The organism is Pseudaminobacter soli (ex Li et al. 2025) (assembly GCF_029892515.1).
Lineage (GTDB): Bacteria > Pseudomonadota > Alphaproteobacteria > Rhizobiales > Rhizobiaceae > Pseudaminobacter > Pseudaminobacter soli_A.
Genome location: NZ_JARXVF010000001.1, coordinates 850,214 through 1,302,979, shown reverse-complemented (window position 1 = coordinate 1,302,979; position 452,766 = coordinate 850,214). Strand labels below are relative to the sequence as shown.

General features: G+C 63.3%; 412 protein-coding genes, 5 tRNA genes, 2 pseudogenes and 1 riboswitch (2 of these 420 only partly in view). Of the genes and pseudogenes, 205 read left to right on the top strand and 214 right to left on the bottom strand.

What is annotated here, in order from left to right:
- The 4 genes from M2281_RS06165 to deoA all read left to right on the top strand — a co-directional run.
- Nucleotides 1-923, top strand: the 3' portion of a protein-coding gene (locus M2281_RS06165) for an ABC transporter permease (RefSeq protein WP_280820197.1). 49 nt of this gene lie to the left of the window's left edge; the window shows 923 of its 972 coding nt (coding positions 50-972); its start codon lies off the left edge, out of view; the stop codon is at nt 921-923.
- Nucleotides 924-1,006: 83 nt separating this feature from the next.
- Nucleotides 1,007-1,399 carry a cytidine deaminase gene (gene cdd / locus M2281_RS06160; protein ID WP_280820196.1) on the top strand — a complete coding sequence of 131 codons (393 nt, stop codon included), beginning with the start codon at nt 1,007-1,009 and terminating at the stop codon, nt 1,397-1,399.
- A complete protein-coding gene (locus tag M2281_RS06155; RefSeq protein WP_280820195.1) occupies nt 1,396-2,202 on the top strand; it encodes a purine-nucleoside phosphorylase in 807 nt (268 codons plus the stop codon). The genes cdd and M2281_RS06155 overlap by 4 nt, the downstream gene beginning before the upstream one ends.
- A 22-nt stretch (nt 2,203-2,224) precedes the next feature.
- Entirely contained in the window at nt 2,225-3,544 is a 1,320-nt protein-coding gene (gene deoA, locus M2281_RS06150; RefSeq protein ID WP_280821135.1) for a thymidine phosphorylase, read from the top strand.
- Nucleotides 3,545-3,620: 76 nt separating this feature from the next.
- Here the strand turns inward: deoA and M2281_RS06145 are convergent, their stop codons facing one another.
- Nucleotides 3,621-4,835 carry an MFS transporter gene (locus tag M2281_RS06145; protein ID WP_280820194.1) on the bottom strand — a complete coding sequence of 405 codons (1,215 nt, stop codon included), beginning with the start codon at nt 4,833-4,835 and terminating at the stop codon, nt 3,621-3,623.
- Nucleotides 4,836-4,908: 73 nt separating this feature from the next.
- On the opposite strand from M2281_RS06145, the gene M2281_RS06140 reads away from it, so the two are divergent.
- Nucleotides 4,909-5,886, top strand: coding sequence for an AraC family transcriptional regulator (locus tag M2281_RS06140; RefSeq protein WP_280820193.1), 978 nt, complete (start codon nt 4,909-4,911; stop codon nt 5,884-5,886).
- Nucleotides 5,887-5,924: 38 nt separating this feature from the next.
- On the opposite strand, the gene M2281_RS06135 is transcribed toward M2281_RS06140, so the two are convergent.
- The 3 genes from M2281_RS06135 to M2281_RS06125 all read right to left on the bottom strand — a co-directional run bounded on the left by M2281_RS06135 (nt 5,925) and on the right by M2281_RS06125 (nt 8,414).
- Nucleotides 5,925-6,476: a TIGR02281 family clan AA aspartic protease gene (locus tag M2281_RS06135; protein ID WP_280820192.1), complete on the bottom strand. Its 552-nt coding sequence runs from the start codon at nt 6,474-6,476 to the stop codon at nt 5,925-5,927.
- A gap of 234 nt (nt 6,477-6,710) precedes the next feature.
- Nucleotides 6,711-7,337, bottom strand: coding sequence for a uracil phosphoribosyltransferase (gene upp / locus M2281_RS06130; RefSeq protein ID WP_280820191.1), 627 nt, complete (start codon nt 7,335-7,337; stop codon nt 6,711-6,713).
- Nucleotides 7,338-7,439: 102 nt separating this feature from the next.
- Complete coding sequence (locus tag M2281_RS06125) at nt 7,440-8,414, bottom strand: adenosine deaminase (protein WP_280820190.1); 975 nt, start codon at nt 8,412-8,414, stop codon at nt 7,440-7,442.
- Nucleotides 8,415-8,532: 118 nt separating this feature from the next.
- Between M2281_RS06125 and ubiE the strand changes: the two genes are divergently transcribed.
- The 5 genes and pseudogenes from ubiE to gstA all read left to right on the top strand — a co-directional run bounded on the left by ubiE (nt 8,533) and on the right by gstA (nt 12,979).
- Nucleotides 8,533-9,309 (top strand): bifunctional demethylmenaquinone methyltransferase/2-methoxy-6-polyprenyl-1,4-benzoquinol methylase UbiE, encoded by a 777-nt coding sequence (gene ubiE / locus M2281_RS06120; RefSeq protein ID WP_280820189.1) that lies wholly within the window; start codon nt 8,533-8,535, stop codon nt 9,307-9,309.
- Nucleotides 9,310-9,322: 13 nt separating this feature from the next.
- The gene (gene ubiB / locus M2281_RS06115; RefSeq protein ID WP_280820188.1) at nt 9,323-10,897 is read left to right on the top strand and encodes a 2-polyprenylphenol 6-hydroxylase; all 1,575 of its coding nucleotides are present in this window, start codon (nt 9,323-9,325) and stop codon (nt 10,895-10,897) included.
- Nucleotides 10,898-10,915: 18 nt separating this feature from the next.
- Nucleotides 10,916-11,011, top strand: a pseudogene (locus tag M2281_RS06110) (type II toxin-antitoxin system VapC family toxin); the annotation flags it as partial.
- Between the two features lie 12 nt (nt 11,012-11,023).
- The gene (gene coaBC, locus M2281_RS06105; protein WP_280820187.1) at nt 11,024-12,241 is read left to right on the top strand and encodes a bifunctional phosphopantothenoylcysteine decarboxylase/phosphopantothenate--cysteine ligase CoaBC; all 1,218 of its coding nucleotides are present in this window, start codon (nt 11,024-11,026) and stop codon (nt 12,239-12,241) included.
- A 132-nt stretch (nt 12,242-12,373) separates the two neighbouring features.
- Nucleotides 12,374-12,979: a glutathione transferase GstA gene (gene gstA, locus M2281_RS06100; protein ID WP_280820186.1), complete on the top strand. Its 606-nt coding sequence runs from the start codon at nt 12,374-12,376 to the stop codon at nt 12,977-12,979.
- 104 nt (nt 12,980-13,083) lie between these two features.
- On the opposite strand, the gene gyrB is transcribed toward gstA, so the two are convergent.
- Together gyrB and M2281_RS06090 are read right to left on the bottom strand one after the other, a co-directional pair.
- Complete coding sequence (gene gyrB / locus M2281_RS06095; RefSeq protein WP_280820185.1) at nt 13,084-15,537, bottom strand: DNA topoisomerase (ATP-hydrolyzing) subunit B; 2,454 nt, start codon at nt 15,535-15,537, stop codon at nt 13,084-13,086.
- 344 nt (nt 15,538-15,881) lie between these two features.
- Nucleotides 15,882-16,469, bottom strand: coding sequence for an NADPH-dependent FMN reductase (locus M2281_RS06090; RefSeq protein ID WP_280821134.1), 588 nt, complete (start codon nt 16,467-16,469; stop codon nt 15,882-15,884).
- 198 nt (nt 16,470-16,667) lie between these two features.
- On the opposite strand from M2281_RS06090, the gene M2281_RS06085 reads away from it, so the two are divergent.
- Nucleotides 16,668-18,038 (top strand): cytochrome P450, encoded by a 1,371-nt coding sequence (locus tag M2281_RS06085; RefSeq protein WP_280820184.1) that lies wholly within the window; start codon nt 16,668-16,670, stop codon nt 18,036-18,038.
- Nucleotides 18,039-18,095: 57 nt separating this feature from the next.
- On the opposite strand, the gene M2281_RS06080 is transcribed toward M2281_RS06085, so the two are convergent.
- From M2281_RS06080 to rph, 9 genes are all read right to left on the bottom strand, one after another.
- Nucleotides 18,096-18,326: a DUF3297 family protein gene (locus M2281_RS06080; RefSeq protein WP_280820183.1), complete on the bottom strand. Its 231-nt coding sequence runs from the start codon at nt 18,324-18,326 to the stop codon at nt 18,096-18,098.
- 115 nt (nt 18,327-18,441) lie between these two features.
- Entirely contained in the window at nt 18,442-18,813 is a 372-nt protein-coding gene (locus M2281_RS06075) for a YraN family protein (RefSeq protein ID WP_280820182.1), read from the bottom strand.
- A complete protein-coding gene (gene rsmI, locus M2281_RS06070) occupies nt 18,806-19,675 on the bottom strand; it encodes a 16S rRNA (cytidine(1402)-2'-O)-methyltransferase (RefSeq protein WP_425537706.1) in 870 nt (289 codons plus the stop codon). The genes M2281_RS06075 and rsmI overlap by 8 nt, the downstream gene beginning before the upstream one ends.
- Before the next feature lie 268 nt (nt 19,676-19,943).
- Nucleotides 19,944-20,381: an EamA family transporter gene (locus tag M2281_RS06065; RefSeq protein WP_280820180.1), complete on the bottom strand. Its 438-nt coding sequence runs from the start codon at nt 20,379-20,381 to the stop codon at nt 19,944-19,946.
- A gap of 20 nt (nt 20,382-20,401) precedes the next feature.
- Nucleotides 20,402-20,728 carry a low molecular weight protein tyrosine phosphatase family protein gene (locus M2281_RS06060; RefSeq protein WP_280820179.1) on the bottom strand — a complete coding sequence of 109 codons (327 nt, stop codon included), beginning with the start codon at nt 20,726-20,728 and terminating at the stop codon, nt 20,402-20,404.
- 13 nt (nt 20,729-20,741) lie between these two features.
- Nucleotides 20,742-21,896: a radical SAM family heme chaperone HemW gene (hemW, locus tag M2281_RS06055; RefSeq protein ID WP_280820178.1), complete on the bottom strand. Its 1,155-nt coding sequence runs from the start codon at nt 21,894-21,896 to the stop codon at nt 20,742-20,744.
- Nucleotides 21,897-21,906: 10 nt separating this feature from the next.
- Nucleotides 21,907-22,554 carry an RdgB/HAM1 family non-canonical purine NTP pyrophosphatase gene (gene rdgB / locus M2281_RS06050; RefSeq protein ID WP_280820177.1) on the bottom strand — a complete coding sequence of 216 codons (648 nt, stop codon included), beginning with the start codon at nt 22,552-22,554 and terminating at the stop codon, nt 21,907-21,909.
- Complete coding sequence (locus M2281_RS06045; protein WP_280820176.1) at nt 22,555-22,965, bottom strand: VOC family protein; 411 nt, start codon at nt 22,963-22,965, stop codon at nt 22,555-22,557.
- 7 nt (nt 22,966-22,972) lie between these two features.
- Nucleotides 22,973-23,689 (bottom strand): ribonuclease PH, encoded by a 717-nt coding sequence (rph, locus tag M2281_RS06040; RefSeq protein ID WP_280820175.1) that lies wholly within the window; start codon nt 23,687-23,689, stop codon nt 22,973-22,975.
- Nucleotides 23,690-23,832: 143 nt separating this feature from the next.
- Between rph and hrcA the strand changes: the two genes are divergently transcribed.
- The 3 genes from hrcA (at nt 23,833) to M2281_RS06025 (ending at nt 26,138) form a co-directional block, all read left to right on the top strand.
- Nucleotides 23,833-24,903: a heat-inducible transcriptional repressor HrcA gene (gene hrcA / locus M2281_RS06035; RefSeq protein ID WP_280820174.1), complete on the top strand. Its 1,071-nt coding sequence runs from the start codon at nt 23,833-23,835 to the stop codon at nt 24,901-24,903.
- A gap of 154 nt (nt 24,904-25,057) precedes the next feature.
- A complete protein-coding gene (locus M2281_RS06030) occupies nt 25,058-25,900 on the top strand; it encodes a DUF2189 domain-containing protein (RefSeq protein ID WP_280820173.1) in 843 nt (280 codons plus the stop codon).
- Nucleotides 25,901-25,934: 34 nt separating this feature from the next.
- Nucleotides 25,935-26,138: a hypothetical protein gene (locus M2281_RS06025; protein ID WP_280820172.1), complete on the top strand. Its 204-nt coding sequence runs from the start codon at nt 25,935-25,937 to the stop codon at nt 26,136-26,138.
- A 3-nt stretch (nt 26,139-26,141) separates the two neighbouring features.
- Here the strand turns inward: M2281_RS06025 and M2281_RS06020 are convergent, their stop codons facing one another.
- Together M2281_RS06020 and M2281_RS06015 are read right to left on the bottom strand one after the other, a co-directional pair.
- Nucleotides 26,142-26,729: a YceI family protein gene (locus tag M2281_RS06020; protein WP_280820171.1), complete on the bottom strand. Its 588-nt coding sequence runs from the start codon at nt 26,727-26,729 to the stop codon at nt 26,142-26,144.
- 2 nt (nt 26,730-26,731) lie between these two features.
- Nucleotides 26,732-27,337: a cytochrome b gene (locus tag M2281_RS06015; protein WP_280820170.1), complete on the bottom strand. Its 606-nt coding sequence runs from the start codon at nt 27,335-27,337 to the stop codon at nt 26,732-26,734.
- Nucleotides 27,338-27,528: 191 nt separating this feature from the next.
- On the opposite strand from M2281_RS06015, the gene M2281_RS06010 reads away from it, so the two are divergent.
- The 3 genes from M2281_RS06010 to M2281_RS06000 all read left to right on the top strand — a co-directional run bounded on the left by M2281_RS06010 (nt 27,529) and on the right by M2281_RS06000 (nt 30,075).
- Entirely contained in the window at nt 27,529-28,143 is a 615-nt protein-coding gene (locus M2281_RS06010) for a LysE family translocator (RefSeq protein WP_280820169.1), read from the top strand.
- Nucleotides 28,144-28,357: 214 nt separating this feature from the next.
- The gene (cysK, locus tag M2281_RS06005) at nt 28,358-29,338 is read left to right on the top strand and encodes a cysteine synthase A (protein WP_280820168.1); all 981 of its coding nucleotides are present in this window, start codon (nt 28,358-28,360) and stop codon (nt 29,336-29,338) included.
- A gap of 116 nt (nt 29,339-29,454) precedes the next feature.
- Nucleotides 29,455-30,075: a glutathione S-transferase family protein gene (locus M2281_RS06000; protein WP_280820167.1), complete on the top strand. Its 621-nt coding sequence runs from the start codon at nt 29,455-29,457 to the stop codon at nt 30,073-30,075.
- Between the two features lie 35 nt (nt 30,076-30,110).
- On the opposite strand, the gene M2281_RS05995 is transcribed toward M2281_RS06000, so the two are convergent.
- The 4 genes from M2281_RS05995 to M2281_RS05980 all read right to left on the bottom strand — a co-directional run bounded on the left by M2281_RS05995 (nt 30,111) and on the right by M2281_RS05980 (nt 33,136).
- A complete protein-coding gene (locus tag M2281_RS05995; RefSeq protein WP_280820166.1) occupies nt 30,111-31,358 on the bottom strand; it encodes an RNA polymerase sigma factor in 1,248 nt (415 codons plus the stop codon).
- An 8-nt stretch (nt 31,359-31,366) separates the two neighbouring features.
- Nucleotides 31,367-31,711 carry a YciI family protein gene (locus M2281_RS05990; protein WP_280820165.1) on the bottom strand — a complete coding sequence of 115 codons (345 nt, stop codon included), beginning with the start codon at nt 31,709-31,711 and terminating at the stop codon, nt 31,367-31,369.
- 287 nt (nt 31,712-31,998) lie between these two features.
- Nucleotides 31,999-32,184, bottom strand: a complete 186-nt coding sequence (locus tag M2281_RS05985) for a hypothetical protein (protein WP_280820164.1) — start codon at nt 32,182-32,184, stop codon at nt 31,999-32,001.
- A gap of 271 nt (nt 32,185-32,455) precedes the next feature.
- Nucleotides 32,456-33,136, bottom strand: a complete 681-nt coding sequence (locus M2281_RS05980; protein ID WP_280820163.1) for an ArsR/SmtB family transcription factor — start codon at nt 33,134-33,136, stop codon at nt 32,456-32,458.
- Nucleotides 33,137-33,188: 52 nt separating this feature from the next.
- Between M2281_RS05980 and M2281_RS05975 the strand changes: the two genes are divergently transcribed.
- The 3 genes from M2281_RS05975 to M2281_RS05965 all read left to right on the top strand — a co-directional run bounded on the left by M2281_RS05975 (nt 33,189) and on the right by M2281_RS05965 (nt 34,162).
- The gene (locus M2281_RS05975; protein WP_280820162.1) at nt 33,189-33,410 is read left to right on the top strand and encodes a DUF1127 domain-containing protein; all 222 of its coding nucleotides are present in this window, start codon (nt 33,189-33,191) and stop codon (nt 33,408-33,410) included.
- A gap of 78 nt (nt 33,411-33,488) precedes the next feature.
- A complete protein-coding gene (locus tag M2281_RS05970; RefSeq protein WP_280820161.1) occupies nt 33,489-33,821 on the top strand; it encodes an NIPSNAP family protein in 333 nt (110 codons plus the stop codon).
- Nucleotides 33,818-34,162 (top strand): antibiotic biosynthesis monooxygenase family protein, encoded by a 345-nt coding sequence (locus M2281_RS05965; RefSeq protein ID WP_280820160.1) that lies wholly within the window; start codon nt 33,818-33,820, stop codon nt 34,160-34,162. The genes M2281_RS05970 and M2281_RS05965 overlap by 4 nt, the downstream gene beginning before the upstream one ends.
- 15 nt (nt 34,163-34,177) lie before the next feature.
- On the opposite strand, the gene mbfA is transcribed toward M2281_RS05965, so the two are convergent.
- Entirely contained in the window at nt 34,178-35,161 is a 984-nt protein-coding gene (gene mbfA, locus M2281_RS05960; protein ID WP_280820159.1) for an iron exporter MbfA, read from the bottom strand.
- Nucleotides 35,162-35,331: 170 nt separating this feature from the next.
- Here mbfA and M2281_RS05955 point away from each other — a divergent pair, with 170 nt between their 5' ends.
- Nucleotides 35,332-35,649, top strand: a complete 318-nt coding sequence (locus M2281_RS05955) for a hypothetical protein (RefSeq protein ID WP_280820158.1) — start codon at nt 35,332-35,334, stop codon at nt 35,647-35,649.
- Between the two features lie 287 nt (nt 35,650-35,936).
- On the opposite strand, the gene M2281_RS05950 is transcribed toward M2281_RS05955, so the two are convergent.
- The 5 genes from M2281_RS05950 to M2281_RS05930 all read right to left on the bottom strand — a co-directional run bounded on the left by M2281_RS05950 (nt 35,937) and on the right by M2281_RS05930 (nt 40,591).
- Nucleotides 35,937-36,782: a DUF2066 domain-containing protein gene (locus tag M2281_RS05950; RefSeq protein WP_280820157.1), complete on the bottom strand. Its 846-nt coding sequence runs from the start codon at nt 36,780-36,782 to the stop codon at nt 35,937-35,939.
- A 61-nt stretch (nt 36,783-36,843) separates the two neighbouring features.
- Nucleotides 36,844-37,980, bottom strand: a complete 1,137-nt coding sequence (locus M2281_RS05945; protein WP_280820156.1) for an ABC transporter permease — start codon at nt 37,978-37,980, stop codon at nt 36,844-36,846.
- A complete protein-coding gene (locus M2281_RS05940) occupies nt 37,977-38,894 on the bottom strand; it encodes an ABC transporter ATP-binding protein (protein ID WP_280820155.1) in 918 nt (305 codons plus the stop codon). The genes M2281_RS05945 and M2281_RS05940 overlap by 4 nt, the downstream gene beginning before the upstream one ends.
- A gap of 75 nt (nt 38,895-38,969) precedes the next feature.
- Complete coding sequence (locus M2281_RS05935; protein ID WP_280820154.1) at nt 38,970-39,914, bottom strand: HlyD family secretion protein; 945 nt, start codon at nt 39,912-39,914, stop codon at nt 38,970-38,972.
- Nucleotides 39,911-40,591, bottom strand: coding sequence for a CerR family C-terminal domain-containing protein (locus M2281_RS05930; RefSeq protein WP_280820153.1), 681 nt, complete (start codon nt 40,589-40,591; stop codon nt 39,911-39,913). Before M2281_RS05930 ends, M2281_RS05935 begins: the two co-directional genes overlap by 4 nt.
- 76 nt (nt 40,592-40,667) lie before the next feature.
- Between M2281_RS05930 and M2281_RS05925 the strand changes: the two genes are divergently transcribed.
- On the top strand, nt 40,668-41,138 hold the full coding sequence (locus M2281_RS05925; RefSeq protein ID WP_280820152.1) for a CYTH domain-containing protein: 471 nt from the start codon (nt 40,668-40,670) through the stop codon (nt 41,136-41,138).
- Nucleotides 41,135-42,076 carry a CHAD domain-containing protein gene (locus M2281_RS05920; RefSeq protein WP_280820151.1) on the top strand — a complete coding sequence of 314 codons (942 nt, stop codon included), beginning with the start codon at nt 41,135-41,137 and terminating at the stop codon, nt 42,074-42,076. The genes M2281_RS05925 and M2281_RS05920 overlap by 4 nt, the downstream gene beginning before the upstream one ends.
- A gap of 241 nt (nt 42,077-42,317) precedes the next feature.
- Here the strand turns inward: M2281_RS05920 and M2281_RS05915 are convergent, their stop codons facing one another.
- The gene (locus tag M2281_RS05915) at nt 42,318-43,157 is read right to left on the bottom strand and encodes a LytTR family DNA-binding domain-containing protein (RefSeq protein ID WP_280820150.1); all 840 of its coding nucleotides are present in this window, start codon (nt 43,155-43,157) and stop codon (nt 42,318-42,320) included.
- Between the two features lie 122 nt (nt 43,158-43,279).
- Between M2281_RS05915 and M2281_RS05910 the strand changes: the two genes are divergently transcribed.
- Entirely contained in the window at nt 43,280-44,236 is a 957-nt protein-coding gene (locus M2281_RS05910) for a DUF6622 family protein (RefSeq protein WP_280820149.1), read from the top strand.
- Between the two features lie 4 nt (nt 44,237-44,240).
- Here the strand turns inward: M2281_RS05910 and M2281_RS05905 are convergent, their stop codons facing one another.
- From M2281_RS05905 to M2281_RS05885, 5 genes are all read right to left on the bottom strand, one after another.
- Entirely contained in the window at nt 44,241-46,682 is a 2,442-nt protein-coding gene (locus tag M2281_RS05905) for a GcvT family protein (protein WP_280820148.1), read from the bottom strand.
- Nucleotides 46,679-47,569, bottom strand: coding sequence for a choline/ethanolamine kinase family protein (locus M2281_RS05900; protein WP_280820147.1), 891 nt, complete (start codon nt 47,567-47,569; stop codon nt 46,679-46,681). Before M2281_RS05900 ends, M2281_RS05905 begins: the two co-directional genes overlap by 4 nt.
- A gap of 10 nt (nt 47,570-47,579) precedes the next feature.
- Nucleotides 47,580-49,592 (bottom strand): ABC transporter permease, encoded by a 2,013-nt coding sequence (locus M2281_RS05895; RefSeq protein ID WP_425537705.1) that lies wholly within the window; start codon nt 49,590-49,592, stop codon nt 47,580-47,582.
- A 26-nt stretch (nt 49,593-49,618) separates the two neighbouring features.
- A complete protein-coding gene (locus tag M2281_RS05890) occupies nt 49,619-50,644 on the bottom strand; it encodes a quaternary amine ABC transporter ATP-binding protein (protein WP_280820146.1) in 1,026 nt (341 codons plus the stop codon).
- Nucleotides 50,645-50,723: 79 nt separating this feature from the next.
- Nucleotides 50,724-51,710, bottom strand: coding sequence for an ABC transporter substrate-binding protein (locus M2281_RS05885; RefSeq protein WP_280820145.1), 987 nt, complete (start codon nt 51,708-51,710; stop codon nt 50,724-50,726).
- 253 nt (nt 51,711-51,963) lie between these two features.
- Here M2281_RS05885 and M2281_RS05880 point away from each other — a divergent pair, with 253 nt between their 5' ends.
- Nucleotides 51,964-52,728, top strand: a complete 765-nt coding sequence (locus M2281_RS05880; protein ID WP_280820144.1) for a DeoR/GlpR family DNA-binding transcription regulator — start codon at nt 51,964-51,966, stop codon at nt 52,726-52,728.
- A 6-nt stretch (nt 52,729-52,734) separates the two neighbouring features.
- On the opposite strand, the gene M2281_RS05875 is transcribed toward M2281_RS05880, so the two are convergent.
- From M2281_RS05875 to M2281_RS05865, 3 genes are read right to left on the bottom strand one after another with little or no spacing between them, the layout of a single operon-like run.
- Nucleotides 52,735-54,087, bottom strand: coding sequence for a sensor histidine kinase (locus tag M2281_RS05875; RefSeq protein WP_425537704.1), 1,353 nt, complete (start codon nt 54,085-54,087; stop codon nt 52,735-52,737).
- Nucleotides 54,088-54,092: 5 nt separating this feature from the next.
- A complete protein-coding gene (locus M2281_RS05870) occupies nt 54,093-54,773 on the bottom strand; it encodes a response regulator transcription factor (RefSeq protein WP_280820143.1) in 681 nt (226 codons plus the stop codon).
- Between the two features lie 46 nt (nt 54,774-54,819).
- On the bottom strand, nt 54,820-55,470 hold the full coding sequence (locus tag M2281_RS05865; RefSeq protein ID WP_280820142.1) for a hypothetical protein: 651 nt from the start codon (nt 55,468-55,470) through the stop codon (nt 54,820-54,822).
- A 430-nt stretch (nt 55,471-55,900) separates the two neighbouring features.
- On the opposite strand from M2281_RS05865, the gene M2281_RS05860 reads away from it, so the two are divergent.
- The 9 genes from M2281_RS05860 to M2281_RS05820 all read left to right on the top strand — a co-directional run bounded on the left by M2281_RS05860 (nt 55,901) and on the right by M2281_RS05820 (nt 64,608).
- Entirely contained in the window at nt 55,901-56,500 is a 600-nt protein-coding gene (locus tag M2281_RS05860; protein ID WP_425537675.1) for a class I SAM-dependent methyltransferase, read from the top strand.
- Complete coding sequence (locus tag M2281_RS05855; protein ID WP_280820141.1) at nt 56,497-57,117, top strand: DedA family protein; 621 nt, start codon at nt 56,497-56,499, stop codon at nt 57,115-57,117. The genes M2281_RS05860 and M2281_RS05855 overlap by 4 nt, the downstream gene beginning before the upstream one ends.
- A gap of 42 nt (nt 57,118-57,159) precedes the next feature.
- Nucleotides 57,160-58,071, top strand: a complete 912-nt coding sequence (locus M2281_RS05850; protein WP_280820140.1) for a LysR substrate-binding domain-containing protein — start codon at nt 57,160-57,162, stop codon at nt 58,069-58,071.
- Nucleotides 58,072-58,251: 180 nt separating this feature from the next.
- Complete coding sequence (locus tag M2281_RS05845) at nt 58,252-59,409, top strand: ABC transporter substrate-binding protein (protein ID WP_280820139.1); 1,158 nt, start codon at nt 58,252-58,254, stop codon at nt 59,407-59,409.
- 230 nt (nt 59,410-59,639) lie between these two features.
- Nucleotides 59,640-60,635: an ABC transporter ATP-binding protein gene (locus M2281_RS05840; protein WP_280820138.1), complete on the top strand. Its 996-nt coding sequence runs from the start codon at nt 59,640-59,642 to the stop codon at nt 60,633-60,635.
- Nucleotides 60,632-61,597, top strand: coding sequence for an ABC transporter permease (locus M2281_RS05835; protein ID WP_280820137.1), 966 nt, complete (start codon nt 60,632-60,634; stop codon nt 61,595-61,597). Before M2281_RS05840 ends, M2281_RS05835 begins: the two co-directional genes overlap by 4 nt.
- The gene (locus M2281_RS05830) at nt 61,587-62,402 is read left to right on the top strand and encodes an ABC transporter permease (protein ID WP_280820136.1); all 816 of its coding nucleotides are present in this window, start codon (nt 61,587-61,589) and stop codon (nt 62,400-62,402) included. The genes M2281_RS05835 and M2281_RS05830 overlap by 11 nt, the downstream gene beginning before the upstream one ends.
- 149 nt (nt 62,403-62,551) lie before the next feature.
- The gene (locus M2281_RS05825) at nt 62,552-63,979 is read left to right on the top strand and encodes a gamma-aminobutyraldehyde dehydrogenase (RefSeq protein ID WP_280820135.1); all 1,428 of its coding nucleotides are present in this window, start codon (nt 62,552-62,554) and stop codon (nt 63,977-63,979) included.
- Nucleotides 63,980-64,116: 137 nt separating this feature from the next.
- Complete coding sequence (locus tag M2281_RS05820; RefSeq protein WP_280820134.1) at nt 64,117-64,608, top strand: ester cyclase; 492 nt, start codon at nt 64,117-64,119, stop codon at nt 64,606-64,608.
- A 583-nt stretch (nt 64,609-65,191) separates the two neighbouring features.
- On the opposite strand, the gene M2281_RS05815 is transcribed toward M2281_RS05820, so the two are convergent.
- The 7 genes from M2281_RS05815 to M2281_RS05785 form a co-directional block, all read right to left on the bottom strand.
- Complete coding sequence (locus M2281_RS05815; protein ID WP_280820133.1) at nt 65,192-65,443, bottom strand: formate dehydrogenase subunit delta; 252 nt, start codon at nt 65,441-65,443, stop codon at nt 65,192-65,194.
- Nucleotides 65,433-66,260, bottom strand: a complete 828-nt coding sequence (gene fdhD / locus M2281_RS05810; RefSeq protein ID WP_280820132.1) for a formate dehydrogenase accessory sulfurtransferase FdhD — start codon at nt 66,258-66,260, stop codon at nt 65,433-65,435. Before fdhD ends, M2281_RS05815 begins: the two co-directional genes overlap by 11 nt.
- Before the next feature lie 11 nt (nt 66,261-66,271).
- Complete coding sequence (gene fdhF, locus M2281_RS05805) at nt 66,272-69,151, bottom strand: formate dehydrogenase subunit alpha (protein WP_280820131.1); 2,880 nt, start codon at nt 69,149-69,151, stop codon at nt 66,272-66,274.
- Between the two features lie 10 nt (nt 69,152-69,161).
- On the bottom strand, nt 69,162-70,718 hold the full coding sequence (locus M2281_RS05800) for a formate dehydrogenase beta subunit (protein WP_280820130.1): 1,557 nt from the start codon (nt 70,716-70,718) through the stop codon (nt 69,162-69,164).
- Nucleotides 70,715-71,194 (bottom strand): formate dehydrogenase subunit gamma, encoded by a 480-nt coding sequence (locus M2281_RS05795; protein WP_280820129.1) that lies wholly within the window; start codon nt 71,192-71,194, stop codon nt 70,715-70,717. Before M2281_RS05795 ends, M2281_RS05800 begins: the two co-directional genes overlap by 4 nt.
- Nucleotides 71,195-71,286: 92 nt before the next feature.
- Complete coding sequence (locus M2281_RS05790) at nt 71,287-72,186, bottom strand: LysR family transcriptional regulator (RefSeq protein ID WP_280820128.1); 900 nt, start codon at nt 72,184-72,186, stop codon at nt 71,287-71,289.
- A 75-nt stretch (nt 72,187-72,261) separates the two neighbouring features.
- Complete coding sequence (locus M2281_RS05785; protein ID WP_280820127.1) at nt 72,262-72,735, bottom strand: VOC family protein; 474 nt, start codon at nt 72,733-72,735, stop codon at nt 72,262-72,264.
- Nucleotides 72,736-72,920: 185 nt separating this feature from the next.
- Here M2281_RS05785 and M2281_RS05780 point away from each other — a divergent pair, with 185 nt between their 5' ends.
- Nucleotides 72,921-74,078, top strand: coding sequence for an Mrp/NBP35 family ATP-binding protein (locus M2281_RS05780; RefSeq protein ID WP_280820126.1), 1,158 nt, complete (start codon nt 72,921-72,923; stop codon nt 74,076-74,078).
- A 3-nt stretch (nt 74,079-74,081) separates the two neighbouring features.
- Here the strand turns inward: M2281_RS05780 and M2281_RS05775 are convergent, their stop codons facing one another.
- Both M2281_RS05775 and M2281_RS05770 read right to left on the bottom strand, forming a co-directional pair.
- Nucleotides 74,082-74,534 (bottom strand): SRPBCC family protein, encoded by a 453-nt coding sequence (locus tag M2281_RS05775; RefSeq protein ID WP_280820125.1) that lies wholly within the window; start codon nt 74,532-74,534, stop codon nt 74,082-74,084.
- Between the two features lie 92 nt (nt 74,535-74,626).
- On the bottom strand, nt 74,627-75,370 hold the full coding sequence (locus M2281_RS05770) for a class I SAM-dependent methyltransferase (RefSeq protein WP_425537674.1): 744 nt from the start codon (nt 75,368-75,370) through the stop codon (nt 74,627-74,629).
- A gap of 123 nt (nt 75,371-75,493) precedes the next feature.
- Between M2281_RS05770 and M2281_RS05765 the strand changes: the two genes are divergently transcribed.
- A complete protein-coding gene (locus M2281_RS05765) occupies nt 75,494-77,296 on the top strand; it encodes an IlvD/Edd family dehydratase (RefSeq protein WP_280820124.1) in 1,803 nt (600 codons plus the stop codon).
- A gap of 790 nt (nt 77,297-78,086) precedes the next feature.
- On the opposite strand, the gene M2281_RS05760 is transcribed toward M2281_RS05765, so the two are convergent.
- The 6 genes from M2281_RS05760 to M2281_RS05735 are packed head-to-tail and all read right to left on the bottom strand — an operon-like array spanning nt 78,087 to nt 84,149.
- Nucleotides 78,087-78,917 carry a dipeptide ABC transporter ATP-binding protein gene (locus M2281_RS05760; RefSeq protein ID WP_280820123.1) on the bottom strand — a complete coding sequence of 277 codons (831 nt, stop codon included), beginning with the start codon at nt 78,915-78,917 and terminating at the stop codon, nt 78,087-78,089.
- Nucleotides 78,914-79,762: an ABC transporter ATP-binding protein gene (locus M2281_RS05755; RefSeq protein WP_280820122.1), complete on the bottom strand. Its 849-nt coding sequence runs from the start codon at nt 79,760-79,762 to the stop codon at nt 78,914-78,916. The genes M2281_RS05760 and M2281_RS05755 overlap by 4 nt, the downstream gene beginning before the upstream one ends.
- A 1-nt stretch (nt 79,763) precedes the next feature.
- The gene (locus M2281_RS05750; RefSeq protein ID WP_280820121.1) at nt 79,764-80,669 is read right to left on the bottom strand and encodes an ABC transporter permease subunit; all 906 of its coding nucleotides are present in this window, start codon (nt 80,667-80,669) and stop codon (nt 79,764-79,766) included.
- Nucleotides 80,670-80,676: 7 nt separating this feature from the next.
- Nucleotides 80,677-81,684, bottom strand: a complete 1,008-nt coding sequence (locus M2281_RS05745; RefSeq protein ID WP_280821129.1) for an ABC transporter permease subunit — start codon at nt 81,682-81,684, stop codon at nt 80,677-80,679.
- 57 nt (nt 81,685-81,741) lie between these two features.
- The gene (locus tag M2281_RS05740; RefSeq protein ID WP_280820120.1) at nt 81,742-83,337 is read right to left on the bottom strand and encodes an ABC transporter substrate-binding protein; all 1,596 of its coding nucleotides are present in this window, start codon (nt 83,335-83,337) and stop codon (nt 81,742-81,744) included.
- Entirely contained in the window at nt 83,334-84,149 is an 816-nt protein-coding gene (locus M2281_RS05735; protein WP_280821183.1) for a hypothetical protein, read from the bottom strand. The genes M2281_RS05740 and M2281_RS05735 overlap by 4 nt, the downstream gene beginning before the upstream one ends.
- Here M2281_RS05735 and M2281_RS05730 point away from each other — a divergent pair.
- The gene (locus tag M2281_RS05730; RefSeq protein WP_425537673.1) at nt 84,139-85,839 is read left to right on the top strand and encodes a long-chain fatty acid--CoA ligase; all 1,701 of its coding nucleotides are present in this window, start codon (nt 84,139-84,141) and stop codon (nt 85,837-85,839) included. The genes M2281_RS05735 and M2281_RS05730 overlap by 11 nt on opposite strands.
- Nucleotides 85,840-85,880: 41 nt before the next feature.
- Here the strand turns inward: M2281_RS05730 and M2281_RS05725 are convergent, their stop codons facing one another.
- From M2281_RS05725 to pgi, 5 genes are read right to left on the bottom strand one after another with little or no spacing between them, the layout of a single operon-like run.
- The gene (locus M2281_RS05725; RefSeq protein WP_280820119.1) at nt 85,881-86,300 is read right to left on the bottom strand and encodes a hypothetical protein; all 420 of its coding nucleotides are present in this window, start codon (nt 86,298-86,300) and stop codon (nt 85,881-85,883) included.
- Entirely contained in the window at nt 86,246-86,659 is a 414-nt protein-coding gene (locus M2281_RS05720; RefSeq protein ID WP_280820118.1) for a glutamate racemase, read from the bottom strand. Before M2281_RS05720 ends, M2281_RS05725 begins: the two co-directional genes overlap by 55 nt.
- Nucleotides 86,660-87,124 carry a GNAT family N-acetyltransferase gene (locus M2281_RS05715; protein ID WP_280820117.1) on the bottom strand — a complete coding sequence of 155 codons (465 nt, stop codon included), beginning with the start codon at nt 87,122-87,124 and terminating at the stop codon, nt 86,660-86,662.
- Nucleotides 87,125-87,131: 7 nt separating this feature from the next.
- On the bottom strand, nt 87,132-87,839 hold the full coding sequence (locus tag M2281_RS05710) for an HAD family hydrolase (protein WP_280820116.1): 708 nt from the start codon (nt 87,837-87,839) through the stop codon (nt 87,132-87,134).
- Nucleotides 87,840-87,845: 6 nt separating this feature from the next.
- Nucleotides 87,846-89,492 (bottom strand): glucose-6-phosphate isomerase, encoded by a 1,647-nt coding sequence (gene pgi / locus M2281_RS05705; RefSeq protein WP_425537672.1) that lies wholly within the window; start codon nt 89,490-89,492, stop codon nt 87,846-87,848.
- A gap of 262 nt (nt 89,493-89,754) precedes the next feature.
- Here pgi and M2281_RS05700 point away from each other — a divergent pair, with 262 nt between their 5' ends.
- Entirely contained in the window at nt 89,755-91,245 is a 1,491-nt protein-coding gene (locus M2281_RS05700) for a PLP-dependent aminotransferase family protein (protein WP_280820114.1), read from the top strand.
- Nucleotides 91,246-91,453: 208 nt separating this feature from the next.
- The gene (locus tag M2281_RS05695) at nt 91,454-93,043 is read left to right on the top strand and encodes a trimethylamine methyltransferase family protein (RefSeq protein ID WP_280820113.1); all 1,590 of its coding nucleotides are present in this window, start codon (nt 91,454-91,456) and stop codon (nt 93,041-93,043) included.
- Nucleotides 93,044-93,100: 57 nt separating this feature from the next.
- On the opposite strand, the gene M2281_RS05690 is transcribed toward M2281_RS05695, so the two are convergent.
- Complete coding sequence (locus tag M2281_RS05690; RefSeq protein WP_280820112.1) at nt 93,101-93,490, bottom strand: DUF930 domain-containing protein; 390 nt, start codon at nt 93,488-93,490, stop codon at nt 93,101-93,103.
- Nucleotides 93,491-93,619: 129 nt separating this feature from the next.
- On the opposite strand from M2281_RS05690, the gene M2281_RS05685 reads away from it, so the two are divergent.
- Entirely contained in the window at nt 93,620-93,883 is a 264-nt protein-coding gene (locus M2281_RS05685; protein WP_280820111.1) for a PepSY domain-containing protein, read from the top strand.
- Between the two features lie 155 nt (nt 93,884-94,038).
- On the opposite strand, the gene M2281_RS05680 is transcribed toward M2281_RS05685, so the two are convergent.
- Complete coding sequence (locus M2281_RS05680; protein WP_280820110.1) at nt 94,039-94,248, bottom strand: hypothetical protein; 210 nt, start codon at nt 94,246-94,248, stop codon at nt 94,039-94,041.
- 326 nt (nt 94,249-94,574) lie between these two features.
- Here M2281_RS05680 and M2281_RS05675 point away from each other — a divergent pair, with 326 nt between their 5' ends.
- The 5 genes from M2281_RS05675 to M2281_RS05655 all read left to right on the top strand — a co-directional run bounded on the left by M2281_RS05675 (nt 94,575) and on the right by M2281_RS05655 (nt 98,436).
- On the top strand, nt 94,575-95,675 hold the full coding sequence (locus M2281_RS05675) for an FAD-dependent oxidoreductase (RefSeq protein ID WP_280820109.1): 1,101 nt from the start codon (nt 94,575-94,577) through the stop codon (nt 95,673-95,675).
- Between the two features lie 260 nt (nt 95,676-95,935).
- Entirely contained in the window at nt 95,936-96,379 is a 444-nt protein-coding gene (locus M2281_RS05670) for a DUF3775 domain-containing protein (protein ID WP_280820108.1), read from the top strand.
- Nucleotides 96,380-96,485: 106 nt separating this feature from the next.
- Nucleotides 96,486-97,145, top strand: coding sequence for a phosphoribosyltransferase (locus M2281_RS05665; protein WP_280820107.1), 660 nt, complete (start codon nt 96,486-96,488; stop codon nt 97,143-97,145).
- 10 nt (nt 97,146-97,155) lie between these two features.
- Complete coding sequence (locus M2281_RS05660) at nt 97,156-97,602, top strand: pyridoxamine 5'-phosphate oxidase family protein (RefSeq protein WP_280820106.1); 447 nt, start codon at nt 97,156-97,158, stop codon at nt 97,600-97,602.
- 186 nt (nt 97,603-97,788) lie between these two features.
- Nucleotides 97,789-98,436, top strand: coding sequence for a universal stress protein (locus tag M2281_RS05655; protein WP_280821127.1), 648 nt, complete (start codon nt 97,789-97,791; stop codon nt 98,434-98,436).
- A 3-nt stretch (nt 98,437-98,439) separates the two neighbouring features.
- On the opposite strand, the gene M2281_RS05650 is transcribed toward M2281_RS05655, so the two are convergent.
- Complete coding sequence (locus M2281_RS05650; protein ID WP_280820105.1) at nt 98,440-99,285, bottom strand: helix-turn-helix transcriptional regulator; 846 nt, start codon at nt 99,283-99,285, stop codon at nt 98,440-98,442.
- 201 nt (nt 99,286-99,486) lie between these two features.
- Between M2281_RS05650 and M2281_RS05645 the strand changes: the two genes are divergently transcribed.
- From M2281_RS05645 to M2281_RS05605, 9 genes are all read left to right on the top strand, one after another.
- Nucleotides 99,487-100,608 (top strand): ABC transporter ATP-binding protein, encoded by a 1,122-nt coding sequence (locus M2281_RS05645; RefSeq protein ID WP_342394245.1) that lies wholly within the window; start codon nt 99,487-99,489, stop codon nt 100,606-100,608.
- A gap of 44 nt (nt 100,609-100,652) precedes the next feature.
- Entirely contained in the window at nt 100,653-101,822 is a 1,170-nt protein-coding gene (locus M2281_RS05640) for a spermidine/putrescine ABC transporter substrate-binding protein (RefSeq protein ID WP_280820104.1), read from the top strand.
- A 20-nt stretch (nt 101,823-101,842) separates the two neighbouring features.
- Entirely contained in the window at nt 101,843-102,724 is an 882-nt protein-coding gene (locus M2281_RS05635; RefSeq protein ID WP_280820103.1) for an ABC transporter permease, read from the top strand.
- Nucleotides 102,725-102,741: 17 nt separating this feature from the next.
- Nucleotides 102,742-103,572 (top strand): ABC transporter permease, encoded by an 831-nt coding sequence (locus M2281_RS05630; protein WP_280820102.1) that lies wholly within the window; start codon nt 102,742-102,744, stop codon nt 103,570-103,572.
- A gap of 43 nt (nt 103,573-103,615) precedes the next feature.
- Nucleotides 103,616-104,377, top strand: coding sequence for an SDR family NAD(P)-dependent oxidoreductase (locus M2281_RS05625; RefSeq protein ID WP_280820101.1), 762 nt, complete (start codon nt 103,616-103,618; stop codon nt 104,375-104,377).
- A gap of 401 nt (nt 104,378-104,778) precedes the next feature.
- Complete coding sequence (locus M2281_RS05620) at nt 104,779-106,005, top strand: efflux RND transporter periplasmic adaptor subunit (RefSeq protein ID WP_342394244.1); 1,227 nt, start codon at nt 104,779-104,781, stop codon at nt 106,003-106,005.
- A gap of 3 nt (nt 106,006-106,008) precedes the next feature.
- Entirely contained in the window at nt 106,009-109,218 is a 3,210-nt protein-coding gene (locus M2281_RS05615) for an efflux RND transporter permease subunit (protein ID WP_280820100.1), read from the top strand.
- A gap of 36 nt (nt 109,219-109,254) precedes the next feature.
- A complete protein-coding gene (locus M2281_RS05610; protein ID WP_280820099.1) occupies nt 109,255-109,779 on the top strand; it encodes a glutelin in 525 nt (174 codons plus the stop codon).
- A 114-nt stretch (nt 109,780-109,893) separates the two neighbouring features.
- Entirely contained in the window at nt 109,894-110,229 is a 336-nt protein-coding gene (locus M2281_RS05605) for an HdeA/HdeB family chaperone (RefSeq protein ID WP_280820098.1), read from the top strand.
- Between the two features lie 51 nt (nt 110,230-110,280).
- Here the strand turns inward: M2281_RS05605 and M2281_RS05600 are convergent, their stop codons facing one another.
- Nucleotides 110,281-110,895, bottom strand: coding sequence for a hypothetical protein (locus M2281_RS05600; RefSeq protein WP_280820097.1), 615 nt, complete (start codon nt 110,893-110,895; stop codon nt 110,281-110,283).
- A gap of 414 nt (nt 110,896-111,309) precedes the next feature.
- Here M2281_RS05600 and M2281_RS05595 point away from each other — a divergent pair, with 414 nt between their 5' ends.
- Together M2281_RS05595 and M2281_RS05590 are read left to right on the top strand one after the other, a co-directional pair.
- A complete protein-coding gene (locus tag M2281_RS05595; protein ID WP_280820096.1) occupies nt 111,310-112,785 on the top strand; it encodes an amino acid permease in 1,476 nt (491 codons plus the stop codon).
- A gap of 154 nt (nt 112,786-112,939) precedes the next feature.
- Nucleotides 112,940-114,319: a PLP-dependent aminotransferase family protein gene (locus M2281_RS05590; protein WP_425537671.1), complete on the top strand. Its 1,380-nt coding sequence runs from the start codon at nt 112,940-112,942 to the stop codon at nt 114,317-114,319.
- Here the strand turns inward: M2281_RS05590 and M2281_RS05585 are convergent.
- Nucleotides 114,286-115,260 carry a hypothetical protein gene (locus M2281_RS05585; protein WP_280820094.1) on the bottom strand — a complete coding sequence of 325 codons (975 nt, stop codon included), beginning with the start codon at nt 115,258-115,260 and terminating at the stop codon, nt 114,286-114,288. The genes M2281_RS05590 and M2281_RS05585 overlap by 34 nt on opposite strands.
- 140 nt (nt 115,261-115,400) lie before the next feature.
- Here M2281_RS05585 and M2281_RS05580 point away from each other — a divergent pair, with 140 nt between their 5' ends.
- The gene (locus M2281_RS05580) at nt 115,401-115,829 is read left to right on the top strand and encodes a DUF983 domain-containing protein (RefSeq protein WP_280820093.1); all 429 of its coding nucleotides are present in this window, start codon (nt 115,401-115,403) and stop codon (nt 115,827-115,829) included.
- Between the two features lie 84 nt (nt 115,830-115,913).
- Here M2281_RS05580 and M2281_RS05575 read toward each other — a convergent pair whose 3' ends face one another.
- The 5 genes from M2281_RS05575 to M2281_RS05555 are packed head-to-tail and all read right to left on the bottom strand — an operon-like array spanning nt 115,914 to nt 121,025.
- The gene (locus M2281_RS05575; RefSeq protein WP_280820092.1) at nt 115,914-117,224 is read right to left on the bottom strand and encodes an aspartate aminotransferase family protein; all 1,311 of its coding nucleotides are present in this window, start codon (nt 117,222-117,224) and stop codon (nt 115,914-115,916) included.
- Nucleotides 117,221-118,039 (bottom strand): N-formylglutamate amidohydrolase, encoded by an 819-nt coding sequence (locus tag M2281_RS05570; RefSeq protein WP_280820091.1) that lies wholly within the window; start codon nt 118,037-118,039, stop codon nt 117,221-117,223. Before M2281_RS05570 ends, M2281_RS05575 begins: the two co-directional genes overlap by 4 nt.
- Nucleotides 118,040-118,050: 11 nt before the next feature.
- On the bottom strand, nt 118,051-119,397 hold the full coding sequence (locus tag M2281_RS05565; protein WP_280820090.1) for a glutamine synthetase family protein: 1,347 nt from the start codon (nt 119,395-119,397) through the stop codon (nt 118,051-118,053).
- A gap of 35 nt (nt 119,398-119,432) precedes the next feature.
- Nucleotides 119,433-120,092, bottom strand: coding sequence for an isochorismatase family cysteine hydrolase (locus tag M2281_RS05560; RefSeq protein WP_280820089.1), 660 nt, complete (start codon nt 120,090-120,092; stop codon nt 119,433-119,435).
- Nucleotides 120,093-120,134: 42 nt separating this feature from the next.
- Nucleotides 120,135-121,025: a MurR/RpiR family transcriptional regulator gene (locus M2281_RS05555; RefSeq protein WP_280820088.1), complete on the bottom strand. Its 891-nt coding sequence runs from the start codon at nt 121,023-121,025 to the stop codon at nt 120,135-120,137.
- 164 nt (nt 121,026-121,189) lie between these two features.
- On the opposite strand from M2281_RS05555, the gene M2281_RS05550 reads away from it, so the two are divergent.
- The 4 genes from M2281_RS05550 (at nt 121,190) to M2281_RS05535 (ending at nt 125,967) form a co-directional block, all read left to right on the top strand.
- Nucleotides 121,190-123,061: a branched-chain amino acid ABC transporter ATP-binding protein/permease gene (locus M2281_RS05550; RefSeq protein ID WP_280820087.1), complete on the top strand. Its 1,872-nt coding sequence runs from the start codon at nt 121,190-121,192 to the stop codon at nt 123,059-123,061.
- Nucleotides 123,062-123,084: 23 nt separating this feature from the next.
- Nucleotides 123,085-124,239, top strand: coding sequence for an ABC transporter substrate-binding protein (locus tag M2281_RS05545; protein ID WP_280820086.1), 1,155 nt, complete (start codon nt 123,085-123,087; stop codon nt 124,237-124,239).
- Nucleotides 124,240-124,311: 72 nt separating this feature from the next.
- Nucleotides 124,312-125,049, top strand: coding sequence for an ABC transporter ATP-binding protein (locus tag M2281_RS05540; RefSeq protein WP_280820085.1), 738 nt, complete (start codon nt 124,312-124,314; stop codon nt 125,047-125,049).
- Between the two features lie 30 nt (nt 125,050-125,079).
- Nucleotides 125,080-125,967, top strand: a complete 888-nt coding sequence (locus tag M2281_RS05535; protein WP_280820084.1) for a branched-chain amino acid ABC transporter permease — start codon at nt 125,080-125,082, stop codon at nt 125,965-125,967.
- Between the two features lie 45 nt (nt 125,968-126,012).
- Here M2281_RS05535 and M2281_RS05530 read toward each other — a convergent pair whose 3' ends face one another.
- Complete coding sequence (locus M2281_RS05530) at nt 126,013-127,584, bottom strand: HWE histidine kinase domain-containing protein (RefSeq protein WP_280820083.1); 1,572 nt, start codon at nt 127,582-127,584, stop codon at nt 126,013-126,015.
- A gap of 257 nt (nt 127,585-127,841) precedes the next feature.
- On the opposite strand from M2281_RS05530, the gene M2281_RS05525 reads away from it, so the two are divergent.
- Genes M2281_RS05525 through M2281_RS05495 form a run of 7 tightly spaced genes read left to right on the top strand, consistent with a single transcriptional unit; the run spans nt 127,842 to nt 135,940 of the window.
- A complete protein-coding gene (locus M2281_RS05525) occupies nt 127,842-129,347 on the top strand; it encodes a leucyl aminopeptidase (protein ID WP_280820082.1) in 1,506 nt (501 codons plus the stop codon).
- 58 nt (nt 129,348-129,405) lie between these two features.
- Nucleotides 129,406-130,299: a proline iminopeptidase-family hydrolase gene (locus M2281_RS05520; protein WP_280821125.1), complete on the top strand. Its 894-nt coding sequence runs from the start codon at nt 129,406-129,408 to the stop codon at nt 130,297-130,299.
- Between the two features lie 17 nt (nt 130,300-130,316).
- Entirely contained in the window at nt 130,317-131,978 is a 1,662-nt protein-coding gene (locus M2281_RS05515; RefSeq protein ID WP_280820081.1) for an ABC transporter substrate-binding protein, read from the top strand.
- A gap of 23 nt (nt 131,979-132,001) precedes the next feature.
- Nucleotides 132,002-133,018: an ABC transporter permease gene (locus tag M2281_RS05510; protein WP_280820080.1), complete on the top strand. Its 1,017-nt coding sequence runs from the start codon at nt 132,002-132,004 to the stop codon at nt 133,016-133,018.
- A complete protein-coding gene (locus tag M2281_RS05505) occupies nt 133,018-133,989 on the top strand; it encodes an ABC transporter permease (RefSeq protein ID WP_280820079.1) in 972 nt (323 codons plus the stop codon). The genes M2281_RS05510 and M2281_RS05505 overlap by 1 nt, the downstream gene beginning before the upstream one ends.
- Nucleotides 133,986-134,945, top strand: coding sequence for an ABC transporter ATP-binding protein (locus M2281_RS05500; protein ID WP_280820078.1), 960 nt, complete (start codon nt 133,986-133,988; stop codon nt 134,943-134,945). The genes M2281_RS05505 and M2281_RS05500 overlap by 4 nt, the downstream gene beginning before the upstream one ends.
- Nucleotides 134,942-135,940, top strand: coding sequence for an ABC transporter ATP-binding protein (locus M2281_RS05495; protein WP_425537670.1), 999 nt, complete (start codon nt 134,942-134,944; stop codon nt 135,938-135,940). The genes M2281_RS05500 and M2281_RS05495 overlap by 4 nt, the downstream gene beginning before the upstream one ends.
- Nucleotides 135,941-136,039: 99 nt before the next feature.
- Here the strand turns inward: M2281_RS05495 and katG are convergent, their stop codons facing one another.
- Nucleotides 136,040-138,232 carry a catalase/peroxidase HPI gene (katG, locus tag M2281_RS05490; protein ID WP_280820077.1) on the bottom strand — a complete coding sequence of 731 codons (2,193 nt, stop codon included), beginning with the start codon at nt 138,230-138,232 and terminating at the stop codon, nt 136,040-136,042.
- A 342-nt stretch (nt 138,233-138,574) separates the two neighbouring features.
- Here katG and M2281_RS05485 point away from each other — a divergent pair, with 342 nt between their 5' ends.
- Complete coding sequence (locus tag M2281_RS05485; protein WP_280820076.1) at nt 138,575-139,513, top strand: LysR substrate-binding domain-containing protein; 939 nt, start codon at nt 138,575-138,577, stop codon at nt 139,511-139,513.
- Between the two features lie 20 nt (nt 139,514-139,533).
- Here M2281_RS05485 and M2281_RS05480 read toward each other — a convergent pair whose 3' ends face one another.
- The 5 genes from M2281_RS05480 to M2281_RS05460 form a co-directional block, all read right to left on the bottom strand.
- Nucleotides 139,534-140,553 carry an LLM class flavin-dependent oxidoreductase gene (locus M2281_RS05480; RefSeq protein WP_280820075.1) on the bottom strand — a complete coding sequence of 340 codons (1,020 nt, stop codon included), beginning with the start codon at nt 140,551-140,553 and terminating at the stop codon, nt 139,534-139,536.
- A 106-nt stretch (nt 140,554-140,659) separates the two neighbouring features.
- Nucleotides 140,660-141,964, bottom strand: coding sequence for an efflux RND transporter periplasmic adaptor subunit (locus tag M2281_RS05475; RefSeq protein ID WP_280820074.1), 1,305 nt, complete (start codon nt 141,962-141,964; stop codon nt 140,660-140,662).
- Nucleotides 141,957-145,142 (bottom strand): efflux RND transporter permease subunit, encoded by a 3,186-nt coding sequence (locus M2281_RS05470; RefSeq protein WP_280820073.1) that lies wholly within the window; start codon nt 145,140-145,142, stop codon nt 141,957-141,959. The genes M2281_RS05475 and M2281_RS05470 overlap by 8 nt, the downstream gene beginning before the upstream one ends.
- 329 nt (nt 145,143-145,471) lie before the next feature.
- On the bottom strand, nt 145,472-146,200 hold the full coding sequence (locus M2281_RS05465; RefSeq protein ID WP_280821123.1) for an SOS response-associated peptidase: 729 nt from the start codon (nt 146,198-146,200) through the stop codon (nt 145,472-145,474).
- A gap of 4 nt (nt 146,201-146,204) precedes the next feature.
- Entirely contained in the window at nt 146,205-146,582 is a 378-nt protein-coding gene (locus tag M2281_RS05460) for a nuclear transport factor 2 family protein (protein ID WP_280820072.1), read from the bottom strand.
- A 263-nt stretch (nt 146,583-146,845) separates the two neighbouring features.
- Here M2281_RS05460 and M2281_RS05455 point away from each other — a divergent pair, with 263 nt between their 5' ends.
- The 5 genes from M2281_RS05455 (at nt 146,846) to M2281_RS05435 (ending at nt 152,107) form a co-directional block, all read left to right on the top strand.
- Complete coding sequence (locus tag M2281_RS05455; protein WP_280820071.1) at nt 146,846-148,066, top strand: acyl-CoA dehydrogenase family protein; 1,221 nt, start codon at nt 146,846-146,848, stop codon at nt 148,064-148,066.
- Nucleotides 148,067-148,123: 57 nt separating this feature from the next.
- Nucleotides 148,124-148,966, top strand: a complete 843-nt coding sequence (locus M2281_RS05450) for an enoyl-CoA hydratase-related protein (RefSeq protein ID WP_280820070.1) — start codon at nt 148,124-148,126, stop codon at nt 148,964-148,966.
- Nucleotides 148,967-149,015: 49 nt separating this feature from the next.
- Nucleotides 149,016-150,257, top strand: a complete 1,242-nt coding sequence (locus M2281_RS05445) for a CaiB/BaiF CoA transferase family protein (protein WP_280820069.1) — start codon at nt 149,016-149,018, stop codon at nt 150,255-150,257.
- A gap of 83 nt (nt 150,258-150,340) precedes the next feature.
- Nucleotides 150,341-151,834: a hypothetical protein gene (locus M2281_RS05440; protein ID WP_280820068.1), complete on the top strand. Its 1,494-nt coding sequence runs from the start codon at nt 150,341-150,343 to the stop codon at nt 151,832-151,834.
- 48 nt (nt 151,835-151,882) lie between these two features.
- Nucleotides 151,883-152,107 carry a dodecin family protein gene (locus tag M2281_RS05435; RefSeq protein ID WP_280820067.1) on the top strand — a complete coding sequence of 75 codons (225 nt, stop codon included), beginning with the start codon at nt 151,883-151,885 and terminating at the stop codon, nt 152,105-152,107.
- A gap of 115 nt (nt 152,108-152,222) precedes the next feature.
- On the opposite strand, the gene M2281_RS05430 is transcribed toward M2281_RS05435, so the two are convergent.
- Together M2281_RS05430 and M2281_RS05425 are read right to left on the bottom strand one after the other, a co-directional pair.
- A complete protein-coding gene (locus tag M2281_RS05430) occupies nt 152,223-152,654 on the bottom strand; it encodes an AraC family transcriptional regulator (protein ID WP_280820066.1) in 432 nt (143 codons plus the stop codon).
- Between the two features lie 32 nt (nt 152,655-152,686).
- The gene (locus tag M2281_RS05425) at nt 152,687-153,541 is read right to left on the bottom strand and encodes an AraC family transcriptional regulator (protein WP_280820065.1); all 855 of its coding nucleotides are present in this window, start codon (nt 153,539-153,541) and stop codon (nt 152,687-152,689) included.
- Between the two features lie 312 nt (nt 153,542-153,853).
- Here M2281_RS05425 and M2281_RS05420 point away from each other — a divergent pair, with 312 nt between their 5' ends.
- On the top strand, nt 153,854-154,663 hold the full coding sequence (locus M2281_RS05420; RefSeq protein ID WP_280820064.1) for an outer membrane protein: 810 nt from the start codon (nt 153,854-153,856) through the stop codon (nt 154,661-154,663).
- Nucleotides 154,664-154,701: 38 nt separating this feature from the next.
- On the opposite strand, the gene M2281_RS05415 is transcribed toward M2281_RS05420, so the two are convergent.
- Genes M2281_RS05415 through M2281_RS05390 form a run of 6 tightly spaced genes read right to left on the bottom strand, consistent with a single transcriptional unit; the run spans nt 154,702 to nt 162,404 of the window.
- Nucleotides 154,702-156,480: an alpha/beta fold hydrolase gene (locus M2281_RS05415; RefSeq protein WP_280820063.1), complete on the bottom strand. Its 1,779-nt coding sequence runs from the start codon at nt 156,478-156,480 to the stop codon at nt 154,702-154,704.
- Nucleotides 156,477-159,002 (bottom strand): glycoside hydrolase family 2 protein, encoded by a 2,526-nt coding sequence (locus tag M2281_RS05410; RefSeq protein WP_280820062.1) that lies wholly within the window; start codon nt 159,000-159,002, stop codon nt 156,477-156,479. Before M2281_RS05410 ends, M2281_RS05415 begins: the two co-directional genes overlap by 4 nt.
- Nucleotides 159,003-159,026: 24 nt before the next feature.
- Nucleotides 159,027-160,022 carry a DUF1839 family protein gene (locus M2281_RS05405; RefSeq protein ID WP_280820061.1) on the bottom strand — a complete coding sequence of 332 codons (996 nt, stop codon included), beginning with the start codon at nt 160,020-160,022 and terminating at the stop codon, nt 159,027-159,029.
- A 1-nt stretch (nt 160,023) separates the two neighbouring features.
- Nucleotides 160,024-160,947 (bottom strand): amino acid--[acyl-carrier-protein] ligase, encoded by a 924-nt coding sequence (locus tag M2281_RS05400; RefSeq protein ID WP_280820060.1) that lies wholly within the window; start codon nt 160,945-160,947, stop codon nt 160,024-160,026.
- Nucleotide 160,948: 1 nt separating this feature from the next.
- Complete coding sequence (locus M2281_RS05395; RefSeq protein ID WP_280820059.1) at nt 160,949-162,154, bottom strand: acyl-CoA dehydrogenase family protein; 1,206 nt, start codon at nt 162,152-162,154, stop codon at nt 160,949-160,951.
- Between the two features lie 4 nt (nt 162,155-162,158).
- On the bottom strand, nt 162,159-162,404 hold the full coding sequence (locus M2281_RS05390; RefSeq protein WP_280820058.1) for an acyl carrier protein: 246 nt from the start codon (nt 162,402-162,404) through the stop codon (nt 162,159-162,161).
- Between the two features lie 435 nt (nt 162,405-162,839).
- Between M2281_RS05390 and M2281_RS05385 the strand changes: the two genes are divergently transcribed.
- The 3 genes from M2281_RS05385 (at nt 162,840) to M2281_RS05375 (ending at nt 166,467) form a co-directional block, all read left to right on the top strand.
- Nucleotides 162,840-163,181, top strand: coding sequence for a VanZ family protein (locus tag M2281_RS05385; protein WP_280820057.1), 342 nt, complete (start codon nt 162,840-162,842; stop codon nt 163,179-163,181).
- Nucleotides 163,182-163,316: 135 nt separating this feature from the next.
- Nucleotides 163,317-165,245: a GumC family protein gene (locus M2281_RS05380; protein ID WP_280820056.1), complete on the top strand. Its 1,929-nt coding sequence runs from the start codon at nt 163,317-163,319 to the stop codon at nt 165,243-165,245.
- Nucleotides 165,246-165,363: 118 nt separating this feature from the next.
- A complete protein-coding gene (locus tag M2281_RS05375) occupies nt 165,364-166,467 on the top strand; it encodes a glycosyltransferase family 4 protein (protein WP_280820055.1) in 1,104 nt (367 codons plus the stop codon).
- Here M2281_RS05375 and asnB read toward each other — a convergent pair.
- From asnB to M2281_RS05350, 5 genes are all read right to left on the bottom strand, one after another.
- On the bottom strand, nt 166,437-168,374 hold the full coding sequence (asnB, locus tag M2281_RS05370) for an asparagine synthase (glutamine-hydrolyzing) (RefSeq protein ID WP_280820054.1): 1,938 nt from the start codon (nt 168,372-168,374) through the stop codon (nt 166,437-166,439). The genes M2281_RS05375 and asnB overlap by 31 nt on opposite strands.
- An 11-nt stretch (nt 168,375-168,385) precedes the next feature.
- Complete coding sequence (locus M2281_RS05365) at nt 168,386-169,651, bottom strand: glycosyltransferase family 4 protein (protein ID WP_280820053.1); 1,266 nt, start codon at nt 169,649-169,651, stop codon at nt 168,386-168,388.
- The gene (locus tag M2281_RS05360) at nt 169,632-170,945 is read right to left on the bottom strand and encodes a UDP-glucose/GDP-mannose dehydrogenase family protein (RefSeq protein ID WP_280820052.1); all 1,314 of its coding nucleotides are present in this window, start codon (nt 170,943-170,945) and stop codon (nt 169,632-169,634) included. The genes M2281_RS05365 and M2281_RS05360 overlap by 20 nt, the downstream gene beginning before the upstream one ends.
- 89 nt (nt 170,946-171,034) lie before the next feature.
- Complete coding sequence (locus M2281_RS05355) at nt 171,035-172,999, bottom strand: heparinase II/III family protein (RefSeq protein WP_280820051.1); 1,965 nt, start codon at nt 172,997-172,999, stop codon at nt 171,035-171,037.
- A gap of 119 nt (nt 173,000-173,118) precedes the next feature.
- A complete protein-coding gene (locus M2281_RS05350; RefSeq protein WP_280820050.1) occupies nt 173,119-174,306 on the bottom strand; it encodes a GNAT family N-acetyltransferase in 1,188 nt (395 codons plus the stop codon).
- Nucleotides 174,307-174,560: 254 nt separating this feature from the next.
- Between M2281_RS05350 and M2281_RS05345 the strand changes: the two genes are divergently transcribed.
- Both M2281_RS05345 and M2281_RS05340 read left to right on the top strand, forming a co-directional pair.
- Nucleotides 174,561-175,040, top strand: coding sequence for a hypothetical protein (locus M2281_RS05345; RefSeq protein WP_280820049.1), 480 nt, complete (start codon nt 174,561-174,563; stop codon nt 175,038-175,040).
- Between the two features lie 267 nt (nt 175,041-175,307).
- The gene (locus M2281_RS05340) at nt 175,308-177,539 is read left to right on the top strand and encodes a methyl-accepting chemotaxis protein (protein WP_280820048.1); all 2,232 of its coding nucleotides are present in this window, start codon (nt 175,308-175,310) and stop codon (nt 177,537-177,539) included.
- Between the two features lie 89 nt (nt 177,540-177,628).
- Here M2281_RS05340 and M2281_RS05335 read toward each other — a convergent pair whose 3' ends face one another.
- The 3 genes from M2281_RS05335 to M2281_RS05325 are packed head-to-tail and all read right to left on the bottom strand — an operon-like array spanning nt 177,629 to nt 179,432.
- Nucleotides 177,629-178,414 (bottom strand): alpha/beta fold hydrolase, encoded by a 786-nt coding sequence (locus M2281_RS05335; protein WP_280820046.1) that lies wholly within the window; start codon nt 178,412-178,414, stop codon nt 177,629-177,631.
- Nucleotides 178,411-178,710 carry an AzlD family protein gene (locus M2281_RS05330; RefSeq protein WP_280820045.1) on the bottom strand — a complete coding sequence of 100 codons (300 nt, stop codon included), beginning with the start codon at nt 178,708-178,710 and terminating at the stop codon, nt 178,411-178,413. The genes M2281_RS05335 and M2281_RS05330 overlap by 4 nt, the downstream gene beginning before the upstream one ends.
- A 2-nt stretch (nt 178,711-178,712) precedes the next feature.
- Nucleotides 178,713-179,432: an AzlC family ABC transporter permease gene (locus M2281_RS05325; protein WP_425537669.1), complete on the bottom strand. Its 720-nt coding sequence runs from the start codon at nt 179,430-179,432 to the stop codon at nt 178,713-178,715.
- A 138-nt stretch (nt 179,433-179,570) separates the two neighbouring features.
- Here M2281_RS05325 and M2281_RS05320 point away from each other — a divergent pair, with 138 nt between their 5' ends.
- The gene (locus tag M2281_RS05320) at nt 179,571-180,035 is read left to right on the top strand and encodes an Lrp/AsnC family transcriptional regulator (RefSeq protein ID WP_280820044.1); all 465 of its coding nucleotides are present in this window, start codon (nt 179,571-179,573) and stop codon (nt 180,033-180,035) included.
- Between the two features lie 39 nt (nt 180,036-180,074).
- Here the strand turns inward: M2281_RS05320 and M2281_RS05315 are convergent, their stop codons facing one another.
- The gene (locus M2281_RS05315; RefSeq protein WP_280820043.1) at nt 180,075-181,172 is read right to left on the bottom strand and encodes a DJ-1/PfpI family protein; all 1,098 of its coding nucleotides are present in this window, start codon (nt 181,170-181,172) and stop codon (nt 180,075-180,077) included.
- 130 nt (nt 181,173-181,302) lie between these two features.
- On the opposite strand from M2281_RS05315, the gene M2281_RS05310 reads away from it, so the two are divergent.
- Nucleotides 181,303-182,262 carry a GlxA family transcriptional regulator gene (locus M2281_RS05310; protein WP_280820042.1) on the top strand — a complete coding sequence of 320 codons (960 nt, stop codon included), beginning with the start codon at nt 181,303-181,305 and terminating at the stop codon, nt 182,260-182,262.
- A 152-nt stretch (nt 182,263-182,414) separates the two neighbouring features.
- On the opposite strand, the gene M2281_RS05305 is transcribed toward M2281_RS05310, so the two are convergent.
- From M2281_RS05305 to M2281_RS05295, 3 genes are all read right to left on the bottom strand, one after another.
- Nucleotides 182,415-184,073 carry an FAD-dependent oxidoreductase gene (locus M2281_RS05305; RefSeq protein ID WP_280820041.1) on the bottom strand — a complete coding sequence of 553 codons (1,659 nt, stop codon included), beginning with the start codon at nt 184,071-184,073 and terminating at the stop codon, nt 182,415-182,417.
- 26 nt (nt 184,074-184,099) lie between these two features.
- A complete protein-coding gene (locus M2281_RS05300) occupies nt 184,100-184,501 on the bottom strand; it encodes a nuclear transport factor 2 family protein (RefSeq protein ID WP_280820040.1) in 402 nt (133 codons plus the stop codon).
- Nucleotides 184,502-184,622: 121 nt separating this feature from the next.
- A complete protein-coding gene (locus tag M2281_RS05295; RefSeq protein ID WP_280820039.1) occupies nt 184,623-185,579 on the bottom strand; it encodes a S1C family serine protease in 957 nt (318 codons plus the stop codon).
- 179 nt (nt 185,580-185,758) lie between these two features.
- Here M2281_RS05295 and M2281_RS05290 point away from each other — a divergent pair, with 179 nt between their 5' ends.
- Both M2281_RS05290 and M2281_RS05285 read left to right on the top strand, forming a co-directional pair.
- The gene (locus tag M2281_RS05290; protein WP_280820038.1) at nt 185,759-186,631 is read left to right on the top strand and encodes a S1C family serine protease; all 873 of its coding nucleotides are present in this window, start codon (nt 185,759-185,761) and stop codon (nt 186,629-186,631) included.
- Between the two features lie 8 nt (nt 186,632-186,639).
- Complete coding sequence (locus M2281_RS05285) at nt 186,640-187,263, top strand: helix-turn-helix transcriptional regulator (protein WP_280820037.1); 624 nt, start codon at nt 186,640-186,642, stop codon at nt 187,261-187,263.
- A gap of 62 nt (nt 187,264-187,325) precedes the next feature.
- Here the strand turns inward: M2281_RS05285 and M2281_RS05280 are convergent.
- A tRNA-Thr gene (locus tag M2281_RS05280) sits at nt 187,326-187,401 on the bottom strand.
- Nucleotides 187,402-187,908: 507 nt separating this feature from the next.
- Between M2281_RS05280 and M2281_RS05275 the strand changes: the two genes are divergently transcribed.
- Nucleotides 187,909-188,961 (top strand): hypothetical protein, encoded by a 1,053-nt coding sequence (locus tag M2281_RS05275; protein ID WP_280820036.1) that lies wholly within the window; start codon nt 187,909-187,911, stop codon nt 188,959-188,961.
- 8 nt (nt 188,962-188,969) lie between these two features.
- Here M2281_RS05275 and M2281_RS05270 read toward each other — a convergent pair whose 3' ends face one another.
- On the bottom strand, nt 188,970-190,571 hold the full coding sequence (locus tag M2281_RS05270; protein WP_280820035.1) for a cisplatin damage response ATP-dependent DNA ligase: 1,602 nt from the start codon (nt 190,569-190,571) through the stop codon (nt 188,970-188,972).
- Nucleotides 190,571-191,581, bottom strand: a complete 1,011-nt coding sequence (locus M2281_RS05265; RefSeq protein ID WP_280820034.1) for a ligase-associated DNA damage response exonuclease — start codon at nt 191,579-191,581, stop codon at nt 190,571-190,573. Before M2281_RS05265 ends, M2281_RS05270 begins: the two co-directional genes overlap by 1 nt.
- A 104-nt stretch (nt 191,582-191,685) precedes the next feature.
- Between M2281_RS05265 and M2281_RS05260 the strand changes: the two genes are divergently transcribed.
- The 3 genes from M2281_RS05260 to pdeM all read left to right on the top strand — a co-directional run bounded on the left by M2281_RS05260 (nt 191,686) and on the right by pdeM (nt 196,179).
- Nucleotides 191,686-192,606, top strand: a complete 921-nt coding sequence (locus M2281_RS05260) for a class I SAM-dependent DNA methyltransferase (protein WP_280820033.1) — start codon at nt 191,686-191,688, stop codon at nt 192,604-192,606.
- Between the two features lie 343 nt (nt 192,607-192,949).
- On the top strand, nt 192,950-195,469 hold the full coding sequence (locus M2281_RS05255) for a ligase-associated DNA damage response DEXH box helicase (protein ID WP_280820032.1): 2,520 nt from the start codon (nt 192,950-192,952) through the stop codon (nt 195,467-195,469).
- Nucleotides 195,466-196,179, top strand: a complete 714-nt coding sequence (pdeM, locus tag M2281_RS05250) for a ligase-associated DNA damage response endonuclease PdeM (RefSeq protein WP_280820031.1) — start codon at nt 195,466-195,468, stop codon at nt 196,177-196,179. Before M2281_RS05255 ends, pdeM begins: the two co-directional genes overlap by 4 nt.
- A 37-nt stretch (nt 196,180-196,216) precedes the next feature.
- Here the strand turns inward: pdeM and M2281_RS05245 are convergent, their stop codons facing one another.
- The 5 genes from M2281_RS05245 to M2281_RS05225 form a co-directional block, all read right to left on the bottom strand.
- Nucleotides 196,217-197,002, bottom strand: coding sequence for a TIGR02186 family protein (locus tag M2281_RS05245; RefSeq protein ID WP_280820030.1), 786 nt, complete (start codon nt 197,000-197,002; stop codon nt 196,217-196,219).
- Nucleotides 196,999-197,928, bottom strand: a complete 930-nt coding sequence (locus tag M2281_RS05240) for a sulfite exporter TauE/SafE family protein (RefSeq protein ID WP_280820029.1) — start codon at nt 197,926-197,928, stop codon at nt 196,999-197,001. Before M2281_RS05240 ends, M2281_RS05245 begins: the two co-directional genes overlap by 4 nt.
- Nucleotides 197,929-198,120: 192 nt before the next feature.
- On the bottom strand, nt 198,121-198,732 hold the full coding sequence (locus M2281_RS05235) for a LysE family translocator (protein ID WP_280820028.1): 612 nt from the start codon (nt 198,730-198,732) through the stop codon (nt 198,121-198,123).
- Between the two features lie 91 nt (nt 198,733-198,823).
- A complete protein-coding gene (locus M2281_RS05230) occupies nt 198,824-199,627 on the bottom strand; it encodes an AraC family transcriptional regulator (RefSeq protein WP_280820027.1) in 804 nt (267 codons plus the stop codon).
- A gap of 147 nt (nt 199,628-199,774) precedes the next feature.
- On the bottom strand, nt 199,775-203,482 hold the full coding sequence (locus M2281_RS05225; RefSeq protein WP_280820026.1) for a peptidoglycan-binding protein: 3,708 nt from the start codon (nt 203,480-203,482) through the stop codon (nt 199,775-199,777).
- Nucleotides 203,483-203,925: 443 nt separating this feature from the next.
- Between M2281_RS05225 and M2281_RS05220 the strand changes: the two genes are divergently transcribed.
- The 7 genes from M2281_RS05220 to M2281_RS05190 all read left to right on the top strand — a co-directional run bounded on the left by M2281_RS05220 (nt 203,926) and on the right by M2281_RS05190 (nt 212,311).
- Nucleotides 203,926-204,393 (top strand): MerR family transcriptional regulator, encoded by a 468-nt coding sequence (locus M2281_RS05220; protein ID WP_280820025.1) that lies wholly within the window; start codon nt 203,926-203,928, stop codon nt 204,391-204,393.
- A gap of 285 nt (nt 204,394-204,678) precedes the next feature.
- On the top strand, nt 204,679-206,475 hold the full coding sequence (locus tag M2281_RS05215; protein ID WP_280820024.1) for an acyl-CoA dehydrogenase C-terminal domain-containing protein: 1,797 nt from the start codon (nt 204,679-204,681) through the stop codon (nt 206,473-206,475).
- 50 nt (nt 206,476-206,525) lie between these two features.
- Entirely contained in the window at nt 206,526-207,698 is a 1,173-nt protein-coding gene (locus M2281_RS05210; protein ID WP_280820023.1) for an acyl-CoA dehydrogenase family protein, read from the top strand.
- Between the two features lie 9 nt (nt 207,699-207,707).
- The gene (locus M2281_RS05205; protein ID WP_280820022.1) at nt 207,708-208,163 is read left to right on the top strand and encodes an OsmC family protein; all 456 of its coding nucleotides are present in this window, start codon (nt 207,708-207,710) and stop codon (nt 208,161-208,163) included.
- Between the two features lie 22 nt (nt 208,164-208,185).
- Nucleotides 208,186-209,394 (top strand): acetyl-CoA C-acetyltransferase, encoded by a 1,209-nt coding sequence (locus M2281_RS05200; RefSeq protein ID WP_280820021.1) that lies wholly within the window; start codon nt 208,186-208,188, stop codon nt 209,392-209,394.
- Nucleotides 209,395-209,413: 19 nt separating this feature from the next.
- Nucleotides 209,414-211,633 (top strand): 3-hydroxyacyl-CoA dehydrogenase NAD-binding domain-containing protein, encoded by a 2,220-nt coding sequence (locus tag M2281_RS05195; protein ID WP_280820020.1) that lies wholly within the window; start codon nt 209,414-209,416, stop codon nt 211,631-211,633.
- Between the two features lie 132 nt (nt 211,634-211,765).
- Nucleotides 211,766-212,311, top strand: coding sequence for a thioesterase family protein (locus M2281_RS05190; protein ID WP_280820019.1), 546 nt, complete (start codon nt 211,766-211,768; stop codon nt 212,309-212,311).
- A 1-nt stretch (nt 212,312) separates the two neighbouring features.
- Here M2281_RS05190 and M2281_RS05185 read toward each other — a convergent pair whose 3' ends face one another.
- Nucleotides 212,313-212,783: a DUF6790 family protein gene (locus M2281_RS05185; RefSeq protein WP_280820018.1), complete on the bottom strand. Its 471-nt coding sequence runs from the start codon at nt 212,781-212,783 to the stop codon at nt 212,313-212,315.
- 156 nt (nt 212,784-212,939) lie between these two features.
- On the opposite strand from M2281_RS05185, the gene M2281_RS05180 reads away from it, so the two are divergent.
- The 3 genes from M2281_RS05180 to M2281_RS05170 all read left to right on the top strand — a co-directional run bounded on the left by M2281_RS05180 (nt 212,940) and on the right by M2281_RS05170 (nt 214,916).
- Nucleotides 212,940-213,239 (top strand): hypothetical protein, encoded by a 300-nt coding sequence (locus M2281_RS05180; RefSeq protein ID WP_280820017.1) that lies wholly within the window; start codon nt 212,940-212,942, stop codon nt 213,237-213,239.
- A gap of 165 nt (nt 213,240-213,404) precedes the next feature.
- Nucleotides 213,405-214,061 (top strand): S24 family peptidase, encoded by a 657-nt coding sequence (locus tag M2281_RS05175; RefSeq protein WP_280820016.1) that lies wholly within the window; start codon nt 213,405-213,407, stop codon nt 214,059-214,061.
- A 42-nt stretch (nt 214,062-214,103) separates the two neighbouring features.
- The gene (locus M2281_RS05170; protein WP_280820015.1) at nt 214,104-214,916 is read left to right on the top strand and encodes a thermonuclease family protein; all 813 of its coding nucleotides are present in this window, start codon (nt 214,104-214,106) and stop codon (nt 214,914-214,916) included.
- On the opposite strand, the gene M2281_RS05165 is transcribed toward M2281_RS05170, so the two are convergent.
- Nucleotides 214,879-216,531, bottom strand: coding sequence for a lysine--tRNA ligase (locus M2281_RS05165; protein ID WP_280820014.1), 1,653 nt, complete (start codon nt 216,529-216,531; stop codon nt 214,879-214,881). The genes M2281_RS05170 and M2281_RS05165 overlap by 38 nt on opposite strands.
- Before the next feature lie 238 nt (nt 216,532-216,769).
- Between M2281_RS05165 and M2281_RS05160 the strand changes: the two genes are divergently transcribed.
- Nucleotides 216,770-217,183: a tellurite resistance TerB family protein gene (locus M2281_RS05160; RefSeq protein ID WP_280820013.1), complete on the top strand. Its 414-nt coding sequence runs from the start codon at nt 216,770-216,772 to the stop codon at nt 217,181-217,183.
- A gap of 20 nt (nt 217,184-217,203) precedes the next feature.
- Nucleotides 217,204-218,046: a sterol desaturase family protein gene (locus tag M2281_RS05155; RefSeq protein WP_280820012.1), complete on the top strand. Its 843-nt coding sequence runs from the start codon at nt 217,204-217,206 to the stop codon at nt 218,044-218,046.
- On the opposite strand, the gene M2281_RS05150 is transcribed toward M2281_RS05155, so the two are convergent.
- Nucleotides 218,033-218,875, bottom strand: coding sequence for a transporter substrate-binding domain-containing protein (locus M2281_RS05150; protein ID WP_280820011.1), 843 nt, complete (start codon nt 218,873-218,875; stop codon nt 218,033-218,035). The two genes, M2281_RS05155 and M2281_RS05150, sit on opposite strands and share 14 nt — an antisense overlap.
- 451 nt (nt 218,876-219,326) lie before the next feature.
- Between M2281_RS05150 and M2281_RS05145 the strand changes: the two genes are divergently transcribed.
- Nucleotides 219,327-221,231, top strand: a complete 1,905-nt coding sequence (locus M2281_RS05145) for a glycosyltransferase (protein WP_280820010.1) — start codon at nt 219,327-219,329, stop codon at nt 221,229-221,231.
- Here M2281_RS05145 and ppk2 read toward each other — a convergent pair.
- Nucleotides 221,144-222,073 carry a polyphosphate kinase 2 gene (ppk2, locus tag M2281_RS05140; RefSeq protein WP_280820009.1) on the bottom strand — a complete coding sequence of 310 codons (930 nt, stop codon included), beginning with the start codon at nt 222,071-222,073 and terminating at the stop codon, nt 221,144-221,146. The two genes, M2281_RS05145 and ppk2, sit on opposite strands and share 88 nt — an antisense overlap.
- A 96-nt stretch (nt 222,074-222,169) precedes the next feature.
- On the opposite strand from ppk2, the gene M2281_RS05135 reads away from it, so the two are divergent.
- From M2281_RS05135 to phoU, 3 genes are all read left to right on the top strand, one after another.
- On the top strand, nt 222,170-223,447 hold the full coding sequence (locus tag M2281_RS05135; protein WP_280820008.1) for a sensor histidine kinase: 1,278 nt from the start codon (nt 222,170-222,172) through the stop codon (nt 223,445-223,447).
- A gap of 37 nt (nt 223,448-223,484) precedes the next feature.
- Nucleotides 223,485-224,318 carry a class D beta-lactamase gene (blaOXA, locus tag M2281_RS05130; RefSeq protein ID WP_280820007.1) on the top strand — a complete coding sequence of 278 codons (834 nt, stop codon included), beginning with the start codon at nt 223,485-223,487 and terminating at the stop codon, nt 224,316-224,318.
- Nucleotides 224,319-224,574: 256 nt separating this feature from the next.
- Complete coding sequence (gene phoU / locus M2281_RS05125) at nt 224,575-225,297, top strand: phosphate signaling complex protein PhoU (protein ID WP_280820006.1); 723 nt, start codon at nt 224,575-224,577, stop codon at nt 225,295-225,297.
- A gap of 115 nt (nt 225,298-225,412) precedes the next feature.
- On the opposite strand, the gene M2281_RS05120 is transcribed toward phoU, so the two are convergent.
- Nucleotides 225,413-225,937, bottom strand: a complete 525-nt coding sequence (locus M2281_RS05120) for a GcrA family cell cycle regulator (protein WP_280820005.1) — start codon at nt 225,935-225,937, stop codon at nt 225,413-225,415.
- A 353-nt stretch (nt 225,938-226,290) separates the two neighbouring features.
- Here M2281_RS05120 and M2281_RS05115 point away from each other — a divergent pair, with 353 nt between their 5' ends.
- From M2281_RS05115 to M2281_RS05105, 3 genes are all read left to right on the top strand, one after another.
- On the top strand, nt 226,291-227,475 hold the full coding sequence (locus M2281_RS05115) for an aspartate aminotransferase family protein (RefSeq protein WP_280820004.1): 1,185 nt from the start codon (nt 226,291-226,293) through the stop codon (nt 227,473-227,475).
- A 25-nt stretch (nt 227,476-227,500) separates the two neighbouring features.
- The gene (gene argF, locus M2281_RS05110; RefSeq protein ID WP_280820003.1) at nt 227,501-228,424 is read left to right on the top strand and encodes an ornithine carbamoyltransferase; all 924 of its coding nucleotides are present in this window, start codon (nt 227,501-227,503) and stop codon (nt 228,422-228,424) included.
- Nucleotides 228,425-228,602: 178 nt separating this feature from the next.
- On the top strand, nt 228,603-229,592 hold the full coding sequence (locus M2281_RS05105; RefSeq protein ID WP_280820002.1) for an Hsp33 family molecular chaperone: 990 nt from the start codon (nt 228,603-228,605) through the stop codon (nt 229,590-229,592).
- 75 nt (nt 229,593-229,667) lie between these two features.
- Here M2281_RS05105 and apaG read toward each other — a convergent pair whose 3' ends face one another.
- Entirely contained in the window at nt 229,668-230,060 is a 393-nt protein-coding gene (gene apaG / locus M2281_RS05100) for a Co2+/Mg2+ efflux protein ApaG (RefSeq protein ID WP_280820001.1), read from the bottom strand.
- 129 nt (nt 230,061-230,189) lie between these two features.
- On the opposite strand from apaG, the gene M2281_RS05095 reads away from it, so the two are divergent.
- Entirely contained in the window at nt 230,190-230,795 is a 606-nt protein-coding gene (locus tag M2281_RS05095) for a CDP-alcohol phosphatidyltransferase family protein (RefSeq protein WP_280820000.1), read from the top strand.
- Between the two features lie 19 nt (nt 230,796-230,814).
- On the opposite strand, the gene M2281_RS05090 is transcribed toward M2281_RS05095, so the two are convergent.
- Nucleotides 230,815-231,399 (bottom strand): TetR/AcrR family transcriptional regulator, encoded by a 585-nt coding sequence (locus M2281_RS05090; protein ID WP_280819999.1) that lies wholly within the window; start codon nt 231,397-231,399, stop codon nt 230,815-230,817.
- An 85-nt stretch (nt 231,400-231,484) separates the two neighbouring features.
- Between M2281_RS05090 and M2281_RS05085 the strand changes: the two genes are divergently transcribed.
- Together M2281_RS05085 and M2281_RS05080 are read left to right on the top strand one after the other, a co-directional pair.
- Nucleotides 231,485-232,417, top strand: a complete 933-nt coding sequence (locus M2281_RS05085; RefSeq protein ID WP_280819998.1) for an alpha/beta hydrolase family protein — start codon at nt 231,485-231,487, stop codon at nt 232,415-232,417.
- 122 nt (nt 232,418-232,539) lie between these two features.
- Complete coding sequence (locus M2281_RS05080) at nt 232,540-232,770, top strand: hypothetical protein (RefSeq protein ID WP_280819997.1); 231 nt, start codon at nt 232,540-232,542, stop codon at nt 232,768-232,770.
- Nucleotides 232,771-232,785: 15 nt separating this feature from the next.
- Here the strand turns inward: M2281_RS05080 and M2281_RS05075 are convergent, their stop codons facing one another.
- Nucleotides 232,786-233,259 carry an SRPBCC family protein gene (locus M2281_RS05075; protein WP_280819996.1) on the bottom strand — a complete coding sequence of 158 codons (474 nt, stop codon included), beginning with the start codon at nt 233,257-233,259 and terminating at the stop codon, nt 232,786-232,788.
- 138 nt (nt 233,260-233,397) lie between these two features.
- Entirely contained in the window at nt 233,398-234,591 is a 1,194-nt protein-coding gene (locus M2281_RS05070) for an O-succinylhomoserine sulfhydrylase (protein WP_280819995.1), read from the bottom strand.
- 45 nt (nt 234,592-234,636) lie between these two features.
- Nucleotides 234,637-234,713: riboswitch (SAM riboswitch) on the bottom strand.
- A 77-nt stretch (nt 234,714-234,790) separates the two neighbouring features.
- Between M2281_RS05070 and M2281_RS05065 the strand changes: the two genes are divergently transcribed.
- Entirely contained in the window at nt 234,791-235,885 is a 1,095-nt protein-coding gene (locus M2281_RS05065; protein WP_280821121.1) for a 2'-deoxycytidine 5'-triphosphate deaminase, read from the top strand.
- Nucleotides 235,886-235,953: 68 nt separating this feature from the next.
- On the opposite strand, the gene M2281_RS05060 is transcribed toward M2281_RS05065, so the two are convergent.
- Both M2281_RS05060 and M2281_RS05055 read right to left on the bottom strand, forming a co-directional pair.
- Nucleotides 235,954-237,663: a DUF2793 domain-containing protein gene (locus tag M2281_RS05060; RefSeq protein ID WP_280819994.1), complete on the bottom strand. Its 1,710-nt coding sequence runs from the start codon at nt 237,661-237,663 to the stop codon at nt 235,954-235,956.
- Nucleotides 237,664-237,796: 133 nt separating this feature from the next.
- A tRNA-Gly gene (locus M2281_RS05055) sits at nt 237,797-237,870 on the bottom strand.
- A gap of 142 nt (nt 237,871-238,012) precedes the next feature.
- Here M2281_RS05055 and M2281_RS05050 point away from each other — a divergent pair.
- Nucleotides 238,013-238,276, top strand: a complete 264-nt coding sequence (locus M2281_RS05050) for a DUF6460 domain-containing protein (protein WP_280819993.1) — start codon at nt 238,013-238,015, stop codon at nt 238,274-238,276.
- On the opposite strand, the gene M2281_RS05045 is transcribed toward M2281_RS05050, so the two are convergent.
- Complete coding sequence (locus tag M2281_RS05045; protein WP_280819992.1) at nt 238,277-239,176, bottom strand: histone deacetylase family protein; 900 nt, start codon at nt 239,174-239,176, stop codon at nt 238,277-238,279. It abuts the gene before it with no gap.
- A 210-nt stretch (nt 239,177-239,386) separates the two neighbouring features.
- Between M2281_RS05045 and M2281_RS05040 the strand changes: the two genes are divergently transcribed.
- Nucleotides 239,387-240,655, top strand: coding sequence for an MATE family efflux transporter (locus tag M2281_RS05040; protein ID WP_280821120.1), 1,269 nt, complete (start codon nt 239,387-239,389; stop codon nt 240,653-240,655).
- On the opposite strand, the gene M2281_RS05035 is transcribed toward M2281_RS05040, so the two are convergent.
- Together M2281_RS05035 and M2281_RS05030 are read right to left on the bottom strand one after the other, a co-directional pair.
- Nucleotides 240,656-241,747, bottom strand: a complete 1,092-nt coding sequence (locus M2281_RS05035; protein WP_280819991.1) for a quinone-dependent dihydroorotate dehydrogenase — start codon at nt 241,745-241,747, stop codon at nt 240,656-240,658. It abuts the gene before it with no gap.
- On the bottom strand, nt 241,747-242,094 hold the full coding sequence (locus M2281_RS05030) for a DUF952 domain-containing protein (protein ID WP_280819990.1): 348 nt from the start codon (nt 242,092-242,094) through the stop codon (nt 241,747-241,749). The genes M2281_RS05035 and M2281_RS05030 overlap by 1 nt, the downstream gene beginning before the upstream one ends.
- A 114-nt stretch (nt 242,095-242,208) precedes the next feature.
- Between M2281_RS05030 and M2281_RS05025 the strand changes: the two genes are divergently transcribed.
- Together M2281_RS05025 and M2281_RS05020 are read left to right on the top strand one after the other, a co-directional pair.
- The gene (locus tag M2281_RS05025; protein ID WP_280819989.1) at nt 242,209-242,652 is read left to right on the top strand and encodes a hypothetical protein; all 444 of its coding nucleotides are present in this window, start codon (nt 242,209-242,211) and stop codon (nt 242,650-242,652) included.
- A gap of 154 nt (nt 242,653-242,806) precedes the next feature.
- Complete coding sequence (locus M2281_RS05020; RefSeq protein ID WP_280819988.1) at nt 242,807-243,466, top strand: response regulator transcription factor; 660 nt, start codon at nt 242,807-242,809, stop codon at nt 243,464-243,466.
- 11 nt (nt 243,467-243,477) lie between these two features.
- On the opposite strand, the gene M2281_RS05015 is transcribed toward M2281_RS05020, so the two are convergent.
- Nucleotides 243,478-246,972 (bottom strand): PAS domain-containing hybrid sensor histidine kinase/response regulator, encoded by a 3,495-nt coding sequence (locus M2281_RS05015; RefSeq protein WP_280819987.1) that lies wholly within the window; start codon nt 246,970-246,972, stop codon nt 243,478-243,480.
- A 228-nt stretch (nt 246,973-247,200) separates the two neighbouring features.
- Here M2281_RS05015 and mscL point away from each other — a divergent pair, with 228 nt between their 5' ends.
- The 3 genes from mscL to M2281_RS05000 all read left to right on the top strand — a co-directional run bounded on the left by mscL (nt 247,201) and on the right by M2281_RS05000 (nt 250,077).
- A complete protein-coding gene (mscL, locus tag M2281_RS05010; RefSeq protein WP_280819986.1) occupies nt 247,201-247,620 on the top strand; it encodes a large conductance mechanosensitive channel protein MscL in 420 nt (139 codons plus the stop codon).
- A gap of 111 nt (nt 247,621-247,731) precedes the next feature.
- A complete protein-coding gene (locus M2281_RS05005; RefSeq protein ID WP_280819985.1) occupies nt 247,732-248,898 on the top strand; it encodes a pyridoxal phosphate-dependent aminotransferase in 1,167 nt (388 codons plus the stop codon).
- Nucleotides 248,899-248,991: 93 nt separating this feature from the next.
- Nucleotides 248,992-250,077: a branched-chain amino acid aminotransferase gene (locus M2281_RS05000; protein ID WP_425537703.1), complete on the top strand. Its 1,086-nt coding sequence runs from the start codon at nt 248,992-248,994 to the stop codon at nt 250,075-250,077.
- Between the two features lie 285 nt (nt 250,078-250,362).
- Here M2281_RS05000 and hemA read toward each other — a convergent pair whose 3' ends face one another.
- The gene (gene hemA / locus M2281_RS04995) at nt 250,363-251,640 is read right to left on the bottom strand and encodes a 5-aminolevulinate synthase (protein WP_280819983.1); all 1,278 of its coding nucleotides are present in this window, start codon (nt 251,638-251,640) and stop codon (nt 250,363-250,365) included.
- Nucleotides 251,641-251,876: 236 nt separating this feature from the next.
- Here hemA and galE point away from each other — a divergent pair, with 236 nt between their 5' ends.
- The 6 genes from galE (at nt 251,877) to mprF (ending at nt 262,157) form a co-directional block, all read left to right on the top strand.
- Nucleotides 251,877-252,875 (top strand): UDP-glucose 4-epimerase GalE, encoded by a 999-nt coding sequence (gene galE / locus M2281_RS04990; RefSeq protein ID WP_280819982.1) that lies wholly within the window; start codon nt 251,877-251,879, stop codon nt 252,873-252,875.
- A gap of 24 nt (nt 252,876-252,899) precedes the next feature.
- Nucleotides 252,900-254,150, top strand: coding sequence for a D-amino acid dehydrogenase (locus M2281_RS04985; protein ID WP_280819981.1), 1,251 nt, complete (start codon nt 252,900-252,902; stop codon nt 254,148-254,150).
- 239 nt (nt 254,151-254,389) lie between these two features.
- Nucleotides 254,390-255,847 (top strand): dihydropyrimidinase, encoded by a 1,458-nt coding sequence (hydA, locus tag M2281_RS04980; protein WP_280819980.1) that lies wholly within the window; start codon nt 254,390-254,392, stop codon nt 255,845-255,847.
- A gap of 239 nt (nt 255,848-256,086) precedes the next feature.
- Nucleotides 256,087-257,460, top strand: coding sequence for an AcvB/VirJ family lysyl-phosphatidylglycerol hydrolase (locus tag M2281_RS04975; protein WP_425537668.1), 1,374 nt, complete (start codon nt 256,087-256,089; stop codon nt 257,458-257,460).
- 335 nt (nt 257,461-257,795) lie between these two features.
- Nucleotides 257,796-259,319 carry a DegQ family serine endoprotease gene (locus M2281_RS04970; RefSeq protein ID WP_280819978.1) on the top strand — a complete coding sequence of 508 codons (1,524 nt, stop codon included), beginning with the start codon at nt 257,796-257,798 and terminating at the stop codon, nt 259,317-259,319.
- A 195-nt stretch (nt 259,320-259,514) separates the two neighbouring features.
- Nucleotides 259,515-262,157, top strand: a complete 2,643-nt coding sequence (gene mprF / locus M2281_RS04965; RefSeq protein ID WP_280819977.1) for a bifunctional lysylphosphatidylglycerol flippase/synthetase MprF — start codon at nt 259,515-259,517, stop codon at nt 262,155-262,157.
- Nucleotides 262,158-262,217: 60 nt separating this feature from the next.
- Here the strand turns inward: mprF and M2281_RS04960 are convergent, their stop codons facing one another.
- A complete protein-coding gene (locus M2281_RS04960; RefSeq protein WP_280819976.1) occupies nt 262,218-262,571 on the bottom strand; it encodes a DUF1428 domain-containing protein in 354 nt (117 codons plus the stop codon).
- Between the two features lie 221 nt (nt 262,572-262,792).
- Between M2281_RS04960 and M2281_RS04955 the strand changes: the two genes are divergently transcribed.
- A complete protein-coding gene (locus M2281_RS04955; protein ID WP_280819975.1) occupies nt 262,793-263,227 on the top strand; it encodes a VOC family protein in 435 nt (144 codons plus the stop codon).
- 82 nt (nt 263,228-263,309) lie between these two features.
- Here M2281_RS04955 and M2281_RS04950 read toward each other — a convergent pair whose 3' ends face one another.
- Nucleotides 263,310-263,951, bottom strand: coding sequence for a DedA family protein (locus tag M2281_RS04950; RefSeq protein ID WP_280819974.1), 642 nt, complete (start codon nt 263,949-263,951; stop codon nt 263,310-263,312).
- 246 nt (nt 263,952-264,197) lie between these two features.
- On the opposite strand from M2281_RS04950, the gene M2281_RS04945 reads away from it, so the two are divergent.
- Nucleotides 264,198-264,509 carry a glycine zipper domain-containing protein gene (locus M2281_RS04945; protein ID WP_280819973.1) on the top strand — a complete coding sequence of 104 codons (312 nt, stop codon included), beginning with the start codon at nt 264,198-264,200 and terminating at the stop codon, nt 264,507-264,509.
- Nucleotides 264,510-264,539: 30 nt separating this feature from the next.
- Here the strand turns inward: M2281_RS04945 and M2281_RS04940 are convergent, their stop codons facing one another.
- The 3 genes from M2281_RS04940 to M2281_RS04930 all read right to left on the bottom strand — a co-directional run bounded on the left by M2281_RS04940 (nt 264,540) and on the right by M2281_RS04930 (nt 270,775).
- Nucleotides 264,540-267,695, bottom strand: coding sequence for an efflux RND transporter permease subunit (locus M2281_RS04940; protein WP_280819972.1), 3,156 nt, complete (start codon nt 267,693-267,695; stop codon nt 264,540-264,542).
- Nucleotides 267,692-268,885 carry an efflux RND transporter periplasmic adaptor subunit gene (locus M2281_RS04935; RefSeq protein ID WP_280819971.1) on the bottom strand — a complete coding sequence of 398 codons (1,194 nt, stop codon included), beginning with the start codon at nt 268,883-268,885 and terminating at the stop codon, nt 267,692-267,694. The genes M2281_RS04940 and M2281_RS04935 overlap by 4 nt, the downstream gene beginning before the upstream one ends.
- Before the next feature lie 138 nt (nt 268,886-269,023).
- Nucleotides 269,024-270,775, bottom strand: coding sequence for a chloride channel protein (locus M2281_RS04930; protein WP_280821119.1), 1,752 nt, complete (start codon nt 270,773-270,775; stop codon nt 269,024-269,026).
- A gap of 245 nt (nt 270,776-271,020) precedes the next feature.
- Between M2281_RS04930 and M2281_RS04925 the strand changes: the two genes are divergently transcribed.
- The 3 genes from M2281_RS04925 to M2281_RS04915 all read left to right on the top strand — a co-directional run bounded on the left by M2281_RS04925 (nt 271,021) and on the right by M2281_RS04915 (nt 276,488).
- Entirely contained in the window at nt 271,021-272,004 is a 984-nt protein-coding gene (locus M2281_RS04925) for a zinc-dependent alcohol dehydrogenase family protein (protein ID WP_280819970.1), read from the top strand.
- Nucleotides 272,005-272,234: 230 nt separating this feature from the next.
- The gene (locus M2281_RS04920; RefSeq protein WP_280819969.1) at nt 272,235-273,365 is read left to right on the top strand and encodes an efflux RND transporter periplasmic adaptor subunit; all 1,131 of its coding nucleotides are present in this window, start codon (nt 272,235-272,237) and stop codon (nt 273,363-273,365) included.
- Nucleotides 273,366-273,413: 48 nt separating this feature from the next.
- On the top strand, nt 273,414-276,488 hold the full coding sequence (locus M2281_RS04915) for an efflux RND transporter permease subunit (RefSeq protein ID WP_280819968.1): 3,075 nt from the start codon (nt 273,414-273,416) through the stop codon (nt 276,486-276,488).
- Nucleotides 276,489-276,537: 49 nt separating this feature from the next.
- Here the strand turns inward: M2281_RS04915 and M2281_RS04910 are convergent, their stop codons facing one another.
- The 8 genes from M2281_RS04910 to M2281_RS04875 all read right to left on the bottom strand — a co-directional run bounded on the left by M2281_RS04910 (nt 276,538) and on the right by M2281_RS04875 (nt 284,791).
- The gene (locus M2281_RS04910) at nt 276,538-277,482 is read right to left on the bottom strand and encodes a DUF5996 family protein (protein ID WP_280819967.1); all 945 of its coding nucleotides are present in this window, start codon (nt 277,480-277,482) and stop codon (nt 276,538-276,540) included.
- Between the two features lie 100 nt (nt 277,483-277,582).
- The gene (locus M2281_RS04905) at nt 277,583-278,962 is read right to left on the bottom strand and encodes an FGGY-family carbohydrate kinase (protein ID WP_280819966.1); all 1,380 of its coding nucleotides are present in this window, start codon (nt 278,960-278,962) and stop codon (nt 277,583-277,585) included.
- Nucleotides 278,963-278,965: 3 nt separating this feature from the next.
- The gene (gene rhaM / locus M2281_RS04900) at nt 278,966-279,283 is read right to left on the bottom strand and encodes an L-rhamnose mutarotase (RefSeq protein ID WP_280819965.1); all 318 of its coding nucleotides are present in this window, start codon (nt 279,281-279,283) and stop codon (nt 278,966-278,968) included.
- Nucleotides 279,283-280,287, bottom strand: a complete 1,005-nt coding sequence (locus M2281_RS04895) for an ABC transporter permease (protein WP_280819964.1) — start codon at nt 280,285-280,287, stop codon at nt 279,283-279,285. Before M2281_RS04895 ends, rhaM begins: the two co-directional genes overlap by 1 nt.
- Nucleotides 280,284-281,261, bottom strand: a complete 978-nt coding sequence (locus M2281_RS04890) for an ABC transporter permease (protein ID WP_280819963.1) — start codon at nt 281,259-281,261, stop codon at nt 280,284-280,286. The genes M2281_RS04895 and M2281_RS04890 overlap by 4 nt, the downstream gene beginning before the upstream one ends.
- Entirely contained in the window at nt 281,258-282,811 is a 1,554-nt protein-coding gene (locus M2281_RS04885) for a sugar ABC transporter ATP-binding protein (protein WP_280819962.1), read from the bottom strand. Before M2281_RS04885 ends, M2281_RS04890 begins: the two co-directional genes overlap by 4 nt.
- Before the next feature lie 117 nt (nt 282,812-282,928).
- Nucleotides 282,929-283,933 carry a rhamnose ABC transporter substrate-binding protein gene (gene rhaS / locus M2281_RS04880; RefSeq protein ID WP_280819961.1) on the bottom strand — a complete coding sequence of 335 codons (1,005 nt, stop codon included), beginning with the start codon at nt 283,931-283,933 and terminating at the stop codon, nt 282,929-282,931.
- A 48-nt stretch (nt 283,934-283,981) separates the two neighbouring features.
- Nucleotides 283,982-284,791, bottom strand: a complete 810-nt coding sequence (locus M2281_RS04875) for a DeoR/GlpR family DNA-binding transcription regulator (protein WP_280821118.1) — start codon at nt 284,789-284,791, stop codon at nt 283,982-283,984.
- Nucleotides 284,792-284,975: 184 nt separating this feature from the next.
- On the opposite strand from M2281_RS04875, the gene M2281_RS04870 reads away from it, so the two are divergent.
- Nucleotides 284,976-287,078: a bifunctional rhamnulose-1-phosphate aldolase/short-chain dehydrogenase gene (locus M2281_RS04870; protein WP_280819960.1), complete on the top strand. Its 2,103-nt coding sequence runs from the start codon at nt 284,976-284,978 to the stop codon at nt 287,076-287,078.
- A gap of 27 nt (nt 287,079-287,105) precedes the next feature.
- Nucleotides 287,106-288,395, top strand: coding sequence for an L-rhamnose catabolism isomerase (rhaI, locus tag M2281_RS04865; protein WP_280819959.1), 1,290 nt, complete (start codon nt 287,106-287,108; stop codon nt 288,393-288,395).
- Here the strand turns inward: rhaI and M2281_RS04860 are convergent.
- Nucleotides 288,372-289,718, bottom strand: coding sequence for a glucoamylase family protein (locus M2281_RS04860; RefSeq protein WP_280819958.1), 1,347 nt, complete (start codon nt 289,716-289,718; stop codon nt 288,372-288,374). The two genes, rhaI and M2281_RS04860, sit on opposite strands and share 24 nt — an antisense overlap.
- Before the next feature lie 284 nt (nt 289,719-290,002).
- On the opposite strand from M2281_RS04860, the gene tkt reads away from it, so the two are divergent.
- On the top strand, nt 290,003-292,180 hold the full coding sequence (gene tkt, locus M2281_RS04855) for a transketolase (protein ID WP_280819957.1): 2,178 nt from the start codon (nt 290,003-290,005) through the stop codon (nt 292,178-292,180).
- A gap of 42 nt (nt 292,181-292,222) precedes the next feature.
- Nucleotides 292,223-293,233, top strand: coding sequence for a phosphogluconate dehydrogenase (NAD(+)-dependent, decarboxylating) (gnd, locus tag M2281_RS04850; protein ID WP_280819956.1), 1,011 nt, complete (start codon nt 292,223-292,225; stop codon nt 293,231-293,233).
- A gap of 29 nt (nt 293,234-293,262) precedes the next feature.
- Here the strand turns inward: gnd and M2281_RS04845 are convergent, their stop codons facing one another.
- The 6 genes from M2281_RS04845 to M2281_RS04820 all read right to left on the bottom strand — a co-directional run bounded on the left by M2281_RS04845 (nt 293,263) and on the right by M2281_RS04820 (nt 298,920).
- Entirely contained in the window at nt 293,263-293,952 is a 690-nt protein-coding gene (locus tag M2281_RS04845) for an HAD family hydrolase (protein ID WP_280819955.1), read from the bottom strand.
- Between the two features lie 89 nt (nt 293,953-294,041).
- Nucleotides 294,042-294,863, bottom strand: a complete 822-nt coding sequence (locus M2281_RS04840; protein WP_280819954.1) for an energy transducer TonB family protein — start codon at nt 294,861-294,863, stop codon at nt 294,042-294,044.
- A gap of 122 nt (nt 294,864-294,985) precedes the next feature.
- The gene (locus tag M2281_RS04835) at nt 294,986-295,435 is read right to left on the bottom strand and encodes an ExbD/TolR family protein (RefSeq protein WP_280819953.1); all 450 of its coding nucleotides are present in this window, start codon (nt 295,433-295,435) and stop codon (nt 294,986-294,988) included.
- Nucleotides 295,435-296,097: a MotA/TolQ/ExbB proton channel family protein gene (locus M2281_RS04830; RefSeq protein ID WP_280819952.1), complete on the bottom strand. Its 663-nt coding sequence runs from the start codon at nt 296,095-296,097 to the stop codon at nt 295,435-295,437. Before M2281_RS04830 ends, M2281_RS04835 begins: the two co-directional genes overlap by 1 nt.
- 57 nt (nt 296,098-296,154) lie before the next feature.
- Nucleotides 296,155-296,613 carry a hypothetical protein gene (locus tag M2281_RS04825; RefSeq protein ID WP_280819951.1) on the bottom strand — a complete coding sequence of 153 codons (459 nt, stop codon included), beginning with the start codon at nt 296,611-296,613 and terminating at the stop codon, nt 296,155-296,157.
- A gap of 96 nt (nt 296,614-296,709) precedes the next feature.
- A complete protein-coding gene (locus M2281_RS04820; protein ID WP_280819950.1) occupies nt 296,710-298,920 on the bottom strand; it encodes a TonB-dependent receptor in 2,211 nt (736 codons plus the stop codon).
- A gap of 62 nt (nt 298,921-298,982) precedes the next feature.
- Here M2281_RS04820 and M2281_RS04815 point away from each other — a divergent pair, with 62 nt between their 5' ends.
- The 5 genes from M2281_RS04815 (at nt 298,983) to M2281_RS04795 (ending at nt 302,931) form a co-directional block, all read left to right on the top strand.
- Nucleotides 298,983-299,174, top strand: a complete 192-nt coding sequence (locus M2281_RS04815; RefSeq protein ID WP_280819949.1) for a hypothetical protein — start codon at nt 298,983-298,985, stop codon at nt 299,172-299,174.
- Nucleotides 299,175-299,559: 385 nt separating this feature from the next.
- The gene (locus tag M2281_RS04810; protein ID WP_280819948.1) at nt 299,560-299,805 is read left to right on the top strand and encodes a hypothetical protein; all 246 of its coding nucleotides are present in this window, start codon (nt 299,560-299,562) and stop codon (nt 299,803-299,805) included.
- Nucleotides 299,806-299,984: 179 nt separating this feature from the next.
- The gene (locus tag M2281_RS04805; protein ID WP_280819947.1) at nt 299,985-301,400 is read left to right on the top strand and encodes a DUF1254 domain-containing protein; all 1,416 of its coding nucleotides are present in this window, start codon (nt 299,985-299,987) and stop codon (nt 301,398-301,400) included.
- Between the two features lie 155 nt (nt 301,401-301,555).
- Nucleotides 301,556-301,948 (top strand): hypothetical protein, encoded by a 393-nt coding sequence (locus M2281_RS04800; RefSeq protein ID WP_280819946.1) that lies wholly within the window; start codon nt 301,556-301,558, stop codon nt 301,946-301,948.
- Nucleotides 301,949-302,238: 290 nt separating this feature from the next.
- On the top strand, nt 302,239-302,931 hold the full coding sequence (locus M2281_RS04795) for a hypothetical protein (RefSeq protein WP_280819945.1): 693 nt from the start codon (nt 302,239-302,241) through the stop codon (nt 302,929-302,931).
- Nucleotides 302,932-302,968: 37 nt separating this feature from the next.
- Here M2281_RS04795 and M2281_RS04790 read toward each other — a convergent pair whose 3' ends face one another.
- The 7 genes from M2281_RS04790 to M2281_RS04760 all read right to left on the bottom strand — a co-directional run bounded on the left by M2281_RS04790 (nt 302,969) and on the right by M2281_RS04760 (nt 308,820).
- On the bottom strand, nt 302,969-304,750 hold the full coding sequence (locus M2281_RS04790) for a metallophosphoesterase family protein (RefSeq protein WP_280819944.1): 1,782 nt from the start codon (nt 304,748-304,750) through the stop codon (nt 302,969-302,971).
- Nucleotides 304,751-304,768: 18 nt separating this feature from the next.
- Nucleotides 304,769-305,320 carry an HdeD family acid-resistance protein gene (locus M2281_RS04785; RefSeq protein ID WP_280819943.1) on the bottom strand — a complete coding sequence of 184 codons (552 nt, stop codon included), beginning with the start codon at nt 305,318-305,320 and terminating at the stop codon, nt 304,769-304,771.
- 423 nt (nt 305,321-305,743) lie between these two features.
- On the bottom strand, nt 305,744-306,544 hold the full coding sequence (locus M2281_RS04780) for an anti-sigma factor family protein (RefSeq protein WP_280819942.1): 801 nt from the start codon (nt 306,542-306,544) through the stop codon (nt 305,744-305,746).
- Entirely contained in the window at nt 306,541-307,080 is a 540-nt protein-coding gene (locus tag M2281_RS04775) for a sigma-70 family RNA polymerase sigma factor (protein WP_280821117.1), read from the bottom strand. The genes M2281_RS04780 and M2281_RS04775 overlap by 4 nt, the downstream gene beginning before the upstream one ends.
- Before the next feature lie 43 nt (nt 307,081-307,123).
- The gene (locus M2281_RS04770) at nt 307,124-307,468 is read right to left on the bottom strand and encodes a cupredoxin domain-containing protein (RefSeq protein ID WP_280819941.1); all 345 of its coding nucleotides are present in this window, start codon (nt 307,466-307,468) and stop codon (nt 307,124-307,126) included.
- A 39-nt stretch (nt 307,469-307,507) separates the two neighbouring features.
- Nucleotides 307,508-308,461 carry a metallophosphoesterase family protein gene (locus M2281_RS04765; protein ID WP_280819940.1) on the bottom strand — a complete coding sequence of 318 codons (954 nt, stop codon included), beginning with the start codon at nt 308,459-308,461 and terminating at the stop codon, nt 307,508-307,510.
- A 283-nt stretch (nt 308,462-308,744) separates the two neighbouring features.
- Nucleotides 308,745-308,820 (bottom strand) — tRNA-Phe (locus M2281_RS04760).
- A 79-nt stretch (nt 308,821-308,899) separates the two neighbouring features.
- On the opposite strand from M2281_RS04760, the gene M2281_RS04755 reads away from it, so the two are divergent.
- The gene (locus tag M2281_RS04755; protein WP_280819939.1) at nt 308,900-309,094 is read left to right on the top strand and encodes a hypothetical protein; all 195 of its coding nucleotides are present in this window, start codon (nt 308,900-308,902) and stop codon (nt 309,092-309,094) included.
- Between the two features lie 161 nt (nt 309,095-309,255).
- Here M2281_RS04755 and yacG read toward each other — a convergent pair whose 3' ends face one another.
- The 8 genes from yacG to murA all read right to left on the bottom strand — a co-directional run bounded on the left by yacG (nt 309,256) and on the right by murA (nt 314,510).
- Nucleotides 309,256-309,462: a DNA gyrase inhibitor YacG gene (gene yacG, locus M2281_RS04750; protein ID WP_280819938.1), complete on the bottom strand. Its 207-nt coding sequence runs from the start codon at nt 309,460-309,462 to the stop codon at nt 309,256-309,258.
- Nucleotides 309,459-310,088 (bottom strand): Maf-like protein, encoded by a 630-nt coding sequence (locus M2281_RS04745; RefSeq protein ID WP_280819937.1) that lies wholly within the window; start codon nt 310,086-310,088, stop codon nt 309,459-309,461. The genes yacG and M2281_RS04745 overlap by 4 nt, the downstream gene beginning before the upstream one ends.
- A gap of 34 nt (nt 310,089-310,122) precedes the next feature.
- On the bottom strand, nt 310,123-310,341 hold the full coding sequence (gene infA / locus M2281_RS04740; protein WP_008838549.1) for a translation initiation factor IF-1: 219 nt from the start codon (nt 310,339-310,341) through the stop codon (nt 310,123-310,125).
- A gap of 111 nt (nt 310,342-310,452) precedes the next feature.
- Nucleotides 310,453-310,896, bottom strand: a complete 444-nt coding sequence (locus M2281_RS04735; RefSeq protein WP_280819936.1) for a low molecular weight phosphatase family protein — start codon at nt 310,894-310,896, stop codon at nt 310,453-310,455.
- The gene (locus M2281_RS04730; RefSeq protein ID WP_280819935.1) at nt 310,884-311,369 is read right to left on the bottom strand and encodes a UPF0262 family protein; all 486 of its coding nucleotides are present in this window, start codon (nt 311,367-311,369) and stop codon (nt 310,884-310,886) included. The genes M2281_RS04735 and M2281_RS04730 overlap by 13 nt, the downstream gene beginning before the upstream one ends.
- Before the next feature lie 8 nt (nt 311,370-311,377).
- Nucleotides 311,378-312,670, bottom strand: coding sequence for a histidinol dehydrogenase (gene hisD, locus M2281_RS04725; protein ID WP_280819933.1), 1,293 nt, complete (start codon nt 312,668-312,670; stop codon nt 311,378-311,380).
- A 17-nt stretch (nt 312,671-312,687) separates the two neighbouring features.
- Nucleotides 312,688-313,122 (bottom strand): DUF2948 family protein, encoded by a 435-nt coding sequence (locus M2281_RS04720; RefSeq protein ID WP_280819932.1) that lies wholly within the window; start codon nt 313,120-313,122, stop codon nt 312,688-312,690.
- Nucleotides 313,123-313,220: 98 nt separating this feature from the next.
- Entirely contained in the window at nt 313,221-314,510 is a 1,290-nt protein-coding gene (gene murA / locus M2281_RS04715) for a UDP-N-acetylglucosamine 1-carboxyvinyltransferase (RefSeq protein WP_280819931.1), read from the bottom strand.
- Nucleotides 314,511-314,983: 473 nt separating this feature from the next.
- Here murA and M2281_RS04705 point away from each other — a divergent pair.
- Nucleotides 314,984-315,058 (top strand) — tRNA-Thr (locus tag M2281_RS04705).
- Between the two features lie 185 nt (nt 315,059-315,243).
- On the opposite strand, the gene M2281_RS04700 is transcribed toward M2281_RS04705, so the two are convergent.
- The 3 genes from M2281_RS04700 to M2281_RS04690 form a co-directional block, all read right to left on the bottom strand.
- Complete coding sequence (locus M2281_RS04700) at nt 315,244-316,164, bottom strand: DMT family transporter (protein ID WP_280819929.1); 921 nt, start codon at nt 316,162-316,164, stop codon at nt 315,244-315,246.
- A 172-nt stretch (nt 316,165-316,336) separates the two neighbouring features.
- The gene (locus M2281_RS04695) at nt 316,337-317,116 is read right to left on the bottom strand and encodes an ABC transporter substrate-binding protein (RefSeq protein ID WP_280819928.1); all 780 of its coding nucleotides are present in this window, start codon (nt 317,114-317,116) and stop codon (nt 316,337-316,339) included.
- 276 nt (nt 317,117-317,392) lie between these two features.
- Nucleotides 317,393-318,472, bottom strand: a complete 1,080-nt coding sequence (locus tag M2281_RS04690) for an acyltransferase family protein (protein WP_280819927.1) — start codon at nt 318,470-318,472, stop codon at nt 317,393-317,395.
- Between the two features lie 370 nt (nt 318,473-318,842).
- Between M2281_RS04690 and M2281_RS04685 the strand changes: the two genes are divergently transcribed.
- Entirely contained in the window at nt 318,843-319,625 is a 783-nt protein-coding gene (locus M2281_RS04685; protein ID WP_280819926.1) for a metallophosphoesterase, read from the top strand.
- 25 nt (nt 319,626-319,650) lie between these two features.
- Here the strand turns inward: M2281_RS04685 and M2281_RS04680 are convergent, their stop codons facing one another.
- The 8 genes from M2281_RS04680 to M2281_RS04645 all read right to left on the bottom strand — a co-directional run bounded on the left by M2281_RS04680 (nt 319,651) and on the right by M2281_RS04645 (nt 329,912).
- Complete coding sequence (locus M2281_RS04680; protein WP_280819925.1) at nt 319,651-321,954, bottom strand: polysaccharide biosynthesis tyrosine autokinase; 2,304 nt, start codon at nt 321,952-321,954, stop codon at nt 319,651-319,653.
- Between the two features lie 184 nt (nt 321,955-322,138).
- Nucleotides 322,139-323,035 (bottom strand): UTP--glucose-1-phosphate uridylyltransferase, encoded by an 897-nt coding sequence (locus tag M2281_RS04675; protein ID WP_280819924.1) that lies wholly within the window; start codon nt 323,033-323,035, stop codon nt 322,139-322,141.
- Nucleotides 323,036-323,111: 76 nt separating this feature from the next.
- Nucleotides 323,112-324,074 carry a glycosyltransferase family 2 protein gene (locus M2281_RS04670; RefSeq protein ID WP_280821116.1) on the bottom strand — a complete coding sequence of 321 codons (963 nt, stop codon included), beginning with the start codon at nt 324,072-324,074 and terminating at the stop codon, nt 323,112-323,114.
- Nucleotides 324,064-325,026, bottom strand: a complete 963-nt coding sequence (locus M2281_RS04665; RefSeq protein ID WP_280819923.1) for a glycosyltransferase — start codon at nt 325,024-325,026, stop codon at nt 324,064-324,066. Before M2281_RS04665 ends, M2281_RS04670 begins: the two co-directional genes overlap by 11 nt.
- Nucleotides 325,023-326,024, bottom strand: coding sequence for a glycosyltransferase family 2 protein (locus M2281_RS04660; protein WP_280819922.1), 1,002 nt, complete (start codon nt 326,022-326,024; stop codon nt 325,023-325,025). The genes M2281_RS04665 and M2281_RS04660 overlap by 4 nt, the downstream gene beginning before the upstream one ends.
- A gap of 26 nt (nt 326,025-326,050) precedes the next feature.
- Complete coding sequence (locus tag M2281_RS04655; protein WP_280819921.1) at nt 326,051-327,232, bottom strand: glycosyltransferase; 1,182 nt, start codon at nt 327,230-327,232, stop codon at nt 326,051-326,053.
- A gap of 18 nt (nt 327,233-327,250) precedes the next feature.
- Entirely contained in the window at nt 327,251-328,069 is an 819-nt protein-coding gene (locus tag M2281_RS04650; protein WP_425537667.1) for a glycoside hydrolase family 16 protein, read from the bottom strand.
- Between the two features lie 358 nt (nt 328,070-328,427).
- Nucleotides 328,428-329,912: a lipopolysaccharide biosynthesis protein gene (locus M2281_RS04645; RefSeq protein ID WP_280819920.1), complete on the bottom strand. Its 1,485-nt coding sequence runs from the start codon at nt 329,910-329,912 to the stop codon at nt 328,428-328,430.
- Nucleotides 329,913-330,043: 131 nt separating this feature from the next.
- On the opposite strand from M2281_RS04645, the gene M2281_RS04640 reads away from it, so the two are divergent.
- Together M2281_RS04640 and M2281_RS04635 are read left to right on the top strand one after the other, a co-directional pair.
- On the top strand, nt 330,044-331,003 hold the full coding sequence (locus M2281_RS04640; protein ID WP_280819919.1) for a glycosyltransferase family 2 protein: 960 nt from the start codon (nt 330,044-330,046) through the stop codon (nt 331,001-331,003).
- A 12-nt stretch (nt 331,004-331,015) separates the two neighbouring features.
- On the top strand, nt 331,016-331,966 hold the full coding sequence (locus M2281_RS04635; protein ID WP_280819918.1) for a polysaccharide pyruvyl transferase family protein: 951 nt from the start codon (nt 331,016-331,018) through the stop codon (nt 331,964-331,966).
- On the opposite strand, the gene M2281_RS04630 is transcribed toward M2281_RS04635, so the two are convergent.
- Together M2281_RS04630 and M2281_RS04625 are read right to left on the bottom strand one after the other, a co-directional pair.
- Nucleotides 331,957-332,964, bottom strand: a complete 1,008-nt coding sequence (locus M2281_RS04630) for a glycosyltransferase family 2 protein (RefSeq protein WP_280819917.1) — start codon at nt 332,962-332,964, stop codon at nt 331,957-331,959. The genes M2281_RS04635 and M2281_RS04630 overlap by 10 nt on opposite strands.
- Before the next feature lie 82 nt (nt 332,965-333,046).
- Entirely contained in the window at nt 333,047-333,319 is a 273-nt protein-coding gene (locus tag M2281_RS04625; RefSeq protein ID WP_280819916.1) for an exopolysaccharide production repressor protein, read from the bottom strand.
- A 624-nt stretch (nt 333,320-333,943) separates the two neighbouring features.
- Between M2281_RS04625 and M2281_RS04620 the strand changes: the two genes are divergently transcribed.
- From M2281_RS04620 to M2281_RS04580, 9 genes are all read left to right on the top strand, one after another.
- Nucleotides 333,944-334,624 (top strand): sugar transferase, encoded by a 681-nt coding sequence (locus tag M2281_RS04620; protein ID WP_280819915.1) that lies wholly within the window; start codon nt 333,944-333,946, stop codon nt 334,622-334,624.
- A 131-nt stretch (nt 334,625-334,755) separates the two neighbouring features.
- Complete coding sequence (locus tag M2281_RS04615) at nt 334,756-335,952, top strand: polysaccharide biosynthesis/export family protein (protein WP_280821114.1); 1,197 nt, start codon at nt 334,756-334,758, stop codon at nt 335,950-335,952.
- An 18-nt stretch (nt 335,953-335,970) separates the two neighbouring features.
- Entirely contained in the window at nt 335,971-337,239 is a 1,269-nt protein-coding gene (locus M2281_RS04610) for an O-antigen ligase family protein (RefSeq protein ID WP_280819914.1), read from the top strand.
- Nucleotides 337,239-338,315: an acyltransferase family protein gene (locus M2281_RS04605; protein WP_280819913.1), complete on the top strand. Its 1,077-nt coding sequence runs from the start codon at nt 337,239-337,241 to the stop codon at nt 338,313-338,315. Before M2281_RS04610 ends, M2281_RS04605 begins: the two co-directional genes overlap by 1 nt.
- A gap of 174 nt (nt 338,316-338,489) precedes the next feature.
- Nucleotides 338,490-339,290 carry a molybdate ABC transporter substrate-binding protein gene (gene modA / locus M2281_RS04600; protein ID WP_280819912.1) on the top strand — a complete coding sequence of 267 codons (801 nt, stop codon included), beginning with the start codon at nt 338,490-338,492 and terminating at the stop codon, nt 339,288-339,290.
- 110 nt (nt 339,291-339,400) lie between these two features.
- On the top strand, nt 339,401-340,102 hold the full coding sequence (gene modB / locus M2281_RS04595) for a molybdate ABC transporter permease subunit (protein WP_280819911.1): 702 nt from the start codon (nt 339,401-339,403) through the stop codon (nt 340,100-340,102).
- Nucleotides 340,099-341,208, top strand: coding sequence for a molybdenum ABC transporter ATP-binding protein (gene modC / locus M2281_RS04590; RefSeq protein WP_280819910.1), 1,110 nt, complete (start codon nt 340,099-340,101; stop codon nt 341,206-341,208). The genes modB and modC overlap by 4 nt, the downstream gene beginning before the upstream one ends.
- 22 nt (nt 341,209-341,230) lie before the next feature.
- On the top strand, nt 341,231-341,572 hold the full coding sequence (locus M2281_RS04585; protein ID WP_280819909.1) for a winged helix-turn-helix domain-containing protein: 342 nt from the start codon (nt 341,231-341,233) through the stop codon (nt 341,570-341,572).
- Nucleotides 341,573-341,738: 166 nt separating this feature from the next.
- Nucleotides 341,739-343,061 (top strand): NAD(P)H-dependent oxidoreductase, encoded by a 1,323-nt coding sequence (locus tag M2281_RS04580; protein ID WP_280819908.1) that lies wholly within the window; start codon nt 341,739-341,741, stop codon nt 343,059-343,061.
- A gap of 23 nt (nt 343,062-343,084) precedes the next feature.
- Here the strand turns inward: M2281_RS04580 and proC are convergent, their stop codons facing one another.
- Nucleotides 343,085-343,897 (bottom strand): pyrroline-5-carboxylate reductase, encoded by an 813-nt coding sequence (proC, locus tag M2281_RS04575; protein ID WP_280819907.1) that lies wholly within the window; start codon nt 343,895-343,897, stop codon nt 343,085-343,087.
- 58 nt (nt 343,898-343,955) lie between these two features.
- The gene (locus tag M2281_RS04570; protein ID WP_425537666.1) at nt 343,956-345,083 is read right to left on the bottom strand and encodes a metallophosphoesterase; all 1,128 of its coding nucleotides are present in this window, start codon (nt 345,081-345,083) and stop codon (nt 343,956-343,958) included.
- Between the two features lie 166 nt (nt 345,084-345,249).
- Between M2281_RS04570 and M2281_RS04565 the strand changes: the two genes are divergently transcribed.
- From M2281_RS04565 to M2281_RS04550, 4 genes are all read left to right on the top strand, one after another.
- Nucleotides 345,250-346,422, top strand: coding sequence for a glycosyltransferase (locus M2281_RS04565; RefSeq protein WP_280819906.1), 1,173 nt, complete (start codon nt 345,250-345,252; stop codon nt 346,420-346,422).
- A gap of 165 nt (nt 346,423-346,587) precedes the next feature.
- Nucleotides 346,588-347,547: a hypothetical protein gene (locus M2281_RS04560; protein ID WP_280819905.1), complete on the top strand. Its 960-nt coding sequence runs from the start codon at nt 346,588-346,590 to the stop codon at nt 347,545-347,547.
- A 115-nt stretch (nt 347,548-347,662) separates the two neighbouring features.
- A complete protein-coding gene (locus M2281_RS04555; protein ID WP_280819904.1) occupies nt 347,663-348,562 on the top strand; it encodes a bifunctional methylenetetrahydrofolate dehydrogenase/methenyltetrahydrofolate cyclohydrolase in 900 nt (299 codons plus the stop codon).
- 12 nt (nt 348,563-348,574) lie between these two features.
- Nucleotides 348,575-349,582: a GlxA family transcriptional regulator gene (locus M2281_RS04550; protein WP_425537665.1), complete on the top strand. Its 1,008-nt coding sequence runs from the start codon at nt 348,575-348,577 to the stop codon at nt 349,580-349,582.
- Nucleotides 349,583-349,591: 9 nt separating this feature from the next.
- Here M2281_RS04550 and M2281_RS04545 read toward each other — a convergent pair whose 3' ends face one another.
- The 4 genes from M2281_RS04545 to zwf all read right to left on the bottom strand — a co-directional run bounded on the left by M2281_RS04545 (nt 349,592) and on the right by zwf (nt 355,838).
- A complete protein-coding gene (locus tag M2281_RS04545; RefSeq protein ID WP_280819903.1) occupies nt 349,592-350,647 on the bottom strand; it encodes a sensor domain-containing diguanylate cyclase in 1,056 nt (351 codons plus the stop codon).
- 1,123 nt (nt 350,648-351,770) lie between these two features.
- Nucleotides 351,771-353,597: a phosphogluconate dehydratase gene (gene edd / locus M2281_RS04540; RefSeq protein WP_280819902.1), complete on the bottom strand. Its 1,827-nt coding sequence runs from the start codon at nt 353,595-353,597 to the stop codon at nt 351,771-351,773.
- A gap of 67 nt (nt 353,598-353,664) precedes the next feature.
- Nucleotides 353,665-354,363: a 6-phosphogluconolactonase gene (pgl, locus tag M2281_RS04535; protein WP_280819901.1), complete on the bottom strand. Its 699-nt coding sequence runs from the start codon at nt 354,361-354,363 to the stop codon at nt 353,665-353,667.
- Between the two features lie 5 nt (nt 354,364-354,368).
- Entirely contained in the window at nt 354,369-355,838 is a 1,470-nt protein-coding gene (gene zwf / locus M2281_RS04530; protein WP_280819900.1) for a glucose-6-phosphate dehydrogenase, read from the bottom strand.
- Between the two features lie 202 nt (nt 355,839-356,040).
- On the opposite strand from zwf, the gene M2281_RS04525 reads away from it, so the two are divergent.
- From M2281_RS04525 to M2281_RS04515, 3 genes are all read left to right on the top strand, one after another.
- Nucleotides 356,041-357,516: an aldehyde dehydrogenase family protein gene (locus tag M2281_RS04525; RefSeq protein ID WP_280819899.1), complete on the top strand. Its 1,476-nt coding sequence runs from the start codon at nt 356,041-356,043 to the stop codon at nt 357,514-357,516.
- Between the two features lie 48 nt (nt 357,517-357,564).
- A complete protein-coding gene (locus M2281_RS04520) occupies nt 357,565-358,314 on the top strand; it encodes an SDR family oxidoreductase (RefSeq protein WP_280819898.1) in 750 nt (249 codons plus the stop codon).
- 381 nt (nt 358,315-358,695) lie between these two features.
- Entirely contained in the window at nt 358,696-359,544 is an 849-nt protein-coding gene (locus M2281_RS04515; RefSeq protein ID WP_280819897.1) for a cell wall hydrolase, read from the top strand.
- A 158-nt stretch (nt 359,545-359,702) separates the two neighbouring features.
- Here the strand turns inward: M2281_RS04515 and M2281_RS04510 are convergent, their stop codons facing one another.
- Entirely contained in the window at nt 359,703-360,989 is a 1,287-nt protein-coding gene (locus tag M2281_RS04510) for an NAD(P)/FAD-dependent oxidoreductase (RefSeq protein WP_280819896.1), read from the bottom strand.
- A 281-nt stretch (nt 360,990-361,270) separates the two neighbouring features.
- On the opposite strand from M2281_RS04510, the gene M2281_RS04505 reads away from it, so the two are divergent.
- A complete protein-coding gene (locus M2281_RS04505) occupies nt 361,271-361,420 on the top strand; it encodes a hypothetical protein (RefSeq protein ID WP_280819895.1) in 150 nt (49 codons plus the stop codon).
- A 104-nt stretch (nt 361,421-361,524) separates the two neighbouring features.
- Nucleotides 361,525-362,703, top strand: coding sequence for an ATP-grasp domain-containing protein (locus tag M2281_RS04500; RefSeq protein WP_280819894.1), 1,179 nt, complete (start codon nt 361,525-361,527; stop codon nt 362,701-362,703).
- On the opposite strand, the gene M2281_RS04495 is transcribed toward M2281_RS04500, so the two are convergent.
- The 4 genes from M2281_RS04495 to aceA all read right to left on the bottom strand — a co-directional run bounded on the left by M2281_RS04495 (nt 362,693) and on the right by aceA (nt 366,527).
- Nucleotides 362,693-364,126 carry a glutamine synthetase family protein gene (locus M2281_RS04495; RefSeq protein ID WP_280819893.1) on the bottom strand — a complete coding sequence of 478 codons (1,434 nt, stop codon included), beginning with the start codon at nt 364,124-364,126 and terminating at the stop codon, nt 362,693-362,695. The two genes, M2281_RS04500 and M2281_RS04495, sit on opposite strands and share 11 nt — an antisense overlap.
- A gap of 124 nt (nt 364,127-364,250) precedes the next feature.
- Nucleotides 364,251-364,697 carry a response regulator gene (locus M2281_RS04490; protein ID WP_280819892.1) on the bottom strand — a complete coding sequence of 149 codons (447 nt, stop codon included), beginning with the start codon at nt 364,695-364,697 and terminating at the stop codon, nt 364,251-364,253.
- A 235-nt stretch (nt 364,698-364,932) separates the two neighbouring features.
- Nucleotides 364,933-365,175 carry a hypothetical protein gene (locus tag M2281_RS04485; RefSeq protein ID WP_280819891.1) on the bottom strand — a complete coding sequence of 81 codons (243 nt, stop codon included), beginning with the start codon at nt 365,173-365,175 and terminating at the stop codon, nt 364,933-364,935.
- A gap of 62 nt (nt 365,176-365,237) precedes the next feature.
- Nucleotides 365,238-366,527, bottom strand: a complete 1,290-nt coding sequence (aceA, locus tag M2281_RS04480; protein ID WP_280819890.1) for an isocitrate lyase — start codon at nt 366,525-366,527, stop codon at nt 365,238-365,240.
- Nucleotides 366,528-366,773: 246 nt separating this feature from the next.
- On the opposite strand from aceA, the gene M2281_RS04475 reads away from it, so the two are divergent.
- From M2281_RS04475 to M2281_RS04445, 7 genes are all read left to right on the top strand, one after another.
- Nucleotides 366,774-368,213, top strand: a complete 1,440-nt coding sequence (locus tag M2281_RS04475) for a helix-turn-helix domain-containing protein (RefSeq protein ID WP_280819889.1) — start codon at nt 366,774-366,776, stop codon at nt 368,211-368,213.
- Nucleotides 368,214-368,369: 156 nt separating this feature from the next.
- The gene (locus M2281_RS04470) at nt 368,370-369,317 is read left to right on the top strand and encodes a DMT family transporter (RefSeq protein ID WP_280819888.1); all 948 of its coding nucleotides are present in this window, start codon (nt 368,370-368,372) and stop codon (nt 369,315-369,317) included.
- A 177-nt stretch (nt 369,318-369,494) separates the two neighbouring features.
- Nucleotides 369,495-370,862, top strand: coding sequence for a glutamine synthetase family protein (locus tag M2281_RS04465; RefSeq protein ID WP_280819887.1), 1,368 nt, complete (start codon nt 369,495-369,497; stop codon nt 370,860-370,862).
- Between the two features lie 208 nt (nt 370,863-371,070).
- Entirely contained in the window at nt 371,071-372,168 is a 1,098-nt protein-coding gene (locus M2281_RS04460; protein WP_280819886.1) for a polyamine ABC transporter substrate-binding protein, read from the top strand.
- Between the two features lie 217 nt (nt 372,169-372,385).
- Nucleotides 372,386-373,528: an ABC transporter ATP-binding protein gene (locus M2281_RS04455; protein WP_280819885.1), complete on the top strand. Its 1,143-nt coding sequence runs from the start codon at nt 372,386-372,388 to the stop codon at nt 373,526-373,528.
- Nucleotides 373,529-373,538: 10 nt separating this feature from the next.
- Nucleotides 373,539-374,507, top strand: coding sequence for an ABC transporter permease subunit (locus tag M2281_RS04450; protein WP_280819884.1), 969 nt, complete (start codon nt 373,539-373,541; stop codon nt 374,505-374,507).
- A gap of 6 nt (nt 374,508-374,513) precedes the next feature.
- Nucleotides 374,514-375,332: an ABC transporter permease gene (locus M2281_RS04445; RefSeq protein ID WP_280819883.1), complete on the top strand. Its 819-nt coding sequence runs from the start codon at nt 374,514-374,516 to the stop codon at nt 375,330-375,332.
- A gap of 239 nt (nt 375,333-375,571) precedes the next feature.
- Here M2281_RS04445 and M2281_RS04440 read toward each other — a convergent pair whose 3' ends face one another.
- Nucleotides 375,572-377,401 (bottom strand): AsmA family protein, encoded by a 1,830-nt coding sequence (locus M2281_RS04440; protein WP_280819882.1) that lies wholly within the window; start codon nt 377,399-377,401, stop codon nt 375,572-375,574.
- Between the two features lie 227 nt (nt 377,402-377,628).
- On the opposite strand from M2281_RS04440, the gene M2281_RS04435 reads away from it, so the two are divergent.
- On the top strand, nt 377,629-379,587 hold the full coding sequence (locus M2281_RS04435; RefSeq protein ID WP_280819881.1) for an acetoacetate--CoA ligase: 1,959 nt from the start codon (nt 377,629-377,631) through the stop codon (nt 379,585-379,587).
- A gap of 271 nt (nt 379,588-379,858) precedes the next feature.
- Here the strand turns inward: M2281_RS04435 and M2281_RS04430 are convergent, their stop codons facing one another.
- The 3 genes from M2281_RS04430 to M2281_RS04420 all read right to left on the bottom strand — a co-directional run bounded on the left by M2281_RS04430 (nt 379,859) and on the right by M2281_RS04420 (nt 386,652).
- Nucleotides 379,859-381,541 carry an ABC transporter permease gene (locus tag M2281_RS04430; protein ID WP_280821111.1) on the bottom strand — a complete coding sequence of 561 codons (1,683 nt, stop codon included), beginning with the start codon at nt 381,539-381,541 and terminating at the stop codon, nt 379,859-379,861.
- Between the two features lie 105 nt (nt 381,542-381,646).
- Entirely contained in the window at nt 381,647-382,696 is a 1,050-nt protein-coding gene (locus M2281_RS04425) for a Fe(3+) ABC transporter substrate-binding protein (protein WP_280819880.1), read from the bottom strand.
- A gap of 344 nt (nt 382,697-383,040) precedes the next feature.
- Entirely contained in the window at nt 383,041-386,652 is a 3,612-nt protein-coding gene (locus M2281_RS04420) for a PAS domain S-box protein (protein WP_280819879.1), read from the bottom strand.
- A 248-nt stretch (nt 386,653-386,900) separates the two neighbouring features.
- Here M2281_RS04420 and M2281_RS04415 point away from each other — a divergent pair, with 248 nt between their 5' ends.
- From M2281_RS04415 to M2281_RS04405, 3 genes are all read left to right on the top strand, one after another.
- The gene (locus M2281_RS04415) at nt 386,901-387,365 is read left to right on the top strand and encodes a phasin (RefSeq protein WP_280819878.1); all 465 of its coding nucleotides are present in this window, start codon (nt 386,901-386,903) and stop codon (nt 387,363-387,365) included.
- A 252-nt stretch (nt 387,366-387,617) separates the two neighbouring features.
- Nucleotides 387,618-387,694, top strand: a tRNA-His gene (locus tag M2281_RS04410).
- 935 nt (nt 387,695-388,629) lie between these two features.
- Nucleotides 388,630-389,262: a LysE family translocator gene (locus M2281_RS04405; RefSeq protein WP_280819877.1), complete on the top strand. Its 633-nt coding sequence runs from the start codon at nt 388,630-388,632 to the stop codon at nt 389,260-389,262.
- A 108-nt stretch (nt 389,263-389,370) separates the two neighbouring features.
- Here the strand turns inward: M2281_RS04405 and M2281_RS04400 are convergent, their stop codons facing one another.
- The 4 genes from M2281_RS04400 to xseA all read right to left on the bottom strand — a co-directional run bounded on the left by M2281_RS04400 (nt 389,371) and on the right by xseA (nt 393,735).
- Nucleotides 389,371-389,769, bottom strand: coding sequence for a hypothetical protein (locus tag M2281_RS04400; protein ID WP_280819876.1), 399 nt, complete (start codon nt 389,767-389,769; stop codon nt 389,371-389,373).
- A 143-nt stretch (nt 389,770-389,912) separates the two neighbouring features.
- Entirely contained in the window at nt 389,913-390,203 is a 291-nt protein-coding gene (locus tag M2281_RS04395) for a hypothetical protein (protein ID WP_280819875.1), read from the bottom strand.
- A 222-nt stretch (nt 390,204-390,425) separates the two neighbouring features.
- Nucleotides 390,426-391,940 (bottom strand): L-piperidine-6-carboxylate dehydrogenase, encoded by a 1,515-nt coding sequence (amaB, locus tag M2281_RS04390; protein WP_280819874.1) that lies wholly within the window; start codon nt 391,938-391,940, stop codon nt 390,426-390,428.
- Nucleotides 391,941-392,157: 217 nt separating this feature from the next.
- Nucleotides 392,158-393,735, bottom strand: a complete 1,578-nt coding sequence (gene xseA, locus M2281_RS04385; RefSeq protein WP_280821110.1) for an exodeoxyribonuclease VII large subunit — start codon at nt 393,733-393,735, stop codon at nt 392,158-392,160.
- 123 nt (nt 393,736-393,858) lie between these two features.
- Here xseA and M2281_RS04380 point away from each other — a divergent pair, with 123 nt between their 5' ends.
- Nucleotides 393,859-394,803, top strand: coding sequence for a DMT family transporter (locus M2281_RS04380; protein WP_280819873.1), 945 nt, complete (start codon nt 393,859-393,861; stop codon nt 394,801-394,803).
- 40 nt (nt 394,804-394,843) lie between these two features.
- Nucleotides 394,844-395,881 (top strand): zinc-dependent alcohol dehydrogenase family protein, encoded by a 1,038-nt coding sequence (locus tag M2281_RS04375; protein ID WP_280819872.1) that lies wholly within the window; start codon nt 394,844-394,846, stop codon nt 395,879-395,881.
- Between the two features lie 56 nt (nt 395,882-395,937).
- Here the strand turns inward: M2281_RS04375 and M2281_RS04370 are convergent, their stop codons facing one another.
- Nucleotides 395,938-396,894, bottom strand: a complete 957-nt coding sequence (locus M2281_RS04370) for a LysR substrate-binding domain-containing protein (protein WP_280819871.1) — start codon at nt 396,892-396,894, stop codon at nt 395,938-395,940.
- A gap of 187 nt (nt 396,895-397,081) precedes the next feature.
- Between M2281_RS04370 and M2281_RS04365 the strand changes: the two genes are divergently transcribed.
- Nucleotides 397,082-397,363, top strand: a complete 282-nt coding sequence (locus tag M2281_RS04365; RefSeq protein ID WP_280819870.1) for a DUF1127 domain-containing protein — start codon at nt 397,082-397,084, stop codon at nt 397,361-397,363.
- Nucleotides 397,364-397,451: 88 nt separating this feature from the next.
- Here M2281_RS04365 and M2281_RS04360 read toward each other — a convergent pair whose 3' ends face one another.
- The 4 genes from M2281_RS04360 to M2281_RS04345 form a co-directional block, all read right to left on the bottom strand.
- On the bottom strand, nt 397,452-398,360 hold the full coding sequence (locus M2281_RS04360) for a DUF937 domain-containing protein (protein ID WP_280819869.1): 909 nt from the start codon (nt 398,358-398,360) through the stop codon (nt 397,452-397,454).
- A gap of 91 nt (nt 398,361-398,451) precedes the next feature.
- A complete protein-coding gene (locus M2281_RS04355) occupies nt 398,452-399,825 on the bottom strand; it encodes a glutamate--cysteine ligase (protein ID WP_280819868.1) in 1,374 nt (457 codons plus the stop codon).
- Between the two features lie 113 nt (nt 399,826-399,938).
- The gene (locus M2281_RS04350) at nt 399,939-400,673 is read right to left on the bottom strand and encodes a 16S rRNA (uracil(1498)-N(3))-methyltransferase (RefSeq protein ID WP_280819867.1); all 735 of its coding nucleotides are present in this window, start codon (nt 400,671-400,673) and stop codon (nt 399,939-399,941) included.
- A gap of 32 nt (nt 400,674-400,705) precedes the next feature.
- Nucleotides 400,706-401,350 carry a hypothetical protein gene (locus M2281_RS04345; protein WP_280819866.1) on the bottom strand — a complete coding sequence of 215 codons (645 nt, stop codon included), beginning with the start codon at nt 401,348-401,350 and terminating at the stop codon, nt 400,706-400,708.
- A 78-nt stretch (nt 401,351-401,428) separates the two neighbouring features.
- Here M2281_RS04345 and M2281_RS04340 point away from each other — a divergent pair, with 78 nt between their 5' ends.
- Both M2281_RS04340 and M2281_RS04335 read left to right on the top strand, forming a co-directional pair.
- On the top strand, nt 401,429-402,127 hold the full coding sequence (locus M2281_RS04340) for a type 1 glutamine amidotransferase (protein ID WP_280819865.1): 699 nt from the start codon (nt 401,429-401,431) through the stop codon (nt 402,125-402,127).
- A 116-nt stretch (nt 402,128-402,243) separates the two neighbouring features.
- Entirely contained in the window at nt 402,244-402,573 is a 330-nt protein-coding gene (locus M2281_RS04335; RefSeq protein ID WP_280819864.1) for a hypothetical protein, read from the top strand.
- On the opposite strand, the gene M2281_RS04330 is transcribed toward M2281_RS04335, so the two are convergent.
- Genes M2281_RS04330 through M2281_RS04315 form a run of 4 tightly spaced genes read right to left on the bottom strand, consistent with a single transcriptional unit; the run spans nt 402,570 to nt 406,155 of the window.
- Nucleotides 402,570-403,319 carry a metallophosphoesterase gene (locus M2281_RS04330; protein ID WP_280819863.1) on the bottom strand — a complete coding sequence of 250 codons (750 nt, stop codon included), beginning with the start codon at nt 403,317-403,319 and terminating at the stop codon, nt 402,570-402,572. The genes M2281_RS04335 and M2281_RS04330 overlap by 4 nt on opposite strands.
- A 38-nt stretch (nt 403,320-403,357) precedes the next feature.
- Complete coding sequence (locus M2281_RS04325; protein ID WP_280819862.1) at nt 403,358-404,494, bottom strand: alpha-hydroxy acid oxidase; 1,137 nt, start codon at nt 404,492-404,494, stop codon at nt 403,358-403,360.
- A gap of 52 nt (nt 404,495-404,546) precedes the next feature.
- Nucleotides 404,547-405,341 (bottom strand): (Fe-S)-binding protein, encoded by a 795-nt coding sequence (locus M2281_RS04320; RefSeq protein ID WP_280819861.1) that lies wholly within the window; start codon nt 405,339-405,341, stop codon nt 404,547-404,549.
- Between the two features lie 10 nt (nt 405,342-405,351).
- Nucleotides 405,352-406,155: an FCD domain-containing protein gene (locus tag M2281_RS04315; RefSeq protein WP_280819860.1), complete on the bottom strand. Its 804-nt coding sequence runs from the start codon at nt 406,153-406,155 to the stop codon at nt 405,352-405,354.
- A gap of 189 nt (nt 406,156-406,344) precedes the next feature.
- Here M2281_RS04315 and M2281_RS04310 point away from each other — a divergent pair, with 189 nt between their 5' ends.
- The 4 genes from M2281_RS04310 to glcF are packed head-to-tail and all read left to right on the top strand — an operon-like array spanning nt 406,345 to nt 410,857.
- Nucleotides 406,345-407,841, top strand: coding sequence for an FAD-linked oxidase C-terminal domain-containing protein (locus M2281_RS04310; RefSeq protein WP_280819859.1), 1,497 nt, complete (start codon nt 406,345-406,347; stop codon nt 407,839-407,841).
- 6 nt (nt 407,842-407,847) lie between these two features.
- The gene (gene glcE / locus M2281_RS04305; RefSeq protein WP_280819858.1) at nt 407,848-409,098 is read left to right on the top strand and encodes a glycolate oxidase subunit GlcE; all 1,251 of its coding nucleotides are present in this window, start codon (nt 407,848-407,850) and stop codon (nt 409,096-409,098) included.
- A gap of 31 nt (nt 409,099-409,129) precedes the next feature.
- Complete coding sequence (locus tag M2281_RS04300; RefSeq protein ID WP_280819857.1) at nt 409,130-409,510, top strand: DUF4870 family protein; 381 nt, start codon at nt 409,130-409,132, stop codon at nt 409,508-409,510.
- Nucleotides 409,511-409,540: 30 nt separating this feature from the next.
- A complete protein-coding gene (glcF, locus tag M2281_RS04295) occupies nt 409,541-410,857 on the top strand; it encodes a glycolate oxidase subunit GlcF (protein ID WP_280819856.1) in 1,317 nt (438 codons plus the stop codon).
- An 86-nt stretch (nt 410,858-410,943) separates the two neighbouring features.
- Here glcF and M2281_RS04290 read toward each other — a convergent pair whose 3' ends face one another.
- The 4 genes from M2281_RS04290 to M2281_RS04275 form a co-directional block, all read right to left on the bottom strand.
- Nucleotides 410,944-411,261: a nuclear transport factor 2 family protein gene (locus M2281_RS04290; protein ID WP_280819855.1), complete on the bottom strand. Its 318-nt coding sequence runs from the start codon at nt 411,259-411,261 to the stop codon at nt 410,944-410,946.
- Nucleotides 411,262-411,340: 79 nt separating this feature from the next.
- Nucleotides 411,341-412,036, bottom strand: a complete 696-nt coding sequence (locus M2281_RS04285) for an aspartate/glutamate racemase family protein (protein ID WP_280819854.1) — start codon at nt 412,034-412,036, stop codon at nt 411,341-411,343.
- A gap of 25 nt (nt 412,037-412,061) precedes the next feature.
- On the bottom strand, nt 412,062-412,979 hold the full coding sequence (locus M2281_RS04280; protein ID WP_280819853.1) for a bifunctional 5,10-methylenetetrahydrofolate dehydrogenase/5,10-methenyltetrahydrofolate cyclohydrolase: 918 nt from the start codon (nt 412,977-412,979) through the stop codon (nt 412,062-412,064).
- Between the two features lie 260 nt (nt 412,980-413,239).
- On the bottom strand, nt 413,240-414,058 hold the full coding sequence (locus M2281_RS04275; protein ID WP_280819852.1) for a L,D-transpeptidase: 819 nt from the start codon (nt 414,056-414,058) through the stop codon (nt 413,240-413,242).
- A 211-nt stretch (nt 414,059-414,269) separates the two neighbouring features.
- Between M2281_RS04275 and M2281_RS04270 the strand changes: the two genes are divergently transcribed.
- The 4 genes from M2281_RS04270 to hisG all read left to right on the top strand — a co-directional run bounded on the left by M2281_RS04270 (nt 414,270) and on the right by hisG (nt 418,408).
- The gene (locus M2281_RS04270; protein ID WP_280819851.1) at nt 414,270-414,908 is read left to right on the top strand and encodes a DNA-3-methyladenine glycosylase I; all 639 of its coding nucleotides are present in this window, start codon (nt 414,270-414,272) and stop codon (nt 414,906-414,908) included.
- A gap of 167 nt (nt 414,909-415,075) precedes the next feature.
- On the top strand, nt 415,076-416,581 hold the full coding sequence (gene hisS / locus M2281_RS04265; RefSeq protein WP_280819850.1) for a histidine--tRNA ligase: 1,506 nt from the start codon (nt 415,076-415,078) through the stop codon (nt 416,579-416,581).
- 7 nt (nt 416,582-416,588) lie between these two features.
- Nucleotides 416,589-417,710 (top strand): ATP phosphoribosyltransferase regulatory subunit, encoded by a 1,122-nt coding sequence (locus M2281_RS04260; RefSeq protein ID WP_280819849.1) that lies wholly within the window; start codon nt 416,589-416,591, stop codon nt 417,708-417,710.
- Nucleotides 417,707-418,408: an ATP phosphoribosyltransferase gene (hisG, locus tag M2281_RS04255; protein ID WP_280819848.1), complete on the top strand. Its 702-nt coding sequence runs from the start codon at nt 417,707-417,709 to the stop codon at nt 418,406-418,408. The genes M2281_RS04260 and hisG overlap by 4 nt, the downstream gene beginning before the upstream one ends.
- Before the next feature lie 134 nt (nt 418,409-418,542).
- On the opposite strand, the gene M2281_RS04250 is transcribed toward hisG, so the two are convergent.
- On the bottom strand, nt 418,543-418,773 hold the full coding sequence (locus M2281_RS04250; protein ID WP_280819847.1) for a hypothetical protein: 231 nt from the start codon (nt 418,771-418,773) through the stop codon (nt 418,543-418,545).
- Between the two features lie 975 nt (nt 418,774-419,748).
- On the opposite strand from M2281_RS04250, the gene M2281_RS04245 reads away from it, so the two are divergent.
- The 4 genes from M2281_RS04245 to guaA all read left to right on the top strand — a co-directional run bounded on the left by M2281_RS04245 (nt 419,749) and on the right by guaA (nt 423,918).
- Entirely contained in the window at nt 419,749-421,038 is a 1,290-nt protein-coding gene (locus tag M2281_RS04245) for an RsmB/NOP family class I SAM-dependent RNA methyltransferase (protein ID WP_280819846.1), read from the top strand.
- Between the two features lie 120 nt (nt 421,039-421,158).
- Complete coding sequence (locus M2281_RS04240) at nt 421,159-421,617, top strand: PaaI family thioesterase (protein WP_280819845.1); 459 nt, start codon at nt 421,159-421,161, stop codon at nt 421,615-421,617.
- Between the two features lie 3 nt (nt 421,618-421,620).
- A complete protein-coding gene (locus M2281_RS04235) occupies nt 421,621-422,253 on the top strand; it encodes a 5'-methylthioadenosine/S-adenosylhomocysteine nucleosidase (protein WP_280819844.1) in 633 nt (210 codons plus the stop codon).
- A 102-nt stretch (nt 422,254-422,355) separates the two neighbouring features.
- Nucleotides 422,356-423,918, top strand: coding sequence for a glutamine-hydrolyzing GMP synthase (gene guaA / locus M2281_RS04230; protein WP_280819843.1), 1,563 nt, complete (start codon nt 422,356-422,358; stop codon nt 423,916-423,918).
- 138 nt (nt 423,919-424,056) lie between these two features.
- Here guaA and M2281_RS04225 read toward each other — a convergent pair whose 3' ends face one another.
- The 3 genes from M2281_RS04225 to M2281_RS04215 form a co-directional block, all read right to left on the bottom strand.
- Entirely contained in the window at nt 424,057-424,530 is a 474-nt protein-coding gene (locus M2281_RS04225) for a nuclear transport factor 2 family protein (RefSeq protein WP_280821109.1), read from the bottom strand.
- On the bottom strand, nt 424,530-425,162 hold the full coding sequence (locus M2281_RS04220; protein WP_280819842.1) for a pyridoxamine 5'-phosphate oxidase family protein: 633 nt from the start codon (nt 425,160-425,162) through the stop codon (nt 424,530-424,532). Before M2281_RS04220 ends, M2281_RS04225 begins: the two co-directional genes overlap by 1 nt.
- Before the next feature lie 69 nt (nt 425,163-425,231).
- On the bottom strand, nt 425,232-425,777 hold the full coding sequence (locus M2281_RS04215) for a carboxymuconolactone decarboxylase family protein (protein WP_280819841.1): 546 nt from the start codon (nt 425,775-425,777) through the stop codon (nt 425,232-425,234).
- A 123-nt stretch (nt 425,778-425,900) separates the two neighbouring features.
- Here M2281_RS04215 and M2281_RS04210 point away from each other — a divergent pair, with 123 nt between their 5' ends.
- The gene (locus M2281_RS04210; RefSeq protein WP_280819840.1) at nt 425,901-426,806 is read left to right on the top strand and encodes a LysR family transcriptional regulator; all 906 of its coding nucleotides are present in this window, start codon (nt 425,901-425,903) and stop codon (nt 426,804-426,806) included.
- Between the two features lie 65 nt (nt 426,807-426,871).
- On the opposite strand, the gene M2281_RS04205 is transcribed toward M2281_RS04210, so the two are convergent.
- Both M2281_RS04205 and M2281_RS04200 read right to left on the bottom strand, forming a co-directional pair.
- Nucleotides 426,872-427,420 (bottom strand): carboxymuconolactone decarboxylase family protein, encoded by a 549-nt coding sequence (locus M2281_RS04205; protein ID WP_280819839.1) that lies wholly within the window; start codon nt 427,418-427,420, stop codon nt 426,872-426,874.
- Between the two features lie 112 nt (nt 427,421-427,532).
- Nucleotides 427,533-428,255 carry a DJ-1/PfpI family protein gene (locus M2281_RS04200; protein ID WP_280821108.1) on the bottom strand — a complete coding sequence of 241 codons (723 nt, stop codon included), beginning with the start codon at nt 428,253-428,255 and terminating at the stop codon, nt 427,533-427,535.
- Nucleotides 428,256-428,320: 65 nt separating this feature from the next.
- On the opposite strand from M2281_RS04200, the gene M2281_RS04195 reads away from it, so the two are divergent.
- Nucleotides 428,321-429,313: a GlxA family transcriptional regulator gene (locus M2281_RS04195; RefSeq protein ID WP_280821107.1), complete on the top strand. Its 993-nt coding sequence runs from the start codon at nt 428,321-428,323 to the stop codon at nt 429,311-429,313.
- Between the two features lie 39 nt (nt 429,314-429,352).
- On the opposite strand, the gene M2281_RS04190 is transcribed toward M2281_RS04195, so the two are convergent.
- On the bottom strand, nt 429,353-430,255 hold the full coding sequence (locus M2281_RS04190; RefSeq protein ID WP_280819838.1) for an AraC family transcriptional regulator: 903 nt from the start codon (nt 430,253-430,255) through the stop codon (nt 429,353-429,355).
- A gap of 202 nt (nt 430,256-430,457) precedes the next feature.
- On the opposite strand from M2281_RS04190, the pseudogene M2281_RS04185 reads away from it, so the two are divergent.
- From M2281_RS04185 to M2281_RS04175, 3 genes and pseudogenes are all read left to right on the top strand, one after another.
- A pseudogene (locus M2281_RS04185) lies at nt 430,458-430,709 on the top strand (SDR family oxidoreductase); the annotation flags it as partial.
- On the top strand, nt 430,702-431,649 hold the full coding sequence (locus tag M2281_RS04180) for a hypothetical protein (RefSeq protein ID WP_280821182.1): 948 nt from the start codon (nt 430,702-430,704) through the stop codon (nt 431,647-431,649). The pseudogene M2281_RS04185 and the gene M2281_RS04180, both read left to right, overlap by 8 nt.
- A complete protein-coding gene (locus M2281_RS04175) occupies nt 431,630-432,937 on the top strand; it encodes an O-antigen ligase family protein (protein WP_280819837.1) in 1,308 nt (435 codons plus the stop codon). The genes M2281_RS04180 and M2281_RS04175 overlap by 20 nt, the downstream gene beginning before the upstream one ends.
- Before the next feature lie 77 nt (nt 432,938-433,014).
- Here the strand turns inward: M2281_RS04175 and M2281_RS04170 are convergent, their stop codons facing one another.
- Nucleotides 433,015-433,611, bottom strand: coding sequence for a LysE family translocator (locus M2281_RS04170; protein WP_280819836.1), 597 nt, complete (start codon nt 433,609-433,611; stop codon nt 433,015-433,017).
- Between the two features lie 92 nt (nt 433,612-433,703).
- Between M2281_RS04170 and M2281_RS04165 the strand changes: the two genes are divergently transcribed.
- The 3 genes from M2281_RS04165 to M2281_RS04155 all read left to right on the top strand — a co-directional run bounded on the left by M2281_RS04165 (nt 433,704) and on the right by M2281_RS04155 (nt 436,852).
- Nucleotides 433,704-434,573, top strand: coding sequence for a LysR family transcriptional regulator (locus M2281_RS04165; RefSeq protein ID WP_280819835.1), 870 nt, complete (start codon nt 433,704-433,706; stop codon nt 434,571-434,573).
- Nucleotides 434,574-434,675: 102 nt separating this feature from the next.
- Nucleotides 434,676-436,076, top strand: coding sequence for an NfeD family protein (locus M2281_RS04160; protein ID WP_280819834.1), 1,401 nt, complete (start codon nt 434,676-434,678; stop codon nt 436,074-436,076).
- Entirely contained in the window at nt 436,073-436,852 is a 780-nt protein-coding gene (locus M2281_RS04155) for a slipin family protein (protein WP_280819833.1), read from the top strand. The genes M2281_RS04160 and M2281_RS04155 overlap by 4 nt, the downstream gene beginning before the upstream one ends.
- 17 nt (nt 436,853-436,869) lie before the next feature.
- Here M2281_RS04155 and M2281_RS04150 read toward each other — a convergent pair whose 3' ends face one another.
- From M2281_RS04150 to M2281_RS04140, 3 genes are all read right to left on the bottom strand, one after another.
- Nucleotides 436,870-437,811, bottom strand: coding sequence for a helix-turn-helix domain-containing protein (locus M2281_RS04150; RefSeq protein WP_280819832.1), 942 nt, complete (start codon nt 437,809-437,811; stop codon nt 436,870-436,872).
- 179 nt (nt 437,812-437,990) lie between these two features.
- Nucleotides 437,991-438,767 carry an alpha/beta hydrolase gene (locus tag M2281_RS04145; RefSeq protein WP_425537664.1) on the bottom strand — a complete coding sequence of 259 codons (777 nt, stop codon included), beginning with the start codon at nt 438,765-438,767 and terminating at the stop codon, nt 437,991-437,993.
- Between the two features lie 308 nt (nt 438,768-439,075).
- The gene (locus M2281_RS04140) at nt 439,076-439,753 is read right to left on the bottom strand and encodes an ArsR/SmtB family transcription factor (RefSeq protein ID WP_280819831.1); all 678 of its coding nucleotides are present in this window, start codon (nt 439,751-439,753) and stop codon (nt 439,076-439,078) included.
- Nucleotides 439,754-439,791: 38 nt separating this feature from the next.
- On the opposite strand from M2281_RS04140, the gene M2281_RS04135 reads away from it, so the two are divergent.
- Both M2281_RS04135 and M2281_RS04130 read left to right on the top strand, forming a co-directional pair.
- Nucleotides 439,792-439,959 carry a hypothetical protein gene (locus tag M2281_RS04135; RefSeq protein ID WP_280819830.1) on the top strand — a complete coding sequence of 56 codons (168 nt, stop codon included), beginning with the start codon at nt 439,792-439,794 and terminating at the stop codon, nt 439,957-439,959.
- Nucleotides 439,960-439,962: 3 nt separating this feature from the next.
- The gene (locus M2281_RS04130) at nt 439,963-441,198 is read left to right on the top strand and encodes an MFS transporter (RefSeq protein WP_280819829.1); all 1,236 of its coding nucleotides are present in this window, start codon (nt 439,963-439,965) and stop codon (nt 441,196-441,198) included.
- 58 nt (nt 441,199-441,256) lie between these two features.
- Here M2281_RS04130 and M2281_RS04125 read toward each other — a convergent pair whose 3' ends face one another.
- On the bottom strand, nt 441,257-442,855 hold the full coding sequence (locus tag M2281_RS04125) for a methyl-accepting chemotaxis protein (RefSeq protein ID WP_280819828.1): 1,599 nt from the start codon (nt 442,853-442,855) through the stop codon (nt 441,257-441,259).
- Between the two features lie 247 nt (nt 442,856-443,102).
- Between M2281_RS04125 and M2281_RS04120 the strand changes: the two genes are divergently transcribed.
- Nucleotides 443,103-443,456 carry an ArsC family reductase gene (locus M2281_RS04120; protein WP_280819827.1) on the top strand — a complete coding sequence of 118 codons (354 nt, stop codon included), beginning with the start codon at nt 443,103-443,105 and terminating at the stop codon, nt 443,454-443,456.
- 80 nt (nt 443,457-443,536) lie between these two features.
- Here M2281_RS04120 and M2281_RS04115 read toward each other — a convergent pair whose 3' ends face one another.
- Together M2281_RS04115 and M2281_RS04110 are read right to left on the bottom strand one after the other, a co-directional pair.
- Nucleotides 443,537-444,787 (bottom strand): aminopeptidase, encoded by a 1,251-nt coding sequence (locus tag M2281_RS04115; RefSeq protein ID WP_280819826.1) that lies wholly within the window; start codon nt 444,785-444,787, stop codon nt 443,537-443,539.
- A gap of 42 nt (nt 444,788-444,829) precedes the next feature.
- The gene (locus M2281_RS04110) at nt 444,830-445,774 is read right to left on the bottom strand and encodes a LysR substrate-binding domain-containing protein (protein ID WP_280819825.1); all 945 of its coding nucleotides are present in this window, start codon (nt 445,772-445,774) and stop codon (nt 444,830-444,832) included.
- Nucleotides 445,775-445,802: 28 nt separating this feature from the next.
- On the opposite strand from M2281_RS04110, the gene M2281_RS04105 reads away from it, so the two are divergent.
- Complete coding sequence (locus M2281_RS04105) at nt 445,803-446,057, top strand: hypothetical protein (RefSeq protein ID WP_280819824.1); 255 nt, start codon at nt 445,803-445,805, stop codon at nt 446,055-446,057.
- A 29-nt stretch (nt 446,058-446,086) separates the two neighbouring features.
- On the opposite strand, the gene M2281_RS04100 is transcribed toward M2281_RS04105, so the two are convergent.
- The gene (locus tag M2281_RS04100) at nt 446,087-446,494 is read right to left on the bottom strand and encodes an MAPEG family protein (protein ID WP_280819823.1); all 408 of its coding nucleotides are present in this window, start codon (nt 446,492-446,494) and stop codon (nt 446,087-446,089) included.
- A gap of 219 nt (nt 446,495-446,713) precedes the next feature.
- On the opposite strand from M2281_RS04100, the gene sbmA reads away from it, so the two are divergent.
- The gene (gene sbmA / locus M2281_RS04095) at nt 446,714-447,973 is read left to right on the top strand and encodes a peptide antibiotic transporter SbmA (RefSeq protein ID WP_280819822.1); all 1,260 of its coding nucleotides are present in this window, start codon (nt 446,714-446,716) and stop codon (nt 447,971-447,973) included.
- Nucleotides 447,974-447,994: 21 nt separating this feature from the next.
- Here the strand turns inward: sbmA and M2281_RS04090 are convergent, their stop codons facing one another.
- Nucleotides 447,995-448,996 carry a polysaccharide deacetylase family protein gene (locus tag M2281_RS04090; protein ID WP_280819821.1) on the bottom strand — a complete coding sequence of 334 codons (1,002 nt, stop codon included), beginning with the start codon at nt 448,994-448,996 and terminating at the stop codon, nt 447,995-447,997.
- Nucleotides 448,997-449,214: 218 nt separating this feature from the next.
- Here M2281_RS04090 and M2281_RS04085 point away from each other — a divergent pair, with 218 nt between their 5' ends.
- Nucleotides 449,215-449,880: a tetratricopeptide repeat protein gene (locus tag M2281_RS04085; protein WP_280819820.1), complete on the top strand. Its 666-nt coding sequence runs from the start codon at nt 449,215-449,217 to the stop codon at nt 449,878-449,880.
- Nucleotides 449,881-449,889: 9 nt separating this feature from the next.
- Nucleotides 449,890-451,320: a ribosome biogenesis GTPase Der gene (der, locus tag M2281_RS04080; protein WP_280819819.1), complete on the top strand. Its 1,431-nt coding sequence runs from the start codon at nt 449,890-449,892 to the stop codon at nt 451,318-451,320.
- An 89-nt stretch (nt 451,321-451,409) separates the two neighbouring features.
- On the opposite strand, the gene M2281_RS04075 is transcribed toward der, so the two are convergent.
- Complete coding sequence (locus tag M2281_RS04075; RefSeq protein WP_280819818.1) at nt 451,410-451,904, bottom strand: NUDIX domain-containing protein; 495 nt, start codon at nt 451,902-451,904, stop codon at nt 451,410-451,412.
- A 108-nt stretch (nt 451,905-452,012) separates the two neighbouring features.
- Here M2281_RS04075 and M2281_RS04070 point away from each other — a divergent pair, with 108 nt between their 5' ends.
- Nucleotides 452,013-452,766: the 5' portion of a bifunctional acetate--CoA ligase family protein/GNAT family N-acetyltransferase gene (locus M2281_RS04070; protein WP_280819817.1), read on the top strand. The gene runs 1,925 nt beyond the window's last position; the window shows 754 of its 2,679 coding nt (coding positions 1-754); its start codon is at nt 452,013-452,015; its stop codon lies off the right edge, out of view.

Genomic DNA, 452,766 nt, shown 5'->3' with positions numbered 1-452,766 from the left:
TCTCAGTGCCGCTGCTGCTTGCCTGCCTTGCCGGCCTCTATTCGGAGCGCGCGGGTATTTTCGACATCGGCCTCGAAGGCAAGATGCTGGCCGGCGCCTTTGCCGGCGCTTCGGCCGCAGCCGTCACCGGCTCGGCCTGGGTCGGGCTTGCTGCGGCCGTGCTGACGGCGGTCTGCTTCGGGTTGGTGCACGGCTTTGCCTCGATCACCCATCGTGGCAACCAGATCGTGTCGGGCGTGGCGATCAACTTCATCGCCGCCGGCTCCACCATCATCCTCGGCCAGGCCTGGTTCCAGCAGGGCGGCCGCACGCCGTCGCTCAGCGGCGACGCCCGCTTCCAGGCCATCACGCTGCCGGGGGTGGATGCGGTGAAGGACGTGCCGGTGATCGGCCCGATCTATTCACAGATCATCTCCGGCCATTCGCTGCTGGTCTATGTCGCCTTCCTCATGGTGCCGTTCACCTGGTGGGTGCTGTTCCGCACGCGCTTCGGACTGCGCCTGCGCGCCGTGGGCGAAAACCCGGCGGCGGTGGATACGGCGGGCATCTCGGTGACCTGGCTGCGCTATCGCGCGGTGCTGTGCACAGGCGTGCTGACCGGCATTGCCGGCGCCTATCTGTCGGTGGCGCAGAATGCCGGCTTCGTGAAGGACATGACCGCCGGCAAGGGCTTTATCGCGCTCGCCGCGCTGATCTTCGCCAAGTGGAAGCCGGTGCCGGCCATGTTCGCCTGCCTGCTGTTCGGCTTCCTCGAAGCCGCTTCCATCCGCTTCCAGGGCATGCCGTGGCCGATGATCGGCAAGGTGCCGGTGCAGCTCATGCAGGCGCTGCCTTACATCCTCACCGTCATCCTTCTCGCCGGCTTCATCGGCAAGGCCATTCCGCCGCGCGCCGGCGGCGTGCCCTATGTGAAGGAACGGTGATTTAGGCTCACAAAAGCGTAGCCTCTCCCCTCATGAAGTGGGGAGAGGCGTCGAGCGGGCCGAGACGGAGAGGGGATAAAACCATGTCTCACGACCTATTTCTTGCCGCCAGGCAGGCCATGGCCAAGGCCCATGCGCCCTATTCGAAATTCCCGGTGGGGGCCGCACTGCTCACCGAGGATGGTCGCGTCTTCTCCGGCTGCAACATCGAGGTGGCGTCCTATCCCGAGGGCTGGTGCGCCGAAACCACCGCACTCGGCCACTACATCATGGGCGGGGGCGGCAAGATCGCCGAGATCGCTGTCGTTGCCGAACGCATGGACCGCATCACGCCCTGCGGCGGCTGCCGCCAGCGCCTGGCCGAATTCGCCGGCGCTGACACAAAACTCTTTCTCTGCGACCAGACCGGCGTGGTCGAGACGGTGACGATGGGGCAGATGCTGCCCTACGGTTTCGAAGGCAGTACGCTGAAATGAAGGAAGCGATCGATCATCTCGTCGAGCGGCTGGGCGGGCTCGCGCCGCGCGTCGCGCTCGTGCTCGGCTCGGGTCTCGGCGGCCTCGTCAACGAGGTCGAAAAGCCGGTCCGCATCTCCTATGCCGACCTGCCGGGCTTCCCGGTCAGCGGTGTCACCGGCCATGCCGGCGAGATCGTTGCGGGCCATTTCGCCGGTGTGTCGGTGCTGATGCTGGCCGGCCGTGCGCACTACTATGAGCACGGCAATGCCGCCGCCATGCGGCCGGTCATCGAGACACTGGCCGGCATCGGCATCACGCATCTGCTGCTCACCAATGCTGCCGGTTCGGTCGACGCCGACATGCTGCCCGGCTCGGTGATGCTGATCGAGGACCACATCAATTTCTCCGGCACCAATCCGCTGTTCGGCGAGCCGAGCGACCGCCGCTTCGTCGGCATGACCGGCGCCTATGACCCCGGCCTGCGCGCTGCGCTGAAGCGCGCCGCGGCGACCGCCGATATCAAGCTGCATCGGGGCGTCTACATGTGGTTCTCGGGCCCCAGCTTCGAGACGCCGGCCGAAATCCGCATGGTGCGCATCCTGGGCGCCAATGCGGTCGGCATGTCGACCGTGCCGGAGGTCATCCTGGCGCGCTTCTTCGGCCTCAAGGTCGCGGCCTGCTCGGTCATCACCAATCTGGCCGCCGGCATGACCGGAGCCGAGCTCTCACACGAAGAGACCAAGGACATGGCGCCCATCGGCGGCGCCCGTCTGGCCACGGTGCTGAAGACCATGTTCCGCGAGGGGTTTTTGGATGAGTAGCGGCGCAGCGAGGGGAAGCAGCCTGCTTCCGCAGGAAATCATCCGCCGCAAGCGCGACGGCAAGCCGCTCTCCGCCGACGAGATTGCCGGTTTTGTCCAGGGGCTGACCTCGGGCGCGGTGTCCGAGGGCCAGGTGGCAGCACTTGCCATGGCTGTCTTCTTCAACGGCATGAGCCGCGACGAGGCGGTGCCGCTGACGCTTGCCATGCGTGACTCCGGAGACGTCCTCGACTGGTCAGACCTGCCCGGCCCGGTCACCGACAAGCATTCCACCGGAGGCGTCGGCGACAACGTCTCTCTGATGCTGGCGCCCATCGTGGCGGCCTGCGGGACCTATGTGCCGATGATTTCGGGCCGCGGCCTTGGCCACACCGGCGGCACGCTGGACAAGATGGATTCCATCCCCGGCTATGTCAGCCAGCCGGATAACGGCCTGTTCCGCGATGCCGTGCTGAAGACGGGCTGCGCCATCATCGGCCAGACGGCGAACCTCGCACCGGCCGACAAGCGGCTCTATTCGATCCGCGACGTGACGGCGACCGTCGAATCCGTTCCGCTCATCACCGCTTCGATCCTGTCGAAGAAGCTGGCGGCAGGGCTGCAGTCGCTGGTGCTCGACGTCAAGGTCGGCAATGGCGCCTTCATGGCCAAGAGCCGCGATGCCACAGCGCTCGCGACCAGCCTGGTCGAGGTGGCGAATGGCGCGGGCTTGCCCACCTCGGCGCTGATCACCAGCATGGACGAGCCGCTGGCCTCTGCCGCCGGCAATGCCGTGGAAGTGCAGAACGCCGTCGATTTCCTCACCGGCCATCATCGCGACCGCCGGCTGGAGCAGGTCACACTGGCGCTGGCCGCCGAGATGCTGCAGCAGGCCGGCATCGCCGCTTCCAACCAGGAAGGCGAGCGGCGTGCGCGGCAGGTGCTGGACAGCGGCGCAGCGGCCGAAGTGTTTTCGCGCATGGTGGCCGTGCTCGGTGGGCCGTCGGATTTCGTCGAGAAGTGCGCGTCCTATCTGCCCAAGGCCAAGCTGGAATTTGCCGTGAAGGCGCCGCGCGACGGCTTCGTGTCGAATATCGAGACTCGCGACGTCGGCATGGCGGTGGTGGCGCTGGGCGGTGGCCGCATCAAGCCGGAAGACGGCGTCGACCACACGGTCGGCATCACCCGGTTGTTGCCGGTCGGCACCGAGGTCAAAACCGGCGAAGCGCTGGCGCTGGTGCATGCACGCGGCGAAGCGGATGCCGAGCGCGCAGCGGCAGCGGTGCTCGCCGCTTACACGCTGGGCGATGCGAGGCCGACCCCGAACAAGGCGGTGGTCCGGCGCATCGGCCCGCGCAGTTGACTTAAGCCCTGGCTTTCGCGCCCGGCCGGAGAAAAAAATCGGCGCGGCGGTTTTTCAACCGCCGCGCCGTGCCGTTTCAGGCCCTGATGGCGGGTGCGCGGAAGAACATCACCGCGGCAGCCAGGAAGGCGACGAGGCTGCAATAGGCGAATGCGCTGGCAACGCCGGCATTGTCCACCAGAAGCCCGCCGAACACCGCGCCCGCCGCGATAGCCACCTGGAAGGTTGCCACCATCAACCCGCCCGCGCTTTCGGCCTGATCGGGTGCAGCACGGACCATCCAGGTCTGTACGCTGACCGGCACCGCGCCGAAGGCAAAGCCCCACAGCGCGACCGAGATGGCCGCGGCGGTTGGCGACGCGCCCAGAACGAGCAGCGACAGCGCGGTCGCGCCAATCACCAGCGGAGCCAGGCATACGGCAGTCTTGAGGCTGCGCTCGGCCAGCAGGCCGCCGGCGAGATTGCCGAAGAAGCCACCTACGCCGAAAGCGAGCAGCACGAGCGAGATCGTTTCGATGCTGAGCGCCGGAACCTGTTCAAGGAAAGCGCGGACATAGGTGAAGCCGGCAAAGTGGCCGGAAGCCAGCAGCAGGATCAGGACGAGCCCGAGCCGGATCAGCGGGTTGCGGGCAACGTCCAGCAGGCTGCGGAAGCTCGATACGTTGACCGGTGGTAGGCTGGGCACGCTCACCAGCTGCACCAAAAGCGTGACGACGCCGATGACGCCGGCAAGCATGAATGTGCTGCGCCAGCCCCACAGGTCGCCCACATAGGCGCCGATCGGCGCGGCGCAGACAGTGGCGAGCGAAACGCCGGTGAGGACGATCGACATGGCGCGCGGCAGCACGTGGCTGGGCACAAGCCGCATGGTGATCGCCGCCGACATCGACCAGAAGCCGCCGAGCCCGATGCCCAGCACAACGCGCGCCAGCAGCAGCACCGGCAGCGACCAGGCGATTGCTGCCAGCACGTTGGACAGGATCAGCATCAGCGTCAGGCCCCACAACACATGCCTGCGGTCGATGCGCCTGGTGGCGATCGCAAGCGTGGGCGCGGCAATCGCTGCCACCACGGCAGTGGCCGTCACAGCCTGTCCGGCCGCGCCTTCGGTCACGCCGAGATCCTGCGCCAGTGGTGTGAGCAGGCTGGCCGGCAGGAACTCCGCCGTTACCAGTCCGAAGACCCCTAGCGCCATGGAAAGCACGGCGGCCCATGCGGGGTCTGTTCGTTCCTCTGGCTGCGCCTGGTCGAGAAATGCGGCGTCGATGGCGCCTGTTGCGGGTTCGGTCATGATGGGCTCTCCGAATGATTGGGAGCGGAAAATGGGCGTGACGATATGGAGTTTCCATGTTAGAAACGCCATTATGCTTGACCGATCGTCCAAACTTCCAATCACCGGCGACCCGCTGACGGACATATTGCGCGGCCTGCGCCTAGACGGCGTGGAATACGGCCGTTGCGAAATGAAGGAGCCCTGGGGCACCGAATTTCCAGCGCAGGCGGGCGCGCGCTTCCACTTCGTCGGCAGGAAGGGCTGCTGGCTGAAGCAGCCTTCGGGCGAGTGGGTGGAGCTCAATGCCGGCGATGCGGTCTTGCTGCCGCGCGGTGCCGCCCATGTGCTGGCGAGCGCGCCCGGCGTCAAGGCAACTCCGATCACCGGCTATTCAGTCACTGAGCTCTGCAAGAACATCTACTGCGTGTCGGATGACAGTCGGCCGAAGGAAGGCTGCCGGCCGGGTACGCTGCTTTTCAGCGGCAGCATGTATTTCAATCTCGACAGCCTGCACCCGCTGCTTGGCATGATGCCGGACGTGATGCTGACCCATGGGCTCGACGCTTACGAGCCGGCAATTCCAGCCTTGCTGGATGCGATGGCGCGCGAGGTCACCATGGATCGGATGGGAGCGGGGGGCATCCTCGCTCGTCTTGCCGACGTGCTGGCCGCCACCGTCATTCGCCTATGGGTGGAGCGGGGATGCGGTGATTCCACTGGCTGGATCGCCGCCGTGCGAGACAAGGATATCGGCCGGGTGCTGGCCGCCATTCATCTCGAGCCGAACCGCGACTGGACGGTGGAGGTCCTGGCCCGCATGATGGGCGCCTCGCGCTCGGGTTTTGCCGAGCGCTTTGCAACGATCGTCGGGCAGCCGCCGCTGAAATACGTCACCCAGGTGCGCATGCATCAGGCGCGGCAGTGGCTCGTCCGCGACCGGGCCAAGATCGCGGTCGTCGCCACGCGGCTCGGCTATGAATCGGAAGCGGCCTTCAGCCGGGCCTTCAAGCGCGTCATCGGCGCGCCACCCAGCCATTTCCGCTCCGAAGATGCCGGCGCGGCCGGATAGGTATCCAGCCGCGAAGCACTCCGGGGCAGGCAGCGGCGCTACTGCACCATCACCAGCGTGCCGTTTTCGACCTGGTACTTGCCGAGCCGGTTGAGGAAGCTCATGCCGACCAGCGTGCCCGACAGCGCCTTGTCGTCCATCACCACCGCCTGCACATCGTCGAGGGAGACCTGGCCGATCTGCAGCCGGTCGATGGTCACGAGTGCGGCGCGCGCCATGCCATTGGCGGTATCGACCTGCTCGGAAAAGTCCATCTGTGCCGGCGAAATGCCGATGCGCCGCGCCGTCGAGCGGTTGATCGCCACGACTGTCGCTCCGGTGTCGATCATGGCATCGACCCGGCGCCCGTTCATCGTGAACTCGGCGGTGAAGTGGCCGCGCTGGTCGGCCGCCAGCCGCACCTTGCGGCCGCTCGTGTCGTTCGGACGCAACGACGCCGGCATGGCCGAAACGGATGCCGTCGTCATTTTGTCGCTGCCCAGGAAGGAGACCAGCATGCGCTGGAACACTTCCTGGTTCGACTGATAAAGCGCCGGGAACGACGCAGAGGTTCCCGCGCAGACGGAGAAGATGATCAACTTGCGTAGCATGTGCCGCCCTGTTCTTTTTATTAGGGTGAACTTAGGCCTGCATGGTATCGGGGCCTTTAACGCCACGACGTTCCCGTGGCGTTTCGCAAGGATTTCGGCGCGTGTCCTTAATCGCCGGTAAAACGGCCTAGAGCATTTTGCAGCCAGACGGAATCGTCTGGCGTCGCACAAATGCGGCTAAGAAAACGGCTAGAGCGGCGGAAAAGCATTCATCAGAATGCCCGTCGCTCTGGCTTATTTTGTGCCGTAGAGACGGTCGCCCGCGTCGCCGAGACCGGGGATGATGTAGCCCTTCTCGTTGAGCTGGCGGTCGATTGCCGCGGTGAAGACCGGCACGTCCGGATGGGCCTTGGTGAAGCGGTCGATGCCTTCGGGTGCTGCCAGCAGGCACAGATAGCGCATGTTGGTGGCGCCGCGCTCCTTCAGCTTGTCGATGGCCGCGATGGCCGAATTGGCGGTGGCCAGCATCGGGTCGACGACGATGATCAGGCGGTCGGCGAGGTCGCTCGGCGCCTTGAAGAAATACTCCACAGCTTCGAGCGTCTCGTGGTCGCGGTAGAGGCCGATATGGGCAACGCGCGCGGCCGGCACCAGATCGAGCAGACCTTCCAGAAGCCCGTTGCCGGCGCGCAAAACCGAGGCGAAGACTAGCTTCTTGCCCTCGAGGATCGGCGCTTCCATGGTCTCGATGGGCGTCTCGATGGATTTGGTGGTGAGCTCCAGGTCGCGCGTCACCTCGTAGCCGAGCAGCAGCGAGATTTCGCGCAGCAGCCGCCGGAAGCTCGCCGTGGACGTTTCCTTGTCGCGCATGATGGTGAGCTTGTGCTGCACAAGCGGATGGTCGACGACTGTGACGCCCATTGAAATCTCTCCTGAAGGTTCTGCTGTGGCCGCAACATTAGCGGTTGCGGGCAGCCGGTGAAACCGCCTGCCCCGCGCCAGCCCACAGCTTTGTGCCCATTTTCAGCGTTTTGGCGCGTCAAGACGCGATAATAGCGCCGCCTTGGTCTTGCGGTCCACAAAGGCGGCTTCGATCGCTGTGCGAGTCACCGCTGAAAGCGCCTTGTCGCTCATGCCGAAATGCGTCGCGGCGATATCGTATTCGCGCTTCAGCGTCGTCCAGAAATAGGGCGGGTCGTCGGAATTGAGCGTCACCTTGCACCCGGCCTCCTGCAACTTCAGGAAGGGGTGGCTGGCAAAATCGTCGAACACTTTGAGCGCGATGTTGGAGCCGGGGCAGCACTCCAGCACCACGCCCTCGTCGGCGATGCGCTTGACGAGGTCCGGGTTCTCAATAGCGCGCACGCCGTGACCGATGCGCGAGGGGCGGATGTGGTCGAGCGCGGCCTTGACGCTTTCCCAGCCGCCAAACTCGCCGGCATGAACGGTGATGCCTAGCCCCGCTTCGCGCGCGATCTCGAAGGCGCGCACATAATCTTCCATGTCTCCCTGGCGCTCGTCGCCGGCAACGCCGAAGCCGGTGACCAGCGGATGGTCGCACTTGGCCGCAAAGCGCGCGGCCGCCTCGATCGATTCGACGCCGACATGGCGCACGCCGGTCACGATCATGCGGCCCTCGATGCCGGTCTTGTCGCGGGCGCGCAGCATGCCTTCGCCGAGCGCTTCCGTGTAGGCCTGCGGCGACAGTCCGGCCTTGATGGCGTGGTCGGGCGAGGTGAAGACCTCGGAATAGATCGCGCCGTCGCGCGCCAGGCTGGTCAGGTAGTGCTCGGAAAGCCTGGCGTAGTCGTCTTCCGTACGGAACAGGTCGGACGCCACGTCATAGGCCGCGAGGAAGCTGGTGAAATCGTGCCAGACAAACGAGCCGTCGCGGATGATGTGGGAGACATCCTTGCCATATTTGGCGGCCTGTTTCAGCACCAGCTCAGGCGCTGCCGCACCCTCGATGTGGCAGTGCAATTCCGCTTTCAAAGGCATCTGGTCTCCCTCGCAAAGTCTGTCCCCGAAAAGCGCGGCTCTTCACCGCGCCTTAAACAATAGCGTCGCCCATTCTGATCGGCTATGGTCCCGCCGGATTTATGGCGGATCGGAAAAAATGTCAGAGCAACGGACCACTGTGGCCGGCGGCATGGAGACCTCCTACGGCTTCAAAAGCGTAGGGCAGGACGAGAAGCAGGGACTGGTCAACGAGGTTTTCCACCGCGTTGCCGGCCGCTACGACCTGATGAACGACCTTATGTCGGCTGGCCTGCATCGCCTGTGGAAAGATGCGATGGTGGCCTGGCTCAATCCGCCCAAGCGGCCCGGCTGGCGCGTGCTGGACGTGGCCGGCGGCACCGGCGACATTTCCTTCCGAATCGTCGAGGCCTCGAACCGGCAGGCGCATGCCACCGTGCTCGACATCAACGGCTCGATGCTGGCCGTAGGCAAGGAGCGCGCCGAAAAGCGCGGCCTGTCGGCGAACACCGAGTTCGTCGAGGCCAATGCCGAGGAACTGCCTTTCCCCGACGAGACCTTTGACGCCTATACGATCGCCTTCGGCATCCGCAACGTGCCGCGCATCGACAAGGCGCTGTCGGAGGCCTATCGCGTGCTGAAGCCCGGCGGGCGTTTCCTCTGCCTCGAGTTCTCCGAAGTCGAGATGCCTATACTCGACAAGGTCTATGAAAGCTGGTCGTTCAACGCCATCCCGCGCATCGGCCAACTCGTGACCGGCGACGGCGAGCCCTACAGCTATCTGGTCGAATCGATCCGCAAATTTCCCAACCAGTCGAACTTCGCCGCGATGATCTCGCGGGCCGGCTTCGACCGGGTCTCATACCGGAACTACTCCGGCGGCATCGCCGCCCTGCATTCCGGCTGGAAGCTGTGACGGGCGGCTTCGCATGAGTTCTGCAGGTGCCGCTTTCCGGCTTGTCCGGGCTGGATGGATTCTGACGCGTGAGGGCGTCGTCGCGGCTTTGCCGGGCGAGGACATGACCGGCCTGCCGAAATTCGGCTGGCGCATCGCCAAGCTTTTGACGCGCGGCGGCGCCCGCCGGCGCCAGCGTTCGGAGCGACTGGCCGGCGCGGTGGCGCGGCTGGGACCCTCCTATGTCAAGCTCGGCCAGTTTTTGGCGACGCGCCCCGACGTTGTCGGCAACGACATCGCCGTCGATCTGGCGCTGCTGCAGGATCGCATGCACACCTTCCCCAGGGCGCAGGCGGTGCATGCCATCGAGAGCTCGCTGGGACGTCCCGTCAACGATCTTTTCATCGAACTGGGCTCGCCGGTCGCCGCCGCATCCATCGCGCAGGTCCATGTCGCCGAGGTCGAGCGCGACGTCGGTCCGTCCAAGGTTGCCGTAAAGGTGATCCGGCCGGGCGTGCGCAAGGCCTTCCAGAACGATCTGGAAAGCTTCTTCCTCGCGGCCCGGCTGCAGGAACGCTACATGCCCTCCACCCGGCGGCTGAAGCCGGTCGAGGTGACCGAGACGCTGGCGCAGACCACCCGCATCGAGATGGATTTGCGGCTCGAGGCGGCGGCGCTGTCCGAGATCCGGGAAAACACGCGCGACGACCCCGGCTTCCGCGTGCCCGACGTCGACTGGGAGCGCACCGGCCGCGACGTGCTGACGATGGAGTGGGTCGACGGCATCAAGATGAGCGATGTCGAAGGGCTGCGCGCTGCCGGCTATGACCTGCCGCTGATCGCCTCCAACCTGATCCAGTCCTTCCTGCGCCACACGCTACGCGACGGCTTCTTCCATGCCGACATGCATCCGGGCAACCTGTTCGTCGAAGCCGACGGCACTATCGTGGCCGTCGATCTCGGCATCTCCGGCCGGCTCGGCAAGAAGGAACGCCACTTCCTGGCGGAGATCCTCTATGGCTTCATCACGCGCAACTATGTGCGGGTAGCCGAGGTGCATTTCGAGGCCGGCTATGTGCCGCGCAAGCACAATGTGGCGGCCTTCGCCCAGGCCATCCGCGCCATCGGCGAGCCGATCCATGGCCAGCCGGCCGAGACCATCTCCATGGCCAAGCTGCTGACCTTGTTGTTCGAAGTGACAGAGCTGTTCGACATGCAGGCGCGCCCCGAGCTGATCCTGTTGCAAAAGACCATGGTGGTGGTGGAGGGCGTGGCCCGCACGCTCGATCCGCATTTCAACATGTGGAAGACATCGGAGCCCGTGGTGGGCGGCTGGATCGCCGACAATCTGGGGCCCCGGGGCATGCTGAGCGATGCGCGCGACGGTTTGCATGCGCTGGTGTCGCTGGCCCGCCAGGCGCCCGAGCTTGCCGCCCGCACCGAGCGCCTCTCGCGCGAGATCGACGCCATGGCCGAGCACGGCCTGCGCTTCGACAAGGCGACGGCCAAGGCGATCGGCGAGGCCGAAGCGCGCAACACCCGTTCCGGCCGCATCGCCCTTTGGGTGATCGCGCTGACCTTGATCTGGATCGGCTGGAAGCTGCTGTAGACGATTTGGGCGACCGGTTCCTATGCCCTTGCCAAGACCCGCAATCTGCCGCTGCTTTTCAAGGGCGACGATTTCGTCCATACCGATATCGAGCCGGCGCTGAAGCCGGCATAAGGGCGGCAAGGCATGACACTCTCGGGCAAGCGCATTCTGCTCATCATCGGCGGCGGCATCGCGGCCTACAAGTCGCTCGACCTTATTCGCCGCCTGCGCGAACGTGGCGCTTCGGTGCGCTGCGTCATGACCGAGGCCGCGCAGCAGTTCGTCACGCCGCTTGCGGTCGGCGCGCTCATTGCCGACCATGTCTTCACCGATCTTTTCGACCGCCAGGACGAGCAGGATGTCGGCCATATCCGCCTGTCGCGTGAGGCCGACCTGATCGTGGTGGCGCCTGCCACCGCAGACCTGATGGCCAAGCTCGCCAACGGCCTGGCCAATGATCTTGCCTCCGCCGTGCTTCTCGCTACCGACAAGCCGGTGCTGATAGCGCCGGCGATGAACCCGAAAATGTGGTCGCATCCGGCGACACGGCGCAACCATACGACGCTTGTGAAAGACAGCGTCGCTTTCGTCGGCCCCAACAAGGGCGAGATGGCCGAGAGCGGCGAGGCCGGCGAGGGGCGCATGGCCGAGCCGCTGGAGATCGTCGCAGCCATCGAGGCAAAATTCGACACGCGGCCGAAGCCGTTGACCGGCCGCAGGATCATCGTCACCTCCGGCCCCACGCATGAGCCGATCGACCCGGTGCGCTATATCGCCAACCGCTCGTCGGGCAAGCAGGGGCATGCGATCGCGGCCGCTCTCGCTCGGCTCGGCGCCGACGTGCAGCTCGTGTCCGGCCCGGTCACCATTCCCGATCCGGCCGGCGTCCACACGACCCATGTCGAAAGCGCGCGCCAAATGCAAGATGCGGTGGAAAGCCTGCTGCCGGCCGATGCTGCGGTCTTCGTTGCTGCCGTCGCCGATTGGCGCACCGCCAATTCGGCCGATGAAAAGATCAAGAAGGTGGCGGGCGAGGGGCCTCCGGCTTTGCAGATGGTCGAGAACCCCGACATTCTCGCCACAATCGGCCACGCCAAGAACCGCCCCTATCTCGTGGTCGGCTTTGCGGCCGAGACGCAGAACGTCGTCGCCAACGCCGAGGCCAAGCTGAAGAAGAAGGGTGCGGATTTCATCGTCGCCAACGATGTCTCCGCGGCCGGCGGCGCCATGGGCGGCGACCGCAACCGGGTGAAGATCGTCTCCAAGGCCGGCATCGAGGAATGGCCGGACATGAGCAAGGACGAGGTCGCCGCGCGGCTGGCCGAAGTCATTGCCGAACGCCTGAAGACCATCACGGTCTGACCGGCCGACGGCGAGCATTCCGCGCCGGCGCCGTTTCGCATCCGAACACTCATTGTTTATCGAATGCGGCCTTGGCCGCGCCTCATGCGCGTGCAACAGGGGCATGCCAATCCATTCGGAGTATCTTTCCAAATGAAACTTTTTTACATGCCCGGCGCCTGCTCGCTGGCCCCGCACATCGTTGCCAATGAAGCCGGCCTGGACGTCGAGCTCATCAAGGTCAACGGCAAGACCAAGAAGACCGAAACCGAGCAGGACTTCCTCGCCACCAATCCCAATGGCTATGTGCCGGCGTTGGTGCTGGCCGACGGCGAACTGATGACCGAGGCGTCGGTGCTGGTGCAGTACCTTGCCGACCAGAAGCCCGAAAGCGGGCTGATGCCCAAGGCAGGCGAAATGGCGCGCTACCGCGTGCAGCAGTGGCTGGCTTTCGTTTCGACCGAACTGCACAAGGCCTTCGGTCCGTTCTTCAAGCCCGACACGCCCGAGGCGACCAAAGAGACGAACCGCGCGCATCTCAACAAGCGCCTTGCCTATGTCGACCAGAAGCTCGAGGGCCGTTCCTATCTGATGGGCGAGGCTTTTAGCGCCGCCGACGCCTATCTGTGGACCGTTCTCGGCTGGGCTCGCCATATCGGCTTCGACCTGTCGCCCTTCGCCAATATCCAGCGCTTCATCGGCACCGTGGCCGCCCGCCCGGCCGTGCAGCAGGCGCTACGCGAGGAAGGCCTGGCCTGAGCCAAGAAGGCTTAGCCAAAGGCAAGCCAAAACAAACCGGCCCGGAAATCGAAATGCCGATTTCCGGGCCGTTGTTATTTCAATGCTGTGGTGATTGACGCGCGTTACACGTCCAGGTTCGCCACCGAAAGCGCGTTGTCTTGGATGAACTCGCGGCGCGGCTCGACCTCGTCGCCCATCAGGCGCGAGAACAGGCTGTCGGCGTCGGTGGCATCGGTAACCTTGACCTGCAGCAGCGAGCGCACGTTCGGATCCAGCGTGGTTTCCCAAAGCTGCTCGGCATTCATTTCGCCGAGGCCTTTGTAGCGCTGCATGGTCAGGCCCCTGCGGCCAGTGGCGAATACGGTTTCCAGAAGCCGCGTCGGCCCGGAAATCACCTCCGAGGTTTCCTTGCGGCGCAACGTCGGCGGCTGGCCATAGATATCCCCGAGGCGACCGGCGTAGCGATCCAGCGCGCGCGCATCGGCCGAGTTCAGTAGCCCCGTGTCGAGCACGGCCGCTTCCCTCACGCCGCGCACGGTGCGCTCGAAGACATAGCCGCCGGGACCGTCGCTGGAGATCGCGGTGCGGCCGTGCCATCCGCGCTCGGTTTCTTCCGCTATGGCGTCCAGCCGCTGGGCGATGGTTTCGGCCATGGCGTTGGCGCGGTCGAGATCCTCGAGGATAGCCGGGTTCAGCGCGCCGGCGATCGCCGCCTGCTCCACGATGGGTCGTGAATAGCGCGTGTGCAGGCCGTTCAGCAGGCTGCGCACGGCAAGCGCGTCGTCGATGACGGCGCGCAGGTCCTGGCCGGTCCGTACCTCGCCCGAGCCAAGCGTCAGCGAGGCTTCGTCGAGGCCGGTGTTGACCAGATACTCCTCGAACGCGCCCTCGTCCTTGAGGTACTGCGAGCTCTTGCCGCGCGTGACCTTATAGAGCGGCGGCTGCGCGATGTAGAGGTGCCCGCGCTCGATCAGCTCCGGCATCTGCCGGAAGAAGAAGGTGAGCAGGAGCGTGCGGATGTGGGCGCCGTCGACGTCGGCGTCGGTCATAATGATGATCTTGTGGTAGCGCAGCTTGTCGGCGTTGAAACCGTTGGTCTCGTCCTTGCCGATGGACGTGCCGAGTGCGGTGATCAGTGTGCCGATCATGTCGGACGACAGCATGCGATCGAAACGCACGCGCTCCACGTTCAGGATCTTGCCGCGCAGCGGCAGGATGGCCTGGTTCTGACGCGAGCGGCCGCTCTTGGCCGAGCCGCCTGCGGAGTCACCCTCGACGATGAACAGTTCCGACTTGGCCGGATCGCGCTCCTGGCAGTCGGCAAGCTTGCCGGGCAGCGAGGTGACGCCGAGCGTGCTCTTGCGCGTGATGTCGCGCGCCTTGCGCGCGGCTTCGCGCGCGGCGGCGGCCTGGATCACTTTTTCGACGACGGCCTTGCCTTCGCTCGGATGTTCTTCGAGCCACGTGCCGAGCGCCTCGTTGACGAGGTTTTCGACCACGGGCCGAACTTCCGAGGAAACGAGCTTGTCCTTGGTCTGCGAGGAGAATTTCGGGTCGGGAACCTTGACCGAGAGAACAGCCGTCAGGCCTTCGCGGCAGTCGTCGCCGACGAGCGAGACCTTTTCCTTCTTGGTCAGGCCCGAGCTCTCGCCATAGCCGGTCACCTGGCGCGTCAGCGCGCCTCGGAAGCCGGCAAGGTGGGTGCCGCCGTCGCGCTGCGGAATGTTGTTGGTGAAGCACAGCACGTTCTCGTGGTAGCTGTCGTTCCACCACATCGCCACTTCCACGGTGATGCCGTCGCGCTCGGCGCGGATGGCGATAGGTGCGGGGATCAGCGGTTTCTTGGCGCGGTCGAGATATTTCACGAAAGCTTCGAGGCCGCCTTCGTAGAGCAGTTCCTGGGTCTTGACGTCGGCATGGCGCTTGTCGGTCAGCACGATGCGCACGCCCGAATTCAGGAAGGCGAGCTCGCGCAGACGGTGCTCGAGCGTGCCGTAGTCGAACTCGACCATCGAGAAGGTATCGGGCGAGGGCAGGAACGACACTTCCGTGCCAGTCTCGTCGCCGGCGTCGCCCACTTCCTTTAGCGGAGCGTCGGCCGCGCCATGGGTGAAGCTCATCTCGTGGATGCGGCCCTTGCGGCGGATGCGCAACTTGAGCCAGATCGACAGCGCGTTGACGACGGACACGCCCACGCCGTGCAGGCCACCGGAGACCTTGTAGGAATTCTGGTCGAACTTACCGCCGGCATGCAGCTGGGTCATGATGACCTCGGCCGCCGACACGCCCTCGGAGGGGTGGATGTCGGTCGGAATGCCGCGGCCGTTATCGGTCACGGTGCAGGAGCCGTCGGGATTGAGCGTGACGGTGACCAGCGTGGCGTGGCCTGCGAGCGCCTCGTCAATGGCGTTGTCCACCACTTCGTAGACCATGTGGTGAAGGCCCGAACCGTCGTCAGTGTCGCCAATATACATGCCGGGCCGCTTGCGCACCGCGTCCAGCCCCTTGAGGACCTTGATGGAGTCGGCGCCGTATTCGGCTGGCCCGCCAGCCAGGTTGTCGGTCGTATCGCTCATGAAGTGCTTTCGTCTCTCTGTAGCGGGACAGGCGCGCAAGACCGTCCCGAATCGCGCGCCTGTTCATCTTTCAGATATAGGCTCTCCGGGTCATTTTTCCAAGTTTTACAAGGATTTTGCGGGGGAAATCAGGCAGATTTTGGCCTGTTTTGAAGGCTTGTGGCGAAAGCCTGGACGGGCACTCCGCCCAGCAGCTCGCCCCTTGCGGTCACCACTTCAGCCAGCACTCCGCCGGCTAGCCGGATGAGCGGATCGTTGAGCCGGCTCTCATGCCAGTAGACGCGCCCCGCCTGGTGCAGGCGGGGCGATTTTCCGGACTGGCTCTATCTGGCTACGCCTGCGGGTCAGGCGGCGGCAGCGGCCTGCTTGGCGGGGCGCAACGCCTTGAGGGCACCAGTCCAGCGGTCGAGCTCGTCCAGCATGGTCTTTGCGCCGGCGGCGATGAGGTCGTTCGGCTTGAACTGGCCGTCGGCCAGGAACTGCGGATAGTTCGGCACCGGAACGCCTTCCGGGATCGGCACGATCTTGACGGTGTTCATGAGCGTCTTGGCCGATTCCACGGCGCGCAGGCCGCCCGAAACGCCGCCGTAGCTTAGGAAGCCGGCGGGCTTGTAGTTCCATTCGGTCGACAGATAGGTGATGGCGTTCACCAGCGGGGCCGGGATGAAATAGTTGTATTCCGGCGTCACGAACACGAAGGCGTCGCCTTCGGAAATGGTCTGCGACCACTGCTTGGTGTGCTCGTTCTCATACTGGCCCAGGCGCGGGTGCTTCGGCTCGTCGAACAGCGGCAGGTTGAACTCTGCGATGTCCACGACAACCGGTTCGAACTTGCCGTGTTCGCGCGCAACATCGGCGAACCACTTGGCGAAGAGGGGGCCGACGCGGCCCGGCCGGGTGCTGCCGATGATGATGTGGAGCTTGTGCGTCAATGTCATGATCCCTATGCGATTTTAGTCACCAAAAGTAACCTAGGGAGGAAATGCGCCTAACGCCTCCAGAAGGCAAGCGAGCACTTTTTGGTAACCGGCGAATTGGCCGGTGACGTAGCGTTCACCCTTTGCGGAACGGTCTTCGTTTCTGTGGACGGGGCTCCCTTGGAAGCTTACATAGACGGCACGGAGGACACGATGGATACCGCGCCCGCTCCCTTCATTCCGCCCGCGCCAAAGCCTCGCAGCACGCCGCCCTCGATGCTGCAGATGATCCGCATCGTCTATCGCAACCCGCTCGAATTGTGGGGCGAGCCCTCCTACAACGAGCCGTGGATTTCGGTGTCGAGCTTCGGCGGACCGTTGGTGATCGCCAACGATCCCGGCCTGGTCCGCCATGTGCTGGTGGACAACGCCAAGAATTACAAGATGGCCGCGGTGCGCCAGAAAATCCTGCGGCCGATCCTGCGCGACGGGCTTCTGACCGCCGAGGGCGAAGTGTGGAAGCGCTCGCGCAAGGCCATGGCGCCGGTGTTCACGCCGCGCCACATCTTCGGCTTCGCGCAGCCGATGCTGAAGCGCACTCTGGAATTCGTCGAGCGCTACGAGGGCGAGAGCGGCACGGTCGACATCGCCCGCGACATGACCACGCTCACCTATGAAATCCTCGCCGAAACGCTGTTTTCGGGCGAGATCGCGGGTGAGGCAGGCAGTTTTGGCCGCCAGGTCGACCATCTGTTCGAGACCATGGGCCGGGTCGACCCGCTGGACCTCTTGCGCGCGCCCGACTGGCTGCCGCGCATCACGCGCATTCGCGGCCGCAAGACGATGGCCTATTTCCGCAAAATCGTGTCCGACACGATGACCATGCGCAAGGACAGACTGGCGCGCGAGGCGGACGCCGTGCCAGAGGACTTTTTGACCCTGCTTCTGCGCGCCGAGGGGCCGGACGGGCTGACGCGCGCCGAGATCGAGGACAACATCATCACCTTCATCGGCGCCGGCCACGAAACCACCGCTCGTGCGCTCGGCTGGACGCTCTATTGCCTGGCCGAGGCGCCGTGGGAGCGCGCGCCGATCGAAGCCGAGATCGACGCGGTGCTGGCCCGCGAGCCCGATCCGACCAAGTGGCTGGAGGCGATGCCGCTGACGCGCGCGGCCTTCGAGGAGGCGCTACGGCTCTATCCGCCGGCGCCTTCGATCAATCGCGAGGCCATCGAGGCCGACCGCTACAAGGATCTGGAAATCCGCAAGGGCTCGCAGGTGCTGGTCATGCCGTGGACGGTGCATCGCCACCGCAAGCTGTGGGACCAGCCCGAGGCGTTCATCCCGGCGCGCTTCCACCCCGGCAACCGCGAGAAGATCGACCGCTACCAGTATTTGCCGTTCGGTGCCGGCCCGCGCGTCTGCATCGGCGCCAGCTTTGCCATGCAGGAGGCGATCATCGCGCTCGCCATCCTGCTGTCGCGCTTCCGCTTCGACACCGTGGCCGAGACCAAGCCTTGGCCGGTTCAGAAGCTCACCACCCAGCCGCAAGGCGGCCTGCCGATGAGCGTGACGCGGCGTTGAAACGCGACGTCGCCGCTCTCCCTACTAGGGGGAGTACCGGAAGGGGTTGTCTAACGCTCAGGCCTTCGGAAAAGGCTCGACCGTGCCCTTGAGCTTGATGGTGATCGGCTGGCCGAAGCGGTCCTTGGACTTGCCGGCCGGCACGCGGATCCAGCCCTCGCTGACGCAATATTCGCTGACGTCCTCGCGCTCGCGTCCGTTGAACATGATGCCGACGCCGCGTTCCAGCGTTTCGCCATCGAAGAAGGGGCTGCGCGGGTCGATGCTCAGCCGGTCGGGAAGGGACATTGCTTTCTCCAGTAAGTCTTGGCGCCCATGCGGCCGCCCAACGAGATTGCCCGCCTCGCAGCCGGCTTTGGAAAGCGCAGTTAAGGGCATCGGCCGTCGGGGTAAAGACCTATGCTCAGTTCCGCCCGTAAAACGCATTCTCCACATGCACCGGCCAGCGGCGCGGCAGCACCGCCACAAGGTCGAAGCGCACTGATAGCCGGTCGTAGTCGGGCTGGCGCGAAAGCCATAGGTCGGCCGCGCCCTCGATGCGGCGCTCCGAGCCGTAGGATACCGCTTCCATGGCCTCGGCAAGTGTCCGACGGGCCTTGACCTCGACGATCAGCACCAGGTCGCCGCGCCGGGCGATGAGGTCGATTTCGCCGAGTTTCGTGCGGTAGCGCCGCGCGACGATGCGGTAGCCCTTCAGCATCAGCGCGAGTGCCGCACGCCATTCGCCGCGGTGTCCGCGCCGGTAGGCCTTGCGTCGCGCCAGCGTATCAGCCACCGCCGCCTTCCTTAAGTTCGAGCAGGCGGCGATAGAGTGCGGACTTTTGTCCGCCGGTCATGCGTGCGGCTTCCGCCGCCGCCTTGGAGGCCGGCATTTCGGTCGCAAGCGAAAGCAGCAGGCGGTCGACGTCTTCGGCTTCTGCGACCTGCGCAATCGGCGGCCCGACGCAGATGACAATCTCGCCCTTGGGCGTCGGCGCCTCGGCATAATGGGCCGAAAGTGCTGCCAGCGTGCCGGTGCGCATTTCTTCAAAGGTCTTGGTGAGCTCGCGGCCGATTGCGGCCGGCCGGTCGCCATAGACCTCGGCCATTGCGACCAGCGTGTCGGCCAGCCGGCGCGGCGATTCGAAGAAGATCAGTGTGGCCGGCACGGCGATGAGCTCGGAAAGCCGGCTGCGGCGCTGGCCGTCCTTTACCGGCAGGAAGCCGGCAAACATGAAAGCGTCCGAAGGCAGGCCCGAGGCTGTCAGTGCCGCCAGCACGGCGGACGGACCGGGGATCGGCACCACGCGGATGCCATGCTCCTGCGCCTGCTCGACCAGCCGATAGCCGGGGTCGGAGACGAGCGGCGTGCCGGCGTCCGACACCAGCGCCACGCTCCTGCCAGCCTCCAGAGCCTCGATCAGGCGCGGACCGGCCTCAGTTGCATTGTGCTCATGGTAGGGGGTGGGGCGCTGGCGGATGCCGTAGCGGTCGAGCAGAATGCGAGTGACGCGCGTGTCCTCGCAGGCCAGCACATCCGCCCCGGCCAGCGTTTCCAGGGCCCGCAGGGTGATGTCGCCGAGATTGCCGATGGGCGTGGCGACGAGGTAAAGCGCCACCTCCAACGGCCGGGCGACGACTTCCGTCTGCCCGATCATGAAACTCTTCTTGCCGCCGTCCGTGGTCACGCCTGCTAATCTCCTGGGTGGTTCTGTTTGGCATGGGGCGCGGCGCGTTGCAAAAAACCTTTCGCCTTGCTGCGCGAAATTTGCCGCAATCGGGTCGAAACCTATGTACCCGAGTCGGAAGCGTTTCGCTGCGGCGAGAACCTTCCGGCACCACGGTCAAAAGGCTGGAAGCACAATGCCCAATCGCTTCGATGTATTCGTGTCGCGTCTGGAAAGGGGCAGCTCGTCCGAGCGCTCGTCAGGCGTGATAGGCGACCAGCACCGCCCCGGCGGCAATCAGCGCGACGCCAAGCCAGTTCGCGCCGGTCAGCCTCTCGCCAAGAAAAACAACGCCGAACACCGCGACAAGAACCACGCTTAGCTTGTCGATGGGCGCCACCTGCGCGGCCTGCCCGAGCTTCAGCGCCCGGAAGTAGCACAGCCACGAAGCGCCCGTCGCCATCCCAGACAGGACGAGGAAGCTGTAGGTCTTGGTCGAGATCGAGCCGAGCGCCTGCGCCTGGCCCGTTGCGACAACGATGCCCGCCGTCACCATCAGGATGACGATGGTGCGGATGAGGGTGGCGAAGTCGGAATTCACATTCTCCACGCCCACCTTGGCGAAGATGGCGGTCAGCGCCGCAAAGGCGGCGGACAACACCGCCCAGAACTGCCAGGACGCGAGAGCGGAATTCATGACGGTGCCTCCAGAGGTTTTCAGGTGCCGAGATATCTTGGAACGCGTTCTTCGAGAAGCTGAACCAGCGCCGGGTCCATGAACTGGTAGTTGTCCGGTATGTCCAGGCAGATGATCCGCGCGCTCTTCAGGCTCTTCCTGAATTTCTGCTGAAGCTTGGCGCGGTGCATCTTCTCCATCACGAAGATGATGTCGGCCCATTCGACAAGCTCCGGCGTCAGCGGATTTTCGGCATCATGATTGGTGCCGGCCGACTCGACTTCGATGTCCCGGCGCCTGGAAAACACCTGTTCGGCTGTGGGGCTGCGCAGGCGGTTCTGGCTGCAGACGAAGAGAACGTTCTTCACCGCAGCCGCCCTCTCACCGCGCCAGATCGGCCACCACGGCATCGAGCACGATCATGCCCGATGGCGTGGCGCGAAGGCGTGAATTGCCGACAGGCTCGACCAGCCCCTCGCCTTGCAGGATCGAGATACGTTCCGTCGACAGCGCCTGCCCGGATAGCGCCTCGTAGCGCACGAGGTCGATGCCTTCGACCAGCCTCAGCCCCATCAGCAGGAACTCGTCGGCTTCCTCCGACCGGATCAGCGTCTCGCCGCCGGTGATGCCGTGGCCGTTGGCTTCCACCAGCCCGGCCCAGGTCTCCGGCACTTTCTCGGCGATCGTCACTATGCGAGACCCGTCCTCCACGAAGCGGCCATGCGCGCCGGGGCCGACGCCGACATATTCGCCATAGCGCCAGTAGGTCAGGTTGTGCCGGCTTTCGGCGCCGGGCCTGGCGTGGTTGGAAATCTCGTAGGCGGGCAGGCCGTGCGCGGCGGTCACCTCTTGCGTGACCGCATAGAGGTCGGCCGAGGCATCCGCATCGGGCAGCTCGAACTTGTGCGCGGCATAGAGCGTGTGGAAGCGCGTGCCTTCCTCGATGGTCAATTGGTAGAGCGACAGGTGATCCACGGCATGGCCGATGGCCTGCTTGAGCTCGGCCGCCCAGGCATCGGGCGTCTGGCCGGGCCGGGCATAGATGAGGTCGAAGGAAAGGCGCGGGAAGGTTTCGCGCGCGAGCTCGATGGCGTGTAGCGCTTCCTCGACATTGTGCAGCCGGCCGAGGAATCGCAGGTCGGCATCGTTCAGCGCCTGCACGCCGAGTGACACGCGATTGACGCCGGCGGCGCGATAGCCGCGAAAACGCTCGGCCTCGACGGAGGAGGGGTTGGCCTCGAGCGTGATCTCGATACCGTCCGGCACCGTCCAGTTCTTGGCCACCGCTTCCAGCACCGCGCCGACCGTCTCGGGATTCATCAGCGAGGGCGTGCCGCCGCCGAGGAAGATGCTGGTCACCGTGCGCGGGCCGGTGCGCTGGCGCATCGTCGCCAACTCGGTCTCGAAGGCGCGGGCGAACCGTTCCTGGTCCACTGGCTGGTGGCGGACATGGCTGTTAAAGTCGCAATAGGGGCACTTGGCCGCGCAGAAGGGCCAATGGATGTATACGCCGAAGCCCGGTTCGTTGCCCGTCAAGATAGTGTCCTTAGGCCGCGCCGAGCATGGCGCGGGCAAATTTCTGGAAGGCGCGGGCGCGGTGCGACAGCGCCGTTTCCTGGCCCGGCTTCCAGCCGTGCTTTTCATCGGCGGTCATTTCGCCGAAGGTCTTTTCGAAGCCTTCCGGCAGGAAGACCGGATCGTAGCCAAAGCCCTTTTCGCCGCGCGGCGGCCAGACCAGCTGGCCCTCGGCCTCGCCGCGGAAATATTCGGTGTGCCCGTCCGGCCAGGCAACGCAGATGACGGCCACGAAGCGGCCGCTTCGCTTGTCGGACGAGTGGGCCCCCACCTCGTTCATGGCATCTTCCGTGCGCTGCATGGCCATGCCGAAGTCGCGGCTGCCGTCGGCCTTTTCGGCCCAGTTGGCGGTATAGACACCGGGCTGGCCGTCGAGCGCATCGACGCAGAGGCCGGAATCGTCGGAAAGCGCCGGCAGGCCGGTGGCGGTGGCGGCAGCCAGCGCCTTGATGGCCGCGTTTTCCTCGAAGGTGGTGCCGGTCTCGTCGGGCTCGGGCAGGCCGAACTCCTTGGCCGACTTCGCCTTGAAGCCGAACGGCGCCATCAGATCCGCAAATTCACGCAGCTTGCCTTCATTGTGGCTGGCGACGACGATTTCCCGTTCGGTCAGAATGCGCATTCAGATACCCCAGATACGTGGTTCGGCGATCTCCAGCGAATTGCCGGAAGGATCGCGAAAATAGATGGAACGGCCACCGCTCGGCCATTCGAAATCGGCTTCGATGGCGATGCTCTTGGCCTCCAGATGGGCCTTCCACTGCGCAACTTCATCGGCGGTGCCGGAAAAGCAGAGGTGCCCCTGGCCAACCGTGCCATGCGGCGGCACCGGAAGTTTCGCGTCCGGCGCCGGCGGGTGACGGGTGGCGTCCGCGTTGAACAGCAGCAGCACGCCTTGCCCGCAGCGGAAGAAGACGTGCCGGCCCGGCACCTTGGCAATGCGCTCCAGCCCCATCACATCGCCGTAGAACGCCTCTGCCGCGTCGAGGTCGTCGACGTAGAGGGCGCTTTCGAGGATGGCGGAGGGGCGCATCGCTGGCTCAGGCCACCGCCATCTGCTGCAGGCTCACCAGCCGCGAAATACCCTTCTTGGCCAGCGCCATCAGATTGGCGAATTCTTCTTCGGTGAAGGGCGCGCCCTCGGCCGTGCCCTGGATCTCGACGATGCCGCCCTTGCCGGTCATGACGAAATTGGCGTCGGTGCCGGCCGCGGAGTCTTCCAGATAGTCGAGGTCGATCACCGGCTGGCCCTCATAGATGCCGCAGGAGATTGCCGCGACGTGGTCCTTGAGAGCCTTGGAGACCGAAACCATCTGGCGGGCTTCCATCCAGCGCAGGCAGTCGTGCAACGCCACCCAGCCGCCGGTGATGGCTGCGGTGCGCGTGCCGCCATCGGCCTGCAGCACGTCGCAGTCCACCGTGATCTGCACTTCGCCCAGCGCTTGCATGTCGACCACGGCGCGCAGCGAGCGGCCGATCAGCCGCTGGATTTCCAGCGTGCGTCCGCCCTGCTTGCCGGCGGCCGCCTCGCGGCGCATGCGATCGCCGGTGGCGCGCGGCAGCATGCCGTATTCGGCCGTCACCCAACCCTTGCCGGTGTTGCGCATCCAGCCCGGCACCTTTTCCTCAAGGCTTGCCGTGCACAGGACATGCGTGTCGCCGAACTTGACCAGGCAGGAGCCTTCGGCGTGCTTGGAAACATTGCGCTCGAACGAGATGGCGCGCATTTCGTCGGGTTGGCGTTTGGAGGGGCGCATGCGGTTCTTTCCGTACGAGAGCTGGATTCGAGGCGGCTTGTAGCCCCATGCAAGCCCCGGCGCAAAGGAAAACCGGGCAGCTTGCCGAGGTTGTGTTAGGCCCATGTGAATCTATATCTTGATTCCGGAGGTTTGTTGAATCGATGACGAAGCCAATGCCGGATCCGATATTGCACTCACTTGATATGCGCTCGCGCGAGATTTTCCGCCGCATCGTCGAGTCTTATCTTCGCGACGGCGAGCCCGTGGGCTCGCGTAATCTGTCGCGTATGATGCCGGCCACGCTGTCGGCGGCGACCGTGCGCAACGTCATGAGCGACCTCGAGCAGCTCGGGCTCATCTATGCGCCGCACATCTCGGCCGGCCGCCTGCCTACGCAGCAGGGCCTGCGCTTCTTCGTCGACGCCTTCATGGAGATCGGCGACCTCGCCGAGGACGAGCGCCGCACCATCGAGACCCAGCTCAAGGCCGCCGGCACCGGCGCCACGCTGGAGCAAATGCTCATCGATGCCAGCCAGATGCTGTCGGGCCTGTCGCGCGGGGCGGGCCTGGTTCTGGCGGCCAAGAACGAAGTGCCGCTGAAGCACATTGAGTTCATCCAGCTCGATCCGGGTCGGGCGCTCGCCATCATGGTCTCGCAGAACGGCGACGTGGAAAACCGGGTAGTGGAGCTGCCCGCCGGCGTCACCGCCTCGCAACTCATCGAGGCGTCGAACTATCTCACCGCCCATGTCCGTGGCCTCACGCTGGTCGAGGCCAAGGCCGAGATCGGGCGCCGCAAGCTGGAAACGCAGGCCGCGCTCGACACGCTGTCGCAGGAACTGGTGGAGCAGGGCCTTGCAGTCTGGGCCGGCGCGGAAAGCGGTCTGCCGGTGCGCCTCATCGTGCGCGGCCGCGCCAATCTTCTGGAAAACCTCACCGCCCAGGCCGACATCGATCTGCTCAAGCATCTGTTCGAGGACCTGGAGACGCAGGAGAGCATGGTCCAGCTTCTCGATCTCGCCGAGGCGGGGTCGGGCGTGCGCATCTTCATCGGCTCGGAGAACAAGCTGTTTTCGCTGTCGGGCTCCTCGTTGGTGGTCGCGCCCTATCGCGACAAGGATGCTCGCGTCATCGGCGCGCTCGGCGTGATTGGGCCGACCCGGCTGAACTATGCACGCATCGTGCCGATGGTCGACTACACCGCCCAGCTCATCTCCCGCCTGGTCCGCTGATAACGGAACCCCCGCGATCCTTGAAACGTTCGTGAGGCGACAAGCCCCGCCCGATTGAGTATGATCGGCGTGTGCGGGTCGCGGTTCGTCGTGGCGGCTTTCTCGTGCGCCAGGATGCTTTCCGACGGCCGTGTCCAACTGTGGAGGAACGGCAATGGCGGGCTTTCATGTCATGGCAGGCGCTACCGAGGGCTATAACCGGGTGGCGATACGCAAGATCCACTTTTCCGATGTCAACGCCGCGTTCCGCGAGGGCGCGGAGGATTTTTGGGAAAAGCCGTCGCATTACGTCTTTCTGTGCCTGATCTATCCGATCGTCGGCGTTTTCCTGATCTCGTGGACCTCGGGCAACAATGCCCTGCCACTGCTGTTTCCGCTGATGTCGGGCTTTGCCCTGCTTGGGCCGATCGCCGCGCTCGGCCTTTATGAGATCAGCCGCCGGCGCGAACACGGCATCGATACGTCCTGGCGCCATGCCTTCGATGTCCGCCATTCGTCGGCGCTGCCGTCCATCGCGGTCGTCGGCATCTGGCTTTTCGCGCTCTTCATCGGCTGGCTGCTGGTTGCCAAGGCGCTCTATGTCTCTCTCTTCGGGCCGGCGGCTCCTGCCTCGATGAGCCTGTTGCTGCATGAGGTCTTCTACACCCAGCAGGGGCATCAGCTGATCATCTGGGGCAATTTGATCGGGCTTGCATTCGCCGTCGTCGCGCTCGCCACCACGGTCATCGCATTTCCGCTGTTGCTCGACCGCGACGTCGGCGTGGTGGCTGCCGTGGAGGCCTCGGCGCGTTCGGTCATGACCAACCCGCTGCCGATGCTGTATTGGGGTTTGATCGTCGCGGTCTGCCTGGTGCTCGGCTCCATCCCGTTCTTCGCCGGGCTGGCGGTGGTCATCCCGATCCTGGGTCATGCCACATGGCACCTCTATCGCAAGGTGATCGAGCCCAACCCGACAGCCAGCAAACGGGCGACGCAGAGTTTCACGGCGGGCGTGTGAGACGCTGACGACCCAACGATTTCAGGAGGCCGGGATGGCACTGGAAGAACTCAAGGCACAGATCGGCTTCCTGATGCAGCAGATGGTCGACCAGCCGCAAGACGCTCATGAGGTTCAGGAGCGTCTTCGCGAAAAGCTCAACGAATTTCGTGCGATGGGCATGCCGCTGCCGGACGATCTGGTCGAGCTCGAGAAGAAGCTCGATGCGGGGTTTGATACGGCCGGCGGCAAGGCCTAGGGGCTAGCCGCGGCTCCCCTGCAACTGCATGTCAAATTCCACCTGGTTCGAATAGATCGACTGGCCGGCATCCATCCCGTAGTCGGAGCGCGAAATGCTGCCCTGCACGTGGAAGCTGATGTCGCGGCCGCTGCGCTGGCCGACGGTGGCGACGAATGCTGCCTTGTTCGTCCTGCCATGGGCGGTCAGGTCACCTTCGATGATGGCGCTGTCAGGCCCCGTCTGCCGCACGCTGGTGGAGCGGAACACGATTTCCGGATAGGCGTCCACGTCGAAAAGGGCATCCGAACGCAGAAAATTCTCCATTCTCGCCTCGCCGGTTCTCACGCTGGCCGGCATAACGACGAAGTCGACATTCGACCTGCCGACGTCGTGCCCATCGATGCGGAAGTTTCCACGGAACTTGCTGAAGTCGCCGGCGAGGTAGCCTCTGCCGACCTTCTCCACGCGAAAGCCGATATGCGAGGACGGTTCGATGCGATACTCGCCTGCCGCCTCCGCAAGCGGGTCGGCCTGCACCGCACCCGTGAAGCAGAAAAGCGCCAGCGCAAGCCCGGCACTCGATATGGAATTGGTAGTTCTATAGGACATGCTTACCTCCTGGCGGCAGTGTGCCGCCGTTTGGTCTGGTCCCCGCTTCGCTCATCCCTCCGCGCTGGCCACATGCGTTTCAACACGCCGTCGCCCAGCCAGAATTCATGTCTCAGCGCCGCCAGCATGTGCCCGGTGGCGATCACTGCGGTAGCATACGCCAGCCATTGGTGCGTCACACGCCAGAAGTCTTCGGTCGCCTCCGATCTCGCCATCGGCAGGTCGGGAATGACGACCATGTTGAAGGCGAAGCTCGGCACATCGAGCGTGGAGGTGGAAACCAGCGCCCAGCCGGTCAGCGGCACCACCAGCATCAGCGCATAGAGCGAGCCTTGCACGGTCTTGGCAGCCAGCCATTCGCCCCTTTCGATGGCGACCGGGCGGCGCGGCCATTTGTTGAGAAGCGCCCAAGCCAGCCGGAGTGCGGCCAGCGCCAGAATGAGGAAGCCGAAGGATTTGTGCCATTGGATGAGCGTGAATTGCAGCGCCATGCTGTGCGTCCATCGCGGCGCAAGGCCGAGCAGCATCTGGCCGACAAAAAGCGCTGCGATCGTCCAGTGGATCGTGATCGCCACCAGCCCGTAGGAAGTGTCCCGATTGCGAAGCATTGTCGTTCCGCTACGCCTCGACAAAGGGCATAACGCTGAAAGGCGGCGCATCTTCCCGGTTCCGGATTATTTGATCTCGCACCGGGGCCTTGGCACTGCGCGAAGTTTTGACGCTGGCCCATTTGCAACGGCCGGCAGGCGTGCGATTGTCTTGGCACCCTTTGTCTGACCGCTCACGAGCCACTGTTCCCATGACCTTTGCTGGATTTCTCGCCTATGCCGGCGCGCTTGCCGTTGCCGCCGCCATTCCCGGTCCGGGGCTGACCGCACTGATCGCCCGGGCGCTCGGTTCGGGCTTTCGCTCGGCGCTGGCCATGTCGCTCGGCCTCGTCGTGGGCGATCTCACCTATCTGACGGCGACCGTTCTGGGGCTCGCGCTGGTGGCGCAGGCTTTTGGCGAGGTGTTCCTGGTCATCAAGTGGCTGGGTGTTGGCTATCTTGCCTATCTCGCCTGGACCTTCTGGCGGAGCGGCATCACGCCCGAGAATATCGAGGCGCGCCGCGGCAAGGGCGGCCTGTTTTCGGCCTTCCTGTCGGGGCTCACCGTCACGCTGGGCAACCCCAAGACGATGATCTTCTATCTCGCGCTGACGCCGACGCTGGTCGACCTGCGCACCATCACGCTTTTCGACTATGCGGTTCTCGCCGGCGTCACGGTGACGGTGCTGCTTCTCGTGCTCGTGCCCTATCTGGCGCTCGCCGCCAAGGCGCGCTGGCTGCTCAAGACGCCGCGCGCCTTGAAGGCGCTGAACCGCACGGCGGCGGCCTTCATGGCCGGCGCGGCGGCAGCGATAGCAGCACGCTGATCTGCCGATATCCGGTATGGAATTCTATTTCTGAAATAGAATTGAGAACAAAAATCTGTTGCGACGGGCATTTCTGTATGCCTGCCGCTCGGTTTTTTCGGCAAGCGCCCTATGCTTAGAGCATGGTCCCGAAAGGTTGCAGCTTTTCGGAGGGGATCATGCGTCCAAACAACGGCATCCATCAGTTTCAGGCAATACGATTGGAGCAGCAATAATGAACAAGCCCGCTCTCGACACGCGCGCGCCCGGCCGTGGCCGTATCTACGGCTCGATCACCGAGACGATCGGCGACACGCCTCTGGTCCGGCTCGACAAGTTCGCCAAGGAGAAGGGCATCGTCGCCAATCTCATCGCCAAGCTCGAATTCTTCAACCCGATCGCCAGCGTCAAGGACCGCATCGGCGTGGCCATGATCGAGACGCTTGAAGCGGCGGGCAAGATCACGCCTGGCAAGACCACGCTGATCGAGCCGACCTCGGGCAATACCGGCATTGCGCTCGCCTTCACCGCCGCCGCCAAGGGCTACCGCCTCATCCTCACCATGCCCGAGACCATGTCGATCGAGCGCCGCAAGATGCTGGCGCTGCTGGGTGCTGAACTGGTGCTGACCGAGGGCGCCAAGGGCATGAAGGGCGCCATCGCCAAGGCCGACGAACTGGCCGCTTCCATTCCCGGTGCGGTCATTCCGCAGCAGTTCGAAAACCCGGCCAACCCGGAAGTGCATCGCCGCACGACGGCCGAGGAAATCTGGAACGACACCCGTGGCGAAGTGGATATCCTGATTTCCGGCATCGGCACCGGCGGCACCATCACCGGCGTCGGCCAGGTGCTGAAGCAGCGCAAGCCCGACGTGAAGGTCGTGGCCGTCGAGCCGGAAGCCTCGCCGGTTCTGTCCGGCGGCCAGCCGGGTCCGCACAAGATCCAGGGCATCGGCGCGGGCTTTGCGCCGAAGGTGCTCGACACCTCGATCTATGACGAGATCGTGCGCGTCACCAACGAGGACGCATTTGCTGCCTCGCGCCTGCTGGCCCAGCTCGAAGGCGTGCCGGTCGGCATCTCCTCCGGCGCGGCGCTGCATGCGGCGAGCATCGTCGGTGCACGGCCGGAAAACGCCGGCAAGAATATCGTCGTGGTCATTCCCGACTTTGCCGAGCGCTACCTCTCGACGGCGCTGTTCGAAGGACTTGGCGGTTAAGCCGCAACTCCTGGATCGCCGAAAAAACCGGTGTGGCGAGAGGCTAACCCGGTTGAGTGGCCGGTCTTTTGTTGTCAAATCTCCCCAACCGGCGATAGGCCGGTGGGGAGGACTTCATGTACAGACTTTATACGCGTCCCGGCAGCGGCGGCTTTGTGGCCGAAGCGGCATTTGCGCTCGCCAATGTGCCCTATGAACGGGTCAATGTGGCCAAGTCGGAGGCCGGCGATCCGCAGTTCCTGAAGGTCAGCCCGCTCGGCCAGGTGCCGGCGCTGGCGCTGCCCGAGGGCGGCACGATGACCGAATCCGCGGCCATCTGCATCCTGCTGGGCGAGCGTCACCCCGAAGCGGGCTTGGCTCCCGGTCTAGGCGAAGAGGCACGTGCCGATTTCCTGCGCTGGATGGCGTTCATGTCGTCCACGCTCTATCCCGCCATCCTGCGCCGCTACTATGCGCCGCGCTATACCGCCGATCCCGACGGCAAGGTCGCCGTGGAGGATGCCGCCGTGGCGGAGATCGACCGCGGGCTGGGCATTGTCGATGGCGCGCTCGACGGCCGCGATTGGCTGGCGGGCGACCGCCTGTCGCTGGCCGATGTCTATCTGCTGATGCTCTATTGCTGGCACCCCGAGCCCCAAAGGGCGCGCGAGGCCTGGCCGAATATCGAGCGGGTCTGCGCCGCGCTGCGGCAGCATCCGGTGATCGTAGAGCTGAACGGCGCCCACGAAATGTGGTGAGCGAGCGCCGATAGCGGCAGGCAGGCCTGCCGCTATCACTCGGCGGTAAGCGTGGCCAGCTTGGCCTGCAGGAACCGTCTCACCGCTGGATCGGGTTCGAGACCGATGGCGCGGTGACAGGCGGCAGCGGCGGCGGTCCGGTCGCCGAGGCGTTCCAGAACTTCCGCGCGGGCGGCCCAATAGGGCTGGTATTCGGCGAGCCGCTGGTCGTCCGCGACCCCTTCGAGCATGCGTAGCGCCTCGTCAGCGCGCCCGGCCAGTGCCAGGGCGACGGCGTGGTTGACTGCGACCACCGGCGAGCGGGTGAGGGCGCCGAGCGCCGCGTAGAGGCTGGCGATAGCCGTCCAGTCGGTGGCGCCTAGATCGAGGCGAGCCGCATGCGCCGATTGTATCGCCGCTTCCAGCTGGTAGCGACCGACCTTGCCCATGCGCGCAGCACTCTGCAGAAGTGTTTCGGCCTCGCCGATCATGGCGGTGTCCCAAAGTGCCGTGTCCTGCTCGACGAGCGGCACGAAATCGCCGTAAGGACTGCGCCGGGCATGGCGGCGGGAATCCGCAAACAGCATCAACGCCAGAAGGCCCAACGCCTCCGGCTCTTGTGGCATCAGCGACACGACCAGCCGGCCAAGCCAGATGGCTTCGTCGGCAAGGCCCCGGCGGCGGCTTTCCGAGCCGTTCGGATCGGTCCAGCCTTCGGCATAGGCCGCATAGATCGCTTCGAGCACCGCATCGAGGCGCCCGTCGAGTTCCTCGCGCTCAGGCACGCGGAACGGGATGCCCGCCTGGCGGATGCGGCTCTTCGCGCGCACCAGCCGCTGCCCCATGGTGGCCGGCGGCACCAGGAAGGCGGAGGCGATGGTAGCGGCATCGAGGCCGAGGATGGTCTGCAACATCAAAGGCGCGCGCATGCCGGCTTCGATGGCCGGATGGGCGCAAGTGAACATCAGGCGAAGCCGCTCGTCCGGCAGACCTTCGCTTGCTGCCTGCGCCTCGACCTCATCGGCCATCAGGCGCAGGTGGTCCTCGGCCGCGACGCCGGTCTGCCGCCGGCGCATCTGGTCGATGCTGCGCCGGCGCGCCACCGTCAGCAGCCAGGCTTCGGGCCTTGCCGGCACGCCCTCAGTCGGCCAGCGCTCCAACGCTGCGGCGAAGGCGTCGGCCAGGGCGTCCTCCGCCCCCGCCACGTCGCGGGTGCGCGCGGCGAGAAAGGCAACGAGCTTGCCGTAGCTTTGGCGGGCGGCGGTTTCGGCTGCCGCCCGCGCAATGGCCATCGTGTCGGCCATCGGCTCGCCTACATCTCCCACAGCGGCCGCACCTCGACCGTGCCGTGTTCGGCACCGGGGCAGCGCGCCGCCCAGGCGATTGCCGCGTCGAGGTCCGGCGCCTCGATCATGTAGTAGCCGCCAAGCTGTTCGCGGGTTTCGGCATACGGGCCTTCGAGCACTTCGGTCTTGCCCGATCTGGTGCGCACCGTGGTGGCGTCCGCCGTCGGCCGCAAGCGCTGGCCGCCGAGCAGAATGCCGGCTTCCTGCATGGCATCGCTATAGGTGACATAGGCGGGGCTGACCGCCTTCACCCGCTCGGGGTTCGCCCGTGCAGAGGCTTCATCGACATAGATCAGCAGCATGTAACGCATGGGTATCTCCTCAACATTCCGGCACGCCTCATCGCGTGCCGGACGTATGTCGCGCGGCATCGCCCGTTTTCGACAATTGGTCGAGAAAATCTTCTGCCGGCCGCGCGACTTCGGCAAGGGCCGGTCGCGCGGCAGTCTTGGGAGGACTTCGAGGCAGAGGGTCGCCGGGCTCGCTGCCGTGACGGCGCGAGCGAGGTTTTAGCCGCGGCCGATAGCGACCGGACTTGCATGCCGACGAGCGCGGCCGGCGGCCCGCTCGTGGCGGTTAGCTTGTGTGATGGGGCTTATCACTGAAAGGACGGCCGCGCATCGAGCGCGGTGGCGCGATTTTTAGGCGTGGCAGTCGTCGTGCTGCGACGACGCTCGCAGGCAGGGCCGGGGCCGCGCATGTAGTGTCGTTCCGGACGATATGTCGGAGCGATGAATTCGCGCAGCGCGATCGCGTAGGTGGTGATGCGATTCAACAGTGTCATTGTCGTCAAAGTCCCGGTCCGTCGGAAAGCCCCTTCCGCATGTGGACCATCATAGGGGGTGGTCGTGAATAGTCGGTGAACGCGTTGTTAATCTTCGCCTGAAAGAGCCACGAATCATGGCGGAAAAGCGGAACTTTCGGGGTCTTTCTCCGGCGGTCGCGACCATAGGCGACGACTGTGACGGGAATGTCACGGAAATAGCGGCAAAACAAAGGCCCGCGCAGCACGGGCGACTCGTATTTCCAGCGCGAACGCGGCCGTCGCCGCGCGATCAGGCCAGGAAGGTCTTTTCGAAGGCGCGGCGGCCGGTCGGCGAGAACACCACCGCGCGGCTGTTCGCCTCGCGCCGCGCCCATTTCTCCGCAATGATCTTGTCGAAGATCGCAGCACCCAGAGAGCCCGCGAGATGCGAGCGGCGCACGCTCCAGTCCAGGCAGGCGCGGCAGAGCGGCCGGCGTGACTTCTTCAGCGCATCGGGTTCGATCCCGATCGCGCGGAAGAAGGAGGGGCCGGCTTCGCCCATGGCAATGCGCTCGCCGTCGCGCGCCAGGATGTTGCGGGCCAGAAAACCGTCGAGCATGGCCACCGCCTGGTCGCCGGCCAGATGGTCGTAGCAGATGCGCGCCTCGCGCATGCTGGCGTCGCGCGGGCCGGGGCGCACGCGCTGCGGCCCGGAGGCCTCCGCCACGCCCATGATCGATTCCAGCATCGAGGCCACCTGCGCATTGGCGAGGCCGTAATAGCGGTGGCGGCCCTGCGCGGCGAGCGACAGCAGGCCGCCTTCCATCAGCTTGGAGAGGTGCGAGCTTGCCGTCTGCACGGTCACGCCCGCTTCCAGCGCCAGCTCGCTTGCCGTCAGCGCGCCGCCGTCCATCAGCGCCGTCAGCATGTTGGCGCGGGCGGGGTCGCCCACCAGATTGGCTATGCGCGCTATGTCGGGTCCGTTTCGCATAGTTCGATGCTAATCGAAGCATTGTTGTCCAGCAAGGGCTATTCTCCCCTGCATGACAACCGAGAAAGACATCGCTGAAACCACCCGGGCTGCCATCGCCGGCGAAGGCTTGCGCACGATGTCGCGCAAGGTCCTGATCGGGCTCGGCAACTGGTACGACCGCTGGCAGCAGCGGCAGGACCTTGCCGACCTGGACGACCACATATTGCGCGACATCGGCATTTCTCCCCGCGAGGTCGAACGCGAATGCGCCAAGCCGTTCTGGCGGCGCTGAGCCAGCCTGACAGGAAATCCCGGCGGATGTTTCGATCTGGATCGAAGCATTGCCGTCACTGGAAACAAGGAGACGATCATGACCATCACCTGCTTCATCCGCTACGAGATCGAGCCGACCGGCAAAGCCGATTTCGAGCATTATGCGCGCAACTGGGGGCAGGCGATCCCGCGCTGCGGCGCCGAGCTGATCGGATACTTCGCCCCGCATGAAGGCTCGGCCACCACGGCCTATGCCGCCTATAACATCGACAGCCTTGCTGCCTATGAGGCATACCGGGCGAGACTGATGGCCGATCCGCTCGGCCGCGAAAACTTTCTCTTCGCGCAGGAGAAAAAGTTCATCCGGCGCGAGGACCGCATCTTCCTGAAAAATGTATCGCTGCCGCATGCGCCGCTGGTGCGGCCATGATCGCCGTCATCTTCGAGGTCACGCCCGCCGAAGGTCGCCGCGATGCCTATCTTGGCCTTGCGGCCGACCTGCGCCCGCTGCTCGACGGCGTCGATGGATTTCTCTCGATCGAGCGGTTCCAGAGCTTGTCCGATCCGGCGCGGCTGCTGTCGCTGTCGTTCTGGCGCGACGAGCAGGCGGTTGCGGCATGGCGCAACACCGAAGAGCATCGGCAGGCGCAAAAGGCGGGGCGCGGTGGCGTGCTTTCTGGCTACAGGCTGCGCGTCGCCCAGGTCTTGCGCGACTATGGCGCGCAAGACCGCAAGGCGGCGCCAGCGGACAGCCGTGCAGTGCACGGCTGAGCCATCTTCGATCTCTTACGAACTGCCGATCAGCACGCCGGCTGCCAGCACCAGCGCGCCGCCCAGCACCACCTGGAAGGTGGCGCGCATCCAGGGCGTTTCCATGTAGCGGTTCTGGATGAAGACGATCGCCCACAGCTCGAAGAACACCACGATGGCGGCGACGGACGTGGCGGTCCAGAAGTCGCGGATCAGGTAGGGCAGGGTGTGCCCCAATCCGCCCAGCGTCGTCATGACGCCGCAGGCAAGCCCGCGGATCAGTGGCGAGCCGCGCCCAGAAATCTTGCCATCGTCATGCGCGGCTTCCGTAAAGCCCATGGAAATGCCGGCGCCCACCGAGGCCGAGAGGCCGACGAGGAAAGTCTGCCAGGTGTCCTGGGTGGCGAAGGCGGCAGCGAAGATCGGCGCCAGCGTCGAGACCGAGCCGTCCATCAGGCCGGCAAGGCCCGGCTGCACCATGGTGAGGATGAACTGCTTGCGCTCGGTGGCTTCCTCCTCGGCGCGGACATCGCTGGTCAGGTGCTCGTGGCCGAGCCGCACGGCCATCGATTCATGGGTCTTTTCGGCCGCGGCAAGGTCGCCCAGCAGCTTGCGCGTTGAGGCATCGGAGGTGCGCTTGGCTGCCTCGATGTAGAAGCGGTAGGCCTGCTCCTCCATCTGTTCGGCCATGGCGCGCACCTTATCGAGGCCGAGCGGGCGCACCAGCCAGTCGGGCTTGCGCTCGTAGTAGCCGCGCACATGCTCGCGCCGGATGAGCGGAATGCGGTCGCCGAAGCGCTTGCGGTGCATGTCGATCAGCGCCGCGCGGTGGCCGTCTTCCTCTTCGGCCATTTCCTCGAACACCTTGGCCGATTCCGGATACTGCTCGGCAAGGCCGTCGGCATAGGCGCGGAAGATGCGCGCGTCGTCCTCTTCCGAGGAGATCGCAAGGGCTAGGATTTCCTGTTCGGACAGGGATTCGAAGGAGCGTCGGCCAAGGCCCAGAACACGGGAAAGCATGAGTAGAATCCACTAGTTTAGAATGATTCTAAACTATGCCGCGGCCGTGGTGAGGTCAATGGGCATGCTGTCGCAATGTGGCAGGAGAGAATGCGCGAGGCGCTGGTCTTGTTATAGGCTAATCTTCACCTATATAGGCAAAACTAAACCTATAGATGAAAGATGGTCCGATGTCAGCCAAGCAACCGCCTTTCGACCCCAAGCCCGTGCTTGAGCTCGTCGCCAGCATTGAAGCCGATCTCCTGCGCCTCAAGGGCATGCTGCAGCCGCCGGCACAAAAATTCGACCCGGCCGATCCGCGTAACAAGACAACAGACGGCAAGCTGACGGCCGACGGCGTCGAATGCTGCTATCGCATGTTCGACGAGGGCAAAAGCCGCTATTCGGTGGCGCAGACGATGAAGATTTCCTTCGCCGCCGCCACCCACCGCCTCAATTCCTGGCGCAAGGCCGGCGGCAAGAAGCGCCAGCGCGTGCTGTTGGGCTGATACAGGCGGCGCCAAGGTTTGACCGTAGGCTGTTTCGGTGCGTCCTTCGAGGCTCGCCTAATGGGCGAGCACCTCAGGATGAGGGAGGTTTGCGCTGACGGTCCTCACGAGCGAGGCTTGCGTCGGCAGTCCTGACGAACGGAGCTTGCGCCAACAGTCCTCACGAATGGGGCTTGCGCCAACAGTCCTCATCCTGAGGTGCGAGCGACGCGAGCCTCGAAGGACGCACCACCAAACCATGAGTTGAACTTGAGCGCCGACGCTCGGTAGCGCTCAAAAACAGCCGATCACTTCACGAGATCAGCCGGTTGGCCGTTGCCGGAGAGGATTTGTGCGGCGCCGGCGACGACATTGCGGAAAGCATCGTCGTAGCCAACCCCGCGCGCATGCCACTCATAAGTCTTGCCTCCAACCGGAAGGCGCCAGTCGGCTACCCAGCCCAGCGCCTTGTCGCTCCACGCGAGCGTCCCCGCGACCACCGTGTCATCGCCTGCGATGCCAGCGAGGTCGGCAAGCTCGGTCTTGGGCAGTGTGCCCACATCCTGCCCTTCTGCCGCAAGAGCGGCCTGTTCGGGCAGAAGGAAGGGGAGGGCGAAACGCTTGGACGCCGCTTCCAGCGAGCCGCGCATATCCTGATCCTGCGGGCCGCTGCTGTCGTTCGCCAGTGTGAAGCCCCTGCCTTTCATGTCACTGACCCGAACCAGCAATACGACGCGCGGGCGCGGTGCCGGCCAAGGCTTGCTGCCGAGCGCGCCGAGCAGTGCGTCGATCTTCGTCCGGTCGAAGTCACAGGTCAGGTCGTGCGGCCTGTCGTAGCTGCCTTGTTCGTCATGCAGCGGCCTGCCGGCAAGTCGGTCGCGATAGCCGAAGCCGGTTACATATGATCCCGCCTCTGCTGCCAGCCGGTTCACCCTTTCGCTGTCCGCAAGGCGCTGGTCGCCCGATACCCTGGCAAGAACGTCCTTCAGACAAAGCGCAAAACCCAGAGCCCGGCGTTCCTCGCCTTGCCCGCTGACCACCACGGTCGCGCGGTAGAGCGCGTCGGCATCATCCGCCACAGCCGGGCGACCGGAGAGCATCGCGGCCACAAGCAAGACCGCGAGCAGGCAAGCGGATTTTGAATCGAGACGCATCTGGTCTGGATCCCTGGGCCGGTTTTCCGCGAGGGTAGCAGTCCAGCCCTGCCGCGCAAGGTCAGTCCAGCGTGCGCCGGAACCGCAACAGCGCCATTGCCGCAAACAGGACCACGAACAACACGAGCGCCATAACCTCGCTGGCGATTGCCTGGAAGTCGGCGCCCTTCAGCATCACGCCGCGCACGATGCGCAGGAAATGCGTGAGGGGAAAGATCTCGCCCAGATACTGCGCCCAGTCCGGCATGCCCCGATAAGGGAACATGAAGCCCGACAGCATGATCGACGGCAGGAAGAAAAAGAAGGTCAGCTGCATGGCCTGCATCTGCGTGCGCGAGGCAGTCGAGATCGAGTAGCCGAGCAGCACCAGCGACAGCACGAAGATCAGCACGCTCGACATCAAAAGCGTCAGCGAGCCGACGAAAGGCACGCCGAACAGCAGCTTGGCCGCCACCAGCACCACCACCATCTGCACCGCGCCGACCACCAGATAGGGCAGCACCTTGCCCAGCATGATCTCGGAGGGCGTCGCCGGCATCGCCAGAAGGTTTTCCATCGTGCCGCGCTCGGTCTCGCGCGTCAGCGCCATGGCAGTCATCATCACCATGGTCATCTGCAGGATGACGCCCAGCAGGCCGGGCACGATATTGTATTGCGAGATGCCTTCGGGATTGTAGCGCCGGTGCACCACCACCTGCAGCTGGCTTCTGGCGTCGCTGGCCGCCTGCATCTGCATGCCTTTCGCGCGTAGCAATGCCTGGCTCGCCACGGTGCTTAATGTCGATATCGCGCCGGAGGCCACCGAAGGGTCTGTGGCGTCGGCCTCGATCAGGATCTGCGGGTTGTTGCCGCTGTCGACCCGCCGCTCGAAATCGGAGGGAATGGTGACGACGAAGGATACCGTGCCGTCGGAAATCAGCGCCTCGGCCTCCGCCGCGCTATGCACGATATGGTCGAAGCGGTAGTAGCCGGTCGTCTCAAGCGCCGACACCATGGCGCGGGTGTAGGGATCGTTGCTCAGCGTCACAAGCGCCGATGGCAGCCGCTTGGGGTCGTTGTTGATGGCAAAGCCGAACAGCATCAGCTGCATCAGCGGAACGATCAGCATCATCGCGAAGGTAACGCGGTCGCGCCGCATCTGGATGAATTCCTTCATCAGCATGGCGCCGAGGCGGCTGATGGAGAACAGGCCGTTCATTTCATGTTGTCCTTCGCGCCGGCCATGAACTGGATGAACACATCCTCGAGGCTGGTCTCGCCGGCCTGCACTTCCACGCCCTCGCGGTTTCTGATGCTTTCCAGTGCGGTCTCCAGCTTGGCGCGGCTGGAGCCCACGACATGCAGCGTCGCGCCGAAGGGCGCCACCTGGTCGACGCCGGGCTGGCCTTCGAGCACGCGCGCCACTTCGCCCAGATACGGGCCGGTGACCACGAAGGTGGTCAGCCCCGCGCGGGCGATCACCTCGTTCACAGTGCCGGTGGCCAGAAGCTTCCCGTAGGAGATGTAGCTGATGCGGTGGCAGCGCTCGGCTTCGTCCATGTAATGGGTCGAGACCAGCACCGTCAGCCCGTCATCGGCGAGGCGATGGATCTCGTCCCAGAATTCGCGCCGCGCCTTGGGGTCGACGCCGGCGGTGGGCTCGTCGAGTAGCAGGAGTTTGGGCTTGTGCATGATGCAGGCGGCCAGCGCCAGCCGCTGCTTCCAGCCGCCCGAAAGCGTGCCGGCCAGCTGGTTGCCGCGCGAGGTCAGGCCAAGCTCTTCCAGCGTGCGCCCGACATGCTCCTTCACCGGTTTCAGCCGATAGAGCCGGGCGACGAATTCGAGGTTTTCGGCAATCGTCAGGTCTTCGTAGAAGGAGAAGCGCTGCGTCATGTAGCCGACTTCGCGCTTGATCTTCAGGCCCTCGGTGCGGAGGTCGTAGCCCAGCACCTGGCCTTCGCCCGCGTCGGGGGTCAGAAGCCCGCACATCATGCGGATGGTCGTGGTCTTGCCCGAGCCGTTCGGCCCCAGGAAGCCGACGATCTCGCCCCTGGCCACGCTCATGCTGACATGGTCAACGGCCGTTGCACTGCCGAAGCGCTTGACCAGGCCTCTGACGTCGATGGCGTTCATCGCGCGCCGCCTCGTACAAGAAGCGCAATGCGGTCGAAAAAGGTGGTGTTCGGCATGGCCGGCAGTCCTTCGGCCTTACTCGCTCGTCAGATCGACATCGACGATCTGGCCCGGCTGCAGCGGCGAATTGGGATCGACCGGGTGTGCCTCGACCAGAAAGACCAGCTTCTGCCGGGTCTCGAGCGAATAGATGACGGGCGGCGTGAATTCCGGATCGGGCGAAACATAGCTCACCCGCGCCTTGATGCCGGGGGCGCAGCCATCGCAGCGCACGTTGAGCAGCGAACCCACCGTCACCGCCGAAAAACTTTCCTGCGGGATGTAGACCTTCAGCTTCACAGCGCCATCCGGCAGCATGGTGATGATCGGCGCGGAAGGCCCGGCGACGTCTCCGGGATTGCGGATGATGTCGGTCACGCGGCCCGGCGCCGGTGCTTCGATAGCGCGCTTGGAAAGGCGCCAGCGCGCCTGGTCGAGCACCGTCTGCGCGACCTTAACGGCGTTCTGCGCGGCGTTGATCGCCTCGGATCGTGCGGGCAGGCGGCCGACCGCCAAATTGGCCTCGCTTTGGCCGATTGCCGCCTGCGAGACCTCGACCTGTGTGGTCGTGTCATCGAGCTGGGCCTGGGTGGCGAAGCCGTGCTTGTTCAGGTCGCGCGTGCGGCCGAAGTTACGCTGCGCCTCAGCCGCCTGCGCCTTTGCGGTGCGGACGGAAGCCTCCAGCACCGCGATTTCTTCCGGCCGGCGGCCGACCAGCAGGTCGGCAAGCTGGGCCTTCGCCTGGGCGAGCGCGGCTTCCGCCTGCGCCACCATGATCCTGGCGTCTGTGTCCTCGGTCAGCGCGAGCGGCTTGCCCGGCTCGACGCGGTCGCCGCGCGCCACCGCGATGGAGCGTACCTGCGTCACTTCGATCGGTGCCAGCTGGACGAAGTCGCCCTCCACGTAGCCCACCGCCAGAGGCTGGGTACCACAAGCGGTCAGTAGCGAGGCGACGAATGGAATAGTGCAGAGCAGGCTCATTGACTGTGTGACTTTCGGGAGGCGAGTATGGCATCGAGATTACGCCCGGTGATGGCTGCGACCGCGTCGGCCTCGACCGAACCGATCGCGGCCCAGCCCATTCGGCGCTTGACCGCCTCCTGGCCGATGCGGAAATAGATGACCTGGCCGATGACGGTGAAGACGGTGAGCTTGGTGCTGTCAGCCTCGGCCGGCTCGCCGGTGGCGGCTTCCCATATGGCGCAGAGCCGCCGGTGCAGCGGCTCGAACACGCCGCCATATATACGGTCCAGCGCGGCGGTGGGGTGGGCAAGCTCGCGCAGCATGAACTGCACGATCTCGCCTGCCTCCGGCCGAGCCACGATGAAATGGACCATGCGGTCGAGGGCCGCGTGAAGCTGCCGCTGCGCGGCTTCAGCCGTGTCAGCCGGCTCACTAATGGGCACGAAGTCCGAAAGCGCCTGGTTGGCGAGGCCCTGGATGGTTTCGACGATGTAGTCGGCAGCGCCGAGGCGCAGGCCTTCCTTGCCGCCGAAATGGTAGGCGATGGAGCCGATATTGGCCTTGGCAAGCGCGGCGATCTCGCGCGTCGAGGTGCCGTCGAAGCCCTTGCTGCCGAACAGATGCAGCGCCGCATGAACGAGCGCGATGCGCGTCTGATCGCCGGATGCCGTCTTGTTTTCGGGCGCAATTTTCATGAGAAAAGTTTAATCAATTGATTGATTAATGTCAATGATCTTGTCCCCTCGGCCATCCTGCCTTTATTCTTATGTCATGGCTAAAGAGATCGAGCGTAAGTTCCTTGTTGCGAGTGAAGACTGGCGCGAAGCCGTCGTCGAAGTGCTGCCGATGCAGCAGTTCTACCTAGCAACCGCACCCGACCGCTCCGTGCGCGTACGCCTTCGTCAGGGCATCGCGATCCTGACCATGAAGTTCGGCGTCAAGGATCGGGTGAGGGAAGAATTCGAATATCCGATCCCGATGGCCGAGGCCGAGGAAATGCGAGCCTTCGCCATCGGCCGCGTGATTAAAAAGGTCCGCCACAAGGTCCGCCACCGCAACCATATCTATGAGATAGACGTTTTCGAGGGTGACTACTCGGGGCTCGTGATCGCCGAACTGGAAACGCCCGACGACGTGCCGGACGAAGACTTGCCGGCTTGGCTGGGGCGCGAGGTTACCGGCGAAGCCGCCTACTACAATGCCTCGATGGCGCTGCGGGAGCGACCTGGAGACATGCTTTGAACTACAGCATCGATCCGCACCTGCCGCTTACCGAGGAGGTGAGGCGGATCGCCTCGGAAGAAGTCGGTGCGGCGCTGGACGATCTCGCCGCCTCGCGCACCGAGCCCGAAGTCATGCTGCATGAATGCCGCAAGCACCTCAAGCGGTTGCGGGCCCTGTATCGATTGGTGCGCAGCGCCGATCAGGACTATTTCCGTGCTGAGAACGCTCGCCTTCGCGACGTGGCTCACTCGCTCGCGGGTGGCCGGGAGGCGACGGCGCTGATCGAGACGGTGGACCGTCTTGCCCAGGAATTCCCCGAGGACACGTCCTCAGGCGAGGTTGCGGGCGTGCGCAAGGCGCTGGTTTCGCGCCGCGACGTGCTGCTGCATCCGGACACGGGATTGCATATCGACATCGAGGTCGCGATCGCAAACTGCGAGCGGGGTCGTGCGGCGCTGGCCTTCTTCAAGCTGCCGGACAAGCCGCAGCGCGCGTCGGACCTGCTCGCCAATGGCTCGAAAAAGGCCATGCGCAAGGCAACCAAGGCGCTGGCGGTGGCTGCCAAGAACCGCACCGAGGAGAACTTCCACGAGCTGCGCAAGGCGGTGAAAGCCCACTGGATGCACATGATGCTGGTGGCCGATTTCTGGCCGCCCCCGGTCAAGCCGCGCCGCAAGGCGATCGATCAGCTGGGCGAGCATCTGGGTGAGCTCAACGACCTGGCCGTGTTGCGCAGGGTGCTCGGCGAGGAAGGCGCAAAGCTCGGCAGCCGCAAGGAGATCGCGTTCCTGGAGCGGCTCATCAAGCGCTCCGAAAAACGCCTGCGCAAGCAGTCGCTGCTCGAGGCAGGCGAACTTTTCGAGGACAAGCCGGGCAAGGCCACGCGCAAGCTGGCAAAGAACTACAAGGCCGACGCGAAGGGCGAAAACAGATCCGAGGAACTCGTCGAGAGTTGAGTGGCGGGGGCGGTGGTCCTGCCGAGCCCATCCCACCCGTTTGATGGTGCGTCCTTCGAGGCTCGCCCTTTGGGCTCGCACCTCAGGATGAGGGAGGTTTGTGCCGACGATCCTCATACTGACGGGCGAGTGAAGCAAGTCGCGCTTTGGACACGCGCCTCAGGATGAGATGTTGGAGCCGACGGTCCTCATCCTGAGGTGCGAGCGAAGCGAGCCTCGAAGGACGCACCACCAGCCCGCCTCAAATCTTGAAAATACCCGCCTCTCGCGCCGCCGCCTGAAAACCGCGGCTCACGGGCAGCAGCGCTCCGTCATTCATCTTCACATAGAGCTTGCCGTCCTTGCGCTGCGTGTCCTGCACAGCGTCCAGCGCCACCCAGTGCGAGCGATGGATCTGCACTCCCGCCACCGGGGTGGTCTCGCGCATGGCATCGGCTAGCCTGAGCAGGATCAGCGCCGAACCGCGATCGGTGTGCACATCCACATAGTGGTCCTGCATCGACATGTAGGTGAGCCTGCCGCGTGCGGTCGTGGGCAGCCGTTCTATCAGCTGCGGTCGCGCCACCAGCGGCGTAGTGTCGACGGTCGGCGAGGGCGCAGCCGCGGTCACGTCAGGCTCGGCCGAAGCTGTGACCTTTTCCTCCGCGTCGCGTCCCTGGATCAGATCGTAGAGAAACGAGATACCGGACGAAATCAGCGCCACGTTGATGAACAGCGCAGTCAGATCACCATTGACCCAATGCGGATCGGCAAACAGTGCGGTGTTGAGAAGCGCCACTGAAGCCGTGATCGGCACAGCCGCCACAAAGCCCGCGAACAGTATCCTCGCCCCGCGATAGCTTTGGCCGGGCAAGTAGTAACCGAGGATCAGCCCGATCACGACGTAGCCGATGACATAGGTCATCAGCGCCACGGCCAGCCAGTAGCCGATGCGCGGCAGGAAGGGCATCTGCGAAAAAGTGCCGAACGGCCCGACCACGCCGAGCATCACCGCAACCGTCAGGATGGTTGCCCAGAAGCGCGGGGAAAACGCCATCGCCTGCAATCTGCGAAGCGTGAAATGCAGCGGCCCTTCACTCACGAATTCGATCGTCCTTTCGCGAAAGCACGTTTGAAGCCTTGTCGAGTGCTCGCCATTGTCCGGGGCAACGGCAGGCCGTGATAGCTCGCCGACGGTTAAATTCCAACATAGGCAGAGACGACATGACCCTTCAACCGCTGCTGCAGGCTTCACCCGTCATCCAGATCCACGCCTATGCGGCCATCGCCGCGCTTTTGCTCGGCGCGATGGTGCTGTTCCGCCGCAAGGGCGACCGGCTCCACAAGCTCGGCGGCCGCATCTGGGTCGGCCTGATGCTCGTGGTGGCGTTGTCGTCCTTCTTCATCCACACAATCCGCATGTGGGGGCCGTGGAGCCCGATCCATCTGCTGTCGATCCTCACCCTGTTCGGGCTGGTCAAGGCAGTCATGATGATCCGCCAGCGCAAGGTCATGCAGCATGCGCGTATCATGAAGATGGTCTATTTCGGCGGCCTGGTGATCGCCGGCTTCTTCACCTTCATGCCCGGCCGGGTGATGCATGCGGTGCTATTCGGCTCGCCCGAGGCGGCTAACAATCCGGCAGTTACTGCTGCTCCCGCGTCAAGCGGCCCCGGCCTGACTGACATCGTTGCCGGCACGCCGCTTTGGGTCTGGCCGCTGCTTGCCTATTCGCTGTGGGCCGGCTGGAGCATGAGCCGCGACCGCGACACCGCGTTGTGGCGCATGGCCGTGATGCCGGCGCTGATCTTCGGCCTGTCGGTCTACGGGCTTGCCGCAAGCGGGCTGACGCTCGTCTCGCTCGCCGCCTATCTGGTCGGGGCCGGCCTCGGCGCCTTCATCGGTCAGGCCCTCGCCCGCCGCCGCCCCGCCGAGATCCTCTCCAATGGCTTGATCCGCCAGAAAGGCGACTGGCTGCCCTTCGCCCTCATCCTCGGCATCTTCGCCACCCGTTACGTCCAGGGCGCCGCACTTGCCATGAATTCGGAGCTGGCCGCCGACGCAGCCTTTACTCTTGGCGGCGCCTTCGTCTCGGGCCTGTTTGCCGCCACCATGATCGTACGCACCCTGGCCTCGCTGCCGTCGCAGGCGTTTAAGGGCGCGCCGGTGTCGGCGAAGTGAGGGGCTAGCCCTTCACCTTGCTGCCCGCCGGGTCGTAGAGCGGTTCGAGATGGATTTTTGCCGGGGTCCGCTCCATGGCGACGACGAGCTCGTATTCGCCCGAGGTAAGAAAGTCGTCGTCGACCCCATCGGCGTTGCGGACATAGCCGTAGCCGACCGGCTTGCCGACCGTGTAGCCATAGCCGCCGCTGGTGAGGTAGCCGACAGGCTCGCCGTCGCGCAGGATGGTCTCGCGGCCGACCAGAACGATGTCCGGATCGTCCACCGTGAAGCCGGCAAAGCGCTTCTTCGGCGTTGAGCCGTTCAGTTCATCCAGCGCGCGGCGGCCGAGGAAGTCAGTGTTCTTCTTCAGCTTCACCGCCCAGCCCAGGCCCGCCTCCTGCGGCGTGTCATTGGGCGTGATGTCCGAGCCCCAGGCGCGATAACCCTTTTCCAGACGCAGCGATTCCAGCGCGCGGTAGCCGACAGGGCGGATGCCCCAGGGCTCGCCGGCCGCCATCAGCGCGTCGAAGATCTCGCCAGTGGCCTCTATCGGCACGTGCAGCTCCCAGCCGAGCTCGCCGACATAGGTCACGCGCAGCGCCCGCACCACATGCCCGGCGATGAAGATTTCGCGGACGTGGCCGAAGGGGAAGGCAGCGTTCGAAACATCCGCGTCGGTCACCTTCGCCAGTACGCTCCTGGCGTGCGGCCCCATCAGCGACAGCGTGCCGAAATCCTCGGTCACGTCGGTCAGCGTCGTATCGAGTTCCTCGCCGATATGGTCGCAGATCCAGGCAAGGTCGTGCGTGCGGAAGCCGGTGCCGGTGACGATGTAGAACTTTTCGTCGGCCAGCCGCGCCACGGTGAGGTCTGCCTCGATGCCGCCGCGCGTGTTGAGAAGCTGGGTATAGGTCAATCGCCCCGCCGGCTTGCCCACGTCGTTGGCGCAGATCCAGTCCAGCGCCTTCAGCGCATCTGGCCCGGTCATCTCGTATTTGGCGAAGGACGACTGGTCGAAAATGCCGACGGCTTCGCGAACATGGCGGTGCTCGTCGCCGACGGGCGAGAACCAGTTTTGCCGCCCCATCGAATAGACGTCCCTGGCCTCCATGCCCTCGGGTGCGAACCAGTTCGGCCGCTCCCAGCCGAGCTTGGAGCCGAACACGCCGCGGTGCGCCTTTAGGCGCTCATAGAGCGGGGAGACGATGCGCGGCCGGCCGCTTTCATATTCCTCGTGCGGGAAGCCGATCGTGTAGTGTTTGCCATAGGCTTCCAGCGTGCGGTCGCACACCCATTGCCGGTCGCGGTGCAGGTCCGAGAAGCGGCGGATATCGACCACCCAGAGGTCCAGCGGCGCCTCGCCGTCGACCACCCATTGCGCCAGCACCCAGCCGGCGCCGCCGCCCGAGGCGATGCCGAAGGCGTTGAAGCCCGCACCGACGAACATGTTGTGGCATTCGGGCGCGAGGCCGAGGATGAAATTGCCGTCGGGCGTAAAACTCTCCGGGCCATTGATCATCTGCTTGACGCCGACCTGCCCCAGCGCGGGAATGCGCTCGATGGCCTGGGTCATATGCTGTTCGAAATGATCGTAATCGTCGTCGAACAGACGGAATTCCCAGTCGTTCGGCACGTCGCCTGTGGTCCAGGCCTGCGGGTTCGGCTCGTAGCCGCCCATCACCAGGCCACCCACCTCCTCCTTGAAATAGGTGCGGCGGTCGGGGTCGCGGATGGTCGGCGCATCGGTGGCGAGGCCTGCGATCTTCTCGGTGATGATGTACTGGTGTTTTACCGGCTGCAGGGGCACGTTGATGCCGGCCATCGCGCCCACCTGCCGCGCCCACTGGCCGGCGCAGTTCACCACTTTCTCGCAGGCGATGTCGCCCTTGTTGGTCTTCACCGCCGTGATGCGGCCGTCCTTCATCTCGAAGCCGGTGACGCGCACCTCTTCGAAGAGCTTCGCGCCATGCATCCGCGCGCCCTTGGCCAGCGACTGGGTGATGTCGGAGGGGCTGGCCTGGCCGTCGGTCGGCAGCCAGCTGGCGCCGACGAGGTCGTCCACCTCCATCAGCGGCCACATGCGCTTGACCTCTTCGGGCGAGATCAGGTGCATCTCCATGCCGAAGCTTTTCGCCGTAGTGGCGAGCCGGCGGTATTCGGTCCAGCGGTCCTGGTTGGTGGCGAGCCTGAGGCAGCCGGTCATCTTCCAGCCGGTGGCAAGACCGGTCTCGGCGTCGAGCCGCTTGTAGAGTTCGACCGAGTATTTCAGCACCCGGGTGATGGAGGCCGAGGAGCGCAGCTGCCCGACAAGCCCCGCCGCATGCCAGGTCGAGCCGGAGGTGAGCCGGCCCTGTTCGAGCAGCACGACATCGGCCTTGTGGTCGCGCGCCACGTGATAGGCGGTCGAGCAGCCTATGATGCCGCCGCCGATGACGACGATCTCAGCGTGGGAAGGCAGGGTCATGATGCGGTCTTTCCATAGGTCGTGCGGTAATGGTCGAGCGCGGCGTCGAGCCGGGCCAGGTTTTCAGCGGTGTAGGCGACGTAGTCGACGCCGGGGGCGGAGAGGTGGAGTTCGGAGACCATGCTCCATATCGCCTCGCGCAGCAGCGAGGCGCATTGCATGGCCGCGTGCGCCCGCCTTGTGGCAAGGTCCGGCTCGCGGCCGAGATAGGTGGCCAAGAGCTCCTCGGCTTCGTCCCCGGTCATGCCCGCATTGGAGGCGACGCCTGCAAGGTCGAACATCGCGGTCGAGAAGCCGGCATATTCGAAGTCGATGAGCCAGAGCCTCTCGCCATCGTCGAGGAAATTTGCCGGCAACAGGTCGTTGTGGCCGAACACCACCGGCAGCGCCACTTGCGCGCGCTCCAGCTCGTCGGCTATCGCGAGATAGCCGGGCAGCTCGGACGCCATGCGGCTGCCGCCCTTGTCCAGCGTGCGGGCATAGTCGCGGATGACGTGGAACACCCAGAACATGAAGCCGGCGCCCGAGACATGGCGCGGCATTTCCTCATGGAAGCGGCGCATCAGCCGAGCCAGCCGATCGCGGTTCTTGCGCACGTCGTCGGCGCCATACGTCCGGGCGTCGATGAAGGCCGAGACCATCAGGCCGCGCTCGGCATATTCCAGCGCCGGCGCGAAGCCGGCGGCGTGCGCAGCGCGCGCGGTCATGATCTCGCGTTCGCGAGAGACGTGATGGAACGGATAGTCCTTGCCGAAGCGCACCACATGCCGGCCCTTGGCATCGGTGACGAGATAGCTCTCATTGCTGATGCCCCCGCGCAGCGGCTCGATGCTGACCCCGCCGCTCCAGATCGGCAAAGTGCGGATGCGAAGCTCGTTGGTTCTCACGGTTTCCCCCTCATGCGAGACCCAGCCTTGCTTTGGTGCGCGCCGCGCCCGCCGAGATCAGCCGGTCGGCGATGATGGCGATGAAGGCGACTGCCAGCCCTGCCACCAGTCCCCGCCCGGTGTCGGCTTTGGTCAGCGCGATGTAGACCTCCTGTCCGAGATCGCGGGTGCCGACGAGGGCGGTGATGACCAGCATCGACAGCGCGAACATGATGGTCTGGTTGAGCCCCAGCATGATCTCGGGCAGCGCCAGCTTGAGCTTGATCTTGGTCAGGATCTGCCAGGGCGTGCAGCCCATGGCTCGGCCGGCCTCGATCAGCCGCGGGTCGACGCGGGTCAGGCCGTGCACCGTGTAGCGGATCGCCGGGACGACCGAATAGGCGACGACGGCGATCATGGCGGTGAAGTCGCCGACGCGGAACAGCATCACCACCGGCATCAGATAGACGAAGGAGGGCAGCGTCTGCAGCGTGTCGATGATGACGCGCACCCAGCTCCAGAGCCGCGCGCGCTCCGCCGCCAATATGCCCACCGGCACGCCGATCAGCATGGCGAGCAGCACCGAGATGCCGCAGAGATAGACGGTGATGGTTGCCTTTTCCCACTGGCCGGTGGCGGCGATGAGCGATGCGAGAAGGCCGACCACGATCGCCAGCCGGATGCCGCCCAGCCGGTAGCCGGCAAAGGCCAAGAGGCCGGTGACGCCCAGCCAGGGCAGGCCGCCCAGGAAACGCTTGAACGGCACCAGCACATTGAGGAGCACCGCGTTCTTGATAGCCTCGAACGTGTCGAAGAAGTTGACGTTGATCCAGGCCACGACATTCGACCAGAACGAGCCGGTCGAGAGCCGCAGGCTTTCGGGATAGGTTTGCACGAAGGGCAGAGCGAGGCCGGCGAGGCCCGTGACAAGCACGATCGCCAGCGCGGCCAGCGTATAGGGATTTCGCGCCACGAAGCTGGCGCCTACTGCACCCGTCGTGCCGGGCATTCCGGCGCGCTCGGCATAGGCCTGGCTCAAGCGGTCGAGCGCCACAGCTAGCGCGACAATGGCAAGGCCCGATTCCAGCCCTGCGCCGATATCGAGCCGCCGCAGCGCGGCCAGCACGTCGAAGCCGAGCCCGCCGGCGCCGATCATCGAGGCGATGATGACCATGTTGAGCGACAGCATGATCACCTGGTTGACGCCCACCATCAGGCTGTCCTTGGCGGACGGCACCAGCACCCGCCAAGTCATCTGCCGCCGCGTGCAGCCGATCATCTTGCCGAGATCGTGGATTTCAGACGGCACCGAGCGCAGCGAAAGCGTGGTGATGCGGGTCATCGGCGGCATGGCGTAGATCAGCGTCGCAACCACGGCCGCCGTCGGCCCGAAGCCGAACAGGAACAGGATCGGCACCAGATAGGCGAAGACCGGAATGGTCTGCATCAGGTCGAGCACCGGTGTCAGCGCCTTTTCGAAGCGCGGCCAGCGATAGGCGGCGATGCCGAGCGAGAGCCCTGCGACCACGCCGAGCGGCACCGCGACTAGGATCGAGGCCAGCGTCACCATCGCGCTCTGCCACTGGCCGAACACGGCGAGGAAACCGAAGCAGAGCCCGACGATGAGTGCCAGCCGCCGCCCGCCGGCGTGAAAACCCATCATGGTGACGATGGCGATCACCGCGATCCACGACAGCGGCGGCAGGATCTGTACTGCGCTCGAGCCCTGGCCCGACAGGAAGCCGGTCGAAAGCAGGCTGAGCGCCAGCCGGTAGGGCAGGTCGATGATGCTGGCGATGAAGCGCGTGAGGTCGGTGAAGGTGAAGAGGCCGAAGCTTGCCTGGTTCACCAGCCACTTCATGGCGTCGCCGATCCAGCGGGCCAGCGGCACCTGCCAACCCTTGGGATAGTCGAAAGCCCATTTCGCCATCGGCTCGCCAAGTCGCCACAACAGCAGGAACGCGGCGATCGCCACGCTCCAGGCGATGAGCGAGGCCTTGCCCGCGGCTCTCGCAAAGGCCGGAGCTTGCGCGGATGTTTCGATGGGGCGGGCCGGCGCGCTCACTTCGCTCAGCCCCGCATCATCAGGTCGACCACATCGGCGCGATGCAGCACGCCGACTTGGCGGCTGTCGCCGTCGACCACGCCAAGATGTTCGCTGTTCTCGCCGAAGACCGGCGCGGCTTCCGAGACGGTCGCGCGTGCCTGCACGGTTGCGGCCCCGTTCGGCATGCTGCCATTGGCCTGGCGCATGATCGAGGCGACGCGCACCACCTTGGCTTTCGGCACGTTGCGGGTGAATTCGGCCACATAGGCCGTGGCGGGGTTGAGCACGATGTCTTCCGGCGTGCCGGCCTGCACCACCGCCCCGTCCTTCATGATGGCGATGCGATCGGCGAGCCGAAGCGCCTCGTCGAAGTCATGGGTGATGAAGACGATGGTCTTCTTCAGAACCGACTGCAGGCGCATGAACTCGTCCTGCATTTCCCGGCGGATCAGCGGGTCGAGTGCGGAGAACGGCTCATCGAGGAACCAAAGTTCCGGCTCGACAGCCAGCGAGCGGGCGATGCCGACGCGCTGCTGCTGGCCGCCGGAAAGCTCGCGCGGGAAGGCATTTTCCTTGCCCGACAGGCCGACCAGTTCGATCATCTGGCGCGCACGCGCCTCGCGTTTCGCCCTGTCGACGCCCTGCACCTCGAGCGGGAAGGCGACATTGGCCAGCACGGTGAGATGCGGCAGCAGCGCGAAATTCTGGAACACCATGCCCATCTGGTGACGGCGGATCTCGATCATGCGGGCGTCGCTCGCCGCCAGAAGATTCTCGCCGTTGAACAGGATCTCGCCGGCGGTCGGCTCGATCAGCCGCGACAGGCAGCGCACCAGCGTCGACTTGCCGGAGCCGGAGAGGCCCATGATGACGAAGATCTCGCCGGAGCGGACCTCTAGGTCGACATTGCGCACCGCGCCGACCAGCCCGGCGCGGGAAAGCGCTTCGGCCGAGATGTCCGCCTTGGCCGAGGCCATGAATTCCCGGGCGCCGCTGCCGAATATCTTCGATACGTTGCGGCAAATGAGTTTCGGTTCCGGTGAAGGCATGATCCGTCCGGTCGCAAAGTCGTTTCAGGCACTGGGGGAAGAGGCCCGCCGCAACGCGCGGCGGGCATAAGCCGTCAGGCTATTTCTTGATCCACTCGGACCAGCGGGCCTCGTTGGCGGCCATCCATGCGGCCACCACGTCGTCGACCTTCTGGCCTTCGAGGTCGGCCTTGATGATCATCTGGCCCATTTCTTCGTTGTCGAGGCGGAAGGCCTTGATCGCCTTGTAGGCGCCCGGCCATTTGTCCTTCACGCCCGACCAGCCGACCTTCCAGATCGGGCCGCGCGGCTTGGCGCAGTCATAGAGCGCATCCGGATTAGCGCCCCAGGACGGGTCGGTGTAGCAGGCCTTCTCGTATTTCGGGAACTCGATCCAGTGGCCCTTGAACTTCACCGGCGCCCAGTGCGGAGCATAGATCCAGAGCAGGATCGGCGCCTTGCGTTCATAGGCAGATTCGAGTTCGGCAAAGAGCGCGGCATCGGTCCCGGCATGCACCACCTCGAAGGGCAGGCCCAGCGCCTCGACGCGCTCGTCATCGAAGCCGCCCCAGGTCACCGGCCCGCCAAGATAGCGGCCCTTAGGATAGGTCTCGGCGGTTGCGAAGGCCTCGGCGCATTTCTCGTCCTTCAGCGCTTCCCAGTTGGGCAGGCCGGGGCACTTCTCGGTCATGTAGTCGGGATACCACCATTCCTCGATGGCCTGCATGCCAGTCTCGCCGAGGTTTTCGACCTTGCCGGTGGCGGTGGCGGCGTCCATGGCGTCGCGCCCAGTCGTCTCCCACATCTCCATCGCGACATCGAGGTCGCCCGTCTCCAGCCCGGCGAACTGCGCCAGATAGTCGGCCTGCACGTAGTCGACGCTGTAGCCGGCCTTCTTCAGCACCTCGCCCATGATGTGGGTGGTGATGAGCTGGCCGGTCCAGTCATGCAGGGTCAGCTTGATCGGGTCGCTGGAATCCTCGGCGCGCGCCTGTGGCCCCGACGACAGAAACATGGCTGCCGACAGGGCCATCGCGCCGAGCGCTAATCTGGCCATGCGGCTGTTGAAACGACTGCGCGAATGCATGTCGAACCTCCCATTACCTTCTGGTTCTTCTTGTCTTGTGTGCCCCGTAGCTGCGTTGGCGCTTCTGATGCCGCCAATCGGCCCGGTGCTGTTCCCAGTGGCAATCTCACGCAGGGGAAAGCGGGTTGTCAATGTAGTTTTGTGGTATTTTGTGTTTTTGTGACCGATTGGCGCCCGTATTCGTTGCGATCATCGTTACAATTGCCTATGAAGCGGTCATGAAGGATGGAACTTCGGCAGAGCAGCGCCCATCATGAACCACTCCAAACGGCATGCGGAAATCCTGCGCATGGTACAGGACGAAGGCACGATCAGCATCGCCGATCTGGCTGACAGGCTGGGCGTGTCGCTGGAAACGGTGCGCCGTGACGTCAAGCCGCTGACCAGCGACGGCACGGTCATGAAGATGCATGGCGCGATCGGCTTGCCGGCGATCGTGGGCGAGGCGCCCTTCGAGCGGCGCATGCGCGAGAACAGCGAGGCCAAGCGCGCGATCGCCCGCCTGGTTGCCACCACCATTGTCGACGGCGAGTCGGTCATGCTCGACACCGGCACGACCACCAGCTACCTCGCGCGCGAGCTTCTCGGCCATCGCCGGCTGACGGTGGTGACCAATTCGTCCGACATCGCCCGCACCCTGGCGACCGTCAACGGCAACCGCGTCTATATGGCTGGCGGCGAGCTGCGCAGCGATTCAGGCGCGGCCTTCGGCATCTCGGCAATCGAGTTCGTCAGCCGCTTCAGCGTCAACCATGCCATCATCTCCATCGGTGCACTCGATGCAGCCGCAGGCGTCATGGACTATGACCTGGAAGAGGCGGAATTCGCGCGCATGGTGTTGTCGCGCGGCACGCGCTCGCTGGTGGTCACCGACCACTCCAAGTTCGGCCGGCAGGGGCTGGTACAGGTCTGCGGCTTCGGCGGTTTCGGCGAACTGGTCACCGACCGCGCGCCGCCGCCCGACATCGCCGCCGCCCTTGCCGCCGCCGGCACGCGGCTGACGGTGGCCGAGGCCTGAACGCCTCTAGGCGGCCAATGGCCTAAATGCCATGCGGAAGCAGGCGCCTTTGGCGACATCATCGACCACTTCGATATGGCCGCCATGCAACTGCATGATCTCGCGCACCAGGTTGAGGCCGAGGCCGGCGCCATGGCTTCGCGGGCGCAAGCGATGGAAGGGCTCGAAGATGCGCTCGCGCTCTTCCGGCGGCACGCCGATTCCCTCGTCCGCCACCTCGATCAGCGCCCGGGCCGACACGCCCACGCTTATCTTGCCGGCATTGCCGCCATGCTCGATGGCGTTCTGAATGAGGTTCATCACCGCGCGCTCGATGGATGTGCGGTCGCCCGAAACCATGACGGACGGCGCCTCGGCTTCGAAGTCCATCTCATAGCCGGCTGCAAAGGCGATGGGCGCGAGGTCGACCACCACCGTGCGGGCGGCATCGACAAGATCGACCGGGCCAAATGTCTCGCTCTGGCGGTCGAGGCGTTGCAGGTCGAGAAGCTGGTCGGTCAGGGTCGACAGCCGCGCCGTGTCCTGCAGCAGGCGCGCCCGCTCGGGCGAGGGCGGCAGCGCCGCGATGCGGGTGCCGAGGATCGCCACCGGCGTGCGCAACTCGTGGGCGGCGTCGGTCAGGAAGCGCTTGTGCCGCTCATAGCCGCGGTCGAGACGCCCCAGCGCGTCATTCACCGCCTTCACCAGCGGCAGGATTTCGCTCGGCACCTTGTCGGCCGGCAACTGCAGGCCGCGCTGGTCGATGTCGATGCGCTCGGCCGCCGCCGCAGCGTCTCCCAGACTGCGCAGCGCGCCGTGCACCACCCACGGCGTCACGAAAAGCGTCGACAGCGCCATGAGCCCGGTGAGGGGCAGGATGGCCTGCACAAAAAAGTTCGGCGCCTGCATGAGAACACGAAGGATCGAGAGCTCACCCTTCGTGCCGCACATGATCTGGATATTGCCGGCGGCCGTATCGGTCCAGCGCACCCTCACCTCGGGCGGCTCGGCTTCTCCGATCTTGCGGTCGAACCTGGCGTCGCTGATATTGTCCAGCCGCTCCGCAAAGAGCTGGAACTCGGCCGGCACTTTGCCTTCCTCCAGCCGGTGGCCCTCCTTGTCGCGGATGATGAACCACAGGTTCGGCACCGTGGCCCGCAGCTTGGCAAGTGCGGGCGTCTCCTTCAGCTCAAGTCCGCCGTCGGCGTCGCGCGTCGCCGCGTCGACCAGCACGTCCATGGTCCCGCCTTCATATTGGTGCGGGATCACGCCGGTGCCCAGCATGACGGCAAATATCAGCACGATGAGCAGTGTCAGCAGGATGCCCTGCAGCACCGCGATGCGGAAGACGAGGCGCCATTTCAGCGATCTGGATTTGATGCGGATCACGGGTTGGCCGTCTCGCGCAACAGATAGCCCACGCCGCGGATGCCGTTGATGGTCACCCCGCCCTCGGCATCGGCAAGCTTGCGGCGCAGGCGCGAGACATGCGTGTCGAGCGCGTTGGACTGGATCTCGTCGTCGAGGCCGAACACCGCTTCCATCAGCACCGCGCGCTGCACCATTCGTCCCGTGCGCCGCATCAGGGCCTCCAACACCAGAAGCTCGCGCCGCGGCAACGCCAGCGGCTCGCCGCGAATGGTGGCCTCGCGGTGGCCCATGTCGAAGGCCAGATGCCCGGCGCGTATCATCTGCGCCTGCACCGCGCTCGGCCGCCTGAGCAACGCGCGCAGCCGCGCCAGCAGTTCCTCGAAGGCGAAGGGTTTTGCCAGATAATCGTCGGCGCCGCTGTCGAGCCCCGCGACGCGGTCGGGAATGTCGCCGCGCGCGGTGAGCACCAGCACCGGCGTGCCATCCTTGCGTCCCCTTAGCCGGCGCACCAGCGAGAGGCCATCGCCGTCGGGCAATTGGCGGTCGAGAAGGATGGCGTCGTAGTTTTCCTCCAGGGCGAAATCGTCCGCCTCGCTGAGCGAAGCGGCATGGTCGACGACCATATCGTGCCGCTTCAGCGCAGCGCGCAGCGCCGACACCATCTCCGGTTCGTCTTCGACCAGCAATATGCGCATGTAATATCCTCAGAGCCCGTTTTGAAAGCCGCTATATGCTCTCGCCTTAAGCACCATTGAGACATGCAGAAATATAGCCGAGCATGATCTCTTTCTGTTTATCACTTGCTCCATCCCACATGTTGTTATGCTCCATTTCGGGAATGCCTGCGATCAGCATATTCAGATCAGCAATCTCCTTGGCATCCGGAAGAACACCGGCGTCTGCCTGCTGGTCGCTTGAGCGAATGGAGCAAATTCGTGGCTTGATCACGCGCGGCAACGGCATGCGGCGGTTGTCCAATGACAGGACGGCGCGTGTGAGTCCTGGATACTCTGTTGCAAACAGCATAGACATGTCGCCGCCGTTCGAATGGCCTATCAAGGTTACGCTGGCGCCTTGATCAGCGATCCCCTGAGTTCGCAAAGCTTTAATAACAAACAAAATACTATCGACGCCTGCTTGCCAATTCGGGCGTCTGGCGACTTTCAGGTCACCTTCCGAGGCTATAGGTGGATCTCCTGGCAAGTCGTGCTGGATCGATGCGACAACATAGCCTTTTTCGACCAAGTCATTCGCAATAAATGAATAGTCGGTGTTCTGGCCCTCGTAGCCCGGAGAGATTACCGCAAGCGGCCTGCGTTCAGTCTTGTTTTCCGTCGACCCGTATAACGCAACGGGTATGGTTCGGTGGCGCGTCGTATCGACCAAATTCATCAGTCGTGGCGCCGGTGTGTTCTGCTGCGCACCAAATAACGCCGTCGAGAATAAGCAAGCTGCCACTATGGTAGTAATGCTGGATAAACGTTCTCGGCAATGCATAATTGTCCTATGAATTACTACCGAAAATGGCGGTCTATAAAAATCAAAAGACCATATTTAAGATATTTTGGTGGTCTGTTTCCTTGTGATTTCAAAAGGTTTTGGCGGGTCGCATGACTTTCAAAGCAGGCTCCTAGAGATCGCAAGCAACCCAGCTACGGCCCCAACATTGCAGAAACATTGCGAAGTTGGAACAGGAGGGCGGCGGCTGCTTCAGAGGTTTTTTCGAGCTCAGAAACTGCGCAATGCAGCTGCAATGCAGTGCCCGCAAATAACGTCCATCGAAGCTGGTGAACGAATCGCCGGCCCAATGACGGAGGTTCGAATGCCAGCAAGTGATGCTCTTCAGTTTTTTTTCGCATGGGCGGCCGCGCCATTGCGCGTGGCTTCCGTGACGCCTTCCAGCACAAAGCTGGCCGAACTGATGACGCGAGAGATCGGCGCCGATACTGGTCCGGTGCTGGAACTGGGGCCGGGCACGGGTCCGTTCACGCGAGCCTTGCTTTCGCGCGGCGTGATGGAAAACGACCTGACGCTGATCGAATCCGGTGTCGATTTCGCACGCATGCTCAAGCAGCGCTTTCCCGCCGCACGCGTGCTGCAGATGGATGCGACGGACCTGCGCGATAAGCAGATTTTCAGCGAGCCGATCGTCGGCGCGACCGTTAGCGGGCTGCCGTTCCTCAGCATACCGCCGCGCAAGACGCTGGCCATCCTCGAGGGCGTGTTCAAGGTGATGCGGCCGGGCGCCGCCGTCTATCAGTTCACCTACGGTCCGCGCTGCCCGATCGACCAGGGCCTGCTCGACCGGCTTGATCTGCGCGCGACCCGCATTGGCCACACGTTCCGGAACTTGCCGCCCGCGACTGTCTACCGGCTCGAGAGGATCAATTCGATCTCCCGCTACGACTGGCGGTTCGGATGACCGACACGATCCTTGCCTTGCTCGACCTGGGGCTTGCCGGCATCGCCTGCGTGGCGTTTGCCGAAAAGCTGGTGCCGGTCGTGCCCTCCTATTTGGTGCTGATGTTCCTCGGCATGGCCGCCGCCGAAAACGGCCATGCGCTGCCGGTTCTGCTGCTGGTGACTGCGGCTGCCTCCACGCTCGGCTCGATGCTCTGGTACGCGGGCGGCCGCCTTTTCGGTCCGGCCCGCGCGGCGAAGCTGGTCGAGCGTTTTGGGAAATATGTGTTCCTGCGTCCCGAAACCTATCGGCGACTGGCCAGCGCCTATGGCCGCAATCATTTCTCGACGACGCTGACGGCGCAACTCGTGCCAACCGTGCGCATCTATCTCGCAATCCCGGCGGGCGCCTTCCGGCTGGCCGCGCTGCCCTTTGCCATTGCCACGTTCCTCGGCTGCGCGCTCTGGAATGCCATCTTCATTGGCCTCGGCTATATGATCCGGGACACCGGCCAGAACCCGGCCGACCTTGGCTTCCGGGTCATCGTTGTCGTGCTTCTCATCGAAGGCGCGTGGATGCTCGCGCTAAGACGGAAGGCGCGCAGGCGCCTCGGTGAACAAGAGCTGGCTGCGCGTTAGCAGCCTCTTCCCAAGCGCCATGCGCCCGTGTTTAGTCGCGCCATGGCATTCACGATCAGGCAGTTGCAGTTCTTCGTCGCGGTGGCCGAGCAGGGAACTGTCTCCGGCGCCGCGCAGAACCTTTCCATCTCTCAATCTTCGGTCACCGAGGCGATCAAGGATCTGGAGCGCGACCTTGGCGTGGAACTATTCGAGCGCCATCCGCGCGGGCTCGCCATCACTCACAAGGGCCACCAGTTCCTGCGCCATGCCACCAAGATCCTCGCCAATGTGTCGGACGCCCGCCGCACCTTCTCCGAAATGCCGGAGCAGCTGGGCGGACGCCTGCAGCTCGGCGTCACCTCGCTGGTCGCCGGCTATGTGCTGTCCGACCTGCTCGCCCGGTATCGTCGCGCTTTCCCGGCAATCGAGGTCTCGGCCATCGAGGACAATGGCGATTATCTCGAGCATCTGCTGATCGGCGGCGAGCTCGACGTCGCCGTCATGATCATCTCCAACCTGCGCGATCGCATGGCGCTGCAGGCCGAAATCCTCGAAGTCTCGCCCTATCGGCTGTGGCTGCCGCTCGGCCACCCGCTGGTCGACGCCGACATCATCGGCATCAACGACATCGCCGCCGAGCCGCTGATTATGCTGACGGTGGACGAAATCGAGGAGAACACCGGCAAGCTGCTCTCCGCTTTCGGCGCGCGCCCGCATGTCGCCTTCCGCACCCGCTCGGTGGAGGCGGTGCGCAGCCTTGTCGCCACCGGGGCAGGGGTCACGCTGCTGCCCGACCTTGTCTATCGTCCATGGTCGCTGGAAGGCGACCGCATCGAATCGCGGGACATTTCGGGCTCCTTGCCGGCGGTGCAGGTGGGCATGGTGTGGCGGCGCGGCTCCAGCCTGCCGCAGTCGGCGCGCGATTTCATCGGCGTTGCCCAGTTGCAGCGTCAGAGCCGGCAACGACCCTAAGTAGACAGCGTTTCGTCGACGGCATTTGGCCCCGGTCGAGTTAGCCGGCGCAATGATATCGGAAAAACCGATATCGCCTTTCTGATAAATCCGTTTGCGAATGCTCCGTTTTCGGATCACCTTCTATCTTAGGGGATCGTCGCCGCCGTCCAGAGCGGCCCCTGACAATGGGAGGAAGCCATGAAATCGTTTCTGAAGACGTGTACGGCCATGACTCTGGCGCTGAGCTTTTCCAGCCAGGTCATGGCGCAGGAAATGCTGAAGGAGCTCGGCAAGGGCGAAGGTCAGGTCAACATCGTCGCCTGGCCCGGCTATATCGAACGCGGCGAGAGCGACAAGGCCTACGACTGGGTTACAAGCTTCGAGAAGCAGACGGGCTGCAAGGTCAACGTCAAGACCGCCGCCACCTCCGACGAAATGGTCGCGCTGATGAACGAAGGCGGCTTCGACCTCGTCACGGCTTCGGGCGACGCCTCGCTGCGCCTGGTCGCCGGCAAGCGCGTGCAGCCGATCAACACCGATCTCATCCCGAGCTGGAAGACCGTGGACGAGCGCCTGCAGAACGCGCCCTGGTTCACCGTCGACAACGTTCACTACGGCGTGCCCTACCAGTGGGGCCCGAACGTTCTGATGTATAACACCAATGTCTTCAAGGAAGCGCCGAAGAGCTGGAACGTCGTGTTCGAGCCGATGGATTTCCCAGACGGCAAGCCGAACAAGGGCCGCATCCAGGCCTATGACGGCGCGATCCACATCGCCGATGCGGCGAACTACCTGATGGCCCACAAGCCTGAACTCGGCATCAAGGACCCCTACGAGCTGAACGAGGACCAGTACAAGGCAGCGCTCGACCTGCTGCGCGTGCAGCGCACGCTCGTCGGCCGCTACTGGCACGACGCCATGATCCAGGTCGACGACTTCAAGAACGAGGGCGTCGTCGCCTCCGGCTCATGGCCGTTCCAGGTCAACCTGCTCAAGGGGGAAAAGCAGCCCGTCGCCTCGACCATCCCGGAAGAGGGCGCCACTGGCTGGTCTGACACCACCATGATGCATGTGGAAGCCGCTCATCCGAACTGCGCCTATATGTGGCTCGAACATTCCCTTGAGCCCAAGCTGCAGGGCGACCTTGCCGCCTGGTTCGGCTCCAACCCCGCCGTGCCGGCCGCCTGTAAGGGCAACGAGCTGCTCGGCGAAGAAGGCTGCAAGACCAACGGCTTCGAGGACTTCGACAAGATCAAGTTCTGGCGCACGCCGGTCAGCAAGTGCGCGAGCCAGAGCGAGTGCGTGCCTTACTACCGTTGGGTCTCCGACTACATCGCCGTTATCGGCGGGCGGTAAGCGCCTAACCCTCCCACAGTGGGAGGGTCGACGCGTAGCGTCGGGGTGGGGGTGCTTTTGCACCTGCATTTCAACTTTACCCCCACCCGCGCCTTCGGCGCGACCTCCCCATGAAGGGGAGGTTGGCGTCGCATACCTCACACGCCTCTTCCTCTCCCCAGGCACGGGGAGAGGTGGTTCGCGAAGCGGGCCGGGTGAGGGGGCTTGTGCATCAAGAAAGCTAGACCAGCATGACCTCAGCCGTTTCCTTTCAAAATGTCTCCCGCCACTTCGGCGCCGTGCGCGCGGTCGATGCGGTCGATCTCGACATCCGGCCCGGCGAATTCTTCGCCATGCTTGGCCCGTCGGGTTCGGGCAAGACCACGTGCCTGCGCCTGATTGCCGGCTTCGAGCAGCCGACCGGCGGCAGCATTTCGATCTTCGGCGAGCGCGCCGAGGGCGTTCCGCCCTATCGCCGCAACGTCAACACGGTCTTCCAGGACTACGCGCTGTTTCCGCATCTCAACGTGCTCGACAATGTCGCCTACGGGCTGATGGTGAAGGGCGTTTCCCGCTCCGAGCGCGGCCGGCAGGCCGAAGAAGCGCTGAAGCTGGTGCAGCTTCCCGGCTATGGCGCGCGCAAGCCCGGCCAGCTTTCCGGCGGCCAGCGCCAGCGCGTGGCGCTCGCCCGCGCGCTCGTCAACAAGCCACGCGTACTGCTGCTCGACGAGCCGCTCGGCGCGCTCGATCTGAAGCTGCGCGAGAACATGCAGGAAGAGCTGAAGGTCCTGCAGCGCGCGCTCGGCATAACCTTCGTCTTCGTCACCCACGACCAGGGCGAGGCCTTGTCCATGGCCGACCGCGTCGCCGTGTTCAACGACGGCCGCATCATGCAGGTCGGCACGCCGCAGGACATCTATGAGCGGCCTCAGTCGCGCTTCGTCGCCGATTTCGTCGGCTCGTCGAACGTGCTGCCGCCCGATTTCGTCGCTCGCCATGGCGGTGCCAATCGCTGGGCGAGCCTGCGCCCGGAAAAGATCACGCTCGGCGACGGTCACGGCGCTGGCGTTTCCGGCACCGTTCGGGCGCGCAGCTTCCTCGGCGCCACCAATCGCGTCACCGTCGAGGCCGAGGGCGTGCGCCTGCATGTCGTTGCGCCCGCCGGCATGCCGCTGCCGGACGATGGCGCGGCGATCCGCCTGTCGTGGTCGCCTGCCGACTTGCATCTGATGGAAGAAGCGCAATGAGCGCCTCGGCTGTCATCCCCGCGCACGCGCCCGCCATCCTGCCCAGCCGCGGCGGCATTGCCGGCGCGCTGTCTGACACCTTCTGGGGCCGGCCCAAGCTGCTGCTTTTCCTGATGCTGCTGCCGCCGCTGCTCTGGCTCGGCATCGTCTATCTGGGCTCGCTGTTTGCGCTGCTTCTGCAGAGCTTCTTCTCGATCGACGAGTTCTCCGGCCTCATCAACCGGCAGTTCACGCTGAAGACCTATGGCGACCTCTTCCAGGCCGCCAATCTCGACATCATCATCCGCACGGTCGTCATGGCCGCCTGCGTCACGCTTGCCTCGGCGGTCGTGGCCTTCCCCATCGCCTATTACGCGGCGCGCTACGCCCGCGGCAAATGGAAGGCGCTGTTCTATATCGGCATCACGCTGCCGCTGTGGTCGAGCTATCTGGTCAAGATCTACGCCTGGAAGCTGATCCTCGCCAAGGAAGGCATCCTCACCTGGCTGTTCGACAAGCTGCACCTCACCTGGCTGCTCGATGGCTGGCTGTCGCTGCCCTATGTCGGCGGCAACTCGTTGTCGGTCTCCTTCACCGGCACCTTCATCGTCTTCGTCTATGTCTGGCTGCCCTACATGATCCTGCCGATCCAGGCCGCACTCGAGCGCGTGCCGGGCAATCTGGTGGAAGCCTCGTCCGACCTTGGCGCCTCGCCGGGCCAGACCTTCCGCAACGTGCTGTTTCCGCTGGCGCTGCCGGGCATCGTGGCCGGCTCCATCTTCACCTTCTCGCTGACGCTGGGCGACTACATCATCCCGCAGATCATCGGCACCTCGCGCCTGTTCATCGGCCAGGCCGTCTATGCCCAGCAGGGCACGGCGGGCAACATTCCGCTGGCCGCCGCCTTCACCGTCGTACCTGTCGTCATCATGGGTTTTTACCTGTGGGGCGCCAAGCGCATGGGAGCTTTCGATGCGCTCTGATCGCAACCAGACCGCGCCCTTGGGCGTCAAACTCGCCGCGGCTGCGGGGCTCCTGTTCCTGCACCTGCCGATCCTGCTGATCTTCGTCTACGCCTTCACGACGGAAGAGAAGACGTATCAGTGGCCGCCGCCCGGCTTCACGCTCGACTGGCTGAGCGTCACTTGGAACCGGCCCGACGTGTGGGCAGCACTCGGCCTGTCGGTCAAGGTTGCCGTGGTGTCGACGACGATCGCGCTGGTGCTAGGCACGCTCTGCGCCGCCGCCGTCAGCGGGACAAAATTCTTCGGCCGTGAGGTGGTGTCGCTGCTGGTCATCCTGCCGATAGCGCTGCCCGGCATCATCACCGGTATCGCGCTGCGCTCGGCCTTCAACCTGGCGGATATCCCGTTCTCGTTCTGGACGATCATCCTCGGCCACGCCACCTTCTGCGTGGTGGTGGTCTACAACAATGCGGTGGCGCGCTTCCGGCGTACCTCGGGCTCGATGATCGAGGCCTCGATGGACCTCGGCGCCGACGGTTTTCAGACCTTCCGGCATATCGTGCTGCCCAATATCGGCACCGCGCTGCTTGCCGGCGGCATGCTGGCCTTCGCGCTGTCCTTTGACGAGGTGATCGTCACCACCTTCACCGCCGGTCAGCAGCAGACGCTGCCGATCTGGATGCTGGAGGAACTCGTGCGGCCGCGCCAGCGCCCGGTCACCAATGTGGTGGCCATGGTGGTGGTGCTGGTGACGTTCCTGCCCATCCTCGCCGCCTACTACCTGACCCGCGAAGGCGACCAGGTCGCCGGTTCGGGGAAATGACATGACTACGCCAACGACACGGTCCGTCCTCCGAGGCTCGGCTGACGCCTCGCACCTCAGGATGAGGGAGGTCGCGCCGGCAGCCCTCATCCTGAGGTGCCCGCGCAGCGGGCCTCGAAGGACGCACCAAAGCACTTAGGAGGAGAATTATGCAGACAGAGATGCTGATCGGTTCGCGCTTCGAGAAAGGCACCGAGATCGAAGAGCCGATCCTCAACCCCAAGACCGGCGAGACCATCCTCAATCTGCCAGAGGCAAGCCAGGCGCAGATCGACGCCGCCGTCGCCGCGGCGAAACAGGCCTTCGGCAACTGGTCGCGCACCACGCCCGCCCAGCGCTCCGGCTATCTCCTCAAGATCGCCGAGCGCATCGAGGCAGAGGCTGCCGAATTCGCGAAACTCGAAGCGCTGAACTGCGGCAAGCCCATCAATGCGGTGCTCAACGACGAGCTTCCGGCCATCATCGATTGCTATCGGTTCTTTGCCGGCGCGGTGCGGTCCATGCCGGGCGTTGCAGCGGGTGAATATCTGCCCGGCTTCACCTCCATGGTGCGGCGCGATCCGGTCGGAATCGTCGCTTCCATCGCGCCATGGAACTATCCGCTGATGATGATGGCCTGGAAGCTGGCGCCGGCGATTGCGGGCGGCAACACGGTGGTCTTCAAGCCTTCCGAGCAGACGCCGCTGACGGCGCTGAAGCTCGCGCGCATCCTGGCCGACGTGCTGCCCGAAGGCGTGGTCAATGTCGTGCTCGGCCGTGGCGAGAGCGTCGGCAACGCGCTCATCAACCACCCCAAGATCAACATGATCTCGATCACCGGCGACATCGCCACCGGCAAGAAGGTGCTGCAGGCCGCCGCCCGTTCGGTCAAGCGCACGCATCTGGAGCTCGGCGGCAAGGCGCCGGTCATCGTCTTCGACGATGCCGATATCGAGGCCGTCGTCGCCGGCGTGCGCGCCTTCGGCTACTACAATGCCGGGCAGGACTGCACCGCCGCCTGCCGCATCTATGCCGGCAAGAAGATCTATGACAAGCTGGTCGCCGACCTCACCTCAGCGGTTTCGTCGATCAGGTACAACCTGGCAGACGACACCGAAAACGAGATCGGGCCGCTCATCTCCAGCCGCCAGCGCGACCGCGTGGCAAGCTTCGTCGAGCGCGCCACCGAGCGCAAGCACATCGAGGTCACCACGGGCGGCAAGCCGGTGGCGGGCGGCGGTTTCTACTATCAGCCGACGGTCGTGGCCGGCGCGCTGCAGGAAGACGAGATCGTGCAGCGCGAGGTGTTTGGTCCTGTGGTCTCGGTCACCCGCTTCTCCGACGTGGACGAGGCCGTGAACTGGGCCAACGATTCCGACTATGGCCTTGCCTCGTCGGTGTGGACCAAGGACGTTTCGCGCGCCATGGCCACCGCCGCGCGGCTTCAATATGGCTGCACCTGGGTCAACACCCACTTCATGCTCACGAACGAGATGCCGCATGGCGGCATCAAGCAGTCGGGCTACGGCAAGGACATGTCGCTCTACGCGCTGGAGGACTACACGGCGGTCCGCCACGTCATGGTCGCGCATGGGTGAGGCGAACGCCGGGACGCTGCCGCAGGCAGCGGGGACCCGGCCGGGGCCTGATGATCGGGCCAGGAAATGTCGGAACGCCGCAGTTTGCGGCGCTCCGGCGAGGATCGGAAAGTCCAACAAAAACAGGGAGGAATAGCATGCGCAGGCGTCAGTTTCTCGCAGTCACCGGTGCCCTCGCTCTGGCGGGCATGACCATCATGCGGCCGGCCATGGCCGACGACACGCCGCAGGCGGTCGTGGAATCCTATCTGGCGGCGTGGAATGCCCACGATTCCGCCAAGGCGGCGAGCCATTTCGCCGACAACGTCACCTATTACGATGCTTCGGTCGGCACGCCGGTCGAGGGTCGCGAGGCGGCCAAGACGGGCGTCATCGACAATTTCCTCAACGCCGTGCCGGACGCGGTGTGGAAGATGAAGGGCTCGCCAATCGTGCAGGATGGCCGCGTGTCCTTCGAGTGGCAGTTCTCCGGCACCAACACCGGCGCCTGGGCCGACGGCACCAAGGCCACCGGCAAGAGTTTCAAGTTCGACGGCGCATCGGTGTTCGAGATCGGCAACGGCAAGATCACCCACCAGGCCGACTATTACGACGCCTTGGGCTTCTACAAGCAGCTCGGTTTGATGTAACGCGGACACGCAGTCGGGGGCCTTTTCCCGTCCGGGCAAAGTCCCGGGCGGGCACCGTACGCGCGTTGTCCTGTAACGAAGCGACGGTTTCCCCGTCGAGGCATGGGTCCCCGGAACCTCCACACTTCGCTCCGCTCGTGCTCCGGCCCGAGGACGACGGGGATGGCACGTCGGCCCCCCCTTGAAGGGTGGGGTAATCGCTTATGGCGCGACTTACCCCCACTCCGCCTCGCTTCGCTCGGCACCTCTCCCCCTCAAAAGGGGAGAGGAAGGGCGCCAAGATCGCGGACGGCGTTTCCTCGCCCCCGTCGACCGGGGGAGAGGTGCCGAGCATAGCGAGGCGGAGTGGGGGTCGAACTCTTAAAGCGATCAGCTTGCAATCGAGGGCAGGGGCATCGGCTTGCCATCGAAGCGAGGGTAAGCCGCCCACTCCGCGCTGGCGTCATCCTCGTGCCATTCGGATTTCGCCAGGAGCGCAGCGAATGGCGGGGTCCGAATGGTCACGGGGATCCATGCCTCGACGGTGGCGCCATCAAGGCCAGTTCAGAACTGGGCTAACCCCAGGCCGAAAAAATCGGCAGCCTCAAGCCGCCGCGTCGGCCGGGCGCCTGATGGTTGCGGACGCGGCGAGCACCAGCTCGTCCAGCCCTTCGCCGTCGGCGTCGATGATCTCGAACAGGTGACGGCGCATGCGCGGCTCCCAGAACTTGTTGATGTGCTCGGCCGTGCCGGCAATGCCTTCTTCGCGCGGCTTGGAGTGGAAGAAGGTCGCGATCTGGTTGGCCATGCGGATGATCTTGTCGCGCGTGCTGGCCCTGTGTTCATCAAGCGACATGGCGTGCTGCTCCGGAAATAACGCGGTCTGGATTGGTGAAAATGTCAAAGTCGTCGCCGCGCACCAGCGCCACCAGCGTCATGCCGGCTTCGTCCGCGGTGCGGATGGCGAGCGCGGTCGGGGCCGAGACGGCGATGATGAAGCGCGAGCCGATGGCAGCAGTCTTCTGCACCATCTCGACCGAAACGCGGGAGGTGACGACCACTGCGCCGCTGGCGCCTGCGATGCCAACCCGCGCCAGTCCGCCGGCAAGCTTGTCGAGCGCATTGTGGCGGCCTACATCCTCGCGCGCCAGCACCACGCCCTGGCCGGGCACGTAGAAGCCGGCGGCGTGCACCGCCCCGGTTTCGGCGTGCATCGGCTGCGCCTTCGAAAGCAGCTTTACCGACTGGACGACGTCGTCCTCGGAAAGCGTGAGTGCTGCCGCGCCTACCTGGCACACTGAGCGCATCGCCTCATCGATGGATTCGATGCCGCACAGCCCGCAGCCGACCGGGCCGGCCAGCCGGCGCCGCCGAGCCTGGAAGCGCGTATTGGCCTGATCCTTCAGCCGGATCTGGATGTCGATGCCGGCTTCAAGATCCTCGACCTCGATCGTCTCGATCTCCTCGGCCGAGCCCACGATGCCCTCGGTCAGCGAGAAGCCGAGCGCAAAATCCTCGAAATCGGCAGGGCTCGCCATCATGACGGCATGCGTGGTGCCGGCATAGGAAAGCGCGATCGGCGTTTCCTCCGGCACCATGCGCAGCGCCGCAGCCGTCCCGCTCGCGCGGCGCGCAATGCGGGTGATCTGCGTTGTGGCAGGGCGAGGGCTCATCGCGAGCCCTCCTACTCCGCCGCTTCCAGCCGACCCGCGATGCGGCGGCTCTGGCGTGCCTGCTCGTTGTACTCCTTCTGCCATTCCGACGGGCCGTTGGAGGGCGCCACCTGTACCGCAGTCACCTTGTATTCTGGGCAGTTGGTCGCCCAGTCGGAGAAGTCGGTGGTGATGACGTTGGCCTGCGTGTCGGGATGGTGGAAGGTGGTGTAGACCACGCCCGGCGACACCTTGTCGGTGACGAGCGCGCGCAGCGTCGTCTCGCCGGCGCGGCTAGCCAGCCTCACCCAGTCGCCGTCGCGGATGCCGCGGTTCTCGGCATCGTGCGGATGGATCTCCAGCCGGTCCTCGTCGTGCCACACCACATTGTCGGTGCGGCGGGTCTGCGCGCCGACATTGTACTGGCTAAGGATGCGGCCGGTGGTGAGCAGCAGCGGGAAGCGCGGACCGGTCTTTTCGTCGGTCGCCACATATTCGGTGCGGATGAACTTGCCCTTGCCGCGCACGAAGCCGTCGATATGCATGATCGGCGTGCCTTCCGGCGCCTTCTCGTTGCACGGCCACTGCACCGAGCCCATCTTTTCGAGGAACTCGTAGGAGACGTTGGCGAAGCTCGGCGTCGTCTTGGCCACCTCGTCCATGATCTCGGACGGGTGCTGGTAGTTCCAGTTCAGGCCCATCGCCTGGGCGAGCTTCTGCGTCACTTCCCAGTCGGCATAGCCGTTCTTCGGGCTCATCACCTTGCGCACGCGGTTGATGCGGCGCTCGGCATTGGTGAAGGTGCCGTCCTTCTCGAGGAAGGTCGAGCCCGGCAGGAAGACGTGCGCGTAGTTCGCCGTCTCGTTGAGGAACAGGTCCTGCACGACCACGCATTCCATCGCGGCGAGGCCGGCCGACACGTGTTTGGTGTCGGGGTCCGACTGCAAGATGTCCTCGCCCTGTATGTAGATGCCCTTGAACGTGCCTTCGACGGCGGCGTCGAGCATGTTGGGGATGCGCAGGCCCGGCTCGTTGTCGAGCTTCACGCCCCACAGGCTGTCATAGATGTCGCGCACGGCATCGCCCGAAATGTGCCGATAGCCCGGCAATTCGTGCGGGAACGAGCCCATGTCGCAAGCGCCCTGCACGTTGTTCTGGCCGCGCAGCGGGTTCACGCCCACGCCCTTGCGGCCGATATTGCCGGTCAGCATGGCGAGGTTGGCGATCGCGATGACGGTCGTCGAGCCCTGGCTGTGCTCGGTCACGCCGAGGCCGTAATAGATCGCGCCATTGCCACCGGTGGCGTAAAGGCGCGCAGCACCGCGGATCGTCTCCGCCGGCACGCCCGACAGCTTTTCGACTTCCTCGGGGCTGTGCCGCGCATCCGAGACGAACTCCGCATAGTCCTGGAATTCCGACCAGTCGCAGCGCTCGCGGATGAAGGCCTCGTTGAACAGGCCTTCGGTGACGATGACATGCGCAAGCGAGGTGACGACGGCGACGTTGGTGCCCGGCTTCAGCGCCAGGTGGTGCGCCGCTTCGATATGCGCCGACTTGACCATTTCGGTGCGGCGCGGATCGATGACGATCAGCTTGGCGCCGGCGCGCAGCCGCTTCTTCAGGCGCGATGCGAACACCGGATGCGCCGACGCAGGGTTGGCGCCGATGATCAGGGCGACGTCGGTGTGTTCGACCGAGTCGAAGTCCTGCGTGCCGGCCGAGGTGCCGTAGGTCTGGCCGAGGCCATAGCCGGTCGGCGAATGGCAGACGCGGGCGCAGGTGTCGACGTTGTTGTTGCCAAAGCCCTGGCGGATCAGCTTCTGGACGAGGAAGGTCTCTTCATTCGTGCAGCGCGACGAGGTGATGCCGCCGATGGCCGCGCGGCCATACTGGTACTGGATGCGGCGGAATTCGTTGGCGGTGTAGGTCAGCGCCTCTTCCCACGACACTTCGCGCCACGGATCGGTGATCTTCTCGCGGATCATCGGGTTGAGGATGCGCTCCTTGTGCGTGGCATAGCCATAAGCGAAGCGGCCCTTGACGCAGGAGTGGCCGCGATTGGCCTTGCCGTCCTTCCACGGCACCATGCGCACCAGCTCCTCGCCGCGCATCTCTGCCTTGAACGAACAGCCGACGCCGCAATAGGCGCAGGTCGTGACGACCGAGTGCTCCGGCTGGCCGATCTGGATCACCGACTTTTCCGTCAGCGTCGCGGTCGGGCAGGCCTGCACGCAGGCGCCGCAGGAAACGCATTCCGAGTCCAGGAACAGCTGGTGCATGCCCGGCGAAACGCGGCTTTCGAAGCCGCGGCCCTCGATGGTCAGCGCAAAGGTGCCCTGCACCTCTTCGCAGGCCCGCACGCAGCGCGAGCAGACGATGCACTTGGACGGATCGTAGGTGAAATAGGGGTTGGACTCGTCCTTCGGCATCCACTTGAAGTTCTGGGCGCCGTCGTTCTTCGCCTTGACGTGGTTGTCGCCCTCATAGCCGTAGCGCACGTCGCGCAGGCCCACCGCGCCCGCCATGTCCTGCAGTTCGCAGTCGCCGTTGGCGGCGCAAGTCAGGCAGTCGAGCGGGTGGTCGGAGATGTAGAGCTCCATCACGCCCTTGCGGATGTCTTTCAGCCGGCCGGTCTGCGTGTGGACCACCATGCCCGGCGTCACCGGCGTGGTGCAAGAGGCGGGCGTTCCGGCGCGACCTTCGATCTCGACCAGGCACAGGCGGCAGGAGCCGAAGGCGTCGACCATGTCGGTGGCGCAGAGCTTCGGCACCTGGATGCCGGCCTCCATCGAAGCGCGCATGACCGAGGTGCCTTCCGGCACGGTCACCGAAAAGCCGTCGATGGTGAGGGTGACCTGCTTTTCGGCCTTGGAAGCGGGGGTGCCGAAATCGATTTCGTGTACGAGACCCATTCTTCGTCTCCTATTCCGCTGCCTGGGCGACCGGAACCGGCCGGAAATCCTCGGGGAAATGGTTGATGGCGCTCATCACGGGGTAGGGCGTGAAGCCGCCCAGTGCGCAGAGCGAGCCGAATTTCATCGTGTTGCAGAGGTCGGTGACCAGCGCGAGGTTCTTCTCGGGCTCGATGCCGCCTGCGAGCTTGTCCAGCGTTTCCACGCCGCGCGTCGAGCCGATGCGGCAGGGCGTGCACTTGCCGCAGCTTTCGATGGCGCAGAATTCCATGGCAAAGCGCGCCATCTTCATCATATCGGCGCTGTCGTCGAACACGGTGATGCCGGCATGGCCGATCAGGCCGTCGCGCTTGGCAAATTCCTCATAGTCGAAGGGCGTGTCGAACAGGGCGCGCGGGAAATAGGCGCCCAGCGGGCCGCCCACCTGCACTGCCTTCACCGGCCGGCCGGTTGCGGTGCCGCCGCCGATCTCGTCGACGATTTCGCCCAGCGTCAGGCCGAAGGCCACTTCGAACAGGCCGCCATGCTTGGCGTTGCCGGCGATCTGGATCGGGATGGTGCCGCGCGAGCGCCCCATGCCGAAGTCCTTGTAGTATTGCGCGCCCTTGTCCATGACGATCGGCACGGAAGCCAGCGAGATCACGTTGTTGATGACGGTCGGCTTGCCGAACAGGCCATGGATGGCCGGCAGCGGCGGCTTGGCACGCACCACGCCGCGCTTGCCTTCCAGGCTGTTCAGCAGCGAGGTTTCCTCGCCGCACACATAGGCGCCGGCGCCCGAGCGGATTTCGATGTCGAAGCCTTGCGCTGCACCCAGCACGCTCTTGCCGAGAATGCCGGCGCTGCGCGCCACCTCGACGGCCTTGCTCATCACCGCGATCGCGTGCGGATATTCGGAGCGGATATAGACGAAACCCTTGGTCGCGCCGGTGGCGAGGCCGGCAATCGCCATGCCCTCGATCAGCACGAAGGGGTCGCCCTCCATGATCATGCGGTCGGCAAAGGTGGCGGAGTCGCCTTCGTCGGCGTTGCAGACGATGTATTTCTGCTCGGCGGCCGTATCGAGAACCGTCTTCCACTTGATGCCGGTCGGGAAGCCTGCGCCGCCGCGTCCGCGCAGGCCGGAATCGGTCACCTGCTTGACGACATCGGCCGGCGCCATCTTCACCGCATTTTTCAGGCCGGTCAGACCGCCATGCGCCTCATAGTCGTCCAGCGACAGCGGGTCGGTGATGCCGCAGCGCGCGAAGGTCAGGCGCGTCTGCTTGGCAAGGAACGGGATCTTTTCAGGGTCGCCGAGCGAAAGCTTGTGCTGGCCGCCGGTGAGGAGGCCGGCTTCGAATAGCGAGGGCACATCCTTCGCCGAAACCGGTCCATAGGCCACGCGACCGGCATCGGTGGCCACTTCCACCATCGGCTCAAGCCAATAGAGGCCGCGCGAGCCGTTGCGCACAATCCGCGCATCGATGCCGTGCGCAAGAATTTCCGCTTCGATTGCCTTGGCCACCTTGTCGGCGCCGAGGGCCAGCGCGCCGGAATCGCCGGGAACGTAGATGGTGACGGTCACGAGCGCACCTCCGCGACGATTTCTTCGATCTTGTCGGCGTCGAGCCGGCCAATGACCTCGCCGTCCAGCATGGCGGCCGGGGCGCAGGCGCAGAGGCCCAGGCAGAACACCGGCTCCAGCGTCACCGAATTGTCCTTAGCCGTCTCATGGAAGCCGATGCCCAGCGCCTGGCTGATCTGCGCTGCGATCGCGTCGCCGCCCATGGACTGGCAGGCCTCGGCGCGGCAAAGCTTCAGCACGTGGCGGCCGGCGGGATGATTGCGATAGTCGTGATAGAAGGTGACGACGCCGTGCACTTCCGCCTTCGAGAGGTTCAGCGCCTCGGCAATCACCGGCAAGGTCTCGGAAGGAACGTAGCCGAACTCTTCCTGGATGCCGTGAAGAATGGGAAGAAGCGGGCCTTCCAGCCCCTTGAATTCATCGATGACCGATTGCGCCCTTGCGGCGACGTCGGTACCTGCAGGCTGCAGACTCATGCAGCGCCCTCCCTATTCGATACACGCCGCAACGCTAGTCAGAAGCGGAAAGCGTAATCAATAGAGCAGTTTCGTCGGTCGATAGAAAATTTCTATCGAAGGGCGACAAGGCTTGCCGCAAGCAGGCGCGCCTCATGCAGCAGCGCCGAAACCATCGGCGTATGGGGCTCGCGATGCGCCGCCACCAGGCCAACGAGATGGCTGGCATCCGGCTCGACGATGGGAATGGCCCTGATGGGCTCGGCAAAACCGAAAGTCTCGGCCAGGTTCAGCGGCATGATCGAGGCCCATTTACCGGTGCGGATATGGGAAAACAGTACGATCATTGAGTTGGATTCGAGCGTCGTGTGCGCCTCCACGCCCGCTTCTTCCAGATGCCGGTTGATTATGCGGCGGTTCTGCATGTCAGGCGTCAGCAGGCACAGCGGCAGCGTGCTCACCTCGGCCCAGGTCACCGACTTGCGCTCGGAGTAGGGTGTGCCGGCGGCAGTGATGAGCTGGTAGCGCTCCGAATAGAGCGGCACCGATGCGACGCGGCCGAGCGGCTCGTTGTCGAGATAGGTGATGCCGATGTCGATCTCGAAATTGTCGAGCAGGGTCAGCACCTCGATCGAGGTGCGCGAGATGATCGAAAACGTCACCGCCGGGTGCTTTTCGTGGAACGGCGTGGTCAGCCGCGGCGTCATGGCGAGTGCTGTGGGGATCGCTGCGATGCGCACATGGCCCGAGAGGCCGTGACGTGTGGCGCGCATTTCCTCGCGCATGGTGCGCGTGTCGCCGACGATGCGGCGCGCCCATTCCAGCACGCGGCTGCCTTCAGGCGTCAGCCCCTGGAAGCGCGAGCCGCGCTGCACGAGCATCACGCCCAACTGGTCTTCCAGCTGCTTGATGCCGGCCGAAAGCGTCGGCTGGGTCACGCCGCATTCCTCGGCCGCGCGGCCGAAATGCTGCTCCTTGGCGAGCGCGAGGAAGAATTCGAGCTTGTCGATCATGGCGCGAAACTAGCCGGTTGCCAGCCGGAGCGCCAGCGGGACCTCCGCTACTCGAGGCGATCGACTTTCGCCCCCTCAACCGGCCGCCGCCCGCTCAAGTTCGGCGATGTCGATCTTGGTCATCTGCATAATGGCCTGCATCACCCGGCCCGCCTTCTGCGCGTCAGGCTGTTTCAGCAGCCGGGGCAGGGCGGTCGGCGTCACCTGCCAGGAGAGGCCAAACCTGTCCTTCAGCCAGCCGCACTGGCCGGGCTGGCCGCCATCGGCCGTCAGCTTGCTCCAGAAACTGTCCACCTCTTCCTGCGTCTCGCAAGCGATCTGCATGGAGACGGCCTCGGTGAACTTGAACATCGGCCCGCCATTGAGTGCGACGAAGGAGAGGCCGTCGAGCTCGAACTCGACCGTCAGCACGCTGCCGGCCGGGCCGGGTCCACCTTCGGCCATGCGCGCGATCGCGCCGATCTTCGAGTTCTTGAAGATGGAGGTGTAAAACTTCGCGGCTTCCTCGGCCTGGTTGTCGAACCACAGGAACGGGGTGATCTTCTGCATGTTTTTCTCCTCGCGCTTGGGCACGGCCTTGGGCCGCGCCTTCCAAGGACGTGGGCGACAAGGCCGGTCCGACAAGGCAGGCGAAACTTTTCGTCTGGATGTCTTTCAGACAGGTCTGGCCCAGTGCTTGGTTCCAGCCGCGATATGCATTATCTCAAGGCAAACACTGAAACAGAAGAAGCATCATGTCAGTCACCAGAGAAACCGTTCTCGAAAAGCTCAGCACGATCAAGGGGCCCGATCTGGAAGGCGACATCGTCAGCCTCGGCCTGGTGTCCGAAATCTTCATCGCCGACAGCAAGGTCTTCTTCTCGATCACCGTTCCGGCTGCCCGCGCCAAGGAGCTGGAGCCGCTGCGCGAGGCCGCCGAGCGCGTGGTGAAGTCCATTCCGGGTGTCGCCAGCGCCATGGTGGCGCTGACCGCCGAGAAGAAGGGCGGCGGCATGGAAAGCGCCCCGCCGTCGCGTCCCGCTCCGCGCCCGGCCGCACCCGCCACACCCCCGCACGCGCCCGCCGGCCATCAGCCGGGCAAGCGCGGCGTACCGGGCATCGAGGCAATCATCGCGGTTGCTTCCGGCAAGGGCGGTGTCGGCAAGTCGACGACCGCCATCAACGTCGCACTCGGCCTTGCAGCTAACGGATTGAAGGTCGGCGTGCTCGATGCCGACATCTACGGCCCCTCCATGCCAAAACTCCTCAACCTGCACGGCCGGCCGCAGACGGTCGACGGCAAAATAATAAGGCCGATGGAAAAATACGGGCTCAAGGTCATGTCCATGGGCTTCCTCGTCGACGAGGAAACGCCGATGATCTGGCGCGGGCCGATGGTCATGTCAGCGCTCACCCAGATGCTGCGCGAAGTCGATTGGGGTCCGCTCGACGTGCTGGTGGTCGACATGCCGCCCGGCACCGGCGACGCCCAACTCACCATGGCCCAGCAAGTGCCGCTGGCCGGCGCGGTCATCGTCTCCACGCCGCAGGATCTCGCGCTGATTGACGCGCGCAAGGGCCTCAACATGTTCAAGAAGGTCGACGTGCCGCTGCTCGGCATCGTCGAGAACATGAGCTACTTCCTGGCCCCCGACACCGGCAAGCGCTACGACATTTTTGGCCATGGCGGCGCCAAGAAGGAAGCCGAGCGCCTGGGCGTCACCTTCCTCGGCGAAGTGCCGCTCGAAATGGGCATCCGCGAAAGCTCCGACGCCGGCGCGCCGGTGGTGGTCTCCAAGCCCGACGGGCTGGAAGCCAAGACCTATCGCGACATTGCCGGCAAGGTCTGGACGCGTATCCAGGAAGAGCGCGGCGCGGCCGAATCTGCGGTGCCGAACATCGTATTCGAGTGAGCGCTAGCCTGCGCTCACCTTTTCCCCAAAGCTCGAAAAGAACTGGCCGGCGAGTTTCTTCGACGTCGAAGTGATCAGCCGGCTGCCGAGCTGGGCGATCTTGCCGCCCACATCGGCCTTGGCCTCGTATTTGAGGATGGTCGTATCGGGGCCGTCCTCGGTCAGCGTCACGTCCGCGCCGCCCTTGGCGAAGCCGGCGATGCCGCCCTTGCCCTCGCCGGTGATGGTGTAGGAGTGCGGCGGCTTCAGGTTGGTCAGCGTCACTTCGCCGGCGAAGGTCGCCTTGATCGGCCCGATCTTCAGCACCACGGTGGCCGCCATGTCGGTGGGCGTTTTCATCTCCAGGCTCTGGCAGCCGGGAATGCATTCCTTCAGCACGTCAGGGTCGTTCAGCGCCTCCCACACCTTCTGCACGGGCGCGGCGATGTGTTCTTCACCTTCGATGACCAGAGCCATGACTTCCTCCCGAGTGGATTGTTCTCAGAGGGGTACTGGAGGTTGCCTTTCTTGTCTATCGCACCAAAGTGCTGAGAACCGAGCACTTGCCGCTAGCGCGGCCGCCCGATCGGGATGATTTCGCGTGAGGTCGGCGTCCATGGCCCGCCGTGCCAGTCGCCCAGCCAACGATCGACGGCGAGGCCGGCCTCGTCCAGCATGCCGGCCAGCCTGTTCCTCTCCGGGAAGGCGATTTTCGACTCCGCATGGATACGCCGTCCGTTGGCCGCCTCGTAAAAGGTGTCATAGGTCACGACCCCGCTCGCTTCGTCCCACGCCGCGTCGTTCCAGGCCCGCACCGTGCCGAGGCTAGGATGCGCGACCGTCCGCTGCGACTTCTCCGGCACCCATTCCAGCCATTCCCGCGCCGCCGGGTTACGGCTGTCGAAGATGAAGCGGCCTTCCGGAGCGAGATGAGAGGCAACCGTCGCGAGCACGGCTTGCTGGTCCTCTGCCGTCAAAAACACCTGGAAGGCATGGCCGGTCAGCAGCACGAGATCGAACTTTTGGCCGAGCCGCACATGGCGCGCGTCGCCCTCGACCCATGTCACGCCTTCGCCACCCGGCCGCCTGCGCGCCACGTCCAGCATGGCGCCGGCCGGGTCGACGCCGGTGACATAGCGGCCGGATGCCACCGCGACCGCCACCTGGCCGGTGCCGCAGCCAAGGTCGAGCACGCTCAGCGCGCCCTCGGCAAAGGCGATGCAATAATCGAGATCGGCGCCGCCGTCGTTTTCGAGGTCGTAGAACTGCACGAGTTCGGGGTCGATATAGAGACGGTCGTCTATCAGGCTCATGCGGTCGCTCCTCCAGCGTTGCACGCGCTGATAGCATGTTCGGCAGCGGTCCGCGCGCCGTGCCTCTTGCGGCTCCCAAAACCTTGTCATAACCATTTCACAGCCTCACTCCGGGAGAAGCCGATGGCCGATACCAAGACGCGCAAGAAATTCCGTTCGCAGGAATGGTTCGACAATCCCGATAACCCCGGCATGACCGCGCTCTATCTCGAGCGCTACCTGAACTACGGCCTCACCCGCGAGGAGCTGCAGTCCGGCAAGCCGCTGATCGGCATTGCCCAGACCGGCTCGGACCTGTCGCCCTGCAACCGCCATCACATCGAGCTGGCCAAGCGCGTGCGCGAGGGCATCGTGGCGGCCGGCGGCATTCCCTTCGAGTTCCCCTGTCACCCGATCCAGGAAACGGGCAAGCGCCCCACCGCCTCGCTCGACCGCAACCTTGCTTATCTGTCGCTGGTCGAGGTGCTTTATGGCTATCCGCTCGACGGCGTGGTGCTGACCATCGGCTGCGACAAGACCACGCCTGCCATGCTGATGGCGGCGGCGACTGTGAACATCCCGGCGATTGCGCTGTCGGTCGGGCCGATGCTGAATGGCTGGCACAAGGGCAAGCGCACCGGCTCGGGTACCATCGTCTGGGAGTCGCGCCAGCGGCTGTCGGCCGGCGAGATCGACTATGACGAGTTCATGGAGATAGTGGCGTCGTCGGCGCCCTCAGTCGGCTACTGCAACACCATGGGCACCGCCACCACCATGAACAGCCTCGCCGAGGCGCTCGGCATGCAGTTGCCGGGCTCCGCCGCCATCCCCGCGCCCTATCGCGAGCGCGGCCAGATTTCCTATGAGACGGGCAAGCGCATCGTCGGCATGGTCCATGAGGACCTGAAGCCTTCCGACATCATGACGCGCGAGGCTTTCGAGAACGCCATTGTCGTCAATTCGGCCATCGGCGGTTCCACCAACGCGCCGATCCATCTCAACGCCATCGCCCGCCATCTCGGCGTCAGGCTCGACAATGACGACTGGCAGGCCATCGGTCACAAGATCCCGCTCTTGGTGAACCTGCAGCCTGCCGGCGAATTTTTGGGCGAGGATTATCATCATGCCGGCGGCGTGCCGGCGGTGGTGATGGAATTGATGAAGGGGGGCCTGCTGCCGCATCCCGGCGCGGTCACCGCCAATGGCCGCTCGATGGGCGACAATTGCGCCAAGGTGGAAAACCTCAATCCCGAGGTCATCCGCCCGGTTGCCGATCCGCTGAAGAAGGACGCAGGCTTCATCAATCTCAAGGGCAATCTGTTCGACAGCGCGATCATGAAGACCAGCGTGATCTCGGCCGAGTTCCGCGAGCGCTATCTGTCGAACCCCGCCGACCCCGATGCCTTCGAGGGCAGGGCGATGGTGTTCGACGGGCCGGAGGATTACCACGCCCGCATCGACGATCCCGCACTCGGCATCGATGAGCACACTGTCCTGTTCATGCGCGGGGCAGGGCCGGTCGGCTACCCCGGCGCTGCCGAGGTGGTGAACATGCAACCGCCGGATTACCTGATCAAGAAGGGCGTGCACTCGCTGCCCTGCATCGGCGACGGCCGCCAGTCGGGCACCTCGGGCTCGCCCTCCATCCTCAACGCCTCGCCGGAAGCCGCGGTTGGCGGCGGGCTGGCGCTGCTCAAGTCCGGCGACCGCGTCCGCATCGATTTGCGGAAACGCACGGCTGACATCCTCATCAGCAACGAGGAACTTCAGAGCCGCCGCACCGCGCTCGAGGCCGCCGGCGGCTACCGCTATCCGGCCCACCAGACGCCCTGGCAGGAAATCCAGCGCGGCATGGTCGACCAGCTGTCGGAAGGCATGGTGCTGAAACCGGCGACGAAATACCAGCGCGTCGCGCAGACCAAGGGCATTCCGCGGGATAATCATTGAGCGAACGCGCGGCTTTCCCTCCCCCTTGAGGGGAGGGCTATCGCACATGGTTGTTTTGATGAGCTTCGCAGCCCATCTACCCCCACCCCTTGCCCCTCCCCACAAGGGGGAGGGGGACGATTTCAGTGCCATTGGCGCCAGAAACGGTGAAGGTTGGGCCCGAGCTGCCATGCAGCAAGATTCCCCTCCCCCTTGTGGGGAGGGGCTAGGGGTGGGGGTGATTTCACGTGCATTCCCCTGACCTTGAGGGGAGGGTGGCTTGTATGGCCGGGAGGGGGCTGCCGCGGTGATCCAGCCGAGCAACTGTGCAATTCATCAATTGCAACGAGGATGAATTTCAGGGCAGTTTGAACCTAACCAATTGAAATGGTTAGCGCCGAAAGAAAATCCCCACCCCTTTCATCCCCCACCTTTCCCCCAACCGCATAATCCCTCGCATCGGCCTCACCGGGAACACGGGTCATGAACCGGATGAGCGTGGAGGGCGACGATGTCCGGGCTGGTGGCGCTAACGGTGGCGCTGCTGGGTGATGAACCCCCAAGTCCGGGCCTTTGCGGCGGCTGGCCACGCAAATGTGGAGGCGACTGAGCGGGGCAAGCGCATCGAACGGGCGGTCGTGGAGACCGCAGATAAATTACTAGATGAGCGCGTTTCCCGACCGCCCGTCTTCCCAACTCTCGAAAGGGAGTGTTCTTTGAAATGGCCAGACGGTGAAAACCGGGCGTGGCGACGATCGGGTTCGTCCAAAACGAAAAAGGCGGGCCGGAGCCCGCCTTCGTAATCGAGTGTTCAGGCCGCTTTCTTGCGGGCCAGGCGCGCCCTGATGCTTTCCACATCGGCGCGAGGCGTCGCCGCAAACAGCGTCTTGGTGTAGCTGTGCTGCGGGCTGGAAAACACCTCGTCGCGAGTGCCGTATTCCACTGCCTCGCCGAAATACATCACCATCACATCGTCGGCGATGTAGCGCACCACCGAAAGGTCGTGGCTGATGAAGACGTAGGTCAGCTTGAACTCGTCCTGCAGGTCGGCAAGCAGGTTCAGCACCTGTGCCTGCACCGAAAGGTCGAGCGCCGAGACAGGCTCGTCCAGCACCAGAAGGCTCGGATTCAGCATCAGCGCGCGCGCAATGGCGATACGCTGGCGCTGGCCGCCGGAGAACATGTGCGGATAGCGGTTGAAGTGCTCTTCGCCCAGCCCGACCTTCTTCAGCATCGCCATGGCGCGGTCGCGCCGCTCGGAGGCCGGCATCTCGGTGTTGATCTTCAGCGGCTCACCCAGCACGTCGCCGATCTTCTGGCGCGGGTTGAGCGAACCGTAGGGGTTCTGGAACACGATCTGCACCTTGCGGCGCATCTCGGGCGACAGGCCCTCGCGGGCGATGTCCACCTTCTTGTCGTCGATGACGAGTTCGCCGGCAGTCGGTGCATCGATCAGCGTGATGATGCGCGCCAGCGTGGACTTGCCGCAGCCGCTTTCGCCAACGATGGCCAGCGTCTTGCCCTTCTCGACGGAGAAGCTGACGCCCTTGAGGGCATGCACGGTACGGGACTTGGAGAACATCCCGCCCGAGACGTGGTAGTCGCGCTTGAGGTTCCTGGCTTCGAGAACGGTGTTGGTCATGCCGACACTCCTTCCGGCGCGTCGAGCACGAAGTCGGAGACGGTGGGCAGACGGTCGCCGGTTGCGTTGTCGGGCAGGGCCGACAAGAGCGCCTTGGTGTAGGCGCTCTTCGGCGATTCAAACAGCGACAGAACGTCGGCTTCTTCCATCTTGCGTCCCTTGTACTGGACGACGACGCGGTCGGCCGTCTCGGCGACCACGCCCATATTGTGGGTGATCATGATCAGGCCCATGCCGTGCTCGGCCTGCAGGCGCATCAGAAGATCGAGGATCTGCTTCTGGATCGTCACGTCGAGCGCGGTGGTCGGCTCGTCGGCGATCAGGAGCTTGGGGTTGCAGGCGATCGCCATGGCGATCATCACGCGCTGGCACTGGCCGCCCGACATCTGGTGCGGGTAGGACCCGAGCCGGTCGGCGGGGTCGGGAATGCCGACCAGCTGGAACAGCTCGATGGCGCGGGCGCGGCGCTGGGCCTTGTCCATGCCCATGTGCACGCGCAGCACTTCCTCGATCTGGAAGCCGACCGTGAAGCACGGATTGAGGCTGGCGATCGGCTCCTGGAAGATCATGGCGATGTCGCGGCCGATGATCTTGCGGCGCTGCTCCGGCGACATGGCGAGCATGTCCTGACCGTTGAAGGTCATGCTGTCGGCGGTCACCGTGGCGGACTTGGGCAGGAGGCCCATCACCGCCAGCATCGAGACGGACTTGCCCGAGCCGGACTCGCCCACGATCGCCAGCACCTCGCGCGGCTCGATCGAAAGATCGATGCCCTTCACGGCCATGAACTGGCCGGCGCTGGTGTCGAAGGAGACTTGAAGGTTCCTGATTTCGAGAAGCGGCATCTTACGACCTCTTCAGCTTGGGGTCGAAGGCGTCGCGCAGGCCGTCGCCGATCAGGTTGATGGCAAGCACGGTGATCAGGATGGCAAGACCGGGGAAGGTCACCACCCAGGGCGCGCGAAGGATGAACTCGCGGGCCGCGGCCAGCATCGTGCCCCATTCCGGCGTCGGCGGCTGTGCGCCCATGCCCAGGAAGCCCAGCGCCGCCGCCTCAAGAATGGCGTTGGAGAAGGACAACGTCGCCTGCACGATCAGCGGTGCAAGACAGTTGGGCAGGATCGTCACCAGCATCAGGCGCATGTGCCCGGCGCCCGCCACCTTGGCGGAGACGACATATTCGCGGTTCTTTTCGCCCATCACCGCCGCACGCGTCAGGCGTGCGAAGTGCGGCTGCAGAACGACTGCGATGGCGAGCATCGCGTTGAACAGGCCAGGCCCGAGGATCGCCACCAGCACCAGCGCCAGAAGCAGCGACGGGAAGGCGAGGATGATGTCCATCACGCGCATGATCACCGTGTCGACCCAGCCGCGGAAATAGCCGGCGAGCAGGCCGAGGATGATGCCGCTGACGAGCGCGAAGGTCACGACGACCACGCCGATGAACAGCGAGTAGCGCGCGCCGAAGATCAGTCGCGAAAGGATGTCGCGGCCGACGGCATCGGTGCCGAGGATGAAGTTCGACGTGCCGTTCGCCCACCACATCGGCGGGGCCAGCAGCGCATCGCGATACTGTTCGTTGGGCGAGTGCGGAGCGATTAGCGGTGCGAAGACCGCAACCAGCACCAGCAGCGCGAAGACGACGAGGCCGAGGACCGCCCCGCGGTTCATAGAGAAATAGTGCCAGAACTCCGCGAGCGCGCCCGGACGGGCGGCCGCCTTGGCCGGCATGGTAGTAGCTTCGTTGCTCATCCTTGCCTCACTGCACGCGGATACGCGGGTTGATCACGGCGTAGAGGAGATCGACGACGAGGTTCACGGCCATGACGATGAGCGCGATCATAAGCAGGCCGCTCTGCACCACGACATAGTCGCGCTTGCCGATGGAATCGATCATCCACTTGCCGATGCCCGGCCAGGAGAAGATGGTTTCGGTGAGGATCGCGCCCGCCATCAGCGTGCCGACCTGCAGGCCGATGGTGGTCACCACCGGGATCAGCGCATTGCGGAACGCATGCATGCCGATAACGCGGCGCGGGGAAAGGCCCTTGGCGCGCGCAGTGCGCACATAGTCCTCGCCCAGCACTTCCAGCATTGCCGAGCGCGTCTGGCGCGCAATGACGGCAAGCGGGATGGTGGCCAGCACGATCGCCGGCAGGATCAGGTGACTGACGGCAGACGAGAAGGCGCCCTTCTTGCCCGAGATCAGGCTGTCGATCAGCATGAAGCCGGTATGGGGCGGGAAGAAGTATTGCAGGCCGATGCGGCCGGAAACCGGCGTCCAGCCCAGCGTGCCGGAGAAGAAGATGATGAGCAGCAGGCCCCACCAGAAGATCGGCATGGAATAGCCGGTCAGGGCGGCGCCCATGGTGAGCTGGTCGAACCAGGAGCCGCGCTTGACGGCCGCGAAGATGCCGGCGGGAATGCCGATCAGGACCGCCAGCAGCATGGCAACGGTCGCAAGCTCCAGCGTGGCCGGAAACAGCGTCAGGAATTCACCCAGCACCGGCCGCTTCGTGGCGAGCGAGACGCCGAAATCGCCGTGCAGGACGCCGTTGATGTAGTCGAAATACTGGACCCAGATCGGGCGGTTGTAGCCGAAGCGTTCAAGCAGCTCGGCGTAGCGTTGAGGGCTGACGCCGCGTTCCCCGGCCATGGCCAGGATCGGGTCGCCGGGCAGCAGACGCACGAAGGCGAAGGCGGCGAGTGAGATGCCGACGATCGTCGGAACGATCAGGGCGATTTTGTTGAGGATATAGCGGAACATGGTTCTGGCGATGGCAAGATGGCGCCCCTGGAGGGGCGCCATCCCCATTCGCTTTTCTTATTCGGCGATGTCGACGCCGTCGAAACGATGGATGCCGAGCGGATCCATCTCGAAGCCCGAGACGTTCTTAGTCATGGGCATGAAGACCTTCGAGTGCGCGATGGTCAGCCACGGAGCTTCACGCTTGAAGACTTCCTGGGCCTTTTCGTAGATCTTGGTGCGTTCGGCCTGGTCAGTGGTCTTCTTGCCAGCCTGCAGCAGATCTTCGAATTCCTTGTTGCACCAGATGGCGTAGTTGGACTGGCCGATGGCCTCGCAGCCCAGCAGGAACAGGAAGTTGTCCGGGTCGCCGTTGTCGCCGGTCCAGCCGAGCTGGAAGGCGCCGTCGCGGTCGTTGGCCTTGCCGCGGGTGCGGTACTCGGTCCACTCGTAGCTGACGATCTCGGCCTTGACGCCAACCTTGGCGTAGTCGGCCTGGATCATCTCGGCAACGCGCTGGGCGTTCGGGTTGTACGGACGGCTGACCGGCATGGCCCAGATCTTCATCGAGAGATCCTTGACGCCGGCTTCCTCGAGCATCTTCTTGGCCGCTTCCGGATCGTACGGATCGTCCTTGATGTCCTTGTTGTAGCCCCACATCGTCGGCGGGATCGGGTTGACGGCCGCCTGGCCGGCGCCCTGGTAGACCGCGTCGATGATGGCCTGCTTGTTGACCGACATGTTGAGGGCCCTGCGGACCTCGGCCTTGTCGAACGGCGCCACGGTGGTGTTGTAGGCCATGTAGCCGATGTTCAGGCCTTCCTGCTCGGCAACGTGCAGGTTTTCGTCAGCCTGCAGGCCGGCGATGTCGGCCGGAGCAGGGTAGGACATGATGTTGCACTCGCCGGCCTTCAGCTTCTGCGCGCGCACTGCCGGATCGGGAGTGATTGCGAAGATCAGGTCGTCGATCTTCTGGCGGCCGCCGAAATAGCCGTCCCAGGCCGCGTAACGGATGACCGAGTCAACCTGGTAGTCGACGAACTGGAAGGGACCGGTGCCGACCGGCTTCTGGGTGAACTGCTGCAGGTTGCCGGCCTTTTCGAGCTGGTCTGCATATTCCTTCGACACGATCGAGGCGAAGTCCATGCCCAGGTCAGGCAGGAAGGCGACTTCCGGCTTGTTCAGAACGAACTTGACGGTCAGGTCGTCGACCTTGACGATTTCCTTGAGCAGGTCCGGGAAGCCCATGCCGGTGAAGTATTCCCAGCCGGTGCCCGGCAGGTAGGCGTACCAGGGGCTTTCCTTCTTCCACTGACGCTCGAACGAGAAGATCACGTCGTCGGCGTTCAGGTCACGCGACGGGGTGAAGTAATCGGTCGTCTGGAACTTGACGCCCGGACGCAGCTTGAAGGTGTATTCGAGGCCGTCGTCCGAAACGGTCCAGCTTTCGGCCAGACCCGGCGTGATGCTGGTCTTGCCGTGTTCGAATTCGACCAGGCGCGAGTAGATCGTGCGCGAGGACGCGTCGAAATCGTTGCCGCCGCTCCACGGCGACGGGTCAAAGCCTGCCGGCGACGCTTCAGAGCAATAAACAAGCGTTTTCGCATTCGCTGCCACACCGCCCAGTGCGGTTGCAGCTGCCAGAGCAGCTGCAAAAGTCAGCTTCTTTATCATTGAACACTCCCTGTCATGAATCCAAGCCCCTCTAACAGGCTTCGAGCCCGCATATAAGCATCGTTTTTTCGGCTTTGGAACTCCTGTTTGATAGTCATTGGACCAGTAGAACAAAATTTCATTGTTCTTGCCGGCAGAGTCATATTGTTTCGATTTGAGTGGTGTTTGCGAAATAGATCCCGTGGAAACGACAAAACTGCGTGACTTTGCGTCTCGCCATCCTGGGTGCCAAAACCACCGGACGTAACGGAAGATGGCATGATCAAAGCCGGCTCTGCTTGATGTCTTGCCGAGGTCAGGAGTGGTTGACGTAGGGGCAAGACTTGCACCTCTGAGCCCTGTGACAATACATTGAAGTCGTGGCGGTTTTTTGCTCGAAGTATCGCGTGGAGGAGACTGGGGGCGAGGCGAGGGGCATCGAGCCGCCAGGCGTGTGCCGGCAACCGGAAACGACAAAGAGCAGCATCAGCGAGGGAGGCGTGTATGGCCAAGGCGACCAGCAAAGCGACCAAGGCGCAGCCGAACGGACATGCGGCAACAGAGCCCGCAAACACGTCGTCGGCCGCTAAGGCCGCTCCCACGAAGAAGAAAGCCTCTTCGAACGCTGCTGCCGTGAAGACGACGCCGGCCGCCGAAAAGCCGGCCGAGGCCAGGAAGTCCACAAAGGCCGCGCCGATTGACGAAAAGGCGGCCAGGGCCAAAAAGCCGGTGAAGGCAGCTCCGGCCAAGGCCAAGCCTGCCGCCAAAGAATCCAAAACCGCAGAAAAGGTGAATGCCGTGGCAGAGCCTGCCAAAGAGCCCGTGACCAGCAAGCCCGACGGGGCCACCTCGGCGTGTGAAGCGCGGCCGTGGCTGACAAGCTACCCCGACAATGTGCCGGCTGAAATCGAGCCGCTCGAGTTCAAGTCGATCGGCGATCTTCTGGTCGCGTCCTCCAAGAAATATGCCACCCGCCCGGCCTTCACCTGTATGGGCAAGACCACCACCTTTGCCGAACTGGAGCGCCAGTCGGCGGCATTCGGCGCCTATCTGCAGTCGAAGGGGCTGACGCAGGGCGCTCGCGTGGCGCTGATGATGCCGAACGTACTGCAATATCCGGTCGCGCTGCTCGGCGTGCTGCGCGCCGGCTACACGGTGGTGAACGTCAATCCGCTCTACACGCCGCGCGAACTCGAGCACCAGCTTCGGGATTCCGGCGCGGAAGCCATCGTCATCCTCGAGAATTTTGCGACCACCTTGCAGGCGATCGTCGCGAAGACGCCGGTCAAGCATGTCGTCGTCGCGTCGATGGGTGACATGCTCGGCCTCAAGGGCTTGCTGGTCAATCTGGTGGTGCGGCGCGTCAAGAAGATGGTGCCTGACTGGTCGCTGCCCGGACACGTCAAGTTTCCGGTGGCGCTGAAGGAAGGCGCGGCGCGCACCTTCAAGCCGGCGCGGGTCGACGGCAACGACATCGCCTTCCTGCAATATACCGGCGGCACAACGGGCGTCTCGAAGGGCGCGATCCTGCTTCACCGCAACGTGCTGGCCAATGTCGCGCAGAACATGCTGTGGATGGAGACGGCCTTCGTGAAGAAGCCGCGCCCGGAGATGCTGACCTTCGTCTGCGCGCTGCCGCTCTACCACATATACGCGCTGACGGTGAACGCGCTGATGGGCATGCAGCAGGGCGGGCACAATATCCTGATCCCCAATCCGCGTGACATACCCGGCTTCGTCAAGGAGCTGGCGAAGTACCCGATCAATATCTTCCCGGGGCTCAACACGCTGTTCAACGCGCTGCTCAACAATGAGGACTTCCGCAAGCTCGACTTCAAGCCGCTGCTCCTGACCTTCGGCGGCGGCATGGCCGTGCAGCGCGCGGTCGCCGAGCGTTGGAAGAAGTTGACCGGCATTACAATCTCGGAGGGCTACGGCCTGTCGGAGACATCGCCGGTGGCGACCGCCAACCGCTTCGACGCGGAAGAATTTTCGGGCACCATCGGCCTCCCGATCCCCTCGACTGAGGTTTCGATCCGCGACGAGGACGGCAAGGAAGTTCCGCTCGGCGAAGTCGGCGAAATCTGCATTCGCGGCCCCCAGGTCATGGCCGGCTACTGGAACCGCCCGGACGAGACCGCCAAGGCGATGACCTCGGACGGCTTCTTCAAGACCGGCGACATGGGCTTCATGAACGAGGCCGGCTACACCAAGATCGTCGACCGCAAGAAGGACATGATCCTGGTCTCGGGCTTCAACGTCTATCCGAACGAGCTCGAGGATGTCGTGGCCCGGCATCCGGGCGTGCTCGAGGTCGCGGCAGTCGGCGTGCCGGACGAGCATTCGGGCGAAGTGCCCAAGCTGTTCATCGTTAAGAAGGACCCGAACCTCACGGCCGAGGACATCATGGCCTTCTGCCGCGAGAACCTGACCGGCTACAAGCGCCCGCGCCACATCGAATTCCGCACCGAGCTGCCGAAAACCAATGTCGGCAAGATCCTCAGGCGCGAGCTGCGGGGGTGATCGTCCTGACCGAACGGCCCTCGTCAGTGGGCCGTTCGCTTCTAGTCTAGGGTCACTGCCTCAAGCGGAATGTCGACGCCGATCGAGTTCAGCATTGCCTGGAGCGATTTCAGATCGAAGCGGGGGCTTTCGGTCACCAGGCCGCGAACGATCCCGTTTCCCTCGTGACCCGCAGCAAGGCCAGAGACGATGTCTTTTGCGGGATCGAGAAAGATGCCGTCGGGCTGAGCCGCGCTAAAGAAGCCAGCCAGCCATGGCAGATGCGTGCTGGACAATGTGAACACGTCGATCAGCGGATGCTCGCGAGCCAGGTCCGACATGAAATGTGAGACGCGGTCCTGAGTCCCGATCGGATCGAACAGGAAGGAGCCGTCCTCCACCAGATCGACCAGGGGAGAAGCATTGATCAGAGCGACATTGGCCGGGTCGCACTGATGCCTTCCGACGTACTCGCGTAGCATCGGAACTGCACCCCCATGATGCCAACTTGGCCGGTGCGTGACAGGCCGAGTGCCTTCTGCAACGGAGGAAACACTCCGAACAGCGGAATGGTGGCATCTTCGCGCAGTTCGTCCAGCACCATGATCGATGGGGCATTGGAAGCGATCACTATCGCGCAAGGACCGTAAGTTCCGAGGACCGCGATTGTCCCACGCATGATGGACAGAAGTTCGGACCGGCTTTTGCTCCCGTAGGGAAAGCTGGCCCGGTCCGCCAGGTAGAGAATGTCCTGCCGCGGAAATGCCTTCTGTATTTCGGCAACGATCGCATAGCTTCCGATACCTGCGTCGAAGACGGCAACGGGGCGATGCAGGCCCAACTAGCCCTCCCGTTTCGGCAGTCGCCGCGTCTCGAAACCGGTCTTGGTCTGCTCGAAGCCGACGCTTTGGTAGAAGCCGAGCGTGGCCGGGTTTTTCGATCCGGTGAGCAGCATCACCTTGTAGCAGTCGAGTTCCCAGGCTTTGGCGATTGCCGCTTCGAGGACGGCCTTGCCATATCCGCGCCCGCGATGCTCGGCATGGGTGACGACATTCTCGATCAGCGCGTATGGAACGCCGCCCCGGGTCAGGTTCGGCACTACGATCAGCGTGCAGGTGGAAACCGGCGCGCCGTCCTGTACGCCAACATAGATCGCGCTGCCGTCATAGCGCGAAAAGCGTTCCCAGATGTGAGCGGCCTGCTCGGCGTCGAGGTCGTATTCGTCCGGGATGAGATGCCGGTAGAGATCGAGCAACGCGGCAAGATCGTTCCGCGTTGCCGTCCGGATCGAGAGGCCGTTTGCCATGGGCCGGTCAGGCCGAGCCGAGGAATTCCGGCAGGTCGGCCACCGAGTCCAAAATCACGTCGGCCATCGGCGCCAGCGTCTCGCGCGTGCCCGTGCCGGACAGCACGCCCACCACGAGCCCCGCGCCGCCGGCGCGTGCCATTTCGAGGTCGTGGCGGTTGTCGCCCACCATGGCGATCTCGGAAGTCTTCAGCCCGGTGAGGTCGGCAAAGGCGTGGATGGCATCCGGCGCCGGCTTGGGGTTGGCGACCGCATCGTAGCCATAGGCCGCGTCGAACATCTGCGCGATGCCGAGCGCCAGAAGCGTCTTTTCGGCGCCGCTGGTGGAGTCGTTGGTGGCGACACCCAGCCGGAAGCCCTGGCCATGCAGGGCGGCTACGGCGTCCTTGCTGCCGGGCAGGGCCACCGAGGCGGCCGCGCCTTCCTCGGCGGTGATGGTGTTGAAGCCGGCGGTGATCGTCTGGCGCTCGGTCTCGTTGGCCTCCGGATACCAGAGCTCGACGATCTCGGCATTGGTGCCGGCGGCAAAGACGGAGTCGGCCTTGAAGCAATGATTGGCGAAATCATAGCCGGCTACTTCGAGCAGCGTATTCGCCTTTTCGCGGTCGCCGCCCGCCGCCGTCAGTGCCATCACGTCGCCAATGGCGAACCAGGTTTTCTGAAAATCCACCAGTGTCCCGTCCTTGTCGAACAGGATTGCCTTTATGCCACGCAAATCCGTCTACTCCCCTCTGAGCTGGTGGATATGGCGCACCAATCCGGCGGTCGAGGCGTCGCTGCGGGCGGCATCTTCCGTTCCCTCCACGACAGGCAGGAGGGCGGTAGCCAGCTCCTTGCCGAGCTCGACGCCCCACTGGTCGAAGGAGTTGATGTTATAGAGCGTGCCTTCGACGAACACGCGGTGCTCGTAGAGCGCGATCAGCCGGCCGAGCGTGCGCGGGTCGAGCAGGCGGTAGAGGATCGTGATCGACGGCCGGTTGCCGGGGAACACGCGGTGCGGCGCGATGCGGTCGACTTCTTCGAGCGGCATGCCCTTGGTCAGCATCTGCCGCCGCGCCTCTTCCAGCGTGCGGCCCTTCATCAGCGCCTCGGACTGCGCAAGGCAGTTGGCCAGCAGCAGGTCGTGCTGATGTTTCAGGTCCGGTTCATGCCCTTCGGCGGCAGCCAGGAACTCGACGGGAATGATGTCGGTGCCCTGGTGCAGCAGCTGGAAGAAGGCGTGCTGGCCGTTGGTGCCGGGCTCGCCCCAGACGAGCGGGCCAGTCGGCGTCGCGGCCTTCTGGCCGCCGAGCGTCACCTGCTTGCCGTTCGATTCCATGTCGAGCTGCTGCAGATAGGCCGGCAGCCGCGCCAGGCGCTGGTCGTAAGGAATGACGGCGCGGGCGGGGTAGCCGCAGACGACGCGGTGATAGTAGCCGATCAGCCCCATCACCACCGGGATGTTCTTGAGTAGCGGCGCCGCGGCAAAATGGTTGTCCATTTCGTGGGCGCCGGCGAGGAATTCGGCAAAATGCTTCGGCCCGACCGCGAGCATGATCGGCAGGCCGATCGCCGACCACAGCGAATAACGGCCGCCCACCCAGTCCCAGAAGCCGAAGACGCGATCGGGCGCAATGCCGAAGGCAGCGACCTTGTCGAGCGCGGTCGAAACGGCGGCGAAGTGCTTGCCCACCGCCTCCTTGCCGAGCGCCTGCTCCACCCATTTGCGGGCGGTCTCGGCATTGGTCATGGTCTCAACGGTGGTGAAGGTCTTCGAGGCGACGATGAATAGCGTCGTTTCCGGCGAAAGGTCCTTTAGCGTGTCGTGGATATGCGCGCCGTCGATATTGGAGACGAAATGCGAGCGCGGCCCGTCGTGATAGGGCGTGAGCGCCAGCGTCGCCATGACGGGGCCGAGGTCGGAGCCGCCGATGCCGATATTGACGACATCGGTGATGCGCTTCCCGGTCGCGCCGGTGGCCGTGCCCGAGCGGATTGCATCCGAGAATGCGCCCATGGCTGCGAGCACTGCGCGCACATCGGGCATCACGTCCTTGCCGTCCACGATCACCTTGGCGTCTGGCCCGGCACGCAATGCCGTGTGCAGCACGGCGCGGTCTTCGGTGATGTTGATCTTCTTGCCCGAAAGCATTGCGTCGCGCCGCTCCGGCAGCTTGGCTACCAGCGCCAGCTTTTCAAGCAGATGCATGGTCGTGGTGGTGACGGCGCATTTCGACCAGTCGAACAACAGGTCGCCGTCGGTGAGCGAGAACTTGGCAAAACGCTGCGGGTCGGCCTTGAAGGCCTCGCGCATATTGGTCGGGGTTTCTTCCCGGTCTTCGCGAAGCGCCGTCAGTGCGGCATGAAAAGGGGCTTCGGTCACTGCCATTCTCCAGTTTTCGGCCTTCAGGCGGGCGAGCTTAGCAGAGCTAGGGTAACATGGAGAGAGTGTGACGGGCTTGTGCCTCGGAAAATTTCAATCGATTTGATATTGTGGATTTCGATTTTGTGAGCTTGGCTCACGCGAGCATAGATCACTGGCATAAATCCTAGCGATTAGAAAAATTCATTGGCGCAACCCTTTGGACCACGGATACGCTCGACTGGTCCAAAGAAGACAAAAATATAGCGCCTGCCCGAGGAAATGCTTCATGCCACAGAGAAACGATTCGGCCATCTGGTCGGGACTGTTCAGGATTTCTGCGGAATCGGGCCAGACGCTTCAGGCGCAAATCCGTCAGGCAATCGTCGCCGCCATCCTCGACCGCCAGATCGCCGCTTCCATGCCGCTGCCCTCCTGCCGCATCCTGGCCGAGAAGCTCGGCGTGGCACGTGGCACCGTGGTGCTGGCCTTCCAGCAGCTTGTCGATCAGGGCTTTCTCGTGGCGCGCGAGCGGCGCGGCCACTTCGTCAATCCCGAGGTGCTGGCAACGCCGGCCAAGCCGCAGCAGAAGTCAGCCGAGGCCAACGAGATCGACTGGAAAGCGCGTCGTCAGATCGCCGCGAGCGACATGCCGCGCCCGGCCAAGCTCGACAACTGGATCAAGTCTTCCTACCCCTTCGTCTATGGCCAGTTCGACCCGGCGCTGTTCCCCACGGCAGAATGGCGCGAGTGCAACCGCATGGCGCTGGCTGTGCTGGAAATCCGCAACTGGGCGGCCGACATGGTCGACCGCGACGACCCGCTGCTGATCGAGCAGATCCAGGCGCGGCTCCTGCCGCGGCGCGGCATCTTCGCCAATCCCGACGAGATCATCGTCACGCTGGGTGCGCAGAACGCGCTCTATATGCTGGCGTCGCTGTTGATGTCCAAGGGCACCAAGGTGGCCATGGAAGACCCCGGCTACCCCGACGCGCGCAGCATCTTCCGGCTGGCCGGCGCGGAGCTGCACCCCACGCCGGTGGACTCTGAGGGCATCGTGACCTCGGCAATCCCTTCGGATGCGGGCTTCGTGTTCGTGACGCCGAGCCATCACTGCCCGACCATGGTGTCGCTGAGCCCAGAGCGCCGCCAGGACCTTCTGGCCCGCGCCAGCCGCAACAACCAGATCATCATCGAGGACGGCTATGACAGCCAGTTGCTCGACGAGGCGCCGCAGCAGGCGCTGAAGAGCGTCGATCGCTCGGGCCGCGTCATCTATGTCGGCTCGATGTCGAAGACGCTCGCGCCGGGCCTGCGCCTTGGCTACATCGTTGCCTCGGCTGACCTGATTGCCGAGCTGCGCGCGCTGCGCCGCTTCATGCTGCGCCACCCGCCGGCAAACAACCAGCGCGCGGTGGCACTGTTCCTGTCGCTCGGCCATCACGAGGCGCTGGTGCGCCGCTTGTCGGCCGCCTTCGACGAACGCCGCAAGCGCCTGGTCCAGGCCATCGACGCCTTCCTGCCCGACTGGCGCCCGACGGATTCCGCCGGCGGCACCTCGCTTTGGTTGGAGGGACCGCGCGGCACGGATTCGCGCGGGCTGGCCGAAGCTGCCGCCTCGCGCAGCGTGCTTATCGAGCCGGGCGACCGCTTCTTCGACCATTCGGACAAGCCCTCGCGCTTCATGCGGCTCGGCTTCTCCTCGATCGCGCTGCAGCACATCGAGCCGGGTATTCGCGAACTTGCGACGGCCGCCGGCCGCCGTCCAGCGGCGGCCTGATCCAGGCCTCAAATAGTCTCGAAAACACGAAAACGGCCGGGCATCTGCCCGGCCGTTTTCGTTCGTTTTTCTGGACCATCTTACGGAAAATCGTGGCCCATACGCGAGGCCTAATATGGCGCGCATAGTCGCGACCTTAGGGGAACGGGCGACGTGACTGGAGGGACATCCGGCACGGGATGCCGACGAAAATGTGGAGGTTTTTGGCATGTCGACTGCTTTGGATGAGCGTGACGTGGCGGCGGCGGAGCAACACTCCCGCCGTTCTGGAGGGCGTGAGGCGCGCCGCGCATTGCGCTCGGCGCCCTTGGCCGACGATGTTCGGCCGATCCGGCCTGGCCTCGAGGGCGGCAGGTATAAGCCGTTGGGCCAGAACGAACTGGAGCGGATCCACGAAGCGGTTCTGGTCCTTCTTGAAACCGTCGGTTTCGCCAATGCCATTCCAAGTTGCATCGAGGCGCTGACCAGGGTTGGCGCGACCTATGGCCAGGACGGCCGCATTCGCTTCCCGCGCGAACTGGTTCTGTCGACCATCAAGACGGCCGCGCGCAACTTCACGCTCCATGGGCAGGACCCCAAGCACGACATGGTGATCCAGGGCACGCGCGTGCACTACGGCACCGCGGGTGCTGCCGTGCATGTCGTGGATGTCGAAAAGCGCGAATATCGCGAGTCCCTGCTGCAGGACATCTACGATGCTGCCCGCATCGTGGATCAGATGGACAACATCCACTTCTTCCAGCGGCCGATGGTGCCGCGCGATATCCCCGATCCGCTCGATATGGACTTCAACACGCTCTATGCCTGCGTGATGGGCACGTCCAAGCATGTCGGGACGTCCTTCACCGTCCGCGAGAACGTGGCGCCTGCGCTGGAAATGCTCTACGCGATCGCCGGAGGCGAGGAGAAATTCCGCGCCCGGCCGTTCGTTTCCAATTCGAACTGCTTCGTCGTGCCGCCGATGAAATTCGCCGAGGATGCGTGCGGCGTACTCGAGGAATGCGTCAAGGGCGGCATTCCGATCCTGCTGCTGTCGGCCGGTCAGGCCGGCGCGACCGCGCCCGCGGCAATCGCAGGCGCCGTGGTGCAGGCTGTGGCCGAAGTGCTGGCGGGCCTGGTCTATGTCAATGCGCTGAAGCCCGGCCATCCGGCAATCTTCGGCACGTGGCCCTTCGTGTCCGACCTGCGCACCGGCGCCATGTCGGGCGGCTCGGCCGAACAGGCGCTGCTGACGGCGGCCTGCGCCCAGATGGCCCAGTTCTACGATCTGCCCGGCGGTTCGGCCGCGGGCATGGCCGACTCGAAACTGCCCGATATCCAGTCCGGCTATGAAAAGGGCATCACCAATGTCATGGCCGGCCTGTCGGGCCTCAACCTTGTCTATGAATCGGCGGGCATGCATGCCTCGCTGCTCGGCTTCTGCCTGGAAAGCCTGATCATCGACAACGACATGCTCGGCCACTGCCAGCGCTGCGTGCGCGGCATCGAGGTCACCGACGAGGCGCTGTCGATCGATACGATCTCCGAGGTCTGCCTCAAGGGTCCCGGCCACTATCTCGGCAATGAGCAGACACTGAAGCTGATGCAGACCGAGTATTTCTACCCGGCCATCGGCGATCGTTTCAGCCCCAAGGAGTGGAACGAGAAAGGGCGGCCCGACATCGTGGCCCGCGCGATCGCCGCAAAGCGGAAGATCCTGGCCGAGAGTTTCCCGCGCCATGTGTCGCGCGCCCTCGACGACAAGCTGCGCGCGCGCTTCGAGAACATCCTGCTGCCGCGCAGCGGCATGGGCGGCTAGGGCAGGGGACTTGGCGAGCGGTCGGCCAGCCCGGCCGCCGCTTGCCTGCCGGCGGCGTCAGCGCCAGAGGTTGTATTTCGGCCAGTCGGCTTCGGTGATCTTGTCGCCGATCCGATAGCGGAACGACAGAACGTGCATGCGGTCGTCGGCCGTGCGGCAGCTATAGGAGAGGCGGTACCATTCCCCCTTGGCGCGAAAGGCCGCGCCGGGGCTCTCGATCGTATCGCCCTGGAGGGTCGGCGTCTTGATGGCATAGGCCACGACGCGATCGGGCTTGTAGGGATTTTTGTCGTGCCCGATACGGTCGAGCGCTTCGGCGTCGCAACGCTGTTCCAGGCGGGTGTCGGGGTCGAGTTTCAAAAGACCGGCCTTGAGGCGCGCGTCGAGCGCCCAGGCCGGTGCAGCGGCAACCAACAGGGCCGCTATCGTAAGCCAGAATTTCCTCATGGCGGCATGATCCACCATATTCGCGCCGGCAAATCAACCAACCATGAAACGCGCCAGGGTTGTCCGCCGGCGGAACCAAAGGCCGGATGGCCCGTTCTAATCCATTGCGATTTTGGAGAGGAAACCCCCATGGGCCGCCGCCAAATTGTCGGATCGTTGGTCGTGGCCCTCATGATGGTCGGCCACGCGCAGGCACAGACTTCGCCCGGAGTCCCCGCGGAGAATGCCATCAAGCTTTCCGAGATCATCGCTAAGGTCGAGAAGCGGCCGCAGTTCCGTTACCTCAGCGAAATCAGCTGGGAGACGGACGGCTATTACGACATCACCTATTACACCACGGACAAGGCCAAGGTGGAGATCAAGATCGATCCCAAGACCGGCGAGCCACGGTAGGATTTCCTTTCGCGAAGGTCTGTCCGGACCAGATGGCCCCGCCCGACGGATCGGCTGTTTGCGTGGCTTCCGCCCTCTAGTTCTTGAAGGTTCGGAGTCAAAAGACCCGCCGCGACTGAGGCGTGGCGGGTCTTTCGAATAGTCTTACGATCGCACTATGACAGCGTTGACAGATGACGCCTGAGCTCCGAGGCAAGGGCCGACCGATCGACCAGCCCGTCCTGGAATTTGCGTGTCAGGAATTTTGCCGCATTACGACTGAGTGCGGACGGTACTTCCTTGCGGAGACCGGCCTCGGCGAGCACTTGCTCGATCATCGTCATGTCAGAAGGTGTCAGATATTGCCTGCGACTGTCGGAAGACATCCCATCCTCCCCTATTGGGTTACGGTACTCAGAGACCCCCGACATCGGCAATTTCAAGCAAAACTACCGATAAACCGATAATGCACATTTTGGTGCTCAGCGTCTATGCTGACTTTCTCTTGATATAATCAATTGAGCGTTGATGGCATCTATCGTGTCTTTGATAAACGCAGGTCATTCTGGGGCGGCGACAATATAGGGTGGCGTCTTTTCTGTAGTAGGCCGGATGGCTCATTTTCCGTTGCAAAGGGCGGCAGGGCGATGGTGCAGGGATCGACCTTGAGCCGACTGCGTTATCGCGCATGTCATGAACCGGGATTGAACAGGTGGCACAGCAACAGGCCGACACCAAGATACTGATCGTCGGGGCCGGGCCAACCGGCCTCACTGCCGCGCTGGAACTGGCCCGGCGCGGCGTCACTCCGCGCATAATCGACCGGAAGGACGCGCCCACCCCGCTCAGCAAGGCAGTCGGCATCAGCCCACACAGCCTCGATGTCCTGGAGCCGTCGGGCATTTCGGAACGCCTGTTGGACAAGGGTCTCAGGATCCGTCACGTCCACTTCAGCGAAGAAGGTCGCGAACTCGGCGTGGTCTACATCTCTTCTCTCCCACATCGGTTCAATTTCCTGCTTTCACTGCCACAGCGGGATACAGAAACGATCATGGTCGGCAGGCTGGCCGAACTTGGGGTCGGAGTGGAATGGCGTTCGTCGCTTTACGGTCTCAAGGAAAGCGCCGAGGGGGTCGACGCAAGGATCGCGACGCCCGATGGCCAGGAGGAGGCGCGCTTCGATTTGGTATTCGGCGCCGACGGCGTCGACAGCGCCGTGCGAAAGGCTTTGGGGATCGAATTTCAGGGCTACACGCATAAGCGTGAATGGAGCATCGCCGACGCCGAGATTGCCGATTGGCCCTATGAGCCGCTTTCGGCCCAGGCCTTTCTGCACCGGAACGGCGACGTAGGCTTCATCATCCCCATTGAAGAAGGTCGTTTCCGCGCCGTCTCGAATACGGACGACGCCTTGGCCCGGATTCCTGGCAATTACCGGGTGACGGAGTTGCTGCGGACCGATCGCTTCCACATTCCGGCGCGGCAGGCGCAGCGCTACCAGACGAACCGCATCTTTCTGGGCGGCGACGCAGCGCACGCGCATTCGCCGGTGGGCGCGCGCGGCATGAACCTCGGCATCGAGGACTCCGCGTCCTTTGCGCGCCGCTTCTTCGACGGCACGCTGGCCGGCTACACCGCGGAGCGCTGGCCGATAGGAAAACGCTGGATCGCGCTCAGCGAGCGGATTCTGCGGACGGCCCAGACGACCAGCCCGACCGCGCAAACGTTCAGGAACCTGGCATTCTCGGTCATCGGCCGTTTTCCGGCACTGCAGCGCCCCTTCATCGAGCGCATCGCAGGGCTCAAGGAATAGAGCGGAAGCGCGAACCCACCCCGGGCGAAGGTGATCTCGCAGTTCTGGGTCTTGCACTGCTTGGGTTCGGGAACGTTTGTCTTGGCCGGCACTTATTAAATTGGAACGCGTCTCGCGCCGTCGCCACAGCGCAACGTTGTCATCGGTTCCCCGCTGGGGCTGCCCGCACTCACCGGATCTAAACCTGCAACGCTTGCGTCGGACGAGACGACGAGCCGGGCGCTTTGCGAATGCTGGCAACACGAAAAGGGCATCCGGGCATGAAACGCGGAATCGGAGCCGATGAAGAAGACGGGCCGGACTTGACGGTCCCGCTCAAGACGGTTTGCTTCATCATCATGAAGGCTCGGGAGTTCGACGCCAAGGAGGAGGTCTCAGAACCGGATCCGGGCTCCAACCCGACGGACGACGAGAATGTCGGGGTCTTGGAGGACCATCGGGACGATCCCGTGCAGGAGGAGTTGCTCTCCTTCATCTCCGACCTTTCCATCGACGAGCAGATCGACCTCGTGACCCTGATGTGGCTCGGCCGCGACGACTATGAGGCCAAAGACTGGGACGAAGTGCATCGACAGGCGGCCGAGGCTCACAACGAGCATACGGCCGAGTATCTGTGCGGCGAGCCCTTGGTCGCGGACTACCTGGCGGACGGTCTCGACATGATCGGCCTGTCCTGCAGCGACTACGAGAGCGGGCATTTGTGAAACTTCGTTAGGGCCGATTTTTGCGCCGCCTTGATCCGTATCAATGCGTGATGGCCCGAAGAAGAGTTGATAGAATTTGAGCGGTTAAGACAGGCGGATTGATGCCATGTTCCGCAATCGACAGGACGCGGGGCGTAGACTGGCAAGCGAGTTGGCCAAACTCGGCTTGGCCGATCCGATCGTGCTGGCGTTGCCGCGCGGCGGGGTGCCGGTCGGGGCTGAAATCGCGCTGGAGCTGAATGCCCCTCTCGATGTCGTCATCGTGCGGAAGATTGGAGCACCCGGCAACCCGGAGCTGGCCGTCGGGGCAATTGTCGACGGCAACCCGCCCGATATCGTGCTCAATCGCGACATCGTGGATGGATATGGCCTCGACGACGACGAGCTGCGCGTGCTGATCGACCGCCAGCGGCCAGAGCTGGAGCGGCGCAGGCTGGTCTATCGCGAGGGAAGGCAACCGCTATCGGTCGCGGGCAAGACCGCCATTCTGGTCGACGATGGCGCGGCCACGGGAGCGACGATGAAGGTGGCGCTCCGCTCGATGAGGCGGCGGTCGCCGCGCGAAACGATCGCCGCGCTGCCGGTTGCGCCGCCCGAAACCGTCATCGAACTCAGCCGGGAAGCCGACCGGGTGGTCTGCATTGGCCAGCCGGCGCACTTCCTGGCACTCGCATATCACTACCTGCATTTTCCCCAGCTCACGGACGAAGAGGTCATCGACCTCCTGAGGAAGTTCAGGCCGCAGGACATCGGATCGACGCAATAGGAGAGCCACTATGCATATCCGCACATTGTCGGGTTTCGAATGCACCGAGTTGCTTGCCGGCAATCGGGTCGCCTTCCTGGCTTGCGCGAAGGACGCTCAGCCTTACGTCGTCCCGATCCACTACGCCTATTCCGACGGCCACGTTTACGCCTTCTCGATGCCCGGCAAGAAGATCAAATGGATGAGGGCCAATCCGCGCGTTTCCATTTTCGTGGAGCAGCCGGGCAAGGGAAATGCATGGCGAAGCGTGGTGGCCGAGGGCCGCTTCGAGGAACTCCCGGACGAGATCGGCCACAAGGTCGTTCGCGAACATGCCTGGTCGGTGCTGAGCAAGCATTACGACTGGTGGGAGCCGGGAGCTTTCAAGCCGTATGACCAGCCGCTGACCGACCATTCGCCGCACATCTTCTTTCGCATTCTCGTTGAACAGATGTCGGGCCGGGAAGCCAAGGAATGATCCGTGGAGGTTGGGCAGCATGGAACCTGAAAGCGGTGGCATCAATCTGACCTGCTTGCTGGCCGGCATATCCGCGCAGCCGGATTTCGAAGGGACGCCGGCATTGAGATATGCCACGGCCCTTGCGGCCCGGGATGGCTTCGAGCTTTCAAGGCGCAACTCAGTTCGACCGCGGCTTTGGACTGGGTGGAGCGAGAGACGGCAAGGTCCGAGGAACTGTCGCTCTCGACCCGTCAGGCGGCCAGACTATTGATCGCCGAGGCTGGTGTCGAACTGGTCGCCGATAATGCGCCCGGGCGCGGTCCGGTTCCTTTCCTGCATGCAGCGCGCGTTCACGACCTGACCGTGCTCGATGCGGCTGGACCGGACGCCGCGCCGGCCCGGAACGCGATCGAAAGCGCGTTGTTCGACACGGGGCGTCCGCTGCTAATCATTCCGCCGCAAGGTGCCCAGCCTCCGCCTCGTCGCATCCTGATCGCCTGGGACGGAAGTGCGCGCTCGGCACGTGCCGTGAAGGAGGCGATGCCGTTTCTACGGCTTGCCGATAATGTGACGGCTCTGACGGTGACCGACGAAAAGGACTTGTCGCTGATGACGCCGGGCGCCGACCTGAAAGCCTATCTCGCGCGGCATGCCATAGGCTGCGAACTCGCAACCCTTTCGGGAAAGGCTGACAGTGCGGCCGTGCTGATCCGCAGCTTTGCCGCCAGCGAAGCCATGGACATGCTGGTCATGGGCGCATTCGTCCATTCCCGCTTGCGGCAAGCCATATTGGGCGGTGTCACCACATCGTTCCTCGACGATTGTCCGCTGCCGCTGCTAACGGCGCACTGAGCCCTAGCCGGCGCTGATCGGCGATTGCATGAAGATGGAAAACAGCTCGCGCTGCGAGGAGATGCGCATCTTGGCGTAGACGTTCTTGCGGTGGATGCGCACGGTGCCTGCGGAGATGCCGAGGATGTTGGAGATCGACTCCGACGAATGCCCCTGCAGCACCAGGCCAACAACTTCCGTCTCCCTGGGCGTCAGCGCCGGCATGCCCAGCCGCGCAAGCGCGTCCTGCACGGTGCGCCGCAGTACCTCCTTCTCATCCTGCACGGGTTTTGCCGCTTTCAGCCTCGGGTCGGTTCGCCAGTGGGCCTCGGCGATCTTTCCAAGAAGCGGCTCGACGCAGCGAAGCGTGCGCAATTCGCGCGAGGAAAAAGCCGGCTGGCTGTGCCTGCGCATTAGCGATGTCACGATCGTCCAGCTTTCATTGCCGGGAATGAACATGGCGACCTCGTCTACCGGGCCGGTCTGCACATAATAGGAGCGGTAGTATTCGCTCTTGTAGAATTGGTCGGGCGCCACGTCGCCCAGGCGAAAGATGCCCGATCTCATCCCGTCGAGGGATGCCTTGTAGAGCGGGTCCAGGAAATAGGGCCCGACCTCATATTCGGTGACGTGGATGGCATACTGCTCCGGCGGGAAGGTGTGGTGCAGGCACAGCGGCACATCGGGGCCGTTATAGGCAAAGGTGACCGTGTAATCGAATTGCGTCAGATGCCTGAGTGTGGCGGCCAGCGCATCGGAAAAACCCTCTTCTCCAACCTGCGAGACCAGTTCGCCCAGCTGCACATACCATTGCGGCTGCAGGAGAAAGTTGTTGGCCGAAGTGCCGCCTGCCTTCGTCTCTTTCGCCATCCCTAGCCCCCTATCTCACAAGCAATATGCACCCAAGGTTATACCAAATGGGAAATATCCCATCCAGCGCCATTATCAGTAGAAATTAGCTCATTGGAGGGATATGTTGCGTCGGGCGGAAATTCGTATCGAATACCGACAACGGAGCATATACCGGCCAGGGCTTGCGCGAGCGCCCGGGCCGTAATTCGGGGGAGCAGAGTGTCCGATCTCGGATCAGTGCCGGATATCGAGTTTCGATCGGCATCTAAGCATTATGGCGGGGTTGCCGCAGTCGAGAAGTTCGATCTGGTCGTCGAGGCCGGCACGTTTTTGTCGATTCTCGGTCCGTCCGGCAGTGGCAAGACCACCTCGCTCAGGCTGATTGCGGGCTTCGAGCAGCCCACCAGCGGCGACATCCTCATTCGCGGCAAGTCGGTCACCGACGTACCACCTTACCGGCGCGCGGTGAACATGGTGTTCCAGCACTACGCGCTGTTCCCGCATATGACGGTCGCGCAGAATATCGCCTATGGCCTGCGCAACCAGCGGCCGCGCCTCGACAAGGCCGAAATCACCCGCCGCGTCGGCGAAGCGCTCGAGCTGGTGCAGCTGCCGGGCTTCGGCGATCGCCGCATCTTCCAGATGTCGGGCGGGCAGCAGCAGCGCGTGGCGCTGGCGCGCGCGCTCGTCAATCGGCCCAATGTGCTGTTGCTTGACGAGCCGCTCGCCGCGCTCGATCGCAAGCTGCGCGAGGACATGCAGCACGAGCTGCAGAGCCTGCAGCGCGAACTCGGCATCACCTTCGTTCTGGTCACGCACGACCAGGAGGAGGCCATGTCGATGAGCGATGTGGTCTGCCTGATGAACAAGGGGCGCATCGTCCAGAAGGGCTCGGCGCAGGAGCTTTACGACCGTCCGGCGGACGCATTCGTTGCGGGTTTCGTCGGCAAGTCCAACCTCATTGCAGGCCCCGCGGCAGCAGCCGACGGCAAGACCGCCAGCATCGTGATGGATGGCATCGGCCGTCTGAGCGGACAGCTCACCAATCAGGCAGGACCGCTCGCGGCCGGCCAGGACGTCACGCTCTCGGTGCGGCCGGAGATCGTGGCCGTCGTGCCATCGACGCAGACGCTGGGCGAAGAGCTCGACATCCGCCTGGAGGGCCGTGTCGTCAACAGGATCTTCCTCGGCGACCTCACCGAATATCGAATCCATCATCCTGTCCTGGGCAACGTGCTGGCTCGCCGTTCCCGGCAGGCGGATGGAAGCGCCAGCTCCTTCGAGAAGGGCGATGTGGTCGCCTTCGGCTGGAGATCGGCGGACGTGCTGGCGGTGTCCTGAGAAGATTTTTTCTACGGGTTCGCAAAAACACAGGGAGGAAGACAATGGCCGATTATGAGGATGCTGGCGCAGGCGTGTTCCCGCGCAAGAAGTTCATGGACTTGCTGAAAAGCTATCAGCGCGGATCGATTTCCCGACGCCATTTCCTGGGCGTGACCGGGCTCGGTGCTGCAACGGTGGCGCTGGGCGGCGCAATGCCGGGCCTGTTCACCCGGCCGGCCTTCGCCGAGGGCGATCTGGGCAACCAGCTGTCGATCGCGACCTGGCCGAACTATCACAACCCCGACGTGCTGCAGGAATTCACCGAAAAGACCGGTGTTGCGGTCGACGTCAACGTCTTCGGCTCCAACGAAGAGATGCTGGCCAAGCTCCAGGCGGGCAGCGCCGGCTGGAGCCTGTTTGTCGCCACCAACTACACCATCTCCACCTATCAGCAGCTGGGCTTCATCGAACAGCTCGAACTGGACAAGCTGTCCAATTACGACGCAGCCTCGCAGGCCCAGCGCTTTGCCAATGAGGGCATGGTCGATGGCGTGGTCTACGCCATTCCGAAGCACTGGGGCACCACCGGCTTCATCCTGAACACCGCCCATGTCGATCCGACGATCGTCACCTGGAAGGAGTTCTGGGACCGTGCGATGACCGACTACACCGGCCGCGCCATCGTCCACGACTACCAGCTCACCGCCATCGGCATGGCGCTGAAATACTACGGCTATTCGTTCAACTCGGTGGATACCAACGAGCTGGCCAAGGCCGAAGAGCTGCTGATGAAGGCCAAGCCGCATCTGTTCGGCATCACCAGCGACTACCAGCCGCCGCTGCGCAATGGCGATGCCTGGATGTCGCTGTGCTGGGTGGGCGACGCCAAGCAGCTCAACCGCGACGACCCGAACATGCACTATGTGCTGGGTGCCGAAGGCGGCGAGATCTGGACCGACTTCTTCGTCATCCCGAAGGATGCACCGCATCGCGAGGCGGCCTACGCCTTTCTCAACTTCCTGCTCGATCCGGCCATCCAGGTGCGCGAAGCCGAAGTGGCTGGCTATCCGCTGACGGACAAGCGGGCGGTTGCACTGCAGCCGGCCGAGGTGGTTAACGACCCGATCCTGAACCCGGCGGCCGAACTTCTGTCGGCTCTGGAATTCGGCGCGGCGGTGACGCTGACCGATCCGAACCGCGCCGAGATCATCGCGCGCTTCAAGTCGGCGTAAGCAATCGGAAGGCCGTGGCGATGACAGCCGCTCTCGCGACATCGAACGAAGGCAGGCGAAAGTCCGTCGTCACGGCGCTGCTTCTGGCGCCCACGGCCCTCTGGTTCTTCGTGCTTCTTCTCCTGCCCATGCTGGTGATCATCGTCTTCAGCCTGGGCGAGCGCGGACCTGTGGGCGGCTATCAGGCCGCCCTTACCCTCAAGCAATATGCCAGCCTGGGCTCCAGGCTGGCAGCTTTCAAGAACACGATCATGCTGGCGCCGACGGGCACGCTGATCTCCGTGCTGGTCGCCTATCCGTTGGCCTATTACCTGGCCGTGAAAGTGTCGCCGCGCTGGCGATACGGGTTGCTCGTGCTCGTGGTGCTGCCGTTCTGGACCAGCCTTCTGGTGCGCACCTATGCCTGGATGTTCATCCTGAGCGGCAAGGGGCTGCCCGCGCTTCTGGCTGCAATCGGCTTTCCCGAAATCCAGATGATCAACACGCCTTTCGCTGTGCTGCTGGGCATCGTTTACGCCTACATGCCGCTGATGGTGCTGCCGATCTTCGTCAGCCTCGAGAAGCTCGACAAACGCCTGCTCGATGCGGCGGCCGATCTGGGCAGCTCGCCTCTGCGCAGCTTCCTGACGGTGACGCTGCCGCTCTCGCTGCCCGGCGTGGTCACCGGCTCGCTGCTGGTCTTCATCCTGCTGATGGGCGAATTCCTCATCCCCTCGCTTTTGGGCGGCGGCAAGATCTTCTTCATCGGCAATGCGCTGGTCGATCTCTTCCTGCAGTCGCGCAACTGGCCCCTTGGGGCAGCCATGTCGCTGACGCTGGTGATCGTCATGCTCGTACTGATCACGCTCTATGTCCGCCTCACCATGGCGGCGAGCGCCGGCAAATCCAGCACCTTGCCGTGACTTGAAGGAAAAGCAGGATGCGCATCTACGCCTGGCTGGTCTATTTCTTCCTCTATGTGCCGATCGCCGTCATCGTAGTGTTCAGCTTCAATTCGGGGCGCTACGCGGCGGATTTCCAGGGCTTCAGCTTCGCCTGGTACGGCCGCGCTTTGGCCAATCCCTTCGTCACCAAGGCGCTGGCCAACAGCCTGATCGTGGCGAGCGTCACGGCGGTGCTGTCGGTGATCCTTGGCACCACGGCGGCACTTGCCCTCGAGCGGCTTCGGGGAAAGCTGCGGGCCGTGTTCGACAGCCTGATCTATGTCGCCATCATGGTGCCGGGTGTGGTGATCGGCATCGCGACGCTGGTGGCACTGGCCAGCATGTTCGACGCTCTCAACAGCCTTATGGCCTCGCTGTGGCCGGTTGCTTGGGGCAGCGTACCGCGCGCGGGGCTGGGTTACGGCTCGATCATTGCCGCCCACACGCTCTATACGCTGTCGCTGGTCATCCTGGTGGTGCGCTCGCGTCTGGTCGGCATGGACCATTCGCTGGTGGAGGCCTCGGCCGATCTCTATTCGACGCCGTTCAACACCTTCCGCACGATCACGCTGCCGCAGCTTCTGCCGGCAATCGCGGCGGGCTTCCTGTTGAGCTTCACCTTCAGCTTCGACGACTTCATCATCGCCTTCTTCGTTGCCGGGCCCAACACGACGCTGCCCATCTTCGTCTTCTCGTCGATCAGGCGCGGCGTCACGCCGGAGATCAACGCCATCGGCACGATGATCCTCGCCATTTCAATGCTCCTCTTGTTCACGGTGCAGGTCCTGCTCCGCGACAAGCGCAAGGGCGATGCGGCCGCGGCCTGACGGAAAACACGTCACGATACCTCACGTAGGGAGACAATCGATAATGTTGCTGAAAGATCGGGTCGCGGTGATCACCGGGGCGGCCTCGGGGATCGGTCGCGCCGGCGCAAAGCGCCTGGGCAGGGAAGGGGCAATCGTCGTCGTCACGGATCGTGACGTGGCGGCGGGCGAAGCGGCGGCCGAGGAAATCCGCGCCGCCGGCGGCCGGGCCGACTTCCTGCGGGTCGACGTGTCGGTGGACGACGATCTCAAGAAGATGATCGACTTCGCCATCGAGCAGCACGGCCGCATCGACATCCTGCACAACCATGCCGGCGTCCAGATCAACGGGACGCTTGAGGAAGTCAGCCCGGACGGCATGGATATTTCCTACCGGCTCAACACCCGCGCGCACTTCTTCGCGGCCAAGCTGGCCGTGCCCCATATGCGCGCCCAGGGCGGCGGCGTCATCATCAACACGGCGTCCAATTCCGGCGTGTTCCTGGATACGGGCATGCTGGCCTACATCACCTCCAAGGCGGCGACCATCATGATGACCAAACAGATGGCGCTGGACTATGGCAAGGACAACATCCGCGTCAACGCGCTGTGCCCCGGCTTCGTCGACACCCCCTTCAACGACCCCTACATGGCGCAGATGGGCGGCCGCGAAGCGCTGGAGCGCTACGTCGAAAAGACCATTCCGCTCGGCCGCTGGGCGACGGTGGAAGAGATCGCGGAATCGATCCTCTATCTGGCCTGCGACCACTCGGCCTTCATGACCGGCCACGCGCTGGTGATCGACGGCGGCGAAAGCATCGCCTGATCCTGCCGCGAGCGCTGGCTCGTGAAGCGTACGACCAAGAACCTCCAACTGCACTGGAGGTTCGCTGTCCTGAATTCCCCCTGCGCCTCAGACGCTTGACCACACTGCGCGCTGTTTGACAACGCAGGCCTCCCTCCTAGTTAGCCTGAGAGGAGCGCAGTTTTTCTCTGCGCGGGAGCGGCATGGCATGCCGGTCCGGCAAAGCGATTTTAGGCCTTCGCGCCCCGAATTTGGTTGAAACGGGATTTTTGACGCCGACTTGGCAGGGGAAATCCAGGGACTTCAGATGACAGCGGGTCGTCCGTCCAAAAGTGCCGATCCGAGGCCAAAGCCTCCGTAGGCCGACCATGGACATGTCCGAACCGTTTCGACGGCCTTGGGCCGTGCACGGGAGACGCCCCATGGTCAGCTTTTGCAACCGCCGTCTTCTACGCTTTCACCCGGCAAGCCGGGGCCTGAGCGGCCGTGCTCGGATCGTGGCCTTCCTGGCGATGCTCGCGATTGCCCCGCTGCTGGCATCCTGCGGCAAAGAGGGTGCGGACCAGAACAAGGCAGCTGCGCCGGCGCCACCGACGCCGGTCGGCGTCATCGAGGTGGCCGAGCACCCGACCAACCCAGGACATTCTTTCGTCGGGCGCGTCGAGGCCATCGACAATGTCAGCCTGATCGCCCGGGTGGACAGCTTCCTCAACAAGCGCGCCTATACCGAAGGTCAGGCCGTCAAGGCGGGCGACCTGCTTTTCGTTCTCGAAAAGAATACCTTTCAGGCTTCGGTGGATTCGGCACAGGCCAATCTCGACAAGGCGCAGGCCGACGCCGCCAATCTGAAGATTCAGACGGAGCGCGCGCGAACGCTATTTCAGCAGAAGACCGGAACGCAGGCGGCGCTCGACAACGCCGTGGCCGCCGAAAAGCAGGGGCAGGCGGTGGTCGCGCAGGCCAAGGCCTCGCTCGAGCAGGCGCAGATAAATCTCGGCTATACCGAGATTCGTGCCCCCTTCGCCGGTCGCGTCAGCGCGGCCAATTTCAGTGTCGGGGCATTGGTCGGTCCGAGCGCCGGGCCGCTCGCGACCATCGTCAGCCAGGATCCGATCTATGTGACATTTCCCGTCAGCGACAGGATCATTCTTGAATTCACGGCAGGTGACCGCGCGAGCGCCACGACAGGCAATATCGCAGTACATCTGACGCTGTCGAACAACATGGTCTACCCGGAAGTCGGCGTCATCGACTACACCGGCATCAAGGTCGATCCCAATACGGACACGCTGACGGTTCGCGCCAAATTCCCCAATCCGAAGGACACGCTGCTGGACGGCCAGTTCGTCCGGATTCTCGCTGAAAGCAAGAAGCCCGTGGAGGCGCTGCTGGTTCCGCAAAAGGCGGTCCTGACAGATCAGAGCGGCAATTATGTGCTGACCGTGGGTGACGGCAACAAGGTCGTACAGCGCGCGGTCACACAGGGCCAGACTGTCGGAAGCGACGTGGTCATCCAGTCAGGCCTGAAGGCGGGTGACGTCGTCATCACCGATGGGCTGCAGCGCGTTCGTCCCGGTCAGGTGGTTGCGCCGCAACCGGTTACCGAAGCCGCGCCGGCTGCCCAGCCGGCCGAGCCTGCGGGGAAGTGAGCGATGCTGTCGTCCATCTTCGTCGACAGGCCGCGCCTCGCCATCGTGATTGCGATCGTCATTACACTGGCCGGCTTGATTTCGCTCACCCGTATTCCGGTTGCCCAGTTCCCCGATATCGTGCCGCCGCAGGTATCGGTATCGGCGAGCTATGCGGGCGCCAGCGCCGAGGTGGTCGAGGCCACCGTGGCGCAGCCGATCGAGGCGCAGGTCAATGGCGTCGACGACATGATCTATATGAACTCGATCAGCGGCAACAACGGCTCCTATACGCTGACAGTCACCTTCAAGGTTGGCACCAATCCGAACCTCAACACCGTCAACGTGCAGAACCGTGTGCAGCTTGCCACGGCCAACCTGCCTGCGGAAGTGACGCGCGTCGGCGTCTCCGTGAAGAAACAGTCGTCCGCCTTTCTGCAGGTTGTCACGCTCTATTCACCCGACGGCCGATACGACGAACTCTTCCTCAACAATTACGGCGTCATCAATGTCATCGACAAGCTGGCGCGCGTTTCGGGCGTCGGCCTTGCGCAGTCCTTCGGCACGCTCAACTACAGCATGCGCATCTGGTTCAAGACGGATGTGCTGACCAGTCTTGGCCTGACGCCGAACGACATCATCAATGCGGTTAGCAGCCAGAACGTCCAGGCCGCCGTAGGCCGTCTCGGCGCGCCGCCGATGTCGGACCAGCAGCAGATCCAGCTCAACCTGACCACGCAGGGGCGGCTGACGACCGTCCCGGAATTCGAGCAGATCGTGGTGCGTGCCAATCCCGATGGCTCGCTGGTGCGTCTCAGGGATGTCGGGCGCGTCGAGCTTGCCGCCCAGTCCTACGACACGATCGGCCGTTTGAACGGCAAGCCCGCTGCCGTCATCGGCGTCTACCAGGCGCCGGGGTCCAACGCGGTTGCCGCCGCCGGAGGCGTGCGCGCGGCGATGGAGCAGTTGAAACAAAACTTTCCGGCGGGTCTGGACTACAAGATCACCTACGACACCACCGTATTCGTCTCCTCGACGATCCACGAGGTGATCAAGACGCTGCTCGAGGCCTTCGTCCTGGTCGTCTTGGTGGTGTTCATCTTCCTTGGCAACTTCCGGGCGACTCTCATTCCGACCATCGCGGTGCCCGTTTCGCTGATCGGCACCTTTGCGGTCCTGCTGGCAATCGGCTTTTCGGCCAACACCATATCCCTGTTCGCGATGATCCTCGCCATCGGCATTGTCGTCGACGATGCGATCGTGGTGGTCGAGAATGTCGAGCGGGTCATGACCGAGACCGGCCTGCCGCCGAGGGAAGCGACCAAGCAGGCGATGCGCGAGATCACCGCGCCGATCATCGCCATCACGCTGGTGCTTCTGTCGGTGTTCGTGCCGGTCGGCTTCATCCCCGGCATCACAGGCGCGCTCTATGCGCAGTTTGCGGTGACCGTTTCGGTGGCGATGCTGATTTCGGCAATCAACGCGCTCACCCTCAGCCCGGCGCTGTGCGGCGTGCTGCTCAAGCCGGGCCATGGTCATGGCAAGAGCCTGTATGGCCGCGCCATGGACAAGCTGTCGCTCGGCATCGAGAAGATCAGCGACGGCTATGCCTTCATTGTTCGCAGGCTCGTACGCGTGGCTTTCCTTTCGATCGTGCTCGTCGCAGCCTTCGGCGGCATCGCCTATGTGCTCAACAAGATCACGCCGACCGGTTTCCTGCCGGAAGAAGACCAAGGCCTGTTCTTCGTGCAGGTAAACCTCCCTGCTGCTGCCGCGCAGAGCCGCACAGCCGCCGCGGTGGCTGAGGTTGGAGACATCATACGCGGGATTCCGGGCGTATCGGACGTCACCAGCGTCACCGGCTACAGCTTCATCGACGGGCTGGCGGAGTCCAATGCGGGACTTCTGATTGTGTCGTTGCAACCCTTCGAAGAGCGCGTGAAGGAGAAGATCACGGCCTTCGACATCATCAAGGAAGTGAGCCAGCGCACCGCAACGATGCGCAGCGCGGTGGTCATCCCGTTGAATTTGCCGCCGATCATCGGTCTCGGCTCGTCAGGCGGCTTCCAATACCAGCTCGAGGATCAGCAGGGGCGTTCGCCGCAGGAACTGGCCTCGGTCGCCCGGGCCATGATTGTCGCGGCCAACAAGAACCCGAAGCTGTCGCGCGTGTTCACCACATTCGCAACCGATACGCCGCAGCTTTACCTGAACGTGGACCGCAACAAGGCCTTGAGCCTGGGCGTCTCGCCGATCGACATCTTCAACGCGCTGCAGTCGACGCTCGGCGGGTATTTCGTCAACAATTTCAACACGCTGGGTCGCACCTGGCAGGTCATCGTGGAGGGCGAGGAGCAGGACCGGCGCACAATCGAGGATGTCTATCGCATCTTCGTGCGATCTTCGCATGGCAACATGGTGCCGCTGCGCGCGCTGGTCGACGCCCAGCAACGCCTCGGGCCGCTCTTCATCACCCGCTACAACAACTATCGCAGCGCCAGCATCACGGGCAACGCCGCGCCGGGTGTCAGCTCCGGCGAAGCCCTGGCAGCGATGTCGGAGATTTCCAAGGCCACCTTGCCACCCGGCTACAGCTACGAATGGACGGGCACTGCGCTGCAGGAACTGCAGGCGGCGGGCCAGACAGGCATCATTCTCGGCCTGGCGGTGCTGTTCGCCTATCTGTTCCTGGTTGCCCTCTACGAAAGCTGGACGATACCCGTCGGTGTGCTGCTCGCCGTCACCGCGGGCATTGTTGGCGCGCTCGTCTCGCTGTGGATCACCGGTCTGGCCAACGACATATATGCCCAGATCGGCATCGTCGTGCTGATCGCGCTTGCCAGCAAGAACGGCATTCTCATCGTCGAGTTCGCCAAGGAGCGGCGCGAGGAGGGCATGGCGCTCAACGAAGCGGCGATCGTCGGTGCCCGCCAGCGTTTCCGGCCGGTGATGATGACGAGCTTTGCCTTCATCCTCGGGCTGGTCCCGCTGGTCATCGCCGTGGGGGCGGCCGCGGCAAGCCGACGCGCTGTCGGCACCTCCGTCTTCGGCGGCATGATCGCGGCCTCGGCGATCGGTATCTTCCTGATCCCGATGCTCTATGTGGTGATGGAATGGGTACGCGAATGGGGCCATGCGCACATTCTGCGCAAGCCGCTCTACTCCGAAGCGCCCGAGGGCGAGGACGGTGAAACCGAAGCGGAAGCACCTGCGCCGTCGCCGACGCATGACTGACTTTCCTCAACGCAGCAAACGCAGGAAGGAAGAGAAATGCGCAACAGGATGTTTTTCGCAGCGGCGCTCTTAACGGGCCTTGCCCTGCCGATGGCAGCCGGAGGCGCGCAGGCCGCCGGCTTCGAATGCGCCTACAATGAGGCTCCGAACGCGCCGAAGGACCTGCCGCCGGTCAAGGGACTGGAGGAGAACATGACGCAGCTCGATGCTCGCAGGCGCCTTGCCGAAATGGTCGGCAATCTCACGACCGCCAAGATCGCGCCGGCAATGATCGTCGATCATCTGGTGTGGGCCTACTGCCCGCTGGTCGCAAACGATCCCCGCCTGAGCGACACCGAGAAGACCGATCTTGTGCGCCGCTTTGCTGGCCAGGTTGCGGCACTGGCCTACACCGCGCCAGGCGGAGGCGAGATCGACGTTCTGGTCGATCTGCCGCTTGCGCCGGCCATACTCGGCAGGGTCGACGACGCGGCCAAGGCCGCCGGCATCTCGCGCGACGAGTGGTTGCAGAATACCATCGACCAATCGCTGAACAATCCATCCGGCAGCCCGGCAAAATAGACGCGCCCGCAAGGGTTCAGTTGTGATGGAGGGCCGGGTTGCCTGCCATTCCTCTCGCGCTAGCTGTTGACGCCGAGGGGACGAGCCGAGATCGGCGCACGATGGAGAAACAAGATGCTTCTCAGGATCACGGGTCTATCGATTGTAACCGCACTCTTGACCGTCTCGAGCATCAGCTTTGCCGCTGAAACAAAGGGCAAGGAGGACATGGCCAAGAAAAAGGTGACAGAAGTTACCTGCGAAGATTTCAATGGCCTCGAGGACTCATTCAAGCCGACCGTGATCGCCTGGGCCGAAGGGTTTCGCCAGGGCTCCAAGAAGCCGAACGAGGTCACCCTGAATATAGACGGCATCGAGAAGGTGACGCCGATGATCGTCGAAGCCTGCCAGAAGGAGCCGAAGGCGTCGCTCTGGAGCAAGGCGAAAGCCGAGCTTGAGAAGGTTTTCTGACTGCATAGGCAGCACCCCTTAGCCTGCGAGGGCAGGTCGGCACCATCTAGCTCAGCCCAGGAACGGATCTGGCTCGGTATCGTGGAGCGGGACGTCGGACACGCCCCAGCTGCGCTTGACGACGTGCAGGTGAACATCCTTTGCGCCGTTGCGGCGCAGAATTTTCATCACCTGCGCGTCGCGCTTCTTGTAGGGCAGATGAACCCAGAGCAGCAAGCCGCCCTTTGCGATCTGTTCCTGGACACGTTCGGCGTGGTGCTTCCCAAAGACCCTTGCCAGCATCAGGCCCACTGCCCCTGCCGCAACGCCACTTCCGGCCACAAGGGCAACGGTCGGGATCAAGGACGCTCCGCCGGTCGCCACCGCAGCTACCCCGGCACAGGCGACATAGACCGGCACGGCCACCAACGCCGCCAGCCCCTCAGTGCGCGAGTCGGGCGAGACATAGTTGGTCTGTTTCACGAAGTCCTTGTTTTCCAGGCTCTTGTCGTTATTGCCGGGCACCGATTTCGAGTCCGCCAGCAGGCTGAGGTCGTCCTGCCGGATACCGATCTGCATCAACTCGTCGACCGCCTTGTTCAGCGATGCCTCGTCATGAAAGATCGCAACAGCGTCGCGTTCCTCGTAGATCTGGTCGCCATCGGACTCGGTCTTTTTGTCTTCCATCTTTTCCTCCTGCAGAAGCCGTTTCAGGTGCAGAGGTTCATGGGGGGTATCTAGGCTGCAGGGCAGACGCGACAATCGCAAATGGCCGGGCCTTGCGTTCCGCGCGCGCCAGGGAGCCATCCCGGCGAGTGCCCTCTACACGACTTCGCGAGCTTCGGGGGCGGGCGGAACTTTGCGGGGAGCAAGCGAGTTTTTGGGCAAAGATGCGCAAATTGTGGCGCAGCCAGCCAGAACCATATCTGCCCGAAACGGCAAACCTGCTGCTTCAAGAGTGACCACGGGCAACGAATGGCCCGATTGAATCCGGCATCTTCCGGGACGGCCATTCAAGGTGGTCACCGTCAGGCGACCGCGCCGCCTTTGGGTGGCATGACCTTCACGGCATGAGCACCCGATCCGGAGGAGACGAGTGCCATGACCATCGCTGACTATATGCACAGGAAGCCGATAGCCGACATCATTCGCGGCTCGGAAGCTCACACGCTTGCGCCCAGCCTTGGCGCGCTAAGCATCACGGCTCTCGGCATTGGTTGCATCATCGGAGCCGGTATCTTCGTTCTGACCGGAACCGCGGCAGCGCAATATGCCGGGCCAGGCATCATGCTGTCATTCGTGCTGGGCGGCATCGCCTGCGCCTTTGTCGGCCTCTGTTATGCCGAGCTGGCGGCGCTGATACCGGTCGCGGGCAGCACCTATACCTACACTTACGCTACACTGGGCGAACTTGTCGCCTGGGTCATCGGCTGGGACCTTGTCCTTGAATATGCCATGGGTGCCGCGACGGTCTCGGTCGGCTGGTCAGGCTATGTCGTCAGCCTGCTCAGGAATTTCGGCATCAACATTCCGCCGGCCTTCGCCGCGGCGCCGGACACTGTTGCTGACAAGCTTGCCGACGGCACGGTGATCTACGGCATCGTCAACCTGCCGGCCGCGTTCATCGTTGCCGTGTTGACCTTCATGCTGGTGATGGGCACCAAGGAATCGGCGCGGATCAACAACATTATGGTCGCCGTCAAGCTGACGGTCGTGCTGGCCTTCATCCTGATCGGCTCGGCCTATGTTGTGTCCGCCAACTGGCATCCTCTCGTTCCCGAAAACACCGGCCAGTTCGGTCATTTCGGCTGGAGCGGCATACTGCGCGGTTCGGCGGTGGTGTTCTTCGCCTTCATCGGCTTCGATGCAGTCTCGACTGCCGCCCAGGAGGCCAAGAACCCACAGCGGGACATGCCGATCGGCATATTGGGCTCCCTTGCCATCTGCACCGTGCTTTACATCTTGGTAGCAGCGGTGCTGACGGGCATCGTTCCCTATCCCGCGCTGAACGTCGCGGACCCGATCGCAAAGGCAGTCGACGTCATCGGGCTGACGTGGTTTGCCGTGCTGATCAAGATCGGCGCCCTGGCTGGCCTGACGACAGTCATACTGGTGCTGCTCTACGGCCAGAGCCGCATCTTCTTCACCATCGCCCATGACGGCCTGTTGCCGCCGGTGTTCGCACAGATCCATCCAGTGCGGAGGACCCCGTGGAAAAGCCAGATACTGATCGGCACGGTCGTCGCGATCGTGGCGGCTCTTACCCCGATCGGCATATTGGGCGAGATGGTCAGCATCGGCACGCTGTTTGCGTTCGTGCTGGTTTGCGGTGCCGTCATCTTCCTTCGCAAGAGCCATGCCGACGTTACACGGCCGTTCCGCACGCCCGGCGTGCCGGTGGTGCCAATACTGGGTATTCTGTTCTGCCTGCTCCTGATGGTCGGCCTGCCTTGGGAAACCTGGGCACGGCTGATCGTATGGCTTCTGATCGGGCTTGTGGTCTATTTCACCTATGGTCGGAACCATTCGGTCCTGCGAAAGGAAGGGGCGCCGAAATCTCTGTGTCAGGAGCTGTAGGGCGAAGAAACTGAGCACCGAATTCGGCAAGCTGATGCGATGAGCCGCAGGGCTTCCGAGTTTTGCCCAAGCGCGTGGCGGCTAGCGCATGGCCTTCGGCATACATTGTGCATATATATGCACCCATGATGACGACGATTTCGGTGCGATGTTCATGAACTGGTCGCCTTCCATCTCCAAGGCCGACGGCCCGCTCTATCTTGCGATTGCCGATGCGCTGTCGGCGGATATCGCGGCCGGCCGGCTGGCGGCCGGCTTCCGCCTGCCGCCGCAGCGGGCTCTGGCCGAGCAACTTGGCATTGATTTTACCACCGTAAGCCGCGCCTATGCCGAGGCGCGAAAGCGCGGGCTGGTAGAAGGGCGCGTCGGGCAGGGCACCTATGTGCGGGCCAAGCGACGGGCCGACAGGGTAGTGGCGATCACCGGCCTCATCGACATGAGCATGAACCTGCCGCCACGTTTCGACGATCCCGAATTGGCCGGCCGGATGTGGGACGGGATTTCCGGCCTGCAGGCTGGCGAAGGCATCGAGCTTCTGATGCGCTATCAGGAGGCCGGCGGCACCTCGCGAGACCGCGCGGCGGGCGCTGCCTGGCCGGCACCGCGGCTAGGAGAGATCGGCCCGGACCGGCTGCTGGTCTGTCCGGGCGCGCAAGGGGCGATGCTTGCCTTGCTGGGGGCGCTGGCCGCGCCCGGCGAAACCGTCTGCGCCGAAGCGCTCACCTATCCGGGTTTTCTGGCAGCTGCCGAGCACCTGCGCCTGCGTGTTACCGGCGTTGCCATGGATGCGGAAGGGCTCGTTCCTGAGGCCTTTGAAGAGCTTTGCCGCGAGCGCGCGCCGAAGCTGCTCTACTGCAATCCCACGCTGCATAATCCGACGACAGCGACGCTGTCATTGGCCCGGCGCAAGCGTATCATTGCGATTGCGCGCGAGCATAATGTGCTCATCATCGAGGATGACGCCTACGGCGCCCTGCCGCTCAACCCCTTGGCGCCTTTTGCGGCGCTGGCGCCCGACATCACCTATCATATCGCTGGTCTTGCCAAGTGCGTCGCCCCGGCCTTGCGCGTCGCCTATTTGGTTCTTCCCGAGGGCCAAAACCTTGCCCGGCTTGCCGGCGCAATCCGGGCGACCGCCGGCATGGCTTCTCCCCTGACCACCGCCATCGCGACGCGCTGGATCGAGGACGGGACGGCGCATTCCGTGCTCGCGGCGATCCGGGCGGAGGCGCGCGAGCGGCAGGCGATCGTTTCGCAGACCTTGCCGCCGGAACTCGTGCAGACGAACCCCGAGGGTTTTCACGCTTGGCTGAAGCTTCCGAGTCACTGGAATCGCGCCGACTTTGCCGCGCGCCTGCGTTCGGTCGGGATAGGGGTGGTTACCAGCGATGCCTTTTCGGTTGCCGGTCCGGTACCGGAGGCAGTGCGCCTTGGCCTGGGTGCGGCCCCCGATCGCGCCTTGCTCTCGGCCAGCCTGGAGCAGATCGCCGAACTGCTCGATCAGCAATCGGCGATGTCGTCGATGGTGGTGTGACGGGCAGGCGGCAAGGGCCCGGTGAAGGGCACGAGGCGCGACGTACCGAGGATTTCGTTGAGAGGCATCTCGTCACTCACGCGGCGGAACATGCCAGGCGACATCCACGGCGCATAGCCGTCGACATTGGGTGCGCCGCGCCCTTCTCGGACGTCTGTGATCCACAGCGTACGGGTTTCGAGCGAGATGCGCGTCAGCCCGGTCGAATTCGGCACGCCGGCATGGGCATGCGCGCTGGAGAAGGCGATGATCTCGCCGGCCGCAATCACCACCGGCGTTGCATCGGTGACCTCCAACTGCTCGGTCAGATGCGGGATCGCCTCATCGGCATCGACCGTATTGCGCCCGCCGGCCTTCGATCGCTCTAAAATGGCCGCCAGGTCGAAGCCAGCGCTGGTGTTGGCCACCGGGCGATCCCATAGGGACGGATAGATCGCGAAGGTGCGGCCGGCGTCGATTTCGTAGATCGGCGCCCACCAGTTGGTCTGCGCATAGAGGTTCGAGCCCCAGGTGTCGCGGTGGAAGGCAATGGTCGCCGTGGTGCGCGCACGCGGGACGATGCTGTCCGGTCCTTGGTGCGGCTGGAAGCGCAGATAGAGGCTGTCGCGCGCCAGCCCGTCCGCATCGAGCCCCGTCGCCTCGAAAACATCGCGCCATAGCCGCTTGACCTCGGGCGAGCGGGCGAAGTCGCGCTGCAGCTGCCCGAAGCGCTCGGTCTGCTGCTGGTGTGACAGGTACCTGTGAATCTCGATGGGTGAGAAGGGCGCGAAGGCCTCCTTGAGGAAGGCGCGGGTGAAGGCGACCAGCTCACGCATTGGCTGGAGTCCGCCGAGCCGAAGCACCTGGCCGGCATAGATCCGGTCGTGAAAGTCGCGGGGCTGAAGCGGCTCAGTGATGCTGGTGTACATGGATCGATCTGCGCTCATTGCCTTGGTATGCATACAATTTTCCTTGTAACAATAATTGTATGTCTTTTATATGTAAAATCTCGTTGCGCAGCTACGGATTGAGTCTTATGTATGGAGCATGAGCGGCGGGCGGACCATGCATTGGGCTTCGCACTGCTGCGACAGAGGCGATCATGACACAGAGCAGATATACGGCCGAAGGCTTCACTCCCACCGACAATCCCATGAAGACGGGCATCCAGGGGCTTTGTCCGCGCTGCCAGATGGGGCGGCTGTTTACGGGATATCTCAAGCTCGCGCCGCGCTGCGATGTTTGCGGCCTGGACTATTCCTTTGCCGATCCCGCCGACGGTCCCGCCTTCTTTGCGATGACGATCGCCGCCGTGCCGGCGCTCGGCTTCGGTGTCTGGTTCCAGGTAACGTTCGACCTTCCGCTGTGGGCGCATCTGTTCACGACGCTGCCGCTGACGGTGCTGAGCTGCATGGCGCTGCTGCGCCCGCTGAAAGGCTGGCTCGTGTGCTCGCAGTTCTTCCACAAGGCCGAAGAAGGCTCGATCGACTACGATTGGCACGCAAAGGCCAAGCAGAGCCGCGAAAGCTGAAAGACTCTAGCGGTGACGCGGGGCACGCTTTCCAAGAGATAAGCTGCCCTACGTCGCCATGGTGGCTGATCAGAGATGTCGGCTTCACCAGCCGGCGAAGCGGCTCAGCACCTCTTCGTCCACGCGTCCCTTTTCCACGTCCTCGAAGGCCTGGTCGAGAATGGCGAGCGCATCGTCGATTTCCGCCTCGGAAATCGTAAACGGTGGCGTCAGTTCCAGTACGTTGGAATTCATCCCGACATAATAGAGCACCACGCCGAGTTCATAGGCGCGATAGACGAGTTTCGCCGCTTCGCGTTTTGCCGGCGTGCGGCTTTCACGATCTCTGACAAGCTCCACTCCGCAGGCCAGCCCGCGTCCGCGCACGTCGCTGATCAGCGGATGCCGCGCCGCCAATTGCCGGAAGCCTTCGCGCAGCCGCTCGCCCTTGCGTTCGGCGGCGTCGGTAAGGTCTTCGCTCTCGATCGTGTCGAGAACTGCCAGACCCGCCGAACAGCACACCGGATTGCCGTGCAGGGTCTGCATTGCAAAGGCGCTCGCGCAGTCGAGAATGGATGCCGGGGCGATGACGGCCGACAGCGGAAGCCCGCCGCCCAAGCCTTTGCCTAGCGTCAGAATGTCCGGCACGAAACCTTCGTGCTCGAAGCAATGCAGCTTGCCGGTGCGCCCGAGGCCGACCTTCACCTCGTCGCAGACGATGAGGATCTGATGCTCGCGGCAGATCTCCGCGAATTTGCGCAGGAAACCTTCGGGCGGCACGATCAGCCCGCCATCGGACTGGATCGGCTCGATAAAGGCGGCGGCGACCGGTTCGGACGCGTTCTGCAACCGCTCCTTGAGGAGCGCCAGCACAGCGTCGCCCGAAGGATCGCCCTGATAGGGGCGATACGGATCGGGATAAGGCAGCAGGATCAGGCCGTCGGCCTTTTGCGCGTCTGCCTGGACGCTGTGACCGGAAACAGCCATCGAGCCGGTGGTGCAGCCGTGATAGGCGCCTGCAAAGGCGATGATGCCCTTGCGGCCGGTGGCTTTCGTCACCGCCCGGAAGACGGTTTCGTTGGCATCCGATCCCGAATGGCCGAACCAGACCTTGTAATCGCCCTCGGATGGGAAGGATTGCAGAAGGCGCTCGGCCAGGGCCACCGCCGGCTCGTTGCTGGCCGAAAGGACACTTGCGCCCGCCGGCGCGGCGACCGCTGCCGCGACGGCTTTGGCGACAGCCGGATGCCCGTAGCCCAGATTGGCCGCGCCCCAGGTGGCGGAAAGATCGATAAGCCGGCGGCCGTCCTGCTCGATGAGATGCGAGCCTTGGCCGCCCGTTGCGGCAAGCGGGAAGAAGCGCAGCTTCTGCAGCGTGCCGATGGCCTTTTCGTCGCGTGTGTAGAGGTCTGTCATGGCTTGCTGGCCTCCAGAGCCTCATTGAGGCAACGGGTGAGCCGGTGGCCCCACGCCTCGACGCCTTCGAGCGTATCGATGAGGTCGTGGCGGACTTCGATCAGCGCGCCCGGGAGGCCGCGCGCATCGGCATGCACGGGCACCGTATAATCCTCTTCCGGATCGATGTTGTAGGGCTCGTTATCGCCCACCACCAAAGTGCCGTCGTGCTTCAGGCGGCTGACGAGCGACCGCCCGAACTCGGTGGCTTTCCCGTAGAGAATGCCGGCGTGCCAGGGCCGCGCCTTGCCGAGATAGACCGGGGTAAAGCTGTGCACGCCCACCACCAAGGGGCGTTTGCCTTCCGCCTGCAGCCGGTGGAGCCGCCGCGCCACCGCATCGGCAAAGGGCGTAAAGAGCGTCTCGATGCGCTGTTGCCGCTCTTCTTGCGACAGATTGAAATTGCCGGGAACCTCGGTCTTCTCGCTGATCTCCGGTATGGCTGAAGGCACGTGGAGCGGGCGGTTGCAGTCGATGACCAGCCGCGAATAGTTGGCCATGAACAGCGGCGCGTCGAGCGCGCGGCTCAAGTGCTGGGAGAGCGCGCTGACGCCGATGTCCCATGCGATGTGCCGCTGGCGCTCGGCCTCCGACACCCCAAGGTCGCCGAGCGCGCGGGGAATGCGGTTCGAGGCATGCTCGCAGAGCAGCAGAAAGGGCGATTCACCATCGGGATTGACGACCGCATAGGGCGGCGGCTCGTCAATGGCGAGGAGCGGTTTTGCCGGGTCGTGCCGCGGCGCGCGTGCAGCCTGTGCTGCGATGGAAGTCTGCATGACGGCCTCGTTCAATAGACCGCTGCATAGCGCGTGCAGAGTTCATCCGGCAGCAGATCGCCGACGATCTCGATCTCCTTGTTCTTCATCGCGAAATAGCAGTCGAGGAAGTCTTTCGGGAACCAGCTCGTGACGGTCGTGTCGGCCTTCAGCGTCTCCAGCGCCTCGCCAAGGCTTGCCGGCAGGCGGCGAATGCCGAGCTTTGCCTGTTCCTCGGCGCTGAAATCCGACGGGTCGGCGTTGATGAGCGGCGGCTGCTCCAGCCCCTCGCGGATGCCTTCGAGCCCCGCGCGCAGCACCACGGCAAGCGCCAGATGCGGGCTTGCGCAGGCGTCGGCAGCGCGAAACTCCATGTTGAACTGCTTTGCCGGATTGCTTCCCGGCAGGTCCAGCGTCGGGCAGATGCGCAGGGTCGCCTCACGGTTCTTCTCGCCGAGGCAAGTGTAGGCCGCGCTCCAGTGATGCGGCACGAGACGCATGTAGGAGAGCACCGAGGGTGCAGTGAAGGCGACCAGCGCCGGCAGATGTCGGATTACGCCGGCGGCGAAGGAGCCCGCGATCTTCGACAGCCGCCCGGGACGTGACGGGTCGAAGGTGACCGGATTGCCTTCGAGATCGGTGAAGCTCACATGCAGATGCACACCGTTGCCGACGCCGTTGGGCGCGATCTTCGGCGCAAAGCTGGCATGCCAGCCGAAATGCGCCGCGACTTCGCGGGTGACCGCGCGGATCGTCGCCCCGCGGTCGGCAGCCGCAAGTGCCGGGGCAGGGCGGCAGGTCACTTCGAACTGGTCCTTGCCATATTCGGGCAGGAACATTTCCGGTTCCACGCCGGCTTGCTTGAGAGCCGTCATGAGCAGCGGGCCGAAGGCACCCGTCCGCCGCTGCGCGCGCAGGCCGAAGGATGGGGCCTGCGGCCAGTCGGCGCCGATAATCTGGAACTCCTGTTCCACTGCGCTGATGACGCGCAGGCCCGCTTCCTTTTCAAAGTCGGCCAGCGTTGCCTTGAGGAAGCTGCGAACGCAGCATTCCCAGGGCTCGCCTTTCAGGTCGGTAATGTCGGCGTGGTAGAAGTGGAGCGGCGTTTCGCCGGGCAGGCAGGTAACGCGCGCCTTGCTTTCCGGGTCCGCCATCAGGCGCTGGTCGCCCGCCGACCCCCATGGATTGGGATCGGCGATCAGGTCGAAGGGCGTGAGCGCGAGATTGGCCGGCACCCAGCCGACGCCCTTGCGGAGATAGTCGTCGATCTCGCTTGCCGCGAAGCTGCGGCCGCGCGTGATGCCGGCAATGTCGGTGGTGACGAAAGTCGCCAGTTCCATCAAATCGTCCGCCGCTGCGGTCCGTTGTTCCTGGTGCATGATTTCCACTCTTGTGATGTGCGGGCCGCTATTGCTCAGGACTTGAGGGCGCGCAGGCGCTCGACGACGGTTTCCGTGTCCGTGATCCAGCAGTAGCCGGAATAGGCGCGCAGGGCCGCGTCGTGGCGTTCCTGGCTATAGGTGGCGCAGGCGTCGTTCACGACCGTCACGAGATAGCCGCGATCGGAGGCATCGCGCACCGCCATGTCCACGCACTGATCGGTCACCACGCCGGCGATGATCAGGTAGCGCGTGTTCAGGTTGCGCAGCACGTAGTCGATATTGGTGGAGTTGAAGACGCCCGAGGAGGTCTTGGGAAGGATGATCTCGTTGTCGACCGGCGCCAGCGCATCGATCACGCGACCTTCAGGGCAGCCTTTCGGCACATGCATGTCGGAGAGCTTGTGGTCGAGCGAACGGTCGCGGCCATCGAGCGTCAGGCTTTCGATGATCGTGTGCAGCACGTCGCATCTGGCGGCGCGCGCCGCTTCCAGGATCCGCACCTGGTTCGGAATGACCTGCTCGCGCAGGCGGCGGTGGTAGTAGCTGTTGGAATCATGCGGGTGGGTCGGGTCGAGATTCGGCTCGCACCAGATGCGCTGCATGTCCACGAACAGGACCGAGGTCATGCCCGCTTCATAGGCGCTGTCGCGGCGCAAGAGATCCTTACCGTATTGCACTTCGATGGCTGCCATCGTGTCCTCCTCTGAAATTGGAATGTCGCCCGTCGCGGGGCTCTAGCTGGTGTGACCGCCCTTGCCGGCGGAAGGGTTGAGCGCGTCTTCGGTGATCGCATAGGCGCGGCGCACCGCTTCCAGCCGTTCGATCCGGTCGCGCGAGCGGTTCGCCAGACGGGCGGTCAGCGCCGCGATCAGCGCCTCGGTCTGGGCGATGGCGGGCACCATCGTGTCGTAGGGCGATACGGTGTCGACCGGTGCGGTCAGCGTGACCGACGCGAATTCGGAAATTGGCGACCGCCAGCGATCGGTGAACAGGATGATGCGCGCGCCCTGTTCGGCTGCCTGCCGGGAAAAGCGGATGGTATCAATCTGGTAGCGCCGGTAGTCATAGACGAACAGCACGTCCTTCCTGCCGAGATCGACGAGCTGGTCGACCTGGTCGGCCTGCGCGCCGTTGATCCAGCGCGCTTCGGCGCGCAGCTGCTTTATGTGGGCCCACAGAAGCCCGGCGAGAAAGCCGCTGAAGCGCCCGCCGAGGCAGTGGAGGCGCATGTTTAGATCGGCGGCGGCTTCCACCGCCATCTCGAAATCATGCGCGGGCAGCATGGTCTTCGACGTCTCCAGCGCATGGATGCTGGCATTGAGGAAGTGCTGGTAGAAATTGTCCTGCGCGAGCGATGGTTTGCGCGTGTCGAGCATGGAAAGCGGCGAGCTCATCCGCTCCTGAACTTCGTTGAGCAGCGCGCTCTGGAATTCTGGATAGCCTTCATAGCCGAGCTTGTTCACGAAGCGCACGACCGTGGGATTGCTGACGCTGGCGGTGGTCGCCAGATGGGCAACGGTGTTCAGCCCCGCCGCCGGGTAGTTGGACAGCAGCTGCCGGACGATCTTCAATTCCGATCGCGTAAACGCAATGGCGCCGTCCGTCAGGCGGTCTCGAATACCCATCTCGCTTCTTCCCCTCGGCACGGAGCCGATTATGCATTTTGTTACATAAATGCTATCAGGGAATAAAAAATGAAACAAGATTGACATTACAAAAAGCGCGGTTAAGTTTCGAAAACAGGGAACCGGCCGAATAAGAAATGGCCGCATTGAATGGGAGAAATGTGATGGTGCGCATCAAGCGTTCAACCGTCGTCGGCATTGTTGCGGTCGCGCTTCCCATTGTACTCATCGCGGTCTGCGCCGCCCTTTTCTTGCCCGGCAGCGGCCAGCGCCTCGTAACGCTGTTTCTCATCAACCTGATCGCCGTTCTCGGCTTCGGCATCTACAGCGGCAATTCCGGCATCATGTCCTTCGGCCATGTGGGCTTCATGGCGCTCGGCGCCTATGCCTCCGGCCTTTTGACGATGAACCCCGTGGTGCAGAAGACGGCGCTGCCGCATCTGCCCGAATGGCTCGCCGGCTGGGGCATGTCATTTCCGCTCGCGCTTCTCGTCGCCATCGTGGTGGTGGCGGTGGTGGCTGTCGTTATCGGCTTGCCCGTGGCGCGCCTTGGCGGCTCCTCTGCCTCCATCTGCACGCTCGGTTTCCTGGTGATCGTGCATGTGGTGCTGGTTGCTTCAGGCGACATCACGCGCGGCAGCCAGACATTTTTCGGCGTGCCGCGCGCGGTCGATATCTGGGTGGCGCTGCCATGCGCGCTGCTGGCGATCGCGGTTGCCCGTATCTATCGAGATTCCAACTCGGGGCTGAAACTTCGCGCCTCGCGTGAAGACGAGATCGCGTCCACGGCGGTCGGCGTCAATGTTCGGCTGCACCGCTTCTGCGCCTGGGTTCTGGGCGCGATGCTGGCGGGTGCGGCGGGAGCCCTCTTCGCCCATTTCCTGGGCGCCTTCTCGCCGAAGGACTTTTACTTCAACCTGACCTTCATGCTGCTCGCCATGCTCATCCTGGGCGGCATCTCGACCGTTTCCGGCGCCGTGGTCGGCACGGCAACCATCATGCTTATCGTCGAAGTGCTGCGGAAATTCGAAGGCGGCGTCGATCTGGGCTTCCTCAGCCTGCCAACCGTCTTCGGTCTCACCGACATCGGTATCGGCCTTGCCATCCTCATCGTCATGTACCGTCTGCAGGACGGCCTGATGGGCGTGCGCGAGATCGACGAAAAGCTGCCTTTCCTGCGCCGCCTGGGCGGGCAGGCGAAAGCCGCCGAAGTTCCGGCCGCAACCGCGCCGGATCGGGACACCTCGCTCAAGGTCGACAATGTAGGTCGCCGTTTCGCCGGCCTGATTGCGCTCGAAAACGCCAGCTTCGATATTGTCCCTGGTCGGGTGACAGGCCTGATCGGCCCCAACGGCGCGGGCAAGTCCACGCTCATCAATTGCGTTTCCGGAGTCGTGCCGGCCTCTTCGGGCAAGGTGCTGATCGACGGACGCGACGTGGTGTCCTTGCCGACCTATGCCGTGCCGAAGGCGGGTCTCGGGCGCACCTTCCAGAATATCCGCCTGTTCAGGAACTTGACCGTGCTGGAAAACGTGACCGTCGCGGCAAGCGCGGTCGCCGGCGCGGGTGAGGACGCCGAAGCTCTCGCCCGCTGCTATCTCGCCGAAGTGGGCCTCGCCGACTTCGCAGACCGCCTCGCCGGGACGCTTTCCTACGGCGCCCAGCGCAGGCTGGAAATCGCCCGCGCACTGGCGCTCAAGCCGCGCTACTTGCTGCTCGATGAGCCTGCGGCGGGCATGAATCCCGCCGAAACGCAGGAATTGATGCAGATGCTCGACAGCATCCGCCACAAATACAAGCTCGGCCTGCTGGTTGTGGAGCACGATCTGAAGCTGATCATGCGGCTTTGCGACGTGGTCGTCGTGCTCAATAAGGGCCAGCAGATCGCCATGGGCACGCCCGCCGAAATCCAGGCCAATCCCGCCGTTGTCGAAGCCTATATCGGGCGCAAGCGTTCGGGAAAATCGCCTGCCGCCTCACAAAGCGAGCCTTCCGCCGCCGCACTTCAGCCGCATGCGGCTGGCGGGCTTGCATGAATAACCAAAAGGGAACGACTAAGATGAAAATGGTTCTGAAAGTTGCGAGCCTTGCGGCTCTTCTTGCAGGCACCGCTCTCCCGGCCATGGCAGAGGAGCTACTGGTGGGACTGGCGACGGCACAGACGGGCGGACTTGCGCCCTATGACCAGCCGTCCCTGAAGGGCCTTCAGATGGCGGTGGATGAAATCAACGCCAAGGGCGGCATTTCCGGCAAGTATCCGATCAAGCTCGTGGCGAAGGACACCCGTTCGGATGCGGCGCAGACCGCGCTCGTAGCACAGGAACTGGTCGATGACGGCATTAAGATCCTCATCACGCCCTGCGACGCCGATCCTTCCATCGCCGCTGGCCAGATCACCCAGGCCGCGCAGGTCCCGACCTTCTCCTTCTGCGCCACCACGCCGACCATGACGCTTGCGGTGGGCGACTACATGTTTGGCAACTATCCGGCCGACAACGTGCAGGCGGCCGTGCTTGCCAAGTACGCGAAGGAACAGGGCTATCAGAAGGCCTATGTGCTGAAGTCGCCCGACACCGCATATACGCTGAAACTGCCGGAATATTTCGCTACGGCCTTCAAGGCCAAGGGCGGCGAAGTTCTTGGCGAAGGCACCTTCAGCATGGGGCAGCAGGATTTCAGCGCTGAGGTCACCAAGATCAAGGCGCTCAACCCCGCGCCGGACGTCATCATGACGGCGGCCTATGAACCCGATTTCCCGGCCTTCATTCGCCAGCTGCGCGGCGCGGGCATCAATACGCCGATCCTCGGCAGCGACGGCATCGACTCGCCGACCACCTTCGGCCTCGGCTCGCTGGTCGATGGCGTGGTCTTCACCACGGCCGGTTTCGCCACCGAGGGAAGCCCGCTGGCGGCCTTCAACGCCAAGTACAAGGAAAAGTTCGGGCAGGACCCGGACACGGTCTACATCGCCAACGGCTATGATCTCGGCAAGGTGATCGAGGCTGCCGTCACCAAGGCCGACAGCACTGAGGCCACGGCGATCCGCGATGCCATTGCCTCACTCGAGGGCGTCGAGGGCGTTACCGGCTCCATCAGCTATGCCGGCACGCAGGGCATGCCGCTGCGCTCGGTCGCTCTCGTTCGCATCGACGGCGGCAGCCGCTCGCTGGTCGGGCAAGGCGTGCCCGCAGCGGCCGACGTGCCGGCCCCCTGATCGTCTCTTCCCCTTCCTGCGTCGCGGGAAGGGGAACTCAAACCGGTGATTGACGCGGCAGGGACTTGCCCGATGAATGCGAACCACAATTCCGCGACGGCTCCCTTGCTGGAAGTGAAGGGCCTGCGTGTCGCCTACGGCCCGGTAGAAGCCTTGAAAGGTGTCGATCTCGTCGTCCCGAAGGGCCGGATCGTCACGCTGCTCGGCGCGAACGGAGCGGGGAAAAGCTCCACCCTCAACGCGCTTGTGGGCCTCGCGCCGAAGAAGGCAGGCAGCGTGCTCTTCGGCGGGCGCGAAATTGCCGGCCTGGCGCCGGAACAGATCGTGCGCATGGGCATGACGCTGACGCCCGAGGGGCGAAGGATTTTTCCGAGCCTCAGCGTCGACGAGAACCTGCTTCTCGGCGGGGCCGTGCATAGAGCACGCGGCGCCATCGCCAATGTGCGCGAGGACATGCTGACCCGGTTTCCGATCCTGAAGGAGCGGCTTCACCAGAAGGCGGGCTCGCTCTCGGGCGGCGAGCAGCAGATGCTGGCCATTGCGCGCTCCATGATGTCCTCGCCCGATCTTCTTCTGCTCGACGAACCTTCGCTGGGGCTGGCCCCGCAGGTCGTCGACATGATCTTCGAACTCATCGCGGGGCTGCGCGCGCAGGGCCTCACCATTTTGCTGGTTGAGCAGAACGTCTCGCTTTCGCTCGAGATCGCCGATGCGGGCTATGTGATGGCCAACGGCAAGATCGTGCTTTCGGGCACGGCAGCGGAGCTGCGCGACTCCAGCGAAATACAGGGCGCCTATCTCGGCGCGTGACGGCAGGGCCAAGGAAAGAAGAGCCGGAACATGGATATTTTCCTGCAACAACTGGTCAATGCGCTCAGCCTTGGCGGCACCTATGCCCTGCTGGCGCTCGGGCTTGCCGTGGTTTTTTCCATCATGGGGCTGATCAACTTCGCCCATGGTGAACTGATGACGGCGGCGGGCTATGGCATGTGCTTTGCACTGATCGCCGGCTTGCCCTTCGGCCTGGCAGTGATCGTCGCCATTGCGGTTGCGGTCGTGCTGGTCCTTCTGATGGAGCGGATCGCCTTCCGGCCTGTCCGCGGTGCAAGCGGCACGACGCTGCTGCTGACGAGCTTTGCTGTCAGCGCCATCCTGCGCGTGCTGTTCCAGAATTTCGTCTCGGCCCGGCCCAAACCGGTGCCCATGCCGATGAGTCTTTCGGGGACTATTGAGATCGCCGGCCTGCATATCGGCATCATCCAGGCCATTTCGATCCTCATGACGGTAGTCATGCTGGTCGGGCTCAACATCTTCCTGCGCACGACGGTTCTGGGCCGCGCGATGCGCGCCGCCTCGGAGGATTTTGCAATCGTCCGACTGATGGGAATTCGCGCCAATGCGGTCGTTGCCACAGCATTCGCCATCTCGGGCCTGCTTGCCGGCGTGGCCGGCATGCTTTGGGTAGCGCAGCGCGGCAGTGTCGATCCACTGATGGGCTTCCTGCCGGTGCTCAAGGCCTTCATCGCCGCCATCATCGGCGGCCTTGGCAGCCTTTCGGGTGCGGTAGCGGGCGGCTTTCTGCTCGGCTTCATTGAGGTGCTGCTGCAGGCCTATCTTCCCGAGAACCTGCTGGGTTACCGCGATGCCTTCACGATCCTGCTGGTCATCGGCGTCCTGCTCTTTGCACCGCAAGGCCTGCTCGCCCGCAAGGTTGCCCTGAAGCTTTGAGGTGATCCGGACGGGGTTGCTGCCGGCCGGCCAGTGGCCAAGCCGTCAGCTCTGCTGGGCGATGTCGCCCGGCTCACGCGGGACGGCGTGGAACAGCTTGCCGGGCAGGGTGATCTCGATGTCCATGCGCCCGGCGGTCCAAGTGCGGCTGTAGCTTCCCCGCAGTTGCGATTTGATCGTCAGGTCCAGAAGCTTCGACCCGAACCCGGCGGCGGTGATGCCCGGCGGGTCATGCGGCCGGGAGGCCTTCTCCGTCCACTTGATGTGCAACTCATCGATGTCGCGCCTGATGTGGATTTCCAGCATGCCCTCCGGGTCACCCAAAGCGCCATGCTTGACCGAATTCGTCGCCAGTTCGTGGAAAACGAGGGCCAATGGCGTGACAATCCCGCTATCGACGAAGACGTCGTCGCCGTAGATGGCAAATCGGCTGCCTGCATCGCCTTGATAGGGGCTGAGCACCACCGCGACCAGTTCCCTTAGCGAGGTAAGCCTGCCGGCAGCGTTGGAAGGTGCGTTGTCGGTCCAAATGAGGCCTTGCGCATGCTGCAGGGCGACGAGCCGATCCCTCAGTGTGCTCGCCAGCGGCTTCATGGAGGGATTGTCCCGCACGGACAGGCTGATGAGCCCGTTGACCAATGCAAACAGGTTCTTGATCCGGTGCTCGAGTTCATTGGAGACGATCTCGCGCTCGGCGGCGAGATATCTGAGCTGGTCAAGGACCTCGTTTCTCGTGGCGGTGGTGGTGGAGATGATGAGCGGCCCCAAAGTGATGAGCGCGCCGCCCATGCTGATCGAAAGAACCGTCGATTGGCTGAGATTCGATACGTCGATATAGCCCATCGTCGCCGCGATGACCGCCCATGCGCAGAATGAAAATGTCAGCAAGGCTGTGAGGAAGACGCGATAGGAAATCGCGCACCAGAGAAGAGCCGGGACCGGGAAGGCGAAGGCGGCCATTCCGCCGAAAAATATGCCCGCAATAGCCGAGAGAACCAGCACGATGATCGGCGCCTGATCGTGAAGGGTGAGCGGGAATTGCCCCGACCACTGTCGCGCGCCGGGAAAAGCCAGGATCATCGGCAGGAAGGCAAGCTGGTTCAAAAGTTCGACCGAAAACCAGAACCGAAAGGCGCTGACCGTCGGTGGCGTGCTGAACACCGGGCCGCTCAGAGCCGAGCCGGCAATCCCGGCGTAGACACATGCGGAGACTACGGCGGCGAGAAGGTAGAAGATTGAGGTGGGACGCTCCAGGCGCTGGTCAACCCGGTCGAAGCTGGAGAGGAGAACATAGCCGATGGCGACGACGCCGAAACCATATGCGGCCAATCCAGCGTCTACGGCGGGCCCATAACCGACTACCGCGAGCGCGATCGCGCAGCCGATGAGACAAGCAATCCAGCCCGGAGGGCGCGCCAATAAGGGAAAGCGCACGAGCATGCCCAGCATGAACGCGTTGGCTGGCCAGACGAGCGATAGAACGATGTTGTTTTCGGTGTAAACGCCGAGAGCGAAGAGTGCCGAATAGGCACCGCCAAACACGAGGTAATAAAGCCAGGCTCGTTTCGGCGTGAGGAGTCTCCTCGCATTGGCGTCGACTTCACCGGCACTGAGCATGATCCATCATCCCAGGGAACAGGCATCCCAGGCATCGTTGGGCCAACCGCAGGTAATCACCAATGTCTCTCGCCGACAAGCGAAAGACCGCATTTCCGGTAGGCGCGCTGGAGCGGCTCTATTGCCCACCCCCGCGCTGGAAGACCGCTAAGTGCTTAAAGACCCGTGGCCCAGCAGAATGAGGCTGCTGTCGCCATTCAGGTCGCCCTCACTTGATGATTAAGGTGCCGCGTCATCAAAGCTAATGAGATTCTTCCATGCCCCTGTCGCCGGTCCCGGTCTTTGAAGCCACGAGTGAAATTCCCGCAGATGCCTCTGTGATTGTGGTCCTCAAGGCGGGGCAACAGAAATTGGGGCAGAGGGCGGCTGCGCTCGATGCGGCCGCGAATGGCGCGCTGACCCGTGCGTGCGCCAGCCCCCGGTTTTCCGGCGGGAGCGGGGAATGCCTCGATATCCTGGCGCCGGCTTCTCTATCGGCGCGGCGTGTGATCGTGCTGGGGCTCGGCGAAGCGGCAGCCGTGAACGCCCTGTCCGCGATGCGCGCGGGTGGAGCACTAGCGGCCCTTCTTGAAAAGGAACAGGAAGCTGATGCCGTCATCGTGTTCGACACGATCGAGGGCAGCGCTGTCCAGCCCGCGGAATTGCTGGCGCGTCTTGCGCTCGGCATGCGCCTGCGGCGTTATCGCTTCGACCTTCGCCGTCGTCGCCAGGGCGCGGAAGCCGAAGCAGCTTGGCGCATACGTTTCGTTGGCGTTTCGGGGCAGGACCTCGCGCCGCACATGACCCGCATTGATGCCATTGCCGAGGGTGTCGAGCTTACCCGCACTTTGGTGAACCTGCCGGCCAATCACCTTCATCCGGACAGCTTTGCAGAGCATCTTGGACCGCTTCGCGAGGCCGGCGTCGAGATCGAGGTACTCGAAGAGGCCGAGCTGAAGCGGCTTGGCATGAACGCGCTGCTCGCGGTCGGCTCGTCATCGATCCATCCTCCTCGCGTCATCGCGCTGCGGTATCGCGGTCCGGGCTCGGCCGATACGCCGCTGGCATTCGTCGGCAAGGGCATCTGCTTCGATTCAGGCGGGCTTTGCGCCAAGAACGGCCCTCAGATGTTCGACATGAAGGGCGACATGGCCGGGGCGGCCACGGTTGCGGGCCTCATGCTGTCGCTGGCCCGGCAGGGCGGCCCCGTCCATGCGGTCGGCGTGCTGGGCATCGCGGAAAATCTCCCCTCGGGCAAGGCCTTCAAATCGGGCGACATCATCACCACGCTGTCGGGCCAGACCGTGGAGGTCTTCGATACCGATTGCGAGGGCCGGCTGCTGCTGGCCGATTGCCTCCACTACGCTGCTACCCGCTTTGAGCCCGCTGCGATCGTGGACCTTGCCACGCTGACCTATTCGGTGACGCGCGGCCTGGGCAAGATTTTCGCCGGGCTTTTCAGCAATGACGACACCATTGCGGCTGGGCTGATGGCAGCCGGCGAGACGGTTGGCGAACGTTTCTGGCGCATGCCGCTCGACCGCGCCTATGACGAAGAATTGCAGTCGCCATTCGCCGACCTGAGGCACCACGCCAAGGATCTCGAAGCGGGCGATGCGCCATATGCTGCGGCGTTCCTTCGGCATTTCACCGAAGATCGTCCCTGGGTGCATCTCGACATTGCGGGACAGGAGTTCACCGAGGCCGACCAGCCGTTCTGCCGGCAAGGTGCCACGGGCTATGGCGTACAGTTGTTGGAAGAGTGGGTCACGCGGACAAAATAGTTGTGACCCCGGACAGCAGTGTATAGCTTGCTTGAATGCCAGGGAGGGGCATCTCTTGATCAGCAGTGTGGAAGGTCGCGCCAGCTTTGGCGCATACGAGACCTGGTATCGAATTTCGGGTGACCTGGAGGCCGGCAAGACGCCGGTTTTCATCCTTCATGGCGGCCCCGGCGTCGCCCACAACTATGTCGACTCCTACAAGCTTCTGGCGCTTCAGGGCCGGCCCGTCATCCACTACGACCAGCTGGGTTGCGGCAACTCCACCCTGCTGCCCGACAAAGGGGCCGATTTCTGGACGCCCCAGCTTTTCATCGATGAGCTGAACAACCTTGTCGACCATCTGGGCATGCGGTCGGGCTTTCATGTGCTCGGCCAGAGCTGGGGTGGCATGCTGGGTGCCGAATATGCGGTGACGCGGCCCGATGGGCTGCAGTCGCTCGTCATCGCCAACTCGCCCGCTTCCATGAGGCTATGGGTCGAGGAAGCCAATCGCCTGCGAGCCGACCTTCCCGGGCACGTGCAGGAAACGCTTATCCGCCACGAGCAGGCCGGCACGACCGATCATGCCGACTACCAGAAGGCGACCATGGATTTCTATGAGCGCCACGTCTGCCGCGTGGTGCCGTTTCCGCCGGAAGTCTCGGCGAGCTTCGAGCAGGTGGCGCGCAACCCCACCGTCTACAACGTCATGAACGGCCCGAACGAATTCTTCGTCATCGGCACGTTGAAGAGCTGGAGCATCATCGACCGGCTGCCGGCGGTGAATGTGCCGACCTTGATCATCTCCGGGCGCCATGACGAGGCGACACCCGCCACCGTGCAACCCTACAAGGACGGCATCAAGGGGTCGCGTTGGGAGATACTCGAACAGTCAAGCCACATGCCGCATGTGGAAGAACAAGAAAGATGCATGCAAGTCGTGGGCGCGTTCCTTGACGAGCATGACAATTGAAAACAAGGGGAACTTCGATGAAGAAAATGGTTCTGGCCGCCTCGGCGGCCGCCTTGCTCGCCTGCGGGTCGCTTTCCGCAGCCCACGCAGACTATCAGCAAGAGCACCGCGGCGGCACTTTGCGTCTGCTGGCCCGCTCGGCTGCCGGCACGCTCGACCCGCACATCAACTACACCCTGCAATACTGGCAGGTGTTCCAGCCGCTTTATGACGGCCTCGTCGCCTTCAGGAAGGCGGACGGCAAGGACGGCTTCAAGATCGTCGCCGACATCGCAGAGGACATGCCGCAGGTCAGCAACGACGGCAAGACCTTCACCTTCAAGATCCGCAAGGGTATCAAGTTCTCGAATGGCGACGAACTGGGCGTGAAGGACGTGGTGGCGTCGTTCCAGCGCATCTTCAAGGTTTCAGGGCCGACCTCGGGTACGTTCTATGCAGGCATCGTCGGCGCCGACAAGTGCCTTGCCGAGACCAGCACCTGCACCCTCGAGGGTGGCGTCGTCGGCGACGAAGCGGCCGGCGCCGTGACGATCAACATCACCAAGCCGGATGCAGAATTCCTCGACAAGCTTGCCATGCCGCACGCGGTCATCCTGCCGGCGGACACGCCGACGGAAGATGTCGGCTCCAAGCCCATTCCCAGCACCGGCGCCTACATGATCTCTGCCTACGACCCCAACAAGGGCATGACGATGGAGCGCAACCCCCACTTCAAGCAGTGGAGCGAGGAAGCGCAGCCCGACGGCTATCCGGACGTCGTTCAGTACGATTTCGGCCTCACCGAGGAAGCGGCGGTCACCGCGATCCAGAAGGGCGAGGCTGACTGGATGTACGACCAACCGCCGACGGACCGACTGGTCGAGCTCGGCACCAAATACATGGACCAGGTGCACATCTCGCCGCTGACGGCCTGGTGGTATGCCCCCCTCAATACCAACCTTGCGCCATTCGACAACGAGAAGGCGCGCCAGGCAGTCGCCTATGCGGTCGACCGCAACACGCTGGTCAATCTCTTTGGCGGCAAGGTGCTGGGCTCGCCCGTCTGCCAGGTGCTGCCGCCGGACTTCCCCGGCCATGTGGACTATTGCCCGTTCACCAAGAACCCTGGCGCCAAGTGGTCGGCGACCGATCTCGACAAGGCCAAGCAGCTGGTTGAGGAGTCGGGCACCAAGGGCCAGAAGGTCACGGTCATCGTCGAGGACACCGCCGTGTCCCGGTCGATCGGCGTTTATCTGCAGAGCGTGCTCACCAGCATCGGCTACCAGGCGGACGTGAAGCCGATCTCGCCGAACCTGCAGTTCACCTACATCCAGAACACCAACAACAAGGTGCAGATGTCGGTGAGCCAGTGGTATCAGGACTACCCGGCCGCCTCGAACTTCCTGAACATCCTGTTCGGCTGCGACAGCTTCCGTGAGGGTTCGGACGCTTCCGTCAATATCTCCGGTTTCTGCGACAAGGATATCGACGCCAAGATGAAGCAGGCCATGGATCTCGGCGTGACCGATCAGGACGCCGCCAACAAGCTGTGGTCCGAGGTCGACAAGGAAGTCACCGACAAGGCGGCGGCTGTCGCGCTGTTCACGCCAAAGCATGTGGACTTCGTCAGCAAGCGCATGGGCAACTTCAAGTTTAACGCCCAGTTCTACTGGATCTTCACCCAGGCCTGGGTGCAGTGACGATCTGTTGACGGATAGCTTTTGTGTCGAGTGAAGTTGTAGCTGTGCCGCGCAAGGCGCGAGGGCCCTGGGCCCTCGCATTTGCGAAGCTGATGAGGAACAGGGCGGCCATGGCCGCCCTTGCCATTGTCCTGATCATAGTGGTCGCCTGCCTCAGCGCGCCGCTTTATGCGCGTTGGGCGGGCGTCGATCCATTCGTGTCGACGCTCGATGCGGTGATTACCATCGACGGCCAGGACGTGCCGGTGATGGAGCAATCCACGGAGGGGCTGGGCCTCGGCTATACGCCGCTCGGGCCGACCTGGAGGCTCGGCAACTATTTCCTGGGTGCCGACAACCAGGGCCGGGACGTGATGGCTCGCATGCTCTATGGCGGCCTCAACTCGTTGCTGATTTCGACCGCCGCAACCGTGTTGACCCTGATACTCGGTACGGCAGCGGGACTGATCGCCGGCTATTTCGGCGGCATCACCGATACGGTGCTGTCGCGCTTTCTCGACATTCTGTGGGCCTTTCCGATCTACCTTCTGGCGATCTCGCTTTCCATCGTCACCATCGCGGAAGGCATCTCCATCGGGCCCATCACGATCGAGTCGGGCAGCCTGTGGTTGCCCGTCATCATCATCGGCATCGTCTACGTGCCATATGTCGCGCGGCCCTTGCGCGGACAGGTTCTGTCCCTGCGCAACAGTGAATTCGTCATGGCCGCCATCAATCTCGGCGTGCCGGGGCCGAGGATTCTGTGGCGGGACATCCTGCCCAACATCACCACCACGTTGATCGTCTTCGTGCCACTGATGATGGCGCTGAACATGCTGACGGAGTCGGCGCTATCCTTCCTGTCGATCGGCGTGCAGCCGCCCGACGCGAGTTGGGGCACCATCATTCAGGACGGGCAGGCGCTGCTCTACACCCGTCCGCTGGTGGCGCTGGCGCCCGGCATTGCCATCGCTATCTCGGTCATGGCGCTCAACGTCTTCGGCGACGGCCTGCGCGACGCGCTCGATCCTCGCTCCAAAGTGCGACTGGGGCGCGACTGATGATCTATCCGATCCTGCGCCGCCTCGGCCAGATGCTGTTCGTGATGTTCGGCATCTCGGTCATCGTATTTTTGATTTTCTTTGCCACGCCCGGCGCTGATCCCGCGGCGCGCATTGCCGGCCGCAATGCGGCTCCGGAGGTGCTTGAGGCCGTGCGCCACAGCTTCGGCTTCGACCGGCCGCTCTATGTGCAATATGCACTGATGATGAAGAAGATCTTCATCACCGGCGACCTCACCTCCTTCGTCAATCGCGGCTGGAAGGTGGTGCCGGCGGTGCTGGATTCCATCCCGATCACGCTGTCGCTGGTCTTCGGCGCGGCCGTTTTGTGGGTAGTGTTTTCCATCATCATCGGCGTCGTCGCCGCCGCCACGCGTAACAGCTGGCTGGACAGGCTGCTGATGGCGCTGGGCCTGCTTGGCATCTCCATGCCGGTCTATTGGCTGGGCGAGGTGATGAACCTGTTCAGCCAGAGCCGCTATCACGACACCTGGCTGTTCTCATGGGTGCCGCCGCTCGGCTACAAGAACTTTTCCGACGACCCGAAGGGCTGGTTCCTGACCTTGGTGATCCCATGGATCACGCTCGCCATCCTTTACATCGGCATCTATGGCCGGGTGCTCAGGGCGGCGATCATCGAATCCATGCAGGAAGACTATATCCGCACGGCTCGCGCCAAGGGCCTGTCGGAAACCCGCATCCTGCTGCGCCATGCCCTGCGCACGTCGCTCATCGCCTTCGTCACCCTGTTTGGATTGGACTTCGGCGCGCTGGTGGGTGGCTCGGCTCTTTTGACCGAGGTCGTCTTCGGCCTGCAGGGCATCGGCAAGCTGACCTATGACGCGCTGCAGAGCCTCGACCTGCCAATGATCATGGCGACAGTCATGTACGCTTCCATGTTCGTGGTCATCGCCAATGCGGTTGTCGACTTCGTCTACATTCTCCTCGATCCCCGTGTGAAGACGTCATGATGCTTTCGGTGCGCGACCTCAAAGTGTCCTTCCGCACTGACGATGGCCTGGTGCGGGCCATCGACGGCGTTTCCTTCGATCTGGAAGAGGGCGAAATCCTTGGCGTGGTCGGCGAATCCGGCTCGGGCAAGACCGTGTCGCTGCTGGCGGTCATGGGCCTGATCACCGACCCCAATGCGGTGATCGAGGGCTCGATCCGCTACAAGGGCCGCGAACTGGTCGGCCTTCCGGCGCGCGAACTGCGGCGTCTGCGCGGCAACGAAATCGCCATGATCTTCCAGGATCCGATGACGGCGCTGACGCCGGTCTATACGATCGGCTGGCAGATCGCCGAGCAGATCCAGGCACATCAGCGTGTCAGCCGGTCGGCTGCGCTCGACCGGGTAGAGGAGCTTCTCGCGGAAGTGAATTTCCCGAACCCGCGCGAGGCGATGTCGCGCTATCCGCACCAGCTCTCGGGTGGCATGCGTCAGCGCGCGGTGATTGCCATGGCGCTGTCATGCAACCCGGCGCTTCTGGTGGCCGATGAGCCCACCACCGCACTCGACGTCACGGTGCAAGCCGGCATCCTCGACCTGGTGCGCAAGCTGCGCGCGACCCACAACTCCGCGGTCGTGTTCATCACGCACGACATGGGCGTGGTTTCCGAGCTCGCCGACCGGGTGATGGTCATGTATGCCGGCCGCATCGTGGAGCGCGGTAGCCGGTCGGAACTCTTCACCGATCCGTCGCATCCCTATACGCGGGCGCTGCTCGGTTCGATCCCGCCATTGACCGGCGACAAACCTCGCCGCCTGCCGGCAATTCCCGGCTCGCCGCCCTCGCTGCTGCGCCTGCCGAAGGGTTGCGCATTCGGGCCACGCTGCCCGGTGCGCTATGAGGCGTGCGATGCAGGCAAGCCCGACCTCGTCGGCGCCAGCCATGCAGCCGCATGTTTCCGGATGGCGCAAGCATGAGCGAACAGATGACCGGAACGGACCAGCCCATCCTCGAAACGCGTGCGCTCAGCAAGCGCTTTGCCATCGGCACCCGCTTTTCGGCGGAAGGCCGGCGCGTGGTGCATGCCGTCGACAATGTATCGCTGACGGTACGGCGCGGCGAAACCGTTGGCCTGGTGGGGGAGTCGGGCTGCGGCAAGTCCACCCTGGCGCGCTGCCTGGTCAGGCTCTACGACATCACCGATGGGCAGCTCCTGTTCGATGGCGATGATATCACCGGAAAGTCGCTCGCCGAACTGCGGCCGGTCCGTCGTCGCCTGCAGATGGTATTCCAGGACCCGTCCGCGTCGCTCAATCCGCGTCGCCGGGTAGGGGATCTGGTGGCAGAGCCGCTGCGCGTCCACGGCAAACTGACACCTGCCGGTATCCGCGAGCGGGTTGCCGAACTGTTCGATCTGGTCGGCCTGCTGCCCGATCATGTGGGTCGCTACCCTCATGAGTTTTCCGGCGGCCAGCGCCAGCGCGTCGGCATTGCGCGCGCCATCGCGCTCAACCCTGACCTCGTCGTATTGGACGAGCCCGTCTCGGCGCTGGACGTGTCGGTGCAGGCGCAGATTGTCAATCTGCTTGCCGATTTGCAGGACAAGCTGAAGCTCACCTACATCTTCATCGCGCACGACCTCTCGGTGGTGCGGCAGGTGTCGACGCGTATTGCAGTGATGTATCTCGGCTCGATCGTGGAAGAGGGGCCTTCGGAAGAGGTGTTCTCGGCACCAGCGCACCCATACAGCCAGGCGCTGATATCGGCCGTTCCTGTAGTGGAGACAACGCCGAGCGGGCGCCGCAAGCGCATCATCCTGTCGGGCGATGTGCCAAGCCCGCTCAAGCCGCCCTCAGGCTGCCGCTTCCACCCGCGTTGCCCGGTCGCGCAGGACCGCTGCCGCACGGAGCGCCCGGCACTGGTCGAGCACAAGTCCGGCCGGAAGGTCGCCTGTCATTTCCCGACCGTATGAACGTCGGTTGATTTTCCCGACAGTTCGGCTGCACCAGCCCGAACTAAAAATGGATCTGGCGCGGCTGCATAGCCGCGCCATAGCCTTGTTGCGCCGAGATCAGGCGAGATCGAAGCGGTCGGCGTTCATCACCTTGTTCCAGGCCGCCACGAAGTCCTTCACGAATTTCTCCTTCGCATCCGCCGCGCCATAGACTTCCGCCAGAGCGCGAAGCTGCGAGTGCGAGCCGAAGATCAGGTCGACGCGGGTGCCGGTCCACTTGGCTTCGCCGGTCTTGCGGTCGCGCCCTTCGAACACGTCCTTGGCGTCCGAAGCCGCCTTCCACTCCGTGCCCATGTCGAGCAGGTTCACGAAGAAGTCGTTGGTCAGCGTTCCGGGCCGCGCGGTGAAGACGCCATGCGTCGAGCCGCCGACATTCGCGCCGAGTACGCGCAGGCCACCGAGGAGCACCGCCATTTCGGGTGCGGTCAGCGTGAGCAACTGCGCTTTATCGACCAACGCGGCTTCGGGGGACAGGCGCGGCCCGCCGCGCGAGTAGTTGCGGAAGCCATCGGCTACCGGCTCGAGCGGCGCGAAGGAGTGGACGTCAGTCTGATCCTGCGAGGCGTCCGTGCGGCCCGGCGCGAAGGGAACCTTCACCTCGTGTCCGCCATCCTTGGCGGCCTTCTCGACCGCGGCGGCACCGCCGAGGACGATCAGGTCGGCAAGCGAGACCTTCTTCCCGCCGGCCTGCGAAGCGTTGAACTCCTTCTGGATAGCTTCGAGCTTCTCCAAAACCTTCGCCAGTTCGGCCGGCTGGTTGACGTCCCAGTCCTTCTGGGGCGCAAGGCGGATGCGCGCGCCATTGGCGCCGCCGCGCTTGTCGGAGCCGCGGAACGTCGAGGCCGACGCCCAGGCCGTCGAGACCAACTGCGCAACCGTCAGGCCGGACGCGAGGATCTTGGCCTTCAGCGCCGCGATGTCCTGCTCGTTGACCAGTTCATGATCGACGGCGGGGATCGGGTCCTGCCAGATCAGAACCTCCTTGGGCACGAGTGGGCCGAGATAGCGTGCGATCGGGCCCATGTCGCGATGCGTCAGCTTGTACCAGGCCCGGGCGAAGGCGTCCGCGAACTGGTCCGGGTTCTCCAGGAAGCGACGGGCGATCTTCTCGTATGCAGGGTCGAAGCGCAGCGAGAGATCGGTGGTCAGCATGGTCGGGGCATGACGCTTCGACGCATCGTGCGCATCCGGGATCGTGTTGGCGCCCATGCCTTGCTTCGGCGTCCACTGATGGGCGCCGGCCGGGCTCTTGGTCAGCTCCCATTCGTAGCCGAACAGGTTCCAGAGAAAGTTGTTGCTCCACTTGGTCGGCGTCGTGGTCCAGGTGACTTCCAGGCCGCTGCCGATCGCGTCGCCGCCCTTGCCTGTGCCGTGGCTGCTCTTCCAGCCGAGGCCCTGATGCTCGATGTCGGCGGCTTCCGGTGCCGGACCCACCAATGCCGCATCGCCGGCGCCATGGGTCTTGCCGAAGGAGTGGCCACCGGCGATGAGCGCGACGGTTTCCTCGTCGTTCATCGCCATGCGTGCGAAGGTTTCGCGGATGTCGCGTGCAGCCGCGATCGGATCCGGGTTGCCGTTCGGCCCTTCCGGATTGACGTAGATCAGGCCCATCTGCACGGCGGCGAGAGGGTTTTCGAGGTCGCGGTCGCCGCTGTAGCGCTCGTCCGCGAGCCACGTGCCTTCCGAACCCCAATAGACGTCCTGTTCGGGCTCCCAGACGTCCTCGCGGCCGCCGGCGAAACCAAAGGTCTTGAAGCCCATGGATTCAAGGGCGACGTTGCCGGTCAGGATCATCAGGTCGGCCCAGGAGATCTTGCGGCCGTATTTCTGCTTGATCGGCCAGAGAAGCCGGCGCGCCTTGTCGAGGTTCACATTGTCCGGCCAGCTGTTGAGTGGGGCAAAACGCTGCTGGCCGGCTCCGGCGCCGCCGCGACCGTCGCCGATGCGATAGGTGCCGGCGCTGTGCCAGGCCATGCGGATGAACAGCGGGCCATAGTGGCCGAAGTCGGCCGGCCACCAATCCTGCGAGTCCGTCATCAGCGCCTTGAGGTCCGCGATTACGGCATCAAGGTCGAGGCTCTGGAATTCCTTGGCGTAGTCGAACGCCTCGCCCATCGGGTCGGACAGGCTGGAGTGCTGGTGAAGAACCCCGAGGTCCAACTGGTTTGGCCACCACTCCCGATTGGTTCTGGCAGCAGGCGTGTGTGCAACTGGGCACTTGCCCGCGCTCTCTTCAGTCTTTGCGTCCATTTTTTACTCCGGTCGTGGCTGGGTTGATTGAACTGCTCCGCGGAGAGGGACCAAGAGTGCCTTTGAAGGCGCGCACTCGTCGCCGCGCGCCGACTAGAAGTCAGACACGTAGAACGTCCCTATCGTTACGGCTTCCTGGCGAGGAGACCGTTCTGGAGCCAAACAAGCCTTGTGGGCACCGGCTATCCAAGCGATCTGGATACCGGCGATCCCGGCGCCCTTGCGGGACGCAACGCGAGGCTGTCGTGACATGAGCTCCTCCTCATCTCGCCTCAATCCCTATACCAAAAACCGGCGATTAGTTTAAGTTGGATTTACTGATTGCAGCGATAAGACGGGGTTATGATGAATCTGACACTCAAGCAGCTTCGCTATTTCGAGGCCATGGCCCGACACGGCCACTTCGGGCGTGCGGCGGACGCCTGCGCGATCTCCCAGCCCGCAATGTCGGTGCAGATCAGGGAATTGGAGGAGACGCTTGGAACGGACCTCTTCGAGAGAAGCGCGAGACAGGTTCGGCTGACCAGCTTCGGGGAAGAATTTGCCCAGCGCGTCCGCGATATCCTGCGTTCAGTTGACGAATTGGCGGACCTCGCGCGGGCCTCGCGGAACCGGCTGGTGGGGCGGTTGCGGATAGGCGTGATCCCGACTATCGCGCCCTACCTGCTGCCGACCATCATCGGCAATCTCGCCCGCATGCATGAGGGGCTCGACATTCACGTGCGCGAGACGCTGACGCAGAAGCTCATTCAAGAGCTGGCGGATGGCCGGCTCGACACGGCCATCGTTGCCCTTCCGATCTCCGAGCCTTCACTGACCGAGGTCGCGCTGTTCGCGGAGGATTTCGTGCTGGTCCGGCCCGGCGAGGATGAGGGAAAGCCGGTGCCCAATCGCGAAATGCTTCGCGAGATGAGGCTGCTCCTTTTGGAAGAGGGGCATTGTTTTCGCGAGCAGGCCCTGTCGTTCTGCAACCTGCATTCGGCCCGACCACGGGAGTTGCTGGACGGCAGCTCGCTGTCCACACTGGTCCAGATGGTCAGCGCCGGCATTGGCGTCACCTTGATCCCGGAAATGGCCGTGCCGGTGGAGACGCGCTCTGCCACCGTTTCGGTCGCCCGCTTCAACAGCCCCCAGCCATCACGAACGGTCGGCATGGTCTGGCGCAAGGCAAGTCCCCTTGCCGAGCAACTCCTGCAGATTTCCGAAGTGGTGCGTCAATCGGCCGACGCATTGCGCAAGCAGCACACTTCAATAGCCCCGTCGGGCATGGCCCTGACCTGACGGTCAAAGCTCGTTGCCCGTCAGCGCCAACCGAGGGCAGGGGCGACGTGCTTGAGTATCGCCTCGATAACATGCGCATTGTAGTCCACGCCGAGCTGATTGGGCACGGTGAGAAGCAGCGTGTCGGCCTCGGCGATCGCCTCATCCTGGCTCAGCTGCTCGACAAGCACATCCGGTTCGGCGGCGTAGGTGCGGCCAAACACGGCGCGCGTACCTGCCTCGATGAAGCCGAAATGATCTTCGCCCTCGCTGCGGCCGAAATAGGTGCGGTCACGCTCATCCACCAGCGCAAAGATGCTGCGGCTGACCGACACCCGCGGCTCGCGCGCGTGTCCAGCTTCCTTCCATGCCGCGCGAAACGCCCGGATCTGGTCGGCCTGCTGGACGTGAAGGGGCTGTCCGCTCTCGTCGAATTTGAGCGTTGAACTCTGGAGGTTCATTCCCAATTTCGCCGCCCATTCCGCAGTGGCGTTGGTTGCAGCACCCCACCAGATGCGCTCGCGCAGACCCTCGGAGTGAGGCTCAAGGCGCAAGGGTCCGGGCGGGTTGGGGAACATCGGTTGCGGATTGGGTTCGGCAAAACCCTTGCCGCGAAGAATTTCAAGAAACACCTCGGCGTGCCGCCGGGCCATGTCCGCGTCGCTCTGCCCTTCGGGCGGGGCGTAGCCGAAATACCGCCACCCGTCGATGACCTGCTCCGGCGAGCCGCGGCTGATGCCCAACTGCAGGCGCCCGCCAGCGATGAGGTCGGCTGAGCCGGCATCCTCGGCCATGTAGAGTGGGTTCTCGTAGCGCATGTCAATGACCGCCGTGCCGATCTCGATACGGCTGGTCCTTGCGCCTACCGCCGCCAGCAGCGGAAATGGCGAGGCGAGCTGGCGGGCGAAGTGGTGCACGCGGAAATATGCCCCGTCGGCGCCCAGTTCCTCGGCCGCGACAGCCAGGTCGATCGACTGCAGAAGCGCGTCGGATGCAGACCGCGTTTGCGAATGGGGCGAGGGGTTCCAATGCCCGAACGATAGGAAGCCGATCTTTTTCATGCAGCAGATGTAGCACGCGCAGGCCGTGCTTCAAGCAAGGAGCCGCCGACACTTCGTGAACAGTCCGTATATGCCAGCTGGGGTCGTTGGCGATCCAGCCAAAAGCCTACTTGCTTGCGACAGGGGCCGCAGGCGGAGGCGGCTCAGGCTGTGGCTGTACCTTGCTGCCGTCGGCCAGGTAGACCGGCGGATCGAGGATCACCTGCTCGCCTGCCTTGACCCCTGAGTCCACTTCCACCCGCGTGCCCAGGTCACGCGTCTCCCTGACCTTGCGCAACTCGGCCTTGCCGTCGTTGACGACTGCGACCTGCAGCCCGTCCCGGTTGTAGATGAGAGCATCGGCCGGCACGATGACCGACTGGGACACGCGAGGCACTTTAAGCTCGACAGTGCAGTAGGCACCAGGCTTCAGCGCGCCGTCCGGATTGGCAAGATCGACCTCGGTGAGGAGCGTGCGCGTGCCGCTCTGCAGAGCGTCGGCGATGCGGGTTACCCGGCCCGTGAACTCACGGTCCGGAATTTCGGGCACGCGCACTGTCGCTTCGATGCCTGGCTCCACGCCGAAAGCCGAATCCTGAGGCACATAAACCGACACGCGGATGACATCGTTCTGCATGATCTCGAACATGAAGGTTCCGCTGGTTGTGTTGCCCTGCACCAGGGTACCCACATCGACATTGCGCTGGGTGATGACGCCGTCGAACGGCGCGACCACCGAGGCGTAGCTCCGATCCTGGCGGAGCACCCTCAGCAGGTTCTCCTGGGAGGCGACGTTGGCTTTCGCGACTTCAACCCCAGCCTCCTGCGCCTTCAGGTTCTGGACGTCGATCGTCCCCTGCTGCTGGGTCGCCCATCCCTGGTTGACCAGCTTCGTGTCACGATTCCAGGTAACCTGGGCGAGCTTCAAATTGGCCTGGGCCTGGTCGAGTGCGGCCTTCAGCTGCGTGAGTGTCGCCTCGTTCTGCGAAATCTGATCGTCAAGTTCGGGAACGGCGAGATCTGCCAGCAGCTCTCCGGCCTTGACCTGATCCCCTATGTCGACGTTTCGCTTGGCGATATAGCCCGTGGCGCGAGCATAGATGCTTGCCGTCGCGTAGGCGGCGGTCGTTCCCGGCAAGGTGACCGGCACGATACCGGAATTGGGCTCAACCGTGGCGACACGCACGCTGGGCACCAGATCACGCTGTTGCTCCGCAGTGTCGGAAACCTGTTGCTGCAGCGTATAGTACCGCCAGGCGCCAAGCGCGAGGCCGGCGGCGAGCAGCAGAAATGCGAAAAAGGTCAGCAGGCGCCCGCCATAGCGGCGGCGCACCTCCGGAGGAGGTTTTGGCTGGCTTTCCGTCTTGCGGTCGACGGTCTCCTGTAGATCAAGGACCGGCTGACCTTCCGGGTCAATGCGCAGGTCATTCATTCGGAAGCTCCTCAAAGACGCCGTAGGAGGCGAGGCCGTCATTGCGCTTGCGCAGCAGGGCAAACAGATAAGGCACGATCAAAAGCGTGGTGGGCGTCGCGAACAGCAGGCCCCCGATCACCGCGCGCGCCAGCGCCGCATTCTGTTCCTCGCCGGGAGCACCTATGGCCATGGGGGTCATGCCGATGATCATCGCGCCCGCGGTCATCAGCACCGGGCGGATACGGGTGTAGCCAGCGTCGATGGCTGCCCGGAATGCGCTACGTCCGTTCAACTGCTGCTCGCGCGCGAAGGTGACCAGAAGGATGGAATTGGCCGAGGCGACGCCGACCGCCATGATCGCCCCCATGAGTGAGGGGACGCTCAGCGTCGTGCCCGTGATGAACAGCATTGTGAGGATGCCGCACAAGGTCGCCGGCAGTGCCAGGATGACCACGAACGGGTCGCCGAAATTCTGGTAGTTGACGACCATCAGCAGGTAGACGAACACAGCTGCGAAAATCAGCCCGATGCCCAGATCCCGGAAGGAATCGCGCATGCTCTGGATCTGTCCCAGAAGCTGGATCGTGTTGCCGGGTTTGAGCTGGGGCTTTAGCTCCGCGACGATCTTGTTGATATCGTTGGAGATACTGCCAAGATCCCGCCCTTGTGCGCCGGCATAGACGTCGTAGACCGGCTGGATATTGGTCTGGTTCAAATTTGTCGGCACGGTGTCGCGCTGCAACGTCGCCACATTGCTGAGAAGACCAGGCACCGGCGTACCGGCTCCAGCGGCTGAGGCGGTAGTAACCGGGGTGTTGCCGAGGTCACCGAGTGAGTTCACCAGATACTGCGGTGTTTGAACCGCGATGTAATAGGGAATGCCGGCCGCCTGATCGGTCCAGAAATTGGGCGAGACCTGTTCCGAGGAGCTCAGACTGATGTTGAGGTCGTTGGCGATCGCCCCCGCATTGAGCCCAAGCTGCAGCGCCCGCGAGCGATCGATCTTGGCCAGGAAGGCAGGTGAATAGATCTCCTGCTGGAGATGGACGTCAGCCAGGCCCGGAGTGGCCGCCATGCGGCGGCGCAACTCCTCCGCCACCTTAATGTTGGTGGCACGGTCGCGACCGACGACGCGGACGTCGATCTGTGACGGCAGCCCGAAATTCAGGATCTGCGTCGTCATGTCGGCCGCCTGGAAATAGAAGGTGTCGGACGGAAAGGCAGCCGAAAGGGCCGCGCGCAGCTTGCGCACATATTCGGCCGTCGGCGCGTGCCCTTCCTTGAGCGAGATCAGGATCACGCCGTCGTTGACGTTGATCGTCGAGCCGTCGGTGAAGGCAAGGTTGTACACCCTCTGCGGCACGCCGATGTCGTCGACGATAAGGTCGAGATCGTGCGCTGGTATGATCTCGCGGACCTTGTCCTCGACCTGCTGGAAGATGCGCTCGGTGGCTTCGATGCGGGTCGCCGCAGGAGCACGGACGTGCAGTTTGATCTGTCCGCCGTCGATGACGGGAAAGAAATCCCGGCCAACCATCATGAACATCACGCCGCCCAGAGTGAGCATCACGGCGGCGGCCAACGGGACGATCACCCGCCGCTTCAGCAGCATCGTGAGCACGCGCACATAGCCCTGACGAAACCGGTCGAAGCCGCGCTCAAACCCCTGGTGGAACCGCCCGAACCAGCTCCGCCCGCCTTCTGTCCCTTCGTGATGTTCGCCCTTCAGCAGCATGCCAATGGCGACAGGCGTCAAGGTCCGCGACAGCATATAGGAGGCCATCATGGCGAACACGACCGCGAGCCCGAGCGGCGTGAACAGAAACTTGGCCGGGCCTTCGAGGAATATCACCGACGTGAACACACAACTGATTGCGAGCGTCGAAACCAGGGTCGGAACCGCAATGCCGGCCGAGCCGTGCAGCGTCGCCGAAGCCAGGCTCATGCCTTCGCCGCGCAGCCGGAACGTGTTCTCGATCGTCACCGTGGAATCGTCGACCAATATGCCGACCGCGAGCGCCATTCCGCCCAGCGTCATGGTGTTGAGCGTGTGGCCCATGAAATACAGGACGACGATCGAGGTCAGGATCGAAAGCGGGATCGAAATGAGGACGATCAGGGTCGACCGGAATGAGCCGAGGAACAGCAGGATCATCAGCCCCGTCAGCACGGCCGCGATCGCGCCTTCACGGACCACGCTCGCGATCGAGGCGGTGACGAGCTTGGATTGGTCGAACAGCTCGTTGATGTTCAGTCCGGGCGGGGCGGCAGCACGTGCGATCTGAAGCGCGTTGCGGACCCCGTTGACGACGGTGACGGTCGAGGCATTGCCGTTCTTGATGACGCTCAGCAGCACCGAGCGGCGGCCGTTGTCGCGCACAATGTTCTGCTGAATCGCCCAGCCGTCGTGCACCTGCCCGATATCCTTGAGGAATACGGTCTGGCCGTTCGTATATTTGATCGGGATGGCGTTGAGATCGGCGATGGTTGAAGGCATCGCATCGGTGCGCACCGTGTATTGCGTATTGCCGATCTTGGCCAGCCCGGACGGCAAGGTCAGGTTCTGCGCGTTGACCGCGTTGACCACATCCGCCGGAGTGAGGCCACGGGCCTGGAGCTTCGTCGGGTCGATGTCGACCATGATCTGCCGGTATTTGCCGCCGTCGGGCGTCGGAAACGTCACGCCCTGAACGGGCGCGAGCTGCTGGCGCAGGTTGTAGATGCCATAATCATAGAGCTGCTGTTCGTTGAGGCGGTCGGAGCTCAGGCTGAGTTGCAGCACCGGAACGCTCGATGCGTTGTACTGAACGATGATCGGCGGCTGGATGCCGGCCGGCATGAGGGCGCGTATGGCATTCGTCCCCGCCACGATCTGGGAGATGGCGAGGTCGAGGTTCACGTCCGGCTGGAAATAGATCTTCTGAACGGAAATGCCGTTGAGGGTCTGCGCCTCCATGTTCTTGATGCCGTTCACGTTGGAGCTGATCGCGTACTGGCTGTAGGTCGTGACGCGCTGCTCCATCTCGGGCGTACTCAGGCCCGTGTACTGCCAGATCACCGACACCACCGGGATGTTGATCTGGGGAAAGATGTCCATCGGCATGACCATGATGGCCGAAACGCCGAGGAAGACGATCAGTAGGGCGAGGACGTAGAATGTGTACGGGAAACGCAGTGCAAACCGAACGATGCCCATCTTGATCTCCGTTTCCCTGCAGGAAACCGATCAGTTAAAGAGCAAGCCCATCCGTTGCCGGCATGGGCGTGCTCCAAAGGCTCTCTTTACGAGACCTGACGTTTCGGAGATGCCGCGGGCGCAACTTCGGATCGAATGCGTCTACGCGTCCCGGGTCGGGCGTTTCTGCGTCACGAAACGACCCATAAGACTTAAGGCCGAAAGTCCGAAGTTCAATAATGGACATCGACATGGGCGGATTCACCGACATCACGTGGATTTCGGTGTTTCAAATGAAGCCCTTGGGCCCGGCATGAGAGCTTGCCGCCCGCCGTCTCGATCTAGCCGTGCTATTCGAACAGATCTTCCGGCCTGACCTCGTCGAGGATATCCGGACTGTCGTTCTTCGCGCTCCCGACCTTCCTGTCGATCTTCCACATCTTCATCAGCTGCGCGGGGTAGGGGTTCAGCAGATCGCCGGGATCGGGCTCGCCGCTGAGCCAGCGATCATAGTCCTCGCGCCGGAGGATGACAGGCATGCGGTTGTGGATCTTGGCCATCATCGCGTTGGGTTCGCAGGTGACGATGCAGAAGCTCGTCACGTCCTCCCGCGTCGCCGGATCGCGCCACTCCTGCCAGATCGCGGCGAGGCAGAATGGCGCATCGTCGGCCATGGCGATCGCGTATGGCTGCTTGTTCTTGCCGGTCCCCAAGATGTCATGCCACTCGAAATAGCCGGTGATCGGCATCAGGGCACGGCGCGCCCTGTAGGCATGTTTGAAGATGCCGTTGGTCGCAACCGTCTCGCCGCGGGCGTTGATGTGCTTGAACCCTTCGTTGCGGGCCGTCGCGAAGTGGGGAATGAGACCCCATCTCGCCATCTTGAAGACCGGGCCGAAGACAGGTTGGGTCGCGTCGCGGATGACGTCGCGAATGATGATCGGATAGTCCAGTCCGGGAGCGCCATTGTAGCGGGGAAACTGGTTGGCGGCCCTGTCGACCTCGTCGTTCTGCTGGGCAAAGGCAAATGCTCGCAGCATCTCGTCGAGGTTGGTCTTGATGTTTACGCGGCCGCACATGCCGTCACCTCGGGTCAACGTGATGGCCTGGCGGGACGTCATGGGGCACCCACCAGCCGAAATAGACTTCCACTTCAACGATCTGGCCGTCCCGGCAGATAAAGACCTCCGTATTTCTGAACCGCTTTCCGGATACGGATCGGCCAACATAAGTCACGGAGGCCTTATTCTCGTCGGCGAGCAGGTGTTCGATCTCGTAACCTTCGATGTGCTTGCTGTTGGGCCAGCAGATGTCGAAGTAAGTCGCCCGGTCGATCCGGTTGTCCAAAGGGCTCGAAAAACGGAAGTCGGGCGAGATCAGCCGCTCCGCCGCATCCCGGTCCTTTGCCGCATAGGCGGCTAGAAGGGCCCTGACCAAGTCCGCTGCACCTGTATTGCCCATTGGATACTCCAACGACCTGCAATTTGATCGTATCAGTGCGTGCCTCGCTCGGCCACTACCCCCGATCGTAGAGTTCCATTCCTGCACGCAGCGGCAGGCAATGGCCGAAACAGCCAATTGACAGCCAAATCGTGACATACGGCGCCGCCCTTCCCGGACAATCTTTCGAGCAGCGACCACTCGTCAAACTTAGGCGCGTGGCATCCGGAGTGCCGCCGCGTGCGCCGAAGGCGCGCCGCAGTTCACGATGAAGGAGAAACCACATGTCAACGACAGCCCCGGCCAAACCCGCTCAGGCCGCAAAGCCTATGCCGGCACCGAACAGCGATTTCTACCAGCTCGTCGACGTGCTGACCCCTGATGAGCTTGCCACGGTCAAGAAGGTGCGGGCATACATGGAAGAGAAGGTCGCGCCGATCATCAACAAATACTGGTCCGACGATGCGTTTCCCTTCGAGCTGCTGCCCTCGTTCAAGCAACTCGGCCTCGGTGGCCTCGGCTATCAGGGCTATGGCTGCGCCGGTGGCAGCCAGAAGCTGTTTGGCTTCGTTGCGATGGAAATTGCGCGCATCGACCCTTCGTTCTGCACCTTCTTCGGCGTCCATGGCGGCCTGGCGATGGGGTCGATCTATCTGGATGGATCCGAGGAGCAGAAGCAGAAATGGCTGCCGCAGATGGCAAGCTACGACAAGATCGGCTGTTTCGGCCTGACTGAGCCGCTCGTCGGCTCTGGTGCGAGCCGCGGCCTGCTGACGACCGCCAAGCGTGACGGTGACAGTTGGATCCTCAATGGCCAGAAGCGGTGGATCGGCAACGCTCCATGGTGCGATCTGTCGATCATCTGGGCGCGTGACGTCGCCGACGACCAGGTCAAGGGCTTCATCGTCGAGAACAAGACCACCCCGGGCTTCAGCGTCGAAAAGATCGAGCACAAGATCGCGCTCAAGGTCGTGCAGAATGGCCAGATCACGCTGAAGGATGTGCGCATCCCCGAAGCAAATCGCCTGCAGGCCGGCAACTCGTTCCGCGATACGGCGCGCGTGCTGAGAATGACCCGTTACTTTGTGGGCTGGGCCGCGACCGGCGCGCAGATGGGCGCGTTCGAGAACGCGGTTGACTATGCTCAACACCGGCTTCAGTTCGGCAAGCCCATTGGGTCCTTCCAGATGATACAGGATCTCCTCGCCAAGATGCTTGCCAACGTGACGGCCTGCCAGTGCCTGATGGTGCGCCTGGCAACGATGGATGACGAGGGCAAGCTGCAGGATCATCATGCGTCGCTCGCCAAGGCCTTCTGCACCTCGAAGGGCCGCGAAACGGTTGCCTGGGGACGTGAGATCCTGGGCGGCAACGGCATCGTCGCCGACTACAATGTGGCACGCTTCTTTGCGGATATCGAGGCGCTCTACTCCTACGAAGGAACCTACCAGATGCAGAACCTGATCGTCGGCAGGGCGATCACGGGGCTCAGCGCCTTCGTGTGACGGAACGCGGGAGAACGTCCCGGAGGTTTTCCCAGGTCCAAGAGACAGGAGGATTCCATGCCCTCGTCAACATCAGCATCGCCACCCACGACGGCCCAGGCTCCGCAAGCCGGCACCCTGACGCTTGAAAATGTGATCTACGAGAAAAAGGGTGGCATCGCCTATGTTACGCTCAATCGGCCCAAGGTGCTGAATGCCCTCAACACACCAACCTGGAAGGACTTGCGGACTGCGTTCGAGGACGCTCGGGATGACGCTGCCATCCGTGGCGTGATCCTCACCGGTGCGGGTGACAAGGCGTTTATTGCTGGAGCCGACATCAGCGAACTTGCGCAGGTCTCGGCGGTCGAGGCCGAGGAGTCCAGCCGTTTGGGGCAAGGCGTACTCGAGCTTGTCGAAAATCTCGGCAAGCCGGTGATTGCGGCCGTCAATGGCTATGCCCTCGGCGGCGGGTGCGAGACCGCCATGGCCTGCACCATTCGGATCGCCGCCGACACCGCGCGCTTCGGTCAGCCGGAAGTGAAACTCGGCCTGCTCCCCGGCGGCGGCGGCACGCAACGCCTCCCGCGCCTTGTCGGGAAGGGTCGAGCACTACAGCTCATCTTGTCCGGCGGGATGATCAGCGCGCAGGAAGCCTATCGCATCGGGCTGGTGAACGAGGTCGTGGCCGCATCGGACCTGATCGCGCGGGCCGAGGCGATCTTGGGAGAGATTTCGGCCAACGCTCCGATCTCCGTCAGGCTCTCGCTCGAAGCGGTGAACAAGGGAATGGATGCCGGTGAGGGCGCGGGCTTTGCGCTCGAGGCATCCTATTTCGGCATTTGCGCCGCGACGGAAGACAAGGCGGAAGGAACGTCGGCATTCCTCCAGAAGCGTCAGCCCCAGTTCAAGGGCAGGTGACGCTTGGTGCACCCAGTCCAGCTGCAACAATCTGGGACAGGAGACACACATGACCAGCGACAGCGACAAGATTTTCTCTGGCTTGAAGGTCATCGACCTAGCCAGCTTCATCGCCGGGCCATCAGCAACGACGGTGCTTTCGGATTTCGGTGCCGACGTCATCAAGGTGGAACCACCCCGGATCGGCGATCCCTATCGGTATTTCTACAAGACCCCGCCAAATCCCCCTCTCAACTCGAACTACACCTGGCAGCTGACCAATCGCAACAAGCGCAACCTTGCGGTGGACCTGAAGAACCCCGGAGCCGCGGAGGTTCTGGCGAGGCTCGTGAAATGGGCGGATGTCTTCGTCACCAACTTTCCGCCTCATGTCAGGAAGGGCCTCAAGGTGACTTACGAGGACCTCGCGCCTTTGAACCCGCGGCTGATCTATGCCGACATAACCGGCTACGGCGAGACCGGGCCTGAGGCTGACAAGCCGGGTTTCGACATCACGGCATACTGGGCACGGTCCGGCCTGATGCAGTTCACCCGCAATGCCGGCAGTCCGCCGGCCGTGCCTGTTCCAGGCATCGGCGATCACGCCACGGCTATTTCGCTTTACGCCGGCATCGTGACCGGGCTCTATCGCCGCGAACGTACCGGCAAGGGCTGCAACGTCAACACGTCGCTGATCGCCGAAGGCGCATGGGCAACGGCAGCCTGGCTCCAAGCGGCATTGTCGGGCGCAAAGTTTACGGGTCTGAGCGACCGGGACCACCCCGAGAACCCTCTCGCGGGGGCAAGTTACCGGACCTCCGACGATCGTTGGCTGCTGCTTGCCTTCGTCGAAGGCGACAAGAACTGGCCCGATTTCACCAAGGCGATCGGGCGGGAAGACCTGACGGCGGATCCACGGTTTGCCGATGCGAAGGCGCGCGCGGCCAATGCGGCAGTACTCGTTGCCGAGATCGACAAGATCTTCGGCTCGCAGCCGCTGGCCTACTGGAAGACGGCGCTCGACGCGGCCCGGCTGCCATACGGCGTAGTCCAGATACCCGAGGAAATCGTCAAGGATCCGCAACTCTATGCCAACAACATCGTCGTCCCGATCGCAAATGGCAGCGCGACGCCAGAGTACACGGTGAACAGTCCCGTCACGATCCGGGAGGCGCCCAAGGTCGCTCCTCGTCCGGCTCCTAACCTGGGCCAGCACTCCGACGAGGTTCTCGCGGAACTCGGTTTCGACGCTGCCCAGATTGCCAGCCTGCACGCCAGCGGCGCCGTGCCGACGGCGGAGCGCGCGGCCTAGTTCGGAACATCGGACCTAAGCGCCCCTTGATGCCCGAGGACTCGGGAACGGTTCGAGGGACGCTCACGAGACAGGAGACGAAGATGAGCAGCCAGCAAACGAAGGCCAAGAAAACGGAGCAACCGGAGACCTCGATCACCATCAAGGTGTCGCAGGAGAAACTCCCCGTCGGGGTGATGCCTCCAGATTTCCCGGAGGACTATGTCGTCGGCGCGGTGACTCCATTCCTGCTAAGCAGCGAATTCGTCGGCGAGACACCCCACCTTCCGATGATTGATCTGGCCCTCAGCAAGGAGAAAGCGGTGCCCGTGCAGCTTTGGGGCATGCTTTACAAGAACTGGGTGCCAAATCCCGAGGAAGAGGGGCGCTCAGTGTTCATGCAGGGCTATGAGAATCGCGGCCCGGACAATCGGCGCAAAAGAATCTATATGTCCGCGACCACTCCCGATCTCATAGATCAAAAATATCGGCCGAAAATACAGCTCTTCTACAAGCGGTTTCTCTCCGACAGCAATGCCGGCAAGCCGATGATGAAGCACTATTTCGAGAACTATTACGATCTGTATTGGAACCTTCACGTCGGCGCGATGGGCGACGAAATCCCTGACGAAGTGCGTCAGTTCAGCGAAGGGTTCAATGCCACGCTTGGGTTCTGGTATCCCACCACCGAAATGGTGTGCAAAGCCCTGATGCAGGCTCGGGCCACGCGCGAAGTGCTCAAGGCTTGGCTCGACAAGCGCGTGCAAAAGATCATGGACGGCAAGCAGCCCGATGAAGACAGCACTTTTGTCCACTATTGGCTGAAGAACGGGCAGCTCGGCGAAAATTTCCGCCGCATCGACATCGTCTTCGAATGCTTCCACAACTTTCTGGCGTTCAGCCAATGGGCCAACATGGTCTACAACGTCGCCGCCAAGCTGGAGCCGGTGCATGGCGACCCGGCCGTTCGCGTGCGGTTCGACCAGGTCATGAAGGATCCGGACGCTTCCGATGGCGGAGCGTTTACGCCGCTCGACCGCTTGGTGATGGAACTGTTTCGGGTCATCAGTCCGAATGGCGGCAGCTTCTCGACGATGGCAAGAAACCGGGCGATGCTTGGCACGGCCTTTTCGGGCATCATGACGCCGCATCTACCCGCCAGCATGAGCCCGCTGCACTGGCAAAACCCGACAGAATTCGATCCCGATCGCTTCAAGAGCGCGCCGACGACCGTCGACAATGATGAAGCCAAGGCCCACCAGGTTGGCTTGGCGCGGTGTCCGTTCTCGAAAGCGAGCTTCCCGGTCAAGGACGGGCGCAAAGTGACGATGACCAACTCGGCATTCGGCGCAGTCTACAGCGAAATCAACGGCAAGGCGGTTCCTCTGGTCGACACGGCCGGCTATGCGCCCTTCGGCTTCGGCTACCGCCGCTGCGCCGGCGAACAGCTGACCGTCGAGTTCATCAAGGAATTCCTGCGGCACGTCTGGAAGGAGAAAGTGTCCTTCTCCAAGCTGGATATTCCGGTCGCAAGCAAGCAGCCGGTGAATCCCGGCACCGTGCTGAACGACGACATTGCCTTCAACAAGGCGAAGTAGAGCCCTCACCGAGCAATAGAATCCCACATTCACCACCAGGAGGTTGATATGGCGAGTAAGGAAGGAGCAGCAGGCGTCTACAGGATCGTCGAGGTTGTCGGCGTCAGTGAGACATCTTGGGAGGAAGCCGGACGCAATGCGGTAGAAACGGCCGCTGGTTCGCTACGCGATCTCCGTGTCGCTGAAGTGACGAAAATGGACATGAAGGTGGAGGACGGCAAGGTCGCGGCCTTCCGCACTCGCGTCTCGCTGTCGTTCAAATACGAGACGTGAGACATTCACCGGCGGGAGGCTCACGAGAAGTCGGACAACGACCTCTTGGGAGTGCCCCGCCGGAAAGTAGGTAGGTGACTAGTTATGTCCTTGCCGGAAACGGGCGAATGCCTCGTCACGCATTGCCTGACACGACAGACAGTCGCCATGCGCCTGGACTGGCGCCGACCAAACGAGTGAACACCCGGGTAAAATGGCTCTGATCCGAGAATCCGCACGCCAGCGCCACCTCGGCAAGTGTGTGGTCGGATTCGAGGAGCACAGCCTTCGCAGCTTCGATGCTCAGATGCAAAAGCCATTGATGCGGTGCGCTTCCCGTCGAAATGCGGAACGCGCGGGCAAAGTGGCTGGGGGACAGTCCGCACTCGGCGGCGATTGCCTGCAGCGGGATATCCCGGTCGAGATTTGAGGACAGGATATCCTTGGCAAGCTGTTCCTGCCAACGCGCAAGGCCACCTTGCCTGCGTGCAGTCGGGCGTATTCCGCCATCGGCCTGGACAACGACTGTGTATGCGACATGGTCAACGAATAGTCGGCTTTCACGCATGGCCACCTTCCTCCAGGGCTAGAGACGTCGTTCTATGCTTGTCGTCCCCCAGTCTGGCGGAACCCCGCCTTGAGCGGGACCAATGCGTTCGATCGCCGCCACGAACCAGGGCTCTCCCCCATCCACCCGGAAAACACGCGAGTGAGGTGGCTCTGGTCAGAAAAGCCCGAGCATTTTGCTATGTCGGCCAGGCCCATGCCTGACCCCAGTAACAGTTTTTTGGCCGTCTCGACGCGATGCCGTGTCAGCCATCGACGCGGAGGCATTCCCAACGATTCATGAAAGGCCCGGGAGAAGTGGCGCACCGAGAGCCCGCATTCCTTCGCGATCTCCGACACGGTGACGCCACCATCGAGATTGGCTCTCAGCATCTTCTGAGCGCGCTTTTTCTGCCAGGGCGCAAGCCCGCCGCGGAAGACCGAATTTCCTTTCTTGCTTGGGGGCCGATGTATGAAATGGACTTTGATGACGAGAGCGGCATTTTCGCTGGTGGGCCCGGTCCCTGGCTGCGCCATCAACGGCGCAAGCGCGAGGGGCAACCGGCCATTCTCGTCGGTAAGCCCCCTGAGCAGGTTCTGTTGGCGACAGAACTGCAGGTTCGGATGGCTGTTGTCGTCACAAGCTCCTGAACGCAGCAGATCGACGATTGCTTCGAAATCAGGTCGTGTTGGCAGACTATGGAGTGGTCTCAGCCCGTTCCTCAACGGAACGACGACGGCCAATGCATCATCCGGTTGTTTGGCGCCCCCATCATGGTCACCTTCGGCATCGATCAATATAACGACGATCTGCGACTGCGCGTGGGAGGGCGCCAAATCTTCTGTTTCGCGGTTTGGAAGTACGTCAGCTTCGTCGGGCATGCGGGGGGCATTCAACATCGCGAACATGTTGCCTCCGTGCGACAGGAGCCGTTTTCTGCGGCGGCTTCCGGGCGCTCAAACGCCACAATGCAGGGAAGGTTCCGCACCATAGCCGCTGTTCTTCAGGCCTTCTTTCAGTAGCAGCCGTATGCGCGCTCACCCCGAACTTGGCGGAGATTGGTCCTAAAATCCGCTTTTGCTTCGTCCTTCATCACAGCTAGAAACTTCCTTAACCATTAACTCCTTATGGCTAAGCAATTGCATAGATTTAGCATTTGCTAACTTTGCTGGTTAACCAGAAATTCCGGCCGCGCTCGCAGGTCCGGGCAGGGGTGAAACATGTCCAATATTTCAAAGGCGGTCCTCGCAGCCGTCGTGGCCGGCTGTGCGGCCCCGGCGTTCGCGGCCGATCTTGTGGTGCCGGCACCGGTTATCGAGCCGGCGCCGGTCTATCAGGCGCAGGAGTTTGGCGGCTGGTATATCCGCGGCGATCTCGACTACCACAAGCCCGAATTCCGCGGCGCCGACTACATCACCTATGGGACGCCCCCTGGCACCAAGAGCTTCGATTCCGGCGATCTGAGGGGCGCCTTCTCGCTGGGCGCAGGTGTCGGCTATCAGGTGACGAGCTATTTGCGCACCGATCTTACGGTCGACTACTGGTTCAAGTCCAAATTCAATGGACACACGTCCTGCCCCACTTGCTCGTCGACCGACACCAGCAAGATGTCGGCCCTGCTGCTGCTGGCCAACGCCTACTACGACCTCGGCACGTGGAACGGCTTTACGCCCTATGTCGGCGCGGGCATTGGCGGCGCCAATGTGAAGTGGGATGACCTGCGCAACACCATCAGCGGCTGGGACACGATCCACAAGGGTAGCAGCAACTGGCGCTTCGCCTATGCGCTCATGGCCGGCGCCTCCTACTGCCTGACCAACAATCTGGCGTTCGATGCCGGTTATCGGTTCAGTCACATCAATGGCGGGCGCATGTTCGAGTTCAACGGAGCCGGCCCCGGCTTCGACAAGGGCTTCAACACGCATGAGGTTCGCGGCGGCCTGCGCTACAGCTTCGGCGGCGGCGCGAACGCCTGCTACCAGCTCGAACCGGTAGCATACGAGCCTCCCGAGCCGCTCTACACCAAGTAAGCTGCGTTTTCAGACGCTTTGAGCAGCCGGACGCGCCTTTAGGGCGCGTCGCCGGCGATGTTCGATAGTTGCGAAGACCGGGTATTCGCTCGCGCGGTGGCTGTCGAAGACAGCAGCCGCGCAACGTGTTCGGTGAGCTGAACGCGCGCATGCAGTGGCGTCAGAGTATGATCGGCCGCGGGTATGAGAGCCATTGTCACGCCGCTCATGCGCCCCAATCGCTCGCCGTCCGGCCCAAAATGCCGGGCAATTTCCTCGTGGCTCAGATCGCCTTCACAGCTGACGACCAGCACCTCTGTGCCGCGCTTGGTCAAATCCCTCATCCAGCGCTCGACCGATCCGCCTTTCGAGCCGTGGGCCGACGATAGCCTGGAAAGGCTCGACTTCGACATCTCCAGGCTGCGGCGCAGCATACGACGGCCAAGCTTGGAGACGGATGATTTCAGCGACGGGCCAACCGGATCTGTGGGGTTCGCTTCGGCGGCCTGATGGACACCTGGGGTAAGGGGAGCGCGTGCGTTGTCGCGGATCTTCGACAGCCCCATCTCGAGGGCATAGGAACTGTTCCACGAAAAGCAAAGCGGATTGACCATCGCCAGGTGGGCGATGCGCGGATCGCGCCGCGCGGCGTGGAAGGCCTGATAGGCGCCTGCGCATATGCCGGTGGCGCATACCCGTTCGAAGCCGTGGCGCTGGAGCCAGTCGACGATGCGGATCACGTCGTCGCGGCCCCGTTTGTCATAGAGGAACTGCCGTTTCTCGCCTGGTGTCTCGCTTTGACCGAGGCCCGGCAGGTCCGCCCGCATCGACGCAATGCCCTGACGGGCGAGGGTCCGCGCCATGTCCACCGCGCCGCGCGCCCAGCCCATATGCGGTATCGCGCCGGCGTTCAGAATTAGGACGACCTCTTCGCTGACCTCCGTGCCGGCCGGCATGCAAAGAACGCCGCAGATCTCCGGGGCAGGCCCGAGGACCAGCGGCTGTTCCCGATACCCGTCGCCTTCGAGCCCTGGCTGCTCGTGATTGATCGGTGCGGAGGCCGTGGGCTCCGATCGGCTCAGCCCGGCTGCCCATTGCACGACTGTATCGAGCGTGGCCTGCGGTATTTCGCTGGCTGTCGGCGTGCTCATAAGGCGGCTGAAGCCGTCGAATGTCTCGATCCGGGCGTTGCCCCCGGCAGCCGCGATACGGTCGGCCAAGTCCGAATTCGCCGGAGTGACTTGCGTTGGCATCAAGAGCAGGTCGAGCTTTGCCGAAACCGCCAGGCGATCGCGCCATTCGAACATCCGCAGGTCGGCCGCGGTCTCGGCGCTGACCCTGAAACCGGCAGCCTCGATGCCGTCGAACGGTTCGGCGTCGGGGTAGGGGGGCAAGGTTCCGTCGATCATCCGCGAAAGCCCGGTCATCTCGCGCACATAGGCCTTGCCCGACGAGGGTGGGGCCAGCAGAGCCAACCCTGCGACATCGTTTCGCGCGGCAATCGCGGCGGGCGCGAGTAGCGCGCCAAGCCGGAAGCCGACCACGAGCACGTCCGCCACTCCGGTCTCGGACATCAGCCGGTCGATGGCGCTTGCGATGCTCGCAACCCAGGCGGCAACCTGTCCGGGCTCGGTGTGGTCGCCGGCCGCGTCGCCGCAACCCGGATAGTCGATCTGGAGGACGGGCAAGCGTGCCGCGGCCATGTCCCGTGCCATCAGCGTCAGGAACCGCCGGCTGCACAGATCCTCGAAACCATGCGCGCCGGCAATCACCACGCCGCGCCGGCCCGTTGCCGGGTGAAGCCAGCCGACTGTTTTGTCGAAAACAATCGGTCTCACGACGCCATGGCTCCGGCTGCAGCCGCCGCGACTTCTTCCTTCGCCTCGTAGGTAACCGTTCGCTCGGCGTTGAGCGCGGTGATAATCCCCGTGGGCGCCGAGGCACCCGTCGGGCCGATCAGCCGCACTGTCTTTTCGCGGCCGGGGATGAGGTGGAAATAATCTTCTTCTGCGCGATAGTCAGGACCGGCGCCGATGCGGATGCAATACGCTGCCCTCGTGCAGGAAAGGTGCAGTTGCCAGCCGTGGTCGGCGGCCTCGATCCCTGCGCTAAGCCCGACATCGCGCCGGGTCGTCATGGCACCGGGCAGCACATGAAAAGCCTCTGCAAGCAGGCCGCCCTGCGCATCCTGTAGCTGCGCCACCGTCACCTCATGGGCGGCCGGGCCGAACCTGTAGGCATAAGACACATCAAAAAAAGCGCCGAACAGTTCGAAAGCCGAAATGGTGAGCGCGCCATGCGCGGCGAGCTCGATCTCCCGCTTGCTGGTGACGACGGGCGTTGACCCATCGCGCAGGCAGGTCAGGCTTAGCCTGCCGGTGACAGGCTGCGGCCCGTCGTTGATGAGGTGCACATAAAGCCCGTTCACACCTTCGTCGGTGAGCATCAGCCGCAGTGGCCGGAAGGCACGCTTCATTGCGTGCCAGACCGATTTGGGCCTGCCGGTTGCGTCCACAGCACCCCAGCCGGCGCCGACGACCAGATCTTTCCAGAACAGGGTCAGCGCCCCGGCCGTCGGCGATGCAGGTCGGCGCCATTCATCGATGGTGCGTTCCACCACCTCGGCGGTCACCGCGCGTGACAGGTCGAGATAGCGCGAAACGTCCTCCGTCCGCAGTCGGCGGGCATCGACGCCGAACATGCGCTCCAGATAATGGTCGCGCACATCCTCGAAATCCCAGGATGCGCCAATGTCTCTCGGGGTCGCGGCCTTCCAACGCGGATCGTGCACGGGCGCCGCCGACAGATGTGCGTCCAGGGTCTCCTGGTCGGGCACATTGGCGAAGGCGAGGCATTCGCTGGCGAAGCGCACCTCGGCGCGCCGCGCATCCTCCAGCGGCCGGCAATAGGCGCCGACGCCATAGTAATGCACCGGTCCTGCCTCGGTGGTGAAAGGCAAGCTGCCGCCATGCGGCGAGGAGGGAACCAGCACGAGGTCGGGACGGATTCCGTTGGCCATCGGCTTCACCACCGTGTCGAACCACGGCGTCGGGTCCATGGCTGCCGGCACGCCCATCATTGCTGCCTGCTGGGCGATCTCGCTGCCGCCGCAAAGCACAGCAAGCGACGGCGACTGCCGTAGGCGTCGCAGCAGAGCATCGACCTCGGCCGCCAGCGCCGCGCACCAATCGGCATCGCGCGCCGGGTAGTCGAAATTGGCGAGCATCAGGTCCTGCCAGACGAGAATGCCGAGCTCGTCGCACAGGGCGTGGAAGGCGTCGGATTCATAGACGAACGTTCCCGCGACCCGGAGCATGTTGACGCCCGCCTCGCGTGTTAGGCGCAGGTCCGCTTCAAGTGCATCCGAGCCCGGCGCTACAATGTCGGCCGGTGTCCAGACCGAGCCGCGACAGAACACCGGAATGCCGTTCACCAGCAGGCGGAAGTCGCGGCCATCTGCGCCGCGGTCGAGTTCGATGTGGCGGAAGCCGACCCGGCCGAGCTGAATCTCTGTGTTGCCGATCGTCGTCGTCACGCCGTGCAGGATGGGTTCTCCATGACTGTGCGGCCACCATGCGGGGACGTTGGGAATTTCGAGACGAGCCGCCAGCGTCGATCCGTGCTCGGCGAGCGCGACAGTCTCGCCCGCGCAGGTCACAGAGGCGCTTTCGCCCGAGCCGAGCGCTTCGGCAAGCGTGATCACGATGTCGAGTATGCCGGTTGTGCCGTCGAGATCGGCACGCAGGTCGACGCCGGCGACCAGCGGCTTTCTATCCTCGCGCAGCAGCAGAACCGGCCGCCACGGGCCAACCACATCAACGGCCGGGCACCAGCCCGGCATATGGCCGATCAGGGTTGTACGCACGAGCCGCAGCCGCTGATCGTCGATCATGCGCGGTTTCCAGCGGGCACGCGGCCCCTTGAGCGTCTCGAGATGGGCGTTAAGGCTGCGGAAGGCGATGGTCAGCGTTTCCCCGCCTTCAAGCGTCAGAGCGACCTCGCAAGGCGCGAACATCGACGTCGACGTGAGGACCCGCCGGTCGTCGACATAGATCTCCGCGATGGTCGCGAGGCCCTCGAAGACGAGGCGGACGGGCCCGGCCACGTTGAGCCGGCGGCGATACCAAATGTCCTTGACGTGCAAGGGCGTCGGCGCGCCGCGCTGCCAAAGGCCGTGCGCCTCGAGCGTTGCGGCCGCGGTGCCCGGGCAAGCAGCGTCCAGCCACACGGCGGAAGGATCGATGGCTGCCGGCCGGGACCACGCGCCAGCCGGCGAGACGGCGAGTTGCCACCCCGCTTCCAGTCGTTCGCCAAAGCCGGCGATCGGGATCGCTGTCGTCATCGACCCGTTCCAGGTCATGCCATCCCCATTCCTGCGTGCCTCTCAGGCAGCTTTCGCCAAGGCTGCCATGTGTGCGTCGAGCACCTTCATGACCAGATCATAGGCTTCGGCCATGGGTTCCAGCGACGTTGACAAGCCATCAAAGCGCTGGCGCGCCATGGCGCGGGCGAGCTTGAACTGCATGACCTTGGCGCCTTCGGCGATCCGGCCTGCGGCCTCGGCCGCTTCTTCCAGTCCCTGCTGGCTGTGTTGGCCCAACCATTCGAGATGACTGCCGAGAAGCTCAAAATTGGCCCCGACCTGCCGCAGCGTGTTGAAGGCGTAGGTGTGAAAATACTCGGGCGAGCGCGCGGCCAGCACCTCAGCATGGCGGCCGAATGCGGCCGCATAGGCGGTGAGGGGATTGCGCTTGGGCCGCCGCAACAGATGTTGCGAAAGCAGTGCCAGTGCCGTGCCCACCGCATCGCGAGCCGGTGGCGCGGCGTCGAACTTCACGAATTCGGCATAGGGAAACAGCGGCAGCGCGCCAGGCACCACGCCATCCCACTGGCCGAATATCCCGTCATAATCCGCGCTTTCCAGAGCGAAGAGGCCGTCATTGTGAAAGTACACCATGCGCTTGGCTTTTGGGTCGAGCGCATTGACACCCACGGTCGTCTTCGAATGGCCCGTGCGGTAGGTGATGCCCTTCGTGTCCGGCAGGTAGAAGGCATCGACTTCCACCAGGGGCAGCCGCCCGCGTTCGACCTGTGCCAGGAAGTGGGTTTCCAGACGGTCGAAAATCGCCAGCTCCTGAATGTCGATGCCCGCGAGCCTCTGCAGATCGGCGGTCGGGAACTTGAAGAAGGTGAACTGGTCGCCCTCGAAATCCTGCGTCACGGTAAAGCCGAGCGCGGCCACGGGGTCGTGGCCGGTCGCGTGCATCACCTCGATCAGCAGGTCGACATAGCAATTGGTCTGCAGCCAGCGCCGTTCCGCGTCATGCAGCCGGTGCGGCCGGTAGGTCGCGGGATCGAGGCCGGGGATCACGGCCTTCATGTCAGGCATCCCACAGCGCCGCGCGCGCCGCCTCAGGCCAGGCATTCACGTCGGGCCCATGATGGCGGAACAGTGCCAGCGCCACTCGCTCCAGCCCGAAACCGACGCAGGCCGAATGGCACAGGCTGCCGTCGGCGAACTGCAGGCCCCAGGTCTGGCCGAAATGGTCCTGATGGTAGTTGAAGCTGAGGCACGCCGTCGGCTTCTCCTCGCTGGTCACCGGGATCAGAAGCTCGAACTTCAGCCCCTGGTCGCGCTGGTTGTTGGCCATCATCTTGCCGCCCCGGCCGAAGAACGGGTCGTTGGCAAGGTCCACCTCGCAGGGCAGGGCCAGCGATTCAATCATCGCCTTGCCGCGTTCCAGCCAGCTTTCGCGGAAGGCGCTAACCTGCTCGGCGGTGCCGATCCGGACGAATTCCCGCATGCGGAAAAGCTGCATGCGTGCCGGATCCTGCGAGGGCTCGTGGCGGAAGCAGTAGGACGACAGTTCAAACAGAAGTCCTTCCGCCGGAACTGGGCCGCGCGCCGCTACTGTCGGGTAGAGCGGGTAGCAGGCAGCCGGCGTCAGGGCTACTTGCGTGGCCTGCTGCATCTCGGTCCAGTCCTCTCCCGTCGCCATCATGCCGAGCAGCTTGGCATGCTCGCGCTCGTTGCCCATGAAGGAGTGGACGCATCCGGCAAGCTGGGGAAAGCTCTTCATGTAGCCGCTCTTTTCCAGAGTGGCGCGGCTCATGCCCGGCGGGAAATGGATACGGGTCGCCTTGTCCGGTGCGCCGAGACGCGTGACCAGGCGCTCGAAGCGCTCGATCACTTCTTCGAAAACACCGGAACGGCCGTAGAGCCCGTCGACACCGGAATCGAAGAGGATTCCGTTGTCGAAAAGATCGTCCAGCAAGCTCTTTGCGCTGAATGTGCCGGTGTCCATCTCAAACTCCCAGGCTGGCATCGAAGCGGCTCATGAGGAGCAGCGTCGCGGTGTTGGCATGAATGCGGTCGTTGGAGATCATCACGGCCGCGGAGGTGACATCGCGCAGATGCCGGCCGACGCTGAAAGGAGTGCCGTTCTTGTAGCCGAGAATCCCGGTGATCAGCATCGCCAGTTGCACGACCTCGGCCGCCTTTTCGCTTGCGGCAATCTTCAGGGCATTGATCTCGGCGGCAAAGCCGATCGATGAGAGGTCGTCGTCGTCGCGTTCCGCGGCCTCGAAGCGGCGGATGGCGGCGATGAGATGTCCCTTCATCTCCTGCAGCTTCGCGGCGGCCTCCGAAAGGCGCAGCGCACCCGGCGGCACCACATTGGGCTGCTTGCGCGCGGCCTGTTTGACGAAGGTCTGGGCGCGGGCGAACGCATCGGCGGCGATGCCGAACCACGTCGCGGCCCAATAGATGTGGGAGCTGGCCAGCATCGACTGCGCCGCGATTTCCGAAAACGGTTTTGGGAAAATCTGCCCAGCTTCACCGGATGCAGTCAGCAGGAAGCCGTCGGAGCAGGTGCCGCGCATGCCGAGCGTATCCCATACGGATGTGCGCTCCAGCTTGAGATTGCCATCGACCGGAAGCACCACCATCACCTGGTCGGAGCTTGCAGCCTCAGGCGCCCGCCGCGCGGTCGCCATGATGGCGTCGGAGTGGGCGCCATAGGAGATCACGGTTGCGTCCTTGGTGAGCGAGAAGTGGCCGTCCGCGACCTCGATCGCGCAGATCGAATTGCGAAGATTACCGCCGATGCCTGCTTCCGAGGTCGCCGACGCCATGAGCAGCTGCTCGGAGGCAATCCGACGCATATATTCGCGGTGCCAATCGCTGCCGACGCCATGGCTGACCAGACTGGAGATCTGGATCTGGTGCATGCCATAGACCATCGCGCTCGACCCGCAGGCCTGGCCCAGCTGGACGATAAGATCGGCAACGGCCGCGGTGGTCAGGCCCTCGCCGCCCAGTTCGACCGGAATGGCGATGCCAAGCAGGCGTGCACGCTTCAGGGCGTCGATGGTTTCCCGGGGGAAGCAGCCCTCGCGGTCGACGGCTTCGGCGGATTTGGCTGCGATCTCGACGACGCGCGCCATGCGCGCAGCCAGGCTCTCGCTGCGGGTCACCGCCTGCGAAGTGCTGATCGGTTCGGCGACATCCATGGCGTCACGCAGCCTCTTTCGTGAGCTTCGAGACCGCATCGGCAATGTTGGCAAGCGAAGCGAATGTGCGCCGCGTCAGCATCTCTTCGGGGAATTCGATGTCGAATTGCTCCTCGATTGCCAGCATGATCTGGACGGAGGCGAACGAGGTCATCCCCGCATCATACAGATTGTCCTGGTCGGAAAGCTTTTCGACATCGAATGGAAGCGTTTCATTCCCGACAAACAGCGAACGAATTTGATCAATCATCTTAATTACCGTCTTAGATGCCCTGTCCTTCGGACTGTTTCATAAGTCGCAATCCCAATAGGGCGGTTAACATGGGGCGGGTATGTCGGGATATGGATAACCAAAAGTTTCCAATATAATTTCGATTACAAACAAAACAAGTTGAGTGAAATCGTCAGGTCTCCGCGCGTGTCGTTTGGGATCGATGAGTTTACGTTGCGGCAGAGATGCTGAGCTGAGTTCGCTGTAGTGATGAGAATGCTTTATTAGCGGTCAATAATCCTTGAGCGCGGCGTTTAAAATCTAAGCGTAATATTAGGATTTGTTGATAGAGGCTATTCAAATTGGATCGTCGGCGTGACGATTCTGAACCGATCAAGAATATCCCACACCGTTGCCTCCACTTGGTAAGTCCGCTGAATTGCATGCCCATCGGGCATCGTTTATGGACGCTCCATGACAACCATTTCACGCATTGCGAGCATCGTGCTTTTGATCGGGATCGCGTTCGTTACGTTGTGTCCGATCGATTTCAGGCCGGAAACCGGGCATCCCACGCTGGAGCGTGCAGGAGCCTACTTGCTTCTCGGTCTGGCACTGGGTGCAGGTTTCCCCCGGCAACTTCGGTATTCACTGATTTTCATCGTCGGCGTCGCTGTGGGACTGGAGGCTCTTCAACTGGTCGATCCCGGACGCCACGCTCGCTTTGACGACATGCTGGTGAAGGCAATAGGCGGGGTCGTCGGAATATTGGCGGCCTGGCTTCTGACGAGGATGCGCAGCGAGCCGGTCGCCTGACCTTGTTTCGAATAGTGCGTCGAGGCACAACTCTTTCCAAAGCCTGGAGTTACTTAACCCGATATTAAGGCTGTTTGCGCATTGTTTCTTAACAATGCGGCGGGTCTGCCGCCTTAGCTTCGCGGAGCACCTAGCATGGCCATCACATCCGGCAACAGGGCCAGCCGCAGCCCCACGGCCGGCCGCCAGATCGATTCGTCTATCGATCTTCTCGGCCTTACCGAGACTCTTCTGCGCCGGCGCTGGACGATCATTGTCTGCGTGCTCGCCTTCGTTGCATTGGCGTTCGTCGCGCTGTCGCTGATCGCGCCGCGCTACGTTGCGACATCCCGCATCCTCATCGATCCGCGCGAGCAGCGCGCCGTGCAGAATGAAGTCATTCAGCGGGGGCTCGGCGGCGACATGGCGCTTGTCGAGAGCCAGATCGAGGTCGTCAAATCCGAAGCAGTGCTGGGCGACGCTATTAAGCAGATCGGCCTCGCATCCGATCCCGAATTTGCGCCCCAGGGCGGTGGCGGCCGCAATCCTTCGGAAGTCGCGCTGGAGAATCTCGCCAAAGCCGTCGAAGTAGCGCGCCCCGACAACACCTATGTGCTTGAGATCAGCGTGACGGCGAAGGAGGCCGCGAAGTCAGCCCGGCTGGCGAATGCGGTTGCGGCTGCCTATGTCGCCGACCAGACCTCGTCCGCTGCCAATGCGGCACGCGACGTCACTTCGGCCATCCGCAGCAGGCTGGCGGAATTGCAGAGCCAGCTGCATGAGTCAGAGGAAAAGGTCGAGGCGTTCAAGCGCGAGCACAATATCTCGCAGACGGAAGGGCAGTTGCTCGGCGACCGCGAGCTGACCAATTTGTCGGCTCGTCAGTCGGCGGCACTGTCACGCGTCAACGAGACCAAGGCTCGGCTGCAGGTCATGCAGGACGCGTTAAGCGCGCGTGGCTATGTAGGCGCCGCCACGACCGATACCGACAGCTCCATGGCGGCGCTACGCGTCCGCCTGGCCGAAGCCAATGGGCGCCTCAACGAACTGCAGCAGGTGCTCGGCCCGCTCCATCCCCGCGTTGTCGTTGCCAAAGGAGAGGTGACGCAAGCCGAGGATGCTATTCGCTCCGAGAGCGAAAGGCTGGTTGCCTCTGCACAGGACGACTACAAGACGGCAGTCGACGCGCTGAATAAGGTCAACACCGATCTTCAGCAGGCCACGTCGGCTTCCTTTTCCACCAACCAGAACATGATCAAGCTGCGCGAACTCGAGCGAGAGGCCCAATCCGTCCGGGTCGTCTACGAATCTTATCTGGTGCGCGCGAAGGAGACGGCCCAGCAGGAAAGCATCGCCGCCGGCACGGCGCGCGTCATTGGGGAAGCCGGAGTGCCGAATTCGCCTTCCTTCCCGCCACGGGTGCCGATACTGGCTGCCGCCGTAATGCTTGGCTTGTTCGTCGGCATTCTTGTCGCGATCCTGCGCGATCTCGTTGCCGGCCTGCTCACCCGCCAGCCGGAAGCCGAGTTGCCCGTGCTGCCCGAAGCCGGTGCCGACGCGCCGGCGGGTGGGCTGGTGCTGGTGACGACGCTGGACGATCCCAGCATGGCGCGGCAGGCGGCACTGGAACTGGCGCATGGCGCAATTGCGCGCGATCGGAGCGTGATTTTCCTGGATCTGGCGGCTGATGCGCCGGCATCCATGCCGGGTCTTGCCGAGATCGCGCTGGGAGAAGCCTCGGCCCTCAACGCGGTCGAGACCTGCAGCGACACCGAACTGCACAAGCTCAATGCCGGCCGGCCCGCGGCGATTGCGAGAGTATCGCATGACGTGCTTCGCGCCGTGCTCGAAGTCATTTCCGCCGAGTATGACGACGTCGTGGTCAATGCCGGCGAACTCGATGTCGAGCACGGGATCCCGGTGCGGGTAGCGGCCGAAATGAGCGGTCACGCGGTGCTGGCCGTGAAGGGCGATCGCGCTGGCCCCCGTGAAAAGTGGGTGCTCGAAGCGCTTTCCAACGAAGGTGCAGTGTCTACTTCTGTCTTTTCGATAGAAACGGACACCAATCTCGATCAGGTAGCCTGACGCAATTGGCGCAGAAGAAGATGACGATGTGCCATCCGGGAAACCACACCCTCAACAGCACCGAGCAGATCGAGGTGATCGACTGCATCGCGCCTGTTTCGCGGCTTGGTGGATTGGCGTGAGCGTGGCCGTGCCGATACGTGTTTTGTGCATCGTGCCGCGTGGCCTGGCTGGCCGCGGCGGCATCGAGACCTTGTTTTCGCATGTCGATGAACAATTGCGCGCGCGCTCCGACATCGGCATCGAGATGGAATTTTTAGCCTCGCGCGGCGATGCCTCGGGTGCTGGCTGGGTGTTCCACTTCCCCATTGCCTTTGCGCGCTATGCGTGGCTGCTGGCCACCCGGCGCTACGATGTCGTCCATCTCAATGCGGCGACGAATGCCTCGGCCTGGCGCAAATGGGCCATGCAATGGCTCGCGAGAGTTGCCGGTGTTGCCACGGTCGTCCACTTTCACGGCTCCGCCTTTCCAAAGCCGGGTGATCGAAAGCCGGGGTGGGTTCCGGTTCTACGACGGGTTTTCGAGCGAGCCCGCGCGATCGTCGTTCTGGGTGACTATTGGCGGGACTTCGTTGCGCGGTTCTATGAAATGCCGCCTGAACGCTTTGACGTCGTGGCCAATGGCGTTGCCGATTTCGCGCCCGACGCGCCGCAAGCGCGGGAAGAGGGCGCTGCCGTGCAGCTTTTGTTTGCCGGCAATCTGACGGATGCGAAGGGCGCCGGCGTCCTGTTCCGGGCGCTGGCGCAACTGCCCGCACACCTGCCCCGGTGGCGGGCGGTCTTCGCCGGCACCGGCGACGTCGCAGGCTTCCGCGAGCGTGCGGAACAATCGGGGCTTTCCGGCCAGGTCGAATTCACCGGCTGGGTTGCGCGAGACGCCATTCTGCCGCTCTATCGCCAAGCCGACATCGTCGTTCTGCCGTCGCGTAACGAGGTCCTGCCGGTCTGCTTGCTAGAAGGCGCATGCGCCGGTGCGGCTCTGGTCGCGACACCGGTTGGCTCGGTGCCCGATGTTCTTAGTGACGGGCAGAACGGTTTGATCATTACGCCAGACGATCCGGAGAGCGTCGCACATGCGCTTGCGCAGTTGATCGCCGACGCTTCGGAGCGCGAGGGATTCCGCACCGCTTCGCGCGACGTCTACGTGTCACGCTTCCGCCTTGAGACGATGATCGAGGCGCTGGGCGAGGTCTATCGCAAGGCGCTGTCGGCGAAGCGGTAATCCGGTTCGCGCTGCTGTGGAGCGGCCTCGGCAATGGTCGGGCGGAATATCCGGAAGAACTGCTCCAGATTGGCGAGCGCCCAAAGAATCTTCTCGTGGTTCTGCGTGCCGCCGAGATGCTCGCCGACCAGCCGGTCGATCTCGTGGGCGTTACACACCTGCCTTACCGTCGCGTCGGTGCCCTGCAGCAGGTCGCGGAGCTGATCGGCCATGCCGGCGCGGAACCACTGCTCAACCGGTACGCGGAAGCCGACCTTCTTGCGCTCGATGATCTCGCGCGGCAGCAATTTGGAGGCCAATACCCGCAGCACGCGCTTGCCCTTCGGCGCGCCGGTGAGGAAGGCATCAGGAAAGCGCGCGACGAGCTCGGCAAGTCCGACATCCATGAAGGGCATGCGTCCTTCGATGGAGCCTGCCATCATCATGCGGTCGCCGCGCTCGAGGAGATTGTCCGGCAGCCAGGAGGTCTGGTCGAAATGCAGCATCCGCTTGAGCGCGCTGCTGGCGCCGTCCGACGCGAAGGGCAGCGGATCGAGATCGCGCAATTGGGGAGGCCCGGCATAGAGCATCTCCGCCTGACCGCCATCGGCCCCACCGAACCAGGCCGCCATGCGTGCCTGCAGATCGCGGATGCCGGCGACGCCCGCCAGCGTCTTTACGCGCCGCGCCGCATAGGGCAGGGCGCGTGCCGCCGGCGCCACCAGACCATCGTGGAGGCCACTCGGCACGAGACGCTGATACATTGCCACCCAAGGCTCGGCCCGATGCTTGGGATAGCCGCCCAGAAGCTCGTCGGCCCCTTCGCCGGTAAGCACCATCTTGACGCTGCGGCTTGCCATCCGCGACAGCAGCAGCACCGGCAGGTCGGAGGGCTCTGCGACCGGCGCGCCCCGGCGCAGCACTGCCTCTTCCCACACCGACGTGAATTCGTTCATGCCAACGGAGAGTTCGTGATGGTCGGTTCCGAAAGCCTCGGCGACCTGTCGGGCATAGGGCAGTTCGGAGGAGCCGGGCACATCGAAGCCGACCGAAAAGGTGGAGACCGGCTGCGCCATTTGGCGGCTCATCAGCGCCACGATGGTCGAGGAGTCGAGACCGCCCGAAAGGTAGGCCCCGAACGGCGCATCCGAGCGCAGCCTTAGCCGCACCGCCTCGTCGAGCTTTTCGGTGAAAAGCTCTACCGCCTCATCGAAATTGTCGATATCGGGTTTGGTGCGCGAGAAAGGCGTCGTGAAGTAGCGCTTGGTGCGGATGTTGGCGCCGTCGATCGCCACGAAGGTCCCCGGCGGCACTTTGGTAATGCCGCGGAAGAAGGTGGCGGGGCCGGGAACGTAACGATAGCTGAGATATTCGCGTAGCGAATCCTGGTCCAGCTGGTCGTCAACGCCCGGAAAATTCCGCAGCGCTTCGATCTCGGAGGCGAAGGCGTGAAATCCCTCGCCCTTGGCGACAAAGAGCGGCTTCTTGCCGAAAGGATCGCGAGCGGCGAACAGCCGGCCCGTGCCAGTATCCCACAGCAGGAACGCGAACATGCCGTTCAGCCGGGGCAGGCAATCCTCGCCCCAGGCGCGCCAGGCCTCGATCAGAACCTCGGTGTCGCCCTGTGTGGCGAAGCGATGGCCGCGCTCAACCAGCTCGGCACGTAGCTCGATATAGTTGTAGATCTCGCCATTGTAGACGATGACGTAGCGGCCATCATGCGAATGCATCGGCTGCGGGCTGCCCTCGATATCCACGATCGAAAGGCGGCGATGCCCGAGGCCGACTTGCCAGTCGCCATCCGGGCTGTGCACAACGAAGGTTCCACGACCGTCCGGACCACGATGGGCCAACAGGTCGGTGGCCTTGTCGAGCTCGGCCGCGAGCGACAGACGCGATCTGGCGTGGAATCCGAATATGCCGCACATGAGCGAGGGTCCTAGTCCCGGCCGCCGCGTGTAGCGGGATCGACCTCGGCGTAAGGGGTTTCGACTTTGCGCCCCTTGCGGGGCGACCCGAACAACGCGTCATATGCCGCCAGTAGTTTCGGCGCCTCGTGGCTCCAGGCCAGCTCGTTGCGCACCCGCTCCCGACCCGTCGCGCCCATGACCGCGCGGCGCTCAGGGTCGTCCAGCAACTCGGCGATCTTGTCACCGAAATCCGCCGGATCGGTGCACTTGGCATAGAGCGATGCGTCGCGTGCCGAGAACCGGCCTTCGCGTAGGTCGTACTGCACAATCGGTTTGCCGAGCGCCATGTATTCCATGATCTTGTTCATGGTCGACTTGTCGTTCATCGCCGTCGGCCGATCGGGATTGACGCAGATGTCGGCCGTCGAAAGCGCGGAGAACAGCATCTCGTCTGGGCAGCGGCCGGTATAGGTGACATAATCGTTCAGCCCGAGTGCGGCCGTTTCCGCCTTGATAGCCTCGAGTTCAGGACCGCCGCCGCAGATGACGAACTGAATGTCCTGACGGCCCTTCACATTTACCAGGTGGCCGATGGACTCGAGCAGAAGATCGAGTCCTTCCTGCTTGCCGATGACTCCAACATAGCCGACGATGAAACGGCGGCCGTTGCGCCATTTCGGGTCCGGCTCCACCTCCCGCACCCGGTCCAGGTTCGGCCCGGAGCGGACGATATGCACCTTGTCCGGGGCCATGCCGCCGCGCGTTATCGCGATGTCGCGATAGCTTTCGTTCGTCGCGATCGAGAGGTTGGCGATGCGGAAGGACAGCCGCTCCAGCCACACCATCAGCTTCCAGCCAAAATCGCGGCGGCCGAACTTGGCCTCGTAGAGTTCGGGGTTGATGTCGTGGTGGTCGAACAGGAATTTCTTGCCGAATAGCCGATAGAATCCGCCGATCAGGAAGATCGTGTCCGGCGGATTGCAGGCGTGGATGGCGTCGAAGCCGCGCTGCCAGGCGACCTTCAGCGACAGCGAAAACTCCCAGAACAGCGCGGCGCTATATTCGAGCGCATAGCCAAGCGCGCCCTCGGCATCGAGGGGCAGGGAATGCCGGTAGATATGGACGCCGTCGAGCACCTCGTAGGAGGTGGTGTAGCCTTTGCCTTTCGGGCAGATCACCGAAACCTCATAGCCGGCTTTCACCAGGGTCGTGGCTTCGGACCATACGCGCCTGTCGAACGGAACAGGCAGGTTCTCGACGATGATGAGGACGCGCCTACCAGTTGATGCCGTCATAGATCCCCGCAACCTGATCGGTGTTTGGAAGCCGTGCCATGTCGAACAGGAACTGGTCCGGCCGCAAATGCTCGACCACGGCCTCGTATTCGGGCGACCGGCTGGTGGCCACGATCACGTCCGAATGCTTCACCACGTCCTCGATCGAGGGCACCATCAGCTGCGTGACATGCGGGATCGCATTCATCAGATAGGCCTTGTTGGCGCCCACGAGCTTTGCCAGCGAAACGTTCTGGTCAAAAATGCGGATGTCGCAACCTTTGCCGATGAGGCGCTCGATCAGTTCCAGATACGGGCTTTCGCGCAGGTCGTCGGTGCCTGCCTTGAAGGAGAAGCCGAGGAAGCCGATGTTGCGCTTGCCGAAGCCGAGTACGCGTTCCAGCGCCCGCTCGATCTGCTGCTTGTTCGAAGGCATCAGCGACTTCAGCAGCGGGGCTTCCACGTCATTCTGGACAGCGAAGGCGTTGATCGCGCGCACGTCCTTGGGCAGGCAGGAGCCGCCAAAGGCAAAGCCGGGCAGAAGATAGGCGTTGGAGATGTTCAGCTTGGTGTCGGCGAAGAACACCCGCATCAGCTCGTGGCTATCGACGCCGGCCGCCTTGCAGATGTTACCGATCTCGTTACCGAAAGCGACCTTGAGCGCGTGCCAGGTATTGTCGGTGTATTTGACGAGTTCGGCCAGCCGCGGCTCGGTGAGGATCATCTGGCCGGGAAGACCGGCGTAGAGCTCGAGCAGCCGCTCGCGGGTGGCCTCGTCGTCGGTGCCGATCACCGTCTTGGCGGGCGTGTTGAAATCGGCGACCGCCGAGCCCTCGCGCATGAATTCCGGGTTGGAGGCAGTACCGAAGCCTTCGCCCACCTTCTTGGAAGACGCTTCCTGCAACGACGGTACGACGATGTCGGACATCGTGCCGGGCAGCACGGTCGAGCGGATGACGACCGAGTGATAGCTGTTCTTGCCGGCGAGCGAGGCACCGATCTGGCGCGAAACCGCTTCGACGGCCGACAGATCGAGCGAGCCATTCGGCCGCGACGGCGTGCCGACGCACAGCAGCGACAGGTCGCTGTTCATGACAGCTTCCTCGGTCGAGACGGTGGCCCTCAGGCGGCCCGACGCAACATTAGCCGCGACAAGCTCTCCGATATCTTTCTCGATGATCGGGCTCTTGCCGGAATTGATGAGGTCGACCTTCGCCTCGCTGACATCGCAGCCGATCACTTCATGGCCGCGATCAGCCAGACAGGCCGCGCAGACGGTGCCGACATACCCCAGTCCGAAAACGGAAACCTTCATACTTACTCAACCAACTTTTCTGTTCTTTCGCCAAGAGTTTCAAATACTTGGCATTCTCTCGCAGATGGTCTATCCGACACAAGTAAAGGTCAGGTTAGCGGATCTATTAGTATTGAACTTTGCCACTGCATCTGCGTCGCCGGCGCCCTGAAAACAACGGTTGCGGCCTCCCTCAGGACACCAAACCCAGGTGAATGGAAGCCGCGTCCGGATGCTGCGTCTGCGCGCACGATTTCGATGGTGGCGCCTGCGGGGGCTGTGAGCGTGAACTCCGTCCGGCCGTCGCGGCGTGCCACGACCCGGTGCTCCTCGACAGATGCTTCGAGGTCCGGCGCCAGCAGGAAGGCGATCTCGACCTCGCCCGATGGCGGCGCGCCGGTCAACCGGTCGGTGATGTCGAAGCCGTTCCCGGTTTCCACGATCCGACGGTGATGGACGACGCCGAGGCGCTTTGCGTAGCCGTCATGCGAGGCCGATATGTCCAGCCGCGCGGCATTTGCCACCGAGTCCAGGATCGCTTTTGCCCGCCTGGGCATCCAGTTGAAAGCACCCGACGGCTCGCTCTGGCTGATGCCGCCGATTGTGAGGGTGTTGTGCACGGCGCTGACGCGGAAACGCCGGCGGTTCTCGCCCTCGGAATGGTAGAGATGGGTTCCGGCATCAAGGAGCACCGGCCTGCCGTCGAGCGACAGCCAGACGGACAAGGCGTCGGCATGGCCATGGGCGGCGAGGGCGCCAAATCCCAACGGGCCGTGATCGAAGACGAAGTGCACGCGCCGGCCGGCGATCTCACCCCGCCGAACCGTGTAGCCACCTTGCGGGAAAGTGGTGGTGCCATCGGCCGGCGGAGGGCTGCATGGTGGCGTGGCGAACACGGTGTCGCGCCAGTGCGGATCGCGCATCGGTGGTGCCAGATCCGGCCGGCCGAGGAAGCCTGCTATGGCGCCAGCGATCGAGGCGATGTAGCGCGGCTCGTCGCTGCCGAACGCCATGAGCACGCGGCTCTGGTCGTCGTCTCCGATGAGCGGCGCGTGGCCGCCGTCATCGAGGAAAGCGTTCAATGCGCTAGCAGCTTTTGCCAATCGCTCGCGTGCTTTTGGTCCCGGTGCGCCGGCGCCTATGGTGGCAAAGCCGATCAGCAGCATCTCGAGCGTGAAGGCGCTGTAGGCAGGCGATTGCTCATGGCCCACGCCGTCTTCGTGGAACAGGGCGAGGGTTCTGTCTTCCAGATGCGCCTGACCGGCGGCAAGCCACCGAACTGCATCCGGGTGGTTGGGCAGCAAGCGCGCGGCGAGAACGAGCCCCATCGCCTCGGCAACGAGGTGGTTGTTGGCCGACGAATGAAGCGAGGGAAAACGCGCCAGCCAGGCTCCGTGAGCGGCCACGAACGCGGCCAGCCGCTCGCCGGTCGCGGCATCGATCCATGGATCGAGTGCAGCGACGATGCATGAAAGCGAGACCAGCCTGTATCCGGCTTCGATGCCCGAATACCAGTTCACCCCGCGGCCGGGCGGATTTGCCTCCATCCATGAGTTGATGGAGCCGAGGATCGCCTGGGCGAGTTCCGCGTCCTGTGCCCGGCGGGCATGAATTGCCGGCGCCACCAGGAAATGCAGCCGGTTCGCCTCGGCGACATATTTGACGTCGCCATGTCCGGCCTCGAAGCGGAAATCGATGTCGAATGCGGAGCGCTCGGCGCCAGGCCAGGTTGCGCCGCTGACCGGGTCGAGGGTCCAGAACGCGGGATCGACGCGCCCGGAGCCGTCCAGGATCGATCCGGGCCAATCGCGATTGAGCAACCTGGGACGGCCTGAGCGGAGCGTTTCCGCCGCGGTTTTCAATTGTTGTTCCACCAACGCGGGGAGGGTGGGTTCGAACAGTGGCGTGAACAGGCGCAACGACGTGGACCGCGAGTCGGGCATGGCAAAATCCGACCAGTCTCCACGCTCGCGCCGCGCGGCACGCCGCGCCAATTGCTCGCGAACGCGATGGCGAATCTCGCCGCGCTCCATGACGGCGAGCCGCCGCGCATACCAGTTCAACCGCTTCAACATGGGGCAGGCTTAGCAAGCTGCGGTTGCGTTGTGATTAACGGCAGCGATGCAAAGCAACCTTGAGGCTGATCTCTGAGGAAGTCGCTGCGGGGATCAGGCGCGCATCGGCGCCGACACAGCTACGCTCGGCGCGAAAGATACGCCTGGGCCGATTTGAGGTGCTGCCACAGCAACTCGTTTTGGCGCATGCGATTCTTGGTCGCCTGCCCGAGCCGAATTGTGGCGATCGTGGCAGTGCCGATGGGTGTGAACGCCGCATATATGTCATCCAACTCATGAATGACATCACACCAATGCGTTTTGTAATCCTCGTAGCCGACACCGAGGTCATAGGCGGCTATGCCGCGCTCGCAACTGTCCTCGATATGCCTGAATGTAAGCACGCGGCCGGGGCTGTAAGCTGCGAGCTCGTCGCTGGCGAAGGTCATGAAATAGACGTTCACGCGGCCGTTGTGAACTCCGGAGCCGATGACGGCTCGGGTCTTGCCGTCAACCGAAAGCTCCGCCATTTCCAGCAGCGGCTCCTGCATGGTCTCGGAGCGTTCCAGCAATTCGCGGAAGAAATCCGTCACGCCCGGCTCAGCAAAGCTGTTGGGCTGGCCCTGATCGGCTAGCCTCAGCGCCTTGTGCTCGCTGAAGAAGTCGAGCGCGGCGCCAGCTTGCGCCGGGTCTCGCAACATCCTGTATTGCAGGGCGCCGGCTTCTGCCATCCTGCGCTCCCGCCTTTGGATCTTGCGCGTGCGCGTGCCGCTATTGCCTTTCGCCAGCACAGCTCCGAAACCGCCGTCGATGTCGAAGGAATAGCCTTCCGTGGACGAAGTGCTGCTCTGCAAAGGGGAAAGGGGCTGGGGGATGCCGTTGTGGATTTTGGGCGTCCGGCCAAGCACCACACAGTCGGCGCCTTCAAGCATGCTTCCCAGCATGGTTTCGATCTCGGCGCGCGGCCGGCAGGCCATCACGGCGGCCGCCTTGGGGCTCCAGAGGCCGAAATTGTAGCCGGAATGCTTGCCGCCTATCCATGACGCTATTCTAGCCAGCCCTACTCTCGAAATGGCGAGAGGCAAGATGAAGGCCGGATTGCCGTCGAGCCGACCGAGCACGATGGCAGGCCGTGCATCCTCGTGCGGCAGCACGTGCCGGACATAGGCGTCGACCCAGTCGTAGCGTTGGAAAATCGTGGCCACGCCGCTCGCCTCAAGCTGGCGCCATTCGCGCTCGATATCCGACGGCTGGACGAAAGTCTCGACCTCGAAATCACCCCAAAGCATACCTCGTGCCTGCACAAGCATGCTCAATGGTGAGTTCATTTCGGGGCGCTCCATGGGACCGTCGCAAGGCGGAAACGGATTTCACCGGCCGAACTGGTGGGTTGCATGCCGGGTTCGACCTGCAACCTATCCCGCACGATTTAACGAATAGTCTAACGAGCGCCTAGAATTGGAGGCTTGCCGGATTTTCGGCATTGGCGATCCTCGGACAATGATATTTCTTATGGGAAATTCGATCGTCTATTTCCGTGGCCATGAATTTTCTTCGGAGTGTGCGTCAGCACGTTGAAGCGATGAAGACAATTGCACTTGCCGCTATCCTCTTCGTTCTAGTCCCGGGGTTTTCTCATGCCGCGGACTGGCAGCATTACGGCAATGCTCGATACCAATATTGGGTCGGCATTCTCCCCGGCTTTTCGGCGATCTCTGAAGCGGACAATGGTGACGGCGGGGTTTCACAATCTTCCGATGGCCGCACCGAACTTCGTGTCTGGGGTGGCTATCTGCTCGAGGATAATTTCAAGAGCGAAGTGAAAGGGCGCATCGATCTGGTTGCCTCCGACGGCTGGAATGTCACGTATCGAAAACAGGCGCCGACCTGGGCGAGCTGGTCAGGCCTGAAGGGGGACCGGGTTTTCTATGAACGTGCGGTTCCCGTCTGCGACGGCGCCGCTGCCTACTTCCGGCTCGAATACGACAAGGATCAGGCCAAGAATTTCGACCCAATCGTCTCCCGATTGGTGAAGTCGCTGAAAAGCGGCACCTGTCGATAGCGTTCGATGCCAAAGCAGATGCATGTCGAGGATAGCTACGTGCCTCTCGTCTGAGTCGACTTTGCCCAAGAACTTCACACCCCAAGTAGATGCGCAGAGTTGCAAAAAGCTCGTCGTCTCAGGTGACACCTACGTTAGCTTTTTGAAAACGAAGGGCACGTTATCGCTATTGGCGAAATGAATTCGTCCTAGGTGAAGCCCTGGCACGTTTCGTTCTCAGGGAGGATACCCCGGCGGACGCACTGCTGGGCGACAGGGAGGAATTCGATGTTTCCGAAGACGGCAACTGGCCGCAATATGTTTGCCATTGTGGCGACGGGTGTCCTTACTACGGTTGCCACGGCAGGCGTGTTGGTTTTGCTTTCGCATCGAGCGCTGGAAGAGCGCTCCTTCTCCGAAATGACGAATATCGCCGAGGAGAGCGCAAGGCGCGTCGAGACTTACTTCAGCCGCGTGGAAGGATTGACGTATAACGCCAGGTCCAGCCTGATTGCCGCGAAAGATGGCGCGGTTCCGGATCGGGAAGCGACAAATCGCCTGTTTTCGCGCTGGATGCAGGACAACACCTGGGCGCTCGGCCTCAGCACCGCTTGGGAGCCCAACGCTTTTGACGGGAAAGATGCTGACTATCGCAATGCGCCCGGACATGACGATAGTGGCCGCTACATCCCCTATTTCGTAAGGAACGGCGGCAAGGTCGGACTGGAGGCCTTGGTCGACTACGAGAAGCCGGGTGCCGGCGACTGGTATCTCATCCCCAAGAAGACGGGCAAACCAGTGCTCATGGAGCCCTTCAGCTACAGCATCGCCGGCAAGGATGTCGTGATGACATCGTTCATGGCGCCCTTGCTCTTCGACGGTGCCTTCAAGGGAACGGTTGGGGCGGATATTGCCCTCGACAGCCTCGCCAACGACCTGTCCAAGATCAAGCCACTGGGTCAAGGATATGTGGCGCTCGTCACCGGCAAGGGCGGCATCGTCAGCTATCCCGAAGCGACCGTCCGCGGAAAAGCGCTAAAGGATTCCGGCCTGGACGCCGGTGCCTGGGGTGGCCTGATTGCGAGCCCGGGCAAGCCTGCAAATCTCGTCGAAACGTCGGGCGACACCAGCATTGCGGTCGCGGTTCCAGTCCGTCTGCTGCCGGACACCACGTGGTATACCGTGGTCTCGGTGCCGAAATCGGTCTTGTTGGCGAGCCTGTCTTCCTTGGTCATTACCTCGATCGCCGTCATCTCGCTTGCGGCGGGATTGATGACTGTTGTCGGCTTCCTGCTCGCGACGCGCTTCCGCAAGCGGCTTGACAAGGTCATGACCGCGACCGTCGGAATTGCCGCCGGGGAGACCGAGGTCGATCTTTCGCAAGCGACGAAGCAGGACGAAATCGGCGAGATGGCTCGCTCGCTGGCCATCCTCCGCGACGCAACCATTGCGAAGAACCGCCTGGAAATGGAAGCGGAAGAAGCTCGAAATCGCAATGCGATGGAGGAGCAGCGCCGCGCCGAAGAAGCCGCCGAACGCGAACGTCAGACGCGCTTTGCCGTCGACTCTCTGGCCGAAGCCCTGCAGAAGCTTGCCGACGGCGATACGACCCATCGGATCGAGGACAACTTTGCTGGCTCGCTCGACCAGGTCCGGCTAGATTTCAACGCTTCGGTCGAAAAACTGCAGTCGGCCTTGCTTTCCGTTGGCCAGAACGCCGAGGCCATTCAGGCCGGATCCGGTGAAATAATGTCGGCGTCTGACGATCTGGCAAAGCGCACGGAGCAGCAGGCTGCAGCTGTCGAGCAGACTGCGGCCGCTATGGAGGAAATCAGCTCGTCGCTGAAGGATACCTCCAAGCGAGCGGACGAAGTCGGCGGCTTGGTTGAACGCACGCGGGCAAGCGCCGAGAAGTCCGGCGAGGTTGTGAAGCGTGCCGTGACGGCGATGAGCGGCATCGAGACTTCCTCCAAGGAAATCTCCAACATTATCGGCGTGATCGACGAGATCGCATTCCAGACGAATCTGCTCGCGCTTAACGCAGGCGTGGAAGCAGCGCGGGCTGGCGATGCGGGTAGGGGATTTGCGGTTGTCGCCCAGGAGGTCCGGGAACTCGCGCAACATTCGGCGACGGCCGCGCGGGAAATAAAGATGCTGATCACCAAATCTGGCGAGCAGGTTCACACGGGCGTCGAACTGGTCACCGAGACCGGTGCCGCGCTGGACGAAATCGTCAAGCGGGTGCAGGAAATCGATCGGAACGTTTCGGCCATAGTGGCCGCCACCCGAGAGCAATCCAGCTCGCTGAACGAGATCAGCTCAGCCATCAACTCCATCGACCAGGGCACGCAGCGAAACGCCGCAATGGTGGAAGAGCAGACGGCTGCCAGCCATTCGCTGGCAAACGAAGTGGTCGCTCTGAACGACCTGCTTGCTCAATTCCGGATGGGCAACAAGCCTATGGATGCGTATTCCCATGACGCAGCAGGCATGATGGCTAGACATCGGCTGGCGAGCTGAGATCGGCTAAACTGAGCCAACTTATCGGCCCGTAGCGATCTGTCCGCTGCGGGCCCATCGGCTCAGAATACCTGGGCCCTCGTGGCCAACTATGCCAGACTGAGAAACTCGGCGATCGCGTCGGCGAGAAGCCTGTCATCCTCCCGGTGCGGCACGTGTCCGGTCTCTGGAAGGATCAGCGTCGATCCCCGCCCTTCGGCAATGCGCTTCGGATGAGCGGCTGATCCGTATTCATCGCATTCACCGTGAATCGCTAGTGTCGGGCAACGCACCGCCGCAAGCGAGGCGTCCAGATTCCAGTCCACATACTCGGACGCCAGCCATGTCTCGGTCCAGGCGTCGACAACCCATCTGGCCCTGTCTCCGTGGTATTTCGCCAGCCTGGCCAAATTGGCGGCATCTTCGAAATCCCGTTTCGCGACGCGAATCCCGTCGAGCGTCTTGTCTTCGACAAAGGCCTGAGCGGCGATGGTGACCAGTGCCTGGCATTGCGTTTGCAGATGCGCTGCGGTTTCCACGGCCATGCCACCCCCGACGCTGTGCCCGCACGCGACAAACTCGATGAAGCCAAGTTGCTCGCCCAGTTGCGGGACGACATGGCGCGCTTCCGCCGCGATGAAATCGAACTCCAGCTGGCCCGGATACGAGTCCGAGCGGCCGAAGCCAAGGCGGTCATATGCGATGACGCGTCGCCCGGTTGCCGAGGCGAGCAGGGCGGGGAAACCGCGCCAGAGCTCCACGCAGCCGAGAGAGTCGTGGAACAGCAGGATCGGGGCGCGATAGGTCGTTTCCTGAGCGTCGGGCGTCCAAGTCTTTGCGAAAAGACGGCCCTCCCTGGTTCGAACCCAAAACTCCTGTTCGTCGATCTTCGTCATCCAAGAAGGCTCCGCAAAACGCCCGCCGAGACGATTGCAACCAGCACGGTCGGCAGGATCGAAAGCCGCGTCGCAGCGGCCACGGTGAGGCCGAGTGCCACAATGTCGGCCGGATGGCCAGTGACGAAATTCGGTGCGATCACGGTGATGAGCACGCAGCCGGGTGCGTTTTCCAGAACCGTTTTCGCGCGCGGGCTCAGCGTGCGGTTGCGCAGCAGGACATAACCGCCGATCCGCGTCAGGTAGGTGACGGACGCCATCAAAAGGATGGTTAGAAAGTTCATCGGGTCGATCATGATCACTTCGCCCAGAAAAATGCAGCGGCAACGCCCGACAACGCACCGACCGGGACGTACCAGGCGCCTGGGACGAGAAGATAGGTTGCCGCGCCCACGACAAGGCTGACAAGCCAGGGGCGCGCGGCGGAAACGCCCTTCCACATGCCCGCGAGCATCACGAGGAAGACGGCCGGAAACGCCATGTCGAAGCCGAAGCGCCTCACATCTCCGAGGATAGGGCCGGCCAGGGCTCCGACGCTGGTGAATACGACCCAGGTGAGATAGAGGCTGATCGACACGCCTATGTAGTAGCCAAGGCTCAGGCGCGAGCCGGCCTTTCGCCCATCGGCCAGCCCTATGGCCCAGCTCTCGTCGCACATGAAGAAGAGGGCGGGAAACGCCTTGCGTTTTGGCAGATGCCGCATCAGCGGAGCCAGGGCTGCACCCATGAGGAAATGCCGGCTGTTGACCAGAAGGGTGATGGCAACGATCAGCGAGATGTGCGGCGGCGAGGTCCAGAGTTCGATGGCCGCGAATTCCGAGCCGCCGGCGAAGTTCAGCCCGGTCAGCAGCGGCACCTCGATCGGACTGAACCCCTTCTGAGCTGCCTGGTAACCAAGAACCAGCGCGAGGGGCACGAAGCCGAGCATGACCGGCAGGGCGTCTCTGAGACCGCGGAAGGCTTCGGAGAAAGAGCTTCGCTCGACAGGAGTGTCGAGAGTGAAATTTGTGTCTGTCATGAGAGCGAAGCCATGCACTGTGAAGTCCGACGATCGCGGGGTTCTACATCAGTCAGCGGGGTCACAGATTGCGTTCATGGCTCAATTGTCGGAAAGTTTGGCACGCACAATCAAACTGAGCGGCTTTGGTGAAATCGCATGCCAACTGAGTTGGACTCAATCGATCGGGCGATCCTGAGGGCATTGCAGCAGGATGGTCGGATCCAGAACATCGATCTGGCCGACCGTGTCGGCCTGTCCCCTTCGCCCTGCCTGCGCCGGGTGCGCCAACTGGAACAGGCGGGTGTCATCGAGCGCTATGTCGCGCTCGTCAACCCGGCAAAGGTCGGGATGGGGCTGACCGTATTCGCTCGCGTCTGGCTGACGGGTCAGGACGAGGAATCCGTCAACGTCTTCGTCGAGGCGATCAAGAAACTTCCGCAAGTCGTCGAATGCCACCTGATGGCCGGCGACAGCGACTTCCTGCTGCGGGTTGTCGTCGAAGATCTCGAAGGCTATCGGCGCTTCCAGATCGAGCACCTCGGCCGCATCAAGGGGGTCCGGAACATCAAGACGGAAATCCCGATGCAGAAAATCAAATCCTCGTGGGAGATCCCGGTCTGAAGGTCCGGGCCACGGTCCGACGGCGTAGCACCGAGCTTATCAGTAAGCACCAGCCTGACGCGTCGGGTACTCAAGCTGTAGGGCGACAATGCCTGCGGTCGAGCTGCCATAGCGAGCGGCGATCTCCGCCAGGGCATGATCGAGCGCCCGTGCGGAGGCGGTTTGCGGAATGCTGATGTCCGGACAGGCCGAAGCGGCATTTCTATCCGGCACCAGCATCAGGCTATGACGTGACCGGATCGGGCCAGACTTCCCGACCGCGACTGCATGAGAGCGATAGGTCCTGGACCACGCATCGGCGGTGAGCGCCAGCGCGATTTCGTCAAAACCGGCCTCGACCGGTACCTGAAGAGTTTCGTGCCCCCAGAAAGCGAGGAAGTTGCTGCCGATTTGCCAGATGCGCCCCGCTGTCAGCCGAAACGGGCCTGAATCATGCACTGCAGTCCAGTCCGCGACGCCCAGTTGGGCGGCAGCCGCGCTCGCCTTTGCACGTCCTGCGATCGCTTCGACAAGGGCGAGGCTCGCAGGAATGGACGCGGTGACACCCGTGGTGGTCAAGACATTGCGGTCGAAAACATAACGTTGATCTCGAACCCACCGTGTCGTCGGAAAGGCGTTGGCGAGATCGTCGAACGCATACCAGTGCGTGGTTGCCACTTTGCCTTCGAGAATGCCGGCCCGGGCAGAGATCCAGGCACCTTCGCAGATCGAGACGACAATAGCCCCCTTGGCGGATTGCTCCTGCACCCAACTGATGACCGCTTTGTTCCCGCTGTCATGCATGGCGGGCACAATGACGATGTCGGCTCCGCTAGGACTTGCCGCATCGAACTCGGACATGGTGGTATCCGGCTCGATCGCGAGCGCGGGCATAAGGCCAACCACGCCTGGATGCGTCGAGACGATGACGACATCAGCAACACCCGCCGCCTTCAGAACGCCGTAGGGAACGATGAGATCGGTTGTTTCCGTACCGGCATTGTCGGCCGCAATGGCCACGAGCGAACGAGTTCGTCCGGCTTTTGGAGGCGGCAATTGAATGGAAGCTTCCGCTCCGGCAGAGGCTTGGTCGATGTTCGCGATAGCTGGCAGTGCCAACAGAAGGAGCAGGAGGACCTTTAGAAGCAATCGGCACATAATCTATCCGTGGTGATGGAGGCTGATGGAAGCGGCGCGAAAATAGGCTCAATATGCACTGGCGAAAATGTCATACTTATCGCATTTTACGCCAATGCAGACTTCGGTTCTCAACACACGACGGGTCGCGATGATCGGCTATGAGGGCGTCCAGGCTCTTGATGTCGTGGGGCCCATGGAGGTCTTCGCGATGGCGAACCTGCATTTGCCCAAGGATGCGCCTCATTATGAGGTTGTGCTCGCCTCCCCGACGGGCGGGGCGATGAAATGCAGTTCGGCTGCCGGGATTCATCTCGGCGAGGCCGTGGCGCTCGATGGCCTGCCCGATGAGATAGACACGATCATTGTTGCGGGCGGCAGCGAAGAAGGGCTGCGTGCAGTCATCTTCGAGACCAGCCTGGTCAACTGGTTGCAATCGCGCGCAGCCGTGACACGACGGCTCGCCAGCGTTTGTACGGGCGCTTTCGTGCTCGCGGCGGGCGGTTTCCTTGATGGAAAACGCGCGACCACGCATTGGAATTCATGTGAGTTGCTGAAGGAGCTTCGTCCTCAGATCGAAGTTGAGCAGGACGCGATCTTTGTTGCCGAGCCACCGGTGTTCACCTCTGCCGGCATCACGGCAGGGATCGATTTGTGCCTGGCGTTGGTGGAGGCTGATTGTGGAGCACAAACCGCGCTCGCGGTCGCTCGGCAAATGGTGCTCTTCATGCGCCGGCCTGGCGGGCAGTCGCAGTTCAGTACGGGCCTGGCGGTACAGGCCAACGCCACGCCGCGTTTGCGCAAACTACTGAATGAAATCATCGAAGACCCGACCGGCGACCTGTCCGGTCCCGCGCTTGCCGCGCGCGCTGGCATGAGCGAGCGAACCTTCTCGCGCTCTTTCCATAAGGAAACCGGGACAACACCTGCGCAATTCGTGGAGGCCGCCCGGATTGATCGCGCAAAGACGTTGTTGGAGACGTCGGATTGGCCGCTGGCGCGCGTCGTCGAACGGTCAGGCTTTGGCAGCCTTGACGCCCTGCACCGCGCATTTCTGAAGCGCCTGGGAATTACGCCTGGCTTCTATCGGGATCGTTTCGGGGGCAGGTAGCCATTCGCACGTTTTAGGGCAGGTGCCGATCAGGTCCCAGATATATCGCCAATGCTCGTGCTTGTTTTGCCAGCCTCGACGGCTTGCACAAAATGTTACCGATTCGAGCGCCCCTCGAAAGGCGGCGTGGGTAGGACTTAGCGCGGTGGCGTCTAGCGTTGGTTCGAAGCCAAGGCGGCGTGCAAGGCCGCCACGACCTGCGCACCTTCGCCGACTGCTGCCGCAACGCGCTTCACCGAACCTGATCGCACATCGCCTATGGCATAGATGCGGTGGTGACTGGTCTCCAGGGGATGCCGGCTCGAATTGGTGCCGGTGAGAATGAAGCCTTTGGGATCAAGTTCAACTCCGGAGCCCGACAGCCAGCCCGTGTTCGGAACCGCACCGATAAACGAGAACAAGTGACGAAGCTGTTGCCGAACTTCCTCCTTAGAGTCCCGGTTGCGCCAACGGATCGCCTCCAGCAAACCGTCGCGGCCCTCCAGGCCAGTAACAGAGGTTTCCGTCAGAAGCTCAATGTTTGGTAGACCGCTAATTCGGTCTACAAGATAGCGAGACATGGTGGCGGCAAGGTCAGCGCCCCGCACCAACATCCACACTTTGGAAGCGTGGCTCGCCAGGAAGACGGCTGCCTGTCCCGCGGAATTCCCCGCGCCCACCAGAGCGACCTCCTCGCCTGCACAGAGCTTGGCTTCGAGCGGAGACGCCCAATAATGCACGCTCGTCCCCTCAAAGGACCCCAGACCGTCGACAGGGAGCTGCCTGTACCGGGCGCCGGTCGCAATCACGATCGAGCGCGTGGTAACGCGTTCATTGTTGCTCAGTGTAAGCGTCATGGGACCATCGCCGACCTCTCTCGCATCCAGACCAAGCGCGGCATCGGGAATGGCCATCTCGACTCCAAACTTCTGGGCCTGGCCGTAGGCACGCGCCATGAGCGCCATGCCGCTGATGCCGGTCGGGAAACCGAGATAGTTTTCGATCCTGGCGGACGCACCGGCCTGCCCGCCAAAGGCACGGCAATCGAGCACGAGCGCCGAAAGCCCTTCCGAGCCGGCGTAGACGGCGGCCGCGAGACCGGCCGGCCCTGCCCCCACGATGACGACATCGTAAAGGTGTTCCGGATCGATTGGGCCTAGTAGACCGATGCAGCGGGCAAGCTCGGTCTCGGTCGGATTGCGAAGCAGCTGTCCATTCGGGCAGAGCACGATCGGCAATTGACCGACATCCACGTGAAAGCGGTCGATCAGCGCTCTGGCCTCCGGATCGGTCTCGGGGTCGAGCCGTTGGCGTGGGTGTCCATTGCGCTGAAGGAAGCCCTCAAGCCGGAGCACATCGCCATTTTGGGCGCGACCCACGATCACAGGCCCACCAGCGCCTGTCTCCAGCAAACCGACACGCCTGAGGATCAGCGCGCGCATGATGCGCTCCCCCAGCTCCGCTTCTGCGATCAGCAGGGCCCGCAGTTGTTCAGGCGGCAGGATCAAGGCCTCGACCGGTCCTTTCGCATGGGCGTCGACGAGCGCCGGTCTATTTGCCAGCTGCGCCAATTCACCCATGAAAGCGCCTGGCCCGTGGGTCACGATCTCGCTGCGACTGCCGGACTGATTGCGTTGAGTAATTTTGACCTCACCGGCCAGGATGATGGCAAGGCCGGGACTTACCTGACCGGCAGTCGCAAGCGGTTCATCCACTTCATACGTGCGAACCTTGCCAAAACGCCGCACGCGCTCGATCTCGGCCGGCTCCAAAACAGGAAACATCTGTTGCCGTCGCGTTTCGATGATGGGTTGGCTCGGAGTGTCGATCATCTATGCAAGCCTACCAGCGGTCTCCCTCAAGCCGGAAAACGGTCGCCAAACATCGGCAGACCGCTAAGGGATTCCGCTTGGGTCGCTTCGTCTTGAAGGACGTCCCAGTGCTCGGCGAGCTTGCCGTTTTCCATTCGCACGACGTCGGCGGCGACCCATGAGGCGGGGCGCCCGTGGCCCGAAAAGCGGCCATGCGCGATGACGTAGTCCCCTTCGGCGAGGATCACATGACTTTCATAACGAAGAGTGTCGGGGAGGGCGCGAACAAGGTTGAACAGGCCATCGCGGCCGGGAGGAATATGTGCGCTGTGCTGAATGTACTGGTCCGACCAGAATTGCTTCGCCGCGGCATAGTCGCGCTTATTGAACAGCGTATCGAAGGCTTCCAGCACAAGCGCCTTGTTCTGTTCAGGTGAAGTATCGGCCATGTGGGTCTCCATGAGTAGCTGACGCCGATGGCAAATCCCTTGCCGGTGCTCGAGGGTCCTTACGAATGCGCGGACCCCCATCCCGCAGGAGAAGTAGAGCAGGGAGACCGGCAAGCCATAGTCAGGCACGTGCAGCCGGCGTTACCGTCACCTGGCTGACCTCCGAACGGCGGACCACCGTAAACACCGTTTCTCTTTCGATCTTTTCGGAGTCCAGCATCCGCACCAGATCGTCCACGCCGCCGACGGCGTGGCCATCGATCGCGACGATGATGTCGCCTTCCTTCAAACCGGCTTTCGCAGCAGGTGCACCCGTCTCGACCGAGCGCAACCGCACCGCCGTGCGGCTGGTCACCTGGGAAAGCAGTGCGGCACGCCGGGGCAGAGCGACTGTATCGGCCGAGACGCCGATAAAGGCACGGCGCACGCGGCCAAAGCGGATGATCTCGGTAATGACGAACGCGGCCGTATTCGAAGCGACGGCGAAGGCGATGCCTTGAGCGCCGCGGATCATTGCGGTGTTGACGCCGATAACCTCGCCGGCCGACGATACCAGCGGCCCGCCGGAATTGCCCGGGTTGAGCGCGGCGTCGGTCTGGATCACATCGTCGATGAGCCGGCCTGTCGAGGCGCGCATCGAGCGGCCCAGCGCCGAGACGACGCCAGTCGTCACCGTCCATTCGAAGCCGAGCGGATTGCCGATGGCAATGGCGATCTGGCCGCGACGCAGGCGCCTTGAATCGCCGAGCGGGGCTATGTCAGGAAAATGACCGTCGGCACGCACCAGGGCAATGTCGGTATCGGCATCGCGGCCAAGCACGCGCCCCTCGGCGGATGTGCCGTCGGGCATGGCGACACGTACGGCGCGTGCCTCGCCGACAACGTGGAAATTCGTGACGATCAACCCGTCGGGCGCGATGACGAACCCCGAACCCTGGCCTGCGGCGCGGCCGTCAGAAATGGGCCCGATACGGCACACGGCCGGGCCGACGCGGTCAACCGCATCGGCAACGGTGGAAGAGTAGGCATCAAGAAGACCGGCATCATGGGGCTGCAGGTCAGTCGCAGGCAGGGCCATCGGGGCCTCCGTGTCATTCGGACAATCCGTGCCTATATGTGCTGTGCGCGCCGGGGCGCCGCGACCTGACCGCATGGCTAGTGACGGCGGTTCCTAGCCGTCAGGCGAGTTGGAAGCGCCACCAGGTGCGGCAATATCCGGGTATCGAAAGCCCAGATGGCCGAACCCAGGAGTGCGTGATGACAAGCTTCAACCTTGCTGCCTTTTCCGACGCGGTCGCCGACATAGCCGAACAAGCGGCGTCTCTGACCGCGAGCTTTCCAACCCGTCATGGCCGGACCGCGACGGCCTTCCACTGGCGCGACGGTTTTTACGTCGCCGCGGAGGAAACCGTCGAGCCGGACGAGGAATTGCAGGTCACCCTACCCAGCGGCGAGACCGTGAAGGCCGAGCTGATCGGCCGCGATCCCTCGACGGGCATCGCCCTGCTGAAGCCAGCGACACCGGCAGCCGGTACGAGCTTCGCAAAAGCTGGGCCGGTGCGTGCCGGCAACATCGTCGTAACAGCCGGGCGTGACGGCACTTCGCCTCTTGCGGTGCTCGGCACGGTGGGCGAGGTCGGGCCGACGTGGCGCTCGCTGCGTGGCGGTGCGATTGACCGCCGTATCAACCTCGCAGTCACGGCGGGCGGTCGCTTCGAGGGCGGTCCGGCTCTCGACGCCAAGGGCGCGCTGATAGGGATGTTGCTCTTCGGCCCGCGCCGCCGGGCGCTGGTAATCCCCTACGAGACGATCGAGCGGACCGTCGCGACGTTGCGCGAGAAAGGTCACGTCCTGCGCGGCTACCTCGGCGCTAGCTTGTATCCCATCCGCCACGGCCCTGTGCAGGGCGCCATGGTCACGGGGCTCGACGACGAAGGGCCGGCCAAGACCGCCGGCATCGCGCTGGGCGATATCGTCACCGCCTGGAACGGCGAGCCGGTGCGCGGACCGCGCGAACTGATCCGCCGGCTGGGGCCGGACAGCGCACGCGCCGCGGTCACGCTGGCGATCGTGCGCGGCGGCAAGGCGCGTGACGTGGCGATCACGATCGGCGAGAAACCCCTGACCTGAGAGGGCCGATGCTGGCTATGGCGGAGACGCAACACAGGTTGCTCGTTCTGGTGGCGCTCGGGGACGCGGCGTCGAGCGAGCAGCTTGCGCTTCGCCTGTCGGAGGACGACGGACTGGTGCCGGTGACGACCGGAGAACTGGCCGAAGGCGACCACGCCGACGTGGCCATCGTCGATGACGAAACCGCGAGCGGCGTGCGCGCGCAAGGCGTACCCTTGATCGTCCTCGCCTCCAGGGTGACGAACTGGCCGGCGACGGTTGCGGCCGTGTTGCCGCGGGACGCCGACACGGCGCTGATCGCGGCGGCCACACGGCTTGCCGCTGCGGGCTATCGTATCGCCCATGCATCAACTGAAATGAATGGGCGCGACCCGGCCGACGACCATCTGGCTGACGGTTTGTCGGCCGAGGGTGAGGCAGAACACGAGGCTTCGATCCGGCTTTCGCCGCGCGAGGCGGAGGTGCTGGCCCTGCTTGCCGAGGGCGCACCAAACAAGGTGATCGCGCGGCAACTCGACATTTCCGTGCATACCGTCAAATTCCATGTCGCGGCGATCCTGGTGAAGCTCGGCGCCGCCAACCGCACCGATGCCATCGCCACAGCGATGCGGCAGGGGCTGATCATGATCTAGAAAATGTCATGCACGGGCAGCGCCCGGAGACGCGCAGGTCTAGCTAGATTCTTGGAATTTAGTGGTGCCGCTTGCGTGACTCGAACACGCGACCCCATCATTACGAATGATGTGCTCTACCAACTGAGCTAAAGCGGCGACCATGTTTTCGCGGCGAGGCGCGAAACGGTGAGCGGGTGATAGCCGCATTGCGCGGCAATTTCAAGCGGCCTTCGTGCTGATTTATACGTTCGTTTTCAAACCTTCCACACTTAGGCGGTTGATTGCGAGGCCTATCTATCAGGCCAACAGGGGCCGGCAGCGGACCTCAGGCCGGTGCGGGCGGTGAGGATCGGGCGCCGTGGCGACTGCGCGTGATTCGTGCCGCATCAGTGGACTGAGGAGGTTGCTGCGATCAAGTCCCAGCGGCGACTCGAGCAGGGAATCAAAGAGGGCTGGCTTCCCCGATCCGCATTAGCGTGATTGCCGAGCTTGATCTATGCGACCCGAAGCCGGGGCCTGTCGCCAACTAGAGGCCGTCCTTCGACGCAAAAAATGGCATTCGCGGCCTTGCGGGCCGGGATAATGACAAAAGCGGGCGTTGCCTGAAAGGCCGGCTGCGTCTAACCATCATGCAAGAATGAACCGTACGATGAGGAAACCGGGTTGGATCCTATCGAAAAGGCGATCCGCAGCGCCTTCGAAAAAGGAAATGCCGAGGACCGGGATTTTCGCGAGAAAGTCTATCGGTCGGCTTTTGCTGCGCTCGATCGCGCCCTGAAGGCGAATCCGAACCTCACGGTCGAAGCCGCCATCAATCGCCGCAAGGCCTTGCAGGCCAAGATCGCCGAGATCGAGACCGAATTCACGCTGGCCGCTGCCGCCGTCGATCCGGCAGGCAACAGCTTCGAGCCCAGCCTCGACGATGTGCGGCCGGGCAATAGCGGCCGCGGCGCGGCCGCGCCCGACATTTCCATCGAAGGACGCAATGGCAATGGCCGCCGCAAGGCGGTGCGCGCCGACAGCCTGGCGGTCGAGGGCGAGCGCGACGAACGCCGCGCGCGTCGGGGTTTCCGCATCCCGTTCGGCCGCATCTTCGTCACCGCCACGGTAATCGCCGCCGTCGGCATCGGCGGCTGGTGGGCGTTCCAGACCGGCATGTTCAAATCGGCGGCCGAGCGCGACACCTCAGTGCGCAACCCGGCGCGGACCACGGCCAGCGAGGATTTCATTCCCGAAAACGAAGGCGCGCCGATCAAGCAGGGCCAAGTCGATCCGAGCCGCAACTGGATCGACGTGTTTTCGCCGGCCGACGCTACGGGGGTCACCGCACCGGGCCACACCTCGGCAGAGGTGATGCAGGACGGCTCCGGCAGTTTCCTGCGCATCCGCTCGGGCGGATCGGATGAAGCCATCCTGTTCGACGTTGGCCAGGGGGTGCTTGAAAAGCTCGCCGGCAAGGTGGCGACGTTCGACATCATTGCGCGCGGCGCTGACGGGCAGGCAACGCAGATGTCGGTCGATTGCAATTTTGGCGAGCTCGGCGGCTGCGGGCGCAAGCGCTACGCCGTCGGCGATGGTCGCGGCGACTATCTGTTCGAGCTGGACTTTCGCTCGAAGAATCCCGGTTCGGGCGGCACCATCGCCATCAACTCCGATGTTGGCGGCCAGGGCAAGCCGGTCGACGTCTACGAGATTCGCGTCTCCGTCTCGGAGTAGGGGAAAGCTTAGTCGAGCAGCGCTTGCAACGTCTCGATACGGTCGGCCTCGCCGGCCGGCTTGTCCCAGCGCAGGCGCGAAATGCGCGGGAAACGCATGGCGACGCCCGACTTGTGCCGCGTCGAGCGGTTCAGCCCCTCGAAGGCGACCTCAAGCACGAGCCCGTGGCTGCGGTCGGCGCGCACCGAGCGCACGGGCCCAAAACGCTCGATGGTGTTGTCGCGCACGAATTTGTCGATCTGCCGCAGTTCCTCGTCGGTGAAGCCGAAATAGGCCTTGCCCACCGGCACCAGTTCTTCGGCTCCTTCCGGCCCGGCCCAGACGCCGAATGTGTAGTCGGAATAGAAGCTGGAGCGCTTGCCGTGGCCGCGCTGCGCATACATCAGCACCGCATCCACGGTGAAGGGATCGCGCTTCCATTTGAACCATGGGCCTTTCGGACGGCCGGCGAGATAGGCCGAGTCGCGCCGCTTCAGCATCACGCCCTCGATCACCGGATGCGGCGGGTTGCTGCGCATCTCTTCGAGCGCCGACCAGTCGGCAAACAGCGCAAGCGGTGAGAGGTCGAAGCGGGCGGGGTCGAGCCGGCGCACGAAATTTTCGAGCCGCGCGCGCCGCTCCAGGAAGGGCAGGGCGCGCACGTCCTCCGCGCCTTCCTGCAGAAGGTCGTAGCAGCGTATGAACACCGGATAGAGCTCGAGCATCTTGGCGGACACCGTCTTGCGGTTCAGCCGCTGCTGCAGGTCGGAGAAGGTGCCCGTTTCACGTTGTGGATCGCCCACCAGCAACTCGCCGTCCAGAACGCCCTCGAAGGTCATGGCTTCGACGAGATCGGGAAAGGCCGGCGAAATGTCGTCGCCGGTGCGTGAATAGAGCCGGCGGACGCCACCTTCGCACACCGCTTGCACGCGAATTCCGTCCCATTTCCATTCGGCGGCATAGTCAGCCGGATCGAGCCTTTCGAGATCGCCGTCGTCCACCGGATTGGCCAGCATAACCGGGCGAAACAGCGCCTTGGCGGCAGTTTCCGGCTTAGGGCCCTTGCCCTCCAACCATCCGAAAAGCTCGGTATAGGGTGGCGTCAGCCCGTGCCACAGTTCCTCGATCTCGGCAACGTCCACCTTGCCGAGATCGGCCAGCGCCTGCTTGGCCAGCCGTGCCGAAACGCCGATGCGCAAGCCCCCGGTCACCAGCTTGATGATGGCGTAGCGGGCCGAAATGTCGGCGCGGTCGAGCAGGCGTGCCAGCACGCGCGGCCCATCGGAACGGCTCGCCGCTTGCAGCGCACCGACCACATCGGCCAGGGTGGGGCGGATGTTTGCCGTGCGGTGCGCCGGCGGCTCTGGCCACACCAGCGAAACGGTTTCGGCAAGGTCGCCGACATAGTCGTAGGAATAGCCGAACAGCACCGGGTCCATGCGCTCGGTTACCAGCGTGCGCAGCATGGCCGGCTTCACCGCCGCGATCGACAGGTCGCCGGTAATGGCGGCCAGCGCCAGCCCCCGGTCGGGGTCTTCGACGTCACGGAAATAGTCGGTCAGCAGGGTCAGCTTGCCGTTGCGCGAGGGCGTCAGCACCAGGCGGTCGAGCAGTTCGGCAAAGCGATGCATCAATCCCCCTCGTCCTCGTACCCCACCAAATGCAAGGGCCGCGCCGCGATGCCGTCCAGCTCGCACCAGCGCACCAGGGCCTCCTCGCGGCCGTGCGTTACCCAAACCTCGCCCGCGCCCGTCTCGGTGATGGTCTCGGTCAGCTCGTCCCAGTCCGAATGGTCGGAGATGATCAGCGGCAGCTCCACCCCGCGCTGCTTGGCGCGCTGGCGTATGCGCATCCAGCCCGAGGCGAAGCAGGCGACGGGGTCGGGAAAGCGCCGCGCCCAGCGGTCGGAGAAGGCAGCGGGCGGACCGACCACGATTTCGCCGGCGAAATCTTCCTTGCCGCCTGCCTCGACCGTCGCGGGCTGGAGGTCGCCCAGCTTGACGCCTCGGCTCTGATAATAGTCGCAGAGTTTTGCCAGCGCGCCGTGAATATAGATGGTTCGGTCATAGCCTGCCTGGCGCAGCAGGCTGATGACGCGCTGTGCCTTGCCGAGCGCATAGGCGCCCACAAGATGGGTGCGTTCAGGAAATTGCTCGACTGACTTCAACAGCCGCGAGACCTCGTTGCTCGGATGCGGATGGCGGAACACCGGCAGGCCGAAGGTCGCCTCGGTGATGAAGACGTCGCAGGGGATGGGAATGAAGGGGGCGCAGGTTGCATCGGGCTGGCGCTTGTAGTCGCCGGAAGCGACGATGCGCATGCCGCGATGCTCGACGCAGATCTGCGCCGAGCCCAGCACGTGGCCGGCGGGCTGGAACGTCACCTTGACGTCGTTCAGCGAAATCGTTTCGCCAAGCCGCATCGCCTGCCGCGACCCGGTAAAATCCGGCCCGCAGCGCAGCTCCATGATGTCCAGCGTCTCGGGCGTGGCGAGCACTGCGCGGTGGCCGGGGCGGGCATGGTCGGAATGGCCGTGGGTGATCAGCGCGCGCGCCACCGGCCGCACCGGATCGATGAAGAAATCGCCGGGCGGGCAGTAAAGCCCTTCAGGGCGGGAGCAGAGAAGATCACTGGCGCGCATGCTCTCAAAATAGGCATTTGTGCGCGTCGGAAAAGCCTGATAAAGAGCGCGCCGCTCCGGACGTATCCGCGCCCGGATTTCCTCTTTTACAGGTCCAACGCTGCTTGAAGCCGCTGCAAACGTCGTCGGGTGATGTACTGGCGGATCGCCGCGCCGATTACGCAGAAATGCTGTTCGGTTCGGGCGATCATGCCGCTGCAGCCGAGCTGATGCTCGGTGCGCTTGAGCTCGTGCCGCAATGGGCGCTTGGCTGGTTCCGGCTCGGCGAAATGCACGAGGCGGCAGGGGACAAGGCAGGCGCGGCGAAGGCCTGGCGCCACGCGCTGGAGCTGGAACCGGAAGACAGGTTCGGTGCAGGGCTGAAGCTCGAGTTGATCGGCGAGGCTGGCCCGGGCGGCGCGCCGCCTAGCGCCTTCGTTGAGGCGCTGTTCGACCAATATGCGCCCAAATTCGACGACTCACTCGTCAACCGGCTGGCCTACAATGTGCCAGCCCTGCTCGACGCGGCAATCCGCGTTGCGCATCCCGGGCGCTTCGCAAGCGCAAGCGATCTCGGCTGCGGCACCGGCCTGATGGGCGAAAAGCTGCGCCCATATTGCGACCATCTCGAAGGTTACGACATTTCCGCCGGCATGCTCGGCATCGCGCGCGGCAAGAGCGTCTACGACCGGCTGGTCAAGGCCGACCTGCAGGCGCTCGCTTACGACGGCGCGCAAGTCGATCTCGTCGCGGCGGCCGATGTCTTCATGTATGTCGGCGCACTGGAAAAGGTCACGGCCACGGCAGCTTCGATGCTGCGGGAAGGAGGGCTGTTCGCCTTCTCGGTGGAATATTGGCGAGGGGAGGGGGATCTCATCCTCCAGCCCTCGCGACGCTACGCACACTCCGAAAATTATGTGCGTAGCGTCCTGACCAGGAATGCCCTTACCCTTGTTTCTCTAGAACCACACATCATCAGACAGGATCGCGGCCAACCCATCGAAGGCCTGATCGTGATTGCGCGCAAAGCTCCTCCGGCGCGCTGAGTTTTTCTTCCGATATCCCTATTGGCCCGTTCGAGGACGGCCCAACATTCCGCGCGAGCGCAACGGCTTTTCGGCCGGCTTTGCGGTCGTGCCTGCCTGCGATTGCAGGATGCTCTGCTGCAGCTCACCAACAAGCTTCTCGAGTGCTGCGATACGCGCTTCGAGCGCGACGATCCGCTCGTGATCGGAACTTTCTTGGTCTGGCTTCACTGCGTGGCCTCGTTGAAATGTCAGAACCCGCGATAGTGCATCCGGCGGCAGCTGTCAGTCTTCCGATATAAATGATCCTGTTTTGTTCGCAAAATCGCTTGGCGGCCGGTTCGCGTCGCGCTAGTTCTGACGCGTGAACGACCAGAGCCGATCCGAGCCGAGCGAGCAATCCGCCATCCTGCCCGAACCGTTCCTGAAATGGTTCGAGAGCCGAGGCTGGTCGCCGCGCGCCCATCAGCTTGATCTGCTGGTCCGTGCCCAGGCCGGAAAGTCGGTGCTGCTGATTGCGCCGACGGGCGCTGGCAAGACGCTGGCCGGCTTCCTGCCCACGCTGGTCGATCTGGCGAACAGGCCCAAGCGCCGGCCAGGACAGGCGCGGCGCGGCATCCACACGCTCTACATCTCGCCGCTCAAGGCGCTTGCCGTCGACATCGAGCGCAACCTCGGCAAGCCGGTGGCCGAGATCGGATTGCCGATTACGCTGGAGACACGCACCGGCGACACGCCATCCCACAAGCGCCAGCGCCAGAAGCTGGTGCCGCCCGACATTCTGATGACCACGCCGGAGCAGCTTGCGCTGCTGATCGCCTCGCCGGACGGGCCGCGCTTCTTCGAGGATCTGCGCTACATCGTGCTGGACGAGCTGCATTCGCTGGTCACCTCCAAGCGCGGCCATCTACTGTCGCTCGGACTGGCGCGGCTGCGCCGCTTCGTGCCCGATCTTCAGGCCATCGGCCTCTCCGCCACGGTGTCTGACCCGGATGAGTTGCGCCGCTGGCTGGTCGGGCAAAATCCGCCCGGCGACATGGCCGACCTGATCGAGGTCGCCGGCGGCGCCAAGCCGGAAATCAGCATTCTGGACTCGGAAGAGCGCGTGCCATGGGCCGGCCATTCGGCGCGCTATGCCATCCCCGAGATCTACGACGCGGTCCGCCGACACAAGACCACGCTGCTCTTCGTCAACACGCGCAGCCAGGCCGAATTCCTGTTCCAGGAACTTTGGCGCGCCAATGACGACAATCTGCCGATCGCGCTGCACCACGGCTCGCTCGATGTCAGCCAGCGCCGCCGCGTCGAAAAGGCGATGGAGACGAACAGCCTGCGCGGCATCGTCGCCACCTCAACGCTCGATCTCGGCATCGACTGGGGCGACGTCGATCTCGTTGTGCATGTCGGCGCGCCCAAAGGTGCGAGCCGGCTGGCCCAGCGCATCGGTCGCTCCAACCACCGCATGGACGAGCCCAGCCAGGCGATCCTCATTCCCGCCAACCGCTTCGAGGTGCTGGAATGCCGCGCGGCGCTGGAGGCGAATTATCTCGGCGCGCAGGACACGCCGCCGCTGGTCGAAGGCGCGCTCGACGTGCTTTGCCAACATGTACTGGGCGTTGCCTGTGGTGCGCCCTTCCGCGCCGACGACCTTTTCGAGGAAGTGCGCACAGCGGCACCCTATGCAACGCTCGATCGCCGCACCTTCGACCGGGTTGTCGATTTCGTCGCCACCGGCGGCTATGCGCTGAAGAGCTATGAGCGCTATGCCCGCATCAAGCTGACCAAGGATGGCACCTGGCGCATCAGCCATCCGCGCGTTGCCCAGCAATATCGGCTGAATGTCGGCACCATTATCGAGGTGCCGTCGCTCACCGTGCGCTATGTGCGCGAGGGCAGGGGCCTGGCGGCGCGTGGCGGACCCGCGCTCGGCAAGATCGAAGAGGCGTTTCTGGAAACGCTGGTGCCGGGCGACACCTTTTTGTTTTCCGGCAAGGTGCTGCGCTTTGAAGGCATCCGCGAAAACGAATGCTTCGTCTCCAACGCGCCGGGCAAGGACGCCAAGGTGCCATACTACGGCGGCGGCAAGTTCCCGCTTTCCACCTATCTCGCCGATGTCGTGCGCGCCATGCTGGCCGATCCACAGCGCTGGAAGCAACTGCCTGATCAGGTCGCCGACTGGCTGCGGTTGCAATCGGAAAAGTCCATCCTGCCCAGGCGCTCCGACCTGCTGATCGAGACCTTCCCGCGCGGCGGGCGCCATTACATGGTCGCCTATCCGTTCGAGGGGCGTCCGGCACACCAGACGCTCGGCATGCTGCTCACCCGCCGGTTGGAGCGCGCAGGCGCGCGGCCGTTCGGCTTCGTCGCCACCGACTATGCGCTGGCGATCTGGTCGCTCGGCGACATGGGGCACATGTTCGGGCGAGGCGAGCTGCCGCTTGGCCAGTTGTTCGACGAGGACATGTTGGGCGACGATCTCGATGCCTGGCTGGCCGACAGTTGGATGCTGAAGCGCACCTTCCGCAATTGCGCGCTGATCTCGGGGCTGATCGAGAAGCGCCATCCGGGGCAGGAAAAAAGCGGTCGGCAAGTGAATGTCTCGGCCGACCTCATTTACGACGTGCTTCGCAGCCATGAGCCCGACCACATTCTGCTGCAGGCTACGCGCGCTGATGCCGCAATGGGCCTGCTCGATGTCAGGAGGCTTGGCGAGATGCTCTCGCGCATTCGCGGTCGAATCGTGCATAAACCGCTGGAGCAGATCTCGCCGCTGGCAGTGCCCATCATGCTCGAAATCGGCAAGGAGGCGGTGCGCGGCGATGCCGACGACACGCTTCTCTTGGAAGCCGAGGGCATCATCGAGGAGGCCATGGGGCCGCAATGAGCAGTCTGGCGCATAAGGCTCGGCAACCGCGCGATGAGGCGATTCTGATCGCCGGCGAACGCGTGGTCTGCGACCGGCGCGGTGTGCTGTTCGCGCCCGAGCTTGAACTGCTTGTCGTGTCTGACCTGCATCTGGAAAAAGGCTCGTCCTACGCGCGGCGCGGCGCGCTGCTGCCGCCCTACGATACCGCGGCCACGCTTCAGCATCTCGCCGCCGTCATCGACCACTACCGGCCACGGCGGGTGATCAGTCTCGGCGACAGCTTTCACGATGGTGAAGGTGCTGCGCGTCTGCCCGAGATCTTCCGGCAGGCTTTGGAAGCGCTGATGGCCGGCCGCGACTGGTTCTGGGTTGCCGGCAATCATGATCCGCAGGCTCCGGCCGGGCTTCCCGGCGACACGGTGAGCGAGATCCATGTCGGGGGCTTAAGCTTCCGGCACGAGCCCTCTGCCACTCCTGTCGAAGGCGAGATCGCCGGTCACCTGCACCCTTGCGCGCGCATCGTCCAGCGTGGCCGTTCGGTCCGCCGCCGCTGCTTCGCCAGCGACGGCAGCCGCATCATCATGCCGGCCTTCGGCGCCTATACCGGCTCGCTCAACGTTCTCGATCGCGCCTATCACGGCCTGTTCGACTGGGAAAAATTCCGCGCCTATATGCTCGGTTCCCACCGCATCTTCTCCATCGCGGGGGCGATGCTGCATCCCGGGTAGAGACTGGCTAGTCGGAGGACGCTCTATGCCCTCGCCCTCAGTCCTTCCTGAAGATGACGCGGCCGAGCCAACCGGTGATCATGGCCAGCACCACGGCGAAAATACCAAACCAAAGGCTGTGGCGCATGGCAAAACGGTAGATCGCCTGCTCGAAACCGGACTTGTAGATGGCCAGCTGCGCAGAAGTCTCTTTGATGAAGACGCCGTTGCGGAACAGAAAGGCGCGCGCCCGATGCGTGCCCACCGGCACATCAGGCGCCAGGAGCAGCTTGGCGCGAAACAGGTTGGCCGACAGGAACTGCACGCCGCCGATGCGCTCGCTGTAGAGCCCGGTCTTCTGCTTGAGTTCCCGCAGGGCGGCCACAAAGCCGGCAATGGTTGTCGGGGTTTCGGTGGTGTCCACCGGCGCGATGTGCAGATTGTTGGCGCCAAGCGAGAGCTGCCGGTATTTTTCGGGGTCAGCTATATCCTGCCACGGACGCGTGGTGGCGACCGAATAGGACGACGGCACATTGTCGAACGTCTCTGAATCGACGTTGATCCACATGCCGAGCACGCGGTCCTTGCGGCGCACGACGACCGGGCGCGTCGGCCCCTCGAGTGCTACGATCACGTCGTAGCGGCCCTGCCGCGCCAACAGCGGATCTGAGTTCTCGATCGCGCCGAAGATGGTGAGATCCGCGCCGGTGAAATCGGCGGTAATGGCGACGCGGTCGGTCGAGAGGCCGATCTGGATCGTTTCCTGCGGTAGCTCGACCGCGAGCGCTGGCGTCGTCGATAGCCAGGCGAGCGCAATGGCGGCCAGCGCCGCCGCCGACCTCATAGGTGGCCTCCGTCGAGGCCGCTCAGCGTATAGACATTGGCAGGCTGCACGAAGAGGTCGTACGCAAGGCGCAGCGCCACCGCCAGAACCAGCAGCGCCAGCAGTGCACGCAACTGCTCGCCGCGCAGCCTCTGCCCGGCCTTGGCGCCATACTGCGCGCCGGCCACGCCGCCCACCATCAGTACGAAGGCGAGCACGATGTCGACTGTCTGGTTGGTGGTGGCATGCACGATGGTCGTGTAGGCCGACACGAAGATGATCTGGAACAGCGAGGTGCCGATAACGACGTTGGTCGGTACCTTGAGCAGGTAGATCAGCGCCGGCACCATGATGAAGCCGCCGCCCACGCCCATGATCGACGACAGGAAACCGATGCCGGCGCCCAGCCCCAGCACCGGAATGACACTGACGAACAGCTTTGAGGCGCGAAAGCGCATCTTCAGCGGCAGGCGGTGGATCCAGTTGTGCTGGCCGGGCTTCTTCAGCGTCGGCGCAGCGCCGCCCTTGGTCTGGCGCAGTGCGTTGATGCTTTCCACCATCATCAGCCCACCCACCGAGCCGAGCAGCACGACGTAGAGCAACGAGATGAACAGGTCGAGCTGGCCGATGGCGCGCAGCAGCGAGAACACGTAAATACCGAGCGTCGAGCCGAACACGCCGCCGACCAGAAGCATACCGCCCAGCTTGAAGTCGAGCGTGCCGCGCTTGAAATGGGCGAGCGCGCCGGAGAAGGACGAGGCGATGACCTGGTTGGCGCCGGTCGCCACCGCGATTGCCGGCGGAATGTTGTAGAAGATCAGGAGTGGGGTGATGAGGAAGCCACCGCCGACGCCGAACATGCCCGACAAAAATCCCACCGCCGCGCCCATGGCGAGCAGCACGAAGATATTGACTGATAATTCAGCGATCGGGAGATAGATACCCACCCGTCAAACTCTACGCTATGCCCGCCGGCGAAGTCTGTTCCTTGCCTTGGGTGATTGCACGCCCTTGCGCCGACATTACGGCAAAATCAAAGTCAGCATGCAGTCTAAAACGAAAAGCATGTCAACAGGTTAACGATAGCGCCGATTGTCTGTCACATAGCGTCATAAGCGAGGTTCAGACGCGGGAGGTGCTTAGCGGTCGGCCAGCGCCAGCCGCGCGCCGAGCAGCACGAAGCCGGCCGCAAAGCTGCGGCGCATCCAGGCCATCACCTGTGGGCGCGAAATGACTTTGTCGCGCACGGATGCTGCGAACAGTCCGTAGCCGACGAAGACGATGAAGGTCATCGCCATGAAGACCCCGCTCAGCAGCAGCATGGTCTCGATCGGATGCGGGTCGGCGATGCTGACGAACTGCGGCAGGAAGGCCAAAAAGAAGATCGATAGTTTTGGATTGAGGATGTTGATGAGGACGGCGGTGACGGTCAGGCGGACCATCGAGCGCGGTTCCGAACGTTCTTCAACGTTGAGCGATCCCTTCTCGCGCAGCGCATTCCAGGCCATGTAAAGCAGGTAGGCCACGCCCGCATATTTGAAGATTTCGAAGGCCAGCGCGCTAGCGTGCAAGATCGCGGCCAACCCGAAGATGGCGGCGGCCATGTGCGGCAGGATGCCGATGGTGCAGCCGAATGCCGCCACAACGCTGGCACGCGCGCCATGTGTCAGTCCCGTCGCCAATGTGTAGAGCACGCCGGTGCCGGGCGAGGCGACGACTATGAGTGAAGTGATCAGGAATTCGATGCCCATGGACTATCTCCTGCCAGGTGTTGCGCATGTAGGTGCACATCGAAACGCGTACCGGCCGGCATGTCTTGAACAGGATTGCGAGGGCTAGAAATCAGGCCACGGCTGCGGCGTAGACGCCGGGTGACACACCATATTTGCGGGCGAACACGCGCGTCATATGCGCCTGGTCGGCGAAGCCGCTTTCGGCCGCAGCATCGGCGAGCCTTGTGCCGCGCGCTATCAGCCGCCTGGCAAGGTCGGCCCGCCGCTGGAGCATATAGGCATGCGGCGTAAAACCTGTCGCCTTGGCAAAGCTGCGGACAAGCTGGAAGCGGCTGAGCCCGCTTGCCTTGGCAAGGTCGGCGAGCGTCAGCGCCGCTGCCGGAGCATCGTCGATAAGTTCGCGCGCCTTCCGGATCGCGGCTGGCATCGACGGCGCGCCAGCAAATTCCACTCGCTCGCTGACGACGCGCGCCAGCAATAACGGCAGCAGTTCGTCGCGGCGCAGTTCGGGCGAATGGGGATTGGTCATCGTCGCGAACAGACGGCGGAAGAGATCAGCGGCACCAGCGTCGGTCATGGCTGGCCGGTGGAACTCGGAATGGGCCGGCGCCACCTCGCGTATATCCTCGACGGCGGCAACCACGATCTCGGGATCGAAATAGAGCATCCTCCAGGATCGGCCGGCGTCGCCGATGGGCGCACCGTCATGCACTTCGCCCGGATTGACGGTAATGATGTCGCCGGCACCGGCTTCCACCGTGCCACGGCCGCTCAGCGATCTCTGCGCGCCGTGATCGATCACGCCGATCCCGAACTGCTCGTGCGAATGCCGCTGGAAGACATGCCGCGACGAAGCAGCCACCGCCTGAATGCCGGCGCTGCCGCAGCGAAGCATTGTGAACTGGCCCTGCATCCTTTTTGCTATCCGACCACATCGTCTCAAACCCATTGTGCCATTGGGTGGGCCTCATTTCCAAGGGGGCATGAGAGAAGGGCGCAAAACGACAAGCCCCGCGACCTATCAGCCGCGGGGCTCTCAATCTGCTTGGGGAAGCAGCTGCTACTTCAGGGCCAGCAGCGCGCGCACTACCTTTTCGTCGACTTCGCCGGTCGGCTGCAAGCCGTTGGCCTTCTGGAAGGCGGCCAGCGCATCCTTGGTCTTCTGGCCCATCACGCCGTCGGTGCTGCCGGCGTCGTAGCCGTTCTTGCTCAGGATGGCCTGGATGCTCTTGACCGCTTCCTTCACGTCGACATTTGCGGTGTTGGTCTGGCCTTCCTGCCAGGCCGAGGGAACATCGACCGCATTGGCGTAGGCGTCGAGCTGCTTGGGCTTCCACAGATCGGCCGCCGCGCGGGCGCGCTGCAGCTGCTCGGGACGCAGAGCCTTGGCGATCTCGTCGCGCTTGCCGCCTGCGTCCTTGTCGCCGCCGTTGGCGACGATCGAGAACCATTTGTAGGAGTCTTCCAGGTTCTGCTGCGTGCCGACGCCCTTGGCGGCGAGGATGCCGAGGTTGAATTGGCTGTCCTTGACGCCGAGCTCCGCGGCCTGGTTGAACCAGCGTACGGCCGCTGCATTGTCGGGCGCGCCGTCGGCTCCCATGGCAAACAGCACGGCCAGATTGTGCATGGCGCTGGCGTTGCCCTGGTTCGCGGCCAGCTGGTACCACAGCTTGGCCTTGCCAAGGTCGCTTTCGACACCGATGCCTTTTTCGTAGAAATTGCCGATGCGGTACTGCGCGGGCGCGAGGCCGAGCTCGGCAGCCTTTTCATACCACTGCGCAGCCGTCTTGGTGTCGGTCGCCACGCCGCGGCCGTCCGCATAGCGCGAGCCGATCTCGAACAGCGCCTTGGCGTCGCCTGCAGCGGCGGCTTCGCGCAGCGCTGCCGGGCCGGCTTCGGCCGGTACGACGATTGCAGCGGTCTTCGATACGGCGTCTGCGGCCGGCTGCTGGGCGGCCGTGGGCGCCGAAGCTGCGGGCAGGGCGGCGTCGGTCTGCGAGGCAAAGGCAGCCGTTGCCGGCTGGGCAGCGGCAAAGGACATCGGGGCAGCAGGCGCGGCGGGCTGATCGGCTATTGCCGGAGCCTGAGCCGTTTGCACGGGCTGCGGATCGACGGTCTTGGCCTCGACAGCTTCAGGTTCGACAACCGGCTGCTTGGCGTTTTCCGCCGTTTCGACGACAGGCGTCTCGCTTGCGGTGAGTTCAGCGGTGTCTTCGGTCTTGTTGGTGTCCTGGGGCGTTACGTCTTTGGCGACCTGAACGCCGTCTGTCATCAAGGTCTTGCCGAGCTGCAGGCCGGCAAGTGCCATCATGACCGCGGCGGCAGCCATGAGGATGGGCTTGCGCCGTGCCTTCAGCATGTCGCCAAAGCGCACCGCGCGGACCGGGCCCTTGAGCTCGGAGCCGTTCTTGAGCGCTTCCACCTCGGCGGCGGCGGCCTGTGCCCGGCGGCGCGCAGCGGCGATGAAGTCTGCCCGCGCGGCGTCGGTCTCGGCGGGCTTGGCCTGCTGGCCGCGCTCGTCGCGCACCCGGCGCATGATGGCGTTGAGGTCGGGCGCGCCGGAGCCGGGCTCGAGCGGCCGGTTGGCGAAGTCCGGATCAAGCGGCATGTCGAGGTCGACGCTCGGCGCGGCCTCGGCCTGTTCGGTGACGAGGGGGGCGTTGACGGCGGGCTCTTCCGCCTTCTGGCGCTTGCGGCCGGAGAAGGCCCGCATCAGGCCGCCAAACCGCGAATGGGAAGCGGCCACCGGCTTGTCGCCAGCGATTGTGTCGGAGTCGAGGGCTGAAGCGGCTGCTGCGGCGATAGCGGCTTCGGCGGGCGAACGCACGGCACCATCGCGATCGGCCGGGCTCGGCGCCTGCAGTTCGTCAAGCACGCCCATCAGGGGCAGCGAAGCGTCGAAGTCCAGGGACGGCGTGTCCTGCACGGCCATCTTCTGCGGCGCCGTCCGCTCCTGCTCTGGCATCGCTTCGACGCGGTCGACGGGTTCCAGCGAGCCCAGCCGGTCGACGATCTTCAGCAACGTATCGTGGATCGCCTCGAAGGTCTTGGTGTTGCGCTCGTCCGAGCGGCGCGTCAGCGCTTCCAGCGCGCGGAGATCGTCGGCCAGGCCGGAGACGGCTTCGCTCTGGTTCGGCGAGCCGGTCATCGAGAGCACTGCGTTTTCGGCGGCCTGGCGCGCGGCCTCGAGCAGGGATTCATGGCTGGTGGCAATCGAGCGCTCGATCTCGTCGAGGCGCGGGGCGATGTCCTCGAACTCGGGCAGCGGATTCGTCGGGCGGGCGAGGTGCTCGGAAAGCCCGGCGACCTGCGCTTCCAGATTGCGGATCAGTTCCGGATCGATACCGGCAAACTGCTGCGCAGAACTGTCGATGCGGCGCGAGATGTCGTCGAGACGCGTTTCGAGACCGCGAACCACGTCCTCGTCGGCCCCGAACCGCTCCGCAAGTGCGGAGAAGCGGGCGTCGATGGCTTCCATGATGCCGGTATTGTCGAAGGAGGAAACGTGGGCGCGCTGGTCGAGCCGGTCCGCGACTTCGTCGAAGCGGCGCTCCAGGTCGCGGAATAGCATGTTGCTCTGCTCCAGCGCGTCGCCCTGACGGCGTTCGATCATGCTGGAGAAGAGGTCGAGCCGTTGCTCGATGCCCTGAAAGATGTGATCCGCATTGGGGGCCACCGGCGCCCGGTCGATCTTTTCGGCAATGCCGGCGATCTGCTGGCCGATCCGCTCGACGGCGGCTTCGGGCAGGTGCACCTGCGTGCTGATTTCATCGACGCGCTGCGACAGCTGGCTCAGCCGCTCGATCACCTCGTGCGTGGGATGGTCGTTGGCCACTTCCTCGATCTGCCGGGCGAGCGAGGAAATCCTGGCCTCGATCCGCTCGAACGGCTCGGGGTCGAAATTGGCCTGCGTCAGCGCTGCGGTGGAAGCCACGATGGCGCGGGAAATCTCGTCTAGGCGCTCTTCGATCTGGTTGAAGGTCTCGCCGCCGCGGCTCTCGTTCTGACGGGCGAAATGCTCGACTGCGCCGGCCAGCATACGGACTTTTTCTTCAAGGGAGCGCAGCGAAAGCGATTCCGGTAGGTTGTCGACTGCATTGCTGATCTGTTCGAGACGCTGGGTCAGGGCGGTGATCGCCGGGTCCTGCGCCTGGCTGGATGCCACGCGGCCTTCGAAATCAGTCCAGCGGCGGTCAAAGTCGTCCCAGCGGCGGTCGACCGAGAGCACGGTCTCCTCGCGGGCCAGCGTGTCGAGCGCGCCCTTGACCTGTTCCAGTTCAAGCCTGAGCAGGTTGATGCTCTTGTCGTCCGCGCGTTCCGACAGCGCCAGGATGGCGCCGGAGAGCCGCTCGAATTCCAGATTGAGTTCGCGCGCGTCGCGGTCCGCCGACGACTGGCCGACGCGCTCGATGTCCCGGCGCATCGCCTCGAACTCGTTGCGCATGCCCGACGAGACCTGCTGGCGCAGATCATCGCGCAGGGTCTTCAGTTCGTTCGCGATCTTGCCGAAAGCGGCGACGCCGTCTTCCTGGCTGCGAATGCGGTCGAGGTCGCGGGCGATGGTCTGATAAGCCTGCTCAGCGGTGCCCGTGTCGCGCACCGCGCGAAGCTCGGCGAAGCTGCGCGGAAGCTCCGCTTCGGGCTCCGCGTGACGACCGAGGCGCTGCTGGAGATTGTCGAGCGAGCGATTGAGTTCCTCGAGTGAGGTATACGACCTGCGCGGCCGTCCGGCATTGATTGTGTCGAGATAGGAGCGCTTGCTGTTCATCGAAACGTCCGTTCGCCGGTTGCTGGCATGAGCCAGTGTGAAATTCACTGTCGGAACGGATGCGTGCGCTTGCGCTGCGAAAAGGCTATTTCCAAGGCTCGCCCACACTCCGCGAAACCGTGAACAATTCGATACGGGATATCCACGACAGGCCGACCAGCGCACCTTTCGCCTAACGTGGTAAACAACCCGTTAACTGCCGGCCCGTCGGAGTAAGGATTTCGTTAAAATCGTCTAAAACTGTTTTGCGCACTCGGCGCTTGCAAGACCGGGATGTCGTGAGTATAGCATTGACGTAAACGTAAGTGGTGCGAACAGTTCGCCGCTCACGGCATTGATCCTGAAGAAACCTTGACTGGAAGCCAGGCGTAAAAAGCCTTAGCCCCCGCTGCTTCCATCCCGGTGTTGGCCGCCACGCCGCACCCCCCCAACGGGAAAAGCAAATGACTATGAAACTTATGAAGGCCGACGATATGGCGGCCACCACGGACAACATTATCGACGAAACGGACGAAAACCTCGTCCGCATCGGGGAAATGGCCAAGAAGTATGGCGTGACGCTGCGCACGCTGCGCTTCTATGAAGACAAGGGCCTGCTCAACCCGCAGCGTGAAGGCAGCACTCGTCTGTACACGCACCGCGAGGAGACCCGCCTCAAGCTCATCCTGCTCGGCCGCAAGGTCGGTTTCTCGCTTCGCGACGTCAAGCAGATGATGGACCTCTACGAGCCCAACGGCTCGAACACCAAGCAGCTGCGCGTTGCGCTCGACAAGTCGGAGAAGCAGCTTGCCCGTCTCAACAAGCAGCGGCAGGCCATTGACGAGGCCATCGGCGAGTTGACCGACGCCATGGCGGTCGTGCGCAGCAAGCTTGCCGAGCAGCGCCCGATGCCGGTTGCCGCCAACGACTGACCGATAGCCGCAAGGCTCCTATCAAAAGGCCGTGCGACGCCCTGAGTGGGTGTCGCGCGGCCTTTTTCTTTGCGTGTTGGATTGCGGCGGTCGCCGACTGAGGAGCTTGCCAGGGCCCGTTCTTGAGCGGCTTTTGCGGCTCACGGCTGCGACGAAAAATCAACGCCACGTAAATTGACGTTTACGCAAACGTCAATTATTGCTATGGCCACAATATTCGGAAAGCGGACTCGACGCTTCACGGACGGGGCATCGAAGCCGCATATTTGTGGTGGAGGTTGTGCGATGCCGTCATACAGGGCGCCGGTTCAAGATACGCTTTTCGTGCTGAATGAGGTGCTCGGCTACGAGCGCTACAGCAATCTTCCTGGATTTTCCGACGCCGCGCCCGATGTGCTCGAGGCCATCCTTGGCGAAGGCGCCAAGCTCGCTGAAAACGTGCTCCAGCCCACCAATCGTGTCGGCGACATGGAAGGCTGCTTGCGCCACGCCGACGGCTCGGTCACCACCCCCAAGGGATTTAGGGAAGCCTTCGACCAGTATCGCGAGGGCGGCTGGCTCGGGCTCGCGGCACCAGTCGAATTCGGCGGGCAGGGGCTGCCTTACACGGTGCACTCGGCGGTCGCCGAATACATGGTCTCGGCCAACATGGCGCTGATGATGTATCCGGGCCTGACCCAGGGCGCCATTGCGGCCGTTCTGGCCCACGGCACCGACGAGCAGAAGAACACCTGGCTGCCAAAACTGGTCGAGGGTGGCTGGACCGGCACCATGAACCTCACCGAGCCGCATTGCGGCACCGATCTCGGCTTGCTGCGCACCAAGGCCGTTCCGAACGGTGACGGCACCTACAAGATTTCCGGCCAGAAGATCTTCATCTCCGCCGGCGAGCACGATATGTCGGACAATATCGTCCATCTGGTGCTGGCCCGCATCGAGGGTGCGCCGGAAGGCGTGAAGGGGATCTCGCTTTTCATCGTCCCGAAATTCCTGCTCAACGGCGCCGGCGAACCCGGTGAGCGCAATGCCGTCTCCTGCGGTTCCATCGAAGAGAAGATGGGCATCCACGGCAACTCCACCTGCGTCATGAACTACGACGAGGCCATCGGCTATCTGCTCGGGGCGGAGAATGGCGGCCTGAAGGCCATGTTCACCATGATGAACGAGGCGCGTCTGGGCGTCGGCCTGCAGGGCCTGGCCGTGTCGGAAGCCGCCTATCAGGGCGCGGTGGAATACGCCAGGGAGCGTCTGCAGGGCCGCTCGCTGTCCGGCTCCAAGGCGCCGGACAAGAAGGCCGACCCGATCATCGTCCACCCCGACATCCGTCGCAACCTGATGACGATGAAGGCCTTTAACGAGGCGGGCCGTGCGCTGGTGCTGTGGACCGCGCTCAAGGCTGACATCTCCCATTGCGGCGAGGACGAGGCCGAGCGCCAGGCGGCCGACGACCACATGGGCTTGATGACGCCGGTGGTTAAGGGCGTTCTCACCGACAAGGGTTTTGAGCATGCGGTGATGGCGCAGCAGGCGTTCGGCGGCCACGGCTATATCGAAGAACACGGCATGAGCCAGTTTGTGCGCGATGCCCGCATCGCCATGATCTACGAAGGCGCCAACGGCATCCAGGCGCTCGATCTCGTCGGCCGCAAGCTGGCGCTGAATGGCGGCCGGGCGCTGCAGGCCTTCTTCAAGGAGGTCGGCGACTTCTGCGAGGAAAGCCGCGCCGACGAGAAGATGGTGCCCTACACCAAGGCGCTGAAGAAAGGTCTCAACGACCTGCAGGCCGCCACCATGTGGCTGATGCAGAATGGCATGGCCAAGCCCGACAATGCCGGTGCCGCGTCCACCGACTACCTGCATCTCTTCGGCCTCGTCGCGCTCGGCTACATGTGGGGCCGCATGGTCAAGGTCTCCCATGGCAAGCTCGCCAACGGCGCCGGCGACAACGCGGCCTTCTACGAGCACAAGCTCGTCACCGGCCGCTATTTCATGGAGCGTGCCATGCCCGAGACGTCGGCGCACCTTTCTCGCCTGTCCAGCGGTGCGGACACCATGATGGCGCTGCCGGCCGAGGCGTTCTGAGTTGTCGGGCCGGCTCTGCCGGCCCATGATGCAAGGGGAGGAGCGAACGCATGACGACCAATCCCGCCGAAGTGCTTGGTCTGCCTAAACCGGCTTGGGTCACCGAAGACGTCGCCATGCTCTACGACATGGCGACTAAGTTCCTCGAGGCCGAGATCGCGCCGCGTTACGAGGAATTCGAGAAGGCCGAGATATTCGATCGCGAAAGCTGGCGGAAGGCCGGCGAGGCGGGGCTGCTCTGCGCCTCCATGCCGGAGGAATACGGCGGCTCGGGCGGCACGTTCGCGCATGAAAGCGCCATCATGGAAGCCATCAGCCATGTCGGCGTCGACGGCTTCGGCATCGCGCTACACAACTCCATCGTCGCGCCCTACATCCTCCGCTATGGCTCGGAGGAGCAGAAGAAGAAGTGGCTTCCGAAAATGGCGACCGGCGAGCTGATCGGCGCCATCGCCATGACCGAGCCCGGTGCCGGCTCGGACCTCCAGGGCGTAAAAACCTCCGCCATTCGCGACGGTAACCAGTACCGCATCAACGGCTCGAAAACCTTCATCACCAATGGCCAGCTCGCCAATCTGATCGTCGTCGTCACCAAGACCGATCCGTCGAAGGGCGCCAAGGGCACTTCGTTGATCGTGGTCGAGACCGACGAGGTCGAAGGCTTCGAGCGTGGCCGCAACCTTGACAAGATCGGCCTGAAATCCAACGACACGTCCGAGCTTTTCTTCAACGATGTGCGCGTGCCGACAGCCAATCTGCTCGGCACCGAAGAAGGGCAGGGTTTTGTCCAGCTCATGCAGCAGCTGCCGCAGGAGCGCCTGCAGATCGGGGCCACGGCGATTGCCATGGCAGAGCGTGCGCTTGCCGTGACCATCGACTACGTCAAGGAACGTAGCGCCTTCGGCAAGCCGATCCTCGAATTCCAGAATACCCAGTTCAAGCTGGCCGAGCTGAAGACCGAGGCAACCATCGGCCGTGTCTTCTACAACGATTGCGTCCAGCGCCACCTGAATGACGGGCTTGATCCGGTCACGGCCTCCATGGCCAAGTACTGGCTGAGCGAGCTGCAAGGCAAGGTCGTGGACGAGTGCCTGCAATTGCATGGCGGCTATGGCTACATGAATGAATACCCGATCGCGCGCATGTATCGTGATGCCCGCGTGCAGCGCATCTATGGCGGCACAAACGAGATCATGAAGCTGCTGATTGCGCGGAGCCTTTAGGAGGAAGCCATGTCGATCCACACCGCGGAGCTGAGCTGGAAACCGGCTGAAGGCGATCAGTTTTCGACTGGCCGTTACACCCGCGTGCACCAGATCGCTTTCGATGGCGGAACTACTTTCCTCGGCTCGCCGGCACCAGTGGTGGTGCGCGAGCCCTATGCCTCGAAAGCCGCGGTCGATCCGGAGGAGATGTTCGTCGCCTCGCTAGCCTCCTGCCACATGCTCTGGTTCCTGGACTTTGCCCGGCGGGCCGGTCTCGAGATCCTGTCCTACCACGACAAGGCGGAAGGTCTTTTAGAGAAGAATGCCGACGGCCGCACCGCCATCACCCGCGTCACCCTGCGTCCGGAGGTCGAAATCCGTGGAGACAGGGCAAAGCTCGCGGAAATTCACAGGCAGGCGCACGACGCCTGCTTCATCGCCAACTCGGTGAAGAGCGAAGTTATCGTCGCACCGCAAAATTGAGATTTCAGGAGGTAACGTCACCATGGCCGATGCATATGTTTATGATGCCGTGCGCACCCCGCGCGGGCGCGGCAAGAAGGACGGCTCGCTGCACGAGGTTCCGGCAGTGCGGCTGGCGGCTCGCACGCTGGAAGCCATCCGCGACCGCAACGGGCTCGACACCTCGACGGTCGACGACATCATCTTCGGTTGCGTCGATCCGGTTGGCGAAGCGGGCTCGGTGATCCCGCGCGCTGCCGCATTCGAGGCAGGCTATGACAACAAGGCGCCCGGCATGCAGATCTCCCGCTTCTGCGCCTCGGGCCTCGACGCCATCAATTTCGGCGCTGCAAAAATCGCCCAGGGCGCCGACGAGATCGTGATTGCCGGCGGCGTGGAGTCGATGAGCCGTGTCGGCATGGGCATGTCGGGCGGCGCCTGGTTCATGGACCCTTCGGTCGGCATGCCGGCCTGGTTCGTGCCGCAGGGCATTTCGGCCGATCTCATCGCCACCAAATACGGTTTTTCGCGCGACGACGTCGACGCCTATGCGGTCGAGAGCCAGAAGCGCGCCGCCAATTCCTGGGAAAAGGGCTACTTCAAGAACTCGGTGATCCCGATCAAGGACCAGAACGGCCTGACCATCCTCGACCATGACGAGCATATGCGCCCGACCACCGACATGCAGGGGCTGGCCTCTCTCAATGCGTCCTTCGTCATGCCGGGCGAGATGGGCGGCTTCGACGCGGTCGCGGTGCAGAAACATCCTGAGATCGAAGCGGTGAACCACGTCCACCACGCCGGCAATTCGTCCGGCATCGTCGATGGCGCGGCCGCCGTGCTGCTCGGTTCCAAAAAGGCCGGCAAGGCGATGGGCCTGAAACCCCGTGCCCGCATCCGCGCTTTCGCGAATATCGGCTCCGAGCCGGTGCTGATGCTGACCGGCCCGGTCGACGTCACCGAAAAGCTGCTCAAGCGCGCCAAGATGAAGCTCTCGGACATCGACCTGTTCGAGCTCAACGAGGCCTTCGCCTCAGTCGTGCTGCGCTACATGCAGGCCTTCGACATTCCGCACGACAGGATCAACGTAAATGGCGGCGCCATCGCCATGGGCCATCCACTCGGCGCCACCGGCGCGATGATCTTCGGCACCGTGCTCGACGAGCTGGAGCGGCGCAACCTCAACACCGCCCTGGTCACGCTCTGCATCGGTGCGGGCATGGGCACCGCCACCATCATCGAACGCGTCTGACAGGAGAGGGGAGACAAAAATGGCCTACAAGAACTTTACTCTCGAAACCGACGCCACCGGCATCGCTCTCGTCACCTGGGACATGCCCGACCGGTCGATGAACGTCTTCACCGAAGAGGTGATGGACGAGCTGAACGCGATCATCGATCAGGTCTCTAGCGATGCAGCCATCAAGGGCGCGGTCATCACCTCCGGCAAGGATTCTTTCTCGGGCGGTGCCGACCTCACCATGCTGCAGAAGATGCTTGGCCTGTTCCAGAAGGAGAAGGCCAAGGATCCGGACAGTGCGATCAAGCTCCTGTTCGACAATGCCGGCCGCATGAGCCAGCTGTTCCGCAAGCTCGAAACCAGCGGAAAACCCTGGGTGTCCGCCATCAACGGCACCTGCATGGGTGGCGCTTTCGAAATGTCGCTCGCCTGCCACGGCCGTGTCGCCGCCGACGGCGATGGCGTCAAGATGGCCCTGCCGGAAGTGAAGGTCGGCATCTTCCCGGGCGCCGGTGGCACCCAGCGTGTGCCGCGCCTGGCCAACACGCAGGATGCGCTGCAGATGCTTACCTCGGGCCAGAACCTTTCGGCGCAGCGCGCCAAGGCCATGGGCCTCATCCACGCCGTGGCCGAGCCCGCAAAGCTCGTCGAGACGGCCAAGGCGATGATCGCCAACGGCCTGAAGCCGGTTCAGCCTTGGGACGAAAAGGGCTTCAAGCTCCCCGGCGGCCCGGTCTACTCGGCCGCTGGCGCAAACCTCTGGCCGCCGGCAATCGCCATCCTGCGCCGCGAGACCTACGGCAATTATCCCGCCGCAGCTGCGATCCTGAAATGCGTCTATGAAGGCCTTCTTGTGCCCTTCGACACCGGCCTCAGGATCGAGCAGCGCTACTTCACCGAGATCATGCAGTCGAAGAAAGCGGCCGCAATGATCCGCTCGCTCTTCGTCTCGCTGCAGGAGCTCAACAAGGGCGCGCGCCGCCCCGAAGGGGTGCCTGCCACCCAGTTCAAGAAGATCGGCGTCATCGGTGCCGGCTTCATGGGCGCGGGAATTTCCTATGTCACCGCCAAGGCCGGCATTCCGGTCGTGCTGATCGACCGCGACATACCGTCGGCCGAGAAGGGTAAGGCGCATTCGGCCGATCTGATGGACGGTTTGATCAAGAAAGGCCGTGCCAAGCCGGAGGAGAAGGAAAAGCTGTTGTCGCTCATCACGCCGAGCGACGACTACGCAGCGCTCGAAGGCTGTGACCTCGTCGTCGAGGCGGTGTTCGAGGATTCCGAGGTCAAGAAGGCGGCCACCGAGAAGGCCGAGGCGATGCTGAAGTCCTCGGCGGTCTTCGCCTCCAACACCTCCACCATTCCGATCACCTCGCTGGCGAAAAACTCGGCGCGCCCGAAGAATTTCGTCGGCATCCACTTCTTCTCGCCGGTCGACAAGATGATGCTGGTGGAAATCATCCTCGGCAAGAAGACCGGTGACAAGGCGCTCGCCGTGGCCATCGACTATGTCCGCGCGATCAAGAAGACGCCGATCGTGGTCAACGACACGCGCGGCTTCTACGTCAACCGCTGTGTGCTGCGCTACATGTCGGAAGCCTTCAAGATGCTGATCGAAGGCGTGCCGGCGCCGATGATCGAGAATGCCGCGCGTGCGGCCGGCATGCCGGTCGGCCCGCTGGCGCTCGCCGACGAGACGGCAATCGACCTCGCCCAGAAGATCATGAAGCAGACCATTCGCGATCTCGGAGAGAAGGCTGTCGATCCCGAGCAGATGAAGCTTATCGACACCATGGTCGACAAGAACGGCCGCTTCGGCCGCAAGAACGGCAAGGGCTTTTACGATTATCCCGAGAAGCCGGCCAAGAAGCGCCTCTGGCCAGGCCTGAAGGACCTCTACAAACAGCAGAACCCCGACAAGATCGATTTCGAGGAGCTGAAGCAGCGTCTGCTCGCAGTCATCGCGCTCGAAGCTGCACGCGTGATGGAGGAGGGCATCGTCACCGATCCGCGCGAGGCCGATGTCGGCTCGATCCTCGCATTCGGCTTTGCGCCCTATACGGGCGGCACGTTGTCCTACATCGACGGCATGGGCGCCAAGAACTTCGTCAAGCTCGCGAAGGCACTGCAGAAGAAATACGGCGCCGAGTTCAAGGCGCCCAAGCTTCTGCAGGACATGGCCGAGAAGGGCGAGACCTTCTACCAGCGCTTCAACCCCTATCCAAAGGAAGAGGCCAAGAAGGCAGCCTGATCGGGTTGCTCCCGTCTGCTACGGGAGATAAATCGCTGGCCGGGCGAGATTTTTCGATCTCGCCCGGCTTTCTATGTCAGTCGCCCGTTCTCCAACCCGGGAAACGAGGCGGCATCTCACAGGTGAATTGAAATGTATGTCTGGGCACGACTTGCCAGGATGGCGCTCACCACCGGCAGTCGCGGCGACTACCGTATGGGCGACGAGAGCCGGCTGAGCTTCCGCTGCCTGCCGACCGACATCGATTTCAACATGCACCTCAACAATGCCCGCTATCTGATGCTGGCCGATGTCGGCCGCATCGACATTTTTTTCCGCACCGGCCTCATCGCGCTCGCGCGGGAAAAGGGCTGGGCTCCCATGCTGGGCGGCCTGCAGACAGTCTTCGTCCGCGAAATCCGGCTCTGGCGGAAGTTCGACGTCGTCTCGACCGTCGAAACCTGGGAGGGCACGCAGATCATCGGCCGGCACAAATTCGTGCTCGACACCGGCGAGACGGCCGCGCTGGTGCTGACCACCGCCGGCATCTATGACCGGCGCAACCGTCGTTTTGTCGAGTTCGACGAGGTGCTGAGCGCGCTCGGCCGCACCGCCACGGCGCGCCCGCCCACCGAGGCCGAGCGCATCTTCCTGGCTTCGCACACCGGCCTTCGCGCGCTGACCAAGCAGGGCGGCTAGTTCAGGAAAGCCGCCACAGCGTCAGCAAAGCAAAGATCGCCAGAACCACGCAGGCGTACAGGTCGCTCACCATCGCGATATTCTGCTTTACATTCCGGTCGGTGTCCGTGGCATGCCGGATGCCGGCTATGCCGTAGAACAGGGCGCCCATAATCGCCATCGGCAGCACGAAGCTCGGCGCCACAAGCGAGAGCGTGCCGACAACGCCCGTGGAGAAATTCGCCACGCCCAGTTCCCGCACGAAGGGCAGCGCGTCGCCGCTTTCGATGCCGAAGATCCGCTCTGCGGTGAAACTGGGCTGGAAGAATTGCCTCAGCCCGGTCAGCAACAGCCGGATGCCCACCATCCAGAAGACGAGCCACTTGCCGATGAGCGGCAAGAGCGCAACCGCATCCTCCGAGTGGAAATATTCCGTCAGGATCGATCCAACGGGCAGAACCAGCATCAGGAGAAGAACGACCAGTGCGTACATGGCTGCTTCGAACCGGGTGCAGCAGGGATATGTGGCGGCGCGCCGTCACGTCAAATCTTGAGCCGGACATGTGTTCGAGGCGCCGCGTTGCTTCCGCCGTCAGGGCCAAAGTGATAGAGTTTCGTCGTTACGTATGTCAGCCGGAAAGGATTGATCATGCGTATGCTGCTGAAAATTTCGATCCCGGTTGCCGAAGGCAATCGCACCATCAGGGACGGCACCCTCCCGACCATCATGGAAATGGCACTTGCCCAGCTTCATCCGGAGGCAGCCTACTTCACGCTCGAGGACGGTAACCGCACTGCCTTCATCTTTTTCGACCTGAAAGACGTAACCGTGATGCCGACCATCGCCGAGCCGTTTTTCATGGGCTTCAACGCCAAGATCGACCTGACGCCGGTGATGAATGTCGAGGACATGAGAACCGGCCTCAAGGCCATGCTGCACGCGGCCTGAGGAAATCAGACGCCGGCACCACTTGCGTGAATCGGGAGAGGGCGCGCGCGTTGCAGGACGGCCGGTGCGCGACCAGATCCAGGTGTCGCGATGTATGGACAAGCCACATGGCGAGGGGTAGATAGCAGGAAAGGTATTTTTTCCTGTTTCCGAAGGGAGCAAGTCATGCTCTCCCATGAACGAGTCTGGGCCGCTATCGACGCATTGGCCGAACGCTATTCGCTGTCCGCTTCCGGGCTGGCGAAGCGTGCAGGGCTCGATTCCACGGCGTTCAACAAGTCGAAACGCGCCTCTGCCGATGGCCGTCCGCGCTGGCCGTCGACCGAGTCCCTTGCCAAGATACTCGAGGCCACTAATTCCACGCTCGAGGAATTTCTCGGGTTGGTGGAAGGGCGCATCAAGGACGACAGGAAAGACGACAGCCTGCCCGTCCAGACCTCCACGGTTCCGTTGCTCGGCTTTGCCCAGGCGGGCGCCGGTGGCTTCTTCGACGATGCCGGTTTTCCCGCGGGTCAGGGCTGGGACTTGGTCGAACTGCCCGCGCGCGCGACCGAGAATTCCTACGCGCTTCAGGTTCAGGGCGACTCCATGTTGCCGCTCTACCGCAATGGCGACGTGTTGATCGTCGAGCCTGGTGCGCCCATTCGCAAGGGCGACCGCGTCGTGGTCAAGACGCGATCGGGCGAGGTCATGGCCAAGGTGCTTGCGCGCCGCAACGCCAGCGGGATCGAGCTTGTCTCGATCAATCCCGAGCACCCCGACCGAAGCCTCGTCATGGAAGAGGTAGACTGGTTGGCACGCATCGTCTGGGCAAGTCAGTAGCGAGCCGATAGCCAGTAGCGAGCCAATTGAAAGGAGCGGGCCATGCGTCCGGTTATCCTTCTTGTCTCCGCCGTTTCACTCGTGGCTATGGGGGGAGCGATTGTGGCCGGCGGCCGCGCCGTAAGTTCCAATGAGGTCGGGCCTGCAGCCTCGAAATCAGATGCCGGATCGCCCGGCTTCCATCATCACGTCAAGCCGAAAATCACTCTGTTGAAGGCTGTTGCCGCTATCGACAATGCGACCCAAACGGCTCCTGTGGGCGTAATTGGTCACGCCCCAATGCTGGCCGAAGCTGCACATAGAACCAGGTTACACAAAACGCCGAAAGAGGAGCCTACCATCGGCGACGTGTCCATCGCGCTGTCGCCAATGCAGGAGCAGGGCAGGCCAAAGGTGCTCTATCGCCCGCGCGCAACGGAAACCGGCATCATCGACGCCATGGGCTACACGCTGATCCTCACGGGCGTGAACCCGCCGAAGTTCAGCGACAAGTGCGTGTTCAATGGCAGGTCCTGGCCCTGCGGCGCGCATGCCCTGAGTGAATTTCAATCCTGGTTGCGCAATCGCGCCGTCACCTGCCTGGTGCCCGCCCAGCCTTCCGGGCGTGCGGTTCTGACCAAATGCAGCGCCGGCCGTGACGATGCCGGCGCCTGGCTGGTCAAGAATGGATGGGCGCGGGCCGAGGCCGCCGGCCCTTATGTAAAGGCCGGCGAAAAGGCGCGTGCGGAAAAGCTCGGCATCTATGGCCAGGCACCATGGCTCAAGCCCAGGCAGCCGGCATTGCCGCGACTTGAGCCGCTGCCGCCTGAACTGATGGCTACGCCGCCAACTGACCTTTCAGCGCCTTCTCAATGAGCGCGCGCGTTTCGGCAATGCCGTAGAGCGCCGCGAAGGAGCCGAAGCGCGGTCCGCGTTCCTGGCCGATCAACACCTGGTAGATCATCTGGAAGAAGGCGACAGACACGCCGGGGCCACCTTCCGGGCTCTGCTTAGTGTGATCCTGGTAGCGCTCGATCTTGCGCGCGACGTTGAGCGCCGCGTTCTGGATCGCCTCGCTGTCCGCGCCGGCCGGCAGTGCAGCCAAAGCGTCCGACAGCTTTGCGAGCGCATCCTGTTCGATTTCGTCAGGCGCACGGTAGACCTTGGTCGGCTTCACGAAATCGTCGAAGTAGCGGATCGCATAGTCCGCCAGCTTGTCGAGTTCGGGATGCGAAGCCGGGGTGACATCCGACGCATGGCGCGAGATGAAGCCCCACAGCACGTCCTTGGTCTGGGCGTTGGAAGCGCTGACCAGGTTAAGCAGCAGCGAGAACGGCACCGGCATATCGATCGTCGGCGGGTTGCCGTTATGCATGTGCCAGACGGGGTTGCCGAGGCGGTTCTTCCAGTCTTGCTTCGGATAGGCGGCCAGGAAGCTGTAATATTCGTCCACCGCCTTGGGGATGACGTCGAAGTAGAGCTTCTTTGCCTGCCGCGGCCGCTGGAACATGTAGAGGCCAAGGCTCTCGGTCGTCGCATAGGTCAGCCACTCGTCGATGGTGAGACCATTGCCCTTCGACTTCGAGATCTTCTGGCCGTTCTCGTCCAGGAACAGCTCGTAGACGAAGTGCTCCGGTGCCCGGCCGCCCAGAATGTCGCAGATGCGGTCGTAGATGGCCGCATTGGTCTGGTGGTCCTTTCCGAACATCTCGAAATCGACGCCCAGCGCCGCCCAGCGCATGCCGAAATCGGGCTTCCACTGCAGCTTCACATTGCCGCCCTTCACCGACAGCGTGGTCTCGGTGCCGTCCTCGTCCTCGAAGGTGATGGTGCCGGCCTTGGCGTCGACATGCTTCATGGGCACGTAGAGCACGCGGCCGCTCTTCGGCGAGATCGGCAGGAAGGGGCTGTAGGTCGCCTGGCGCTCTTCGCCCAGCGTCGGCAGCATCACAGCCATGATCTCGTCATAGCGCTCGGCGGCATGAACCAGCATGTCGTCGAAGCGGCCCGACTTGTAATACTGCGTCGCGCTGGCGAATTCGTAGTCGAAGCCGAACGTGTCGAGGAAGCGGCACAGCATCGCGTTGTTGTGGTCCGCGAAGCTCTCATAGTTGCCGCCGAACGGGTTCGGCACCGATGAAAGCGGGATGTGCAGATACGGCTCGAGCGCGGCGCGATCCGGCACGCTGTCCGGGATCTTGCGCATGCCATCCATGTCGTCCGAAAAGCAGATCAGCTTGGTGGCGACCTTGTCCTCGGTCAGCACGCGGAAAGCGTGGCGCACCATGGTCGTGCGCGCAACCTCGCCGAAGGTGCCGATATGCGGCAGGCCCGAAGGGCCGTAGCCGGTTTCGAACAGCACCGTTTTGGGGAACTCGCGACCTTTATAGCGCGCGATGATTTTGCGCGCCTCCTCGAACGGCCAGGCTTTGCTTTCGGCGGCCGCCGCGAGGATTTCGGGGTTGAGATCGATCATGTTTGATCCCGTCATGTCGCTGTTCCTGCATCGTTTGCCGGCGATGCCCGCCGGCCAGCGTGTTTGTGGAGGCTTGCCAAACTCGCGTATTGAGGCGAACGGCCGCACCGGGCGCGCCCGCTGGAACGGAGTGTGCCAAAGGTCTCTAAGCGGGCGGGCGTTAGGCGTCAACGATTACGGGCATTTTTCCTTGCGGCCAGCGGGATGCCTTCCTACCTTCGGCCCATCGCAAGCATGAGGATCGCGTCGCAAAATGTCCAAGCCCACCGCCCAGGAAGCCCTGGTCTATTTGATGGTCATCACCTCCGCTGCGGACCGTGACATGACCGACTTGGAACTGGCGCGCATTGGCGAAGTCATACGCTCCTGGCCGGTCTTTGCCGATTTCGACGAAAACAAGCTGATCCGCGTGGCGCAGGATTGCCAGAAGCTTCTGCAGGAGCCGGCCGGACTGGACGGCGTACTTACCCTGGCGGCCAAAGCGATCCCCGAGCGCCTGCATGACACCGCCTATGCCGCGGCACTTGAGGTGGCTGCGGTCGATCTCGAGATGCGGCTGGAAGAGGTACGCGTGCTGCAACTGCTGCGCCACCATCTCGCCATCGACAAGCCGACCGTTGCGGCTGTCGAGCGCGCGGCCAAGGCGCGCCACCGTATGCTGACCTAAGGCACAGGGAGGGACAAGCGATGAATGCGATCCCTTCCGAACTCGCCATTCGCGCCGGCGCCTTCCTGGCGATCTTTCTTACCATGGCATTTTTCGAACTCTGGTCTCCCAGGCTGGAGCGGGCGGAAATGGCCGGGGCGATGAAGTCGCGCCGCTGGGTGACGAACCTGTCTATGGTCGTCATCTCGTCGCTGGTTCTGCGCGTGGTCTTTCCGGCGGCGGCCGTCGGCGCAGCCGTTTGGGCGGAGGCGCATGGCTGGGGATTGCTGCGCATGGCGGGCATCCAACCCTGGCTCGCTGGCATCATCGCTTTCGTCGTGCTCGACTTCGCCGTCTGGCTGGAGCATTTGGCTAGCCACAAGGTTCCGATCCTCTGGCGCATCCACCGCATGCACCACGCCGACACCGGCTTCGACGTCACCACAGGCCTGCGCTTCCACCCGCTGGAGATCGTACTGTCCATGGTCTGGAAAGCGGCGGTTGTCGTGGCTCTTGGCCCGCCGGTGCTGGCCGTTCTGGTTTTCGAGGTCGTGCTCAACGGCACCTCGATGTTCAACCATTCCAATGTGCGGATCGCGCCGCGCGTGGATCGCTGGCTACGCCGCATGATCGTTACGCCCGACATGCACCGGGTCCACCACTCGTCGGACCAGCCCGAGACCGACTCCAACTACGGCTTCAATTTTCCGTTCTGGGACCGGCTGTTCCATACCTACGTAGCCGCTCCCAGGCGCGGCCATGAGGGCATGACGATCGGGCTCGACGAATGGCGCGGCGATCAGCCATCCCATATTGGCTGGTCGCTGCTCCTGCCGTTCCTGCCGAACCGCCGGCCGGCTCGCCGCGAACTCAGTAGAAACTGACCGGAAAATACCGCAGGTAGAGCTCGGCAAAGGTTCCTTTCACCGAGAGCGTGTGCAACGCGTAGTTGAACGCATCCGTCAACGCGGGATTGTCGGCCTTCACCGCGATCGCAAGGCCGGTGCCGAGAAATTCAGGCGCGAGATAAGGACCGCCGGCGAAACGGCAGCAATCGGCCGCGTCGGAGCCGACCAGCCAGAACCCGAGCCGCATCCCGTCACCGAAGACGGCGGCGATCTTGTTCTTTTTCAAATCGCCGAACAGTGCTTCCTGCTTGTCATAGGTCACCACTTTTGCAGCGGGGAAATAATCGCGCAGCATGCGCTCATGCGCCGAGCCGGCTATCACGCCGATCTCCTTGCCGGCGATCTTGCTGTAGATCGGCTCGGTGAAGACCGCATCCTTGGGCATGATGAAGCGGGCCGGAAACTGAAGATAAGGGCGCGAGAAGGCATATTTGGTGCGGGTGTCTTCCGTCACCGCAATACCTGCGATGATGGCCTCGCCTTCACCTTTCTGGAGTGCCTGATCCAGCTCCCCCCACGGCAGAGCCTGGACCTGACATTTGTCTGCAATTTCGAGTTCGTTGCAGATGGCGCGCGCAAGGTCGACATGCAGTCCCGACAGGCGCCCGCCGGGGTCGAGGAAGTTGAAGGGCGGAAAATCCGTGGTCGTCAGGAAGCGCAGGCGATCGAGCCCCGAGAGGTCGGGCTTGGCCAGCCGCTCCTTGGTATCCCAGAACGCCGGCACCTGCGGTTCGGCCGCGCGGGCAGGCACAACGAGGGCCGCCAGAATGCAAAATGCGACAAGGGACAGGTATCTGAGCTTCACCAAAAGGCCCTCGGCTGAACTGGATAATAAAGCCCGGCAGACACTATTTCATAGCGCCAATTAGGCAGATTTCCACCCTGACGCAGCCGTCTTTGGCTAATTGAAGATACAACTTTCGATGCGTGGCTCAATTCCGGTTACGTCCATACGATCTTGGCGGGGCTAGCAACATGGGGGTGTTGCCGTGCATAATCGCATTGACGTTCCATCCTGTCATATGCCGCAAAAGGGGCTTTCAAAGTCTCAATTGCTGGCTTCCATTTTGTCTCTGATCGATACCGCATTTGTGAACGTCCGTTGGCAGGTGCGGTGTCGTGGCTTTGTTTGACGCGAGTGCTCACGGCAGGGGCTTCTCCACAAGAGCGCCCCGACACACCCGGTCCACGCACCCGGCGCCCCACACAGCGGCGCCGACCTTGCTGGAAAGCTTGTCCTTCCCCGATCAAGAGGAATGCAGCCGATCCTGCAGCGGCTCAAGGTTGCGCCGGGCGTCGCACTGTCGGCCGCCGTGCGGGCACGCGTGAACGGCACCGACTTCCAGACGGAGCTGCTTGCTTCCGGCTTCGTCACCGAGGAGGCCTTCTTCAAAGCTCTCGCTGAGGAAACCGGCTTGACCTTTGTGAGCCGGATAGATCCGGACCGGCTAATGCTGCGCGAGGCCGATTGCCTTACGCTGCTGCAAAGCAGCAACGACCACAAACCCGTCAGGGTCGAGGGGGACGACGGGATTTTCCATGTGATCGCGCCCGAGCACCTGAGCATTGCCGCCTTCCAAGCGCTTATAACACGCTGTCCCGGACTGCACGCCCGGCTCAGGCTTACGACGCCTGGTGCATTACGCAAGGCGCTGTTGGCGCGGGCCGAACCGCTGCTTGTGCGGGCCGCGGCGCGCAGCCTGTTCGAGAAATTTCCTCAATATTCGGCGCACATTGTCGCGAGTGCATGGCAGGGAATGGTCTGGGGTGTTGTGATGGCCGCGTTGACTGCGGCGATGATGTTCATGCCTGATGCCGCATACGGTGTCGTGCACCTCATCTTTTCGTTGCTCTTTCTCGCATGCATAGCTCTTCGTTTTGCGGCCTTGCCGTCTGCGCAGCCGCCCACCCCGGCCGCGATGCGGCCAGCCGCCGCCAACGAGATGCCGGTCTACTCCGTGCTGATCGCCCTTTACGATGAAGCCGAGATGGTTCCGGGCCTGATCGACTCGCTGCAGCGTCTTTCCTGGCCGAGGAGCAAGCTGGAGATAAAGCTGGTCTGCGAGGCCGACGACCGCGCCACGCTTGCAGCAATTCGCGCTCGTCCGCTTCCGCCGCATGTCGAGGTTATCGAAACGCCGCCTTATGGGCTGCGCACCAAGCCCAAGGCTTTGGCTTACGCTCTGCCGACCACGCGCGGGGAGCTCGTGGCGCTGTTCGATGCGGAGGACCATCCTCATCCTTCGCAGCTCATACAAGCCTGGCAACGCTTTCGCGACAGTGATGAAAGCCTCGCCTGCGTCCAGGCGCCGCTGGAGATTGCCAATCGCAGCGGCTCGCTGATCTCGCGCATGTTCTTCTTCGAATACGCCGCCCTGTTTCGGGGCCTACTGCCCTGGTTGGCGCGGAAGGGACTTGTGCTGCCGCTCGGCGGCACCTCGAACCATTTCCGCCGCGAGGCGCTGGAAAAGGTCGGCGGCTGGGATCCGCACAACGTTACCGAAGATGCGGATCTCGGCCTGCGGCTGGCGCGCTTCGGCTATCGCTCGGAAACCATCTCGTGCCCCACGATGGAGGATGCGCCCGAAGACTTCGGCACGTGGCTGCCGCAGAGGACCAGATGGTTCAAGGGCTGGATCCAGACCTGGCTGGTCCATATGCGTAGCCCGGTCCCGGCTGGTTGGCGAGGTTGGCTTCGGTTCATTCGTAATAGCCCAGATACTGTTCGCCGGACTGATCATTTCAGCCATGACCCACCCTTTGATGGCGGCCATCGTGCTCGACACACTTTTCGACATCAAGGCCGGCAGGCCACTCGATCCGTGGCAATCGGGCCTGTTGCCGCTCGACATCTTCAATGCCGCATGCGGCTACCTCTCGTTCCTGCTTCTCGGTTGGCGAACGCTGCGGCCTTCGGAGCGAAAGGGGTTCTGGAAGGTGGTCCTGTTCATCCCGGTCTACTGGCTGATGATCTCCCTCGCCGCCTGGCGCTCGGTATGGCAGTTGTGGCAGCGGCCCCACCATTGGGAAAAGACCGCCCACCGCAGGGCAGCGCAGGCCAATCTGCAAGCCGTCAGGATATCTTCTTGAGGAATTTCGGTCCCTCGCCGACGAGCTTTTCGTCGCGCTTGCCGACCGCATCGAGGTCGCGGTTGTCATAGGGCAGGCTGAGCAGGATGTGGCGTATCGCCTCGAGCCGCGAACGGCGCTTGTCATTGGCGCGCACGATCGTCCACGGCGCGTGCTCTGTATGGGTGCGATCGATCATCTGGTCGCGCGCCTTGGTGTAGGCATCCCATCTGGTCATGCCCTCCACGTCCATCGGCGAGAACTTCCAGTTGGTCAGGGGGCTGTGACGGCGTTCGTGGAAGCGCTTAAGCTGCATTTCCTGTCCGATGTTCAGCCAGAATTTGAAGAAGCGGATGCCGTCGCCGACGATCTGCTTTTCGAAGCGCGGCGTGTCCTCGAGAAAGTGCTCGTGCTGCTTGGGCGTGCAGAAGCCCATCACCGGCTCCACGCCGGCGCGGTTGTACCAGGAGCGGTCGAAGGTGACGAATTCGCCCGCGCTCGGGAAGTGGGCTACGTAGCGCTGATAGTACCATTGGCCGCGTTCGGTTTCGGTCGGCTTGGTCAACGCAACATTGTGCGTGGTGCGCGGGTTTATGTACTCGTGCAGCACCTTGATGGTGCCGCCCTTGCCGGCAGCATCGCGCCCTTCGAAAAGGGCCATCACGCGGGTCCCCGTCGTCTGCATCCAGCCAATCAGCTTCACGAGCTCAATCTGAAGGCGCTGCAGGGTTTCTTCGTATTCCTTGACCGGCATCTTGTCGTCATAGGGGTACCCGCCTGATTCCAAGGCCTTCTTGTCGACCCAGTCGGGCAGCTTGGGGTCGTTGATATCGAAGACGCGCTCCTTGCCGTCGACCTTGAGCTTCAGCGGGCCGACGCTGACTGTGTTCTCGCGACTTGCGATTTCTTCGGAGGCGTCTTCGGCGTTTTTCATCGCAGCAAACCTTTCCTGTTCTTCAACTCATGCTATTGGGTGCTGTCCGCCGGGTCCAGAGAGAGCGTGATGGACCTGGAAAGGAGGTTTATTCGCATGAGCGCTGCAAGCAGGGACAATGGCCGTGGCCGCAGCGCCAGGCTCTTTGCCCATCGGTTTCGCCAGAACCGCTGGATGCTTGCTGCCGGGGTGGCGGCAGTCCTGGCCGTCTTTTTCGCATTGCCCCAATGGCCCTGGGTGGCTGCCTGCGTCATCGCCGCCCTGTTCGTCGTGGCCGCGCTGGCGCCCAGCCGCACGGCCGACCAGCGCAGTGTCGAGGCGGAGGAGGTCAGCAGCACCAGCGGGCTGATCGGCCTGTCGAGCGAAAACCTTGCTGCCGCCGTCACCGATCCGCTGATCGTGTTCGACGGTGCCGGCGCCGTCGTCCACGCCAATGCCGCGGCCACCGCGGCCTTCGGCGCCTTGCATCCGGGCATCTTGCTGCTGCTGAAATTCCGTGCGCCCGAAATGCAGGACATGATCCAGGCGGTGCTGTTCGGTCATGCGACCGCGCGCCAGACCGATTATTCCGAGCGTGTGCCGATCGAACGGGTCTTTCGTGTCACCGTCTCGGCCGTCGGTAGGGGCACCGGCTTCTACGTCATGGTGTTCAAGGACCAGAGCGAGACGCGCCGCATCGACCGCATGCGTGCCGACTTCATTGCCAATGCCAGCCATGAGCTGCGCACGCCGCTGGCCTCGATCTCGGGTTTCGTCGAGACGCTGCGCGGGCCGGCGCGGGATGACGCCAAGGCGCGCGACCAGTTCCTGCAGATCATGCAGAACCAGACGGCGCGCATGGCACGGCTGATCGACGATCTTCTGTCGCTGTCGCGGCTCGAGATGAAGCCCTTCCTGAAACCCGGCGCGAAGGTGAACCTGCGCGGCGTCGTGGAAAGCGTCATCGACTCGCTGACGCCGCTGGCGAAGGACAGCGGGGTCGTCATCGAGCGCGACTTTGGCGACGACATCCCGGCCGTCCTCGGCGACCGCGACGAGCTGTTCCAGGTTTTCGAGAACCTTGTCGAGAATGCCTGCAAATATGGCCAGTCCGGTGGGCGGGTCATCGTGTCGATGGCCGGCCCGGAGACGAATGCGGAAAGGGAGACGATCGTCACCATCCGCGATTTCGGCCCCGGCATTCCCGAGGAGCACATCCCCCGCGTGACGGAGCGCTTCTACCGCATCGACGGCGAGCTCAGCCGCACCCAGAAGGGCACCGGGCTGGGCTTGGCAATCGTCAAGCACATCCTTACCCGGCACAAGGCGCATCTGACGATCCGCTCGAAGCTGGGCGACGGCGCGGCCTTTACCGTTCATTTCCCATCCGAGTGATAGCTCTTCGGCGCCGGGGGGCGAACGAGGACATCTAATGACAATCCTGCCCAGACCAAGATTTTTGCTTGGGCTGCTCGCCGTCGCGGGCTGGCTCGGCGCTTCGCTACCGGCTTTTGCGGCACAGCCGGTCAAGGTTCCCGAATGCACCGTCATATTGGACGCGGCTACCGGCAAGACGCTGCATCGCGAAGGCACATGCGGCGAACGCTTCAATCCGTTTTCGACGTTCAAGCTTCCGCTTGCGCTCGTCGGCTACGATGCCGGCATCCTTGAGGACGAGCACACGCCAAGCTGGGACTACAAGCCCGAATTCAAGGCGGTCAAACGCGACCAGAAGACGGTCGATCCCGCCATCTGGGAAAAGGACTCCATCCTCTGGTTCTCGCGCGAGATCACGCGGCGCCTGGGGCAGGAGCGCTCCGCCGGTTATGTCTCCAAGCTAGGCTATGGAAATGCCGACGTTTCGGGTGACGCCGGCAAGAACAACGGCCTCACCGACGCATGGCTGCTGTCGTCGCTGAAGATCTCGCCAGACGAGCAGGTCAATTTCGTGCGTCGCATGCTTGCCGGCCAGTTGCCGGTGTCCGACAAGGCCTACGCGATGACCAAATCCATTATTCCGCAATTCGAGGCGAAGGATGGCTGGGTCATCCACGGCAAGACGGGCAGCGGCTGGCTGCCCGACAAGGACGGCAAGGCCAACAGGAACCGCCCGCTCGGCTGGTTCGTCGGCTGGGCGGAAGCAAACGGCCGCCAGGTCGTCTTCGCCCGCATGCAGGTCGGCACCGACAAGGCCGAGTCCCCCAAGGGGCACAAGGTCCGGGATCGGTTCATCGAGGAACTGGCGGGCTTGATGCGGCACGATTGAACATCGCGATCCTCGCATGATCCTTTTCGAAGATCGGTTTCAATCTTTGGAGATGTGCCAGTCGGGCTGCCGGACCTTACGGTCAGGCGGCCCGATATTTCGCCGACGGTCACTTCAACATCGGGAAATTATGCCTGTTTCTGGGGCTATCGCGCCTATCCCGGCTAAGCATTCTTTTTTCCGTCATGCAGCTGGCGTATGTACTTAGATTCAGGATCAGGAGCTGCCAGAAGGGCATCGAGGAAGAGCACCGCCCATGTATTCGCACCACACCGTTCGCGCCTATGATGACGAGCTGACATATCTGACGCGCAAGATCGCCGCGATGGGAGGGCATGCCGAGCGGCTTGTGGATCAGTCGGTGGCTGCCCTCGTCAACGCCGATGTCTCGCTGGCCCGGAAGGTCATTGAGGACGACGCCCTTCTCGACGAGGCGCAGCGCGAGATCGACGACAAATCCATCCTGGTCATCGCCCGGCGCCAGCCCATGGCGGGAGATCTGCGCGAGATCATCGGCACCATCCGCATCGCTTCCGATCTCGAGCGCGTCGGCGACCTTGCCAAGAGCGTCGCCAAGCGGGTCATGGTGGTGGCGGAGGGCCGTCAGCCGATAAGCCTGTTCCGCGGGATTCAGGCGCTGGCCGAGCTTGCGCTGACCCAGCTCAAGGAAGTGCTCGACGTCTATGCATCGCGCTCGGTCGAGCGTATCGAGTTCGTGCGCGACCGCGACAACGAGATCGACGCCATGTACACCTCGCTGTTCCGCGAGCTGCTGACCTACATGATGGAAGATCCGCGCAACATTACGCCCTGCACGCATCTTCTGTTCTGCGCCAAGAACATCGAGCGCATCGGTGACCACGCCACCAACATTGCCGAGACGATCTATTACGTCGTCACCGGCGACCAGATGCCGGCCGACCGCCCCAAGGAAGACAAGAGCCACCGCGTGACGCTGCCTGCGGACGGCAAGAAGTAGGCAAAGGCTTTGATGACGGCAACGACGTTGCTGCCGTCATCCGCGTTCGCGGCCCAATAAAAAACGCCGGGCTCGAGGCCCGGCGTGCAATGGGAGCATTTCGCAGAAGGCAGTATCAGCGCATGCGGCGGCGTTCCGCGGCCGGCTGGAAGGCGATCTTGGAGTGGTACTTGCAATAGGGGCCGGTTTCGCCCGCTTCATGGCCGCAGAAGTGGAATTCCTCGGTCAGCGGATCGCCGTTCGGCCACTTGCAGGTACGCTCGGTGAGATCGACCAGCTGCAGGTGGCGCGAGATCGGAACCACCACGTCCTCGACCGGGCGCAGGTATTGGCGGACCACCGGCTCGGCGTCGAACTGGACCTGCAGCGCGGTGGCGCCAACGGTGGCGGTCACGGGGCGGGCAGGCGCGGCAGCCGGGCGCGGCGCGGCCTTGGTTACGGTTGCGACCGGAGCCTGGACGGTCTTCTTCTGCCGGGTCGGAGCGGCGGTGGTACGACCGCGGCTCGACAGCTTCAGCCGGTGAACCTTGCCGATGACGGCGTTGCGGCTAACGCCGCCCAGCTGTGCTGCAATCTGGCTGGCGCTCAGGCCTTCGGCCCATAGTTTACGTAGTGTTTCGACGCGCTCGTCAGTCCACATGAAAATGTGCTCCTGCTGCAAAGTGCGGCCCCCAGAATCCATTCTCGCCCCGGCTAAAGCCGGGCCGACACCACATATACACGGGTGAATGAGTTTGCCGCACGAAATCTAGTTATTTCTGGTGGCAAGTTATCTTATCGGCTGACTCGGTGACAAGAGTCCGAGAAGCCACACGAATCCGTTTTTTGGGTTTTCCCCAACTTGCCCGCGAAATCGCCAATCCCTTCCAAGCGATTTTGCAGGCATTGTCTTTCTAGGCGACGTTTTCGTTGACTTGATGGCAGAAAAGGCAATATGCCCGTTAAGGCCGCCATTTGGGCGGCTTTTTGGTTTTCGGTACCCGGAGACGCATAATGAGCGGTTCGGCGCTTTTCGACACTTTTGCGCGTGCGCCCCTGGCTTTCGAGCGGGGCGAAGGCTCATGGCTGATCACGGAAGACGGGCAGCGATATCTCGATTTTGCCGGCGGCATCGCCGTCAATTCGTTGGGCCACGGCCATCCAAAGCTGGTGGCAGCGCTGACCGAGCAAGCCGGCAAGCTCTGGCACACATCTAACCTCTATGAGATCCCCGGCCAGTCTCGCCTGGGCGAGCGGCTGGCAGATGCCACCTTCGCCGACAAGGTCTTCTTCACCAATTCGGGCGCCGAGGCGCTGGAGTGCGCCATCAAGACCGCGCGCCGCTACCAATATGTGAATGGCCGCCCCGAAAGGTTCCATATCATCACCTTCGAGGGCGCCTTCCACGGCCGCACTCTGGCGACCATCGCTGCCGGCGGCCAGCAGAAATATCTGGAAGGTTTTGGGCCAAAGGTCGAAGGCTTCGACCAGGTTCCGTTCGGCGATCTTGCCGCCCTGGAAAAGGCGATCACGCCCGAGACGGCTGCCCTTCTCATCGAGCCCTTGCAGGGCGAGGGCGGCATCCGCGAGGTGCCGGTCGCGTTCCTGAAGCGCCTACGCGAGCTGTGCGACCAGAACGGCCTGCTGCTGATCTTCGACGAAGTCCAGAGTGGCGTCGGTCGCACCGGCAAGTTCTTTGCCCATGAATGGGCTGGCGTTACGCCCGACATCATGGCGATCGCCAAGGGCATCGGCGGAGGCTTCCCTGTTGGCGCATGCCTTGCGACCGCTGAGGCAGCTTCCGGCATGACCGCGGGCGTCCACGGCACCACCTTCGGCGGTAATCCGCTGGCCATGGCCGTCGGCAATGCCGTGCTTGACGTGGTCCTGGAAGACGGCTTCCTGGAAGAAGTCCAGCGCAAGGCGCTGCTGATGAAGCAGGGTCTCGCGGCCGTCGCCGACGAGTTCCCCGACGTCATCGAGGGCGTCCGCGGTTCGGGCTTGATGCTCGGCCTGAAGTGCAAGATGCCCAACACCACGGTCAACGCGGCCCTGCGCGATCAGAAGCTGCTGACGGTTCCCGCCGGCGACAACGTGATCCGCCTCCTGCCGCCGCTGACCGTTTCGGACGAAGAAATTCGTGATGCGCTGGAGCGCATCCGATCGGCTGCCAGAGGCCTGTCCGAAACTTCCGCATAAGCAGAAACGACCCCAGAGGATCGACATGACCAGTGGTATTCGCCACTTCACCGACCTTTCCGCTATTTCCGCAACCACGCTGCGCGGCATCCTCGACGACGCCATGGCGCGCAAGGGAAGGCTGAAGGCTGGCGAGCGATCCCGACCGCTGGACGGCAAGGTTTTGGCCATGATCTTCGACAAGCCGTCGACGCGTACCCGCGTGTCGTTCGATGTCGGCATGCGCCAGCTCGGCGGCGAAACCATCATGCTGACCGGCACCGAGATGCAGCTCGGCCGTTCCGAGACGATTGCCGACACCGCCAAGGTGCTGTCGCGCTATGTCGACGCGATCATGATCCGCACCACCTCGCATGAGCGTCTGATCGAGTTGACCGAAAATGCCGACGTTCCTGTGATCAACGGGCTCACCGACGACACGCATCCCTGCCAGATCATGGCTGACGTGATGACCTTCGAGGAGCATCGCGGCCCCGTGGCGGGCAAGACCTTCGCCTGGGTGGGCGACGGCAACAACGTGCTGCATTCGCTGCTCGAGGCCTCGGCCCGCTTCAGCTTCAACCTCAATGTCGCCGTGCCCGAAGGCAGTGAGCCGGCGCCTAAGTTCATCGACTGGTCGCGCGACAATGGCGGCCAGCTGAACTTCACGCGCAGCGCCGAAGAGGCGGTCGAGGGCGTCGATTGCATCGTCACCGATTGCTGGGTGTCGATGGGGCAGGAGCACCGCGCCCGCGGCCACAACGTCTTTGTGCCTTATCAGGTCAATGAAGCGCTGATGAAGCGTGCCAAGTCCGACGCGCTGTTCATGCACTGCTTGCCCGCGCATCGCGGCGAGGAGGTCACCGACGAGGTCATCGACGGGCCGCATTCGGTGGTTTTCGACGAGGCGGAAAACCGCCTGCATGCGCAGAAGGCGGTGCTGGCCTGGTGCCTGGGCGCTGGAGCTTGATGCCGAAAGGCCGGCCCTGCTGAATTGGGTGCGGCCTGGAGCTTGACGTTGGCCGTGTTGGACAAAAGCTTGATCCGGCGAGTATCCGTGCCTATCTGCGCCGGATCGCACTTGTTTTTGACGCTCGAACGCGCGGCTCCGGCGCATTGCCGGAGGCCGCAACAAAGGATTTGGTCAATTGGCTGATACAGAACGCAAGCTTGGCGAATTTGGCTTCGCCGGTGACGACGCCGTCGTGCCTTTCGAGGTCGGCCCGCTCGACGTGCGCGGCCGCATTGTGCAACTCGGACCGTTGCTCGACCAGATCCTGGACCGGCACGATTACCCCGAGCCCGTTGCCCGTCTGCTCGCCGAAGCTGTGGTCGTAACGGTGCTTCTGGGCACGTCGCTGAAGTTCGAGGGTAAGTTCATCCTGCAGACCCGCACCGACGGGCCGGTGGACATGCTTGTGGCCGATTTCGCCACGCCGCAGTCGGTCCGCGCCTATGCGCGCTTCGATGCCGACCGGCTGGAAGCTCTGCTGGCCGCGGGCGAGACTTCGCCTGTGACGCTGCTCGGCAAGGGCGTGCTCGCGCTGACCATCGACCAGGGTGCGCATATGCAGCGCTATCAGGGCATTGTGCAGCTCGACGGCACCTCTCTGGAGGAAGCCGCCAAGACCTATTTCCGCCAGTCGGAGCAGATCGCGACCGACGTGAAGCTGGCGGTCGGCAAGCAGGTCGTTCCGGGTTCGGGCGGCCGCGAGCACTGGCGCGCCGGCGGCCTGATGGCCCAGTTCCTGCCCAAGGCGCCGGAGCGTATGCGCGCCCCCGACATCCATGGCGGTGACGGCGACCACGATCACTCGCCGCGCGAGGTGACCGACAACGCCTGGCAGGAGCTGCTGGCGCTGACCGCGACCGTCGAACCGACCGAGCTTGTGGACCCGACTGTCGGCTCCGAGCGGCTGCTCTATCGGCTGTTCAACGAGCACGGCGTGCGCGTTTTCGACAGCGTCGCCGTGCGCGACGAATGCTCCTGTTCGCGCGACAAGGTCCGCGGCATCCTCGGCGGCTTTTCGGCCGAGGAGATCGCCGACAGCGTGGAAGGCGGCATGATCCACGTCAATTGCGAGTTCTGCTCGAAGAAATACGAATTCGAGCCGGCGGAATTTACCGCCGAAGCTTGATCGGGGTGAAGGCGCAGGATCGACGGCGGTCGTTCTGCGCCTTTCTTTCTCTAAGCTAACTTTCGACCCAATAGGTCAGTTCACCGTGCGCACAGTGTCCGGCAGGTCGAGCGAGAAGGCGGGAATTTCGACGTCGAACAGCTCGTCGCGTTCGTTGCGCATCGTGTAGCGCCCGACCATGATGCCCGACGGCGTCGTAAGCGGGCATCCCGACATGTATTGATAGCTGTCCCCAGGGCTGAGTTCGGGTTGTTCGCCGACCACGCCGGCGCCGCGCACCTCTTCCACGCGCCCCAGCCCGTCGGTGATGTGCCAATAGCGGGACAACAGCTGCACGAACTCATCCGACTGGTTGGCGATCGTCACGCGATAGCCCCAGACGTAACGGCTTTCGGCCGGATCTGAACGTTCTTCGAGGTAAAACGGCTCGACGCTCACTTCGATATTGCGCGTGATGGCGCGGTACATGGCATCGACTCCTTACCTTGCATAAGAATCTTCCCATGCCATAGGCAGGTCAACAGACTCTTGTCATCATCACCGCGATTGTGATTTCCGCACGACGAAATTGGCAATGTGACGGTGGAGGGGAAACATATGCTGGATGGCTGGGCGCGCAGGCGCATCGATCCCGCGCTGAATGTGATGGGCAGGGCCCTGGCGCAGGTGGGTATTTCTGCAAACTCAGTAACGCTTGCAGCTTTTGGTGTGGGCGTGCTGGCCGCCGTCGCCATCGCCTGGGGCTGGTTCCTCACCGGCCTGGCACTGCTTCTCGTCAGCCGCCTCGGCGACGGGCTGGATGGCGCAGTGGCGCGGATCCAAGGCAAGACCGATTTTGGCGGCTATCTCGATATCGTGCTCGACTTCGCCTTTTACGGCGCGATCCCGCTCGGCTTCGTGCTCGCCGATCCTGCGGCCAATGCGGTAGCGGGCGCGGTGCTGCTGCTCTCGTTTTACGTCAACGGTTCGAGCTTTCTCGCCTATGCCATCATGGCGGAGAAGCGGGAACTCGAGGGCAGGGTGAGGGGTGAAAAGTCGATCTTCTTCACCACGGGCCTCGCCGAGGCCACCGAAACGCTTGTCGTCTTCGTAGCCTTCTGCCTGTTTCCCGGCTGGTTCCCCGCGATCGCCTATGTGTTTGCGACGCTGACCTTCTACACCGCGCTTTCCCGTATCGTGCTGGCGTCGCGGACGTTTCGGTGAGGGGAAGGTTGCCCGAGGGCTATTTTCCCGAAACCGCAGCGCTCACCAGAGCATGGGCCGCATCGCCTGCCGCTTCCATATAAGCCGGGTCGCGGTGCAGCAGCGCCACGGCGAAGGAGCCGTCCAGCAGCAAAATAACCTGCCGGGCGAGCTGAGGGGCGGCGCTTGCCGCTCCGGCCGTCTCGAACTCGGTTCGTAGCCATTCCTCCACCCGCTTCTTGTGCGCCGCGCCGGTCTTCATGGCCGGGTGCCCCGGCATGTTGGCCAACTCGGCTGCCGTGCGCAGGAAGCTGCAGCCTTTCCAGCTCGGCTTGCGCGCCACTCGTTCGAGATTGCGAAAGATGCCGCGCACTTTGTCAGCGGCATTGCCCTCGGTCTCTGCGAACCATCGCTGGTAGAGAACCAGATTGGGCTGGTCGCGGGCGGCCAGATAGGCCGCGACCAGATCGTCCTTGCTTTCGAAATGATAGTAGAGCGTGCGCTTGGTGACGCCGGCCTTTTCGGCGACTGCATCGACGCTCACCGCCCTTATGCCCTCGCTGTAGAACAGCTTGGCGGCGGCCAAGACAATGCGTTCGCGGGTTGGGATCTCACTTTGCTTCATGCCTCAACGTATACCGACTAGTGAATATACTCAACGTACCGCGATTGTTAGCCTGCCTGCCATGAACCAGTGGAAGCATGATGCCATGGCCAGGACGGAAAGTGTCGCGGTCGAGATCGTTTGCCGCGACGGCGTGAAGCTTGGCGGCCACCTGTGGCCTGCCCTTGGGCGGACGCATTACGGCAGCGTCGTCATCAATCCGGCAACGGGGGTTCTGGCCAGCTACTACCACCGTTATGCGCGCTTTCTCTCCGAGCGTGGTCTTACCTGCCTGACCTACGACTATCGCGGCATCGGACTGTCGCGGCCTGAAAAGCTGCGTGGCTGCGGCTATCGCTGGCGGGATTGGGGGGAGTACGACTTCGATGCTGCCCTCCAGTTTATGCACGGTCAGGCCCCGGAGGGTCCCTTGATGGTCGTCGGGCACAGCATCGGCGGCTTCCTGCCGGGCTTGGCGGAAAACGGGCCTCTCATCGACCGCATGCTGACGGTCGGTGCGCAATACGCCTATTGGCGCGACTATTCGCCGGCCAGCCGCCTGCGCTTGTTTCTGAAATGGCACCTCGCCATGCCGGCCATGACGGCGATATTTGGCTATTTTCCCGGCCGTTTGGTCGGCTGGCTTGAAGACCTGCCTGCCGGCGTCGCCAATGAATGGAGCTTTCGGCGTGCGAGAATGGAATTGAGCCACCCAGCCGAGACGCGGGCGGCGGTTCTCCGGCGCTTCGCCGCCGTCACAGCCCCGATCCTCGCCATCTCGGTCACCGACGACGATTTAGGCACCGCCCCAGCTGTCCAGCGGGCGCTGGGTTACTACAGGCGCGCGAAGCCCACGGCGGTGCTTCTATCCCCAGGCGATCTTGGCTTCGACAGGATCGGCCATTTCAACCTGTTCCACGCGCGCCATGCCGCGGGCTTCTGGCTCGATACGCTGCTGTGGTTGCGCGACGGCATGAACCCCTGGCCCGACAGGCAGTTCGGCAGTCTCTCCGCGGATCTATGTGCGGGAGCCGTGTGAGCGGTCAATTCGGGAGCAAGAAACGGATTGCTGCTGTTGGTCAGTGGCGCAAGCTGCAGTGTCGACGGCGCGGATCGAGACTCCTTGATCGCGCTGCCAGCAAATGCACTGGAGTTCGATCGATGCCCCTCTTTCTCTCCGCCTTTCACAGCATTGCCGCTCAACGCGGCGACGGCTTGCTGCCCGAACTGGCCGAACTGCTGGTTGCCGGCCGGGCCGGTTCCAGCGCAGGTTCCGAAGTGGCGCTCAGCGACAAGATGCGTCGAGTGCACGTGCCGGAATCCCGTCATTCATCGCAACCCGACGCCACCGGCTCGCCCAATGAGCCGTTGCATCTGATACGCCGGCGATGACCGAGGCGCAGCGCCTCATTCGGTGAAGCTGGCCAGATTGTCCAACGTAGAGGCCATGCCTGTGGCGTGGTCCTCGGGCCTGATGCCCTTGGGCACGTTCTCGCAGCGGATTGTGACTTCCGTTCCGCCTTGCACCGCTCGCAGGCTGGTCGTCACTGTCATCGAGCCAGCAAAGGCTGGGTCGTCGGACTCGAACTCGATCAGTTCCACGACGCGTTCGTCGGGAACCAGTTTCAGGAAGCGACCTTCGAAAACGTCCGCGTCGTCGGAGGTCTTGCCCCGCACGTCGTGATTGGCGTCCGTGTAGGAAAACGACATCCGGAATGTTCCGCCCTCCCGCGCGTCAAAGGCATAGACATGCGCCTTCATGCCGGCTGGCGGGCGCCATTTGACGATGGCCCCCGGGTCAATCAATGCTCGATAGATAGTCTGGGGCGATGCGCGAATGATGCGCGACGCTGTGTCCGTTCTTCCAACGGTGGCACTCATTTGTCCTCCTCTCCCCCGCTGCCTGAGTTGCATGATAGCGGTTCCTTCGCGCAGGTGCGAAGGTTGGATGGATCGGCAAATTGAGCGAGCTTCTTGGGTGAGGTGAGGCGCCGAGTGAAGCCCGGCGCCTCCGATATCTTAGGTCGCCGCGGCCTTCAGCGCGCGGTCGATGTCCTTCAGAAGATCGTCGGTATCTTCCAGCCCCAGCGACAGGCGCAGCGTGCCGTCGCCGATGCCGAGTTCGGCGCGCGCCTCGTCGGTCAGGTTCTTGTGCGTGGTGGTGGCCGGATGCGTGATCAGGCTCTTGGAGTCGCCGAGATTGTTGGAGATCAGCACCACGTCGAGCGCGTTCTCGAAGGCGAAGGCCGATTTCTTGCCGCCCTTGAGGTCGAAGCAGATCAGCGTCGAGCCGCCCTTCATCTGCTTCTTCACGATATCGGCCTGCGGGTGGTCCGCACGACCAGGATAGATCACGCGCGCCACCTCCGGCCGTCCGGCCAGGAAGTCGGCCACCTTGGCGGCACTTTCGCTCTGCTGGCGCACGCGCAGCGGCAGCGTCTCAAGCCCCTTCAGCATCGTCCAGGCGTTGAAGGGCGACAGGCTCGGGCCGGTGTGACGGAAATAGTCCTGCAGGTTCTCATCGATCCACTTCTTGTCCGAGAGGATGACGCCGCCCAGGCATCGGCCCTGTCCGTCGATATGCTTGGTTGCCGAGTAGACGACGATATGCGCGCCAAGCTCCAGCGGCTTCTGCAGCAGTGGCGTCGCGAAGACGTTGTCGACGATCAGCCGCGCGCCGATCGAATTGGCGAGCGCGGCCACGGCGGCGATATCGACCACTTCAAGCGTCGGGTTGGTCGGGCTTTCGAGGAAGAACACCTTGGTGTTGGGCTGCACCGCCTTTTCCCAGTTGGCGATCTCGCGGCCGTCCACCAGCGTCGCCTCGATGCCGTAGCGGGGCGCCAGCGTCTCAACTACCCAGCGACAGGAGCCGAACAGCGCGCGAGCCGCCACGATGTGGTCGCCGGCCTTAAGGCTGCACAGGATCGCAGCCGTCACCGCCGCCATGCCGGACGCCAGCGCGCGGGCGTCTTCGGCGCCTTCCAGCGCGCACATGCGCTTTTCGAACATGTCGACGGTGGGGTTGGCGTAGCGCGAGTAAATGAAGCCGGGCGTCTCGCCCTTGAAGCGGGCCTCGGCGGACTCGGCGGTTTCATAGACATAGCCCTGCGTGAGGAACATCGCCTCCGCAGTCTCGCCGAATTCGGAGCGCAGCACGCCGGAGTGGACGAGTTGGGTTGCAGGTTTCCAGTCACGCTTGTTGTTCGTCATAGCCTTGATCCAGACACAAAAAAACCGGCCGCGAAAAAGTCGCATGCCGGTCCACGAACGGCCCTTTAGCGACTTGTTTAACGTGGCTGCAAGCCGACCGGCAAATCACCACGGGATAAAGTTCCATTAGACCCCGTCCCGACTTGCGTCAATGGCGCACATCATTAAACGTCCTTCGACCATTTTCGTGGAGCAGGCATTGGCCAAGGCAGGAATTCTTCCGGATCAGGAGATAGCGGCACTCTTTCAGTCGGGAGCGCTGGTATCCGGACGCGCGCTCGATGCCGACCAGATCCAGCCGGCGAGCCTCGACCTGCGCCTCGGCGAAAAGGCCTATCGCGTGCGTGCGAGCTTCCTGCCCGGCCCCGGCCACAAAGTCGCCGACAAGCTCGAGCGGCTCAAGCTGCACGAGATCGATCTGACTGAGGGCGCGGTGCTGGAAACCGGCTGCGTCTACATCGTGCCGCTGCTCGAAAGCCTCGCGCTGCCGCAGGCGATATCGGCTTCCGCAAACCCAAAGAGCTCGACCGGCCGCCTCGACATTTTCACTCGCGTCATGACCGATCATGGCCAGGAGTTCGACAAGATCCCGGCCGGCTACGCAGGGCCTCTCTATATGGAGGTCAGCCCGCGCACCTTCCCGATCATCGTGCGCACCGGCTCGCGCCTGTCGCAGATCCGTTTCCGCATCGGCAAAGCGCTGCTGACCGAGGCTGAGCTTCATGACCTGCATCAGGCGGAAACGCTCGTCGCCTCCGAAACGCCGAATATCTCCGGCGGCGGCATTGCGCTGTCGATCGACCTGCATGGCGACAAGGACGGGCTGATCGGCTACCGCGCCAAGCATCACACCGGGCTGATCGACGTCGACAAGCGCGCAGCCCAGGACTTGTATGATTTCTGGGAGCCACTCTACCGGCGCGGCGCGGGCGAACTGGTGCTGGACCCTGACGAGTTCTACATCCTCGCCAGCCGCGAGGCCGTGCATGTACCACCCGGCCACGCGGCCGAGATGACACCCTTCGATCCGCTGGTAGGCGAATTCCGCGTCCACTATGCGGGCTTCTTCGATCCGGGCTTCGGCCATTCCGCCGCCGGCGGCACCGGCAGCCGCGCGGTGCTGGAAGTGCGCAGCCACGAAGTGCCGTTCATCCTCGAGCATGGGCAGATCGTCGGCCGCCTCGTCTACGAGCGCATGCTGTCGCGTCCGAAGGCGCTCTACGGTTCCGATCTTGGCTCGAACTATCAGGCGCAGGGCCTGAAGCTCTCCAAGCATTTTCGCGCGGCATCCTGATTTTTGAGGCGGAGGCCAGTTTGCGGCCTCCGCGAGAATTGTCGTCAAGCGGCTGTCTGAGCGGCGCGTCAGGCCACCCGCATCCAGATTGTCGGCGCGCTTGTGGAGGCCGCCTCGCTCGCCACATACCCCCATGCGACAGGAGCGGCGGTCGCATAGGCGAGCGTGCGCTGCAGGGTCTTGTTGACGGTCGTGCCGATGGCCGCAAGATCGAGGTTGGGCGATGAATAGGGTTGCCAGGCCGAAACGGTCGCGGTCGAACTGTGCCGCAGGCCGAGCCAATATTGCACCCCCTTCCGAAACGCCAGCGAGACGGTTGCCTCCTTCGCTCCCGCGGTCGAGAAGTCGAGCGTGCCGGTCTCGGTAATTCGCCCGGCCGGCCGGCCCTTGGCGTCGCTGTCATAAACGACGATCTTACCTTCGGCGCCTGACACAGCCGTGGTGACGTTCGCGCCGATCCGATCCGCCGTGAAATCGAAATTCGGAATGAATGGATAGAGGCTGACGCGGTTGGCGGCGCCCGCCACCGTCGCTGGCGTCGCTCCGACGCCGGTGTCCGCGCAAACGTAGCGGCCGCTGGCCGCTTCGATGGCGGGCAGTTCATCGTTGCCCAGCGTGACCGTGCGGCCGGCCATCCGGCCCTGGAAGCGGCCGTTCGTGTGATTGTACCAGAGTTGCCCGTTGACGGGCGCGGCCGGATCGCTTGCCTGGCTCACCAGTTCCAGGCCGTTGTGCACGCGGGTGAGTCCGCTGGTCCGGACCAGTTCGACGGAGGTGAAGAAGGCGGAGCCGTCCGGCGACACCTTCATGGTGAAATTGTCGTCTCCCAGCGTGCCGAACAGGGCGCGCGTGCTCCAGTTGGTCTGGAAGATGAAGCCGGCATCGTTGCCGGATGCATTCTTGTTGAGCGTTGCCTGCATGCTTGCGCCGGCATGGTTGAACAGCACGGCTGGCGAGTTGATGGACAGGCGGTTGTAGCTGTCGGCGGTGGCGCCGCCTAAGCCCGCAAACAAGGCGGTGACGTTCGCCGATGCCGCGAGGATTTCAAGCACCCGGCCACTGAACGTGACCGTTGCCGCTGCGGTGGCGGAGGTGGGGCCGATGTTGACGCTGGTCGTGGACCCGTTAGCGCCGCCGGTGCCGATGTTGAGGGTCTTGGTGTTGCCGCTTGTCGTCGCGCCGGTACCCAGATTCACGGTCGACGCGCTGGTGCCGGTGCCGAAAGAGACCGTGGCGGCGGACGCCGTGAAGGTGCCGGAGAAAGTGGTGGCGCCAGAGAAGGTCTGCGACAGGTTGCCGATCGTTGCCAGTGCGCCGGTCAGGTTCGGCAGCGTATAGGTGCGTGTCTGACCGGCCGTGATGCCCGACAGCTGGAACTTCGCCTGTTTGCTGGCGTCGGCCTCGTTGACGAGCGTAAACAGGGTGTCCTGGAACGGCGAGGCAATGGACGTCATCCACCTCCCGCCCTGCCAGGCAACGAGTTGCGCCTCGTCGGCCACCCACGCCAGCCAGCCGGTGCTTGGTGAGAGGAAGATCCACCCACCGTCCTGGGCAACCGCGATCTTCCCTTCCTGTCCCGCCCAGGCATCCGTCGCGCCTGGGGCTACGATCCAGCGCTCGCCGGCGGTTGCGCCGCCGGGAGGCGCGGCAAGGTCACGGTCCAGGACGGAGAGCTGCACCAGCGCGTCGAGCATCTGCAACGCCTCATTGTGCGTCACATGCTTCTGTGCCTGCGAGGGCATCAGGTAGGGAAGGGCGAGATTTGGCGTGTCGTCCATGGCGGTTCCTGCGTTAGCGTTTCCTGGCGCAAGTGTACCGGTGGCTCGGAGATGGGAGATAAATCCACTCGATTACGCTACGAGCTCAAGCTCGTCGGGTAAAAGCACACATATCCATGGTCGCAGGGAAAGCTGGAGCGGGTAGCGGGAATCGAACCCGCGCGATCAGCTTGGGAAGCTGACAAGCTACCATTACATCATACCCGCGTGCCACTTCGCTTATCATGGAGTTACGGCGGTCGGCAATTGCAAATCGTGGCGCCCTTGTCCTGCCACGCTTGTCGGTATGGTCGAAAGTCGCGTATGTGCGCGAAAGAGCAATTGGAACGCGAATCGCAGGAGGACAGACTTGTCCGAACTTACGCGCTTTCTCGGCGACACCCCGTTTCGGGTGTTTCTCAAGCTGGTGGTGGTGTCGTTTCTCGCCGGCATCGCCATGAGCTTCTTCGGCTGGTCGCCCTACGATATCTTCTATCAGCTGCGCGATTTCGTCGTGCAGATCTGGAACATGGGTTTCAAGGCGATAGACCGCTTCGTTGGCTATTTCATACTGGGCGCCGCCGTCGTCATTCCGGCCTTCGTCGTCCTGCGGCTTTTGAGCTATCGCCGCTGATCAGCCAAAGGCCGAGGCAACCTCGAACAATATCGCGTGCCGGCGTGCCAGTGCCGGCACATCACGCGAATAGCCGCCGCCGATCACTCCACAGACGGGCACGCCTTGCTCCCGAAAATGCCGGATGACGGCCAGATCACGCCGGCGCAGGCCCTCGTCGCTCAGCGACAGCCGGCCGAGACGGTCTTCGGCATGCGGATCCACGCCCGCATTGAAGAAAACCAAGTCCCAGCGCGCGATCGACGATAGTTTCGGCAGCGTTTCCAGCAATGTTTCGAGATAGGCGTCGTCACCGGTCCGATCCGGAAGAGCGATGTCGAGATCGGAAGCGATCTTGCGCGTCGGGTAATTGCGCTCCCCGTGCATCGAAAAGGTGAAAACGCGCGGCTCACTGCGGAGGATGTCGGCGGTGCCGTCGCCCTGGTGCACATCGAGGTCGACCACCAGGATTTTCATGTCGGGCTCATCAGCAAGCAAGGCTAGTGCTGCCACCGCGACGTCGTTGAAGGTGCAGAAGCCGGCCCCCTGCAAATGCCGGGCATGATGGCTGCCGCCGGCGGTGTTGCAGGCAATACCGTGCCGCAGCGCCTGCTTGGCCGCCAGCATGGTGCCGCCTGCCGCAAGTTGGGCGCGGCGGGAAACGCGCGCCGAAACCGGAAAGCCAATGTCGCGTTCGATCCGCTCCGGCACCGCGCAGGCGATCACCTGTTCGACGTAACGCGGGTCGTGGGCCACGCCGAGCAGGCTCGAGGGCGCGGGCTCGGCAGGATGCAGGTTGCCGTTTGCCAGGCCGCGTTCGTTCAGAATTTCCATAAGAAGGCGATATTTGCCCATCGGAAAACGATGGTCAGCCGTAAAGCCCGCGTCATAATCAGGGTGATGGACAAGCTGCAGCGCCATGATGTCCTTTGTAGCTCGTTCCGGAGCCGGTGACAGCCCTCTGCATCAACGGTCTCCTGACAGACGGGCCTTGCGCCGCAGCGGGGGTATGTTGCAAATCTGGCAACTCGGCAAAGGGAAAGGCTAGTCGTGAACCAAGCTTCATCGATCACGCCGGGTTCGAAGGCTTTCGAGGTGAACAATCGCCTCGTTCTGGCCATCGCCATTCCCATGACCGTTGCCTATGTCACCACGCCCTTGCTGGGGCTGGTCGACACGACGGTGGTGGGGCAGTTCGGCGACCCGGCATTGCTTGGCGGCCTTGCGGCCGGGGCGATCATCTTCGACGTGGTATTCGCGAGCTTCAATTTCCTGCGCTCGGGCACCACGGGCCTGGTTGCACAGGCATTCGGCCGGGGTGAGTCGTTGGAAGAGCGCGCGGTTTTCCTACGCGCTTGTGCCATAGCGATTGCCTGCGGCCTGGCGCTGGTCCTGCTCGTCCCGCCGGTTGCCACGATGGGCGAATGGTTCATGGGCGCCGAGCCGGGCGTCACTGCCGCCATGGACAGCTACCTCCGCATCCGGATGATTTCGGCACCGGCCTCCCTGCTCAACTACGCCATCCTTGGCTATTTCCTCGGGCGCGGCGAGGCCAATCTTGGCCTGCTCCTCCAACTCGTGCTGAACAGCGTCAACATCGTCCTCTCCATCTGGTTTGGCTTGCGGCTCGGCTGGGGCGTAGCGGGCGTCGCCTGGGGTACTGTCTGCGGCGAGATCGTAACCGCACTGCTGGGCCTGGCGATCATCGGCCGGCGCTTCATTGCCATGCCCAAGGTGGTCTGGCCCCAGGTCTTCGCGACGACGGCGCTGCGGCGCATGCTGGCGCTCAATGGCGACATCATGATCCGCTCATTCGTGCTAATGGGCGCCTTCACCCTTCTGACACGTCAGGGCGCGCAACTTGGCACGCTGACGCTCGCGGCCAATGCGGTGCTGATGCACTTCTTCATGGTGTCGAGCTATTTCCTGGACGGTTTTGCGACTGCGGCGGAGCAACTGGCGGGCAGGGCGGTCGGCGCCCGCTACCTGCCGGCCTTCAACCGCGCGATCCGGCTGACGTCTTTGTGGGGCTTTGGAATGGCGGGCGTCGCAAGCGTCATCGCCCTGCTTTTCGGCGACCAGCTGATCGGGATCATCACCACGGCCGCCTCGGTCAGGGAGGAGGCAGCCCTTTATCTGCCGTGGGCAGCGCTGACGGCAATCAGCGGCGTCATGGCCTTCCAGATGGACGGCGTCTTCATCGGCGCCACCTGGTCACGCGACATGCGCAACATGATGCTGCTGTCTTTCGCCGTCTTCGTCGCGGCGCTGCTGCTTCTCGGCCATTTCTTCGGCAATCACGGCCTGTGGGCCGCGCTGCACATCTTCCTCATCGCACGCGGTCTCAGCCTCATGGCGATCCTTCCGAGAAGCGTTCGCGCGACCTTTTCCGAGGGTTGATCAGCCGATCGGACGATCGGCCCAATCAGCAAGCCGGGAATCGCGGATTTCGCGAAGGCTCGAGATGTTCTGGCTCTCCACAAAGCTCGCCATGCCGGCCACCACGCGCGCCGGCAGTGCGGGCCCGGCATAGACCATGCTCGTATAGAGCTGCACGAGGTCGGCGCCGGCGCGGATTTTCTCCAGCGCGGTCTCGGCGGAGTTCACGCCGCCGACGCCGATGATGGCGAAGTCGGGCCCGAGTAGTCGCCGCATTTTTGCCAGCACTATGGTCGAGCGCTCGAACAGTGGCTTGCCCGAGAGGCCACCGCTTTCGCCCTTGTTTTCCGTGCTGGCGAGGGCCGGGCGCGCAATCGTCGTGTTGGACACGATCACGCCTTCGATCGCCTTCTCCGTCACCTCGGCGGCTATGTCTTCGAGATCCGCCTCGTGCAGGTCCGGTGCGATCTTGAGGAATAGGGGGACCTTGCGCCCGAGCCGCTGAGTCTCGGCATCGCGCGCCGTAACCACGCGGGAAAGCAGTTCGGCGAGGCTTTCCCGCGCCTGCATGTTGCGCAGGCCAGGCGTGTTGGGCGAGGAAATGTTGACGGTCAGGTAGCTGGCGTAGCGGGCAAACCGCTTCACCCCAAGCTCGTAGTCGCCAATGCGGTCGGCGCTGTCCTTGTTGGCGCCGATGTTGACGCCCACGATGCCGCCACGACCCGCACGGGCGGCAAGGCGCTGCTCGCAGCGTTCATGGCCTTCATTGTTGAAGCCGAGGCGGTTGATGACGGCCTCGTCTTCGGTCAGGCGGAAGATGCGAGGCTTTGGGTTGCCGGATTGCGGAAGCGGCGTCACCGTGCCGACTTCGGCAAAGCCGAAGCCCAGCCGCAGCAGCGCATCCGGGACCTCGGCATTCTTGTCGTAGCCGGCCGCCATGCCGAGCGGATTGGGAAAGTCGAGCCCGCAAAGCGACACGCGCAGCCGAGGGCTAGAAACCGTTCGGCCGGGGAGCGGAATGCCGCATTTCAGCGCCCTGATGGAAAGCCCATGCGCCGTCTCGGGATCGAACGTGAAAAGCAGGTTGCGGCCGAGCGTGTCGAAAAGGCTCATCAGGATTCCAGCACCGGAAACTGGTGGATGCCGTCGCCATCAAGCGGCAGCGGCTTGACCCAAAGCACTGTCTTGAGGTCGAGCGGGGCGTAGAGATGCGGGAAGAGGGCGCCGCCGCGCGAAACTTCGTATTTCAGCGCGTCGCCCAGCTTTTCCCCGTCGATGGCGACCAGCAGCAGCCCATTCTGCCCGGCAAAATGCTTGGCCGCCGTTTCCTGTGCTTGCTCTGCAGTCGAGAAATGGATGAAACCGTCGGCGAGGTCGATGGGCGCGCCGGTGAAGGTTCCCACGGCCTCGGCCTCGCGCCAAAGCGATTCAGGGCATATCTTGTAGATGATCTGTCGCATCAGAGCCCTATAGTCCGAAAGCGGATGGGGGGAAAGACGCGCTTGGGTGCCCGTACCCAATTTCCGGCGCAAACGAAGCGCAGCCTGACAATCCGCTTGCGAATGGAGGAAAATATGCGCCCCATCGTCATCGCCGCAGCCACGGTTTTCATCTCGCAAGTTGCAGGCGCGCAGGCCGCCGAGGACCACTACCGGCTTGAGAAGACCGAGAACGGCTATGTGCGGATGGACACGCAGACTGGCGCGATGTCGCTCTGCGAGGAGCGCTCGGGACAGCTCGTATGCAAGCTCGCGGCGGACGAACGCGAGGCCTACCAGACACAGATCGAGCAACTGCAGAGTGCGCTGAAGGCGCTTGAGGATCGCGTCGCCGTGCTTGAGAGGAACCGGCCGGCCTTTCAGACGCCCGCATTGCCCAACGAAGAGGAGTTCGAAAAGGGCATGGGCTATATGGAGCGCTTCTTCCGGCGTTTCATGGACATCGTCAAGGACTTCGACAAGGAAGAGAAGGCACCGGACCAGCAGCCTCAGCCACCGCTGGCGCCCAACAAGACCTGACCTCCGGGTTTTGCACTGATTTTCATCCGTCTGCTCATCTCAGCGGCAGTTCTACTCGCAGGACGCTTGAAAAGAGCGTTCATCGCCGCATAATGCCCCGAAAGATCCCGCGCCTAACAAAAACGACAAGCGAGGATTTGGGGAGGGTAGGCATTTGCCGTCAGGCTACAAGTTCGTGATCGCCGACGATCATCCGCTTTTTCGTGGAGCACTCAAACAGGCCCTGTCGGGCGTGGCTCAAATAACCACCATCCTCGAGGCGGGCGACTTCGAATCCACCAAGTCGCTGGTGGCCGCCAACGAGGATATCGACCTTCTTCTGCTCGACCTTTCGATGCCTGGTACCAGCGGCCTGTCGGGCCTGATCTCGCTGCGCGGCATCCATTCGGATGTGCCGATGGTGGTGGTATCGGCCCATGACGAGCCGGAAACCATCCGGCGGGCGTTGGAGCTCGGCGCCTCGGGCTTCATCTCCAAGTCGGCGAGCATGGACGATATTCGCTGTGCGGTGCAGACGGTGCTGTCGGGGGGCGTTGCGGCGCCGGCTGGCGTCGACATCGGCGTCGAACGCGATCCCGAGGTTTCCGACCTCATCAAGCGCCTGCAATCGCTCACGCCGCAGCAGGCGAGGGTGCTCGGCATGCTGGGCGAGGGGCTGCTCAACAAGCAGATCGCCTACGAGCTCTCCGTCTCGGAAGCGACGATCAAGGCGCATGTCTCGGCCATCTTGCAGAAGCTGGGCGTAGACAGCCGCACGCAGGCGGTCATCCTGCTTGCGAAGATCGGCGGCGACCCGCGCCCGACCGTGCAGTAGGAGCGCCCGGGCTATTCCGCTGCGGACGCCATGCGCCGAAGCCGCATCATCGTCGAGCGCAGCACGGCCGGCTTGATCGGCTTGTTGATCACCGGCACGTCGAGCTCGTCGGCCGCCGAGCGCACTTCGTTCGACCTGTCTGCAGTCAGCAGCGCAGCCGGCGTGTCGCGGCCATGGATGGCGCGCAGGTCGGCGATCACGTCGAGGCCGTTTTCGCCGCCGTCGAGATGATAGTCGGCCAGGATGACGTCTGGTCGATCCGTCGGGCGAGCGGCCTCGAAGTCCCGCAGGCTGGAATAGGTATGGACATCGCAACCCCAGCCTTCGAGCAGCAGGCGCATGCCTTCCAGGATGCGGAAGTCATTGTCGATGCAGAACACGGTCAGGCCGTTGAGTGCCATGCCGGGTGCGGACTGGGGCTTTGCCTCCGCGACGAGGCTCTCCTCCCGTGCCTTCGTCACAGGCATGACAACTGAGAAACGCGTGCCCATGCCGCGATCGGAAAAGATCTGAAGTTCGAGGCGCAGGACTCGTGCGATGCGGTCGACGATCGACAGGCCAAGTCCGAGCCCCTCGGCCTCACGCGCGCCTTCGTCGAGGCGCAAGAATTCGCGGAACACGGTGTTGAGTTGGTCGGCGGGAATGCCGATGCCGGTGTCGATGACCTGGATCTCGGCCAGTTCGCCGCGCCGTCTGACGCCGACGAGAATGCGGCCGCTGCGGGTATATTTGATGGCATTGGAAACCAGGTTCTGGATCAGTCGCCTGAGCAGGTTGCGGTCGGTCTCCACGGCCAGCGACGAGGGCATGATGGCGAGCTTCAGCCCCTTCTCAGCCGCTAGTGGCTGGAAGTCGGTGCCGATCTGGCGCAGCAGCCCGTCGAGCCGGAATACCGTGTCGACGGGTTTCATCGCCCCAGCATCAAGACGCGAAATGTCGAGCACTGCGCCAAGGATCGTTTCGACCGATTCCAGCGATGACTCGATGTTTGTCGCTGCATCTCCGATCGCCCCCTTGCCGGCGGTTTCGATCAGCGACGAGCAATAAAGCCGGGCGGCGTTGAGCGGCTGCAAAATGTCGTGGCCGGCTGACGCCAGGAAGCGCGTCTTGCCGAGATTGGCCTCCTCGGCAAGCATCTGTGCCTGGGCCAGTTCCTCGTTCACGTGGGTCAGCTCGGCCGTGCGGTCGCGGACACGCTGTTCGAGCGATTCATTGGCGCGCTTGAGGGCGAGATCGGCTGCTACGCGCGCGGAAATGTCGGCATAGGTGGCGACGATGCCGCCATCCGGCATTGGATTGGAGCGCAGCTCGATGATGCGCCCGCTCGTGCGCAATTCGAGCTGCCAGGGGCTTTCGAAATTGGTCAGGCGGTTGAGCACGAACAGGCGCGTCTGCTCGGTGATGTCGCCCCGTGCAGCCAGAAAGCCCAGTATCTGGTCGAGCGAGACGCCGACCTGTCCCAATTCGTCGGGCAGGTCGAACAGCAGCCGATACTGGCGGTTCCAGCAGGTCAGGCGGAAATCCTGGTCGAAGACCGTGATGCCCTGTTCCATCTGGTCGAGCGCGATCTGCAAAAGGTCGCGATTTTGCTGCAGCGCCTCGGTCGCGTCGTCGAGTAGGCGGAACGTGTCGCGCGAAGAGTTGTCGTGGCGTTTGAACAGCAGCGACAGGATCAGCCGCGCCGAGGAGGAGCCGACGGCACTGGCCAGCAACTGCTCCGAAAAGCGCACGACTTCCATGCTGGCTGGCTCGTTGCCGTTCAGCTTCACGCCGTCGTTCATTTCGAAAGTGTGGAAGGACCGTTCGGTGCGCTCGACACCCAGGTAGCGCGAGATCGTGTCCTTTAGGTCGTTGACGGTCACCGCAGTGCGGAAGCGGCGCAGGCTCGGCATCGGGCTGGCGTCGCGCGGCACGAAGATGGCCGCCTGGATGCGCTCCAGCGGCACCGAAGCGCGCGACAGCGAACCGAGCACGAAGAAGATCGCGTTTATTGCAAGGCTCCACATCACGCCGTGGTTCAGGGGCTCGGCGACGGTGCCGAACAGGGCCTGCGGCCGCAGGGCCTCGATGCCGAAAAGGCCGTTGGCGATGATCGGCGTGCCTGGCGCGGCGAGCGACGGCAGGAGCAGGGTGTAGGCCCACCCGATTATGCCGGCCGTCATGCCCAGGGCCGCACCGCGCGCATTGGCCCGGCGCCATATCAGGCCGCCGAAGAAGGCCGGGGCAAACTGCGCGATGGCTGCGAAGGACATCAGGCCAATGGAGGCCAGCCGCGCATTGTTGGTGCTCTCGCGGTAGTAGAGAAAGGCAACGAACAGGAGCACGAAAATCGCGGCGCGCCGGATGTTGAGGATCAGGTTCGACCAGTCCTCGTTCTCTCCGCTCTGGGATTTCAGCAGGCGCCGCACGAAAAGCGGGATGATCAGGTCGTTGGAGATCATGATCGCCAACGCCACGCTCTCGACGATCACCATGGCGGTGGCCGCCGAAAGCCCGCCGATGAAGGCGATCATGGCAAGCAAATCCCTGTTGGCAAGCAGCGGCACCGACAGCACGTAGAGGTCGCTGCTGGTGCGCTGCCCGACCATGACCAGGCCCGCAAAGGCGATCGGCAACACGAACAGGTTGATGGCGACAAGGTAGAGCGGAAAAACCCACGTCGCCTTGCGCAGCTCCTTTTCGCTGCGGTTTTCGACGATCATCACGTAGAACTGCCGCGGCAGCATGATGATGGCAAAGCCGCTGATGATCGTGGAAACCAACCATGTGCCGAGCGAGGTCGTATAGCCCATCGCCTGCTCGACATTGGCGTTCGCCGAAAACGCCTCCAGCATGTTTCCGGGACTGCCGAAGAAAAGGAACGTGACCACGATGCCGACCGTCAGGAAGGCGGCGAGCTTGACCACGGATTCCACTGCGACCGCCAGCACCAGGCCGTCCTGATGCTCGGTGGCATCGGCATGGCGCGTGCCGAACAGGACGGCAAACAGCGCCAGAAGCATTGCCACAACCAGCGAGATATCGCTGACAAACGGGTCGAAGGAGGGCGGCGAGCCGCTGTAGTGCTCGACCATCAGGCTGACCGAGCCCGAGATCGCCTTGAGCTGCAGGGCGATGTACGGCACCGCCCCCACGGTGGCGATCAGCGTGGCGATGGAGGCTACAGCGAAGCTCTTGCCGTAGCGGGCGCCTAGGAAGTCGGCAATCGAGGTGATCTTTTCGGCCTTGGCCAGCTTGACGATGCGCCTGAGCAGCGGAAAGCCGAAGGCAAAGACCAGGGTCGGCCCGATGTAGATGGCGAGGAATTCGAAACCCCGTTCGGAAGCCAACCCCACCGAGCCGAAAAAGGTCCACGACGTGCAGTAGATGGCCAGGCTAAGCGCGTAGATGCCGAGCCTGGGCCGCCCTGAGCCACGGCGCGCCGCACGCCGGTCGCCGAGGCTGGCGATGACAAAGAGCAGCGTCACATAGGCGACTGCGATGATGACGACGGCCCAACCCTGCACGCTTGCTCACCCCTCCTCGCCGAGCGCGTCCTTTTCGGAAAGGCAAGCATAGCTTGCCGCCCTTGTCTATCGCTGCCCTGTAGACTGTTGACGATGCTGGTGTTTTTCTGAAACCGGGGCGCGATTTTCCGGATTTTGCAATTCAGGGTTTTTGCTATCATGGCGCAATGCGCTGCGTCGCGGATGCAGTCGCCAGGATTGCAAGCCAGGATTTACCAGGAGGGTCAGGTGCTTAAGGAATTTCAGGAATTTATCTCGAAGGGCAATGTGATCGACCTGGCGGTCGGTATCATCATTGGCGGCGCTTTCACCCTGATCGTCAATTCGCTGGTTGCCGACATCGTGATGCCGGTCATCGGCGCCATCGTCGGCGGCTTCGATTTCTCCAACTACTTCCTGCCGCTCTCTTCGAAGGTCACGGCCGACACGCTGGTGGAGGCCAAGAAGCAGGGCGCCGTCTTCGCCTATGGCGCCTTCCTGACGGTGGTGATCAACTTCCTGATCCTGGCATGGATCATCTTCCTGATGGTCAAGGCCGTGAACACCATGCGCCGCAAGCTCGTGGCCGAAAAGGCGGCCGCTCCTGCCGCTCCGGGCCCCGAGGTCGCTCTTCTGACCGAAATCCGTGATCTGCTGGCGAAGAAATAGGCCCGGCTGGAGCAATCAAAGTTCGAAGACCCCGGTCATTGTGGCTGGGGTTTTCTATTTTCGAGCCTTGGAAAACCGGCTAGCAATTTTTGGCGATCATCAGGACCTGACATGACCCTAATTGACAGTCTGCGAAGCGAAGCCCGGCTTGCCCCTGAAAGCGGCATCGTTGCCGTCGCCAATTATGGCCGCGGCCGCGAAGGCCTCATCCCGCTCTGGGCGGGAGAGGGCGACCTGCCGACCCCGTCCTTCATTTCGGATGCGGCAGCGCGGGGACTGAGCGCCGGCGAAACCTTCTATACCTGGCAGCGCGGCATACCCGAACTGCGTGTGGCGCTTGCCCGCTACCATGAGCGCCATTTCGGCCGCAGCTTCAGCGATCAGGAGTTCCTCGTTACCGGCGGCGGCATGCAGGCGATTCAGCTTGCTTTGCAGGCAACGGCCGGTGCGGGCGACGAGGTGATCTATTTGACGCCGGCCTGGCCCAATTTTCCGGGCGCCGCGGGCGTAGCGGGTGCAAAACCGGTCGCAGTCAGGCTGGATCAGTCCGACAACGGCTGGACGTGCGACGTCGGCAAGATCGAAGCGGCTGTGACGGAGCGAACCACAGCGATCTTCCTCAACAGCCCGTCCAACCCCACTGGATGGACGGCCGACATCGAGACGCTGAAGGCTATCCTCGATCTCGCGCGCCGCAAGAACCTCTGGATCATCGCCGACGAAATCTACGCGCTGTTCTACTACGGCGGCGCGCGGGCGCCGTCCTTCATGGACATCATGGAGGATGAGGACCGTGTCCTCTTCGTCAACACGTTTTCGAAGAACTGGGCGATGACCGGCTGGCGCATCGGCTGGCTGCGCGTCCACCCATCGCTGCAGCAGACCTTCGAGAACCTGATCCAATATTCGACCTCGGGCGTTGCTCAGTTTATGCAGCGCGGCGCGATAGCTGCGCTGGAGCATGGCGACGAGTTCCTGGCCTCTCAGATCGAGCGGGCACGACAGGCGCGCGATCTGGTCTGCGGCATCCTGGGCGAGACCGGGCGTGCGCGGATCATTGCTCCGCAGGGCGCGTTCTATCTGTTCTTCTCCGTCGATGGCATCGACGATTCAAGAAGCGCTGCATTCGAGATCGTCGACAAGGCCAATGTCGGGCTGGCTCCCGGCACAGCCTTCGGGGAGGGGGGAGAGGCCTTCTTCCGCCTCTGCTTCCATCGCCGCCTCGACCAGCTCGAGGAGGCCGCGACACGCCTCGCCGGGTGGATAAGGAGCACCTAAGGCTCACCCTTTTTCACCTATCGCTGTTGCGAACCCTTGCCGGAGTGGACTATGCAGTCTGCAAATTTCGGCGACACCGAGAAAGTACATCCGATGACAGACAAGGCATCCATCAAACACATCAAGCATCCTTCGCCGACCTCGCCCGAGCAGCGCGCGGCCATGATGCAGAACCCCGGCTTCGGCAAGGTCTTCAGCGATCACATGGTGACGATGAAGTGGAACGCCGAGAATGGCTGGCATGACGCCGAGGTCAAGGAGCGCGCGCCGTTCTCCGTCGATCCCGCCGCTGCTGTACTGCATTACGCGCAGGAAATCTTCGAAGGCATGAAGGCCTACCGGACCAAGGATGGCATCGCGCTCTTCCGTCCCGAAGAGAATGCGCGCCGTCTGGCGATGTCGGCCGAGCGCATGGCAATGCCCGCGGTGCCGGAAGACCTGTTCATCGAAGCCGTCGAGGCGCTGGTGCGCACCGACGCGGACTGGATTCCGGAAGGCGACGGCAGCCTCTACATCCGCCCGTTCATGTTCGCCAGCGAAGCCTTCCTGGGCGTGCGTCCGGCATCCGAATACATCTTCTGCGTCATCGCTTCGCCGGTCGGCGCCTACTTCAAGGGCGGCTACAAGGCCGTCACCGTCTGGGTTTCGGATGATTACACGCGCGCCGCACCCGGCGGCACCGGTGCTGCCAAGTGCGGCGGCAACTATGCGGCGAGCCTGATCGCCCAGGCCGAAGCGACCAAGAATGGCTGCGACCAGGTGGTGTTCCTCGACGCGGCCGAGCATCGCTGGGTCGAAGAGCTCGGCGGCATGAATGTGTTCTTCGTCATGGACGACGGCACGCTCATCACCCCGCCGCTCGGCGGAACCATCCTGCCGGGCATCACGCGCAACTCGATCCTCAAGCTCGCCCAGGAGGCTGGCCTCAAGGTTGAGGAAAAGCCCTATTCCTTCGAGCAGTGGCGCAAGGATGCCGAGAGCGGCAAGCTGCGCGAGGCCTTTGCCTGCGGCACGGCCGCCGTCGTGGCCGGCATCGGCTCGGTGCGCTTCAAGGACGGCTCGTTCTCGATCGGCAACAGCGGCGATGGCGAAGTGACCGCCCGCCTGCGCGCCAGCCTGGTCGGCATTCAGCGCGGCAACGTTGCCGACAATCACGGCTGGGTTCGCCTGGTGAAATAAAGCGCTGGCAGCCATGCTGCCGGCAAGCCGCCGGTCGAGGCCAGCGCTTCGACCGGACCATAGGCAGAGGCCACATGAGGTCTTTGCCTGCGCCATGCGGATGGCGCCAATGCGCGCCCGAGACGTTACGCACGGGTCGCCCACCTTCTTCTAATTGAACAGATGCTTGGCGAGGCAAAGCCTTACCCAACGACGGCTTGAGCCGTATCGGTCAGGCAAGCGCCATTCGCTTGCCTGCTGAAGCCGTCAAAAATCCATGAGGTGGCAGGGCCGAAGCCCAGGCGATCAGCCGCCCGACTTCGGAACCAGCAGCGGGATGATCCGCTCGGACTTCGCGACCGAAGGCTGGTCGGAGGTGCGATAGGGGATGCCCAGGGCGTTCCAGGTCTCGACGAGCGCATCTTTCAGCGTTTCGATCAGCGCGTCGTCATGGAACGGCGTCGGCGTGATCCGCAGGCGCTCCGTTCCGCGCGGAACGGTCGGATAGTTGATCGGCTGGATGTAGATGCCGTGCACGCCGAGCAGGCGGTCGGATGCCATCTTGCAGAGCTCGGGATCACCGACCAGGATCGGCACGATGTGGGTGGCCGAAGGCATCACCGGCAGGCCGACCTCGGAGAGAATATGCTTGGTCTGCGCCGCCTGGCGCTGCTGCGCGTCGCGCTCGGCCTGCGAATTCTTGAGATGACGGATCGAAGCGGTGGTCGCGGCAGCGATTGCCGGAGGCAGGGCGGTCGTGAAGATGAAGCCCGGCGCGTAGGAGCGCACGGCATCGATCACCGAACGATTGCCTGTGATGTAACCGCCAAGCGTGCCGAATGCCTTCGCAAGCGTGCCTTCGATGATGTCGATGCGATGCGCCAGCCCCTCACGTTCCGTGATGCCGCCGCCGCGCGGGCCGTACATGCCCACCGCATGGACCTCGTCGATATAGGTCATGGCGTTATACTTTTCGGCGAGGTCGGCGATCTCGGCGATCGGCGCAATGTCGCCGTCCATCGAATAGACCGATTCGAACACGATCAGCTTGGCGCGCTCGCGACCGGCAGCCTGCAGCAGGCTTTCGAGATGGGCAACGTCGTTGTGGCGGAAGATCTTCTTCTCCGTGCCCGAGCGACGCACGCCCTCGATCATCGAGGCATGGTTCAGCTCGTCGGAGAGGATGAGGCAGTTCGGCAGCAGCCTGGCAATCGTCGAGATCGATGCCTCGTTCGATACGAAGCCCGAGGTAAAGACGAGGCCGGCTTCCTTGCCGTGCAGGTCGGCGAGCTCATGCTCAAGCTCGACCAGCGGATGGTTGTTGCCGGAGATGTTACGCGTGCCGCCGGCGCCGGAGCCCATCTGGCCGGCCGCATCCTGGAAGGTGCCGATGACACTCGGATGCTGGCCCATGCCGAGATAGTCGTTGGAGCACCAGACGGTGATTTCCTGGGCCTGGCCGTTCGCCCTGTATATGGCTCGCGGGAATTTACCAACGATACGTTCAAGATCGGCAAAGACGCGGTAGCGTCGTTCGGCGTGAAGCTGGTCGATAGCTTCTTCGAAAAATCGCTGATAGTTCATCATGGCTTCCCGGATTTCGGCAGGATCATAGTGACCGCGCGCATTTCAGTCCATTCCACGAATGCGGTCAAAATGCCACGCCGCCTTTGGTCCAAACATAGGCTCGTATGGATCCACTTCATTGATCCAGGTCAAAATAGTGTCATGCCCGGATGAGATGGCGCATATCTTGGTTTGTGGTGGCGTTCGCGCCGCCCTATCAGTAAGCAAGGAATGTCAGTGAAGGGGACTCAAGCATGACGGTTCTGGTGACTGGCGGCGCCGGCTATATCGGCAGCCACATGGTCTGGGAATTGCTGGACGCGGGCGAGGACGTCGTCGTCGTCGACCGCCTTTCCACCGGTTTCGAATGGGCGGTGGCGCCCGAGGCCAAGCTGGTGGTGGGCGACATCGCCGATAGCGCGCTGATCGGCTCGGTGATCCGGGAACACGGTGTCGATGCCATCATCCATTTTGCCGGCTCCATCATCGTGCCCGAATCGGTTGCCGATCCGCTGACCTATTACGAGAACAACACCTCCAAAACGCGTTCCCTCATCGAGACGGCGGTGCGCGCAGGCGTGCCACATTTCATCTTCTCTTCCACCGCTGCGGTCTATGGCGCGGCCGGGCTGGAGCCGGTGCGCGAGGATGCCAGGCTGGCGCCCGAATCACCCTACGGCCTTTCCAAGCTGATGAGCGAGTGGATGCTGCGCGATGCGGCCGCCGCACACAACCTGCGCTTCACCGCGCTGCGCTATTTCAACGTCGCCGGCGCCGACCCACGCGGCCGCACCGGCCAGTCAACGCCCGGCGCGACTCACCTCATCAAGGTCGCTTCGGAGACCGCGTTGGGCAAACGACAGTCGATGCAGGTCTTCGGCACGGACTATCCGACGCCCGACGGCACCTGTGTGCGCGACTACATCCATGTCTCCGATCTCGTAGCGGCACATCGTCTTGCCTTGCAGCGCCTGCGTGATGGCGGCGGCAACCTCGTCGCCAATTGCGGCTATGGTCACGGCTATTCGGTGCTTGAGGTGGTCGATAGCGTCCGGCGCGTGCATGGCCGCGAATTCGACGTGACGGTAGGCGGACGCCGGGCCGGCGATCCGCCTTCGATCATCGCCGACGCCGGCCTTGCACGGCGCGAACTCGGCTGGGTACCGACGCATGACGATCTCGACGCCATCGTTGGCGATGCGCTATCGTGGGAGCGGATTTTGACCGGCAAGAATTCGGCGCGCAGCGCCTAGCCGGCGGGCAGGGGGCGATCTTTCATGAAAATTCTGGTTCTGGGCGCCGGCGTCGTCGGCACGGCGGCCGCGTATTATCTGGCGCGCGACGGTCATCAGGTCACCGTCATCGAGCGTCATCCGGCGCCAGCGCGCGGCACCAGCTACAGCAATGCCGGCTTGGTCTCGCCGGGCGATGCCTTTGCCTGGGCCTCGCCGGGCGCGCTGCGTACGTTCGTGAAGTCCATCTTCAACCCAGATCTGGGCATCAAGCTGCGGCTGAGCCCCAATCCGGCCTTCCTCTCCTGGACCTGGCGCTTCCTGCTCCAGTGCACCGAGGCGCGCGCCTATGCCAACACCGACGTGAAGCTGCGGCTGGCCCTTTATTCGCGCGAATGCATCAACGAGATCAGCGCCGAGACCGGCGTCGACTTCGATGAACGGCGCAGGGGCATCGTTTATTTCTATCGCGACCAGAAGAGCCTCGACAACGGCGCCAAGCATTTCAGCTACATCGCCGAGCGCGGGCTTGAGGTCGAGGTAGTCGATCGCAAGCGGCTGCTCGAGGTCGAGCCGGGGCTGGCCAGTTCCGGCGACAGGATCGTTGGCGGCATCTATTCGCCGATGGACCAGACTGGCGACTCGCGCATGTTCGCCACGAAGCTCGCGGAGGTGGCTGTCGAGCGGCTCGGCGTGAAATTCATGCACGACACCAATGTCGAGGGCCTGGATGTCGAAGGCGGCCGCGTACGTGCCGTCCGGACCAGCAAGGGCTCGATTGCCTGTGATGCGGCGGTTCTTTCCATGGGGCCGGAAAGCGGCGTCTTCGGCCGCAAGATCGGCATTGACCTGCCGGTCTACCCGGTGAAGGGCTATACGGCGACGATCCCGCTGGAAGACCCTGAGAAGGGGCCGACCATGGGCGGTGTGGATGAAGACCGCTATGTCGCCTATTCGCGCCTCGGCAATCGCCTGCGCCTTGCCTCGACGGCCGAGTTCGCCGGTTTCGACCGGACCCACAAGCCGAGCGACTTTGCCCGCATGTTCCGCTCGGCCCACGAATTGTTCCCAGGCGCGATCGACGAGAAGAAGGCGGAGCTTTGGGCAGGCCTCAGGCCGATGATGCCCAATTCGGTGCCCGCCATCGGCCGCAGCCGTTACGACAATTTCTATCTCGACACCGGCCATGGCCATGTCGGCTGGACGATGGCCTGCGGTTCGGGAAAATTCCTGTCCGACATCGTCGCCGGCCGCAAGCCCGACATCGACCCGCGCGGACTTCTGCCGAAAGCCTGAGCCGGTCAACCCCCACCTCGATCGCCGAAATCCCTAATCTTTTCGAGACCGCGCCGATGCATTCGGTGCGGTCTTGTCATTTTGTCCGGCTTCCACAATCATCGGTTTGGTTGGCCCAATGAATTGCCCGGCTCCGGCGCTGTCGCCGAAGCGGTTAAGCAGGTCACGTTGAACAAAAAAGCGCAGCTTGGCTGAATGGCGGAGACTGCGCAGGGGTTGAATAAGGAAGGAGTTTCGCAATGTCGAAAGTGATCAAGGGCGGCACCATTGTGGCCGCGGACCGGACCTACGAGGCCGACATCCTGATCGAAGGCGAGCGCATCGCCGCCATCGGGCAGAACCTGTCCGGCGATACGGTGATCGATGCCAGCGATGCCTATATCATGCCTGGCGGCATCGATCCGCATACCCATCTCGAAATGCCCTTCATGGGCACCACTGCCGCCGAAACCTGGGAAAGCGGCACCTTTGCCGCGCTTTCGGGCGGCACCACCATGGTGGTTGATTTCGTCATCCCCGGCCAGGATGGCATGCTGGCAGCACTGGAGGAATGGGAAAACAGGGCAACGCGCCAGGCGTCGTCCGACTATTCCTACCACATGTGCGTGACCGACTGGTCCGAGCAGATCTTCTCCGACATGGCCAAGGTCGTGGACCGCGGCATCAACACCTTCAAGCACTTCATGGCCTACAAGGGCGCGCTGATGGTGAACGACGACGAGATGTTCGCCTCGTTCCAGCGTTGCGCAGCACTCGGCGCCCTGCCGCTGGTCCATGCCGAAAATGGCGACATCGTCGCCGCACTCCAGCAGAAATACATCGATGCCGGCATTCCCGGTCCCGAGGCGCATGCCTATTCGCGCCCGCCGGAAGTGGAGGGCGAGGCGACCAACCGCGCCATCATGATCGCCGATGCTGCCGGCGTGCCGGTCTATATCGTGCACGTTTCCTGCGAGCAGAGCCACGAGGCCATCCGCCGTGCGCGCCAGAAGGGCATGCGCGTCTTCGGCGAGCCGCTGATCCAGCACCTGACGCTCGACGAGAGTGAATATCAGAACCCTGACTGGATGCATGCGGCGCGCCGGGTTATGTCGCCTCCGTTCCGCGACAAGAGCAATCAGGACAGCCTGTGGGCCGGTCTGGCTGCCGGTTCGCTGCAGGTGGTTGCGACCGACCATGCCGCCTTCACCAGCGAGCAGAAGACGCTTGGGCTCGACGATTTCCGCAAGATCCCGAACGGCACCGGCGGCCTCGAGGACCGCATGCCCGTGCTGTGGACGCGCGGCGTCGAAACCGGCCGTCTGACCATGAACGAATTCGTCGCGGTCACCTCCACCAACATCGCACGCATCCTCAACATCTACCCGCAGAAGGGCGCGATCCTGCCGGGCTCCGATGCCGACCTGGTGGTGTGGGACCCGAAGCTGTCCAAGACGATCTCGGCCAGCAACCAGAAGTCGATCATCGACTACAACGTGTTCGAAGGCTTCAAGGTCAACGGCCTGCCGCGCTGCACGCTCTCGCGCGGCGATGTGGTCTGGTCGCACGGCCAGAACGACCAGCCGCAGCCCGGCCGCGGCAAGTTCGTCAAGCGCCGGCCGTTCCCGGCCGTCAACCAGGCACTGTCGAAGTGGAAGGAAATCACCGCGCCGCGCGCCGTGACCCGCTCGGCCGAGCATATGCCGATCGGCATCTAACCAACTACGCCTTGCAAAGAGCCCGGCAACCTTGCCGGGCTTTTTTGTTTTTGGGGTTCTGTCGTGGCCGCATTGCTACGTCGTTCGAAAGTTCTGAAACCTCGGTGCCAAGGTCGGTCAATGCCTTAATGCCGGCCATTTTTCTCGATCAAGGTGCTGCGTCGCGCTGCGGAACTTTTGGTCTGGTTGCCATCCCGCATCTCTGAAATATTTTTGAGCAGAATCGCATATCAGGAAACATGGACGTGAAGCGCTTTCTGGGGTTCTCCCTTGCCTCCTTCTGCCTGCTTGGCGTAGCGGGATCGGCCCCTGGTGCGTCCATCGATACGGGTCTCATCCCGTCCCCCCGCATCGTCATGCCCGATGATACGCCCAAAAGCACTGTCTTCCTGTTCTCCGACAAGACGGGCTGGTCCGCTTCCGAGGACGATTTTGCGCAGGGCTTGAGCAAGAACGGCGCCATCGTCATCGGCGTTGACCTGCCGCGCTACCTGAAGGCTATAGAGAAGGTTCCGGACGACTGCGCCTATCTCGTCTCGGACATAGAAAACATCAGCCATCAGGCTCAGCGTGCCGCCAATTCGGACAATTACAATCCCCCGATTCTCGCCGGCGTAGGGCAGGGCGGCGGGCTGGTTATGGCGATCGCGGCCCAGACGCCCGCAGCCACGATCGGACACAGCGTGGCCGTGGATCCGACCGTCAGCGTTCCGCTCGCCAAGACCCTTTGCAGCGGCGCGCCCCGCAAGGTGACCCCGCAGGGAACCGTCTACGACCTCGCCGAGGGCGCCTTGCCCAATCCGATCGACGTTACCTTTACGCCGGAAGCTTCTGCCGACGGGCGCAGCCATATCGAGGACCTTCACAAGCAGGGCTTCGACATCACCATCAAGGATGCCGGCGTTTCGGCGCAGGCAGCGCTGGAAGCTTCCTTGACTGCCATGGTCGGCAACCCGCCCGCCAGCGCGGCTGCCAGCATGCCCATCGTGGCGCTGCCAGCCAAGCCGACGCATGACACCATGGCCATTGTCTATTCCGGCGACGGCGGCTGGCGAGATCTCGACAAGAGCGTCGCCGATGTTCTGCAGTCGCGCGGCATACCGACCGTAGGCGTGGATTCGCTGCGCTATTTCTGGGCCGCGCGGACACCGCAGGATGTCGCAAAGGATTTGCACGAACTGATGACGACCTACACGGAGCAGTGGAAGGTCAAGCACGTCATCCTGGTCGGCTATTCGTTCGGCGCCGACATCATGCCGGCCACCTTCAATGCGCTGAGTGACGACGACAAGAAGAAGGTCAGGCAGATCTCGTTGCTGGGTTTTTCGCCCCAGGCCGACTTCGAGATATCGGTGGCGGGTTGGCTGGGCTCTTCCAGCTCGGATGCCGTTGCCACGATGCCCGAACTCGGCAAGATCGATCCGAAGCTCATCCAGTGCTTCTACGGGCAGGAAGAGGATGACACCGCCTGTCCCCAGCTCGAGGGGCATGGACCGGAAGTGTTCAAGACTACGGGCGGCCACCATTTCGACGGCGACTATCCCGGCCTGGCTGCGAAGATCATCGATGGTCTGGAAAAGCGCCTCGACCAGGAAGCCCGCGCGACACCTTGATCGGTGGCAAGTAGCGTCGGCTCGTCTCTTTCGCTCAGTAGATCGAAAGCGTGATCCGAAAGAATACCTCAAGTAATTCTTTTGTCCGACGATGTTCGAGTTCGATTCTTGTCGGTTTCCACCCCAATCCAGCGTGTATTGTGGAGCCGGGAATTAAATCTTCGTAATGTGGGCAAAAGCACTAAATTGCGGCCCGATCGCGCCCTAACTACATGGGTATCGAATGATCCGTGGCGACGTGCCGAACCGACCATGCACGGTCCCGATACGTCGAACAGACAGTTTCGTCAGGAACACGCCACGGCACTGGATCAACTCTCGTAGGGACCACGCAAATGTCCTCCACCATCCTCCGTAGACACCGTCTTGCCGCCTTGCTTGGCGCGGCGCTGATCGCTACGCCCTTCCTGCTTTCACCCATGCTGCACGCCAAAGCACACGCAACGCTTCCGGTCATTCCCGTTGCCGGCATCGTCGCGCCGGGTGGCTCGTTTGCTCCTATCGTCAGTTCGGACAAGCCCGCAGTGGTGACCATCACGACCAAGATGAGGGTCTCTTCGAGCGACAGCAACGACAACTCGCCATTCTCGCCCGGCTCGCCTTTCGAGGAATATTTCCACCAGTTCTTCGGCGACAAAGGTATGCCGCAGGTGCCGCATCGCCCGAAGAACCAAGAGACTCAGGCCTTGGGTTCGGGCTTCATCATCGATCCAAATGGTACGATCGTGACCAACTACCACGTCGTCGATGGCGCCTCCGAAATCAAGGTGACGCTCGACGATGGTACCGAACTGCCGGCCAAGCTCCTCGGCCGCGATTCCAAGACCGACCTGGCGGTCATCCAAGTCGATGCCGGCAAGCCGCTTCCCGTTCTGAAGTGGGGCGACTCCGACAAGCTCATGACCGGTGACCAGGTGCTGGCGATCGGCAATCCGTTCGGCATCGGCACGACGGTAACCGCCGGTATCGTATCGGCACGCGGTCGCGACCTGCACAGCGGCCCCTATGACGACTTCATCCAGGTTGATGCCGCCATCAATCACGGCAATTCCGGCGGTCCGCTTGTGGACATGCAGGGCAATGTGATCGGCATCAATTCGGCCATTTACTCGCCCAACGGCGGCAATGTCGGCGTCGGCTTCGCCATCCCCTCCGATCAGGCTCAGCCGGTCGTGGCCAAGCTGATCCAGAACGGCTCCATCGAGCATGGCTTCATCGGCGTGCAGATCCAACCGGTTACGCCCGACGTTGCCAATGCGATCGGCCTCAATGCGCCTTCCGGCGCGCTTGTTGCACATGTCAGCGATGGCTCGCCGGCGGCAGAGGCTGGCCTGAAGACGGGTGACATCGTGACCGGCTTTGGTGGCCATGACGTCAAGGACCCGAAGGATCTGTCGCGCGCGGTGGCTGACGTGGCGCCGGGTTCCAAGGAAGACATCACCGTCTGGCGCAACGGCAAGAGCGAGAACATCACGATCACCGTTGGCAACAACGACACCAGCGAGAAAACTGCAACAGCCCAGCCTGCGCCGAGCCAGTCGCCTGAAAGCAATTTCAACGTCCCGAGCCTTGGCTTGTCGCTGGGCGATATCACGCCTCCGGTTCGCCAGGCGCTGAGCCTTCCCGCTGGTCAGAAGGGAGCGGTCGTTGCCAGCGTCAATCCTGACAAAGCCGGTGCCGATCAAGGCATCCAGGAAGGCGACGTGATTCTCTCGGTCAACCAAATACCGGTGCGGAATGCCAAGGAAGCAAGCCGCGCCGTGGCCGAGGCCAGCAAGTCCGGCAAGAAGTCCGTTCTGCTCCTGATCGAACGGGGAGACACGCAAACTTTCGTGGCGGTGCCCTTCAACCACGCCTGATCGACATAAGGCTGACATGCCGCTCGGACAAATTGTCCGGGCGGCACTTTTTTGCGTGCAGTTGAGATGATTGCCGCCAAAAAGCCGCGAGGCAATTGACTAACATCGCCGCCTGCCGCGAAATCGGATCGATATCGGTTTTGCGCAGGGCATGGAGCATTAGAAGAGTCTTTGCTTGGAGGCTTGCGTTCATTCATGAGCGAGCAAACCGTCGAAGGAACGCGTTTCTATAAGCGCGCGGGGGCCTATTTCGGACCCGTCCTGGCAGTAGTGGTCACTGTGGTAGCCCTTTGGCTGTTCCACCAGATGACGGCCGGGCTGAGCCTTCACGACATCAGGTCGGCACTGGGCGCGATGCCCTCATGGGGCATAGGGCTGGCCCTGATCGCCACCGCTGTCAGCTATTGCGCGCTGGCAAGTTATGACATCGTCGCCTGTCACATCGTCGCTCCCGGCAAGGTGCCGTGGCACAACGCGGCCATGTCCGGCATGAGCGGCTACGCATTCTCGAATTTCCTCGGCTTTCATCTCTTCACCGGAGGCGCGATCCGCTTCCGCACCTATTCCCGCAGCGGGCTCGATGCCAGCGAGATCGGCCAGGTCGTCGTGCTGAGCTGGATGGGGCTGTGGCTGGCTTTCGCCACCATCGTCGGTCTAGCGTTGATGGTGGATCCGGACGGCATTCCGTTCCTGCGGATCATGCACGAGTCCGCCGACCGCGTGTTCGGCTTTGGCATGATCGCGGCGCTGGTCGCGCTCTTCGTCGTTGCCGGGTCCGAAGGTCGCGACCTGCGGCTGTTCGCCTGGCGCATTCCCGTGCCGCGCCGCAGCATGCTGCTACTGCAGCTGCTGGTCGGCGTGATCGATCTGCTGGCTTCCGCGGCAGTGCTGTATGTCCTGTTGCCGGCCGATGCACCGGTCGGGCCGGCGCTTTTCATCACGGTCTATATGAGCGCGGTGATCCTCGGCTCGATCAGCCATGTGCCGGGCGGCATCGGCGTGTTCGAAGCAACGCTCATCGGCGGCCTTGGGCTGCACGGACGCGCCGACATCCTGGCCTCACTGCTGGCCTACCGTCTGATCTATTATTTCCTGCCTTTCGCGTTTGCCGTGGTGGCTTTGGCCGCAGTCGAGACCGGCTTCATGCGTGGCAAGCTGGCAGCCTGGTTCGTCGGTCCCAGCAAGGCGATCAGGGCGATGGTGCCGCTGGTGGCGGCCACGCTGGTGTTCATTTCCGGCGTGGTGCTGCTGTTCTCCGGCGCAACGCCCGGCATCCCGGACCGCCTGGAAGTGCTGGAGGACTGGCTGCCGCTGTCATTGGTGGAATCGTCCCATTTCCTGGGTAGCCTTGTGGGCCTCGCCCTCCTGGTTATCGCCCATGGCTTGCACCGGCGACTTTTCTCGGCCTGGGTCGTCGCCGTCGCCATGCTCTTTGCCGGATCGCTGCTGTCGATGATCAAGGGGCTGGATTGGGAAGAGGCGCTTACGCTCGCCTTGTCGGCGGTGTTCCTGCTGCTGTCGCGCCCGGCCTTCTATCGCCGTACGCCGCAACGCATCAGCCGTCTGTCGTGGGAGTGGTTGGCGCTGGTGGTGCTGGCGCTGGTCGCGACGACCTGGCTCGGCTTCTTCTCCTACAGCCATGTCGAATACTCCAACGAACTGTTCTGGGAGTTTGCATGGCGCGGCGAGGCGCCGCGCTTCCTGCGCGCAACGGTCGGCCTGGTCGTGGCGGCGGTGGGCCTTGGCGTGGCAGTGGCGATCCATCGCCCGCCGGCGAAGACCAAGCGCAGTGACGACACCGAGCCCGATGCCATTGCCGCCGCCATTGCGAATTCGCCCGATACGCAGACCAACATCGCCTATCTTGGCGACAAGGAATTCTTGTGGTCGCCGGACGGTCAGGCGTTTCTGATGTATGCGCGGGCCGGGCGCTCGCTGGTTTCGATGGGCGACCCGGTAGGCGATCCGGAGCAGGTTGAAGACCTCGTCTGGCAGTTCCGCGACATGGCCGATCGCGAGGCGTCGCGCGCCGTCTTCTATGCCGTGCGGCCCGACAACCTGCCGCTCTACCTGGACATGGGTTATGCGCTACTGAAGCTCGGCGAGGTGGCGCGTGTCGACCTGTCGGAATTCTCGCTGGAGGGGCCGAAAAACCAGGAACATCGCTACTCGGATCGACGGGCGGCCAAGGAAGGCCTGGCGTTCGAGGTCATTGCGCGCAAGGACGTGCCCGACATCATGGACGAGTTGCGACACATTTCGGATGTCTGGCTGCAGGAAAAAGGCGGTAAGGAAAAGGGCTTTTCGCTCGGCAGCTTCGATCCCGACTACCTGTCGCATTTCGATATCGCTGTGATACGCGAGACCGCGCATGGCAACCGCATCGTCGCCTTCGCCAATATCTGGCGCAGCGGCGGCATGAACGAGATGTCGATCGACCTCATGCGCTACCTGCCCGGGGTGTCCAAGGTGCTGATGGACGCGCTGTTCGTTCGCTTGCTGCTCTACGCCAAGGAGCAGGGTTACCGCTGGTTCAATCTTGGCGCAGCACCGCTTTCGGGCCTTGCCGACCATGCCTTGGCCTCGCGCTGGAACCGCATGGCGACCTTCGTCTTCCGCCACGGCGACGACTTCTATCACTTCGAGGGTCTGCGGGCCTTCAAGCAGAAGTTCTCGCCTGTGTGGACGCCGCAATACCTGGCATGCCCGGGCGGCCTGAACATCCCGCAGGTCCTGCTCGATGTGAATTCCCTGATCTCGGGCGGTATCGGCCGGCTGATCGGGTCGAGCGCATTGCGGCCCAAGCGCAAGCGCTCGAAAGTGGCGCAGATGGCGTGACCTGACGTGCAATCGCCGCTCCGGCTCCCATGAGCCGGATGCGGCACAGGGCCAGGAATCCTAGAGCCCCATAAAGTTCTCGAACCCGCCATAGATCATGCGCTTGCCGTCGAAGGGCATGTTCTGCATCGAGCTCTTGAGGCGCGGATCGGCCATCACCTTTTGGTTGATGGCGTCGCGGTCTGCCCGCGAGGCATAGACGATCCAGGAAAAGACCACGACCTCATCTTCCTTGGCCTGCACGGCCCGGGGAAATGAAGTCAGCTCGCCATAGGGAACGTCGTCGCCGATGCATTCGACGTATTCGAGAGCGCCGTATTCCTTCCAGATTTCGCCGGTCGTCCGCGCCAGAGCCTTGTAGGCTTCGATATTCTGCCTGGGGACCGCAACCACAAAGCCGTCGACATAGGCCATTCCGCTTCTCCTCTCGTTGACATTGACTGCCTGGCAAGGACGCACGGGCCGAAGCCGATCCGACAGCCGGTCAGAGATTTGGAAACGGCGGCTGGGCCGGCACGGTTCACGACCTCACGTTTGAATCTGGAAAAAAGCTTGGGCGGGTTGTCGGATTTTCAACGGCTCGCTCGTCACTATAAGAGCCGGCCTACGGCAAACCCGAACAACAGGAGTTTCGAATGTCCGAAGCAACCGCACAGACCAAGGAAAATCCGGCCCCCAAAGTGCTTGGCGGGCTAGTTGCCTATCTGCAGGTCGACGGCGCCCACAAGGCGGCCGAGTTCTACCAGCGCGCCTTCGGCGCCGAGACCGTATTCGCCTATCCGTCGGACGAAAAGGGCCGGACCATGCACGTCCACCTCTACGTCAATGGAAGCTCCTTGATGCTCGGCGATCCGTTTCCGGAGCACGGCCATCCGAGCGTGCCGCCGCAGGGCTATACGATGCAGCTCGTATTGGGCGACGATATCGACGCCTGGTGGAAGCGGGCGGTCGATGCCGGCTGCGAAGTGATCGTGCCGCTCGACGTCATGTTCTGGGGCGACCGCTGGGGCCTGCTGCGCGACCCGTTCGGGGTCAACTGGGGCATGAATTCGCCGGTGAAGAAGGGCTAAGTCCCCAACGAGTTTCCTGCCGCCGACCTTCGAGGTCGGCGGCATGGGCTTCCGAAGTTCAAATAACTGTAGACGCTACAGCTCAGAGCGGGCCGGGCAGTGCGGCCCTGGCACGCAGCTCCAGCTCCTTCTCGTGATGCCGGAAGAACAGATATCCGGCGATCACAGCGACGAGCGCCCCGATAAGCAGTATCGCGCCGACCGGACCGGCAACGGCTGTGATGCGCTCTCCAAAGAAGTAGGCGCCGCAGCCAAACAGGGTTGCCCAGCAAATTCCGCCCGCTGCGTTCATCAGCAGGAAGTGGGGCCAGGCCATCCGGTTGGCTCCGGCAAGCACGGCCGCAAAGGCGCGCAGGAAGGCGACGAAGCGCCCGAAGAAGACGATCTTGCCGCCATGTTTGAGGAACATGTACTGGCCGACCTTAAGCCGGCCCTCGTCGAGACGAATGTAGCGGCCATATTTGGTCAGCAGCTTAAGGCCGATCGTATGGCCGATCAGGTAGCCGATATTGTCGCCGATTATGGCGCCAGCCGATGCAATTGCGATCACATGCACCAGATCGATGTTGTGGGTCGCGCCGGCATAAAGCGAGGCCGATACCAGCGCCGTTTCGCCGGGCATGGGAATCCCCATGCTTTCGCCCATCACCACGAAGAAGAGCACCCATAGCCCGTAGGTATGAAACAGTTGGTGGAGCAACTCTGGTGAAAGGATATCGGGCATGGGGATACGCTGCGAGCCTGCTTGAAGAGTTAGAATGTCTGCACCGGCCATAGGTTGCAGCCGGCCCGGATATGAAGCGCGACGGGCAAGGCATGATCATGACTTTTTCCATCGTACCGCAAAGAAAATTTGATCCTTTTGCGCCGATTTCGCCTGACATCTCAACGGATACGCGCCGGCGGCGCCCGGTGACGCCCAAAAGTTGATGTGCTATCTAGCTCGCATCGATAACAGGAGAGGTCTTCGATGAAAATACGCTTGTCTTTGGCCGCCGCCCTGGCGCTGACGACTCTTGCGCTCGCCGGTTGCAACACGCCGGGGGAACGTGCGGTTGGTGGCGGCGCGATCGGCGCGGGCGTTGGCGCCCTGGCTGGTCAGGCCATCGGTGGGAACACGGGTAGCACCGTTGCGGGCGCCCTGATCGGCGGCGCTGCCGGCGCTGCTATCGGCGCCTCGACCGCGCCCAACATGTGCGTCTATCAGCAGTTCGACAAGCGCGGCCGTCCGCTTTACGACCGCTATGGCAACCCGCGCACCTATCAGGCGCCCTGCCGCTAACATGTTGTTGGCCGCTCAGGCTGGCCAAACTCAGTTCTTGCCGCCCGCTGCTTCCGTCGAAGCGGCGGGCGTTTCCTTATCGGCGCTCGCCTCAGCTCCCTTGTGACGGAACCGGGCAAGCCGGGCCGAAGCCCATTCGCTGAAAATCTCCATGTAGAGATAGGTCACCGGCGTGGTGAAGAGCGTAAGCGCCTGTGAGACGATCAGGCCGCCCACCACGGCAACGCCCAACGGCTGGCGCAGATCGGCGCCGGCGCCTATGCCCACTGCGATGGGAAGCGTCACCAAGAGGGCAGCCATCGTGGTCATCATGATCGGTCGGAAGCGCAACACCGCCGCTTCGTAGATGGCTTCCTCGGCGGACTTGCCCTCGATGCGCACGCGCTCCAGCGCAAAATCCACCATCATGATCGCGTTCTTCTTCACGATACCGATCAGCATCAGCAGGCCGATGATCGCCATCATGGTCAGGTCGAAGCCGAAAATGTTCAGGAAGAACAGTGCGCCGACACTGGCCGACGGCAGCGTGAGCAGAATGGTGATCGGATGCACGAAGCTCTCATAGAGCACGCCCAGCACCACATAGACCGCAAACAGCGCCGCGATGATCAGCATGGGCTGCGTCGCCAGCGACGCCTGGAATTCGTGCGCCGTACCCTGGAAGGTGGGCGTGACGGTGTCCGGCATGCCTATCTCGGCCGCGGCCTTGTTGATGGAGTCCACCGCCTGGCCCAGGGACACGCCCGGCGCCAGGTTGAACGAGAGCGTGACCGAGGGGAACTGGCCCTGGTGGTTGACCGCAATCGTTGTCGGTGTCGGCTCAAGCGTTGCGAACTGGCTGATCGGGATCAGCTGGCCGCCGGTTCCGTGGACGTAGATGCGTGACAGCGCGGAGACATCCGTCTGGTACTGCGGGGCGACCTGCAGGACGATGTGATAGGTGTTGAGCGGCCCGTAGAGTTGGGTCACGAAGGGCTGGCCGAAGGCATCGTAGAGCGTCTGCTCGATTTCGGTCACGTTGACGCCGAGGCGGGCGGCATTGTCCCGGTTGATCTTGATCATCAGCTGCGAGCTGCCGGTCTGCTGGTCGCTTGCCACGTCCTGAAGGCCGGGAACGGTCTTCAGCTTGGCCAGCATCTTCGGGCCCCATTCGTTCAGCTCATCCAGGTTTATGTCCTGCAGCGTGTACTGGTACTGCGTTGCGGTCAGGCGCGCGCCGATCTGGATGTTCTGGATCGACTGCAGGAACGTCGTCACGCCGGGCAGCTCGGCGAGCTTTGGTCGCAGGCGCTGGATGAACTGGCTCGCCGTTCCCAAGCGCTCGCTGTAGGCCTTGAGCTGGATGAATATGCGCCCGTTATTCAGGCCCGAACTCGAACTGCCGCCGATCGAGGAGCCGAAGGCTTCGACGTCCGGGTCCTGCGCGATGATGCGCGCCACGGCCTCCTGCCGGCTCGCCATGCCCGCGAACGAGATATCCTGGTCTGCCTGGGTAAAGCCGAAGACGAGGCCCGTATCCTCCTGCGGGAAAAAGCCCTTCGGCATGGAATAGAACATCCATGCCGAAACGGCGATCAGCAGGAGGTTCAAGGTCATGATCGCGAGCCGGTGCCGCAGGGTGAAGTGCAGGCCGCGCTCATAGGCGTCGAGCATGTATTGGAAGCCGCGCTCGCTCCATTGATAGATCCGGCCGTGCTTCTCTTCCTTGGGGTTCTGAAGCACCAGCGAAGCCATCATCGGCGACAGCGTCAATGCAATCACCGCCGACAGGATCACAGCGAGCGTCACCACAATGCCGAATTCGTGGAACAGGCGGCCCGCGGTGCCGCTCATGAACAGGATGGGGATGAAGACCGCCACCAGGGACACCGTGATCGACACGATGGTGAAGCCGATTTCCTTCGCGCCCAAAAGCGCGGCGGTGACGCGATCGTGCCCCGCTTCGAGATACCGGTAGATGTTCTCCAGCATGACGATGGCGTCGTCCACGACAAGGCCCGCGGCAAGCGTCAGCGCCATCAGGGAGAGGTTGTCGAGGCTGTAACCCAGTATGTACATGAGGCCGAAGGTGCCAACCAGTGACAGCGGCACGGTCACACTCGGGATCAATGTCGCCCAGACATTGCGCAGGAACAGGAAGATCACCAGCACCACCAGAACGACCGCCGCCAGCAGCGTCAGCTTGACGTCGGTGAAGCTCTCGCGGATCGAAAGCGACCGGTCGCTGATGATCGAGAGATTGATCGAGGGCGGAATGCCGGCCTGCAACTGCGGCAGGGTCGCCTTGATCTGATCGACCAGTTGTATCGTATTTGCGCCGGGCTGGCGCCAGATGCCGATCATCTCGCCACGCGTCGTGCCGACCCAGCTTGCCTGAAGCGGGCTTTCGGATCCTGCGGTGACCGTGGCCATGTCTTCCAATCGAACAGGTGCTCCGTCGCGATAGGCCACCACCGAGCGTCCGATCTCCTTGGTGTCGAAAAGCTGTCCGTTGGTAGCGATCTGGTAGGACTGCTGCGGCCCTTGCAGCGTGCCAACCGGCAGGTCGGCAGTGAGGCTGGCGATCGAATTGGCGACGTCGTCGAGTCCGATGCCGCGTGCGGCCAGCGCCAGCGGGTTGACGCTGACGGTGGGCGCATATTTCTGCTCCCCGAAGATCAGCACCTGGCCGACGCCCGGGATGGCTGAAATCCGCTGGGCGATGTTCAGGTCGGCATATTGGTCGAGCTGCGTCAGGGGCATCACGGAAGAGGTAAGCCCGAGGATGAGGACGGGGTGATCCGCCGGGTTCACCTTCCTGTAGGTGGGAGGCGTCGGCAGGGTCTTCGGCAGCGAGCCTTGAGCGGCATTGATTGCCGACTGCACGTCGCTCGCAGCCCCATCGATATTGCGGGAAAGGTCGAACTGAAGGGTAATCAGCGTGTTGCCGAGCGTGCTCGACGAGGTGATCTGGTTGACGCCGGGCAGATCGGCGAATTGCCGCTCGAGCGGCTGCGCGACCGAGGCGGCCATAGTTTCCGGATCGGCGCCCGGCAGGCTGGCCGACACCGAGATTGTAGGAGAGTCGATCGTGGGAAGCGCCGACACGGGCAGCAGGTAGTAACCGATCACGCCGCCCACCAACAATGCCAGCATGAGGAGGAAAGTGGCGATCGGCCGCGCAATGAATGGCGCGGAAATGTTCATTGGGTAGCCACTCCGCCAGGGTCTGCCGGGGTGACCGCAGCAATCCCGGTGTTATTGTTGGCGATGGCCACAGCGGTGCCGGGCGTAAGCCTGGATTGGCCGACAGTGACGACTTGCTCGCCCTCATCGAGGCCCGAACCGATCAGCGAGACGTTGTCTTCGGTCTGGGTGACGGTCACCGGCCGCATCTCGACCGTGTTGTCCGGTTTCACCACATAGACGAAAGTGCCCCTCGGCCCGGTCTGCACAGCAGCGCTGGACACCGTGACACCGTTCTCAACCGTCTCGACCACGAGATGGGCATTGAGGAACTGGCCGGGCCACAGCGCTTCGTCCTTGTTGGGGAACTTCGCCTTCAGCTTCACCGTGCCGCTTGCCTGGTCGACCTGGTTGTCGACGAGCTCCAACGTGCCTCGCGCGATCTCTTTCTGGTCGGCGGGGTCATAGGCCAGGACCGTCAGCTTGCCTTGGCTCATGGCGCTGCGCACGCGCGGAATGTCGGTCTCGGGGATGGTGAACACGACGTAGATCGGCTTGATCTGGGTGACCACGACCAGCGTGCCGGAGTTCGCCTGCACGAGATTGCCGAGGTCCACTTGCCGGATGCCGGTTATCCCGTCGATGGGCGAGCGGATGGAGGCATATTCGACATTCAGCTTGGCCGCGTCGATCATCGCCTTGTCGCCGGCAATGATCGCTTCATCCGCCGCCACGGTAGCCTTCTGGGTGGCCACTTGCTGCTCTGGCGCGAAGGAGCGTTTGAGCAGATCGGAATAGCGGACAAGATCCTTCTGCGCGTTGACGAGATTGGCCTGGTCCTTGGCAAGGTTTGCGTCGGCCTGGTCGAGCGTCGCCTGGAAGGGGCGAACGTCGAGTTGGATCAGGAGATCGCCGGCCTTGACCTCCTGGCCTTCCTTGAAATTGACGTCGACGACGTTGCCTTCCACCCGACTCTTGACGCCCACGGTGTTGTACGCGGTGACTGCGCCCAGCCCGCGGATGATGACCGGCGTGTTCTTGGTGCCGGCGGTTGCCGTCATCACCGGAACAGGCGCGGGCACAGTGCGGGCCGCCGCCGTGTTGGCGGATGGACCGCCGCGCATGGTGTTGTTGTGGAAGGCCACAAGTCCGATGCTGACACCGACGATGGCGGCAGCGCACCAGATGATAAGTTTGAACAGTTTTCCCATCCGCCAGGAGCACTTTCAGGTAGGCGTATTGTACGCCCTTGGCGATGGATTAATTCATCAATCGGTACTGGGGTTCCTCCGGGGAACGTCACTAGTTGGTGACTGGCAAGTTACCGGAAAGCCGGCAAAATCCCGCCGTCAGCGCTCCCCGGAAATGTCGCGACGGACCTTGTCGAGCTCCTCCGCATAGCGCCGCAGCAGATGGCCCTCCGTCAGAAGGCCAACGACCTTGCGGCCGACGAAATCCTGGACGACCGCCAGCTCTTCGCTGCCGGAACGACTGAACGCTTCGGCGGCCGCCTTCACGTTCATCGTCGGCACCAGCACCGTGTCTCGGTATTTCGCGAGATCGGCGATCAGCTCATGCTCGCCCGCCGGGTCCGGGTGTCTGGCGTGGACCTCGGCGACGACAAGTATGCCGAGATATTTCTTTTCGGGGCCGATGACGATCACGCGCTGGGTGGAGCCCAGCGGAACCGCATTTCGGAACTCGGCCACAGTCATATCGCCGGAGACAGTGCGCACATCCTCACGCATCATGCTGCCGACGGTAAGGTTGCGCATCCAGCCGATGTCCTGCGCGCCGCGTATGGTTTCTCCGCGCAGATGGAAGCGCCAGGTCGAGAAGGAGAAGCCGAAGGCCTCCCGCACCAGCAGCGACGACACGATGGCTGCAGCCAGCACCACGCCGGTAAGCGCAAGATTGCCGCTCGATTCCAGCGCGAGGAACGTCATGGTCAGCGGTCCGCCGACCACGCCCACGGCCAAGGATGTCATGCCGATGACCGCCGCGACCAGTGGATCGATGCCGACTTCGGGCGACAGTATTCCCATGCCGGCGGCGAATATCTTGCCCAGCAGCGCTCCCAGAAACAGCGAGGCGAAGAACAGGCCGCCGCGAAAACCGGATCCAAGCGAGACGGCGGAAGCGATCAGCTTGAGCAGGAAAAGCTGGGCGACGACATAGAGCTCGTAGTTCATCGCCAGTTCCCGGTGCAGGCCGCCATGGCCACTCGAGAGGACCTGCGGCGTGATGAGGCCGAGCAGCCCGACGATGCAGCCGCCGATCACCGGGCGCAGGGTGGCATCCACCGACAGTTTGGAGAAGAACCGCTCCACCAGCGTGACGAGACGCATGATGCTTATGGAAACCCCACCCGCAATCAGGCCGAGGATGATGTAAGGCACGTATTGCGATGCGGTCAGCGGCGGCAACGTGCCGAGGTCGAGCGGCAACTGGATGCCGCCGAAGTATGCCGTCGTCAGCGAGGCGGAAACCGCGGCCGCCATCACCGGCGCGACATTGGCGATGGAGTATGTGCTGATGATGAGTTCAAAGGCATAGAACGCGCCGGTAAGCGGTGCACCGAAGGCCGCCGCGATCGCAGCGCCTGCGCCGCAGCCGACCAGGATGCGCACGTCGCCGCGGCGAAGGCCGCACTTCCTCGCGATCCAGGAGGCAATGCCGGAACCGGTCTGTGTATAGGCCGCCTCCAGTCCCACCGACGCGCCGAAGCCGGTCGAAATAATCGTTTGTCCTGCAACGATGAAGGTGTCCGTCATCGACAGGCGCCCGCCATAGAGGGCATTGGCCTCGATCGGGTCTATCGGCGTGCGAAACCGTCGCCACCTCAGATAGGCGACGCTCAGGCCCAGTACGCCGCCGCCGATGGCCGGTATCAGTGCCTGCCACGGGCTGGCCAGGGAAAACATCGCCGAAAGGCGGGCACCTGGCTGCAAACCGAAAAGCAGCCAGTGCATCGTCTGCACGATCCAGCCCATCGCGGTGACAAGTGCGCCTGCTATTACGCCGACTATGCAGCCCAAAAGGACGATTGCGATGCCGCGGGCATTGAGGAAACGCAAGGTAGCACGGACCTGCTCAAGCAGGCGTCCGGGTTCGGTAGCTGTGAAGGAATCTAGGCGCACGTCAAAGTCCAATCGGCAGGAATCGACATTAGCAACAGCGCCCGTATTTGGACAATTGCATGATCGAACGAAGCGGCCTGCGCTTTAGCGCAAAGGGCCAGCCGCCGCAGGAAAATTCGTGATGAATTCGCAACGTGCCTGCAATGCAGCGTAGAAGCGATTGTGTTAGCATCCACCCCAACGAAGGCTAGTCCGGTGGAGCGAGCATGAAGGCGATGGTGCTGGAAGCTGTGGGGCGGCCGCTGGTGTTCTCGGAGCGGCCGGATCCGGTGCCGGGGCCAGGCCAGATCAGACTAGAAGTCGAAGCTTGCGCCGTGTGCCGCACCGATCTCCATGTCGTCGATGGCGATCTTCCGGATCCGAAGCTTCCGCTGGTTCCCGGCCATGAAATCGTCGGCATCGTCGATGCCGTTGGCGAAGGGGTCGACGCCGCGCGCATCGGTCGGCGCGTCGGGGGGCCGTGGCTCGGCCACACCTGCGGCACATGCCCTTATTGCCGGATGTGCTCGGAAAACCTTTGCGACTATCCGGAATTCACCGGCTACACGCGCGATGGCGGCTTTGCCACCCATGTGGTCGCGGACTCGGACTTTGCCTTCGACCTAGACATGGAAGCCGATCCGGTTTCGCTTGCGCCGCTTCTCTGTGCGGGCCTGATCGGCTGGCGGTCGCTGAAACGTGCGGGTGAAGGCCGGCGCGTCGGCCTCTACGGTTTCGGCGCCGCTGCCCACATCATCGCGCAGGTTTGCATATGGCAGGGGCGCGAGGTCTATGCCTTCACTCGGGCGGGCGACGTCGAAGCGCAGAACTTTGCACGCGAAATCGGCGCGATCTGGGCAGGCGGCTCGGACGCCCAGCCTCCGGAGCAGCTCGATGCCGCGATCATCTTCGCGCCGGTGGGCGCGCTGGTGCCGGAGGCGCTGCGCGCAGTGCGCAAGGGCGGTCGCGTGGTCTGCGGCGGCATTCACATGAGCGACATTCCTTCGATGCCCTATGCGCTTTTATGGGAGGAGCGGGAACTGGTTTCCGTTGCCAACCTGACGCGGCAGGATGCCCAGGAGTTCTTTCCGGTAGCCCGGGAAGCGGGTGTCCGCACGCACACCATGCCTTATCCGCTGGAGCAGGCGAACACGGCCCTTGCCGATCTGCGTGCCGGGCGGTTCAGTGGCGCTGCTGTATTGATTCCGTAATGAAATAGAAGGGTTATGCCGACCCTGAAGCGGCCGGAGCCGCGTCGCTCGGACGCGAACCGTTGCCGTGGCCTTCCCATTGGCGGGATGCATACCTAGCTATTGGGGTGACGTGTTCGAATTCATATAGCGAACCTTATCCCGCCAGCTATTGCGCAACATTATTGCGCCCGGGGTATTGATGCAGGACAGGCTTCGCAGGGGCACTCGTAACCTTGGAAAGGGTAGCGATGCTGAAGCGCATGATGATCATGCTGGCCCTGGTCGCAGTGGTCCTGGGCGGAGTCTTCGGATTTGAGGCCTTCCGGGCGGCGATGATCGAGAAGGTTATGGCCTCCCTGGCCAATCCGCCACAAACCGTATCGACGATGGTGGCGGAAACGCAAGCCTGGCAGCCGCAGCTGGAGGCGGTCGGCAGTTTGCGTGCGGTCAACGGGGCTAATCTCAGCGCGCAGGTCTCCGGCATCGTCTCGGCTATCCACTTCGAGTCCGGTACCGACGTGGACGAGGGCGATCTCCTGCTGGAGCTTGCCGCGGCCGATGACATCGCCCACCTCGAGGCCCTGAAGGCGACGGCGGCACTCGCCAAGATAACCTTCGACCGCGACGACGCCCTCGTTAAATCCAGAACGGTGAGCAAGCAGGTCGTCGATACCGACAAAGGCAACATGCTGAATGCCCAGGCGCTGGCGGCCCAGCAGCAGGCCTTGATTGACTACAAGTCGATCAGGGCGCCTTTTGCGGGGCGGCTCGGCATCCGCCAGGCTGACCTAGGCCAGTATCTGCCCGCGGGCACGTCGATCGTGACCTTGCAACAACTCGACCCGATCTATGTCGACTTCTTCGTCCCCCAGCAGTCACTGGCGCAGATCAAGGTCGGCCAGCCGATCAAGGCCAAGGTCGACACCTATCCCGACAAGGCTTTCCCCGGGAAGATCTCGGCCATCAACTCGCAGGTGGAAGCTGCGACGCGCAACGTGCTGATGCGGGCGACCTTGCAGAACAAGGAGCACCTGCTGCTCCCCGGCATGTTCGCCACGGTCGACATCGATATCTCTGCGCCGCAGAAACTGGTGACCCTTCCGCAGACCGCGATCGCCTACAATTCCTACGGCAACATCGTCTATCTGGTCGACAAGCAGGGCACCGACGCCAACGGCCAGCCTCAACTCGTCGCCCGCCAGACATTCGTTACCACGGGTGCGACGCGGGGCGATCAGGTGGCGGTGATCGATGGCGTGAAGGATGGCGATGTCGTGGTGACCGCCGGCCAGATCAAGCTGCGCAACGGCGTGCCTATCAAGATCGAAAACGATGTGCAGCCTTTGAATAGCCCCAATCCACAACCGGTCGACAAGTGATGGGCGGGTAACCCACCAGCTAGCCGACATGGAATGCGGTAGGTCGTGATGAACTTCACCGACATCTTTATCCGCCGTCCCGTCCTCGCGATCGTCGTCAGCCTGGCGATCCTCGTGCTCGGCTTGCGCGCGGTCGGATCCCTGCCGATCCTCCAATATCCCCGCACGGAAAACGCCGTCGTCACGGTCACCACGACTTATTACGGCGCGGACCCGCAAGTCATCGCAGGCTTCATCGCCACGCCGCTCGAGAACGCCATCGCGCAGGCAAACGGCATCGACTACATGAGTTCGACCAGCCAGTCGGGCGTCAACATCATCACGATCTATCTGCGGCTCAACTACGATGCCGACAAGGCGCTGACCGAGATCAACACCAAGGTGGCCTCGGTCATCAATCAGCTGCCATCCGGCACCCAGCAGCCGGTGTTGAGCGTGAAGGTCGGGCAGACCATCGACGCCATGTATATGGGCTTCGACAGTGATGTCCTGCCGCGCAACAAGATAACCGACTACCTCACGCGCGTGGTCCAGCCCAAATTGCAGGCCGTGCCCGGCGTCCAGACGGCGGAAATTCTCGGTGGCCAGAATTTTGCGCTCAGGGCCTGGCTCGACCCGCTCAAGCTGGCCGCCTTCGGCTTGACGGCCACAGAAGTCTCCAACGCGCTGCAGCAGAACGACTACATCGCCGGGCTCGGCAACACCAAGGGCCAGATGGTGCAGGTGAACCTCACCGCCTCGACCAATCTGCACAGCGTCGAGGAATTCTCCAACCTGATCGTCAAGCAGACAGGCGGCGCCATCGTGCGCCTGAAGGACGTGGCCAATGTCTCGCTCGGCGCGGACGACTATGAATCGCAGGTTGCCTTCGATGGCAAGCAGGCGGTCTATATCGGCATCCAGATCGCGCCGGCTGCCAATCTGCTCGACGTGATTTCCGGCGTGCGCAAGCTGTTTCCCGGCATTCAGGCCCAGCTGCCGCAAGGTTTACGCGGCGCCATCGTCTACGACTCGACCGACTTCGTGAACAGTTCGATCAGCGAAGTGATCTGGACCCTCGGCGAAGCGCTGCTGATCGTCACGCTGGTCATCTTCGCCTTCCTGGGGTCGTTGCGCTCGGTGCTGATCCCAACCGTCGCCATTCCACTGTCGCTCATCGGCACCTTCACGATGATGCTGGCGCTCGGCTTCTCAATCAATCTGCTGACGCTTCTGGCCCTGGTGCTGGCCATCGGCCTTGTCGTGGACGACGCCATCATCGTGGTCGAGAACGTTAACCGCCACCTCGACGAGGGCCAGAAACCCATACCTGCCGCAATCTTGGCAGCGCGGGAACTCGGCGGCCCGATCATTGCGATGACGGTCGTGCTGGTTGCCGTCTATGTCCCGATCGGCTTCCAGGGTGGATTGACCGGCGCACTGTTCACCGAGTTCGCCTTCACGCTGGTGGGCGCGGTGACGGTGTCGGCGATCATCGCGCTGACGCTTTCGCCGATGATGTGTTCACGCATCCTCAAGCCGCGCTCGCCCGACAGGCGCGGCTGGCAGGAGAGATTGGCCGATTTCATCGATAGAACATTCGATCGCGTGCGCAATGGCTATGAGCGGACGCTGCGCGGCAGCCTCGACTATCTTTCGGTGACGGGGCTTTTCGCGCTGATCGTGTTGGGGAGCATCTATTTCCTCTACACCGGCGCCAAGAGCGAGCTTGCGCCGCAGGAAGACGAGGGCGTCATCATCGCCTCGTCGACACCGGCGCCCAACGCGACGCTGGACCAGAAGCTGCTTTATTCGAGGCAGGTCTACCAGATTTATGCGAAGTATCCGGAGACGGCTCATGTGTTCCAGATCGATGCTCCGGGCACGTCGATCGGCGGCATGGTGTTCACGCCCTGGGACCAGCGCACGCGGACCACGAACGAGCTGCAGCCGATAATCCAGAAGCAGCTCGACGATATCGCCGGTACCCGCGTCGCGGCCTTCCAGCTGCCGCCTCTGCCGGGCAGCCAGGGCCTCCCGGTGCAGTTCGTTCTTGGAACGACGGAGTCGTTTGAGCAGCTCAATCAGGTGGCGCAGAATTTCCTGCAGGAAGCCGTGAAGAGCGGCATGTTCATCTTCCTCGACAGCGACCTCAAGATCGACAATCCGCAGTCGATCGTCCGGTTGGATCGCAACAAGACCGCCCAGCTCGGCCTTAACATGAGCGACGTTGGCTCGGCGCTCGCCAACATGCTGGGCGGCGGCTACGTCAACTATTTCAGCCTGGACAACCGCTCGTACAAGGTGATCCCGCAGGTGCAGCAACGCAGCCGGCTGAACGTCCAGCAGTTGATGAACTACTATATCGGCAGCGTGAACGGCGTCCCCATCCCGCTTTCGACGGTGGCGACGGTCGAGACCAAGACCATTCCGGAATCGATCAACCACTTTCAGCAGCTGAACAGCGCGACGATCCAAGGTGTCGCCGCGCCGGGCGTCGCACAGGCCGATGCGCTGAATTATTTGAAGGATCTTGCCCAAAAAACCCTGCCGCAGGGCTATTCAATCGACTACGGGGGACTGTCGCGGCAGTACATCCAGGAGTCATCCGGCTTCGTCGTCACCTTCGGCTTTGCGCTGATCGTGATTTACCTGGCTCTGGCGGCGCTGTTCGAGAGTTTTCGCGACCCCGCCATCATTCTCGTCTCGGTGCCGATGTCGATTGCCGGCGCACTGATCTTCATCAGCGTGGGCTTAGGCGGCGCGAGCCTCAATATCTACACCGAAGTTGGCCTGGTGACCCTGATGGGCCTGATCAGCAAGCACGGCATCCTGATCGTGGAGTTCGCCAACACGCTGCAGCTGGAAGGCAAGTCCAAGCGCGAAGCCATCGAGCAGGCATGCGGCATCCGGCTTCGCCCGATCCTGATGACGACGGCAGCCATGGTGCTGGGCGTCATTCCGCTGATCACCGCCACCGGCGCCGGCGCAGTGTCGCGCTACAATATGGGCCTGGTGATTGCCAGCGGCCTGGCCATCGGGACGCTGTTCACGCTGTTCGTCGTGCCGGCCGTCTATCTGATGATCGCGGCCGATCATTCGAAGCGGCGGGAGATCGAGGAAGTGGTCGAGCCGCAGGCGTAGAGGTTTGCGCCGGAGCGGCGGCAACGAACCGCCGCTCGCACTAGTCAGGTCAAACGAGTCGCGGCCGCCTGGGCTCGCCCGGCGCGCATTCGAGATTGGCGCAATCCCAGTTTCCGAGATCGGCTGCCGCCCGGTAGGTGGTGTCCAGGAATGCCAGCAGCGCGGCAGCTGGATCGCCTGCACGCCGAACGTCGTCATACGGCAGCAGAAATTCGCCCAGCGTCTTGTCGAAATAGGCCGCGCCGGGCGCGACCTTCGCGTCGGCAAAACCGGGCGGAGCTGGATAGGCATAGGAATAGAAGGCGGGAAAATCGACGCCGCCGCCTCCCGGCCAAAAACCTGCCGAGGAAACTTCGTGACTGTAGGCTTCACGGGTGACTGCATCGGGCAGGCTCGGAACGCCGCCGGGATGCAGCGGCGCACGCCTGCCCGAAAAACGCGTGACGGCCATGTCGAAGCTGCCCCAGAAAAGATGGATCGGACTGACCTTGCCAAGATACGAGGTGCGGAACTTGTAGAATACCGACGAGATCGAGACGGAGGCCCTGAAGAAGCGATGCACCGCATCGGCGTCATAGGGGCGTTCGCTGAGATCCGACTCGAAGGGAATTTGGTCCGGAACCTCGTTCGGATGGTCGTCCATCTTGGGCGTGCCGCCAAGGAACTCGATCAATTCCAGAACATGCGCATGAAAGGCTGCGACCGACATCGGCTCCAAGGCGAAGCTCGCCTGACGTCCCTCGGTGGAAGCGCCAATGATGCGATGGGCGATCAGGTCGAAGCTCAGCTCAATGCCGCCCGGCCGATCCGGCACCAGACCGGTCGTGAAGCCGCGCGCATTAGGGTAAAGCGTTGCGTGCCAGGAGTGATTGACCCATGGCGTGCGGGCGAGCCGGTATTTTCCAACGACCTGGAAGTAGAGGTGGAGCGCCGAGCAGGTGTCGCGCCAGGCGAGGTAGGGGATATCGGGCCATTCTTGGGCGGTCTGAGCCATGTCCAAACTCTCCTTGACGGCGATGTTGCAAGCCGGCGCTTCAATGAGCGACAGTATTGAAAGCTAGGGTAAGTCTGGAGGCTAGTCAAAGCCGGCCTGGCTACGCGCAAATTTCGGCCACTGCCTTGCGCCAGGCGTCCGCATACTGCGCGAAGGATTGATTGACGGGCCTAGCCTCGGGGCTCTCGGTCGGCATCTGTTTGCCGGCAGAGCCGGTCGCCAGCAGCGCGGCTCCGGTGGTGGTGCCGGTTTCCCGGCCGTCTTGCGGCAGCACGGGGCGTCCGGTTGCGGCGCCGAGCATTTCTCCAAAAAGCGCGTTCTTGCCGAAGGGGCCCTCCACGACGATGTCGCCGTCCGCGCCGATGAGATCGAGACAGGTGGCCGTCATCAGCGCGAGGTAGAAGGAAGCGGCGACCAGCCGTTCACCTGGCCCAGGCTGTCCCATCCAGCGCGCGCTCGAGTGGGGAAACGGTCCCGACCCTTGCTGCACCGAGGGCAGGAGTAGAATCCGTTCGGCCAGCACGCGCTCGACGTCCCGCTGGGTCCAGTCGGCACCGAGCCCGGCAGTGAGCATTTCGTACTCCCGTCCGCCCATGAACCGGGCGGAGGGCACCGGCGTGCCCAGCGCACTGACATTCACCAGCGTGTCGCGCGCCTCGTCGAGCGGCTTCTGCCTGCCGCCCACGGCCATGGTCACCACCCATGTTCCGGTCGAGACCACGGAAAGGCGATGCTTGCGCGCGACGAGATGCGGCAAGAGCGAGGCGTTGGAATCGTGCAGGCCGCACAGCACCGGCGTTTGCGGGTCGAGCCCGGTGCGCCGCGCGATTTTGGGCAGGATCGGCCCCAACCGGTCGCCCGCCGCGCGCAGCGGAGGCATCAGGCCTCGCCAGCCCATGGCATCGACGAGCGCCGAGAAGTCGCGGCGTGCGGGGCTCCACAGATCGGTGTGGCAGCCAAGCGACGTGACCTCGGAAGCTCGCACTCCGCTCAGCTGATAGGCCCAGTATTGCGGGTAGGGAAGGATGGATCGCACGGCCGCGAACCGGTCGGGAAATGCCTTCGCCTGCCAGTGGATTTGCGCACCGAGATTGAGGCCAAGCGGCAGGCGCGGCGTCCCTGTTTCGGAAAATGGCGGGCGCAGCGCGTCATATTCGCCGGCGACGGTGTCCGGGCCGTCGTGCTCATAGTCGAGGACCGGCAGCGCAAGTTCCCCGTCCGCATCGAGCAGCGCGGCGGTAGCACCGTGCGTGGTTATCGAAATGGCCTCGATCGCGTTCTCACGAGCAAACTCGGCGAGCCCGGCGAGGATGAAAGACCAGAGCCGGTCGACATCATGGTGCGGGTAGGGCGCGGCGTTCACCGCCCTGTTGGGCGTCTTCAGTACGGCGATTTCGCGCAAAATTTCCGCATCCACCAGCGCCAGCTTGGCGTTGGTCTTACCGATATCAATGACGGCGACGTGGCGCGGCGCTGCCATCGCTCATTCCATGTGGAAGACGGTTTCAAGCGGCACGGCGACGGGCTCGTTGTCGGGCCTCGTTTCCATGATGTCCGCCATGTAGGCCCACCAGCGCTGCATCACCGGATGCGCCGGTAGTTCGTCCATGCGGTGGTCGTCGCAGCGCCACAGAACCCCGAAGAGTGTGTTGGTTTCATCGTCGAGATGGATCGAGTAATCCGACACGCCCGCCTCCTTCAGCAGGGCGGCCAGCTCCGGCCAGATATCGTCATGTCGCCGCTTGTACTCGGCCTTCATGCCGGGATTGAGCTTCATGCGGAACGCATACTTCTCGGCCATCAGGCAGCCTTTCTCATGAAGCGGCGCCACACCAGCGGTAGCGCGATGACGAGGATAAGCAGCAGGCCGACGAAAATCGACATGACGATGCCAGGCACATTGAGCAGGCCGAGGCCGAAGGTGACCAGCCCCATGATGAGCGCCGCCAGCACCACGCCCGCTATGCTGCCCGAGCCGCCGAGGATGGAGACCCCGCCAAGCACCACCATGGTGATGACTTCGAGCTCATAGCCCTGCGCAATGGACGGCCGCGTCGAGCCGAGCCGCGAGGTGATGAGCACGGCGGCGATGCCGGACATCAGCCCGGTGAGGCAGAAGAGGGTGAGCTTGATGCGATCCACCCTCACGCCGGAGAACTGCGCGGCGACCAGGTTGTTGCCGATGGCGAAGACGTAGCGGCCGAAATTCGTCCGATGCAGCAGGACGTAGTAGACGGCCGCCGCCGCCAGGAACAGTGCAAGCTCGAAGGACACCACCCACCACACGTAGCCTTGGCCGAAGAAGGCGAAACTGGTCGGATAGCCCTTGTAGGCCTGATCGCCGAGGATGATGAAGGCGATGCCCCGAAACAGGCTCATCGTGCCGATTGTGACCACGATGGATGGCAGGCCAAGACGCGTCACCAACAGGCCGTTGAAGAAGCCGCAGGCCAGCCCCACGCAAATGCCGATGACGACCAGCGCCGGCGTGCCAAAGCCGAATTGCACCGCCATGCCCATCAGGGTCGATGCCAAGGCGATGATTGCGGCCACCGACAGGTCGATCTCGCCAGCGATGATCAGCAGCGCCATGGCCAGCGCGATCAGCGCCTTTTCGGTGAAGTTGAACGTCAGGTCGGAAAGCGACCAGACGTCGAGGAAATAGGGCGAGGCAAAACTGTTGATGATGAAGATCGCGACCGCCACAGCGATCAGCAACGCCTCCCAGCTAAGCAGAGCAGAGCGAAGCGGCCGGTCGAGACGGTCGGGTATATGGCGCGCTTGTGCGGGCTGGACGGTGCTCATGCCGCTTCCGCCTTCTTCAGGATGATACGGCCTTGCCGGCGCTCGCCGCGCGCATTGAGCACGACCGCGAGGATGATGGCGCTGCCGGAAATCGCCATCTGCCAGAAGGGCGAGACGTTGATGACGGGAAGTGCGGTGCTGATGATGCCGAGAAACAGCGCGCCCAGCACTGCGCCGCCGACCGAGCCGATGCCGCCGGCAATCGAAACGCCGCCGATCACGCAGGCGGCAATGATGTTGAGCTCATAGCCATTGGCGATCTCGACCGAGGCGATGACGTAGCGCGATACCCAAAGGTAGCCACAAATGCCGGCGACCAGCCCGGAGATGCAGAAGGCGAGGAATTTTGTCCGCCCGACGTCGATGCCGGCATAGACGGCAGCCGTGGGGTTCACGCCGATGGCGTAGAAGGAGCGGCCAAGCGCTGTGCGCGTCAGCATCAGGAAGAACGCAGCAATTGCCGCGATGGCGAACCATGACAGCAGCGGGACGCCGATGAACTGCATGCGCTGCAGGCCGATGAAGGCCGGGCTCATGCGGTCGGCGTTGACCCACGCGCCGCCGGAAATCACGAAGGTTGCGCCGCGATAGATGGTGAGCGTGCCAAGCGTGACGACAATGGACGGGATATCCAGCTTCCACACCAGCAGTCCATTGACGGTACCGAGCAGCAGTCCGACACCGGCCGCGGCCAGCATGAGCATCGGCACGGGAATGGCCGGATAGGCCGCGTTCAGCATGGCCACCACCATGCCGGTGAAAGCGAGGTTGGAGGCCATGGAAAGATCGATGGAGCGGGTGAGGATGACTACCATCTGCCCGAGCGCAAGGATCATCAGGATCGAGGTGTCGTTGAAGATGGTCGCGAGATTGCCGGGGCTGGCAAACGCGCCGAAGCGCGTCGAGATCAGGCCGATCAGCAGGACGATCGCACCCGCGAGCCAGATTTCGCGGTGTCTGATCAGCCGGTTCATTCCGCGATCCCCGCCGCTGCGCGCACCAGCGTTTCGGCGTTCAGCCCGTTATTCTCATAGACGGCCGCGATACGGCCCTCGCGCATCACTACCACCCGGTCCGACATGCCCAGGATCTCAGGCAGTTCGGACGAGACCATGATGACCGACAGCCCCTCGGCCACCAGTTCGGCCATGAAGCCGTGGACGGCGGCCTTGGAGCCGATGTCGATGCCCTTGGTCGGCTCGTCGAGGATGATCACCCTTGGCGCGGTCGCGAGCCATTTTGCGATCACCACCTTCTGCTGGTTGCCGCCCGACAGCGTGCCGACGTCCTGGCTGAGCGAGGATGCGCGCAGGTCGAGCCGTTCGGTATATTCGCGCGCCAGCGCAAATTCGTTGGCCAGCCGCAGGAAGCCAGACCCGGAGGTGCGCTTCAGCGAGGGCAGCGACACATTCTGGAAGATCGGCAGGCCAATCACCACGCCCTGCTTGCCGCGCTCTTCCGGCACGTAGACGATGCCGCGTTCGACCGCGTCGGCTGTCGAGCGCACCGAGATGACATTGCCGTCGAGCGAGATGGTCCCGCGGCTGGTGCGCGTGATGCCGGCAACCGCCTGCATGACCTCGCTGCGACCCGCGCCAACCAGCCCGTAGAGGCCCAAGATTTCGCAGCGGCGCAACTCAAAGCCGATGCCGTCGAATTCGGTCGGATGCGACAGGTCCGAGACCGCGAGCACCGTCGGCCCGACCTCGGTCTTGCGCTTGGGGAAAATCTGGTCGACCGAGCGGCCAACCATCAATTTCACGAGATCGCCTTGGCTGGTTCCGGGGATCAGCCCTTCGCCCACCATTTCGCCGTCGCGGAACACGGTGTAGCGGTCGGCGATGCGGTAGATCTCGTCGAACTTGTGGCTGATGAAGAGGACCGCCTTGCCCTCGTTCTTCAGGAATTCGATGAGCAGGAAAAGCTCCTCGATCTCCTTGGCCGACAGCGCGGCGGTGGGCTCGTCCATGATGACGATCTGTGCGTCGATCGACATAGCCCGCCCGACCGCCACCAGATGCTTGTTGGCGATGCCGAGGTCCTTCAGCCGCGCATCGGCATCGATATGTCCGGCGCCGAGCGTTTCGAGCACCTCGCGCGCCTGGGCGCGCATGGTCTTCCAGTCGATGGTGCCGAAACGCGTTCGCGGCGCGTGGCCGAGAAAAATGTTCTCGGCTACCGAAAGCTCGTCGAACAGCACTGTCTCCTGATGGATCGCGGTGATGCCATGCTCGAAGGCAGCATGCGCGGACGGAAGCGTCACCGGCTTGCCGGCGACGGCGATCTCGCCGGCGTCGGGCTGGTAGATGCCGGTCAGGATCTTGACGAGGGTCGATTTGCCCGCGCCGTTTTCGCCGATCAGCGCCGTTACCTGGCCCGGATAGAGCGACAGGCTGACATTGCGCAGCGCCCGCACGCCGGGGAAGCTCTTGGCTATGCCCGAAAGCGTGAGGAGCGGCGTCTTGACCTCCCCCTCGAGGGAAGGGTCGCGAACAATGTCAGCGGGGTGGGGGTCGGCAAGCATCACCGCTTCCTGCTATCGTCACCATGACTGAGCCCCACCCCGTCTCGCTTTCTTCGCTGCGCGAAGTCGCTCGCCGACCCTCCCCACGGAGGGGGAGGGCAAGTGGAGTGCACGCGATCAATAGATCTTCGAGAACTCTTCGATGTTCGACTTGTCGAAGGTGAAGGGCGCGGCCATGGCGGCCGAGTTGTTGTCGTCGAGCGTCACTTCGCCGACGCGGCCGATGGAGAGCTTTGCGCCCGGCTTCACCTCGTCCTTCTTGGCGGCGATGTCGTGGACCAGATAGACCGCCGAATAGCCAAGATCGATCGGGTTCCACAGGGCCACGCTCTGCGAAGCGCCGTTGTCGATGAACTTCTTGAACTCGGACGGCAGGGCGAGGCCGGTGACATTGACCTTGCCGATCAGGTTGTCGTCGGTCACCACCTGCGCGGCGGCAACGACGCCGACGGTGGTCGGGGCTATGATCGCCTTGAGATTCGGATAGGATTTCAGCAGGCCCTTGGCCTCGTCGGTACTCTTGGCCGAGTCGTCATCGCCATAGACGACCGAAACCAGATTGATCTTGGGGAATTTCTCCGGCAGCGCCTTCTTGGCGGCTTCGATCCAGGCGTTCTGGTTGGTCGCGGTCGAAGCGGCGGAGAGGATGGCGACATCGCCGCCTTCCGGCAGGTGGTCGGCGGCCAACTTGAGGATGGTTTCGCCGATCAGGCCGGTGTCCGAGGGGTTGAGATGCATCTGGCGGCCTTCCGGCGCGACGCCCGAATCCCACGAAATGACGGTGATGCCGCGTTCCATCGCCTTCTTCAGCGCCGGAACGAGCGCGTCGGCGTCGTTGGCCGAAATGGCGATGGCGTCGACCTTCTGCGCGATCAGCGAATTGATGACCTCGATCTGGGCTTCGGCCGTAGCCTTCGTCGGGCCGGTATAGATGACTTCGATGCCGCCGATTTCCTTGGCGGCTTCCTCCGCGCCCTTGTGCGCGGCGTCGAAGAAGCCGTTGCCGAGCGATTTGACGACCAGCGCCACCTTCATGTCTGCCAGCGCCGAACCTGTGAAAGCAGTCGTGGCCATGGCAACCGATAGGGCTGCCGCGACCGTCAGTCTCTTCAGAATGCTCATCGTTTCCTCCCTAGAGCGTTTCATTCCATCAGCGCTGCGGCGAACCTCCTAGGCCGGCAGCGAAGATGCCCCCTTTGCCGCCGCCGTTCCCTTGGCGACGATCAGATTTACTCCAGCCTCTTCCAGCATCTTGGCCTCCCGGTCCTCGATGCCTTCGTCGGTGATGACTGTTGTCATGCGTGACAGCGGGCACAGGATCAGGCTCGAGCGCTGCCGGAATTTCGAGGAGTCGGCCAAGACCACCAACTCGTCGGCCTGGTCGATCAGCTTCTGCTCGGCCTGGATCAAAAGCGGGTCACCCTCCATCAGGCCGAGCGGTCCCAACCCCTGCGCGCCCATGAACATGCGCCGCGCATAGAAATTGCGCGTCACGTCGTTGTCGAAGGGCGAGAGGATGATGTTCTGCTCACGGTAGATCGTGCCGCCCGAGACCATCACCGTGTTCTTCGAGTGCTTGAGCAGATGCTCCGCAATCGGAAACGAGTTGGTGAAAATCGGCATGCGCCGGTTGGTCAGGAAATGCACCATCTGGAAAGTGGTGGTGCCGCCATTGATGATGATCGGCTCGCCGTCCTGGCAGAGCTCAACCGCCTCGCGGGCGATAGCGCGCTTCTGCGCCGCGTTCAGCGTTTCGTTGACCGAGAAGGGCCGGCCGGCAAGGCCGATGAATTGCGGAGGGTTGATCGCTTCTGCGCCGCCGCGCACGCGGCGCAGCCGCTTCTGCACATGCAGCGCGGCGATGTCGCGCCGGATGGTCGCCTCGGAGGAGTCCGTCAGCTCCACCATTTCCTGTACCGTCACCACAGGCTTTTCCTGGATGGCCGACAGGATGATCCGATGGCGTTCCTTCTCGTGCATGATGCCTCCCGTTTCGATCATTAATTCATTCATGCCTCTCACTGTCAATCAGCTTCGATCATACTATTTCATTGTGCGATGCAATATGATCGAAGATGATCGTTTTTGATTGACACCCTCAAGCCGGACGTGGGAGCGTGCCGGAAAATGCCGCATCCGGTCGCGGCTTACGGGAGGTTGCAGAATGCTTGAAACGCGCACGGCGGCGCGGCTCGCCAATCTTTGGGACGAGACCAGGGCGGCGCCCATGTCCGAAGCGCAGCGGCTGCTCTATCGCTCGAACCTGCTCGGCTCCGACAAGCGCATCACCAATTACGGCGGCGGCAACACCTCGGCCAAGGTGATGGAGAAGGATCCGCTGAGCGGCGCCGAGGTCGAGGTGCTGTGGGTCAAGGGATCGGGCGGTGACGTCGGCACCATCAAGCTCGATGGTTTCTCCACGCTCTACATGGATAAGCTCGATGCCCTAAAGGGGCTCTATCGCGGCGTCGAATTTGAAGACGAGATGGTCGGCTACCTGCCGCACTGCACCTTCAATCTCAATCCGCGCGCGGCTTCCATCGACACGCCGCTGCATGCCTATGTGCCGAAAAAGCATGTCGACCATATGCATCCGGATGCAGTGATCGCGATCGCTGCTTCCAAAAACAGCAAGGAACTGACGCAGAAGATCTTTGGTGGCGAGATCGGCTGGCTGCCGTGGAAGCGGCCGGGTTTTGAACTCGGCCTGTGGCTGGAGCAATTCTGCCGCGAGAACCCGGATGCCTTGGGCGTCGTGCTCGAAAGCCACGGCCTGTTCACCTGGGGCGACACCGCGCGTGACTGCTACGAGACGACCATCCGCATCATCAATCGCGCCATCGACTGGTTCGAAGAAGAGGGTCGGGGCAAAGTCGCCTTTGGCGGGGAGGTGCGTCCGACGCTGCCGGCTGCGGAACGCCGGGCCATCGCATCGAAACTCATGCCGGCCATTCGTGGCATGATCTCGGCCGCAGAGCGCAAGGCCGGCCACTTCGACGATTCAGCCGCCGTGCTGGAATTCGTCGCCTCGCGCGAACTGGCATCGCTTGCCGCTCTCGGCACCAGCTGTCCCGACCATTTCCTGCGCACGAAAATCCGTCCGCTGGTGATCGATTTCGATCCGGCAAATCCGGATGTCGAAAATACGCTCGCCGGGTTGCCCGCTGCCGCCGAGGAATATCGCAACGACTATGCGGCCTATTACGAGCGCTGCAAGCATGCGGATTCGCCCGCCATGCGCGACCCCAATGCGGTCGTCTATCTGGTTCCGGGCGTGGGCATGATCACCTTCGCCAAGGACAAGGCGACGGCGCGCATTTCGGGCGAGTTCTACGTCAACGCCATCAATGTCATGCGCGGCGCATCCATCGTTTCGACCTATATGGGCCTGCCCGAGCAGGAAGCCTTCGACATCGAATATTGGGCGCTGGAAGAGGCCAAGCTCCAGCGCATGCCAAAACCCCGGCCGCTGGCCGGCAAGGTCGCGCTGGTGACCGGCGGCGCCGGCGGTATCGGTAAGGCGACTGCCGAGCGGCTGCTGCGCGACGGCGCCTGCGTGGTTCTGGCCGACATTGATGACGGCGCGCTCGGTTCCGCGCATAGGGACCTGGCCGCCCGCCACAGCGAGGATGTCGTGCGAAGCCTGCGTCTGGACGTGACGCGCGAGCAGGACGTCATCGACGCCTTCGCGACCGCTGCGGTCGAATTCGGCGGCATCGATATTCTGGTTTCCAATGCGGGGATTTCCTCGTCCGCGCCGGTGGACGAGACGGACCTTGCGATGTGGAACCGCAACATGGACATCCTCTCGACCGGCTATTTCCTGGTCGCGCGCGAGGCGTTCCGCCTGATGAAGAAGCAGAAGACTGGCGGCTCGATCGTCTTCATCGCTTCCAAGAACGGGCTTGCCGCTTCGCCCAACGCCTCGGCCTATTGCACGGCCAAGGCCGCCGAGATCCATCTGGCGCGATGCCTGGCGCTCGAAGGAGCGGAGTTCGGCATCCGGGTCAACACGGTCAATCCCGACGCAGTGCTGCGCGGGTCCAAGATCTGGACTGGGGAGTGGCGCGAGCAGCGCGCCGCCGCCTATAACATGAAGCCAGAGGAGCTGGAGGAGCACTACCGCAAGCGCTCGATGCTGAAGCTCAGCGTCTATCCCGAGGACATCGCCGAGGCCGTGTTCTTCTTCGTCTCCGACATGTCGGCGAAATCAACCGGCAATATCGTCAATGTCGATGCGGGCAACGCCCAGTCGTTCACGCGCTAGTTCGGCACAGGATCGGGGAGGGGGACGGTGGAACATCTTATCGATCTCGACATCGTCGAGCGTGAGAACGGCAGGCGTATCGATGCGCTGCGGCGCGACTACGAGGGCCTCGGCGAGCAACTCGACCGGCGCGGCATCGCAATCGATGCCGTTCGCGACAAGGTGGCAGCCTTCAAGGTCGCCATCCCGTCATGGGGCGTGGGCACTGGCGGCACGCGCTTTGCCCGCTTTCCCGGGCCCGGCGAGCCGCGCGACATCTTCGACAAGATCGAGGATTGCTCGGTCATCCAGCAACTCACGCGCGCCACGCCCAATGTTTCGCTGCACATTCCGTGGGACAAGGCAGATGCCAACCGGCTGAAGCAGTCTGCCAGCCGCTTCGGCCTCGGCTTCGATGCGATGAACTCCAACACCTTCTCCGACCCAGCGGGCCAGAAGCTGAGCTACAAGTTCGGCTCGCTGTCCCATGCCGATGCGGCCACACGCCAGCAGGCGGTCGAGCACAATCTCGAATGCATCGAGATCGGCAAGACGATTGGCTCAAACGCGCTGACGATCTGGATCGGCGACGGCTCGAACTTCCCAGGGCAGGTGAATTTCACCCGGCAGTTCGAGCGCTATCTCGATGCGGTGAAGCAGGTCTATGCCGCGCTGCCGGACGACTGGCGCCTGTTCACCGAGCACAAGATGTACGAGCCGGCTTTCTACTCCACGGTCGTGCAGGATTGGGGCACCAACTATATGATCGCGCAGGAGATGGGGCCGAAGGCCTATTGCCTGGTCGATCTCGGCCATCACGCGCCGAACGTCAACATCGAGATGATCGTGGCGCGGCTGATTCAGTTCGGAAAGCTCGGCGGCTTCCACTTCAATGATTCGAAATATGGCGACGACGATCTCGACGCCGGCTCAATCGACCCGTACCGCCTGTTCCTCGTCTTCAACGAGCTTGTGGATGCGGAATTGAACGGAGCCAAGGGTTTTGATCCGGCCCATATGCTCGACCAGAGCCACAACGTCACCGACCCGATCGAAAGCCTGATGTTGTCGGCAACCGAGGTCCAGCGCGCCTATGCTGCCGCCCTTCTGGTCGATCGCAGGGCACTGGAGGGCCATCAGGATGCCAATGATGCGCTGATGGCCACGCAGGCCTTGAAGGCTGCCTTCCGCACCGATGTCGAGCCTATCCTTGCCATGGTCCGGTATCAGACCGGCGGGGCGATCGATCCTGTGGCCGCATACAGGGCAGCGGGCTACCGCGCCAAGGTCGCCGAGGAGCGGCCGGCCGTCGCGTCAGGCGGTGGCGGCATCGTTTGAGTCTTGTCGCTCTTGCTCATCCAGCCAGCCGCCGGTGAAGCCGGCGCGCCGCAGGCCTGTCACGATGTACGGGCACTGGCGCATCCATTCCCACAGAAGGCCGGTGCGATAGTTCTCGATCATCAATGTGATGGGACCCTGATTGAGCCCCCAGTGCCAGGCTGAGACCCAGCCATATGGATTGTGCGACTTGTCGGGAAAGGTCGGGTTGAAGCTCGTCTTGAAGCCATAGGGGCTTTTGGCCTTCAACTCCACCTCGTGGATGAAGTGGTCGATTGCCTCCAGAACGATCTCGGGCGCGAAGGGCAGGGAGGCGACCACGGCCCATGGGGCAATCGTGCCGTCGTCGGGGCCATAAGGCACGCCGCGCCCGATATAGTCGTAGAACTGACGGGTGATGCCATCGACCTTTAGCGTGGCCGGCCCTGGCCCATCGCTCGCGGTTATGCCCCAGCAGCAATGGCGATAGCCGGCAAACCCGAGCGGATTGTGGATCGCGTATTGCTGCTGAACGAATGTGGCGCGCCGGCTGTTCTCGAAATAGTCGATCCCCTTGTCGCGCATATAGGCGTCCTGGATACCGCGAAAATCCACCCAGATATGCGAGAGCTGATGGGTGAATAGCGGCCCCGAATAGAGATAGTCGAAGCCGTGGCAGTTCTTCCATTCATAGGTCGAGCACCAGGCCGCATAGCTGCTCTTGGGCAAGGGAAATGTCGGTGAGCCGAGCCCTAGCAGATACAGCAGCAGCGCCTCGTCGTAGCCTTCCCAGCGATACTTGATGAAGCCGTTTTCCGGCGTCCAGCCATGGGTCACCGTGTCGCCGCCATTCTGCATCCAGCGCCAGTCGGCGCGTTTGTAAAGTTCCTCAGCCAGTGTCCGGATTTCTATTTCTTCAGCGGTATCGCGATCGAAATAGACCCTGGCGGTCAAAGCTCCGGCCAAAAGGAATGTTGTGTCCACGGTGGACAGTTCGCTGTTCCATGCACGCCTGCCGGTCTTCATGTCGAGGAAATGGTAGAAGAAGCCTCGGTAACCGGTGGCATCCGGTTCGGGCCCCTGCGGACTGTTCCAGAAGAACCGCAGGATCTTGAGCGTTCGCTCCAGGGCCCGCTCGCGGGTCATGAAACCGCGCTTCACGCCTATGGGGTAGGCCGCCAGCGCCAGACCGGTGGCCGCAATGCTGGCCGGCCAGTTCTTTTCGGTCTTGTCGAGGATAAGCCCGTTTTCGAGGCTGGCTTCGTGGATGAAGTAGCTGAATGACTCCCGCTGGAGTTCCTGCAGCTCGTCTTCGACCGATACGTCAATGCGGTTGAGGTTCATGCCATCCGCCTGCGTTTTCCGCGACGCGCTTCCGGAGTTGCGATCGTGCCGGGCACTACTGCGACTGCCATTCGCGTCCGCTGATGAAAATTATGTATTGCGTATATTGGCGCAAACAAGTTTCCGGCGCGATGGTCTCGCGGCCGGCATATCGGGCTATCGAACACCTTTCCGGCGCCGCGGCCTCCCCTAGTTTACCTCACCGAAACGGCGGGCCAGTTGGTTATCGCCCCGGATTTAATCTCCATCCAATCCATGACTTGAGCAAGTGGAAAGGAAGCACGATGAGTCCAGCTCACACTCATCCCCGCCTGGGGCAGGTGCCCGGCGCAAGAGCGCGCAGCCGTCGTGCAGCCAGCCTAGCCCCCGAGCAGAAGGCCGAAGTGCAACGGGTCGGCGCGGGCTCGATCGAAGAGCTGTCCATCAACACCATCCGCACGCTGTCGATCGATGCCGTGCAGCAGGCCGATTCCGGCCATCCTGGCACGCCGATGGCGCTGGCGCCGCTCGTCTATACGCTGTGGCAAGATTTCCTGCGCTTCGACCCCGAAGACCCGATCTGGCCGAACCGGGACCGCTTCGTGCTGTCGAACGGCCACGCCTCCATGGTGCTCTATTCCATGCTCTATCTCACGGGCGTGAAAGCGGTGAACGCGGAATATGAGCGTCCCGGTGAGCCGGCCGTGACGCTTGAGGACATAAAGCGCTTTCGCGAAATCGGCAGCAAATGCCCGGGGCACCCGGAGTATCGCCTGACCACCGGCGTCGAAACCACGACCGGCCCGCTGGGCCAGGGCTGCGCGACGAGCGTCGGCATGGCGATCGCCGGAGACTGGCTGGCCAAGCACTTCAATCGGCCAAGGTTCACCATGTTCGACTATTCCGTCTACACGGTGTGTGGTGACGGAGACATGATGGAAGGCGTGGCCAGCGAGGCGGCCTCGCTGGCGGGCCACCTGATGCTCGGCAATCTGTGCTGGATCTACGACAGCAACCGGGTCACCATCGAAGGCCATACCGACATCACCTTCAGCGAAGACGTTGCAACGCGCTTTCTGGCCTATGGCTGGAACGTGCTGCGGGTGGGCGATGCCAACGACACCGAACGGATCGCACAGGCCATCGAGAGGTTCCGGCGGACCAATGACGTTCCCACCCTCATCATCGTCGAAAGCCACATCGGCTACGGCTCCCCGCACAAGCACGACACAAGTGCCGCGCATGGTGAGCCGCTCGGAGAGGAGGAGGTACGCCTTGCCAAGCGTTCCTACGGTTGGCCGGAGGATGCCAAATTCCTCGTTCCTGACGGCGTGCGCGAGCATTTCCGGGCCGGCATCGGCCGCCGGGGCGCAAAACTGCGCAAGGCATGGGCATCGATGTCCGAGAGTTACCGCGCAAAATATCCGGATCTTGCCGAAGAGCTCGAGCAGATGCAGCGGCGCGAGCTTCCGGACGGCTGGGACGCCGATCTGCCGAGCTTTCCTGCCGACGCGAAGGGCCTTGCCACCCGCGACTCTTCGGCCAAGGTGCTGAATGCCATAGCGCCCCATTATCCCTGGCTTGTCGGCGGTTCCGCCGACCTTGCGCCATCGACGAAAACCCGCCTGACCTTCGAGCAGGCCGGCGATTTCGAGGCCGACACCTATGGCGGTCGCAACTTCCACTTCGGCATTCGCGAGCATGCCATGGGCGCTATCCTCAATGGCCTCGCCCTTTGCAAGCTGCGCCCCTACGGCTCGACCTTCCTGACATTTTCCGATTACATGAAGCCGCCGATGCGCCTGAGCGCGCTCATGCAGCTGCCCGTTACGTTCATCTTCTCGCACGATTCCATCGGCCTCGGGCAGGACGGCCCCACCCATCAGCCTGTCGAACAACTCATCGCCCTGCGCAGCATTCCGGGTCTCGTCACGCTCCGGCCGGCGGATGCCAACGAGGTGGTCGAGGCCTGGCGCACCATAGTTAGGCGCGCACGCCAGCCGTCATGCCTGGTACTGAGCCGGCAGGCATTGCCGACCTTCGACCGCAAGCGCTATGCCTCGGCAAAAGGCGTCGCGCGCGGCGCCTATGTCATGGCCGACGCCGAGCACGGCAAGCCGGAAGTGATCCTTATCGGCACCGGCAGCGAGGTGGCGATTTGCGCGGAGGCCTATGAAGTTCTCCTGCGGGATGGCGTAGCTGCGCGTCTGGTCAGCATGCCGTCTTGGGAATTGTTCGAGCAGCAGAGCCAAGCCTATCGCGATAGCGTCCTGCCGCCCGAGGTCACCGCACGCGTTTCGGTCGAGGCCGGCTCCGTGATCGGGTGGGACCGCTATGTGGGCGACGGTGGCGCCAAGATCGGCATGCACACATTTGGCTCGTCGGCACCGCTCAAGGATCTACTCCACAAATTCGGGTTTACGTTGCAGGATGTGCTCGACGCCGCGATGAAGCAGATCGAGAGGACCCGTCAGAAGGCTTGAGCTCGCCCGACGGCGTATCGGCATTCAGCAAGGAGGAAATTGATGCAGCTTGGCATTGTCGGACTGGGTCGCATGGGCGGCAATATCTCCCGGCGCCTGATGAGGGCGGGGCATGACGCCGTGGTGTTCGACACCAACATCGGGGCGCGGGAAGCATTCGCGAAGGACGGGGCCACGGCAGCCGATTCCCTCGCAATGCTGGTCAAAGCACTCGACGAAAAGCCGCGTGCGGTCTGGCTCATGCTTCCCGCTGGGAAAATCACCGAGGAATGCGTCGCGCAGCTTGGCAATCTTCTCGAGCCGGATGACATCATCATCGATGGCGGCAACACCTTCTACAAGGATGATATTCGGCGTGCGAAGCAATTGGCCGGCAAGCGCATCCGCTATGTCGATTGCGGCACGTCCGGCGGTGTGTGGGGCCTCGAGCGCGGCTACTGCATGATGATCGGTGGGCCAAAGGACGCGGTTGACCACCTCGACCCGATCTTTTCCGCGTTGGCGCCCGGACTGGGTGACATTCCGCGCACGCCCCGTCGAGAAAAATATGATCCGCGCGCAGAGCGCGGCTACATCCATGCCGGTCCATGCGGCGCCGGCCACTTCGTCAAGATGGTGCACAACGGTATCGAATATGGGTTGATGCAGGCCTATGCTGAGGGTTTTGACATCCTGCGGAACAAGGACTCGGCCGATTTGCCGGCCGACGAGCGCTTCGATCTCAACCTGCCGGACATCGCCGAGGTCTGGCGGCGCGGCAGCGTCATTTCCTCCTGGCTGCTCGACATCGGCGCTGCGGCGCTGGCCAAGGACCCGCAGCTGGGAGGTTTCTCCGGTTTCGTTCAGGATTCCGGCGAGGGGCGCTGGACCGTCGAGGCCGCTATCGAGGAGGCGGTGCCTGCCGACGTTCTGACGGCTTCGCTGTTTGCGCGGTTCCGCTCGCGACAGGAGCACACATTCGGAGAGAAAATCCTTTCGGCCTTGCGGCTTGGCTTCGGCGGGCATGTCGAGGGTACCAAGCCCATCGATCCCGCACCCAAGACGAAAAAGTAGTCCAGGCGGCTTATGCCGAGGGTGGCGTCCTATTTGGAACGGCCGATATCGACCGTTCCGAAATCCGGCGGCCCGAAATCCAAGAGGTCGCTGATCTGCCTCACGCTGGCATCGGGCGCGGGGCTGATTTGCGCACCTTCCGATTGGGCCGCGTAGTGGCCTTGGCGTACGAATACGGTGGTCAGATGGTCCCCTAGCTGTCGTTTTGCCGAGGCCAGCAATTGGGGCTTGTCGTCCAGCATGGCGTAGTGCCGGGCAGGATACCGCCGTTCCACTTCGGTGAGCATCCGGTCCTTGTGCAGGTAGATCAGGACGCGGCCGCCGACTACGTCCCAAAGGCCGGCTCGCCTTATCTTGCGCGGCTGGAACACGATGTCGCCGTCCGAGAGAATGACAGTGGTGCCCATCTTGCTGAGATGCTCGAGTGTAGCGAGGGCGCCGGGATAGACCAGCTCGTCAAATGGGTAGTCGAGCAGGAAACCCGACATCTGCAGAAGCTCGGTCTCGTTGGTGTTGTCCAGTCGGAATTCCTGCAGGGTGCCAAGGTAATCGACGTAGCCGAGCTTTTCGCGCAGCCGCTCGTAGATTTCCCAGTAGCGCGTGCGCTCCACCTCGCCGAAGGCCTGGTCGAGCCGCGAGGTGAGGTCGGCAACGAAACGGTCATTGTCGAGCAGAGTGTCGTCGACATCGATCAGGAACACGAGTTCGGCTGCGGGCACGAAAAATCCTCCCAGGTTTCAACTTCCCTTCTGCGCGCCGTCGAACGCGCAGGCGCTCAAGATCGTTCCAGAATACGGCCTCCGGCATCTTACCTGCTGAAGCTCATCGGCACGTTGAAATTCAGATGCGGGGCGGTCACGCTTTTGGGGAAGGGCGGGAAGGGCGCGGCTCTGTCGACTATGTTCAAGGCCGCCCGATCGAGAATGGACGACCCGGAGCTTCGGACGACCCTTCGGCTCATCAGCTTGCCCGACGAGGATACGCTGAAATTGACCACCACCGATCCCGATGGCGCGCCGGTGGGAAAGTACCTTCGCGCCAAGAGACGGGACGTAACGCCGGACATGTAGCTGGCCTGTGCGCGTGGATCGGACTTGGCTGAGGGCAGGGCGGCTTGGCGGCTTTGTTGCTGTTGCCCTGCCCTACCCTCGCTGCCCGCCCTCTGTCTTTCCCTGGCGCGCCTCCGCGTCGTCTCTTCGGGCGGAAGGGCGGCTGTTTTGCGTTGGGCTTCAGGGGGGCGGGGTTCGGATTTGGGCCGCGGCACAGTTGGTTTGGGAGGGGCGGGTGGTTTGGGTTGCTCCAGGGGCTTTGCCTGCTGCAGCGCCGGCGGTGCCTCGGGAGAGATCGTGGGGGCCGGCGCTTCCTCGGCAGGTTCTTCGGTCGGAGGCGGTGCGGCCTGCACCGTTTCGGTCGGCCCGTTGTCGGACGTCACGGCCGGGGGCGTGCTTTCCGTCACCTCGTCGGGTGGGCTGGACGCCGTCTCCGGCGTCTGCCCGGGGTCGGCGGCCTGAACTTCCTGTTCCTGCTCAGTCGAAGGGATTTCGGCAAGCGTTGGCTGCTGAGCGTCGAGCGATTCAATGACGAGCGGAACCGTGATCACCTCGATCGGAATCTCGACATGGTGCTCCACCGGTCGACCCCGCGTGCTGAATATCCACGAAGCCGCGGCGCCATGCGCAAGCAAGGAGAGTGCGATGGCGATCAGGCGTGCCGCCTGCCACGGCCTGTTGCCTGCGCGCCAGCCGGAGAGAGTCACGGGGAGGCCGTATCTTTCGCCGGTGCTTGCGCGAGCAGGGAGAAGCGCCTGTAACCGGCTTCATTCACACGGCCCAGCATGTCCATCACGGTACCGTAGTCGGTGCCCTTGTCAGCGCGGATATAGACGACCGCATCGCCCTCTGCGGCGCGCAAGGCATCGAGACGGGCGCCGAGGTCTGTCAGCGCAACCTTCTCGTTGCGAAGATAGACGCTGCCGTCCGGCGCCACCGTCACGATGACGGGCTTCTTGATCTGGCCGATCTTTTGGGCGCTGGTGTGCGGAAGGTCGACGCGCACGCCGGTCATCATCAGGGGCGCCGCGACCATGAAGATGATGAGCAGAACCAGCGTCACGTCGACGAGCGGCGTGACGTTGATCTCGGCCGAAGGACGATAGACGAGGCCGTCGCGGTTACCGAGCGTTTGCCGAGGCGACATGGCCATCAGTCGACCCCCGGAGAAGTCTTGGCGTTTTCATAGGCAAGGGCTCTCGCGATGGGCGGGATCGCGGCCCCGCCGTTCTGCGCCGCGCGACCCAACACCGCCGATATCTGATTGTAGGCGATGACGGCGGGTATCGCCACGGCAAGGCCGGCGGCCGTGGCAAACAGCGCTTCGGCGATACCAGGCGCGACGACTTCGAGGCTGGTGTCCTGCGATTGGGCGATGGAGGCAAAGCTCGTCATGATGCCCCACACGGTGCCGAAAAGGCCGATGAAGGGTGCCGCCGAACTGAGCGTCGCCAGGAACGGCAGCCCACCCTCGAGGCGTCGCAATTCACCGAGCATTGTCACCCGCATGGTCTCTTCGATCCGCGAGCGCGCCTCATAGGCAGGGGCTTGCCCGGCCGCCAGGTCCGCCTGTTCGCTCCGGGCCGCGGTCATGACGGCACCTGCCATGCCGGTAAGCTGACGGGCGCCGCGACCGCCATCTACCGCCAGCCGGTGCAAGGCGTCGACTTGGCGCCTGAGGCTCGCCAGCCGGATGAGTTTTTCAATGATGATCGCCCAGCAGGCGATCGAGCAGATCACGAGAAAGAGGACGATGGCCTGAACCACCGGGTCTGCATGCCGGACGAGGTCGATGACCGAAAGGCTGGATTCCATGCCAATCAACTCCACAACCCGATGAAAGTTTCCACCCGCCGAGGTGTCGTTCCGCTCCTATTTCGACAGCGCGACGGAGGCGCGCGACGACACGTTGATCTTGTCGAGACAGTCGGACACGGCCTGCTTGTCGGCTTTGCAATCCAGCACGTCGTTGATGAGGATGCTCCCGATGCCGGTGCATGGCGAGGCATCGAGATCGAAGGTCTTGACGTCCTTCTTGTTTGCCCGCAGCGGCCCGAGATCAAGCGCGATGCGCCGGTCGATCACGCCGTCCGGCCGAAACAGCACGATGTCGAGCTTGAGCACCGAATAGGCAGCATCGGTTGCGTTGTCGACCACGACATAGGCGCGGCAGCCCTTGCCGACAGGTTCGAGCTTGTTCAGCTCCACCGAGATATCATGCACGGATTGATCCTGCGTCTGAGCGGCGAGTGCGGTCGCCGGCGAAAATGCCGACAACATTAGAAGCACTGCGGTCGAGGCAGTGTACAGGCGGCGAAGACTTGCAACCATGCGTTCCCCCGAATGGTTTTGGGAAAAACATCTCCTTGAACGCACCGATCAATGGCGCAGTGAGATATCTGTTCGCGCGGCCTGTTTCGGCAAGGGTCAGAAAGTGACCTTCAATCCCGCATAGACCGAAAATGGCTTGCCCGGCGTCACCGTGTCGGTGTTGGTGCCTCCCACCAGGCTTCCCACGGAGCTCGTATTGTCGAAATAGGTGCCGTTCAAATAGTACCTCTTGTTGAAGAGGTTTTCGATCTCTGCGTGGAACTGCATGTTCTTGGTGACCTGATAGGTCGTGTGCAGGTTGACCGTCGCGTATCCGGGCAGCTTGGGGTTTTCGTTTGACTCGTCGCCGCCGAAAAACTGGTTGCCGACGGCAAGCACATTGCCACCGACCGTCCATCTGTCGTTGACGTTGTAGTCGAGGCCAAACTTGAAGTGGTGCGCCGGAATGCGGGAGATGTGGTCGCCCGGCACCACATTGACCGGGCCGTCGCCGGCCGGGTCGCCGGAAGGCGGGTTCAGTGTGATGTAGGATTGATAGGTTGCGTCGACATAGGCGTAGCTGGCGAAGAGAGACCAGTCGCCCTTCGTGTAGTTGACCGCCGCTTCGACGCCTTCGCGGCGCGTTTTGCCGACATTGGCGAAATAGCCGAAGGTCATGCCGATGGGCGCCACGACGTTGAGAATGTCGTCCGAATTGTCGGTTCGGTAGAAGCCGAGGTTCCAGCCCAGCGTCTGGTCGCCGGAGAGATTGGTCTTGCCGCGCAGGCCCAGCTCGACCGTGCGGGACACGACCTGGTTGAGGTCGGGGTCCGACACGAGGAAGGTGTCGATGATGCATGGCAGGTTGGGATCCGAGCAACCCAGCTCAAGCGGCGTCGGGGCGCGGTTCGATTCCGAATAGCTGGCATAACCCAGGACATCCGGCGTGATCTTGTAGGTTGCGCCAATGACCGGGTTGAAGCGGGCATATTGATGGCTACCGGTGAGCGAGTTCGAACCGGTTTGGAGCAGGTCGCTGAGATCGATATTGGCGAAGTTGAACCGGCCGCCGAGGGTCAGAGTAAATCTCTTCGTCACATCGAGTGTGTCGAGCCCATAGACACCGAGATAGGTATTGGTGGTGTTCAGCTTGACCGGACCAATCGACCCTTGGTCACTGGTCGTAAAGCCGAGAAACTGGCCATTGCCCGTCACCACGAAGGTATTGGGATCTACGGTGCCCAGTTCGGTGTTGGCGTTGAAGTTCGACTCCGCCATGTCGAGCGATGCGCCGAACACGAAATTGTTGTCCATACCGTTCAGCGTGGCGGTATCGTTCATCTGAACGCTTCCGCCCCAGCCATTGGTGCGCGTGTTGTTGCGGTCGATCTCGCCGAGCACAGCATCCTTCGGAAAGAGGTTCGGCAACTGCTGGCCGTTGCTGCCGATTGCCGGGGTGGTGCCATCGGTGAAGCAGAGCAGGGATGTATTGTCGCAAACCTGAACGTCAGTATCGTTCCCATCCACGTGATGGTCGGAAAAATATCGGTAGTAGAGCGTGCCCGCGAGGGTCACCGTGTCGGTCAGCGCGGTGTTTCCCTGCAGGCTGATCATCCCCATCTTGAGGGCGTCGCTCTGCGGAGTGGTGTAGACGGCGCTCCAGTCCTGGTTGAGCAGTTCGACCGGCGTCGTGGCCGGAGCATTGAAGAAATTGTCCGCCGCCGTGACGTTCAGGTGGACTTCGCTTCTGTCGTCCTTATAGCCGATATCGCCGTAAAGGCGGCGGATCGTCGAGGAAGTGCGCTGGCGGAAGCCGTCTTCATGGGCGCCGTCGATGGCGAAATAGGCGGAATAGTTGCCGTCCTGCTTGCCCCATTGGAAGGAATCCTGAACCCGCCCATACGAGTCGGCCACAAAGTCGTTTTCAGCGCCCTGATAGTTGAAGCCGTTCTTCATCTGCACGACCACCGCGCCGCCGAGCGCATTCAGGCCGAAGACCGGGTTGGCGGTGACGATGTCCATCGAATGGACGGCGTCGGGCGGAATGAAATCCCAATGGACGTTGTCGCCGAATGGCTCGTTGATGCGCACGCCGTTCTGATAGACGGCAAGGCCTATCGGCGTGCCTGTGAGCGGCGTCGCCAGGAAGCCGCGAAACTGCAGGTCCGGCTCGAAGGAATTGCCGCTTTCGTTGGTGGTCGAAACGCTCGGAACATTGATCAGCATGGTGGGGACCACGCTGGGCGAGCTTTGCTGCTCGAATTTGCTGGCGTCGATCTTGTTGACCGCTGCCGGAATGTGGGAAGTCTCGACTCCAGTGCCCGGCACCGGTGTTGTCGGGGTGGTCTCGGTCGGCTGTGCGGGAGGGAGTGCCGAAGGCGGGGGAAACGGTGGCGCTGAGACAGTTTGCGCTGACGGCGGTGCTGATGACGGCGCTAAGGGCGGTGCCGCTGACGGCGCTGACGGTGGAGCCGGCCGCGGCGCTGAGACAGGTGATGCCGACCGCCGCGCGGATGGCGAAGCAGACGGCGCGTGGACAGCCTGCTTGTGCGCCGCATGCGCTGCCGGCTTTTTCTTGCTGATCTTGATCGTCGGAAGTGTCAGCGTCTGGTCGGCTTGTTGGGCAATGGCGGGCTGGCTGGCAGCCAGTACCATGGCCACGGCCAAGAGAGACAGTTGCCGCGGTGGAATTCCCATGCTCCGGCCCCGAAATACTAACCAGCCGACTCGAATTGGCCGTTAGTCGCCAAATTTCTAGTACATCGTCGGAAGACCAGCCAGATGCAATTTGATGGATACTTCGAAAGGGGCGTCACCTGTTCCTGTCGCTGACAACGCGTGCTGTGGTCAGAAAAGCTCAGGCCGGACAGAACGCCGATGGAAGCTGCTCCCGCCCTTTTCCCGCCCGCTTTGTTCAGCTATCAGCCGACTGGGGGCTGAAACAGCGAACGGAGAGGGATTTACCCAATGCGTAAGATGATTATCGCGGTGGCGGCTGTCGTTGCCCTGACTGGCTGCACCACGACGGAGCGGGACGTAAGCGTCGGTACGGCAGCCGGTGCCATCATCGGCGGCATCGCCGGTGGCGGAAAGGGAGCGCTGATCGGCGCAGGCGCAGGCGCGCTTGGCGGCCTTCTGGTTCGCAATCTGCGCAACGGCTATTGCCAGTACCGCGACCATCGTGGGCACGTCTACACCGCTCGTTGCAGGTAATGGCGCGAGCCTAAATCGGCCGGGAACCGGGTTGCCGGTTTCCGGCCTTTTGTCCCGACCAACACCATCCGCCAGGCGAACGCCGCCGCTTTGTCCGCGCCGTCGAGCCACCACTGGTTCGCAGCAGCCATAGCTCTATTTGCACGCCCATATTTGGCTTTGTGCGAGAGGTGGCTGGGATGTTTGTTCTTCGACAGGTGGCTCTGGGACTTTTTGCGCTCGGCGTTGCCGGCACATCGGTCGCCGCACAGGATTTCTCGGCCGACGAACTGAACAAGCGCGCCATCGAACGGCGCGCGGTCGAAGCCGTCATCTGGGGCATGCCGGCCGTCAACTACGACCTGATGCTCGAGGCTATGATCCGCGACGCCAAAGGCGCTCCCAACCAGGTTCTCTACTGGTCGCGCCTGCCGGACTGGAAGAACCAGACGCTTACACCCAATCCCGATACGACCTATTTCATGCCTTTCATCGATACCCGCGACGTCGGTCCAGTGGTGATCGAAATCCCCCCAGCCGATGGCGGCTTGATCACCGGGTCCATTATGGATGGGTGGCAAACGGCCCTCGAAGATGTCGGTCCCGCCGGCCTGGACAAGGGCAAGGGCGGAAAATATCTCGTGCTGCCGCCGGCCTACGGAGGCGATGTTCCGCCTGGCTACATATTGCTGCCGTCGAGCACCTATCAGAGTTATGCCTTGCTGCGGTCCAACCTGCGGGGCGGCAGCGAAGCCGATGTCGCCAAAGCGGTCGAATATGGCAAGCGCATCAAGGTGTATCCGCTGTCGAAAGCGGACAACCCGCCGGAGACGAAGTTCGTCGATGCCGCCGACATCGTCTTCGACTCCACGATCCCCTACGACCTCCGCTTCTATCAGGCGCTGGGTCGCTTCATCGATGCCAATCCATGGCTGCCGCGCGACAAGGCGATGATCGACCAGCTCAAGACCATCGGCATCGAGAAGGGAAAGCCCTTCAATCCGGACGGCTCAACGCAAGACATATTGAACAAAGCCGCCGGAGAGGCTCACGCCTGGCTCGACGAGAAATATGAAGGTCTCTTTCAGCCCTTGTTCAAAGGTAGCCGCTGGGCCCTCCCGGCTTCTCCCGAGGTCGTCGAGGGGATGCAGAGCAACTTCTCGAAGGCAGACAGCTACCCCATCGATGGTCGTGGAGCGACCTATTCGATGGCCTTCTTCAGTGCCAAGAACCTTGGAGAAGGGCAATTCTACCTGATGACGATCAAGGACAAGGATGGCAACGCGTTCGATGGAGACGCCACTTACCGGCTGACGGTGCCGCCGAAGGCTCCCGTAAAACAGTACTGGTCGGTGACCGCGTACGATCGGGCCAACCACGCCCTCATCCGCGATGTGCCGCGCCCGAGCCGCTCATCGCAGAGCACTGACCTCGTCAAGAATGCCGACGGGTCGGTGGATATCTGGTTCGGCCCGAAGGCTCCGGAGGGCAAGGAGAACAACTGGATTCCCACCAAGCCGGGGGGCAAGTTTGAAGTGCTGTTCCGCCTCTACGGTCCGGAAAAATCCTTCTTCGACAAGAAATGGGTGCTTCCGGACATCGAGAAAGTCGGGTGAACCGAAGGCAATATAGCGCGACGTCTCGAATTCTCATTTTCACAGGTCACCGCAAGCCATGTTTACTGTAAAGTAGCCGTTGTCGGCGAGACTTTGCTCTCTAGCTTTCATGCTGAATGAAGAAGGGATGTGCAATGCCAGGCCGGAAGACTGTCGTGATCTTGGCGATTGGTACGACACTCGTTGTGTCGACCCAGGCTTTTGCCGTCACCATGAAGGAATTGCAGGGCGCATGGGCGATCGAAGGATCGGATTGCGCCAATACTTTCAAAAAAACGGGCGGGAAGGTCACCTTCAAGAATCCAGGCTCGGAGGTCACAAGCGGGGTGATCGTGACCGGCAACAAGATCGTTTCGCCCGATCTGAGCTGCACCGCCATAAGTATCAAGCCGGAGAAGGACCGTCTGTCCGCAAAGATGACTTGCGCCGATGCGTTGCTGATCCAGACCATGTCGATGTCGTTCAAGATAACAGGCGCCGACACTTTCGAGAGATTTGATCCCAGCTATCCGACAATGGCGTTCACATATCGACGCTGCAAGCTGTGACGCCGCACGGTTAGGCAGTAGAGATCGAGCGTTAGGTCGTGCGATCGGCAATTTCGCACGCGATTACGGCTGCAATCTCAGGCTCTTCAGCCGTTGCTCGTTTCATCATACTGTCGTTATCTGTGAATATGCTCTCGAATTGGCTTCGCCACCGGGATTTAGGAGGCGAAATCAATATAGATTTGGCTGCGCTTCCGGAAGCGTTGCGAACTGGCTCCGCCTTGGAAGCGCATTGTAGTGGTTTGACTGTCGAGTTTCGTTGCACCTTCTTTGCATGAGGGGACTACGGCATGACTTCTTCATCATGGGCGATACCGATCCTGGCTGCCACCTTGCTGGCGGCGCCTGCCACGGCCGCCGATATGTCTTCAGAAAAGAAGCCTGAAGAGAAGGCACCAAAGCCGACCTGGACTTTTGGCCTCGAGCTCAGCCCTGAACTATACGCCATCGACAATGGTTCGCACCGCGCCGGCGATTTTAACAACTTCTACTACAAGGTAAGCCTGTCGCACACTTTCGCGGAGAACTTCGTCGGCGGCGTATACTTTCAGCACTCATTCAAGATCAACGACCAGATCCAGTACTATGCCGACGCCAGACTCGGCTACAAATTCAAGCTGAGCGACTCCTTCACGCTGACGCCCGGCATCGGCGCCGGTTACACATGGCGGGACACCGGCGTCATCAAGGGATCGAACAACAACGCCGATATTGCCTACTACCTGATCACGCTCGCCGGCGACCTGAAGGTCACGCCGAAGCTGACCTGGAACATGTTCGATCTCCGCTACCGCAATGGTTTCGATGCCGTGTGGGTTACGCCCAAAGTGGCGACCGGTCTTACCTACAACTTCGACAGCTACAACGCGCTCTTCGCGAATGTCGGCTATGCCTGGAAGAAGCTCGACACGAACAGCCCGCCCTACAACGCGCTGTCCGGGGACAAGATCAACATCGCGGCGGGCTTCAAGCGCTCGTTTTGATCGTTGCCGGCTAAACCCCGAGGGCTGGCGATCGGTTCTAGCCGCGATAGCGTTCTCCCGGCAGGTCAATGTGCTCTGGGGGTAGCAGCTTCAACTCGCCCCCGCCGGTGACCGCAACGGTGTGGATGTAGAAACCGGTCGCCATGTCGTCGGTCGCCTCCATCACCGGCGACGGTGCCGAGATGATCAGTAGCCCGCCGCACTGCCCGATCCAGTCGACGTGCCGGTGCCCGTGCATGAGCACGGCGCGCCCGGCGAACGCTTTCATTCGGCGCAGGAACCAGTTGCCATTGATGAGCGCGGTTCCGATCCGCACCGACAGCTTTTTGACCGCCCGCGGGTATTCGATGGCGTGGTGATGCAGAAGCACCAGCCAGCCGGCATGCGGATATTCTTTTGCGACCTGCTCGAAAGCTCCTACCTGCTCGGCAGAGACAAGACCAAGCGCGTTGGTGAAGGAAAAATGCGTGGCTGCGTTCGAGTTGAAGAGGACAAGGCCGAGCCCGTTTTCGCCTTCTGGCGGGATGATCATTGGGAAGGCGCCGTTCCAGGCTTCCGTCAGACTGCGCGACAACCGGGGGCGGGCGACGTCGGCGAAGCGCTCGACGTCGAGCCGGTATGGTTCGGTCGCCGCAGCGAGGGTGGTCTCGATTGCGCCGCTGTCACGATCGACGACGCGAACCCTTTCGCCCTGAACGAATTCCATGCCCGAGAGCATGCGCAGCTGCCGCAGGCGCGGGTTGGGGCTGGTCGGCAAGTCCATCCGCGCGGGGTTGGCGCGATCGACGATGTTGAGGTCATGGTTGCCGGGAATGATCAGCACCCTGCTCGCAAGGCCGGGGTGAGCCTCTATCACGGAGAAGAACACCGCCCATTCCGACAATCTGCCGGCATCGGTGATGTCGCCGGTGATGAGGATGTGGTCGAGCGGGGCAACCTTATCGATTTCTTCCAGCCGCTTGAACAGGCGACGCAAACGTTCGTTGCCACGCGCGCCGGCCCGCCCGCTTTCGACGCGGAAACCGTAGTGTTCGCCGACGATATGGATGTCCGAGAGGTGGACGATGCGCCAGCGGCGTGCGTCGTCCGGCGCGGTGTCGAAGTGCTCAAGGTCGCGCGGCTGCGGCATGGTGCTGTCGGCAATCGCCCAGATGAGCGAGCCGGCGGCCAGATAGGCGCTGACGACCGCCAGGCTGTTTGCCAGCGCAACGGTCACCAGCCTGCGGGCGGAGTCGATCTCTTCGAGGCCGCCGAAGATGTGGGTGGCCGGCCAGACGAGGAAGAAGATGATGAGCGCGAAGGCCGAGACGAGCACGCCCGCGACGGCGGCCGCGGCAGCGCGCAAGGTCGCGCGGGTCGTCTGGCTGGCGTTGGCGGGGAGCAACCGCTCCGCAAACTGGCGCAGCGCCTCCCTGCAGGCGCCGTAACCCGGCTGGACAACGAGCGAGGTGAGCGACCAGAAGCTGTATTCGGCAAGCCTCAGGAAGGCTCGCCCGCCATACCAGCCGATGGCCAGAACCAGGAGAAGTATGGCGAGCGGCACAACGCCGTCGATGGGCGAGAGAACGCGGTCGGTCAGCGCCTGCAACCAGATGCCCGCCGCAATCGGCAGCAGACCGAGCACAAGGCCGGGAACGAGCAGCAGCAGCACCCACGCGAATGCCAGCTTGAACAGACTGATTTCGATCAGCATGCTGCCGGCGATCGCCATGAGCGAACGCTTCTTGGTGCTCGAAGCGTCGTCTTCGATGTCGCCAAGGTGCGGATCTATGATGGGCTTTGTCCGCTCGCCCGGTTTACGCGTCGGCCCGCGCAGCATCTGACGGTTGCTCCCGGCCTACCCGACAGTCCGGATCCGCCAGGCACGATAGAGCAGGCTCAGCGCGTAGATGATGATCAAGATCGTGACGACGCGCGTCAATGTGGCTGCGCTCGACAGCGGCATGAACAGAAGCGCCAGGCCGAACACCACATAGAGGCCGCCGCTCACCATTGCCGGCGTGGCGCTGGAATAGCGCTCGCGATCCATGAGGCCCGACACGATCTCCACAAGCCCGGCGATGATCGCAAGCAGGCCAACGAGACCAGCGAGGAAGCCGAGCGTGAAAACATGGGTGAGTATGCCGCTGCCCAGGACGATCAGACCCGCGGCGATGCAGACCACGTTTCGCACCAGCGCCAGCCAGAACGTCGCGTCGCGGGGGCTTGAAAAGTCGCTCGAAGCCAGGCCGAGCACCCCATCCACCAGGAGCAGAACGCCGCCAGCCAGCAGCACGAACTTGATGGCTTGTTCGGGAAAGAGGAAAGCCAGCACGCCTGCCGCAATCATGACAATGCCGCGCAACGCGGTCAGTGTGGCCTCAAAACGCTTTGCTTCATTCGTTGCCATGTGACGGTGCTCCCTATCTCACTATATAAACCCCCGCCAACCAAACGATATACTATGCCGAAATCGTTTCGATTGCTTAGACGTTTCTTGCCGTTGGGGGCGCAACCGTCACGTGAACCTGAAATAAGCGGAAGGACGCCCCGCCAGCTCCTCGGATGGATGCCGCCAACTCGATTCCGCCGATGTCGGAGCGCTTCGAAGAAGTTGGCAGGCGTTACCTGCCGTTCAATATAGCGTCGGGGCTGTAACTTTTACCAAGTTGACGCTGTCTTCCGTCGAAGAAATCGGTCCGCATCTCCAGAAAAACGATAGGTGAGATGCAGAAATGCCTCAACCTCTCTCGAGGGTTGAAGCATTAGCCATTTGGTCGAAGGCACCGAAGATAGTGAAACGGCCTTGCGGCGGCATTCGACCTCGTCAGGTTCAGCCCGCAGCTGCCGCTGCACGAAATCGGGTGACGAACTCCTGCAGTTCGGAGGCGCTGATGTCGGATATGGCCCAATAGGAAAAGGCGCCCTCCGTCCAATGGATCAGCGAGAAGCCGCCGGTCGAAAGGTCCTTGGCAACCGGGACGGGTTCGCTGCCGCTTTCGCGCGGCGCAGCAATCAGGGTGATGAGATGCTTGCGAAGCTGGTAGACCAGAGCCGGCACCGGCCTGTTTTCGATGACGTCGACCCTGCCACCGAGCAGAACATATCCATCCTTTGAAAGGTCCACTGTCGGCGGCGACATGCCGATCCTCGCGTCGAGCCAGGGTTTCACCGTGTGACGGTCGGAGGAGGCAACATCCACCGGGCTCGCGGCGAGCAAGCTGCGTTGCTGCGCGCTGGCAATTTCGCCGACGAAGCTGCTCTGCGCGATACGCGAAGTCGCCCAGTAGGTCGCTCCGCTTGCGACGGCTGCCGTAACGAGGATCGAGGCTGCCATGGCACGCCAGTCGAAGGAGCCGAGCCGGTGTTCCGTAGGCCGCCCGGTTGCCTTCTCGCCATCAGCGAGCGCTGCAATGCGCGCCCTGAACGCATCGCTTACATCGGGGCGAGGCAGGCCGCCAATGGCCGTCCGCAGCGCGAGGATGCGCGCATATTCTGCTGCCAGCGCCGGGTCGCCCGCCAACCGCCGCTCGACCGACAGGGTCGTCGCGGCGTCGAGTTCACCGTCGGCGAGCGCATGAAGCAGCAGCCGCAGGTCCGTCCCATTCGTCGGCAGGGCGTTTTCCTCGCTCATCGTTCGCTCCCCAGTTCCGACATCAAAAGCCCGCGTGCCCGCGACAGGCGAGACATAACAGTGCCGAGCGGCACCCCAAGCATGGCTGCGATCTCGCGATAGGTGAGGCCATTGATGTCGCGCAGCACGAGGACCTCGCGAAACGGGTGCGGCAGGTCCGCAATAGCCGCTTCAAGCGCCGCTGTATCGGCTTTGGCGATCAAAGCGGCTTCGGGCCCCTCGGGATCGGCAGTCTCGGTCTCCCTGCCGGCCGCAAATTCATCGAGATCGGCAAGATCGCCGACGACGACGAGGGCGCGCGGCCTGTTCTTGGCCAGCCATGTGTAGGAGACGTTGCGCACAATGGCTAAGAGCCACGCCCGGGCGTTTCCCCCTGCATAGGTATCGATCCCGGCATAGGCCTTGAGGCAGGCTTCCTGGACGACGTCTTCCGCGTCCTCGCGACTGCCGGTCAGCCAGCGCGCAAAGGCCACGGCGTCGGCGAGATGGGGCAGAACCACCTCGCCGAAGCGTTCAGCAGAAGACTTGCCGCTCAGTGCCACGTCGTGCGGCGCTCCGGACGAGGTTTGCCGACTGCCTTCACTGGGTAACGGTGATCTTGCCCTGCATGTGGGGATGGATCCCGCAGAAGTAGGGAAAGTCACCGGGTTTCGTGAAAGTGAAAGCATAGGTGTCGCCGGTGTCAAGCGCCTTGGAGTGAAACGAGTTGTCCGACGCGACCACCACGTGGGGAATGTCATCATCATTCTCGAAGGTGACGGTCGTGCCGACTTTCACGGTCAGGTCTTGTGGCGTGAAGGTGAAATTGTCGATCTTCACGCGGGCTGCATCTTCGGCGCGAAGCGGCCCCGGCAACGCCAGGGCGAGGCCGAGCGCGGCACATAAGGTGGCAAGCTGTCGCCTTGTGACTCGCTTTGGCAGCATGTTGGTCTCCTCTTGCTGGAACCGATCGAGCGAACGTCGCTATTTGTCGGCAAGCGTGCCGTCGATGATCGCAAGATTCGCCTTGCCGCGCCTCACCACGACATCGGTGATGCCGAGCAGGCTGCGCAGTTGCCCCGGTGGCACCGTCATGGGCCCGGGCGAGGGGGCGGTGCCGGGCGCCGGCTGCGGGAAGGCGGTGGATCGGGCCGTGTGGAAGGTGATGTTGCCTTCGACCTTCTGCATAATCTGGTGGATGTGCCCATTGAGCACCGTCACCGACCCGAACCGCTTGAGCATCGCGAGCGCCTGCGCCGCATCGTCGGTGCCCCAGCCCCATTCGGGATAAATCGCCCAGAGCGGGATGTGGGCGAAGACCACGACCGGTGTCGAGTTGCCCACCGATTTGAGGTCGTCGGCCAGCCACGCGAGCTGTTCCGCCCCGAGATTGCCGAGCCCGCCGGCCTTCAGGTTCACGACATTGACCAGGCCGACGAAATGGACGCCGTTCTGGTCGAACGAGAACCATCCTTCTCCCTTGGTGTTCTTGCCGTAGCGGTCGAGATAGGCGCGTCCGTTGCCCTCGTCGATGAAATCATGTTCGCCGGGCACATAGTGCACGTCGAAGCCTGCCCCTCCGATGATCTGATCGGCGGCGTCGAACTGGTCGGCCCTGGAAAGATGAGTGATATCGCCGGTGTGGATCATGAAGGACGGCTTCACCGGCAGCGCGTGGATCTTCGCCATGGCTTCCTTCAGCGTATCGATGGCATGCGGATTTGCGGCCTTGTCAAAGCCGATGTGGCTGTCGGAAATCTGGAGGAAGGTGAAGCCCTTCGAAGCCGCCTCCGCAGCCTTTGCCTCACCGAGCATATTGAGCGAGACCGGCACGCCGGCCGAAATGGTCCAAAGCACCCCCGTGCCGGCCCAGATCATGCACTCCAGCGCGTGACGCCGGGTGATGCCGTTGCCGTCCGTATCGTCATGAGAGGTCATGTTGGTCTCCTGTCGCGCCATGCGTGGCGCATGACTAGGAGACCGATGAGCGGCGGGGTTTATTCCCGAATTGCTTTCACAATGACGTGAAGTGATTTAGGCTGGCCAAAATTCACGCAGAGGTGTCCGTCGAACAGAATGTAGCCAGATCGTAGGCAACAAAGGCCATGCCGTGCGCTGAGGTTATTGAAGGCAAGGCCAATTTGGCATCGGTTTAGTGCCGGCATAAATCGATCTATGCGCGCTCAAGCGCTTCTATCATTCAGAAATTCTAGCGAATTAATGGTGCCCAGAGGCGGATTCGAACCACCGACACGCGGATTTTCAATCCGCTGCTCTACCAACTGAGCTATCTGGGCATCACAGGGAAATCCGGAAAGTCCGTGTCCCCGACCTGCAGGAGTGTTGGCAACCCCTGAGAACGGGGTGGGTTATAGCATGAGATTTTCGCCTGTCCAGCGCCTCAGTGTCGATTGTGAAAAGAAATCGGAAAACGTCGCAGCGGCTAATGATGTTGCTGGGGAAAAGCCGCCGCTTTCAGCCAAAAACGATGCGAAAACAGGCAATTGCAAGACCATGGCGCTGCGGGCAGGGCGCTTTGTCCGCGATGGATCACACGCCTTCGCACGCTAATACCCGCAAGCATCAATGCACCAGATTCGGAAGGGGCCGTTTTGTCTGCCAGTAAGCGCAGCCTCTTTCAGAGACAGCGCGATCCATGCCTGGAATCGGCGATCTGTGGCTGAAAACGCAGGTAAGCTAAATGAGTCGAGGGCGGCAGCCCTGCGCCGCGGCTATTCGGGCTTCTCGTCCGAATCTTCTTCTTCGCCCTCGCGGCCGGGAATCGCATAGCTGCCGGAGAGCCAGCGGTTGAGGTCGATTTGCTTGCAGCGGATCGAGCAGAACGGATAGGCCTCGCGCGTGGAAGGCTTGCCGCATTCGGGGCAAGCGCGCTTGGGCCTTAGCGGCGTAACCTTGTTGTCGATGTCGTTTCCGCTCATACGCGCGGTCCAGAAAGCCAGCCGAAATGCACAGGGAAGCCTTCCGCAGTCAGAAGGCCCACAGTTTCATATAGTGGCAGTCCGACGACATTGCTGTAGGAGCCGACCATCTTGACGACGAAGGTGCCCGCGAGCCCCTGCACGGCGTAGCCGCCGGCCTTGCCGCGCCATTCACCAGAGGCGAGATAGCTTTCCAGTTCCTCGCGGCCGAGCCGCTTGAAGCGAACGCGGGTCTCGACCAGGCGTTGGCGCAGCTTGCCGTTGGGCGTAATCAGGCAGACGCCCGAATAGACCCGGTGCGAGCGGCCCGAAAGCAGCTTCAGGCAATTCGACGCCTCGTCGACCAGTTCGGCCTTGGGCAAAATGCGCCGGCCGACCGCCACCACGGTGTCGGCCGCGAGCACGAAGCTGCCGGAATAGTCAGGCTCGGTCTTGAGCGAGGCGAGGGCCTTTTCGGCCTTGGCCTTTGACAATCTCTTGGCAAGCGAGCGCGGGTGTTCGGCGCGCAGCGGCGTCTCGTCGACATCGGCCGGCAAGAGCCGGTCAGGTTCGACGCCGGCCTGCTGGAGAAGCTCGATCCGACGCGGCGAAGCCGAGGCAAGCACAAGCTTCTTGAAAGTGCTCATCGTAATCCTGTCGGCCGGCGGGCGGCGCCCTGGCTTATTTGAAGCGGTAGGTGATGCGACCCTTGCTCAGGTCGTAAGGCGTCATTTCGACGAGGACCTTGTCCCCCGTCAGCACGCGGATGCGGTTCTTGCGCATGCGGCCCGCGGTGTGAGCGATGATCTCGTGTTCGTTTTCAAGCTTCACGCGAAACATCGCGTTCGGAAGCAATTCCGTCACGGTGCCCGGAAACTCGAGGACTTCTTCCTTCGGCATTCTCTACCTTTGGTTTGGATTGGCGTTCGGCATCCAGGCCGAATTTCGGCGGAACCTATATGATTATGTGAACTTTGTGAACACGCTTAATCATACGCCTTTTCGGCATGTTCAAGCGGCGAAACGAGTGGCTATGCGAGCCTTCAGCCTTTCGCGGACGTCGCGATAGGCGGCGAGTATCTGCTCGCGCGTTCCAGCAACGGTTGTGGGGTCGGCTGTCGGCCAGTATTCGACCTCAACAGCCATGGAGCGCGTGAGCTCGAGCGCGGCATGATGTGCCTCCGGCGCGAGCGTCACGATCAGGTCGAAATAGTCGTCCTCCATGTCCTCCAACGTTCTCGGCTGGCGGTCGTTGAGCGACAGGCTTTCCTCGGCCAACACTGCGTCCACGAAGGGGTCGCGCTCGCCAACGCGCACGCCGGCGGAGGCGACAAAGGTCGTTTTCGGCAGGATATTGCGGGCAAGCAATTCGGCCATGGGCGAACGCACCGCGTTCATGCCGCAGACGAAAAGGACCGAGCGGGGCAGGGCGCCGGTCAGGATCAACCCCGCCAATGCAGCACGCAGACCAGCGTGAAGACGCGTCGCGCGGTGTTGAAGTCGATGTCGATCTTACCTGACAGCCGCTCCTTCAGCGTCTGCGAGCCCTCGTTGTGCAGGCCTCGCCGGCCCATGTCGATGGCCTCGATCTGGCTCGGCGTGGCGCTGCGGATGGCCGCATAGTAGCTTTCGCAGATCAGGAAGTAGTCCTTCACGATCCGCCGGAACGGGGTGAGCGAGAGGATGTGCGTGACTACCGGTGACCCGTCCTCGCGCGAAACCGCGAAGACCAGTTTCGAATCGATCAGCGACAGTTTTAGCCGGTAGGGGCCGTTGCCCTCGTCGCTCGTCGGCTGGAAGCTGTTTTCCTCGATCAGGTCGAAGATCGCGACCGCCCGCTCATGCTCGATATCAGGCGTCGAACGCCCGATCGATTCGTCGAGTTCGACGTCGATAAGCCTTGAGCAATTGCGGGTGAGATCGTGCATCCCTCACTCTACAGGTTCAAGCGGATGGCGACCGAACGGCCATGCGCGTCCAGTCCCTCGGCCTTGGCGAGCGTGATTGCAGCGGGCGCCAGCGCGCGCAGCTGCTCCGGGCCAAGCTTCAGTATGGAGCTGCGCTTCATGAAATCGAGGACGTTGAGTCCCGACGAGAAGCGCGCCGAGCGAGCGGTCGGCAGCACGTGGTTGGGGCCGCCAACATAGTCGCCGATCACTTCGGGCGTGTGGCGGCCAAGGAAGACCGATCCGGCATTGCGAATCTGCGGCAGCATGGCTTCCGGATCGGCAATCGCAAGCTCAAGGTGCTCGGCCGCGATGCGGTTGGCGAGCGGGATGGCCTCGTCCAGGTTTGCGACCAGAATCACTGCGCCGAAGTCGCACCAGCTTGCCGCGGCGATTTCGCCGCGCGGCAGGCTTTCGAGCTGGCGTTCCACCGCCTTTTCGACCGCTACGGCGAAGGTGGCGTCATCAGTGATCAGGATCGACTGGGCCGAGGTGTCGTGCTCGGCCTGCGCCAGCAGGTCGGCGGCGATCCAGTCAGGGTCGTTGTCGCCGTCGGCTACGACCAGAACCTCCGACGGGCCGGCGATCATGTCGATGCCGACGACGCCGAATACCTGCCGCTTTGCCGCGGCGACATAGGCGTTGCCGGGGCCGACGATTTTTGCCACTGGGCGGATCGTTTCGGTGCCGTAGGCGAGGGCGGCCACGGCCTGGGCGCCGCCAACGCGATAGATCTCGGTGATTCCGGCAAGATCGGCCGCCACCAGAACCAGCGGATTGATGACACCGCCCGATGCCGGCACGACCATGACGATGCGCTCCACGCCGGCAACGCGCGCCGGCATGGCGTTCATCAGAACCGAGCTCGGATAGCTGGCGGTGCCGCCCGGCACATAGAGGCCGACGGCTTCCACAGCCGTCCAGCGCGCGCCAAGCTCCACGCCGATCGAGTCGACATAGTGGTCGTCGCTAGGCCGCTGGCGCTGATGATAGTCGCGAATGCGGTCCCGGGCGAAGGTCAGCGCCTCGACGGTAGCCGGATCGGCGTCGCGATAGGCCTGCTCAATGTCTGCCCGCGAAACCGCGATGCCAAGCGCATCGAGGTCAGCTCGGTCAAACTTGCGCGTGTAGTCGACCAGCGCCCTGTCGCCCTGTTCGCGAACGGCGGCGATGATGTCGCGCACCACGGCCTCCACATCCGGCGAGGTTTCGCGCTTGGTGGTCAGAAACGCCGCGAAACGCGTCTCGAAGTCGGTGTCGGATGTGCGGAGCGTGATGGCCATGGAAATCAGAATACTCGTCAGGCTTTGTGAACAGGGCGGGAGCTGGCCTCCCAGGCGCCGGCAAGATCGGCCAGCCGGGCCTCGATGCACTCTACTTCGAGCGCGATCGTGCCGCCGCCGGCGAAGTCCAGCTCGATGGTACCCGCAGGCGCGTCCTTCGCAAGGAAGCGTATCGCCAGCAGCGACAGCACATCTTCGGGCTTATCTCGCCGAATTCCGGCGGATTTAACGGCCAGCACGCGGTTGAAGTCGAGCACGCTCTTGCGGCGCTGGTAGCGAGGGCGGAAGAAGCCCGTCTTGGTTTCCCAGGCGAAGCGGTTCATGGTCAACACGAAGCGCTTGGTGGGGGCCAGATATTCGAGGCCGCCCACCTTCAGCACGGCGTCCTGGACATGCGCCGAAACAATCTCAAGATCCCGGTCGTCGAGGGCGACGAGTTTTAGCTGGTCCATATCCGCATCAGCGTCCGCGCTTGGGGCTTAGCTGTTGTGTTATGCGGTCTTGATCGCACACGCAACCGAAACGCTTTTCCGCGGATGTGGATGCACCTTTATGACGAGATGCGCTCTATGACCGCACCGCAGCCGGACAGCTTTTCCTCGAGACGCTCGAAGCCGCGGTCGAGGTGATAGACGCGGTTCACGGTCGTCTCGCCTTCGGCAGCCAGGCCGGCGATAACCAGCGACACAGATGCGCGCAGATCGGTCGCCATTACCGGCGCGCCCTTGAGCTTGGTGACGCCGTCGACGATCGCCGTCTGGCCGGCGAGCGTGATGTGCGCGCCGAGGCGAGCCAGCTCCTGCACATGCATGAAGCGATTCTCGAAGATCGTCTCGGTGATCTTCGATTTGCCGCGCGCCATGGTCATCAGGCCCATGAACTGCGCCTGCAGGTCGGTCGGGAAGCCGGGGAAGGGCTCGGTCACCACGTCGACCGGGTCGATGCCGGTGCCGTTGCGGCGCACGCGTATGCCGTCTTCGACGGAAGTGATCTCGGTTCCGGTCTGGGCAAGCACGTCGAGCGCATTCTGCAGCAGGTCGATTCGGCCGCCTTCCAGCACCACGTCGCCGCCGGCCATGGCCACGGCCATGGCATAAGTGCCGGTCTCGATGCGGTCAGGAATGACCTGATGGCGCGCGCCTGAAAGGGCGTCCACGCCCTGGATGGTGATGGTCGAGGTGCCGGCGCCGTAGATCTTGGCGCCCATGGCGATCAGGCATTCGGCCAGATTGACGACTTCCGGTTCACGCGCAGCATTTTCCAGCACGGTTTCGCCGCGGGCGAGGGTGGCGGCCATCATCAGCACATGGGTGGCGCCGACCGACACCTTGGGGAACACGATTCGGTTGCCCCTGAGACGATTCTTCGCGTTGGCGATGATATAGCCGTTCTCGACGTCTATTTCGGCGCCGAGTTTTTGCAGGCCTTCGATGAAGAGGTCGACCGGACGCGTACCGATGGCGCAGCCGCCCGGCAGCGAGACCTTGGCCTCACCCATGCGCGCCAGAAGCGGCCCGATCACCCAGAAGCTCGCCCGCATCTTGGAGACGAGTTCATAGGGCGCGGTGGTATCGACGATCTGACGGGCGGAAAAATTGATGGTGCGCGAATAGCCTTCATGCTGGCGCTCGCGCCGGCCGTTGACCGTGTAGTCGACGCCGTGATTGCCGAGAATGCGGATGAGCTGCTCGACGTCCGCCAGATGCGGCACGTTCTCGAGCGTGAGCGAATCGTCCGTCAGCAGGGACGCGATCATGAGGGGCAGTGCTGCGTTCTTGGCGCCCGAAATGGGGATGCGGCCCTCGAGATGGTTGCCGCCGACGATTCTGATGCGATCCATGCGAATCATTTCTCCGGGCGAATGCCCGATTTGGTCTGATTTATCGTTGCGGTCCGTCTAGACCATGCTCAAAAGCCGTTCAAGAACGGCCAGTTCGACCGAAGGTTGCGCCGGTCGGCTAACAATGTCTTGTCATTTTCGCTCGTCCTTCCCCGCGGCCGAGAGGCCTTCGGGCCTGTCGTCGGTATTGCCGGTGCGACGCGAGCGCGCCTGCGCCTTTCGTTTCAGGAGATTCGCCCGCAATTCCTCCGCCAGACGTGCCTTCCGCTGATTCTGGGCTGTGGAAGGCGTCTTGGTATCTTTCGCAGTCATGGCGGCCGGTCCGAACGTGTCCCCTTGTTCGATCGTGAAGAGCGAAGAACCTACATATCATTGTGGCTCAGCCGTGTCCGACAAAAAAACATCGCAAAGAACCGTCAGACATAACTTGCACTATCGAGAATCCTGTGGCAGAAGGCCGTCGCACTCGGGGCGCTGCCGTAGCTCAGTGGTAGAGCACTCCCTTGGTAAGGGAGAGGTCGAGAGTTCAATCCTCTCTGGCAGCACCATCTTCTCCCCGTTTATTTCCCGGTATTTCGGATCTGATGTGCCTTCGGGCACAAGAATGCGTTCCCTCGCGGGCTGCACGCGAATCTACAGCCTTGGCAAGGCTGCGAGCCGAAGGTCGCGAGTCGGTCGCCCGATGCCGTGGGCTCAGGCTGATTCTGATTTTGCTAAGACGTGCTGAGTCGCGTCAGTTTACGTTGCGCGGCACGTTGTCGGGCTTGCCTCCATCGACCACCTTCTGGCGGTGGAAGATGAACAGGCCGGCGAGAATGATGATTCCCGAGCCGACAAACAGCTGATTGTCCGGAATGTCGCCGAAGAAGACGATGCCGAACACCACGCCCCACAGCAGCAGCGTGTATTGAAATGGAGCGAGCGTCGATGCGGGGGCCAGCTTCAGGGCGCGTGTGATCAGCAGATGCGCCGAGCCCGAAACCACGCCGAGCAGCAGCATGGCCGACCAGTCCAGCGTGCTGGCCGAGCGCCAGTCCGCCATGGCAAGGACAAGACCCATCGCCAGCGCACCGACGGTCTGCCAGGTAACCAGCGTCGTGTCGCTGGTGCCTCTGAGGCGTCGGCCGAGAATCATCGACACGGCAAAGGATACGCTGCCCAGGAGCGCGAACAGCGAGGCCAACGACAGTGAGGACCAGGACGGCTTGAGCGCAATGACCACGCCGCAGAAGCCGACGACGATGGCGAGCCAGCGCCGCCAGCCGACTTTCTCGCCCAGGAAGATGTGCGACAGCGCCGCGATATAGATCGGCCCTGCCATATAGAAGGTCATCACGTCGGCCAGCGGAAGATACATGACCGCCGCGTAGAAGAAGGCGGTGTCCGTGGTTGCCAGAAACACGCGCAGCGCCTGCAGCCCGGGGCGCTCCAGCCGTATCAGCTGCCCGGCTCCCTGCCTGGCGATCATCGGAGCAAGCACGATGAAAGCGCCAAGCGAGCGGACGAACAGCACCTGTCCGACCGAATAGCTCGCCACCAGCCATTTGCCCATGGCGTCGTTGAGGGCGAACATGAAGTTGCCCAGCAGCATAATGAGGATGCCCGCAAGGACCAGATTGCTCCTTGGAAGGGTGAGAGCCTGTCGGAATGTCATGCGGAAGGTCCTTTGGGCGCAGCCCGGAATTGGGTCTATCTAGCCCGACGTTGCGGCGCTTGCGAGGACCAACCGAGGCATTTTTATGCGCTGCGGCGTCGCAGCCGCGACAGATGCAAAAACGGCGGGATTTCTCCCGCCGTTCGATCTTTTCAAGCGATTGCGTCGCGGCTCATTCGCCGTAGACGTCGAACTTGAAGTACTTGTCGTTGATTTCCTTGTACTTTCCGTTGGCGCGGATGGCCAGGATGGCAGCGTTGAACTTTTCGCGCAGGTCGTCTTCGCCCTTGCGTACTGCAATGCCGGCGCCCAGGCCGTGGATTTCCGGGACCGACTTGAAGGTGCCGATCAGCTTGCAGCAGGCGGAGCCTTCGGGCGTATCCAGCCACTGCTGCAGGGAAACGATATCGTCGTTGATCGCGTCGAGGCGGCCGTTGGCCATGTCGAGCTGGTATTCCTGCGCGCTCGGATAGGCCTTGACCGTGCTGTCGGTGAAGGTTGCCTCAGCATAGGCGAAGTGCGTGGTAGAGTTCTGCACGCCGATCGTCTTGCCGGCGAGATCTTCCTTGGTCACGCCCTTGAGGTCGCTGTCCTTCGGCGCCACGATGGCCGGCGGGGTGTCGATATATTTGTTGGTGAAGTCGACCTGCTTCTGGCGTTCAGGCGTGATCGACATCTGCGCGATGAGGGCGTCGAACTTGCCCGCCTGCAGGGCCGGAATGATGCCGTCCCATTCCTGGGTGACGAATTCGCACTTCACTTTCATCTCGTCGCAGAGCGCGTTGGCGATGTCGATGTCGAAGCCTTCGAGCTTGCCGTCGGCGGTCAGGTTGTTGAAGGGCGGGTAGGCGCCTTCGGTGCCGATCTTCAGCGTCTTCTCCTGGGCCTGGGCCGCTCCGATCGTCAGGGCGATGGCCGACGCCGCAAGGGCGACACGCATTGCAATACGCATAATGTTCCTCTCATTCGATGCCCGCCATTTGCTGCGGACCAGTCAGTGTTCGCGCGTCTGGCGCGGCGCCCTATTTGCCTGCAATCGTTGCCAATATCCAGAGCGGGAAGCGAATTGCCAACTCAAATCGAGAACTGGTCTATTCGAGGAGATGAACAGTTTTGTCGGAATTTACTTCGCTAATTCGAAGAGAAATGTTGAGATATTTTAGCATGTTCTTTCATAAATACTGCCGGATGCACTTGGCTCTGTGTGCCGGCGCATCCGGTTAGATTGTCAGGCGGTGCGCTCTCGGGGCGCTCGATTGAAGGCTGGTGCCGCGTGACCTGCATTGAACAGGAAGAGCAGCAAGCTCGACCTGTTGATTATCTGCAGCCCGACAATTGCCGTCACCACCGCCAGGCAAGGCAAGGCGAAGAAGGTGATCGGGAAAAGCTCCGAGCCGAAATTGCCGAAGAACCGGCGGAAGACGATGCCGCCGAAATTGAACAGGATGGCGTGGCTACAGAACAGGAAGAAGGCGTAGGGCTCGAAACGCATGAACGGTGCGGCAAGGGGAGAGCGCCTTATGGCTTCCGTCGCCAGCCAGAACCCGGCCGCCGTGGTGACGCGCAACAGCGTGTCGAGCGTCAGCCGCAGCGTCTCGTCCATCTCAGCAAGCAGGATGCGCTCGACGCGGATTGCCAGAAAAACTGCTGTCATCACCGCAAGGCCTAAAGCCAGCGGTCGGGCTATCCGGTCGATAGCCGCTTCGTCCACGGCTGCCATACGCAGCCAAATGCCGAGCCCGAAGAACAGCAGAAGCTGCGGCCGCTGCAGAAGATAGAGATCCTCGCCGAACAGGGTGAAGATGAGCAATGCCACGATCGTCATGAGCGGGAACCGTTGCAACGTGACGCAAAGAACGGGCGACAGCAGGCAGCAGACGAAAAGATCGCGCAAAAACCAGAGCGGCACCACCACCGGCCAATCGGCAAATGCGAAGATCGCATCGGCTAGGCCGAGGGCGCTGATATCTGGCCAGTCCTGCCACTTCCCCCAAAGCAGTCCGTAGGCACCGAGCAGGGCCAGCATCAAAAGGTTCCAGCTCGCCAGCGGCACCATCAGCGTCTTCAGCTTGGAGCGATACAGGCCGATCGTCCCGGCCTTCTTGAGGCTGGAGACGATGAAATAACCCGAGACGATGCTGAGCAGGGAAACCGAGCTCAGGCCCACCAGCCTGGTCAGAATGAAATAGACGATGTCGAAGACGCCCGCGTCGCGATCATAGACGTTTTCGGGAATGCCCGGCTGCACGTGAACGAATGTCATCAAGACGATGCACAGCGTGCGTGCGATCCTGATCCTGTTCGACATGCTCTGTGCGACTGTCGGGCGTTTGGTCGAGGGTGAAAGTCGGGGCTCGGGCAATATCTCGTCCTCCTTGAAAATCTCACGGGTCCTAAAACAGGCCGTTATGGTGCAGGGAGGCCACGCTTGAGGGCGCGTGGCATCCCCCGCCTCGAAACGAGGCGTTCCATTGTGTCGCCGCAATCGATGCTCAAGCCGAGCGGGGGCGACGAATCCCACGCCAGTTTGAGTTGTGTGGGTGGTCCTAATGTGAAGCTGAACTAATTCCCCGGGGATTGCCGGTCACAAAATGCGACGCTGCTTTACATGGGCAGGCATCGCGCTTTTGGAGGCGGACTGCCGGTGTGTTGCTTGGGCACGGAACGAAAGGGCTTCGATGAAGACGTTCGCCGGTTTGTTCGGTCTGGACAGGGGTTCCGGCCGCGAGCGGAGGGCAAGGCTGCACGTCGATATGTCCGACACGGCCGTCTATGCGATCGGCGACATACATGGCTGCCTGGACGAGCTGCTGGCGCTGGAGCAGGAGATCTTTGCCGATGCCATATCTTTGCCGGGCCGAAAGTTGATCGTCATGCTGGGCGACTATATCGACCGTGGCCCAGCACCCCGCGAGGTTATCGAGCATCTGATGACGCCGCCCCCGCCGGAATTCGAGCGCATCTGCCTTACCGGAAATCACGAGGTGGCCCTGCTGGACTATCTGGACGGGCGCCTGCCGCTTCTCGACTGGATGCCCATGGGAGCGGACGCAACGCTGCAGTCCTACGGGATCGACCACGACAGGCTCGGCCACATCTACCAGTCGCCCCGGCATGTGGACGAGATCATCCGCAGCGCCATTCCGGCAGCTCATGTCGCCTTCCTGCGGTCGCTGCCCATCATGGTCGAGGCCGAGCACTACGTCTTCGTCCATGCTGGCATCCGCCCGGAACTGGGGCTCGAGCAGCAATCGGATGACGATTTGATCTATATCCGCTCGGCCTTCTACGACAGTTCGCATCCGCTGAAGAAATATGTGGTGCACGGCCACACGCCGGTGACCGAGGCGCGGTTGCAGAACGGACGCATCAACGTCGACACCGGCTGCTTCTACAGCGGCCGCCTCACGGGTCTGCGCATCTTTCGCAACAAGGGCCGCTACCTCAGCAACCGGCCCTAGCGATTCCATCTAGCCCTGAACCGCTCTAGGCCTTCGCCCCCATCGGCTCGACGTAATAGGACGAATAGCGCTCGAGATAATGCTCCGCGCCGCCAAAGGCGCCGTAGCGCGGCAGCTGGCCGGTATCGGTCTTGTTGAGCACGACGCCGAGCACCTTGGAGGCGATCTGCGGCTCGGCTTGCAATGTGGCGCGGACCAGCGCGCGCGGCGTGGCGCCCCATTCGGTCACCATCACGAATCCGTCGACCATCGGCGCGAAGGCCTTGGCATCGACCACCGGCCCAAGCGGCGGCAGGTCGACGACGACGTAGTCGTAGGACGCGCTCACCTCTTCGATCAGAGCCCGCATGCCAGGACCGGAGAGGAGTTCGCTGGTGTGCGACAGCCTTCTGCGCACCACAGCCGGAATGATGGCGAGCCGCGTCGTGCGGTCGACCATCACAGTGCTTTGCCAGCGCTGTTCGCCCACGATCGCCTCGACAAGTCCCTTGTCGGGTGTCAGCGAAAGGCCGCGGCTCAGGCCCGGATTGCGCAAGTCGCCATCGATCAGCAGCGTGCGGGCGCCGTTTGCGGCGAGAAGTCCGGCAAAGTTGGCCGCCACCGTTGTCTTGCCTTCATGCGGCAGCACCGAAACGAAGCCTATCACCTTGCACGGCCGGCCTTGCAGAACCACGTCGCCGGCAAGTTTTACGTTCCGCAGCGTCTCGGCGAAGGAAGAGGAGGGGGCATTGATCGCCACGCGCAGGATGCGCGGCGTGACCGGCTCCGCTGCCTCGGCCACCGACCCAGCATTGCTGTTGGACAGTTTTGCGCCAACGATGGGCAGATAGCCCAGGAAGTTGGCGTCGAGGGCGGTGCGTACGTCGTCTCCCGTGCGGAAGAAACGCTCGCGAAATTCGCGCAATGCGCCGGCCGCGGCACCGCCGAACAGACCGAGCACCAGAGAAAGCCCGAGCACCAACGCCTTGCGCGGGCTCGACGGGGAAACGGGGTCTCCGGCCTCGGAGATCACACGTGCCTTGGCGATCGGAAAGGACCGCTGCTGCGAGGCTTCCTCGTGGCGGGCCAGGAAGGTCTGGTAGAGGCTCGACAGCGCTGCGGATTTTTGCTCCAACTCGCGCAGCTGCACCAGCGATTGGCCTGCCTCGGAGCTTTGTCCAGCCATCTGGCCGACATTGTTGCGCAGCGATGTTTCGCGCGATTTCGCAACCTCATATTCGTTGCGGTAGCTCTCGGTCAGCTGCTGCAATTCCTGGAATATCTGCTGGGCCAGGTCGGCCTGCTCGCGCCGCAGCGCGACCGCTTGTGCATGCCCCTCACCGAAGCGCGCGGTGATCTCCTGCTCGCGCTTGCTGACGCCGAGATAGCGGGCCTTGAGGTCGTTGATGACGGCGCTGTTGGCACCTTTGTCAGTCGGAATGGTAGCATTCTTGACTGCGTTTTCCGGGCCGCCGTCGACGATCGCCTTGAACTGGTTGTAGCGCGCCAGCGCATTGGCCGTGTCGGCCTGCGCGACGATCAGCTGGCTGTTGAGGTCCGAAAGCTGCTGCTCGGAGATCAGCTGCCCGCGCGCCGAGGTCAGGCCCTGCTCGGCGCGGAAGCGCTCCACTTCCATGGCGGCGGCCTGCGAGCTGCCGCGGAGTTCGGCCAGTCGTCCCTGCAGCCACACGGTCGCGCGCTGCGTGGCGTCGAAATTGGCGTCGAGCTGGTCGGAGAGGTAGGCGTCGGCATAGGCGCGTGCGATCGAGCCGGCGAGCTGGCGATCGTTGGCGCGGAAGGACACTTCGATGACATAGCTGCGGCCGACCCGCTCGGCGTTGAGGCCGCCTTGCAGTAGTGCCGAAGCCTTGCCGATCCGTGCATTTTCGGCCGCTTCGGGCGACAGCTCAGGACCAGACGAGAACAGTCCGGTCACGGTTTTCATCTGGTTCCTGAGCCAGCCCAGCGGGGAACTTGGCGGGTTCAGGAAGGCGTCGTTGTCCTGCAGCTTCTGCGCAATCGCGACGGTGCGGGCGAGCCGCGCCGATTTCAGGATCTCGACCTCGCTGGAAATCATGGCGTCGGCCTGCATCGCGGCCGGAGCAGGGCTCTTGTCCTCGGCGAACTTCGTCAGGCTGTCGTCGAGCAGGATGCGCGTGGCGGCTGTGTACTCGCCGGGCGTGAAGACCAGGTAGGCTGCGCCGAGCGCCAGGCCAATGCCTGCGCCGATCGCCACGACCCGCGCCTGCCTCAGCGCGATCGCGGCCAGCCGTTCCAGGTCGATGAAACGGTCCGTGTCGTCGGCCGCCACAGACAGTCTGCTGCTCAATGGAAAACTCTTTTGATGCATGGATCTCGCCGCCCCCGCCGCGTTGATCCTCGGAAATGTTTCGCGCGCCGGTGTCCGTCAGCGCGATATGCCAAGCCTTATGAAAAACGTTGCAGGGCCGCGTCCCCGGCCCACTGGTCTCGGATACTTTGTGCCCGGCGGCCGGCGCCGGATGGATGCCGGCCGCGAACGGGGATCGATGGGATCAGGCAGCCGCGCTGCGGCGCTTCTGCGAGGCGATCATCTCGGCGATCGGCTCGAACACCATGTCCCGCATGTCGTCGCGGGCGAGGGCGAAGGCGACGTTGGCCTGGATGAAACCCTCTTTCGAGCCGCAGTCGAACATGCGGCCATTGAAGGGCTGTGCATGGAAGGACTGGACCTCCGCCAGACGCTTCATGGCGTCGGTGAGCTGGATTTCGTTCCCGGCGCCGCGCTCCTGGGTGCCGAGGATGTCAAAGACCTCGGGCTGCAGGATGTAGCGGCCGTTGATGTAGTAGTTGGACGGCGCAGCCGACGGCGCCGGCTTTTCAACCATTTCGGTGATGTTGAAGCCGCCATGGACCGACTTGCCCTTGCCGACGATGCCATACTTGTTGGTCTCGGTGGGGTCGCACTGCTCGACGGCCAGCACGTTGCCGCCGGTGTGCTCGTAAAGCTCCATCACGCTCGCAAGGCAGCCCTTGTCGCCGAACGAAACCATGTCGGGCAGCAGGAGGGCAAAGGGCTCGTTGCCGACGATGTCGCGTGCACACCATACCGCGTGGCCCAGGCCGAGCGGCGCCTGCTGGCGGGTGAAGCTGATGCAGCCGGCCGACAGCTGCAGGCGATTCAGCGATGAAATCTGGTCCACCTTGTTCGCACGCGTCAGTGTGTCCAGAAGTTCGGGCTGGATGTCGAAATAGTCCTCGATCACATGCTTGTTGCGTCCGGTGACGAAAACGATGTGCTCGATGCCGGCTTCCAGAGCTTCGTCCACGGCGTATTGCACGACGGGGCGATCAACCACCGTCAGCATCTCCTTCGGCATTGCCTTGGTCGCTGGCAGGAAACGGGTTCCCAGGCCTGCGACCGGAATTACGGCTTTTCTGACTTTCTGCATATTATGGTCTTCCCTCTTCATGTTTATCGGATATCGGGCCTTCCCCGCCCAATCTCCGGGTTGGTTTTCCGTGCCGTCAGCCCGCTTGGCCGAGTGCCCGGCGTGTTTGGAATGTTGCTGCAAGCCGCCGCAAACGCGCAGCGATCGGCATTTTGAGGTGTCTGAGCGCGATCGGGTCGCGCAGTGCTGCGCCCGCTGCCTTGAGCGGGGCGCGATCCTTCAGGTGCTGCACAAGTGACAAGAACGCGGCAGCCTCCTTGAGGCTGCGAGTGCGTCGCGCCTGCGCGTTGCGAGCGGCGGAATCCATCTCATGGCCGCCGACAAACAGTGCATCAGCGGCGAGCATCGCCTCGATGTGGTGCAATTCCATCACCCGCGAGATGGAACCTTCGCGGATGTGGTACGCGTAGCCGGCCTCCGGTTCGATCGCGCAGCGCGCGCCCTTGGCCAGGGCCGAGGCAAGGAAGATGTAGTCTTCGCCGATCCGCAGATGCTCGTCATAGCGCAGCGCGTGCTGCTCGACGAACTCGCGCTGGAATATTGGCTTCATGTAACCGTAGGAGAAGGTCTCCTCGAACATGATGTTGGCGGCGATGAAATCGGCGAGCGTCAGCTCGCTCTTTTCTGCAAGCTGTGCGCTTTCGAACATCAACTCGCGGCCGCCATCGGCATCGCGGACGACTTCGAGGTTGTCGACGACGCCCTGCGCGTTCGCGCCTTCGGCGCGGGCGACCATGCGGGCAAGCCGCTCCGGCGCAACGGTGTCGTCGGAATCGAGCACCGCAACCCACCGCCCGCGCGCGACCGAGAAACCCACATTGCGAGCACCGCCCGGTCCACGATTCTGCCCAAGCGAGACCACGTGGACGGATTCTTCCGGAAAGGAACGGGCGATCTCGACCGTCCGGTCGCGCGAGCAGTCGTCGACCACGATGACCTCGACGGAAACGTCCTTCTGGTCGAGCGCACTACGTATGGCGCGGGCCACGGAAGCCTCGGCGTTGTAGGCCGCTATGACGAAAGTCACATCAAGCCGCATTGCCGCGCTTTCCCGCAGTTTGCCGCTCGCCATATTGTTTGATCTCCTGCGCGCCAAGAAGTCCGCTAACGGCGCCGACATGCATAACGCCGCGAAGGGCGAAACGGTTGCGTCTGTCGGCAAAGATTGCGTTGGCCGCTGCTGCTGCGAAGCAATAGGCAGCCTTGGCGGCAGCAACGCCGACCTGCGGCCAAGCGGCCCGATTTGGCTTGAGTTCAGTGAGCAGCCGGCCATGGGTTTGCCCGGCCCGGAAGCGCCTTTTGATCAGCCAGGACAGCTCGGTCCGCTCCGCGGGCACCGGCTCCACGACCAGCGCCGATGGCGCAAAAGCGATCCTGCCACCGGCCTGATGAAGCCGCGCGAAATACTCCGTATCCTCTCCGCCGCTGCGTCCGCGTGCGAGGTTGAAGCGGCGTCCGGCAAGCCGCGGCGACGTGCGGCGCAACAATACGTTCCCGCTGTAGCCGGTGTGGATTTCGCCGTTGACGAACACTGGCTTGGTTGAGTGGAAGTCGCCCTGGCTCATCCAGTCCGGCGCTCCGGCCTCATAGACTGCCTGGACCGGGCCGAGCACGGCGTCGGCGCCGGTGGCGTCGGCAATCTTCAGCAACTCGGCCAGCCATTCGGGAGAAGCCGTGGAGTCGTCGTCGATGAAGGCGAGGAAGTCGCCCCCGCCGCTTTCGAGGCAGGTATTGCGCGCCAGCGAAATGTTGGCCGCCGGGCAGTGGACATAGGCGATCTCGAACGGCAGTTCGCCGGCCAGCGCATAGACGAGGCTGCGGGCGCTGGGCTCGACATCGTTGTCGGCCACGATGACGCGCAGCACGGTGTTTGCGGGCACGCTTAACGCAGCGAGGGAGCGCAGCGTGTATTCGAGTTCGGCCCGGCGGAAGGTGCAGACGCCGATATCGACACGCCGGGGTTTCGACCGCTGGGAACGGGGCGCGTTCATGCCGTTTTCTCCTCGCGCTTGCGGAAGTTGAGGAGTTGCAGCCAGAACCCGGCCGACCAGGCCAGATGCATGATCATGGCCGAGAATCCGGCAAGCGGCCCGTAGGGGTTGCGCTGGCCAAGCGCCATCCACACGCCATAGCCGAGGCAGATCGCAGCCCACAGGACCGCTGGTATGACGGCCGTCCAGTTCAGCACCGCAAGCGATGCTCCGGCAACGACCGGAAACACCATCAGCGGGATCATCTGCCGGGCCTTCGGCATGACCTGGTGCTTCAGGATGTTCTTGGCGCGGCCTCGGCCGTAGCCCAGATATTGCTTGAACAGCCCGCGCACGGTAGCTCGCGGATAGTAGACCATGAAGGTCTTGTCGGTCATCCACAGGCAGTAGCCGGCGGCCCGCAGCCGATAGTCCAGCTCGGCATCCTCGTTGTGGCTAAAGGTCTCGTCGTAACCGCCGACGGCGCGAAACGCGTTCACCCGCATGAAGGCATGATGCCCGTGGTCGGTCCAATGCCCCGCAGCACCTTGGCGATGCGGCGAGCCGCCATTGCCGAGGCGGGAGTTTTGGGCCATCGCAGTCGCTTTCTGGAAGGCACCGAAGCCGCGCGTTGCCATGGCAACCACGACCGAATCCGCATGCGTCTGCTCGGCTTCCTCGATCAGCCGGTCGCAGTAGTCGACAGGGTAGTCGCCATGCGCATCGATGCGGATGAAGCTGCGAAAGACGTCGCCGAACTGCTCGACCGCGAGATTGATCGCCGCGCTCTGGATCTTCTTGGGATTGTGCAGGAGCAGCACGCGCGGATTGGCGGCCGCAATCGTGGTCACGATCTGCGGCGTTCCGTCGGTGCTGTCGCCGTCGACTACGATGATCGCCATGTCGAGGCGTTCCGCGGACGGTGTCAGCCGCTTAATCAACGCCTCGATGTTCTCCGCCTCGTTGAGGCAGGGGATCACCACCATGCAGGGCGTGGCCGGCAGCTTCGCTTCGGTCATTGTCGTGTTCATCAAATTCGCCGCCCTCACGCCGTCTGCAACATGCCGGCCGGTTCGATGCGGGCGGTGAGCCCCTTCAGCCGCTCCACGAGCGCGAGGCAGTCGCGCTGGTCGCAAACCCATGTGCCGCGGTCCTCGGTAGCTATCCTGTCGCGCATGGCACCAAAGCTCTCGACATCGATTGCACCCAGCAGCGTCGCCAAGGCCTCGACGGATGGCTCCTCGAGCCGGAGACCCATATGTCGTTCGGCCAGGAAGCGCCCGGTTTCGGTGTCGGCCATGGCAATGGGCACCGCCCCATGCAGGCAGCCTTCATAGAGACGGTTGGGCAGCAGCCAGCTGGAGTTCAGCCCTTCCTCGAAAAAGTCGATCGCCCAGGCGAAGTGAACCTCGCCATAGATTGCAGCGAGGTCTTCCGGATTGCGGTAAGCACCCTCGAAGCGCATATGCGGCTCGGCCGCGACGAAGCCGTCGAAATCGGCGAATTCCGTATATGCCGGCCGGCCGCGCAGCACGACCTTGAATCGCCCCTCGGCCTGCCGCGTGAAGGCAGCAAGCAGTTCGAGCGATTTCCTGCACCGCAATGCGCCGAACCAGCCGATCACCCAGGGCTCGCCCGGCACCGGCAAAGCAGCGGCGGCACCATTGCCGGCCGTTCCCGGGCGGCGGTGCAGTTCCAGAACCTTGTTCTGCAGCAGGGCCACCGGCGCATCGATCTGAGAGAAGCGCTGGAAATAGTCGCGCACGAAGGCGGGCGAGCTCGTCATCAGCAGCGATGCCTCCCCGCCGAGCATCCGCTCCGCCGCCCGCATGGCGCGCGAGACGCCGCCGTTTCCGAGCAATAGCCGGTGGATGTCGAGGCACTCATAGACCACGGGCATATCGCCGCCGAACATCGACCTCGCCCGGCGGGCGAGGGCCAGCATCTCAAGATTCCGGCCGATGATGACGTCCGGCCTGCGGACGCCACGAAGGCGCGCGCCGAGCACAAGCGCCGCCTTGCCGACGGCTCCAAGGCGCTGGGCAAATTTGCCGTCATGCGTCTGTCCGAGGTCTATCGGCGACGACGCATCGAGCCCGTCCGCGGGTTTGTCCGCGCGACGGAACCCCGCCAGCGTCACGTTTGCGCCGCCGGCCTGCAGCATGTCCACCCGCCGGCGCACTGCCGGATCGGACAGGTCATGCACGAGGTAGAGTACGTGCAACATTGAGGCTACTCCGCGTTGCTATTTCAGCGTGCAGACAACCGATTGAGGGAATTGGCAGGGTTCGCCCGGCGCCGTGTAGGCGACGCGCTTGATCTCGGCCGCGATCGGGCCCTTGGGCTCGACGAAGGCGCCCATCCAGTCTTTCAGCGTGTCGCTGCCCCAGAGGCTCATGTAGATCTTGGACGGATGGGACGGAACTTTCGTCGGGTCCTTTTCCTCGCCGACGAGCTTGCCGTCGACATACCAGCGGATGCGGTTCTTCTCCCAGACGAAGGCGTAGTCGTGAAAGCCCTTGTCGGCACCGCCCGGCACGGGCACCAGGGCTGCGCTGCCCACGCTCTTGGCATTTACATATTGGTTGAGCTGCACCTTCGACGGATCCTTGCCGAGGATCTCGAAGTCGATCTCGTCATGCGGCTGGCCGTGCGTGGGGCCAATGTAAGTGAAGAAGCCGGTGTTGAGGCCTGAGCCCGCAGCCGTCTTCATGCGCACTTCGAAGGTGCCGTAGCCGAAACGCGCATTGGTCTGGATTTCACCGCAGACATGGTCGCGGTCCTTGAGTTTCTGCTTGGCGAAGCCGAGTTTCAGCGTGCCGCCGGAAACCGAGATCTGATCCTTCGACCAGATGCAATTCTGGTGGTCGCCGTTCGACCAGCCGTCGGAGATGTACCAGCGCTGTTTGTCGAGGCCTGCGAAATTCTCGACGAAGGATTTCCCGGTGGCCTGCTGCGCGTGCAGGCTCGCCACATTTGCAAACGACGAGAGGATCAGTGTTCCAAGTCCCAGTGCGAGGAGCGCTGGTTCGATTCGGGTCTTGTCCGTCGCGGTTGAAATCACGGGGTCTCCCTGTCTGCTGTGGCGGCTGAAAACCGGTGCCGCCTGTCCAAATCAACTAGAATGCTGCATTGCACTTAGGACAGGGTGGAGATGAGAATGTGACGCCCGCCGGAAATCCCCAGTCGTCACGGGTAACATTTTGTAAGCGCTCGTTAATCCGGCCGCGAGGTCGCTTAGCCGACCGGGCCTCTGGCCTCCGTGTTTTTGCGGAAAACGCGTCGATCCGGTCCCGCAAATCGGTCACGAAAGCGCTCTGGCTGTCGAGGCCGGCCAGGAACAGTTCCCATGGCCGACTTCTCCAGGTCGAGTCCGGAAGCCGGGACGCGGCCGCCGATGACTGAATTGTGGCAAACGGTGCTCAGCCGTTTGCCTCGGCGGCTGCCTGCGGAGCACGGCGTTCTTTCACCAGCCGCAGCAGCTTGCGCAAAAGTGCGCGCTCGGTCAGCAGCACCAGAAGCCCGTAGATGATCGCACCGGCAACGCTGCCGATCACCAGTTGCCAGGCCGCATTCGGCACTGTGTCCTTGATCTGGTCGAGCAGGAAGCGCACTGCCACCGCCATGATTGCCGCCGTGATCATCGGCCGGCTGGTCACGTAGAAGCCGGAGAGGAAAGCCGTGCCGTCGGTGCGGAACACCGCCCAGGAATAGAACGCCAGCGTCACGGCATTGGCCACGCACAGCCACACCATTGCCGCCACCAGGCCGTCGGTCGCCGCGCCATAGCTCACCGCGCCATAAACCAATGCCGCGCGTATCACAGCCACCCACCAGAGCACGTTGCTGCGGCCCGCACCCTTCAGATAGGGAATGAAGGTGCTGCAGGGCGACATGATGCCCTTCGAAAGGGCCAGCAGGCCGAGCACCGGCCAGGCATAGGCCCATTGCTTTCCGAAGATCACCAGCATGGCCGGCTCGGCAATTGCCCAGATGCCGAACATCATCGGCGCGAGGAAAACGGTGCACACCTGCGTGCTCAGCATCAGCGCATTGGAGCGGCGCTCCTGCTCGCCATGCATGTGGCTGAAAACGGGGAACAGCACCCCCATCAATGCCGAAAGCACGACCTGGTTCGGAATGCTGGAAAAACGGTTGGCGGCCGAATAGGCGCCTGCGTCTGTCAGGCCGAGATGGCGCGACACCACCACCAGCGGCGACTGGAAGGTGATGAAATTGAAGATTTCCGACCCGGTGATGCCCAGGCTGTACTTCGTCAGCCCCGCAATCTTGCGCGGCGAAGCCGACAAGCTCGGCCTGTAGCCGGTTGCGTAAAAGAGCCCACCAAGCCTCACCAGGGCAGAAGAAAAGAGCTGCGCCACCAGAGCCCACACGCCCCAGCCAAGCAGAGCGAGGCCAAGGGCCACCACAGCGCCCACGGATTCGGAAACCACGCTCCAGGCGGCGTCCTTGTCGAATGCCATGCGGCGGGCAAGCAGCGAATAGGCCACGTCACCGCAGAGCTGGATGGGGATCAGCAGCGCCATGATGCGGAGCAGATAGGCCGCGTCCGGCGCGCCGAGCAGTCCGGCGAACGGTTCCGCCCATAGGTAGAGCACGGCGCCCATCACGGTCGCCATCAGAAGGTTGGCCCAGAAAACCGAATGGACAGTCTCCATGTCCTCCTCCTTCTGGAGCACCAAGGAGGTGGCAAGCCCGGCGCTGCCGATCATGGTCAGGAACATCACCACGGTCTGTGCGACCGCCACCACGCCGAACTCCTGCGGGGTGAGGATGCGGGCCAGGATCGGGACAGTGACAAATTTCAGCCCGAATGTGCTGGTCTTCGAAAGGACGCTCCAGCCAACATTGTTTGTCACAGTCTTCAGGTTAATTGCTGGCGCCATGAACGAGCCCCGTTTGTCATTGCGTAAAGGGCTGCATCGTCAACGAGCCCGGTTTTCGGGCCATCGAATCGCAAGCCGGTCGAGACCTCGATAGCCTGCGGGCCTCCCTGGATTTTTTAAGGCGCAGAAAAATGACGAAGTGCACTGCCATCATTCCACACTACCAGCGAGAGCCCGGAATCCTGCGCCGCGCGCTGAAATCCGTGTTCGCCCAGAGCCATGCAGATTATGACGTCATCGTCGTGGACGACGCCTCGCCGTTGCCAGTCGAAGCCGATCTCGACGGGCTTTCATTGGAAGAACGGGCGCGAATAACCGTTATAAAACAAGAGAATGCCGGCCCTGGCGGGGCGCGTAACACGGGGCTCGATCATGTTCCGGCTAACAGTGCCTTTGCCGCCTTTCTCGATTCCGACGACGTGTGGACCCCCGACCATCTGAAGAATGCTGTGGGCGGCCTGTCACTTTTTGATGCCGACTGTTACTGGGCCTCGATCGCGGGCAGCGAGGCCTTCTATTACCACTTCGGCGTTTCCGATCTCGCCGACATCACGACGCTCAACCGGCTGTCGGATGATCCGCCGATTGTCGAAGTCCCCGACCTCGCCGGCGTGATGCTGAAGAACTGGAGCTTCATGCATCTGTCCTGCATGGTCATCGGCAAGAACCTGTTCCGCAACATCCGCTTCGAGGCCTCGCTGCGCCTGGCGGCCGAAGACGTTCTGTTCTTCTACGACTGCGTGCGTGCCGCCCGCCGCACGGTGCTCAGCGAAAGCGTCGGCGCGACGCGGGGCGAGGGGATCAACATCTTCCACGGCATGGATTCGGACTCGCCGCAGTTCCTCAAGCAGCAGTTCAACACCTGGGTTGCGCTCGACCGGCTCGAAAGCAGGTTTGCCCATGGGCCGGCGGACCTGGCCTCGATCCATTCCTACAAGCAGACCGCCCGCAACCAGGCTCTCTGGGGGCAGGCGCGGCTGGTGAAGCGGCGCAAGGCGCCGCAACTGCGCCTGCTTGCGCAATGGGCCTGGCGTGACCCGCGCATATTGCGCAACGCGCTCGAACTCGCAGTTGCCAAGATCGCCAAATAGGAGAGCCGCCCCATGCATCCATTCTATTGGGAATCTGCCCACGGCAATTTCGGTGACGACCTCAACCTCTGGCTCTGGGATTTTCTGCTGCCCGGCTTTCGGGACGTTCACCCCGATGTGCTTCTGGTCGGCGTCGGCACCGTGCTGAACCGCGCGCTGCTGCCGGGCGGCGTAAAAAAACTCGTGGTCGGAAGCGGCTTCGGCTACGGCTCGCTCCCCGATTTCTCCGATGCGGCCGAATGGGACGTCCGCTGCGTGCGCGGCCCACTGACGGCCGGCAAGCTCGGCCTCCATACTGATCTCGGCGTCATCGATCCGGCCGTGATGGTGGCCGAGATGCCGGAATTCCGGAACCTGCCGAAGACCGGCGGCGCGATCTTCGTTCCGCATTGGGAATCGACCGTCGGCGGTCTGTGGCCGGTCGTCTGCAAGACGGCCGGGCTTGGCTATGTCGACCCCTGCGGCGAGGCGAAGTCCGTCATTCGCGCCATCGCGCAGGCTGATCTGGTGGTGGCCGAGTCCATGCATGCCGCAATCCTCGCCGATGCCTTTCGCGTGCCATGGGTGGCGGTCAGCACGTCGCGCTCGATCAACAGCTTCAAGTGGCAGGACTGGGCGACAAGCCTTGGCGTCACCTACAGCCCGCGTCATGTGCCCATCTCCTCGCGTGCCGAGGCCATCACCAAGGGCGCCCGCTTCTGGGGCATGGAGTTCGAAGGCAGGGCTCAGGAAAACGAGAACCCGAACAGCCGCGAGTTCGACGAGAGCCTGGTGATGACGCGGGCCGAACCCTCCCGCTCTAGCCTGCGCGGTCTCGCCAAGCAAGCGCTGGCCATGCCTTCCACGCTGGCGCTGTGGCAGGCGCGCCGGGCAAAGCCGCAACTGAGCTCGGATGCCGCGCTTGCCGAGCGCAAGGAGCGGTTCCGCGAGGTGCTCGACGGAATTCGCCGCGACTATCTTTGAGCGGCGGGGCGGGCGGATAAAAGATAGCGGGGGGCAGCAGGTCCGCTCTCCGTCGTCCGCTTCCGCGACTTGAAGGCGTCGAGCTTGTCGCCTGCGACGCCGCCGACGATGGCGGGCAGTGCGGCGGGCCGGGTCAGCGCGCGCAGGCCTGCCCGCGCCAGGCCAAGTTCCCGCTTTTCGTCCAGAAAGCGCCGCAGTTCGAAGCGGCCGCGAATGTGGCGTTCGTGGCTATCAAGCGCGCGCCGCGCATGCTCAGCCAGGTCGCCGGCTGCAAGTATCGCCCGGTCTGCTTCGTAGAGGCGTTTGAGGTCGAGCGTCCGGTGCTGGCCGCTCAAGGAATCGTGTCGCACCACAGCGCCATAGCCGCAACTGTGCACCACCTTGTAGCGCGCGCCGCGCGCCAAGGCCCGCGCGTAGAGATCATAGTCTTCGCCGAGGCGCAGTTCCTCGCGATAGCGAAGGCCATGCCTATCGAGAAAGCCGCGCCGCATGACCGGCTTCAAAAAACCGATTTCGCCGCGCGATGCACCGCGCCGGGAGATATTGCCTTCGACAAAGGCTGCCAGGTCGAGGAAGCCCGGCTCGGGCGCGAAGGCTGCCACCTCGGGCGACATGTCCGCGCTGCGCGCGTCGATGAAGACGATGTTGTCGGCGACGAAATCCCAATCGTCCTCTTCAAGCAGCATCCCAAAGCGGCCGGGGAGAAAAAAATCGTCGGCGTCGAGGATCGCAATCAGCGGTGCCGACGAATTCGCGATGGCGTGGTTGCGGGCGAATGCCGGGCCTTTGTTCGTATCCAGGCGCAGGATGCGCAACCGGCCGGTGCCGTCGTCAGTGCCGAACGAAACCTCAGCCGTGGCGTCGCTCGAGCCGTCATCGACCACGACCACCTCGCTGGCCTGCGGCTCGCGCAACGCCGAGCCGATCGCCCGGCCGATCGTGCCCGCGGAATTCTTGGCCGCAATCACTACGCATACCGATGCCTGGCCTGATGTCATGCGCCTCTCCGTTGCCATCCGCCTGAGGCGGAATCACAGTCGGATCGTTGGCAGCAGTGGGCGGCGATTATGTGACAGGCAGTTAGTGGTGAGGCGAGCGCGGCACGCCAGGCAGGCGACGGTTCTCATCGCCCGTAGCCTTTGCGGATCCGGGCTCGACTGCAGCATCCTTGGGCTTTCGGCCTTCGCGCCAGACAAGAAACAGAACCGCCAGGAAATAGCCGATCTGCAGGAGAACGGCGCAGATGACGGTCTGGATGAACGTTGTCCACAGCGAGTGGGTGGCGATGTAGGTCGTTATCGCGAATGCCACCAGCACCCCGATAAGGCCGCGAAAAAACAGCACGAAGGACATAGCCCTATGTCCTCATGCAATTCACGCGCATTCGTGCGCAAAAAATCATACCCGGTCGCCTTCCGCCCAAGTACGCGCAGACTGTGTGCAGCTACCGTTGCCCGCCTAGTCTTCGAATTCTTTCGAAGGGCAGCTGCCGTCCCAAAGACGCGTACACTGCGTCTATATTGGACCGCAAAACGAGCCGCAACATGGCAGGCCGTTTCATTTTCGACTCCGTGGATGATCGGATCGCTTGAATCTTCGTGAAAATTCTTCCGCACGACGACTCCGATGCCGCGATCTGTGTGCTCGATCACCTTTGGCGCAATTTAGTTTAAATTTTATATATCTAAATATATATTCAGAATAACTATGATTGATTTTGGGCTGAAACTTGAGTTTTTCGGGAAATATAAAACTTCGTTACGGATAATGATGCGTATGCGATAAAATTTATCGGGCGTTCGACAGAATATGTTATCGCGCGCATCGTTTATTGTAATCGGCGGTTACAAAATATGATCAGATAATTTCGAATTGTCTGAATTCGATCACAGACTTGGCTTATCTCCGGGCCAGCCGACGTCGTGTTGCAGTGCGGCATCCTATTTCGCCCAAGCCATTTTTACCCGGAGCTGCCATATGAAAAACGCTGCCAAGCTGGCCAGTTTGTCCGTTCGGTCCAGGCCACGAAGCAAGGAACAGCCACCGATCGGCGGCGCCATAAAGCGCGGCTTTGACATTGTCGGCGCTTCGGCAGGGCTCTTGCTGTTGAGCCCGTTGCTCATGATGCTGGCGGCGTTGGTGAAGGCTTCCGACGGTGGCAGCATCGTCTACGGGCATCGCCGAATCGGCCGCGACGGCAAGATCTTCCGATGCCTGAAATTTCGCACCATGGTCGAAAATGGCGACCAGGTTCTGGGCGATTACCTGGCACGCAATCCGCATATGCGCGAGGAGTGGGAGGCCACCCGCAAGCTGCAGGACGATCCGCGCATTACCCGCGTCGGCTCCGTGCTGCGCAAGCTCAGCCTCGATGAGCTGCCGCAACTGTTGAACATCCTGCGCGGTGAGATGAGCATCGTCGGACCTCGTCCCGTGGTTCAGGACGAACTCGAACTCTACGGCCCAGCCGCCGACTACTATCTGTCGACGCGGCCAGGGCTCACCGGCCTCTGGCAAGTCAGCGGCCGCAATGACGTCTCCTACAATGCCCGCGTCGCCTTCGACCGGCACTATGTCGAGAACTGGTCCTTCGCCTTCGATCTCAAGATCATCGCCAAGACCGTGCCGGCGGTGCTGGCGTCGCGCGGCAGCTACTGAGTTTGCGACATCCGTTGCCGCAATCGACCGAAACGCAGCCAGGAACATTCCATTTGACCAGACAGACCAGAATAGCCACGCCCCGAAAGCCCGCCGGCATCCGTTTTTCCGTGGCAGGGCTTGCCCTCTCGATGGCGTGCAGCGCGCTGCTTTCCCCCGCGCTCGCGCGGGCCGATGACTACCGCCTAGGCACCATGGATCGCCTGCGCATCCGCGTGGTCGAATGGCGCACGGCGGAGGGTGCGGTGCGCGACTGGTCGACCGTGAGCGGAGACTATGCGGTCGGGTCCTCCGGCATGATTTCGCTGCCGTTCCTTGGCGAGTTGCCTGCCAACGGCAAGACGACTGCGGAAATCGCGGACGCTATCGGCACCGAGTTGCAGCAAAAATTTGGTCTCCTCGACAAGCCCGAAGCATCGGTCGAGCTTGCCGAATACCGGCCGGTGTTCTTGTCCGGTGACGTGCAGTCTCCGGGGCGTTATCCCTTCGCGCCTGACCTTACTGTCCTGAAGGCGGTCAGCCTCGCGGGCGGTCTGCGCCGCGCGGCCGATGCCGGCCTGCGCATCGAGCGCGACTTCATCAATGCGCGCGGCAACTACGATGTGATGGTCGCCCAGCGCGACGGGCTCTTGGCGCGCCGTGCGAGATTGCTGGCGGAAGCCGGGGGCAAGGCCGAGATCGACTTCCCGGCCGAACTGCAGAAGACGGACGCAGGCAAGAAGCTGATCACCGATGAGACCGCATTCAAGGATGCGCGCGAGAAGCGCCTGACTGTGCAGCTCGCTTCCCTGGAAGACCTCAAGTCGCTGCTCCAGAACGAGGTCGGCACGCTCGAGAAGAAGATCGACAGCCAGAACCGCCAGTTAGAGCTGTCGCGCAAGGAGCTTGGCGATGTCGGCAATCTCGCCACTCGCGGGCTGGTGGTGAATTCACGCGTGCTTACGCTGGAGCGTTCGATCGCCGAGCTTGAAGGCAAGGTGCTCGACATGGAAACATCTATCCTCCGCGCCAAGCAGGACATCAGCAAAGCCAAGCAGGACGCCGTCAATCTGCAAAGCGACCGTGAAGCCCAGGTCGCTCAGGACCGCCAGCAGGCGGAAGGCGACATCGAGGCGCTGAACCTCAAGATCGCGATGTATCGCGACCTGATGGGCGAGGCGCTCTCCCATGGTCCGGCCGCCGCGAAGACCGACCAGGCCCCGATGATCGCCTATTCCATCGTCCGTGAAAAGGACGGCAAGACCAGCGAAACGCCGGCCGACGAGAACACCCCGGTGCTGCCGGGCGATGTCATCAAGATCGGCGTGGCGCTGCCCGCCGTGCATTGAGCGGCGCCGGAGCCGTTTATGAAGATTGCCAAGGCTAGCTTCGTCAGCCCAGACAGCAACTTTGCCTATGGCTTCGTTGCGATCGCGCTGTCGATCTTCATCTTCGCCTATTCGACGCGTTTCGGCCAGGCGCCGATCCTGCTCTATTACGCGCTCTGGCTGCCGCTCGTTCTGGTCGATTATCGCCAGTCGCTGGGCAACTACCTGAAATTCTACTGGATCGTCGCCTTCAGCCTGCTGGCCTGCCTCTCGGTGTTCTGGTCGGCGGCGCCGGGCGTGACGGCACGAGCGAGCATGCAGTATCTGTCGCACATCATCTGCGCGCTGATTGCCGCGCGCACCGTCGGTGTGCGAACGCTCACCCTTGGCGTGCTCACCGGCGTCTGTCTCGTGGTGCTCTATTCGCTGGCCTTCGGCGGCTATCACTACGATCCGCTCGACGGCAACTACAGCTTCGTCGGCGCTTTCTCGTCCAAGAATCTGCTCGGCTTCTTCTCCTCGCTCGGCATCTATTTCGGCTTCGCCGCGCTCTTCATCCTGCGTGAGCGCGGGCTTTGGGCGCTGGTCGCGCTCGTCACTTTCGGCCTTGCCGGCTATGCGCTGGTCGCCTCGCAATCGGCCACCTCTATCATCGCGACAGCGGCCACGCTCGCCATGCTGGTGGGGGTGCGGGCGCTGCTGCTGTTTGCGCCGCGCACGCGAAAGACCTTTTTCCTCGTCGTCCTGATCGCCGGGCTGTTCGTGGTCTTCATCGGCCTCAACGCCGGCGGCGTCGATCTGCTGCTCGGCGCCTTCGGCAAGGATTCGACGCTCACCGGCCGCACCTATCTCTGGGGCGAGGGGCTTGCCGCCTGGGGGCAGGCGCCAACGTTCGGCGTCGGCTATCAGGCCTATTGGGTGCAGGGCTTTTCCGAGGCCGAGCGGCTGTGGGAGGAGTTCTATATCGGCTCGCGCAGCGGCTTCCATTTCCACAACACCTATATCGAGGTGCTGGTCGAGCTTGGCGTGGTGGGCTTGCTGCTGTTGGCGCTTGTCTTGCTGCGCGCGCTCGTCGGCCATCTGCTGCGGCTGCTCGACGATGCCGACAACGTCTCCTCGCATGTGATGCTCGGCCTTACGGTCATGCTTGCCGTGCGCTCCTTCTTCGAGGTCGACGTCATCCATCCCTATGCGGTGGGATCCTTCATGCTCTACTACGCGGCCGGGCTTGCTGTGAGTTCGCAAACAATGCGTCGACTGACCGCCCAGGAACCGGGGGCCGCGGTCGCCGGCCTGCGTCACGCCTGATGCAGAAACTCTTCGGTATCCAGTATCTGCGCGGGATCGCTGCGCTGGCGGTGGTGGTCTTCCACGCAGCCGAACGCACCGACGGGCACTTCGCCATAGGTGCTGCCGGCGTCGACGTCTTCTTCGTCGTCAGCGGCTTCATCATGTGGACGATTTCGCAAAGCCGACCCGTCACGCCTGCTCATTTCCTGCGCGATCGGCTGGAGCGGATCGCGCCCGCCTATTGGCTCGCGACGGCCGCGATGGTCGCAGGAGCCTTGGTAGGGCTGTTCCCGAACCTCAAGCTGACATTGGGCCATGTGCTGGGGTCATTCTTCTTCATCCCCGTTCGTTCGCCGAGCACAGGCGATATCTGGCCGGTGCTGGTCCAGGGTTGGACGCTGAACTACGAGATGCTCTTCTACGTGGTCTTTGCGGGGGCGCTGCTGCTGCCGGCCCGGCGCAGGCTTGCCGCACTTGCCACTGCTTTGCTCGGGCTTGTGGCGTTGGGGCTGATCTTCGAAAGCCGCAACCCCCTGCTGGCAACCTATACCAATCCGATAATCCTCGAATTCCTGCTCGGCGCGTTGATCGGCAAGCTCTGGCTCGATGAACGCATCGCGGACCCTACCACCGGTTTGGGTCTGGTCCTGGTCGCGGCCCTCGGCTTTGCCTTCGTCGGCTTTACCGATGCCGGCTTTACGCCGCTTGTCTTCGGCCCCTTGGCGATGGCCCTAGTTGTCGGCACGCTGGCGCTCGAGCGTGGCGGGCTGATCGACGGCTGGCGCCCGGCAGCCTATATCGGCGATGCTTCCTATTCGATCTATCTCTGGCACACCTTCGCGATCTCGGTGGTTGCGAAGCTCGCGTCGGCGCTCTCGCTATCCGTCTGGGTAGCACTGCCGCTTGCCGTGTTGGGCGGCGTGGCGATCGGCATTGCCGGCTACGAACTGCTCGAAAAGCCGATCGCGCGTGCGCTGAAACACCGGCAGCGGGCAAAGCCGCTTTCGTCCATGGAGCTTAGGGGTAGGCAGTCTTTGCTCGACCTTCGCCGCCTCCTGCGGCTGCGCTGGCTACGCGTCCGAGGAAACATCTGACAGCCGGACAGTCACTCGGGCGTCCGGACTATCCGATCATAGTCATCCTTGTTGCCATTTCCGAAGGCCGTTAGGGAAAATCTGACCGGATGGTTATATCGGTATGGATATATCGTATGAAGTCGCATAGCTTGCACCCATCCTGAATCAACGGCTTCGAGGAGAGCGAGTGCCATGGTGACGCGTAGAGGTTTCGGAATCCGGTTTGCAGCCGCAGTCGGCGGCATGGTGTCCATGTTGCTTACGGCCGTGCCGGCTTCGCAGGCCGCCGACAATGTCGTGGTCTTCGCCGCCGCCAGCCTGAAGAACGCACTCGACGCGATTAACTCTTCTTGGAAGGCCGAGGGCCATGAGGCCGCCACCATCTCCTATGCGGCGAGCTCTGCGCTGGCCAAGCAGATCGAGGGCGGCGCCCCCGCCGACGTCTTCATCTCGGCCGACCTCGACTGGATGAAATACCTGGCGGACAAGAAGCTCACCAAGTCCGACACCGAGGTTCAGCTTCTCGGCAATCGCATCGTGCTGATCGCCCGCAAGGACGCTTCGGCCACCACGACGATCGAGCCGAATTTCGACCTCGCTAAGCTGCTTGGCGACGGCAAGCTGGCGATGGCCGACGTGAAGGCCGTGCCGGCCGGCAAATACGGCAAGGCGGCGCTCGAAAAGCTCGGCGTCTGGCCGTCGGTGGAAAACAACGTGGCCCAGGCGGAGAACGTCCGCGCTGCGCTAAAACTCGTCTCCACCGGCGAGGCGCCGCTTGGCATCGTCTACCAGACCGACGCCGCCGCCGATCCTGAGGTGAAGATCATTGCGACCTTCCCTCAGGAAACGCATGCACCGATCATCTATCCGGCCGCAGTGCTGGCTGACTCGAAGAACGAGGATGCCGCCAAGTTCCTCGACTATCTGAAGTCGGCCAAGGCAAAGCCGCTGTTCGAGGAGCAGGGCTTCACCGTTCTGGTGCCAGCGAACTGAAGCCTGCGCGTTAAGAAAGGGACGCAGAGAATTTCGGGAGTGGAAACCGAAAGCTCGGTCTATAGATTGCGCATGGGCGTTTGGCAGAAATCGCTGGGAGGATCGTGGGCATGAGCTGGCTGCAGCTCAGCCCCGAAGAGTGGACCGCGGTCCGCTTGTCGCTCAAGGTCGCAACCTGGGCGATGATCGTGAGCCTGCCGATCGGCATCTGCGTCGCCCTTCTGCTGGCGCGCGGCAAATTCTGGGGCAAGTCGCTGCTCAACGGCATCGTCCACCTGCCCCTGATTCTGCCACCGGTGGTCACCGGCTATCTGCTGCTGATCACCTTTGGCCGGCGCGGCCCCATCGGCGCCTTTTTGGCCGACAATTTCGGCATCGTCTTTTCGTTCCGTTGGACCGGCGCCGCACTTGCCTGCGGCGTCATGGGATTTCCGCTCATGGTGCGGGCCATCTGGCTGTCAATCGACGCGGTCGATCGCAGGCTGGAGGCGGCGGCCGGCACGCTCGGCGCCAATCGGGCCTGGGTGTTCTTTACTGTCACGCTGCCGCTGATCCTGCCCGGCATCATCGCCGGCATGATCCTGTCCTTTGCCAAAGCCATGGGCGAATTCGGCGCCACCATCACCTTCGTGTCCAACATTCCGGGCGAGACGCAGACCCTGCCAACCGCCATCTACACCTTCACTCAGGTGCCGGGTGGCGACCTCGGGGCGCTGCGCCTCACGCTGGTGTCCATCGCCATTTCGATGACGGCCCTGATCGCCTCCGAGGCGTTTTCGCGGCGGTTGGGCAAGAGGCTCGACATCCAATGACGGTCGCGGTCGACATCAGCCACCGGCTGGGCGCCTTCACGCTCGAAGCACGGTTCGAGAGCGCGGGGCGGCTGACGGCGCTGTTCGGGCCCTCCGGCTCCGGCAAGACCTCGCTGGTCAACCTCATCGGCGGGCTTTTGAAACCCGATCGCGGACGCATTGCCGCCCAAGGCCGTGTTTTCGTGGATACGGCCGAAAAACTGTTCGTGCCCGCCCACAAGCGGCGCATCGGCTATGTGTTCCAGGAACCGCGGCTGTTCCCGCATATGAGCGTGCGGGCGAACCTGCTCTACGGTCGCTGGTTCACGCCTTCGGCCGAGCGCTACGAGGATCTCGACCGGGTCGTCGACCTGCTCGGCATCGAGCATCTGCTGGAGCGTCGCCCGAGCCATCTGTCCGGCGGCGAGACGCAGCGCGTGGCGATCGGCCGGGCGCTGCTGACCAGCCCGCGTCTGCTCTTGATGGACGAGCCGCTCGCCTCGCTCGATGATGCGCGCAAGGCCGAGATCATGCCCTATCTGGAGCGGCTGCGCGACGAGACCAAAATACCCATCGTCTATGTCAGCCACTCCGTCTCCGAGGTAGCGCGGCTGGCGAGCGATGTCGTCGTGCTCTCGCATGGCAAGGTCGCTGCCTTCGGCCCCACCGGGGCGATCATGCAGCGCCTGGACCTCTTGCCCAAGGAGGCGCAAGGCGAGGGTGGCACCGTTCTCGATATGAGGGTTGCGGGTCATGACGATGAATTCGACATGACCATACTGCGCTCGACCGCCGGAGAGATTCGCGTGCCGAAGATCGACACAGGGTTGGGTGGCGCCGTGCGGGTGCGGATTCGCGCACGCGACGTGATGATCGCAACCGAGCTGCCGCGCGGGCTCAGCGCACTTAACGTGCTGGCCGGTAGGGTGGCCAGCGTAGACACGCCCGACGGCGCAACTGCGGAAGTCCGGATCGACTGCAACGGCGAGATGATCTTGTCGCGCATCACCCGCCAGTCGCTGCATGCCCTGGGGCTTGCCGTCGGCCTTCCGGTTTTTGCGGTGATCAAAACGGTGGCTTTCGATCAGGAAAACTTGTCCCGAACCGGAGCCTTGCATGATATCTAGCGTTCAAAGGGAATGCGATCACATGCCGTCACTCACTCTGCGGATAAACCTGGACCCACAAGGCCGGATCGGGCCCGGCAAGATCGAGCTGCTCGAGCAGATCGCGGCCTTCGGCTCCATTTCGGCCGCCGCGCGGGCCATGAACATGTCCTACAAACGCGCCTGGGATCTTGTGGAGGAGATGAACAAGCTGTTCGGCAAGCCGCTCGTTGCGGCACAGACCGGCGGCAAGCATGGCGGCGGCGCGCAGCTGACGCCGGTCGGGCTTTCCGTGGTCACCCGTTTCCGGGCTATCGAGCGCGCGGCGGTTGCCGCCGCCGCACCGCAGATGGCGGCTTTGCAGGCAGAGATCGAGGCGCACTAACCGAAAGGGCCGACGATCTCCGGCCCGCATCGGCTCCATGCCGATGCATCTACTGCGACGACCTTGCCGGTCGATTGTGCTATTGTGTGACTGGACGCGCGACCGTTTCCTTGGCAAGACGGTCGCGCTCTAGAACGCTTTTCCCAAGACAAGCATCGGACCTGCCATGACCAATGTCGCCCTCACCGGGCTTGCCCGTGATCTCGCCAAACGTGCAGAGGAGGGGCGTCCGGTGCGCATCGGCGTCATCGGCTCCGGCGAGATGGGCACCGATCTGGTCACCCAGACGATGCTGATGAAGGGCGTGGAAGTCTGCGCCATTTCCACGCGCCGCCCGCACACCGCTCATGCGGCCATCGAGATCGCCTATGGCGACGACGCCAAGGCACGTGAGGCCGACACCCCTTCCAAGGTCACCGCCGCCATCGAGGCCGGCAAGATCGCCATCACCTCGAACGAGATGCTGGTCACCAATCCGCTGATCGACGTGGTCATCGACGCCACCGGCAAGCCCGGCGTTGCCGCCGATTTCGACCTGATGGCCATGGAGCACGGCAAGCACCTCGTCATGATGAATGTCGAGGCCGACGTCACCATCGGCGCCTATCTCAAGAAGCAGGCTGACAAGCTCGGCGTCGTCTATTCGGTCGGTGCCGGCGACGAGCCTTCGAGCTGCATGGAACTCATCGAATTCGCCACCGCGCTCGGCTACACCATCGTCTCGGCCGGCAAGGGCAAGAACAACCCGCTCAACCACGACGCGGTGCCCGACGACTACCGCGAGGAAGCGGAACGCCGGAACATGAACCCGCGCATGCTGGTGGAGTTCATCGACGGCTCGAAGACCATGGTCGAGATGGCAGCGATCGCCAACGCCACCGGCCTCGTGCCCGACAGGCCGGGGATGCACGGCCCTAAGGTCGATCGCGACAATCTGGCGAAAGTGTTGATCCCGCAGGAGGCTGGCGGCGTGCTGAGCCGCAAGGGCGTGGTGGACTACACCATCGGCAAGGGTGTGGCGCCGGGCGTCTTCGTGGTGGTCGAGGCAACGCACCCGCGCATCATCGAGCGCATGGACGATCTGCATATCGGCCATGGGCCTTACTACGCCTTCTTCCGGCCCTACCATTTGACATCGTTGGAAGTGCCGCTGACGGCCGCGCGCATCATGGTTTACGGCCGGCCCGACATGGTGCCGCTGCCGCGCCCGGTGGCGGAAGTCTGCGCTGTCGCCAAGCGCGATCTCGCCGCCGGCGAGACCTTCGACGCCATTGGCGAAACCTGCTACCGCTCTTGGACCATGACGGTCGAGGAAGCCCGCGCCAGCCGCGCAGTGCCCGTTGGTCTGCTCGAAGGCGGCAAGGTGCTGATGCCGGTGAAGAAGGGCGAACTGCTCACCACCGACAACGCCGCGCCCGACGCCACCACGCGCCTCTTCGACCTGCGTCGCAGGCAGGACGAGATGCTTTATGGCAGCGTAATGGCCTGATTTCTCAGGCCATTACATAACGATCACTTCCCCAACTCGATCGAGCGCAGGCGAGCCGCTTCGACGGCATCCGTCAGCAGCGTCTTCAGCCGATCGTCGCCCATCAGAACGCCGAGCGCGGCAGCAGTCGTGCCGTTGGGGCTCGTCACCTGCTGGCGCAGCAGGCCCGGCTCCTCGCCGCTCTCGGCGGCTAGGGAGGCGGCGCCATAGACCGTCTGCATGGCCAGGAGCTTTGCCGTTTCGGCGGGCAGGCCAGCGTGCTCGGCTGCGGCCGTCAGGCATTCGATGAAGTGGAAGATATAGGCCGGGCCCGAGCCGGAAACCGCCGTCACCACATCCATCAGCTTCTCATCATCGACGGTCGCCACGGCGCCGCTGGCAGCGAGAAGCTCGTTCACGAACGTCTTGGTTTCGGGCCGGACGTGAGCATTGGCATACACCACCATCATGCCCTTGCCGATGGCGGCCGGCGTGTTGGGCATCACACGGATGATTGGGGTCTTCTCCCCGAGCACTTCCGCGAAGGTGGCGATGGGCGTGCCTGCGGCCACGCTCACGAAGCTGGTCTGGCCGTTGCCGAGGTGCTTGTAGCCGGCTGTCACGTCGCGGATCACCTGCGGCTTCACCGCAAGAACCACCAGTTCGGGCGTGCCGGCTGGAAGGTCGGCAGCGCTGGCGCCGGTCGCCACGCCCAGTTTTTCCGCGCGTGCGCGCAGTTCGGCATTGGGCTCCGCCACGAAAGTCTCGGACGGGCTCAGCTGCTCCGACTTCAGCCAGCCGGCCAGCATCGCGTATCCCATGTTGCCGCAACCGACGAGCACAACTTTCACGGTCATTCATTCCTCCTGAAAAGTCCTCCCTCAATAGATGGTCTTGCGGGGAGGGAAAAGGGTTTTAGCCGGCCTTCAGCGGCTTGCTGAAGGCGTCGGTGAACATCACCTCGCCTTCGTTGCCCACGGCCTCGCCCAGCACGACATCCATGTAGCGGTCGGTCACGTGAACGAGCCCGAACCCGCCCATGAAGGCGGCTTTCGGCTTGAAGATGTCGAGCCCGTCACGATGGTAGATCATGGCCGTCTCGTGCTGATGGCCGTGAAAGACGCCGATGACATTGTAGCCCGAAAGCACTGCATGCAGTGCCTGCCGGTCCGCCTCGCTCCACCAATGCGGCTGGCCGTTGCCGTCGTCGTCGAAATGCTGTGCTGCCGGATCCCACTTCTCGATCGAGAACGGATCCCAGCCATAGTGCTGGAAAATGATGACGGGACGTCCGTCGCCGGCATAGGTGGCGAGATCGTTCTTCAGCCATGGCAGGCTGCTGACGGCGCCTTTGGCGGTATCCCCGGCGAAGCGGTGGGTCTGGACGAGGTGCAGCCGGCCCCAGTCCCATGAATAGTTGTCCGAATCCAGGTCGTAGTTCGTCGCCGGCACCGGGGGCTTGAAGATCACGCTTGGGCGGTGATTGATCTCGATATAGTCGCGCATTTCGCGGCGATACCAGTCGACATGCTGTGGCGGCCCATCCTGGTCGAGGTCGTGGTTGCCGAGCCCGGCATAGACCGGAAAGTGCACACGGTCGGGTCCCACGCCTTGCTGGTAGCGATGGCTGAACTGCAGAAGCTGCGTGCCCTCGCTCGGCACAGTCACCTGGCCGCCGCCGTCATCGGTCATGTCTCCGCCGACGACCACGCCAAGGGGCGCTGCGATCTTTTTCCCTGCGCCGGCGAGCCCGCTTGACTTGCCGCCGATCTTCGCGGGCCATTTGCGCCCGGGCAGGCCGTTGAGGGCGGCGATGTGGCGCAAAAGGTTGGCGTCGGTCTTGCCCTCCTGTTCGCAATTGGGGCTCAGCCCACTCGCCATTCGGCAGGCATGCACGTCGTTGGTGAAGACGAAGGTTGCGTCGATGTTGGGCGTTTCGGCGCGTGCCCTGTCCGTGCCGGCAAGCAGCGGCAGGACGGCCATGCCGAGCCCGCCGAAGAGCACTTCGCGCCTGGTGGGAAAGAACGGCTTGCCGGCGCTCATGTCTGGTCCTCTGCTTCGGGCTTTGGCGGCAGGATGGGGTGCGTCGTCCCCATTGGCAAGCGGTCAACGCGGCGACTCGTCGATCTCGCAGACACTGGAATCGCGGGCGATTGGTTAATCAACGCTTCACCATGCTCTGCTATCCGGTGCCAAATAAAGGTGTCGAATGCATCTGTTGTTTGCAACGTCGATCGTGCCTGATGGCACCCTCGGATCTGGCTACGAGATCGCCAATGCCACGATCATCGACGCTTTGCGCCGCGCCGGGGTGCGCGTCACGGTGCTCGGCTTTGCCTGGCCCGGCCAGCCGCCCGACGACCCGGAAAACACAATCGTGCTCGGCGAGGTGGATGTTCGCACCGAGGGCGCATCCAGCTTTCGCAAGGTGGCCTGGCTGTTCAAGGCCATCTTCAGCGGCCTGACATACTCGTCGGTCAAGTTGCGTGTGGTTCCGCCTGAGGCCGTCCGTCGGGCTATCGCGGATGCCGGCCCCTTCGACGCCTACATCCTGAATTCGGTGCAATTCGCCGGCGCTTTCGAGGGCCTGTTCGACGACCGACCCTGCATTTTCATCGACCACAATGTGGAGCACGCCTCGGCCCAGGAAAATGCGCGGGCGGCCGGCGGCAACTTCCAGCGCTTCCTCTACCGCCGCGAGGCGCGGCTGCTGAAGGCGCTCGAGACCCGGCTCTGCCGCAAGGCGCGCTTTGTATTCACGCTTGCTGAGGAAGATCGCGCGATCCTCGGCGTCGCGTCGGACGACAAGTCACTCGCGCTGCCGCTGGTCGTGCATCCCAAGGCGCCGTCGCCGGGCGAGCGCGCAATCGAATATGACGCTGCCCTGATTGGCACCTGGACCTGGCAACCCAACCGCATCGGCCTTGAATGGTTTCTCAATGAGGTCGTGCCGAACCTGCCCGACGATTTCTCGATCAGGATTGCCGGACACGTGCCGGCTGGCGTCGGCTCCCGCCATCCGGGCGTGAAATTCGTCGGCCATGTGCCGGACGCCGATGCCTTCGTGCTTGGTGCGTCGATCATCCCGCTGGTCAGCCGCACTGGCACCGGCGTGCAGATCAAAACTATCGAAACCTTCGAGCTCGGCCTGCCCTCGGTCGCCACGACCAACGCTTTGCGCAGCATCGACTACCGGCCCGAAAACTGCACGGTCACCGACGATCCAGAAGCTTTCGCCATGGCGTTGCAACTGGCGGCCGCCGGCGCGCTGCATGACACCGACGGCTCTGCATTCCATCGGTATCAACGAGCGGTTCTCGACGAGCGCATCCGGCGGGGCCTTGCCGCGCTCGGCCATGCGAGGCAGGCGGTGACAGTATGAAAATTCGCGCCAGGCAAACGGCCGTCGATCGCAGGTCCCGCAAGAATATCCTGGGCAGCCATGTGCCAGTCCGACGCGGCTGCGATTAACGCTTTGTTTCCCGCGGGTCTTTAAATTCACTTAACGAACCTGCGACCACTCTTTTGCGGAAAGCTCGCTGCCTGCATGCCTCAGTCTGAAAATCGCGACGACCGGAAGCGCTCGCTTCTCGCGTATGCGCGCGACGAGCAGGGCAGGGATGCTGCGCAGCGTTCCGGCTCGCTGCTGGCGATGGCCAAGGCACGCGGTGATATGCGTGGCGATCCGACGCCGCCGCGCCAACCGAACCTCGATCCGCGAGAGGACGATGCCTGGGATATTGCCGCCAGCCCGACGCCGGAGCCCAAGCCCGCGCCCAAACGGTTGAGTGTCTTCGGCAGGATTGCCGGCCGGTTCTCCTCTCTGTTGCCGCGCAGGCGAAAAAAGCCGCTCGCCGGTACTACATCACAGTCTGGCCCCTTGCCGGGCACTGCCGAAATGCCTGCGGCCATTGCCTCGGGTACGGCGCTCGACAAGGTAGCGGTGCAACTACGTCGCGCCCCCGAGTTCAACGACCGGGACAAGAACCGCCTGCTTTCGGGCGTGCGCTCCTTGTTCGGCAGAGACGGCGCCGATATCGACCGTCCCGTCCGGCAGCGCGCTTTTGCCGCCAGCCATCCCGCCAAAATGGAGCGCGGCGACAACACCTTCGTCGTCGTCATCAACGAGGGCCAGCGTGACACGACCGACGATCGCCGTGGCCGCCGCGCCCGCAAACGGCGCAAGCCGTTGTTCGGCGACGGTCCCGATGCCGAGTGGAATCGCGCGCCTGCCGTTACCGGGAGCAGCGAACAGCCCCGCACGGCGGCTCACATCGAGCGCTGGCAGGTTCCGGCCGATACTCCGTCCGTGTCGGCCAATCTCTCACGAGCACCAGCTCCTACGGCTCCCGCGCCTATCGCATCGCAGACCCCTGCTGCGGCCCCACACGACCCGGTAGAAGATCCCGTCGCCAGCTCGATCGAGGAGATCCGCACGAGCCTTCAGGACTTCCGCCAGGCTGTCGAAGAGCTGACCCGGTCGCGCACCCGCCGCCGCTATTTCTGAGCAGCAAAATAGGCCGGTTGCGAGTTAGCGGCATGTGACGGCGTAAAGACGGGATTGCGTCGCGTTTTTTTCATGACTATGCCTTGGCGGCAGGTGATGACGCCAGGGAAGAGACATGACCAATATCATTGACGGAAAGATCGTAGCCGAAAACGTCGTCGAGACGGTGAAGCGTTTCACAGCCGAGCTCACCGGCAATCATGGCGTTCAGCCCGGTCTGGCGGTGGTCATCGTCGGCGAAGATCCGGCAAGCCAGGTCTATGTCTCCTCCAAGAGCAAGAAGGCCAAGGAATGCGGCTTCCTGTCGGTGCAGCACACGCTGCCGGCGGACACGAGCGAGGCCGACCTGCTCAAGCTCATCGGCGAGCTGAATGCCGACAAGACCATCCACGGCATCCTGGTGCAGCTGCCGCTGCCCGGCCACATCGATTCCGGCAAGATCATCCAGGCCATCGCGCCGGAGAAGGACGTCGACGGTTTCAGCTTCATCAATGTCGGCAAGCTCGGCACCGGCGAGGTCGACAGCGCCTTCGTGCCCTGCACGCCGGCCGGCTCCATGCTGCTCATCGAGCGCGTGCGCGGCAAGGACCTGTCGGGCCTCAACGCGGTCGTCGTCGGCCGCTCCAACATCGTCGGCAAGCCGATGGCCAACCTGCTGCTCGCTGCCAACTGCACGGTCACCATCGCGCACAGCCGCACGAAGGATCTGCCCGCGCTCGCCCGCACCGCCGACATTCTGGTTGCCGCCGTCGGCCGCCCGGAAATGATCAAGGGCGATTGGGTCAAGCCCGGCGCCACGGTCATCGATGTTGGCATCAACCGCATCCCGGCGCCGGAAAAGGGCGAAGGCAAGTCGCGGCTGGTGGGCGATGTCGATTTCGCGGGCGCCTCGCAGGCCGCCGGCGCCATCACGCCGGTGCCAGGCGGCGTCGGCCCGATGACGATTGCCATGCTCATGGCCAACACGCTGGTTTCGGCGAGCCGCTCCGCCGGCGTCGAGCCGCCGGCCTTCTGAGCGAAGGCGCATATGCCGCCCACGCAGCCACGAAGTGCTTCCATCGATCCGCCGCTCAAGCCCGATGGCCCGAGCGGCGGCCGGCAGTTCGCTTTCCTGCTGGTCGACAAGTTCCCGATGTTTTCGCTGGCCGCGGCAATCGATGTCTGCCGCTCGGCCAACCGGCTGCTGGGGCATGACTTCTACCGCTGGACCACCGTGTCGCCGGACGGCGATACGGTGATCGCTTCCAACGGCCTGCCGCTGAAGGTCGACTATTCCATCGCCGATGTGCCGCAGGTCGATATCCTTTTCGTCTGCGTGGCGATCAATCTCGAATTCCCCGGCAAGTCGAAAGTGCTTGCCGCGCTGCGCAATTGGGGCCGGCGCGGGCAGGCGCTGGGCGGTCTTTCCGTCGGCTCCTACCTGCTGGCCGAAGCCGGCCAGCTGGACGGCTACCGCTGCACGATCCACTGGGAAAACCGCGCCGGCTTCAGCGAGCGCTTTCCCGACATCAATTGCACCGGCAATGTCTTCGAGATCGACCGCAAGCGCTACACCAGCGCCGGGGGTACCACTTCCATCGACCTGATGCTGGAGATCGTGCGCGGCGATTTCGGCGCCAACCTTGCCAACGCCGTGGCCAACCAGTTCCAGCACGAGCGCATCCGCTCGGCGGGCGACCGCCAGCGCGTCGGGCCGGAGCGCGACCTCACCGGCAAGTCCGAGAAGCTGCGCAAGATCGTCGAGCTGATGGCCGACAATCTCGATGAGCCTTTCTCGGCAGTGCAACTGGCGAAAATGGCCGGGCTTTCCGTGCGCCAGGTCGAGCGGCTGTTCCTGCGCCATCTCAACGTCACGCCGGGGCGCTATTACATGCGGCTGAGGCTGGAGCGGGCGCGCGAGCTTCTGCGGCAGACCAATATGCCCATCCTCGACGTGGCGATCGCCACCGGCTTCACGTCGCATTCCTATTTCGCCCAGAGCTACCGACTGCAATTCGGCCGCCCGCCCTCGGAAGAGCGGCGCACGACCTATTAGCCGGCTGCCTCAGGCGACAGTCGACATCGTCTTGTCGAAAAAGACGTAACGGTCGCGGCCGCGGGCCTTCGCCACGTAGAGGGCGGCATCCACGTTCCGCGTCAGTTCCTCGCGCGAGGCGGCGTCGCGGGGAGCGACCGCGACCCCGATGCTCGCGCGCGCCTGGATCGTCCTGCCCTCGATTTCGAACGGCTCGCGGAAAATCTGGATAAGCCGCTCGGCCACCGATTCCAGGACGCGGACGCCCGAGGGCGCGTGCAGGAACAGCCCGAATTCGTCGCCGCCGATGCGGATTGGCGTGTCGTCGGCGCGGATGACCGACCGGATACGCCGCGCCGCTTCGACGAGAACCGCATCTCCCACGGGATGACCGTATTGGTCATTGATCTTCTTGAACCCGTCGAGGTCCATGTAAAGCACGCCGACTTCCTTGTTTTCGGCGATCGCAGTGGCGATGACACCGTCCACGATGGTGGTAAGCGCCTTGCGATTGTAGAAGCCAGTCAGCGGGTCGGTCATCGCTGCCGTCTTCAGCGCGTTTTCCTCGAGGCCGTGCAGGATGTTGGAGCGCTCGAGGCGCAGAAGCCCGCCCGCGACAATGCCGAAATTGCGAAGCGTCTCGAGCTCCGCAGCATTCAACTGCCTCGGCACGCTATCCAGCACGCAAAGCGCACCCACGGTCAGTCCCGGTTCGAGCTCGATCGGCGTGCCGGCATAAAAGCGGATCGGCGGGTCGCCTGCCACGCAGGGCAGGTTCCGGAAAACTTCGTCTTCCGCGAGATCGGGCACCACGAAGCAATGTCCAGTCCGCACAACCTGGGTGCACATCGATTGCTCGCGCGAGCACGCCACCACCTCGAGCCCCGCACTTGCCGCGACATGCTGCCAATCCTCGTCGACGATCGTCACCGCGGCCATGGGCGTCTGGAACACCATCTTGGCCAGGTTGGCCAGCGCATCCAGCTCGGGCGTGGATTGCACCTGGGAGGGCATCAGCGATCTGACTGACGCCAGGCGATCGATCTCGTTTGCGGGAACGTCGTAATAGTGGTGGGCTGTCGTCATTGCGCGGCCTCCTTTCCTCGCGTCGTGTCCCCAGGCGACTGGCGACAAAAATGCAAGGTCCAGCGCGCCCCCGCACCCCGAGTGGACCGTTTGAATCAATGCAAGGCATTGATGCTGTTCGAGTTAACCGCTGGCGTGGGCAAAGGCCAGCCCATAATGCGGAGGTCGTGCGGGCGCGCTTCATCCCGCCCTCGTGGTTCGAGGCTCGTTTGTCGCTTCGCTCGAACTCGCACCTCACCATGAGGGCTTCTGTCGGCGCGCGCCTACCTCTCCTCTGAGCAGAGGGGCGTCGCCGCGCCCACCTTCTGAGGTGAGGGCTTCCGTAGCGCCAACCTCCCTCATCCTGAGGAGGCGCGAAGCGCCGTCTCGAAGGACGCACCTATTCATCGCCACGCCCGGTTTTCACCGTCTGGCTATTTCAAAGAACCGGGAAGACGGGCGGTCGTCGGACGCGCTCATCTAAGTATGTGTTGCGGCCCTTCGACCGCCCGTTCAATGCGCTTGCCCCGCTCAGTCGCCTCCACATTCGCGTGGCCAGCCGCCGCAAAGGCCCGGACTTGAGGGTTCACCCAGCAGCGCCACCGTTAGCGCCACCAGCCCGGACATCGTCGCCCTCCACGCTCATCCGGTTCATGACCCGTGTTCCGGTGAGGCCGATGCAGGTGATTATGTGAGAGGCGCGAAAGTGGGGGATGAAGTGGGCGGAGATTTTCTCTCGCGGCCAATAATTTCAACTGGTTGGGACCAATCGGCGCACGAATTTATCCACACATGACCGAGGCAACATGCCCATTCTGCACCGCTGCGGCAGCTCCGGCCGAGCGTCATGGATCCCCGCAACCCCTCGCTTCGCTAGCGCTCGCGCTCGGGGTGCGAGGATGACGGCAGGCATGAATGCTACCCGAAATCACCAACGGCGAAGGCTACTCACAGCCTTCGACCTCAATTTGCCAGTTGGCGAAAGGGACGTTGAAAGTTCCCGAAGCCCATCAACTCCGTCGTCCTCGGGCCGAGCACGAGCGCAGCGAAGGGCGAAGGTTCCGGGGACCCAGGCCTCGGACTCGCAACCGGCAGTCCGAAGCCGGTTCGGCGGATCATGCCACGCTGAAAATGCTCCGCGCGGCTATCCCCCGATCCCGAATGAACTCGCGCCCTCATCCGCGCGGCCGGCCATCTGGCGGAAGCCGGCAAACAATTCGCGTCCAAAACCGTATTCGTTTTCGGTGAGGTCGATCAGCGGAACTTTTCGCGACTTGAGCTCGGCTTCGGGCACGAACACTTCGAGCGTGCCGTTTTCGCCGTCGAGGCGGATCATGTCGCCGTCGCAGATCTTGCCGATCACGCCACCCTCGAGCGCTTCGGGCGTGACATGGATCGCAGCCGGCACCTTGCCCGATGCGCCCGACATGCGGCCGTCGGTGACCAGCGCGACCTTGTGGCCGCGATCCTGCAGGATGCCCAAAATGGTGGTGAGCTTGTGCAGTTCGGGCATGCCGTTGGCGCGCGGACCCTGGAAGCGGATGACGGCGACGAAGTCGCGGTCGAGTTCGCCCGCCTTGAAGGCGTCGTTCAACGCCTGCTGGCTGTCGAGCACCACTGCCGGCGCCTCGATGATGCGGCGCTCCGGCTTTACTGCCGAAGTCTTGATGACGGCGTGGCCGACATTGCCGCTCAGCACCTTCAGGCCGCCGGTGTGCTGGAAAGCCTTGGCAAACGGCACGAGCACCTTCTCGTCGCCGCTCTGCTTCGGAGCGGCCTCCCGCTGCACCGAGCCATCGGCGCCGAGCTTGGCCTCGACCGCATAGGGGCGCAGGCCTTCGCCCCACACGGTGCGCACGTCCTCGTGCAGCAAGCCGGCATCGAGCAGTTCGCGGATGAGGAAGCCGAGGCCACCGGCTGCGTGGAAGTGGTTCACGTCGGCGAGGCCGTTGGGGTAGACGCGGGCCAGCAGCGGCGTGGCGTCGGAGAGATCCGAAATGTCCTGCCAGGTCAGGCGGATGCCGGCCGCGGCGGCCATGGCGATGAGGTGGATGGTGTGGTTGGTCGAGCCGCCGGTGGCGTGCAGCCCCACCACGCCGTTGACGATGGAGCGCTCGTCGATCATGCGGCCGACGGGAGTGTAGGCATTGCTGAGTGCGGTGATTTCCAGCGCCCGCTTGGCCGCTTCCTTGGTCAGAGCCTCGCGCAGAGGCGTGCCCGGATTGACGAAGGAGGCGCCTGGCGTGTGCAGGCCCATGATCTCCATCAGCATCTGGTTAGAATTGGCCGTGCCGTAGAAAGTGCAGGTGCCCGGGCCGTGATAGGATTTCGACTCGGCCTCCAGCAATTCGGCGCGGCCGACCTTGCCTTCGGCATAGAGCTGACGGATCTTTGCCTTCTCGTCATTGGGCAGGCCGGAGGGCATCGGCCCGGCGGGAATGAAGACGGCCGGCAGATGGCCGAAGGTAAGCGCCGCGATCACCAGCCCCGGCACGATCTTGTCGCAGACGCCGAGGAAGACGGCCGCATCGAACATGTTGTGGCTGAGGCCCACTGCCGCCGCCATGGCGATGACGTCGCGCGAGAACAGCGAGAGCTCCATGCCCGGCTGGCCTTGCGTGACGCCGTCGCACATCGCCGGCACGCCGCCCGCCACCTGCGCGATGCCGCCCGCTTCCTGCGCCGCCTGCTTGATGAGCTGCGGGAAAGTCTCGAAGGGCTGATGCGCCGAGAGCATGTCGTTGTAGGAGGTGATGATGCCGAGATTGGGCACCTTGTCGCCGCCGAGAGCCGACTTTTCCGAAGGGCTGCACACCGCAAAACCGTGGGCGAGATTGCCGCAGGACAGCACGGCGCGGTTGGCGCTCTGGCCGGCCGCGCGCTCTATCCGTTCCAGATAGATTTCGCGCGACGCCCGCGAGCGCTCGCGGATCCGCTCGGTAATGGCTTCGATATCGCTTCTCGCGGTCATGTCGTCGTTCCTTGATGAGTGGTCCAGGAACGCGGGGGAGGGCCGGTTCGCCGAACCTAGAGGGAGGTCACGGCGCCCAGAAGATTTGTACGGGCACTCTGGCGTGGTCGAAGACGGTGCGAACCGGCAGATGCGGTTCGCCGTCGAGCGCGGCTTCCAGCACCTGGCGCTTTCCCGCGCCTTCGATGTGGAGCGCGATGAAACCGGCCGACGCAATGCGCGGCAGCGTCAGCGTCAGGCGGGGCTCGATGCCGCTCGGCGCGTGGACGGGCAGCACATTGGCCTTAGCGTGCGGGTCGAGCAGCGCGGCAAGGTTGTCGGCGTCGGGAAAGAAGGAGGCGGTGTGGCCGTCCCCGCCCATGCCGAGGATGACGGCATCGAGCGGCAGTAGCGCGTCGACAACGCCGTTGGCGTGCCTGGCGGCGCTTTCCACGTCGCCGGCCGGCGAATAGAGGCCGACGAAGCTGGCCGCCGCCGCCTCGTTCTGCAGAAGGTTGGCTGCGACCAGCCCGGCATTGGAGCGCGGCGACTCCTCCGGCACGAAGCGCTCGTCCACGAGCGTCACGATCACCTTCGCCCAGTCGATCTTTGCGCGCGACAGCGTGCGGAAGAAGGGGCCGGGCGTGGTGCCGCCGGAAACGGCCAGCGTGGCCTTACCGCGCGCGCTGATCGCCTCGCTCAGAACTTTTGCGACGGTTTCGGCAAAGCCCAACGCGAGCGCCTCGGACGAGGCGAAGTCGTGCCAGTTACGGGCAGGCGCATCCATGTCGCTCAGCTCTCGTGCCAGGTGCGGCCGTCGCGCTCGATAAGCGCGATGGAGGCAGACGGCCCCCAGGTGCCGGCGGTGTAGCCCTGCACTTCCTGCTGGCTGTCTTCCCAAGCGCCGCGGATCGGGTCGATCCACTTCCACGCGGCCTCTACCTCGTCGCGGCTCATGAACAGCGACTGGTTGCCCCGGATCATGTCCATGATCAGCCGCTCATAGGCGTCTGGGTTGCGGTCATGGAAGCTCTCGGCAAAGCTCATGTCGAGCGACACGAGGCGCAGGCGCATGCCGCCCGGGCCCGGATCCTTGATCATGATCCACTGCTTGACGCCCTCGTCCGGTTGCAGGCGGATCACCAGCTGGTTGGCGGTGATGTTGCCGGCACCTTCCTCGAAGATGGAGTGCGGGATGGGCTTGAACTCGATGACGATCTCGGAAACGCGCGTGGCCAGACGCTTGCCCGTGCGCAGGTAGAAGGGCACGCCGGCCCAGCGCCAGTTCGATATCTCGGCCTTGATGGCCACGAAGGTCTCGGTGTTGCTCTGGTTGTTGCCGAGCTCCTCGAGATAGCCCTTGACCGGGCCGTTGGCCGATGCGCCGGCGCGGTATTGCCCGCGCACGGTGGACTTGGGCGCTTCCTGGCCGTTGATGCGCTTGAGCGAGCGCAGCACCTTGAGCTTCTCGTCGCGCAGCGCGTCCGCTTCCATGGAGGACGGCGCTTCCATCGCGACCAGGCACAGAAGCTGCAGCATGTGGTTCTGCACCATGTCGCGCAGCGCGCCGGCCTTGTCATAATAGGTGATGCGGTCTTCGAGGCCCACCGTCTCGGCGACGGTGATCTGCACGTGATCGATATGCGCCGAGTTCCACAGCGGCTCGTAGAGGGCATTGGCAAAGCGCAGCGCCATCAGGTTCTGCACCGTCTCCTTGCCGAGATAGTGGTCGATGCGGAAGATCTGCTGTTCGGAAAAGACCTTGGCGATCTGGTCGTTCAGCTCGCGGGCGGAAGCGAGGTCGCGGCCGATCGGCTTTTCCATGACGATGCGCGAGGTCGGCGTTACCAGGCCCACCTCCTTCAGATGCGTCGTGATATCGCCGAACAGCGCCGGCGCCACCGCCAGATAAAAGGCGCGGATGGCCTTGCTGTCGCCGACCTTCTTCTTAAGATCGTCGAAGCCGTCGCCCGACACCGCGTTGACCACGACATAGCTCAGCCGCTTGAGGAAGATCTCCAGCTGCGCGTCGTCGATCTCTTCGGCCTTCACGTGCTCGGAGATCGCCTTGCGGGCAAAGGCGCGGTAATCGTCGTCCGACAGCTTGGCGCGGGAGGCGCCGATTATGCGCGTCGGCTCGGTAAACTGGCCGGCGCGCTGGCGCTGATAGAGGGCGGGCAACAGCTTGCGCTCGGCGAGGTCGCCCGTGCCCCCGAAAACGATGAGATCAAAAGCTTCGACGGGGATGATCTGACTGGTCATGGTGATATTCCGGAGTCGCGATGGGGGCGGTTCGCCATCCCTATTAATCTAATCGATTTAAAATTACCAGAGCCTGACTGTCACAGCTACGACCTTGACACTGGTCCAACCCGGGTTTCTCTGCACAGGCAATAGTTGCCCGATGACGTTCGCACCGCCAGCATAGGACGAAAACCGGCGGAATCCAAAAGGGAGGTTGGCCATGGGTACGCATCTTTCCAGAACCGTGGCGGAAGGCCGCGCCTTCATGCAACTGGTGGATGGCCGTCAGGTCGACGCGCTGTCAGGCGAACGCATCGACGTGCTGAGCCCATCCGATGGAAAGGTATTTGCTTCCATTCCGGCCGCCGGCAAGGCCGATGTCGACCGCGCGGTGCAATCTGCAGCCCGCGCCTTCAACGAAGGGCCGTGGAGCCGCATGCCCGCCGTCGAGCGCGGACGCTGCCTGACCAGGCTTTTCCAGCTGGTGGAAAAGCACGGCGACGAGCTTGCAGCACTTGAATCGCGCGACACCGGCAAGCCGATCCGCCAGGGCAAGGGCGACGTTACCGGCGCCATGCGCTACTACGAATTCTATGGCGGCGCCTGCGACAAGATCCATGGCGACACCATTCCGTTCCTCGACGGCTACACGGCGCTGACGCTGCGCGAGCCACATGGCGTGGTGGCCGGCATCATTCCGTGGAACTACCCGCTGCAGATCCTCGCCCGCGTAGTGGGCGCCGCACTTGCCATGGGCAACACGCTGGTGGTCAAGCCGGCCGAGGACGCCTCGCTCACGACCATCCGCATTGCCGAACTGGCGCTGGAGGCCGGCATTCCGGCCGGCGTGTTCAACGTCATCACCGGCTATGGCCGCGATGCGGGTGCCGCACTTTCGGCCCATCCGCTGATCGATTACGTCACCTTCACCGGCTCGCCGCTCACCGGCACCGCAATCCAGCAGGCCGCGGCAACCAACAATCGCGGCGTCACCATGGAGCTGGGCGGCAAGTCGCCCCAGATCGTCTTCGCCGACGCTGATATCGAGGCCGCGCTGCCGGTGCTGGTCAATGCCATCATCCAGAATGGCGGCCAGACCTGCTCGGCCGGCAGCCGCGTGCTGATCGAAAAGCCGGTCTACGAGCGCGTCGCCGCCGCGCTCGCCGAGCGGTTCTCGAGGCTGGTCGCCGGCCCGCATGACGCCGACCTCGATCTCGGCCCGCTGATCAACTCCCGGCAGAAGGAAAAGGTCGCCGGAATGGTCGCCGCTGCCGAAGAGGCCGGCATTCCGGTGCTGGCGCGCGGCTCGATCCATCCCGATGCGCCGGCCAGCGGCTACTATCAGGAGCCCGTTCTGTTCGGCTCGGTCGATCCTGCGGCGACGATCGCGCAGGAGGAGATCTTTGGTCCGGTGCTGTCGCTGTTCCCGTTCGAGGGCGAGGAGCAGGCGATCAAGCTCGCCAACGGCACCGATTTCGGCCTCGTGGCCGGTGTCTGGACCAAGGACGGCGGCCGCCAGCATCGCGTTGCCAAGCGTGTCCGTGCCGGCCAGGTCTTCGTCAATGGCTATGGCGCCGGTGGCGGCATCGAGCTGCCTTTCGGCGGCTTCAAGAAGTCCGGCCATGGGCGCGAGAAGGGTTTTGAAGCGCTCTACGACATGTCGGCGACCAAGACGATCGTCTTCAATCATGGCTAACCAGTCTTGAGCGATCATCTTCACAGCAGTTCAAGAACAGGAAATCTCATGGCACGTCTCAAGGGCAAGGTCGCAGTCATTACGGGGGCGGCGTCGGGTTTTGGCGAGGGCATGGCCAAGCGCTTTGCCGAGGAGGGCGCCATGGTCGTGGTGGCTGATCTCAACGCGAAAGGCGCCGAGCGAGTGGCTGGCGAGATCGGCGAGGCGGCGATTGCCGTGCAGACCGACGTGTCGCAGCGTTCCGAGTTTGACGAACTGGTCGGCATGGCCATGGGCAACTTCGGCCGCATCGACGTGATGGTCAACAATGCCGGCTATACCCACCGCAACGGCGACATGCTCGGCGTCGAGGAGGAGGTGTTCGACCTCATCACCGCCGTCAACATGAAGGCGATCTACCACGCCGCGCGCACCGTGGTGCCGATCATGGAGGCCCAGGGCGGCGGCTCCATCATCACCACCGCTTCAACCGCGGGCCTGCGCCCGCGGCCGGGCCTGACCTGGTACAACGCCTCCAAGGGCTGGGCGATCACCGCCACCAAGTCGATGGCGGTGGAGCTGGCGCCGAAGAACATCCGCGTCAACTGCCTGTGCCCGGTGGCCGGCGAAACCGGCATGCTGGCCCAGTTCATGGGCGAGGATACGCCCGAGCTGCGGGCCAAGTTCCGGGCCTCCATCCCGCTCGGACGGCTGTCGACGCCGCTCGACATCGCCAATGCCGCGTTGTGGCTCGCTTCCGATGAGGCTGCCTTTATTACGGGCGTGGCGCTGGAGGTCGACGGCGGCCGCTGCATCTGAGATATGACTTCCAAAGTCATCCGAGGCTTTGGAAGATCATCTGTGGATTCAGCATGTTACAGTGTTGATCATGCGCGTGATCAAGGTAATGGATACTTTGACGGAGACGCCCTCTTGGGCTCTCGCTTTCTTGCGGCATGTGTCACAATGTTAGCGCCGTGCCGCAAAATGTTGCGGTTTTAGCCACTTTTCAGCCGGGAAATTTCTTCTTCTTAAACGCGGGTCGGGGCGTTCAAGGAGTAAGGGGCCCGTTTGATAAATCTGGAGAAGTGGGGGACGAGTCTGGCGCTCGGCGTCGTGGTTTCTACCTGTCTTCTTGCCGGCTGCACCACCCAAGGTGTCGACGGCATGAAGACCTCGTCCATCAGCAGGACATCTTCCGTGAAAAGGTCCTATGGCTACACGGCCAAGGACAAGGACTGTCTTGCCCGAGCAATGTTCTTTGAATCGAACCGTTCGAGCCGCGAGGGTCTCGTGGCCGTCGGCACGGTGGTGATGAACCGGCTGCAATCCGGCGAGTATGGCGGCACGGTCTGCCAGGTCGTCGGCCAGAAAGGCCAGTTCGCGTCCGGCGTGCTGTCGCGGAAGATGGACTCCAAGGCGCTACCCGACGTGGTTGCCGCCGCCGACTCCGTGCTCAAGGGCGAACGCCACCCGGCGGTCAAGAATGCGATGTTCTTCCACACCGCCGGACTGCGCTTTCCCTACAAGAACATGCATTACGTTCTGCAGGCCGGCGGCAACGCTTTTTACGAAAAACGCGGCCGCCATCGCATGATGGAGCGGCAGACGCTGGTCGCCGAGGCCGCCCCGCAGGCCGATACGGCACGCCAGAGCGCGGCAGCCGAACTGCCGGGCAAGGAGCCCAGGCTCGCCAGGATCGCGGCAGTGGTGCCGCAATCCAGGGGCGAGGTTGCCGCCCAGAACATGCCGACGACGAACGCGGCCGCGTCGCTGTCGGGCAAGGGGCCGAGGCTCATCAGAGTAGCGGCAGCAGTGCCGCAATCCAGGGATGCGGTTGTTGCCCAGAACATGCCGGCCAACGGGGCGCTCCCTGTGAGCAAGGCTTCATTCGTGCCGGGACAGAAGGCGGGAGTGCAGCAGGCCTCGGCCACGAAAGCGTCTACGGTTTCTCAGACCGCGCTTTCTTACGAGGCCGACCCGAAGGCGGTCGACGCGATCGGCCTGCTGATCGCCACCCAGAACCGCCCGATGCCGAGGGTGAAATAGGCGGGGCGAGGGGTATTTGGGCTGGTTAGGCTCGAGCCCCCGTTCTTGCTCAATGATGCACAAAAAAAACCCGGCGCTGGCGCCGGGTTTTTTTGTCTAGGTTGCTGCAACAGTCGGTGACAAGCATTGCTTGTCCCGACTGTCGAGCTTTTGGGGCGTCAAATCCGGTCGCGCAGGGCGAACCAGTTCAGCGCCAGGAACAAAAGCGGCGTGCGCAGGCGCCGGCCGCCGGGGAAGGGCGGTATCTTCAGCTCCTCGAAGAGTTTTAGCCGGTCGCGGTTGCCGGCGACGGTTTCCGCATAGAGCTTGCCCACGAAGTTGGACAGCATCACGCCATGGCCCGAATAACCGCCGGCGAAGATGACGTTGGGCATCACTTCGCGGACAAATGGCTTTCTCGGCACCGTGATGCCGACATAGCCGCCCCAGCCGTGCGTGATCTCCACATCCTTCAGCGATGGATAGAGCTCGGTGATCTGCTTGCGGATCTGCGTCTGGATGTCCTTGGGATCGCTGACGCTGTAGGCCTCGCGGCCGCCGAACAGCAGTCGCCCGTCCTTGGACTTGCGGAAATAGCGCACGACGAAGCGCGAATCGTCCACAGATTCACCGCCGGGGATGACCGGGCTGTCGGACCCGAGCGGCACCGTGGCGCCGATGAAGGAGCCGATGGGCATGACACGGGACGCGCTCACCGGCTCCAGCATTCCGCCATAGGCGTTGACCGCGAGCAGTGCCTTGTCGGCGGTGATGGTGCCGAAGGGCGTGGTCACCCGCACCTTGCCGCCGGAAGAGGTGATGCCGGTGGCCGGCGTCGTCTCGAAAAGCTGCGCGCCGGCGGCCGCGGCAACGCGCGCGGTGCCGACCGCGAGCTTCAGCGGGTGGATATGGCCGGTGCCGGCGTCGCGCGTGCCGCCGAAATAGGCGGTGGTGCCCAGGCGCTCGGCCGTTTCTTTCCCATCCATGAAGGTGATGTGGTTGTAGCCGAAGCGCGTCGCCATGATATCGGCATGCGCCTTGTAGGCGTCGACATAGCGCGCCTTATGCGCGACCGACAACTGGCCGGGCATGAACTCGACGTCGATCGCGTTTGCAGCGGCGAAATCGAGCAGATGCGCCTTGGCTTCCTCCGCAAGGTCGAACAATGCCTTGGCGCGGGTGAAGCCGAGTTCGGCTTCGAGGTCCTCGGCCCAGGCGCGTTGGCCCGTGCCGAGCTGGCCGCCATTGCGCCCCGAGGCGCCGTCGCCGAAGCGATGGGCCTCTATGAGTGCGACGTTCGTTCCGGCCTTGGCGAGATGCGCCGCTGCCGACAAGCCGGTGAAGCCGCCGCCGATGACGACGACGTCGACCGAGCGGTCACCGTCGAGCGCAGGATAGGCCGGCCGTTCGCCGACAGTGGCTTCGTACCAGGAATAACCTGGAGAAATCGGGGATAGGTAGGACATGATGCGTCTTTGATGTTTACCTGTCTTGTCCTCCGCCGTTGCAGTCACCAGCGGCGTCGAGACTTCGGTTCAGTTCATGTGCGGTGCCTGGACTATCGGATGCTACCTTTCGAATGGCAAGGGTGGCCGGCTCTTGGCTAATGTTTTCAGCTAGTACGGTAGCTTTTACCTGAGGCCAAAAATATTGTATGTTTCTATCGTAAGTTGTTCTCTGTACTTGCTTCCAGTTCTGATTGCCGGCATATAGAAGAAGGCGGGTACTAAATCGGTTGGGGAAGAGAATGTTTGTTGCTCGTCAGGAGAGCGATTGGACACTATTCGGTCTGATCAGTCGCTACGACCTGCCTAATATGAACGGCTTTGAACAATCCGCCGGCAGAGGTGCCTTTGGCACACATGCGCTGTTGCAGAGCATCCAGCTCACCGGCTGATCGCCCGCAATTTTTTCATGATTCCAGGCTCGATGGCAGTCGGAGGTCTTCGCCGCCGTCGTCAAATCGAGAATTATTTGGGAAGCTGTCGGCTGCCGAAGGTCATGAAGGAGGCCGGCTTCGGCGTCGGCGTCCTGGCGCCCAAGGGGAGTTTGATTCACTCCACGCGCTACATCGACGAGAAATTCATCCTGGGCGCCCGCGGGTTTGAGCCGATCATTCGCCGCGGCATCAAGAACGCATTCGAAAAATTCGCGCCAGATATAATCGTGCCTTGCGACGAGCAGGCGGCGGCCATTGTTAGTCATTGGGTTGAGAAGGGGGCTGGAACGGGGCGGCTACTCCCGCCGCAGCTGTTGCAGTGCCTGGAGCGGTCGCTGGGGGCTGCGGAAGGGTTGTCGCAGCGTGCTTCCAAACCCGAAACGCTGGCTAAGGCTCGGGCAGTAGGCGTCGTTTGCCCCAGAGAGACGATCGTGGAGGATTTCTCGCACTGCCAGAAGGTGGCAGTTGAATACGGATATCCTGTAGTTCTCAAACTGTCCCGTGGCGTAGGCGGATATAGCGTCAGAGTTTGCAACACCAAGGAAGAGCTCAACGAGGCCTTCAGGCGTTACAAGCGGTCTCAGTGGAGGTCGAATGACTTGTTTCGCCGTCTCATAAGGCAGGGCGGATATAAGGGCAGGCTGGATATCGTGGTGCAGGAACATGTCTCGGGTCGACCAGGGATAAGTTGCGCAAGCGCCATCAATGGGACCACCGTCTCTGTCCTCACCGGTTTGGTGGAGACCGCGAGATCCCAAACCGGGCCTGCCACTGTCGTCCGCCTCACCAATCAGCCTTCGATCGTCGACGCGACCGTCAAGATGATCGCAGCCTTCGGAGCCTCTGGATTCATGTCATTCGACTTCATTGTCGACGACCAGGGGCAGGCGCATCTCATCGAGTGCAACCCGCGCCCCACGCAAATGGCGCCTCTCGGCCCACTTGTGGGGGTGGATCTGGCCGGCGCCTTGTTGAAGACGCTTCAGGATCAGCGGCACGGTACGGGCTACGAAGTTCCCACAGGTGAACAGACGATCTCGCTCTTCCCACAGGAATGGTCCCGAGACCCGTTCAGCCCGTCGCTACAGGCGACTTACCACGATGTTCCTTGGGATGATGCGACACTGCTTGCTGCCCTGATCGGCAAAGTGGCCGGTCAAAAGCAACGAAGGCGGTTCTTATGGCGTGGTCGGAGCGAAGGCCGCGCCCATGGGGCGCGGCCAGTGACGATCACACGTTGAGAAGCAGGTATTCCCGCTCCCACGGGCTGATCACTTCCATGAAGGTCTCGAACTCGGCACGCTTGATGGCCGCATAGGTGGTGACGAAGGGCTCGCCCAGTATCGCACGCAGATCCGCGTCGCCCTCGAACAGGTCGACGGCCTCGAGCAGGCCGCGCGGCAGGTCGATCTCGTCCTCGTTGGCCGTGGTCAGGATCGCCGCGTCGGGTTTTAGGCCCTTGTTGATGCCGATCAGGCCGCAGGCCAGCGAGGCAGCGAGCGCGAGATACGGGTTCGCGTCGGAAGACGGGATGCGGTTTTCCACACGCCGCGCGGCCGGGTCGGAACGCGGAACGCGGAAGGCCGTAGTGCGGTTGTCGTAGCCCCACTTGTTGTTCACCGGGGCGGAGGCCGCCTGGGTCAGCCGGCGATAGGAGTTCACATACGGTGCGAACATCACCAGCGCGTTCGGCACGTGGCGCTGCATGCCGCCGATGAAGTTGAAGAACGTTTCCGTCTCTTCGCCATCCGGGCCCGAGAACACGTTCTTGCCGGTCTTGCGGTCGATGATCGACTGGTGGATGTGCATGGCCGAACCCGGCTGGCCCTGGATCGGCTTGGCCATGAAGGTGGCATAGGTGTCGTGCTTGAGTGCGGCCTCGCGGATCGTGCGCTTGAACAGGAACACCTGGTCGGCCAGCTCGACGGGGTCGCCGTGGCGCAGGTTGATTTCCAGCTGGCCCGCGCCCTCCTCATGGATCAGCGTATCGATCTCCAGGCCCTGGCTCTCGGAGAAATGATAGATGTCGTCGATCAGTTCGTCGAACTCGTTGACGCCGGCGATGGAGTAGCCAGCACCGCCGCCGATCGGCCGGCCCGAGCGCCCGACGGGCGGGGTCAGCGGATAGTCCGGGTCGGGGTTCTTGCGCACCAGGTAGAATTCGATTTCAGGCGCCACGACGGGCTTCAGGCCCTTGGCCTCGTAGGCGGCCACCACGCGCTTCAGCAAGTTGCGCGGCGTGAACTCGACCGAGCGGCCGTCCTGATGGACCAGGTCGCAGATGACCTGCGCGGTCGGATCGTCTTCCCAGGGAACCGGACTGAGGGTCGAGAGGTCCGGCACCAGCTTAAGGTCGCCGTCATCCTCAGGATAGGCAAAGCCGTTCCCGTCCTCCGGATAGTCGCCCGAGATGGTCATCATGAACACGGCCGAAGGCAGCGCAAGCGACGTGTTGGAGGTGAATTTGCTGGAGGGCATCATCTTACCGCGCGCGACGCCGGCCTGGTCGGGGGTAATGCACTCGATGTCTTCAATCCCGCGCCATTCAAGCCATTCTGCAGCTTCCTTCCAGTTCTTCACACCGCGGAGGCTTTTCACGAAGGCGGGCACACGGGTTCGTCCCCCGGATTTCGAGGGGCGGACTTCCTTTTTAGGGGCTGGCATCAATCACCAAGATTTGTTGCGGATACACCAATATAGTCGTGCGTCGCGACATAAGAAAAGGGGGGCGCCGCTTCTGTCGCAACGATTTCGGATACTTGGCTGTCCGTTTTGCAGTGCGTGACAGTTAGCCGCGCAGTCTTTCCAGCACCGCCATCAGCCCCTCGGGCGTGATCGGCTTGGCGACCCCCGCATCCACGGCAGGCAGAAGCGCAAGGTCTTCTACGGCGAGCGCCTTTGTCGAAAGCAAAAGAACGCAGACCGCGTCCTTGCCGAACTCGTTGCGCAACGCCATGAGGGGCGCCATCAGCGCGTTGCAATCCTCGTTGTCGGGACCGCCGTCGAGAATGACCGTGGAAGGAATAGGCCACTGCAGCGCCTTCACCGCTGCTTCCGGATCCAGCGAGACAGGTCGCAGGCCGGTTTTCTCGAGGATTTTCGACACCACCACGCGATTGATCTGCGATCGCCCGACGACGAGGGCCTTGGCGGAATCTACCGACTGTTCTGTGGGATATTCGGTATCCAGGTCACTATGTGGGCCGCGCGCAAGGTCAACGCTTGACTTGAACATGCGGTGCCCGCTCCCCTGCATTCAATTTACGGTTGAATGGCGCCACTAATCCTGCAGCACGTTGGTCTGTCAAGCATAAATGCATCCTGCGGCAATCGCGAGTCGAAAACCGGAAGGTATTCTTGGTCATTGCTACGACGAAAGTCGTATAAGCACCTCATGCAGAAAGAAAAATCACCCGCACGGGTCATGCGGGTGATCAAAGATATCTTTTGTAGAAGACAGACGATACAGGTCAACCGTGCGCGTTCTGGGTGACGATCACCGGAATGAGCAGGTCGCCCCAATTGCCGTTGGCATCATGATGGCGGGCCGAGCGGACGAGCTCGACCGACACACCCGCCTCCACCGCCTTCATCACCGATTGATTGAGACGATGCAGGTCGTTGGCGACAATGCGGATTGCGGCTTGCTGGTCTGCGCTCATGGTCGAAGCCTGCTCCTCGGCTCGTTCCTTGACACGTGTTCTTGGTGTCATTTCTTGCTTCCTCCTGGTTCGCGCCTGCGCCGCTCGGGCACCAGGCCACGATGTGGTTCTTGTTATTCCGCCGCCGGGCGGAACTGGTCGTGCTCGGTGGATTCCTTCATTGCCGTGGTCGACGACTGGCCGCCGGTAATGGCCAGCGACACGGCGTCGAAGTAGCCGGTGCCCACTTCGCGCTGGTGCTTGGTGGCGGTGTAGCCATTGGCCTCGGCTGCGAATTCCGCTTCCTGCAGCTCCGAATAGGCCGCCATCTGCCGGTCCTTGTAGCCGCGCGCCAGCTCGTACATGCCGAAGTTGAGCTGGTGGAACCCGGCCAGCGTGATGAACTGGAACTTGTAGCCCATGGCGCCCAGCTCGCGCTGGAACTTGGCGATCGTGGCGTCGTCGAGGTTCTTCTTCCAGTTGAACGAAGGCGAGCAGTTGTAGGCCAGGTTCTTGCCCGGATGTGCCTTGTGCACGGCCTCGGCGAACTTCCTCGCCTGTCCGAGATCCGGCTTGGAGGTTTCCATCCAGATCAGGTCGGCATGGGGCGCATAGGCGATGGCGCGGGCGATGCAGGGCTCGATGCCGTTCTTCACCTGGTAAAAACCTTCGGTCGTGCGGCCGGCGTCGTAGTCGACGAAGGGGCGGTCGCGCTCGTCGATGTCCGAGGTCAGAAGCTTGGCGGCTTCGGCATCGGTGCGGGCGACGATCAGCGTCGGCACACCCATCACGTCGGCGGCGAGGCGCGCGGCATTGAGGTTGCGGATATGGGCGGCGGTGGGGATCAGCACCTTGCCGCCGAGATGGCCGCACTTCTTTTCGGACGCCAGCTGGTCTTCGAAGTGGACGCCTGCGGCGCCGGCCTCGATGAAGGCCTTCATGATCTCGAAGGCGTTGAGCGGGCCGCCGAAGCCGGCTTCGGCATCGGCCACGATCGGCGCGAACCAGGTGTCGACCGACAGGCCCTTGCCTTCGGAAACCTCGATCTGGTCGGCGCGCTGCAGCGTGCGGTTGATGCGCTTGGCAAGCTCTGGTGCGGCGTTGGCCGGATAGAGCGACTGGTCCGGATACATTGCGGACGCGGTGTTGGCGTCGGCCGCGACCTGCCAACCTGACAGATAAATCGCCTTCAGGCCGGCACGGACCATCTGCATGGCCTGGTTGCCGGAAAGGGCGCCGAGCGCGTTGACGAAGTCTTCCTCGTGGATGAGCTTCCACAGCCGGTTCGCGCCCATTTCGGCCAAGGTGTGCCTGATCTGAACGGAGCCGCGCAGCCGCTTTACCGTCTCGGCGTCATAGGGCCGTTCGATGCCATCGAAGCGACCTTCGGGGGCGGACGGGACGAGGTTGTAAAAATCGGTCATAACGCTCTCCGGCTTATGGAAAAGAATTGTCCCCGACGGCATCGCTGAGTGAGTTTCGTGCCGCCGATGTGTGACGAAATTTACATTGCGCTGCGAAGAAGGCGAGAAGAAACCAGAAGTTGGGGCTCAGAATAGGGAAAACCTGTGTTGCGTTTGACAGTGCTGCGATGTAAATCTGTAAAAAATGTCAAATGCGGTCGGGGCGAGATATCGCCTTCGATCTGTAAATGGGTGTAAAGAGCTGCCATGGCCGAGCAGAAGATTTTCGCGGGCCCGCGCATCCGGCGCATTCGCAACGCCAAGGGCCTGACCCAGACGGCTATGGCCGAGGGGCTCGGCATTTCGCCGTCTTATCTCAATCTCATCGAGCGCAATCAGCGGCCGCTGACCGTGCAGCTGATCCTGAAACTCGCTTCGGTCTACAAGGTGGAGCCGGAGGAACTGCACGGCGAGGCGCGCGGTTCGATAGCGGCGCTGCGGGAGGTTTTTTCCGATCCGCTGCTGGCCGGTGAACTGCCGGGCGATCAGGAGCTGGTCGAGCTGGCCGAGGGCGCGCCGAATGCGGCGGCTGCGGTGATAAAGCTGTTTCGGGCCTATCGCGAGCAGGCGGGGCGCCTGTCGGATCTGTCCGAAATGCTGGCGCATGAGGGCCGAGCGACAGCCCTGTCGGGTGCGCGCCTGCCGATCGACGAGGTGCGCGAGGTATTCGAGCGCCGCCCGAACCATTTTGCAGCACTTGAGGAAGAGGCCGAAGCTTTCATCGCGGTGCTCGATCCGGGCGACGACCTTTATGGCGCGTTGAAGGCGTGGCTGAAGCGGGAGTTCGGCATCGTGGTGAAGGTGCTGCCGGTTGCCACCATGCCCAACTGGCGCCGCCGCTATGACCGGCATTCGCAGCGCCTGTTCATTTCGGAGCGCCTGTCGCCCTTCGACCAGTTGCGCGAAGTGGCGATGGAGGCCTGCCTGATCCGCATGTCGGTGGCGATTGCCGCCGAAATCCAGTCGCTGAAATTGTCGTCCGACGAGGCGCGGCGGCTGGCGCGCTTTGAGCTTGGCCGCTATGCGGCGCACGCACTGATGATGCCCTATCAGGCCTTCCAGTCAGCCGCACAGCGGGCGCGCTATGACATAGATGTGCTGAGGTCGCGCTTTGGCGTTTCCTTCGAGCAGGCTGCCAATCGCCTGACGATGCTGCAGCGGCCCGGCGCGGCGAGCGTGCCGTTCTTCATGCTGGAGGTGGACAATGCGGGAAATCGCTTCCGCAAGGCGGGCGCGCAAGGCTTTCCGCAGAGCCGCTTCGGCGGCGGGTGCCCCAAGCTGCCGGTGCATGCCGCCTTCGCGCAGCCCGGCCAGATCCTGGTCGAGGCGGTGGAGATGCCAGACGGCGCGGAGTTCCTCTGCGTGGCGCGCACGCTGGAGGGGCCGCAGGGGGCCTTCAACGAACGGCCGCGCCGCACCGCCCTGCTTCTGGGCTGCGACATCGGTTTCAAGGACGAGATCGTCTATGGCACAGCACTTGCCGGCAGCCCGCAGGGCAAAGCAGGGCAGGGCACGGCCACTCCGGTCGGGCCCGCTTGCCGGCTGTGTGAGCGCACCGGCTGCCTTTCCCGCGCCGAACCGCCGGTGACGCGGCCGCTGGGACTGGACGAGATGGTGACTGGGCTGAGTGCTTTCGATTTTCAGTAGTGGCTCGCTCTGGATAATCCGTCCGGACCTAATTAGTGCCACAACCGCTCACTTGCGCTGGATCACGCGCGGTACAAGGCTTTGCGTTACGCAATTCGGATCGCGCCTGTCGCTATGCGGCATGCGCATCTCGAGCGAAACGACGATGGTCCGGCCATGACAGAAGCTGCCGTTTCACATGCTGGCTCCGCAACCTCCGGTCGCGACGAGCGCATCGGTATCCTGCTTGTTTTCCTGTCCGCGCTGTTGTGGAGTTTCGGCGGCACGCTGGGCCGCTTCATTGAAACCCCGGATAGCTGGACCGTCATTTTCTGGCGCTCGGCCTGGGCGGCGTTGTTCCTCCTCGGCTTCATGGTCTGGCGCGACGGCGTGCGCGGCACACTTAAACTGTTCGGCAGCATGGGGCTTCCGGGTCTGGCGGTCGGTGTCTGCTTTGCCACCGCCTCGACCTCTTTCGTGGTCGCGCTTGGCTACACCACGGTCGCCAACATCCTCTTGATGCAGGCGGGAGTGCCGCTGCTGGCTGCGCTGATTGCCTGGGCGCTGTTCCGCGAACGCGTATCGGTGCCGACCTGGGCGGCGATCGCGGCCGTGATCTGCGGCGTCGCCATCATGGTCTCCGAATCTTTCAACGGGGAAGTGTCCCCGATCGGCGACGGGCTGGCGCTGCTCATTGCGGTGATGTTCTCGATCGCCACGGTGATCACGCGCCGCTTTGCGCATGTGCGGATGACGCCGGCAACCTGCCTGGGCACGATCTTCGCCGCATCCTTCGCCGCAACCCAGCTTGGCGGTTTTGCCGTAACCCCGCGCGACATGGGTTTTCTGTTCGTCTTCGGCGCCATCAACCTTGGCCTTGGGCTTGCCTGCTTTGCCACCGGCGCCCGGCTGATTCCGGCTGCAGTGGCCGCGTTGATTGGCACATTCGAGCCGATACTTGGGCCGATCTGGGTCTGGCTGATCCATGGCGAGATACCGTCGGCGCGCACAATTCTGGGAGGCACGGTGGTGTTCGCCGCGCTTCTCGTCCATCTCGGGCTGGAGTTCCGACGCCAGTCGCGTCCGAGCCGTCCCGGCACTACTGGCATGCCTTCTCCCCATTGACAGAACTGCGAAGGCAAGCGCAGGTTATGATGTCTGAAACAATTAAACAGGTATATCTTGGGTGAACTAACCGGACACACGCAACCCGGAACCAATTCTTCGATCGGCGAGAATTCCTACAATCCTCGCCTTGCTGCCGAAAAAGGCCGCCCCCCGGAAGTCCCTCCGGCTGCTGCGGTGAAGAAAAAATCCGCATTCATTTCACCCGACCACGAGGCCGAATACCGCGCCTTTGTCGAGAAGCATCCCGACCTCGAGGCCGTGGAGTTTCTTCTGGTCGATCCCAACGGCGTCATGCGCGGCAAGTGGGCCCCTGGCGACGCGTTGAAGAAGGCCTTCCAGGAAGGCGTCAACTTCCCCATGTCGCTGCACGGGCTGGACGTTTGGGGCCGCGAGGTCACCGAAACGGGTCTGCACATCGAGACCGGCGACCAGGACGGCTATTGCCGCGCCACGCGTGGGTCCCTGTCGATCGTGCCGTGGGCCAAGCGCAAGACCGCGCAGGTGCTGCTGCAGACCTTCTCGCCCGAGGGCGAACCCTTCATGGCGGACTCGCGCCAGGTGCTGAAGCGCAAGGTGGCCGAGGTCAACGCCAAGGGTTACTTCCCGGTCGTCGCTTTCGAACTCGAGTTCTACTTGCTCGACCCGGAAGTGGAGTGGGACGACGGCATGCCCGCCCCGGTGGGCGCCACTGCCGGCCCGGATCGCCTGCGCATGTACGGGCTCGACGATCTGTCCGAGCACGCCGAGCTGTTCGACATGATCCGCGACGCCGCGCAGGAGCAGGGCCTGCCGATCGATACGATCATCAAGGAGGCTGCCCCCGGCCAGTTCGAGGTCAATCTCAAGCATCGTGCCGATCCGCTCCGGGCCGCCGATGACGTGATCATGCTGCAGCGCCTTGTCATCGGTTGCGCCCGCGCGCATGGCCTGACCGCCACCTTCATGGCCAAGCCGTTCCTCGAATATGCCGGCAACGGCATGCATGTGCATGCCTCCATGCTGGACCGCGAGGGGCACAACATCTTCGGCGGAGACGCAGGGCGCAAGAAGCTCGAGTCGGCCGTCGCCGGCCTGCTCCGGACGATGCCGGAATCGCTGCTGTTGTTCATCAACACGTGGAACGGCTTCCGCCGCATCACGCCCGGCTCCTACGCGCCGACCCGCGCAGTCTGGGGCGAGAACAACCGTTCGGTGGCGCTGCGTATCCCGGTTTCGTCGGACGAGAATAAGCGTCTCGAGCATCGCATCGCCGGCGCCGACGCCAACCCGTATCTGGTCATGGCGGCGCTGATCCAGGGCATGATCGAAGGCATCGAGAACGAGGAAGTTCCGCCGCCTCCGGTCGTCGGCAACGCCTATGACGAGGGCGGGCTGTTCCTGCCGGACGACATGGACGAAGCCTTGCAGCTGATGGCCAAGAGCACTTTCATTGAGCGTGCGCTTGGCCCGTTGATGGCGAAGGTCTATCAGGACCTGAAGCGCGCCGAGATTCTCGCCTTCTGGGCCGAGATCACGCAGCTGGAGCGCACGACCTACCTCTGACGGAAGAGCAGGCCGACCGGCCTGCCCACATGCGTGATGCGGTAACAAGAATTAGGGCTGCCCCGATTTTGTCGGGGCGGTCCTTGACCCGGTGGCGGGCACTTCCGTGCTTGTCGCCTTTTCTGAAAGGCCAACAGGCTGAACCTCAAAAACCGGTCGCGAAGGCCTGTCGCGCACCGGAAAACGGAACACTGAAAGGGAGATTGAGATGGTTAACAAAGCGTTTTGGCTTGCTGCCACATCGGCTTTGGCGACGTTGATCAGCGTCAGTGCTTATGCGCAGGAACGTGTCGTCAACGTCTACAACTGGTCCGACTACATCGACAGTTCGATCATCACCGACTTCACCAAGGAAACCGGCATCAAGGTCGTCTACGACGTCTTCGATTCCAACGAGATCCTTGAGACCAAGCTCCTGGCGGGCGGCAGCGGCTACGACGTGGTTGTGCCGACGGCAAACTTCCTCTCGCGCCAGATTTCCGCGGGCGTGTTCCAGAAGCTCGACAAGTCCAAGCTGCCCAACCTCACCAACATGTGGGACGTGGTTTCGGAGCGCACGGCGAAATACGATCCCGGCAACGAATACTCGATCAACTACATGTGGGGCACGGTCGGCCTCGGCTTCAACAAGAAGAAGGTCGAGGAAGCGCTCGGCACCGACAAGATCGACAGCTGGGACATCGTCTTCAATCCCGAGAAGCTGGCCAAGCTCTCCGATTGCGGCGTCTATTTCCTCGACTCGCCGACCGACGTCATCCCCTCGGTGCTGAGGTATCTCGGCCTCGATCCGGAATCGACCAAGGCTGAAGACCTTGCCAAGGTTGAAGAGGTTCTGCTGAAGGTGCGCCCCTATGTGCGCAAGTTCCATTCGTCCGAATACATCAATGCGCTGGCCAATGGCGACATCTGCATGGCCATCGGCTGGTCGGGCGACGTGTTCCAGGCGCGTGACCGCGCGGTCGAAGCCAAGCAGGGCGTCGAGGTCGGTTACGTGATCCCGAAGGAAGGCGCCGAAATGTGGTTCGACCAGATGGCCGTTCCCGCCGATGCTCCGCACCTTGAGGAAGCGCATGCCTTCCTCAACTACATGATGAAGCCGGAAGTCATCGCCAAGTCGACGAACTTCGTCTACTTCCCGAATGGCAACAAGGCCTCGCAGGCCTTCGTGAACAAGGAGATCTTCGAGGATCCGGCCGTCTATCCGACGCCCGAAGTTCTCGACAAGCTGTTCACCGTCTCGCCTTACGACACCAAGTCCCAGCGTCAGGTGACGCGCCTGTGGACCAAGGTCGTGACCGGCCAGTAACGATGTCCGGAAAGGCCCCGCTAGAATCGCGGGGCCTTTCTCCGGAAGCCTCTTTGTGAACTCAGGCACCGCCGAGTCCACAGACGGGTTTCCGCAAGGCCGCGATCCGGAACCGGAAGAATATTCGGAAGGGTCGCGAAGCTGTCACGAAATGGCGGCATGCGCTTCCGCTTTGACGGAGCCGCCGCAACGGGGACCGAATGAGGTGGAGAAGTAAATGAAATCGCTCGGAAGCATCCGCAGAAGCTTTACGCCGTGGAACGATCCGGCCGCCAAGCCCTATATCGCCTTCGAGAATGTCACCAAGCGCTTTGGTGATTTCACCGCAGTCAACAACCTGTCGCTGACCGTGTTCGAGCGCGAGTTCTTCGCGCTGCTCGGCGCGTCCGGTTGCGGCAAGTCGACCTTGCTGCGCATGCTCGCCGGCTTCGACGAGCCGACCTCCGGCCGCATCCTGCTCGACGGACAGGACCTGCGAGGCATTCCGCCCTATCGCCGGCCGGTCAACATGATGTTCCAGTCCTATGCGCTGTTCCCGCATATGACCGTGGAAGCCAACATCGCCTTCGGCCTCAAGCAGGAAGGCATGCCCAAGCGCGAGATCGAAACGCGCGTCGCCGAGATGCTGCGGCTGGTCAAGCTCGAACAGTTCGCCAAGCGCAAGCCGCACCAGCTTTCCGGCGGCCAGCGCCAGCGCGTTGCCTTGGCCCGTTCGGTCGCCAAGCGGCCAAAAGTGCTGCTGCTCGACGAGCCGCTCGGCGCGCTCGACAAGAAGCTGCGCGAAGAGACGCAGTTTGAGCTCATGGACCTGCAGCAGAATCTGGGCCTCACCTTCGTCGTCGTCACGCACGACCAGGAAGAGGCCATGACCATGGCCGACCGCATCGCCATCATCGACAAGGGCGAGGTGATGCAGGTGGCAACGCCCGCGGAGGTCTACGAGGCGCCGAGCTCGCGCTTCGTCGCCGGCTTCGTCGGCAACGTCAACATGTTCGAGGGAACCGTTTCGAGCCGCGATGAAAGCGGCGCCAGCATCGCCAGCAAGAACGGCCTCACCATCAAGACCCAGAACGCCGGCACTGCTGCTGCGGGCAATTCGGTGGTCTTTGCGATCCGGCCGGAAAAGATCAAGGTTTCCTCGCGCAAGCCGGCCAACGACGACGTCAACGCTGCGGAAGGCGAGGTCTACGACATCGCCTATCTCGGCGACATGACGGTCTTTCACGTCAAGCTTGCCGACGGTCATGTCGTGAAGGCCTGCTCGCTCAACGCCTCGCGCGTATCGGACGATCCCCTGAGCTGGAACGACAGGGCCTGGATTTCCTTCAGCCCGGATGCGGGCGTGGTTCTGACGAAATAGGGAGGCGGTGATGTCCGATACCGCAATTGTCGCCTCCGGAAGTTCGCCCTACCAGAGCAACTCGGCCATTGTTCGGGCCGCCAGCGCGGTGAAGAACCGCCTGGTGATCATCGTCCCGTATCTCTGGCTGCTGTTCTTCTTCCTCGTTCCCTTCATCATCGTCTTCAAGATCTCGCTGTCGCAGTCGGCGATCTCGATGCCGCCCTATACGCCGGCTTTCGATCTGTCGGGAGGGATCGGCGGGTTCTGGTCGCTGGTCAAGCAGCTCAGCTTCGACAACTATGTCTGGCTGACGCAGGACGCGCTCTACTTCAACGCCTATGTCTCGAGCCTTGTCATCGCCGGCATTTCGACGGTGCTGACGCTCGTCGTCGGCTACCCGATCGCCTATGGCATGGCGCGCGCGCCGGCCACGCTGCGGCCGACCTTGCTGATGCTGGTGATCCTGCCGTTCTGGACCTCGTTCCTAATCCGCGTCTATGCCTGGATAGGCATCCTCAAGCCGGAAGGGCTGCTCAACCAGCTCCTGCAGGGCCTGGGGTTGATCAACGAGCCGCTGATCATCCTCAATACCCACACCGCGATCTTCATCGGCATCGTCTATTCCTACCTGCCGTTCATGATCCTGCCGCTCTACTCGGCGCTGGAAAAGATGGACTATTCGCTGATCGAGGCGGCGCAGGACCTTGGCTGCAAGCCCATCGGTGCCTTCTGGAAGGTCACGTTCCCGCTCTCCATCCCCGGCGTTGTCGCGGGCTGCCTGCTCGTGTTCATCCCGGCCGTGGGCGAGTTCGTCATCCCCGACCTTCTCGGCGGTTCGCAGACGCTGATGATCGGCCGCACCCTCTGGAACGAATTCTTCAACAATCGAGACTGGCCGGTTGCGTCCGCGGTGGCCATCATCCTGCTCCTTGTGCTGGTCATTCCGATCATGATCTTCCAGCATGTGCAGGCCCGCTCTCAAGAACAGGGCAGGTGAGGTGTCATGAATAGCAGCTGGAGCCGTTTCAACGTCACCTCGATCGTGCTGGGCTTTGCCTTCCTTTACTTGCCGATCGTTCTTCTGGTGGCTTTCTCCTTCAACGAGTCCAAGCTCGTCACCGTCTGGGGCGGGTTTTCGACCAAGTGGTATGTGTCCCTGTTCCAGAACAAGGGCCTGATGGATGCCGCCTGGGTGACCGCCCGCGTGGCGCTCATCTCGGCCTCGGTCGCGACCGTGCTCGGCACGCTCGCGGCGCTGACGCTGACCCGCTACACGCGCTTCCGCGGACGCGTGCTGTTCTCGGGCATGGTGTTTGCGCCGCTGGTCATGCCGGAGGTCATCACCGGCCTATCGCTGCTGCTGCTCTTCGTGGCAGTGGGGCTCGATCGCGGCTTCCTCACCGTGACGCTGGCGCATATCACGCTGACCATGTGTTTCGTGGCGGTGGTGGTGCAGTCGCGCCTGCTGACGTTCGACCGTTCGCTTGAGGAAGCGGCGATGGACCTTGGTGCGCCGCCGGTGAAGACCTTCTTCCAGATCACCTTGCCGGTGATCCTGCCGGCGATCATTTCCGGCTGGATGCTGGCCTTCACCCTGTCGCTGGACGATCTGGTCATCGCCAGCTTCACCTCAGGTCCGGGCGCTACCACGCTGCCGATGAAGATCTACAGCCAGGTGCGTCTTGGTGTGACGCCGGAGATCAACGCCGCCTGTACGATCCTGATCGCAGTCGTCGCCATCGGCGTGGTCGGCGCCTCGGTGGTCAACAAGCAGCGCGAGGTCCAGCGCCTGCGCGACGAGCAAGCCGCGCAGCGCGGCTGAGATAGGCGGCTGAAATCACAAGGCCCTGCGCCGACGGCGTGGGGCCTTATTTTTTGGTGCGTCCTTCGAGGCTCCCCTTCGCAGGCTCAGGGTCGCACCTCAGGATGAGGGAGGTCTGCGCCAACGGACCTCATCCTGAGGCGCTCGCCCGGGCGCAAGCCTCCCTCATCCTGAGGCGCTCGCCCGCAGGGCGAGCCTCGAAGGACGCACCGTTACAACCTGAAATCGCTGGGCGGCTGTCAGTCGCTGTTCACTGGCGACACAAAAGGCGCGTTCCACGAGCCGCCGACGAAGAAGCTGGCAGGAGGCTGGCTGTCTTCCGTCGCCGGCGCGTCAGGCGCCACGATGCCGCCCGACAGAGCCAGGCCCCGGCTGACATAGGGGATGATGCCGGTGAGCCAGAGCCTGCCCTGGGGAGAGCGGGCTTCCGCCTTCTCAAGCCGGATCACGCCATGGGCGACGGTTGCCTTCAGCTCCGCACCGTCGATGGGCAGGGTTCCCTTGGACACTTCGTCGAGGGGGAAGAAGCCGCCGTCATCGCAGCGCTTCTGAAAGCCGGCCAGATCGAAGTCGGGTAGGGCGCCCGGACCGAAGCTCGCCGAGATGGTGCCTTCGCCATTCTCGATGATGGATTCCCAGACGCGGCCCGGTCCCTTCAGGATGAGCGAGATGTTGCCGCGGCCGATCGGCACCAGCCGGGTCATGCCGGCAGCCGCGCCGAAGGCGCCGCCTTCGATGTCGGAAGCGAGGAAGCGCATTTCCGCCTGCGTGCCCTCCGGCTTTCGGTCGAAGCGCACGCCGGCCTGCAAATTGCCGCCGAAGGCCGAGGCATCGGAAATGTCGAAGGCGACGATGCTGTTCTTGATCTGCGCGGTTGCCGCGACATCGGCCAGCATCACCGTGTCGACAAGGGCGTGGGCTGCAGACAGGCGCAGGTCGAGGTTGATGAGGTTTGCAAATACCGGGTCGATCTCCGCCGCCGCCTTCTCGGACGTTGCCGGGGTGAAGGCGGTGAGGATTGGGCTGAGGTCGAGCGTGTCGAAAGCCAGCGTGCCGGAAACGACTGGAACGCGCTCGCTGAAGCTCAGGTCGAGCGCGCCGGTGCCGGGGTTCTTGTCGAGGGCAACCTCGGCGCCTTCCAGCTTCATGCGCTGGGTGTCGCCAACCAGTCGGCCGCCGATGGAAACGGACCCGATGGCGCTGGCCGTGGAGGCCATTTCGGTGCCGGTCCACTCGGTCAGCCGCTTCAGCGAAGGTGCTGCGGCCTTCATCTTGCCGTCGACATAGGCGTTCTCGGCAGCCTTGACGACACCGTCGAAGGACGCGGTTGCCGGCGCGGAGGTGAGGGCGGCAGCCACAGGCGCTTCGCCTCCCGCAAGTAGAACCAGCGGCTTGGCCAGCGACGCTTCGAGATTGACCTCCTCGCCGTGCCAGATGGCGCTCAGGCTGACGGAAGCGGCCTTGTTGAGCGCCGGCCAGTTCAGCTTGCCGGTGAGCCCGGTCAGGATCTCCTCATCCTTGCCATCGGCAAATTCGGTCACGCGGCCGTCGCGCATGCTGATCGTGCCGAGTTCGCGCGACGAAAGGCTGCGTTCGACTGCAGCCGGCTCGACATTTGCGGCAATCGCCTCGCGCGCGTCGTGGATTGCGTTTGCGATGCGGCCGCCGTCGGCGGATTCGGGCAGGTAGCGGCCGTCCTGCATGCGCTCGAGGCGCAGCGTGGGCCTGACCAGCTCTGCCGCCGAAAAGACGGCATCGCCGCGCAGTGCGGCAAGCGCGGAAAGCTTGATCTCGATGCGTTCGGCCTCGATCACCGGCGGGTGGTCGAGCGCATCCCACGGCGTCATGGCCACGTCGGTGACGATGGCGCGTAAGCTCGGCCAGACGCGGATTTCAGGGGCAGCGCCGATGGTGACGCGATAGCCGCTCCACGAGCTCAGCTCATAGGCGATACGGTCGCCCACGATGCGCGTGGACGCCAGGAACGGCACCAGCGCAATAATAAGGGCGACGGCCAGCGCGGCCATACCGACCAACCAGATGCTGCGCCTGACCAAAGGTGACGGCATTGTGCCTCGTTCATGCTGATCGAACTGTCGACCGCCTGCGTTCAGCCGGTTTTGCGTCGCAACCGGTGTAGCGGACATGCACGGCTTTTCAAGCCTTTGTGGCCATGCGATGACGTTTGCGCACAGTCTGTAACGACATTTGCGCACATTCTTGCCGCTCGGCGCACATCGTCTTGCTCTGCCGCACCGCACAATGCATAACGGCAAGGCTTTTGGAGGAGAGTGCAATGTCGAATACCGCGCCGCTGTGGACGCCGTCCAAAGAACGGATCGCAGCTGCCCCGCTGACCGCTTTCATGGCTGAGGCATCCCGGACAGCAGGGCGTGATTTTTCACGCTTTGCCGAGCTGCATGCCTGGTCGATCGAGGATCGCGAAGCCTTCTGGAACCTGGTCTGGGATTTTTGCGGCATTGTCGGCGACAAGGGCGGCCGCGTGCTGGCCGATGGCGACAAGATGCCCGGCGCGCAGTTCTTTCCCGATGCGCGGATCAGCTTTGCTGAAAACCTGCTGAAGAAAACCGGCGCGACTGATGCCATCGTCTTTAAGGGCGAGGACAAGGTAACGCGCCGCCTGTTCTGGGACGAGTTGCATGCGCTGGTGTCCAAGCTGCAGCAGCTCTTCTTGAGCCTCGGCGTCAAGAGCGGCGACCGCATCGCCGCCATGATGCCGAACATGCCCGAGACGGTGGCGGCCATGCTGGCCGCTAGCTCGATCGGCGCGGTCTGGTCGTCCTGCTCCCCCGATTTCGGCGAACAGGGCGTGCTCGACCGCTTTGGTCAGATCGAGCCGGTCGTGTTCATCGCGCCGGACGGCTACTACTACAATGGCAAGGAAATCGACATCGCGGCCAAGATCGCCGAGGTGGCCAAGAAGCTGCCGACGGTGCGGAAAGTGCTGGTCGTCGACTATCTCGGCAAGGCGCGCGAGGTTGCAGCAGGCGTTGCCGGCGCACAGGCGCTGGACGATGCTGTGGCGCCGTTCAACCCCGGCAAGGTGACCTTCGAGCGGCTGCCGTTCTCGCATCCGCTCTACATCCTGTTTTCCTCCGGCACCACGGGTATCCCGAAGTGCATCGTGCACTCGGCCGGCGGTACGCTGATCCAGCACGTCAAGGAACAGCGCCTGCATGCCGGCCTCGAAGACGGCGACCGCTTCTTCTACTTCACCACCTGCGGCTGGATGATGTGGAACTGGCTGGTTTCGGGCCTGGCCTCGGGCGCCACGCTGCTTCTCTACGATGGCTCGCCGTTCCATCCGAACGGCAACGTGCTGTTCGATTTCGCGGACGCCGAGAAGATGACCTATTTCGGCACCTCGGCGAAATTCATCGATTCCGTGCGCAAGGCTGATCTGAGGCCTATGGACACGCACGACTTGTCGACGGTTCGCACGCTGTCGTCGACCGGCTCGCCGCTGTCGCCCGAGGGCTTTGCCTTCGTCTATGACGGCATCAAGAAGGACATCCATCTCGCCTCGATTTCGGGCGGCACCGATATCGTCTCCTGCTTCGTGCTTGGCGTGCCGACCGAGCCGGTGTGGATTGGCGAGATCCAGGCCGCCGGCCTCGGCATGGCGGTGGATGTATGGGACGACGACGGCAAGCCGATCCGCGGCGAGAAGGGCGAGCTCGTCTGCACCAAGGCGTTCCCCTGCATGCCGATCGGCTTCTGGAACGATGCCGATGGCGCCAAGTACCGCGCTGCCTATTTCGAGCGCTTCGACAATATCTGGTGCCATGGCGACTTCGCCGAATGGACCGAGCATGGCGGCATCGTCATCCATGGCCGCTCGGACGCGACGCTGAACCCCGGCGGTGTGCGCATTGGCACGGCCGAGATCTACAATCAGGTCGAGCAGATGGCGGAGATCGCCGAGGCCATCTGCATCGGCCAGGATTGGCAGGATGACGTGCGCGTGGTGCTGTTCGTGCGGCTTGCGGCCGGCGTCAGTCTCGACGAGGACCTCGAAAAGCGCATCCGGACGAAGATCCGCACCGGCGCCAGCCCGCGCCACGTGCCGGCGAAGATCGTTGCCGTCACCGACATTCCGCGCACCAAGTCGGGCAAGATCACCGAACTCGCCGTGCGCGACATCGTCCACGGCCGCGCGGTCAAGAACAAGGAAGCGCTCGCCAATCCCGAAGCGCTCGACCTGTTCAAGGACATCCAGGCATTGCAGAGCTAGGTCGGAACGCCGCTAAAATATGCCTAACAAAAGGTAACCTGGAAATTTACCCAGATTTCAGAAGTGGTACACATTGGTAAATGTTTCCCGACCTGGGTAAGGACTTGTTAAGGGTTGGCCGCGATATTCGATCTCAACTTGAGGGAGAAATCCCGGCCTCGCCTCTGTGCTCAAGTCCCGTTTTTGACAGCATTCTTTTTCAGGCGTTCCTCTTGGAGCGCCTTTTCTTTATTTTCCGGAGCAGGCGGACAAGCGGCAGTTGTGCTGCCGGTCACATCGTCGCTTCGCGGTCGCGCGCCAGCGCACCGGAAAGCAGCATCACCGGAACCAGCGCCGTCAGAATGATGAGGATGGCCGCCACCGCGCCTTCTTCCGGCACGCCGCGCGAGGCGCTCTCATAGACATGGGTGGCGAGGGTGTTGAAGCCGAAGGGGCGCAGCAGGATCGTCGCCGACAGTTCCTTGATGGTGTCGACGAACACCAGCACGGCTGCCGTGAAGATGGCTGGTTTCAGAAGGGGCAGCAGCACCCTGGTTGCGCTGCGCGCTGGCGTGTGGCCGAGGCTGCGGGCGGCTTCGTCGAGATTGGGCGGCAGCTTTTCCATGCCGGAACGGATCGCGCTCTCTGCCAGTGCAAGGAAGCGGATCGAGCAGGCGATGACCACCGCCGCCGCCGAACCGGTAAGCAGAAGGCCGGTGGAAAAACCGAGCTCAGCGCGCGCAAAACCGTCCAGCGTATTGTCGAAGCGGGCCAGAGCGAACAGAAGGCCCAGTCCCAAAATACCGCCGGGCAGGGCATAACCGATCGAGGCCAGCCGCACGGCAAGCGTGATGCCGCGCGAACGGCAAAGGCGCACGGCATTGATGAGGAAAAGCGCCAGCAGAACGGTGATCAGGGCCGTGGCCGTCGCGGTGGCGAGGCTGTGCAGGAAGGCGCGGCCGAGAGCAGGCGACGTGAACTGCTCCAGCCGCCGCGCGGCGTATTGGCCGAAGACGAAAAGCGGAATGCCGAAGCCGGCAAGCACCGGCAGTCCGGTTGCCAGAAGGGCTGCAACTGCACGCCAGCCGTGCAACTGGGTGCGGAGCGGGCGAGCTTGCATATGGGTGGCGCGGCCGGTGTGGAAGCGCTGGCGGCGCCTTGCCCATTGCTCGGCGGCCAGCAGCGCGAAGACCAGCATCAGCATCACCAGCGCGATCTGCGCGCCGCCTTCCAGGCTGCCGCGATTCAGCCAGGTGGCGTAGATGGAAAAGGTCAGCGTGCGCACGCCCAGATATTCGGCCGCGCCGATGTCGTTGACGGTCTCCATCAGGATCAGCGCCACGCCGGCGACGATCGCGGGCCGCGCCACCGGCAATAGCACGCGCCAAAACACCCTGGCCGGTCCGGCGCCCAGCGTGCGGGCGGCGTCGGCAATGTTGCGGCCCTGCATGAGGAAGATCACGCGCGTGGTGAGATAAACATAAGGGTAGAGCACCGACGACAGCACGAATGCCGCTCCGGGCGTCGTGCGTATGTCGGGAAACCAGTAGTCGCGGACGGTCTGGAAGCCGAAGATGCTGCGCACCAGGTTCTGCACCGGGCCGGTGTAGTGGAAGAACTCGCCGAAGGCGTAGGCCGCCAGATAGGTCGGCACCGCAAGCGGCAGAACCAGCGCCCAGGCGAGCGTTCTCCGCAGGGGGAAGTCGAACGCCACGACCAGCCAGGCGCCGGCGACTCCGACGAGCGAGGTGGCGGCCGCGACCATCGCCATGAGGTAAAGCGTGGTCAGGCTGGAGCCGGGCAGCACGTGTCTCATCAGATGCGGCCAATCCTCGCCGGTGCCGCTCAGCGCCACATAGGCGAGCGACAGGATCGGCAGCAGAACGCAGGCCGAGACGACAAGCGCCAGAAGATGCGCGCCACGATGCCGGTTGCGCCTCACGCGAAGCGGGGCCGGGCGCGAGGCCTGGTCCATGTCGTCGTCGGAGTTGCGCTGAAGAGCGGTCAAATCGTGCTCACGTTCGAAAAGGAAAAGCCGGACCTTGGGCGGCCCGGCTTCCGGAAGGTTAGTTCGCAGGCGTCAATTCGAGGGTCCGTCGTCGAGGCCGACGCGGTCCACCATCTCGGATGCCGCCTTGCGGTTCTTGGCGATTTCGACCAGCGGCAGCGTGTCGGCCTTGAGTTCGCCGAACTCCTTCACCACCGGCGAGGGCTCGAGGCCCGGCTCGACCGGATATTCGAAGTTCTTCTCGGCGTAGACCTGCTGCGCCTTGTGGCTCGACAGGAACTGGATGAGCTTGACGGCATCATCGCGGTGCGGCGCGTATTTGGCGAGCGCGGCGCCGGAGATGTTGACGTGGGTCAGGCCATTTTCCCAGGTCGGGAAGATGACGTTGATGGCGTTGCCCCACTCCTTCTCCTCCGGCTCCTTCTCGTTGGTCCGCATCAGGCCGACATAGTAGGTGTTGCCGATGGCGATGTCGCATTCGCCGGCCGCGATGGCCTTGGCCTGCGGACGGTCGCCGCCTTCCGGCTTGCGGGCGAGATTGGCCCTTAGGCCCTTCATCCACTCCTCGGTCTTTTCCGGGCCCCAATGGGCGACGGCCGCGCCGAAGAGAGCCAGGTTGTAGTCGTGCTGGCCGGAGCGGATGCAGATCCTGCCCTTCCACTTCGGATCGGCAAGCTCGGCATAGGTGATGACGGTGTCTTTCACGCGGTCCTTGGACGCATAGACGACGCGGGCGCGCTTGGTGAGGCCGAACCAGTGGCCTTCCGGATCGCGGTATTCCGGCCGGATGTTGGCATTGACGGTGGCGTCGTCGAGCGGCTGGGTGATGCCCTTGTCCTTGGCCGTGGTGAGGCGGGCGATGTCGACGGTCATGATGACGTCGGCCGGCGAGTTCTGGCCTTCGGCCAGCACGCGTTCTTCCAGGCCCTTGTCGAGGAACAGCACCTCGGTCTTGATGCCGGTCTCTGCCGTGAAGGCGTCGAGCACCGGCTGGATCAGCTCGGGCTGGCGATAGGTGTAGATGTTGACGGTGCCATCCGCCAGCGCAGTGCCTGCGAACAGGGTGGCAAAGGCAAGGGCGGCGTATCCGGCCAGCTTCGGCCGGGCGTTTCCAGTTGTCATGTCACTCTCCTGACCAGAGGGGTTCAAGGCCCCAGGGGACAATTTTGCTCGGCGCCTCACGGAGCCGATCAACTTGTGGACCAGATGACGGGTCAGATCAATCCAAACACTAATGATTTCAATAGTTTGGAATTGTTCTAAAGTGGACAAAAGGAGACAGCTTTTCAATGGTTTGACGGCCGAGCCTCGCCAAGCGGCGTTGGCGAGCGACATTTTGTCCGTTGATGAAGCAACGTCGCCAGACTGCCTGAGGAGTCTCAGGCAGGGTGTCGAGCCGGCTAGGTGGGCATGCGATTCAGCAGGCGCGGCAGGCGCGCCCGCAAAGCAGACGATTTCGCCTGCCTCTACTCCGCCAGCACCCGCGTCGACGGGAACGCAACCTCGACAAGCGTGCCTTCGCCGGGCGTCGAGGTGATGATGAAGCGGGCGCGGTTGGCTTCGACCATCGCCTTGGTCAGCGGCAGGCCGAGCCCGGTGCCGTCGCCGCGCGGGCGCTTCAGCGAATTGATCTGCTTGAAGGGTTTTAGGGCCTGCTCGATCTCGGCCTGCGTCATGCCGATGCCGGTATCGCGCACCCGCATGACGATGTCGCCGCTGGTCTCATAGGCGGTCGAGACGATGACCTGGCCGCCGGCCTGGGTGTAACGCACGGCATTAGACAGGATGTTGAGCGCGATCTGGCGCACGCTGCGCAGGTCGGCCACCACGTCGGGCAGTTTCGAGGCGAAGCTGGAGCGGATGATGACCCGCTCGCGATTGGCCTGCGGCTGCATCATGGCAACCGTTTCGGCCAGCGCGTCGTTGAGCGACACCGCCTCATAGGCCATCTCCTGCTGGCCGGCCTCGATCTTGGAAATGTCGAGCAGGTCGTTCACCAGGTCGAGCACGTGGTTGCCCGAGCGCTTGATGTCGCGCAGGTAGTCGCGATAGCGATCGTTGGCGATCGGGCCGAATTTTTCGTCCACCATCAACTCGGAAAAGCCGATGATGGCGTTGAGCGGCGTGCGGATCTCATGGCTGACGCGGGCCAGGAAATCGGTCTTCTGCGAGGAGGCGCGCTCGGCCATGGCGCGCGCCTGGGTGAGTTCCTCCTCGGCGCGCTTCCACTGGGTGATGTCGCGCACCACGGCGCAATAGCCGCTGTCATTGGGCAGGCGCCCGATGGTCATGAACAGCGGGATGAAGCGGCCCTCGGCTTCGCGGCCGATCACTTCGCGCCCGTCATTGAGCACGCTGGCGACGCCATGTTCCGAAAGGCCATTGAGATAGTCGCGCACGGCGCGCTGGCTTTCCATGGCAAACAGCGAGACGAAGGGTTTTCCCGCCGCCTCGTCGCTGTCGAGGGCAAAGAGCGCCTCCGCCGGCCGGCTGATGGAGCGGATGGTGGCTTCCTTGTCGATCAGCACCACGCCGTCGGTGGCGGTGTCGATAATGGTGCGCATCTCGGCGATGCGGGCGTGAAGCTCCGCTTCGCTGGGCGCTTGAAGGGTTGGCGCGACCTCGGCCACTTCCTCTTCGCCGGTGCGACGAACCACAAGCATCAGCGCCTTGCGGCCCTGCCACGGCACCGAGCGCAACAGCGCCTCGATGGGGAATTCCAGTCCGTCGCCCGTGCGCAGCCTGAGATCGTGGTGCGGCGCCTCGGTGTCGTCGGCATAGCTGTCGGCAAACAGCGCATCGAGCCCGCCGGCCTCGGCAAGCTGCTCGACCGAGGCATAGCCGGTCAGCGTCAGGAATTCTCCGTTGGCGTAATGGAGTACGTCGCCGGAGTGGATCAGCACCGGCACCGGCAGTTTTTCGAGGATCGAGGTGTCGCTCGGCAGCTTTTGGTCGCCGGGGGCAAAGGCCGACGGCAGGAAGCCTTCGCGCTTCAGTTCGGGAGCCGGCTTGGCAGCAGGCTTGGCTTCGGCGGCGGCCGGTTCCGCTGTTGCGGCGGAAGTAGCTTCCTCGACGGGCTTTTCATCGGCAGCCGCGACGGGCTCGGCGCCCTCGCTGGTGACCGGCTCGACAGCCTTTTCTTCAAGCGGCTGCGAGGCCTCGACAGATTCGGTGGCCAAGGGCGCCTGCTCGCTCGGAGGCGGGGCTGCTTCCGGCGACTTGGTCGAGTTATCTGATTCAGCGGTCGGCTGACCGTTGGCCTTGCTCTCGTCGCCGTTTTTCTTCAGGCGCTCGCCGATCTCGCGGAAGGCGCTGCGCTCGACAGGCGATAGTCCCTTTTCGCCCGCCGGGCGATGCTCGGCAAGGCGGATCACCTTGTCGCTGAAACGGCGGTCGGGCTTGGGCTCAATGGCAAGTACGGGAACTTCGCCCTGGAACGGGTCGGTCGCGGGCTCGTCACTGTGGGCCTCGACCGGAAGGGTGGAATGTCTTTCGACCTTCGGCATCGCGCTGCCGGGCACGAGCACCAGCCCGAGCTTTTCCGGATCCGGCACGGCTTCCGCCCGCCGCGCGACGCCAAACCCACGAAAACCTTCGAAATTGCGGTCGCGGCCATAGACGGGCAGGGCGGCGAGGTCGACCGGAACTTTCAGCTCGGTGCCGGCAAGCGGCCACAGCACCGAACGCCCCGACCAGGTGTCGCGGCGTTCGAGCAGGTCGGAAATCTCGCCCGACGGATCTAGCCCGAAGGCCATGGCGACATCGCGAAAGCGCCGGCCGACGACGTCGGCGGCATGCGCGCCAACCGCTTCCGCAAATTCCCTGGAAATCTCGCTGAAGCGCCCCTCCGCATCGGTGCGCCACACGAAGCGCACGGCAGGCAGGGAACGGTTCGGCTTGAAGGTTGGCGCAGGCGCAACTGCCGCAGAGGGGGCAGGCGCGCCGGGAGCCTCTTCTTCTGCGCTGAAATACCAGCGGTCGTGATGGCCCTGCGTGGGCTCGCCGGTCGGCCTGGGCGCGGTCGTTGCTGCGTCCGGCTCGCTCGCCGATTCGGCGGCGCTCTTGTCCTCGTCGGGCGCGGGTTCTTCGATCGGCGCCGCGTCCATCTCGGTCGGCTCGACCGCAGCCAGTTCAGCCTCCTCAACCGGCGCCGCGACAGACTCTGCTTCCTGGGTCGGGTTCGCGACAAGCTCCGGCTGCTCGACCGTCGCCGCGTCAGGCTCCGAGGACTCGATCCGCGGTTCTTCCGATTCGATCTGTGATTCTGCCTTAGCGACCCGTTGTTCTTCAGCCTCGGGCTCAGGCCGCGGCGCTTCGCTGGTGGCGTGATCCGATTCGGCGACCGGCAGCACGGTATCGACTACTGCCTGCGGGGCCTCAGGTTCGGCGGGCTTTGCCTCTTCGGCCGCAAGCTGGTCCTCGTCCACGACGATGAGCAGGTGCCGCGCCGGCGAATCGGCCAGCCGGGCGATTCCCGCGGGCAGCAGGCCCTTGCCACTGCGAATCATGCGCTTGACCACGCGGTCACGCGCCATGCCCACTTCGGCGGTCAGTTCCGACAATGTCTGCGGCGCGATTCCCAGCGCCTCGAACCCTTCGGAGGCAGCGTCGATCACCCCGTCCTTGCCGACGAAGGCAGCGAACTGGCCGTGGCCGTCCAGCCCGCCAATAGCGCGCTCGGCAATCTCGTTTTCGCTGCGGCCACCGCCTTGTGCAGCCGGAACGGCAAGCAGGATCGCGTCCTCGCCGTCGGGCAGGACAAGCGCGCTCGCCAGGCAATTGACGGCAAGACTGGTGATTCCCGAGGCGAGGCGCACCATAAGGCTGCGGTCGCGGCCGATATGCGGAAAGCCGCTCGTCGCCATGATCTGCCGGCGCGCGGCAATGGAAAGGCCCGGCTCCTCGCCAACCGCCGTCTCGATGTCCGGATAGCCGAGCAGGGCCGCACCCGGTCCGTTTGCCCAGATCACCTGGTCGAGATCCGTCGCAAGGATGACCAGCGCGTCGCCGGCGGCAAAACGCTGTCTTACGTCGGCGAGGATCGCGACATCGATGAACGAATACGAGGCTGACGGCATGCGTTCCTAGACCTTCCCCGCGGAGACGGATTCCCCGCAGTTAATCCTTCGTTAATATCAAGCGGCCGGCTCAAACGTCCAGAAATCAGCGCGTGTGACGAGCGGAAACTGGGCATTTGGTTAACGCGCTTTAACTTTTGCTGCAGTGCAATATTTATGTTGCAATGCACAATGACCCGAACTATATAGACGCCATGCATGAACGAGACATGCCCTCCGAAGGACTGTCCCCTGTAAAGGATCAAAATATGTCCAAGACTGCCGCCAAGACCGCAGAATTTACAGAGAATGCCGAATTCCCGACCTTCGACGCCTCGAAGGCCTCCGACCAGTTCCGCGCCTTTGCCGAAAAGGGCGTCGAGCAGTCGAAGGAAGCCTATGCCAAGCTGAAGACCGGCGCCGAGGAAGCCCAGAAGGCCCTCGAGACGACGTTCGAAACCGCCCGCAATGCCGGCGGCGACCTGTCGCTGAAGGCGATCACCAACCTGCGCAGCAATGCCGAGGCCGGCTTTGCCCATCTCGAATCCCTGGTCGGCGCCAAGTCGCTGTCGGAGCTGTTCGAGCTGCAGACCGCTTTCCTGCGTCAGCGTTTCGAGACCGCGGTCGAGCAGGCCAAGGATTTCCAGGCCGTTTCGACCAAGGCTGCCGAGGACGTGACCAAGCCGTTCAAGGACGTCTTCCAGAAGACGCTGAAGGAACTCAAGGTCGCCTGATAGCGGCTTTGCCTAAAATACCCGATTGCGGAACCTCCTCCCTCCGCCTTCGGGCCTAAGCCAGCTCCTCCCGCTGGCGCTGCATCGGAAAAGACCGGCTCCTCCTCCCGCCGGTCTTTTTCTTTTTTGCGGGCATTTTCGCCGGGTTTGCGGGCTTTTGGGGATATGTGGTCAAAATGACCCGGCAAACAGCGTTTAAGTGGCTTGAAATGTCCGCCGTTTGTCCTTATTGGACGCCTCACCAGATGGCGTGCCGTTGTAGCTCAGATGGTTAGAGCGCCGGATTGTGGATCCGGAGGTCGCTGGTTCGATCCCAGCCAACGGTACCATTCCTTTCTCCCGCTGATAGTCGCCCAAGCGATCGTCGCCGCAGTGCCCGGCGCATCACGCATCTGCAAATGCGAAAACCTTACGGAAATCGACCTGACGGCGATCGAGTTTCCAGACCAGCTTTCGAAAAGAATGGCGTGTTCGACTTGTGCGCTTCTGGTGCAGGAAATCGGCAGCAGCTTTGACCTAGGCGACTTTTGGGGCGCGCAAAAAAACCGCTGCCCTAAACCGGCAACAGAATGGCCGCAGCCATCATCGTTCCGTGCGACGCCACTGCGGCTCGTCGGCTCATCCCGGCCTTGATGAGCGACGATGTAACGATCGACGCGACATGCCGGGCCTGGCCGAAACTTCGAGCATTGCGTCGGAATATCGTGGCGATGGCCACCGGGTCTGGGGGGGAATATATCGGCGCGGTTAGGTACTCGAAAATCTCCCCGGCCGTTCTCCCGTTTAGCGGATCGGAATGTTGCTTACCGCTACGAACCAAGCGCAAAGCGATAGCTGCAGCGTCAGCTAAGGCAAACGACGACACGCGCCCTCCCTGCAATCTCTCGCTCGGCCAACAGAACGAACAAGTGGGGATGCATTGCGGGATAATTATGTCCAAGGAATTCGCCATGCGCCAGCTAGCCCGAGCGCATGTCTCTGCTTAGGACGCAATCTCTGGATTAGGCAATCGCGCCAATGTAAAGGCATGTAAGGGAGTAGCCGCGACGATGCCGCTTTTCCCGAGATGACTCGCGGTACGACCAGAGCCAGCCTGCCTTAGCCCGATTGAGCTAATTTCTGCCTGTCTGAAGCCGCCGACCGCTTCGGTTCGCCGGGGCGGACCTTTTTGCGTTTCGTGCTAGTGGGTCTCTCATCAGTTCCGACTTGCCGTCTCCATGGATTTTGATAGATCGGAATTCCGGCCAACTCGAAGGAAAACGATATGCCGGATTTCTCCACGATCATGCTCTTTGCCGCCGCGTGTGTAGTGCTCACAGCCACACCCGGACCCGACATGCTTCTCATTGCTTCGCGCAGCATAAGCCAAGGGAAAGCCGCAGGGTTCCTGACCTATGCCGGGATAGCACTCGGCACATACTGCCATGCCCTCGCAGCAGCGTTGGGACTCTCTCAGCTCTTTGTTGCAGTGCCAATGGCATACGAAGTCATTCGCTGGGCTGGCTGCGCGTATTTGATGTATCTAGCTTGGAAAACCATTCGGTCTGAGGGCCCGAATTTCTCCCCCACGTCGGCCCTGAAACGATTCTCAATGAAGCGGATTCTTGGCGAAGGATTAGCAACAAATCTTCTAAATCCGAAAATGGCCCTCTTCGTCCTGGCGCTGTTTCCTCAGTTTGTACGGCCAGAGGCAGGGTCGCTTACGGTGCAAATGCTGGTTCTGGCTACCGTGCTTAATGGAATCGGCTTTGTCGTGAATGGCTCGGTTGTCCTGCTGAGCGGACATATCCGCAGTCGGGTTACCGGTTTGGCCCGGTTCACGAAGCTGCCGCAGTATCTTCTGGCGACAGTCTTCGCAGGTTTGGCCTGCCGCCTGGCATTGGGCGCCAGAAACTAACTGATACTGACCCACCCAAGTGCAGTTCTCGCGGGCAACTTCGAGGCCAAGCGCAAAACAGAGCCCGCCTCGGTTCGCCGAAGCGGGCTCTTGGGGTATCCTCTGCGCTCACTTGCAGGCAGCGAGTTCCTTCATCGCTCTTTCTGCATTTGCCTGGCTCGCATACATCTTGGTTCCGGCGTCCATCATCTTCTTGCCGTCCGGCTTCTGACTGACGACCGAGCACTTCTTTGTCGACGGGTCCTTTGCGACCCAGTATTCGTTCGCTGCAAATGCGGGCATGCTGAAGGCGGCAACGAGTGAAGCCGCAAGAATCATTTTGCCAATCATGATTTCCTCCTTGGGGTGCCCCTCGCACGCTAGATCAGCTAGAGCGGCCATGATTTTCTTCAATCCGCCGCGCGGGGTGCGCCCTTGCTTCCGATAGCAAAAGCCCGCCGTCTCGGCTGAGACGACGGGCTTTGCGGTGGCCCCCGCCACCAATGCGCCTAGTTGGAACACAAACAACGCGAGGCGCTCCGTTCGGTTCCATTAGAAAATAGAAAAATACCGTAAGGGAAGGTGGGGCCGGTTTGGCACGTGCGGCCCAAGGATGATGCCCGACACGGTTCACGGTATCGGGCCTCCCGGAGCGGGCCAGGGTTCACTAGTCAGATTTGTTGCGCAGACGCTTTGGAGACGGGTTTCAGCTCTACCTTGCGGCTCGAATTGGCGCTGCCGGGTGCGGCCCGCCATGATGCCCGTCTCGTCAGATATCTTTCGAGCGACAGGGCCAGATCAGCCTCATTCGTCACTCCGTCCTGAAACTCGCGGGCGAGGAAGCTTGCTGCATCCTTGTCCATTCCCGACGCTGTTTCCGATTTGTGGAAGCCGGCCTGCGTCAGGACGCGCTCGATTTTGGCCATGTCGTCCGACGTTAGATATTGTTGGCTGTAACACATTGGGCTCTCCCTTCGGTGTCCCCCGAAGTATCGGCAATGCCCTCTGCTGCCGCGCGGGCACAATGCACCCATCCAAACGCAGGGTCCACCCTGAACGCGTTCACCTTGCGTTGAGCCTTGGCCATGCGGTGCCGACAGGCGGCACATGAAAAAAGCCCCGCGCTGGGCGCGAGGCTTTGTTTGTGTTGCATAAATTGCCGGCGGCAGCCGGTAACGTGTTCGTCAGTCGATGTCGAAGGACACGCCCTGCGCCAGCGGCAGCGCGTTGGAATAGTTCACCGTATTGGTGGCGCGGCGCATATAGGCCTTCCAGGCGTCCGAACCGGATTCGCGGCCGCCGCCGGTTTCCTTCTCGCCACCGAACGCACCGCCGATCTCGGCGCCCGAAGTGCCGATATTGACGTTGGCGATGCCGCAGTCGGAGCCGTCGGCGCTCAGGAAGCGCTCGGATTCCTGGATGTCGCGGGTGAAGATCGAGGAGGAGAGGCCAGCGCCGACGGCATTGTGCTGAGCGAGCACGCTGTCGAAGTCGCTGTACTTCATCACGTAGAGGATCGGCGCGAAGGTTTCTTCGAGCACGGGGCCGACCTGGCCCGGCATCTCGACCAGCGCCGGACGGACGTAATAGGCCGCGTCATTGCCGTTCTCGACGCGCGCGCCGCCGGTGACGGCGCCGCCATGCGACTTGGCCTCAGTGAGCGCCTTCTGCATGTTGTCGAAGGCGGGCTTGTCGATCAGCGGGCCGACCAGCGCGCTGGTCTCGAGCGGGCTGCCCACCGAGACGCTCTCATAGGCCTTCCTCAGGCGGGGGACGATGGCGTCATAGACGCTTTCGTGCACGAACAGGCGGCGCAGCGTGGTGCAGCGCTGGCCCGCGGTGCCCATGGCGCCGAAGGCGATGGCACGCAGCGCCATGTCGAGGTCAGCCGAGGGGCAGACGATGCCGGCGTTGTTGCCGCCGAGTTCCAGGACGGAGCGAGCAAAGCGCCTGGCAAGGCGCGGACCGACTTCGCGGCCCATGCGGGTCGAGCCGGTGGCCGAGACGAGCGGAACCTTCGGATTGTCGACCAGTGCTTCGCCGATGGCGCGGTCGCCGATCAGAACCTTGAGCAGGCCGGCGGGCGCATCGGCGCCAAAACGCTTTACCGCGCGGGCGAAGATCGCCTCGCAGGCAAGCGCGGTCAGCGGGGTCTTTTCCGACGGCTTCCAGACGACTGAGTCGCCGCAGACGAGCGCCAGCGCCGCATTCCACGACCAGACGGCGACCGGGAAGTTGAACGCCGAAATGACGCCGACGACGCCCAGCGGGTGCCAGGTCTCCATCATGCGGTGGCCGGGACGCTCGGTGGCGATGGTGAGGCCGTAGAGCTGGCGCGAAAGACCGACGGCGAAATCGCAGATGTCGATCATTTCCTGCACTTCGCCGAGGCCTTCCGACGGGATCTTGCCGACTTCGATGGAGACCAGACGGCCGAGATCGGCCTTGGCGGCGCGCAGTTCCTCGCCCAGCAGGCGCACCAGTTCGCCGCGCTTGGGCGCCGGCACCAGGCGCCAGGCCTTGAAGGCCTCATGGGCCTGCTCGATGGCCTGGATGGCCTCGGCGCTCGACATCGACTTCAGCGCGGCGATCTTCTCGCCGGTGACCGGGCTGTGGACCGCAAGGTCGCCGCCCACGATGCTGTCGGTATTCACGCCAAGCCTTCCGAGAAGGGCCGCAGTTTCCTTGGTGATGTCCATGTGCAGTCTCTTTTCCAGTGTTCCGGTTTACGAGGCATGGGGACGACCCCTCGACGGTCGTCAGCCCCTTTCTATGGGATGAGCAGTGTTACCCGTTCCGGCCTTTCGGTCGCAACCTGAAAGTCACGAGCCAAGGCTTGCGTTTCCTTGGGGCATGATCTTGTCCGAAAAGTCTGCAACTTTTCGCTGACGCGGACCTCCGGTTTGGGATCATGCTCTAGAACAGCGAGCCCTGCTTGCCGGAGTCTTTGGGCTTGGCTGCCTTGGCCTGCGGCTTGGGGCGGTGTGCGCCGTCGGTGGCAATGGCATTGATCTCGCCATCGGCGAAACGCAGTGACAAGGCGGCATGCGGCGCCACCTCGGCCGCGCGCTTCACCAGCACGCCCTCGGCATCGGTCACCAGCGCAAAGCCGCGCTCCAGAATGGACTGGTGCGAGAGCGTGGCAAGCAGCCTCTCGGCCTGACTAACGCGGCCGCGCAGCCGCTCGAGCCGCAAGATGGTCGCGTGATCGAGGCGGCGTTGCAGGGCAGAGAGCGCGTCGGAAAATTGCTTCTGCCGGCGCAGAAGCGGCTGCGGACTGAGACGCTGCGCGGCTCGATCGAGCCGCAGGCGTCGCTCGCGCAGGATGGCGCGCAGCGCGGCAAAGGCGCGGGCCATGTCGCGGTCGGCGATGCGCCGGGTTTCGGCCATGCGCCGTTCGAGCGTGGCCGGCGAAAGGCGAACGGCGAGGAAGCGTGCGCGCTTGCGCTCGGTGCTGACGTCGAGCGCGCGGCCGAGGCGGCTGGTCACTTCGTCGAAGTGGCGGCGGGGCAGGGCAAGCAACTGGTCGGGCGTCGGCAAGGCGCGCGATGCAGCGCGCAGGGATTGCCGCTTGCGATCGAAAAGGCGCGTCATGCAGCCCTTGAGGCGCGCGCCGAGATTGGCAAGGGTGGCTTCAAGGTCGGCTTTCACCGGAACGGCGATTTCGGCGGCACCCGTCGGGGTCGGGGCGCGGACGTCCGCCACGAAATCCACCAGCGTCCAGTCGGTTTCGTGGCCGACAGCGGAGATGACGGGGATGTCGGAAGCGGCAACGGCGCGCGCCAGCGCCTCGTCGTTGAAGCCCCAGAGGTCTTCGAGGCTGCCGCCGCCGCGTGCCACGATCAGGAGATCGGGTCGTCGGACCGGACCGTCGTGGGGCAGGGCGTTAAAACCCTGTACGGCGGCCGTCACCTCGGCGCCCGAGGTTTCGCCCTGCACGCGCACCGGCCAGACCACGACATGCAGCGGGAAACGGTCGGTGATTCGGTGGATGATGTCGCGGATGACCGCGCCGGTCGGCGAGGTGATGACGCCCAGCACCAGCGGCATGTAGGGCAGGGCGCGCTTGCGCGCGGTATCGAACAGGCCCTCTGCCGCCAGCCTGCGCTTGCGCTCTTCCAAAAGCGCCATCAGCGCGCCGGCGCCGGCCGGCTCCAGATTGTCGATGACGATCTGGTATTTCGAGGAGCCCGGATAGGTGGTGAGCTTGCCGGTGGCGATCACCTCCATCCCCTCTTCCGGACGGAATTTCAGGCGGCTCATGGTGCCTTTCCACACCACCGCCTCGATGCGGGCGCGGTCGTCCTTCAGGCTGAAATAGGCATGGCCGGAGGAGTGCGGGCCGCGATAACCGGAGATCTCGCCGCGCACGCGCACATGGCCGAACTGGTCTTCGACCGCGCGCTTCAGGGCGCCGGAAATCTCGCTCACCGTATATTCGGCGACGTTCCCCTTGGGCTGGGGCTCATTCGATTCGGGGAAGAAATCGCTCATGGCGCGATTGGTGCGCGCCCGGTGGCCGAGGGTCAAGCCCGTCGGCGCTAACATCACAAGCGCTCATAGGTAGATCAGAAGAATTGGATGGACCCTTTTCCGGCATGGGCGTAGGCCATGCGCATGAACGCACGGACCGAAATCATCGCATCCTCCCCAAAGCCGGTTTCGATCGACCAACCCTTCCAGCCGCTCGATTACGGGCTCTATGTGCTCACCGTTCTGGCGTGGAGCGTGTCGTGGTTCGCCATCTCGCTGCAGGTGGGGGCGGGGGTGTCGCCCGAGGTCAACCTCGTCTGGCGTTTTGCCATCGCTACGGTGCTGATGTTCGTCTGGGTGGTTCTGAGCGGCCGGCAGCTGCGCTTTCCGCTCGCCGACCATCTGCGCTTCGTGGCGCTGGGCGTGCTGATCTTCTCGTCAAACTTCGTCTTTTTCTACTATGGCGCCACCTATCTAGTCAGCGGCCTGCTCTCGGTGGTGTTTTCGCTCGCCTCGGTGATCAACATGCTGCTTGGCGCGGTGGTGATGCGCGAGCGGCCGGCGCCGAAGATCTTGCTTGGCGGCCTGATGGGCTTTGGCGGCATTGCGCTGATGTTCTTCCCCGAGATCGCCGCGCATGGCCTGTCCGGCAACACGCTGACCGGGCTTCTGCTTTGCGTCTGCGGCACCTTCAGCTTCTGCCTCGGCAATCTGGTTTCGGCCTCCAACCAGAAGCGCGGCCTGCCGCTGATCTCCACCAGTGCCTGGGGCATGCTCTACGGCACGATCTGGGCGACGTTCCTCGCGCTCATGATGGGAAAGCCCTTCATCTTCGCAATGACCGTGCCTTACATCGCCTCGCTAGTGTTCCTGGCGGTCATCTCCACCGTGATAGCCTTTGCCGCCTATCTGACGCTGCTTGGCCGCATCGGCGCGGCGCGCGCGGGCTATGCCACCGTCATGTTCCCGATCTTGGCGCTTCTGGTCTCGACGGTGTTCGAAGGCTACGTCTGGACCCTTTATGCCATCGGCGGGCTTTTGCTGGTCGCACTGGGGAACGTGCTGGTCATCCGCGGCGGAAAGCGGTAGCGCTGGAGGGACTGTACCTAGCCCCCAGGGAGTAGCGCTGATGAAAGCCGTTCTGTTCGAACATTTCCGCGAACCGCCGAGCATCCGCAACGTTCCCGATCCGACGCCATCGACCGATGGCGTGGTCATCAAGGTTGAGGCCACGGGCCTTTGCCGCAGCGACTGGCACGGCTGGATGGGGCACGATTCCGACATCGTGCTGCCGCATGTGCCCGGCCACGAACTGGCCGGCACGATCCAGGCGGTCGGCCGCCAGGTCACCCAATGGCGCGTGGGTGACCGCGTGACGGTGCCCTTCGTGGCCGGCTGCGGCCGTTGCCACGAATGCAATTCGGGCAATCACCAGGTCTGCGAGCAGCAGTTCCAGCCGGGCTTCACCGCCTGGGGCTCGTTCGCCGAATATGTCGGCATCGACTATGCCGACACCAATCTCGTGCGCTTGCCCGACGAGCTCGATTTCGCCACCGCCGCGAGCCTCGGCTGCCGCTTCGTCACCTCGTTCCGCGCCATTGTCGACCAGGCCAAGGTGCTGCCGGGCGAGTGGGTGGCAGTGCATGGCTGCGGCGGCGTCGGCCTGTCGGCGATCATGATTGCGACCGCCATGGGCGCCAATGTCATCGCCGTCGACATCACTGAAGACAAGCTGGACTTCGCGCGCGAACTAGGTGCGGTTCACACGGTCAATGGCGCCAAGGAAGACGTCGTCCAGGCGGTGCGCGAGCTGACCAAGGGCGGCGTGCATGTGTCGATAGATGCGCTCGGCCATCCTTCGACCTGCTTCAACTCCATCGCAAACCTGCGCAGGCGCGGGCGCCATGTGCAGGTTGGCCTGATGCTGGGCGACCACGCCACGCCGCAGATCCCGATGGACAAGGTGATCGCCCATGAGCTGGTGATACTGGGCAGCCACGGCATGCAGGCTTTCCGCTACAAAGCGCTGATGGACATGCTGGAAACCGGCAAGCTGGCGCCGCAGAAGCTGATCGGCAAGCGCATCAGCCTTGAGGATGCGCCGGGGGCGCTGATACTGATGGACCGTTTCGACGGCATAGGCATCAGCGTGATCGACAGGTTCTAGAAAGTCTCGTTCTCGGGAGGCCAGGCTTGCTGCCCTCCTCAAAGCTGAACGCGCTTCTACCAGCCGGGCAGGATGTGGCCCGGCCTCAGCCGCTTGCCGCGCGCGGCCGCGAGCGCGGCGAAATCGAATGAGCCTGCTTCCTCCACTGGCGGACGCGAGATGTTGTCGAGGCTTTCGGCGATATGGCGGGCCAGTGCTTCGACGATGTCGGCGCTGGCGGTGTGGCCGCGCATGATGCCGATCTTGCAGTCGGGCAGGGCGCCGAAGCCATCAGTCTCCCCGAGCACGCGCATGCCGGGCCGCAGCGCACATTCCGGCAACACCGAGATCGCCAGCCCCGACAGAACCGCCGCGGTTATGACTGTGGCCGACCAGCTCGAGAACAAAACACGGTAGTCGCGCTGCATCCGGTCCAGAACATCGGTGGCCGAGCGACGCCAGATGCAGGTCGGCCGGCCGAAGGCCATCGGCAGGATCTCCTGCTCATGCGTGGCATGGTTGGCCGAGCTGACCCATAGCAGCGGCTCGCGGCGCACTACTTCCGACTGGCCCCTCAGGTCGTTATGCGTGACCAGAGCAAGATCGAGATGGCCGCGCTTGATGTGCTCGACCAGATTGTAGGTCGGCTCGCAGATCACCGTCAGTTCCACGCGCGGATTGGAGCGGGCGAAGCGGGCCATGATCTCGGGCAGGAAGCGGTCGGCATAGTCATCGGGCGTGCCGATGCGGATGGTGCCTTCGAGTCGCCGGTCGTCGAAGGCGGCGAGCGTCTCGCGGTTGAGGTGGATCAGCCGCCGGGCGTAGGAAAGCAGGCGCTCGCCTTCCTCGGTCAGCTTGTTGTTGCGCCCGTCCTTTTCGAACAGCGGCTTGCCGATCCGTTCCTCAAGCCGCCGCATCTGCATGGAAACGGCCGATTGGGTGCGGTGCACCTCTTCGGCCGCCCGGGTGAAGCTGCCGGTGTCGGCGATCATGATGAAGGTTTGCAACTGGTCGAGGTCGAGCGGCGCGGACATGGCGACATCCATCATCGAGTTTGATGATAGAGATTTAAAACATTCGTTGGATTAATCAATACAACCGAGGCACACTCTCGAACGTCCACAGGTAGCAGAGAAAAACGCCGGCGAGACGCCGCGGCGCGCATCATGCGTCGTCGCGTCGGGTGGTTTTTCTGCGCCTATAGTTTCGCGGAGAAGTGCCATGATCACGTTCGAACACGCCCCCCAGTCGATTGAGCTTGCCACGCGGCCGGCTTTCGCCGCTCGCGTGATGAACATCGTCACTAACACTTACCGCATCTGGAAAAATCGACGCGATTTCTATCGCCTTGGAGAAATGACTGATGCTGAACTGGCCGATATCGGTCTGACCCGTTCCGACCTATATGGCGTATCAGATCTGTCGTTCGGCTCCGACCCGACCAGGCGCCTTGGATCGATCGCACGCACCCGCGCCGAGGTTCTGGTCCGTCGGATCGCTTGAGTTTCTGCAGGCTTCCCACTCCCGCCGGTATCCCCCCGGCTTGCCTGCACGCTGCCCGGTCCTCGCGGACCGGGCTTTTTCTTTTCGCCTACTTGCTCAGGCCCTTGGTGAACTGCTCGAAGATCTGCTCGACGCTCTTCTGGTATTCGTCGCGCTGCTTGGCGCCGGCTTCGAACATTTTTCCGAACAGGTCGTCATAGGGATTGCGCGGGCGGCCGCTCGGATTGGTCTCCGGTTCCGGCTGCGGCTGGGCGGTGTGGCTGCCGAACATCTGCTCGAGCATCTTGCCGAACGGGTTGTCGGCGGGCGTCGACTGGGCCGGGCCGGGTTGCTTCGCCGCGCCGCCGCCGAACATGTTTTCAAAAATTTGCCCGAGCGGATTTTCCGGGGCCGACGTGCGGCCTTGCTGGGCGGCGCCGGAGCCGAAAATGCTCTCCATGAACTGTCCGAACGGATTGTTGGCTGGGTTGGGCGACTGCGCCTGCTGGGGCGGGCTGCCAGGCATCATTCCGCCCTGCCGCATCATGTGCTCGAACATCTGGGCAAAGGGATTTTCGGCCGCGGAACCCTGCGTCGTCCCGGTCGATTGCCGGAACAGCCCACCCATGAGCATCGAGGCAATCACCGGCAGCATCTGCTTCAGCACTTCCTGGCTGACGCCGCTGGCGGCCGCGGCATTGGCGGCGACGGCCTTCGAGAGGTCTTTCGAGCCGAACAGGTGGCCGAGAATGCCGTTGCCCTCCGCCATGCCGGCGGGCGTGAAGGCGTGGGACGGATCGTCGAAATATTTGGCGTGCTGGCCGCTCGTCATGGCCTGCAGGAAGGCGCCCACCCCGTAGGGATCGGAGGTGTTCTGCTTCAGCCCTTGCGAGAAGGCCGGCAGCAGTGCTTCGACCGCGGCCTGCGTCTGCTGCATCGACAGGTTGAACTGCCGCGCCAGCGCCTCCATGCCGTTGCCGTCCTGGGAATTGTTCAGCAAATCGAACAGTGAAGCCATGGCCGATCCTCCTCGAAGCAGTCGCTTCGAGGAAACCTAACCCAAACCCGGGTGCTCGCCTATCGGATTGTTGGAGGCGCTGGCCGGCGCCTCAGTATGCGTATTCCAGGAAGACCGGCTCGATCGAATCGCCCCAGCGCGTGTGATAGGCCGTGACCATCTCCTGCGCGCTGGTGGTGCCACGGGCGACGACCTCGTCGAGCGTCGAGAGGAAGTTGGTTTCGTCAAAGCCGTCGCGGTTCAGGCGCTTGCGGTTCTTCAGGCCCATGCGCGAGATGGCCAGGACGTCGCGCGCGACTTCGCGCAGCGTCGTGTTGCGGAACGGGGTGGCGATGGCCTCGGCCGGCACTGCGCTGCGCATGGCTAGCACTTCCTCATAGGTCCAGTCGGCGGTCAGCGTCTCAGCGGCGTCGAGCGCCTCATCGTCATAGAGCAGGCCGACCCAGAAGGCGGGCAGGGCGCAGATGCGCCGCCACGGGCCGCCATCGGCGCCGCGCATTTCAAGGAAGCGCTTAAGCCGCACGTCGGGGAACAGCGTCGAAAGGTGGTTGGCCCAGTCGCCGATGGTGGGCATGCCGTCCGTGACCTCGTTGCGCGCCGCCCCGGCCATGAACTGGCGGAAGGTCATGTGCGTCATGTCGTGGTAGCGGCCGTCGCGGATGACGAAGTACATCGGCACATCCAGCGCCCATTCGACATAATCGGCGAAACCGAATTCCGGCGAGAAGCAGAAGGGCAGCAGGCCGGAGCGCTGGTTGTCGGTGTCCTTCCAGATCTCGCCGCGCCAGCTCTGCAGCCCGTTGGGCTTGCCGTCGGTGAAGGGCGAGTTGGCGAACAGCGCGGTGGCCAGCGGCTGCAACTTCAGCGAGACCTGCATCTTGCGGCGCATGTCGGTCTCGGACGAGAAGTCGAGGTTAACCTGGATCGTGCAGGTGCGGTACATCATGTCGAGGCCCATGGTGCCGACCTTCGGCATATAGGCGGTCATGATATCGTAGCGCGACTTGGGCATGCGCGGCGTCTCGGAAAGGCGCCACTTGGGGCTGCCGCCGAGGCCAAGGAATCGGATGCCGAGCGGCTCGGCGATCTCGCGCAGCTGCGCCAGATGCGCGTTGCCCTCGCGGCAGGTCTGGTGAATGGTTTCCACCGGCGCGCCCGAAAGCTCGAACTGTCCGCCCGGCTCCAGCGAGATCGCGCCCTGTCCGGTCGGCTCGACCAGGCCGATGATACGGCCGTCATCGAGGATGGGTTCCCAGCCGAGCGTGCGCTGCATGCCTTCGAGGATGGCGCGGATGCCGCGGTCGCCGCCATAGGGCACCGGCGCGTTGCCGTCGACATAGAAGGGGAATTTCTCGTGCTCGGTGCCGATGCGCCATTTATCGCGCGGCTTGTTACCCTCGGCGAGATAGGCGACAAGTTCGTCCTTGCTCTCGATGGGTCGGAAGTCGGTGGTGTCGCGCGCCATTATCTACCCTCTCGCCAACGTTGGCGCTTGATGGACGGAATTGCATCGCGCGATCAAGCAAAAAATCCTGACACCATGTTCAAGACAATTTGCATCAGCGGAATGGCATTCTTCTACCAATCGCCGATTGTGGCCTGCACAAGCGCTAACGCCGCGACGGCAGCCGTGTCGGCGCGCAGGATGCGGGGCCCGAGCGGGATGGCGGTGACGAAGGGCAAAGCGTAGAGCTGCTTGCGTTCGTCTTCGGAAAAGCCGCCTTCGGGACCGATAATCAGGCCAAGCTTGCGCTCGGGTATCGCCTGCAAGGCGGGCAGCGGATTATTGGTCTCCGAGCTCTCGTCGCAGAAGATCAGCCGCCGTTCCTTGTCCCAGCCGGCCAGAAGATTCGAGAATTTTTGCGCCTCGCGCACTTCGGGCAATGCGAGAATGCCACATTGCTCCGCCGCTTCCACGACATTTGAGCGCAGTCGCTCGATGCCGGGCTTTGCGATCTGCGTGTGCTGGGTGAGGACGGGCTGCAGCACGCCGGCGCCCATCTCCACGGCCTTCTGCACGAGATAGTCGAGCCGGCCCTGCTTTAGCGGTGCAAAGCAATAGATCAGGTCTGGTTGCGGCGATTGCGGCCGCGTCAGCTCCGCTACGCGCAGCCGCACCGACTTCTTCGTCTTGGCCTCGATTCGCGCCAGCCACTCGCCGTCGCGGCCGTTGAAGATCAGGATCTCCGCGCCCTCATTGAGGCGCAGAACATGGCTGAGATAGTGGCTCTGCTCCGGGCTCGCCTCGAGCGAGACGTCGGCAGAAAGATCCTGCGGCACGAACAGCCGCTGCATTTTGTAATTGGCTCGCATGGGGAGATGAATGCGGGAGAGGGCGGGGGAGGTCAAGTCTCGATGCTTGGGTGCCAGGCAGGTTGGTAGCCGGCGCGCAGAACGGCAAGCGTGGTTGCAGGCGTAAGCAGCGAGAATTCGTCCGCGCCATCCGGAAAACCCGGACTCGACTCATATCCCACGAACGACCATCGCCACATGTTCCCGCCCTTGATCGCAAAGGCGTCGCCGCCTCGCGCCACCATCGCGCCGTCCGGCAGCGCGGCCAGTTCGGAGCGGTCGAGCTTGATGTTCCTTCCGCCCGATGCCAGTCGCTCGGCGTGCAATCGAGAATCGATGTCGTGAACCCTCGGCTGGTCGATGCCACACACACCGCCAAAGCGGCCGGCAAAATCCTGCGCCCGCTCGCGGCGGCAAAAGAAGCAGGGGCGATGACCAGCGGCCAGGCCGGTCACTTCGTCGAGGAAGAAGAGTTCGGTCCAGCCCGCGCCGCCGCTGGGGGCGTTGCGCCCCATGACCTCGCGGCGTCGCCCGCGATATTCGCACACGCAAATCAGCCAGGCCCGGGTCGACCAGCGTCGCCTGAGCAGCGTCTTGGTATCCGGATCGTGGATGACGCCGCGGTTCCCCGTAAAAAGCCCGCGCGCGGCCACCGCATGGATCTCGCCAAAGGGATCGACGCGGTTCTGCAGTGGCATATCCGTTCCTCTCTTTTTGTCGGATGCGCCGCATGATATCGAGCCTTCTGGCTTTGTCATGCTGGGAAAGGTTCTTCGATGCGGGTGCTGGTCGTCCAGAATTTCGACAATACCGGGCTTGGGCAGGTGGGAACCGCGCTGGCCGAGGCGGGCGCCGAGATCGACCTGCGCAATGCTCATCTGGGCGATGCCTTGCCGGAGAATGCGGACGAGCACGACGCGATCGTCGTTCTCGGTGGTGGGCAGAATGCGCTGGCCGACGAGGAATATCCCTATATCCCGGCGCTTCTCGGCCTGCTTCGCGATTTCGAGGCGAAGGACCGCTCGATGCTCGGCATCTGCCTCGGCAGCCAGCTCATGGCGCGTGCCTTCGGCGGCGACAATCTGATTGGCGCAGCACCAGAATTCGGCTGGCGCAAGATCGCGCTTACCGATCAGGCGGAAGCCGATCCGGTGTTCGGCAAGCTGCCGAAGGATTTTCCGAGCTTCCAGTGGCACGACGACACTTTTACCCTGCCGGAAGGCGCGGTGCATCTGGCCACCAATCCTTCGGCACGAAATCAGGCGTACCGCATCGGCCGCGCCGCTTACGGCTTCCAGTTCCATTTCGAAGCCGACCAGCCGCTGGTCAGGAAATGGCACGCCCTGTTTCCGGATCTGCTGCGCGAGCGGCAGCCGGGCTGGCTGGAGCGCTTCGAGGACGAGGCGGCCGCCCATGGCGCCAAGGCCGACGAGATCGGCCTGACGCTCGCGCGCAGCTGGGTCGCCACGATCTGACTTTTCCCGCCTCGGCGGGCAAGCTTTTTGAACGGTTTTCTGTTTCCCATCAGCAAGTTGTGATCGGCATTCCGTCGACGTCACCCAACAGCGCGCTAGGTGCCTCAGTGGCATAAATGGCACGCCGCCGAACTTCCCGGCCAGCCGGTGCCAAAGACACTGGCCACCCGGAGGTGGCGCGACTAGAAGGCGTCAAACTCAACGAATGTGGATTCACTGGCCGGCAGGGGCTGCCCTGCGGCAAGCAACGCATTCGTAATAAATTTTATGCAAAATTGCCGAAGGCCTTAACCGAGATGACCACCTTGAAAGCCGCGCTCCTGTCCTTCGCCATGCTCTCCGCCATCGCGCTCTGCGGCTTTGGCATCTACGCAGCAGACGCATCGAGCGATCACGCCGTTTTCGACGGCTACGGCGTCGGCGCCGCCAACCACCAAAATCACTAATCCCTATCGCTGACCGACAGGATACGCTTGTCCAGCCCGTCTATGACGAGCGCGGTCAGCACGCCCGACCTATAGGCCTGCGTGTCGACATCGACCCGATTGGCCAGCACCTCCGGCTCCGGATGCGGCGTATGGCCGTGCACGATCAGCTTCGGATGAAGGTGCGGATAATACAGGAACTCCTCGCGAATCCAGATCAGGTCGCGCGGGTTCTGCCGTTCCAGCGGTATGCCCGGCCGGATTCCGGCGTGGCAGAAGAAGAAATCCCCGAAACTGCGTGAATAGCCGAGTCCGGTGACGAAGCCGACATGGCTCTCGGGTACGGCGCGGCGTAGCGCGGCACCGCTGCTCGCAAGCGCCGCGGGATGGTCGAAATCGAGCGCCATACCATAGGAAAGCGCGGTCATGTCTCCACCATTCTTGGCAAACAGGCCACTGGACGTCGGGTAGGCCAGGAAATCGAGAAAGCCGTGATCGTGGTTGCCGGCCAGTGCGATCATCCGCTCGTCGCGCCTTGTGACATCGAGCAGTCTGTCTAGCACGCCACTCGAATCCGGGCCGCGGTCGACATAGTCGCCGAGATGGATCACCCGCCAGTCATCGGGCCGGTCGGCTTCCAGTTCGGCTTCGATGCACGCATGCATCCTTTGGAGCAGGTCGAGCCGGCCATGGATATCGCCGATGGCATAGATACGCATGCCATCGGGCCCCGCAGCTTCAAGGAAATGCACGCCCTGCTTCGTCAATCTCTCATCCTGTCTGCCCTGAGCCGGGCTTGCCGGGATTACGGACGGAGCATGTCCGGCCCGACATCCGCGATCGTCCGCTTGCCGCAAAGCGCCAGGGTGACGTCCGCCTCCTTGCGGATGATCTCCAGCGCCTTCGTTACGCCCTGCTTGCCCATCGCGCCAAGCCCGTAAAGGAATGGCCTACCGATATAGGTTCCCTTGGCGCCGAGGCACAGGGCCTTTAGCACATCCTGGCCCGAGCGAATGCCGCCATCCATGTGCACCTCGATCTTGTCGCCCACCGCTTCCACGATCTCGGGCAGCATGGAGATGGAGGAGGGGGCGCCATCGAGTTGGCGACCGCCATGGTTGGAAACGATGATGGCGTCGGCGCCGGTCTTGGCAGCCATGATTGCGTCCTCCTTGTCGAGGATGCCCTTCAGGATCAGCTTGCCGCCCCAGCGCTCCTTGATCCACTCAACGTCCTTCCACGACAGCTGCGGGTCGAACTGCTCGGTCGTCCAGGACGCCAGGGAGGCAAGATCGCCCACGCTCTTGGCGTGGCCGACAATGTTGCGGAAGGTGCGACGCTGCGTGCCAAGCATGCCCAGGCACCAGCGCGGCCGGATCGCCATGTCGATGATGTTCTTGGGCGTCATCTTGGGCGGGGCCGACAAGCCGTTGCGAATGTCCTTGTGGCGCTGGGCCAGGATCTGCAGGTCGAGCGTCAGCACCAGGGCGGAGCATTTCGCCGCCTTGGCACGGTCGATGAGGTCGAGGACAAAGTCCTTGTCGCGCATCACATAGAGCTGGAACCAGAACGGCTTCTTGGTGTTCGCGGCGACGTCCTCGATCGAGCAGATGCTCATGGTTGACAAGGTGAAGGGCACGCCGAATTCCTCGGCCGCCTGTGCCGCAAGAATCTCGCCATCGGCATGCTGCATGCCGGCGCTGCCGGTCGGCGCCAGCGCCACGGGCATCGACACCTTCTCGCCGATCATGGTGCTTTCGAGCGAGCGGTTGGTCATGTCGACCAGCACGCGCTGGCGGAATTTTATCTTGGAAAAATCCTCTTCATTGGCGCGGTAGGTGCTTTCGGTCCAGGCGCCGGAATCGGCGTAATCGAAGAACATCGTCGGCACGCGCCGCCGGGCAAGGTTCTTGAGGTCGTTTATCTCCAGGATTTCAGCCATGAGTCCGTTCTTTCAATTTTAGTTCGGCAGCGGTGGGACCGCGCCGCACGGTTCAAGCACTTCGTTTGAGGGCAATTGCGTTTCTGTTGCCGATCGGCGGGGCATCGAGCATGCCGGCCAGAACCTCGGCGACATGGCGGACTTCGATGTTCGAGCCCTCGCGCCGCAGCCTGCCGGCCATGTCCATCAGGCAGCCGAGATCGCCGGCAAGCAGCACGCGGGCTTCGGTGGCCTTGACATTGTCGGTCTTGCTTCTGGCGATGGGCGCCGAAGATGCAGGATGCCGCACACAGGAACCGCAGCACATTTCCGGCGCGCGCATCTCGATCAGGTCGAGACCTTCAACCGATTTTAGGAGCGCGCGGGGCTGGCCCTGCACGCCGATCTCACGCAGGCCCGCGCAGGCGTCATGATAGGTCACGGCGCCGGTGAAGCGCGCCGGCACGCTTTCCTTGCCGAGCACGTCGACGAGAAAGCTCGTCAGCTCATGCACCTTGGCGGCAAAGCTCTTAGCGCGCGCGGCCCAGTTCGGCTGGTCTGCGAGAAGGGCAGGATAATGCACCTTGAGCATGCCGGCGCAGGTGCCGGACGGCGCCACGACGTAATCGAACTCTTCGAAGGCCTCGATGGTGTTTTGGGCTGTGAGAATGGCCTCGGCGCGGTCGCCCGAATTATGGGCCGGCTGGCCGCAACAGGTCTGCGCCACAGGCACTTCGACCGAGCAGCCCGCATCCTGCAGCAATTTTGCCGCGGCAAAGCCGACTGAAGGCCGGAACAGATCGACCAGGCAGGTCACAAACAGACCCACCCGGGGCGCTGCTTCTTCTGTTTCGCTGCTCTCCGCCATCGTCTTCAGGCTACCTGTCTGTTCCGCTTCGCCGCGAGCCGTCTTCGGAACGCTGACGCAGCCTGAGTTTTGCCACCCTTTGCCATTCACCGGTGCGCTCGGCCTCCGCCATCGACCGTTCGACATAGGTGATGTGGTCCATGGCGGCCTTGCGCGCATCCGTCGGCTTGCCGCCCACGACGGCCTTGTAGATAGCCCGGTGCTGGGCCAACAGGTCTTCGCGCGCGCCGGGCAGGGTGAAAACCAGAAGGCGATTCTGGAACACGCCGTCCGACAGCAGCCGGTAGCACGAGCGCAGCGTGTGCAGCAGGATGATGTTGTGCGCGCACTCGCCGACGGCGTGGTGGAACTCGACGTCGATTTTCGCCTCTTCCTCGAAATCGTCACCGCGCTGGTGAGCGGCTTCCATGCGCTCCATGATGTGGTCCAGCAGGGCGCGGTCGTCGGCGGTGGCGCGCCGCGCCGCATATTCGGCGGCGATGCCTTCGATCTCGCGCCGATATTCGAGATAGTCCGCGCAGGCCTTGGGGTGCGATCCGATCAGTTCGCGGATCGGCGGGGTGAAGACCTGGCCGATCATGTCGGCGACATAGGTGCCGCCGCCCTGGCGGGCGACGATCAGGCCGCGCTCTTCCAGCGCCTTCAGCGCCTCGCGCAGGATGGGGCGCGACACGTCGAACTGCCGCGCAAGCTCGCGTTCACCGGGCAGTCGGTCGGACACGCGCAGCACGCCCTCGAGAATCAGGCTCTCGATCTGCTGCACCACCTCATCGGCGGTGCGCGAATGTTCGATCCTGGAAAAAATCTCGCTCAACCGGGTTGGCCCTCTGTCGTGACCCAGAACTACGGCCTTCCCGAAAACTGGTCAATTAATTTATCCAATTTTGTGTTTCGGGATCGTTTCTGGGGCCGTGATACTCTTCCCGAAATCGCCAGAAGCGTTTACAGCTCCGGCAACAAATTGGTAAAAGCTTTTTACCACCAAGTCCTTGGAGGAGCTGCCATGTCCGGCCTGGCCATGCCGAAGCCAGATGCAGATACGATCCGCCGGCGCGCCGAGATCGTCGCCGACATGCGCATCATCGTGCCGGGCGAAGGCGTGGTCGACGCCGTCAACGAAATGAGGGTCTTCGAAAGCGATGGGCTGACCGCCTACCGCCAGCTGCCCCTCGTCGTCGTCCTGCCCGAGACGGTCACGCAGGTCTCGCGCATCCTGAAATATTGCAACGAGCGCAACATCCGCGTCGTGCCGCGCGGTTCCGGCACCTCGCTGTCAGGCGGCGCCCTGCCGTTGGAAGATGCTGTGCTGCTCGTTATGAGCCGCTTCAATCGCATCCTCGAGATCGACTATCCCAACCGCACCGTGGTTGCGCAGCCGGGCGTCACCAATCTCGGCATCACCAACGCGGTGGAGGGCGAGGGTTTTTATTACGCGCCCGATCCGTCCTCCCAGATCGCCTGCTCCATCGGCGGCAATGTCGCGGAGAATTCCGGCGGCGTGCACTGCCTGAAATACGGGCTGACCGCCAACAATGTGCTCGGCATCGAAATGGTGCTGATGAACGGCGACATAGTGCGTCTCGGTGGCAAGTACCTCGATAGCGAAGGCTACGACCTGCTGGGGGTCATGACCGGCTCGGAAGGCCTGCTCGGCGTCGTCACCGAGGTCACGGTGCGCATCCTCAAGAAACCGGAGACGGCGCGCGCGCTGCTGATCGGTTTCCCCAGCAGCGAGCAGGCCGGCCAGTGCGTTGCCGATATCATCGGCGCGGGCATCATCCCTGGCGGCATGGAGATGATGGACGGCCCGGCCATTCGCGCGGCGGAAGATTTCGTCCATGCCGGCTATCCGCTCGAATGCGAGGCGCTGTTGATCGTCGAGCTCGATGGGCCGGGCGTGGAGGTCGACCACTTGATCGGTCGCGTCGAGGCGATCGGCAACCGCAACGGCGCCACCACCTGCCGCATCTCGCAATCGGAGCAGGAGCGGCTGACCTTCTGGGCCGGCCGCAAGGCGGCGTTCCCGGCCGTGGGCCGCATCTCGCCTGACTATTACTGCATGGACGGCACGATTCCGCGGAAAGAGCTGCCCAATGTGCTGCATGGCATGCGCGAGCTATCGGAAAAATACGGGCTGGGCGTCGCGAATGTCTTCCATGCCGGCGACGGCAACCTGCATCCGCTTATCCTTTACGATGCCAATATCCCTGGCGAGTTGGACAAGGCCGAGCAGTTCGGCGCCGACATATTGCGGCTATGCGTGCGGGTCGGCGGTGTGCTGACGGGCGAGCACGGCGTGGGCGTTGAAAAGCGCGACCTGATGCCGGAAATGTTCAACCAGATCGACCTCGACCAGCAGATGCGGGTCAAATGCGCCTTCGATCCCAACCATTTGCTCAATCCGGGCAAGGTGTTTCCGCAGCTTCGTCGCTGCGCCGAGCTTGGCCGCATGCACATCCATGCCGGAAAGCTGCCGTTTCCCGACATTCCGAGGTTTTGATCGGGCATGGAACAGACATTGCACAACCTGGCCCCGACCACTTCCGAAGAAGTCCAATCCGTCGTCCAATGGGCGCTTGCCGAGGATGCGCCACTGGAGATCGTCGGCCATGGCTCGAAGCGCGCCATCGGTCATCCGGTGCAGGCGGCGCATACGCTCGATCTTTCGGGTCTCAGCGGCGTCACGCTCTACGAACCGGAGGAACTGGTGCTTTCCGCCAAGGCTGGCACGCCGCTGGCCGAAATCGAGGCGATGCTGGCCGCGCGAGGCCAGCAATTTGCCTTCGAGCCGATGGATTACGGTCCGCTGCTCGGCCAGCCGGCGGGGCGCGGCACCATCGGCGGCGTGCTTGGGGCAAATCTTTCCGGCCCGCGCCGGCTGAAGGCGGGCGCCGCGCGCGACCACATCCTCGGCATCAATGCCGTTTCCGGGCGCGGCGAGGCCTTCAAGTCAGGCGGGCGTGTGGTGAAGAACGTCACCGGCTATGACCTGTCGAAAGGTATGGCCGGATCGTGGGGCACGCTTGCCGTGCTGACCGACGTGACCTTCAAGGTGCTGCCTGCCGCCGAGACCGAGACGACGCTTACCATACGCGGCCTTTACGACGAAGACGCCGCGGCGGCCATGGCGCTCGCCATGGGCTGCAGCGCCGAAGTGTCGAGCGCGGCGCATCTGCCCGAAAACCTGTCGCAGACGGTTGCCGGCGGCGCGCTGACGGGCGAGTCGGCCACGCTGCTGCGCATCGAAGGGTTCGGCCCGTCCGTCGCCTATCGCATCGAGCATCTGAAGCAGCTGCTCAAAAATGCCGGCCGCCTCGACGAAATCGCGGAAGATATGTCCCGCGCCATCTGGCGCGATGTTCGAGACTGCATGCCATTCGCCGATGGCACGGAGCGCCCGGTCTGGCGCATTTCCATGGCCCCGGCCGACGCCCATCGCATGGTGCTGGCGCTGCGCATGGAAATGGCGGCCGATGCTTTCTTCGATTGGCAGGGCGGGCTCGTCTGGCTGCGGCTCGACGCCGACCCCGAGGCCGATCTGGTGCGGCAGCTGGTGCGGAAGTTCGGCGGCGGTCACGCAACGCTGGTACGTGCCAACCAGGCATGGCGCGCGGCCTTGCCGGTTTTCCAGCCGCAGCCCGGCCCTCTGGCCGCATTGTCCGCCCGCCTGAAGAACGAGTTCGACCCCAAAGGCATCCTCAATCCCGGCCGTATGGCGCCGGTCGGGCGGTCTGCTAGTGTCGCCACGTCAGGCTGAGGCACTCGGCGAACGAATCGGAGGGCAATTCATGAGCGACTACAACACCGGACCGGCAGCACCGCGCCAGACGGACAGCTGGCTGGAACCGGGGCAGACCAATGCGCAGCTCGTCTACTTTCTCTACCTCGTGGGGCTGGTTGTTGGCATCACCGGGCTGATCGGCCTGATCCTGGCCTATATCAATCGCAGCAAGGCCGAGCCCTGGGTGGAAACCCACTACACCTGGGCGATCCGCACCTTCTGGATCGGGGTGCTCTACAGCCTCATCTCGCTCGCGTTGATGTTCGTGGCCATCGGCTTCATCCTCATATTCGCGGTTCTCGTCTGGTACATCGTGCGCTGCATCGTCGGCCTGCAGGCGGTGGGTCGCGGCGAGCCGATCAAGAATCCCAAAAGCTGGTTTATCTGACCGCTTTGTCACCCTGGAAACAGTGTCGCCATGCAGACCACATTCACGCCCGCCCAGCTCGCCGACCCGCATGTCGCGGAATCGGAAAAGATCCTGCGCAAATGCGTGCATTGCGGCTTCTGCACGGCGACCTGCCCGACCTATGTGACGCTGGGCAATGAGCTCGATAGCCCGCGCGGGCGCATCTATCTCATCAAGGACATGCTGGAGAACGGTCGCCCCGCCGACAAGGAGACGGTGACCCATATCGACCGTTGCCTGTCGTGCCTCGCCTGCATGACGACGTGCCCCTCGGGCGTGAACTACATGCATCTGGTCGACCACGCCCGGGCGCATATCGAGGAGACCTACAAGCGGCCGCTGACGGACCGCGCCGTTCGCGCGCTGCTGGCATTCGTGCTGCCTTATCCGTCGCGTTTCCGCTCGGCGCTCAAGCTGGCGAAGTTCGGCAGGCTGTTTTCCGGTCTGTTCGAGGCGGTACCGGGCTTGCAGCCCATGTCGGCCATGTTGAAGCTGGCGCCGGCCGAGGTTCCGCCGGCTTCGCCTGTTGCCACGCCGGGCCGCCATGTGGCTGCGGGGGAGAAGCGGGGCCGCGTGGCGATCCTCACCGGCTGTGCCCAGCCCGTGCTGGACCCAGGCATCAACGAGGCGACGGTTTCTCTGCTGAACAGGCTCGGCTCCGAGGTGGTGGTGCCGGAAGGCGAGGGGTGCTGCGGTGCGCTGGTGCACCATATGGGCCGCGAAGAACAGGCGCTCGCCTTCGCGCGCAAAAATGTCGACGCCTGGATGAAGCTGGTCGACCAGGGCGGGCTCGACGCCATCATCATCACCGCTTCGGGCTGCGGCACCACGATCAAGGACTATGGCTTCATGCTGCGCCTCGATCCCGCCTATGCCGAGAAGGCGGCGCGGGTTTCGGCGCTTGCCAAGGACATTACCGAATATCTTTGCACGCTCGACCTGCCCGAGCCGGCCATCCAGCCGGGGCTGGCGGTGGCCTATCATTCGGCCTGCTCGATGCAGCATGGCCAGAAGATCACGCGCCAGCCGAAGGAGCTTCTGACGCGCGCGGGCTTCGTGGTGCGCGAGCCGCGCGAGGGGCATCTGTGCTGCGGCTCGGCCGGCACCTACAACATCCTGCAGCCCGAGATTTCTGCAAAGCTGCGCGACCGCAAGGTGAAGAACATCGAGGCGACTGGCGCTGCCGTTATCGCGACCGGCAATATCGGCTGCATCACGCAGATCGCCTCGGCGGCGAAGATGCCGATCGTGCATACGGTCGAACTGCTCGACTGGGCCTATGGCGGCAAGAAGCCGGCGGGCGTGCCCGAGGGCAGGAAGCTGTAGGCCGCGGAATAGAAGACACCTCACTGCGCCGGCTGGGTTGGAGTTCCTTGATGGAATACCATCTGCCAGCGCCCGTCGACGTGCTTCTAAATGGAACTGCGCAACGAATGCAGTTCCTTTCCGTCTTCGCCTTTTCTGACGCTTCGATAGGTTAGCAAGACGACATCTTCTGCAAGAGATGTCAGCTCGAAGTCGCTGGCGATCAGCTTTTGCGAATTCTTGGGATCCTCGGCGGCAAGGCTACGGATCAGATCCGCTTTGTGATGAACTCCGCCAGACCTGCCGAACTCGACAAAGCCCTCGGCCAAGAGCTTGTCCACGGCTTCCGGTGAACCCCGCACCGATTGCTTGAATAGCTCCATTTCCAGGCTTTGAATCAAGTTGAGATCGTGTCGCAACGTCATTGCTCACCTCATTTGCAGGCAGCGTCCCAGACCAGCGCAACTTTGACAATGGATGAGGCGGAACTTCGGAGGCGTATCCCTACGGCCAGCCAGCGTCTTGATGCCGTTCCGAAATTTGATCCAGCACAGCGCGCAAACCGGCAATGGGACTGGTCAGGGGCTTTGGCCCGCATTTGACGAGATCAACGGCGCCGGCCATTGATGCCTGGGCAAGGGCGACGGTCGTGGCGCCGTCGCTATAGGCCGCATCGGCAGCCCTTGCGATGTCCGATAGATACGCGTCGTATTTGCCGGCTTTGAACAAAGCCCAAGCGCCCGGAACAAGCCTGACTTCAAACGATGCGCCGGAACGCTTCGCCGCTTCGGCAAAGAGCTCTGTCGTCGGCTTGATGGTCGTCTCTACGGCACAAAGCGCAATCGTCGTCCCGCCGGCATCCAGCGCCTGTTCTGCCAGCGCCGCGTCCGCCCGCATGACGGGAACGGTGGTGGATTCTTCGAGGCCGTCGACCGAAGGACCCAAGGTCGAGCAGGTGAGAATGACGGCATCGGCCTCTTGGCTGAGGAGCCTGAGTATCGAGGCCGTTTCGCGTTCCAGCTCCGGGGTGAGCCCGCCGGCATCTTCTGCGGCGAGCAGGAGGTCCGGCCTGACTTCGTGATGAAGCGCACCATCCGGAAGCCCGAGCTCCTGTGCGGCCTCCTCGAAGACCGCGACATTGCTTTGGGCGGTATGAAGACACGCTATCTTCATTTTGAAGTTTTGGGCGCCTCGCTTCACCGAACCCTCAAGAGCGAGAGTTGGCCTACTCCGCCGCGATCCGGTTCGATGTGGCGTAGGTTGCCTCGTACATCGCGCGCTGGCGGTTGAGCGCCACCATGGTGTTGCGCAGCAGGATCGAGACCGTCACCGGGCCGACGCCGCCCGGAACCGGCGTGATCCAGGAAGCGACTTCCTTCACGCTATCGGTGTCGACGTCGCCCACGATGCGGGTCGAGCCGTCCGGCAGGGTTTCGGAATTGATGCCGATGTCGATGACCGCTGCACCGGGCTTGACCATGTCGGCCTTGATGAGGCGCGGCTTGCCGACCGCCACGAACAGCGCATCGGCCCGGCGCGCATGCGCGGCCACCGAGCGGGTCATGTGGTGGCACACCGTCACCGTTGCACCCTCGCTCATCAGCAGGAAGGCGATGGGCTTGCCGACGATTTCGGAATGGCCGACCACCACGACCTCAAGCCCCTTGAGGTCCATGCCGGTTTCTTTCAGCAGCTCGACCGATGCGGCGGCCGTGCAGGGCGCCAGGTCGAGCTGGTTGTAGACGATGTTGCCGATGGAGGCGGGGTGCATGCCCTCGACGTCCTTCAGCGGATGTATCGCGGCCTGGATCGACTTGATCGGGATATGCGCCGGCACCGGGCGCTGGATGATGATGCCGGTGACGCGCGGGTCTGCGTTCATGCCGTGGATGGCGGCCTCGAGTTCGCCGGCCGTGGTCTCGGCGGGCAGGCGGCGCTCTTCGAAATCGATGCCGGCCTGTCGGGCCTTGGCGCGCTGGTTGCGCACATAGACGTCGACCGCGTCGACATCGCCGACCGTGACTGACACCAGCTTTGGTGGAAAGCCTTCTTCTCTTGCCTTCTCGGCGGCGGCGCGTACTTCCGCCATGATGCGGGCAGCGACCGGCGCACCTTTGAGGTAGCGGGTATCGTCGAGAGGCATTCCAGGTCTCCTTCGCCAGGGGGCAATGATAAAGGCACGTCGACTGCGGCGTGCCTCGGCGCTGGCCTCTTTATCATGCTTTCGCCCGCATGATCCTTGCTTTTCCGACATAACGATATTGGTAAAAGCGACGCGGCTATATTACTTTGGAGAATAATATTTTCAACAAAGGAAAAGGCGGCGCGATCCGCGATCGTACCGCCCTCTCATGCGACAGATGAGACTGCCGCTCTCCGGTCCGTCCCCGGAAGGTGCTGAGGTCAGCTCACGACAACCGTCGCGCCGACCTTCACCCTCTCGTAGAGGTCGATGACGTCCTCGTTGCGCATGCGGATGCAGCCGGATGAAACCGCGCCGCCGATGGTCCAGGGCTGGTTGGTGCCGTGGATGCGGTAGAGCGACGAGCCCAGATACATGGCGCGCGCGCCGAGCGGGTTCTCGAGGCCGCCTTCCAGATATGCGGGCAGAACGCGGCCGCGCGCCCGCTCGCGGGCGATCATTTCCGAAGGCGGACGCCAATCCGGCCATTCGCGCTTCTGACTGATCTTGTGTGTGCCGGCCCATTCGAAGCCGGGCTTGCCGGTGCCGACGCCGTAGCGCCGTGCCTTGCCGTCCTGTTCCACCAGGTAGAGGAAGTTCTTCTTGGTGTCGATGACGATGGTTCCCGGCTTTTGGGGGCCGTCAAAGGCGACTTCCTGCGGCAGGTAGATCGGATCCATCTGCCTCGCCTGGCGCTTGTTGCCCTGGGTCGTCTTGCCCTGAGACATCGCGAAGATGCCGGTGCGCTGCTGAGGCACAGGCTGGGCCTGCTGTTGCTGCTGCGGATTGGGCATGTCGTAACGGTGGTCGAAGCGCGGTTCGAGCGCAAAGGGCTGAACCTGCAGGCTGACGGGCATTGCCTTGGGTGCTTGGCTGCTCACGATCTTGCCCGGCTCGCGGCCAAGCTGCATGACCCACGGCGCCGAAAGATCAGGGCTGACCACCACCGGCGGGCGTTCCAAATAGCGGTCGTTGGCGATGGCCGGCGAAGCAATGCCGGCCGCGAGGGCCAAAGCCCCCAGCATGAAAAGAGGTTTCATCTGACGCACTCTCAACTCGATCGTCACGGCGAGGGACAATTCCTCGCTTGAGGCGCAAGCTGCGACGGAAGAAACAACCAAGTCATGAATCGGAATGCGTAAAATGCGAAACTGCGCGTAAAGCTTTTGGTGTGGTTACCGGCCGGTTCAGGAATCTGGTAAAGGCCACGTAAAGACCGGTTTGCGCTGCCCGACGACAGGAAGATGCGGAATGGATGAGATAAAGACGGGGCTGATCGAAGGCGCGGACGGCGTCACTCGTTGCTTCTGGCACGGCAATCTGCCGGACTATGTGCGCTATCACGACCACGAATGGGGCAGGCCGGTTGCGGACGACCGGCGGCTGTTCGAAAAGATCTGCCTCGAAGGATTTCAGTCCGGCCTGTCCTGGCTCACCATCCTGCGCAAGCGCGAGGCGTTCCGCGAGGCTTTTGCCAATTTCGAGTTCGAGCGGGTTGCCGAATTCGGCGATGCGGATATCGAACGTCTTCTCGGCAACGCCGGCATCGTGCGGCATCGCGGCAAGATCGTCTCGACCATCAACAATGCCAAGCGCGCCCGCGAACTGGTCGCCGAAAAGGGCTCGCTTGCCGCCTATTTCTGGTCGTTCGAGCCGAGACAGGATGAACGGCCGGAGGTGGTCGACCTGGCGCATCTGCGCGCCAATCCGACGACGGCTGTCTCGACGCGAATTTCGAAGGATTTGAAGAAGCGGGGCTGGACATTCGTCGGCCCGACCACAGTCTATGCCTTCATGCAGGCCATGGGCCTGGTCAACGACCACATCGAGGGTTGCGCCTGCCGCGTGGACGTGGAGAGGGAGCGGGCTGCGTTCAAGCGGCCTGCCTGAGGAGCCGAAGGGGCCCGGGTTTCCGGCATTGCTTTTTTCGGGCGGGGGGCGAACCCTTGCCGCTCCGTTCCACATAAGTTAGGACACCGCGCGAGTCCTGATGCTGCGCGGCATGCAATGCCGAAGCCTGGCAAAACACGCTGCACGAACGACAAGAGCGACACGACATGGCTGATAAATCCGAGAAAATGAAGGCGCGGCTGCCGCGCGGCTTTATCGACCGTACGCCCGACGATATTCGCGTCGTCGAGAAGATGATGGCGACGATCCGCGGCGTCTACGAGCTCTATGGCTTCGAGCCGGTCGAGCAGCCGATGATCGAATACACAGACGCGCTGGGCAAATTCCTGCCGGACCAGGACCGGCCCAATGAAGGCGTGTTCTCCTTCCAGGATGACGACGACCAGTGGCTGTCGCTGCGCTATGACCTGACCGCCCCGATGGCGCGCTATGTGGCGGAGAATTACGAGAAGCTGCCGAAGCCTTACCGCAGCTACCGCTCGGGCTGGGTGTTCCGCAATGAAAAGCCGGGACCGGGCCGCTTCCGCCAGTTCATGCAGTTCGACGCCGACACGGTCGGCACGCCGGGCGTTGCGGCTGACGCCGAAATGACCATGATGATGGCCGACGTGATGGAAGCGCTGGGCATCAAGCGCGGCGACTATCTCATCCGCGTTAACAACCGCAAGGTGCTGGACGGCCTGCTCGAGGCCATCGGCCTTGGCGGCGACGAGAATGCCGGGCGCCGGCTGACGGTGCTGCGCGCCATCGACAAGCTCGACAAGGTCGGCGTGCAGGGCGTGCGCGACCTGCTCGGCAAGGGCCGGCTGGACGACAGCGGCGACTTCACCAAGGGTGCTGGGCTGGACGAGGCCGCCATCGACAAGGTCGTTGCCTTCACCGAAGCGGGCGCCGCGAATGCGGCCGAAACCACCGGCAACCTGAAGGGGATCGTCGCTGGCAACGAGCGCGGCACCGAAGGTGCCGAGGAACTGGCCCAGATTGCCGCGCTGGTTGCGGCTGCGGGCTACGATGACGGCCGCATCAAGATCGACCCCTCGGTCGTGCGCGGCCTCGAATATTACACCGGCCCCGTCTACGAGGTGGAACTGCTGGCCGAGATCCCCAACGAGGATGGCCAGATCGTGCGCTTCGGTTCTGTCGGCGGCGGCGGGCGTTATGACGGCCTCGTCTCGCGCTTCCGTGGCGAACCGGTGCCGGCCACCGGCTTCTCCATCGGCGTCTCGCGCCTGGTGACCGCGCTGAAGAACCTCGGCAAGCTCGACACCTCGGACGTGATCGCGCCGGTCGTGGTGCTGGTCATGGACAAGGACACCGAAAGCCTCGGCCGCTACCAGAAGATGGTTTCGTCGCTGCGCCAGGAAGGCGTGCGCGCCGAACTCTATCTCGGTGGCGCGGGCATGAAGGCCCAGCTTAAATATGCCGACCGTCGCGGCAGCCCGGTGGCGATCATCCAGGGCGGCGACGAGCGGGCGCAGGGCGTGGTCCAGATCAAGGATTTGATCGAGGGCGCACGCATGTCAGCCGAAATCACCGACAATGCCGAATGGCGCGCCGCGCGACCGGCGCAGGTCACCGTGGCCGAAGCCGATCTCGTGGCGGAAGTGAAGAAGATCCTCGCGGCGCAGGCCGAGGATCGCGCGAGGGGCTGAGGCGAACGTGAATTCCCGCTATCCGGCCACCGCCCCCGATATTCTGAAGCTCTTCGCCGACAGGCAGGCCGACGCCGTCGAGGTGTCGGTCCTCCAGCCGGCCGACCCGTTCCTGGACATGGCCGGCGAGGATCTGCGCCGCCGCATTTTCCTGACCGAGAGCGAGACCGGCGAATCTCTGTGCCTGCGGCCGGAGTTCACCATTCCGGTCTGTCTCGACCACATTCACAGCCAGTCTGGCACGCCGCGCCGCTATTCCTATCTTGGCGAGGTTTTCCGTCAGCGCCGTGACGGCAGCAGCGAGTTCTTCCAGGCGGGCATCGAGGATCTGGGCGACATGGACACTGCCCGCGCCGATGCGCGTTCGGTGGACGATGCCTATGCGCTGCTCGAACTGGCGCTGCCCGGCACCGTGCTTGCGGTGACGCTTGGCGATCAGTCGATATTCGAGGCGGTTCTGGCGGCCCTTGGCCTGCCGCGCGGCTGGCGCATGCGGCTTGCGCGCGCCTTCGGCTCGGCGGAGATGCTGGCCGCTGCCCTTGCCGATCTCTCAACGCCGCTGCGGAATGGCGCATTGGTGGAACCGGCCGCTTCGCTGGTGGCCGACGGCGATTTCGACGGATTGTCCGCCTATCTCTCGCGCGGCATGGAAGAAGCGGGCATCTCGCCCTCGGCGGGCCGCACGCCGGGCGATATCGCCCGCCGCCTGATCGAGAAGGCGGAACTGCGTAGCGTGCGCCTCTCCAACGAGGCCTTCGATGCGCTGAAGGTTTTCCTGGCGATCAATGTGCCCATCGGCGAGGCCGCCGACGCGCTGCACGGCTTTGCGGCCGATGCGGCGCTTTCGCTGGGCGCGGCACTCGACAAGTTCAGCGCCCGTGCCGCCGCGCTGGCCGAGCATGGCCTGCCGGCTGATGCCGTTCGCTACGACGCCGCCTTCGGCCGTCCGCTCGACTATTACACCGGCATGGTGTTCGAGATCGCTGCGCGGGACGATGGCCGCCCGCTGGTCGGCGGCGGCCGCTACGACCGGTTGTTGACCCTGCTTGGCGCCAAGGAAGCGATCCCGGGCGTCGGCTTCTCGGTCTGGCTCGACCGCATCGAGGCCCTGCGGGAGCGCGCGCAATGACCATCACGCTTGCCATCCCCTCCAAGGGCCGCCTCAAGGAACAGGCGCTCGACGTGCTTGCCAAGTCTGGCCTTGCTGTCAGCCTGCCGAGCGACGAGCGCAAATATCGCGCGCATATCGAAGGGCGCGACGACATCGAGGTGGCGTTCCTGTCGGCCTCCGAAATTGCCGGCGAAATCGGGCAGGGCGCCGTCGATCTCGGCATCACCGGCGAGGACCTGCTGCGCGAAAACCTGGCCGACTGGGAAGCGCGCGCCGAGATCGTTGCCCGGTTGGGTTTTGGCCATGCCGACGTCGTGGTCGCCGTGCCGAACGTCTGGCTCGACGTCGAGACGATGACGGACCTCGACGACGTCGCCGCAGATTTCCGCCAGCGTCATGGCCGCCGGCTACGGATTGCCACCAAATACTGGCGGCTGACGCAGCAGTTCTTCTCGCAAAAGCACGGCATCCAGGTCTATCGCATCGTGGAAAGCCTGGGCGCCACTGAAGGTGCGCCGGCCGCAGGTTCGGCCGATGTCATCGTCGACATCACCACCACAGGCTCGACGCTGCGCGCCAATCATCTCAAGATCCTGAACGACGGCGTCGTCCTGCGTTCGCAGGCCTGCCTGGTTGCCTCGCGCAAGTCGCGCAGCGCCAATGACGAGGCCGCGCTGCGGTCGATCGCCGAGGCCGTTTCGAGCGCCGTTTCCTGAGAGAGGCACGCCCGAGTAGTCGGGCTGCCTTAGAGACAAAATCGAACAGGCGCGGATCGCTCCGCGCCTGTTTTGTCTTCAGAACCAGTCCGCTTCCTATGCACTGAAGAAGTCTGCCGCACCAAAAATCGGGGTCAGTGGCAGGTCTTGACCTTTTCCAGCACGACCTGGCCGTTCCGGTGACGCCTCACGGTCTTCATGACGCATTTGCGATCCATGTAGTCCGGGCTGTACACCCGGCTTCCTGCCGGATAGTTCGGCATTGAAGTCATACCGCCGATGTTATTCTGCGCGGCATAAGCCCCGCCGCCGAAAGACAAGCTTGACGTCGCTGCGATGATGGAAGCGAGAAGCAAGTTCCTCATTATCTTTACCTCGGTTGATCGAACAGGCGTGCAACTCCGGGGCGCCGAGAGTGTTCCGGAATAATTCGAAGTTGTGATCAAGTCGGAAAGAGTTGAAAAACCTGACCGGTAAATGAAGATTAAGAGTGCCCCGCGACGGAGCCGGAAGCGGAGCACTCTTCCTGAAGGTCAGCGGCAAACCCTGACGCTTCTGTAGTAAACGCGGCCGTGGTTATAGTACCTTACCTTCTTTACATAGCAGTGCGGACGGCCATGATAATGTCCGTGATAAGTCCTCACAGTCGCCGCCTGTGCTGGGGCGCCGAAGGAAATCGCGGACGCGATGGCGACGATGGAAGCAAGAACAAGGCTTTTCATTTTCCGACCTCCGTGGAGTGAATATCAGACATAACAATCGGAAGGCCTCGGCGTTCCGGTGATGATGGGCGCATGGGCGGGGTTGCTTTCGGAAATTCAACGCGGTGACTTCCCGCGTTGCGGAAGCGGGCGAATAATTACTGTCCCCCGCCTGCGAGCCGACCGATTGGGCCGTTCGGGTCTTGTCGTCGGCCACCATGTCAGCGGCAGACCCGGACCCTTTCGACCCACCACCTGCCATAGCGGTGATGCCGGACTGTCTCGACGCGGCAGTAACGGCCATAGGGATGGTAATAATGCGGGCCGTAGTAGCGTGGACCGTAGTGACGGTACACATATTGCGCGTTTGTGATGTTTGGATTCGCGGCCTGGGCCGGAACGCCAAATGACATGAATGAAGTAGCTGCGATCAAGGAAGCAAAGACAAGATCTTTCATCTTGAAACCCCAATGAATGACGTCCCTGCCTGAATAACTTTGGGGCCTCGCCCGCTGTTCCCGCATTACGAAATGTTTAGGTTCGGCGCGGTCTCGGCGGCCCCACGATCTTGAGGCTTGTGCAGGGCGTCGGCGGGCGCTAGTCAGGCGGTCTCTCGGGTAAGCCGAAAAAGGGATCACCATGCGACTTGGCGGAAGGCTGGCTGCGGCCATTGAAGTGCTTGAAGACATCGAGCGGCGGCACAGGCCGGCAGCCGATGCACTGAAGGATTGGGGCCTTTCCCATCGATTCGCCGGTGCCGGCGACCGTGCCGCGATCGGAAACATCGTCTATGACGGCCTGCGCCGCAAACGTTCCGCCGGTTGGCTGGTCGGCGACGACACGCCGCGCGCCATCGGCTTCGGCGCCCTCCTGCTCGAATGGCGCGAGACGGCCGAAACGCTGAATGCCACGCTCGACGGCGACAAATTCGCTCCGCCGCCGCTTGATGCCGATGAACTTGCCACTATTGCCTCGCGCAACCTGGCCGATGCCCCCGATGTGGTTCGCGCTGATTGTCCCGACTGGTGCGCGCCGCTGCTCGAACAGGTTTTTGGCTCGGATTGGGTCGAGGAGGGGGCTGCTCTTGCCGCCCGGCCGCCGCTCGACCTGCGCGTCAACACGCTGCGGGCCGACCGCGCCAAGGTGCTGGCCGAACTCGAGGGCACCGGGGCAGTTGCCTCGCCTCTCACCGCCAACGGCATTCGCATTCCGCCCATCGACGGCAGCGGCCGTCATCCCAATGTGCAGGCTGAGCCCGCCTTCCAGAAGGGCTGGTTCGAGGTTCAGGACGAGGGCTCGCAGATCGCGGCGGACCTGACCGGTGCTGCGCCCGGCATGCAGGTGCTGGACTATTGCGCCGGCGCCGGCGGCAAGACGCTTGCGCTGTCGGCTGCGATGGAAAATCGCGGTCAGATCTTTGCCCACGATGCCGAGAAGGGGCGCCTCGCGCCGATGTTCGAGCGTCTTCGCCGCTCGGAAAACCGCAATGTGCAGGTTCTGTCGAAGCCGGCGGAACTGGAACGCCTTGCCGGCCATATGGATATCGTGCTGATCGACGCGCCCTGCACCGGCAGCGGCACGTGGCGGCGGCGGCCGGACGCCAAATGGCGCCTGACGCAGCGCCAGCTCGATGTGCGCCGCAGCGAACAGGCGGCCATCCTCGACGCCGCCAAGGCGCATGTGAAGCCGGGCGGACTGCTCGCCTATGTTACCTGCTCGGTCTTCGACGCCGAAAACCGCGACCAGATCGAAGCGTTCCTGGCGCGCGAGAAGCGGTTCGAGCCCGTCGATCATGTGGCGCTCTGGCAGCAGCATTTCCCGGGCAGAGCCGACACGGCGCGTGTCGATCCCGCGCGCGGCATTTCGCTGACGCCGGCCCGCAGCGGCACCGACGGCTTCTTCTTCGCGGCGATGCGCAGGACTGCCTGACTGGACCGCGGCCTGCGGTGGCCCAATTGAGCTGACTAACGTTGTTGCAGTGCAACATTGGCGATTGCCTCTGCGTCAAGCCTTTGCGATAAACGGCTGACGACAAGCAGGGCAAGCACGATGGCTGCGATCATAGAACCCTCGCCGGATTTCGAAGAACGGGTGAGGGCATCCTTCGCCCGCCAGAATGCCATGGCCACGATCGGCGCGTCCCTGACGCTCGTGCGGCCGGGCATCGTCGAGATCGAGATGCCCTATTCGGAAGAGCTGACCCAGCAGCACGGGTTTCTCCATGCCGGTATCATTAGCGCCGCGCTCGATTCTGCCTGCGGCTACGCGGCCTTTTCGGTCATGCCGGATGGCGCCTCGGTGCTCACCATCGAGTTCAAGGTGAACCTGCTTGCGCCGGGGCGCGGCGAACGCTTCCTGTTCCGCGGCTCTGTGACCAAGCCCGGCCGCACCATCGTCGTCGCCGACGGCCAGGCCTATGCTTTCGCTGCCGATGGCGAGGCGAAGCTCATCGCCACCATGACGGGCACCATGATGGCCGTTCTGGGCCGCGACGGCATCGAGGGCTGAGGCATGGCTGCGACCAAGCTGGGAGGCAAGTCCGTCCTGTTCGTGATGGCGGTCGATGCCGAATATGGCCCCCATCTTCAAAACCTTTTCGTGCCCTTGATGACCGGCGTCGGCCCCGTAGAGGCAGGTGTGGCGCTCGGCGCCGAACTGGCCCGCCTGGAGGCTGAGCGCGCTCTGCCCGACCTCGTCGTTTCGCTGGGCTCGGCCGGCAGCCGCACGCTGGAGCAGACCGAAGTCTACCAGGCGGTGTCGGTGTCCTATCGCGACATGGATGCGTCGGCGCTGGGCTTTCCGAAGGGCGCGACGCCCTTCCTCGAACTGCCTATCGCTGTGCCGATGTCGCTCAGGATACCCGGCGTTCCGGAGGCGAGGCTCTCCACCGGCGCGGCAATCGTTTCGGGCTCGGCCTATGATGCGATCGACGCCGACATGGTCGACATGGAAACCTTCGCCGCGCTGCGCGCCTGCCAGCATTTCGACCTGCCGCTGATCGGCCTGCGTGGCATTTCCGATGGCGCGGCCGAGCTGCGCCATGTCGGCGACTGGACCGAATATCTGCATGTGATCGATGAGAAGCTGGCGGCGGCAGTGGCCAGGCTTGCCGAAGCATTGGCGGATGGAACGCTGCGCCTATAATCTCATCCATAGGGTGAGAGCCGGCCGGACCCCTTGAAACTGCCTGTCGAAGAAACGCCGCAACCCATTGCGCCGACTCTTTCTTTTCTCTAAATGCTCGCCATGACAACCGACAATCATCCCGACACCGTCCTCATCGTCGACTTCGGCAGCCAGGTGACGCAGCTCATCGCGCGTCGCATTCGCGAGGCCGGCGTCTATTCCGAGATCGTCCCGTTCCAGTCCGCGGCGGACGCGTTCAAGCGCATCCAGCCCAAGGCTGTGATCCTCTCGGGCAGCCCGCACTCCACCATCGACATCGGCAGCCCGCGCGCGCCGGAAGAGGTCTTTGGGGCCGGCATCCCCGTGCTCGGCATCTGCTATGGCGAACAGACCATGTGCGCCCAGCTGGGCGGCAAGGTCGAGGCCGGGCATCACCGCGAATTCGGTCGCGCCTTCCTCGAGATCGAAGACGACAGCGCGCTCTTCGAGGGCATCTGGGCCAAGGGCACGCGCCATCAGGTCTGGATGAGCCATGGCGACCGCGTCACCGAAATCCCGGCCGGCTTCCGCGTCATCGGCACATCGGCGGGCGCGCCTTTCGCAGCCATCGCCGACGAAAAGCGCAAGTTCTACGCCGTGCAGTTCCACCCCGAGGTGGTGCATACGCCGGACGGCGCAAAGCTGCTGGCGAATTTCGTCCACCGCATCGCCGGAATCCAGAGCGACTGGACCATGCGCGCCTATCGCGAGCACGCGGTCGAGGCCATCCGCCAGCAAGTCGGCAAGGGCAAGGTCATCTGCGCGCTTTCGGGCGGCGTGGATTCGTCCGTGGCGGCCCTGCTGGCGCACGAGGCGATTGGCGACCAGCTGACCTGCATCCTCGTTGACCACGGCCTGATGCGTAAGAACGAGGCCGCCGACGTGGTCGCCATGTTCCGCGAGCACTACAATCTGCCGCTGATCCTGGTCGATGCCTCCGACCGCTTCATCTCGGCCCTCGAAGGCGAGGCTGATCCCGAAAAGAAGCGCAAGACTATCGGCCGTCTCTTCATCGAGGTGTTTGAGGAAGAGGCCAAGAAGCTCGGCGGTGCGGATTTCCTGGTTCAGGGCACGCTCTATCCCGACGTCATCGAAAGCGTCTCCTTCACCGGCGGCCCGTCGGTGACGATCAAGTCGCACCACAATGTCGGCGGCCTGCCTGATCGCATGAAGATGAAGCTCGTGGAGCCGCTGCGCGAACTGTTCAAGGACGAGGTTCGCGTGCTCGGCAAGGAGCTCGGCCTGCCTGACAGCTTCATCGGCCGCCACCCGTTCCCCGGCCCGGGCCTAGCCATCCGCTGCCCCGGCGGCGTGACCCGCGAAAAGCTCGACATCCTGCGCGAGGCCGACGCGATCTACCTCGACGAGATCCGCAAGGCGGGCCTCTACGACGCCATCTGGCAGGCTTTTGCTGTCCTCTTGCCAGTGCAGACCGTCGGCGTGATGGGCGATGGCCGCACCTATGAATTCGTCTGCGCGCTGCGCGCCGTCACCTCCATCGATGGCATGACGGCGGACTTCTACCACTACGACATGGAATTCCTCGGCCGCGCCGCCACCCGTATCATCAACGAGGTCCGCGGCATCAACCGCGTCGTCTATGACGTGACCTCCAAGCCGCCCGGCACGATCGAGTGGGAATAAGGGGGGCGTACGCCTTCCCATAGCAGGGCACGGCAACCAGGCGGTTGCCGTGCCAAAGACCGGATGTCTCAACCCTGCCAAGCGTGTGCCTGAAACGGCGCTTCGAGGGGCGGCTTGGTGATGCTGCCCGTGTAGCGTCTACAGCCCGAGATCGCTCAGCGATGGATGGTCGTCCGGCCGCCGCCCCAAAGGCCAGTGGTACTTCCGGTCGGTCTCACGGATCGGGGCGTCGTTAATGCTGGCGACGCGACGGCGCATCAGACCGCGTTCGTCGAACTCCCAAAGCTCGTTCCCATAGGACCGAAACCAGTTGCCGCTGTCGTCATGCCATTCATAGGCAAAGCGGACCGCCAGCCGGTTTTCGCGGAATGCCCACAGCTCCTTGATGAGCCGATAGTCGAGCTCCCTGTTCCATTTGCGGCTGAGAAAAGCGACGATCGCTGGGCGGCCCTCAAGGAATTCCGCGCGATTGCGCCACTGGCTGTCTGGTGTGTAGGCTAGGGCGACGCGCTCGGGATCACGCGTGTTCCAGGCGTCTTCCGCAAGACGAACCTTCCGGACCGCAGCTTCGACCGTCGTGAACGGCGGCAGCGGAGGGCGTTCGGTTTCCATCATTCAACTCCTTTCATGGCGGTGAGTTTGGCTCGCAATTCGGCGTTTTCGGCTTCGAGTGTGACCAGGCGGTCGCGCAGCGGCTGGACGGCCTCGGCGATTTCCGCCTCGGTGAACCGTGGAGTGATGTGCTGCGGGCAGTTCCAGTCGAACGCATCGAGGTGCAGCCGCAGGATACGTTCGGGCCTGGCCTTGTAGCCCGGCACCAAAACGAGCGCCGCAAGGTCCGGATCGGCGTCGAGCGATACGACCTCGACATGTGCCAAGATCTTGAGCCGTGCTCTATGGGCATAGTCCATCAGGATCAGGGCGGCGCGATCGTCGACCCCAAGGTTACCGACGCTAATATACTGCCGATTGCCGCGGTAGTCAGTGAAGGCCAGGGTCTTGTCGTCCACGACCTTCACGAAGCCGGGCGGCCCGCCGCGGTGCTGGATGTAGGGCCAGCCGGTCTCCGAGACAGTCGCCATGTAGAAGCTGTCGCGCCGGGCGATGAAGGAGGCCTCATCGGGCGAGAACCTGTCGAACTGCCGATCGCCCTTGAAGTCCTGCCAAACGTGATCGCTGCCCATCGCCACCTGTGCCGCTCGGACCGCCGGCGTCGAGGCGATGTCGAGGAATTTATAGGACATTGGTCGGGCTCCTCCGGGTGAGAGGGAGCGGGCTGGCGGCCGAAACGACCCGCCAACCCGCGCTTGGCGTCAGGCAGCCTTGGCAGCGTGGACGACCGGGAAGTCGATGTCGGTCTGCGCGATAACGTTGAGCAGGTTGGTGAAGACGTTCTCGGCCGTGACGGCGATGATTTCTACGATCTGAGCGTCGGAGAAGCCGGCGTCGCGCACCGCCTTGATATCGCCATCGCTGACATGGCCGCGCTCGCGAACGGCCTTGGCGGCGAAGCGCACGGCTGCATCCGCCTTTGCGTCACCCGATTCGCCTTTGCGATTGAGGGCGATCTCGTCCGGCGTGACCTTCGCCAGGTTCAGGCCGAGATAGCTGTGCGCCGACAGGCAGTAGTCGCAGCCGTTCACCTGGGCTACGGCCAGCGCGATCCGCTCGCGCGTCTTGACGTCGAGCGTCCTGGCAAGCGCGGCGTTGTTGCCGGTGAAGCCTTGCAGCGCGGCAGGGCTGGTGGCGATCAGGCGAAACATGTTGGGGACGACGCCAAGCTGCTTGTGGACGGCGTCCAGGATCGGTTTGGAGCCCTCTGGGACATCGTCACGGGCTGGGATGGTCAGGCGGGACATGGCTTTTTCTCCTCTGTGGGGCGCGAAGCCGGAGCCGTTCGCGCACCATTAAAGCTAAGTGTTTCCACCCAGGGAGATAATTCTATATGTTTGGGAAAGGTGTTCTCAAAGTCTGGAATAATCATGGACCGTTTCGAGGCCATGACGATCCTGCTGCGCGTGGTCGACACAGGAAGCTTCTCGTCCGCCAGCCGGAGCCTGGGCGTGCCCTTGGCGACCGTGAGCCGGAAGGTGAGCGAGCTGGAGACCCATCTGGGCGCCAAGCTCCTGACCCGCACGACCCGCAAGATTGCAATGACCGATGCCGGCTCCGCCTATGTGGCCTCGGCCAGACGCATCCTCGACGAGCTGGATGAGACCGAGCGCTTCGCCGCCGGTGAATTCCATGCGCCGCGCGGCGAGTTGGTCGTGACGGCGCCGATCTTGTTCGGCCGCCTGCACGTCCTCCCAGTCATCGCCGAGTTCCTGGCCGCCTATCCGGAAATCAACGTCCGGCTGGTGCTAACAGATCGCAACCTTCACCTGCTCGACGATCACGTCGACATGGCGGTGCGCATTGGCACCTTGCCGGACAGCATCATGGTGGCCACGCGCGTCGGTTCAATGCGGACGGTTGTGTGTGCCAGCCCGAAACTGCTCGCTGCGCACGGCAACCCCGAGCATCCCAAGGATCTGGCCGATCTGCCGACCGTTAATTTCGATTTCCTGTCACCGGGCTCGACCTGGTCGTTCAGTCGAAGGGACGGGCAGGGAAGCGTCGAGGTGCCAATCCGGCCGCGTCTCTCTGTCTCCACCGCAGAGGCGGCGGTCTGGGCCGCGGCGCAAGGCCTTGGCCTGGTTCGGGTGCTCCACTACCAATGCGCCGACGCCGTGCGCGACGGATCGCTGCGCATCGTCCTGGCGGACTTTGAGGTTGAGCCGCTCCCTATACACTTGATGCACGCTGTCCGAGGCGCACTTCCATCGAAGATGCGGGTCTTCCTGGACTTCGCCGCTGGTCGCCTGAGGGAAAGACTGGCCTCGCTCTGACGTTTGGACGACGGCCCAAGCAAGGCACGGCAACCAGGCGGTTGCCGTGCCAGAGATCGGATATCTCAACCCTTCCAAGCGTGTGCCTGAAACGGCGCTTCGAGGGGCGGCTTGGTGATGCTGCCGGTGTAGTTCGTGATCGTCGAGGCGGCGACCGCGGCGATCACTTCCAGGAGGTGATCCTTGCCGAACCCGGCCGCGAGGAATCGGTTGATGTCCTCGTCGTTGAGATGTCCGCGCTTTTCGATCATCGTCTTCGCCAGGCCTGACAGCGCCGCGTATTTGCTGTCCTTCGGCAGACGACCCTCACGGATGGCCTGGACGTCCGCCGGATCGATGCCTTCCTTGAGCGCCAGAGTCGTATGGAATGCCACGGCCCACGCGCTGCGATTGGTCACCGCGTCGGTGAGCAAAACGATCTGGACCTGCGCTTCGGTGAAGCTGCCGCCGTGCACATTGCCGAACAGGCCGACGAGGCTGTTGACCAGAACCGGAGAGGTCGCCATCGCGCCGGCGATGTTCGGGATCAGGCCGAAAGCGGACTGCAACTGCCGCAGCGCCGGCTTCGAGCGCTCAGGGGCGGTTTCAAGGGTGAGAACGGGAAAGCTTGTCATCTGAGTTACTCCCAGTTGGGGGTGATCTGTCATCTCTATCTAGGGCAGCAGTCTTTGGCGGGGGCGGCATTCAACCCTCGATTCTCGCCAAACGAGGGTCGCGCCGGCGAGGTCATTCTCTGCCCGCGGCCGAAACGGCGATGCCGAGTTTGGCGGCGATGCGCCGTGCCGTTTGCTCGCGCTGCACCGTGATGGTCCGTACCGATCGGCGCGCCTGTTCCAGGATCGCGGGCAGTGCCGTCTCGGGCGTACCGCTGTCGAAGGGCGGTTCCGGCGCATAGGCGATATGAAGCTGGATGGCTTGCGCGACCTCGTCGCTGCGCAGCTCCGCGGCGAGGCGCAAGGCGCCGTCGATGCCGGCTGTGACGCCCGCGGCAAAGATCCAGGCACCATCCACCACGACGCGCTCGTTGACCGGGGTCGCGCCGAAATAGGGTAGCAGGTGAAGCGACGCCCAGTGGGTCGTCGCCCGGCGTCCCTTGAGCAGGCCCGCAGCACCGCAGATCAGGGCGCCCGTGCACACCGAGAAGATGCTGCATGCGCCTGACGCCTGCCGGCGGATCCAATTCAGCACCTGGGCGTCGTCCATCAGGGCCTCCTGGCCATGGCCGCCCGGGATATGAAGGACATCCAGCGGCGGCGCTTCGGCGAGGGTAGCGTCCGGCGTGAGCCGCAATCCTTTCACATCGCGAACGGGTGCCATGGCCTTCCCGTAGATGCGATAGGTCGAGTTCGGGATGCGCGACAGGACCTCGAACGGTCCGGTCAGGTCGATCTGATCGACGCCCTCGAACAAGAGCGAGCCGATATGCAAATGCGTGTCATGCGGGATCATGGTCATCTCCAAGTCCGAAGTCAGCGGTGGACAAGGCCAAACTAGCCGCGCATAGTTTGGCTGAGATGCCAAAGACCCCTCGCTTCTCGCCAAACGTCATTCGGACCATCGAGGTGCTCACCTTCCCGGCGGTGCAACTGCTCGATGTCACTGGGCCTATCCAGGTGTTCGCCTCCGCCAACGATCTCGTCGCCAACGCCGGAGGTACGCCGCCCTATCGGCTCAAGCTCGTGACGCAAGGCGACCAAGGCGTCGTCTCCTCGGCAGGGGTGACGCTGGCGGCAGGTCCGCTCAGCCAAGGCAGCGAAGCGCTGGATACTTTGCTCGTTGCCGGTGGGCAGGGGGTGGAGGCGGCCGCTGCAAATCCGGAACTGGTCGATTGGCTGCAACGACGGGCGACGCAGGCGCGTCGCGTCGCGTCTGTCTGCACCGGCGCGTTCCTGCTTGCCGCCGCAGGTTTATTGGACGGACGTCGCGCGGTGACCCACTGGAAGGATTGTGCCAGGCTGGCTCAACGCTTTCCCGCCGTGCGGGTCGAACCTGATCCGATCTTCGTGTGCGACGGTCGGGTGTGGACCTCGGCTGGCGTGACCGCGGGGATCGATCTCGCGCTGGCGCTAGTGGAGGAGGATCTCGGCCGCGCAATGGCGCTTGCCGTAGCCCGCTTCATGGTTGTCTTCCTCAAACGTCCCGGGGGACAGGCGCAATTCAGCGCCGCTCTGGCCTTGCAAGCCGCGGACGATAAGTTCGGCGCGCTCCATGATTGGATCAACCGTCATCTTAATGACGATCTTTCGCTTTCGGTGCTGGCCGATCAGGCAGGCATGAGTGAGCGCAGTTTCAGCCGACACTATGCGGAGGCAACCGGGCAAACGCCGGCTCGCGCCATCGAACGGCTGAGGCTGGAGGCGGCGCGGCGTCTGCTTTCGGAGTCGCGCACACCGGTCAAACGGATCGCACAGCGTTGCGGCTTCGGTTCCGAGGAAACCATGCGCCGCAGCTTCCTGCGCCTGTTATCGGTGACACCGCAAGACTACCGTTCTCGATTCACGTTTTGAAATTCGTCACGGCCGGGATGGAAGTGCTCGTACCGAGGGCTAGCTTTCAGACCCTGCCCGAAATTGCCGAAGCCCGCGACCGTCGCGGCCGGGTGATTGTCCGAATTGCCGCCGATACTCGCGGCTGAACTGGGAGGGGCTGTCGTAGCCCACGGAAAACCCGACTTCGGCAACGTCCGCGGCCTCGGCCATGAGACGGGACCGCGCTGTCTGGAGCCGTAGCTGCTTCTGGTACTGGATCGGCGTCATGGAGGTGACGCCCCGGAAGTGTCGATGAAATGAGGTCACGCTCATTCCCGCGATCCCGGCGAGGTCTTCGATCCGGATGGTCTCGGCATAATGTGCGCGCAGCCAGCGAATGGCGCGGCCGATCTGTGCCATCCGGCTATCGGCCAGGCCGATCTGCCGCACCATGTCGCCCTGGGCGCCGTTGATCAGTCGCCACAGGATTTCCCGTTCGATCGCCGAGGCAAGGACTGGGATGTCGGCGGGGCGATCGAGGAGCCGCAGCAGCCGGACCACGGGGTCGATCAGATCGTCGGTGAGGTTGCTGACGGCGATGCCCGGTGGGTCGGCTCGTGTGGTCGGGCCGGCACCGACATCGAGCAGGAGGGATGCGATGGCCTCCGGCCGCAATCCGAAACCGAGACCCAGATAGGGCGCCTGCGCCGCTGCCTCGGCGACATAGGCTTCCAGCGGGAGATCGACCGACACGACGAGGTATTGGCCCGTGGAGTAATCGAATACGCAGTTGCCGAGGCCGACGCGCTTGGTGCCGCGCGCCACCAGCGCGAAGGTCGGCTCGGTGACCTCCGCAACCGCCGGCGTCGGTTCGGTAGCCATCATGAGCGTGACGTTCGGCAATACGCGAGAGGCCGCAGCGTTCGCAGGCGCGTGCCGAGCAATCAGGCGCTGGAGCTCTGGCAGAAGGGCGATGTCCATGGCGGCACCATAGCATGCCCAAGTGAAATTCGGGACGATTCTTCCACAATTGGCAGGATCGTGCATGTATCGGGCAGCTTCATTCTACCGCTGATGACCTGCCATCTGGTTCTCTGGAAAACGAAAAGTCCAGGCGCAGCCGGTGCCGAATACAGTGTTCGACAGGCGTCCTGGTCGATCGGATCGGATCAGGAGAAGCAACATGGCGACAGGATTGGAAGGCAAGGTCGTGGTGATCACCGGAGCGAGCAGCGGCATGGGGGAAGCAACAGCCAAGCATCTCAGTGCCGAGGGCGCGTTGGTCGTTCTGGGCGCCCGACGCGCCGAGCGGATCAAGGCATTGGCGGATGAACTCAATACCCGCGGCGGCAATGCATCGGCGATGGCGACCGACGTGACGGACGCCGAGCAGATGCGCAGGCTGGTCGACGCGGCCGTGGATGCGCATGGGCGAAGAGGAGGAGGCGGATCGTCTTTTTCGACAGGCACACCTTCTTTCTCGCACCGAGATCAATGCGCTGCAGCATCTGATGGTGCGCACCATCGACACCGGGGACGATGCCGGTGCGGTTGCGCATATCGATGTCTTGGTGCGGAGATGGCCAAAGCGCGCCGGCGTTTTCACTCCCCTGTTGCCGCGGCTCCTGGCGGATGAGGGTGGCTATACGGCCATCGTCGAGCTGATGCGCGGCGGTGCTCCGTGGCGAGGCCGGATACTGTCCGCTCTCGCGCAGCAGGAGGAGGGGCTCGGTATCGCCTATCGGCTGCTGCTGGACCTCGCCGATTCCGACCACCCGCCCGAGCGGAGCGAGGTCGGGATGGTGAGCCGCGGTTTCATCGCGGCGAAGCGCTACGAGGAAGCCCATCGCCTGTTTCGCTTCACGCTGCCACCCGAGGAGCACGCGCTAGCCGGCTTCGTCTACAACGCATCGTTCCTGCCTGCATCGGCTTCGAGCGCCTTCTCCTGGCAGTATCGCAACACCCGTGCTGCCGAAATCAGCCTGACGGACGAGACGCCCTTTCCAGGAGCAACGATCCGATTTCTAAATGCGCCGGCCAAGGACATCATGCTGCGCCAGACCTTGCTCCTGGCACCCGGCCGCTACCGGCTCATCGCCAAGGTCGATGCCTCCGACCTGCGGGCTCCGCGCGCTCTCTATTGGCGTGTCGTCTGTCTGGACCCGAGAAAGGAGCTGCTTCGCCTTCCCATCCCTGAGGGCAGCTATCGGGAAAAGGATCTCGAGGCCAGTTTCGTGGTCGATGGCTGCGCCCTCCAGCAGATCGGTCTGGCAACCGGCGTGATCTCCGAAAGCTGGCAGAACCGCTATTCGGGGCGGGTGCGTTTTCAATCTCTGAACATAGAGAAAGAGGATTTTGCTGAAGTTGAAAGGTGAGTGGCCGAAATACCTGCTTGGGCTTGGCTTCATCGCCGCAGCCCTGCTGGGTGGAGGCGCAGCGCCCGGGCTCTGGACCGACACGGTACTTCAGCTGTTCATCCTGCTGGCGGCCACACCAATCCTGGCTGCTCGCTCGGGAGAGGCAGTGGATGTTCGGATCTTCTGGCTTTGCGGCCAGGTTCTCACGGCAATCATCGTCCAACTGCTGCCCGTGTCGGAAGCACTGGTCCGACCCTTACGCGATCAGGTGTTTTCGGGCGGCCGACTGGCCGCTGGAACCCTCGAATTCATCAGCCTGGGCCTCGGACGGACGCTCGAAACGCTGCTCTATGTTGCAGTGCTGGCCATTTTGCTGGTCGCCCTGCTGCGCCTGCCCGGTCCGCAGCTTCACGCGCTGCTGCCGTTCATGCTCGCCGGCGTAGCCTGCAATGCTGTCGCCGGGTTTGTCCAATACTCGGCCTCCGCGAGAGTGACGGTCGAAGGCTTGTTACCCTTCACGGTCACTGCCGGTTTCTTCGCCAACCGCAATCATTTCGCGTCGCTGCTTTATGAAGCGCTGCCCTTTCTGCTCTATCTGGTGACATTCGCCGGCATACGCCTGTGGGCGGCCGCAGCGATCGTCCTGGTCTTGCTTGATCTGCTCGCGACCGGATCGCGTGCTGGCGCGGTTATCGGGCTGCTTGCATTGGTATTGTCCGTCGTCTTCTTCGCTTCGCGCTCGCGCGTAGGCGTGGGCAGCCTTGTGGCCTTGGCGGTGGTTGCGGGCGTCTATGGCATGGGAACCTGGTTCGTTTTCGAGGCGCGTGACTTCACCGATGCGACGCGTGCGCAACTTGCCGCGACCACGCTTCAAGGGATCAGGCAGAACTGGGCCCTGGGCGTTGGATACGGAAACTTTCCGGCGGCCTACCAAGCCTACGAAGCCCCATCGACCATCTCCGAGCGGTACGCCAATCACGCCCACAATGACTATCTGGAGCTGATCTTCGAGGGCGGAGTGATGGCAGCGCTGCTGATTGCGGGATATGTTGCGATGATCGGCAGGCAGCTCTTACGCATGCGGCATAGTCATTTCCACAAAGCCGCGTTCCTGGGCGTGCTGTTCGTGCTGATCCATTCCTTCGTCGACTATCCCTTGCGGACCATGGCGATTGTGGTCCCCTTCGTCTACTTCAACGCGATCCTCTTCCATGGCGGGCTCAAGCCGGTCGGTCGCCATATCAAGGGCATCGTGGAAGTTACCAATGGCCGACGGCGGAGGCGCGTACCGGTTACAGCGCCATAGGCATCGGCATTCGCTCGGACTGTCTCGTGCGGCCGTAGATTCACAAACTCGTTGGAATACGGGGTTGCCTCACGCACCTAGAGCCAGATCGGCACGATGGATGCCGCAAGCAGGGCCGCGAGCGAAATGTTGAGCGCCCGCCACTGACCGTCGGTGCGCAGGAGCCGCGCGAGCAATAGCCCGGTAACGCACCACATGGACAGCGAGATAGTCGCGAAAATGCCGAATGTCGCGGCAAGCAACAGTCCCAGTTGAACGGGCTCGTCCGCCAGCGAAGCAAACGAAGCCGCGGCGCTGACAGTCATGGCCCAGCCCTTTGGATTGTGCCAAAGCATCCAGACACCCGCAATGAACCCCAGAGGTCTAGCCTGCGCCTTCATGAGGTGAGGAGGTCCGCGATGCGCGATCTGCCACGCCAACCATAGCAGGTAGATCGATCCCACCGCGTTCATGGCGAGCTGCAATGACGGAATCGCAAGCAGAATGCCGGCAAGCCCCATGGCCGCTGCGCCTGCCATGGTGGCAAGACCGACGGCGATGCCGGCAATCAGCGGCACCGAACCGCGCAAGCCAAAACTCGCTCCCGACGCGGTGGCAAGGGTGGTCGCGCCACCGGGGCTGCCGGTGGACACCAGAGCAAACAAACACAATGGGGTAAGCGTTTCCAGCGACATCGGCCTCTCCTTTGGAAAGGCTGATAGCGCTGCTCCTGCCAATACAAAATCTAAAGTTGGTAATCCTTGGAATTAGCAATCATAATGCAGCAATGGTCAGAAACATCGATATCGCTCTTCTGCGCGCCTTCACGGCGGCGGCTGAGCAACGCAGCATGACGGCGGCGAGCCAGATCCTGCATCTGACGCAAGGGGCCATCAGCCAGCAGGTCGCCAGGCTGGAAGCGCTTGTAGGTGCTCCGCTTTTCTTTCGCGAGCGGCGCGGCCTGCGGCTGACGCCTCTTGGCGAAAGACTGCTCGACAAGGCCGGCCGCCTGCTCGCGCTCAATGATGAGATCTGGACCGACATTCAGGGTGGCGCGATCAACGGCATTGCGCGTTTCGGCGTGCCTTACGACCTTGTCGGCACCTTGATTGCCCCGGCGCTCAAGGCTTTCGCACAGGAATGCCCGCAGGTGGAACTTTCGCTGGTCTGCGAGGCGTCGGAAACCCTTGCCCGAAATGTTGCCCGCGGCGAGCTCGATTTCGGCGTTCTGGAGGAGCCGGCCGCGAACGCCAAGGGTGAATGCCTCGCCGTCGACCGCCTGGTCTGGGCCGGAACCAGAGGTGGGGTGGCGCATACGAAGAACCCGCTGCCCGTCTCGCTTGTGGCGGAGACATGTGCGTTCAAGCCGGCAGTATTGAGTGCCCTTGAACAGCAAGGCAGAGAATGGCGGACTGTCTTCGAGAACGGCACTCTCGACGCGACCATGGCGACGGTCCGAGCGGATCTTGCGATTTCGGCTTGGCTGTCCTCGACGGTGCCGGCTGACCTCGAAATCCTGGGTCCTGCGGCGGGCCTACCCGATCTCCCCGCCTTTGCTATCACGCTGCATTTGCCGGATCGTCCGCTGAGCCCGGCGGCACGTGAACTTGTCCGGCATATCCGCCATGCCATGACGCGGCCGCACCAGGGCACTTGATCCCGATGTAACGACACTCGTTGGCCCGTTCGAGGCCTGCAAACGTCGCCTCATGGATTTGCGCGAAATCGAGCCCATATCTTTGCATATGGAGCTTTTAGCGTGAAAATCGCGCGTATGGCCCTTTTTGCTGCGGCTTTCGTGGCCGCTGCGGCCGTTGCTCCCCTTTCCTCAACCGGAGGGGAGAGCGGCCGGGCGAAGCTGGCGTTGACCATCGATATCGACGGGGCCATCGGCCCGGCCAGCGCACGGCAGTTGAAGGAAGGCCTGGCGACAGCGGTGGAGCGCAACGCCGAGGTGGTCATCCTCGAAATGAATACGCCGGGCGGGCTCGCCACCTCCATGCGCGAGATGATCGCCGATATCGTGGCGTCGCCCATTCCCGTCATCGGTTATGTCGCGCCATCGGGTGCCCATGCGGCAAGTGCCGGCACCTATATCCTCTATGCAACCCATCTGGCTGCGATGGCACCGGGCACCAATCTTGGGGCAGCGACGCCGGTCGAGCTTGGCGGGTCGCCATCACCCTTGCCCGGCCCCGCCGACAACAAGGGTGGCGAGGGCCAGAAGAACGCGACCGAGCCCAAGACGAGCGACGCGATGATGGCCAAGGTGACCAATGATGCGGTCGCCTTCATCCGCTCATTGGCCGAACTGCGCGGGCGCAACGCCGACTGGGCGGAAAAGGCAGTGCGTGAAGCGGCCAGCCTTTCGGCCACGGCTGCCCTTCAGCAGCACGTCATCGAGATCATCGCCCGGGATCCTGCCGATCTGCTGCAACAGGCGGACGGGCGCACGGTTGAGGTGGCCGGCAAGAAGGAAGTGCTGGCGACCAAGGACGTGAAGGATGAGACGCTGGAAGCCGGCCCGCTGATCCGGCTTTTGTCCGTCATCACCGATCCGAATGTCGCAATCATCCTGTTGCTGGTGGGCGTCTATGGCCTGGTCTTCGAGTTTTCGAACCCCGGCATGGTGGCGCCCGGTGTCATCGGCACCTTGGCCCTGTTGCTCGCGCTTTATGCGCTCGACCTTTTGCCGATCAACTATGCCGGCCTGGCGCTGATGCTGCTCGGCATCGCCTTCCTCGTCATGGAGGCTTTCAATCCGACGGTCGTGCTCGGCCTTGGCGGTGTCGCGGCGTTCTTCCTGGGAGCTGCCATGCTGCTCAAGGTGAGGGGGCCGGGATTTGAAATGTCGTGGTTCGTCATCGGCATTGCCGGCGCCTTGACGCTCGGCCTGGCGTTGCTGTCGGGCAGCTATCTGTGGGCGGCGCGCAAGAGGCCGTCGCGCGTCGGCGCGCAGGCGATGAACGGGTTGCCGGTCGAGATCATCGACTGGTCGGGCGATGAGGGCCATGTGTTTGCGCAGGGCGAGCGCTGGCGGGCGAAAGCCGACGAACCTCTTGCTCCCGGAGACAGCGCCGAGGTGGTGGGTGTCAAGGATCTCGTCTTGATGGTCCGTCGCCGGGCGACAGGGCAAACAAGCAATGGAGCATCGCGATGATGATCGTCTATGTGGCCTATCTGGTACTCGCTGCCATTATTGCCATGTTCCTGTCCGCCACGATCCGCATCCTGAGGGAATATGAGCGTGGCGTCGTCTTCACGCTGGGCCGCTTCACGGGCGTGAAGGGACCGGGGCTGATCATCCTCATTCCCTTCGTCCAGCAGATGGTAAGGGTCGATCTTCGCGTGGTGGTGCAGGACGTGCCGCCGCAGGATGTGATCTCGCGCGACAACGTCTCGGTGAAGGTCAATGCGGTGCTCTATTTCCGCATCGTCGATCCCGAACGCGCGATCATCAGGGTCGAGGACTACATGGCCGCGACCAGCCAGCTTGCGCAGACGACCGTGCGCTCGGTGCTTGGCAAGCATGAACTCGACGAGATGCTGGCCGAACGCGACAAGCTCAACGCAGACATTCAGGAAATTCTCGACCAGCAGACCGACGCCTGGGGCATCAAGGTGACCAATGTCGAGATCAAACATGTCGATCTCAACGAGAGCATGGTCCGGGCGATTGCCAAGCAGGCCGAGGCCGAGCGGCTGCGCCGCGCCAAGGTGATCAATGCCGACGGCGAACAGCAGGCGGCGCAAAAATTGGTCGAGGCCGGGAAGATGCTGGCCGAGGAGCCGCGGGCGATGCAGTTGCGCTATTTCGAGGCGCTGCACGACATCTCTGGCGAGCGCTCGTCGACTGTGGTGTTCCCGCTGCCGATCGACCTGCTCAGCTTTGTCAATAAGACGCCTGTCAACAAGCCGCCTGGCGACGGGAAGTAGTTCACCTGGGCTCTGCTTCAATGAAGCGTCGCCCGCCAAGCTCCAGGCGTCGCGCCGACCTGGCGGGCGAAGGAGCGGGTGAGGTGGCTTTGATCGGAAAAGCCGCATGCAAGCGCGACATCCGTGAGCGAAGTGCGGCCCTTTGAAAGAAGACTTTTGGCGAGCTCTACGCGCCGCCACTGCAGCCATTGATAAGGCGCCATGCCGGTCGAGCGCTTGAAGGCATGGGCAAACTGGCTGGCCCTCAAGCCGCACACCACGGCGAGTTCCGCAAGGCCAATCCCGCCGACAAGACGGGTCTCGATCACCTCCTTGGCCAGCCGTTCCTGCCAGGTGCTCAATCCCCCCACCACGCGCCGCCGTGGCGCAAGGTCGCCATAGTGGGCGCAGACATATATGCCGAGGCTCCACATGTAGTGGTCTGCAAACAGCGGATCGAGCGTTTCGGGCGCATCGACAAAGGGCAGCATGCGTCCGGCCAGTCGCGGGAGAACCGGATCGTCGATGATGTCGTAGAAGCTTCGCCCAAGATGGGTGACATGCGGCACTTCGAGATCGTCCGCAATCTCACGCATGAAGCTGCGTGGCAGGATCGTCTCAAACGTGTGCCGGGGACTGTTGAAGTCGATTTGCTCAACGCCCGACAAATACAGCAAGTGCGTCTCGCCCTTCCGACGGGAATGCGAATAGGTCCGACCGTCGACGAAGACATCGCTGCGCTCATCCTGCAGACGCACGCCGATGGCGTAGGCATCGGTCCACTGGCAATTGCTCGTCACCCGGGTGGGTGCTGCGAAATCGGCATTGCCGCCCGCGGGCGACGGGCCATAGCGCACGTCGGCGGAAATCAGCCGCGAGCTTGAAAGCCCTCTGAAAGCAAGCCTGTGGTTCAAATTGGCAGGAAGGCCGACGGGCACGGTTGCCATGTCGACCACGTTGAACTTGGCATTGAGGGTCATGCTGACCTCCCGCTTGTCAGCCCAGAATACCAAGTCCTCGCGGCGGCACCATAGCGGTTCCGGCCGTTCGATGGCGGTACTTCAGATTGGTCATTGGTGGCGGTTGACCGGCGGCCGTTCCCCGGGTGCTGGGCGCCAACAAGGGGGGCGCCCAGACGCTTCGGCACTGGGCCTTGGCCTCAGTTGGCGGGCACGCTGGCGGCAGCCTGCTCGATGACCTTGGCGACTACGTCAGGATGCGAGACGTAGATGGCGTGGCTGCCGGGCGCTTCCGAAACGACGGCCTTGGCCCGCTTGGCCATTGCGCGCTGCGCCGGCGGCTGGATCATCTTGTCGTCGGTCGCAACCAGGTACCAGCTCGGCTTCGCCTTCCAGGCGGGTGCAGTGATCTTGCCCTCCAAGGCCGCCACGGCCCACGGAACCTGCGAGTCCGCCATGAACTGTGCCAGGTCGGGGCGAACGTCCGCGGCGAAAGAGCCGGCGAACTTTGCCCGATCCAGGAACAGGTACCCGTCGACCGGCGCCAGGATCGGCGGCACCGGGGCTCCGGGCGGCGGATTGGCGATAAGGGTCGAAACAGATTCGCCGGCATCCGGCGCAAAGGCCGTAATGTAGACAAGGCCCGCCACCTTGGGATCCGTGCCGGATTCCGAGATGACAGCGCCACCATAGGAATGCCCGACCAGGATTACTTTGCCGGGGGCAGCTGCAATCGCCCGCTTCGTGACCGCGACGTCGTCGGCCAGAGAGGTCGTCGGGTTCTGGACGATGGTTACGTCATATCCATCCTTCTTGAGGAGGTAATAGACGCCTTCCCAACCAGCTCCGTCGACGAAGCCGCCATGCACGAGAATGATGGATTTGACCGCAGGGCTCCCTGCCGCGTTGGCTCCGGTCGCAGTCATGCCAAGGACAAGCGCCGCCGCCGACGCAATCATGGTGAGGGCATTCGACATATGAGTTCTCCGTTAGACACAGGTTTCCGGCCGGGAGAAGAGGATCATCATGCGGTGCTGTTCGGCCCGGCTCCCGACTCAATGGCAATGTATTCAGCTCGTTTCGACCCGAATTGAACGATCCTGCAGTGCCGCTTCAGTCGCCCAACGGCATCTGAAACGGCCCTTCAATCGGGTCCGGGCATAAACGCGGTCGTGGCGATGCCGTTGCCGGGGTCCTGGTCCTTTTGGGGTGGAGTACCTCATAGTGATGAGCGCGCCTGGCGCATGGTCGTCCAACCTGTGTGTCGAACAGAGACCTGGCCGGGTCAGCGTGGGCCGGCGGGCTCTTCGATGGCGAGGCCGCTGGCCTTCCACTCCGGATAGCCATCCTCGAGCCGCATGGCCCTGAAGCCCTTGGCGCGCAGTGCGGCGACGGCCTCGAAAGCGAACACGCAATAGGGCCCGCGGCAGTAGGCTACGATCTCGGTGTCGGGCGACAGTTCACTCAACCTGCTTTCCAGTTCGCTCAGCGGAATGTTGAGCGCTCCCGGCAGATGGCCGAGCGAGAACTCATCTTCCGGCCGAACGTCAAGCACGGTCACAAGCCCATCGGCAATTCGGCCGACCAGATCTTCGCGGGAGACGGCTTCCATCGAGTCCCGCTCATGGAAGTAGTCATTCATGACGCGATTGACCTCGGCAACATTTCGCTCGCCGACCCGGCCGAGCGATTTGACGAGCGTGACGACCTCCGTGCCGCCAGCCAGGCTGTAAAGTACATGCTTTCCAGCCCGCTCCGTGTCGACGAGCCGCGCGCGGCGCAGAATCTGAAGATGCCGCGAGGTGTTCGCAAAGGTCATGCCCGTGCGCGCGGTGAGCTCTTCGACCGATCGCCGCCCCTGCGCCAGGTGTTCCAGCAACTCCAACCGCTTTGCATGACCGAGCGCCTGGGCAATCTCGGCAAGGCTCTCGAAAATCGCTTGTTTCGGTCTCACGCTTGACAACTCTGCCTCCCTGAAAGATCATTCAGCAGAATGATTGAATGAATCTACCATCAGGGACAACGGGGTGCAAGGCGATGATCCTCAGGCAATTCCTGCATACCGATCCTGCAGGTATCTTCGAGCGCCGTCACAACATTCCCCCTGCGCCGCCGGAAGCCACGAAACTGCGCGCCGCCAATTCCGGTTGCGCCAACGTGGCGGGCTGACCGATGGCGATCGAAGCAGCTTCGAAGCCAGTTTCCGCCGTCAAGCTCGGATTGAAGGAGAACTGGCGGCAGTTCTCTTTGCTCGTTCTCATCAATGCCTTCGTGGGTGGCATGGTCGGCATCGAGCGAACGGTGGTGCCCCTGATCGGCTCGGAAGACTTTCACATCGAGTCCACGACGCTGATCACTTCCTTCATCATCAGCTTCGGCGTGGTGAAGGCGTTCGCCAATTTGGTTTCGGGGCAGTTGGCCGACAGTTGGGGGCGCAAGCGCGTGCTGGTGACCGGCTGGCTGGTCGGCCTCCCGGTCCCGTTGATAATCATCGCTGCGCCCAATTGGGAATGGGTCATCGCAGCGAACGTTCTGCTAGGCTTGAGCCAAGGCTTCGCCTGGTCGATGACGGTCATCATGAAAGTCGATCTGGCCGGCCCTAAGGGTCGGGGACTGGCCGTCGGCCTCAACGAATTCGCGGGCTACTTCGCGGTTGGCTTGACTGCCTTCCTGACAGGCTATCTCGCCAGCCGCTACGGCTTGCGCCCGGTGCCTATCTATCTGGGCGTCTTCTATGCCGTTGCCGGCACGATCCTCTCCATCCTTGTCGTGCGCGACACGCGCCATCACGTCCGGGTGGAGGCCAGCGGGGTCGCCAAGGAGGCATCGCCGCTGTTCCGCGAGGTGTTCATGCTGACCTCGTTCAAGAACCGCAACCTCTTTGCGGCGTCGCAGGCTGGCCTCATCAACAATCTCAACGACGGCATGAGCTGGGGCATCTTTCCCATGTTCTTCACCTCACTCGGCCTCGGGGTCGAGCGGATCGGCATTTTGAAGGCTGTCTATCCGATGGTGTGGGGTGTCGGCCAGGTCGTCACCGGCCCGCTGAGCGATCGATGGGGGCGCAAGGGGCTGATCGTCGCCGGCATGTGGGTCCAGGCGGCCGGCCTCTTCCTGACAGCGCTGACCGGCCGGTTCGAATGGTGGATATTTGCCAGCGTCCTGCTCGGCCTGGGAACCGCGATGGTTTATCCGAGCCTGATCGCAGCCGTCTCGGACGCTTCGCATCCGACATGGCGAGCCCGGTCCTTGAGCGTCTACCGGTTCTGGCGCGACCTCGGCTACGCCATCGGCGCGCTCTCTGCAGGCCTGATCGCCGACCGCTTCGGCTTCAGCGCCGCGATCCTCACGATCGGCGCCGTCACCTTCCTGTCTGGTGCAATCGTCGCGATCGTCATGCGCGAGTGAACGGAGAGGGCCGGCGCATCCGACGCCGTGGGGACCCGGAGTTCTGAGGTTCTAGGCCTCAGAACTCGGTCCAGTCGTCGCTCGAGGCGGTGGGCTTGGTGGCTTCGCCGCGAACGACCCTAAGTGAAGGCGCCGTGCGCCGCGGCTGCTGCAGGACCGGTGTCTGGCTCGGGATCTGTCGCGAGATCTCGAAATGCGACACGCTGGTCGTCAGGTTTTCCGCTTCGAGGGCAAGGGCGTGCGAGGAGGTCGTGGTCTCTTCGACCATGGCCGCGTTCTGCTGGGTGACCTGGTCGAGCTGGTTGACCGCTTCGTTGATGCCGGTCAGCCCGATCGACTGTTCCTTGGCGGAATTGGCGATATCGGCGACCAGCACGCTGATCTCGGAGACCTTGCTGATGAGCACTTCGAGGGCGTCGCCCGTCTGGCCGACGAGATTGACGCCGGCTGCAACGCGGTCGCCGGACGAGGCAATCAGCGTCTTGATCTCGCGCGCGGCATCGGCCGAGCGCTGCGCCAGGCTGCGGACCTCGGAGGCGACGACGGCAAAGCCTCTGCCCGCGTCACCGGCGCGCGCGGCCTCGACGCCGGCATTGAGTGCCAGCAGGTTGGTCTGGAAGGCGATGTCGTCGATCAGCGAGACGATCTGTCCGATCTGTTTCGCAGAGCTGTCGATCTCCGACATGGCGACGATGAGGTCGCGCATGGCCTGGCTGCTGGACTGGGCGCTGGATTTTGCATCCTGCGCGACACCGTTCGCCTTCAGCGCGCCGCTGGCGGTCTGGGCCGTGGCCTGCGAGATCTCTTCGAGAGCGGCGGCCGTCTCCTCGAGGCTCGCGGCCTGGTGCTCGGTACGCCGTGCCAGGTCGTCGGCTGCCTGGACGATCTTGGAAGAGCCGTCGCGGATGGCGCCCGAGTTTCCATGGATGCGGCCGATGGCTTCCTCAAGCAGTTCCATGGCGCGATTGAAGTCGTCGCGGATTGCGGCGTAGGTCGGCGTGTCGACCCCGTCGATCCGGTAGTTGATGCGGCCCTTGGAAAGCTGGTCGATCGCCTCGGCCAGCGAGGCCAGCGCCGTGCGCTGTTCGTTTTCCGCCCTTTCGCGAGCCGCTTCGGCTTCGAGCCGCCGGCGCTCGGACTCTTCCAGATAGGTCGAGATCACGAGTTCCATGTCGAAAAGCGAAGCCTTGATCAGCGCGCTCAGCGCGCGGCTCGCCTTCTCCCGGCCCGGCGCCTGAATGCCGAGAGCTTTTGGCCAGAGCTGCTCGAGCACGACCGAAGTGAGCTCGTCGATGATGACCGTGTAGCCGCCGACATACCAGCGCGGCTCAAGCCCGATATCCGCATGGATCTTGCCGATCCGCTTGGCCGACTGGACGTAGGCTTCGCCGAAGTTCGCCGCTGCAATCGCGCTCCAGTGTTTTACCTGGCGTCCGGCAGCAGCCTGCATTCTCTGGGCGCCACCCGAAGCGCCAAAGAACTGGCGGGCTTCCTCGAAGCCGCCGATGTGGCCGTAGAAACTGTCCATCGCTGCGGGCAGTGCTGCCTCGATTGCCGGCTTCACCTCGTTGAGGGCTGCACGCGCGTCGCTGTCGAGACGGACAAAGGCGAGGCGGCGGGCAATGGCGGGGTCGGTGGCGGCGGGGTTTCCGGACATTTTCGTTCCTTCTGGGCATTCTGCCGACCGCGATCGGCTGCTCCGCAAGGTGCGCCTGCGGTTAGCCCGCCAATAGATTTCAAAGGTTCACATTCCGTTTAGCGACGGCCTGCCGGCGGGGGCCCGCTACGTCCTGTCGCATGTGATCGTCCACAACGAAGTGGCCCGGCCAAGTATCGCGTGCTCGGCAACTGGCCTTTTGACGGGTAAGTCTGGGACCTCAATCGGCGTCACGAGAGGACTTGCTTTGACCGTCACCATCTATGGCATCAAGAACTGCGACACCATGAAGAAGGCGCGCGTCTGGCTGGAAGAGCATGGCGTTGCCTACGCCTTCCACGACTACAAGACCGAAGGTCTCGATCGCGAGCGACTTGCGGGCTGGTGCGACGAACTCGGCTGGGAAACAGTCCTGAACAGCGCCGGCACGACCTTCCGCAAGCTGCCTGACGCCGATCGGCAGGATCTCGATGCCGCAAAGGCGATGGCGCTGATGCTGGCGCAGCCTTCGATGGTGAAGCGTCCCGTGCTCGACCTTGGCGACCGGCGTCTTATCGGCTTCAAACCCGAGCTCTATGCGCAGGCGCTGGCGGCGGGCTGAAAGGGCAGGGGTTCTTCCCGCTAAATGAAAAAGGGCGGCTTGCGCCACCCTTTGTGCTTGAGGGACTTTCGCCTAACGGCTCAGGCCCATTCGCCCTGGCGCATCACCGGCTCGGCATTGCCGTCCTTGTCCAGGCCGTCGATGTCGATCTGGCCGGAGCCGATCATCCAGTCGATATGGATGAGGCTGCAGTTGCCGCCGCGCGATGCGACTTCCAGCGGCGACAGGTTGCTGTCGGCGAAGCAGGTTGAATAGCACTGGCCGAGCGCGATGTGGCTGGCGGCATTCTCGTCGAACAGCGTGTTGTAGAACAACAGGCCACTCTGCGAGATCGGCGAGGAGTGCGGCACCAGCGCCACTTCGCCGAGGCGCCGCGCGCCTTCGTCGGTGTCGAGAACCTTGTTCAGTACATCCGCGCCGCGCGCCGCGCTCGCCTCGACGATGCGGCCGCCCTCGAAGCGCACGGAAATCTGGTCGATCAGCGTGCCCTGGTAGGACAGCGGCTTGGTGCTCGTTACATGGCCTTCGACGCGGCTGGCATGCGGCGTCGTGAACACTTCTTCGGTCGGGATGTTGGGGTTGCAGGTGATGCCGTTCTTGGCCATCTCGGCGCCGCCGTTCCACTTGTGGCCGTCGGCCAGGCCCACGGTGAGGTCCGTGCCCGGGCCACGGAAACGCAAGGCATGGAACGCCTTGCCATTCAGCCAGGCGGTGCGGCGGGCAAGTGCTGCATTGTGCTCCTTCCAGGCCGTGACCGGATCTTCCCTGTCGACGCGCGAGGCAGCGAAGATCGCATCGGCCAACTTGGCGACGGCAATGTCTTCCGGCTCGCTCGGGAACACCAGCGCGGCCCAGGCCGGCGTCGGAAAGGCAACGATGTTCCAGTTGATGTCGAAGCCGGTGATCTTCTCCAGTGCCGGGCGGTAGGCGGTCGAGGTCGCCCTGTTGGCGCGCGACACCTTTGCCGGGTCTTCGCCGGCCAGCAGCATCGGGTTGTCGCCGCGCACCGCCAGCCGCGCGGCATTGCCGGCATAGGCCTTGGCCATGCCTTCGTAGAGCCAGCCCTCGGCCCGGTCGAAGCTGGCGTCGGGCGCGTGGCGATAACGCGCGAGCGTCAGCTCGTCGTCGGAAAAGATGGGCGTGACGAGGCCCGCGCCGGCCTTGTAGGCATGCTCGGCAATGCGGCGAACCAGCGCCAGCGCCGAGATCGGCGCGGTCAGCACCAGGTCCTGGCCCGGCTGCAGGTCCAGGCCGACCTTAACCGCCACCTCGGCCAGACGGTCGAGCTTGACGGGGTCGATTGCGGCGGTTGCGCTCGTGTGGGAGGTCATGACGAAACTGCTCCTGTGGTGATTTGCGAAAAGTCATAGCGCCTATCGGGTTGGATGAACACCATCACCGGGCGCCGCATGCGGGGTTGCCGCGTGCATATTGGCTACTGTCGTCTTCACTTCTTCGTTGATCCAGCTGCGGAAGCAATCGACCTTGCGGCTCGAGCGCTGACCCTCCGCGGTGACGAGATAGTGCCCGAACCCGGTGCGTGCCGAAATGCCGAACGGGGCGACGAGCCGGCCGTCAGCCAGGGCATCCGCGGCGAGGAATTGCCAGGCCAGCATGATGCCGTGACCGGCGATCACCGATTCCAGACACAGGATCGGGTCGGTGTAGCTGACGCCCTGCTGCGGCATGACGGGAGCGACGCCGGCCGCCTCGAACCAGTCTTCCCATGAGATCATACTGTTTTCATCGGTGATCACCCAGCTTCTGGCGAGATCGTCGATGGACTTCAGCTTTCCGGCTATATGCGGCGAGCAGACTGGAAAGATCTCCATCGGCAGCAGCAGCTCGGCGCGCGCGCCCGGCCAGTTTCCTTCGCCCAGCCGGATCGCCACGTCGACGTCCGAGCGGCCGAGATCGACGATCCGGGTCGAGGCATCGATACGGACGAGGATTTCGGGGTATCGCACAAAGAAACGGCTGAGGCGCGGCACCAGCCAGCGCGAGGCGAAGGCCGGCGCGACGGAGACGATCAGCGTGTTCGGGGTGCGGTCGTCGGCGAGCGAGACTGCTTGGGCGAGCTCGCGGAAACCGGCGCTGAGACGCGTGGTGAAGGCGAGGCCGAACTCGGTGGGTACGAGGCCCGTGGGCGTGCGCTCGAACAGTGTTCTTCCAAGCTGCTTTTCGGTCCGGTTGATCTGCTGGCTGACCGCGCTCGGCGACACGCCAAGCTCCTCGGCGGCTTTGAGGAGCGAGCCGCGCCGCGCGACCACTTCCACCGCGCGCAACCCGTTGAGATGAACGTTGTTCAGGTTGAGCATACAGATTTTCTAAACTCGGAACGGCGAATTGTCGATTGCCGCGGAAGCCGGAATATTCAAAATGTCGACATTCAAAGGAGAAAAGGCGATGAAGATTATCTCATTCATTCACGCGCTTTTCGGCCCGCATGGCGATGCCATTCAGGATGAAGTTCCGACCTGGGCCCATGACCCGCTCGCGCACCCGGCGCTCGGCGCTATGTCCGAACGCGAACTCGGCGATCTGCCCTTCAATCGCGGCTGCTGTGCTTTTCGGGACGGCAGCCTTTCGCAGGAAACCTGAGGCTAGGCGTTCGAAAGTGGGGGCTTAGATCAGAGAAGAAGCCGGAATGCATGGCCCAGAAGGGTGGTCATCGTTACGATGGTCGCCAACCCGCTGAGGCCAAAGCCGATTTCCCGCTGCCAGCGGGCGCCTTTCTCTTCGATGAAATGCCAGGCGTGCAGCGCGCGCCCCGCAGTAAACGCGACGCCGAGCAGGTGCAGCGCGACGACCGACGTTCCCAGAAGTGCGGTGATCAGCAGCAGCAGCATCGTCATCGGCATGTTCTCGATGGCGTTTGCGTGACCGCGCATGACGCGTTCCAGATGAGCCACCCCGCCATTGCCGATCCAGACCTTATAACGCCGCCGGATCTGGCTCGTCGCCACCACCAGCCAGAACAGAATTGCCATGTTGAGAACGGCGTAGAGTCCGACGGTGGCGACTGCGGTCTGGTTCATGAAAATCTCTCCGACATGTCTCATTGAAATGTGTATGCGCGAGACAAAGAAAGGTAAACTGACGCGTCGCCGCACCTTGCCCTTACGTCAAAATCGCCACAATTGTCGTTTTGTGGGGTATCACGGCGCCGGCAGGACAGGGTTTTCTTTCTCGGAGAACTATGACCTCATGCCGGTCAATCGCAACAGCGCGTCGCGCGCTACAAGGATCTCACCCGCGTGTTTGTATCGTTTTTCCCCAAGCCGAAATTGTTCTTCATTTCGGCAGCTCTGTGGGCAGCCCTTGTCGTGCTGCTCTGGTACTTCGGAGGAGAAGGGCTGGGCGCCATGTTCGGCATGCCGCCGGCTGCTCCGGGCACACCGCCGATCATCGGTATCTCGGTGTTCTGGTCTGGACCGTTCCTCTGGTTCTACATCTACTTCGCCCTCAGCGTGGCGCTGTTCTACGGCTTCTGGAGCCGGTTCTCGCCACACCCGTGGCAGCGTTGGTCGATCCTCGGCACGGCGCTCATCCTGTTCATCACCTACTTCCAGGTGCAGGTGAGCGTCGCCATCAACAACTGGTACGGGCCGTTCTGGGATCTGATCCAGGCCATCATCTCCGGCAAAGACGTCCCGGCCAGTGATGTCTACTGGGAAGTTATGACGTTCATGGGGATTGCGGGCGTGGCGGTCGTCGTCAGCGCGCTCACGGTGTTCCTCGTCAGCCACTACGTCTTCCGCTGGCGAACTGCGATGAACAATTTCTATGTCGCGAACTGGCCGAAGCTGCGTCACATCGAAGGCGCCGCGCAGCGTGTCCAGGAAGACTCGATGCGGTTTTCGACGATCATGGAGACCCTCGGCGGCAATTTGATCGACTCGATCATGACGCTCATCGCGTTCACGCCGCTCCTGATCAAGCTCTCCGAGCACATCACCGCACTGCCGCTTGTCGGGGCCGTACCGCATCCGCTGGTGTTGGCGGCCATCGCCTGGGCGATCTTCGGAACGGTTCTGCTCGCTGTAGTCGGCGTCAAGCTTCCGGGACTTCAGTTCCGCAATCAGCGCGTCGAAGCGGCCTACCGCAAGGAACTGGTCTATGGCGAAGACCATATCGAACGCGCGCAGCCGATCGCCCTGTCCGAGCTGTTCGATAACGTGCGGAGAAACTATTTCCGCATGTACTTCCACTACGTGTATTTCAACGTATTCCGGTTCCTCTACCTGCAGGTCAACAACGTATTTTCACTTATCCTGATAGTGCCTTCGCTTGTTGCCCATACGATCACGCTGGGCTTGCTGAACCAGATCAGCAACGCGTTTTCGCAGGTGACTTCGTCGTTCCAGTATCTGGTCAATTCCTGGCCGACCATCATCGAGCTGCTGTCCATCTACAAGCGCCTGCGGGCGTTCGAGGCTGCGCTTGAAGGTGAGCCGCTGCCGGGCATCGACCAGCGCTATGTCGAAGGGCGGGTTGCCGCCACGGACCACTTCTGATGAGAAAATAATGTCGGCGGCTCAGCCGCCGACATTGCTTGTTTGGGTCTTGCCGGCAGCACGCTGGTCGGCGAGATAGTCGGCATAGCTGACGCATTTGACGTCAGCCTTCACGCAGACTTCGCCGGCGAAACGCTCCAGCGCCCGCCAATAGGCGCCGCCATTCATCAGCGTGAAGTGAAATCCCATCTCCAGCGGCACGCGCTTGCCATTGTACTCACGGTCGAACGCCGCGCGGAACGCCTGATAGGCGCGGTTCTCGAACGCGCCATCGGCGTCCTTGCGTTCGATGCCGCCCGAATGGCGCACAAACAGATTGTAGTCCATGGCGATGATCGGCCGCTGCTGGGGTCCTTCGGGAATCTGCGGCAGCGCAAATCGCATCATGCCGTCGACCATCTGTGGCTCGGCCGGCCCGCGCGATATGCCGCTGGCGTCGTAAGTGAACTTCGTCTCCGCAAGCGCGGCGTAGAGCGTCTTGCCGTCGGACAGGTAGGGCACGCGGAAGCCTGAAATGCCGGTCTCGGCAAACTGCTTCCAGCCTTCGGGTTCACCTTCGATGCCATTGATCTTGTAGGCGTCGCGCACGATCCGCGAGAAGGAGGAAAACTCGCTCAGCCAGTCGGCCTTGGTCCAGTCCTTGCCGTCGAAATGGCCGCAGGCGTGGCTGGCGATGTCATGGCCTTCGGAGCGCGCGAGCCAGATCTGGGCAAGCCGCTGCCGCACCTCGTCTTTCGATTGGGCAAAACCGACATTGGAGCGCCCCGCCGACTTTCCGGGGGCGTGATACTCGTTGCGGTTCTCGCGGCTCAGCAGGAAGACGCAGGACAGGAAATAGGTGAAGCGTGCGCCGGTGCGGGCGGCCAGGCTGCGGCTGCGCTGCCACTGCGCCAGTTCGTGGGCGCCGTCGAAGGAGATGATGACATATTGCGGCCGCTGCGTGGGAGATTCGTCGGCAAATGCCGGGCAGGTGAGTGAAAATGAGACGCAGGCAAGCGTAAAAGCACGAAAAATTACTGACATTGCTCCGGTTCTGGCTGAGAATGAAGGCAGGCAGGCATATGTCGAGAATGTGGCGTGGTTGCGGGTAACTATGGTGCCGGACCGGTTAATGAACCGGTCTTTTCGCCCGCTTCGGATGGCAATCCGCGATTTTCCGCCTCGCCCCCTTCCATGCCGGCGAAATATCGCTAAAACGCTGGCTCACAACAGCCCGGTCTGGGCAAACATGGTTTGAGCGAATGTCGGACGACAGTTTCATCCGCGAAGTAAATGAGGAAATCCGCCAGGAGCGCGCACGCCTCATCTGGGAGCGTTTCGGCCCGATTGCGATCGTGGCCGCGATCCTGGTCGTGCTCGGTACGGCGGCCTTCGTCGGTTACGAATACTGGGCCGAACGGCAGGCCAGCCATTCCGGTGACGAGTTCCTGCAGGCGCTGACGCTGGCTAATTCCGGCAAGCCGGACGATGCGCTCGCGGCGCTCAAGACGCTGGAGCAGAGCGGCTATGGCGCCTATCCGGTGCTGGCGCGAATGCGCGCTGCGACCGTTCTGATCGACAAGGGCGACACCGACGGCGCGGTGAAGGAGTTCGACGCGGTTGCCGCCGATTCCGCGATCCCCTCGGTGATGCGCGACATCGCTCGCCTGCGCGCTGCCTATATCCTGGTCGATCACGGCTCCTATGCCGACGTTTCCAAGCGGGTCGAGGACCTGACTGCCGACACCAACCCGCTGCGCAGTTCGGCGCGCGAGGCGCTCGGCCTGTCCGCCTGGAAGGACGGCAAGGCGGCCGACGCGCTGAAGCTGTTCGAACAGATTTCGTCCGACGATGGCGCCCCGCGCAACGCGCGCGAACGCGCTACAATGATGTCCGAACTGATCCGCGGTTCGGGCGCTGCGTCGTGATAGCACCCAATGAGCTTCAAAGTAGCAATCATCGGCCGACCTAATGTCGGCAAATCCACGCTTTTCAACCGCCTTGTCGGCAAGAAACTGGCGCTGGTCGACGACACGCCGGGCGTGACGCGCGACCGCCGCGTCCATGCAGCAAAGCTTTACGACCTTAATTTCGAGGTCATCGACACCGCCGGCTTCGAAACGGCAGCTGCAGCCACGCTGCAGGGCCGCATGCGCGCGCAGACTGAACTCGCCATCGACGAAGCCGATCTCGTGCTCTTCGTGGTCGATTCGAAGTCCGGCCTAATGCCGGACGACAAGGCCTTTGCTGATGTCGTGCGCCGTTCGGGCAAGCCGGTCGTGCTCGTCGCCAACAAGGCCGAGGCGCGTGGCGCGCAGGGCGGCATGCTGGAAGCCTGGGAAGTCGGTCTCGGCGAGCCAATCCCGATCTCGGCCGAGCACGGGCAGGGCATGCCCGACCTTCGCGAGGCGATCATCGAGGCGATCGGCGAAGACCGCGCATTCGGCGAGGACGAGGAAGAATCCGAGGATCACCCGCTGACCGAGGTTCTCGTCGGCGAGGACATTGCCGACCCCGACGTCGAAACTGCCTATGACGAAACGAAGCCGATGCGCATCGCCGTCGTCGGGCGGCCGAACGCCGGCAAGTCGACGATGATCAACGCGCTGATCGAAGAAGAGCGGCTGCTGACCGGCCCCGAAGCCGGCATCACCCGCGATTCGATCTCGGTGGACTGGACATGGCGCGGCCGTCTCATCCGGCTGTTCGACACTGCCGGTATGCGCCGCAAGGCCAAGGTTCAGGAAAAGCTCGAAAAACTGTCGGTGGCCGACGGCCTGCGCGCGGTGCGCTTTGCCGAAATCGTCATCGTCGTCTTCGATGCCACCATCCCCTTCGAGAAGCAGGACCTGCAGATCGCCGACCTCATCATCCGCGAGGGACGTGGACTGGTGCTGGCCTTTAACAAGTGGGACCTGATCGAGAACCCGCAGGCAACGCTGGCCGATCTGCACGAGAAGACTGCCCGGCTGCTGCCGCAGGTGCGCGGCCTGTTGGCGGTTCCGGTCTCGGCTGAAACCGGGCGCGGCCTCGACAAGCTGATGGACGCGGTGCTGAAGACCCATCAGGTCTGGAACCGCCGTGTCTCCACCGGGCGTCTCAACCGCTGGCTGGAACGCATCCTCGGGCATCATCCGCCGCCCGCGGTGGCTGGCCGTCGCCTCAAGATCAAGTACATCACCCAGGCCAAGACGCGGCCGCCGGGTTTCGTGTTGTCCTGCACGCGGCCTGATGCCATGCCGCAATCCTATTTGCGTTATCTGGTGAACAGCCTGCGCGAATCCTTCGATATGCCGGGCGTACCGATCCGCATGGTGCTTCGTGCGCCGGACAATCCGTTTGCCGGCCGCGCCAACAAGCGCACCTGATCATTGAAGCGGGCTGAAGCCGGATGGTTTCAGCCCGTTGCCATTTCTGGAAGCTTCGGCCAGAAGGATTTGCTCTGGCGCAACCCCGGTCACTCGTTGCCGGGAGGGACGGCCTCGGACCGCGTTGCGCCCAGCAGATTCTCCAGCTCCGTAAGGAACGGTTGCTGGCCGGGTAAGATCCTTTCCGAAGCCTCGTCGAGGGTGAACCATCCGGCACGGTCCACTTCAGGGAACGACTGGATGTTCCCGGTACGCGGCGGCCATTCCATCTCGAAGCTGTTGCTCAGTAGTTTCTCGACTTCGAAGTCGCCTTCCATGGCGAAGCCGGTGATGAGCTTGCCGCTGCGCTGGCGCAATGTCCCGAGCGGCAGCAGGTTGCCCGTCGCCTCGGCACTCGTTTCCTCAAAAAATTCGCGCCGGGCTGCCTGTTCCGCGTCCTCCGAGCCGTCATATTCCCCCTTGGGAATGCTCCAGGCCCCAAAATCCTTCTTGCTCCAGAACGGCCCGCCGGGATGCACGAGCAGGACCATGATGCCGCTATCGGCCCGCTTGAACATGAGAATGCCAGCGCTTCTTATCGGCATCGTCGACCTCACTCACGGCAACGTTGGTGACCCGTCATGGTTTGACCCAGCGCAAAGACGCCCCACAATACAGTTGTAGCTTCGCTGGGGATGCAGGAAAGCGCGGACATGACGATTCGGAATCTGGAATCTTCGCTTCACCCCAAATCGGTCGCCGTCATCGGTGCCTCGGATCGCGAGGGATCGGTCGGCCGGGTGGTCATGAGCAACATCATCAGCGGCGGCTTCGAAGGCGAGATCTGGCCGGTCAATCCGAAGCGTCGCGAGATAGCCGGCCGACCCTGTTGTTCCCGCATCGCGGATATGCCCGGGGTGCCCGACCTTGCCGTCGTCGTCACCCCGCCGCCGACGGTCCCCCGCATCATCCATGAGCTTGGCGTGAAGGGAACGCGTGTTGCGGTCGTGATTACGGCGGGCGTGAACGAGCAGAGTGGCCTCAAGCAGGCGATGCTGGATGCGGCAAAGCCCTTCCTGTTTCGCATCATCGGTCCCAATTCGGTGGGGCTCGTGGCGCCCTGGGCAAAGCTCAATGCCAGCTTCGCGCATATGACGGTCAAGCCGGGCGGCGTGGCCCTGCTATCGCAGTCCGGCGCTATCGCCACGTCGCTTATCGACTGGGCGGCGGACAAGAAGATCGGTTTCTCGCATATCGTTTCGATGGGCGACATGGCCGATGTCGATGTCGCGGACCTGCTCGATCTACTGGCCGGCGATGCGAACACGCGCGCCATCGTCATGTATCTCGAATCCATCCCGCGCCCGAGAAAGTTCATGTCGGCCGCAAGGGCCGCAGCCAGGCTGAAGCCGGTCGTGGCGATCAAGCCCGGACGACATGCCGAGGCAGCCAAGGCCGCAGCCACGC

What these genes read in the sequence shown, in the direction of transcription:
- M2281_RS05525 (WP_280820082.1), top strand. Translation starts at nt 127,842, where the DNA reads ATGCCCCTGTCGCCGGTCCCGGTCTTTGAAGCCACGAGTGAAATTCCC.
- M2281_RS04470 (WP_280819888.1), top strand. Translation starts at nt 368,370, where the DNA reads ATGACAGAAGCTGCCGTTTCACATGCTGGCTCCGCAACCTCCGGTCGC.
- M2281_RS05610 (WP_280820099.1), top strand. Translation starts at nt 109,255, where the DNA reads ATGCGCAACAGGATGTTTTTCGCAGCGGCGCTCTTAACGGGCCTTGCC.
- guaA (WP_280819843.1), top strand. Translation starts at nt 422,356, where the DNA reads ATGACAACCGACAATCATCCCGACACCGTCCTCATCGTCGACTTCGGC.
- M2281_RS05745 (WP_280821129.1), bottom strand. Translation starts at nt 81,684, where the DNA reads ATGTTCCGCTATATCCTCAACAAAATCGCCCTGATCGTTCCGACGATC.
- M2281_RS04655 (WP_280819921.1), bottom strand. Translation starts at nt 327,232, where the DNA reads ATGTTGCACGTACTCTACCTCGTGCATGACCTGTCCGATCCGGCAGTG.
- M2281_RS04870 (WP_280819960.1), top strand. Translation starts at nt 284,976, where the DNA reads ATGCTTGAAACGCGCACGGCGGCGCGGCTCGCCAATCTTTGGGACGAG.
- proC (WP_280819907.1), bottom strand. Translation starts at nt 343,897, where the DNA reads ATGACCGTGAAAGTTGTGCTCGTCGGTTGCGGCAACATGGGATACGCG.
- M2281_RS04645 (WP_280819920.1), bottom strand. Translation starts at nt 329,912, where the DNA reads ATGGCGCCAGCAATTAACCTGAAGACTGTGACAAACAATGTTGGCTGG.
- M2281_RS05190 (WP_280820019.1), top strand. Translation starts at nt 211,766, where the DNA reads ATGTATGTCTGGGCACGACTTGCCAGGATGGCGCTCACCACCGGCAGT.
- M2281_RS04700 (WP_280819929.1), bottom strand. Translation starts at nt 316,164, where the DNA reads ATGACATTCCGACAGGCTCTCACCCTTCCAAGGAGCAATCTGGTCCTT.
- M2281_RS05355 (WP_280820051.1), bottom strand. Translation starts at nt 172,999, where the DNA reads ATGTTGAAGCGGTTGAACTGGTATGCGCGGCGGCTCGCCGTCATGGAG.
- M2281_RS05425 (WP_280820065.1), bottom strand. Translation starts at nt 153,541, where the DNA reads ATGTTCGCGATGTTGAATGCCCCCCGCATGCCCGACGAAGCTGACGTA.
- M2281_RS04860 (WP_280819958.1), bottom strand. Translation starts at nt 289,718, where the DNA reads ATGAACCTCAACCGCATTGACGTATCGGTCGAAGACGAGCTGCAGGAA.
- M2281_RS05195 (WP_280820020.1), top strand. Translation starts at nt 209,414, where the DNA reads ATGGCCTACAAGAACTTTACTCTCGAAACCGACGCCACCGGCATCGCT.
- M2281_RS05635 (WP_280820103.1), top strand. Translation starts at nt 101,843, where the DNA reads ATGACAGCCGCTCTCGCGACATCGAACGAAGGCAGGCGAAAGTCCGTC.
- M2281_RS05765 (WP_280820124.1), top strand. Translation starts at nt 75,494, where the DNA reads ATGGCCGATACCAAGACGCGCAAGAAATTCCGTTCGCAGGAATGGTTC.
- M2281_RS05970 (WP_280820161.1), top strand. Translation starts at nt 33,489, where the DNA reads ATGACCATCACCTGCTTCATCCGCTACGAGATCGAGCCGACCGGCAAA.
- M2281_RS04345 (WP_280819866.1), bottom strand. Translation starts at nt 401,350, where the DNA reads ATGCCACTGCAGAACCGCGTCGATCCCTTTGGCGAGATCCATGCGGTG.
- M2281_RS05770 (WP_425537674.1), bottom strand. Translation starts at nt 75,370, where the DNA reads ATGAGCCTGATAGACGACCGTCTCTATATCGACCCCGAACTCGTGCAG.
- M2281_RS04550 (WP_425537665.1), top strand. Translation starts at nt 348,575, where the DNA reads ATGCCGCCCACGCAGCCACGAAGTGCTTCCATCGATCCGCCGCTCAAG.
- M2281_RS04215 (WP_280819841.1), bottom strand. Translation starts at nt 425,777, where the DNA reads ATGTCCCGCCTGACCATCCCAGCCCGTGACGATGTCCCAGAGGGCTCC.
- M2281_RS05485 (WP_280820076.1), top strand. Translation starts at nt 138,575, where the DNA reads ATGATGAATCTGACACTCAAGCAGCTTCGCTATTTCGAGGCCATGGCC.
- M2281_RS04570 (WP_425537666.1), bottom strand. Translation starts at nt 345,083, where the DNA reads ATGAGCGCCGGCAAGCCGTTCTTTCCCACCAGGCGCGAAGTGCTCTTC.
- M2281_RS04745 (WP_280819937.1), bottom strand. Translation starts at nt 310,088, where the DNA reads ATGAGCACTTTCAAGAAGCTTGTGCTTGCCTCGGCTTCGCCGCGTCGG.
- M2281_RS05310 (WP_280820042.1), top strand. Translation starts at nt 181,303, where the DNA reads ATGATCGGCTATGAGGGCGTCCAGGCTCTTGATGTCGTGGGGCCCATG.
- M2281_RS05000 (WP_425537703.1), top strand. Translation starts at nt 248,992, where the DNA reads ATGACAGACAAGGCATCCATCAAACACATCAAGCATCCTTCGCCGACC.
- M2281_RS05865 (WP_280820142.1), bottom strand. Translation starts at nt 55,470, where the DNA reads ATGAATTTGGTCGATACGACGCGCCACCGAACCATACCCGTTGCGTTA.
- M2281_RS05035 (WP_280819991.1), bottom strand. Translation starts at nt 241,747, where the DNA reads ATGAGCCTTTTCGACACGCTCGGCCGCAACCTGCTTTTCACGTTCGAT.
- M2281_RS05120 (WP_280820005.1), bottom strand. Translation starts at nt 225,937, where the DNA reads ATGTGGACTGACGAGCGCGTCGAAACACTACGTAAACTATGGGCCGAA.
- modC (WP_280819910.1), top strand. Translation starts at nt 340,099, where the DNA reads ATGACGGTCGCGGTCGACATCAGCCACCGGCTGGGCGCCTTCACGCTC.
- M2281_RS05930 (WP_280820153.1), bottom strand. Translation starts at nt 40,591, where the DNA reads ATGAAAATTGCGCCCGAAAACAAGACGGCATCCGGCGATCAGACGCGC.
- M2281_RS05550 (WP_280820087.1), top strand. Translation starts at nt 121,190, where the DNA reads ATGGTGCGCATCAAGCGTTCAACCGTCGTCGGCATTGTTGCGGTCGCG.
- M2281_RS04945 (WP_280819973.1), top strand. Translation starts at nt 264,198, where the DNA reads ATGAAAATACGCTTGTCTTTGGCCGCCGCCCTGGCGCTGACGACTCTT.
- M2281_RS05245 (WP_280820030.1), bottom strand. Translation starts at nt 197,002, where the DNA reads ATGAGGTCGGCGGCGGCGCTGGCCGCCATTGCGCTCGCCTGGCTATCG.
- M2281_RS05650 (WP_280820105.1), bottom strand. Translation starts at nt 99,285, where the DNA reads ATGGCGAAAGAGACGAAGGCAGGCGGCACTTCGGCCAACAACTTTCTC.
- M2281_RS05265 (WP_280820034.1), bottom strand. Translation starts at nt 191,581, where the DNA reads ATGCGCGCCAGTGATCTTCTCTGCTCCCGCCCTGAAGGGCTTTACTGC.
- M2281_RS04890 (WP_280819963.1), bottom strand. Translation starts at nt 281,261, where the DNA reads ATGAACCGGCTGATCAGACACCGCGAAATCTGGCTCGCGGGTGCGATC.
- M2281_RS04895 (WP_280819964.1), bottom strand. Translation starts at nt 280,287, where the DNA reads ATGAGCACCGTCCAGCCCGCACAAGCGCGCCATATACCCGACCGTCTC.
- M2281_RS04180 (WP_280821182.1), top strand. Translation starts at nt 430,702, where the DNA reads ATGGGCGAAGAGGAGGAGGCGGATCGTCTTTTTCGACAGGCACACCTT.
- M2281_RS05185 (WP_280820018.1), bottom strand. Translation starts at nt 212,783, where the DNA reads ATGTACGCACTGGTCGTTCTTCTCCTGATGCTGGTTCTGCCCGTTGGA.
- M2281_RS06010 (WP_280820169.1), top strand. Translation starts at nt 27,529, where the DNA reads ATGACCTTTGCTGGATTTCTCGCCTATGCCGGCGCGCTTGCCGTTGCC.
- M2281_RS05595 (WP_280820096.1), top strand. Translation starts at nt 111,310, where the DNA reads ATGACCATCGCTGACTATATGCACAGGAAGCCGATAGCCGACATCATT.
- M2281_RS05505 (WP_280820079.1), top strand. Translation starts at nt 133,018, where the DNA reads ATGATCTATCCGATCCTGCGCCGCCTCGGCCAGATGCTGTTCGTGATG.
- asnB (WP_280820054.1), bottom strand. Translation starts at nt 168,374, where the DNA reads ATGTGCGGCATATTCGGATTCCACGCCAGATCGCGTCTGTCGCTCGCG.
- M2281_RS05995 (WP_280820166.1), bottom strand. Translation starts at nt 31,358, where the DNA reads ATGGCCGACACGATGGCCATTGCGCGGGCGGCAGCCGAAACCGCCGCC.
- M2281_RS05450 (WP_280820070.1), top strand. Translation starts at nt 148,124, where the DNA reads ATGCCCTCGTCAACATCAGCATCGCCACCCACGACGGCCCAGGCTCCG.
- M2281_RS04205 (WP_280819839.1), bottom strand. Translation starts at nt 427,420, where the DNA reads ATGACAAGCTTTCCCGTTCTCACCCTTGAAACCGCCCCTGAGCGCTCG.
- katG (WP_280820077.1), bottom strand. Translation starts at nt 138,232, where the DNA reads ATGGACGCAAAGACTGAAGAGAGCGCGGGCAAGTGCCCAGTTGCACAC.
- tkt (WP_280819957.1), top strand. Translation starts at nt 290,003, where the DNA reads ATGAGTCCAGCTCACACTCATCCCCGCCTGGGGCAGGTGCCCGGCGCA.
- M2281_RS04100 (WP_280819823.1), bottom strand. Translation starts at nt 446,494, where the DNA reads ATGAACCAGACCGCAGTCGCCACCGTCGGACTCTACGCCGTTCTCAAC.
- M2281_RS05815 (WP_280820133.1), bottom strand. Translation starts at nt 65,443, where the DNA reads ATGTCGCTTGATGAACACAGGGCCAGCACGCGCGACAAGATCATCCGC.
- M2281_RS05325 (WP_425537669.1), bottom strand. Translation starts at nt 179,432, where the DNA reads ATGACAGACACAAATTTCACTCTCGACACTCCTGTCGAGCGAAGCTCT.
- M2281_RS05400 (WP_280820060.1), bottom strand. Translation starts at nt 160,947, where the DNA reads ATGGACACCGGCACATTCAGCGCAAAGAGCTTGCTGGACGATCTTTTC.
- infA (WP_008838549.1), bottom strand. Translation starts at nt 310,341, where the DNA reads ATGCCGAAGGAAGAAGTCCTCGAGTTTCCGGGCACCGTGACGGAATTG.
- M2281_RS05335 (WP_280820046.1), bottom strand. Translation starts at nt 178,414, where the DNA reads ATGACGAAGATCGACGAACAGGAGTTTTGGGTTCGAACCAGGGAGGGC.
- M2281_RS05270 (WP_280820035.1), bottom strand. Translation starts at nt 190,571, where the DNA reads ATGCATCGCTTTGCCGAACTGCTCGACCGCCTGGTGCTGACGCCCTCG.
- M2281_RS04520 (WP_280819898.1), top strand. Translation starts at nt 357,565, where the DNA reads ATGGCACGTCTCAAGGGCAAGGTCGCAGTCATTACGGGGGCGGCGTCG.
- M2281_RS04495 (WP_280819893.1), bottom strand. Translation starts at nt 364,126, where the DNA reads ATGCCAGCCCCTAAAAAGGAAGTCCGCCCCTCGAAATCCGGGGGACGA.
- pdeM (WP_280820031.1), top strand. Translation starts at nt 195,466, where the DNA reads ATGAGCAGTCTGGCGCATAAGGCTCGGCAACCGCGCGATGAGGCGATT.
- M2281_RS04730 (WP_280819935.1), bottom strand. Translation starts at nt 311,369, where the DNA reads ATGCACGATCTCACCCGCAATTGCTCAAGGCTTATCGACGTCGAACTC.
- M2281_RS05570 (WP_280820091.1), bottom strand. Translation starts at nt 118,039, where the DNA reads ATGCAGACTTCCATCGCAGCACAGGCTGCACGCGCGCCGCGGCACGAC.
- M2281_RS05360 (WP_280820052.1), bottom strand. Translation starts at nt 170,945, where the DNA reads ATGAAGGTTTCCGTTTTCGGACTGGGGTATGTCGGCACCGTCTGCGCG.
- M2281_RS05115 (WP_280820004.1), top strand. Translation starts at nt 226,291, where the DNA reads ATGAGCGGTTCGGCGCTTTTCGACACTTTTGCGCGTGCGCCCCTGGCT.
- M2281_RS05575 (WP_280820092.1), bottom strand. Translation starts at nt 117,224, where the DNA reads ATGACAGACCTCTACACACGCGACGAAAAGGCCATCGGCACGCTGCAG.
- M2281_RS04130 (WP_280819829.1), top strand. Translation starts at nt 439,963, where the DNA reads ATGGCGATCGAAGCAGCTTCGAAGCCAGTTTCCGCCGTCAAGCTCGGA.
- M2281_RS05975 (WP_280820162.1), top strand. Translation starts at nt 33,189, where the DNA reads ATGACAACCGAGAAAGACATCGCTGAAACCACCCGGGCTGCCATCGCC.
- M2281_RS04225 (WP_280821109.1), bottom strand. Translation starts at nt 424,530, where the DNA reads ATGGAAACCGAACGCCCTCCGCTGCCGCCGTTCACGACGGTCGAAGCT.
- M2281_RS04115 (WP_280819826.1), bottom strand. Translation starts at nt 444,787, where the DNA reads ATGACCTCCCACACGAGCGCAACCGCCGCAATCGACCCCGTCAAGCTC.
- M2281_RS06085 (WP_280820184.1), top strand. Translation starts at nt 16,668, where the DNA reads ATGGATACCGCGCCCGCTCCCTTCATTCCGCCCGCGCCAAAGCCTCGC.
- M2281_RS05840 (WP_280820138.1), top strand. Translation starts at nt 59,640, where the DNA reads ATGACCTCAGCCGTTTCCTTTCAAAATGTCTCCCGCCACTTCGGCGCC.
- M2281_RS04430 (WP_280821111.1), bottom strand. Translation starts at nt 381,541, where the DNA reads ATGGACCAGGCCTCGCGCCCGGCCCCGCTTCGCGTGAGGCGCAACCGG.
- aceA (WP_280819890.1), bottom strand. Translation starts at nt 366,527, where the DNA reads ATGACCGATTTTTACAACCTCGTCCCGTCCGCCCCCGAAGGTCGCTTC.
- M2281_RS04785 (WP_280819943.1), bottom strand. Translation starts at nt 305,320, where the DNA reads ATGGCAACGAATGAAGCAAAGCGTTTTGAGGCCACACTGACCGCGTTG.
- M2281_RS05220 (WP_280820025.1), top strand. Translation starts at nt 203,926, where the DNA reads ATGACTATGAAACTTATGAAGGCCGACGATATGGCGGCCACCACGGAC.
- M2281_RS04915 (WP_280819968.1), top strand. Translation starts at nt 273,414, where the DNA reads ATGAACTTCACCGACATCTTTATCCGCCGTCCCGTCCTCGCGATCGTC.
- M2281_RS05945 (WP_280820156.1), bottom strand. Translation starts at nt 37,980, where the DNA reads ATGAACGGCCTGTTCTCCATCAGCCGCCTCGGCGCCATGCTGATGAAG.
- M2281_RS05830 (WP_280820136.1), top strand. Translation starts at nt 61,587, where the DNA reads ATGCGCTCTGATCGCAACCAGACCGCGCCCTTGGGCGTCAAACTCGCC.
- glcE (WP_280819858.1), top strand. Translation starts at nt 407,848, where the DNA reads ATGGAACAGACATTGCACAACCTGGCCCCGACCACTTCCGAAGAAGTC.
- M2281_RS05685 (WP_280820111.1), top strand. Translation starts at nt 93,620, where the DNA reads ATGGGCCGCCGCCAAATTGTCGGATCGTTGGTCGTGGCCCTCATGATG.
- M2281_RS05435 (WP_280820067.1), top strand. Translation starts at nt 151,883, where the DNA reads ATGGCGAGTAAGGAAGGAGCAGCAGGCGTCTACAGGATCGTCGAGGTT.
- M2281_RS04245 (WP_280819846.1), top strand. Translation starts at nt 419,749, where the DNA reads ATGCGACTTGGCGGAAGGCTGGCTGCGGCCATTGAAGTGCTTGAAGAC.
- M2281_RS05530 (WP_280820083.1), bottom strand. Translation starts at nt 127,584, where the DNA reads ATGCTCAGTGCCGGTGAAGTCGACGCCAATGCGAGGAGACTCCTCACG.
- M2281_RS04625 (WP_280819916.1), bottom strand. Translation starts at nt 333,319, where the DNA reads ATGTCCTTCGTGCTGTTTTTTCGCGGCCTTATCGGGGTGCTGGTGGCA.
- M2281_RS04910 (WP_280819967.1), bottom strand. Translation starts at nt 277,482, where the DNA reads ATGGCTCAGACCGCCCAAGAATGGCCCGATATCCCCTACCTCGCCTGG.
- M2281_RS05480 (WP_280820075.1), bottom strand. Translation starts at nt 140,553, where the DNA reads ATGAAAAAGATCGGCTTCCTATCGTTCGGGCATTGGAACCCCTCGCCC.
- M2281_RS05135 (WP_280820008.1), top strand. Translation starts at nt 222,170, where the DNA reads ATGAGCGCTGCAAGCAGGGACAATGGCCGTGGCCGCAGCGCCAGGCTC.
- M2281_RS05175 (WP_280820016.1), top strand. Translation starts at nt 213,405, where the DNA reads ATGCTCTCCCATGAACGAGTCTGGGCCGCTATCGACGCATTGGCCGAA.
- mprF (WP_280819977.1), top strand. Translation starts at nt 259,515, where the DNA reads ATGAGCGAGCAAACCGTCGAAGGAACGCGTTTCTATAAGCGCGCGGGG.
- M2281_RS04340 (WP_280819865.1), top strand. Translation starts at nt 401,429, where the DNA reads ATGCGGGTGCTGGTCGTCCAGAATTTCGACAATACCGGGCTTGGGCAG.
- M2281_RS05340 (WP_280820048.1), top strand. Translation starts at nt 175,308, where the DNA reads ATGTTTCCGAAGACGGCAACTGGCCGCAATATGTTTGCCATTGTGGCG.
- M2281_RS04680 (WP_280819925.1), bottom strand. Translation starts at nt 321,954, where the DNA reads ATGCATCAAAAGAGTTTTCCATTGAGCAGCAGACTGTCTGTGGCGGCC.
- M2281_RS04905 (WP_280819966.1), bottom strand. Translation starts at nt 278,962, where the DNA reads ATGGCAGCGCCGCGCCACGTCGCCGTCATTGATATCGGTAAGACCAAC.
- M2281_RS04200 (WP_280821108.1), bottom strand. Translation starts at nt 428,255, where the DNA reads ATGATCCCGCATGACACGCATTTGCATATCGGCTCGCTCTTGTTCGAG.
- M2281_RS05680 (WP_280820110.1), bottom strand. Translation starts at nt 94,248, where the DNA reads ATGTCTTCCGACAGTCGCAGGCAATATCTGACACCTTCTGACATGACG.
- M2281_RS05170 (WP_280820015.1), top strand. Translation starts at nt 214,104, where the DNA reads ATGCGTCCGGTTATCCTTCTTGTCTCCGCCGTTTCACTCGTGGCTATG.
- M2281_RS04610 (WP_280819914.1), top strand. Translation starts at nt 335,971, where the DNA reads ATGAAGATTGCCAAGGCTAGCTTCGTCAGCCCAGACAGCAACTTTGCC.
- M2281_RS05200 (WP_280820021.1), top strand. Translation starts at nt 208,186, where the DNA reads ATGGCCGATGCATATGTTTATGATGCCGTGCGCACCCCGCGCGGGCGC.
- M2281_RS05305 (WP_280820041.1), bottom strand. Translation starts at nt 184,073, where the DNA reads ATGATCGACACTCCGAGCCAACCCATCATCGAAACGCGACGGCAACAG.
- mbfA (WP_280820159.1), bottom strand. Translation starts at nt 35,161, where the DNA reads ATGCTTTCCCGTGTTCTGGGCCTTGGCCGACGCTCCTTCGAATCCCTG.
- M2281_RS04670 (WP_280821116.1), bottom strand. Translation starts at nt 324,074, where the DNA reads ATGCGGCTTGATGTGACTTTCGTCATAGCGGCCTACAACGCCGAGGCT.
- M2281_RS05935 (WP_280820154.1), bottom strand. Translation starts at nt 39,914, where the DNA reads ATGAGCCTGCTCTGCACTATTCCATTCGTCGCCTCGCTACTGACCGCT.
- M2281_RS05870 (WP_280820143.1), bottom strand. Translation starts at nt 54,773, where the DNA reads ATGCGCATATTGCTGGTCGAAGACGAACCGGAGATGGTGTCGGCGCTG.
- M2281_RS05670 (WP_280820108.1), top strand. Translation starts at nt 95,936, where the DNA reads ATGAAACGCGGAATCGGAGCCGATGAAGAAGACGGGCCGGACTTGACG.
- M2281_RS04955 (WP_280819975.1), top strand. Translation starts at nt 262,793, where the DNA reads ATGTCCGAAGCAACCGCACAGACCAAGGAAAATCCGGCCCCCAAAGTG.
- galE (WP_280819982.1), top strand. Translation starts at nt 251,877, where the DNA reads ATGACGGTTCTGGTGACTGGCGGCGCCGGCTATATCGGCAGCCACATG.
- M2281_RS04150 (WP_280819832.1), bottom strand. Translation starts at nt 437,811, where the DNA reads ATGACCCTCAATGCCAAGTTCAACGTGGTCGACATGGCAACCGTGCCC.
- M2281_RS05390 (WP_280820058.1), bottom strand. Translation starts at nt 162,404, where the DNA reads ATGATTGATCAAATTCGTTCGCTGTTTGTCGGGAATGAAACGCTTCCA.
- M2281_RS05660 (WP_280820106.1), top strand. Translation starts at nt 97,156, where the DNA reads ATGCATATCCGCACATTGTCGGGTTTCGAATGCACCGAGTTGCTTGCC.
- M2281_RS05430 (WP_280820066.1), bottom strand. Translation starts at nt 152,654, where the DNA reads ATGCGTGAAAGCCGACTATTCGTTGACCATGTCGCATACACAGTCGTT.
- M2281_RS05715 (WP_280820117.1), bottom strand. Translation starts at nt 87,124, where the DNA reads ATGGCAAACGGCCTCTCGATCCGGACGGCAACGCGGAACGATCTTGCC.
- M2281_RS04810 (WP_280819948.1), top strand. Translation starts at nt 299,560, where the DNA reads ATGCGTAAGATGATTATCGCGGTGGCGGCTGTCGTTGCCCTGACTGGC.
- rhaS (WP_280819961.1), bottom strand. Translation starts at nt 283,933, where the DNA reads ATGAGCATTCTGAAGAGACTGACGGTCGCGGCAGCCCTATCGGTTGCC.
- M2281_RS05455 (WP_280820071.1), top strand. Translation starts at nt 146,846, where the DNA reads ATGTCAACGACAGCCCCGGCCAAACCCGCTCAGGCCGCAAAGCCTATG.
- M2281_RS04335 (WP_280819864.1), top strand. Translation starts at nt 402,244, where the DNA reads ATGGCACGCCGCCGAACTTCCCGGCCAGCCGGTGCCAAAGACACTGGC.
- M2281_RS04720 (WP_280819932.1), bottom strand. Translation starts at nt 313,122, where the DNA reads ATGGACCAGCTAAAACTCGTCGCCCTCGACGACCGGGATCTTGAGATT.
- M2281_RS04490 (WP_280819892.1), bottom strand. Translation starts at nt 364,697, where the DNA reads ATGTTCAAGTCAAGCGTTGACCTTGCGCGCGGCCCACATAGTGACCTG.
- M2281_RS05315 (WP_280820043.1), bottom strand. Translation starts at nt 181,172, where the DNA reads ATGTGCCGATTGCTTCTAAAGGTCCTCCTGCTCCTTCTGTTGGCACTG.
- cysK (WP_280820168.1), top strand. Translation starts at nt 28,358, where the DNA reads ATGAACAAGCCCGCTCTCGACACGCGCGCGCCCGGCCGTGGCCGTATC.
- M2281_RS06125 (WP_280820190.1), bottom strand. Translation starts at nt 8,414, where the DNA reads ATGCCTTTGAAAGCGGAATTGCACTGCCACATCGAGGGTGCGGCAGCG.
- M2281_RS05285 (WP_280820037.1), top strand. Translation starts at nt 186,640, where the DNA reads ATGCTGGCTATGGCGGAGACGCAACACAGGTTGCTCGTTCTGGTGGCG.
- M2281_RS04405 (WP_280819877.1), top strand. Translation starts at nt 388,630, where the DNA reads ATGCCGGATTTCTCCACGATCATGCTCTTTGCCGCCGCGTGTGTAGTG.
- M2281_RS05155 (WP_280820012.1), top strand. Translation starts at nt 217,204, where the DNA reads ATGAATGCGATCCCTTCCGAACTCGCCATTCGCGCCGGCGCCTTCCTG.
- M2281_RS04630 (WP_280819917.1), bottom strand. Translation starts at nt 332,964, where the DNA reads ATGACATCAGGCCAGGCATCGGTATGCGTAGTGATTGCGGCCAAGAAT.
- M2281_RS05515 (WP_280820081.1), top strand. Translation starts at nt 130,317, where the DNA reads ATGAAGAAAATGGTTCTGGCCGCCTCGGCGGCCGCCTTGCTCGCCTGC.
- M2281_RS05955 (WP_280820158.1), top strand. Translation starts at nt 35,332, where the DNA reads ATGTCAGCCAAGCAACCGCCTTTCGACCCCAAGCCCGTGCTTGAGCTC.
- M2281_RS05980 (WP_280820163.1), bottom strand. Translation starts at nt 33,136, where the DNA reads ATGCGAAACGGACCCGACATAGCGCGCATAGCCAATCTGGTGGGCGAC.
- amaB (WP_280819874.1), bottom strand. Translation starts at nt 391,940, where the DNA reads ATGGACATCACCAAGGAAACTGCGGCCCTTCTCGGAAGGCTTGGCGTG.
- M2281_RS04675 (WP_280819924.1), bottom strand. Translation starts at nt 323,035, where the DNA reads ATGCAGAAAGTCAGAAAAGCCGTAATTCCGGTCGCAGGCCTGGGAACC.
- M2281_RS05990 (WP_280820165.1), bottom strand. Translation starts at nt 31,711, where the DNA reads ATGCGTTACATGCTGCTGATCTATGTCGATGAAGCCTCTGCACGGGCG.
- M2281_RS04605 (WP_280819913.1), top strand. Translation starts at nt 337,239, where the DNA reads ATGCAGAAACTCTTCGGTATCCAGTATCTGCGCGGGATCGCTGCGCTG.
- xseA (WP_280821110.1), bottom strand. Translation starts at nt 393,735, where the DNA reads ATGAGCGATTTCTTCCCCGAATCGAATGAGCCCCAGCCCAAGGGGAAC.
- M2281_RS05405 (WP_280820061.1), bottom strand. Translation starts at nt 160,022, where the DNA reads ATGAAGGCCGTGATCCCCGGCCTCGATCCCGCGACCTACCGGCCGCAC.
- M2281_RS05780 (WP_280820126.1), top strand. Translation starts at nt 72,921, where the DNA reads ATGTCAGTCACCAGAGAAACCGTTCTCGAAAAGCTCAGCACGATCAAG.
- M2281_RS04125 (WP_280819828.1), bottom strand. Translation starts at nt 442,855, where the DNA reads ATGTCCGGAAACCCCGCCGCCACCGACCCCGCCATTGCCCGCCGCCTC.
- M2281_RS04210 (WP_280819840.1), top strand. Translation starts at nt 425,901, where the DNA reads ATGGACCGTTTCGAGGCCATGACGATCCTGCTGCGCGTGGTCGACACA.
- M2281_RS04920 (WP_280819969.1), top strand. Translation starts at nt 272,235, where the DNA reads ATGCTGAAGCGCATGATGATCATGCTGGCCCTGGTCGCAGTGGTCCTG.
- M2281_RS04300 (WP_280819857.1), top strand. Translation starts at nt 409,130, where the DNA reads ATGAGCGACTACAACACCGGACCGGCAGCACCGCGCCAGACGGACAGC.
- M2281_RS05585 (WP_280820094.1), bottom strand. Translation starts at nt 115,260, where the DNA reads ATGCATACCAAGGCAATGAGCGCAGATCGATCCATGTACACCAGCATC.
- M2281_RS05630 (WP_280820102.1), top strand. Translation starts at nt 102,742, where the DNA reads ATGCGCATCTACGCCTGGCTGGTCTATTTCTTCCTCTATGTGCCGATC.
- M2281_RS04950 (WP_280819974.1), bottom strand. Translation starts at nt 263,951, where the DNA reads ATGCCCGATATCCTTTCACCAGAGTTGCTCCACCAACTGTTTCATACC.
- M2281_RS04555 (WP_280819904.1), top strand. Translation starts at nt 347,663, where the DNA reads ATGACCAATATCATTGACGGAAAGATCGTAGCCGAAAACGTCGTCGAG.
- M2281_RS05470 (WP_280820073.1), bottom strand. Translation starts at nt 145,142, where the DNA reads ATGGGCATCGTTCGGTTTGCACTGCGTTTCCCGTACACATTCTACGTC.
- M2281_RS05890 (WP_280820146.1), bottom strand. Translation starts at nt 50,644, where the DNA reads ATGCCTTCACCGGAACCGAAACTCATTTGCCGCAACGTATCGAAGATA.
- edd (WP_280819902.1), bottom strand. Translation starts at nt 353,597, where the DNA reads ATGACCGCGAGAAGCGATATCGAAGCCATTACCGAGCGGATCCGCGAG.
- gnd (WP_280819956.1), top strand. Translation starts at nt 292,223, where the DNA reads ATGCAGCTTGGCATTGTCGGACTGGGTCGCATGGGCGGCAATATCTCC.
- M2281_RS05215 (WP_280820024.1), top strand. Translation starts at nt 204,679, where the DNA reads ATGCCGTCATACAGGGCGCCGGTTCAAGATACGCTTTTCGTGCTGAAT.
- M2281_RS05880 (WP_280820144.1), top strand. Translation starts at nt 51,964, where the DNA reads ATGAACCACTCCAAACGGCATGCGGAAATCCTGCGCATGGTACAGGAC.
- M2281_RS05795 (WP_280820129.1), bottom strand. Translation starts at nt 71,194, where the DNA reads ATGAGTCTGCAGCCTGCAGGTACCGACGTCGCCGCAAGGGCGCAATCG.
- M2281_RS04690 (WP_280819927.1), bottom strand. Translation starts at nt 318,472, where the DNA reads ATGTCGAACAGGATCAGGATCGCACGCACGCTGTGCATCGTCTTGATG.
- M2281_RS05445 (WP_280820069.1), top strand. Translation starts at nt 149,016, where the DNA reads ATGACCAGCGACAGCGACAAGATTTTCTCTGGCTTGAAGGTCATCGAC.
- gstA (WP_280820186.1), top strand. Translation starts at nt 12,374, where the DNA reads ATGAAACTTTTTTACATGCCCGGCGCCTGCTCGCTGGCCCCGCACATC.
- M2281_RS04485 (WP_280819891.1), bottom strand. Translation starts at nt 365,175, where the DNA reads ATGACACCAAGAACACGTGTCAAGGAACGAGCCGAGGAGCAGGCTTCG.
- M2281_RS04370 (WP_280819871.1), bottom strand. Translation starts at nt 396,894, where the DNA reads ATGTCCGCGCCGCTCGACCTCGACCAGTTGCAAACCTTCATCATGATC.
- M2281_RS04685 (WP_280819926.1), top strand. Translation starts at nt 318,843, where the DNA reads ATGAAGACGTTCGCCGGTTTGTTCGGTCTGGACAGGGGTTCCGGCCGC.
- M2281_RS05320 (WP_280820044.1), top strand. Translation starts at nt 179,571, where the DNA reads ATGCCAACTGAGTTGGACTCAATCGATCGGGCGATCCTGAGGGCATTG.
- M2281_RS05600 (WP_280820097.1), bottom strand. Translation starts at nt 110,895, where the DNA reads ATGGAAGACAAAAAGACCGAGTCCGATGGCGACCAGATCTACGAGGAA.
- M2281_RS05080 (WP_280819997.1), top strand. Translation starts at nt 232,540, where the DNA reads ATGCCCCTCTTTCTCTCCGCCTTTCACAGCATTGCCGCTCAACGCGGC.
- M2281_RS05695 (WP_280820113.1), top strand. Translation starts at nt 91,454, where the DNA reads ATGTCGACTGCTTTGGATGAGCGTGACGTGGCGGCGGCGGAGCAACAC.
- upp (WP_280820191.1), bottom strand. Translation starts at nt 7,337, where the DNA reads ATGGGCGTCACAGTCGTCGACCATCCGCTTGTGCAGCACAAGCTCACC.
- M2281_RS04695 (WP_280819928.1), bottom strand. Translation starts at nt 317,116, where the DNA reads ATGCGTATTGCAATGCGTGTCGCCCTTGCGGCGTCGGCCATCGCCCTG.
- hydA (WP_280819980.1), top strand. Translation starts at nt 254,390, where the DNA reads ATGTCGAAAGTGATCAAGGGCGGCACCATTGTGGCCGCGGACCGGACC.
- M2281_RS05965 (WP_280820160.1), top strand. Translation starts at nt 33,818, where the DNA reads ATGATCGCCGTCATCTTCGAGGTCACGCCCGCCGAAGGTCGCCGCGAT.
- M2281_RS05095 (WP_280820000.1), top strand. Translation starts at nt 230,190, where the DNA reads ATGCTGGATGGCTGGGCGCGCAGGCGCATCGATCCCGCGCTGAATGTG.
- M2281_RS05590 (WP_425537671.1), top strand. Translation starts at nt 112,940, where the DNA reads ATGAACTGGTCGCCTTCCATCTCCAAGGCCGACGGCCCGCTCTATCTT.
- M2281_RS06080 (WP_280820183.1), bottom strand. Translation starts at nt 18,326, where the DNA reads ATGTCCCTTCCCGACCGGCTGAGCATCGACCCGCGCAGCCCCTTCTTC.
- M2281_RS06145 (WP_280820194.1), bottom strand. Translation starts at nt 4,835, where the DNA reads ATGACCGAACCCGCAACAGGCGCCATCGACGCCGCATTTCTCGACCAG.
- M2281_RS04640 (WP_280819919.1), top strand. Translation starts at nt 330,044, where the DNA reads ATGACGAAGTGCACTGCCATCATTCCACACTACCAGCGAGAGCCCGGA.
- M2281_RS04585 (WP_280819909.1), top strand. Translation starts at nt 341,231, where the DNA reads ATGCCGTCACTCACTCTGCGGATAAACCTGGACCCACAAGGCCGGATC.
- M2281_RS04830 (WP_280819952.1), bottom strand. Translation starts at nt 296,097, where the DNA reads ATGGAATCCAGCCTTTCGGTCATCGACCTCGTCCGGCATGCAGACCCG.
- M2281_RS05825 (WP_280820135.1), top strand. Translation starts at nt 62,552, where the DNA reads ATGCAGACAGAGATGCTGATCGGTTCGCGCTTCGAGAAAGGCACCGAG.
- M2281_RS04235 (WP_280819844.1), top strand. Translation starts at nt 421,621, where the DNA reads ATGGCTGCGACCAAGCTGGGAGGCAAGTCCGTCCTGTTCGTGATGGCG.
- M2281_RS04075 (WP_280819818.1), bottom strand. Translation starts at nt 451,904, where the DNA reads ATGCCGATAAGAAGCGCTGGCATTCTCATGTTCAAGCGGGCCGATAGC.
- M2281_RS05465 (WP_280821123.1), bottom strand. Translation starts at nt 146,200, where the DNA reads ATGTGCGGCCGCGTAAACATCAAGACCAACCTCGACGAGATGCTGCGA.
- M2281_RS04545 (WP_280819903.1), bottom strand. Translation starts at nt 350,647, where the DNA reads ATGACGACAGCCCACCACTATTACGACGTTCCCGCAAACGAGATCGAT.
- modB (WP_280819911.1), top strand. Translation starts at nt 339,401, where the DNA reads ATGAGCTGGCTGCAGCTCAGCCCCGAAGAGTGGACCGCGGTCCGCTTG.
- M2281_RS04665 (WP_280819923.1), bottom strand. Translation starts at nt 325,026, where the DNA reads ATGAACGCGCCCCGTTCCCAGCGGTCGAAACCCCGGCGTGTCGATATC.
- M2281_RS04360 (WP_280819869.1), bottom strand. Translation starts at nt 398,360, where the DNA reads ATGGCTTCACTGTTCGATTTGCTGAACAATTCCCAGGACGGCAACGGC.
- M2281_RS05165 (WP_280820014.1), bottom strand. Translation starts at nt 216,531, where the DNA reads ATGACGGGATCAAACATGATCGATCTCAACCCCGAAATCCTCGCGGCG.
- ubiE (WP_280820189.1), top strand. Translation starts at nt 8,533, where the DNA reads ATGTCAGAGCAACGGACCACTGTGGCCGGCGGCATGGAGACCTCCTAC.
- M2281_RS04380 (WP_280819873.1), top strand. Translation starts at nt 393,859, where the DNA reads ATGAACGCACGGACCGAAATCATCGCATCCTCCCCAAAGCCGGTTTCG.
- yacG (WP_280819938.1), bottom strand. Translation starts at nt 309,462, where the DNA reads ATGAGCGGAAACGACATCGACAACAAGGTTACGCCGCTAAGGCCCAAG.
- M2281_RS04275 (WP_280819852.1), bottom strand. Translation starts at nt 414,058, where the DNA reads ATGAAACCTCTTTTCATGCTGGGGGCTTTGGCCCTCGCGGCCGGCATT.
- M2281_RS04290 (WP_280819855.1), bottom strand. Translation starts at nt 411,261, where the DNA reads ATGACGTTGCGACACGATCTCAACTTGATTCAAAGCCTGGAAATGGAG.
- M2281_RS04365 (WP_280819870.1), top strand. Translation starts at nt 397,082, where the DNA reads ATGATCACGTTCGAACACGCCCCCCAGTCGATTGAGCTTGCCACGCGG.
- M2281_RS05885 (WP_280820145.1), bottom strand. Translation starts at nt 51,710, where the DNA reads ATGCATTCGCGCAGTCGTTTCAACAGCCGCATGGCCAGATTAGCGCTC.
- M2281_RS04190 (WP_280819838.1), bottom strand. Translation starts at nt 430,255, where the DNA reads ATGGACATCGCCCTTCTGCCAGAGCTCCAGCGCCTGATTGCTCGGCAC.
- M2281_RS05145 (WP_280820010.1), top strand. Translation starts at nt 219,327, where the DNA reads ATGCAGCCGATCCTGCAGCGGCTCAAGGTTGCGCCGGGCGTCGCACTG.
- M2281_RS05750 (WP_280820121.1), bottom strand. Translation starts at nt 80,669, where the DNA reads ATGAGCAACGAAGCTACTACCATGCCGGCCAAGGCGGCCGCCCGTCCG.
- M2281_RS04310 (WP_280819859.1), top strand. Translation starts at nt 406,345, where the DNA reads ATGTCCGGCCTGGCCATGCCGAAGCCAGATGCAGATACGATCCGCCGG.
- zwf (WP_280819900.1), bottom strand. Translation starts at nt 355,838, where the DNA reads ATGACCAGTCAGATCATCCCCGTCGAAGCTTTTGATCTCATCGTTTTC.
- M2281_RS05365 (WP_280820053.1), bottom strand. Translation starts at nt 169,651, where the DNA reads ATGACGGCATCAACTGGTAGGCGCGTCCTCATCATCGTCGAGAACCTG.
- M2281_RS05385 (WP_280820057.1), top strand. Translation starts at nt 162,840, where the DNA reads ATGACAACCATTTCACGCATTGCGAGCATCGTGCTTTTGATCGGGATC.
- pgl (WP_280819901.1), bottom strand. Translation starts at nt 354,363, where the DNA reads ATGGATGCGCCTGCCCGTAACTGGCACGACTTCGCCTCGTCCGAGGCG.
- M2281_RS06020 (WP_280820171.1), bottom strand. Translation starts at nt 26,729, where the DNA reads ATGTCCTATAGAACTACCAATTCCATATCGAGTGCCGGGCTTGCGCTG.
- M2281_RS04355 (WP_280819868.1), bottom strand. Translation starts at nt 399,825, where the DNA reads ATGGCGCGCGACACCACCGACTTCCGACCCATCGAGAGCAAGGACGAA.
- M2281_RS05005 (WP_280819985.1), top strand. Translation starts at nt 247,732, where the DNA reads ATGACCCTAATTGACAGTCTGCGAAGCGAAGCCCGGCTTGCCCCTGAA.
- M2281_RS05495 (WP_425537670.1), top strand. Translation starts at nt 134,942, where the DNA reads ATGAGCGAACAGATGACCGGAACGGACCAGCCCATCCTCGAAACGCGT.
- rdgB (WP_280820177.1), bottom strand. Translation starts at nt 22,554, where the DNA reads ATGCGCATTCTGACCGAACGGGAAATCGTCGTCGCCAGCCACAATGAA.
- cdd (WP_280820196.1), top strand. Translation starts at nt 1,007, where the DNA reads ATGTCTCACGACCTATTTCTTGCCGCCAGGCAGGCCATGGCCAAGGCC.
- M2281_RS05640 (WP_280820104.1), top strand. Translation starts at nt 100,653, where the DNA reads ATGGCCGATTATGAGGATGCTGGCGCAGGCGTGTTCCCGCGCAAGAAG.
- M2281_RS04970 (WP_280819978.1), top strand. Translation starts at nt 257,796, where the DNA reads ATGTCCTCCACCATCCTCCGTAGACACCGTCTTGCCGCCTTGCTTGGC.
- M2281_RS04420 (WP_280819879.1), bottom strand. Translation starts at nt 386,652, where the DNA reads ATGCCGTCAGCCTCGTATTCGTTCATCGATGTCGCGATCCTCGCCGAC.
- M2281_RS05580 (WP_280820093.1), top strand. Translation starts at nt 115,401, where the DNA reads ATGACACAGAGCAGATATACGGCCGAAGGCTTCACTCCCACCGACAAT.
- M2281_RS04780 (WP_280819942.1), bottom strand. Translation starts at nt 306,544, where the DNA reads ATGAGCGAGGAAAACGCCCTGCCGACGAATGGGACGGACCTGCGGCTG.
- M2281_RS05160 (WP_280820013.1), top strand. Translation starts at nt 216,770, where the DNA reads ATGTCCAAGCCCACCGCCCAGGAAGCCCTGGTCTATTTGATGGTCATC.
- blaOXA (WP_280820007.1), top strand. Translation starts at nt 223,485, where the DNA reads ATGACAATCCTGCCCAGACCAAGATTTTTGCTTGGGCTGCTCGCCGTC.
- M2281_RS06030 (WP_280820173.1), top strand. Translation starts at nt 25,058, where the DNA reads ATGGCGGGCTTTCATGTCATGGCAGGCGCTACCGAGGGCTATAACCGG.
- M2281_RS05350 (WP_280820050.1), bottom strand. Translation starts at nt 174,306, where the DNA reads ATGAACTCACCATTGAGCATGCTTGTGCAGGCACGAGGTATGCTTTGG.
- M2281_RS04395 (WP_280819875.1), bottom strand. Translation starts at nt 390,203, where the DNA reads ATGTGTTACAGCCAACAATATCTAACGTCGGACGACATGGCCAAAATC.
- M2281_RS05760 (WP_280820123.1), bottom strand. Translation starts at nt 78,917, where the DNA reads ATGACCAACACCGTTCTCGAAGCCAGGAACCTCAAGCGCGACTACCAC.
- M2281_RS04415 (WP_280819878.1), top strand. Translation starts at nt 386,901, where the DNA reads ATGTCCAAGACTGCCGCCAAGACCGCAGAATTTACAGAGAATGCCGAA.
- M2281_RS05785 (WP_280820127.1), bottom strand. Translation starts at nt 72,735, where the DNA reads ATGCAGAAGATCACCCCGTTCCTGTGGTTCGACAACCAGGCCGAGGAA.
- M2281_RS05790 (WP_280820128.1), bottom strand. Translation starts at nt 72,186, where the DNA reads ATGATCGACAAGCTCGAATTCTTCCTCGCGCTCGCCAAGGAGCAGCAT.
- M2281_RS05460 (WP_280820072.1), bottom strand. Translation starts at nt 146,582, where the DNA reads ATGGGCAATACAGGTGCAGCGGACTTGGTCAGGGCCCTTCTAGCCGCC.
- M2281_RS04790 (WP_280819944.1), bottom strand. Translation starts at nt 304,750, where the DNA reads ATGCTGCGCGGGCCGACGCGTAAACCGGGCGAGCGGACAAAGCCCATC.
- M2281_RS04985 (WP_280819981.1), top strand. Translation starts at nt 252,900, where the DNA reads ATGAAAATTCTGGTTCTGGGCGCCGGCGTCGTCGGCACGGCGGCCGCG.
- M2281_RS04960 (WP_280819976.1), bottom strand. Translation starts at nt 262,571, where the DNA reads ATGGCCTATGTCGACGGCTTTGTGGTTGCGGTCCCCAGGCAGAATATC.
- M2281_RS04320 (WP_280819861.1), bottom strand. Translation starts at nt 405,341, where the DNA reads ATGGCGGAGAGCAGCGAAACAGAAGAAGCAGCGCCCCGGGTGGGTCTG.
- M2281_RS04085 (WP_280819820.1), top strand. Translation starts at nt 449,215, where the DNA reads ATGTCGGACGACAGTTTCATCCGCGAAGTAAATGAGGAAATCCGCCAG.
- M2281_RS05060 (WP_280819994.1), bottom strand. Translation starts at nt 237,663, where the DNA reads ATGGACGACACGCCAAATCTCGCCCTTCCCTACCTGATGCCCTCGCAG.
- M2281_RS04325 (WP_280819862.1), bottom strand. Translation starts at nt 404,494, where the DNA reads ATGGCTGAAATCCTGGAGATAAACGACCTCAAGAACCTTGCCCGGCGG.
- M2281_RS05555 (WP_280820088.1), bottom strand. Translation starts at nt 121,025, where the DNA reads ATGGGTATTCGAGACCGCCTGACGGACGGCGCCATTGCGTTTACGCGA.
- M2281_RS04135 (WP_280819830.1), top strand. Translation starts at nt 439,792, where the DNA reads ATGAATCTACCATCAGGGACAACGGGGTGCAAGGCGATGATCCTCAGG.
- fdhF (WP_280820131.1), bottom strand. Translation starts at nt 69,151, where the DNA reads ATGGGTCTCGTACACGAAATCGATTTCGGCACCCCCGCTTCCAAGGCC.
- M2281_RS05565 (WP_280820090.1), bottom strand. Translation starts at nt 119,397, where the DNA reads ATGCACCAGGAACAACGGACCGCAGCGGCGGACGATTTGATGGAACTG.
- M2281_RS04940 (WP_280819972.1), bottom strand. Translation starts at nt 267,695, where the DNA reads ATGAACATTTCCGCGCCATTCATTGCGCGGCCGATCGCCACTTTCCTC.
- hrcA (WP_280820174.1), top strand. Translation starts at nt 23,833, where the DNA reads ATGACGAAGCCAATGCCGGATCCGATATTGCACTCACTTGATATGCGC.
- M2281_RS05905 (WP_280820148.1), bottom strand. Translation starts at nt 46,682, where the DNA reads ATGACCCTGCCTTCCCACGCTGAGATCGTCGTCATCGGCGGCGGCATC.
- M2281_RS05230 (WP_280820027.1), bottom strand. Translation starts at nt 199,627, where the DNA reads ATGCAGGGCCAGTTCACAATGCTTCGCTGCGGCAGCGCCGGCATTCAG.
- M2281_RS05030 (WP_280819990.1), bottom strand. Translation starts at nt 242,094, where the DNA reads ATGCGACAGATCATCTACAAGATATGCCCTGAATCGCTTTGGCGCGAG.
- M2281_RS05090 (WP_280819999.1), bottom strand. Translation starts at nt 231,399, where the DNA reads ATGAAGCAAAGTGAGATCCCAACCCGCGAACGCATTGTCTTGGCCGCC.
- M2281_RS06025 (WP_280820172.1), top strand. Translation starts at nt 25,935, where the DNA reads ATGGCACTGGAAGAACTCAAGGCACAGATCGGCTTCCTGATGCAGCAG.
- M2281_RS04455 (WP_280819885.1), top strand. Translation starts at nt 372,386, where the DNA reads ATGAAATCGCTCGGAAGCATCCGCAGAAGCTTTACGCCGTGGAACGAT.
- rph (WP_280820175.1), bottom strand. Translation starts at nt 23,689, where the DNA reads ATGCGCCCCTCCAAACGCCAACCCGACGAAATGCGCGCCATCTCGTTC.
- M2281_RS05925 (WP_280820152.1), top strand. Translation starts at nt 40,668, where the DNA reads ATGGCTAAAGAGATCGAGCGTAAGTTCCTTGTTGCGAGTGAAGACTGG.
- M2281_RS05395 (WP_280820059.1), bottom strand. Translation starts at nt 162,154, where the DNA reads ATGGATGTCGCCGAACCGATCAGCACTTCGCAGGCGGTGACCCGCAGC.
- M2281_RS05850 (WP_280820140.1), top strand. Translation starts at nt 57,160, where the DNA reads ATGGCATTCACGATCAGGCAGTTGCAGTTCTTCGTCGCGGTGGCCGAG.
- hisS (WP_280819850.1), top strand. Translation starts at nt 415,076, where the DNA reads ATGGCTGATAAATCCGAGAAAATGAAGGCGCGGCTGCCGCGCGGCTTT.
- M2281_RS05545 (WP_280820086.1), top strand. Translation starts at nt 123,085, where the DNA reads ATGAAAATGGTTCTGAAAGTTGCGAGCCTTGCGGCTCTTCTTGCAGGC.
- M2281_RS05775 (WP_280820125.1), bottom strand. Translation starts at nt 74,534, where the DNA reads ATGGCTCTGGTCATCGAAGGTGAAGAACACATCGCCGCGCCCGTGCAG.
- M2281_RS04195 (WP_280821107.1), top strand. Translation starts at nt 428,321, where the DNA reads ATGCCAAAGACCCCTCGCTTCTCGCCAAACGTCATTCGGACCATCGAG.
- M2281_RS05740 (WP_280820120.1), bottom strand. Translation starts at nt 83,337, where the DNA reads ATGATAAAGAAGCTGACTTTTGCAGCTGCTCTGGCAGCTGCAACCGCA.
- rhaM (WP_280819965.1), bottom strand. Translation starts at nt 279,283, where the DNA reads ATGGCCGAGAAGTATGCGTTCCGCATGAAGCTCAATCCCGGCATGAAG.
- gyrB (WP_280820185.1), bottom strand. Translation starts at nt 15,537, where the DNA reads ATGAGCGATACGACCGACAACCTGGCTGGCGGGCCAGCCGAATACGGC.
- M2281_RS04835 (WP_280819953.1), bottom strand. Translation starts at nt 295,435, where the DNA reads ATGGCCATGTCGCCTCGGCAAACGCTCGGTAACCGCGACGGCCTCGTC.
- argF (WP_280820003.1), top strand. Translation starts at nt 227,501, where the DNA reads ATGACCAGTGGTATTCGCCACTTCACCGACCTTTCCGCTATTTCCGCA.
- murA (WP_280819931.1), bottom strand. Translation starts at nt 314,510, where the DNA reads ATGGATCGCATCAGAATCGTCGGCGGCAACCATCTCGAGGGCCGCATC.
- apaG (WP_280820001.1), bottom strand. Translation starts at nt 230,060, where the DNA reads ATGTACCGCGCCATCACGCGCAATATCGAAGTGAGCGTCGAGCCGTTT.
- M2281_RS05380 (WP_280820056.1), top strand. Translation starts at nt 163,317, where the DNA reads ATGGCCATCACATCCGGCAACAGGGCCAGCCGCAGCCCCACGGCCGGC.
- M2281_RS04635 (WP_280819918.1), top strand. Translation starts at nt 331,016, where the DNA reads ATGCATCCATTCTATTGGGAATCTGCCCACGGCAATTTCGGTGACGAC.
- M2281_RS05820 (WP_280820134.1), top strand. Translation starts at nt 64,117, where the DNA reads ATGCGCAGGCGTCAGTTTCTCGCAGTCACCGGTGCCCTCGCTCTGGCG.
- M2281_RS05625 (WP_280820101.1), top strand. Translation starts at nt 103,616, where the DNA reads ATGTTGCTGAAAGATCGGGTCGCGGTGATCACCGGGGCGGCCTCGGGG.
- M2281_RS04145 (WP_425537664.1), bottom strand. Translation starts at nt 438,767, where the DNA reads ATGTCGAATGCCCTCACCATGATTGCGTCGGCGGCGGCGCTTGTCCTT.
- phoU (WP_280820006.1), top strand. Translation starts at nt 224,575, where the DNA reads ATGTATTCGCACCACACCGTTCGCGCCTATGATGACGAGCTGACATAT.
- M2281_RS04460 (WP_280819886.1), top strand. Translation starts at nt 371,071, where the DNA reads ATGGTTAACAAAGCGTTTTGGCTTGCTGCCACATCGGCTTTGGCGACG.
- M2281_RS05225 (WP_280820026.1), bottom strand. Translation starts at nt 203,482, where the DNA reads ATGAACAGCAAGCGCTCCTATCTCGACACAATCAATGCCGGACGGCCG.
- M2281_RS05985 (WP_280820164.1), bottom strand. Translation starts at nt 32,184, where the DNA reads ATGACACTGTTGAATCGCATCACCACCTACGCGATCGCGCTGCGCGAA.
- M2281_RS04240 (WP_280819845.1), top strand. Translation starts at nt 421,159, where the DNA reads ATGGCTGCGATCATAGAACCCTCGCCGGATTTCGAAGAACGGGTGAGG.
- M2281_RS05085 (WP_280819998.1), top strand. Translation starts at nt 231,485, where the DNA reads ATGGCCAGGACGGAAAGTGTCGCGGTCGAGATCGTTTGCCGCGACGGC.
- M2281_RS05045 (WP_280819992.1), bottom strand. Translation starts at nt 239,176, where the DNA reads ATGGCGCTGCAGCTTGTCCATCACCCTGATTATGACGCGGGCTTTACG.
- M2281_RS05690 (WP_280820112.1), bottom strand. Translation starts at nt 93,490, where the DNA reads ATGAGGAAATTCTGGCTTACGATAGCGGCCCTGTTGGTTGCCGCTGCA.
- fdhD (WP_280820132.1), bottom strand. Translation starts at nt 66,260, where the DNA reads ATGAGCCCTCGCCCTGCCACAACGCAGATCACCCGCATTGCGCGCCGC.
- hemA (WP_280819983.1), bottom strand. Translation starts at nt 251,640, where the DNA reads ATGAACTATCAGCGATTTTTCGAAGAAGCTATCGACCAGCTTCACGCC.
- M2281_RS04270 (WP_280819851.1), top strand. Translation starts at nt 414,270, where the DNA reads ATGGATGAGATAAAGACGGGGCTGATCGAAGGCGCGGACGGCGTCACT.
- M2281_RS06000 (WP_280820167.1), top strand. Translation starts at nt 29,455, where the DNA reads ATGTACAGACTTTATACGCGTCCCGGCAGCGGCGGCTTTGTGGCCGAA.
- M2281_RS05535 (WP_280820084.1), top strand. Translation starts at nt 125,080, where the DNA reads ATGGATATTTTCCTGCAACAACTGGTCAATGCGCTCAGCCTTGGCGGC.
- M2281_RS04425 (WP_280819880.1), bottom strand. Translation starts at nt 382,696, where the DNA reads ATGACAACTGGAAACGCCCGGCCGAAGCTGGCCGGATACGCCGCCCTT.
- M2281_RS04580 (WP_280819908.1), top strand. Translation starts at nt 341,739, where the DNA reads ATGACCAATGTCGCCCTCACCGGGCTTGCCCGTGATCTCGCCAAACGT.
- M2281_RS04875 (WP_280821118.1), bottom strand. Translation starts at nt 284,791, where the DNA reads ATGCACGAGAAGGAACGCCATCGGATCATCCTGTCGGCCATCCAGGAA.
- ubiB (WP_280820188.1), top strand. Translation starts at nt 9,323, where the DNA reads ATGAGTTCTGCAGGTGCCGCTTTCCGGCTTGTCCGGGCTGGATGGATT.
- M2281_RS05420 (WP_280820064.1), top strand. Translation starts at nt 153,854, where the DNA reads ATGTCCAATATTTCAAAGGCGGTCCTCGCAGCCGTCGTGGCCGGCTGT.
- M2281_RS04170 (WP_280819836.1), bottom strand. Translation starts at nt 433,611, where the DNA reads ATGTCGCTGGAAACGCTTACCCCATTGTGTTTGTTTGCTCTGGTGTCC.
- M2281_RS05295 (WP_280820039.1), bottom strand. Translation starts at nt 185,579, where the DNA reads ATGGCCCTGCCTGCGACTGACCTGCAGCCCCATGATGCCGGTCTTCTT.
- M2281_RS04770 (WP_280819941.1), bottom strand. Translation starts at nt 307,468, where the DNA reads ATGCTGCCAAAGCGAGTCACAAGGCGACAGCTTGCCACCTTATGTGCC.
- M2281_RS04765 (WP_280819940.1), bottom strand. Translation starts at nt 308,461, where the DNA reads ATGACCTCTCATGACGATACGGACGGCAACGGCATCACCCGGCGTCAC.
- M2281_RS04500 (WP_280819894.1), top strand. Translation starts at nt 361,525, where the DNA reads ATGAAGGAGGCCGGCTTCGGCGTCGGCGTCCTGGCGCCCAAGGGGAGT.
- M2281_RS05440 (WP_280820068.1), top strand. Translation starts at nt 150,341, where the DNA reads ATGAGCAGCCAGCAAACGAAGGCCAAGAAAACGGAGCAACCGGAGACC.
- M2281_RS04935 (WP_280819971.1), bottom strand. Translation starts at nt 268,885, where the DNA reads ATGGGAAAACTGTTCAAACTTATCATCTGGTGCGCTGCCGCCATCGTC.
- ppk2 (WP_280820009.1), bottom strand. Translation starts at nt 222,073, where the DNA reads ATGAAAAACGCCGAAGACGCCTCCGAAGAAATCGCAAGTCGCGAGAAC.
- M2281_RS04090 (WP_280819821.1), bottom strand. Translation starts at nt 448,996, where the DNA reads ATGTCAGTAATTTTTCGTGCTTTTACGCTTGCCTGCGTCTCATTTTCA.
- M2281_RS05560 (WP_280820089.1), bottom strand. Translation starts at nt 120,092, where the DNA reads ATGGCAGCCATCGAAGTGCAATACGGTAAGGATCTCTTGCGCCGCGAC.
- M2281_RS04560 (WP_280819905.1), top strand. Translation starts at nt 346,588, where the DNA reads ATGCCTCAGTCTGAAAATCGCGACGACCGGAAGCGCTCGCTTCTCGCG.
- M2281_RS05070 (WP_280819995.1), bottom strand. Translation starts at nt 234,591, where the DNA reads ATGACGAACAACAAGCGTGACTGGAAACCTGCAACCCAACTCGTCCAC.
- M2281_RS05620 (WP_342394244.1), top strand. Translation starts at nt 104,779, where the DNA reads ATGGTCAGCTTTTGCAACCGCCGTCTTCTACGCTTTCACCCGGCAAGC.
- M2281_RS04475 (WP_280819889.1), top strand. Translation starts at nt 366,774, where the DNA reads ATGGCCGAGCAGAAGATTTTCGCGGGCCCGCGCATCCGGCGCATTCGC.
- pgi (WP_425537672.1), bottom strand. Translation starts at nt 89,492, where the DNA reads ATGGCAGTGACCGAAGCCCCTTTTCATGCCGCACTGACGGCGCTTCGC.
- M2281_RS05180 (WP_280820017.1), top strand. Translation starts at nt 212,940, where the DNA reads ATGCGTATGCTGCTGAAAATTTCGATCCCGGTTGCCGAAGGCAATCGC.
- M2281_RS04525 (WP_280819899.1), top strand. Translation starts at nt 356,041, where the DNA reads ATGGGTACGCATCTTTCCAGAACCGTGGCGGAAGGCCGCGCCTTCATG.
- M2281_RS04660 (WP_280819922.1), bottom strand. Translation starts at nt 326,024, where the DNA reads ATGACCGAAGCGAAGCTGCCGGCCACGCCCTGCATGGTGGTGATCCCC.
- M2281_RS04280 (WP_280819853.1), bottom strand. Translation starts at nt 412,979, where the DNA reads ATGCCTCTCGACGATACCCGCTACCTCAAAGGTGCGCCGGTCGCTGCC.
- M2281_RS05345 (WP_280820049.1), top strand. Translation starts at nt 174,561, where the DNA reads ATGAAGACAATTGCACTTGCCGCTATCCTCTTCGTTCTAGTCCCGGGG.
- M2281_RS05290 (WP_280820038.1), top strand. Translation starts at nt 185,759, where the DNA reads ATGACAAGCTTCAACCTTGCTGCCTTTTCCGACGCGGTCGCCGACATA.
- M2281_RS04825 (WP_280819951.1), bottom strand. Translation starts at nt 296,613, where the DNA reads ATGGTTGCAAGTCTTCGCCGCCTGTACACTGCCTCGACCGCAGTGCTT.
- M2281_RS04975 (WP_425537668.1), top strand. Translation starts at nt 256,087, where the DNA reads ATGGACGTGAAGCGCTTTCTGGGGTTCTCCCTTGCCTCCTTCTGCCTG.
- M2281_RS05040 (WP_280821120.1), top strand. Translation starts at nt 239,387, where the DNA reads ATGACCGTTGCCTATGTCACCACGCCCTTGCTGGGGCTGGTCGACACG.
- hisD (WP_280819933.1), bottom strand. Translation starts at nt 312,670, where the DNA reads ATGGCCATCACGCTCCGCACATCCGACACCGACTTCGAGACGCGTTTC.
- M2281_RS04165 (WP_280819835.1), top strand. Translation starts at nt 433,704, where the DNA reads ATGGTCAGAAACATCGATATCGCTCTTCTGCGCGCCTTCACGGCGGCG.
- M2281_RS05025 (WP_280819989.1), top strand. Translation starts at nt 242,209, where the DNA reads ATGCGCCCCATCGTCATCGCCGCAGCCACGGTTTTCATCTCGCAAGTT.
- M2281_RS04435 (WP_280819881.1), top strand. Translation starts at nt 377,629, where the DNA reads ATGTCGAATACCGCGCCGCTGTGGACGCCGTCCAAAGAACGGATCGCA.
- coaBC (WP_280820187.1), top strand. Translation starts at nt 11,024, where the DNA reads ATGACACTCTCGGGCAAGCGCATTCTGCTCATCATCGGCGGCGGCATC.
- rsmI (WP_425537706.1), bottom strand. Translation starts at nt 19,675, where the DNA reads ATGATCGGGCAGACGGAAGTCGTCGCCCGGCCGTTGGAGGTGGCGCTT.
- M2281_RS05615 (WP_280820100.1), top strand. Translation starts at nt 106,009, where the DNA reads ATGCTGTCGTCCATCTTCGTCGACAGGCCGCGCCTCGCCATCGTGATT.
- M2281_RS04155 (WP_280819833.1), top strand. Translation starts at nt 436,073, where the DNA reads ATGATGATCGTCTATGTGGCCTATCTGGTACTCGCTGCCATTATTGCC.
- M2281_RS04755 (WP_280819939.1), top strand. Translation starts at nt 308,900, where the DNA reads ATGAGATTTTCGCCTGTCCAGCGCCTCAGTGTCGATTGTGAAAAGAAA.
- M2281_RS05665 (WP_280820107.1), top strand. Translation starts at nt 96,486, where the DNA reads ATGTTCCGCAATCGACAGGACGCGGGGCGTAGACTGGCAAGCGAGTTG.
- M2281_RS04565 (WP_280819906.1), top strand. Translation starts at nt 345,250, where the DNA reads ATGCATCTGTTGTTTGCAACGTCGATCGTGCCTGATGGCACCCTCGGA.
- M2281_RS05330 (WP_280820045.1), bottom strand. Translation starts at nt 178,710, where the DNA reads ATGATCGACCCGATGAACTTTCTAACCATCCTTTTGATGGCGTCCGTC.
- M2281_RS04925 (WP_280819970.1), top strand. Translation starts at nt 271,021, where the DNA reads ATGAAGGCGATGGTGCTGGAAGCTGTGGGGCGGCCGCTGGTGTTCTCG.
- M2281_RS05755 (WP_280820122.1), bottom strand. Translation starts at nt 79,762, where the DNA reads ATGCCGCTTCTCGAAATCAGGAACCTTCAAGTCTCCTTCGACACCAGC.
- M2281_RS04220 (WP_280819842.1), bottom strand. Translation starts at nt 425,162, where the DNA reads ATGTCCTATAAATTCCTCGACATCGCCTCGACGCCGGCGGTCCGAGCG.
- M2281_RS05940 (WP_280820155.1), bottom strand. Translation starts at nt 38,894, where the DNA reads ATGAACGCCATCGACGTCAGAGGCCTGGTCAAGCGCTTCGGCAGTGCA.
- M2281_RS04110 (WP_280819825.1), bottom strand. Translation starts at nt 445,774, where the DNA reads ATGCTCAACCTGAACAACGTTCATCTCAACGGGTTGCGCGCGGTGGAA.
- M2281_RS04445 (WP_280819883.1), top strand. Translation starts at nt 374,514, where the DNA reads ATGAATAGCAGCTGGAGCCGTTTCAACGTCACCTCGATCGTGCTGGGC.
- M2281_RS05410 (WP_280820062.1), bottom strand. Translation starts at nt 159,002, where the DNA reads ATGACCTGGAACGGGTCGATGACGACAGCGATCCCGATCGCCGGCTTT.
- M2281_RS05210 (WP_280820023.1), top strand. Translation starts at nt 206,526, where the DNA reads ATGACGACCAATCCCGCCGAAGTGCTTGGTCTGCCTAAACCGGCTTGG.
- der (WP_280819819.1), top strand. Translation starts at nt 449,890, where the DNA reads ATGAGCTTCAAAGTAGCAATCATCGGCCGACCTAATGTCGGCAAATCC.
- M2281_RS04250 (WP_280819847.1), bottom strand. Translation starts at nt 418,773, where the DNA reads ATGAGGAACTTGCTTCTCGCTTCCATCATCGCAGCGACGTCAAGCTTG.
- M2281_RS04885 (WP_280819962.1), bottom strand. Translation starts at nt 282,811, where the DNA reads ATGCTTGCCGACCCCCACCCCGCTGACATTGTTCGCGACCCTTCCCTC.
- M2281_RS06015 (WP_280820170.1), bottom strand. Translation starts at nt 27,337, where the DNA reads ATGCTTCGCAATCGGGACACTTCCTACGGGCTGGTGGCGATCACGATC.
- M2281_RS05605 (WP_280820098.1), top strand. Translation starts at nt 109,894, where the DNA reads ATGCTTCTCAGGATCACGGGTCTATCGATTGTAACCGCACTCTTGACC.
- M2281_RS06045 (WP_280820176.1), bottom strand. Translation starts at nt 22,965, where the DNA reads ATGCGCCCCTCCGCCATCCTCGAAAGCGCCCTCTACGTCGACGACCTC.
- M2281_RS06155 (WP_280820195.1), top strand. Translation starts at nt 1,396, where the DNA reads ATGAAGGAAGCGATCGATCATCTCGTCGAGCGGCTGGGCGGGCTCGCG.
- M2281_RS04450 (WP_280819884.1), top strand. Translation starts at nt 373,539, where the DNA reads ATGTCCGATACCGCAATTGTCGCCTCCGGAAGTTCGCCCTACCAGAGC.
- M2281_RS05235 (WP_280820028.1), bottom strand. Translation starts at nt 198,732, where the DNA reads ATGGGCATCGAATTCCTGATCACTTCACTCATAGTCGTCGCCTCGCCC.
- M2281_RS05500 (WP_280820078.1), top strand. Translation starts at nt 133,986, where the DNA reads ATGATGCTTTCGGTGCGCGACCTCAAAGTGTCCTTCCGCACTGACGAT.
- M2281_RS05845 (WP_280820139.1), top strand. Translation starts at nt 58,252, where the DNA reads ATGAAATCGTTTCTGAAGACGTGTACGGCCATGACTCTGGCGCTGAGC.
- M2281_RS04615 (WP_280821114.1), top strand. Translation starts at nt 334,756, where the DNA reads ATGGCGTGCAGCGCGCTGCTTTCCCCCGCGCTCGCGCGGGCCGATGAC.
- M2281_RS05950 (WP_280820157.1), bottom strand. Translation starts at nt 36,782, where the DNA reads ATGCGTCTCGATTCAAAATCCGCTTGCCTGCTCGCGGTCTTGCTTGTG.
- M2281_RS05835 (WP_280820137.1), top strand. Translation starts at nt 60,632, where the DNA reads ATGAGCGCCTCGGCTGTCATCCCCGCGCACGCGCCCGCCATCCTGCCC.
- glcF (WP_280819856.1), top strand. Translation starts at nt 409,541, where the DNA reads ATGCAGACCACATTCACGCCCGCCCAGCTCGCCGACCCGCATGTCGCG.
- M2281_RS05540 (WP_280820085.1), top strand. Translation starts at nt 124,312, where the DNA reads ATGAATGCGAACCACAATTCCGCGACGGCTCCCTTGCTGGAAGTGAAG.
- M2281_RS04350 (WP_280819867.1), bottom strand. Translation starts at nt 400,673, where the DNA reads ATGCGAGCCAATTACAAAATGCAGCGGCTGTTCGTGCCGCAGGATCTT.
- M2281_RS05205 (WP_280820022.1), top strand. Translation starts at nt 207,708, where the DNA reads ATGTCGATCCACACCGCGGAGCTGAGCTGGAAACCGGCTGAAGGCGAT.
- M2281_RS05725 (WP_280820119.1), bottom strand. Translation starts at nt 86,300, where the DNA reads ATGCTACGCGAGTACGTCGGAAGGCATCAGTGCGACCCGGCCAATGTC.
- M2281_RS05855 (WP_280820141.1), top strand. Translation starts at nt 56,497, where the DNA reads ATGACCGACACGATCCTTGCCTTGCTCGACCTGGGGCTTGCCGGCATC.
- M2281_RS04505 (WP_280819895.1), top strand. Translation starts at nt 361,271, where the DNA reads ATGTTTGTTGCTCGTCAGGAGAGCGATTGGACACTATTCGGTCTGATC.
- M2281_RS04440 (WP_280819882.1), bottom strand. Translation starts at nt 377,401, where the DNA reads ATGCCGTCACCTTTGGTCAGGCGCAGCATCTGGTTGGTCGGTATGGCC.
- M2281_RS06140 (WP_280820193.1), top strand. Translation starts at nt 4,909, where the DNA reads ATGCTTGACCGATCGTCCAAACTTCCAATCACCGGCGACCCGCTGACG.
- M2281_RS05700 (WP_280820114.1), top strand. Translation starts at nt 89,755, where the DNA reads ATGCCACAGAGAAACGATTCGGCCATCTGGTCGGGACTGTTCAGGATT.
- M2281_RS04620 (WP_280819915.1), top strand. Translation starts at nt 333,944, where the DNA reads ATGAAAAACGCTGCCAAGCTGGCCAGTTTGTCCGTTCGGTCCAGGCCA.
- modA (WP_280819912.1), top strand. Translation starts at nt 338,490, where the DNA reads ATGGTGACGCGTAGAGGTTTCGGAATCCGGTTTGCAGCCGCAGTCGGC.
- M2281_RS05300 (WP_280820040.1), bottom strand. Translation starts at nt 184,501, where the DNA reads ATGGCCGATACTTCACCTGAACAGAACAAGGCGCTTGTGCTGGAAGCC.
- M2281_RS05910 (WP_280820149.1), top strand. Translation starts at nt 43,280, where the DNA reads ATGACCCTTCAACCGCTGCTGCAGGCTTCACCCGTCATCCAGATCCAC.
- M2281_RS05860 (WP_425537675.1), top strand. Translation starts at nt 55,901, where the DNA reads ATGCCAGCAAGTGATGCTCTTCAGTTTTTTTTCGCATGGGCGGCCGCG.
- M2281_RS06135 (WP_280820192.1), bottom strand. Translation starts at nt 6,476, where the DNA reads ATGCTACGCAAGTTGATCATCTTCTCCGTCTGCGCGGGAACCTCTGCG.
- M2281_RS04795 (WP_280819945.1), top strand. Translation starts at nt 302,239, where the DNA reads ATGACTTCTTCATCATGGGCGATACCGATCCTGGCTGCCACCTTGCTG.
- hisG (WP_280819848.1), top strand. Translation starts at nt 417,707, where the DNA reads ATGACCATCACGCTTGCCATCCCCTCCAAGGGCCGCCTCAAGGAACAG.
- M2281_RS04805 (WP_280819947.1), top strand. Translation starts at nt 299,985, where the DNA reads ATGTTTGTTCTTCGACAGGTGGCTCTGGGACTTTTTGCGCTCGGCGTT.
- M2281_RS05475 (WP_280820074.1), bottom strand. Translation starts at nt 141,964, where the DNA reads ATGAATGACCTGCGCATTGACCCGGAAGGTCAGCCGGTCCTTGATCTA.
- M2281_RS04375 (WP_280819872.1), top strand. Translation starts at nt 394,844, where the DNA reads ATGAAAGCCGTTCTGTTCGAACATTTCCGCGAACCGCCGAGCATCCGC.
- M2281_RS04510 (WP_280819896.1), bottom strand. Translation starts at nt 360,989, where the DNA reads ATGTCCTACCTATCCCCGATTTCTCCAGGTTATTCCTGGTACGAAGCC.
- M2281_RS05075 (WP_280819996.1), bottom strand. Translation starts at nt 233,259, where the DNA reads ATGAGTGCCACCGTTGGAAGAACGGACACAGCGTCGCGCATCATTCGC.
- M2281_RS06065 (WP_280820180.1), bottom strand. Translation starts at nt 20,381, where the DNA reads ATGAATTCCGCTCTCGCGTCCTGGCAGTTCTGGGCGGTGTTGTCCGCC.